Source organism: Nakamurella panacisegetis, from assembly GCF_900104535.1.
Lineage (GTDB): Bacteria > Actinomycetota > Actinomycetes > Mycobacteriales > Nakamurellaceae > Nakamurella > Nakamurella panacisegetis.
The window spans coordinates 4401164-4862536 of the sequence record NZ_LT629710.1 but is presented as its reverse complement, the minus strand read 5'-3'; the positions used below and the strand labels follow the sequence as shown (position 1 = coordinate 4862536).

The 461373-nt window shown below is 69.6% G+C and carries 416 protein-coding genes, 4 tRNA genes, 2 pseudogenes and 1 riboswitch (2 of these 423 only partly in view); of the genes and pseudogenes, 260 read left to right on the top strand and 162 right to left on the bottom strand.

From position 1 onward, the window contains the following. The 12 genes from recG to BLS97_RS21810 all read left to right on the top strand — a co-directional run. Positions 1-930, top strand: the final stretch of a protein-coding gene (gene recG / locus BLS97_RS21865; RefSeq protein WP_172832402.1) for an ATP-dependent DNA helicase RecG. It extends 1395 nt beyond the left edge of the window; 930 of the gene's 2325 nt are visible here — the last part of the coding sequence; its start codon lies off the left edge, out of view; it ends in the stop codon at positions 928-930. A 161-nt stretch (positions 931-1091) separates the two neighbouring features. Next, a complete protein-coding gene (locus tag BLS97_RS21860; RefSeq protein ID WP_090482911.1) occupies positions 1092-4484 on the top strand; it encodes a pyruvate carboxylase in 3393 nt (1130 codons plus the stop codon). Between the two features lie 20 nt (positions 4485-4504). Continuing rightward, positions 4505-5083 carry a 16S rRNA (guanine(966)-N(2))-methyltransferase RsmD gene (gene rsmD / locus BLS97_RS21855; protein WP_090480571.1) on the top strand — a complete coding sequence of 193 codons (579 nt, stop codon included), beginning with the start codon at positions 4505-4507 and terminating at the stop codon, positions 5081-5083. An 80-nt stretch (positions 5084-5163) separates the two neighbouring features. Next, positions 5164-5634, top strand: coding sequence for a pantetheine-phosphate adenylyltransferase (coaD, locus tag BLS97_RS21850; RefSeq protein ID WP_407938086.1), 471 nt, complete (start codon positions 5164-5166; stop codon positions 5632-5634). A gap of 144 nt (positions 5635-5778) precedes the next feature. Next, positions 5779-6510, top strand: a complete 732-nt coding sequence (locus tag BLS97_RS21845; protein ID WP_090480567.1) for a DivIVA domain-containing protein — start codon at positions 5779-5781, stop codon at positions 6508-6510. 196 nt (positions 6511-6706) lie between these two features. After that, a complete protein-coding gene (locus tag BLS97_RS21840; protein ID WP_231988254.1) occupies positions 6707-7363 on the top strand; it encodes a YceD family protein in 657 nt (218 codons plus the stop codon). Between the two features lie 11 nt (positions 7364-7374). Then, positions 7375-7554: a 50S ribosomal protein L32 gene (gene rpmF, locus BLS97_RS21835; protein WP_090480561.1), complete on the top strand. Its 180-nt coding sequence runs from the start codon at positions 7375-7377 to the stop codon at positions 7552-7554. Next, positions 7554-8366 (top strand): ribonuclease III, encoded by an 813-nt coding sequence (rnc, locus tag BLS97_RS21830; protein WP_172832401.1) that lies wholly within the window; start codon positions 7554-7556, stop codon positions 8364-8366. Before rpmF ends, rnc begins: the two co-directional genes overlap by 1 nt. Further along, positions 8359-9225, top strand: a complete 867-nt coding sequence (mutM, locus tag BLS97_RS21825) for a bifunctional DNA-formamidopyrimidine glycosylase/DNA-(apurinic or apyrimidinic site) lyase (protein WP_090480558.1) — start codon at positions 8359-8361, stop codon at positions 9223-9225. Before rnc ends, mutM begins: the two co-directional genes overlap by 8 nt. Further along, positions 9222-9512, top strand: a complete 291-nt coding sequence (locus tag BLS97_RS21820) for an acylphosphatase (protein ID WP_090480554.1) — start codon at positions 9222-9224, stop codon at positions 9510-9512. The genes mutM and BLS97_RS21820 overlap by 4 nt, the downstream gene beginning before the upstream one ends. 70 nt (positions 9513-9582) lie before the next feature. Next, entirely contained in the window at positions 9583-13248 is a 3666-nt protein-coding gene (smc, locus tag BLS97_RS21815; RefSeq protein WP_090480551.1) for a chromosome segregation protein SMC, read from the top strand. A gap of 69 nt (positions 13249-13317) precedes the next feature. Further along, positions 13318-14676 carry a serpin family protein gene (locus tag BLS97_RS21810; protein WP_090480547.1) on the top strand — a complete coding sequence of 453 codons (1359 nt, stop codon included), beginning with the start codon at positions 13318-13320 and terminating at the stop codon, positions 14674-14676. An 11-nt stretch (positions 14677-14687) separates the two neighbouring features. Here the strand turns inward: BLS97_RS21810 and BLS97_RS21805 are convergent, their stop codons facing one another. Further along, positions 14688-14972: a YciI family protein gene (locus BLS97_RS21805; protein ID WP_090480541.1), complete on the bottom strand. Its 285-nt coding sequence runs from the start codon at positions 14970-14972 to the stop codon at positions 14688-14690. Between the two features lie 107 nt (positions 14973-15079). On the opposite strand from BLS97_RS21805, the gene BLS97_RS21800 reads away from it, so the two are divergent. Next, positions 15080-15793 (top strand): maleylpyruvate isomerase family mycothiol-dependent enzyme, encoded by a 714-nt coding sequence (locus BLS97_RS21800; protein WP_157695616.1) that lies wholly within the window; start codon positions 15080-15082, stop codon positions 15791-15793. A 3-nt stretch (positions 15794-15796) separates the two neighbouring features. Here the strand turns inward: BLS97_RS21800 and BLS97_RS21795 are convergent, their stop codons facing one another. The 3 genes from BLS97_RS21795 to BLS97_RS21785 are packed head-to-tail and all read right to left on the bottom strand — an operon-like array spanning position 15797 to position 18260. Beyond that, entirely contained in the window at positions 15797-16729 is a 933-nt protein-coding gene (locus tag BLS97_RS21795) for a PfkB family carbohydrate kinase (protein ID WP_090480534.1), read from the bottom strand. Beyond that, complete coding sequence (locus tag BLS97_RS21790) at positions 16726-17721, bottom strand: ADP-ribosylglycohydrolase family protein (RefSeq protein WP_090482901.1); 996 nt, start codon at positions 17719-17721, stop codon at positions 16726-16728. The genes BLS97_RS21795 and BLS97_RS21790 overlap by 4 nt, the downstream gene beginning before the upstream one ends. Beyond that, entirely contained in the window at positions 17718-18260 is a 543-nt protein-coding gene (locus tag BLS97_RS21785) for a cysteine hydrolase family protein (protein WP_090482898.1), read from the bottom strand. The genes BLS97_RS21790 and BLS97_RS21785 overlap by 4 nt, the downstream gene beginning before the upstream one ends. 79 nt (positions 18261-18339) lie before the next feature. Here BLS97_RS21785 and BLS97_RS21780 point away from each other — a divergent pair, with 79 nt between their 5' ends. Next, a complete protein-coding gene (locus BLS97_RS21780) occupies positions 18340-19317 on the top strand; it encodes a pirin family protein (RefSeq protein WP_090482895.1) in 978 nt (325 codons plus the stop codon). A 239-nt stretch (positions 19318-19556) separates the two neighbouring features. Here BLS97_RS21780 and glnA read toward each other — a convergent pair whose 3' ends face one another. Next, positions 19557-20978 (bottom strand): type I glutamate--ammonia ligase, encoded by a 1422-nt coding sequence (gene glnA / locus BLS97_RS21775; RefSeq protein WP_090480531.1) that lies wholly within the window; start codon positions 20976-20978, stop codon positions 19557-19559. Positions 20979-21195: 217 nt separating this feature from the next. On the opposite strand from glnA, the gene BLS97_RS21770 reads away from it, so the two are divergent. After that, positions 21196-21603 carry an RDD family protein gene (locus BLS97_RS21770; RefSeq protein ID WP_090480529.1) on the top strand — a complete coding sequence of 136 codons (408 nt, stop codon included), beginning with the start codon at positions 21196-21198 and terminating at the stop codon, positions 21601-21603. A gap of 153 nt (positions 21604-21756) precedes the next feature. On the opposite strand, the gene BLS97_RS21765 is transcribed toward BLS97_RS21770, so the two are convergent. The 4 genes from BLS97_RS21765 to lipB all read right to left on the bottom strand — a co-directional run bounded on the left by BLS97_RS21765 (position 21757) and on the right by lipB (position 25331). Then, positions 21757-22515 carry a DUF4191 domain-containing protein gene (locus BLS97_RS21765; RefSeq protein WP_090480526.1) on the bottom strand — a complete coding sequence of 253 codons (759 nt, stop codon included), beginning with the start codon at positions 22513-22515 and terminating at the stop codon, positions 21757-21759. A 77-nt stretch (positions 22516-22592) separates the two neighbouring features. Next, complete coding sequence (lipA, locus tag BLS97_RS21760) at positions 22593-23516, bottom strand: lipoyl synthase (RefSeq protein ID WP_090480523.1); 924 nt, start codon at positions 23514-23516, stop codon at positions 22593-22595. 2 nt (positions 23517-23518) lie between these two features. Beyond that, the gene (locus BLS97_RS21755) at positions 23519-24490 is read right to left on the bottom strand and encodes a hypothetical protein (RefSeq protein WP_157695615.1); all 972 of its coding nucleotides are present in this window, start codon (positions 24488-24490) and stop codon (positions 23519-23521) included. Between the two features lie 130 nt (positions 24491-24620). After that, complete coding sequence (gene lipB, locus BLS97_RS21750; protein WP_407938085.1) at positions 24621-25331, bottom strand: lipoyl(octanoyl) transferase LipB; 711 nt, start codon at positions 25329-25331, stop codon at positions 24621-24623. A 194-nt stretch (positions 25332-25525) separates the two neighbouring features. On the opposite strand from lipB, the gene BLS97_RS21745 reads away from it, so the two are divergent. From BLS97_RS21745 to BLS97_RS21725, 5 genes are all read left to right on the top strand, one after another. After that, positions 25526-27376, top strand: a complete 1851-nt coding sequence (locus BLS97_RS21745) for a serine/threonine-protein kinase (RefSeq protein ID WP_090480515.1) — start codon at positions 25526-25528, stop codon at positions 27374-27376. A 92-nt stretch (positions 27377-27468) separates the two neighbouring features. Further along, positions 27469-28614, top strand: coding sequence for an exonuclease SbcCD subunit D (locus tag BLS97_RS21740; RefSeq protein ID WP_090482892.1), 1146 nt, complete (start codon positions 27469-27471; stop codon positions 28612-28614). After that, positions 28611-31577 carry an AAA family ATPase gene (locus BLS97_RS24315; RefSeq protein ID WP_172832325.1) on the top strand — a complete coding sequence of 989 codons (2967 nt, stop codon included), beginning with the start codon at positions 28611-28613 and terminating at the stop codon, positions 31575-31577. Before BLS97_RS21740 ends, BLS97_RS24315 begins: the two co-directional genes overlap by 4 nt. Before the next feature lie 40 nt (positions 31578-31617). Beyond that, on the top strand, positions 31618-31959 hold the full coding sequence (locus BLS97_RS21730; RefSeq protein ID WP_090480508.1) for an antibiotic biosynthesis monooxygenase: 342 nt from the start codon (positions 31618-31620) through the stop codon (positions 31957-31959). Between the two features lie 151 nt (positions 31960-32110). Further along, a complete protein-coding gene (locus tag BLS97_RS21725; RefSeq protein WP_090480504.1) occupies positions 32111-33502 on the top strand; it encodes a glycine--tRNA ligase in 1392 nt (463 codons plus the stop codon). Between the two features lie 219 nt (positions 33503-33721). On the opposite strand, the gene BLS97_RS21720 is transcribed toward BLS97_RS21725, so the two are convergent. Continuing rightward, complete coding sequence (locus tag BLS97_RS21720; protein ID WP_090480501.1) at positions 33722-35308, bottom strand: M1 family aminopeptidase; 1587 nt, start codon at positions 35306-35308, stop codon at positions 33722-33724. Positions 35309-35586: 278 nt separating this feature from the next. On the opposite strand from BLS97_RS21720, the gene BLS97_RS21715 reads away from it, so the two are divergent. From BLS97_RS21715 to BLS97_RS21695, 5 genes are all read left to right on the top strand, one after another. Then, positions 35587-36207 carry a YdcF family protein gene (locus tag BLS97_RS21715; protein ID WP_231988252.1) on the top strand — a complete coding sequence of 207 codons (621 nt, stop codon included), beginning with the start codon at positions 35587-35589 and terminating at the stop codon, positions 36205-36207. Next, complete coding sequence (locus BLS97_RS21710; RefSeq protein ID WP_090480498.1) at positions 36207-37454, top strand: deoxyguanosinetriphosphate triphosphohydrolase; 1248 nt, start codon at positions 36207-36209, stop codon at positions 37452-37454. Before BLS97_RS21715 ends, BLS97_RS21710 begins: the two co-directional genes overlap by 1 nt. A 67-nt stretch (positions 37455-37521) precedes the next feature. Next, entirely contained in the window at positions 37522-39426 is a 1905-nt protein-coding gene (gene dnaG / locus BLS97_RS21705) for a DNA primase (RefSeq protein WP_090480495.1), read from the top strand. 3 nt (positions 39427-39429) lie between these two features. Continuing rightward, positions 39430-39969 (top strand): hypothetical protein, encoded by a 540-nt coding sequence (locus tag BLS97_RS21700; protein WP_090480491.1) that lies wholly within the window; start codon positions 39430-39432, stop codon positions 39967-39969. A 24-nt stretch (positions 39970-39993) separates the two neighbouring features. Beyond that, positions 39994-40626 carry a DUF1707 SHOCT-like domain-containing protein gene (locus BLS97_RS21695; protein WP_197676312.1) on the top strand — a complete coding sequence of 211 codons (633 nt, stop codon included), beginning with the start codon at positions 39994-39996 and terminating at the stop codon, positions 40624-40626. Between the two features lie 4 nt (positions 40627-40630). Here BLS97_RS21695 and BLS97_RS23300 read toward each other — a convergent pair whose 3' ends face one another. Continuing rightward, a complete protein-coding gene (locus tag BLS97_RS23300; protein WP_172832324.1) occupies positions 40631-40804 on the bottom strand; it encodes a hypothetical protein in 174 nt (57 codons plus the stop codon). A 338-nt stretch (positions 40805-41142) separates the two neighbouring features. Here BLS97_RS23300 and BLS97_RS21690 point away from each other — a divergent pair, with 338 nt between their 5' ends. Next, the gene (locus tag BLS97_RS21690) at positions 41143-41664 is read left to right on the top strand and encodes a MarR family winged helix-turn-helix transcriptional regulator (RefSeq protein ID WP_197676311.1); all 522 of its coding nucleotides are present in this window, start codon (positions 41143-41145) and stop codon (positions 41662-41664) included. Continuing rightward, positions 41661-42248, top strand: coding sequence for a YbhB/YbcL family Raf kinase inhibitor-like protein (locus tag BLS97_RS21685; protein WP_090480482.1), 588 nt, complete (start codon positions 41661-41663; stop codon positions 42246-42248). The genes BLS97_RS21690 and BLS97_RS21685 overlap by 4 nt, the downstream gene beginning before the upstream one ends. Before the next feature lie 231 nt (positions 42249-42479). Here BLS97_RS21685 and BLS97_RS21680 read toward each other — a convergent pair. Then, positions 42480-42552 (bottom strand) — tRNA-Asn (locus tag BLS97_RS21680). A 278-nt stretch (positions 42553-42830) separates the two neighbouring features. Here BLS97_RS21680 and BLS97_RS21675 point away from each other — a divergent pair. From BLS97_RS21675 to BLS97_RS21635, 9 genes are all read left to right on the top strand, one after another. Then, on the top strand, positions 42831-43484 hold the full coding sequence (locus BLS97_RS21675; protein ID WP_197676310.1) for a pyridoxamine 5'-phosphate oxidase family protein: 654 nt from the start codon (positions 42831-42833) through the stop codon (positions 43482-43484). A gap of 89 nt (positions 43485-43573) precedes the next feature. Then, positions 43574-43648, top strand: a tRNA-Ile gene (locus BLS97_RS21670). Between the two features lie 525 nt (positions 43649-44173). Further along, positions 44174-45205, top strand: coding sequence for a LacI family DNA-binding transcriptional regulator (locus tag BLS97_RS21665; RefSeq protein WP_090480480.1), 1032 nt, complete (start codon positions 44174-44176; stop codon positions 45203-45205). Between the two features lie 115 nt (positions 45206-45320). Continuing rightward, positions 45321-46613 (top strand): ABC transporter substrate-binding protein, encoded by a 1293-nt coding sequence (locus BLS97_RS21660; protein ID WP_231988251.1) that lies wholly within the window; start codon positions 45321-45323, stop codon positions 46611-46613. A gap of 69 nt (positions 46614-46682) precedes the next feature. After that, positions 46683-47624, top strand: a complete 942-nt coding sequence (locus BLS97_RS21655; protein WP_090480472.1) for a carbohydrate ABC transporter permease — start codon at positions 46683-46685, stop codon at positions 47622-47624. Then, the gene (locus tag BLS97_RS21650) at positions 47621-48547 is read left to right on the top strand and encodes a carbohydrate ABC transporter permease (protein WP_090480469.1); all 927 of its coding nucleotides are present in this window, start codon (positions 47621-47623) and stop codon (positions 48545-48547) included. The genes BLS97_RS21655 and BLS97_RS21650 overlap by 4 nt, the downstream gene beginning before the upstream one ends. Positions 48548-48554: 7 nt before the next feature. Then, positions 48555-49529, top strand: a complete 975-nt coding sequence (locus BLS97_RS21645; protein ID WP_090480466.1) for a family 43 glycosylhydrolase — start codon at positions 48555-48557, stop codon at positions 49527-49529. A 218-nt stretch (positions 49530-49747) separates the two neighbouring features. Beyond that, a complete protein-coding gene (locus BLS97_RS21640; RefSeq protein WP_090480463.1) occupies positions 49748-52360 on the top strand; it encodes a glycoside hydrolase family 32 protein in 2613 nt (870 codons plus the stop codon). Between the two features lie 206 nt (positions 52361-52566). Beyond that, a complete protein-coding gene (locus BLS97_RS21635; RefSeq protein ID WP_407938084.1) occupies positions 52567-53592 on the top strand; it encodes a substrate-binding domain-containing protein in 1026 nt (341 codons plus the stop codon). 1459 nt (positions 53593-55051) lie between these two features. Here BLS97_RS21635 and BLS97_RS21630 read toward each other — a convergent pair. Both BLS97_RS21630 and BLS97_RS21625 read right to left on the bottom strand, forming a co-directional pair. Further along, entirely contained in the window at positions 55052-56305 is a 1254-nt protein-coding gene (locus BLS97_RS21630) for an IS30 family transposase (protein ID WP_197676309.1), read from the bottom strand. Further along, positions 56298-56855 (bottom strand): hypothetical protein, encoded by a 558-nt coding sequence (locus BLS97_RS21625; protein ID WP_157695614.1) that lies wholly within the window; start codon positions 56853-56855, stop codon positions 56298-56300. The genes BLS97_RS21630 and BLS97_RS21625 overlap by 8 nt, the downstream gene beginning before the upstream one ends. Before the next feature lie 619 nt (positions 56856-57474). Here BLS97_RS21625 and BLS97_RS21620 point away from each other — a divergent pair. From BLS97_RS21620 to BLS97_RS24620, 3 genes and pseudogenes are all read left to right on the top strand, one after another. Continuing rightward, positions 57475-58605, top strand: a complete 1131-nt coding sequence (locus BLS97_RS21620; protein ID WP_090482883.1) for a lactonase family protein — start codon at positions 57475-57477, stop codon at positions 58603-58605. A gap of 396 nt (positions 58606-59001) precedes the next feature. Continuing rightward, positions 59002-59733: a flavodoxin family protein gene (locus tag BLS97_RS21615; RefSeq protein WP_090480449.1), complete on the top strand. Its 732-nt coding sequence runs from the start codon at positions 59002-59004 to the stop codon at positions 59731-59733. Positions 59734-59766: 33 nt separating this feature from the next. After that, a pseudogene (locus BLS97_RS24620) lies at positions 59767-59928 on the top strand (IS21-like element helper ATPase IstB); the annotation flags it as partial. 401 nt (positions 59929-60329) lie between these two features. Here the strand turns inward: BLS97_RS24620 and BLS97_RS21605 are convergent. The 4 genes from BLS97_RS21605 to BLS97_RS21590 all read right to left on the bottom strand — a co-directional run bounded on the left by BLS97_RS21605 (position 60330) and on the right by BLS97_RS21590 (position 63346). Beyond that, on the bottom strand, positions 60330-60764 hold the full coding sequence (locus BLS97_RS21605; RefSeq protein ID WP_090480446.1) for a CAP domain-containing protein: 435 nt from the start codon (positions 60762-60764) through the stop codon (positions 60330-60332). 142 nt (positions 60765-60906) lie between these two features. Then, on the bottom strand, positions 60907-61644 hold the full coding sequence (locus BLS97_RS23130; protein WP_157695613.1) for a hypothetical protein: 738 nt from the start codon (positions 61642-61644) through the stop codon (positions 60907-60909). 38 nt (positions 61645-61682) lie between these two features. Then, positions 61683-62513 (bottom strand): class F sortase, encoded by an 831-nt coding sequence (locus BLS97_RS23125; RefSeq protein WP_157695612.1) that lies wholly within the window; start codon positions 62511-62513, stop codon positions 61683-61685. A gap of 47 nt (positions 62514-62560) precedes the next feature. Next, the gene (locus tag BLS97_RS21590) at positions 62561-63346 is read right to left on the bottom strand and encodes a hypothetical protein (RefSeq protein ID WP_090480436.1); all 786 of its coding nucleotides are present in this window, start codon (positions 63344-63346) and stop codon (positions 62561-62563) included. An 858-nt stretch (positions 63347-64204) separates the two neighbouring features. On the opposite strand from BLS97_RS21590, the gene BLS97_RS21585 reads away from it, so the two are divergent. The 3 genes from BLS97_RS21585 to BLS97_RS21575 all read left to right on the top strand — a co-directional run bounded on the left by BLS97_RS21585 (position 64205) and on the right by BLS97_RS21575 (position 67826). Continuing rightward, on the top strand, positions 64205-65929 hold the full coding sequence (locus BLS97_RS21585; protein ID WP_407938025.1) for a sensor histidine kinase: 1725 nt from the start codon (positions 64205-64207) through the stop codon (positions 65927-65929). 227 nt (positions 65930-66156) lie between these two features. Next, entirely contained in the window at positions 66157-67329 is a 1173-nt protein-coding gene (locus BLS97_RS21580) for a globin domain-containing protein (protein ID WP_231988247.1), read from the top strand. Next, positions 67329-67826 carry a hemerythrin domain-containing protein gene (locus BLS97_RS21575; RefSeq protein ID WP_090480431.1) on the top strand — a complete coding sequence of 166 codons (498 nt, stop codon included), beginning with the start codon at positions 67329-67331 and terminating at the stop codon, positions 67824-67826. Before BLS97_RS21580 ends, BLS97_RS21575 begins: the two co-directional genes overlap by 1 nt. A gap of 55 nt (positions 67827-67881) precedes the next feature. On the opposite strand, the gene narI is transcribed toward BLS97_RS21575, so the two are convergent. The 5 genes from narI to BLS97_RS21550 form a co-directional block, all read right to left on the bottom strand. Next, entirely contained in the window at positions 67882-68613 is a 732-nt protein-coding gene (narI, locus tag BLS97_RS21570; RefSeq protein ID WP_090480428.1) for a respiratory nitrate reductase subunit gamma, read from the bottom strand. Next, positions 68610-69254 (bottom strand): nitrate reductase molybdenum cofactor assembly chaperone, encoded by a 645-nt coding sequence (gene narJ / locus BLS97_RS21565; RefSeq protein WP_231988246.1) that lies wholly within the window; start codon positions 69252-69254, stop codon positions 68610-68612. Before narJ ends, narI begins: the two co-directional genes overlap by 4 nt. A 2-nt stretch (positions 69255-69256) precedes the next feature. Continuing rightward, positions 69257-70948, bottom strand: coding sequence for a nitrate reductase subunit beta (gene narH / locus BLS97_RS21560; protein WP_090480422.1), 1692 nt, complete (start codon positions 70946-70948; stop codon positions 69257-69259). After that, complete coding sequence (locus BLS97_RS21555; protein WP_407938082.1) at positions 70948-74631, bottom strand: nitrate reductase subunit alpha; 3684 nt, start codon at positions 74629-74631, stop codon at positions 70948-70950. The genes narH and BLS97_RS21555 overlap by 1 nt, the downstream gene beginning before the upstream one ends. Positions 74632-74821: 190 nt before the next feature. Further along, positions 74822-76066, bottom strand: a complete 1245-nt coding sequence (locus tag BLS97_RS21550; protein ID WP_090482876.1) for an MFS transporter — start codon at positions 76064-76066, stop codon at positions 74822-74824. A 406-nt stretch (positions 76067-76472) separates the two neighbouring features. Here BLS97_RS21550 and BLS97_RS21545 point away from each other — a divergent pair, with 406 nt between their 5' ends. After that, entirely contained in the window at positions 76473-77666 is a 1194-nt protein-coding gene (locus BLS97_RS21545; protein ID WP_197676308.1) for an MFS transporter, read from the top strand. Here the strand turns inward: BLS97_RS21545 and fdhA are convergent. Then, positions 77653-78882 (bottom strand): formaldehyde dehydrogenase, glutathione-independent, encoded by a 1230-nt coding sequence (gene fdhA, locus BLS97_RS21540; RefSeq protein ID WP_090480413.1) that lies wholly within the window; start codon positions 78880-78882, stop codon positions 77653-77655. The two genes, BLS97_RS21545 and fdhA, sit on opposite strands and share 14 nt — an antisense overlap. A 234-nt stretch (positions 78883-79116) precedes the next feature. Beyond that, positions 79117-80196, bottom strand: a complete 1080-nt coding sequence (locus tag BLS97_RS21535) for a GGDEF domain-containing protein (RefSeq protein ID WP_090480410.1) — start codon at positions 80194-80196, stop codon at positions 79117-79119. Between the two features lie 211 nt (positions 80197-80407). On the opposite strand from BLS97_RS21535, the gene BLS97_RS21530 reads away from it, so the two are divergent. Then, positions 80408-81349, top strand: coding sequence for an aminoglycoside phosphotransferase family protein (locus tag BLS97_RS21530; protein WP_157695610.1), 942 nt, complete (start codon positions 80408-80410; stop codon positions 81347-81349). Between the two features lie 244 nt (positions 81350-81593). After that, a complete protein-coding gene (locus BLS97_RS21525) occupies positions 81594-82397 on the top strand; it encodes a C1 family peptidase (protein WP_090480403.1) in 804 nt (267 codons plus the stop codon). Positions 82398-82443: 46 nt separating this feature from the next. Here the strand turns inward: BLS97_RS21525 and BLS97_RS21520 are convergent, their stop codons facing one another. Further along, entirely contained in the window at positions 82444-83229 is a 786-nt protein-coding gene (locus BLS97_RS21520; protein WP_090480399.1) for a PIG-L family deacetylase, read from the bottom strand. Between the two features lie 65 nt (positions 83230-83294). After that, complete coding sequence (locus BLS97_RS23120; RefSeq protein ID WP_157695609.1) at positions 83295-83471, bottom strand: hypothetical protein; 177 nt, start codon at positions 83469-83471, stop codon at positions 83295-83297. Between the two features lie 197 nt (positions 83472-83668). Here BLS97_RS23120 and sqr point away from each other — a divergent pair, with 197 nt between their 5' ends. From sqr to BLS97_RS21505, 3 genes are read left to right on the top strand one after another with little or no spacing between them, the layout of a single operon-like run. Further along, positions 83669-84904, top strand: a complete 1236-nt coding sequence (gene sqr / locus BLS97_RS21515; RefSeq protein WP_090480395.1) for a type III sulfide quinone reductase, selenoprotein subtype — start codon at positions 83669-83671, stop codon at positions 84902-84904. A gap of 9 nt (positions 84905-84913) precedes the next feature. After that, positions 84914-85228 carry a TusE/DsrC/DsvC family sulfur relay protein gene (locus BLS97_RS21510; protein WP_090480393.1) on the top strand — a complete coding sequence of 105 codons (315 nt, stop codon included), beginning with the start codon at positions 84914-84916 and terminating at the stop codon, positions 85226-85228. A gap of 39 nt (positions 85229-85267) precedes the next feature. After that, on the top strand, positions 85268-85780 hold the full coding sequence (locus tag BLS97_RS21505) for a DsrE/DsrF/DrsH-like family protein (protein ID WP_090480390.1): 513 nt from the start codon (positions 85268-85270) through the stop codon (positions 85778-85780). Between the two features lie 70 nt (positions 85781-85850). Here the strand turns inward: BLS97_RS21505 and BLS97_RS21500 are convergent, their stop codons facing one another. Together BLS97_RS21500 and BLS97_RS21495 are read right to left on the bottom strand one after the other, a co-directional pair. Beyond that, the gene (locus tag BLS97_RS21500; RefSeq protein WP_231988600.1) at positions 85851-86900 is read right to left on the bottom strand and encodes a sensor histidine kinase; all 1050 of its coding nucleotides are present in this window, start codon (positions 86898-86900) and stop codon (positions 85851-85853) included. 13 nt (positions 86901-86913) lie between these two features. After that, positions 86914-87588, bottom strand: a complete 675-nt coding sequence (locus tag BLS97_RS21495) for a response regulator transcription factor (protein ID WP_090480384.1) — start codon at positions 87586-87588, stop codon at positions 86914-86916. A 284-nt stretch (positions 87589-87872) separates the two neighbouring features. Here BLS97_RS21495 and BLS97_RS21490 point away from each other — a divergent pair, with 284 nt between their 5' ends. The 6 genes from BLS97_RS21490 to BLS97_RS21465 are packed head-to-tail and all read left to right on the top strand — an operon-like array spanning position 87873 to position 101554. Beyond that, entirely contained in the window at positions 87873-93335 is a 5463-nt protein-coding gene (locus BLS97_RS21490; RefSeq protein WP_157695607.1) for an IPT/TIG domain-containing protein, read from the top strand. Between the two features lie 54 nt (positions 93336-93389). Then, positions 93390-94682 (top strand): multicopper oxidase domain-containing protein, encoded by a 1293-nt coding sequence (locus BLS97_RS21485; RefSeq protein WP_090480377.1) that lies wholly within the window; start codon positions 93390-93392, stop codon positions 94680-94682. A 28-nt stretch (positions 94683-94710) separates the two neighbouring features. Continuing rightward, positions 94711-96024: a multicopper oxidase domain-containing protein gene (locus tag BLS97_RS21480; protein ID WP_090480375.1), complete on the top strand. Its 1314-nt coding sequence runs from the start codon at positions 94711-94713 to the stop codon at positions 96022-96024. 11 nt (positions 96025-96035) lie between these two features. Then, entirely contained in the window at positions 96036-99191 is a 3156-nt protein-coding gene (locus BLS97_RS21475) for a multicopper oxidase domain-containing protein (RefSeq protein WP_157695606.1), read from the top strand. Between the two features lie 9 nt (positions 99192-99200). Next, the gene (locus tag BLS97_RS21470; protein WP_090480371.1) at positions 99201-99677 is read left to right on the top strand and encodes a hypothetical protein; all 477 of its coding nucleotides are present in this window, start codon (positions 99201-99203) and stop codon (positions 99675-99677) included. Further along, positions 99677-101554, top strand: coding sequence for a copper resistance CopC/CopD family protein (locus tag BLS97_RS21465; RefSeq protein ID WP_090480367.1), 1878 nt, complete (start codon positions 99677-99679; stop codon positions 101552-101554). Before BLS97_RS21470 ends, BLS97_RS21465 begins: the two co-directional genes overlap by 1 nt. Before the next feature lie 32 nt (positions 101555-101586). Here BLS97_RS21465 and BLS97_RS21460 read toward each other — a convergent pair. Further along, positions 101587-101919, bottom strand: a pseudogene (locus BLS97_RS21460) (SDR family oxidoreductase); the annotation flags it as partial. A 182-nt stretch (positions 101920-102101) separates the two neighbouring features. Then, complete coding sequence (locus BLS97_RS21455) at positions 102102-102395, bottom strand: excalibur calcium-binding domain-containing protein (protein ID WP_197676307.1); 294 nt, start codon at positions 102393-102395, stop codon at positions 102102-102104. Positions 102396-102722: 327 nt separating this feature from the next. Between BLS97_RS21455 and BLS97_RS21450 the strand changes: the two genes are divergently transcribed. From BLS97_RS21450 to BLS97_RS21395, 12 genes are all read left to right on the top strand, one after another. Beyond that, a complete protein-coding gene (locus BLS97_RS21450) occupies positions 102723-103157 on the top strand; it encodes a hypothetical protein (RefSeq protein WP_157695605.1) in 435 nt (144 codons plus the stop codon). A 100-nt stretch (positions 103158-103257) separates the two neighbouring features. After that, positions 103258-104616 (top strand): L,D-transpeptidase, encoded by a 1359-nt coding sequence (locus BLS97_RS21445; protein WP_090480361.1) that lies wholly within the window; start codon positions 103258-103260, stop codon positions 104614-104616. Between the two features lie 192 nt (positions 104617-104808). Then, positions 104809-106320: an arabinosylfuranosidase ArfA gene (arfA, locus tag BLS97_RS21440; RefSeq protein WP_090480358.1), complete on the top strand. Its 1512-nt coding sequence runs from the start codon at positions 104809-104811 to the stop codon at positions 106318-106320. A gap of 120 nt (positions 106321-106440) precedes the next feature. Further along, positions 106441-107430 (top strand): LLM class flavin-dependent oxidoreductase, encoded by a 990-nt coding sequence (locus BLS97_RS21435; RefSeq protein ID WP_090480355.1) that lies wholly within the window; start codon positions 106441-106443, stop codon positions 107428-107430. Positions 107431-107461: 31 nt separating this feature from the next. Next, positions 107462-109444, top strand: a complete 1983-nt coding sequence (locus tag BLS97_RS21430) for an acetoacetate--CoA ligase (protein ID WP_197676306.1) — start codon at positions 107462-107464, stop codon at positions 109442-109444. A 10-nt stretch (positions 109445-109454) separates the two neighbouring features. Then, positions 109455-110204 (top strand): LLM class flavin-dependent oxidoreductase, encoded by a 750-nt coding sequence (locus BLS97_RS21425; RefSeq protein ID WP_090480351.1) that lies wholly within the window; start codon positions 109455-109457, stop codon positions 110202-110204. A gap of 80 nt (positions 110205-110284) precedes the next feature. Beyond that, positions 110285-110992, top strand: a complete 708-nt coding sequence (locus tag BLS97_RS21420) for a BON domain-containing protein (protein ID WP_090480349.1) — start codon at positions 110285-110287, stop codon at positions 110990-110992. A gap of 30 nt (positions 110993-111022) precedes the next feature. Next, on the top strand, positions 111023-111955 hold the full coding sequence (locus BLS97_RS21415) for a universal stress protein (protein WP_090480347.1): 933 nt from the start codon (positions 111023-111025) through the stop codon (positions 111953-111955). A gap of 117 nt (positions 111956-112072) precedes the next feature. Next, a complete protein-coding gene (locus BLS97_RS21410; protein WP_090480344.1) occupies positions 112073-112693 on the top strand; it encodes a CBS domain-containing protein in 621 nt (206 codons plus the stop codon). Positions 112694-112785: 92 nt separating this feature from the next. Next, positions 112786-115647 carry a cation-translocating P-type ATPase gene (locus BLS97_RS21405; RefSeq protein ID WP_197676305.1) on the top strand — a complete coding sequence of 954 codons (2862 nt, stop codon included), beginning with the start codon at positions 112786-112788 and terminating at the stop codon, positions 115645-115647. A 38-nt stretch (positions 115648-115685) separates the two neighbouring features. Next, complete coding sequence (gene ppsA, locus BLS97_RS21400; RefSeq protein WP_090480341.1) at positions 115686-118013, top strand: phosphoenolpyruvate synthase; 2328 nt, start codon at positions 115686-115688, stop codon at positions 118011-118013. Continuing rightward, a complete protein-coding gene (locus BLS97_RS21395) occupies positions 118010-118453 on the top strand; it encodes a DUF302 domain-containing protein (protein WP_090480339.1) in 444 nt (147 codons plus the stop codon). The genes ppsA and BLS97_RS21395 overlap by 4 nt, the downstream gene beginning before the upstream one ends. A gap of 120 nt (positions 118454-118573) precedes the next feature. On the opposite strand, the gene BLS97_RS21390 is transcribed toward BLS97_RS21395, so the two are convergent. Then, positions 118574-119410 carry a universal stress protein gene (locus BLS97_RS21390; RefSeq protein ID WP_090480336.1) on the bottom strand — a complete coding sequence of 279 codons (837 nt, stop codon included), beginning with the start codon at positions 119408-119410 and terminating at the stop codon, positions 118574-118576. 235 nt (positions 119411-119645) lie between these two features. Between BLS97_RS21390 and BLS97_RS23115 the strand changes: the two genes are divergently transcribed. From BLS97_RS23115 to BLS97_RS21355, 8 genes are all read left to right on the top strand, one after another. Continuing rightward, positions 119646-119822 (top strand): hypothetical protein, encoded by a 177-nt coding sequence (locus tag BLS97_RS23115; protein ID WP_157695604.1) that lies wholly within the window; start codon positions 119646-119648, stop codon positions 119820-119822. Next, the gene (locus tag BLS97_RS21385; protein WP_090480333.1) at positions 119809-120489 is read left to right on the top strand and encodes a cytochrome b N-terminal domain-containing protein; all 681 of its coding nucleotides are present in this window, start codon (positions 119809-119811) and stop codon (positions 120487-120489) included. The genes BLS97_RS23115 and BLS97_RS21385 overlap by 14 nt, the downstream gene beginning before the upstream one ends. Further along, the gene (locus BLS97_RS21380) at positions 120486-121445 is read left to right on the top strand and encodes a hypothetical protein (RefSeq protein ID WP_090480330.1); all 960 of its coding nucleotides are present in this window, start codon (positions 120486-120488) and stop codon (positions 121443-121445) included. Before BLS97_RS21385 ends, BLS97_RS21380 begins: the two co-directional genes overlap by 4 nt. A 60-nt stretch (positions 121446-121505) precedes the next feature. Continuing rightward, the gene (locus BLS97_RS21375; RefSeq protein WP_090480327.1) at positions 121506-122117 is read left to right on the top strand and encodes a CBS domain-containing protein; all 612 of its coding nucleotides are present in this window, start codon (positions 121506-121508) and stop codon (positions 122115-122117) included. 33 nt (positions 122118-122150) lie between these two features. Then, the gene (locus tag BLS97_RS21370; RefSeq protein ID WP_090480324.1) at positions 122151-122426 is read left to right on the top strand and encodes a BON domain-containing protein; all 276 of its coding nucleotides are present in this window, start codon (positions 122151-122153) and stop codon (positions 122424-122426) included. 97 nt (positions 122427-122523) lie between these two features. Then, entirely contained in the window at positions 122524-123555 is a 1032-nt protein-coding gene (locus BLS97_RS21365) for a CBS domain-containing protein (RefSeq protein ID WP_172832322.1), read from the top strand. Then, a complete protein-coding gene (locus BLS97_RS21360; RefSeq protein ID WP_197676304.1) occupies positions 123552-124142 on the top strand; it encodes a LemA family protein in 591 nt (196 codons plus the stop codon). The genes BLS97_RS21365 and BLS97_RS21360 overlap by 4 nt, the downstream gene beginning before the upstream one ends. Before the next feature lie 10 nt (positions 124143-124152). Beyond that, on the top strand, positions 124153-125091 hold the full coding sequence (locus tag BLS97_RS21355; RefSeq protein WP_090480320.1) for a M48 family metallopeptidase: 939 nt from the start codon (positions 124153-124155) through the stop codon (positions 125089-125091). Between the two features lie 307 nt (positions 125092-125398). Here the strand turns inward: BLS97_RS21355 and BLS97_RS21350 are convergent, their stop codons facing one another. Beyond that, the gene (locus BLS97_RS21350) at positions 125399-125896 is read right to left on the bottom strand and encodes a universal stress protein (protein WP_090480317.1); all 498 of its coding nucleotides are present in this window, start codon (positions 125894-125896) and stop codon (positions 125399-125401) included. Positions 125897-126198: 302 nt separating this feature from the next. Here BLS97_RS21350 and BLS97_RS21345 point away from each other — a divergent pair, with 302 nt between their 5' ends. Next, positions 126199-127191, top strand: coding sequence for an Acg family FMN-binding oxidoreductase (locus BLS97_RS21345; RefSeq protein ID WP_157695602.1), 993 nt, complete (start codon positions 126199-126201; stop codon positions 127189-127191). Between the two features lie 42 nt (positions 127192-127233). Here BLS97_RS21345 and BLS97_RS21340 read toward each other — a convergent pair whose 3' ends face one another. From BLS97_RS21340 to BLS97_RS23295, 3 genes are all read right to left on the bottom strand, one after another. Next, positions 127234-128925, bottom strand: a complete 1692-nt coding sequence (locus tag BLS97_RS21340) for an HAD family hydrolase (RefSeq protein ID WP_172832321.1) — start codon at positions 128923-128925, stop codon at positions 127234-127236. A gap of 158 nt (positions 128926-129083) precedes the next feature. Continuing rightward, complete coding sequence (locus BLS97_RS21335; RefSeq protein ID WP_172832320.1) at positions 129084-130214, bottom strand: site-2 protease family protein; 1131 nt, start codon at positions 130212-130214, stop codon at positions 129084-129086. Positions 130215-130306: 92 nt separating this feature from the next. Beyond that, positions 130307-130729, bottom strand: a complete 423-nt coding sequence (locus tag BLS97_RS23295) for a hypothetical protein (protein ID WP_172832319.1) — start codon at positions 130727-130729, stop codon at positions 130307-130309. 386 nt (positions 130730-131115) lie between these two features. On the opposite strand from BLS97_RS23295, the gene BLS97_RS21330 reads away from it, so the two are divergent. Together BLS97_RS21330 and BLS97_RS21325 are read left to right on the top strand one after the other, a co-directional pair. Continuing rightward, positions 131116-132717, top strand: coding sequence for a GAF domain-containing sensor histidine kinase (locus BLS97_RS21330; RefSeq protein WP_269457467.1), 1602 nt, complete (start codon positions 131116-131118; stop codon positions 132715-132717). Positions 132718-132782: 65 nt separating this feature from the next. After that, positions 132783-133268: a pyridoxamine 5'-phosphate oxidase family protein gene (locus BLS97_RS21325; protein WP_157695599.1), complete on the top strand. Its 486-nt coding sequence runs from the start codon at positions 132783-132785 to the stop codon at positions 133266-133268. A gap of 41 nt (positions 133269-133309) precedes the next feature. Here BLS97_RS21325 and BLS97_RS21320 read toward each other — a convergent pair whose 3' ends face one another. Continuing rightward, complete coding sequence (locus BLS97_RS21320; RefSeq protein WP_090480302.1) at positions 133310-133651, bottom strand: DUF3040 domain-containing protein; 342 nt, start codon at positions 133649-133651, stop codon at positions 133310-133312. Between the two features lie 286 nt (positions 133652-133937). On the opposite strand from BLS97_RS21320, the gene BLS97_RS21315 reads away from it, so the two are divergent. Beyond that, positions 133938-134333, top strand: a complete 396-nt coding sequence (locus BLS97_RS21315; protein ID WP_090480299.1) for a ChaB family protein — start codon at positions 133938-133940, stop codon at positions 134331-134333. 42 nt (positions 134334-134375) lie between these two features. On the opposite strand, the gene BLS97_RS21310 is transcribed toward BLS97_RS21315, so the two are convergent. The 6 genes from BLS97_RS21310 to BLS97_RS21285 form a co-directional block, all read right to left on the bottom strand. Then, a complete protein-coding gene (locus BLS97_RS21310; RefSeq protein WP_157695598.1) occupies positions 134376-135179 on the bottom strand; it encodes a sigma-70 family RNA polymerase sigma factor in 804 nt (267 codons plus the stop codon). Positions 135180-135275: 96 nt separating this feature from the next. Further along, on the bottom strand, positions 135276-136010 hold the full coding sequence (locus BLS97_RS21305; RefSeq protein ID WP_090480294.1) for a RibD family protein: 735 nt from the start codon (positions 136008-136010) through the stop codon (positions 135276-135278). Then, positions 136003-136935 carry a lysylphosphatidylglycerol synthase transmembrane domain-containing protein gene (locus BLS97_RS21300; RefSeq protein ID WP_231988241.1) on the bottom strand — a complete coding sequence of 311 codons (933 nt, stop codon included), beginning with the start codon at positions 136933-136935 and terminating at the stop codon, positions 136003-136005. Before BLS97_RS21300 ends, BLS97_RS21305 begins: the two co-directional genes overlap by 8 nt. 11 nt (positions 136936-136946) lie before the next feature. Next, a complete protein-coding gene (locus BLS97_RS21295) occupies positions 136947-137981 on the bottom strand; it encodes a glycosyltransferase family 4 protein (protein WP_090482859.1) in 1035 nt (344 codons plus the stop codon). An 80-nt stretch (positions 137982-138061) separates the two neighbouring features. Further along, positions 138062-138460 (bottom strand): 6-pyruvoyl trahydropterin synthase family protein, encoded by a 399-nt coding sequence (locus BLS97_RS21290; protein WP_090480288.1) that lies wholly within the window; start codon positions 138458-138460, stop codon positions 138062-138064. Next, positions 138448-139446 (bottom strand): zinc-dependent alcohol dehydrogenase, encoded by a 999-nt coding sequence (locus BLS97_RS21285; RefSeq protein WP_090480284.1) that lies wholly within the window; start codon positions 139444-139446, stop codon positions 138448-138450. Before BLS97_RS21285 ends, BLS97_RS21290 begins: the two co-directional genes overlap by 13 nt. Before the next feature lie 116 nt (positions 139447-139562). On the opposite strand from BLS97_RS21285, the gene BLS97_RS21280 reads away from it, so the two are divergent. Further along, a complete protein-coding gene (locus tag BLS97_RS21280) occupies positions 139563-141926 on the top strand; it encodes a CDP-alcohol phosphatidyltransferase family protein (protein ID WP_197676303.1) in 2364 nt (787 codons plus the stop codon). 17 nt (positions 141927-141943) lie between these two features. Here BLS97_RS21280 and BLS97_RS21275 read toward each other — a convergent pair whose 3' ends face one another. Next, positions 141944-143299, bottom strand: a complete 1356-nt coding sequence (locus tag BLS97_RS21275) for an aspartate aminotransferase family protein (protein ID WP_231988239.1) — start codon at positions 143297-143299, stop codon at positions 141944-141946. Positions 143300-143412: 113 nt separating this feature from the next. Between BLS97_RS21275 and BLS97_RS21270 the strand changes: the two genes are divergently transcribed. Further along, the gene (locus BLS97_RS21270; protein ID WP_090480277.1) at positions 143413-144432 is read left to right on the top strand and encodes an LLM class flavin-dependent oxidoreductase; all 1020 of its coding nucleotides are present in this window, start codon (positions 143413-143415) and stop codon (positions 144430-144432) included. A 70-nt stretch (positions 144433-144502) separates the two neighbouring features. On the opposite strand, the gene BLS97_RS21265 is transcribed toward BLS97_RS21270, so the two are convergent. After that, positions 144503-145657: a ScyD/ScyE family protein gene (locus BLS97_RS21265; RefSeq protein WP_090480274.1), complete on the bottom strand. Its 1155-nt coding sequence runs from the start codon at positions 145655-145657 to the stop codon at positions 144503-144505. 526 nt (positions 145658-146183) lie between these two features. Then, a complete protein-coding gene (locus BLS97_RS21260) occupies positions 146184-147302 on the bottom strand; it encodes a hypothetical protein (RefSeq protein ID WP_157695597.1) in 1119 nt (372 codons plus the stop codon). Between the two features lie 178 nt (positions 147303-147480). Between BLS97_RS21260 and htpG the strand changes: the two genes are divergently transcribed. The 3 genes from htpG to BLS97_RS21250 all read left to right on the top strand — a co-directional run bounded on the left by htpG (position 147481) and on the right by BLS97_RS21250 (position 150524). Continuing rightward, positions 147481-149409 carry a molecular chaperone HtpG gene (gene htpG, locus BLS97_RS21255; protein WP_090482855.1) on the top strand — a complete coding sequence of 643 codons (1929 nt, stop codon included), beginning with the start codon at positions 147481-147483 and terminating at the stop codon, positions 149407-149409. A gap of 129 nt (positions 149410-149538) precedes the next feature. Beyond that, entirely contained in the window at positions 149539-149883 is a 345-nt protein-coding gene (locus BLS97_RS23110) for a hypothetical protein (RefSeq protein ID WP_157695596.1), read from the top strand. Positions 149884-149987: 104 nt separating this feature from the next. Further along, complete coding sequence (locus BLS97_RS21250; RefSeq protein ID WP_090480268.1) at positions 149988-150524, top strand: S1C family serine protease; 537 nt, start codon at positions 149988-149990, stop codon at positions 150522-150524. A 22-nt stretch (positions 150525-150546) separates the two neighbouring features. On the opposite strand, the gene BLS97_RS21245 is transcribed toward BLS97_RS21250, so the two are convergent. Further along, the gene (locus BLS97_RS21245; protein ID WP_090480265.1) at positions 150547-151620 is read right to left on the bottom strand and encodes a CaiB/BaiF CoA transferase family protein; all 1074 of its coding nucleotides are present in this window, start codon (positions 151618-151620) and stop codon (positions 150547-150549) included. A gap of 170 nt (positions 151621-151790) precedes the next feature. On the opposite strand from BLS97_RS21245, the gene BLS97_RS21240 reads away from it, so the two are divergent. The 4 genes from BLS97_RS21240 (at position 151791) to BLS97_RS21225 (ending at position 157926) form a co-directional block, all read left to right on the top strand. Next, positions 151791-153506 (top strand): IlvD/Edd family dehydratase, encoded by a 1716-nt coding sequence (locus BLS97_RS21240; RefSeq protein ID WP_090480262.1) that lies wholly within the window; start codon positions 151791-151793, stop codon positions 153504-153506. Beyond that, positions 153493-156306, top strand: coding sequence for an FAD-binding and (Fe-S)-binding domain-containing protein (locus BLS97_RS21235; RefSeq protein WP_231988238.1), 2814 nt, complete (start codon positions 153493-153495; stop codon positions 156304-156306). The genes BLS97_RS21240 and BLS97_RS21235 overlap by 14 nt, the downstream gene beginning before the upstream one ends. Positions 156307-156337: 31 nt before the next feature. After that, positions 156338-157369 carry a zinc-dependent alcohol dehydrogenase gene (locus BLS97_RS21230; RefSeq protein WP_090480259.1) on the top strand — a complete coding sequence of 344 codons (1032 nt, stop codon included), beginning with the start codon at positions 156338-156340 and terminating at the stop codon, positions 157367-157369. A 164-nt stretch (positions 157370-157533) separates the two neighbouring features. Beyond that, complete coding sequence (locus BLS97_RS21225) at positions 157534-157926, top strand: OsmC family protein (RefSeq protein ID WP_090480258.1); 393 nt, start codon at positions 157534-157536, stop codon at positions 157924-157926. Positions 157927-158006: 80 nt separating this feature from the next. Here BLS97_RS21225 and treS read toward each other — a convergent pair whose 3' ends face one another. Then, on the bottom strand, positions 158007-160241 hold the full coding sequence (gene treS, locus BLS97_RS21220; protein ID WP_231988237.1) for a maltose alpha-D-glucosyltransferase: 2235 nt from the start codon (positions 160239-160241) through the stop codon (positions 158007-158009). 157 nt (positions 160242-160398) lie between these two features. Next, a complete protein-coding gene (locus BLS97_RS21215; protein WP_090480254.1) occupies positions 160399-160941 on the bottom strand; it encodes a CGNR zinc finger domain-containing protein in 543 nt (180 codons plus the stop codon). Positions 160942-161030: 89 nt separating this feature from the next. On the opposite strand from BLS97_RS21215, the gene BLS97_RS21210 reads away from it, so the two are divergent. Together BLS97_RS21210 and BLS97_RS21205 are read left to right on the top strand one after the other, a co-directional pair. Continuing rightward, positions 161031-162011: an EamA family transporter gene (locus BLS97_RS21210; RefSeq protein WP_407938081.1), complete on the top strand. Its 981-nt coding sequence runs from the start codon at positions 161031-161033 to the stop codon at positions 162009-162011. 41 nt (positions 162012-162052) lie between these two features. After that, complete coding sequence (locus tag BLS97_RS21205; RefSeq protein WP_157695595.1) at positions 162053-163306, top strand: hypothetical protein; 1254 nt, start codon at positions 162053-162055, stop codon at positions 163304-163306. Here BLS97_RS21205 and BLS97_RS21200 read toward each other — a convergent pair. Further along, positions 163289-163708 carry a hypothetical protein gene (locus BLS97_RS21200; RefSeq protein ID WP_090480246.1) on the bottom strand — a complete coding sequence of 140 codons (420 nt, stop codon included), beginning with the start codon at positions 163706-163708 and terminating at the stop codon, positions 163289-163291. The genes BLS97_RS21205 and BLS97_RS21200 overlap by 18 nt on opposite strands. A gap of 56 nt (positions 163709-163764) precedes the next feature. On the opposite strand from BLS97_RS21200, the gene BLS97_RS21195 reads away from it, so the two are divergent. Beyond that, the gene (locus BLS97_RS21195) at positions 163765-165249 is read left to right on the top strand and encodes a flavin-containing monooxygenase (protein WP_090480244.1); all 1485 of its coding nucleotides are present in this window, start codon (positions 163765-163767) and stop codon (positions 165247-165249) included. A 10-nt stretch (positions 165250-165259) separates the two neighbouring features. Here the strand turns inward: BLS97_RS21195 and BLS97_RS21190 are convergent, their stop codons facing one another. Next, positions 165260-166336: a phospholipase D-like domain-containing protein gene (locus tag BLS97_RS21190; RefSeq protein ID WP_090480241.1), complete on the bottom strand. Its 1077-nt coding sequence runs from the start codon at positions 166334-166336 to the stop codon at positions 165260-165262. Positions 166337-166411: 75 nt separating this feature from the next. Next, complete coding sequence (locus BLS97_RS21185) at positions 166412-166849, bottom strand: CBS domain-containing protein (protein ID WP_090480239.1); 438 nt, start codon at positions 166847-166849, stop codon at positions 166412-166414. A gap of 150 nt (positions 166850-166999) precedes the next feature. Here BLS97_RS21185 and msrA point away from each other — a divergent pair, with 150 nt between their 5' ends. The 6 genes from msrA to BLS97_RS21155 all read left to right on the top strand — a co-directional run bounded on the left by msrA (position 167000) and on the right by BLS97_RS21155 (position 170638). Further along, positions 167000-167515: a peptide-methionine (S)-S-oxide reductase MsrA gene (gene msrA / locus BLS97_RS21180; RefSeq protein WP_090480236.1), complete on the top strand. Its 516-nt coding sequence runs from the start codon at positions 167000-167002 to the stop codon at positions 167513-167515. Beyond that, entirely contained in the window at positions 167461-168138 is a 678-nt protein-coding gene (locus BLS97_RS21175; RefSeq protein ID WP_197676301.1) for an SGNH/GDSL hydrolase family protein, read from the top strand. Before msrA ends, BLS97_RS21175 begins: the two co-directional genes overlap by 55 nt. A 182-nt stretch (positions 168139-168320) precedes the next feature. Next, the gene (locus BLS97_RS21170) at positions 168321-168533 is read left to right on the top strand and encodes a DUF6582 domain-containing protein (RefSeq protein ID WP_090480233.1); all 213 of its coding nucleotides are present in this window, start codon (positions 168321-168323) and stop codon (positions 168531-168533) included. An 18-nt stretch (positions 168534-168551) separates the two neighbouring features. After that, complete coding sequence (locus tag BLS97_RS24310) at positions 168552-169040, top strand: CBS domain-containing protein (protein WP_090480230.1); 489 nt, start codon at positions 168552-168554, stop codon at positions 169038-169040. A gap of 134 nt (positions 169041-169174) precedes the next feature. Beyond that, on the top strand, positions 169175-169993 hold the full coding sequence (locus BLS97_RS21160; RefSeq protein WP_090480227.1) for a sigma-70 family RNA polymerase sigma factor: 819 nt from the start codon (positions 169175-169177) through the stop codon (positions 169991-169993). A gap of 54 nt (positions 169994-170047) precedes the next feature. Then, complete coding sequence (locus BLS97_RS21155; RefSeq protein ID WP_090482847.1) at positions 170048-170638, top strand: DinB family protein; 591 nt, start codon at positions 170048-170050, stop codon at positions 170636-170638. A 46-nt stretch (positions 170639-170684) separates the two neighbouring features. Here the strand turns inward: BLS97_RS21155 and BLS97_RS21150 are convergent, their stop codons facing one another. Further along, positions 170685-171812 carry a trans-sulfuration enzyme family protein gene (locus BLS97_RS21150; protein WP_090480224.1) on the bottom strand — a complete coding sequence of 376 codons (1128 nt, stop codon included), beginning with the start codon at positions 171810-171812 and terminating at the stop codon, positions 170685-170687. A gap of 209 nt (positions 171813-172021) precedes the next feature. On the opposite strand from BLS97_RS21150, the gene BLS97_RS21145 reads away from it, so the two are divergent. The 5 genes from BLS97_RS21145 (at position 172022) to BLS97_RS21130 (ending at position 176334) form a co-directional block, all read left to right on the top strand. Continuing rightward, the gene (locus tag BLS97_RS21145) at positions 172022-173104 is read left to right on the top strand and encodes an acyl-CoA dehydrogenase family protein (protein WP_090480221.1); all 1083 of its coding nucleotides are present in this window, start codon (positions 172022-172024) and stop codon (positions 173102-173104) included. Continuing rightward, a complete protein-coding gene (locus BLS97_RS21140) occupies positions 173101-174501 on the top strand; it encodes a bifunctional PIG-L family deacetylase/class I SAM-dependent methyltransferase (RefSeq protein ID WP_197676300.1) in 1401 nt (466 codons plus the stop codon). Before BLS97_RS21145 ends, BLS97_RS21140 begins: the two co-directional genes overlap by 4 nt. Next, positions 174498-175292 (top strand): glycosyltransferase, encoded by a 795-nt coding sequence (locus tag BLS97_RS21135; RefSeq protein ID WP_197676299.1) that lies wholly within the window; start codon positions 174498-174500, stop codon positions 175290-175292. The genes BLS97_RS21140 and BLS97_RS21135 overlap by 4 nt, the downstream gene beginning before the upstream one ends. A gap of 340 nt (positions 175293-175632) precedes the next feature. After that, positions 175633-175782 (top strand): hypothetical protein, encoded by a 150-nt coding sequence (locus tag BLS97_RS23105; RefSeq protein WP_157695594.1) that lies wholly within the window; start codon positions 175633-175635, stop codon positions 175780-175782. A 150-nt stretch (positions 175783-175932) separates the two neighbouring features. Then, on the top strand, positions 175933-176334 hold the full coding sequence (locus BLS97_RS21130) for a hypothetical protein (protein ID WP_090480219.1): 402 nt from the start codon (positions 175933-175935) through the stop codon (positions 176332-176334). 12 nt (positions 176335-176346) lie between these two features. Here the strand turns inward: BLS97_RS21130 and BLS97_RS21125 are convergent, their stop codons facing one another. The 11 genes from BLS97_RS21125 to BLS97_RS21080 form a co-directional block, all read right to left on the bottom strand. Further along, a complete protein-coding gene (locus BLS97_RS21125; RefSeq protein WP_090480216.1) occupies positions 176347-176760 on the bottom strand; it encodes a VOC family protein in 414 nt (137 codons plus the stop codon). Between the two features lie 117 nt (positions 176761-176877). After that, positions 176878-177027, bottom strand: a complete 150-nt coding sequence (locus BLS97_RS23100; protein WP_157695593.1) for a hypothetical protein — start codon at positions 177025-177027, stop codon at positions 176878-176880. A 70-nt stretch (positions 177028-177097) separates the two neighbouring features. Continuing rightward, positions 177098-177829 (bottom strand): DUF72 domain-containing protein, encoded by a 732-nt coding sequence (locus BLS97_RS21120; protein ID WP_090480213.1) that lies wholly within the window; start codon positions 177827-177829, stop codon positions 177098-177100. Next, complete coding sequence (locus tag BLS97_RS21115) at positions 177826-178359, bottom strand: DUF6328 family protein (protein ID WP_090480210.1); 534 nt, start codon at positions 178357-178359, stop codon at positions 177826-177828. Before BLS97_RS21115 ends, BLS97_RS21120 begins: the two co-directional genes overlap by 4 nt. Before the next feature lie 38 nt (positions 178360-178397). Next, positions 178398-180191, bottom strand: a complete 1794-nt coding sequence (locus BLS97_RS21110) for an acyl-CoA dehydrogenase (protein ID WP_090480208.1) — start codon at positions 180189-180191, stop codon at positions 178398-178400. A gap of 97 nt (positions 180192-180288) precedes the next feature. Next, positions 180289-181380, bottom strand: coding sequence for an aminotransferase class V-fold PLP-dependent enzyme (locus BLS97_RS21105; RefSeq protein ID WP_090480205.1), 1092 nt, complete (start codon positions 181378-181380; stop codon positions 180289-180291). After that, positions 181377-182954 (bottom strand): dipeptide ABC transporter ATP-binding protein, encoded by a 1578-nt coding sequence (locus BLS97_RS21100; RefSeq protein WP_090480202.1) that lies wholly within the window; start codon positions 182952-182954, stop codon positions 181377-181379. Before BLS97_RS21100 ends, BLS97_RS21105 begins: the two co-directional genes overlap by 4 nt. After that, positions 182951-183808, bottom strand: coding sequence for an ABC transporter permease (locus BLS97_RS21095; protein ID WP_090480199.1), 858 nt, complete (start codon positions 183806-183808; stop codon positions 182951-182953). Before BLS97_RS21095 ends, BLS97_RS21100 begins: the two co-directional genes overlap by 4 nt. Next, positions 183805-184827: an ABC transporter permease gene (locus BLS97_RS21090; RefSeq protein ID WP_090480196.1), complete on the bottom strand. Its 1023-nt coding sequence runs from the start codon at positions 184825-184827 to the stop codon at positions 183805-183807. The genes BLS97_RS21095 and BLS97_RS21090 overlap by 4 nt, the downstream gene beginning before the upstream one ends. After that, entirely contained in the window at positions 184824-186491 is a 1668-nt protein-coding gene (locus BLS97_RS21085; RefSeq protein WP_157695592.1) for an ABC transporter substrate-binding protein, read from the bottom strand. The genes BLS97_RS21090 and BLS97_RS21085 overlap by 4 nt, the downstream gene beginning before the upstream one ends. 52 nt (positions 186492-186543) lie before the next feature. Beyond that, entirely contained in the window at positions 186544-187827 is a 1284-nt protein-coding gene (locus BLS97_RS21080) for a metal-dependent hydrolase family protein (protein ID WP_090480190.1), read from the bottom strand. A gap of 37 nt (positions 187828-187864) precedes the next feature. Further along, positions 187865-187971: riboswitch (SAM riboswitch) on the bottom strand. 143 nt (positions 187972-188114) lie between these two features. Between BLS97_RS21080 and BLS97_RS21075 the strand changes: the two genes are divergently transcribed. Further along, positions 188115-188747: a hypothetical protein gene (locus tag BLS97_RS21075; protein ID WP_090480187.1), complete on the top strand. Its 633-nt coding sequence runs from the start codon at positions 188115-188117 to the stop codon at positions 188745-188747. A gap of 76 nt (positions 188748-188823) precedes the next feature. Here BLS97_RS21075 and BLS97_RS21070 read toward each other — a convergent pair whose 3' ends face one another. Next, positions 188824-190464, bottom strand: coding sequence for an amidase (locus BLS97_RS21070; protein ID WP_090480184.1), 1641 nt, complete (start codon positions 190462-190464; stop codon positions 188824-188826). Next, the gene (locus BLS97_RS21065) at positions 190461-190772 is read right to left on the bottom strand and encodes a hypothetical protein (RefSeq protein WP_197676298.1); all 312 of its coding nucleotides are present in this window, start codon (positions 190770-190772) and stop codon (positions 190461-190463) included. The genes BLS97_RS21070 and BLS97_RS21065 overlap by 4 nt, the downstream gene beginning before the upstream one ends. Positions 190773-190975: 203 nt before the next feature. On the opposite strand from BLS97_RS21065, the gene BLS97_RS21060 reads away from it, so the two are divergent. The 3 genes from BLS97_RS21060 (at position 190976) to BLS97_RS21050 (ending at position 194702) form a co-directional block, all read left to right on the top strand. Beyond that, positions 190976-192559, top strand: a complete 1584-nt coding sequence (locus BLS97_RS21060) for a sensor histidine kinase (RefSeq protein WP_090482834.1) — start codon at positions 190976-190978, stop codon at positions 192557-192559. Further along, the gene (locus BLS97_RS21055) at positions 192556-193275 is read left to right on the top strand and encodes a response regulator (RefSeq protein WP_090480182.1); all 720 of its coding nucleotides are present in this window, start codon (positions 192556-192558) and stop codon (positions 193273-193275) included. The genes BLS97_RS21060 and BLS97_RS21055 overlap by 4 nt, the downstream gene beginning before the upstream one ends. An 86-nt stretch (positions 193276-193361) precedes the next feature. Then, positions 193362-194702 (top strand): cation:dicarboxylate symporter family transporter, encoded by a 1341-nt coding sequence (locus BLS97_RS21050; protein WP_090480180.1) that lies wholly within the window; start codon positions 193362-193364, stop codon positions 194700-194702. A gap of 118 nt (positions 194703-194820) precedes the next feature. Here the strand turns inward: BLS97_RS21050 and BLS97_RS21045 are convergent, their stop codons facing one another. Beyond that, positions 194821-195735: a helix-turn-helix transcriptional regulator gene (locus BLS97_RS21045; RefSeq protein WP_090480177.1), complete on the bottom strand. Its 915-nt coding sequence runs from the start codon at positions 195733-195735 to the stop codon at positions 194821-194823. A 103-nt stretch (positions 195736-195838) separates the two neighbouring features. On the opposite strand from BLS97_RS21045, the gene BLS97_RS21040 reads away from it, so the two are divergent. Further along, positions 195839-196306: a VOC family protein gene (locus BLS97_RS21040; RefSeq protein WP_090480173.1), complete on the top strand. Its 468-nt coding sequence runs from the start codon at positions 195839-195841 to the stop codon at positions 196304-196306. A gap of 70 nt (positions 196307-196376) precedes the next feature. Beyond that, on the top strand, positions 196377-197168 hold the full coding sequence (locus BLS97_RS21035; protein WP_090480170.1) for a hypothetical protein: 792 nt from the start codon (positions 196377-196379) through the stop codon (positions 197166-197168). On the opposite strand, the gene BLS97_RS21030 is transcribed toward BLS97_RS21035, so the two are convergent. The 3 genes from BLS97_RS21030 to BLS97_RS21020 form a co-directional block, all read right to left on the bottom strand. Further along, on the bottom strand, positions 197099-197704 hold the full coding sequence (locus tag BLS97_RS21030) for an FMN reductase (protein ID WP_090480167.1): 606 nt from the start codon (positions 197702-197704) through the stop codon (positions 197099-197101). The two genes, BLS97_RS21035 and BLS97_RS21030, sit on opposite strands and share 70 nt — an antisense overlap. Next, the gene (locus tag BLS97_RS21025; protein WP_090480164.1) at positions 197701-198813 is read right to left on the bottom strand and encodes an LLM class flavin-dependent oxidoreductase; all 1113 of its coding nucleotides are present in this window, start codon (positions 198811-198813) and stop codon (positions 197701-197703) included. The genes BLS97_RS21030 and BLS97_RS21025 overlap by 4 nt, the downstream gene beginning before the upstream one ends. A gap of 118 nt (positions 198814-198931) precedes the next feature. Next, positions 198932-200080: a TDT family transporter gene (locus tag BLS97_RS21020; protein WP_197676297.1), complete on the bottom strand. Its 1149-nt coding sequence runs from the start codon at positions 200078-200080 to the stop codon at positions 198932-198934. A gap of 79 nt (positions 200081-200159) precedes the next feature. On the opposite strand from BLS97_RS21020, the gene BLS97_RS21015 reads away from it, so the two are divergent. From BLS97_RS21015 to BLS97_RS20995, 5 genes are all read left to right on the top strand, one after another. Next, positions 200160-201107 carry a LysR family transcriptional regulator gene (locus BLS97_RS21015; protein WP_090480157.1) on the top strand — a complete coding sequence of 316 codons (948 nt, stop codon included), beginning with the start codon at positions 200160-200162 and terminating at the stop codon, positions 201105-201107. A gap of 37 nt (positions 201108-201144) precedes the next feature. Next, complete coding sequence (locus BLS97_RS21010) at positions 201145-202167, top strand: adenosine deaminase (RefSeq protein ID WP_090480155.1); 1023 nt, start codon at positions 201145-201147, stop codon at positions 202165-202167. 191 nt (positions 202168-202358) lie between these two features. Continuing rightward, on the top strand, positions 202359-203915 hold the full coding sequence (locus tag BLS97_RS21005) for a sensor domain-containing diguanylate cyclase (RefSeq protein ID WP_172832318.1): 1557 nt from the start codon (positions 202359-202361) through the stop codon (positions 203913-203915). 297 nt (positions 203916-204212) lie between these two features. Further along, on the top strand, positions 204213-204734 hold the full coding sequence (locus BLS97_RS21000; RefSeq protein ID WP_231988236.1) for a DUF3145 domain-containing protein: 522 nt from the start codon (positions 204213-204215) through the stop codon (positions 204732-204734). A 94-nt stretch (positions 204735-204828) separates the two neighbouring features. Continuing rightward, entirely contained in the window at positions 204829-205563 is a 735-nt protein-coding gene (locus BLS97_RS20995; protein WP_157695591.1) for an RAD23 family protein, read from the top strand. Positions 205564-205588: 25 nt separating this feature from the next. On the opposite strand, the gene BLS97_RS20990 is transcribed toward BLS97_RS20995, so the two are convergent. From BLS97_RS20990 to aceE, 9 genes are all read right to left on the bottom strand, one after another. Next, a complete protein-coding gene (locus BLS97_RS20990; RefSeq protein WP_090482831.1) occupies positions 205589-207010 on the bottom strand; it encodes an acyl-CoA carboxylase subunit beta in 1422 nt (473 codons plus the stop codon). Positions 207011-207144: 134 nt separating this feature from the next. Beyond that, complete coding sequence (locus BLS97_RS20985; RefSeq protein WP_090480144.1) at positions 207145-208368, bottom strand: beta-ketoacyl-[acyl-carrier-protein] synthase family protein; 1224 nt, start codon at positions 208366-208368, stop codon at positions 207145-207147. Then, entirely contained in the window at positions 208365-208607 is a 243-nt protein-coding gene (locus BLS97_RS20980) for an acyl carrier protein (RefSeq protein ID WP_090480142.1), read from the bottom strand. Before BLS97_RS20980 ends, BLS97_RS20985 begins: the two co-directional genes overlap by 4 nt. A gap of 146 nt (positions 208608-208753) precedes the next feature. Continuing rightward, complete coding sequence (locus BLS97_RS20975; protein WP_090480139.1) at positions 208754-209737, bottom strand: beta-ketoacyl-ACP synthase III; 984 nt, start codon at positions 209735-209737, stop codon at positions 208754-208756. A gap of 7 nt (positions 209738-209744) precedes the next feature. Then, complete coding sequence (locus tag BLS97_RS20970) at positions 209745-210659, bottom strand: ACP S-malonyltransferase (protein ID WP_090480135.1); 915 nt, start codon at positions 210657-210659, stop codon at positions 209745-209747. 115 nt (positions 210660-210774) lie between these two features. Next, complete coding sequence (locus BLS97_RS20965; protein ID WP_090480132.1) at positions 210775-212028, bottom strand: PucR family transcriptional regulator; 1254 nt, start codon at positions 212026-212028, stop codon at positions 210775-210777. 45 nt (positions 212029-212073) lie between these two features. After that, on the bottom strand, positions 212074-213243 hold the full coding sequence (locus BLS97_RS20960; RefSeq protein ID WP_090482828.1) for a DUF5685 family protein: 1170 nt from the start codon (positions 213241-213243) through the stop codon (positions 212074-212076). 245 nt (positions 213244-213488) lie between these two features. Further along, positions 213489-213695, bottom strand: a complete 207-nt coding sequence (locus tag BLS97_RS20955; RefSeq protein ID WP_090480129.1) for a cold-shock protein — start codon at positions 213693-213695, stop codon at positions 213489-213491. A 458-nt stretch (positions 213696-214153) separates the two neighbouring features. Continuing rightward, positions 214154-216976, bottom strand: coding sequence for a pyruvate dehydrogenase (acetyl-transferring), homodimeric type (aceE, locus tag BLS97_RS20950; protein ID WP_090480127.1), 2823 nt, complete (start codon positions 216974-216976; stop codon positions 214154-214156). Between the two features lie 311 nt (positions 216977-217287). Here aceE and BLS97_RS20945 point away from each other — a divergent pair, with 311 nt between their 5' ends. The 3 genes from BLS97_RS20945 (at position 217288) to BLS97_RS20935 (ending at position 218406) form a co-directional block, all read left to right on the top strand. Beyond that, positions 217288-217716, top strand: coding sequence for a DUF3052 domain-containing protein (locus tag BLS97_RS20945; RefSeq protein WP_231988234.1), 429 nt, complete (start codon positions 217288-217290; stop codon positions 217714-217716). A 46-nt stretch (positions 217717-217762) separates the two neighbouring features. Further along, the gene (locus BLS97_RS20940; protein WP_090480118.1) at positions 217763-218230 is read left to right on the top strand and encodes a peroxiredoxin; all 468 of its coding nucleotides are present in this window, start codon (positions 217763-217765) and stop codon (positions 218228-218230) included. Between the two features lie 104 nt (positions 218231-218334). After that, positions 218335-218406: transfer RNA gene (locus BLS97_RS20935), tRNA-Val, on the top strand. A gap of 123 nt (positions 218407-218529) precedes the next feature. On the opposite strand, the gene BLS97_RS20930 is transcribed toward BLS97_RS20935, so the two are convergent. Beyond that, entirely contained in the window at positions 218530-218940 is a 411-nt protein-coding gene (locus BLS97_RS20930; RefSeq protein ID WP_231988233.1) for a winged helix-turn-helix transcriptional regulator, read from the bottom strand. A gap of 138 nt (positions 218941-219078) precedes the next feature. On the opposite strand from BLS97_RS20930, the gene BLS97_RS20925 reads away from it, so the two are divergent. Together BLS97_RS20925 and BLS97_RS20920 are read left to right on the top strand one after the other, a co-directional pair. After that, positions 219079-219951 (top strand): oxidoreductase, encoded by an 873-nt coding sequence (locus tag BLS97_RS20925; RefSeq protein WP_090480110.1) that lies wholly within the window; start codon positions 219079-219081, stop codon positions 219949-219951. 128 nt (positions 219952-220079) lie between these two features. Then, positions 220080-220934: an SMP-30/gluconolactonase/LRE family protein gene (locus BLS97_RS20920; protein ID WP_090480108.1), complete on the top strand. Its 855-nt coding sequence runs from the start codon at positions 220080-220082 to the stop codon at positions 220932-220934. Between the two features lie 24 nt (positions 220935-220958). Here BLS97_RS20920 and BLS97_RS20915 read toward each other — a convergent pair whose 3' ends face one another. After that, positions 220959-222146 carry a Gfo/Idh/MocA family protein gene (locus tag BLS97_RS20915; RefSeq protein ID WP_090480105.1) on the bottom strand — a complete coding sequence of 396 codons (1188 nt, stop codon included), beginning with the start codon at positions 222144-222146 and terminating at the stop codon, positions 220959-220961. A gap of 167 nt (positions 222147-222313) precedes the next feature. Between BLS97_RS20915 and BLS97_RS20910 the strand changes: the two genes are divergently transcribed. Continuing rightward, complete coding sequence (locus tag BLS97_RS20910; protein ID WP_090480103.1) at positions 222314-223111, top strand: methyltransferase domain-containing protein; 798 nt, start codon at positions 222314-222316, stop codon at positions 223109-223111. A 25-nt stretch (positions 223112-223136) separates the two neighbouring features. Here the strand turns inward: BLS97_RS20910 and BLS97_RS20905 are convergent, their stop codons facing one another. After that, positions 223137-224072 carry a hypothetical protein gene (locus tag BLS97_RS20905; RefSeq protein ID WP_090480100.1) on the bottom strand — a complete coding sequence of 312 codons (936 nt, stop codon included), beginning with the start codon at positions 224070-224072 and terminating at the stop codon, positions 223137-223139. A 96-nt stretch (positions 224073-224168) separates the two neighbouring features. On the opposite strand from BLS97_RS20905, the gene ku reads away from it, so the two are divergent. Next, positions 224169-225152 carry a non-homologous end joining protein Ku gene (gene ku / locus BLS97_RS20900; RefSeq protein ID WP_090482825.1) on the top strand — a complete coding sequence of 328 codons (984 nt, stop codon included), beginning with the start codon at positions 224169-224171 and terminating at the stop codon, positions 225150-225152. A gap of 114 nt (positions 225153-225266) precedes the next feature. On the opposite strand, the gene BLS97_RS20895 is transcribed toward ku, so the two are convergent. The 3 genes from BLS97_RS20895 to BLS97_RS20885 all read right to left on the bottom strand — a co-directional run bounded on the left by BLS97_RS20895 (position 225267) and on the right by BLS97_RS20885 (position 227114). Continuing rightward, a tRNA-Arg gene (locus tag BLS97_RS20895) sits at positions 225267-225338 on the bottom strand. A gap of 51 nt (positions 225339-225389) precedes the next feature. Beyond that, positions 225390-226199, bottom strand: coding sequence for a DUF305 domain-containing protein (locus tag BLS97_RS20890; protein WP_157695590.1), 810 nt, complete (start codon positions 226197-226199; stop codon positions 225390-225392). Positions 226200-226211: 12 nt separating this feature from the next. After that, positions 226212-227114 carry a DUF3105 domain-containing protein gene (locus BLS97_RS20885; RefSeq protein WP_090482822.1) on the bottom strand — a complete coding sequence of 301 codons (903 nt, stop codon included), beginning with the start codon at positions 227112-227114 and terminating at the stop codon, positions 226212-226214. Positions 227115-227339: 225 nt separating this feature from the next. Between BLS97_RS20885 and argS the strand changes: the two genes are divergently transcribed. The 6 genes from argS (at position 227340) to thrB (ending at position 234083) form a co-directional block, all read left to right on the top strand. Further along, entirely contained in the window at positions 227340-228992 is a 1653-nt protein-coding gene (gene argS / locus BLS97_RS20880) for an arginine--tRNA ligase (protein WP_090480093.1), read from the top strand. Positions 228993-229098: 106 nt separating this feature from the next. Beyond that, the gene (gene lysA / locus BLS97_RS20875; RefSeq protein WP_090480090.1) at positions 229099-230529 is read left to right on the top strand and encodes a diaminopimelate decarboxylase; all 1431 of its coding nucleotides are present in this window, start codon (positions 229099-229101) and stop codon (positions 230527-230529) included. Further along, complete coding sequence (locus BLS97_RS20870; RefSeq protein WP_090480087.1) at positions 230526-230756, top strand: hypothetical protein; 231 nt, start codon at positions 230526-230528, stop codon at positions 230754-230756. Before lysA ends, BLS97_RS20870 begins: the two co-directional genes overlap by 4 nt. Then, complete coding sequence (locus tag BLS97_RS20865) at positions 230753-232045, top strand: homoserine dehydrogenase (protein WP_090480084.1); 1293 nt, start codon at positions 230753-230755, stop codon at positions 232043-232045. The genes BLS97_RS20870 and BLS97_RS20865 overlap by 4 nt, the downstream gene beginning before the upstream one ends. A gap of 17 nt (positions 232046-232062) precedes the next feature. Next, positions 232063-233133 (top strand): threonine synthase, encoded by a 1071-nt coding sequence (gene thrC / locus BLS97_RS20860; protein WP_090480082.1) that lies wholly within the window; start codon positions 232063-232065, stop codon positions 233131-233133. Next, positions 233130-234083 carry a homoserine kinase gene (thrB, locus tag BLS97_RS20855; RefSeq protein ID WP_090480078.1) on the top strand — a complete coding sequence of 318 codons (954 nt, stop codon included), beginning with the start codon at positions 233130-233132 and terminating at the stop codon, positions 234081-234083. The genes thrC and thrB overlap by 4 nt, the downstream gene beginning before the upstream one ends. Here thrB and BLS97_RS20850 read toward each other — a convergent pair. Beyond that, a complete protein-coding gene (locus tag BLS97_RS20850) occupies positions 234046-234480 on the bottom strand; it encodes a MarR family winged helix-turn-helix transcriptional regulator (RefSeq protein WP_090480076.1) in 435 nt (144 codons plus the stop codon). The two genes, thrB and BLS97_RS20850, sit on opposite strands and share 38 nt — an antisense overlap. After that, positions 234477-235898 (bottom strand): MFS transporter, encoded by a 1422-nt coding sequence (locus BLS97_RS20845; RefSeq protein WP_090482819.1) that lies wholly within the window; start codon positions 235896-235898, stop codon positions 234477-234479. The genes BLS97_RS20850 and BLS97_RS20845 overlap by 4 nt, the downstream gene beginning before the upstream one ends. Before the next feature lie 596 nt (positions 235899-236494). Here BLS97_RS20845 and rho point away from each other — a divergent pair. The 18 genes from rho to BLS97_RS20755 all read left to right on the top strand — a co-directional run bounded on the left by rho (position 236495) and on the right by BLS97_RS20755 (position 252678). Then, a complete protein-coding gene (gene rho / locus BLS97_RS20840; RefSeq protein ID WP_197676295.1) occupies positions 236495-238621 on the top strand; it encodes a transcription termination factor Rho in 2127 nt (708 codons plus the stop codon). Between the two features lie 150 nt (positions 238622-238771). Further along, complete coding sequence (locus tag BLS97_RS20835; protein WP_090480072.1) at positions 238772-239167, top strand: PPOX class F420-dependent oxidoreductase; 396 nt, start codon at positions 238772-238774, stop codon at positions 239165-239167. 140 nt (positions 239168-239307) lie between these two features. Continuing rightward, the gene (gene rpmE, locus BLS97_RS20830) at positions 239308-239520 is read left to right on the top strand and encodes a 50S ribosomal protein L31 (RefSeq protein ID WP_090480068.1); all 213 of its coding nucleotides are present in this window, start codon (positions 239308-239310) and stop codon (positions 239518-239520) included. Between the two features lie 98 nt (positions 239521-239618). Then, positions 239619-240728 (top strand): peptide chain release factor 1, encoded by a 1110-nt coding sequence (gene prfA / locus BLS97_RS20825; RefSeq protein WP_090480064.1) that lies wholly within the window; start codon positions 239619-239621, stop codon positions 240726-240728. Beyond that, on the top strand, positions 240718-241596 hold the full coding sequence (gene prmC / locus BLS97_RS20820) for a peptide chain release factor N(5)-glutamine methyltransferase (RefSeq protein ID WP_090482813.1): 879 nt from the start codon (positions 240718-240720) through the stop codon (positions 241594-241596). The genes prfA and prmC overlap by 11 nt, the downstream gene beginning before the upstream one ends. Before the next feature lie 28 nt (positions 241597-241624). Further along, on the top strand, positions 241625-242284 hold the full coding sequence (locus BLS97_RS20815; protein ID WP_090480061.1) for an L-threonylcarbamoyladenylate synthase: 660 nt from the start codon (positions 241625-241627) through the stop codon (positions 242282-242284). A 275-nt stretch (positions 242285-242559) separates the two neighbouring features. Continuing rightward, the gene (locus BLS97_RS20810; RefSeq protein ID WP_407938080.1) at positions 242560-243789 is read left to right on the top strand and encodes a glycosyltransferase family 4 protein; all 1230 of its coding nucleotides are present in this window, start codon (positions 242560-242562) and stop codon (positions 243787-243789) included. Beyond that, positions 243786-244262 (top strand): hypothetical protein, encoded by a 477-nt coding sequence (locus BLS97_RS20805; RefSeq protein ID WP_090480054.1) that lies wholly within the window; start codon positions 243786-243788, stop codon positions 244260-244262. Before BLS97_RS20810 ends, BLS97_RS20805 begins: the two co-directional genes overlap by 4 nt. A gap of 139 nt (positions 244263-244401) precedes the next feature. Next, positions 244402-244746 carry an AtpZ/AtpI family protein gene (locus BLS97_RS20800; protein ID WP_090480051.1) on the top strand — a complete coding sequence of 115 codons (345 nt, stop codon included), beginning with the start codon at positions 244402-244404 and terminating at the stop codon, positions 244744-244746. Continuing rightward, positions 244737-245537 carry a F0F1 ATP synthase subunit A gene (gene atpB, locus BLS97_RS20795; protein WP_197676294.1) on the top strand — a complete coding sequence of 267 codons (801 nt, stop codon included), beginning with the start codon at positions 244737-244739 and terminating at the stop codon, positions 245535-245537. The genes BLS97_RS20800 and atpB overlap by 10 nt, the downstream gene beginning before the upstream one ends. A gap of 95 nt (positions 245538-245632) precedes the next feature. Beyond that, positions 245633-245884, top strand: coding sequence for an ATP synthase F0 subunit C (gene atpE, locus BLS97_RS20790; RefSeq protein WP_090480048.1), 252 nt, complete (start codon positions 245633-245635; stop codon positions 245882-245884). A gap of 44 nt (positions 245885-245928) precedes the next feature. After that, positions 245929-246456 (top strand): F0F1 ATP synthase subunit B, encoded by a 528-nt coding sequence (locus BLS97_RS20785; protein WP_090480045.1) that lies wholly within the window; start codon positions 245929-245931, stop codon positions 246454-246456. Beyond that, entirely contained in the window at positions 246456-247277 is an 822-nt protein-coding gene (locus tag BLS97_RS20780) for a F0F1 ATP synthase subunit delta (RefSeq protein ID WP_090480041.1), read from the top strand. The genes BLS97_RS20785 and BLS97_RS20780 overlap by 1 nt, the downstream gene beginning before the upstream one ends. Positions 247278-247387: 110 nt before the next feature. After that, the gene (atpA, locus tag BLS97_RS20775) at positions 247388-249031 is read left to right on the top strand and encodes a F0F1 ATP synthase subunit alpha (protein ID WP_090480038.1); all 1644 of its coding nucleotides are present in this window, start codon (positions 247388-247390) and stop codon (positions 249029-249031) included. Between the two features lie 43 nt (positions 249032-249074). After that, on the top strand, positions 249075-250001 hold the full coding sequence (locus BLS97_RS20770; protein ID WP_090480035.1) for a F0F1 ATP synthase subunit gamma: 927 nt from the start codon (positions 249075-249077) through the stop codon (positions 249999-250001). Between the two features lie 2 nt (positions 250002-250003). Next, a complete protein-coding gene (atpD, locus tag BLS97_RS20765; RefSeq protein WP_090480032.1) occupies positions 250004-251428 on the top strand; it encodes a F0F1 ATP synthase subunit beta in 1425 nt (474 codons plus the stop codon). Between the two features lie 365 nt (positions 251429-251793). Beyond that, entirely contained in the window at positions 251794-252186 is a 393-nt protein-coding gene (locus BLS97_RS20760; protein ID WP_090480029.1) for a F0F1 ATP synthase subunit epsilon, read from the top strand. Between the two features lie 36 nt (positions 252187-252222). Further along, complete coding sequence (locus tag BLS97_RS20755) at positions 252223-252678, top strand: DUF2550 domain-containing protein (RefSeq protein WP_157695589.1); 456 nt, start codon at positions 252223-252225, stop codon at positions 252676-252678. Between the two features lie 82 nt (positions 252679-252760). On the opposite strand, the gene BLS97_RS20750 is transcribed toward BLS97_RS20755, so the two are convergent. Further along, positions 252761-253336 carry a cob(I)yrinic acid a,c-diamide adenosyltransferase gene (locus BLS97_RS20750; RefSeq protein WP_090480022.1) on the bottom strand — a complete coding sequence of 192 codons (576 nt, stop codon included), beginning with the start codon at positions 253334-253336 and terminating at the stop codon, positions 252761-252763. Positions 253337-253449: 113 nt separating this feature from the next. On the opposite strand from BLS97_RS20750, the gene murA reads away from it, so the two are divergent. Continuing rightward, positions 253450-254706 carry a UDP-N-acetylglucosamine 1-carboxyvinyltransferase gene (gene murA / locus BLS97_RS20745; protein ID WP_090480020.1) on the top strand — a complete coding sequence of 419 codons (1257 nt, stop codon included), beginning with the start codon at positions 253450-253452 and terminating at the stop codon, positions 254704-254706. A gap of 3 nt (positions 254707-254709) precedes the next feature. Here murA and BLS97_RS20740 read toward each other — a convergent pair whose 3' ends face one another. Then, entirely contained in the window at positions 254710-255558 is an 849-nt protein-coding gene (locus tag BLS97_RS20740) for a sucrase ferredoxin (protein WP_090480017.1), read from the bottom strand. Positions 255559-255669: 111 nt separating this feature from the next. On the opposite strand from BLS97_RS20740, the gene nucS reads away from it, so the two are divergent. Beyond that, positions 255670-256329, top strand: a complete 660-nt coding sequence (gene nucS, locus BLS97_RS20735) for an endonuclease NucS (protein ID WP_090480014.1) — start codon at positions 255670-255672, stop codon at positions 256327-256329. Positions 256330-256493: 164 nt separating this feature from the next. Beyond that, positions 256494-256724 carry a DUF3107 domain-containing protein gene (locus BLS97_RS20730; protein WP_172832317.1) on the top strand — a complete coding sequence of 77 codons (231 nt, stop codon included), beginning with the start codon at positions 256494-256496 and terminating at the stop codon, positions 256722-256724. A 6-nt stretch (positions 256725-256730) separates the two neighbouring features. On the opposite strand, the gene BLS97_RS20725 is transcribed toward BLS97_RS20730, so the two are convergent. Genes BLS97_RS20725 through BLS97_RS23095 form a run of 4 tightly spaced genes read right to left on the bottom strand, consistent with a single transcriptional unit; the run spans position 256731 to position 260049 of the window. Further along, positions 256731-257345 (bottom strand): TetR/AcrR family transcriptional regulator, encoded by a 615-nt coding sequence (locus tag BLS97_RS20725; RefSeq protein WP_197676293.1) that lies wholly within the window; start codon positions 257343-257345, stop codon positions 256731-256733. Between the two features lie 51 nt (positions 257346-257396). After that, positions 257397-258125 carry a hypothetical protein gene (locus BLS97_RS20720; protein ID WP_090480012.1) on the bottom strand — a complete coding sequence of 243 codons (729 nt, stop codon included), beginning with the start codon at positions 258123-258125 and terminating at the stop codon, positions 257397-257399. A gap of 32 nt (positions 258126-258157) precedes the next feature. Then, positions 258158-259750 (bottom strand): alpha/beta hydrolase, encoded by a 1593-nt coding sequence (locus tag BLS97_RS20715; protein WP_157695588.1) that lies wholly within the window; start codon positions 259748-259750, stop codon positions 258158-258160. Continuing rightward, positions 259747-260049 carry a type VII secretion target gene (locus BLS97_RS23095; RefSeq protein WP_157695587.1) on the bottom strand — a complete coding sequence of 101 codons (303 nt, stop codon included), beginning with the start codon at positions 260047-260049 and terminating at the stop codon, positions 259747-259749. The genes BLS97_RS20715 and BLS97_RS23095 overlap by 4 nt, the downstream gene beginning before the upstream one ends. A 155-nt stretch (positions 260050-260204) precedes the next feature. Between BLS97_RS23095 and BLS97_RS20710 the strand changes: the two genes are divergently transcribed. The 4 genes from BLS97_RS20710 to BLS97_RS20695 all read left to right on the top strand — a co-directional run bounded on the left by BLS97_RS20710 (position 260205) and on the right by BLS97_RS20695 (position 264658). Next, positions 260205-261248 (top strand): alpha/beta fold hydrolase, encoded by a 1044-nt coding sequence (locus BLS97_RS20710; RefSeq protein WP_157695586.1) that lies wholly within the window; start codon positions 260205-260207, stop codon positions 261246-261248. A 104-nt stretch (positions 261249-261352) separates the two neighbouring features. Next, on the top strand, positions 261353-262495 hold the full coding sequence (locus BLS97_RS20705) for a DUF3152 domain-containing protein (RefSeq protein WP_090480003.1): 1143 nt from the start codon (positions 261353-261355) through the stop codon (positions 262493-262495). A 67-nt stretch (positions 262496-262562) separates the two neighbouring features. Next, entirely contained in the window at positions 262563-263771 is a 1209-nt protein-coding gene (gene moeZ, locus BLS97_RS20700; protein WP_231988229.1) for an adenylyltransferase/sulfurtransferase MoeZ, read from the top strand. Between the two features lie 80 nt (positions 263772-263851). After that, entirely contained in the window at positions 263852-264658 is an 807-nt protein-coding gene (locus BLS97_RS20695) for a TIGR02569 family protein (protein WP_197676292.1), read from the top strand. On the opposite strand, the gene BLS97_RS20690 is transcribed toward BLS97_RS20695, so the two are convergent. After that, positions 264636-265691, bottom strand: coding sequence for a DUF4192 domain-containing protein (locus tag BLS97_RS20690; RefSeq protein ID WP_090479995.1), 1056 nt, complete (start codon positions 265689-265691; stop codon positions 264636-264638). The genes BLS97_RS20695 and BLS97_RS20690 overlap by 23 nt on opposite strands. A gap of 86 nt (positions 265692-265777) precedes the next feature. Continuing rightward, positions 265778-266083 (bottom strand): MGMT family protein, encoded by a 306-nt coding sequence (locus BLS97_RS20685; protein WP_090479993.1) that lies wholly within the window; start codon positions 266081-266083, stop codon positions 265778-265780. Between the two features lie 80 nt (positions 266084-266163). Between BLS97_RS20685 and BLS97_RS20680 the strand changes: the two genes are divergently transcribed. From BLS97_RS20680 to BLS97_RS20650, 7 genes are all read left to right on the top strand, one after another. Then, a complete protein-coding gene (locus tag BLS97_RS20680; RefSeq protein WP_090479990.1) occupies positions 266164-269337 on the top strand; it encodes an ATP-dependent helicase in 3174 nt (1057 codons plus the stop codon). Continuing rightward, positions 269334-272792, top strand: a complete 3459-nt coding sequence (locus tag BLS97_RS20675; protein ID WP_090479987.1) for an ATP-dependent helicase — start codon at positions 269334-269336, stop codon at positions 272790-272792. The genes BLS97_RS20680 and BLS97_RS20675 overlap by 4 nt, the downstream gene beginning before the upstream one ends. Before the next feature lie 63 nt (positions 272793-272855). Continuing rightward, positions 272856-273668 carry a dihydropteroate synthase gene (gene folP, locus BLS97_RS20670; RefSeq protein ID WP_090479984.1) on the top strand — a complete coding sequence of 271 codons (813 nt, stop codon included), beginning with the start codon at positions 272856-272858 and terminating at the stop codon, positions 273666-273668. A 46-nt stretch (positions 273669-273714) separates the two neighbouring features. Beyond that, the gene (locus tag BLS97_RS23630; protein ID WP_090482795.1) at positions 273715-274143 is read left to right on the top strand and encodes a DivIVA domain-containing protein; all 429 of its coding nucleotides are present in this window, start codon (positions 273715-273717) and stop codon (positions 274141-274143) included. Further along, a complete protein-coding gene (locus tag BLS97_RS20660; protein WP_157695585.1) occupies positions 274140-274610 on the top strand; it encodes an SRPBCC family protein in 471 nt (156 codons plus the stop codon). Before BLS97_RS23630 ends, BLS97_RS20660 begins: the two co-directional genes overlap by 4 nt. Positions 274611-274615: 5 nt before the next feature. After that, complete coding sequence (locus BLS97_RS20655; protein ID WP_090482792.1) at positions 274616-275164, top strand: DNA-3-methyladenine glycosylase I; 549 nt, start codon at positions 274616-274618, stop codon at positions 275162-275164. A gap of 124 nt (positions 275165-275288) precedes the next feature. After that, positions 275289-276281 (top strand): IS481 family transposase, encoded by a 993-nt coding sequence (locus BLS97_RS20650; protein ID WP_090479979.1) that lies wholly within the window; start codon positions 275289-275291, stop codon positions 276279-276281. Here the strand turns inward: BLS97_RS20650 and BLS97_RS20645 are convergent. Both BLS97_RS20645 and BLS97_RS20640 read right to left on the bottom strand, forming a co-directional pair. Then, positions 276278-276673 carry a DUF6191 domain-containing protein gene (locus BLS97_RS20645; protein ID WP_090479975.1) on the bottom strand — a complete coding sequence of 132 codons (396 nt, stop codon included), beginning with the start codon at positions 276671-276673 and terminating at the stop codon, positions 276278-276280. The genes BLS97_RS20650 and BLS97_RS20645 overlap by 4 nt on opposite strands. Before the next feature lie 63 nt (positions 276674-276736). Further along, positions 276737-277561, bottom strand: a complete 825-nt coding sequence (locus BLS97_RS20640; protein ID WP_090479973.1) for an enoyl-CoA hydratase/isomerase family protein — start codon at positions 277559-277561, stop codon at positions 276737-276739. 171 nt (positions 277562-277732) lie between these two features. Between BLS97_RS20640 and BLS97_RS20635 the strand changes: the two genes are divergently transcribed. Beyond that, complete coding sequence (locus BLS97_RS20635; RefSeq protein ID WP_090479970.1) at positions 277733-277900, top strand: DUF3117 domain-containing protein; 168 nt, start codon at positions 277733-277735, stop codon at positions 277898-277900. A gap of 153 nt (positions 277901-278053) precedes the next feature. On the opposite strand, the gene glgA is transcribed toward BLS97_RS20635, so the two are convergent. Next, a complete protein-coding gene (gene glgA, locus BLS97_RS20630) occupies positions 278054-279223 on the bottom strand; it encodes a glycogen synthase (protein WP_090479968.1) in 1170 nt (389 codons plus the stop codon). 70 nt (positions 279224-279293) lie between these two features. Here glgA and glgC point away from each other — a divergent pair, with 70 nt between their 5' ends. Continuing rightward, positions 279294-280517 (top strand): glucose-1-phosphate adenylyltransferase, encoded by a 1224-nt coding sequence (gene glgC, locus BLS97_RS20625; RefSeq protein ID WP_090479965.1) that lies wholly within the window; start codon positions 279294-279296, stop codon positions 280515-280517. A gap of 64 nt (positions 280518-280581) precedes the next feature. Here glgC and BLS97_RS20620 read toward each other — a convergent pair whose 3' ends face one another. Together BLS97_RS20620 and BLS97_RS20615 are read right to left on the bottom strand one after the other, a co-directional pair. Further along, on the bottom strand, positions 280582-281313 hold the full coding sequence (locus BLS97_RS20620) for a D-alanyl-D-alanine carboxypeptidase family protein (protein WP_090479962.1): 732 nt from the start codon (positions 281311-281313) through the stop codon (positions 280582-280584). Then, positions 281310-281936 (bottom strand): O-methyltransferase, encoded by a 627-nt coding sequence (locus tag BLS97_RS20615; RefSeq protein WP_172832316.1) that lies wholly within the window; start codon positions 281934-281936, stop codon positions 281310-281312. Before BLS97_RS20615 ends, BLS97_RS20620 begins: the two co-directional genes overlap by 4 nt. A 206-nt stretch (positions 281937-282142) precedes the next feature. Here BLS97_RS20615 and sigE point away from each other — a divergent pair, with 206 nt between their 5' ends. The 4 genes from sigE (at position 282143) to tatB (ending at position 285535) form a co-directional block, all read left to right on the top strand. Next, entirely contained in the window at positions 282143-282775 is a 633-nt protein-coding gene (gene sigE, locus BLS97_RS20610; protein WP_172832396.1) for an RNA polymerase sigma factor SigE, read from the top strand. After that, complete coding sequence (locus BLS97_RS20605) at positions 282772-283302, top strand: anti-sigma factor (RefSeq protein WP_090479956.1); 531 nt, start codon at positions 282772-282774, stop codon at positions 283300-283302. Before sigE ends, BLS97_RS20605 begins: the two co-directional genes overlap by 4 nt. Positions 283303-283324: 22 nt before the next feature. Then, complete coding sequence (locus BLS97_RS20600; protein WP_090479953.1) at positions 283325-284809, top strand: S1C family serine protease; 1485 nt, start codon at positions 283325-283327, stop codon at positions 284807-284809. 171 nt (positions 284810-284980) lie between these two features. Further along, positions 284981-285535, top strand: a complete 555-nt coding sequence (tatB, locus tag BLS97_RS20595; protein ID WP_172832315.1) for a Sec-independent protein translocase protein TatB — start codon at positions 284981-284983, stop codon at positions 285533-285535. A 75-nt stretch (positions 285536-285610) separates the two neighbouring features. On the opposite strand, the gene BLS97_RS20590 is transcribed toward tatB, so the two are convergent. Next, positions 285611-286750 carry a P-loop NTPase gene (locus BLS97_RS20590; protein ID WP_090482787.1) on the bottom strand — a complete coding sequence of 380 codons (1140 nt, stop codon included), beginning with the start codon at positions 286748-286750 and terminating at the stop codon, positions 285611-285613. 76 nt (positions 286751-286826) lie between these two features. Here BLS97_RS20590 and BLS97_RS20585 point away from each other — a divergent pair, with 76 nt between their 5' ends. Then, the gene (locus BLS97_RS20585; RefSeq protein WP_090482784.1) at positions 286827-287351 is read left to right on the top strand and encodes a general stress protein; all 525 of its coding nucleotides are present in this window, start codon (positions 286827-286829) and stop codon (positions 287349-287351) included. A gap of 4 nt (positions 287352-287355) precedes the next feature. Here BLS97_RS20585 and corA read toward each other — a convergent pair whose 3' ends face one another. Beyond that, entirely contained in the window at positions 287356-288435 is a 1080-nt protein-coding gene (gene corA, locus BLS97_RS20580) for a magnesium/cobalt transporter CorA (RefSeq protein ID WP_090479946.1), read from the bottom strand. Between the two features lie 83 nt (positions 288436-288518). Here corA and BLS97_RS20575 point away from each other — a divergent pair, with 83 nt between their 5' ends. Next, on the top strand, positions 288519-289382 hold the full coding sequence (locus BLS97_RS20575) for a PHP domain-containing protein (protein ID WP_090479943.1): 864 nt from the start codon (positions 288519-288521) through the stop codon (positions 289380-289382). Positions 289383-289386: 4 nt separating this feature from the next. Continuing rightward, positions 289387-289692: a hypothetical protein gene (locus tag BLS97_RS20570; RefSeq protein ID WP_090479939.1), complete on the top strand. Its 306-nt coding sequence runs from the start codon at positions 289387-289389 to the stop codon at positions 289690-289692. Positions 289693-289817: 125 nt separating this feature from the next. Here BLS97_RS20570 and BLS97_RS20565 read toward each other — a convergent pair whose 3' ends face one another. The 3 genes from BLS97_RS20565 to BLS97_RS20555 are packed head-to-tail and all read right to left on the bottom strand — an operon-like array spanning position 289818 to position 293843. Next, entirely contained in the window at positions 289818-290720 is a 903-nt protein-coding gene (locus BLS97_RS20565) for an alpha/beta fold hydrolase (RefSeq protein WP_090482781.1), read from the bottom strand. Between the two features lie 5 nt (positions 290721-290725). Next, positions 290726-292180, bottom strand: a complete 1455-nt coding sequence (locus tag BLS97_RS20560; protein WP_157695583.1) for an Rv3212 family protein — start codon at positions 292178-292180, stop codon at positions 290726-290728. 46 nt (positions 292181-292226) lie between these two features. Next, positions 292227-293843 (bottom strand): DEAD/DEAH box helicase, encoded by a 1617-nt coding sequence (locus BLS97_RS20555; RefSeq protein WP_090479932.1) that lies wholly within the window; start codon positions 293841-293843, stop codon positions 292227-292229. Positions 293844-294054: 211 nt separating this feature from the next. Here BLS97_RS20555 and BLS97_RS20550 point away from each other — a divergent pair, with 211 nt between their 5' ends. Then, positions 294055-294720 (top strand): ferritin-like fold-containing protein, encoded by a 666-nt coding sequence (locus BLS97_RS20550; protein ID WP_090479929.1) that lies wholly within the window; start codon positions 294055-294057, stop codon positions 294718-294720. A 10-nt stretch (positions 294721-294730) separates the two neighbouring features. Here the strand turns inward: BLS97_RS20550 and BLS97_RS20545 are convergent, their stop codons facing one another. After that, positions 294731-296623: a S9 family peptidase gene (locus BLS97_RS20545; protein WP_090479926.1), complete on the bottom strand. Its 1893-nt coding sequence runs from the start codon at positions 296621-296623 to the stop codon at positions 294731-294733. Beyond that, complete coding sequence (locus tag BLS97_RS20540) at positions 296620-297297, bottom strand: MOSC domain-containing protein (protein WP_090479922.1); 678 nt, start codon at positions 297295-297297, stop codon at positions 296620-296622. Before BLS97_RS20540 ends, BLS97_RS20545 begins: the two co-directional genes overlap by 4 nt. A 77-nt stretch (positions 297298-297374) precedes the next feature. On the opposite strand from BLS97_RS20540, the gene rlmN reads away from it, so the two are divergent. Then, positions 297375-298487 carry a 23S rRNA (adenine(2503)-C(2))-methyltransferase RlmN gene (rlmN, locus tag BLS97_RS20535; RefSeq protein WP_090479919.1) on the top strand — a complete coding sequence of 371 codons (1113 nt, stop codon included), beginning with the start codon at positions 297375-297377 and terminating at the stop codon, positions 298485-298487. Here rlmN and BLS97_RS20530 read toward each other — a convergent pair. From BLS97_RS20530 to hrpB, 3 genes are read right to left on the bottom strand one after another with little or no spacing between them, the layout of a single operon-like run. After that, a complete protein-coding gene (locus tag BLS97_RS20530; RefSeq protein ID WP_090479917.1) occupies positions 298484-299755 on the bottom strand; it encodes an ArgE/DapE family deacylase in 1272 nt (423 codons plus the stop codon). The two genes, rlmN and BLS97_RS20530, sit on opposite strands and share 4 nt — an antisense overlap. A gap of 1 nt (position 299756) precedes the next feature. Further along, entirely contained in the window at positions 299757-300068 is a 312-nt protein-coding gene (locus BLS97_RS20525; RefSeq protein ID WP_231988228.1) for a DUF2631 domain-containing protein, read from the bottom strand. Positions 300069-300109: 41 nt separating this feature from the next. Further along, positions 300110-302593 carry an ATP-dependent helicase HrpB gene (gene hrpB / locus BLS97_RS20520; protein WP_090479913.1) on the bottom strand — a complete coding sequence of 828 codons (2484 nt, stop codon included), beginning with the start codon at positions 302591-302593 and terminating at the stop codon, positions 300110-300112. Between the two features lie 41 nt (positions 302594-302634). Between hrpB and dxr the strand changes: the two genes are divergently transcribed. The 6 genes from dxr to map all read left to right on the top strand — a co-directional run bounded on the left by dxr (position 302635) and on the right by map (position 310011). Further along, a complete protein-coding gene (gene dxr, locus BLS97_RS20515; RefSeq protein WP_407938079.1) occupies positions 302635-303786 on the top strand; it encodes a 1-deoxy-D-xylulose-5-phosphate reductoisomerase in 1152 nt (383 codons plus the stop codon). Between the two features lie 11 nt (positions 303787-303797). After that, complete coding sequence (locus BLS97_RS20510; protein ID WP_090479910.1) at positions 303798-305117, top strand: M50 family metallopeptidase; 1320 nt, start codon at positions 303798-303800, stop codon at positions 305115-305117. Between the two features lie 98 nt (positions 305118-305215). Continuing rightward, positions 305216-306364 (top strand): flavodoxin-dependent (E)-4-hydroxy-3-methylbut-2-enyl-diphosphate synthase, encoded by a 1149-nt coding sequence (gene ispG, locus BLS97_RS20505; protein WP_090482771.1) that lies wholly within the window; start codon positions 305216-305218, stop codon positions 306362-306364. Positions 306365-306372: 8 nt separating this feature from the next. After that, positions 306373-307206 carry a GNAT family N-acetyltransferase gene (locus BLS97_RS20500; protein ID WP_090479907.1) on the top strand — a complete coding sequence of 278 codons (834 nt, stop codon included), beginning with the start codon at positions 306373-306375 and terminating at the stop codon, positions 307204-307206. Positions 307207-307278: 72 nt separating this feature from the next. Then, positions 307279-309147 (top strand): penicillin-binding transpeptidase domain-containing protein, encoded by a 1869-nt coding sequence (locus BLS97_RS20495; RefSeq protein ID WP_090479904.1) that lies wholly within the window; start codon positions 307279-307281, stop codon positions 309145-309147. Between the two features lie 9 nt (positions 309148-309156). Continuing rightward, on the top strand, positions 309157-310011 hold the full coding sequence (map, locus tag BLS97_RS20490) for a type I methionyl aminopeptidase (RefSeq protein WP_090479901.1): 855 nt from the start codon (positions 309157-309159) through the stop codon (positions 310009-310011). 56 nt (positions 310012-310067) lie between these two features. Here the strand turns inward: map and BLS97_RS20485 are convergent, their stop codons facing one another. From BLS97_RS20485 to BLS97_RS20475, 3 genes are all read right to left on the bottom strand, one after another. After that, the gene (locus BLS97_RS20485; protein ID WP_090479899.1) at positions 310068-311465 is read right to left on the bottom strand and encodes a mycothione reductase; all 1398 of its coding nucleotides are present in this window, start codon (positions 311463-311465) and stop codon (positions 310068-310070) included. A 9-nt stretch (positions 311466-311474) separates the two neighbouring features. Next, positions 311475-312350: a serine protein kinase RIO gene (locus BLS97_RS20480; RefSeq protein WP_090482768.1), complete on the bottom strand. Its 876-nt coding sequence runs from the start codon at positions 312348-312350 to the stop codon at positions 311475-311477. Positions 312351-312641: 291 nt separating this feature from the next. Further along, on the bottom strand, positions 312642-313391 hold the full coding sequence (locus BLS97_RS20475; RefSeq protein ID WP_090479896.1) for a YaaA family protein: 750 nt from the start codon (positions 313389-313391) through the stop codon (positions 312642-312644). A gap of 129 nt (positions 313392-313520) precedes the next feature. Here BLS97_RS20475 and BLS97_RS20470 point away from each other — a divergent pair, with 129 nt between their 5' ends. Then, complete coding sequence (locus BLS97_RS20470; protein ID WP_090479891.1) at positions 313521-315278, top strand: proline--tRNA ligase; 1758 nt, start codon at positions 313521-313523, stop codon at positions 315276-315278. 75 nt (positions 315279-315353) lie between these two features. On the opposite strand, the gene BLS97_RS23085 is transcribed toward BLS97_RS20470, so the two are convergent. Both BLS97_RS23085 and BLS97_RS23080 read right to left on the bottom strand, forming a co-directional pair. Continuing rightward, positions 315354-315857 carry a ferritin-like domain-containing protein gene (locus tag BLS97_RS23085; RefSeq protein WP_157695582.1) on the bottom strand — a complete coding sequence of 168 codons (504 nt, stop codon included), beginning with the start codon at positions 315855-315857 and terminating at the stop codon, positions 315354-315356. Next, a complete protein-coding gene (locus BLS97_RS23080) occupies positions 315854-316396 on the bottom strand; it encodes a hypothetical protein (RefSeq protein WP_157695581.1) in 543 nt (180 codons plus the stop codon). Before BLS97_RS23080 ends, BLS97_RS23085 begins: the two co-directional genes overlap by 4 nt. Positions 316397-316519: 123 nt before the next feature. On the opposite strand from BLS97_RS23080, the gene rimP reads away from it, so the two are divergent. The 17 genes from rimP (at position 316520) to BLS97_RS20380 (ending at position 333733) form a co-directional block, all read left to right on the top strand. Continuing rightward, positions 316520-317149: a ribosome maturation factor RimP gene (rimP, locus tag BLS97_RS20460; protein WP_090479885.1), complete on the top strand. Its 630-nt coding sequence runs from the start codon at positions 316520-316522 to the stop codon at positions 317147-317149. Further along, positions 317146-318144, top strand: a complete 999-nt coding sequence (nusA, locus tag BLS97_RS20455; protein WP_090479883.1) for a transcription termination factor NusA — start codon at positions 317146-317148, stop codon at positions 318142-318144. Before rimP ends, nusA begins: the two co-directional genes overlap by 4 nt. An 87-nt stretch (positions 318145-318231) precedes the next feature. Beyond that, positions 318232-318546, top strand: a complete 315-nt coding sequence (locus BLS97_RS20450) for a YlxR family protein (RefSeq protein WP_090479880.1) — start codon at positions 318232-318234, stop codon at positions 318544-318546. 87 nt (positions 318547-318633) lie between these two features. Beyond that, a complete protein-coding gene (infB, locus tag BLS97_RS20445; RefSeq protein ID WP_090479877.1) occupies positions 318634-321534 on the top strand; it encodes a translation initiation factor IF-2 in 2901 nt (966 codons plus the stop codon). 62 nt (positions 321535-321596) lie between these two features. After that, positions 321597-321893 (top strand): DUF503 domain-containing protein, encoded by a 297-nt coding sequence (locus BLS97_RS20440; RefSeq protein WP_090479874.1) that lies wholly within the window; start codon positions 321597-321599, stop codon positions 321891-321893. Positions 321894-321928: 35 nt separating this feature from the next. Then, complete coding sequence (gene rbfA, locus BLS97_RS20435) at positions 321929-322405, top strand: 30S ribosome-binding factor RbfA (RefSeq protein WP_090479871.1); 477 nt, start codon at positions 321929-321931, stop codon at positions 322403-322405. 54 nt (positions 322406-322459) lie between these two features. Then, positions 322460-323449 carry a DHH family phosphoesterase gene (locus BLS97_RS20430; protein WP_231988224.1) on the top strand — a complete coding sequence of 330 codons (990 nt, stop codon included), beginning with the start codon at positions 322460-322462 and terminating at the stop codon, positions 323447-323449. A gap of 63 nt (positions 323450-323512) precedes the next feature. Further along, entirely contained in the window at positions 323513-324169 is a 657-nt protein-coding gene (locus BLS97_RS20425) for a GntR family transcriptional regulator (protein WP_090479865.1), read from the top strand. 1 nt (position 324170) lies between these two features. Next, on the top strand, positions 324171-325583 hold the full coding sequence (locus BLS97_RS20420) for an MFS transporter (RefSeq protein WP_157695580.1): 1413 nt from the start codon (positions 324171-324173) through the stop codon (positions 325581-325583). Between the two features lie 10 nt (positions 325584-325593). Continuing rightward, positions 325594-326541, top strand: a complete 948-nt coding sequence (truB, locus tag BLS97_RS20415; protein ID WP_090479857.1) for a tRNA pseudouridine(55) synthase TruB — start codon at positions 325594-325596, stop codon at positions 326539-326541. A gap of 23 nt (positions 326542-326564) precedes the next feature. Further along, positions 326565-327500: a bifunctional riboflavin kinase/FAD synthetase gene (locus BLS97_RS20410; RefSeq protein ID WP_090479854.1), complete on the top strand. Its 936-nt coding sequence runs from the start codon at positions 326565-326567 to the stop codon at positions 327498-327500. 20 nt (positions 327501-327520) lie between these two features. Beyond that, a complete protein-coding gene (locus BLS97_RS20405; protein ID WP_157695579.1) occupies positions 327521-328279 on the top strand; it encodes a serine hydrolase in 759 nt (252 codons plus the stop codon). 111 nt (positions 328280-328390) lie between these two features. Continuing rightward, positions 328391-328660: a 30S ribosomal protein S15 gene (rpsO, locus tag BLS97_RS20400; RefSeq protein ID WP_090479848.1), complete on the top strand. Its 270-nt coding sequence runs from the start codon at positions 328391-328393 to the stop codon at positions 328658-328660. Between the two features lie 297 nt (positions 328661-328957). Then, on the top strand, positions 328958-331162 hold the full coding sequence (locus BLS97_RS20395; RefSeq protein WP_090479845.1) for a polyribonucleotide nucleotidyltransferase: 2205 nt from the start codon (positions 328958-328960) through the stop codon (positions 331160-331162). 8 nt (positions 331163-331170) lie between these two features. Beyond that, positions 331171-332526 (top strand): M16 family metallopeptidase, encoded by a 1356-nt coding sequence (locus BLS97_RS20390; protein WP_090479842.1) that lies wholly within the window; start codon positions 331171-331173, stop codon positions 332524-332526. Further along, positions 332516-333289: a 4-hydroxy-tetrahydrodipicolinate reductase gene (gene dapB, locus BLS97_RS20385; RefSeq protein ID WP_090479839.1), complete on the top strand. Its 774-nt coding sequence runs from the start codon at positions 332516-332518 to the stop codon at positions 333287-333289. The genes BLS97_RS20390 and dapB overlap by 11 nt, the downstream gene beginning before the upstream one ends. A 3-nt stretch (positions 333290-333292) precedes the next feature. After that, positions 333293-333733, top strand: coding sequence for a hypothetical protein (locus BLS97_RS20380; protein ID WP_090479835.1), 441 nt, complete (start codon positions 333293-333295; stop codon positions 333731-333733). Between the two features lie 13 nt (positions 333734-333746). On the opposite strand, the gene BLS97_RS20375 is transcribed toward BLS97_RS20380, so the two are convergent. Together BLS97_RS20375 and BLS97_RS20370 are read right to left on the bottom strand one after the other, a co-directional pair. After that, positions 333747-334259: a GNAT family N-acetyltransferase gene (locus tag BLS97_RS20375; RefSeq protein WP_090479829.1), complete on the bottom strand. Its 513-nt coding sequence runs from the start codon at positions 334257-334259 to the stop codon at positions 333747-333749. Then, positions 334259-335053 (bottom strand): DeoR/GlpR family DNA-binding transcription regulator, encoded by a 795-nt coding sequence (locus BLS97_RS20370; protein WP_090479826.1) that lies wholly within the window; start codon positions 335051-335053, stop codon positions 334259-334261. Before BLS97_RS20370 ends, BLS97_RS20375 begins: the two co-directional genes overlap by 1 nt. A gap of 68 nt (positions 335054-335121) precedes the next feature. Between BLS97_RS20370 and BLS97_RS20365 the strand changes: the two genes are divergently transcribed. Further along, positions 335122-336363 carry a winged helix-turn-helix domain-containing protein gene (locus tag BLS97_RS20365; protein WP_231988221.1) on the top strand — a complete coding sequence of 414 codons (1242 nt, stop codon included), beginning with the start codon at positions 335122-335124 and terminating at the stop codon, positions 336361-336363. Between the two features lie 53 nt (positions 336364-336416). Then, the gene (locus BLS97_RS20360) at positions 336417-337823 is read left to right on the top strand and encodes a gamma-glutamyltransferase (RefSeq protein ID WP_090479820.1); all 1407 of its coding nucleotides are present in this window, start codon (positions 336417-336419) and stop codon (positions 337821-337823) included. 97 nt (positions 337824-337920) lie between these two features. On the opposite strand, the gene BLS97_RS20355 is transcribed toward BLS97_RS20360, so the two are convergent. Together BLS97_RS20355 and BLS97_RS20350 are read right to left on the bottom strand one after the other, a co-directional pair. Then, entirely contained in the window at positions 337921-338853 is a 933-nt protein-coding gene (locus tag BLS97_RS20355) for a DUF4097 family beta strand repeat-containing protein (RefSeq protein ID WP_090479817.1), read from the bottom strand. Between the two features lie 53 nt (positions 338854-338906). After that, positions 338907-339455: a toxin-antitoxin system HicB family antitoxin gene (locus BLS97_RS20350; protein ID WP_090479814.1), complete on the bottom strand. Its 549-nt coding sequence runs from the start codon at positions 339453-339455 to the stop codon at positions 338907-338909. A gap of 123 nt (positions 339456-339578) precedes the next feature. Here BLS97_RS20350 and BLS97_RS20345 point away from each other — a divergent pair, with 123 nt between their 5' ends. From BLS97_RS20345 to BLS97_RS20325, 5 genes are read left to right on the top strand one after another with little or no spacing between them, the layout of a single operon-like run. Continuing rightward, positions 339579-340124 carry a ferritin gene (locus BLS97_RS20345; protein ID WP_090479811.1) on the top strand — a complete coding sequence of 182 codons (546 nt, stop codon included), beginning with the start codon at positions 339579-339581 and terminating at the stop codon, positions 340122-340124. A gap of 48 nt (positions 340125-340172) precedes the next feature. After that, a complete protein-coding gene (locus BLS97_RS20340) occupies positions 340173-340826 on the top strand; it encodes a TIGR03085 family metal-binding protein (protein ID WP_090479808.1) in 654 nt (217 codons plus the stop codon). Between the two features lie 10 nt (positions 340827-340836). Beyond that, positions 340837-341760 (top strand): 4-hydroxy-tetrahydrodipicolinate synthase, encoded by a 924-nt coding sequence (dapA, locus tag BLS97_RS20335; RefSeq protein WP_090479805.1) that lies wholly within the window; start codon positions 340837-340839, stop codon positions 341758-341760. Continuing rightward, on the top strand, positions 341757-343442 hold the full coding sequence (locus BLS97_RS20330) for a ribonuclease J (RefSeq protein ID WP_090479802.1): 1686 nt from the start codon (positions 341757-341759) through the stop codon (positions 343440-343442). Before dapA ends, BLS97_RS20330 begins: the two co-directional genes overlap by 4 nt. A 10-nt stretch (positions 343443-343452) precedes the next feature. Continuing rightward, entirely contained in the window at positions 343453-343800 is a 348-nt protein-coding gene (locus BLS97_RS20325; protein WP_090479800.1) for a DUF952 domain-containing protein, read from the top strand. 12 nt (positions 343801-343812) lie between these two features. On the opposite strand, the gene BLS97_RS20320 is transcribed toward BLS97_RS20325, so the two are convergent. Together BLS97_RS20320 and BLS97_RS20315 are read right to left on the bottom strand one after the other, a co-directional pair. Further along, positions 343813-344964, bottom strand: coding sequence for a uroporphyrinogen-III synthase (locus tag BLS97_RS20320; RefSeq protein ID WP_090482765.1), 1152 nt, complete (start codon positions 344962-344964; stop codon positions 343813-343815). A gap of 73 nt (positions 344965-345037) precedes the next feature. Next, positions 345038-345631, bottom strand: coding sequence for a GNAT family N-acetyltransferase (locus tag BLS97_RS20315; RefSeq protein WP_090479796.1), 594 nt, complete (start codon positions 345629-345631; stop codon positions 345038-345040). Between the two features lie 126 nt (positions 345632-345757). Between BLS97_RS20315 and BLS97_RS20310 the strand changes: the two genes are divergently transcribed. From BLS97_RS20310 to BLS97_RS20265, 10 genes are all read left to right on the top strand, one after another. Beyond that, the gene (locus BLS97_RS20310; protein WP_090479792.1) at positions 345758-348286 is read left to right on the top strand and encodes a molybdopterin oxidoreductase family protein; all 2529 of its coding nucleotides are present in this window, start codon (positions 345758-345760) and stop codon (positions 348284-348286) included. Next, complete coding sequence (nirB, locus tag BLS97_RS20305; RefSeq protein WP_090479787.1) at positions 348286-350808, top strand: nitrite reductase large subunit NirB; 2523 nt, start codon at positions 348286-348288, stop codon at positions 350806-350808. The genes BLS97_RS20310 and nirB overlap by 1 nt, the downstream gene beginning before the upstream one ends. Next, on the top strand, positions 350805-351128 hold the full coding sequence (locus BLS97_RS20300; protein ID WP_090479783.1) for a Rieske (2Fe-2S) protein: 324 nt from the start codon (positions 350805-350807) through the stop codon (positions 351126-351128). Before nirB ends, BLS97_RS20300 begins: the two co-directional genes overlap by 4 nt. Continuing rightward, positions 351125-352510 carry an MFS transporter gene (locus BLS97_RS20295; protein ID WP_090479781.1) on the top strand — a complete coding sequence of 462 codons (1386 nt, stop codon included), beginning with the start codon at positions 351125-351127 and terminating at the stop codon, positions 352508-352510. Before BLS97_RS20300 ends, BLS97_RS20295 begins: the two co-directional genes overlap by 4 nt. A 5-nt stretch (positions 352511-352515) precedes the next feature. Further along, positions 352516-352986, top strand: a complete 471-nt coding sequence (locus BLS97_RS20290) for a precorrin-2 dehydrogenase/sirohydrochlorin ferrochelatase family protein (protein WP_090479778.1) — start codon at positions 352516-352518, stop codon at positions 352984-352986. Positions 352987-353103: 117 nt separating this feature from the next. Further along, positions 353104-355947 (top strand): FtsK/SpoIIIE family DNA translocase, encoded by a 2844-nt coding sequence (locus BLS97_RS20285; RefSeq protein ID WP_090482762.1) that lies wholly within the window; start codon positions 353104-353106, stop codon positions 355945-355947. Between the two features lie 79 nt (positions 355948-356026). After that, the gene (locus tag BLS97_RS20280; protein ID WP_157695578.1) at positions 356027-357619 is read left to right on the top strand and encodes a S53 family peptidase; all 1593 of its coding nucleotides are present in this window, start codon (positions 356027-356029) and stop codon (positions 357617-357619) included. A 196-nt stretch (positions 357620-357815) separates the two neighbouring features. Beyond that, complete coding sequence (locus BLS97_RS20275) at positions 357816-358841, top strand: 3-oxoacyl-ACP synthase III (RefSeq protein WP_090479775.1); 1026 nt, start codon at positions 357816-357818, stop codon at positions 358839-358841. Beyond that, entirely contained in the window at positions 358838-361411 is a 2574-nt protein-coding gene (locus BLS97_RS20270) for an alpha/beta fold hydrolase (RefSeq protein WP_231988220.1), read from the top strand. Before BLS97_RS20275 ends, BLS97_RS20270 begins: the two co-directional genes overlap by 4 nt. Next, positions 361408-362394: an NAD-dependent epimerase/dehydratase family protein gene (locus BLS97_RS20265; protein ID WP_090479772.1), complete on the top strand. Its 987-nt coding sequence runs from the start codon at positions 361408-361410 to the stop codon at positions 362392-362394. Before BLS97_RS20270 ends, BLS97_RS20265 begins: the two co-directional genes overlap by 4 nt. On the opposite strand, the gene BLS97_RS20260 is transcribed toward BLS97_RS20265, so the two are convergent. The 7 genes from BLS97_RS20260 to tkt form a co-directional block, all read right to left on the bottom strand. Next, a complete protein-coding gene (locus BLS97_RS20260; protein WP_090479769.1) occupies positions 362378-362611 on the bottom strand; it encodes a hypothetical protein in 234 nt (77 codons plus the stop codon). The genes BLS97_RS20265 and BLS97_RS20260 overlap by 17 nt on opposite strands. A gap of 55 nt (positions 362612-362666) precedes the next feature. Next, positions 362667-363653, bottom strand: coding sequence for a malate dehydrogenase (locus tag BLS97_RS20255; RefSeq protein WP_090479765.1), 987 nt, complete (start codon positions 363651-363653; stop codon positions 362667-362669). 123 nt (positions 363654-363776) lie between these two features. Beyond that, entirely contained in the window at positions 363777-364535 is a 759-nt protein-coding gene (pgl, locus tag BLS97_RS20250) for a 6-phosphogluconolactonase (protein WP_090479762.1), read from the bottom strand. Continuing rightward, on the bottom strand, positions 364532-365944 hold the full coding sequence (gene opcA / locus BLS97_RS20245) for a glucose-6-phosphate dehydrogenase assembly protein OpcA (RefSeq protein WP_172832314.1): 1413 nt from the start codon (positions 365942-365944) through the stop codon (positions 364532-364534). Before opcA ends, pgl begins: the two co-directional genes overlap by 4 nt. 46 nt (positions 365945-365990) lie before the next feature. Further along, the gene (gene zwf / locus BLS97_RS20240; RefSeq protein ID WP_090479759.1) at positions 365991-367523 is read right to left on the bottom strand and encodes a glucose-6-phosphate dehydrogenase; all 1533 of its coding nucleotides are present in this window, start codon (positions 367521-367523) and stop codon (positions 365991-365993) included. Positions 367524-367623: 100 nt separating this feature from the next. Continuing rightward, positions 367624-368724 carry a transaldolase gene (gene tal / locus BLS97_RS20235; RefSeq protein WP_090479756.1) on the bottom strand — a complete coding sequence of 367 codons (1101 nt, stop codon included), beginning with the start codon at positions 368722-368724 and terminating at the stop codon, positions 367624-367626. A gap of 33 nt (positions 368725-368757) precedes the next feature. Beyond that, a complete protein-coding gene (tkt, locus tag BLS97_RS20230) occupies positions 368758-370923 on the bottom strand; it encodes a transketolase (protein ID WP_090479753.1) in 2166 nt (721 codons plus the stop codon). A gap of 303 nt (positions 370924-371226) precedes the next feature. On the opposite strand from tkt, the gene BLS97_RS20225 reads away from it, so the two are divergent. Next, entirely contained in the window at positions 371227-372216 is a 990-nt protein-coding gene (locus BLS97_RS20225; RefSeq protein WP_231988219.1) for a heme o synthase, read from the top strand. Then, positions 372213-372533, top strand: coding sequence for a hypothetical protein (locus BLS97_RS20220; protein ID WP_157695577.1), 321 nt, complete (start codon positions 372213-372215; stop codon positions 372531-372533). Before BLS97_RS20225 ends, BLS97_RS20220 begins: the two co-directional genes overlap by 4 nt. A 25-nt stretch (positions 372534-372558) precedes the next feature. Here BLS97_RS20220 and BLS97_RS20215 read toward each other — a convergent pair whose 3' ends face one another. Genes BLS97_RS20215 through mptB form a run of 5 tightly spaced genes read right to left on the bottom strand, consistent with a single transcriptional unit; the run spans position 372559 to position 378582 of the window. Beyond that, on the bottom strand, positions 372559-374193 hold the full coding sequence (locus BLS97_RS20215) for a beta-N-acetylhexosaminidase (RefSeq protein WP_090479747.1): 1635 nt from the start codon (positions 374191-374193) through the stop codon (positions 372559-372561). After that, complete coding sequence (locus BLS97_RS20210; RefSeq protein ID WP_090482751.1) at positions 374194-375147, bottom strand: COX15/CtaA family protein; 954 nt, start codon at positions 375145-375147, stop codon at positions 374194-374196. Next, on the bottom strand, positions 375138-375938 hold the full coding sequence (locus tag BLS97_RS20205; protein WP_090479743.1) for an ABC transporter permease: 801 nt from the start codon (positions 375936-375938) through the stop codon (positions 375138-375140). Before BLS97_RS20205 ends, BLS97_RS20210 begins: the two co-directional genes overlap by 10 nt. Next, positions 375935-376873, bottom strand: coding sequence for an ABC transporter ATP-binding protein (locus BLS97_RS20200; protein WP_407938078.1), 939 nt, complete (start codon positions 376871-376873; stop codon positions 375935-375937). The genes BLS97_RS20205 and BLS97_RS20200 overlap by 4 nt, the downstream gene beginning before the upstream one ends. A gap of 32 nt (positions 376874-376905) precedes the next feature. Further along, on the bottom strand, positions 376906-378582 hold the full coding sequence (gene mptB / locus BLS97_RS20195) for a polyprenol phosphomannose-dependent alpha 1,6 mannosyltransferase MptB (RefSeq protein ID WP_090479740.1): 1677 nt from the start codon (positions 378580-378582) through the stop codon (positions 376906-376908). Between the two features lie 139 nt (positions 378583-378721). Between mptB and BLS97_RS20190 the strand changes: the two genes are divergently transcribed. The 7 genes from BLS97_RS20190 to BLS97_RS24305 all read left to right on the top strand — a co-directional run bounded on the left by BLS97_RS20190 (position 378722) and on the right by BLS97_RS24305 (position 385361). Continuing rightward, the gene (locus BLS97_RS20190; protein ID WP_090479737.1) at positions 378722-379519 is read left to right on the top strand and encodes a helix-turn-helix transcriptional regulator; all 798 of its coding nucleotides are present in this window, start codon (positions 378722-378724) and stop codon (positions 379517-379519) included. Then, a complete protein-coding gene (gene sufB, locus BLS97_RS20185; RefSeq protein WP_090479733.1) occupies positions 379516-380979 on the top strand; it encodes a Fe-S cluster assembly protein SufB in 1464 nt (487 codons plus the stop codon). Before BLS97_RS20190 ends, sufB begins: the two co-directional genes overlap by 4 nt. Positions 380980-380981: 2 nt before the next feature. Beyond that, a complete protein-coding gene (sufD, locus tag BLS97_RS20180; RefSeq protein WP_231988217.1) occupies positions 380982-382184 on the top strand; it encodes a Fe-S cluster assembly protein SufD in 1203 nt (400 codons plus the stop codon). 74 nt (positions 382185-382258) lie between these two features. Further along, on the top strand, positions 382259-383071 hold the full coding sequence (gene sufC, locus BLS97_RS20175) for a Fe-S cluster assembly ATPase SufC (protein WP_090479728.1): 813 nt from the start codon (positions 382259-382261) through the stop codon (positions 383069-383071). Continuing rightward, positions 383068-384372, top strand: coding sequence for a cysteine desulfurase (locus BLS97_RS20170; protein ID WP_231988216.1), 1305 nt, complete (start codon positions 383068-383070; stop codon positions 384370-384372). The genes sufC and BLS97_RS20170 overlap by 4 nt, the downstream gene beginning before the upstream one ends. Positions 384373-384382: 10 nt before the next feature. Next, entirely contained in the window at positions 384383-384829 is a 447-nt protein-coding gene (sufU, locus tag BLS97_RS20165; RefSeq protein ID WP_090479725.1) for a Fe-S cluster assembly sulfur transfer protein SufU, read from the top strand. 28 nt (positions 384830-384857) lie between these two features. Further along, positions 384858-385361: a metal-sulfur cluster assembly factor gene (locus BLS97_RS24305; RefSeq protein ID WP_090479722.1), complete on the top strand. Its 504-nt coding sequence runs from the start codon at positions 384858-384860 to the stop codon at positions 385359-385361. Between the two features lie 15 nt (positions 385362-385376). On the opposite strand, the gene BLS97_RS20155 is transcribed toward BLS97_RS24305, so the two are convergent. After that, positions 385377-385550, bottom strand: coding sequence for a hypothetical protein (locus BLS97_RS20155; RefSeq protein ID WP_157695576.1), 174 nt, complete (start codon positions 385548-385550; stop codon positions 385377-385379). A 240-nt stretch (positions 385551-385790) separates the two neighbouring features. Here BLS97_RS20155 and BLS97_RS20150 point away from each other — a divergent pair, with 240 nt between their 5' ends. The 4 genes from BLS97_RS20150 (at position 385791) to BLS97_RS20135 (ending at position 390919) form a co-directional block, all read left to right on the top strand. Then, the gene (locus BLS97_RS20150) at positions 385791-387485 is read left to right on the top strand and encodes a SulP family inorganic anion transporter (protein WP_090479714.1); all 1695 of its coding nucleotides are present in this window, start codon (positions 385791-385793) and stop codon (positions 387483-387485) included. Positions 387486-387685: 200 nt separating this feature from the next. Continuing rightward, positions 387686-388645 (top strand): DMT family transporter, encoded by a 960-nt coding sequence (locus BLS97_RS20145; protein WP_090479711.1) that lies wholly within the window; start codon positions 387686-387688, stop codon positions 388643-388645. A 38-nt stretch (positions 388646-388683) separates the two neighbouring features. Then, the gene (gene dgt, locus BLS97_RS20140; RefSeq protein WP_090479707.1) at positions 388684-390213 is read left to right on the top strand and encodes a dGTP triphosphohydrolase; all 1530 of its coding nucleotides are present in this window, start codon (positions 388684-388686) and stop codon (positions 390211-390213) included. A 7-nt stretch (positions 390214-390220) separates the two neighbouring features. Beyond that, a complete protein-coding gene (locus BLS97_RS20135) occupies positions 390221-390919 on the top strand; it encodes an acVLRF1 family peptidyl-tRNA hydrolase (protein WP_090479704.1) in 699 nt (232 codons plus the stop codon). Between the two features lie 14 nt (positions 390920-390933). On the opposite strand, the gene BLS97_RS20130 is transcribed toward BLS97_RS20135, so the two are convergent. After that, a complete protein-coding gene (locus BLS97_RS20130) occupies positions 390934-391209 on the bottom strand; it encodes an SCO4848 family membrane protein (protein ID WP_090479700.1) in 276 nt (91 codons plus the stop codon). Between the two features lie 174 nt (positions 391210-391383). Between BLS97_RS20130 and BLS97_RS20125 the strand changes: the two genes are divergently transcribed. From BLS97_RS20125 to BLS97_RS20105, 5 genes are all read left to right on the top strand, one after another. Then, positions 391384-393747, top strand: a complete 2364-nt coding sequence (locus BLS97_RS20125) for a Tex family protein (protein ID WP_407938077.1) — start codon at positions 391384-391386, stop codon at positions 393745-393747. A gap of 84 nt (positions 393748-393831) precedes the next feature. Continuing rightward, positions 393832-395445 (top strand): ABC-F family ATP-binding cassette domain-containing protein, encoded by a 1614-nt coding sequence (locus tag BLS97_RS20120; protein ID WP_090479693.1) that lies wholly within the window; start codon positions 393832-393834, stop codon positions 395443-395445. Positions 395446-395590: 145 nt separating this feature from the next. After that, complete coding sequence (locus BLS97_RS20115) at positions 395591-395848, top strand: helix-turn-helix domain-containing protein (protein WP_231988214.1); 258 nt, start codon at positions 395591-395593, stop codon at positions 395846-395848. Between the two features lie 62 nt (positions 395849-395910). Further along, a complete protein-coding gene (locus tag BLS97_RS20110; protein ID WP_407938076.1) occupies positions 395911-396675 on the top strand; it encodes an enoyl-CoA hydratase/isomerase family protein in 765 nt (254 codons plus the stop codon). Positions 396676-396727: 52 nt separating this feature from the next. Continuing rightward, entirely contained in the window at positions 396728-397354 is a 627-nt protein-coding gene (locus BLS97_RS20105; protein ID WP_197676290.1) for a trimeric intracellular cation channel family protein, read from the top strand. Here the strand turns inward: BLS97_RS20105 and BLS97_RS20100 are convergent. From BLS97_RS20100 to BLS97_RS20085, 4 genes are all read right to left on the bottom strand, one after another. Next, the gene (locus BLS97_RS20100) at positions 397351-397908 is read right to left on the bottom strand and encodes a TetR/AcrR family transcriptional regulator (RefSeq protein ID WP_090479690.1); all 558 of its coding nucleotides are present in this window, start codon (positions 397906-397908) and stop codon (positions 397351-397353) included. The genes BLS97_RS20105 and BLS97_RS20100 overlap by 4 nt on opposite strands. A 9-nt stretch (positions 397909-397917) precedes the next feature. Beyond that, complete coding sequence (locus BLS97_RS20095; protein ID WP_090479687.1) at positions 397918-400755, bottom strand: aconitate hydratase; 2838 nt, start codon at positions 400753-400755, stop codon at positions 397918-397920. Positions 400756-401081: 326 nt separating this feature from the next. Beyond that, positions 401082-402686, bottom strand: coding sequence for a hypothetical protein (locus BLS97_RS23625; RefSeq protein WP_197676289.1), 1605 nt, complete (start codon positions 402684-402686; stop codon positions 401082-401084). A 15-nt stretch (positions 402687-402701) separates the two neighbouring features. After that, entirely contained in the window at positions 402702-403220 is a 519-nt protein-coding gene (locus tag BLS97_RS20085) for a hypothetical protein (RefSeq protein ID WP_090479683.1), read from the bottom strand. Between the two features lie 383 nt (positions 403221-403603). Here BLS97_RS20085 and BLS97_RS20080 point away from each other — a divergent pair, with 383 nt between their 5' ends. The 8 genes from BLS97_RS20080 to BLS97_RS20045 all read left to right on the top strand — a co-directional run bounded on the left by BLS97_RS20080 (position 403604) and on the right by BLS97_RS20045 (position 411247). Then, entirely contained in the window at positions 403604-405424 is a 1821-nt protein-coding gene (locus BLS97_RS20080; protein ID WP_157695575.1) for an NlpC/P60 family protein, read from the top strand. Next, the gene (gene mobA, locus BLS97_RS20075) at positions 405402-406028 is read left to right on the top strand and encodes a molybdenum cofactor guanylyltransferase (RefSeq protein WP_157695574.1); all 627 of its coding nucleotides are present in this window, start codon (positions 405402-405404) and stop codon (positions 406026-406028) included. The genes BLS97_RS20080 and mobA overlap by 23 nt, the downstream gene beginning before the upstream one ends. 48 nt (positions 406029-406076) lie before the next feature. Continuing rightward, positions 406077-407264: an AAA family ATPase gene (locus BLS97_RS20070; protein WP_231988212.1), complete on the top strand. Its 1188-nt coding sequence runs from the start codon at positions 406077-406079 to the stop codon at positions 407262-407264. Then, positions 407264-408259, top strand: coding sequence for a DUF58 domain-containing protein (locus tag BLS97_RS20065; RefSeq protein ID WP_090479675.1), 996 nt, complete (start codon positions 407264-407266; stop codon positions 408257-408259). The genes BLS97_RS20070 and BLS97_RS20065 overlap by 1 nt, the downstream gene beginning before the upstream one ends. After that, positions 408256-409209: a VWA domain-containing protein gene (locus tag BLS97_RS20060; RefSeq protein WP_090482729.1), complete on the top strand. Its 954-nt coding sequence runs from the start codon at positions 408256-408258 to the stop codon at positions 409207-409209. Before BLS97_RS20065 ends, BLS97_RS20060 begins: the two co-directional genes overlap by 4 nt. A 132-nt stretch (positions 409210-409341) precedes the next feature. Next, a complete protein-coding gene (gene fabG / locus BLS97_RS20055) occupies positions 409342-410094 on the top strand; it encodes a 3-oxoacyl-ACP reductase FabG (RefSeq protein WP_090479671.1) in 753 nt (250 codons plus the stop codon). A 54-nt stretch (positions 410095-410148) separates the two neighbouring features. Then, on the top strand, positions 410149-410940 hold the full coding sequence (gene fabI, locus BLS97_RS20050) for an enoyl-ACP reductase FabI (RefSeq protein WP_090479667.1): 792 nt from the start codon (positions 410149-410151) through the stop codon (positions 410938-410940). A 139-nt stretch (positions 410941-411079) separates the two neighbouring features. After that, positions 411080-411247, top strand: coding sequence for a CsbD family protein (locus BLS97_RS20045; protein WP_231988211.1), 168 nt, complete (start codon positions 411080-411082; stop codon positions 411245-411247). 129 nt (positions 411248-411376) lie between these two features. On the opposite strand, the gene BLS97_RS20040 is transcribed toward BLS97_RS20045, so the two are convergent. Continuing rightward, entirely contained in the window at positions 411377-412147 is a 771-nt protein-coding gene (locus tag BLS97_RS20040; RefSeq protein WP_157695573.1) for a hypothetical protein, read from the bottom strand. Positions 412148-412373: 226 nt separating this feature from the next. On the opposite strand from BLS97_RS20040, the gene BLS97_RS20035 reads away from it, so the two are divergent. The 3 genes from BLS97_RS20035 (at position 412374) to BLS97_RS20025 (ending at position 415141) form a co-directional block, all read left to right on the top strand. Beyond that, the gene (locus BLS97_RS20035; protein ID WP_407938075.1) at positions 412374-413150 is read left to right on the top strand and encodes a DUF3097 family protein; all 777 of its coding nucleotides are present in this window, start codon (positions 412374-412376) and stop codon (positions 413148-413150) included. 95 nt (positions 413151-413245) lie between these two features. Further along, complete coding sequence (locus BLS97_RS20030; protein ID WP_090479658.1) at positions 413246-413677, top strand: NfeD family protein; 432 nt, start codon at positions 413246-413248, stop codon at positions 413675-413677. Between the two features lie 48 nt (positions 413678-413725). Further along, on the top strand, positions 413726-415141 hold the full coding sequence (locus BLS97_RS20025) for an SPFH domain-containing protein (RefSeq protein ID WP_172832395.1): 1416 nt from the start codon (positions 413726-413728) through the stop codon (positions 415139-415141). A gap of 127 nt (positions 415142-415268) precedes the next feature. On the opposite strand, the gene BLS97_RS24300 is transcribed toward BLS97_RS20025, so the two are convergent. Beyond that, positions 415269-417158 carry an HNH endonuclease gene (locus tag BLS97_RS24300; RefSeq protein ID WP_197676288.1) on the bottom strand — a complete coding sequence of 630 codons (1890 nt, stop codon included), beginning with the start codon at positions 417156-417158 and terminating at the stop codon, positions 415269-415271. 412 nt (positions 417159-417570) lie between these two features. Here BLS97_RS24300 and BLS97_RS20015 point away from each other — a divergent pair, with 412 nt between their 5' ends. The 7 genes from BLS97_RS20015 to BLS97_RS19985 all read left to right on the top strand — a co-directional run bounded on the left by BLS97_RS20015 (position 417571) and on the right by BLS97_RS19985 (position 423783). Next, entirely contained in the window at positions 417571-418767 is a 1197-nt protein-coding gene (locus BLS97_RS20015) for a M20 family metallopeptidase (protein WP_090479652.1), read from the top strand. Beyond that, entirely contained in the window at positions 418767-419810 is a 1044-nt protein-coding gene (locus tag BLS97_RS20010; RefSeq protein WP_090479649.1) for a P1 family peptidase, read from the top strand. The genes BLS97_RS20015 and BLS97_RS20010 overlap by 1 nt, the downstream gene beginning before the upstream one ends. 103 nt (positions 419811-419913) lie before the next feature. Next, on the top strand, positions 419914-420576 hold the full coding sequence (locus BLS97_RS20005; RefSeq protein WP_157695572.1) for a DUF998 domain-containing protein: 663 nt from the start codon (positions 419914-419916) through the stop codon (positions 420574-420576). 211 nt (positions 420577-420787) lie between these two features. After that, positions 420788-422101, top strand: a complete 1314-nt coding sequence (locus BLS97_RS20000) for an NAD(P)/FAD-dependent oxidoreductase (protein ID WP_090479644.1) — start codon at positions 420788-420790, stop codon at positions 422099-422101. A 174-nt stretch (positions 422102-422275) separates the two neighbouring features. Then, on the top strand, positions 422276-422833 hold the full coding sequence (locus BLS97_RS19995; protein ID WP_231988209.1) for a MarR family winged helix-turn-helix transcriptional regulator: 558 nt from the start codon (positions 422276-422278) through the stop codon (positions 422831-422833). A 33-nt stretch (positions 422834-422866) separates the two neighbouring features. Then, positions 422867-423250, top strand: coding sequence for a VOC family protein (locus BLS97_RS19990; protein ID WP_090479641.1), 384 nt, complete (start codon positions 422867-422869; stop codon positions 423248-423250). Positions 423251-423345: 95 nt separating this feature from the next. Next, positions 423346-423783: a DUF5709 domain-containing protein gene (locus tag BLS97_RS19985; RefSeq protein ID WP_090479634.1), complete on the top strand. Its 438-nt coding sequence runs from the start codon at positions 423346-423348 to the stop codon at positions 423781-423783. A 302-nt stretch (positions 423784-424085) separates the two neighbouring features. Here BLS97_RS19985 and BLS97_RS19980 read toward each other — a convergent pair whose 3' ends face one another. Next, positions 424086-424733: a response regulator transcription factor gene (locus tag BLS97_RS19980; RefSeq protein WP_090479632.1), complete on the bottom strand. Its 648-nt coding sequence runs from the start codon at positions 424731-424733 to the stop codon at positions 424086-424088. Next, positions 424706-425842: a sensor histidine kinase gene (locus tag BLS97_RS19975; protein WP_090482717.1), complete on the bottom strand. Its 1137-nt coding sequence runs from the start codon at positions 425840-425842 to the stop codon at positions 424706-424708. The genes BLS97_RS19980 and BLS97_RS19975 overlap by 28 nt, the downstream gene beginning before the upstream one ends. Positions 425843-426003: 161 nt before the next feature. Here BLS97_RS19975 and BLS97_RS19970 point away from each other — a divergent pair, with 161 nt between their 5' ends. Together BLS97_RS19970 and BLS97_RS19965 are read left to right on the top strand one after the other, a co-directional pair. Next, entirely contained in the window at positions 426004-426606 is a 603-nt protein-coding gene (locus tag BLS97_RS19970) for a sulfite oxidase-like oxidoreductase (RefSeq protein WP_090479629.1), read from the top strand. Then, complete coding sequence (locus BLS97_RS19965; RefSeq protein WP_231988208.1) at positions 426599-427348, top strand: FAD-binding oxidoreductase; 750 nt, start codon at positions 426599-426601, stop codon at positions 427346-427348. Before BLS97_RS19970 ends, BLS97_RS19965 begins: the two co-directional genes overlap by 8 nt. 181 nt (positions 427349-427529) lie before the next feature. On the opposite strand, the gene BLS97_RS19960 is transcribed toward BLS97_RS19965, so the two are convergent. Together BLS97_RS19960 and pgi are read right to left on the bottom strand one after the other, a co-directional pair. Beyond that, positions 427530-428957: a DUF2252 domain-containing protein gene (locus BLS97_RS19960; RefSeq protein WP_090479627.1), complete on the bottom strand. Its 1428-nt coding sequence runs from the start codon at positions 428955-428957 to the stop codon at positions 427530-427532. 51 nt (positions 428958-429008) lie between these two features. Beyond that, positions 429009-430679 carry a glucose-6-phosphate isomerase gene (gene pgi, locus BLS97_RS19955; protein WP_090482711.1) on the bottom strand — a complete coding sequence of 557 codons (1671 nt, stop codon included), beginning with the start codon at positions 430677-430679 and terminating at the stop codon, positions 429009-429011. A 212-nt stretch (positions 430680-430891) separates the two neighbouring features. Between pgi and BLS97_RS19950 the strand changes: the two genes are divergently transcribed. After that, entirely contained in the window at positions 430892-431755 is an 864-nt protein-coding gene (locus BLS97_RS19950) for an alpha/beta fold hydrolase (RefSeq protein WP_231988207.1), read from the top strand. Between the two features lie 7 nt (positions 431756-431762). On the opposite strand, the gene BLS97_RS19945 is transcribed toward BLS97_RS19950, so the two are convergent. Further along, a complete protein-coding gene (locus tag BLS97_RS19945; protein WP_157695571.1) occupies positions 431763-432374 on the bottom strand; it encodes a HutD family protein in 612 nt (203 codons plus the stop codon). A 137-nt stretch (positions 432375-432511) separates the two neighbouring features. On the opposite strand from BLS97_RS19945, the gene BLS97_RS19940 reads away from it, so the two are divergent. Together BLS97_RS19940 and BLS97_RS19935 are read left to right on the top strand one after the other, a co-directional pair. Then, positions 432512-433951, top strand: a complete 1440-nt coding sequence (locus tag BLS97_RS19940; protein WP_090479618.1) for a purine-cytosine permease family protein — start codon at positions 432512-432514, stop codon at positions 433949-433951. Between the two features lie 10 nt (positions 433952-433961). Continuing rightward, entirely contained in the window at positions 433962-434924 is a 963-nt protein-coding gene (locus BLS97_RS19935) for an isopenicillin N synthase family dioxygenase (protein ID WP_090479615.1), read from the top strand. Positions 434925-434929: 5 nt separating this feature from the next. Here the strand turns inward: BLS97_RS19935 and BLS97_RS19930 are convergent, their stop codons facing one another. From BLS97_RS19930 to BLS97_RS19920, 3 genes are all read right to left on the bottom strand, one after another. Next, positions 434930-435430, bottom strand: a complete 501-nt coding sequence (locus tag BLS97_RS19930; RefSeq protein ID WP_090479612.1) for a TIGR04338 family metallohydrolase — start codon at positions 435428-435430, stop codon at positions 434930-434932. Beyond that, positions 435427-436257, bottom strand: a complete 831-nt coding sequence (locus tag BLS97_RS19925; protein ID WP_090479609.1) for a DUF2786 domain-containing protein — start codon at positions 436255-436257, stop codon at positions 435427-435429. Before BLS97_RS19925 ends, BLS97_RS19930 begins: the two co-directional genes overlap by 4 nt. Before the next feature lie 85 nt (positions 436258-436342). After that, positions 436343-437617, bottom strand: coding sequence for an NAD(P)/FAD-dependent oxidoreductase (locus BLS97_RS19920; protein WP_231988206.1), 1275 nt, complete (start codon positions 437615-437617; stop codon positions 436343-436345). Between the two features lie 103 nt (positions 437618-437720). On the opposite strand from BLS97_RS19920, the gene BLS97_RS19915 reads away from it, so the two are divergent. Continuing rightward, complete coding sequence (locus BLS97_RS19915; RefSeq protein WP_090479602.1) at positions 437721-438494, top strand: SDR family oxidoreductase; 774 nt, start codon at positions 437721-437723, stop codon at positions 438492-438494. A gap of 71 nt (positions 438495-438565) precedes the next feature. Here BLS97_RS19915 and BLS97_RS19910 read toward each other — a convergent pair whose 3' ends face one another. From BLS97_RS19910 to BLS97_RS19890, 5 genes are all read right to left on the bottom strand, one after another. Then, positions 438566-439714, bottom strand: a complete 1149-nt coding sequence (locus tag BLS97_RS19910) for an SPFH domain-containing protein (RefSeq protein ID WP_090479598.1) — start codon at positions 439712-439714, stop codon at positions 438566-438568. 94 nt (positions 439715-439808) lie between these two features. Further along, complete coding sequence (locus BLS97_RS19905; RefSeq protein ID WP_090479594.1) at positions 439809-440033, bottom strand: hypothetical protein; 225 nt, start codon at positions 440031-440033, stop codon at positions 439809-439811. Between the two features lie 60 nt (positions 440034-440093). After that, a complete protein-coding gene (locus tag BLS97_RS19900) occupies positions 440094-441089 on the bottom strand; it encodes a G1 family glutamic endopeptidase (RefSeq protein WP_090479590.1) in 996 nt (331 codons plus the stop codon). A 128-nt stretch (positions 441090-441217) separates the two neighbouring features. Continuing rightward, entirely contained in the window at positions 441218-442450 is a 1233-nt protein-coding gene (locus BLS97_RS19895) for an MFS transporter (protein ID WP_090479587.1), read from the bottom strand. Between the two features lie 99 nt (positions 442451-442549). Then, positions 442550-443311, bottom strand: a complete 762-nt coding sequence (locus BLS97_RS19890; RefSeq protein ID WP_090482708.1) for a sulfite exporter TauE/SafE family protein — start codon at positions 443309-443311, stop codon at positions 442550-442552. Between the two features lie 108 nt (positions 443312-443419). Between BLS97_RS19890 and BLS97_RS19885 the strand changes: the two genes are divergently transcribed. Then, positions 443420-443698 (top strand): hypothetical protein, encoded by a 279-nt coding sequence (locus BLS97_RS19885; protein WP_090479584.1) that lies wholly within the window; start codon positions 443420-443422, stop codon positions 443696-443698. A gap of 54 nt (positions 443699-443752) precedes the next feature. Here BLS97_RS19885 and ligD read toward each other — a convergent pair whose 3' ends face one another. From ligD to BLS97_RS19870, 3 genes are read right to left on the bottom strand one after another with little or no spacing between them, the layout of a single operon-like run. Continuing rightward, a complete protein-coding gene (gene ligD, locus BLS97_RS19880) occupies positions 443753-444715 on the bottom strand; it encodes a non-homologous end-joining DNA ligase (RefSeq protein ID WP_090479581.1) in 963 nt (320 codons plus the stop codon). Between the two features lie 11 nt (positions 444716-444726). Continuing rightward, positions 444727-445926 carry a DNA polymerase IV gene (dinB, locus tag BLS97_RS19875; RefSeq protein WP_090479577.1) on the bottom strand — a complete coding sequence of 400 codons (1200 nt, stop codon included), beginning with the start codon at positions 445924-445926 and terminating at the stop codon, positions 444727-444729. A gap of 43 nt (positions 445927-445969) precedes the next feature. After that, positions 445970-447505, bottom strand: coding sequence for a DHA2 family efflux MFS transporter permease subunit (locus BLS97_RS19870; RefSeq protein ID WP_090479573.1), 1536 nt, complete (start codon positions 447503-447505; stop codon positions 445970-445972). A 116-nt stretch (positions 447506-447621) separates the two neighbouring features. Here BLS97_RS19870 and BLS97_RS19865 point away from each other — a divergent pair, with 116 nt between their 5' ends. Then, the gene (locus BLS97_RS19865) at positions 447622-448689 is read left to right on the top strand and encodes an Lrp/AsnC family transcriptional regulator (RefSeq protein WP_090479570.1); all 1068 of its coding nucleotides are present in this window, start codon (positions 447622-447624) and stop codon (positions 448687-448689) included. Between the two features lie 292 nt (positions 448690-448981). Here BLS97_RS19865 and BLS97_RS19860 read toward each other — a convergent pair whose 3' ends face one another. Next, on the bottom strand, positions 448982-449920 hold the full coding sequence (locus BLS97_RS19860; RefSeq protein ID WP_090479566.1) for a hypothetical protein: 939 nt from the start codon (positions 449918-449920) through the stop codon (positions 448982-448984). 82 nt (positions 449921-450002) lie between these two features. Between BLS97_RS19860 and BLS97_RS19855 the strand changes: the two genes are divergently transcribed. The 7 genes from BLS97_RS19855 (at position 450003) to BLS97_RS19825 (ending at position 456078) form a co-directional block, all read left to right on the top strand. Then, positions 450003-450284 carry a hypothetical protein gene (locus tag BLS97_RS19855; protein ID WP_157695570.1) on the top strand — a complete coding sequence of 94 codons (282 nt, stop codon included), beginning with the start codon at positions 450003-450005 and terminating at the stop codon, positions 450282-450284. 158 nt (positions 450285-450442) lie between these two features. Then, positions 450443-451042, top strand: coding sequence for a YceI family protein (locus BLS97_RS19850; protein WP_090479560.1), 600 nt, complete (start codon positions 450443-450445; stop codon positions 451040-451042). 97 nt (positions 451043-451139) lie between these two features. Further along, positions 451140-451577, top strand: a complete 438-nt coding sequence (gene arfB, locus BLS97_RS19845) for an alternative ribosome rescue aminoacyl-tRNA hydrolase ArfB (RefSeq protein ID WP_407938074.1) — start codon at positions 451140-451142, stop codon at positions 451575-451577. Positions 451578-451695: 118 nt separating this feature from the next. Next, positions 451696-452760: an inner membrane protein YhjD gene (yhjD, locus tag BLS97_RS19840; RefSeq protein WP_157695569.1), complete on the top strand. Its 1065-nt coding sequence runs from the start codon at positions 451696-451698 to the stop codon at positions 452758-452760. 22 nt (positions 452761-452782) lie between these two features. Next, positions 452783-453358 (top strand): CDP-alcohol phosphatidyltransferase family protein, encoded by a 576-nt coding sequence (locus BLS97_RS19835; RefSeq protein WP_172832313.1) that lies wholly within the window; start codon positions 452783-452785, stop codon positions 453356-453358. Between the two features lie 43 nt (positions 453359-453401). Next, positions 453402-454385: an aldo/keto reductase gene (locus BLS97_RS19830; protein ID WP_090479548.1), complete on the top strand. Its 984-nt coding sequence runs from the start codon at positions 453402-453404 to the stop codon at positions 454383-454385. Positions 454386-454464: 79 nt separating this feature from the next. Continuing rightward, positions 454465-456078, top strand: coding sequence for a Na+/H+ antiporter (locus tag BLS97_RS19825; RefSeq protein ID WP_090479545.1), 1614 nt, complete (start codon positions 454465-454467; stop codon positions 456076-456078). Positions 456079-456088: 10 nt separating this feature from the next. Here the strand turns inward: BLS97_RS19825 and BLS97_RS19820 are convergent, their stop codons facing one another. The 4 genes from BLS97_RS19820 to BLS97_RS19805 all read right to left on the bottom strand — a co-directional run. Then, positions 456089-457369: a glycosyltransferase family 39 protein gene (locus tag BLS97_RS19820; RefSeq protein ID WP_090479542.1), complete on the bottom strand. Its 1281-nt coding sequence runs from the start codon at positions 457367-457369 to the stop codon at positions 456089-456091. A gap of 376 nt (positions 457370-457745) precedes the next feature. Beyond that, positions 457746-459941 (bottom strand): FUSC family protein, encoded by a 2196-nt coding sequence (locus BLS97_RS19815; RefSeq protein ID WP_157695568.1) that lies wholly within the window; start codon positions 459939-459941, stop codon positions 457746-457748. Positions 459942-459944: 3 nt separating this feature from the next. Next, the gene (locus BLS97_RS19810) at positions 459945-460307 is read right to left on the bottom strand and encodes a hypothetical protein (RefSeq protein WP_090479536.1); all 363 of its coding nucleotides are present in this window, start codon (positions 460305-460307) and stop codon (positions 459945-459947) included. 28 nt (positions 460308-460335) lie between these two features. Beyond that, on the bottom strand, positions 460336-461373 hold the 3' portion of the coding sequence (locus BLS97_RS19805; protein WP_157695567.1) for an acyltransferase family protein. 1080 nt of this gene lie beyond the right edge of the window; the window shows 1038 of its 2118 coding nt (coding positions 1081-2118); its start codon lies beyond the right edge, outside the window; the stop codon is at positions 460336-460338.

Below are 461373 nucleotides of genomic sequence, written 5' to 3'. Positions count from 1 at the left end.
CCGCGCACCGTCGCCATGACGGTGTATGGCGACCTGGACACCTCCGTGCTGTCGGAACTGCCCAAGGGCCGCTCGCCGATCTCGACCACCGTGGTGCCGGCCGGGGAGCGCCCGGCCTGGGTCGACCGGGCGTGGATGCGGGTGCACGAAGAGGTCGCCAAGGGGCACCAGGTGTACGTCGTGTGCCCGAAGATCGGGGACCAACTGGACGAACCGGCGCGGGCCAAGGTCAAGAAGTCGGCGTCCCTGGAGGACCTGAACTACGCGCCCGACGACTTCGAGTTCGACGAACCGGAGGAGCAGAGCGACAGCAAGCGGCCGCCGCTGGCGGTCGTCGAGGTGGCCGAGCAGCTCGCCCAAGGGCCGCTGAAAGGCCTGCGGATGGGGATCCTGCACGGGCGGCTCCCACCGGTCGAGAAGGATGCCGTCATGTCTGCCTTCTCGGCCGGGCAGATCGACGTGCTGATCGCCACCACCGTCATCGAGGTCGGGGTGGACGTGCCGAACGCCACCATGATGATCATCATGGACGCGGAGCGGTTCGGCCTGTCCCAGCTGCACCAACTCCGGGGCCGGGTCGGCCGGGGCACCGGGCCCGGGGTCTGTCTGCTGGTCACCGAGTCGCCGCCCGGATCCAACGGGAGGGTGCGACTGGCTGCGGTCGAGGCCACCAACGACGGTTTCGAACTGGCCGAGGCCGACCTGGCCATCCGCCGGGAGGGCGACGTGCTCGGGACGTCTCAGGCCGGCCGGTCGTCCGGTCTGCGCCAGCTGTCGCTCCTGCGCGACCGCGAAGTGATCGAGCAGGCCAGGGCCGACGCCACCCAGTTCGTCGGGGACGACCCGCTGATGTCCGGCTATCCCGGTCTGGCCGCGATGGTGGCCTCCGTCATCGACGAGGAGAGCCAGGAGTTCCTGGAAAAGGGCTGATCGGGACGGACGCTCGGGGCGACCCGGAGGCTGCCGACCGCGAGAGCGACTGGGCAGGATAGGTTTGCCTGCGCGTCGCGGCCCTGATGCCGACCGATGCTGTCGCCGGAGTCCGGCCATCGCGGCCGGATCGCGTTCCCACCGAGGAGTCCTCGAACGCCATGTTCAGCAAGATCCTGGTCGCCAACCGTGGCGAGATCGCCATCCGTGCCTTCCGTGCGGCCTACGAACTGGGTGTCGCCTCGGTGGCGGTGTACCCGTACGAGGACCGCAACAGCCTCCACCGGCAGAAGGCCGACGAGTCCTACCGGATCGGAGAGCTCGGGCATCCGGTGCGGGCCTACCTGGACGTGGAGGAGATCGTCCGGGCGGCCCGGGATTCCGGCGCCGACGCGGTGTACCCCGGCTATGGCTTCCTGTCCGAGAACCCGCACCTGGCCCAGGCCCTGGCCGAGGCCGGGATCACCTTCATCGGGCCGCCGGCCGACGTGCTGGAACTGGCCGGCAACAAGTCACGGGCGGTCGACGCGGCGCGGGCCGCCGGGCTGCCGGTGCTGGAGTCCTCCGAACCGTCCAACGACATCCCCACCCTGCTGGCGGCGGCCGAGACGGTCGGGTTCCCGCTGTTCGTGAAGGCAGTGGCCGGCGGCGGTGGCCGCGGCATGCGCCGGGTCGACCGGGCGGCCGACCTGGAGGAGGCGATGGGGACGGCGATGCGGGAGGCCGCATCCGCGTTCGGTGACGACACGGTGTTCCTGGAACGGGCCGTCATCGAGCCCCGGCACATCGAGGTGCAGGTGCTGGCCGATCGCACCGGCGCCGCCGTGCACCTGTTCGAGCGGGACTGCTCGGTGCAGCGGCGTCACCAGAAGGTGATCGAGGTGGCCCCCGCCGTCGGGCTGGCCCCGGAAATCCGGGCCCGCATGTGCGCGGATGCGGTCGCCTTCGCCCGGCACATCGGCTACGTCAACGCCGGCACGGTGGAGTTCCTGCTGGATCGGGACGGTCGGCACGTCTTCATCGAGATGAACCCGCGAATCCAGGTCGAGCACACCGTCACCGAGGAGATCACCGACATCGACCTGGTGTCCTCCCAGATCCGCATCGCCGCCGGCGAGACCCTGGCCGACCTTGGCCTGGCCCAGGAGAACATCCAGATCCACGGGGCGGCACTGCAGTGCCGGATCACCACCGAGGACCCGACCAACGGTTTCCGCCCGGACACCGGACGCATCATCACCTACCGCTCACCCGGCGGAGGCGGCGTGCGGGTCGACGGCGGCACGGTGCACTCCGGGGCCGAGGTCAGTGCCCATTTCGATTCCCTCCTGGCGAAGCTGACCTGCCGCGGCCGGGACTGGAACCAGGCGGTCTCCCGCGCCCGCCGAGCGCTGGCCGAGTTCCGGATTCGCGGCGTCTCCACCAACATCCCGTTCCTGCAGGCGGTGCTGGACGACCCGGATTTCGCGGCCGGGGGTGTCACCACATCGTTCATCGAAACCCACCCGCAGCTGCTCACTGCCCGGCACTCGGCCGACCGGGGGACCAAGCTGCTGACCTACCTGGCCGACGTCACCGTCAACCGGCCCTACGGTGCGCGGCCGAAGGCGCTGATCGAACCGGCGACCAAGCTGCCCCGGGTGGACGGGCCGGCGCCGGCGGGCAGCCGGCAGCGGTTGGCCGAACTTGGCCCGGAGGGATTCGCCCGCTGGCTGCGCGACCGCACCGAACTGGCCGTCACCGACACCACGTTCCGCGATGCGCACCAGTCGCTGCTGGCCACGCGGGTCCGCACCCGGGACCTCGTCGCGGTCGGCCCGGCGGTGGCCCGGATGACCCCGGAACTGCTGTCCATCGAGGCCTGGGGCGGCGCCACCTACGACGTCGCCCTGCGGTTCCTGGCCGAGGACCCGTGGGAGCGGTTGGCCGCAATGCGGACCGCGGTGCCCAACATCGCGCTGCAGATGCTGCTCCGTGGGCGCAACACGGTCGGGTACACGCCGTATCCGGAGGCGGTCACCGATGCCTTCGTCGTCGAGGCGGCCGCCGCCGGGATCGACATCTTCCGCATCTTCGACGCCCTGAACGACGTCGAGCAGATGCGTCCGGCCATCGATGCGGTGCGGGCCACCGGAACCACGGTCGCCGAGGTCGCCCTCTGCTACACCGCCGACCTGTCGAACCCGGCGGAGAAGCTCTACACCCTCGACTACTACCTGCGTCTGGCCGAGCGGATCGTCGAAGCCGGCGCGCACGTGCTCGCCGTCAAGGACATGGCCGGTCTGTTGCGGGCCCCCGCCGCCCGCACGCTGATCACGGCGCTGCGGGAACGCTTCGACCTGCCGGTGCACCTGCACACCCACGACACCGCAGGCGGGCAACTCGCCACCTACCTCGCGGCCGCGGACGCGGGTGTCGACGCGGTAGACGGGGCCAGCGCCCCGATGGCCGGCACCACGTCGCAGCCGTCGCTGTCGGCGCTGGTCGCCGCGTTCGAGCACACCGAGCGGTCGACCGGGTTGTCCCTGCGGGCCGTCATGGACCTCGAGCCCTACTGGGAGGCCGTGCGCGCCGTCTACGCCCCGTTCGAGAGCGGCCTGCGGGCCCCGACCGGGCGGGTGTACTCCCACGAGATCCCGGGGGGTCAGCTGTCCAACCTGCGCCAGCAGGCGATCGCGCTCGGCCTCGGCGGGAAGTTCGAGGCGATCGAGCAGACCTACGCGGCGGCCGACGCCATGCTCGGCCGGTTGGTGAAGGTCACCCCGTCCTCGAAGGTGGTCGGTGACCTCGCGCTGCACCTGGTGGGTTCGGGTACCGACCCGCGCGACTTCGAGACCGACCCGGCCCGGTTCGACATCCCCGACTCGGTCGTCGGGTTCCTGTCCGGCGAGCTGGGCGACCCGCCGGGCGGCTGGCCGGAACCGTTCCGCACCAAGGCCCTGGCCGGTCGGACGGTCAAACCGGCGGTCGCTGCCCTCTCCGCGACGGACTCGGACGCGCTGGCCGACGCTCCGCGGAAGACCTTGAATCGCCTGCTCTTCCCCGGTCCGGACAAGGACTTCCAGGCCGCCCGCGAGGAGTTCGGCGACGTGTCGGTGTTGCTGACCTCGGACTACCTCTACGGTCTGCAGCGGGGCACCGAGCACGTGATCGAGCTCCAGCCCGGGGTGCAGCTCACGGTGGGACTCGAGGCGATCGGGGACGCCGACGAACGCGGACTGCGGATGGTGGTGACGACGCTCAACGGCCAGCTCCGGCCGCTGCAGATCCGGGATCGCACGGTGACCGTCGACGTCCCGGTGGCGGAGCGGGCCGATCCGGGCAATCCGTCCCACATCGCGTCGCCGTTCGCCGGTGTGGTCACCCTCGGCGTTCACGAGGGCGATGCGGTGGAGGCCGGACAGACCGTGGCCACCATCGAGGCGATGAAGATGGAGGCGTCCATCACCAGTCCGATCGCCGGTAGCGTGGTCCGCACCGCGATCAACTCGGTGCAGCAGGTGGAAGGCGGCGACCTCGTTCTGGTCGTCACTCCCGGGCCAACGGCCGGATAGCAGACCAGGAGCGAGACCCGATGACGCGGATCACCGCAGGCACCTACCGCGGCCGGCGGTTGCAGACGCCGCCCGGGGAGACCACCCGGCCGACCAGCGAACGGGTCAGGGAAGCGCTGGCCAACGCCCTGGTCGCCGCCGGTGGCCTGAACGGGGCGCGGGTTCTCGATCTGTACGCCGGATCGGGTGCGCTCGGCCTGGAGCTGCTCTCGCGCGGCGCCGATTCACTGGTCGCGGTCGAGCGGGAGCGGTCGGCCCTGGTCGCGCTGCGGGCGAACGTCGCCGCTCTCGGCGCCGCCGACGCCCAAGTCGTCGCGGCCGATGTGGGTGCCTTCGCGCGCACCCCGGCCGGGCGCGGCTTCGACTTCGTGGTCGCCGACCCGCCCTACGACCTCCCGACCGTCGAACTCGGTGAGATCTTCGCCGCACTGCAGGCCGGTGGCCACCTGAACCCGGGGGCCGACCTGATCGTGGAGCGCAGCAAGAGGTCGGGCGAGATGGTGTGGCCCGAGCCGCTGGTCGAAGCCAGGACGAAGAAGTACGGCGACACCCGGTTGTGCTTCGGTCGCGCGCCGGCGAACCGGAACGGCGAGTCGTGAGAGGGCCCGGAGAGAAGGACCAAGCGGGCGGGGAGGCGACGAGCGCCCGCGCGACGGACCGGAGGGCCCCGACGCACGCGGTGTGTCCCGGGTCGTTCGACCCGCCGACGCTCGGGCACCTCGACGTCTTCGGCCGGGTGGCCGCCCTGTTCGACCAGGTGACGGTGGCCGTGCTGGTCAATCCGGCGAAGTCCGGGCTGTTCCCGCCGGCCGAGCGGCTCGAACTGCTCCGAGCCGTCACCGCACGGTGGCCGAACATCCAGATCGAATCGTTCTCCGGCCTGCTGGTCGACTTCTGCACCCAACGGGGCATCTCGGTGATCGTGAAGGGCCTCCGTGGGGTGTCCGACTTCGACTACGAACTGCAGATGGCGCAGATGAACGCCCGCCTGAGCGGCGTCGACACGCTGTTCCTGCCGACCGCTCCGCAGTACTCGTTCGTCTCGTCCTCCTTGGTCAAGCAGGTCGCCGGGCTGGGGGGCGACGTGTCGGGATACCTGACCCCGGAGGTGCATGCGGCGCTGGCCGCGAAGCTCGGCGCGGCTTGGTGACGAAGCGCGGCGGGATCGGTTCCCCGGTCGGCCCTGACTCCGCCCGCGTGCCTGACGTCTGATCGGGCCCTGTCTTTGGCAGACTGGCCGGGCGGGGTCTGCGCCTGATGTCGATCCCGTACGAGAAGGAGAGGTACCACCAGCGTGTATCGCGTATTCGAGGCGCTCGACGAATTGGTCACCATCGTCGAGGAGGCCCGCGGGCTGCCGATGACGGCTTCGTGCGTCGTGCCGCGGGGTGACGTCCTCGAACTGCTGGACGATGTCCGCGATGCGCTGCCGGGGGAGATGGACGACGCGCAGGACGTCCTCGACCACCGGGACGAAATGGTCAACGAGGCCAAGGCGACGGCCGAGAAGTCGATCGCCGACGCCGAGGCCGAGGCCTCGCGTCTGGTGCACAGCGCCCGAGCCGAGGCGCAGGCCACGGTGTCCGGCGCCCAGGCCGAGGCCGACCGGCTGGTCGACGAGGCGAGTGCCCGGGCCGAGGCCATCCTGGCCCGTGCCCAGGCCGATGCCGACCGGACTGTCCAGAACGGTCAGGATCAACACGATGCCCTGGTCTCGCGAGGCCACGGCGAGGCCGAGCGGCTGGTGGCGGCCGGGCGGGCGACGTACGAGCGGGCCATCGCGGACGGCCGCTCCGAGCAGGCCCGACTGGTATCGCAGTCCGAGGTCGTCCAGGCTGCCCACGTCGAATCGGCCAAGATCCTCGACGCCGCCCACGGCGACGTCGACCGGATGCGGGCCGATTGCGACTCCTACGTGGACGCGAAGCTGGCCGGCCTCGAGGAGACGTTGACCAAGACCCTGCGGACGGTCGGCCGCGGCCGTACCTCGCTCCGGTCGGGCGCGGTCGCCGACTACCGCGACTGAATCCACGGGGCGGGAGCCCATCGCGCCGGAACAGGGCGCGCGACGTTCGGGCGTGCACCGCACGGGATCGGTGGGCGGCCGGCGCACGAATTGGGGCCGGGGTGAACTTCGACTACTCTGGAGTGGTTGCACTCCGGGCCGCGCCCGCCGGGCAGCGGCCCGAGAATTCCTGACGTATCGACTCGAGAATCGAATGATGACCACCACCCGCCCCAACCACGCCTCGCCGTGGGTGTTCGACACCCGCCCGCTGGGGCGGCGCCCGGGCAGCATGAAGACCTATCGCGTCTCCGCACCCGTCGGTGAGCCGATGGGCATTGAGGTCATCGCCGTTCCCCGTGGGTCCGAGATCGACCTGGACATCCGCCTGGAGTCCGTCGCCGAGGGCGTTCTGGTGTCCGGGACCGCCTCCGGGACGGCCGAGGGCGAATGTGCCCGGTGCCTGACCGACATCTCGATCCCGGTCACGGCCGAGCTGCGTGAGCTCTACGCCTACCCGGACTCGACCACCGCGGCCACCACCGACGACGACGAGATCCCGCGCCTGAACGACGATCTGATCGATCTCGAACCGCTGGTCCGCGACGAGCTCGTGCTGACCCTGCCGCTGGCCCCGCTGTGCCGCCCCGACTGCGCCGGCCTGTGCTCGGAATGCGGCGAGCGGTTCGATGACCTGGAACCGGGTCACGCTCATGAGATACTTGATCCCCGGTGGGCCGATCTGGCCGCCAAGTTCGGCGTGCCCGGGCCCTCTTCGGCGCCCTTGCCCGGTGGACGTGTTGTACCGAATGGCTCGACCAGAAGCACCAGCGGAGTCGGAGATTCTGACGCCGGCTCCATCTCAAACAACTAGGAGAAGTAATCATGGCCGTTCCGAAGCGGAGACTGTCGCGCGCCAACACCCACGCGCGCCGCTCGCAGTGGAAGACCACCGTCCCCACGCTGGCGACCTGCCCGAACCGCGCCTGTGGCGCTCTGACGCCGCCGCACCAGGCGTGCACCAACTGCGGCCAGTACAAGGGCCGCCAGGTCGTCGGGGTCTGATACTCCCGGTGACCGACGGGACAGCAGCGACGGGATCGCCCGCCTCGCGCAATGCGATCACGGCGAGCAACATCCCTGACCCGCAGAAGCTTTTCAATGAGCTCGGCGTCGATCTCGACGCCGAGCTCACCGTTCTCGCGCTGACCCACCGATCGTTCGCGTACGAACACGGCGGCCTGCCGACCAACGAGCGCCTGGAATTCCTCGGCGATTCGGTGCTTGGCATCGTCGTGACGGACGCGCTCTATCGCAATCATCCGGACCTGCCCGAAGGTCGGCTGGCCAAGCTGCGCGCGTCGATCGTCAACATGCACGCGCTGGCCGGGGTCGGCCGCCGCATGGGGCTCGGCGACCTGCTGCGGCTCGGCCGTGGCGAGGAACTGACCGGTGGCCGCGACAAGGCGTCGATCGTCGCCGACGCCGTCGAAGCCGTTCTCGGCGCGGTCTACCTGCAGCACGGCCTGGAGACGGCACGCACGGTCGTGCACCGGCTGTTCGCCGATCTGATGGCCGATGCGCCGCGACTCGGCGCCGGCCTGGACTGGAAGACCTCGCTGCAGGAACTCTCGGCGGCCAGGGGACTCGGTGTCCCCGAATACCGGGTGACCGAAGAGGGGCCGGACCACGCCAAGTCGTTCGAGGCCACCGTGTTGCTCACCGGGACCCCGTACGGTCACGGGGCCGGCCGGACCAAGAAGGAAGCCGAGCAACAGGCCGCGTCGGCCGCGTTCACCGCCCTGGAAGTCGCCGGCGACGACAACGGAACTCCGACCGCGATCGCCGAAGCCGGTCCCGCCACCAACGGTGCCTGAACTGCCGGAAGTCGAGGTCGTCCGCCGCGGACTGGTCGAGCACGCCGTCGGACGACGGATCCGTGCCGTCACCGTCCTGCACGAACGGGCCATCCGTCGCCACCTGGCCGGTCGGGCCGACTTCGAGGCGGCCGTGGCCGGCCACCGCGTGATCGACATCCGCCGCCGCGGCAAGTACCTCTGGTGGGTGCTGGACGACGGGGACGCACTGCTGGCCCACCTGGGCATGAGCGGCCAGTTCCGGGTCGGGCCCACCGGAGAGCACAAGCATCCGCACCTGAGGGTGCGGTTCACGTTCGACGACGGCGGCCCGGTGATCGACTTCCTCGACCAGCGCACCTTCGGCGGAATGTCCTTCCTGCCCGGCCAGGCCGACGAGCCGGGACCGTTGGCCCACATCGCCATCGATCCACTGGACGAGCAGTACGACCTGGGCGCCACCGTGGCCCGGATCAAGGCCAAGAACACCGAGATCAAGCGAGCTCTGCTGGATCAGAGCGTGGTGTCGGGCGTCGGGAACATCTACGCCGACGAATCCCTGTGGCGGGCCCAGGTCCACTACGCGCGCTCCACCCAGGCACTCACCGGTCCGGCGATCCGCCGGGTCCTGCAAGCGGCCCGGGACGTGATGACCGAGGCGTTGTCGGTCGGCGGAACGTCGTTCGACGCGCTGTACGTCAACGTCAACGGCGACTCCGGTTACTTCGACCGGTCGCTCGCGGCGTACGGGCAGGAGGGGCGGCCCTGCCCCCGCTGCGGCACGCTGATCCGCCGGGACGCCTTCATGAACCGCTCGTCGTTCTACTGCCCGCGCTGTCAGCCCCCGCCCCGGGTGTCCGGGCGTGGCCGGGCGTCATGACCGACCAGCCCCAGGGTGCCCCGGTCCGGCTCACCGCCTTCGTACACGGCCAGGTCCAGGGGGTCGGCTTCCGCTGGTGGACCCGGGCCCGCGCCCTCGAACTGGGCCTGCGCGGAAGTGCCACCAACCTGCCCGGCGGCCGGGTGCAGGTCGTCGCCGAGGGGCCGCGCGCGGCGTGCGAGGCGTTGTTGGCCCTGCTCCGCGGGCCCGGAACCCCGGGTTCGGTGACCCTCGTGGTCGAGCAGTTCGGCGCCGCTCGCGGCGAGGCGGGGTTCGTCGAACGGTAGGAGAGGGCGGTCCGGCCGGTAATCTGGATCCCTACTCGTTCGATCGCGCACCCGAAGGGACTTCTCACTCGTGTATCTGAAGTCCCTGACGCTCAAGGGTTTCAAATCCTTCGCGTCGGCCACCACCCTGCACTTCGAGAAGGGCATCACCGCCGTCGTCGGGCCCAACGGCTCCGGCAAGTCGAACGTGGTGGACGCCATCGCCTGGGTACTCGGCGAGCAGGGCGCCAAAGCCCTGCGCGGCGGCAAGATGGAGGACGTCATCTTCGCCGGCACCGCCGACCGGCCGCCGCTGGGCCGGGCCGAGGTCACGCTGACGATCGACAACTCCGACGGCGCCCTGCCGATCGACTACAGCGAGGTCTCGATCACCCGCCGGATGTTCCGGGACGGCGGTGGCGAATACGAGATCAACGGCTCCACCTGTCGTCTGCTGGACATCCAGGAGCTGTTGTCCGACTCCGGCATCGGCCGGGAGATGCATGTCATCGTCGGGCAGGGGCAGCTCGACGCGGTCCTGCAGGCCCGTCCGGAAGACCGTCGGGCGTTCATCGAAGAGGCCGCCGGCGTCCTGAAGCACCGCAAGCGCAAGGAGAAGGCGCTCCGCAAACTCGACGCGATGCAGGCCAATCTGACCCGCCTGACGGACCTCACCGGCGAACTGCGGCGCCAGCTCAAGCCGCTCGGACGGCAGGCCGAGGTGGCCCGCCGGGCGGCCGGGGTACAGGCCGACCTGCGGGATTCCAAGCTCCGGTTGCTGGCCGACGACTACGTGACCCTGACCAACCAGATCGCGGCCGATTCGGCCGACGAGGCGGCCGCCCTGGAACACCGGACCACGGTGCAGCGCGCACTGGCCGAGGCGACCGAACAGGCCGAGGTCGCCGCTGAGGCGCTGAAGGCGGCCACTCCGGCCCTGAACGCGGCCCAGGAGACCTGGTTCGCCCTGTCCGCCCTGGCCGAACGGTTCCGCGGCACGGTGACCCTGGCCGACGAACGCAGCCGCAACCTGTCGGCACCCACCGAGGCGCCCCGCCCCGGCCGTGATCCGGACGAGCTGGACGCCGCGGCCGAGGCGGCCGAGGAAGCCCAGGCCGAGAAGGAAGAGGCGGTGGCCGCCGCCCGGGCGGAGCTGGCCGAGGCGGTGGCGCACCGCACCGAGACCGAGAACTCCCTCAAGGCGGCCGAGAACCAGCTGCTGGCGGCGACCAGGGCGATCGCCGACCGCCGCGAGGGGCTGGCCCGGCTCACCGGCCAGGTCAACGCCGCCCGTTCGCGGCAGGCCGCCGGCGGTGACGAGGTCGAACGACTGGCCACCTCGGTCGCCGAAGCCCGTGAGCGGGCGGCCGCGGCCGCCGAGCAGTTCGCCGAACTGCAGGAATCGGTCGGCGACCTGGACTCGTCCGAGGTCGGTCTGGACGAGGACCACGAGTCGGCCGAAGAGGCCATGGAGGCCGCCCGTCAACGGGTCGACGACCTCACCGACGCTCTCCGCGAGGCCCGCAGTCGCCAGACCGGCCTGCGGGCCCGGGTCGACGCGCTGTCCCTCGGCCTCGATCGCCGTGACGGCGCGGGTGCGCTCCTGTCGGCCGACCTGCCGGGTGTCCTCGGCTCGGTGGCGTCGGTGCTGGACGTCGACGCCGGATTCGAAGCCGCCGTCGCCGCGGCCCTCGGCCCGGCCGCGGACGCGGTGGCCGTGGCCGACGTGGCCCAGGCCGCGGCGTCCCTGGCTCTGCTGCGTGACGACGGCGCCGGGCGGGCCGGCCTGCTCATCGGCGGCGCTCCGGACCTGGCCGATCCGTCGACCTGGCCGTCCTTGCCGACCGGCGCCGACTGGGTCTTCGAGCACGTCAGGGTCCCCGCTGTGCTCCGAGCGGCCCTGGCCGGTGCGCTGGACCGGGTCGCCGTCGTGGACGACCTCGATGCCGCGGTACGCCTGATCGACGACCTGCCGCAGGTCAGGGCGGTCACCCGGGAGGGCGACCTGCTCGGCGCCGGGTGGGCGTTCGGCGGCAGCGCCGGCAAGCAGTCGGTGATCGAGATCCAGGCTGCCGTCGACGACGCGGAAACGGCGCTGGCCGAGGTCACCGGACAGATCGCCGACCTCGAGGCCGCGCTGTCCGGTGCCCGCACCGAGGCCGAGATGCGGGCCCGCGAGGCCCAGGCCACGCTGGCCGCGTTGCACGAGTCCGACGCCCGTCTGTCGGCCGTGTCCGAGCAACTCGGCCGGCTCGGCGAGGCGATGCGGTCGGCCAACGCCGAAGCTGAACGGCTGGAACGGCAACGGCAGGCCGCCGAGGCCTCCACCGAGGAGAACCGGGCCGCGGTCGCCGATCTCGAGGCCCGGCTGTTCGCCGCCGAGTCCGAGGAAGCCCCGGAAGAGGTCGACACCGAGGTCCGCGACGCGCTGATGGATCTGACCGCGGCCGCCCGCCAGGTCGAGGTGGAGGCCCGGCTGGCGCTGCGCACGGCGGAGGAGCGGGCTCGCGCGTCGGCCGGCGTCGCCGAGGGGCTGCGTCGTCAGGCCCGTCAGGAACGCGAGGGCCGGGCAAGGGCCCAGGCGGCCGCCGCTCGCCGGGCGACCTCCGCGGCCGTCGCAGCGAAGGTGGCCGAGGTGGGACGTCGTGCCTTGGCGGCTCTCGAGGTGTCGTTGGCCGTCGCCACCGGCGCCCGGGAACAGGCCACCGCCGAACGCGAACGCGCCGACGTGGCGCTGTCCCAGACCCGGGCCGGCGCGCGCGAACTCCAGGCCCAATGGGACGCCCTGACCGACGCCGTGCACAAGGACGAGGTGCAGCGGGCCCAGCAGACGCTCCGGGTCGAGCAGCTCGAGGCCCGCGCCGGAACCGAGTTCGGGCTCGGGGCGGAGGACCTGGTGGCCGAGTTCGGGCCCGATGTGCCGGTCCCGCCGACCGCGCTGGAGGTGACCGAGTACGAGACGGCCAAGGAACGCGGCGATGAGGTCAGCGCCCCGCAGCCGATGGCCTTCGACCGTGACACCCAGGAACGCCGGGCCAAGCGGGCCGAGCGCGACCTCAATCTGCTGGGCAAGGTGAATCCGCTGGCCCTGGAGGAATTCGCCGCCCTCGAGGAACGCCACACCTTCCTGTCCACCCAGCTGGAGGACCTCAAGTCCACCCGTCGGGATCTGCTGACCGTGGTCGGCGAGGTCGACGACAAGATCCTCGAGGTCTTCACCGCGGCTTACCACGACGTGGCCCGTGAATTCGTGACGGTGTTCGCCGAGCTGTTCCCCGGGGGCGAGGGCGAACTGATCCTGACCGACCCGTCGGACATGCTGACCACGGGCATCGAGGTGCACGCGCGGCCACCGGGCAAGAAGGTCAAACGGTTGTCGCTGCTCTCCGGCGGCGAGCGCTCGCTGACCGCGGTGGCCCTGCTGGTGTCGATCTTCCGGGCCCGGCCCAGCCCGTTCTACATCATGGACGAGGTCGAGGCGGCGCTGGACGAGGTCAACCTGACCCGGCTGGTGAAGTTGTTGACCCTCCTGCGGGATTCGTCGCAGCTGATCATCATCACGCACCAGAAGTTCACCATGGAGTCGGCCGATGCCCTCTACGGCGTCTCGATGCGTGGCGACGGCATCACCCAGGTCATCAGCCAGCGGATCCGCACCTCCGAGCCTCCGTCCCAGGTGAGCGCACCGGTGGCGCTCGCCGACGACGTGGTTGATGCTGGGGAAGACGCCGACCTGATCGAGCCGGCGCTGCCCTGACGGGTCGAAAGCTGCAACCGAACGGGCTCCGCCGTCGTCTGAGGAGGACATCCCGACAGGAGCGCTCACATGAAGCTGCATCGTGGTCTGGCCGTACCCGGTCTGGTCCTCGTTCTCGCGCTGACGGCCGGTTGCGCCGGCACATCGCCCGCCGTGCCCGGAACCGCCACCAGAGGCGGGAGCGCGCAGTCGAGTTCGGCCGGCCCGACGACGGCCCTGCCGGCCGGGCAGACCAAGGCCCTCGGGGCATCGCTGGCCCGAGGCGCGGCCGGATTGCCCGCCACCGCCGGCGCCGCCCTGGACGCATTCGGGGCCGGCTTGCTCCGGCAGCAGGCGGCCGAGAACGCCGTGCTCAGCCCGTACTCGATCTACGCCGTACTGGCGATGGCCCGGGCCGGCGCGAAAGGACAGACCGCGGCCCAGCTCGACGCCGTCCTGGGCGGCGCGGCGGCGGCGCAGGCCGGCAACGTGACCGCCGTCGACCAGGCCGTCGCGGCCGCGCTGGTGCAGGGCAAGGCACCGACCGGCGACCCGACCACTACCGACACCCGCCCCGAGGCGGTGGACGTGGCGAACTCGGTCTGGCTCTCGCCGGCCCTGCCCGTCCACCAGGACTACCTCGATTCGCTGTCCCGGGACTTCGGGGTCGGGCTGTACCAGGTGGACTACGCGGCCGATCCGGAGGCCGCGCGGAAGGCCATCAATCGGTGGGTGTCACAGCGCACGCATGCGCTGATCCCGCAGTTGCTGGCCACCGGGACGGTCGACACGACGACCGTCATCACGCTGGTCAACGCGATGTACCTGACGGCGCCCTGGCAGACGCCGTTCACCGTCGAATCGTCGCCCCTTCCGTTCACCACCGTGGGCGGGACCAAGGTCAGCGCGTCCGGCATGTCCGTCAGCGGCGATCTCGACGCGGCTCAGGGCAGCGGCTGGACCTCAGTGACCGTGCCGTATCGCGGCGGCGGGCTGGCCATGACGATCCTGCTGCCCGACGTCGGGCAGTTCGCCGCTGTCCGGGGCGCCCTGGCCACGGTCCTCCCGGCCGCCACCTCCGGATCGTCCCGGCTGGTGCAGCTGACGATGCCGAAGTTCAAGTCCAGCACCAGCCTGTCGCTGGCTCCGGCCATGGAGAAGCTGGGCGTGAAGGACATCTTCGACCCCACCGCGGCTGACATCTCAGGTATCTCCGGCCCACCGCACCGGATCTACGCGACCAACCTGGTCCACCAGGCAGTGATCACGGTGGACGAGAAGGGCACGGAGGCGGCCGCGGCGACGGCGATGACGATGAGCGCGGGCGCCGCCCAGCCCACCGAACCGCCGCTGGACGTGACGGTCGACCGGCCGTTCTTCTACGTCGTGCACGACACCACGACCGGGGCGCCGCTGTTCCTCGGCCAGGTCACCGACCCGACGAAATAGCGGGCCGCCCGCTACGCCCAGGGACCCTTGACCTGGGTCCACTCGCGGATCCGGCGGGCGCTGATCAGCTGCTGCACCTGGAACGGATCGTCGTCCAACTTCGCGGCGACCTCGCCGGCCGACGGGCCCTCGACGATGATCAGAGCGCCCGCCGGTTCGTCGCCCCACGGCCCGGTGGCCAGTGCGGTGACCGGCCCGGTCAGGGAACCGAGGAACTCCCGATGGGCCGGGCGGTGCTGGTCGCGTCCGGCATCGGACTCCTTGGCGTAGTCGTAGAGAACGGCGAAGACGGGCATGGTGGAATCTCCTTGTTGTCGCGTGGTTGTCGGATGCGATGTTGTCGGGTGCGGTGTGCCCCGACCACGACGACACAACCGTCAGCGAATCTACTTCAGGAGGGTGGATGGACCTGTCACCCGGTCTGCTCGGCACGTTCCGCGCGGAGGCCTCGGCCTTGCTCGCAGCCGTCCGCGCCGTCGACCAGGGGGCGCCGGTCCCGGCCTGTCCGGGCCTGACCGTGAACGACATCGTCCGGCACGTCGGAGGCATCTACCGATTGGTGTCGGTCTGGATCGTGCAAGGGTGCCGCCCGGAGACGATGCCGGATGCTCCGGAGGACCCGTTCGACTGGGCGGCCGAGGGGGCGGACCGCCTGCACCGCCAACTGGCCGGGCTCGATCCGGCGGCCCCCTGCGCGACCTGGTTCGCCGCGGACCGGACGGTTGGATTCTGGATACGACGGATGGCGCACGAGACCGCGGTTCACCGGGTCGACGTCATGCAGGCGGCGGGTACCGCGTGGGGGATCGATCACGAGGTGGCCGCCGACGGGCTGGACGAGGCCGTCCAGCTGTGGCTCGGTACCCAACTTGGTGCCGACGTCAACGGATCGGGTCGGGTGGTGCGGATCGGAAACCGCTGGTCCGTGCGCCTGCTGACCGGTCTGGTGGACTATCCACTGCCGTCGGTCGCCGCCGACGCGGTCGTCACCGGTGACCCCGCGTCGCTGTGGGCCTGGGCCTGGGGCCGGACCGACTCCGCCCATCCGGTCGTAATCACTGGTTCGGACGGTGCGGCGGCCGAGGTCAGGGCCGCGCTGGCCCGCGCCCAGCAATGATGATCAACCGGCGGCCAGGAACGCCGCCAGCTCGGCGGCGGCCGGGCAGGTCGCCGGGCCGGTGCGAGTCACCGAGATCGCCGCGGCCGCGTTGGCGATGCGGGCCGCTTCGGCCGGGTGCAGTCCGGCGCCGATCATGGAGATGAACACCCCGGTGTGGGTGTCGCCGGCGCCGTTGCTGTCCACCGCCGCCACAGCAAACCCCTTGACCGGCAACGGGTCCCGTCCCCGGACGGCCAGAACGCAACCGGCTGGGCCGGTGCGGACGATGACTCCGGCCCGTCCGGTTCGCCGACCGAGCCGGGCTGCGGCGGCCATCGACGTCTCGGCGTCGGTGAGCAGGCCCGCCTCACGGGCGTTGCCCGTGAACCAGTCGACCCGGGACAGGACGCGATCGAGATCGAGCGGCAGGATCTGATCGACGAGCGGGCCCGGATCGAAGAACACGGTGGTCTCCGTGGGCAGGGTCGGCAGCCAGCTGATCAGGGCGTCGGCAACGGCCGGATGCAGCAGGCTGTACCCCGAGAGGTGCACGGCATCCCGGGCAGTGACCCCCAGCCGGGCCAGATCGGCGGCATCCAGGGTGGTCTCGGCCCCGGGGCCGGTGACGAAGGTCCGCTCGCCGCCGGGATCGACCATCACCACCACCACTCCGGTGTCCGCCTCCGGCGTCGGCGATGCGGCCACCGTCACGCCCTCGGCGGCCAGCGCCGCCCGCGCGACGTCCGCGAACGGCCCGGTGCCGTGACGCCCGCCGTAGAGAACCGGCAGACCCTGACGGGCCGCGGCGGCGATCACGTTGAACCCGCCCCCCGCCGTGACCTGCGTGGTGCGCGCCAGCAGGTCACCTCCCCGCCGGGGTAGGTCGGGCACCGTCATGACGACGTCCACCACCACGTTCCCGAGGTGGACCAGACGGTCGAACGGCCGGTTCATCGGAGTGCGAGCAGAGCCGTGGCCATCGGCGTCAGGAGCAGGTGGTTCACCGTCGTCACCAGGTGGACCGCGGCGCCGGGGAATGCGGTTGACCCGTACACGGCGCCGCTCATCGCTCCGACCATGGCGGCGATGGTGTCGGTGTCACCCCCCACCGAAGCGGCGATCCGGCAGGCCAGCCAAGGGTTGTCGGCGTGGACGGCGAACACGGCGAATGCCGCCGGCACCGATTCCTGGCTGGCCAGGCTGGTGCCCACCACCTGGTCGATGCGCTGGATCAACTGCGCCGGATCGCTGTCGCGCACGAACTCGATCGCCCATTCGATCCGGGCGGCGACGTCACCGCCGGCCACCCAGTACCCCCGGTGACGGGCCATCCGCGCGGCCGCGACCGCGAGTTCGACGGCTTCGGCGACGGTCGCGCCATCGATGCCGGCGCTGACCGCGGCCGCCACGGCCGCCGCCCCGGCCAGGGCCACCCCGGTGTTGTGACTGAATGAACTGGCGGCCACCACCCGCTGTACCAGCCGCCCGAGATCGCTGACGTCGACGGTGATCCCGACCGGCGTGATGCGCATGGCCGCGCCGTTGGTGGTGCCGTTCCGGCCGGTCTCGGTCGGATCCTGCCCGGCCAGCAGGTTGGAGATCGCGGACCTGGTCGACGGGCCGAGCAGGTCGAGCGATCCGCGGGCGCGCATGTCGTTCTCCCACGACAGCAGCCGGCGGCCGAGTTCGGCCGGGTCGATCCGGCCGTTGTTCTCGATCAGCAGGCGGGCGAGCAGCAGGGCCTGTTCGGTGTCGTCGGTGATCGACCCGGCCTTGAGCCCGGCGGCCAGCGGGTGGTCCGGCGGCGCGGCGTGGAATCCGCCGACGATGTCACCGTATCGACGGACGATCAGCTCGCGGGGGAGCGACTGCGTCGGCATCCCCAGGGCATCTCCGACGGCCAGGCCGGTCAGCGCTCCCAGGGCCCGGTCCGTGGTGTCGCTCATGCCCACCGGGTGAGAACCTCGGCCGTGCTGACGATCTCGATCAGCGGCGCGTACAGGGCCATGGTGTCGAGGGCCTGGCGGTGAGTGACGTCGTTGACCCCGGCACAGGCGTCGGCCACGACCTGGACGTGCACGCCGGAGTCGGCCGCGGCCAGGGCGGTGGACAGCACGCAGCAGTCGGTCGAGACCCCGCAGAGCACCAGCTCGCCCTCGGCGTCGGCGGCCAGCTCCGGGGTCCACTTGCCGAACGTGTTGGCATCCATGGTCTTTCGGCCGGAGTGATCGATTCGCTCGTCCAGCTGGTAGAGCGGCGCGTCGTCCGGTTGCAGGGCGAACGCCCACTGCCGGTAGTAGGACACCCAGGCGCCGGTCGGCTTCTGTGGCGCGACGAACCGGGTGAACGTCACGCGGCCGTTCGCCGCCGCCACCAGTTGGTTGATCGGGTCGATCACGCCGTCGAATCCCGGGGCGGCCCAGGCGCTGTCGGATGCGCCGAAGATGTGCTGCATGTCGATCACGGCCAACCAGGGTTGCGTCATGCTGCCCATTCAACCGGTTCCGCCGACTGCGTGAAGCCCTCGGGTGCGGGCGCCGACCTCGTTGGTGTCGAATGGACGGGTGAGCAATCTGGAATCCGATCCGCCGGAGATGCGCTGCCGTCCGGACGCAGCGCGTTCGGGCGACGTGGAGGTGCTGGTGCCCCGGGAGGTGCCGCTGGGCGGCCCGCGGGCGATGACGGTGCGGAGGACCCTCCCGCAGAAGCAGCGGTCGTTGATCGGTGCGTGGTGCTTCGTCGATCACTACGGACCGGACGACGTGTCCATGACCGGCGGGATGGACGTGGCGCCCCACCCGCACACCGGGCTCCAGACCGTGAGCTGGTTGTTCGCCGGCCAGGTGGAGCACCGGGACTCCGCGGGAGTGCACGCGCTGATCCGGCCGGGGGAGCTCAACCTCATGACGAGCGGCGCGGGTATTGCCCACTCCGAGGTCTCCACTTCGGAGACCTCGGCGCTGCACGGTGTTCAGCTGTGGGTGGCGTTGCCGGCGTCGGCACTGGGCGGACCACGGGATTTCCAGCATCATGTCCCCTCGGCCATCCCGGCCGGCGATGCTTCGGTCCGGGTGTTTCTGGGTGCCCTCGCCGGTTCCACGTCCCCCGTCACCACCTTCACGCCCCTGCTGGGCGCCGAGATCGTCCTGCCGCCCGGTGGATCGGTGCCGCTGGAGGTGGACGCCCGCTTCGAGCACGGAGTCTTGGTCGACACCGGTTCGATCATCGCGAGCGGCACCGAGCTCGCGCGAGCCGAACTCGGCTATCTGGGCCCGGGTCGGTCCGAGATCAGCCTGACGAATCCGGGATCCGGTGATGCGCGGGTGCTGCTGTTGGGCGGGCCGCCGTTCGGGGAGGACATCGTCATGTGGTGGAACTTCGTCGGCCGTACCCATGAGGACATCGTCGCGGCGCGGGAGGAGTGGGAGGCCGGGTCGGAGCGGTTCGGGGTCGTCAGCGGATACGTGGGGCGCCGGTCGCGTCTTCCGGCCCCCGGTCTGCCCGGCGGGCGGTTGCGGCCCAGGGCCCATCCGGATCGGTGACACCCGTCCCCGGCCCTGCATCCCGACCGTCGCGTGGGTGCGGCGTGGATCAACTTCGTCACTCTGGGACGGGAGTGGCAGGAGTGGTCAAGTTCGTGCATGCCTGAGAAGTTGATCCACGCCGGGTGCGGACGCCGCGGGGATGCGCAGCACCGGAGGCACGAGATTGCCGGAGACGCCCGAGGCCCCGACGCATTCGCGCCGGGGCCTCGGGAGTGCAGTCGATCAGGTGGTACCGATCAGATGTCGTAGTACATCGCAAACTCGTGCGGGTGCGGCCGCAGGCGGATCGCGTCGATCTCCTCGCGCTTGAGCTTGATCCACATGTCGATCAGGTCAGGCGTGAAGACGCCGCCTTCGAGCAGGTAGTCGTGATCCTCCTCGAGACGGTTGATCACCGCGTCCAGGGAGGACGGGACCTGCGGGATGTTCGCGGCCTCGTCCGGCGGCAGCTCGTAGAGGTCCTTGTCGACCGGAGCGGGCGGCTCGATCTTGTTCTTGATGCCGTCGAGGCCGGCCATCATCATGGCGGCGAAGGCCAGGTACGGGTTCGCCGACGGGTCGGGGCAGCGGAATTCCAGACGCTTGGCCTTGGCGTTGGTGCCGGTCAGTGGGATGCGGATACACGCCGAGCGGTTCCGGGCCGAGTAGACCAGGTTGACCGGAGCCTCGTAGCCCGGGACCAACCGGTGGTAGGAGTTCACCGTCGGGTTGGTGAAGGCCAGCAGCGACGGCGCGTGGTGCAGCAGACCGCCGATGTAGTAGCGGGCGATGTCCGAGAGCCCGCCGTAGCCGGCCTCGTCGTAGAACAGGGGCTTGCCGCCGGACCACAGCGACTGGTGCGCGTGCATGCCCGAGCCGTTGTCGCCGAACAGCGGCTTCGGCATGAAGGTCGCGGTCTTGCCGGCCTGCCAGGCGGTGTTCTTGATGATGTACTTGAACAGCATCACCTCGTCGGCCGAGGCCAGCAGGGTGTTGAACTTGTAGTTGATCTCGGCCTGGCCGCCGGTGCCGACCTCGTGGTGCCCGCGCTCGACGTCGAAGCCCATGGACAGCAGGTTCGCCGTCATGTCCTCGCGGAGATCGGCCTGGTGGTCGTACGGCGGAACCGGGAAGTAGCCGCCCTTGACACGGGTCTTGTAGCCCTTGTTCCCGCCCTCCTCCTCGCGGCCGGTGTTCCACCAGCCCTCCTCGGAGTCGACGTGGTAGAAGGAGCCGTTCATCGTGGTGTCGAAGCGCACCTCGTCGAAGATGTAGAACTCGGCCTCGGCCCCGAAGTAGCAGGTGTCGGCGATACCGGTGCTGGCCAGGTACTCCTCGGCCTTGCGGGCGACGTTGCGCGGGTCGCGCGAGTACGGCTGCAGGGTCAGCGGGTCGTGGACGAAGAAGTTGCAGGTCATCGTCTTCCGGCGGCGGAAGGGGTCGATCCGCGCCGTGGTGACGTCAGGGAGCAGAGTCATGTCCGACTCGTGGATCGACTGGAAGCCCTTGATGGACGAACCGTCGAAGGCCATTCCGGTGGCCAGCGAGTCGACCGAGACGGTCGCGGCCGGAACCGTCAGGTGGTTCATGAGGCCGGGCAGATCGCAGAAGCGGATGTCGAAGACCTCGACATCGTTGTCCTTGATGTAGGCGACCAGTTCTTCGGGGGTGGAGAACACTCACGCACTCCTTCGTATCGGGAACATGCTGCGCACTTCGGTGGCGGCAAACGTGCCTTCACCTTGACACAGTCGAAGCTAGGGAGGGGGTGTTGCCTTGCCGTCTCCGGCTTGTTTCGCAGGGGTTAACGCGCCTGTGGCGGTGGCCGGCCGGCCAGGTCGGGTGCCGAATGCGCCGGCGCGGGGAAGGGGTTCGCCAGCACCTACGCTGGTCGTCATGGATACCACACAGGGACAGGGCTACCCCGGCAGCCGGCTGGGTCTGCCCCGGAGCGGTGCCGGTTCGGTTGCCGGCATGGGCGTCCGGATCGGCGCCTTCGGCATCGATCTGATCGTGTCCGCCCTCATCGCGCTGTTGTTCACCCGGCCCGAGCTGCCCAGGAACTGGAGCCTGCTGGTCTGGTTCGCCCTCACCGTGGTGGCCGTCGGACTGTTCGGATCCACGCCGGGTCAGGTGGCCTGCGGACTGCGGGTGGCCCCGGTCGGGGGTCGCGCCCTGGTCGGCCTGTGGGCGATCCCGCGGACGGCCATGATCTTCGTCGTGGTGCCGCCCCTGCTGACCGATGCGGATGGGCGCGGTCTGCACGACCGTCTGTGCCGCACCGTCGTCGTCCGGACTCGCTGACGTCATCCGGACTCGCTGACGTCATCCGGACCGGCTGACGTCGTTCGGACCCGGGCGTCGTTCGGATCCGCGAACGCCCCGGCCCGGAAACGACGACAGCCACCCGATCCGCCGGGGCGGAGGGTGGCTGCCGGGTCGGACTCGAACCGCCGGTCAGCGGCGCCGGGCGGCGCGCTGCACGTTGCGGGTCTTGGCCCCGGCCGAAAGCGGGCCCTTGGGCATGCCCTGCTGACCGACGCGAGCACTGAGCGCACTGAGCCGGCCGTCGAGGTCGGAAACCTGGGCAACGGTGATGTTGCGGGGGAGCCGCATCAGTGACTGGTTCAGCTTCTTGAGCGGGGTCTGGCCCTCTTCGTTGCCGACGATGATGTCGTAGATCGGGGTGTCCCCGACGACCCGGGCGATCTTCTTCTTCTCCTGGGCCAGCAGCGGCTTCACCCGATGGGTGGCACCTTCGCCGATCAGGATGATCCCCGGGCGGCCGACCACGCGATGGACGGCGTCGAGATGGGAGGTACCGGCCACGGCCGGCGTGATCCGCCACTTGCCGCGGAGCTGGTTGTTCTGCAGCGACCAGGCGGCCGCGCCGGGCGTCCCGTCGGCCTGCTTGTAGACGTTGGACTGCACCCGCCGGGCGAAGAAGATCATCGCGATCATGGCGCCGATGATGAGGCCGAAGACCAGGCCGGCCCACCAGCTGGCCAACCACCAGCCCAGGAGGGTGAAGACGAGCGCGGACCCGACCAGGCACGCGATCATGTACGGCAGCAGTCGCTTGTCTTCCTTGCGCTGCATCTGGAACGCCTGCCAGATCTGGCCGCGGCGCTCCTTCTTACCGGCCCGGGAGGCGACCTTGGCGGCCTTCTTCTCCTCTTTCGACAGACTGGGGGAGGTGGAGGAGGTCTTGGCCATAACAGAAGGATACGACGGCCGGGCGGGTATTCAGAACGCCGCACACCCGTCGGTGTGCGGCGTTCTGATCTGCGAACTCAGTGAGCGGCCCGGGCCGATACTGCCTGCTTGTAGAGCGTTCCGGCGCGGTAGGACGAACGGACCAACGGACCGGACATCACCCCGGCGAACCCGATCTCCTCCGCTTCGGCCCGCAGTTCGACGAATTCGTCGGGTTTGACCCACCGGTCGATCGGGTGATGCCGCGGGGTGGGCCGCAGGTACTGGGTGATGGTGATCAGGTCGCAACCGGCCTCGTGTAGGTCACGCAGTGCCTGGGAGATCTCCTCGCGGGTCTCGCCCATCCCGAGGATCAGGTTCGACTTCGTCACCATGCCGGCCGACCGGCCCTGCGAGATCACGTCGAGTGACTTCTCGTAGGTGAACGCCGGCCGGATCCGCTTGAAGATCCGCGGAACCGTCTCCAGGTTGTGGGCGAAGACCTCCGGCCGGGCGTCGAAGACCTGCCCGAGCAGCTCCGGCCGCCCGGAGAAGTCCGGCGTGAGGATCTCGACCCCGGTGTTCGGGGCGAGTTCGTGCACCTTGCGCACCGTCTCGGCATACAGCCACGCTCCCTCGTCCGGGAGGTCGTCGCGAGTGACACCGGTGATGGTGGCGTAGCGCAGGTTCATGGTGGCGATCGACTCGGCGACCCGGCGTGGCTCGTCACGGTCCAGCGGGCCGGGCTTGCCCGTGTCGATCAGGCAGAAGTCGCACCGACGGGTGCACTGGTCGCCACCGATCAGGAAGGTCGCCTCGCGGTCTTCCCAGCATTCGTAGATGTTGGGGCAACCCGCCTCCTGGCACACCGTGTGCAGGCCCTCGCTCTTGACGAGGGACTGCAGCGCGGTGAACTCCGGGCCGGTGCGGAGTTTGGTCTTGATCCACTCGGGCTTGCGCTCGATCGGTACCGACGCGTTCCGCACCTCCAGACGCAACATCTTGCGTCCTTCGGGAGCCATGGTCACTTGGTGTTGCCGTCCTTGACCTCGTCGGCCTTGGTCTGTGCGGCCTGGGTGGCGGTGCGGGCGGCGTCGGCCACCTTCTCCTTGGCCGCTCCGGCGTCGGCCGCGGCGTCGTCGGCGGTCGCCTTCGCGCCGGAGACGGCGTCCTTGGCCACGTCGGTGACCTTGGCCGCGGCCTCCTTGGCCACATCGGTGACCTTGGCCGCGGTCTCCTTGGCCGTGTCCGCTGCCTTGGCGGCGGTGGTCTTGACGGCTTCGCCGGCCTTGGTGGCGGCCTCCTTCACCTCGGCCTTGACGTCGTCGATCTTGGACTCGGTCGTGGACTTCGGCGTGGCCGTCGGCGCCGGGGAGCTGTCCGGCGCGGGGTACGACGGCGCCTTCAGGGCCCGGGCGATGGCCACCCCACCGGCGGTGAGCGCGCCGAGCACGACGATCTTGCGAACCGGATGGCGCTTCTTCTGCCCCTTCTTCGCGCTCTTCGCCGCCTTGGTGGTCTTCTTGTCGACGCCGGCCGCGGCCGTGGCCAGGGCGGCGGCGGCCTTCGCGGCCTTGCCCGTCACCTTGGTCGCCCGCTCGGTGGCGGCCACGGTCACGTTGGATGCGGCGTCGGCGGCCTGGGCCCGGCCAAGGGCGGCGAGGGCGTTGGCCTTGGCCGCCGCCTTCCCCTTGCCGCGCTTGGCGGCCTTCTCGGCCTTCTTGGTGGCCTTGGCGCTGGCCTTCCGGGCGCGGCGGGACAGGTTCTGGGCGGAATCACCCAGCGACTGGGCCACCTTCTCGGCCACCGGTGCGGCCTTCGCGGCGAAATCATGAGCTGCGGTATTGGCCATGGCGGCGACCTTGCCGGCGACGTCGGCCGCCTGGTCGGCGACCTTCCCGGCCAGTTCCTGTGCCTGGTCCACGACCTTCTCCGCCACGTCGCCGGCCTTGACCGCGAGATCGTGGGTGGTGCTGCTTGTGGTGGACTTGCTCATCGTGAGCTCCTTGACTTCGGTCGGACTTGGCGTCTTGAGGTGCTTCGGGTGCGGGTCGGACGACATGGTGCTGACGTCTGACGGATCAGTGGCCATCCGCTGTTCATCCTGCCCGATTGTTCCGGTCGATCTACAGGACGGGGTCGAGGTGCCACGTTATGCCCGGGGGCACGGACCTCCGGTGCGGAAGTGACTCCAGGACCGCTGCACTGTCTGTGATCGGCAATTCCCCGTTCAACCCCTGTTCAAGCCGCCGTCGCACGGGCGGGATCGCCGTCTCGACGCCGACCGTGCGGCCGAACTCGGCGGACAGCGAGGTCACCCCGGCGTCACGGATCCCGCACGGCACGATGCGGTCGTACGCGGCCATGTCGGGATCGCAGTTGAGGGCGAAACCGTGGCTGGTGACCCCCTTGGCGATGCGGACGCCGATCGCCGCGATCTTGCGCTCCGGTCGGTGGTCGGCCGGCAACCAGACACCGCTGCGCCCGGCCACCCGTCCGGCGCCGGGGAGGCCGAGGTCCGCGCAGGCAGCGATGAGAACCTGCTCCAGTAGGCGGACGTACTGCACGACATCGATCGGATCGGCCAGACCGACCAGCGGGTAGCCGACCAGCTGGCCCGGTCCGTGCCAGGTGATCCGGCCGCCCCGGTCGACGTCGACGACCGGTGTCCCGTCGGTCGGTCGATCGCCCGGCTCGGTGCGACGACCGGCGGTGTAGACGGCCGGATGGGTGAGCAGCAGAACCGTGTCCGGCCCGCGCCCGGCGGCTCGGGCCTCGGCCAGGTCCCGCTGCCAGTCCCACGCCGCCTGGTAGTCGACCAGGCCGGCTTCGATCATCTGCACTGCCCCGTGTTCGGCGCGGACGGCTCTTCGGGGCGGGGTCCCAGCGGCCACCGGGACGCTCGGATCGGGCTGTCGCATGCGGCAACCGTACGCCCGGTGGCGGACCGGCAGGCGGGACCGCCGGCGGTCCGAGCCGCGTTGTGGACAACCCCGACCGGTCCGTGCCGCTTCGGCCTAGCCTGCTCGGCATGACCTTCGAGGTGGGGGATTACCGGGCCTTCGAGATGATCGGTGCGGGCGCATCCGCGCAGGTCTGGAGGGGTGCACACAAAGGTACCGGTGGTGCGGTGGCGCTCAAGGTGTTCCCCGCCGCCCACCTTCGGGCGGCTCGCCGTGAGGCGGCGCTGGCCGCGGCGGTCGATCATCCGCACGTGGTGCGGGTGATCGAGGTCATCGGTGACGCCGAACGATGTGCGCTGGTCACGGAGTACGCAGGCGGGGGCGACCTGGCCGGGCTGCTCGCGGCCCGCGGCCGGTTGACCGCGGGGGAGACCCTGACCGTCCTGCTGCCGGTCGCCGCGGTTCTCGCCACCGCCCACGAGCGCGACGTCGTACACGGTGACCTGTCGGCCGGAAACGTGGTGTTCGATGCGGCCGGACGGCCGTTGGTGGCCGATCTCGGTGCCGGCCGGGCCGGGGCGGAGGTCGGTCTCCCGGTCAGCGCCACCCCGGCCGATGCGGCGCCCGAACTGGCGCGGGGGGCGACCCCCAGCCCGGCGACGGACATGTTCTCGCTCGGCTCCCTGGCCCTGGCCTGTCTGACCGGGCATCACGCCTGGCCGGCCGACGATCTGCACGACGTACTGATCCAGGCCGCCGGGGGACAGTGGCCGGATCCAGGTGACGACGTCGCTCCGCCGGCCCTGACCGCCGTGATCCGGGCCCTGCTGGAACACGATCCCGAGCGCCGGCCCGGCGCGGCGGCGGTCGTCATGGACCTGCGGGGCGCCGGACGCCCGGCCCCGGTCGAGCTCGCCCAGCCCGCTTCGGTGGACGGGCCGGGAGCGATACCGGGTTCGGGACCGGCGGGGGCCGTCGTCGTCGACGTGCCCGGCTCGTCACCCCGTCACGGAGCGCCCGAGGTGGACCCGCCGTCGGATGGGCCCGACCGACGGTGTCCTGGGCCCGAGCACGATCGGGACCGATTGGTCCGGGAGCGAGCCATCACCAAGATCCGGGCCGACGCCGTTCCGCGTCCGGCCCCCGAATCCGACGCCGGCCGCCTGCGGCGGATGCTGACCCGGTGGCCGGTTGCGAACCGGATGCGACCCGGCGGTGCGGCCGGCCGGGCTCGACCGATACATCGGTCCCGAGCGATCCGGGTCGGTGTCATCGCCGCCGTGTGCGTGCTGGTCGCCTGCGCCGCTGCGGCCGGCGGCCTGTGGTGGGCGGGACTGGACCGCCGCGATCCCGCAGTCGCCACCCGGGGCGGGGCGCACGTGTCGGAAACGGCGGCGGTTGGCCCGTCCTCGGCTGTGGCCCCCGGTCCGTCGGCCGTCGTCCCGCCCCCGCGACCCGGATCCAGCGAACCGGCGGCCACCGAGGCTCTGGCCCGCTCGGCGCCGGCCGGTCCCACCCGAGCCACCACCTCCCGGACGGCGGCGCCCGCCCCGGCCCCGACCCCGCGGAGGGCCGCATCGCCGAGCACGTCGGCCGCCGGGCACGGGGTCGACTGGACCGCGACCGTGCAGAAGTTGGATGCCGACCGGGCGACGGCAGTGACCGCGCGGAGGGTCGGGCTGCTCGACGCGGTCTACACGGCCGGGTCGTCGGCCCGTGCGGCCGACGCCGGCATGATCGAGCGACTGATCGCCAGCCGGCTGCGGGTCAGCGGGGCCCAGCATCGGGTGGCGGCGACCAAGGTCGTCGGGACCTCGCCGATCCGGGTCCGGGTCAGCGACGCACTGCCGGCCTACTCGATCCTCGACGAGTCCGGGCAGGTGGTCGGACGAACCACGGCCCGCCCGGCCGCCGCCCGGGTGTTGGTGCTGGTGGCGACCCCGTCCGGCTATCGGATCAGTGCCGTCGAGTCCGGCTGAGCTGGTCGTTCGGGTGGTTGTGACCAACTGCCCGACCCCGGCCCGGCCCGGCCTTCGGGGCACTGTCGGTCCCCGCCCCTACGGTGATCTTCATGCGATTGCTGCACACCTCGGACTGGCACATCGGCCGGACCTTCCACGGGCAGGACCTGTTGGAGGATCAGGAGTCCGTGCTGTCCGCCCTGGCCGATCTGGTCGCCCAGCACCAGGTCGACGTGGTGATCGTGGCCGGCGATCTGTACGACCGCGCGGTGCCGTCATCGGAGGCGGTTCAGGTGGCCACCCGCGCCCTTCGCCGGATCCGCGACGCCGGTGCCGTGATCGTCGTCTCGTCGGGCAATCACGACTCGGCGCCCCGGCTGGGTGCGTTTTCCGATTTCCTGGCGGCCGGTGGCCTGCACCTGCGGACGTCGGTCGCCCGGCTGGCCGATCCGGTCCTGATCCCGCACCCCGACGGTGATGTCGCGGTCTACGCGCTGCCGTTCCTGGAACCGGAGCTCGCGCGGATCCCGCTCGGCGTGGACGGCCGCCCCGGCCATCAGGCGGTGGTCTCGGCGGCGATGGACCGAGTGCGCTCCGATCTCGCCGCTCGGCCGGCCGGTACCCGTTCGGTGGTCGCCGCCCACGCGTTCGTCGTCGGTGGCCGGGCCGGCGGGTCGGAACGGTCGATCGCCGTCGGTGGCGTGGAATCGGTGACGTCCGATGTGTTCGCCGGCATCGACTACGTCGCACTGGGGCACCTGCACGGCGCGCAGCAGATCGAGCCCCGCCTGCGTTACTCCGGCTCGCCGCTGCCGTACTCGTTCACCGAGGCCGGACACGAGAAGGGCGTCTGGCTGGTCGATCTGGCCGCCGACGGCTCGATCACCGACCGCTGGTTGCCGCTCCCCGTGGTGCGCCCGCTCGCCGTGGTCAGCGGGCGGCTGGCCGACGTGCTGCTCGAGCACCCGGACCTGGGCGACCACTACCTCTCGGTGGTGTTGACCGACCCGGTCCGCCCGCTGGAGCCGATGCGGCGACTGCGGGAGCGGTTCCCGCACGCCCTGACGGTCATCTGGGAACCGGCCGGCGATCGCCGGCCCGGACCCGTCCGGCCGGCGGCGTCGTCCACGCCCACCGACGCGGAGATCCTGGCCGAGTTCCTGATCGACTGCCGCGGATGCGCGGCGTCACCCACCGAGGCACAGCTGATCGACGCCGCGCTGAGCTCCGAACGAATCGCCGAGGTGGTGGCATGAGGCTCCATCGGTTGGCCCTGTCGGCGTTCGGGCCGTTCGCCGCCGAGATCGACATCGATCTCGACGAGCTGGGCGCCGACGGATTGTTCCTCCTGCACGGCGACACCGGCGCCGGCAAGACGACTTTGCTCGACGCGATCGCGTTCGCCCTGTACGGGCGGGTCCCGGGGGCCCGCAACGACGCCAAGCGGCTTCGTTGCGACCGAGCCGACGCAGCCCGGAAGACCTTCGTCCGGTTGGAGGCGACCCTCGGCGGCCACCGGGTGGAGATCGTCCGCAGCCCCAGTTACCTGCGGCCCAAGGCCAGGGGAGTGGGCACCACGGAGGAGAAGCATAAGGTGGCGCTCCGCTGGCTGGATGTGCCTCCGGAAGGGGCGAAGGCCGACGGCCTGACCAGGGCGGAGGAGGTCGGCCAGACGGTGATCGACCTGCTCGGCATGTCGGCCGATCAGTTCTTCCAGGTCGTGTTGCTGCCGCAGGGCGAGTTCGCGAAGTTCCTCCGGTCCGACACCGCCGAACGTGAGGTGCTGCTCGAGCGGCTGTTCGACACGGGCCGGTTCGGCACCATCGAGGACTGGTTCGCCGCGGCTCGCCGGGACTCGGCGAACTCGGTCCGGGACCAGAAGGTGATCCTCGGTCAGCTGACCGCACGGGTGGCCGAGGCGGCCGGCGTGCCGGTGGTCGACGAGGAGCTGTCGTCCGGGTGGCTGGCCGACATCCGGGACCGTCTGGCCGACCGGGCCGCCCTGGCCGAGGAGGACGCGGCCGACGCCGGCCTCGCCCGATCCGCCGCCGAGGTGTGCCTCGTGCAGGTCCGGACCTTGGCCGACCGGGTGAGCCGGCTGCGCGAACTGCAGCGGCGGCAGCGGGAACTCGACCGGGGCGCGTTGGACCGCGTGAACTGGCGGCGGGCGCTCACCGCCCACGCCGACGCCCAGCCGGTGGTGGCCGCGGCGGACGCGGCCGCGCGACTGCACCGTCGGTCGCAGGAACAGCACACGGCGGTCGACCGTCTGCGCGCAAACGCGGAACGGCTGGTCGCACCGGACGAGGACGTGCCGAAGGTGGCACGGGACCTGCGTGCCATGAGCGCGGCCGGTCGCGAGACGGCCGGCGCCCTGGCCGGACTGCTGGTGCAGGCGCGCGACCAGGACCGGGACGAGACGGCCCTGGCTGCGGCGTCGGCCACGGCTCGTCAGGTCGGCCGTCGACTAGGGGTTCTGGACGAGCGGTTGGCCCAGCTGCCGGCGCTGGTCGAACGGGCCTCGGTCCGGCTGGACGCCGCCCGTGACGCCGCTCGTGAGCTGGCCGTACTGGGCGAGCGGCAGCAGGACGCGGCAGCGGTGCGCTCGGCCGCCCGGCTGGTTCCGGTCCGCGTGGCGGAGAACGAGCAGGCCGTCGCCGTCGCCGCGGCCGCCGTCGATGCGCACCAGCGGGCGGTCGACCGTCGACAGGAGCTGGTGGAACTCCGGATCGCCGGCATGGCGGCGGAGCTCGCGCTTGGTCTGGATCCCGGGTGTGGGTGCCCGGTGTGCGGGTCGACCGAACATCCGCGGGTGGCGGTCTCCGCGGTCGGTGCCGTCACCAAGTCGCAGATCACGGACGCCGAGCGGGCCGAGCGTGTGGCCTTCGCGGCCCGTGAACGAGCCGCGAAGCAGCGCGAGTCGGCATCCCTGGCCGTCGCGGAGGCCCGGGCGGCGGCCCGCGGGCTCACCCTCGCACAGGCCGAACTCGAATGGGACGACGTCTCGGCGCTGGTCGCGGCGGTCACCGACCGCGCGGCCGATCTGGCGCCGGCCGAAGCCGCCCTGGCCGCGGTCCGGACGGAAGTGGACGCGATCGCGGACGAACGGGCCGAACTGGCCGATCGCCAGTCGACCGCCCTCGCCGAGGTCGAGTTGCTGCAGGCGACGGTGGCCGATCGGGCGGCCCGGCTGGCCCAGGGCCGGGCCGGATACCCGGATGTCGGGACCCGGCGCAATCACCTGTTGGAGCTGGCCTCCGCGTTCGATCGCCTGGCCGCTGCCATCGAGAAGCTGGACGCGGCGGAGCTCAGTCACGCCGAGGCGGCGACCGTCATGTCCGACGTGATCACGGCCTCGCCGTTTCCCGACCTGGAGGCGGCTCGGCAGGCGGCCGGCGTTGACCGGAGCGAACTCGGCGAGCGCCTGCGAGCGGCCGAGGACGAACTGACGGTGGTCACCGCTCTGCTGGCTGATCCGGACTTGGCCGGCGTCGACCCGGCCGTCGTTCCCGATGTCACCCAGGCCGAGACGGACGTCGAGGCGGCGCGCTCCCGGGCCGAGCGCGCCGTCGCCGCCGCCGCATCGTGTGCGGCCCGGCGCGACCAGGTCGCCGTGGCCGCTCGGCGTCTGCAGGCCGCGCAGCGCGCCCTGGAGCCGGTGCTCCGGGCCGACGCCGAGTTGTCGGCGCTGACCGACGTGATCCTGGGTAAGGGGCAGAACAGCCGCTCCATGTCGCTCCGGACCTATGTGTTGGCCGCCAAGCTCGCGCAGGTCGCTCTGTCGGCCGGACAGCGGCTCTCGGCGATGTCCAGCGGCCGGTACACGTTCGTCCAGTCCCAGGAGAAGGAATCCCGCGGCCGGTCAGGAGGTCTCGGCCTGGATATCTTCGACGCCTTCTCCGGTCTTGTCCGGCCGGCGAAGACGCTCTCCGGCGGCGAGTCCTTCCTGGCATCACTCGCCCTCGCCCTCGGCCTGGCCGACGTGGTAGCGGCCGAAGCCGGCGGCCGGCAGCTGGACACCATGTTCATCGACGAGGGGTTCGGCAGCCTCGATGCCGACACCCTGGACATGGTGATGGGCACCCTGGACGAGTTGCGGGCCGGAGGTCGCACGGTCGGCCTGGTGTCCCACGTGGACGAACTACGTCAACGGATCCCGTCCCGCTTGCGGATCCGGCGCACTCCGGCCGGCTCCGAACTGGAGATGTCCACCGGCTGATCGGTGCGTCCGGGTCGCGTCAGTCGGGCAAGATACGCGAATGTTCGTACTGGTTGCGCACTTCCGGGTCCAGGGATCCGACTCGGTTCAGATCCCGCCGGAGGCCGTCGAGCCGCTGGCCCTGCTGGCCGCGTCACCTGACTGCCTGCGCCTGCACTTCGCCCACTCGACCGAGTCGGCGGAGAGGTTCGTCCTGGTCGCCGAGTTCGAGTCGGCGGCGTCCTACCGTCGGGCGCTCGCCCCGTGGCCGATACGGATGACGGTGATCCCGTGGCTGTCCACCGCCGAACCACAGAACACCGAGGTCAGTGAGGTGTTGTTCGCGGCCCTGGACGGCACGGTCGTCGTGTCCGAACCCACCGTTCCCGAGCCCGGCCGCTGACCGGAGCCCGGCCACGGGTGGTCAAGCCGATGGCGGGGGATCGTTAGTCTCTCCACAAGAGAAACGCCGCGCCGGAAGCCACCGTCGCGGTCCAACCCCGGCTGCCGACCGTCCGGTGCGGCCGGGAACAGAACCAACAGGAGTGACTGCTGTGGCAGCCAAAAGCGACGCCAAGATCGATGCCATCGTCTCCCTCGCCAAGCGGCGCGGATTCGTTTACGCCTCCGGGGAGATCTACGGCGGCACCAAGTCGGCGTGGGACTACGGCCCGCTGGGGGTCGAGCTCAAGGACAACATCAAGCGGCAGTGGTGGAACCAGATGGTCCGGGCCCGCGAGGATGTGGTCGGCCTCGACTCGTCGGTCATCCTGCCGCGCCAGGTCTGGGTCGCCTCCGGTCACGTCGCGACGTTCTCCGATCCGTTGACCGAGTGCACCAACTGTCACAAGCGGTACCGGCAGGATCATCTGCTGGAGGAGTACGAGGAGAAGAAGGGGCGCGCGCCGGAGAACGGCATGGCCGACATCGTGTGCGCCAACTGCGGGACCCGTGGCCAGTGGACCGAGCCCAAGGAGTTCAGCGGCCTGCTCAAGACGTTCCTCGGGCCGGTCGAGGACGAGTCCGGCCTGCACTACCTGCGCCCGGAGACCGCCCAGGGCATCTTCGTGAACTACAACAACGTCGCCGGGTCGGCCCGGAAGAAGCCGCCGTTCGGCATCGGGCAGATCGGCAAGTCGTTCCGCAACGAGATCACGCCCGGGAACTTCATCTTCCGCACCCGCGAGTTCGAGCAGATGGAGATGGAGTTCTTCGTCAAGCCGGGCACGGACGAGGAATGGCACCAGTACTGGATCGATCGGCGCACCGACTGGTACGTCGACCTCGGCATCGCACGGGAGAACCTGCGGCACTTCGACCACCCTCACGAGAAGTTGTCGCACTACTCCAAGCGCACCGTGGACATCGAGTACCGCTTCCATTTCCAGGGCAGCGAGTGGGGTGAGCTGGAAGGCATCGCCAACCGCACCGATTTCGACCTGAAGACGCATTCGGAACACTCCGGCACCGACCTGTCGTACTTCGACCAGGAGTCGGGGGAGCGGTGGACCCCGTACGTGATCGAACCGGCGGCCGGCGTCGGCCGCCCGATGATGGCGTTCCTGCTGGAGGCCTACACCGAGGACGAGGCGCCCAACACCAAGGGCGGCATCGACAAGCGGGTGGTCCTCAAGCTCGACCCGCGGCTCGCGCCGGTGAAGGCCGCCGTCCTCCCGTTGTCCCGCAACGCCGATCTGTCGCCGGTCGCTCGCGACCTGGCGACCGAGCTGCGGAAGTCGTGGAACGTCGAGTTCGACGACGCCGGTCAGATCGGCCGCCGCTACCGTCGCCAGGACGAGATCGGCACTCCGTTCTGCATCACCGTCGATTTCGACACCGCAGAGGACCAGGCGGTGACGATCCGCGAGCGGGACACCATGACGCAGGAGCGGATCGCGCTGGACCAGGTGCAGTCCTACCTCGGGGCCCGGCTCGTCGGCGCCTGATCGACGAACATCGTCGGCGGTGCAGGCTCTTGGTCGAGCCTGCACCGCCGCCCCTTTTGCTCGTGCGGCTGACCTTCCGCGCATACCGAAGTTCCCGGCGCTGATGCAACTGCCCAAGATGGCGTCGAAATGCCGGGATTTGGGCCGTGGCGTATGCGCCCGGCAGTTATGTATGCGCGGAAGGGCGGCCTCTGCGCGGAAGGGCAGCCGAAGCGGGGGCTACTTGCCGATGCCGCCGGGGTGCAGGTATCGGGCCGGCGGGACGACGGTGCCGCGGAACCAGGCGTTCATGAACCCGGTGAGGTTCTGCCCGGACAGCCGGCCGGCGTAGGCGACCAGATCGTCGAACGAGGCCGCGCGACCGCCGAAGGTGGCCGGCCAGCCCTTGAGCAAGGCGGCGAAAGCCTTCTCGCCCATCTGTTTCCGCAACGCGTGGATGGCCAGGGGCCCGCGGGAGTAGACCGAGGTGAACTCGTTGCCCGCGCCCATGTCGACCAACGGCGAGGCCCAGAACGACGCGTCGCCGGCGTACTTGGCCATCTCGGCCACCCACTCCGCGTCCAGATCCGCATGATCCACGTCCTGGTGCCACAGCCAGGGTCCGTACGAGGCGAAGCACTCGTTGAGGCAGATGTCGGCCCAGCGTTTGATCACCACATCGTCGCCGAACCACTGATGGGTCAGCTCGTGCACCACCGTGTCCAGGTCGACCCAGTTCGCGTAGACCGGACGGGTCGCCGTTTCCAGGGCGAAGCTCAACTCCTGGTTGGTGTAGATCCCACCGGCCGCATCGAACGGGTAGGTCCCGAAATGACTGCTGAGGACCTGCAGGATCTTCGCCGTCTGAGCGGCCAGCCCGCGGTCCTTGGCGCTGTCGCCCGGGGCGAACACCGACACGATCGGCTTGCCGTCCGCGGTGGTGCCGGTCACCGTGCTGAAGGTGTCGATGTAGATGGTCGACTCGTAGCTGGTGATCGGCTCGTTCTGGGCCCACCGGAAGACCTTTGACCCGCCGGACGGCGCCGGGAGCCCAGTCGTCTGGGCGACGCCGTTGGAGATGACGGACCACTTCTGCGGGACGGTTGCCGTCACCCGGTAGGTGGCCGTGTCCGACGGGTGTTCGTTGACCGGGTACCAGGCCGATCCGGAATACGGTTCACCGATTGCGACGGCACCGCCGGACGGGGTGCGGTACCAGCCGCCGTCACCCATCCCCGCTGTGCCGCCGCCGATGGCGGCCGGTGCCCCGGAATACGTCACGACGACGGTGATCCTGCGGCCCGGGGCCAGGCCGACCCGCGGGGTGACGGTGAGCTCGGCGCCCGAGTGCGTGAAACCGGCGGCGACGGTGTCGACCGTCACCGAGGCGACCTGCATCTGCGGCTGCAGGTCGAGGTTGAACCGGCCCAACTTGCCGCCGGCGGTCACCGTCGCGGAAACCGTGGTGACGGCGGTGAGCGCGTTGCGGGCGGGGTCGTAGGTCAGGTCGATGTCGTAGTGATCGACCTCGTACCCTCCATTGCCCGACCGCGGGTAGTAGGGATCGCCGATGCCGACGCTGCCTACCGCACCGTCCGGGCTGACCGTCGATTCCGTGGTCGAACCGGGGGCCCGCGCGCTGGAGGACGGTACGCCAGGCCGACCCGAGGGGGTGGTGATGCCGGCCGGTCCCGGCGTCGGACTCGGGAGCGCCGCGGTCGGAACGACGGGGCCGAGCCCAGCCGTGCCGGCGATGGAGGCGGTGCACCCGGCCAGGACGGCGGCCACCGCCGTGACGGCAGCCGCGTGCCGCCACCGTGATCTCATCCGCTGACGGTAACCGGGTCCCGTGAACCCGGCCAACGCCGGTGGCCGAGATCGCCGGGTGCCTGCACTGGCCGGGCGGGCCGTCCGCAACCATCTGTCGTCCAGGATCAGGAAGACTTAGGGCCGAGGCAGTCCGGATCGTCACCGAGCGCGGCTGGCTGTAGCGCCCCGCCGGGCCGCACGGAGTGGGAGCCGCCGGCTGGCATGATCGGGAGGTCCGGACGTACCCGTTCGGATTCCGGCGCCGATCGGTGCACGACGAGGGTGAGGCAGCGGGCGTGCGCGTGCTCCGTGGGGTTGGCCGCTATCTGGCCGGGACCCTGCTTGTCGCCGCGCTGATCGTGGCCGGGGTGGTGATCCGCATCGTGCAGACCGCTCACGTCGATCAGCGGGGGCACGCCGACGCGATCGTCGTCCTCGGCGCCGCCCAGTACAACGGGCGCCCGTCCGACGTCTTCGCCGCCCGCCTGGACCATGCGGCCGCGCTGTACCGAGCCGGGGTGGCCTCCCACATCCTGACCATCGGCGGCGGCCAGACCGGCGATCGAGTCACCGAGGGGGAGGCCGGCCAGGTCTATCTGGCCGAAGCCGGTATCCCCCCGTCGGCCCTGGTCGCGGTCGGGACCGGCAACGACACCCTGGTGTCGTTGCGGGCCGCCGACGCGCTGCTGACCCGGCGGGGTTGGACGTCGGTGGTGCTGGTGACCGATCCGTGGCACGCCGAACGTTCCCGGCTCATCGCCCGTGATCTGGGACTGGCGGTACAGGTGTCCTCGGTGTCCACCGGCCCGGCCGCCACTGCCGGCGTCGAGGGCCGATACGTGCAGCGGGAAACGCTGGGCACGCTGTTCTACCTGCTCACCGGTGGATCGTCGGGCGCCGGGTCGGCGGTGTTGTGATGGCCGCCGAGTACTCGGACTCCGACATCGAGCGGTACGTCGAGGAGCCGGGCAAGACGGCCGGCCTGCCCGAGGCGGTCGAGTACGCCGCTCGCCGCCCGTTCGCCCGCGACCGGGCCCGGGTGTTGCACTCGGCGTCCTTCCGCCGGCTGGCCGGCAAGACCCAAGTCGTCGCTCCGGACGAGGATGATGTCCCCCGGACCCGGTTGACCCACTCCCTCGAGGTGGCGCAGATCGCCCGCGACATCGGCGAGAAGCTCGGCTGCGACGCCGATCTGGTCGACCTGGCCGGGTTGGCCCACGACATCGGGCATCCGCCGTTCGGGCACAACGGCGAGGCCGCGCTCGATGCCGCCGGCGGGGCGGCCGGTGGCTTCGAGGCCAACGCGCAGAACCTGCGCCTGCTGACCCGGCTCGAACAGAAAGTGCTCAACGCCGACGGCCGGCCGGTCGGGCTGAACCTCACCCGGGCCTCGCTGGACGCCGTCATCAAGTATCCGTGGCCGCGACCCGCGGACGGCGGCAAGTTCGGGCTGTATGCCGACGACGCGGACGTCTTCGCCTGGATCCGACCGGACGTCGCGGCCGGGGCGCGCTGTCTGGAGGCGCAGGTGATGGACTGGGCCGACGACGTCGCCTATTCCGTCCACGACGTCGAGGACGGCGTCGGTTCCGGGCGGATCGATCTGAATCGGCTGGCCGAGTCGGACGAACGGTCCGCGGTCGCCCAGGCCGCGTCGGCGTACTCCGGGGAGACGCCGGACGACCTGGAGCTGGTGCTGACCGAACTGCTCGCCCTACCGGCGGTGGCCGCCGGGTTGGCGGTCGACGGGCCGGCCGCGGGGGCCGCGCTCAAGACCGTCACCAGCGAACTGACCGGGCGTTTCGTCACCGGGGCGGTGGCCGCCACCCGGGCTGCGTCCGGTCCGGATCCGTTGCACCGCTATGACACCGACCTGGTCGTTCCCCGGTTGCTGCGGGCCGAGGTGGCGTTGCTGAAGGCGATGGCCCTGCGGTACGTGATGGCCGATCCGGCCCGCCGGGCGATCCAGGTGCGCGAGCAGGAGATGCTGACCGAGTTGGTGCACGTGATGGCCGAGCGCGGCACCGAGGCGCTGGATCCGCTGTTCCGCCATCTCTACCGTCAGGCTTCCGGAGACGCGGCCCGGCTGCGGGTGGTCATCGATCAGGTCTCGTTGCTGACCGATGCCCAGGCGGTCGGACGGCATCGGCGGTTGGTGAGCTGAGCAGGGCGGTCGGCGAGGTCTGGGGACGCGGGCGGAAGCCGGCGCCGGCCGACATAGACTCGTCACCGTGGCGGGCAGGATCTCCGATGCGGACAAGGAGCGCGTCCGCGACGCCAATCGCATTGACAGTGTGGTCGGGGACTACGTCGCACTGAAGGGCGCCGGCGGCGGGAACCTGAAGGGACTGTGTCCTTTTCACGACGAGAAGACCCCGTCGTTCCAGGTCAGCCCCACCCGCGGGACCTACCACTGCTTCGGCTGCGGGCAGGGCGGTGACGTCTTTGCGTTCATCGCCGGCATCGAGCACCTCGACTTCGTCGAGGCGGTGCAGCGCCTGGCCGACCGGGTCGGCATCACCCTGACGATGATCGAGGGCGGCACCTCGACCCGGGTGGAACGGGGGAGCCGGTCGCGATTGATCGCCGCGAACAAGGCGGCCGCCGCGTTCTACGCCGCGCAGTTGGCCACCGACGACGCGGCACCGGCCCGGGCCTTCCTGGCCGAGCGCGGATTCGACGACGAGGCCGCCCGCCAGTTCAGCTGCGGCTACGCGCCGGCCGGCTGGGACCAGTTGTTCAAGGCCCTCACCGCCCAGGGCTTCACGGTGGAGGAGTTGGACAAGGCCGGGCTGATCAACCGCAACGGGCAGCGCGGCCCGATCGACCGGTTCCACCGCCGGCTGCTGTGGGCGATCCACGACGCCGCCGGGGACGTCGTCGGTTTCGGCGCCCGCCGCCTGTACGACGACGACCGGCTGGAAGCCAAGTACATCAACACCTCCGAGACTCCGCTGTACAAGAAATCGCAGCTGCTCTACGGGCTCGACCTGGCCAAGAAGGAGATCGCCCGGCAACGTCAGGTGGTGGTCGTCGAGGGGTACACCGACGTGATGGCCATGCACCTGGCCGGGGTCACCACCGCGGTCGCGTCCTGCGGGACGGCGTTCGGCGAGGAGCACATCAGCGTGCTGCGCCGCTACCTGCTGGACAACGAGGTGATCCGGGGACAGGTCATCTACACCTTCGACGGGGACTCGGCCGGCCAGAAGGCGGCGTTGAAGGCCTACGACTCCGATCAACGGTTCGCGTCCAACACGTTCATCGCCGTGGCCCCGGACGGGATGGACCCGTGCGAACTCCGGCAGGCGCACGGCGATGGAGCGGTCCGTGAGCTGGTCGCCGCCCGTCAGCCGTTGTTCGCCTTCGCGATCAAGTCGATGCTGGCCGGCTTCGACCTCGATACCGTCGAGGGTCGGGTGGCCGCGGCGGCTGCGACCATCCCGATGGTCGCCCGGATCAAGGAACCGGACACGCGTGACGGCTATGCCCTGCAGCTGGCCGGATGGCTCGGCGCCGACCTGCAGACCATCGGCTCCCGGGTGCGACAGCACGCGGCAGCCGAGGCGAAGGCGGCGAACATCGCCGATCGTCGGGCGCGCCGGGCGACGGATCAGCCGGACACCCCGGGCCAGCCGGTGGTGGCCCGGCCCAGCCCGCGGGACAGCCGTACCTTCTCCGAGCGGGAAGCGCTGAAACTCGTCCTGCAGCAACCGCTTCTGCTGGCCGGTGACTACAGCCAGGTCGACGAGGCGGCGTTCACCGATCCGGCCTACCGGGCCCTCCACCTGGCTGTGCAGGCGGCCGGCGGCCCGGCCGCGGCCACCACCGCGGGGGCGACCGCCTGGGTCACCTCGATCGGCGAGCACCTGGCTCCCGGGATGCTGCGCTCCTTGATCACGGAGCTGGCCATCGAGCCCCTGCGCACCAAGTCCGACGACGAGACGCGTTACGCCGGAGCCATTCTGGCCGACCTTCAGCTTCGCGTGGCGAAGATCAACGAGGCGGCCCTTCGGTCGGAACTGCAGCGGGCCGAGGCCAGCGGCGACAGCCAACGGGCCGGGCAACTCAACGCCGACCTGGCCGAGATGGCCAAGTACCGCCGGGCGCTGTCCGAACGCGCCCGGGGAGCCTGACCGATGGCGCCGAGGTGGCCCTTCGCGCTCCGCCGTCCGCCGCTGCCGCCGTCCCTGGTGGCCGCGATCGACCCGGGGGAGGACGTCCAGCTGGTGGCCCCGCTGGCCGACGGCCGGTCGCTGGCGGTCAGCCGGTTCGGCCTGTGGGTGGTCGGCGAAGAGGTGGCCCGGTGGAACTGGGAGCTGATCTCCAAGGCCCGGTTGACCGATCTGACCCTGACCGTGGTGGTTGCGGCGCAGGTGGAGATGACGCCGGACGGGACGGCGGTGCTCCTCGATCAGCCCGTCCGGTCCTTCGAGCTGGCCGGGACCAACCGGTTGACCGACGTCGTGCACACCAGGGTCCGGCGCTCGGTGGCCGCGAGTCGACATCTGCCCTGGCCGCGGGCCGGTGGTTGGGTGGTGCTGCGCCGCGTGCCCGGTCGCGATGGCCTGACCACCCAGATCCGGCTCGATCCGGGGGCCGACGCCCACGCCCCAGGATTCCTCGAGGCGGTGGCCGACGTGACGGCAGAACTCCGGGCGCCGTTCCTTCTCGAGTAGCCACCGGCCTCTACGATCTCCAGGGTGACCGACGAAGAACCGACGCCCGTCCCCGCCCCACCGCCGATGCGAGCCTCGAACGAAGACCGGGAACGCGCCGCGCAGCTGCTGCAGACGGCGATGTCCGAGGGCCGGATCTCGATGGCCGAACTCGAGACCCGCCTCGATTCCGTCTATGCGGCAAAGACTCTCGCCGACCTGGTGCCGGTGACCAGCGATCTGCCGGGTGCGCACCTGTCGTTCGTCAAGCCGGTGAGCGCACCCGTGACGCCACCTGAGTCGGCACTGTCCATGGCCGGCGGGGTGCCACGGGGAAAGCTGGTCGCGATCATGTCAGGGGTGGAGCGCAGGGGGCCGTGGACCGCCCCGGCGCACATCAACGTGGTGGCCGTCATGGGCGGCGTCGAGCTCGATTTCTCCGAGGCGACGTTGTCGGGCCGAGCGACCGTCATGAACGTGACGGCCGTCATGGGCAGCGTGCAGATCGTGGTGCCCGCGGGCCTGACCGTGATCGTGGAGGGGGTCGGCATCATGGGCGCGTTCGAGGACAAGGTCAGGCAGAGCTACGGGCCGGGGACGCCGAGCCTGCGGATCAAGGGCGTGGCCGTCATGGGCGGGGTGGAGGTCACAGCCAACCGCGGGCCCATCGCCCCCTGAGACGTCAGGACAGGTGCAGTTTCTCGGACACCTTGGCCTGCACGAATCCGGCCGCACCCTGCACTGCGGGGTGGTCGACGGCGCGGGTCGTCCAACGTTTGATCTGTTCGTAGCGCTCGCGGCCGGCCCGTGAGCCCAGAACGTAGCCCAGGCCGACGCCGGCCAGGAATCGGAACATCAGGTGAACTCCCTCGATCGTTCACACCTCAGTCGGAGCGGTCCACCGGCTCGGCGTTGCTCATAGACGATAGCCGCTGCGGCGGCCGAGCCGGTCGCGGTCCATATATCGGCCACGCTGGACCGGTCAGGACGAGGGCGTGGCGAGGCGGCCCCGAGATCGGGCGCTCCGAGCGCGCGGTACCGGTAGGCGCCCCGGACAGTCGGTCGGCCGGATTCGGCCGCTGACACACACAATGGTTGTGCTATAACAACCATATGACTTCTTCGGTTGACGCTCTCGGGCCCACGGGCCGATCGGGCGCAACGATCGAGCAACCAACCGACGGAGACGATCGCGTGAATCCCGAAGACGCCGGCCACCCGGAAGCTGCGCCGGAGCCGGCCGGGGCGACCCAGATCTGGGCGGACCTCCAGGCCTTCGTGGCCGGACAGGACCGGCGCCGGGCACTGCGGCTCGAGCTGGACCTCGGCCTCGGGAAGGCCGAGGCACTGATCAAGCTGGCCCAGGGACCGATGACGCTGCGCGAGATCGCCGAGACCGCACAGGTCGACCCGCCCGCCGCCACCGTCGCCGTGGACCAGCTCCAACGTCGCGGACTCGTCACCCGAGGGCCACACCCCGACGACAACCGCCGCAAACTCGTCCAGCTGACCGATACCGGACTTCAGGTCGCCGCGGCGGCGAGACGGATTCTCACCGAACCGCCCCCGACCCTGGCCGCACTCGCGCCACTCGACCTCGCGATGCTCGCCCGCATCGTCGGCGCCTTGAACTCACCACCAGAGAACCCCACCCACACGGCACCCCCCGCACCCGCCCACGGACGCAACTCACGCCCGGGACAAGGACCCTCATGACACTGCTCGGCACGCTCCTGCGCAACCAACGCCCCCACGAACGAGAGCACACATGGAACCAACCGCATCTCACGGCGGTGGACACCATCGAGATCACCAGCGCCGATTTCTCCCACGGCAGCCCGCTGGATTCGCGGTACGCCGGCAAACGGGTCGGCGGTGGCAACGTTTCCCCTCACCTGCGGTGGAGCCCGCCCCCGGCCGGCACCACCGAACTGCTGCTGGTGGTCGAGGACCTCGACGCCCCAGCGGTTTCGAAGCCACCTGTCCACTGCATGGCGATCATCGACCCAGCCGGCCTTTCGACACCGAACGAACTCCCCAGCGGCGCCCTCGACAAGGACCATCCCGCGCCCGGAGTCACCCTGCTGCGCTCCACTCTCGGTCGCGGCTACCGCGGACCCGAACCGCTCAAAGGCCACGGCCCACACCGCTACGTCTTCGAGATCTACGCACTGGCCGACCGTCTGATCGACGGCCCCGATGCCGATGGCCTGCTCAAGGCCCGACCCCGCAAGCTCCTGGCCGCGATCAAGGCCTCGGTGGTCGCCCGCGGGCGGATCACGGGGACTCACCAGCGATGAGGGTCGATCAGGTCGCGGCACGAAGTACACGTTGACCGCTTGACCCACTCCGGGCGTTCGGCAAGCCAGGTCGCCGCGCTCGACAACCCCGAGCGGCCCCGAGTGGAAGCGGTGTTCCCGACGTGATCGGGTCGATCGGCCGACACGTTCCCGGCCGAAGGGCGGTTAACCGCAAACGTCAGAGGCGGCCCGCGGACTCACGTCCGGGACCGCCTCTGACCTGCAATGACGCTCCCCCGACTGGACTCGAACCAGTAACCGTCCGATTAACAGTCGGATGCTCTGCCAATTGAGCTACGGAGGACCAGCACGCCCTGCGAGCAGCGCGTGCTGGACAAGAATAGCCCACCGAACGGGGTGGTTCGAACCTGTCGGACCGCTATCGGAGGCCGTCCGGGCCGACTCGCTTCGTTTGCCCTTTTGAGGGCACTGGCGCCCGCAGAAAATCCGGTCAACCGGTCTTGGGCGCAGGCACCCGCGTCGGGTGCCCGACGGTCGTGGCCGCGCCGGGCGAACAGTGGCGCAGGGCGGGCTGGACCCGCGGTGTCGTCGCCTCGAGTGGGTTCCGGGGAGAATCACACGGTGAGCAGCGTCGAACTGACCCGGATGAAGCACAAGGCCGTGACCGATCGAGCCGCGCTGGACGTGCTGCTCGACGAGGTCCACCTCGGCCACTTCGCCTTGATCGTCGGTGAGTACCCGGTCGTGTTGCCGATCGCGGTGGCTCGCGATCGGGACGTGGTCCTGGCCCATGGTTCGACGGGTTCCCCGTGGCTGCGGACGCTGGCCTCGGGCGTCGAGACGTCCCTGGCCGTCACGGCTCTCGACGGGCTGCAGGTCGCCCGGACCGCGTTCGAATCGGGCATGAACTACCGAAGTGCGGTGCTCTTCGGCCGCTGCACCGTGATCGCCGAGACTGCGGCCAAGCGCCGAGCACTGGACGTTCTGACCGACGCTCTCATCCCGGGCCGCCTGGCCGAGGTGCGCGCCTCCACCGCAAAAGAGATGGCCTCCACCCTGGTGCTGGCACTGCCGATCGAGAAGTGGTCCTTGAAGGTGACCGACGGGTGGCCCGAGGACAGCGCCGTCGACATGGCGGGTGACGCCTGGGCCGGTGTGGTGCCGTTGTCGCCGCGATACGGCGAACCGGTGGCGTCGCCCGACCTCCGGCCGGGGGTTCCCGTGCCCGCCTCCGTACTGGGATTGTCGACCGGGCCGGGCGACCATCGGGCCTGATAGTCCATCAGGCCGGAGGCTCATCCGGCACGGCTCGCACGCTCGGTCGGATTCCGGATCCGGGCTCGACTCCCGGTAGGGTTCTCGCCGGGGCGGTAGCTCAGTTGGTCAGAGCAGCGGACTCATAATCCGTCAGGTCGTCGGTTCGAGCCCGACTCGCCCCACGTCAGAGCACCGATCAGGCCGTTCAATCTAGACACTCTTCCCTCTGGTGCCCACATTGCGATCGGGGAAGCAGAAGGAAGATCAACTCCGTCTGTTGAACGCCGCCCTGTCCAGTCGACGTTCCCCAAACTGCAGGTGGCTCGGTCGGCGGCAATTGCCCCGCGTGCCGCCCCAGAGAGTCGTGCGGAACGAACGACCTAGTCCCGGACGTACGGACGGCGGTGTTGGCCAGCGAGGTGCAGCTTCGCCACACGTACTGCCGGGAGTCAGCCGACAAGCGAAACTGGCGGCCGCAGCTGACGAAGGCGGATTTGCTGGCCCAGACTGAGCGTGCCAAAACGACTTGCCGGATCGATCAACCCAGGTGGAAACGTCCCCCTGGGAGCCCGCGTGTCGATGCACGAGCCTCCGGAGCCAGGTGGAAGGGGGCTCAATGGGTGAATACCCCGCCACCTGTTGACAGTCGCGGTGTGATGCAGGACTCTTGTCCCAATCCAGTGACAAACCGATTGGGCGGAGCAAAGATGCAGGCCAGGCCGATGGGTATCCGCGATGTGGCGGACGGTGCCGGCTTCTCTGTCACGACCGTGTCGCATGTGCTCAACGAGGTCCCGGGTAAGCGGATCGCGGAGAGCACCAGGCAGCGTATTCGCGAAGTCGCTGATCAGTTGGGGTATCGGCCGAACCTCCTCGCGCAGGGTTTGCGTAGTCAACGGACCCACACGATCGGGTTCGTTTCTGACTATGTGGCCACCACGCCCTTCGCGGGTCAGATGATCCTCGGCGCACAGGACGCCGCGGCGGAGGCCGGGTCGTTACTGTTGTTGCTGTCCTCGGGTGGCAATACCGACCTCGAGGATGTCGAGGTCAGGGCATTGATCGATCGCCAGGTGGACGGCATCATCTACGCCTCGATGTTTCATCGTGTCCTGACGCCGCCGAGCCGCTTGCGCGGCACCAAAGCGGTTTTGCTGGATGCCCGCACCGAGAGCGGTGAGTTCAGCTCCGTCGTCCCGGATGAAGTCGGTGGGGCCAGGGCCGCGGTCGAGGAACTGTTGTCTCACGGTCATCGTCGGATCGGATTCCTGACGGATTCCGCTGACGTACCGGCAACCCGTGCGCGGCTCATCGGGTACCGGCAGGCGCTTGAGGTCTACGGAATCGCTTTCGACCCTGCGCTCGTGCAGGCCGGGTCCGGAGAATCTCGGGGTGGGTTCGAATCCGCACATGCTGTGCTCAGTAGGTCGGATCGCCCCACCGGGCTGTTCTGCTACAACGACCGAGTGGCTTTCGGCGCCTATCAGGCAGCCGCCGAACTCGGACTATCGGTCCCGGCTGACGTCTCGATCGTCGGATTCGACGACCAGGACATCCTGTCGGCCAGCCTCCGACCGGGGCTGACCACCATGGCACTCCCGCACTATGCGATGGGCCAATGGGCAGTGAAGACCCTCCTTGACCAGATCGACACCGAGGGCAAAGCCCCTGCCCTGCACCAATTGTTGCCCTGCCCGCTGGTGCGTCGTGCATCAGTGAGCTCGCCGCCCCGAGCCTGAGTCTCGTCACAGTCCCGAACTCGGGGCGGCGCTCATCACCACACGAGGAACGACCGTTACCGCGGTCGTCTCGCGATCCGGGCGCGTGCCCGGATCTCAACTACAGGAGGAACCAGTGGCACACCGTACCCTCACGCGCCTCGCGGCAGCGAGTCTAGCCGTCACCTTGGCGGTGACCATGGCCAGCTGCGCCAAAAGCAACAGCGGTTCGGGTGGCAGCAGCGGCAACACGTTGACACTGTGGACACACAACGCTGGCAACCCAGGGGAGCTAGGCGCGATCAACGCCATCGTCGCCGACTACAACAAGAGCCAACCCACCTACCAGGTGAAGGTGCAGGCCTTCCCGCAGGACTCCTACAACCAGTCGGTGACCGCCGCGGCCGCGGCGAAGAAACTCCCGTGCATTCTGGATGTCGACGCCCCGAACGTGCCGAACTGGGCTTGGGCGAAATACCTGTCACCGCTGACCGGTATGGATAGCACTCTCGGGAAATTTCTGCCCTCCACCGTCGGCAAATGGAACGGCCAGACATACTCTTTCGGATACTACGACGTCGCCCTCACGATGATCAGCCGGAAGTCCGTGTTGACCGCGAACGGCATCCGGATTCCGACCATCGACAAGCCATGGACCGCAGCGGAATTCAATGCTGCTCTGGCGAAGATCAAGGCGGCCGGCAAGTTCAAGTACGCCCTGGACCTGGGCACCAGCGCCACCGGCGAGTGGTGGCCCTACGCCTACTCACCGCTGCTGCAGAGCTTTGGCGGCGACCTGATCAACCGGACAGACTTCAAGAGCGCCGACGGTGCACTCAACGGCCCGGCAGCGATGAAGTGGGCCACCTGGTTCCGCTCCATGGTGACCCAGGGGTACATGCCACTCAAGGCCGGCGCAGACCCGGCCGCCGACTTCGGCAACGGGGTCAGCGCCATCCTCTGGTCGGGGCAATGGTCCGCAGCGCCGCTGGTGAAGAAGTTCGGCAGTGACGTCGTGTTCCTCCCACCGGTGGACTTCGGGAGCGGCCCGAAGATTGGTGGCGGCTCTTGGCAGTGGGCGGTCAGCTCCGGGTGCTCGAACCAGGCAGGGGCAATGGACTACATGAAGTTCGCCTCCCAGGACAAGTACGTCGCGTCCGTCGCGACGGCAACCTTCAACATCCCGGCCACCGACGCTGCGGCCAGCACCGTCAAAGGTTACGAACCTGGCGGGGCTTACGACATCTTCCGGCAGTACTCGAAGAAATTCGCCATGATCCGCCCGCCCACACCGGGATATCCATTCATCGCCACCGAGTTCACCAAGACAGCGCAGGACATCCTGAACGGCGCAGATCCGAAGGCATCCCTGGATCAGGCCGTATCGGATATCGACGCGAACCAGAAGTCCAACAACAACTTCTCCTAGCACGCCAGTCGGCCCTGCCCGGGTCATCACATCCGGGCAGGGCCCCAGGGTCATCGAAGGAGCAGACCCATGAGTCAGTCAGTGCAGTTCCGACCACCCGTGGCGCCCAGCGCCGCCCTACACCGCCGCCTCGCCGCCGGGCGCGCCAGGTCGCAGACCACCGTCAGCGCGTGGATGATCGCACCAGCTGCCGTACTACTCGTGACCTTCGTCATCGTGCCGATCGCGTTGACGTTCACCCTGGCGTTCACCGACGCGAAGCTCATCTCGCCGGAGCCCATCCGATTCATCGGGTTCGACAACTTCAGTCGACTGTTCGCCGACCAAACCTTCTGGAAGTCGCTGCGCAATACGATTGTCTTCGGGCTGGTCATTGTCCCCGTACAGGCCGGCCTCGCCCTGTGCCTGGCCCTGCTGATCAACACCAAAGTACGGGGGGTCAACTTCTTTCGCACCGTCTACTTTCTGCCGGTGGTGACGTCCATGGTCGTCGTCTCCATCTTGTGGACCTTCATGTACCAGCCGAACGGGTTGATCAACAGCTTGCTGGGCAAGATCGGCATCCATGGACCGGACTGGTTGGGGAACACCCACACCGCCCTGGCCGCGTTGATCTTCATGTCGATCTGGCAGGCGGTGGGCTTCCACATGGTCATCTGGCTGTCCGGGCTGCAGACCATCTCACCGTCTCTGTACGAGGCGTCGTCGCTGGACGGAGCCTCGTCCTGGCAGAATTTCCGGTTCGTGACCTGGCCGGGGCTACGGCAGACCCGCACCTTCATCCTGATCACCATCACGATCTCCGCCCTGTCCCTGTTCACCCAGGTCAACATCATGACGCAGGGTGGCCCCCTTGACTCGACCAGCACCGTTGTCTACCAGGCAGTGCGCACCGGGTTCCAACAGCAGCAGACGGGGTATGCCTCAGCGATCTCTCTGGTGTTCTTCATCCTGGTGCTGGCCGTCGCGATGGTGCAGCGCTTCCTCACCCGAGACAAGGACGCCCGATGAGCAGCCTCTCCCATGTCGCCGAGTCATCCGTGCATGAGCTTCACCCGCACCTGGCGGGTGAGAGAAAGAAGCGGACCTGGTCTGTCGTCGGACTCGTAGGCCGGATCCTTCTGTGCCTGGTGTTCGGGTTGCCTCTGCTTTTCATGATCATCTCCAGTTTCAAGCCGGACAACCAGATCTTCGCCGACCTCACTTCAGCCAAGGCGTTCCTACCGGTCGGTCGACTGAGCCTGGACAACTACACCGGCGTCTTCGGCACCGTTCCGTTCGGCCAGTTCCTGTTCAACTCGATCCTGATTTCGGTCTGTACCGTCGTGCTCGGCCTGATCGTGAATTCGATGGCCGCCTTCGCCCTGGCCAGGCTCAAATTCCGGGGAAAGATGGTGATCCTGACGGTGATCATCGCTACCTTGATCGTGCCTTTCGAGACCCTGGCGCTGCCGCTGTTGTGGTGGGTGAACAAGCTCCCCTGGCTGGACGTGAACGGTTTCTCTTTGGGCTGGCTGGATACCTACCGGGTGCAGATACTCCCATTCGTGGCCAACGCGTTCTCCATTTTTCTGTTCTACCAGTTCTTTGACTCCATACCCAAGGAACTTGACGAGGCAGCGGTCGTGGACGGGGCAGGTTGGTTTCACATCTACCGAAAGATTGTGATGCCTTTGTCCGGCCCGGCGATCGCCACGGTAGCGATCTTGACGTTCCTGCCCGCGTGGAATTCTTATCTATGGCCGTTGATGGTCGTCCAGTCGGAGAACCTCCGGCCAGCGATGGTGGGTATCGACTACTTCAAGCAGCTCAACGTGTCGTGGGGCCAGTTGATGGCTTACGCGACCATGATCACCGTTCCGGTGCTGGCGCTCTTCGTCGCGTTTCAGCGATCGTTCATCAACTCTATCGCCTCCTCCGGCGTGAAAGGCTGACATCACGATGTTTCGACTTCCCGAAGCCTGGGTGTGGGACTTCTGGCTTGCCGACGACGGTGAGAGCTACCACCTGTTCTTCCTGTATGCGTCCAGGGCACTGGGCGACCCGGACGCGCGTCATCACCGGGCATCCGTCGGTCACGCGATATCGACCGACCTGGTTCACTGGGAACGGGTCCGAGATGCGCTCGTTCGCAGCGATGCGCCAGCCTTCGACGATCTTGCGACTTGGACCGGCTCGGTCGTCAAGCACCCAGACGGCACTTGGTTCCTGTTCTACACCGGGGCGACTCTCGATGCCGACGGACGCAACGTGCAGCGGATCGGATATGCGACGTCTCGCGACCTGACGCGCTGGGAGAAGAGCGCCGACAACCCGGTCCTGGAAGCCGACAGCCGCTGGTACGAACAGGTCGGGGATGATCAGTGGCCGGATGAGGCATTCCGGGACCCCTTCGTTTTCCGGGATCCCGACGGTGCGGGGTGGCACATGCTGATCACAGCCCGAGCCAACAATGGACCGGCCGACGACCGCGGCGTCATCGGCCACGCGACCTCACCCGACCTACGCCACTGGACCATCGGCCCCCCGCTGTCCGGGCCCGGGCAGGGGTTCGGACAGCTTGAGGTCAGTCAAGTGGAAGTCATTCACGGTCAACCGTTCATCATTTTCTCCTGCTTGGACGGTGAGATAGCCTCAAGCCGCCGCCTGGCGGGCGTCACAGGGGGAGTGTGGGCCGCGACGGCCGGCTCGCTGTTGGGTCCTTATGGCATCAACGCCGCGGTGCAGCTGACGGATCGCTCCTTGTACAGCGGACGGCTGATCCAAGAACGCAGCACCGGTGATTGGAAGTTCATGGCATTTCATCACGACGGCGATAGCGGTGCCTTCGTTGGCGAAATATCCGATCCGCTGAACGTTCATGTTGTCGGCGGGGTAATAACGCTAACCCATCCGCAGCTGCCTGCGACGGCCTGAAAGATCGATCGGGCCTACCTGTGCGCCACTCAGCGGTGGTGCGTGGGCGGCCCGGCCCGAGCGAGCACCGCGGCCGCGAAGTTCATGCAGGGGAAGGAGGCTTGCATCGCTATCACGCTGATCGTTCTCTCGAGGCTGCGCGCATGGGGCTTTGAGATCCGCCACAAGATCAGCACGACCAGTTTCCATTGAGCTCATTTCACTATGAAGGGTCCTCCATGAATGCTCATTCATTGAAAGGGTCGAAAACCCTCGCATTGCTGTGCACCGCGGTTCTGTCCGTTGGCTTGGCCGCCCCATCCACGATCGCCGCCGCCGGCTCGCCGCAAGAAGTCAAGCCCGCAACAGCGCGGGCAGCGGCGCCGTCAACATTGCCGCTGTACCACGAGCCCTACCGGCCGCAGTTTCACTACACCACAGCAAAGAACTGGATAAATGACCCGAATGGTCCGATCTTCTACAAGGGCCGGTACCACTTGTTCTACCAGTACAACCCGACCGGGAACTCCTGGGGCAACATCTCCTGGGGCCACGCCGTCAGCAAGGACCTGGTCCACTGGACGGAGCTGCCACTTGCGATCCCCAGTGATGACAAGGAGCTGATCTTCAGCGGCTCGGTGGTCAACGATGCAACCAACAGCAGTGGGCTCGGCACTACGGCGAACCCACCGCTCGTCGCGATCTACACCAGCGCGGAAACCAATGGCACACAGGCCCAGGCGCTGGCGTCCAGTATCGATGGCGGGCTGACCTGGACCAAGTACCCCGGCAACCCGGTACTGGACCTGCAGTCCAACAACTTCCGCGACCCGAAAGTGTTCTGGTACGCCCCGACGAAGAGCTGGGAAATGGTGGTGGCTCTGTCCGACCAGCACAAGATCTCCATCTACACGTCGAAGGACCTCAAGTCCTGGACCCACCAGAGCGACTTCGGACCCGCCGGCGCGATCGGCGGTGTCTGGGAGACGCCGAACATGTTCCCCCTCCCGGTCGACGGCAACCCAAAACACGTGAAGTGGGTGCTGGTGGTCGGCATCAACCCCGGCTCCTACGCCGGCGGCTCCGGTGACCAGTACTTCGTCGGGTCCTTCGACGGCAACGCGTTCACCTCCGACGACAAGGGCAGTTACAGCCCGCCCAAGGGCGTGACCTTCGCCGACTTCGACAGCGGCAGCTACACACCGTGGACGACCACCGGCACCGCGTTCGGCACCGCCCCGGCGACGGCACCGCTGCCGGGGCAGTCCGCTGTCGACGGCGTTGTGGGCACGGGCTTCGTCGACAGTTTCACCGGCGGCGACGGCGGCGTCGGCGTACTGAGCTCACCAGCGTTCAAGGTCACCCGCCCCTACCTGAACTTCGAAATCGGCGGCGGCAACCATCCGCACGTCGACGGCTCGGTCATCAACGCGTCCGTACCGCCCGGCACCACCTTCGCCGACTTCGAAGGCGCCACCTACGGCACCGGCTGGACCACAACCGGTGACTTCGTCGGCACCGGCCCTGTCGCCGGGACAGTGGGCGACCAGCAGCAGGTCAGCGGTTACCTCGGCAAGAAATTGGTGAACACCTTCCTCAACCATGACCTGTCGATGGGCACCATCACCTCACCGACGTTCACCATCTCCAGCGACTACATCGACATGTTGGTCGGCGGCGGCACCCACGCCTACACCGGCGCGCCGACCACCCCGGGGGCCGGCCCCACAGCCGTCAATCTGATCGTCGGCGGCAAAGTGGTCGATACCGCGACCGGTTCGAACGCCGAGAACCTGGATTGGAAGTCCTGGGACGTGTCCGCGCTGAAAGGCCAGCAGGCCCAGATCCAGATCATCGACGAGAACAACGGCGGCTGGGGACACATCAACGTCGACAACATCGTCTTCTCAAGCCAGGCCGGCCAGGTCCGAAACGTGGAAACGGCCGTCGACCTCCTAGTCAACGGCCAGGTCGTCCAATCCGCGACCGGCTCCAACAACGAGGCCCTTGACTGGGCTTCGTTCGACCTCACGCCCTATTACGGTCAGACGGCGCAGATTCAGATCGTCGACCAGAACACGGGCGGCTGGGGTCACCTCAACGCCGACCAGTTCACGTTCGCCGACGCGCCCGCCCTGTCGACCGTACAACGTGCCCACTGGGTTGACTACGGCGCGGACTTCTACGCCGCCACCTCCTTCAACGACCTGCCCCACGGCCAGCAGATTTTGATCGGCTGGATGAACAACTGGAACTATGCCGGCAACATCCCCACCTCGCCGTGGCGCAGCGCGATGAGCGTCCCCCGACAACTCGGCCTGAAGACAATCAACGGCAAGGTGCAGCTCACGCAGCAACCGGTCCGCCAGCTCGGCAAACTCCGCACCGGCAGGCCTGTCGTCGGCTTCAACCAGAGCATCAGCGGCACCCGGTCAGCCGAGATCAGCGGGGGCACCCTGGAACTGGATGGCACGTTCGAGGCCGGCAGCGCCAAGCGCTTCGGTGTCAACGTCCACACCGGCAGTGGTGACCTCACGCAGATCGGGTATGACACCATCACGCACGAGGTGTACATCGACCGCGGCAAGTCAGGTGACGTGAGCTTCGATCCGACCTTCGGTGGCCGGCAATCCGCACCCCTGACTCTGGACCGGTGCGGCCGCGTGCGCCTGCACATCCTGGTCGATACCTCCTCGGTCGAAGTCTTCACCGACCAGGGGCAGATCGTTCTCACCGACCAGATCTTCCCCGGACCGGACAGCAACGGCGTTAGTCTCTTCGCGACCGGAGGCACTGCCAAGCTCGTCGCCGGCATCGGCTGGCACCTGACATCAGCCGTACCGCACAGCTGAACCATGCACCTCGGATGCGCCCGCCGCATGCAAGCCCAGCGGCGCCGCACCCCATCCCCGTATGCGCACCTGACCGACCCGCAGGTAGCACTCACCGACGGCGTGACATCAAGGAACCAACGCGCCCAGAGCCCGAAGAGGTATATGTGAAACTCCCAGTCCAGCGGATCGCGGTCGCCGCGGTCGCTCTCACCGTCACGCTGTCGTTGGCCGCGTGCACCAAGAACAACAATTCGTCGAGTTCCAGCACGTCCAGCGCCGCGGCGGCGGCCTCCGCCGGGCCGGGTTCCTCCGGCTCGGCGTCGGCGGCCTCCGGCGGCGGGAGCACGGGGACGATCAAGATCGGGTTGGTCACCAAGACCGACTCGAACCCGTATTTCGTGAAGCTGCGTGAGTCGGCGAAGGCTTTGGCGGCCACCCAGGGGGCTGAGGTGATCGCTCTGGCCGGCAAGTTCGACGGCGACAACGACGGACAGGTCACGGCCATCGAGAACCTGGTCCAGCAGGGCGTCAAGGGCATCATGATCACCCCGAGCAACTCGGCGGGCATCCTGAATGCGCTCAAGGCGGCCCAGGCCAAGGGCATTCTGGTGATCGCGCTGGATTCGGAGACCACCCCGGTGGACGCCGTTCCGGCCACTTTTGCCACCGACAACCTGCAGGCCGGTGTGATCCTCGGTAAGTACGTCAAGGCCAAGATCGGCAGCACGGCGCCGAAGATCATCACCATGGATCTGGACCCGAGCGCGAGTGTCGGTATCCAGCGGCACAACGGGTTCCTGGAGGGCATGGGCCTTCCGGACGGCACGCCGCCGCAGGTGATCGGCAGTGCGTTGACCGCCGGTGACCAGACCAAGGCGCAGAGCGCGATGGAGAACCTGCTGCAGGCGCACCCGGATGTCAATGTCGTCTACTCGATCAACGAGCCGGCGGGGCGTGGTGCCTACCAGGCCTTGACCGAAAAGGGTCTGCAGAGCAAGGTGATCGTGGGTTCGATCGACGGCAGCTGCTCGGGTGTCCAGTACGTGAAGGACGGTAAGTTCGCCGCCACCGTCATGCAGTTTCCGAAGATCATGGTCGAGGACGGGGTGAAGGCGATCGTGACTTTTGCCAAGACCGGTACGAAGCCGAGCGGGGTCGTCAACACCGGCGCCACGCTGATCACGGACAAGCCCATCGCGGGCATCGACTCGAAGGATTCCGCCTGGGGCCTGGCCAACTGCTGGGGATGATCGACCTGATCGCCCCGGATCCACGGTGTGCGCGCCCGGTCCGGATGCCCCGGACCGGGTGCGGCACCACAGAAGTGTGCACCCGCCCGACCGGGGCTCTTTCCAGGCCCTCTCCAGCGAAATCTCTGAAGAGAATTTGCTATTGACGCGCGCGCCGGTGCGCTCGAACGTCTACCGCGCGATGTCGTTGTTCCGGCCCGTCCTCACCGGCTTCGTCGAGTGCCGAGTCTTCCCGGAAGAACCGCGTCGGGAGTCTTTTTGGGCAAGCGAATGTTTCACGCCGGCGAGCGGATACGGCCGGAGAATGCCGCGTTTCACACGCCGGTCTTCGTCCGGACGCACGAGGAAACGTCAATTCCGGAGCGCGCGTGGGACCATCATCCGCTTGGTCGACCCCGAGGCTCGAGTCCGCACTCGACCAGGCCCGTGAGGCGCCGGCGACCGAGATGTCCGCATCGCGAGCGGCGGCGCGATGATTGTTGACTATGTGAACGCCGGCCCGATCGACGAATTCACGATCACCCCCTCACCCGTGCTGTTCTGCCTCGGAATCCGCCTCTTCGACGGCGTAGACGCGGACCGCTCGCCTTGGAGCAAGTCCTCGCCGAACCGATGCAGGTGTCAGCGTCAGAAGCGAGATCAACTTCACGCGTTCGGCCGGCCCTAGACCCCGGGGTGCGTAAGCGGCACGGTAGCGACAGCCCGAGCTGCGCCTTCGTTGGCGGTGGTCGAGCCGCCGCTTGGCCCCTTGGTGCCGACAACCGCTTCGACAAACCGGCGGCGGCGTCTCGAGCTGGGTGATGTGCGCCATCGGCCGCCGTCTGCTGGGCACGGACGGCGCGTAGGCCGGCCGTGCGGGCCACGTGTGGCCCAGTGGTTGGATTCGCGATCAGTGCGCGACACAGTGGCCGGACGACGAACCCGGAGTGGGCTGTTCGTCACGTGGGCCTGACGATCAGGCAGATCGCGGCCGGGATCGGCCGGAACCCTCGACCGCAACCACGACGGGTAGTGGTTACCACGTGCACCAATGAGCCTGCAGGTAAAGCTGCCGGTCCGTTGACGACCTTTCCCTGCACCTGCCGGCTGGATTGCAACTCGACGGCGGTGCAAATCTGTTCGACGAGGAAGGTTCGCCGCGATCGGCACGTGGAGTCGGCCCGCAGCATGAGGCGAGCGAACTCCTCGATGGCCCCAGGGGGCCGCGTGGGCGCCGTTCGCTGGCGTGATTCCCCGGAAGACATTCCGAATACCCGGGTGGGCAGGTTCCACGCCTAGATGGGGACCTGAAGGATTCGCGAGTTTCGGCGGGTACGCAGCGTCGTGGCGGGTGATCTCGGACCGGACCGTTCCGGACGGGGCCGTACATGCCGCTGTCAAGTCCGGTTGAACCTGGACCCTGCGGGCCCGGGGCGGGTTCTAGTCAACGTCGCAACAGTGGGCGGTCCGTTGAGGCTAGCTAGGTGGCGAACAGATCTGCGGGACGGCGGTTGTCGAAGACGAGCCGGGGGCGTCCGTTGATCTCGTCCTCCACTGCCTGCAGGTGCTCCCGGCTCCAAATGGCTAGGTTGGTGCCTTTAGGAGAATGCTGTCGCAGCAGCCCGTTGGCGTTCTCGTTACTGCCGCGCTGCCATGGCGAGTGCGGATCGCAAAAGTAGATCTGCGCGCCCAACTCAGCGGTGATCGAGACGTGCCGGGCCATCTCGATGCCCTGGTGGCCCCAGGTGATGGATCGGAGCAGGGAAGCGGGCAGGTCGGCCATCCGGTCGGAGATGGCGCGGCGCAGGGCGTCGGCATCCCGGGACGGTAGGTGCAACAGGCGGATCAGCCGGGTCTGCCGCTCGATCAGCGTTCCGATCACCGATCCTTGCTGGCTGCCCACTATCAACTCGCCCTCCCAGTGGCCTGCTTCGGACCGGTCATGGGGCGGGAAGGGACGCTGGTGCACCGACAGCATCGGCTGCTGGAACCGGGGCCGCCGCCGGTCGATGCGTTGGTGAGCTTTTCGATGGTCGCGGCCGGTCCGCAGCGGCGACGGCCGCGGCGACGGGACGGCCGCGGGCCGCACCAGGGCCGATCCGGGCTGGTAGAGGGCCTGATAGATGCTTTCGTGGCACCGCCGCATCGACGCTCGATCAGGGAACTTCACCCGCAGATGCCGGGCGATCTGTGGCGGGCTCCACCGCTGGGCCAGCCGTGCACCAACCTCCTCCCGCAGCTCTGGGTGGATGTCGATGCGTCTGCCGTGGGTGCGGGCTCTGCTGCCGATGGCATCTCGATGAGCTTCGAACGGCCGGTAGTGGCCTGCAGCGGCGGGCAGCCGGCGCAGTTCCCTGGACACCGTGGATGGTGCCCGGCCGATCCGTTGGGCGACCCGACGGATGGACAACCCGGTCTGGCGGAGCTCGGCTATCTCGATGCGTTCGTCCTGCGACCGGTAGCGCGGGCTGATGGTCTTGACCGCCAGCCGATCCAGCGGTTTGACGATCCGCACCACCTCGCCGCGCCGGTAAACCTTGAACGACGCCAGGCACGATCGAGGAAATTCGCTCGCCTGGTCGCGGCCGGCACGCTGCCTGTGCCCGTCGCAGCAAGCTTCCCGATGGGGCAGATCCGCGCCGCGCGGAGCTTCAGACTGCCAGGCTTGTGCATCGAAGCTGCCACCGACGTTTCTGCCGGGGAATAGTCCGCGCCCCTCGACGAACTCAGGCAATGGCCTGCCGCAGCAGCTCGGCGAAATCCCGCACCGCCTGCCGAGCGGCGCTCTGAGCCTTCGAGTACGAGCCGACCTCCGATGGGGTGACGCTCAGGTTGACCGTCTTGCCGTTCAAGGTGAGATGGAGGTCGAGCTCGCCGGCGTCGTACACCGGGTAGCCGAGATCGGGCTGATCGAGCAGCCCGAGTTCGTCTGCTCTTCTCGCGAGCTGCTGAAGTTGCTCATTGGGGACCTTCTTGCCCAGCGCGACTTTGTCGCCAGTCACAGTCCCATCGCCGTGGATCTCAAACCCGTTGCTGGCCTGCTGGTTGCTCGGATTGTACGGAGCGAGATTGCCTACGGCGAAAACGACTGCCGAAGGGGAAGTATCGAACGTCGGCGCTGGATCTGACGCGCCGCGTGCGGCTGATCCGTCGACACTGCAGCCGGCCATGGTGAGCAACGCCATCAGGAGCACCAGCAGCGGGACACTGCGACGGAGGCGAACCGGTGTCGTCTCTTCCGAGCGGGAGTAACGTCTTGTAGCTCTCACGACCGGCTCGTTCATGACGATCCTTCCTCGAGCGACTCGGGTGGCCACGCCCGATCCGGATGACCGGAGTCGAAGCACGGGTCTGACGCGCGCCCCATTCGACAGGTTCCCGCACTCGACGAAGATCTTCTCGGGCAGACGTCCATTGACAGAGCCGGGCCTGGAGACCGGATTCACGGGTCAAGCTAGGAGCGGGGGGAAGGCGGGATCGCTCCGGGAAGGAGGAGATCGTGCGGACCTGGCGGTCCTCCCAAGTTGTCGGCCCCGAACAAAGGCCTCCGCCTGTTCTTGCCCTTCTTTTCCCTTGGGCGTTCCTCGGCATGCTTCTGCCGATGGTGAAGACCTCGAATGCACGCTCGTTCGGTGCCCGGACATCGGCTGCGGTGCTGAGAGACGCTGCGGCGATCTCCAGTGGTCGGATCCGGCTTCCTCGCCGCGTTCACAACATCAGATCGGGTTCGTCGCGGCACCTTCCCCGCTGCCACCCCAGCCGGGGCGGCGTGCTTGCGGAATGCTGAGTGCACTTCTTACCGATTTCGAACGGGTTTCGAACCATTCGGTGACAGGGGTTTCCCTGGGAGCTCCGGCCGCGTTCCATGGGTATCGCCACGGTCCCCAAATGGAGGAGAAAATCATGAAAGCACTCGCATTGATCGGAATCAGCCTGGTCACCGGAACTTCTCTGCTGTTGGCCGGGCCGGCGTCGGCGGGCCCACCCGACCCCGGCGACCGGGAGCGGCCGGCGGTGTTCGTCCAGACGGATAGCTTGACCGGCAACGCCATTGTTGCCTACCGCGCGGCTCCGGACGGAACCCTGCGCCCGGCGGGCACCTATCCCACCGGTGGCCTCGGCGGTCAACTGGCCGGGTCGGTGGTGGACCACCTCGCCTCGCAGGGTTCGCTGCAATGGGATGAGCGGCACCGTCAACTCTTCGCGGTGAACGCCGGGAGTGACACGATCACCGTGTTCGACGTCCGGGGCGATGCTCTGGTCCGCAGCCAGGTGGTGTCGTCGGGCGGGCGGTTCCCGGTCAGCCTGGCCGTTCGCGATGACGAGGTGTACGTGCTGAATGCCTTGGGTGGCGGCTCCATCCAGGGATTCGCCCGCCACGACGGCCGCCTCACCGAACTGCCCGGCCGGCACCGGGAGCTGGGCCTGGATCCGGGGGGAGCGCCTGAGTTCACCCACACTCCAGGCCAGATCGCCGTCACTCCTGACGGGAGGGATCTTCTGGTCACGACCAAGGCGGCCACGAGCAGCATCGACGTCTTCCCGATCGACCGGTCCGGTCGTCCGGCTGACCAGCCGATCGTGACCTCGTTGCCGGGGGCCGTGCCGTTCGCCATGGCGTTCGACGGTCACGGCCGACTGCTGGTGGCCGAGGCCGGCACCAACGCGGTGGCCACCTTCAATATCGGATTCGACGGGCACCTCCGAGGCGTTGATCAGGCGTCGACGGGCCAGGCGGCGACCTGCTGGGTGGTCTCGGTCGGGCGTCACATCTATGTCTCGAACGCCGGCAGCGCTGATCTGTCCGGATTCACCGTCGACCGGCACGGCCGGTTGGTCACGCTGGGCACGACCGGCACTGACTCCGGCACGGTCGATGCCGCGGCCTCGGGTGACGGGCGATACTTGTATGTGCAGACCGGGGCGGCCGGTCTGGTGGACGAATTCGCCATCAACTCGGGCGGATCACTGACCCGGATCGGCACGGTGACGGTTCCCGGCGCCACGGGCGGTGAGGGGATCGCTACCCGGTGACACACAACTCCGGATTCGGCGAGGTGTCGCTCGACGCGCACGGCTATCGATCGGTGGTGGCGCGCAGCCAAGGGGTCAATGCCACGATTTGGGACCTTCGTCCACCGGCACCATGAGGGCCGAGGTGTACAACGAACCCGGCGGCTTGACCGGATCGGCGCCCGACTGACCTCGCCTGATCGTGCCCGCACCGCGGTCGGATACCACTACCGGACGGTGTCGGGAGCGCCGAGCAGTACACCACCTTGCCTCTAGGAGATGGCCCGCTCACCGGCATCGGAGAAGAAGGGATCGGATCGGATCGTCACGCGTGAGCATGTGCTGAGCGGTTGCCGGGGACGGCGCGGCCGCGCACCATCGACGGGACAAGGTGCACCGACCAACCCGGGAGACTCCATGCCTGAGCGACTGCATGATTTCACCGATCTGACGGCGCTGTTCATCAACACGACGCTGACCCGTTCGCCGGGCCGCAGCCACACCCAGCTTCTGATCGACACGAGCGCGAACATCATGGTGAAGCAGGGGGTCACAGTGGATCAGTTCCGCGCGGTCGATCACCAGATCGCTACCGGCGTGTATCCCGATATGCGGGAGCGAGGGTGGGAGGTCGATGACTGGCCGACCTTGTTTCCGCGAGTTCTGGCGGCCGACATCTTGGTCTTGGGTGGCCCGATCTGGCTGGGCGATAACAGCAGCGAGACCAAGAAGGTCATCGAGCGGCTCTACGCCCACTCGAGCGAGCTGAACGAAAAGGGCCAATGGTTGTACTACGGCCGGGTCGGTGGTTGCTTGATCACGGGCAATGAGGACGGGATCAAGCACTGTGCGTCGAACGTGCTGTACAGCCTGCAACATATCGGCTACAGCATACCGCCGCAGGCCGACGCCGGGTGGATAGGTGAGGCCGGGCCTGGCCCGAGCTACGGTGACCTGCTCGCTGACGGCACTCGAGTTGGCTTGGACAACGATTTCACAAATCGCAATACGACATTTATGACTTGGAATCTGCTGCATCTGGCCCGCATGCTGAAAGATTCCGGCGGGGTGCCGGCGTTCGGGAACCAGCGACAGGAATGGGATGCAGGTACCCGTTTCGGGTTCGCCAATCCCGAATATCGCAGTTAGGTGCCCAACGTGGAAGGCCCGGGTGTCACTCTCAGTCTGACCTCCATCGCTTCCAGCGAACCGTTCTCCGGCTGGACCACGACGCTCACCGACCCACGGCTCGGCGCCGCCATCGTCGACTGTTTCACCTTCAACGGCCAGATCATCGAAGGGCGCGCTATCAGCTACCGACTGGAACACGCGAGATCCAACCGGCACCAGAAGGATCTGGTGCCTTCAGCTAACTGCTCATCACCGATCTGCGGCAGGAACGACTCCAGAACTGTTGGGCCCTTGACACCCGGCAGATGGTCGCCCCGACCACGGGCTCCCAACCTGGCATCGGCGGCCGCACCAGAGCCGAACTCTGCAAGGTCACTGCCACGGTCGAGGTCACAACGCACAGCCAGGCGCCATCGTGGGCGACGACGATGTACGGCTGGTTGCAGTATCCGTTGTCTTGGATGATGTGTCCTCGTTGATCACCGGTCCACCGTCCGCAGGACGAGGGCGACCCCGGATTCACATGTACCGTGAAGTCGACGGGGCTGAACCGGCGATTGCTGGGGTCTGGTCCAGCAAAATGATGGTGCCGAGCATCTGAATTGTGGTCGCCATCAAGTGGCGAACGGGGACTGCCCTTCCATGTTGCCGGCCGGGTCGTAGTCGCAGACCCAATAGTCGTTGCCGTCGGGGCCGGTGGCCTTGCCGCACCCGATGCGCGCTGTGGTAGCCCAGACGAGCTGGGTGAAGTGTCCGCATACGGCCTCGGCCATACAGGTCTGGCTGGGGATGTCGTAGTTCGCGTTCTCGTTACCCCAGTCGTCGACCACATCGGTCGGGCGGTACGCGCCTGCGGTGCCCATGAACATGTTCTCGCCGTATCGGTTGTCCGGCCGGTGGTCGAACTGCCCACTGGCCGCGATCTGGTTGGCCCAGTCTTGGGCCACGGCCGCGACGGTGTCATCCCAGACCACCGGGGGAGAGTTGTAGCGAGCACGCCACTGGTTGTGAGCGGCGACCAGGGCAGCTTGTTCATCGGGTGAGGTCATTGCTCAAGTCTGGCCCTTGCCCGCTGGTCGCGCCGGATGAGCGCGACAACGGATGTCGGTGCGCTACGGAAGGTAAGCATCCCGTCACTTCAGGCTTGCGTCCTCCGTAGAGTTCTCGGTAAGGGCTCGCGGCGAGGAGGGTTCAGTCGTCGGTCCAGCAGCCGAGGATGTCGGACGCGATTTCGTAGGCGAAGTCGACTCGCTTTTGCTGTTGGCGGCCGAACACCTTCGGCAGTGTGGTCGCATCGACGGTGAGGGTGAAATCGTCTTTGACGAGAAATACTTTCCCGGCGGGGGTTTCGAAGGCGGTGGCGGTGAGGCCGTTGAGTTTCGTGGCGTCGATATTGTCTCCGCGAAGCTGCCGCGCGTAGTCGGCGGCCGCCGTGGCACTCGCGGACTGTTTGACGGAGATGACGAACTTACCCATCGGCAGGCGGTAGGTGCAGGTGTAGAGCTGGTTTTCCCAGCTTGAGCTGGACGTGGGCGTCGCGGTCAGAGCAAGAACCTTCGTAATGGTGGCGTGGATTTCAGCGGAGCAGACCATTTGAGCGGCGGCCGGCGGTCCTGCCGCCGCTTGCGTGGCGGCGTGCGAAGTGGTCGTTGCCCGCGGCGCTGAAGATGGCGGCAAGGACGAGGGCGGAATGGGGGATGCAGGTGGGACTGTCATCGGTCCCATGGTCGACCCGTCGGGCATGATCATCCCCGGTGTCATGACTGCGCCGGACGTCGGTGCGGGCGACTCCTGCCCGGAGACGGAGGGCGACTGGTGGACGGTGGCCGGAGCGGCACGTTCGGTGGAACTGGCTGTGGCGGAGCCACAGCCGACCAGGAACAGGGTGCACGTAGCGACCACGGCGGTGGTGAACAGGTGGCGGTTCATGGGGTTGGTCCGATCTGATCTGTCGGTGCATGCTCAGCTCATGCCGCATGAACCGAAACGAGGGCGGCGTAGACAACGATGTTGCTTTCGTAGCTCTTGATCGAGGGATCGAATGTTCCACCGCAGGTGATCAGGCGTAGTGCCGCGTGGTCGGTATTTCCGTAGACAGCTTGGGTGGGAAACTCCTTCTTGGGATATTCAACGACGCGTTCGACCTCGAAGACGGCGACGGTGTGGTCTGCTCTGGTGATCGATATCTTGTCGCGTTGGCGTAGGTCTCCGAGTTTGAAGAACACCCCGGGGCCGTATGCGGCGGAGTCGACATGGCCGATGATCGTGGCGGGCCCGAGTTGGCCGGGTGTGGGGGACACGGTCAACCAGTAGGCGTGGGAGTCCTGGACCAGTGGGGGAGTCTGGATCGCACCCGAGGAATCCAGACCGATTTGCCGCAGGTCGGACTCGACACCGATGGCCGGTACCGACAGGTGCAGCGGCAGCGAGCGGGGCAGCACCGGCCCGCGGGTGGCAGGGACACGTCCCGGAGTCTGGCTGGGTACGACGCTGGGCTTGCGGGTCGCCGGGCCGGTCGAGGTCGTCGATCCGGCCGGGGGGAGCGACGAGGACGGGGGCGGCGGCTGCGCGGGGGTGGTCGAGGTGGTTCGAGCCTTGGATGCATTCGTCGGCGGCGTGCTGCTGACAATGGGGTCTGCGGATGGGATGACCTGCACGGGGACGGCCGCAGACGCCGGAGGCTGTGGTGCATGCTTCTGACCGACGATCCCCATGACGATCACGGTCACACCCAAAAGGAGCAGCACCGCGCCCACCGCCCCGAGTATTCGGGTGCGGGGGGCGCGGGTTGTGCTCATGTCGGGTGTCGGCCTTTCGGTGTCAGATCGGTCTGGTCTGGGTCAGATCAGTTCTGGCGAGCCACGCGGCGCCGTGCCGCGAACACGCCACCGGCAGCCAAGAGCAGACCGCCGCCCAGGGTCAGCAGTGCCTCGTCCTGGATGCCGGACGTGCTGCCGCCACCAGTGGGGCTCGAGCCCACTGGGGTACTGGACATCTGTGATGCGACCAGGGATCCACACAGAGCCGGCGAGGTTGCCGCGAGCGGCAACGACGCCACCAGGTCGCTCTTCTCGGCCTGCACCTTGGCGCTGAGCGTGGCCGGATCCAAGCCGTGAACCACGATCACTGCCGTGCCGGCCTGGACCGCGGCCACGGTTTTCGAGTCCAGAGTGATCGTCCGCGAGTAGCTGAATGTGTCACCCATCGGCGCAACGCCGAGTGTGAGAGCTGCGGCCGGGCTGGCGTCACCACTGGTCGACAGCGTCGCACCGATCGCACCGTAGGACGGCCCACCTTCAGTGGTGCTGATCAGGCCGTCGCCGCTCGTGTCGGCAGACGCCGTCGGGCAGACCCCCTTGGCGCCGATGTGGATGTGCTGCACGTGGGGGTAGGCCGCCGAGCCGAATTTCGCGGCCAGACCGGAGACCTTTTCGGTGATCGTTGCCTGGTCGCCGTTCAGCTGCAGCGAAAAGGTGCCGGAACCGTGAACCTGGCTCAACGCGACCGGCTGGAGGTCCGCCGTGTAGGAGGCGGAGGCAGGGGCGGCCGAGGCCGCGGCCGGCAGGGCCAGACCCAGACCCAGAACACCCAGAGCGACGATCGGTAGAGCCGAAAGCAGAGTCTTCCTCATAGTGCGGTTCCCTTCGAATCGAGATCACCAGGCATCCCCTGGCGAGCGACTGCAACATCAACACCTCGGACGAGCGGCGGCAGAGAGCACGTTCTGACCCGCTCGCACCACCGACGAGGGGACGGCCAGCCCTGAGGCTGGAGTCCGTCCCTGACGTTCGAGCTGCGCGACGCATCAACGACTCCGGCGCGCAACTACTGGTCATACGGAGCCGCTCCACCGCCGGATTGGTGTCGGCGTTGGATCCCGAACTTCGACCTGGGCCGGAAGTCGAGTGGCACGAACGACGATCAGCTGTTCGGGTGTCCGGCCCGGATGCGTCACAGGATTGATGACCCGGAGGGCGGTCGTGGAGAAGCGTCCGGGTGACGGCACCGCCGTTCGGGCAGTCAATTCCGGGAGCCTATGCATTCCGACTCTTCCTCCGTAAGGTTGGTGGTGGTTGAGCCAGCAGCCAATGTGACGTCGCAAAACGCTCTGGCGATGCCGAGTTGGGCTACGTCGCCGGTCCTCTGGTCAGTGGATCCTCTTGACACGGAACAGTTCGGGGGCACCGCTTGCGTCTGGCATTTCTTGCGCAGGATGCTCCAACGCGCATTTCCCTTCTCGGTCTGCCGACGTCGGCCTCTAACGGTCGGCGTCGCGGGAGCCTTCCCCGCTCCCTGGGGCACGACCACGCGGCCGTGCCCCAGGAGGGCATCAACCCAGTTTCGGCCGTGACCAGGCCGGGACACCGGCCGGTCGGGCTACACCAGAGGGTGGATCATGAACGATGACGGGGGAGTCAACGATCATCAACCGTTCGGGTACCAGGATTCTGGTGAGGCCGGGACGGAGCCTGCACCAGGTCGTCGGCAGGTGACCGAGGCCGGTTCTACGGCCGCGCGACGTGTTGGTCAGAAATTGACCCAGAGCAGGCTGCGCGACATGCAACAGGACATCGAAGATCGTGTTCAAGACATCGTGGAGTCGGCCCGCGAGCGGATGGACGCCCTGCTGGACGCCGTGTTGGCGGTGTCCTCGGGGCTGGACCTGGATGCGACGCTGCGGCAGATCGTGCAGGCCGCGATGGACTTGGTCGACGCACGGTACGGCGCCTTGGGACTGCTGGACGACGCCGGGAATCTGCAGCAGTTCATCCCGATCGGGATCGATGAGGAAAGGGCAAGCCTGATCGGTCCGCTCCCCACCGGCCAGGGTGTCCTCGGCGTGGTCATCGAGGAGGACAAACCACTGAGACTGGCCGACCTGGCCCACCATCCGGTGTCGGTCGGTCTTCCTGCGCACCACCCACCGATGCACACCTTCCTCGGCGTTCCGATCCGAGCCCGCGGTGCCATCTTCGGTCGGCTGTACCTGACCGAGAAACGCGACGGGCAGGAGTTCACCGACGACGACGAGACCGTCGTGCAGGCCCTGGCCGGCGCCGCCGGCATCGCGATCGACAACGCCCAACAGTACGAGCAGGCGCGCCGCCGGCAACGCTGGCTGGAAGCCACCAGCGAAATCACTGCCGCCCTGTTGACCGTCAGTGACACCACCCAGGCCCTGCACCTGATCGCCACGCACGCTCAGCAACTGACCTTGGCGCAGTCCACGCTGATCGCGTTGCCGGCCACCTCGGCCCCGGCGACCACCGAACTTGTCGTGACGATCTGCGCGGGCGCCGACGCCGACCAGCTCATCGGCCGAGCCATACCGATCCACGGGTCGACTGCCGGTGCCGTCTTCTACGATCACACCCCCCGCAGCGTGAAGCGTCTCGCCTTCGACATCGGCGCCGGTCTCGGCATCGACCTCGGGGCCGCCCTGGCCTTGCCCCTTCATGTCGACGATCGGGCGACGGGGGTACTTCTGACCGTCCGGGCCCCCGGCGCCCCGGCATTCAACGACGATGAACTGCAACTCGTGGCCACCTTCGCCGACCAAGCCACCCTCGCCCTGCAACGAGCGCAAACCCAGGACGCCCGTCAAGAACTCGAGATTCTCGCCGACCGCGACCGGATCGCCATGGACCTGCACGACCATGTCATCCAGCAGATCTTCGGCGTCGGACTCGCCCTGCACGCCATCCAACGCCGGATCAAGCCTTCCGACGTCGCCCTGCGACTGAACACCGAGATCAACAAACTCGACCACGTCGTCCGGGACATCCGCACCGTGATCTTCGACCTGCAAGCCGAACCGGCGGAGCAACCGAACCTGCGGGCCGCCCTGGATGCCGTCGTGACCGACCTCACCGGCAACTCCCCGCTGCGCACCACCGTCCGAATGTCGGGCCCGCTGGACATCGTCGGCCCCGCCCTGGGCCAGCAAGCCGAGGCTGCCCTGAGGGAGATGGTCAGCAACGTCGTCCACCATGCACAGGCCACCGAACTGGACGTCACCGTCTCCGCCGCCGACGATCTGGTCATCGCGGTCACCGACAACGGCGTCGGCATCCCGGTCACCGCCGCTCGCAGGGGCCTGAACAACCTCGGCCAACGCGCCGGCGACCACAACGGCACCTGCACCATCACCGCCCCAGCGAACGGCGGAACCCAGATCCTCTGGTCCGTGCCCCTACCCCCGGCACCGGCCTAAAGGTGTGTGTGGCGCCACAAGCGACCAGGGACGTTCGGCCCTGGCGCCCGAGAGGCGACCGTCGGCAGGATGAGGGGTCGGCATGTTTCGCGACCGGGACAGAGCAACAGGCCGCGCCCGTTGTCATCGAGCAACTGGGGAGTTACGTGTCGTCGTCGCTGGTACAGGATCGATCGTCGTTGTTGTCGCCGAGTTCTTCCGAGACAGTCAGGGCGACAGCCGGGGTGGTGGCTGAGAACGGTGATCAGATCACTGCTCTGTTCTACGCAAGCATGCTCGCCGATCACCCGGAGCTACTGAGATTGTTCAACAAGGGCAACCAGGCCACCGGGGAGCAGCCGCGGGCGTTGGCCGCGTCGGTGGTTGCCTATGCCGGATCGCTGATCGATCCCGATGCGCCGTCGTTCCATCACGTGATGCAGAGGATCGCCTACAAGCATGTCTCACTGGGCATCAAGCCGCAGCAGTACACGATCGTTGGCCACTACCTGCTGGGAGCCGTCGGCGAGGTGCTGGGCGATGCGGTCACTCCGCAGATCGCCGAGGCGTGGAACGAGGTCTACTGGCTGTTCGCGACTCAACTGATCGCCGAAGAGACCCGGCTCTACCAGCAGGCCGGGGTCGACGCGTCGCATCCGCTCCGGCCCTACCGCGTGGTGCGGCGGATCGACGAGACGCAGGACGTGATCTCGTTGATCCTGGAACCTGCTGACGGCGGCCAACTCCCGGCGATCAGCCCCGGCCAGTACGTTTCGGTCTTCGTCGATCTGCCGGACGGAGGGCGTCAGCCACGTCAGTACACGGTGTCCTCCACCGCGTTGGGACCACGCCTGCAGATCACCGTGCGGCGGGTCAGAGGGATCAACGGCGCGCCCGACGGGCAGGTCTCCAGCTATTTGCACGACGCCGTGCAACCAGGCGATTTGCTGGATGTCAGTGTCCCGGCCGGGGACTTCGTCGTTCAGTCGTCGGATGGCCCCCTGTTGTTGGCCAGCGCGGGTGCGGGCATCACGACCGTGCTGCCGATCGTGGAGCACATCGCCCGTACGCAACCGAAACGGACCGTGATTGTGGCCCATGCCGACCGCACAGCGCAGGACCACGCCCTCCGGGAGACCGTCCTGCACGTCGCACGCGAGTTGGACGACTTCACGGCCTACACCTGGTACGAGACCCTTGACCCGGGCAACGACCGCTCGCGGCAGGGCTTCATGGACCTCTCCGAGGTGCCGTTGCCGGACGACGTCCAGGTGTTCACGTGCGGGCCGCTGCCGTTCATGCGGCACGTCCGATCGACCTTGTTGGCGCGGGGAATCCCGGCCGACCGGATCCGGTACGAAGTGTTCGGGCCCGATCTGTGGGCGGCCCAGATCCCGGCCGAAGACCGCGGAGATCGCTGATGTGCAGCTACTGCGGTTGCCGCAACATCCCCCTCATCGCGCAACTGACCCGGCAGCACGAGAACATCACCAACCACACCACCGCCCTCAGAGCGGCGGAGCGCTCCGATGACCCGGTCACTGCGGCGGCCGCCGCGTCGGTGCTGAGCGAGTTGCTCCACCCGCACACCGAACTCGAGGAGCAGGGTCTGTTCGCCGAGATGCGCGCAGACGACATGTTCAGTGAGCACATCGAGTCACTGTGTGCCGAGCACGAGGCCATCGACGCCGGGTTGGCTGCGGTCGAGGCCGGTGACCTGTCGCGGGTCGGACCGCTGCTCACATTGCTGGCCAACCACATCGACCGGGAGGAGAACGGGCTGTTCCCGGCGGCACTGGCCTATCTGGATGACGAGCAGTGGAATCACCTGCACGAGGTCGGCGGCGTCGCCCGTGAGGTCGGGGTCGGTCACGACCACCTCGACGCGGGCAGCGCCGAGCATCATCACGCCCGATGAACCCCGGACTTGGTTGACTGTTCGCATCGGCCGGCCAGCTGAAGCGCGACGTCGATCACCAGCCTCGGCGGCGGGGCTCGGACCCGATGGGTGCGCCAGGGCGGCCGGCGGCTCGGGATCGGTAGACGATGTACGGGCGGAACAGGTAGGCGACCGGGGCGCTGAAGGCGTGCACGAGTCGCGTGAACGGCCACAGTGCGAACAGTGTCATGCCGATGATGGCGTGGATCTGGTAGGAAATCGGCGCCAGTGTCATCGCCTCGCCGTCGGGTTGCAGGATGAAGATGGACCTGAACCAGACGGACACCGTGAGCCGATAGTTGTGTTCCTCTCCCACGAGTCCGGATCCCAGCAGCGTCGTGGCCAGGCCGGCCACGATGGCCAGGAGGAGAACTGCGTACATGAGCTTGTCGTTCCGCGTGGTCGCGGTGAACACCGGTCCCTTGGCGCGACGCCGGTAGACCAGGATCGCCGCCCCGCCGAGAGTCGCGATCCCCGCGATGGTGCCGAGGACCACGGCTTGGATGTGGTAGGCCGTCTGACTCAGGCCCAGAGCGGTGGTCCACGACTCGGGGATCAGCAGGCCGATGACGTGACCGAAGATCACCACCAGGATGCCGAAGTGGAACAGGGGACTACCGATGCGCAGCAACCGGCTCTCGTACAGCTGCGAGGAACGGGTGGTCCAGCCGAACTTGTCGTACCGGTAGCGCCACCAGGTTCCCACCACGAGGATGGCGATGGCGACATAGGGCACGACGTCCCAGAAAACGGCGGCGGCGTTCACTTCGACCCGCCGCGTACGCCGATGGTCAATGCGAACGGTTCCAGCCCAACCGATTCCACCGGCGGTCCCTGCATGGCCAGGCGCCGAGCCTCCTTCAGATCTGCCGCCGTCGCCGTGGGGAGCGTCGCGGAAACGGCGCCGATGACCCCGGCGTAGATCGGCGACACACCGATCAACCCGTCGTGCAACAGGTCGATGGGGGTGCGATGTCGGCTGAGCAGTTCATATCCGGACTTCTCGTCGACCGTGGCCGCGAACTCCAGCAATACAGCGAGGTGGTCCGGCAGCTCGCGGGCCGGGGGGACGGCACCGGCCGCGCGGTACACGTCGGAAAAGGCCAGCAGGGCCATGCCCCGATTGCGGGTGTCGCCGGCTGTGTAGTAGGTCAGGAAGAGAGTGCGTCGGCGTTTCCAGTCGAAGACGTCGGCGTACTGGGAGCACGCGTCGATCAGCGGGGTCGACCTTAGGTGCCCTACGGCTGCCGACAGGGGCAGTCGTGTCGCCGCGTCCAGGACGGCGACCGCGCGGTCGACCATGTCCAGCCGTCGGTCCTGGCCGTGGTCAGGATAGGCCAGCAACAAGGATGCGGCCTGCCAGATGATGCGCCGATGCTGCGCCGGGCCGCTTCGCCGTGGTGACATCTTCATCGCTCGTCTCCGCCAGGGGGTAGCCGCGGCGAACCGGGCCGTGGGATGAACATCGCACCGGGGGAGCCCCTGCCGTCCCAGTTCAGCAGATTGACCCGGGACGTCCGGTGTGCGCCCGCACCGGCCTCCTCTGAGGTCTGCCGGTCCTTGAGCGCCTGGAACGATTCCACCGCCATCGGCACGGGCTGGCCGCTGGCCTCGCCGAACGGTCCGGAACCCGTCGTGTACATGCCGGGACCGCCGTCGAAGTCGAGTGCGCATTCGGTGACGCTCTCCTCGAGTCGATGTCCCTCGGTGGCGTATGCCGTCGGGATCACGTACCGCGCTTCGTATTTGGCAATCGCAAGCAGGCGATACATCTCGTACATGAGTTCCTCGCCCATGCCCACCGACGCGGGGATCTCGCTGCGCGGGTCGCGACCGAGGTTGATGTCGCGCATGTAGGCCCGCATGGCGGCGAGCTTCTTGAGCACGTTCGTCACGATCGCCGTGTCGCCCGCGCTGAACAGCCCGGCCAGGTACTCGATCGGGATTCGTAGCGCGTCGATGGCACCGAAGAGGTTCTGGGGATCCTCCCCGTCATGGCCGTCGCGGCTGATGGCATCGACCACCGGTGACAGGGGAGGTACGTACCAGACCATCGGCATGGTCCGGTATTCCGGATGCAGCGGCAGAGCGATCCGGTAGACCTTGGCCAGGGCGTAGACCGGTGACCGTCGCGCGGCGTCCATCCATTCGTCGGAGATCCCGGATTCCCTGGCGCCGGCGATCACCTCGGGATCGTTGGGGTCGAGCATCACGGCCAGCTGCGCTTCGTACAGATCCGCCTCGTTCTCCGTTGACGCTGCATCCAGCACCCGGTCGGCGTCGTAGAGGATCAACCCGATGTACCGGAGCCGGCCGACGCAGGTCTCGGAACACACCGTGGGCAGCCCGACCTCGACCCGGGGATAGCAGAAGGTGCATTTCTCGGCCTTGCCGGTGCGGTGGTTGAAGTAGACCTTCTTGTAGGGGCAACCGCTCACGCACATCCGCCACCCTTTGCACTTGTCCTGGTCGACCAGGACGATGCCGTCCTCCGATCGCTTGTACATCGCGCCGGAGGGGCAGGATGCGACGCAGGACGGGTTGAGGCAGTGCTCGCAGATGCGCGGCAGGTAGAACATGAAGGTCTGCTCCAACTCCAGCTTCACCTCAGCGCTGACCTTGGCCAGGATCGGGTCCCCGGCCAGGATTTCCGTGCTGCCGCCGAGGTTGTCGTCCCAGTTGGCGGACCACTGCACTTTCATCGGTTGCCCGGTGATCAGGCTGCGCGGAGGTGCGACGGGCATCTGCTCGCCCAGCGGCGCATTGGTCAGGTTCTCGTAGTCGTAGGTCCACGGCTCGTAGTAGTCGTCGATGGACGGCATCTTCGGGTTCGAGAAGATCGTGGCGAGCTTGCGGATCCGCCCGCCCGCCCGCAGCCGCAGCCGCCCGCGCTTGTCCCGGATCCACCCGCCCTCCCACTTGTCCTGGTCCTCGTACGTCCGCGGATATCCCTGTCCCGGCCGGGTTTCCACGTTGTTGAACCACGCGTACTCGACTCCGGGACGGTTGGTCCAGGCCTGCTTGCAGGTGACCGAACAGGTATGGCAGCCGATGCACTTGTCCAGGTTCATGACCATCGACAGCTGAGCCATCACGCGCATCAGTACTGCACCTCCTGCGAGCGTCGGCGGACCATGGTGACCTCATCGCGTTGGTTGCCCGTCGGTCCCAGATAGTTGAAGGCAAAAGACATCTGCGCGTACCCGCCGGCCAGGTGACTGGGTTTGACGAGCAACCGGGTCAGCGAGTTGTGGATGCCGCCCCGGTTCCCGTTCGCCTCCGAGAGGGGAACGTCGATGGTTCGTTCCTGGGCGTGGTGCACGAACACAGTGCCTTCCGGCATTCGGTGCGAGATGACCAATCGGAGCACCATGACGCCGTTGCGGTTCACGGCCTCCACCCAATCGTTGTCCTTGGCGCCGATCTTGCCGGCGTCCTGCGGACTCATCCACATCGTCGGACCGCCGCGGGACAGCGACAGCATGAAAAGGTTGTCCTGGTACTCGGAATGGATCGACCACTTCGAGTGCGGAGTCAGGTATCGCACGCACAAGCCCAGGCCCTCGGTCGTGGAGCCGACCCTCGGCTCGTCGAACAGGGCAGCCATGTCCAAGGGCGGCCGGAAGACCGGAAGTTGCTCTCCGAGTTCCTCGATCCAATCGTGGTCCAGGAAGAAGTGCATCCGCCCGGTCAGGGTGTGCCAGGGCTTCAGCTTCTCGACGTTGACCGTGAATGGGGCGTACCGCCGACCGCCGGTCTCGCTGCCGGACCATTCCGGACTCGTGATCACCGGTACCGGCCTGGCTTGACAGTCGGCGTAGGTGATGCGCTTCTCCTCGCTGCCCTCGGACAGGTCCGTCATCCGGCGGCCGGTCCGACGCTCCAACTGTTTGAAACCCTCGACGGCCAACCGGCCGTTGGTGGTTCCGGACAGCGACAGAATGGTGTCGCACATCTTCACGGCCGTGTCGATGGCCGGCCGCCCGGCGCCGGCCCCGTGGCCCATGACCCCATGCTTGGCGGCCAGCTCTTTGACTTCGACGTCGGGAAAGACGGTGACTCCCTTGGTCGTGAGGCCCAACGTGTCGACCAGCGGTCCCAACGTCTCCCACTGTTCGGCCAGGGCCGGATAGTTCCGGGTCACGACGGTCACGTTGGCCATGGTCTTCCCGGGAACCGGGACTTCACCGATCGCCCGCCAGTCCCGCTGCGTGCCGCCGGGATATGCCGTTTCACCTGGTGTGTCGTGTTGCATGGGCATCATGACGACGTCACGGCGAACCCCGAGGTGGGTTTTCGCCAGTCGGCTGAATACCCGGGCGATGGTGTGGAAGGCGTCGAAGTCCGTTCGCGATTCCCATGGTGGGTCGATGGCCGGGCTGAAGGCATGGACGAACGGATGCATATCCGTCGAGGACAGGTCGTTCTTCTCGTACCAGGTCGCGGCCGGCAGCACGATGTCCGACAGCAAGGTGGTCGACGTCATCCGGAAGTCGATGGACAGCATCAGGTCGAGCTTCCCCTCGGGAATCTCATCGCTCCAGGCGATGTCCCGTGGACGCAGCTCCGGGGCAGTGGGAGTCGCGCGGAGATTTGTCCGGGTGGTGCCCAGGAGGTGCTGCAGGAAGTACTCGTTACCCTTGCTGGACGAGCCGAGGAGGTTCGCCCGCCAGGCAGTGAGGACCCGTGGCCAGTTCCGCGGATCATCCGGGGCGGTGACGGCCAGCTTCAACTCTCCCGAGGCGAGTTGTTGCGCTACGTACTGCGGCGCTGGGATGTTCGCCGCCTCGGCCTCGTCGGCCACATCCAGACTGTTGCGGTCGAATTGCGGGAAGAACGGCATCCATCCCATGGCGACCGAGGCGGCCAGCACATCCATCGTGTGCATGCCGGCAAACCGGCCCCGACCGAGTGGGGTGGACAGGGCGTCGGCGCGGTAGCCGTCATAACGCCACTGGTCGGTGTGGGCGTACCAGTAGGCGGTGCCGATCATCTGTCGCGGCGGCCGCACCCAGTCGGTGGCTCCGGCCATCGTCGCCCACCCGGTGACCGGGCGGCATTTCTCCTGCCCCACGTAGTGGGCCCACCCGCCGCCGTTACGCCCCATGGATCCGGTGAGGATGAGCATCGCCAGGATGGCGCGGTAGGTGGCGTCCCCGTGGAACCACTGGCAGATGCCGGCCCCCATGATGATCATGGACCGGCCGCCGGACTCCTCGGCGTTGTGCGCGAATTCCTGCGCGATCCGGACGACTTGCGACGCGCTCACCCCGGTGATGGGTTCCTGCCAGGCCGGTGTGTAAGGCTCCGATGCGTCGTCCCAACCGGTGGGCCACGTACCCGGCAGACCGGGGCGGTGGACGCCGTACTGGGCGAGCATGAGGTCGAAGACGGTGCAGCAGAGAACACCTCCGATTCGTCGCACGGGCACACCGCGGGTCAACACCTCGGCGTGCCCGTCCGGGGTGTCGAATCGGGCCAACCGCAAGATGGCCGTCTCGCCGCCACCGGACTCCGCCGAATCGCCCAGCACCGTCAACCGGGGCACGACATCGCCAAGATCCAGATTCCATTTACCGACACCGCTGTCGGTGTAGCGAAAGCCCAATGATCCGTTCGGCACCACCACGTCACCGGTGCGTCCGTCGATCAGCACCGGCTTGAACGCTGCCCCCTCGGTGTCATCCCCCAGATCCGCGGCGGTGAGGTTCTTTCCGGTGACGTAAGCGCCGTCCCGTTCCTCGAGACGGACGAGGAAGGGTAGATCGGTGTACTTCTGGATGTAGTCCACGAAGAACGGCGTCCGTTTTTTGACCAGGAACTCCGACAGGATGACGTGGCCCATGGCCATCGCCATGGCGCCGTCGGTGCCCGGCGCGCAGGGCATCCATTCGTCGGCGAACTTGGTGTTGTCGGAGTAGTCGGGGCTGACCGCCACGATCTTCGTTCCGCGGTAACGGACTTCGGCCATCCAGTGTGCATCCGGGGTCCGCGTGACGGGCACGTTGGAACCCCACATCATCAGGTAGGAGGCGTCCCACCAGTCGCCGGACTCGGGTACGTCGGTCTGGTCGCCGAAGACCTGGGGTGAGGCCACCGGAAGGTCGGCGTACCAGTCGTAGAAGGAGGTCATGGCGCCGCCCATGAGTTCGACGAATCGAGAGCCGGCCGCGTGCGAGACCATCGACATCGCCGGGATAGGAGAGAATCCGGCGATGCGGTCGGGTCCGTATCGGGCGATGGTGTGGACGTGGGCGGCAGCCGCGATTTCGGCGGCCTCGTCCCAGCTGACCCGGATCAGACCACCTTTCCCGCGAGCCTGGTGGTACTTCCGGCGGCGTTCGGGATCGTCCTGGATCTCGGCCCAGGCCAGGACGGGGTCGCCCAGGCGGATACGGGCCTCCCGGTACATCTCGATCAGAACGCCTCGGGCGTACGGATAGCGAACCCTGGTGGGGGAGTAGGTGTACCAGGAGAAGGCGGCCCCTCGCGGGCAACCGCGTGGTTCGTAGTCCGGCCGGTCCGGCCCCACGGTGGGATAGTCGGTTTCCTGGGTTTCCCAGGTGATGATGCCGTCTTTGACGTAGACCTTCCAGGAACAGGAACCAGTGCAGTTGACCCCGTGGGTGGACCGAACCACCTTGTCGTGGCTCCACCGGTCGCGGTAGAAGACGTCCCCCTGCCGGCCACCCGTCTTGGTCACCGTTCGCAGATCGGCCGACACGTCGGTGCGGGTGAAGAATCGGCCACTGCGCAGGAGGAGATCCTCGAGCGGGCCGTCCAGACCTACTGCGCCGTTGGGTCCCGATCCGGGGCTCGCGGGGGTGACGGCGGTCTTTCGCACAGTGTGGCCTTCCATTTGATTGAAGTGACTTGTCTGTGGTGCGTGTCCCGCAATCGGGCCCAGAAGAGGTCCCGATCGATGTCCGGCAACGCCTCCGCAGGTGAGAGCGAGCAGTGCCGGGCCGGGGGAGTCACGCGTGTGGGATCGGAGTCGAGGTTCTCAGTGCCCGGGTGACGACCGTGGCCGTGAAGACCGCGGACGCCGCAGCGACGAGGGCCAGGAGGGCCAGCCCGAGCCCGTAGGAGCCGTAGGCGCCGTACAGGCCGCCCATGACCAGCGGTGGGATGAAACCGCCGAGACCGCCGGCGGCGCCCACGACACCGGTCACGGAACCGACCGTGTTCGGTGCTGCCCTCAGCGCGACGAAGGCGAAGACGGCGCCGCTACCGGCCCCCAACGCACCGGCCATGGCCAGGAAAGCGATGGTCCCGAGCGGTGACAGGGACGGGGTGAAAGCCTGGACGGCGGCGCCGACCGTGACAACGGCCAGCGCCGCACCGAGAACTCGGGTGGGCCCGATCCGATCGGACAGCCATCCACCCACCGGACGCATCAGAACCGCCAGCAGGACGAACCCGGCCATTCGGTTCGCGGCATCGGCCTGCGCCAGACCGTAACCGGTCTTGAGATACGTCGGGAGATAGACGGAGAAGGCCACGTACCCGCCGAAGGCCACGGCATACAGCAGCGAGGCTTGCCACGTCACCGGTAGCCGGAACGTCGCCGCCAACCGGGTGGACAGCGGTTCGGACGGAATGACCCGACCCGGCGCGTCACGCAGTACCACCCACGCCACCACCGCGTAGACGGCAAGGACGCCGGCCATCACGAGGAACGGAGTCGCCAGTCCGTGGGCCTTCGCCAGCTTCACCGTGGTCAAGGCGCTGACCGCAGTTCCGCCCATGCCCGCACCGAAGATCCCGATCGCGAGGCCGCGCCGGGCCGGCGGGTACCAACTGCTGACGAACGGCACCCCGACGGCGAACGCGGTGCCCCCGATACCCAGGAAGAATCCGCCGACCAGCAGGGCAACCAGGGTGGAATGCCCGAACAATCCCAGGTACAGGACTGGAACAATCGTCGCCGCGGAAACCAGCGGAAACATCACCCGCCCACCGAACCGATCGCTCAAAGCACCGATCGGAATCCGCCCGAGGGAGCCCACGACGACCGGCACGGCCACCAGGAGCGCCTGTTGGAAGGCGCTGAGATGAAGGCTCTCCTTGAAACTTGGCCCGAGCGGACTCAAGAGGGCCCAAGCCCAGAAATTGACGGCGAAACCGAGCGTGGCCAAGGCCAACATCAGAGCCGGTCGCGGCTGCTTGCCGCCCTCGCGCCCGCTGACTCGCTTGCCTGGCTTCGACGCGATGTCCATCGAACCTTCGATCTCGGGTCGGCGTGTGGCCAGCGCGGTACTCCGGCGGCCCAGCTGAGCGTTGATCATCGCGTGCGGGGCGCGCAAGGGTCTTAGGTCCCGAACCAGTCGGCCCCCGAGCGGGTGAGAACACCTGCATCAACTGGGTATTCGTGTGAACCGTGTCCGTGTGTCCGGACCTCCGCGGGCAGCTACACGCTCCGAACGGCGCGGCCCGGCGCGAAGCAGCAATTCCATATCGACCGCCGTGCAACGTCAGGGCGCTACCCGCCTTGGCGATTGCAGGGGATGCCGATGAGCACGGTCGTGTCGCTCATCAACGCCCCTCTAGACTCGCCGGGTGCCCGATAGTCGTCGCCTCCCGCTGTGGGCGGGACGTACGGCGGCGCTGCTGGGCATCGTGCTCGTGGCCTTCACCCTGCGCCAGGCGGTGGCGGCGATATCGCCGATACTCGGCGACATCCGCGTGGACATCCCGATCTCGGACATCGACGTCGGATGGCTCGGCACCCTGCCGCCCATCCTGTTCGCGGCGTCCGGGTTCATGGCGCCGCGCGTCGGCCGGAGCATCGGTCTCGACGGCGGTGTCGTGCTCGCCCTTGTGCTCATCACCACGGGCCACCTCGTCCGCGCATTGGCTCCCGGATTCGCGGCGCTGCTCGTCGGCAGCATCATCGCGTTCGTCGGCACGGGCATCGGCAACGTGCTGCTGCCCTCCGTCGTCCGGCGGTACTTCCCGGACCGAGTCGCCCTGCTGACCGCGGTCTACGCCTGCATCGTTGGCGTGAGCACCGCCGTGCCGGCCGCCCTCGCGGCGCCGGTGGCCGAGCTGAGCAGTTGGCGGTTCTCGCTGGGCATCTGGTCGGTGTCCTCGATCGTGGCGCTCGTTCCGTGGCTTCTCATCATCGCGCGGGAGCGCCGCCGGCGCCTCTCCGACGCCGTCGCCGTCGAGTCACCACCGCCCGCCATCGTCACGCGCCTGTGGCGATCACGCGTGGCCCTGTCGATCACCGTGGTGTTCTCCACCAGCGCGATCTGCACGTACGCGGGTTTCGCCTGGCTCCCCGAGATCCTCGTCGACATCGCCGGGTCCACCCCGACCGAGGCCGGCGTAATGCTCGCGGTGACCGGCATCATCAGCGTGCCGGGCGCGCTCGTCACGCCGCTGCTCGTCGCCCGGCTACGCAATGTCGGCTGGCTGATCGCCGCCGGCAGTGCGAGCTTCGTGCTCGGCTACCTCGGGCTGCTGCTCGCCCCCGGATCGCTCATCCTGCTGTGGGTCCTGCTCATCGGGATGGGGTCGATCCTGTTCCCGGTCAGCCTGGTGCTCATCAATTCGCGCACGCGCACCCACGGCGGCACGGTCGCGCTCAGCGGCTTCGCTCAGGGCGTGGCGTACGCGCTCGGCGGGCTCGGTCCGCTGCTCGTGGGGCTGCTGCACGACGTGACCGGTGCGTGGACCCTGCCGCTGCTGTTTCTGCTCGCTGTCGCCCTCGTGGCGACCATCCCGGCGATCACGCTGGCCAAGCCCGCGTTCGTCGAGGACGAGCTCGCCCAACCGCTCCGCTCGGGTGCGCGGGGTCTCGTCAGGCGGCCTTGACCCGACCCGTTGAATTGTGCGGATCGAGGACGAACTTCTTGGCCACTCCGGAATCGAAGTCCGCGTAGCCGCGGGGTGCGTCGTCCAAGCCGATGACGGTGGCGTTCACGGCGTCGCCGATGTGGACCTTGTCGGCCAGAATGGCGTTCATCAGGCCGCGGTGGTACTTCATGACGGGGCACTGTCCGGTGGTGAAGGAGTGGGATTTGGCCCAGCCCAGCCCGAGCCGGATGGACAGGGAGCCGATCTTGGCGGCCTCGTCCCCGGCTCCCGGATCTCCGGTGACGTACAGGCCGGGAATACCGAGCGCGCCACCGGCCGCCGTCACTTCCATCAGCGAGTTGAGTACCGTGGCCGGAGCTTCGGTCCCGGAATCCTTTCCGTGACCGTGGGCTTCGAATCCCACGGCGTCGACTCCGCAGTCCACCTCGGGCACACCGAGTATCTGTTCGATCTGGTCGCGGGGATCACCCTTCGAGACGTCCACCGTCTCGCAACCGATCCTGCGGGCCTGCTCGAGTCGGTCCTGGTTGAGGTCGGCGACCAGCACCGCCGACGCGCCAAGGAGCTGTGCCGAGACGGCTGCGGCGAGCCCGACCGGACCTGCGCCGGCGACGTACACCGTAGAACCGGTCTTGGTGCCCGCCGTATAGGCGCCGTGGAATCCGGTCGGGAAGATGTCGGACAGCATGGTGAGGTCGGTGATCTTCTCCATGGCTTGGTCCTTGTCCGGGAACACCAACAGGTTCCAGTCGGCGTACGGCACCAGCACGTAGTCCGCTTGCCCGCCGACCCAGCCGCCCATGTCGACGTAGCCGTAGGCGGAGCCGGGACGGTCAGGATTTACGTTCAGGCAGATTCCCGTCTTGCCCTCCTTGCAGTTCTTGCAGCGCCCGCATGCGATGTTGAACGGAACCGAGCAGAGGTCGCCGACCTTCACGAACTCGACCCCGGGACCCACCTCCACCACTTCGCCGGTGATCTCGTGGCCGAGGACCAGGCCCTCCGGGGCCGTGGTCCGGCCGCGCACCATGTGCTGGTCGGATCCGCAGATGTTGGTTGTGACCACCTTCAAGATTGCGCCATGGGGGACCTTGCGACCGACGTTGGCGGGATTCACGCCTGGCCCGTCCCTGAGCTCGAACGTCGGATAGTCGATGTTCTCCACCATGACCTTCATCGGTCCCTGGTAGGTAACGGCGCGGTTGGCAGTCATCCGGTGTCCTCCTCGTCGAGGTGATCCGATCCGATCCGAATCGGATCCGGGATTCGCCGCCCAAGGGCGGCCTTACACCCTTCCTACTCCCGGTCGACGCCGGATTCAAAGGGTGGCGGTCAGAAGGGTTGCTGCGCAGGTCCGGGGAGCCGGAACCCGACCTGGTCCCAGACGGTGGTGAGGTCATCGACCCGCTGGTCGGTGGACGACCTCCGTCGCGGCGTGCCCGTCCGACTACGCCAACGGTCCCGTTCCGCTGGGCGCCCGTCCGGCTTCGGCCGGGCGCCCAGGAGGGGCAGACGTCGGAGCGGCTCGCAGTTCTCGCTGTGACTTGATCGTGCGGCGATTCGAGAGAACATCATGCCCGGGCGGGTTGTGCCGGAGCCGTTTGGCGTGGAGCAGGTCGGCGTCGGCCGCAGCCAGAACGGCGGTGACGTCTTGGCCTGGCTGCGCCTGGGCAAGGCCGACGGACCAGCTCGCCTCGTGGACCCGTCGTAACTCCGCCAACCGTTGGTTGGCCTGCTCGACGGACGTGCCGGGCATCAGCACGACGAACTCGTCACCGCCGAACCGGCCGAGCAACTCGTCGCTGCCCAGGGCAGCCGCCCATGCCCGCGCCACGGTGGAGAGCAACTCGTCGCCGACCAGATGGCCGTGCTCGTCGTTGACCGCCTTGAAGTTGTCCAGGTCCAGCAGCGCGATGGTGATCGGTTGGCGCCTGAGTTCCTGGCGGGCGAGCTGGAGCCAGATACTTCGGTGCAGGGCGCCGGTCAAAGCATCGGTGGCGCCCCGAAGGTGCAACTGGTACGCGAGGTTGCTCAACGTGGCCGCCACCGCACAAGCGACGGCGATCGCCACCCCGACGGAGACCCACGCCGTGGTGATCCCGGACAGGCCGGTGCCGGCCAGATACGCGGCCGAACTGAGACCCATGTGGACGCGCAGCGCCCGCGTGGTGCAGAACGCGCCGCAGTACATGGCGGCCACCATGAGCACCGGGCCGACCGCGACCACCCCGGCCGGGGTACGAGAAATGGCCGCGATGAGAGCGATATCGAGTGAGTACAGGAGCACCAGGCCGTGCATCAACCAGGACGGGGCGCGACGGCCCCAGACGAACAGGGCGGCCGCGATGAGCACCGCGCCGGCACCGATCGCAGCGAGTGGACCGACCCGGCGCACCGGATTGGCAGAGGCAAAGGCTCCGAGCAGACAGAAGACGCCGCCTGCGAGGTACATCCACGTCAGCACCCGGACGCGGGCGCCGCGGTGATCGTCTTGCCACGCCAGTTCGAGCTGACGAGCGCGTTCCATTGGCCATTGAGCCTTCTGCTTGCGACCCCCCGCGGCGTCACCTTGACGGATACATGCGCAGCCTACGTCCCGTGGGGGTCTGTTGGACGCGGCCGGTGGTGCGCTGGCGCGGCGGATCCCGGGATGTCGTCGGTTCGTCGTGCCGAGGTGGTGCGGGCGCGCCTCGCACCTGAGGTTGCGGCACGGCAGATCCGGCGGTCAGACTCCGTCGGTGGTTCGAACTCTGCATTCCGACGAGATTCCGATCGACGCGGAACTGGTACGTGGCCTGATCCGGCGAGCGATGCCGGCCTACGCGGACGAGCCGGTGCGGCGTCTGCCATCGACCGGTTCGACGAACGCATTGTTCCGTCTCGGGAAAGAGCTCCTCGTGCGGCTGCCGCGCCAACCCGGCGGATCGGCCGACATCGCCAAGGAAGCCACCTGGCTCCCGGTTCTGGGGCCGCTGTTGCCCGTCTCGGTCCCCGAGGTGGTGGGTGTGTTCGATGCCGACCGCTTCTATCCGGAGCAGTGGTCGGTGGTCCGTTGGATCGACGGCACACACCCCGAGGTGGTCGACCCGGGGACCGCGACCGACCCGAGGCGCCAGGTGCTGGCGGCGAACCTGGCCGCCGTCCTGCGGGCCTTCCGCCGGGCCGAGGTGTCCACCCAGGCGGTCCGCGACCCACGTCTGCGGTCCTACCGTGGCCGGGCGCTGACCACGATGGACGAGGCGACGAGAGAGAACATCGAGCGTTGCCGATCTCTGGAGGGCTTCGGTTTCGATCTCGACGCCGCTGAGCAGATATGGGGGCAGGCCATGCAGCTGCCCGAAACAGGCGGCACGGACCCGTGTTGGTACCACGGCGACCTGGCCGCCGAGAACCTACTGGTCCGTGACGAGACTCTGATCGCGGTCCTGGACTTCGGGGGCCTGTCGATCGGGGACCCCACCGTCGACCTGGTTGTGGCCTGGGAGATTCTTGATCCTCCGGCCCGAGAGGCCTTTCGACGACAAACCGGTGTGGACGACCTGACGTGGTTGCGGGGCCGGGCCTTGGCGCTCTCGATCACCCTGATGATCTGGTACTACTGGACGACCATGCCGGGCCGACGGGCCCGCTGCATGGCGGTGGGTCAGAACGTCCTGATGGACGCGGGTTATCCGGTGTGACCGTCCGGGATCGCCACCCGATGGTTCGCGAGGCGGGTGCCTCCTCCCGGTGACGGACAGGACTTTCGGCCCTGGCCCGGGTGACCTTGGTCAGCGTTGGCTACGACGTGACGATCCTGGAGAGGCAGCTGCGGCCGACGCGGGATGACGCCGGCCTTTCGACCGCCGCCGCGGTGACGGGTCGGGCCATGTGCCTTTCCTGACAACGGCGGCCGGTCCGGCCGCCCCACGAGAGGAGCCCGCGATGCCCGAGCGAAGCGCACGAAACGAACTGCGGCCACGGCGGATACAGCGTTACGGCTGGGTCCCCGACATTCCGGACGCCCGCGACCTCATGTTCGCCGCGCCCGAGCCGGTGATCCGGACCCTGCCGCGGGCAATGGATCTGCGGCCGCAGATGCCCGCGGTGTACGACCAGGGCCAGCTGGGCAGCTGCACCGCGAATGCCATCGGTGGCGCGTTCGAATTCGTCCAGCTCAAAGAAGGCCTGCCCGACCTGATTCCGTCGCGTCTGTTCATCTACTACAACGAGCGGTTGTTGGAGGGCACGGTCGACCAGGACAGCGGGGCGATGATCCGTGACGGCATGAAGATCATCCACAAGTTGGGGGCGTGCAGCGAGAACACCTGGACGTACGAGATCGAGAAGTTCACGGCGAAACCCCCCGACCAGGCCTATACCGAGGCGTTGGACCATCAGGTGCTCGTCTACCGGCGGGTGCAGCAGGTGCTGCGGCAGATGCAGGGCTGCTTGGCCGCCGGGTACCCGTTCGTCTTCGGATTCACCGTCTACGACAGTTTCGAGAGCGAAGAGGTCGCGAAGACGGGTGTGGTGCCGCTTCCGGCGCCAACCGAATCGGTGCTCGGCGGCCACGCCGTGCTGGCCGTCGGCTACGACGACGAGACGCAACGCTTCATCGTCCGCAACTCCTGGGGTCCGGGCTGGGGCATGGCCGGCTACTTCACCATGCCGTACGGCTATCTCACGGACGCGTCGCTGGCGCAGGACTTCTGGACGATCCGCATCGTCGAGACCCCGGCCTCCTGACCGAGGACGTCGGCGGCGGCCGACCCGTCCGGGGCTCGGGAGCGGATCAGGAGCCGCCCTGCGGTGGGCCGGCCTGCGGTGGGCCGGCGTGCGGTGGGCCGGCCTGCGGTGGGCCGGCGACGGTGCCCGTGCCGTTGAGACCGGGCGGCCGGAGCCAGCGCAGGTGCTCGGTCCCGCCGAGCAGGGCCAGCCGTCGCCACAGCACGCTGGTCGGGATCGCCTGGCTCACGTGAGCCGCACTTGCCGCGAGCTGACGTGCGCGGGTCACCGGCAACGCGATATCGATGTCGTCCGGCCGGTGACCCGCGAACGTGGCGCCCAGCTCCCGATTGAGCTGCGCGGCCACGTCGTCCGGCAGCGTCCACCCCAGGACGGGGAGGTCGAGTTCGGCGGCCGCCCGCAATGCCGCCGCCGTGCTCGCGGCGTGGTCCGGGTGGCCGGTCACGCCACCGGGGTCGAAGACCAGGAGACCGTCGGCTTCGACGGCGGCCACGGCGGCCGCCGCCTCACCGGACAACAAGCCTGGCGACACCTGTGGCAGACCCCCATCCGGGTAGTCGCGCAGGGCAACCCAGCCCACGCCCAGCAACTCGGCGGCGGCACCGAACTCACGCTCGCGCAACTCGGCCAGCACCCCGGTGTCGCTACGCAGGGTGGATACCTCACCGTGAGTGAGACACAGCACCGCGGTCCGGGTCCCGTTCGTCCTGAAGGCGTCCAGAATCGCGCCGAGCCCGAAGGACTCGTCATCGGGATGGGCAACCACGGCCAGCACGCAGCCCCAGTTCGGCAAGGCCGTCGCGACCGGGTGGTCGACACCGCCGGAGCGCATACGCAGATCCTCTCGATCGAGGGCAGCCGGTTCCGCCGGCCGCACAGCCGCCGGTCGGCGTGTTGTCAGCCGGGCCCACCCGACGATGCCGACGCCGCTTCGGTCAAGGTGATCGCCGTCGTCGGTGGTGTGGCCAGAGTGTTGTGCACGGTGCAGTGCGAGGCCACCGCGAGGAACGCGTCCCGGCCTTCCGGGGGCAGGCAGGCCGGCGGCGTCATGTCGATGTTGATGACTGTGACCACCCACCGCTCGTCGATTTGCCCGCCAATCTACGCGGCGCGTTCTCGGCACCGACAGGGCCCAAAGTCCCGTGATGACAATGGACCCGGCCCGCGATCGGCACGTTCGTGCTATCGGGACTTTCGGCCCTGCCTCCTGGTCCGGGGCCGGGCTACCGTCGGCGTCACCAGGATCTGCTCGGACCCGAAGAAGGTGCGCCGTGAAGCGACTAGTAGTTGTGGGTGGTGGCACGGCCGGCACCATGATCGTCAACAAACTGCGCCGTGAACTGAAGACGGACGACTGGGAGATCGCGGTGATCGACCGGGATGACGTTCACCCCTACCAGCCGGGATATCTGTTCCTTCCCTTCGGCGTCTATTCGGCCGCGCAGGTGAGCCGGTCCCGTCACACCTTTCTGCCCGACGGCGTCAATTTTGTCATCGGCGACGTCGACCGTGTCGACGCCGACGGGAACTGCGTCATCCTGGCCGATGGGCGGCAGGTGCCCTATGACTATCTGGTCATCGCCTCCGGCGCCACCCCCCGGCCCGACCAGACCGAGGGAATGCTAGGGCCGCAATGGCGGGAGAGCATCTTCGACTTCTACAGCTTCGACGGGGCGCAGGCCCTGGCCGGTGCGCTCGAGAAATTCGACGGCGGCCGTTTCGTGGTGCACATCACCGACATGCCGATCAAATGCCCGGTCGCCCCGCTGGAGTTCACCTTCCTGTCCGATGCCTACTTCCGGCAGCGCGGGATCCGGGACCGGGTGGAAATGGTCTATGTGACGCCGCTGTCGGGAGCATTCACCAAGCCAATCTCGTCGGCCCATCTCGGATCCATGCTGCACGACCGGAACATCGCGGTCGAGACCGACTTCCTGGTCGAGCGGATCGATTCGACGTCGAAGTCGCTGGTCTCCTACGATGAGCGGACCGTTCCCTTCGACCTGCTGGTCACCATTCCCCTGAACATGGGGGCCGAATTCGTGTCCCGCTCGGGTCTCGGCGACGACCTGAACTACGTCCCGGTCGACAAGCACACCTTGCTGTCCACCGTGCACCCCAACATCTTCGCGGTCGGGGACGCCTCGGACATTCCCGCCTCCAAAGCCGGGTCGGTGGCCCACTTCGCCGTTGACATCTTCGTGGGCAACTTCCTTCAGCACATCGCCGGAAAGAAGATGACCGGATCGTTCGACGGTCACGCGAACTGCTTCATCGAATCCGGCGACGGCAAGGGCCTGCTGATCGACTTCAATTATGATACCGAACCGCTGCCGGGCAAGTACCCGGTCCCGGTCGTGGGACCATTCAGCCTCCTCAAGGAGACGCGCGCAAACCACCTGGGCAAGCTGGCGTTCCGTTGGATGTACTGGAACGTCCTGCTCCCCGGACGACCCCTACCACTGCCGGACAAGATGTCGATGGTCGGCAAGAAGAACGAGACGTGAGGAAAAGACATGCCTGTGACCACACTCGCCGGACACCAGGTCCACGTCAACGAGGAGGGATTCCTCACCGACCCCGCCGAATGGAGCCGCGATCTGGCCGTCACGCTGGCCGGCCAGATAGGTATCGAACTCACCGATGCTCATTGGAAAGTCCTGGAATTTCTCCGGTCGGATTTCGCCGAGCGGGGTGAGACGGCAACTCTTCGGCGGGTCTCCGCTGTCGGCGGCGTCCCGGTCAAAGCGCTGTTCGCTCTGTTCCCGCAGAAACCGGCCAAGAAGATGGCCTACATTGCCGGCCTGCCGAAGCCGATCGGCTGCGTCTAGAAGTCCTCGAATGTTCATCGGAAACCCACGGAGACAATCATGACCGCCACCGAATCACAGCCCGCGATCGTGCCGCAGTTCGATGCGGTCGCTTCCGGGCGCAAGCTTGCCATCATTTGCTCCAAAGGAACGCTCGACATGGCTTACCCAGCCTTGGTGCTGGCGAACGCGGCGTTGGGCGACGGTGTCGAGACGCACCTGTTCTTCACCTTCTGGGGGTTCGAGATGATCAACAAGCAGACCATGAACGATCTGAAATTCACCGTCCTGGGGAACCCGGCCACGCACATGCCGCAGGGCCTGGGTGGACTGCCGTGGATGACTTCCGTGGCAACCTCGAGACTGAAGAAGTCCATCGCCGACGTCGGTGTGCCCGAGATCCCCGAGTTCCTAGACATGATCGTCGCCTCGGGTGGTCATCTCTGGGCTTGCCGCATGTCGGCGGACATGAACCATCTCTCCGAGGCCGATCTGTACGACGATGTCGAGGGGATCATCAGCGCCGCCGATTTCATCGAGAAGACCGAGGGGGCACAGCTTCTCTTCATCTAGGGGCGGTTCGCACCTTCCGGGTCGGCACCCAGGTCCGTGACGATCGCGTCAGGCTTCCGGGTGGTCGATCTCACCCCCGGGCGGCCAGGGTCGCCGGCGGGGCCGACGACTCCCACGCCATGATCGCGGTGTCGCCCTCGATCAGGGGTAGGCGCAGTGTGAATCGGCTGCCCTGCCCTTCGGTGCTCGTCACCGATACCGATCCTCGTCTCGACTCGGCCATGGCTTTCACGATCGACAGGCCCAGCCCGCTGCCCGCGCGCCGACCCGCGGTGCTGCCCGTGCGGAACATTTCGAAGACGTGACCGAGCTCGTCCTGCGGTATGCCCATTCCTTCGTCGGTCACGGTGACCACCAGGATGCCCCGGTCGGCCCGGGCGGTGATGTCGATCGCCTGCCCGGGTTCGGTGAACTTCACCGCATTCTCGATCAGACAGTCGAGCGCAGCTTCCAACCGCTCGGGGTCTCCCTCGATCTCGCCGATGGAACTGTCGGTGGAGAATTCACGATCGGCCGAACTCACCCATCGTCGGGAGATCGAGTCGAGCAGATCACGCAGACTGAAGGAAACTCGGCTGCTGGGCTCACCCACAGTGGCCAGCGTCAACAGGCCGCTGACGATTGCCGACGCCTTGTCCAGTTCTCCCAGGACCAGGGCCGCATCCGAGCGCATGCCGCTATCGCTGGTCGACGAGCCCATGAGCTCGACAAAACCCCGCGCGATGGCCAGTCGGGTCCGCACCTCGTGCGTTCCGAATCGAGCCGTCGTCTCCCGTCGCTGCGCCCAGGTTCGTTCTTGAGCCTGAACGTCGAGCAGGGTCCGGCGAGTGGCTCGCTGGCGTTCGACATGCCACATCAGGAGGGCCAGGATAACCCCCATGAGTACAATTTCCGAACATTCCGACCACGGGATCACTTGGTCGAGGGCGTGGCTCACAAAGGCCGTTCCGGTGGCCACGGTGATCAACGCGAAGGCCGTCCAGGCGGCCCGTAGCGGCCATGGGTAGAGACCGTAGAGCAAGGCGAAACTGGCCCATACCAGGTGGTACGGAATGGTCTCTGCGCCCGGCAGGACGAACGTGAGATAGATGTTGCCTGTCGCAAACACCGCCCAGGCCACGGCCAAGGGGCGATTAACAGGCGACGAGTCTGTATCCGACATTGCGCACCGTTTCTATTCGACTGATCGTCAGCTTTGCTCGCAGTCGGCGCATGTACACCTCGACCACATTCGTTCCGGGATCAAAGCTCAGGCCCCAGACGTCGGACAGCAGTTCCTGCCGCGTACAGACCGCTGGGGTTCGATGCAGCAGGTGGGCCAACAGGGCGAATTCCCGCTGCGAGAGATCGATGCGGCGTCCGTCGATGATCAGTTCGTGCCGCTCGAGGTCCAGTTCGAGACCGGCTCCGGTCAGGTATCGACGGATCGAACCGGTGCGGTCGCCCGAGCCGTGGCGGATACGGGCCCGCACCCGAGCCATCAGTTCGGCGCCGGCGAAGGGCTTGGCCAGGAAGTCGACGGCTCCGTGATCCAACACGCCCACCCGCCGGGACAGGTCGGTGACGGATGACAACACCAGGACTTTCGTCTCGGCGCGGGAACCCAACAACTCGGCCAGGACATCCTCACCGCGGAGGTCGGGCAGCATGAGATCGAGGATGACCAGATCGAATTGCTGACGGAGACTGCACCGCAGGGCGCTCTGTCCGTTACTGGCCTGAGTGACCTGGTAGCCGGCACCGGCGAGCAACCGGCTCAACAGCAGGAGCAGGCTCGGCTCGTCCTCGACGACAAGAACATGATCCATGGTGATCCCGATGCTGGTCTGCGGCGGTGCACTCGACGCGCATTGTCTAGCACAAGCCGACGATACGTGGCAATCGGGACGAGGCACGCCGTTCGGCGGCCCGATGGTCACGGACGGTGGCGTAAGCCCGGCTGCGATTGGCCTCGCCGGCTGGTGACGTTGCGGCAAATGGGCGACCGGGGATGACAACTTCGTCATAAAGCAACTGTCGGTCGTCCCGATACCGGACCTTTGTACCGCCCCCAGGAGCGTGCCGGCATGGATTCGGCGGACAGGAGTGGATCATGACTCGACGTCGGAAGTTCATGCGGCGGGAACTCGGGGCGGCGCTCGGAGTTCTGCTGATCCTCGGGTCCGTGCAGGCTGGGGCCGCCGTCGGCCGCGGGTCAACGCCGGGCGTTGTCCCGGCCGCCGCCGCGGACGCGGCGGGCGCCATCACGTTGAAGGTGCGCAGCGCCAACTCGGTCAACTCAGGACCAGGGTTCGTCCACAAGGGCGATCCGGTCACCGACTACAAATGGCTGATCAACCGGGACGACACCGGGGACCCCGGGACCGCGGCCGATCCGGGTCTGTCCCGATGCCTTCCCTCCACCGCACCCGGCGGGAGTTCGGATCCGCAGTATGCAGACACCTGCCAATGGCCGTCCACCCGGGTCACCTCGGGCATGGCTCCCATTGTGGCCCAGGGGAACCAGAGCGATCTCAACGCCGGCAAGGCGCTGAACGACCTGCCCCCCGGAAAGTATCTGATCTCGGTCACCGCGGACGGATTCAAGATCGACGGCAAGCACTTCACCGTGTCGGCCGGCGGGACGACCTCGGTGCAGGTCGACATGGACCCGACGCCCCTTCCGCTGACGACCCTGCGCATCGAGGTCTTCAACGACAACATGCCGGTCGACGCCACCTACGAAGTCGACGCCGAGGCCGGATTGGCCGGTTTCACCGCGCACCTCACCGATGTGCTGGGGACGGTGAGCACCGACTACTACGGAAACGCGTTGTGCACCAAGTACATGCACCGGGTCGGCGCCACCCTGTACGCCGATGCTCAGCGACCGAACGCCCCGATCGCCTTCGACGCCGACAACAAGCCGATCGTCGATCCCGCCTCGACCGGGCGCTGTACCAGTGACAGCCGCGGCCAGATCACCATTCCCAACCTGGGCCCCAACCGGTTCGCAGCCACGGTCACCCCGCCGGCACCAGTGGCCGGCCAGACCTACCAGTGGGTGCAGACCACCACGCTCGAAGGCGGCCACGATCACGACATCTGGAGCCAGGAGGGCGCAACTGGCTTCGACACCGAGCAGACCAAAGGTGCCGAACTGGTGCCGTCCGTGCAATTCGGGTTCGTGAAGACGCAGAGCATCGCGGTCCCGAGGACGAATGTTCCGACCGGTGAGATCAAGGGGGTGGCCATAGCCGGTCTGCCTTACGTCGGGGGGCAGAACGGCCAGGTCGTTCCGGAGACCGGATTCGCCGGGGCCAAGTCGGGCGGCCCGATCAAGCAACCATGGATCGCGCTGTCCGACCTCGATGCCGGCGACGCCCAGGTCTATGTCGGCCGCGGGAATGTCAACGGTTCGTTCGACATCAAGAACGTCCCTGACGGCACCTACCAGCTGTCGATCTGGGACGACGACCAGGACTACATCCTGTGGTCCTTCAACGTCGAGGTCAGCGGCGGCGGGGTCACCGACGTGGGCAACAAGATGATCGTCGGCTGGTTCACGCACGTCTACGGCAAGGTGTTCATCGACAGCAACGGCAACGGCAAACTCGATCCGGGGGAGAAGGCGGTTCCGCAGTTCGGCCTCACCGTCCGCGAGCGGGACAACTCGCTGATGGACCAGGCCACCAACACGGCGACGACCGACGTCAACGGGTTCTACGACATCCGCGAGACCTACCCGTTGGGGAAGTGGTTGGTGCTGGAAGCCTTCAACACCCGTTACCGGACCACCGGGATCACCTACAAAGGCGAGAACGAGACGAAGGCCACCACTCAACTGGGATCACTGGTCGATCTGAACTTCCTGCCGATCATCGGCCTCGGTGGCGAGATCGACTGGGGCGTGGAACCCTACGACACCGGCATGAATGGCGGCATCGTCGGCACCGTCACCTACGACACCACTCGCAACGAACTCGATCCGGCCGACGCAGCCACCGAGCCGTACCAGCCGGGCATCCCCGGCGTTCCGGTCGACCTCTATGTCCCCAAGGCCTGCACGGCCGCGGCGGCCGATGTGGCCAACGAGTGCCGTCAGGGATACCAGATCGTCCCGTTGCGGATCCAGGATCCGAACGACGCCTCGGCCACCATCGTCAATCCCGACCCGGGGCGCGGCGAGTTCGTGAAGGGCCCGAAGGTCCAGGACACGTACACCTCGGAGGAATGGGCCCCGCCTCGTGGCTGCACCGCCCGGATGTACAACGGGCAACCGCTCACCGATCAACAGGCGCTGCCCCAGTTCGGCGCGGCCGCCAACACGCTCTGCGTCGAGGCGCCGATGATGGGTGTGGCCGTCGGCCCGAGCGACAGCACACCGGGCAACATCGCCCAGACGGTCAACGGCAACTACGGGTTCGCGACCTCGAAGCTGAATCTGTATCCGCCCGGGAACGCCAAGAACCCGGCTCCCGGCCACGACCTGCCGTTGTACGCGGACCTGGCCGCCAACGGCTACGACGAAGAGGATCTGCCGGCCATCGACTACATCGTGTCGGTCGACATCCCCAAGGACCCGGTGGACGGCCGGCCGATGTACAAGGTGACCTCGGAGGCGGACGTGAATGTCTTCGACGGAGACTCCTACCTGCCGCAGCAGAACTATCCTCCCACCACCGTGGCCGCGGCGAACGACCCCGCCGGACCGCCGGATGCGACGCCGCTGCCCCCCACTCAGCCGCCGTCGCAGCAAGCCGGGATCATCTCGCCCTGCGTCGGGGCACTGCACAAGGTCGCCGTCACCGACGCCGCCTTCCTGGCCGCCGGAGGCAGCCCGTTCGAAGGGCAGGACCGGCCCTACTGCACGGACAAGCTCGTCACGGTGCGGACGGGTCAATCCACCGCCCCGAACTTCAACCTGTTCACCGACGTGCCGATTCCGACGCACTTCTGGGGCCTGACCCTCAACGACCTGGGGCTGACGCTCGACAAGCGCAGCGTGAACTACGGGGAGGCGCAGGGCCTGCCGTTCGTTCCGGTCGGTCTCTACGACTGGTCCGGTCGTCTGGTCGACACCACGCATACCGATTTCAACGGCCTGTACGAAGCGCTTGAGCCGTCCACCGACACGTTCAACTGCCCGGTGCCGGCTGGGCCGTGCCCGAACATGTATCGGTTCGTCGGCAACGACCCAGGGCAACCGGGCGCGCTCAACGCCGACTACAACCCTCGGTTCCGCACCATCGCGACGAACTTCCAGGGCTGGCCCGGGCTGTTCACCGTGACCGACGAAGCGCCCACCCAGGTGGCGAGCACCGCCCTGGCTCCCGACACCACCGTCGCCAATCCCACGATGTGCGATCTCGGCGGCGACGTGCCTCAACTGCTGGCCGTCGATCGTCCCTACGTTCGGAAGAACACTCCGGGTGACAGTCGCACGGTGACGGTGACCGGCTTCGGGTTCGGTGCCAACACCGACACCAGCACCAACACGCTGAAACTGAACGGTATTGACGTGACGAAGGCCAACATTCTCTCGTGGTCCGACGGTCAGATCGCGTTCGTCGTGCCGGCCGGAACCGCGTCCGGGGCAGCCGTCGTCAGCATCACGAATTCCAGTGGCCGAACGTCGGTCAATTCACTGACGATCCAGGTTCTCGACAAGAGCACCACCTCCACCCCGGGGACAACGGCGACCAACCCGCGGCTGGTCGAGGTCGGACCGGGCAAAGCGTTCACCTCGGTGCAGCGTGCCCTGGAAGCGGCCCGACCGACGACGGCGACGAAGTTCTACCTGGTGGTCGTCTGGCCCGCCACCCCGACCACCGACAACCCTCAGGGGGAGTACAACGAGAACCTGATCGTGCACCACCAGGTCCATCTGCAGGGCGTCGGTCCGGGCGGATTCCGTCCTGATGGCTCTTTCGTCCCCGGGTCGATTCTGGACGGTTCCGGATTCAACGCCGACAACGCCAGCGGCCTCAACTGGGTCGGCCTGCTCGGTAGCCTCACCTACTCCGGGAACCCGGCCGTTCCTGATGCGGCGGTGGTGACCGTGCTCGACGACCCGGCCGGCCCGGCTCTTCCGAACAGCTACCCGGTCACCATCGACGGGTTCACCATCACCGGAGGGGCGCAGTCCGATCTACCGGTCAACGTCAACGAGATCTCCGGGGGCATCAAGACGCCGTACGGCGCCGCCGGGGCCTTGATCACGCAGGGCGGCGGGGTATACCTGCACAACAACGTCCGCAACCTGCAACTGACCGACAACATCATCCGTGGAAACGGAGGCTCCTACGGTGGCGGGGTCCGGGTTGGAACCCCGTATGTCGGTTCGAACCGCAACTACAACCTGTTGCTGGCGCGCAACCAGATTCGCGACAACGGCGGCACCAATCTGGCCGGAGGCATCGGCCTGTTCAGCGGGAGCGACGGCTACCAGATCACCGGCAACGCGATCTGCGGAAACTTCTCGGCCGAGTACGGAGGCGCCATCTCGGCGTTCGGATACAACAGCAACGCCGGCGGGTCCAGTGGGGGGGCGATCACCAAGAACCGGATCTGGTTCAACTCCTCGTACGACGAGGGCGGCGGGATCATGGTCGCCGGCGAACTGCCGCGCACCTCGACGACGCTCTCGGAAGGATCGGGTCCGGTCACGATCGACGGAAACGTCATTGCGGCCAACCTGGCCAGCGACGACGGTGGCGGCATCCGACTGCTCCAGACCAGCGGATCCCACATCTCCCGAACCAATCCGGAAACGATCAACATCACCAACAACACGGTGGTGAACAATGTCTCGGCTCACGAGGGCGGTGGGATCGCCTTGGACGACGCCGCTTTCGTGAACATCGTCAACAACACGGTGGCCAAGAACCTGACGACGGCCACGGCCGTCACCAGCGACGGGACCCCGGCCCCGGCCGGTCTCTCGACAGCGGCCAACAGTGACCCGCTGCAAGCTCGCCTGCGGACGTTCACCAACGCGGCCACGCTCGGTGCGACGACCTACAGCAAACCGACGTTGCTCAATGATGTCTTCTGGGACAACCGGGCCGGCAGCTTTGCCGGAGGGTGGGTCTACGGGATCGGCGGCAAACTGCCGGACGGATCCGACAACAGTGTGAACAACTGGGACATGGGCGTCACCGACGTGACCGGTACCCTGACCCCGACCCGTTCCGTCCTGCAGGACGGCACCGACGTGACCGCCGATCCGAGCAACAGTTTCGTCGATCCGGGCTTTGCTTCCGGCTACGACGTGACGGTCAACATCCTGGCCTCGAGAACCTACCCGGCCTTCCGGCAGGCCGTGATCGTGGCCGAGCTGCTGCCCCCGTCGCTGATGGGGGACTACCACCTGGCGCCGGTCGTCGCCCCGGCCACTCCCTCCAGCGCGCGGGGACTGGGCGCCGCGTCCACCGTGGTCCGGTGGGGGCCGGGGGTCAACGCCTGGACCTACGTGGTCAGCGCGCCGTCGGCCGATATCGACGGCGACACCCGACCGACCCAGACCGGTGCCGCTGCTCGGTACGACGCCGGCTCCGACCAGATGAGCCCGTGAGCACCGCCCCGGCAGCACGAGACCCTCACCACCTCACACCATGCGGAGAGACCAGTGACCGATACCGAAGGTAAGTCGAGGCTGTCGCGACGCTCGTTCCTGATCGGCGGCACCGGCGTCATCGCCGGGGTGGTCACCGGTTCCGATGTGTTGACCGCAGGGTCCGCGTCGGCATCCGGCTCGGTGCCGGCGGCCGGGTCGGTCAGGGCCGCAGCCGCTGCGGCCCATCCGGTCAAGCGGGTGCACCTGGTCGGCACCGACGGCTGGGTCGGGATGCCCGCGAACGCCCCCGCCGACCCGCCGTTCTTCCCGGATGCGCTGGCGCCCAGCCCGTTCAACACCTACGTCTTCGGCTTCCGGGATGTCACCGGGCTGGACGCCACCCAGGTGGCCGCGCAGCGCGGCAAGGCACAGATCAGTGCCCCGATGCTGAGTTTCGATGAAGAGGACGACATCTACCTGACGCTGTCCAACCTCGGCCTGCTGCAACGCCCCGATCTGTTCGACGGTCACACCCTGCACTGGCACGGGTTCGTGAATGCCATCCCGCTGTTCGACGGGGTGCCGGAGTTGTCCCTGGCCGTGCCGGTCGGTCGTGATCTGACCTACTTCTACCGGCCTCACGACGCCGGGACCTACATGTATCACTGCCATTTCGAAGATGTGGAGCACGTGCAGATGGGGATGACGGGCATGGTCTTCGTCCGGCCGAAACAGAACCGGACTCCGGTGGCCGGTGATCCGGTCGGGACCAAGTACGCCTACAACGACGGTGACGGCTCGACCCGCTACGACCGCGAGTTCGCCTACATGATCACCGAGTTGTGGTCCGCCGCCCACTACCGGGATGCGCACATCCAGGTCAACGACTGGACGGACTTCGACCCCAGCTTCTGGCTGATGAACGGCCGCGCCTACCCGGACACGGTCGCGCCCAATGGGGATCCCATGTCCACCGCGGCCGGACGTCTGCAGTATCAACCGATCTCGTCATTGGTGACCTGCAACGTCGGCGAACAGGTGTTGTTGCGTCTGTCGAACCTGGGATACCAGAACCACGCGATGACGGTCGACAACATCGATCTGCGGATAGTGGCCAAGGACGCGAGTCTGCTGCGAGGCCGGGACGGAACGACCAACTACATCACGACCAACACGGTGGACGTCGGTCCGGGGGAGAGTCGCGACGTCCTGTTCACCGCTCCGGCACCCGGCGAATACCTGTTGTACGACCGCAAGTACTCCTACCTCGAGAACGGCGGAGGCCCCGGATACGGCGGCATGATGACCAAGATCGTCGTCGGCCCGACCGGGACCTACCCGACGCAACTGTCCGCGAACACCTGAGCCGGCACGACGTGACGGAGACGCGACCATGAACATCCCCCAGAAGATCAGGCGAAGTCGCCTGCGGGCGGCGACCGGTATCGGGGTCCTGCTCCTCGGATCGTTGATATTCCTGCCCTCGAACGCATCGGCCGCCGTCCCGGCGGTCGGAGCCGTGTGCGAGACCGACGTGAATCAGACGTTCTCGTTGACCGCTCAGGACGGCTACGTCTCGACTCCCGACGGCAACTCGATCTACATGTGGAGCTACGGGAAGACCAGCCGGGGCTTTCAGCTGCCCGGCCCGACCCTGTGTGTGCAATCGGGACAGCCGGTGACGGTTGTCCTGCACAACGCCCTGCCGGAAGCGACGTCGATCGTCTTCCCGGGGCAGAAGGGGGTGAAGGCCAACGGAAATCCGGCCCAGCCCCAGTTCGATCCGGGAGGGTCGTTGACCTCGCTGGTCCAGGTCGCTCCGGCGCTCGATGCCGGGCAGCAGGGTTCGGTGACCTACACATTCACCGCGGGCACCCCGGGTACCTATCTGTACGAGAGCGGTACCGACGTCGACAAGCAGGTGCAGATGGGGCTTTTCGGCGCCCTCGTGGTCCGTCCGGCCGGTCATCCGAACCAGGTCAACGACCGGGCCGACTCGACATTCGCGGCGGGCCAGGACTACGTGTTCCTGCTGTCCGAGATCGACCCCGACATGCACCTGGCGGTCGAGCGCAGCCAGCCCGTCGACTGGAATTCCTACACCGCCCGCTATTTCATGATCAACGGGCGCAGCATGCCCGACACGATCGCCCCGAACGGCGCGTCCTGGCTGCCGGCCCAGCCGTACTCCGCATTCGTACACATCAAGCCGTACGACCCGAACAGCAATCCACTGCCGGCCACGATCCGATACCTGAACGCCGGGACCGTGAACTATCCCTTCCATCCGCACGGAAGTGACGAACGGGTCATCGACCGGGACGGGCATGCACTGGCCGGCCCGGGCGGCGAGGACCTCTCGTACCAGAAGTACGACCTGGACGTGGGCCCTGGGCAGACCCTCGATGTGCTGATGGATTGGCGGAACGCCGAGCAGTGGGATCCGGTCACCAATCCCATACCGACCCAGATTCCGGCCATCACCGACCAGCTCCTGGTCGGAACCGATACCTGGTTCTCCGAGAGCGGATATCTGGGCACGAAGAATCCGCTCCCGACCACGATCACCTCGAACAATCAATGTGGCGAGTACTACCACATCGCCCACAGCCATGCGTTGGAGCAGGCAACCAACTACGGAGCGACTTTCGGAGGAATGATGACGATTTTCCGCATCGATCCGGCCGCCGGTTGCCCGGGACAGTGAAGGCCGAGATGATGACCGGGAAGCTCCGATCGATCCGTGGGCACGTCGGCCGCGGCGTGGGACTCCGGCGCGGCCCGGTCGGGTCGGCCCTGGCCGTGCTGGCCGTGGTGGCCGGCCTGGTCGTGGTGCCGGCCGCCGGCGGGTCGGCCGCGATCGCCGACGGTGTGCGTACCGCCCAGCCGGTCGCCGTCCGGGCCGCCGTCCCGGTCGGAAAGCTGACACCGCGAGGCTGCACGGTGGCGGCGGGCGCGGCGGTTTGTGATCTCTTCGCAATGGCGGGCACCGCATCGATGCTCGGCACGTCGATTCCGATCTGGGGATTCTCGTCTGTCGCCACCGCCGGGTCGGCGACCGCACCGGGTCCGCTGCTGGTCGTCCAGCAGGGTGATCAGGTGACCGTCAACCTGCACAATCAGCTACCAGGGCAACAGATCTCGCTGGCCTTTCCTGGACAGGCCCCGTCGGCCTTCACCGGGACGACCGGGGATGACACATCGGGCATTGCTTCTGGCAGTGACCGTAGCTACCGGTTCACCGCGAACCGGCCGGGCACGTTTGCATACGAGGCCGGACACACGAGCAACGGCGCCCGTCAGGTGGCCATGGGGCTGGCCGGTGCCCTGGTGGTCCTGCCCGCTGACGGGAGCGCGTACGGAGCGGCCGCCGGCATGCCGGCGACGAGCTACGACGACGAGGCGGTCCTGGTGATGAGCGAGGTCGACCCAGCGCTGAACGCCGATCCTCTTGCGTTCGACATGCGCAACTTCCGTCCGAGATATCGCACCTTCAACGGCAAGCCCTACCCGGCCACCGACGAGATCAGTACTGATCAGGGCCACAACGTCCTGCTGCGGTACGTCAACGTCGGATCACAGAGCCATTCGATGAGCGTGCTCGGCGGTGACCAGGTGGAGATCGCCCAGGACGGCCATCAGATGAAGTACCAGTCGACGGTGACGGCCGAGAGCGTTGAGCCCGGTCAGACCCTGGACACGCTGGTCCGGATGCCGACCGGGCCCGAGGCCAAGCTTGCCCTGTACGAGCCGGCCATGCACCTGGACAACAATGGCCAGCACAACGCGGATCCGTTGCAGTTCGCATTCGGCGGCATGCTGACGTTCCTCGACACCAACGCGCCTCCGCCCAGCACCGACGGGGTTGGACCGGTGGCCAGTCATGCCACGGCGACACCGAATCCGTCGGACGGCACAGTCGATGTCACGGTGACCGCCGACCTCAGCGATGCCACGACCGGTGGGTCACCGGTCGCGCAGGCCGAGTTCGTGGTCGACGACGCGGTGACGACCGGTGTCGGGTACGGCATCCCGATGACGGCCAGCTACGGCACGGTCGGTGTCTCCGGGGCAACGGGCACTCTCCCGGCCGTGGCGGCCGATTGCAGCCCGCCGACTGGGCCGCCCCCGGTGGCCCTGAACTGCCTGTCGGCCGGCCGGCACACCATCTACGTGCGTGCCCTGGACGCTGCCGGCAACTGGGGGTCGACGGTCTCGGTGGTGCTGAACCTTCCGAAGACCGGGCCGCAGACATCCGGTGGAACTCTGGTCGACTCGCCGGTCAACGGGACGACGGCGGTGGACATCTCGGCCACGGGTGACGACTCTGCGGCCGGCGGGACGATCACCGCCGCGGAATACTTCCTGGATACCCAAGGCGCCGATGGGACGGGAGTCGCTATGACCCGCAACCGGGTCGCCACCATCGTGTCGGAGGATGCGACCATCCCGGCCGCCGCGATTGCCGGACTGGCCGAAGGCACACACCACGTCCTGGTCCACAGCAAGGATTCGCTCGGGCTCTGGGGTCCCGTCCTGGACCTCGAACTGGTGGTGGATCTGACCGGCCCGCAGGTGATCGCGGCCGCCGTCGCCCCCAATCCGTCGAACGGAATCCTGACCAGCAAGGGCAATTCCGGATATCTGGTGGTTTCGGCGCAGATCAGTGACACCGACGCCGGCGGCGCTCCGCAGAGCAATCTGGTCGACGCCGAAACCTTCCTGGATCCGGCCTCGCCCAACCCGGCCGGCGGTTCCGGTCTGCAACTGGTCGCGGTCGACGGCGCTCTCGACGCCGCCAACGAATCGGTTTACGGACTGATCCCGATATCGCAGATCAGGGCCCTGTCCAATGGAACACACCGAGTGGCCGTCCGGGGCCAGGATGCGTCCGGTACCTGGGGACCGCTGTACACGGTCGGCCTGGTCGTCGACAAGACCGCACCGGTGATCGCCGGCCCGCTGACCGGGGCGCCGAACCCGACCAACGGTGCCGCGAACCTGACCCTGACCGCAGCGCTCACCGAGTCGGTGGGTCTGGGCAGCGCCGAATTCTGGGTCGGCACAACCGATCCCGGCGTCGGTAAGGGCACCCGTGTGTCGGTCAGCGTCACCGGGGGCAATGCCGTGGCGACCGTTCCGCTCGTCAACGTCGCCAGCGGGACGGTGCAGTTCAATCTCCGAGTTCAGGACACGGCCGGCAATTGGAGCAATGCGCTGAGCACTTCGGTCGTGGTGTCCAGACCGAACCTGATCTTCGCGAACAACTTCGAACCGGCTGACCCGGCCTGGAGCGGGACCACCGGCCTGGTGGCACCCACCGCGGCGGCCGCCCAGACCGCGGTCGAACCAGGTAGCACGCGGGGACTCTCGGTCACTCTGGCCGGCGGCCGCAACAATGTCGCCGGGTACCTGACGGACGCCTCGCCGACGGCTGAGACCACCTATCACGCCCGGTTCGCGTTCAACCGGAACACCCTGACGCCGGGCAACGGGAATGTGCTCACGCTGTTCGACGGGCGGTCGGCCGGCAACGCGGCCGTGTTCGCCGTGCAGTACCGGGTCAACGGCGGGCAGAGTCAGATCCGGACCGTGCTCTCCCGCGCCGGCGGCACGGTGAACGGCAACTGGGTCGTTCTACCGACCGGCTCCTCGGTGCTGCAGGTCGATTGGGCCGCCGGTCCGGCGACCGGCGCCGGGGCGGGTTACCTGCAGTTGAAGATCAACGGCAGCAACATGTCCAACCAGACCGGCAACACCAGCGCCCTGCGGCTGGACACGGTTCTGCTCGGCGTCACCGGCGGCTTCACCGGTACGTCGTCCGGCGCCGGCTACTTCGACAGCTTCCTGTCCACCCGCGTCACCCTGCCCTAGGAGGCCTGCGTGTTCAACCAGCTACGCACCCGGATGCGGGAGCGCCCTCGCCAGGCCGCGGCGGTCGGTGTGATCGGAGTGGCAGTCGCGTTCGGCGCGGTCACCGGGTTCCACTTCACCGCCGCTCCGGCGCAACGGGCGGTCACGGTCTTTCCGCAGAACGTCGTGCAGGAGCAGACCTACGGAGTTCGCTTCTCCCGCGTCGCCGTCGTCGGCGACGGTGGGTTGGTCCTGCTGGACTACGTGGTCCTGGACAGTGAGAAGGCCAGTCGCTTCCAGTCCGACGTGGCGCACCCACCTACCCTGGTGAGCGAGAACCGCGACGGCCGGACCAATCGGGTGTCGGTGATGCGGCAAGGGCATCAGCTCCGGACCGGTCAGACCTACTACTTCGTCTACCAGAACACGCTCGGTGCCCTGCGGTCCGGCGAGGAAGCGTCGATCGTCACGGGTGATCTGCGACTGGACCACGTCCCGGTCCTGTGATGTGGTTCCGGTTCATCTCACGAGCGGCCGTGGTCCGACTGGCCGCTCTGCTGGGCACGGTCGCGGCATTGATGTTGTTGCCGATCAACTCGGCCAGTGCCCATGCGTTCCTGGTCAGCAGCTCGCCCGAGGACGGAGCGGTGCTGACCGCCGCGCCGGAGGAGGTCGTCCTGCGATTCTCCGAGTCCGTCGTCCTGCCCGCCCTGCAGGTCCACCTCGTGTCCGGGTCGGGGCGGGAGTTCGAGCCCATCTCGGCGAAGCTGGAGGGCGCATCGAATGGCGATACCGAGGAGCCGGCCTCGGTGATCCTCCGGATGCCCGTGCTGCCGGTGGATGCCTATCAGCTGCGTTGGGAGACGTTGTCGAGCGACGACCTCCACCGAACGGGCGGCATGCTGATCTTCGGCGTCGGAACCGCCGTGTCGCGGGCCGGGGTCGTCGAACCCGCGCCGCAGTGGGACGAGGCAGCCTTGCGCACGGCCATGTTCCTGGCCCTGGCGGCCGCCCTGGGCGGGTGGTTGACCGAGGCGCTGCTCGGCCGGGGCCGGCCGACCCCGGCGTCCGTCGATCGACAGCGCGCCGCGCGCCGCGTCGCCCGGTGGGGGGCGGTGGCCGGATTCGTCTTCGGCGCGATCCTGCCGGTCGACCAGTTGATCGCAGCGGGGGGCTCGTCGCCGTTGGCATTGCTGCAGGGCAGCTACGGTGTGCGGGAAGCGCTGCGGCAGAGCGGATTCATCGTACTGGCGGTCGCCGCTTCGGCGCCCGCACAACGCGGTCCTCGCGCCATTCTGGTGGCCGTCGGAGCGTGCCTGACCGGGGTCGGTACGGCCCTGATGGGTCATTCGGCGGCCCGCGGCGCGCTGCCCGTGACCCGGATAATGGCCGACGCGGCCCACCTGGTGTCGGCGGCGACATGGTGCGGTGGTCTCCTGCTCGCTGTCCTGCTGATCGGACCGATGTTGCCGGGCGAGGACCGCCCACTGGCCCGCGATTTTCTCCGCCGCTTCGGCGTCCCGGCCGGCGCGTGCTTCGCGATCATGATCGTCACCGGGATCTATCTGACCGGTGGCACGGTCGGCTCGGTGGATGCTGCCCTCCTCACCAACTACGGGCGCCTGCTGACCCTGAAGGTTCTGATCGTCCTCGTCATCGCCGGGCTGGCCCTGGCGAACCATCGTCGGTTTCGGGTGGGGGACAACCGACCAGGGGCCCATGGCTCGATGACCCTGGCGCGATCGGAGGCGGCGGCCGCCGTCGTCGTACTCCTGCTGGCCGGGCTGCTGACCAGCGGTCAGCCCGCTCGGGAGCCGCAATTCGTCGCCCGGCCGGCATACCCGACGGTGCCGTTGACCAATTCTCAGGTCGACGACCTGCAACAGACCCTCACGGTGAGGCCGAATCTGCCGGGCCGGAACGTGGTGACGGTCGGCCTACGGTCAGTGCGGCGGCCCGCCCCGGCGCCGGTCCGCAGCGTCGCCCTGACCGTGGGGGCGACCCGCGACCCACCACTCCAGCTGGAGTCACAAGGGGCCGACACCTGGTCGGTGGCGGTGGACCTGACGGAACCGGGCCCGGTGGAGCTGGTCCTGGTCGTGCACCGACCAGGGCTGCGCGACACGGTGAACCGAGTCGACTGGAGCGTCGGGGCGGACCCCGGCGCTGGGCCATCGCCCGTCGTGTCCCGCGCGCCCATCACCGATCTCCTGACCCGGACCGCCGGCCTGATGCTGGCCGGTCTTCTCCTCGGCGGTGTCCTGGGCCGGCGCCGGCACGCGGGCCGTGACCGCCGGGGCCGCCCGGACGTCGTTGGCTCGCCGGTCGACGCCGAGGTCAACTCGCGGCTCGACCGGCCGGTGAAGGACGCGGTCGGGTCGTAGGTCCGGTCAGTCGTCCCCTCGGTGCCCCGGCACTATTTGATCGGATTGCCGCCGGTCACACCGAGCACCTCGGCGGTGATGTAGCTGGATTCACCGGACGCGAAGAAGACGTAGGCCGGGGCCACCTCAGCCGGCTGACCGGCTCGGCCCAGGGGTGTGCTCCGGCCGAATTCGGTGATCTTGTCCTCGGGCATGGTGGTGGGAATCAGCGGTGTCCAGATGGGGCCGGGAGCAACCGAGTTGACCCGGATGCCCTTCTCGGCGAGGGAGCCGGCGAGCGCCTTGGTGAAGTTGACGATCCCGGCTTTGGTGAGCGCGTAGTCCATGAGTTCGGGCGACGGCTGCACCGCCTGGATGCCGGCGGTCGGACGAACTACCCGCCGTGCTCACCGAGCTGCGCACCTGACCGATTCGTCCCGAACTCGTCCACGTCGGTTCCGCGGAACGTAGTCGATCACCGACGGCATTCGTCAGCGCCCTCGGTGCAGTTGCCGTGCGGACCGACGATCATGACGGCCGGGCCATCGAGCCGATGGCGATCCAGCCGTCAGCGCTTCTCGCAGGCGATGCCGTCGTTGTCGGCGTCCCGAGCACGGTTGGCCTGATACAGCGCGTCGTCCCGGGTGAAGGTGGTGACGGGCCGGAAGTTCTTGCTCCTGCTCTTGTCGTGGGCACCGACCTGGCCCACGCCGTGCCGGTACACCTTGTTCAGCTGCGTGCAGTTGGCGAACACCCGCGGTTTGCCGGCCGCCTCCGCCGCGGGCGCGGCGATACCGACGCTCATGGTTGCGGCCAGAACGAAGGTGAGTACGGCACTGGTGATCCGGCGGTGGGTGAGCAAGGGTGGTCCTCCTGGCGACGGTGGTGCAGCGGGCGCTCCGAGCGTGACAGGTTGTCGGCTGCTGCGGCGGTCGGGAACCGCTCTGCCACTCGTCCGGGGTGATCTTGACGCCGATCGGGGCGGCTCGGGCGTGGCCCCGGCCGAACCGACCGAAAGTCCCGACCAATAGGGATGAATCGTCCGAGTGGCGACCCGAGGGAGGCTGAACGATACACCGGATGATGTACGAATCAGAGCGGACACCGGTAGCATGGCCATCGACCGCGGGGTCGACCGCGGCCGCCACCACCATGAGCGAGCAGCCCGGACGGGCGGGAAGGACGGCGGATGTCCGGACCTTCGTCTTTGTTGCCCCCGGCTCGAGTGGCGCAGTCGCGGCGGTGGCTACTGCTCGGCGCCGTGTTGGCCGGGCTGTTGGCCATGCGCTTCCTCAGCGGCCACGACTCCGCCGGTGACCACCGCGTTCTCGCGCCGACCGCGTCGTCCCAGATCGTGGCGTCGACGAGCGTCGCTCATGAAGTATCGACCGGGAACCTCGCGACCGCGGTGGTGATGCCGACGGACAGGCCGGCCGGTCACGGAGCGGCCATCGTCACCTCCTGCGCGCTGTTGCTCCTGGCCGTGGCGGTCGTCGCGCTGGCCGGTGTGGCCGTGCGCCGTCAGGGCCGCCGACCGGCCGCCGGATGGTCGGTCTCGGCCGGCGGATTGCGCGGCCCGCCGAAAACTCTCTCTCGCCAAGCATTGTGCGTGGAACGGATCTGATCTCTCGGGATCGGCGACCGGCCCTTCGGGCCGGATTCTTCGTCGACTCCGACCGTTTCGATCCCACCCGTCTCCCTCTGCTCTAGGAGCGCACCCGCCCATGCCTCGTCTTCTTCGCGGGCGGCTGCTCGCCGCCGCCCTGGTTCTGCCGCTACTGGCCGCCGCCTGCACGGCCGGAACCTCGGCCCGCGAGCCGGCCACCGCCGTCACCGTCACCGCCGATTCCACCGCCGCGAGCCCCACGACCGGTTCGTCCGTCTCGGTCGGCGTCCCATCATCCGCCGTGGGCCGGCCCTCGAGCGCGGACCCCGCCCCGAGCAGCCCGTCGATCTCGACCCCGCCGACCAGCCGGTCCGCCCCCTCGATCATCCCGGGCCCACGGGTGAGTACCGTCCCGGCCAACGGCGCCACCGGTGTCTCGCCGACCGCACCGGTCAGGGTGACAGCCCAGAACGGCACGTTCGGCACGGTCGCCATGACCAACCCCGACGGCCGCGCGGTCAAGGGTGCATTGTCGGCCGACAAGACGTCCTGGACGTCTACCGAGCCGCTGGGCTACGGCCGCAGCTACACCCTGACCTCCGTGGCGTCGACCGCCACCGGGCAGTCGACCAGGACGACCTCGAGGTTCACCACCCTGAATCCGGCCCAGACGATCTATCCGTCCTTCTTTCCGAATCCGACCATGAAGACCGTCGGAGTAGGCCAGCCCATGGTGGTCATCTTCGACAAACCCCCGGCCGACAAGGTCGCCGCCGAGAAGGCCCTCTCGGTGAAGACGGTGCCTGCGGTGAAGGGCGCCTGGTACTGGTGGGATGACCGCACGTTGCACTATCGGGCCAAGGACTATTGGAAGTCCGGTACCAAGATCACCGTGTCGGCGGCCGTCTACGGCGTCAACCTCGGCGGCGGTGCCTACGGCGAGACGGACCGCACCATGACCGTCACCATCGGACCGTCCAAGATCGCGCGCGTGGACGACCGGACCAAGAAGATGGAGGTCTTCGTCAACGGCAAGTTGACCAAGACGTACCCGGTGTCCTTGGGGATGGACAAGCGCGTCACCGTCGGGGGCACCGATATCTCGTTCGTCACCCCCTCCGGCACCTATGTCGCGCAGGAGAAGTACGTGGTCAAGCAGATGAGCTCAGCTACCTACGGCCTCCCGGTCAATTCGTCCCTGGGCTACGACTCGAAGATCCCGTTGGCCGTGCGGTTCTCCAACGAAGGGATCTTCGTCCACTCGGCGCCCTGGTCGGTCGACGATCAAGGTGTCCGCAACGTCTCGCACGGCTGCATCAACCTGCCGCCGGCCGGGGGGCAATGGTTCTACGACAACTTCGGCTACGGCGACATCCTCACGGTCAAGGGCACCTCCACCCAACTGGCCCCGACCGACGGATTCGGCGACTGGAACCTGAGTTGGGACAAGTGGCTCACCGGCAGCGCACTGACCTGACGCCGGGCCGGCCTCCCATGGTCGACCGACGCGGCGGCCACCCCGGGTGACCGACCCATGATCCAGACCGCGTTCAATGTCGAAGAACCGTCACCGGCCGGGCACCCAACCTGATCGGGGCACTGGGCTGACCTGGAGTCCGGCGCCGCCGGCGCGATCAGCCCGGGACGAGAGGATTCGGAAGGAACAGCAATGGCCACCGCACGCCTGACCATAGATCCGCGTTTCACCGTAGGTCCCGTCAACCGAAGGCTGTTCGGATCCTTCGTGGAGCATCTCGGGCGTTGCGTCTACGACGGCATCTACGAGCCCGGCCATCCCACCGCGGACGCGCAGGGGTTTCGCCAGGACGTGGCCGACCTGGTCGTCGAGCTCGGCGTCAGCGCCATCAGGTATCCCGGCGGCAACTTCGTGTCCGGGTTCAACTGGGAGGACAGTGTGGGCCCGCAGGCGGAGCGCCCGCGTCGGCTCGACCTCGCGTGGCACTCGACCGAGACCAATCAAGTTGGGCTGCACGAATTCTCGTCCTGGTTGGACAAGGTCGGCAGCGAGCTGATGCTGGCCGTCAATCTCGGCACGCGAGGGACGGCCGAGGCCTTGGAGCTGCTGGAGTACAGCAATCTGCCGTCCGGCACCGCTCGAGCCGACCAGCGGGCCGCGAACGGAAAAGCCGAACCGTTCAATGTCCGGATGTGGTGCCTGGGCAACGAGATGGACGGTCCGTGGCAGCTCGGCCACCGGTCGGCGGAGGACTACGGCAAGTTGGCGGCCCAGACAGCGACGGCCATGCGCCAGCTGGATCCGGGTCTCGAACTGGTGGTCTGCGGTTCCTCCAGCGCCCACATGCCGACGTTCGGGGAGTGGGAACGGGTCGTGCTCACGCACACCTACGACAGCGTCGACTACATCTCCTGCCACGCCTACTACCAGGAGAAGGACGGAGATCTGGGCAGCTTCCTGGCCAGCTCGACCGACATGGACCACTTCATCCGGTCTGTGGTGGCCACCGCCGATCACGTGAAGGCCGTCCGCGGCAGCGCGCGCACGATCAACATCTCCTTCGACGAGTGGAATGTCTGGTACATCGACCGGTACGAGCAGGTGGACAAGATCTCCGGCATCGACAACTGGCCGGTGGCGCCGCGCCTGTTGGAGGACGTGTACTCGGTGGCCGACGCCGTCGTCTTCGCCAGTCTGCTGATGACCCTGGTGAACCACGCGGACCGGGTGACGAGTGCGTCGCTGGCGCAACTGGTCAACGTCATTGCGCCGATCATGACCGAACCCGGCGGCCCGGCCTGGCGGCAGACCACCTTCTTCCCGTTCGCCAAGATCTCGCAGCTGGCGCGCGGATCGGCGTTGGCCGTACGGGTGGAGTCCGGCACCTACGAGAGTGCCGCGTACGGGACGGTGCGGCTGGTCGAGGCGGCCGCCACCCACGACGAGGCCACCGGGGAACTGGCGGTGTTCCTGGTGAACCGCAGCCAGACCGAGGAGATGCAGGTGACGGTCGACGTTTCCGGCGCCGGTGACCTGACTGTCGCCGACGCCGTGACGCTGCATGACGCAGACATTCACGCCGGCAACACGCTCGCGGATCCAGAGCGGGTGGGACTGCAGCCCAACACAACGGCGACGGCCAACGGAAACACCGTCCTGGTGATTCTGCCACCGGTCTCCTGGACGGCGCTGAGCCTGCGGTAGGGGGATGCCACAGGAAAAAAACACCCGGTTGGACTAGCCCGGGGGCTACGCCAGAGATACGGTCGTCATCTCCCCGTGCCGGTGAGCGCGGGCAGTCGACGACGACCCGAGGAGCCGGCCTTGAAGCTTTCTCTGTACCTCCCCAACTTCCGCGACCAAGTCACCCTCCAGGAGCTGGAGGACCTGACTGCGCTGGCCGAGGATCTCGACTTCGACTCCGTGTGGACGCTGGACCGGATCGTGGTCCCGGAGGCGTCCGATCGTGGGGAGCTGCAGTTCCCGTTCGGGATGATGACCGAATTCCCTCCGGGCATGCCCGTCATCTCCCGAGGTCAATGGTTCCAGGGCATGACCCTCATCCCGTGGCTGGCCGCCAAGACGCACAAGATCCGCATTGGCATGAGCATCATCGACACCCCGTACCGGGCGCCCGGGGTGCTGGCCGCCGAACTCGCCACCCAGGACCACCTCTGCAACGGTCGCCTCAACGTGGGCGTCGGCTCGGGCTGGATGCCCGAGGAATTCGCCGCCGCGAGCGCCACCCACCTGTTCCCGCGCCGCCACGCCCATGTGCGCGAGACGATCGAGATCCTGCAGGGCATCTGGACCAACGACCTGTTCGAGTATCACGGCGAGTTCGCCGATTTCGAGCTGTGCGGGTTCGGTCACAAGCCGATCCAGAAGCCGCATCCGCCGATCTACCACAGCGGGCTCAAGGACGCCCGGCGCTCGGCCCGGCGCATCGCGAAGTACGGGCTGTCCGGCTGGATCGGCATCCAGGACTCGCCCGAGGACATCACCCGCTGGCGCGCCGAGATCGAGCGCGAGCTGGGCGAGATGGATCGCACGCTGCCGGAGAATTTCGACATGTGCAGCATGATCTGGTTCGTCATCACCGACGAGGACATCGATCAGACGCCGGCCGGCAAGGCCTCCAACCTGCTGGCCGGGTCCGCGCGGCAGATCGAGGACATGCTCAAGCGCTACCAGGAGGCCGGGATGACCATGCCGATCCTGTGGCCCCCCTTCCGTGACGTGCCGACGGCCAAGACGATGGACGACCTCAAGCGGCTGACCGAGGAGATCATGCCCAGGGTGAACGCGTCCTGACATTGACCCGGGAATGACCGAGACTCCGGGAATGACCGAGACTCCGGGACCGACCGAGACGCTGTGGAGGCCTTCGCCCGAACGCATCGGCGCATCGGCGCTGCGTGCGTACCTGGATTGGCTCGAGACGCGGGAAGGCCGGTCGTTCCCGGACCACGACGCCCTGTGGACGTGGTCGATCGCCGACCTGGACCGCTTCTGGCTGTCCATCGTCGAGTACTACCGGGTCGGCTTCTCCACGCCCTGGACCAGGGTGCGGACCGAGGACCCGATGCCGTACACCCGGTGGTTCCCCGGGGCCCGGCTCAACTGGGCGGAACATCTGCTGCGCAACGGATCCAACGACGCCGTGGCGCTGGTCTGCGTCCGGGAGGGCAGCGATGTGGCGCGGGAGATCACCTTCGGGGAGCTGCGGCGGGCGGTGGCGTCGGCCGCCGGCTGGCTGCGCCGGTCCGGGGTGCGCCCGGGTGATCGGGTCGCCGCCTACCTGCCGAACACCGAACATGCGGTGATCGGGTGCCTGGCCGCGGCCGCGGTGGGGGCCGTCTGGGCGTGCTGCTCTCCGGACTTCGGGGCCGAGGGCACCATTGGCCGGCTGGCCCAGCTGGAACCGACCGTTCTGATCGCGGCCGACGGATACCACTGGAACGGCAAGGACATCGATCGCAGCGAGGTGGTGGCGCAACTGCGGGAGAACCTTCCCACGGTGCGGCATTTCGTTCACGTGGGCTACGTGTTCGACCGGCCCGCCCGCGCGGGGGCCGTGCCGTGGGACGAACTGATGAGCGTGGACGAACCCCTGGTGTTCGAGCCGGTCGAGTTCTCCCATCCGCTGTGGGTGCTGTTCACCTCCGGCACCACCGGGTTGCCCAAGGGGCTGGTGCACGGACACGGCGGTATCACCCTGGAGGGGCTGAAATGGTCGGGGTTGTACGCCGGGCTGCGTCCCGGAGAGCGGATCTTCACCTATACCTCCACCGGCTGGGCGCTGTGGAACATCCAGATCAATGCCCTGATGCAGGGGGCCAGCCTGGTCCTCTACGAAGGCAGTCCGGGTCACCCGCCGGGCGCCGTCTGGGAGGTGGCTGCCCGGACCGGGGCGCAGGTCATGTTGCTCGGCGCGGCCGTCGTCATGGCCACGGCGGACGCCGGGATCTCGCCCCGGAAACGGGGATTCGACCTGAGCCGGCTCCGACACGTCATGGTCAGCGGCTCGGCCCTCCCTTCGGCCGGCTACCACTGGCTGATGGAGCACGTGAGTGGGGACGTTCGCATCGACTCGACCAGTGGTGGCACCGACATCTCCGGCTCGTTCGTCGGAGCTAACGAGTACGCCTCGGTCCAGGTCGGCCGGATCGGCGGCATCCTGGCCGGCGTCGACTGCGCGGCCTGGGACGAGGACGGGCGTCCGGTCATCGGCGCAGTGGGCGACCTGGTGATCACCCAGCCCATGCCGTCCATGCCGGTGTACCTCTGGAACGACCCGGATGCACTGCGGTACAACGAGTCCTACTTCGAGCAATGGGCCGGGGTGTGGCGTCACGGTGACTGGGTGACGATGCATCCCGACGGCAGCGTCTCGGTCCACGGCCGGTCCGACTCGACGCTGAACCGGCAGGGGGTGCGGCTGGGCAGCGCCGACTTCTACGACGTGCTGGAGACCATGCCGGAGATCGCCGAGACGTTGGTCGTCGGCGTCGAACTGCCCGACGACGACTACTGGCTGGGGCTGTTCGTGGTGACCGCCCCCGGACACGAACTGAACGACGAGTTGAGACAACGGATCGTGACCACGCTGCGCACCCGACTCACCCCACGTCACGTGCCGGACGAGATCGTGGCGGCGCCGGCCGTTCCGCACACGCTGACCGGCAAGAAGCTCGAGGTCCCGGTCAAGAAGCTGCTGACCGGCCGGCCCTTGGAAAAGGCGGCCAACATCGCCTCGGTGGACGATCCGGACGCGCTGCGGTGGTACGCGCAGTTCGCCGCCGGCCGGTTCCACCGAGCGGGCTGACGGCGCACCGATGCGTCTCGGGGCCACCCTCGGCCATCTGGGTCCGGCGCCACCGAGGCCCATCGCTGCCTGGGCGAAACGCTTGGCGGACGCGGGTTTCGACAGTCTCTGGGTGCCCCAGATCATCGGACGCGGCTTCATGGTGCCCGACCCCTTCGTGACCCTGGCCGTCGCGGCGACGGTGACCGAGGACGTGGAACTCGGCACGGCCACCCTCCAGGTCCCACTGCACCATCCGGCCGAGCTGGCTCACCGGATCCTCTCCCTGCAACTGGTCAGCGGCGACCGGCTGACCCTGGGCGTCAGCCCCGGATCGACCGATACCGATTTCGCCACCCTCGACCGGGACCATGCCGCGCGCTTTCGCACCTTCTCCGCGCACGTGGCGCGCCTGCGGGTCCTGCTGGCCGACGGCCGGGACGAGTACGCCGACCTGGCTCCGGCCCCGGCCGGCGGCCGGCCGCCGCTGCTGCTCGGCTCGTGGGGCGCCAACGTCGAGCGGGCCGCCCGGGAATTCGACGGCTGGCTGGCATCCGGCTACCGGCGCACCGCGGACCAGATCCTCTCCGCCCACGATCGGTACCGGGCCGCCGGTGGCCGGCGGGCCGTCGTGTGTGCCCTCCGGCTGACCAGCCCGGCCGACCTGGACCGGACGGGCGAGGAGTTGGCCCGCTACGCGGCGGCCGGATTCGACGATGCCGTCGTGGTGATCGAACCCGGTGGCCCGACCCCCGAACAGGTCCGCGCCCTGCTGGACTGATCACCCCGCCCACCGACCGTGATCGCAACGTGGGACCTTGTGCTCTACCGACCGCGGGCGAGCACCGCGATGGTGGAGTCATGACGCAGACGCGGGACCGGACCAGCGAACAGCTGACCGCCCAGGCCCGGCGCGCCGTCCAGGCCGAACCCCTGCTGCGTGGCCAGCCGATCTTCCCGGACGCGGCCCAGGGCGCGGTCACCCTGTACGGACGGGTCGAGACGCCGACCCAGGCGGCGGTGGCCGAACGCGCCGTTCTGCGGGTGCCCGGGGTGTATGCCGTGGCGCAGAAGCTGCTGGTGTCGGCCGCCCCACGCCGCTCCGACACCGATATCGCCGAAGAGGCGGCGCGGGCCCTGGCTCGGGCGCCCCATGTGCCGGAATCGGTCCGGGTCACCGTTCACGACCGCCGGGTGACGCTGACCGGCGAGGTGAATTGGCAGTACGAGCGAGAAGCGGCCTGCCGGGCCATCGACGACCTCCCGGGCGCGCAGACCGTGCACAACCGCATCACGGTCCGTTCCGGCACCATGGCGGCCGATCTGGAGAAACGCATTCTCGGCATGTTGGACGAGCGAGACCCGTTGGCCGAAAGCCGATTGACCGTGACGACGAATGGCCGCGGGGCCCTCCGGCTCGCCGGTTCGGTTCCCACGGTCCGGGACCGTCGTGATGCCGAGACGATCTGCTGGGACGTCCCGGGAACGACGTCGGTGACCAACCATCTGACGGTGTCGGCCCCGGACATCGGCGGCAGCAGGGGCCGTGGGCGCGGTCTGGACTGGTGAACGGATGAGGACCACGGACGAAGGAGACGAATGGTGAACACCGGCAGCAGCACGAAGATCGTGGTCGGCATCGATGGATCACCCGCATCCACCGTCGCCGCCCAGTGGGCGGCCGATGAGGCGCAACGGCGGGGCCGCCCCCTCCTCCTGGTGGAGGCCTACCAGAACACGGTGGTGTACGCCGGGCGCGGGACGGTCTTTCCGCCCGAGGTGTACGAAGCACCGCGAAAGGCGGCCCACGCCGACCTCGCCCGCGCGGTGGTCGACGTCCGCGCGAATCACCCCGATCTGGACGTCACCTCCGAGGCTTCCGTCGGCACGCCGTTCGAGGTGCTGCGCCACGCGGCGGACGACGCCGAACTGGTGGTCGTGGGTTCGCACGGCCAGGGCGTGGCGAGCGAGACCCTGCTCGGATCGGTCGCGCAGAAGATGGTCAGCCACAGTCCGGTGCCGGTGGTCGTCATCCGGTCGGACCCGCACGATCGCCCGGCCCCGGCCCCAGCCCCGGATGCGCCCGTTCTCGTGGGGCTTGACGGCTCCAGCGGCTCCGAACCCGCGCTGTCCTTCGCGTTCGAGGAAGCAGCCGTGCGCGGCGTGGAACTGGTCGCCGTCCGGAGTTGGGACGATGCGCCGTTGAACGGGTTCCTCCGCGCGTACCCCCTCGAGGTCGACCGCTCCGATTTCGACCGCCAGGAGGAGGCGGCCCTTCGGGCCCAGCTCAAACCGTGGGCGGACAAGGACCCTTCGGTCACCATCCGGCCGAAGGTGGTGCGGGGCAGGGCAACCCACGTCCTGATGAAGGAGAGTGTCGCCCTGAAGCCGGCCCTGCTGGTGGTCGGCAGCCGTGGGCGCGGTGGTTTCCGAGGTCTGGTCCTTGGTTCCACCGGTCACGAGCTGGCCGCCTACGCGACCTGTCCGGTGGCGATCGTCCACGGCCCGGGGGCGCAGTCGCCCGGCGCCTGAAGCAGTCCCGTCCCGGACCGTCGTCCACCGCCCGACCGCGTAGCGGGAAGCCTCGCCCGAGCCGGGCCGCCTCCGGTTCGGCGGCCCGCTCTTCGGCTCAGTGAAAGGTCAGGTGCCATGCGCGCCCGCGACATCATGTCAACACCGGTCGTCTCCGTACCACCGGACCTCTCGGTCGCCGACGCGGCGAAACTGTTGGCCCAGCGCGGATTCACCGCCCTCCCGGTGGTCGACGACGGTTCCCGGCTGGTCGGCATCGTGACCGAGGCCGACCTGATCCGCGAACGCGTTCCACCGGATCCGCGCATCCGTGGATTCGCGGCGCCGGTCTCGGGAACCCGGTCGACGCCCGTCGTGGGCGAGGTCATGACCAGCTCGGTCAGGTCGTTCCCGCCCGATGCCGACGTCGCCGACATCGCCGACATGATGGTGACCGACCGGATCCGCTGCCTCCCGATCGCCGACGACGGACGTGTGGTCGGCGTCATCACCCGGCGAGACCTCCTCGAGTCGGCCGTTGCCCGTTCCGATCTCGAACTGCAGCGGGAAGTGATCAAGCAACTCGCCACCCTGGACGACGACCAGGAACGGTGGCAGGTGGTGGTTCAGGGCGGGGTCGCCGACATCGAGGACTACCGGGACTCGGCCGCCGACCGCGAACAGGCCCGCGTCCTGGCCGAAGGAGTTCCGGGGATCGTGGATGCCGATGTGCGTCACCAGACCAGCGATCCGTTCTGACGGCCGGGTCCGACCGGGGAGGAACCCGGCGGGTCAGCAGTGCGGCGAGGATCGTGCCGCCCGAAAGACCGGTTTGCGCACTGGACCCCTGCGTGGGTAGGCCATCGTCCGTCGACGAGTCCGAACGGTCGGCCGACAGCGGGCTCGACCGTCGGGACCTGACGGTCGACCCGGCCGGCTCCCTCGATGTTCTCTATCGCAACCTGCGGACCTCGGCCCACGGCCTGAGCGGGCGGGAGGCCGCCCGTCGTCTTGTCGTCCACGGCGCCAACGAGCTCGTGCGACGCGGCGGGCGTCGGTGGCCCCGAGAACTGCTGGGCCAGTTCACCCAGCCGCTGGCCCTGTTGCTCATGGTCGCCGCGGTCCTGGCCATCGTCAACCACAGCGTGGCCCTCGGGGTGGCCATCCTCGCGGTGGTCGTGCTCAATGCCGTCTTCGCCTTCTTCCAGGAGATCCACGCCGAGCACGCGGTCGAGGCCCTGGCCGCCTACCTGCCGGACCAGGCCCGCGCCCTCCGCGACGGGTCGGCCCAGAACGTCGCGGCCGCCGAACTGGTGCCGGGCGACATCCTGATCCTGCAGGAGGGCGACCGGATCAGCGCCGACGGGCGCCTCACCGATGGTTCCATCACGGTCGATCTGTCCACGCTGACCGGCGAGTCGCAGCCGTTGGATCGCTCCGTCGGTCCCAGTGATGCCGACGTCCCGCTGCTGCAGGCCGACAACATGGTCTTCAGTGGGAGTGCCTGCCTGGCCGGCGAAGCCCGCGTGTTGGTCACCGCCACCGGCATGCACACCGAGATCGGCCGGATCGCCGCATTGTCCGAGCGGGTCGGAGGCGATCGCAGCCCGCTGGAGGTCCAGGTCCGCAAGGTGGCCCGGCTGATCGCCCTGGTCTCCATCGCCGTTGCGGTGGCCTTTCTGCCCCTGGGGATCGCGGCCGGGCTGACGACCGTGGCTGCGGTCAGCTTCGCGATCGGTCTGCTCGTGGCCAACGTGCCCGAGGGCCTGCTGCCGACGATCACCCTCGCCCTGGCCGTCGGGGTGCAGGACCTGGCGCGCAGAGGGGCGGTGGTCAAACGGCTCTCGGCCGTGGAGACGCTCGGCTCGACCACCGTCATCTGCACCGACAAGACCGGGACGCTCACGCAGAATCGTATGCAGGTCACCGACCTGTGGACGTCCCACGGTTCGGTCGCGATCAACGGATCGGACGGCTCCGGTGTTTCCGGCGTCGACTGGTCCGGGTTGGTGGCCGTGCTGGTCCGGGCGGCCGTGCGGTGCTGCACCGCCGAGATCGGCCCGGACGGTCCCAGTGGCGACCCGACCGAGGTGGCGCTGGTTCGGCTCGGGGCACAACTGATCGGTGACGAGGAGGAGTCCGGGATCCGACGATCGGCGATCTTCCGGTTCGATCCCCGGATCCGACTGATGAGCACCATCGACACGGACGGCGACCATCTCCGCGCCTACACCAAAGGCGCGCCGGAGGCGGTACTGGGCCTCGCGTCACGCATTGCCAGCGGCCCGGACGCCACCCGCGTCCTGACCGACGAGGATCGACAGCAGATCGCCGCGGTGCTCGACATGTACGCCCGTCGCGGGCTCCGGCTGCTGGCGGTCGCACAGCGGGATCTGCCGGGCGAGCGGGCGATCCCGGTCGATCGGCGGGTCGTGGAGAAGGATCTGTGCCTGCTCGGGATCATCGCGATGCTCGATCCGCCGCGGGAGCGGACCTCGGACGCGATCGCGCGGGCCCATGACGCCGGCATCCGGATCCTGGTCGTGACCGGCGACAACGGTGTCACCGCGGCCGAGATCGCCCAACAGGTGGGGATCGGCGCGGGCACGGGGGGATGCCGAACGATCACCGGGTCCGAGCTCGACGCGATGAGCGATGCGCAACTCGACGCGGTGCTGGAGGCTCCGGGTGAGATCATCTTCGCCCGGAGCTCGCCGGAGGCGAAACTCCGCATCGCCGATGCTCTGCAGAGTCTCGGTCAGGTCGTCGCGATGACCGGCGACGGGGTCAACGATGCCCCCGCGCTGCGGGCGGCCGACATCGGGGTCGCGATGGGGCGGTCAGGTTCCGAGGTGGCCCGCCAGGCGGCGACCATGGTGCTGACCGACGACCGGTTCGGCACCATCATCGATGCGGTGGAAGAGGGGCGCCGGGTCTACGACAACGTCCGGAAGTTCATCCTGTACATCTTCGCCCACGCGATTCCCGAGATCGTCCCGTTCCTGTTGTTCGCCCTGTCGGGCGGGGCCATTCCGCTTCCGCTCACGGTCATGCAGCTGCTGGCCATCGATCTGCTCACCGATACCCTTCCGGCGCTGGCCCTCAGCCGTGAACCGGCCGAACCGGGCGTCATGCGCCGGCCACCGCGGCCGCGGTCCGAAGGCGTCATCCGCCCGCGTCTGCTGGCCCGGGCCTGGGGGTTCCTCGGGGTCATCTCGGCCGGTCTGGTGCTGGCCGGATTCTTCGTGGTGCTCCAGCGAGGTGGCTGGTCTCTGCACGCCCCGACCGGCGTGGGGACCCCGCTGCATCACCTCTATCAACAGGCGACCACCGTCGCCTGGCTGGGGATCGTGTCCTGCCAGGTCGGCGCGGCCATGGCGGCCAGGACCGAACGGGCGTCGCTGCGCAGCACGGGCGTGTTCAGCAATCCGCTCCTGCTGGGCGCCATCGCGATCGAACTCGTGCTGGCCGCGGCCGTCGTCTTCGTGCCGTTCCTGCACCCGGTGTTCGGCACGGCCACCCCCACCGCGAGTCAGCTGGCGTTGGTCATCCCGTTCCCGTTCGTCGTCTGGGGTGCCGACGAGATCCGGCGCTGGATCGGACGACGCCGGACCGGTCGGACGTGGGGACTTTCGACTCTTCCGGGCCAGCGGGGACCGTTGCAGTCTGGGCCCGACCGTGTGACAGATGACCGACGGACGGCGAGGGTGTGACGCGCCGTGGAAACGGAGCGATCGACGTGACCCAGACAATGGCGGCAGTGGTCCGCCCCCTCGACGATGTGACCCTCGCCGACGTGCCATCCGTGGGCGGGAAGGGCGCCAACCTCGGTGAACTGCTGCGCGCCGGTCTTCCCGTGCCACCGGGGTTCGTGGTGACCAGCGACGCCTACCTGGAGGCGATCGAGCTGTCCGGGGCTCGAAACGAGTTGCGGCAGTTGGTGGCCACGATCGATCCCGACGATCCGGCCGCGCTGGCCGAGGCCGCCCGGGCGGCGCACGCGGCGGTGCTGCGCACGAAGATTCCCCCGGCGCTGGCCGAGCGTATCGTCGCCGCGTACAGCGCTCTGGGCGACGACGCCCGCGTGGCCGTACGGTCGTCCGGGACGGCCGAGGACGGCGCCGACAACTCCTTCGCCGGCATGAATGCCACCTTCACCAACGTCAGCGGGAAGGAGCAGCTGCTCGCCCGTATCGTCGACTGCTGGGCGTCGTTGTACAGCGAGCGCGTGATCTCCTACCGGGCCACCGAACGGGTGAGCGAGGAACCCTCGATCGCCGTCATCGTCCAGCTGATGATCCCGTCGGAATCCTCGGGGATCATCTTCACGGCCGACCCGTCCACCGATCTGCTGGACCGCATGGTGATCGAGGCGGTGTTCGGACAGGGCGAGGCCATCGTGAGCGGGATGGTCGAGCCGGACACCTATGTCGTCCTCAAGGACGGCCCCAAGATTCTCAGCGTCCGGGTCGGCCACCAGACCCGGATGATCGTTCAGGGTCCGGACGGTACCGACCAGACGCTGTCGTTGAGCCCGGACGAGGGGGCCCGCCGGGTGCTGAGCGACCAGGAGGTCGCCGAACTCGCCCGGCTGGCGACGGCCGTCGAAGACCACTACGGATCGCCCCAGGACATCGAATGGGCGAAGGCCGGTGGACGGACCTATCTGGTGCAGTCGCGGCCGATCACCACCCTGCGCGATCGCGGGGCCGAGCCGAAGGCGGTGCCCCACCGGGTGCTGGTCCGCGGACTGGCCGCGTCGTCGGGCCGCGCCTCCGGGGTCGTACGGGTCCTGTCCTCGCCGGACCAGGGCGACCAACTCAAGGACGGCGAGGTGCTGGTCGCGTCGATGACCAGCCCGGACTGGGTGCCGGCCATGCGCCGGGCGGCAGCGCTCATCACTGACGGCGGGGGATTGACCTGCCACGCCGCGATCGTCTCCCGCGAGCTTCGGGTGCCGTGTGTCGTGGGGACCCGCAACGCCACCACCACGCTGCGCGACGGTGAACTGGTGACGGTGGACGGCAAGCGCGGCGAGGTCTACGAGGGGGTCGTCGACGAAGGTCGGAGTCCGGCCGATGCCGGGGCGGCTGCCGCGGCGGCACCGTCACGGACCGAGGAGGGCCCGACGGCCACGCGGGTCTACGCCAATCTCTCCGTCGCCGAACACGCCGAACAGGTCGCCGCACTCCCGGTCGACGGGGTCGGCCTGCTGCGAGCGGAGTTCATGGTGGCCGATGCGCTGAAGGGGGTGCATCCCCGGTTGCTCATGGAGCGCGGCGAGACGGGCGCATTCGTCACCGCCATGTCCGAATCGCTGCTGCGGATCACCCGGGCCTTCGCGCCTCGTCCGGTTGTCTACCGCAGCATCGATTTCCGGTCGAACGAATTCCGCGGCCTCGAGGGCGGGGATCGATTCGAACCCGAGGAACAGAATCCGATGATCGGGTATCGCGGTTGTTACCGGTATGTCCGGCAACCCGACCTGTTCCAGTTGGAGCTGGACGTCCTCGGGCAGGTCGCCGCGCAGACACCGAATCTGCGCCTGATGATTCCGTTCGTCCGGACGGCGTGGGAACTCCGGCAGTGCCTCGACCTGATCTCGGCCCATCCGACCGCCCGTGCCCTGCCGATCTGGGTGATGGCGGAGGTACCTTCGGTCGCCTACTGGATCCCGACCTACGCCGAGATGGGCGTGGAAGGGGTCTCGATCGGCAGCAACGATCTCACCCAGCTGATGCTGGGGGTGGATCGCGATTCGGAGATCTGCGCCGAGCTGTTCGACGAGGCCGATCCGGCGGTGCTGGACGCGATCGAACGCATCGTGCGGGCCTGTCAGGACGCCGGCATCACGAGTTCGCTGTGCGGTCAGGCACCGTCGAACCGCCCCGAATTCGCTGAGCACCTGGTCCGCCTCGGCATCACGTCCATCTCGGTCAATCCGGATGCCGTCGACGCGGTCCGGAAGACCATCAGCACCGCCGAATGGCGAATACTGCTGGAATCGGCCGATCCGAGAAGAAGATCGGGTGCCGATCGGCCCCCAAACCGCCTGTCGAAGCAAGGAGCATCACGATGAGCTATGCACTCTCGGTCACGGTCAGCGATTCGTTCGACGACACCGTGACCCGCACGGTGAACGCGTTGGCCGAGCAAGGTTTCGGCGTCCTCACCACGATCGACCTGCAGAAGGTGCTGGCCGAGAAGATCGGGATGACCATCCCGCGCCAGCTTCTGCTCGGCGCCTGCCGCCCGCAACTGGCCGGTGCGGCCCTCGAGGCCGAGCCGTCGATCGGACTTCTGTTGCCCTGCAACGTGACGGTGCAGGAGATCAACGGCGCGCGGACCCAGGTTCAGATCCTCGATCCGAGCGTGATGATTTCGCTGACCAACAATCCGGCTCTGCTGCCGATGGCGGAGGATGCGGGCCATCGGCTGTCCTTGGTGCTGGCCGCGCTCGGTGAGCCGCCGAGCCCGGTGGATTCCCCGGCGTCCGGGGCATCGGTCACCGCGAATTGACGCACCCATCGGCCCATTCGGCCGGGTAGCGGCCCGGCGCCGGTCGGCGCCGGGCCGTCTGTTCAGGTGGGGGAACCGCTCAGCGAGGCTGTCCCGCGCCCGATGTCGGTCCGGCCGGTGTCACCCGGATCCGACCAGCTCGGTGTCGCTTCGTGCGCGCAGGCGGGCGACGGTGATGACCGGGCAGGCGGTGTGGCCCAGGACCAGATCGGTGACCGGCCCGAGGCGGATGGACCAACGATCGGGACTGTGATGCGTGCCCAGGACGACGATCTGGGACGTCTGCGAGATCCGGATCAACGCCGGTGCGACATCGCCTTTCTCCCAATGGATCTCGATCGGCAGGCCAGGGCATTCGTTCTCGACGTGTTCCAGGTTCTGCAGAATGGCTCGCGCCTGCTCCGAGTGCCGGTCCGCACCGATGACGGCCACCAGCGAGGCCGTCATCCGGATCGCTTCGTGCGACGCGAATTTCAGTGCGGCGCGACCCCCCGGGCTGCTGGTCGCTCCGACCGCGACAGTACGGGCGCCGCGGGAATTGCCGCGCCACGTCCGGGGAACCAGCGCGACGGGGGATTCGGCCGCCGCGGCGAGGTGATCGGTGAGGGCTCCCAGCATCCGCAGATGCCGATTCGGCGGGGCGCCGACGGCGAGGATGTCCGCCGATCGGCTCCACCGCAGCAAGCCGGCTCCCGGCTCGCCCCACTCGACGACCGGCTGGAACTCGAGGTCCGGGAACTCGCCGACAACCGTCCGCCGGATGGCCTCCACCCGTCTCCGGGCCTTGGCCTCGACTTCCCACGCGTTTCCGGGGTCTTCGGTTCCGGTCGCCCCACGCGTCATCTCGTGGGCGAGGGTCACCGACCGGCCGGTGAGGAGAGCCTGATGGACGGCCCAGTCCAGGGCGGCGTGCGCCTCGGCCGAATCCGTCCAGCCGACCACTATTCGGCCTGTCATAGCATCAACCTCCAGCCGCTGAGGACGTCCGCGGGCGGTGGCCCGCCACTAAACAGCAGACACCAGAACGGATCTGCGTCAGTAGAGACCAAAGTCCCGGATCACCAGGGGGGACCAAAGACCCTATCGGCCAGTGCCCGAACGGAACAGAGTCATCACAGGCGAACGTGGCCGAGCAGGCGTCGACCGGGTGGAGTCTTCCATCGACGGCGACGGGAGACCGGGAGCGTGACCGATGTACACGACCACGATGTTGGGCAGTGGCGCGACCTATCTGCGAATGGGGGTCGTGCAGATATCCCTCGCGAATCTCCTGGTCATCCTGGCCATGATCGTCGTCTTCGTCCTCGCTCTGGTGCTGCCGTTCCCGAGTTCGGCCGACCGGCGGGAGGTGGGCGATGACCGGAGGTGACGAGGTCACCGGCGGCAACTGGACGTCCGGGCTGCGCCGCCGGGTCGTCCGGATGGTGCCGGAAGGGCAGTGGCTGCCGGACCGGCAACCGGCGTACGTGCACTCGTGGATCTACGTGTTCGGGGTCGGCTCGCTGGCCGCCCTGATCTACGTCGTGCTGTCGGGCGTGGTCCTGGTGATCAAGGGAGCCGCGTGGTGGCATCGCTCCGGCCTTGGCCACTTCGTCAACTCCACCCATCTGTGGAGCGTTGAACTGTTCTTCGCGCTCATGGTGATCCACCTGTGGGGCAAGTTCTTCATGGCGGCGTGGCGCGGGCACCGCGCGCTGACCTGGGCGACCGGAGCGATCGCATTCGTCGGTTCGATCGGCACGGCCTTCACCGGCTATCTCTCCCAGTCGAACTTCGACTCGCAATGGATCTCCGGGCAGGCGAAGGACGGGCTCAACGCTGTGGGCATCGGCAGCGAATTCAATGTGCTCAACTCCGGGCAGATGCTGCTCTGGCACGTCACGCTGCTACCGCTGGCCGTCGGTGTGCTCGTCGGCCTGCACATCCTGCTGGTCCGGCGGCACGGCGTTGTCCCGCCGTTCGATGCCGAACCGGCCGACTACGCGGGGCCGGACGGCCCCGAGCGGACCGACGCGTCGATGCAGGAGCGGTCATGACCACCCGCGCCCCGGCCCGGCCGCGCCGGGACCGGACTCCCGATTCGCACCTGTTCCCGACCCGGCCGTACGACCTGGTCAAGGAATTCGTCGTCGCGCTGGTCGTGGTCGGCCTGCTCACCGTGGCACTGGCCGCGATCTTCTCCTCACCCGACCGGGAATCGATCACCCTGGCCACCTGGGCCCAACAGGCGCCGGACGACGTCGTGGCCACGGCGGCGGCCGAACTGGCCGGAACGAGCACCAGCGCGAGCTACGGGCCCCCCTACAATTCGGCCTCCTCGGGTCAGAAACTCGGCCCACTGAGCCTGCAGAAGTGGGCCGGCGTGACCATCCCGGTCGACAGCGCCCAGGACCTCGTCGTGACCCCCTTGCAGCACGTCAGCGGAGTTCCGGCCCTGACGGCGGCTCTCTCGGCCTGGTCCGGCGCCACCGACTCGCAAAGAACGACGTGGGCCGGCGCGTACTCCGATGCCCTGGCCGCGGCGCCGAACGGTGATCCGGCGTCCGTGGCGGCGGGCGACTACGGGCCGGTGCCGGTGATGGCCGCGCAGTTCCTGGTCCTGGCCCGGTCCGGCGGCCTGGAGAGCATGCTCACCGGCAATGACAGCTTCTACGGCACCGACCAGACCCGCCCGCTGCTGCTGCTGGCCGACGGCGCCTACCTGGAGGACCAGGCCAGGGCCGAGCAACTCGGCGGCGACCAGTGGGGAATGATGAACGAGAGCGGCAACTACCCGGGGCAGCCCTGGATGTGGCTCTACACGTTCTGGTACCAGGTCAAACCATTCTCGACGTCCGACAACGCCGACGCTTTGGTCTGGGGTCTGATGATGTTGCTGACCCTGGTGCTGATCTGCATTCCGGTCATCCCCGGTCTCCGGTCCCTCCCGAGATATCTCGGTGTGCACCGGCTGATCTGGCGGGAGCGCGACAAGGTGGGAAAGCGCCGATGAGGGACGTGGCCGACCCGGGGGAGAGGCTCTCGGCGGGTGGGGCCGGAAGGGTGAACGAACGTGCACGCTCGTGATGTGATGACCCGCAACGTGGTCACCGTTCGACCGCACACGCCGCTGGCCGAGGCGGCCTCGATCCTGGTGCGCCGCGGATTCTCGGCACTCCCGGTCGTCGACGCCCACGGCGGACTGGTCGGCGTGATCACCGAGGCCGATGTCGTCGGTTCCCGGTTCGACGACGGTACGCCGGCACCGGACCCGGCTGAACCGGCGGCGCGGAAGGTGTCCGAGGTGATGACCAGTCCGGTGGTGGGCGTCAGCGACGACGCCGACCTGTCGCTGGTCGCCCGCGCGATGCTGCAGGGCCACCGGCGTTCGATGCCGATCGTCGACGGCACCCGGTTGGTCGGCGTCGTCACGCGACGGGACATCCTGCGGATGCTGACCCGCTCCGACGCACAGATCGCCGACGATGTCCGGGCCCATCTGCGGGTGCTGGGCGGCCGGGGCCGCTGGACCGTACAGGTGGTGAACGGCGACGTCAGCGTCTGGGACCAGTTCAACCAGGAATCCGATCGTGAGGTGGCCAAGGTACTGGCCGAGGGGGTGCCCGGTGCGATCCGGGTCAGCATTCTCGACGGCCACCCACAAGGTGGGGACCAAATGCCCTAGCTGTTCGGGGCCGTCCGGAGCAGATTGGCCGGCATGACACCGATCGACACCTCGACCTCGGGTGCGGCGACCACTCGACGCGCCGTCATGGAAAAGCTCCACGCCGTCCGGCAACTGGATGACGAACGCATCGAGGTGTCCGTGTCCGAGGGCGCCGTGACCCTGGCCGGAACGGCGCGCTCGAATGTCGAGATCATGCTCGCCGCGCGGGCCGCGTTGCGCGTTCCCGATGTGCACGTCGTGCTGAACGAGATCGGGATCCACGCGCCGCCGGGTGATGGTGCCGCTCGCTTCCCTGGTCCGCGGTGATCGGTGCGAGCGGTGGAGTTCGGCAGGTGCACCGCTCCGTCGGTGTGGTGGAGGGGTTCGTGTCGGTCCGGGGTCGCAGGAGAGGAACGTGATGGTGATGACGGATCAGGTGGAGAGGGCCAGGGTCGAGGCGTCGGCGTTGGACGCGTTGGCCTCGGGTGCGTTCAGCGAACCTCAGCAGCGGGCATTGCGGTCGTACCTGGCGGCGGTGGGCCGGGCCTCGGCGTCGGCCGCCGAGTCGGCGTCGGCGGCGGGTTCGGACGGTGCTCATCCGGACGGTCCGCCCGCGGCGGCGTCCGATGGTGTCCATCCGTCGGGGCCGGGCGGACGGAGACAGCCGGAACACTCGTGGGCGGTTGACCGGCTGCGGGCCCAGGACGTGATGACGACGTCCGTGGTGTCGGTGCCGGTCGATGCGCCGTTCGCGGCCGTGGTGGATGCGTTGACCTCGGCCGGGGTGAGTGCGGTCCCGGTGGTCGATGCCGACGGGGCCGTGGTCGGCGTGGTTTCCGAACAGGACCTGCTGGCCAAACTGGCGACCGTCGACCAGTCCCGCCGGTTCGTGATTCCGGGCACGGCGGCGGCGGCGCAGTCGGTGAAGGCACGGGCGATGACCGCCGGGGAGCTGATGTCGGCGCCGGCGATCGTGGTGGGTCCGGAGGATCCGGTTCCGGCGGTCGCGCGATTGTCCGGCGCCCGTCGGGTGAAGCGGCTGCCGGTGGTGGACGATCGCGGTCGTCTGGTCGGGATCGTGAGCCGGGCTGATCTGGTCCGGCTGTTCCTGCGCACCGATCAGGAGATCGCGGACCACCTCCGGGACGACGTCATCCGGGACACCTTCCTGCTGGACCCGTTGCAGGTCCGGGTCGACGTGGACCACGGGGTGGTCACGCTGCGCGGGGAACTCTCCGAACCCGGAGTGCTGGAGACGTTGCTGCAGTCGGTGTCCGTCACCGCCGGAGTGGTCCACGTCGACAGTCATCTGACCAGCCCCACCTCGACCTTTCACCCGACCGCGGACGAACACTGGTTGAGCCCCTGGCCGTTGGCCACGATCGCCGGCATCGGCGTCCATTCGGTCGGCCCGGTCGACATGGCCGATGAGGACCGCCGAGGGAGCACTCCGTGACGGCGACCTGGATCGTGATCGCGGTGGTGGCCGCGTTGGTCGTCATCGGTGCCGTGATCGCGTTCAACGGCTTGGTGCGCCGGCGCAACCGCACCCGCGAAGCGTGGTCGCAGATCGAGGTGGAACTGCGACGGCGACATGACCTGGTGCCCAATCTGGTGCAGACCGTGCAGGGATATGCCGCCCACGAGCGCGGCACGTTCGAAGCCGTGACGCAGGCCCGGAACGCGGCGGTCAGCGCCCGCGCCGCCGGCGACCCCGCCGTCGTGGGGGCAGCCGAGAACGCATTGACATCCACCCTGCGGTCGCTGTTCGCCGTGGCCGAGGGCTACCCGGCCCTCCGGGCGGCCGAGAATTTCATCGCCCTGCAAGAACAGCTCACGGCCACCGAGGACAAGCTGGAATACGCGCGTCGCTACTACAACACGAGCGCGCGGGACTACAACAGTGCCATCCAGAGCTTCCCGAATCTCTTGCTGGCCAAGCCGTTCGGCTTCACCGAGCTGGACTACTTCGAGGCCGAGCCGGCTGATCAGGCGGTGCCGTCCGTGGAATTCGGAACCTCGAACCCCCGCCCGATGCGATAGCGGTCGGTCCATGTACCACGAAATCGCGCGCAACAAACGCCGCAGTATTGCCTATGTCATCCTTTTCGTGCTGATCTGGATCGGGGTCGGAGCGCTGGTCGGCTGGCTCGTCGGCGCCGGTTCCACCCGGCCCGGACACACCTCGGCGATGCCGGATGTCGTCTTCGGGATCGTGGTCGCCGCCGTCTTCGCCGCCGCGGCCGCGGCGTTCAGTCTGGTCTCCGGTGCCCGCCTGGTGCTGGCAACGGCCGGAGCCCGGCCGGCCGATCCGGCCCGCTACGCCGCGCTGTGCGACCTGGTGGAGGCGCTGGCCATCGGCGACGGCCTGCCGACCCCCGCCGTCTACGTGATCGATGACCCGGCCCCCAACGCGTGTGCCACCGGGATCAGCCCCCAGCACGCCGCGGTCTGCGTGACGACCGGCCTCCTGGCGGTGATGGACCGGGAGGAACTGGAGGGGGTCCTGGCCCACGAGATGAGTCATATCAAGAACTTCGACACCAGGTTGCTGTTGATCGTCGCCACCATGATCGGGCTGGCCGGATTGCTGTCGGCGACCCTTTGGCGCACGGCGGTGCTGGTCAGGGGGCAGGGGCGCAACGCGGCCCAGGTGACGGCGATCACCCTGCTCGCCTCGGCGCTGCTGGCCGTCGTCGGGTTCCTGGTCGGCCCCCTGATCCGGCTCGCCGTCTCGCGTCGCCGGGAGGCGATGGCCGACGCCAGCGGGGTCGAGCTCACCCGGAACCCGGCTGGGCTGCTGCGGGCGCTCCGGGACCTGGACCGGACGCAGGCGCCACTGAAGCGCGTCAATCACGCCACGGCTTCGATGTTCATCTGCGACCCGTTGCGACATCACGAGGGCTTCGTGCATCGGCTGTTCGACACCCACCCGCCGCTCGCCGAACGCATCGCCGCTCTCGAGTCGATGCTCAGAACCCGGACGGTGTGAGATGGCGGCATCGAGTTCCGGTGAGTCGGGCGGAAACCGGGGACGATTTCTCCAGGCCCTCGGCACGGCACCCACGCTGTCGGCTCTGGCCGACCGGATGGATGCGGCCGGCGTGGACGCCATGTTGACCTGCGATCCGAGAACCGGTCGCATCCTGTCGTCGCTGACCCCGGTCGAACTCCGTGGGCTGGCCCGTCCGGAGACCCCGGCCCCGGAGACGCACCCCGTCGCGGTGGGACACCTGTCCCGACCGGACGAGCCGGTCGCGACGGACGAGCCGGTCGCGACGGTCGGTGCGCCGGAAGGATCAGGCGCTTCCGTCCGCATCCCCGGGCTGCTGGACGACCAGCACCGGACACCGGGCGTGCGCCGCACAGGCCGAACTCACCGAGCCCATCAACGCCCCGCCCAGTCCGCTCCGCGTGGCCTTCCGGCCGACGACCAGCATCGCCGCACCGTCACTGCATTCGATCAGTGACGAGGCGGCGTCACCCCGCTCGACGAACAACTGCACGTCGGGTGCCGGCTCCGGCTCGAAGGCAACGCGAACCGAGTGCGCCAGCATGGTCATCGCGTCATCGTGGGGATGCCAGCTGGGTGGCACCCGGAGCGGGCTGGAAGGGTGCCAGATGTGAATGGCCGACAGTGGCAGTCCAAGAGCGCCGGCCAGACGATGACCCATCCGGATGGCCTCCAGCGAGGCCGGCGAACCATCGACGCCCACGATGACGCTGCCGCGCAACGAGTCCGGCATGACGGCGGTTCGCTCGGCGTGTTCTGACGGTGCGTCCTGGGCTCTGGTCATGGGGTCGATCTCCGATCGGTTTGTGATGGTGGATCATTCTCCGACGCGTCGCGATCGGTGGTCCAGAGGCCGAGGTCGTCATCGCGGGGACAAAGGACTCTTGTCACCCGCCGGGTCGCTCCGGCCGAGCCCTCCAGCTCGCCGGTTCGTCGAAACCGGTTGTGGGACGGGACCTTCGACCCTGTTCCGGGACGGCGCGCAGGCCCAACATCATCATCAGGACCGACGCCGGCCGTGATGCTGGGTCGGCGGCACCGGGAACGCGGTCTCTTACCAGCATGTCGATCGGGAGGTCGTTTCCCATGTCTCAACCAAGGCCTGACGTCCAGACGGTGACCACCGTCCTGACGCTCGCGCAGCGCGCCCCCTCGATCCACAACAGTCAGCCGTGGCGCTGGGACCTCCAGGACAATTCGCTGCACCTGCATGCGGACCGTCGCCGATGGCTCCGGGCCACCGACCCCGAGGGCCTGGACCTGCTGCTCAGCTGCGGCGCTGTTCTGCACCACGCCCGGGTGGCCTTCGCCGCGGCCGGATGGGCCACGAAGGTGACCCGGTTCCCCGACCCCTCCCAGCCGGACCATCTGGCGGCGCTGGAGTTCCGGGCGGCCGAGCCGACGGCCGAGCAGGCCCGGTGGGCGGCCGCGATCCCGGTCCGGCGATCCGATCGCCGGCCCTACAGTTCGTGGGAGATCCCGGCTTCCCTGCTGAACGTGCTGAGCGAGGTGGCCGCCCGTCACCAGGCCGGGTTGATCCAGGTGTCCGACGGCCGGCGCCGCCAGCGCCTCGAGGCCGCCGTCCGGGCGGCTGCACTCCAGCAGGAGCGTGACCCCGGCTATCGGGACGAGCTGCGCCGATGGGCCGGTCAGCACCTACCCGACACCGTCGGGATCCCGGGTAGCGTGCGGCCGGCGGGAACCGGACACGACGCGGACCGGACGTTTCCGGCCGGTGAGCTGACCTGGCCGGGCAACTCGACGGAGGAAGATGCGGGCGAGCTCCTGCTGCTCGCCGGCCCGACCGATGATCCCCGGGCACGAATGCGCTCGGGTGAGGCCACCAGCGCGGTGCTCCTGGAGGCATCGGCCATCGGCCTCGCCACCTGTCCGATCACTCAACCGCTGGAGTCCTTCACGACCCGCGAGTACCTGGACCGAGAGGTGCCGTCCGGCCAGTTCACCCACATGATCATCCGCGCCGGATGGCCCAAGCCCAGTTTCACCCGGCTGGCACCGACTCCGCGTCTGGCCCTGGCCGAGGTGTTCCGTGACATCAGGAGCCACGCCCGGGCCTGACGCCGGCCGGCCGGACGCGCGACGGGCGGATGGGGCGCCTCATCAGGCGCCGTACCTGGCATCGACGGCGTCGGCCAGTTGTTCGCGGGCCCAGGCGATGTCGGCCGCCTGACGCGCCGCCAACTCGTGTTCCAGACGGATGATGTGTACCGCCAGCTCGCGGTCCTGCACCACGTCGCCGACCCAACGGGACAGGTCCCCGCGCCGCAGGTGCCAGTTCAGAGTGTCCGGGTCGACGTCGTCCAGCTGATCGCGGAACTCGCCGACCGTCCTGGCCTCCGGCAGACCGGCTCCGTTCGGGCCGCGGAATCGGAACCCCTTGCCCGGCGGCAGCGGCAGGTCGGTGTACTTGCGCCGGTGGCGCCGGTGGTGGGTCGATCGCTGGGTCACCTGGAACGGACGACCCGGCTCCACGCGGTCGGTCCGCAGCAGCACGGCCTGCCCGGTGACGGCCTTGGGCAAACCCGAGGCGGGGAGATCGGCGGTACCCAGCATCTGATCGATCGGCGGACTGGTGGAGATGATGACGTCCGCGTCCGTGAGGATCTCGGCGCACAGGAGATCGGGCCGGAAGGTGACCAGGCAGTGACCGCCGGCCGTCGGATCGAACAGGGGGCGCAGCCGGCCGTTCGGTCCGGCCAGGTTGTGGGCCTCGTCGATGATCACCCACTGCGGGTATCCCAACTCGGCGCGCAGCGGCACGACCCGGGCGAGAAGATCGCCCAGGACGGCGTCGAGGCCGTCTTTCGCAGTGCCCGAAAGATCCAGTACCACACTGGATCCGGAGCGCAGCGCGTCGACCGCCAGGGCGACGTCCTGGAGGTCGCCGACCCGCAGGGCCATCATCCCGGCCGCGTCCTCCAGGGCGGACTGCTCGCCCTCCGGATCGATCAGCAGGACGTGGTACCCGCCGGAGATGAGCTGCTCGGCGACGACACCGGCCAGGTAGGACTTTCCGCGCCCGCTGCCGCCGGCGATCACCATCGTCGACGGGCTGGTCGGCAGTCGAACCGGTGTCCCGTCCGGGAACGTACCGATCCGCATCTGACGGCGACGGGAGGTCGGGCGTCGTTCGCCGCGGATCACCGGACCGGCCAGAAGTTCGGCCACGCCGGCTCCGTCGGCCGCTTCGAGGGTCAGATCGGCATGGTGCAGTACGGCCGGGATCGCATTGGTCGGGGCTGCGGCCAGTTCGGCGAGATCGAACATGGAATGGTCGTTCTCGGCGTCGCCGACGGCCAGACAGTTGTGCGGCGACAGCCCGAGCAGGTTGAGCGCTGCGAGCAGGCCGGTTCCCTTCGAGATTCCGCTCGGCACGATCATCAACTCCGCCCGATTGCGGAGCAGTGTGCAGTCCAGGCCGAGACGGCCGACTTCGTGCAGAGCGGCCACGTCGTGCTGGGCCGACACGGCGACCAGCAGCTCACCCCTCTGAACCGGCACCCCTTGCTCGGCGAGAGCGGCGACCAAGGCCGGATCCACCGGTTCGCCCAACAGGCGGTGACAGCCGTCCGCGATCAGCACGCCGCCGTTCTCGACCACGGCGACGTCGAAGTCCTCTAGCAGTCCGGGGAAGTGCCGGCCGACCGAGTCGGCCGTTCGCCCGGTCACCAGCACGACACGGACTCCCCGGTAGCGAGCATCCTTGATCGCGTCCAGGATGGACGACGCGATGATCTCGTCGGCCGCGATGGTCCCGTCCAGGTCCAGCGCGACCGCGCGAATCCACCCCATCTCTGCTCTTCCCTCCATAGCCGGCGGCCGACCTGGCATGTCCGGCCCGCGTTCATCGTCGGACCCGGCCACCGTCAACGACCAGAGGCGAAAGTCCCCGCGGCGCGCCGCTCGCGGGGGTCGGTCGCATCCCCGTTGCCGGCCACGTCCCGCACGACCTACACGGTGTGCGGACCGTCCGGCCGGGACCCGGGATGCTTCGCCGGCCAGCCGAGCTCGGCCAGCGCGGCCGCCCGCGACAGGTCGTCCGGCGTGACCAGGCCGACCGGGCGGCCGTTCTCGCCGACCACGGCCATACCGCCCCGCAGATGCAGCGACAGCAGCAGGTCCGCCATCGAGACGTCCGGTGAGACGAGCAGCACGGGACGCCGGATGATGTCGCGGAGCCGCGTTCCTTCCCGCCGGTCGGGTGGTACGCGCAGCAGGTCCTGAAGCGTGAGGACGCCGTGGACGGCGCCGGAGAAGTCGATCACCGGATAAGCGGCCTGATGGGTGTCCTCCAGACGGAGCTGGTCGAGCAGATGCTGGACCGCCCACCAATCCGCGACGACGAACGGGGCCGGGCTCATCACCTCGCGCACCGTCAGGGTCCGCAGCTTCTCGGCACTGACCGCGTAGCGCTCGCCGGCCGCGCCGCTGACGATGAACCAGCCGATCAGCGCGAGCCAGAGGCCGCCCCATCCACCGGCGAGGAGTTCGAGGAAGCCGAGAACGACCAGCGCGGTGCCGAGCACCCGGCCGGCGGACGTCGCTCGGACCGCGGCCTTGGCCCGGTCGTGGGAACGCCACCAGAGCCAGGCCCGCAGCAGGCGTCCGCCGTCCAGAGGGGCGGCCGGGAGAAGATTGAACACCCCGAGAAAGACGCTGGCGCCGGCCAGCCAGGCGACGGCCGCCACCGCCAGGCTCGACGTACCCGACCACCAGGCCACCGCGCCGCAGGCCCCACCGATGACCAGGCTGACGGCCGGGCCCGACCCGGCGATCAGAGCGTCGGCGCGAGGCGACGGGGGCTCGCCGTGGAGTTCGGTGAGGCCGCCCAAGGCCCACAGGGTGATCCTCTCCACCCTCATGCCGAAGTGGCGGGCCGTGACGGCATGGGCCAGCTCATGCGCGAGCAACGTCAACCAGAAGGCGGCCGCGGTGATGCTGCCGACCCACCAGTAGGCCGCCGTGGATTGCCCGGACCGGACCGCCGGGAGGGCCGAGGTGGCCAGGAAATAGGCGAAGAAGGCCAACATGAGCAGCACGGACGGGTGCGCGCGGATCGGTACGCCCGCCCAGCGGCCCATCGGGAGACCCGGGCCGAACGGGGTATCCCGGCGCCTGATCGGGGTCGGTTGGCCCGTCGCCGGTGATCCCTCGAAGCGGCTGGGGCCGCTGGTCATCGCCGGAGCGACCAGTCGGCTGACTCGGGTGGCCGCCGGCTCGGAAGGCAAGCCAGCTGATCGATCACGTTGGTCACTTCCGGCCAGGCCCGGCACATGCCGGTCACGGTTTCCCGGATCACCTCGGACGGGACGAATCCGTACGCGGTCACCGAACCGTTCGCGCCCGCACTCAGAGCGACCAGGAATTCGGCGGCCGAACACCATGTGAGGGCGGCCTCCCACACCTTGGCCTCCAGCGCGGCGATTCGGTCCCGGGTACGCAACGCCGCGGCGGTGGCGGCGATACGCTCGGCCGCGGCCGCTGGATCGCCTGCGCCGGCCATGGACCCGAGGTCCGGCGGGGGTGCGGTCGGGCCGGCGAGTTGACGGCCGACGAGGCTCTGCCCCGGGTCGGCACGTCCGAGCGTTTCGATCATGGAAGAAGGGTCGGACACCGGACGGACAACGGGTAGGGCCGAAAGTCTCCACCCGGTGCAGCGTCACCCAGCTCCGTTCTTTCGAGTGAGTGGGCCGGATTCCTCCGGTCGCTGTGTCATCGACCCTTATGGGGTAGACCGGCGTGCCGGATTGCCTCTCAGGGTCGCTCTTATGGCGTATACGTCGGTGGTGAGGGTTGTGTCAGTGTTGAGGGGTGGGTGATTCATCCGGCCATTTGGATCGTGGTTTCCCTGATCGGAGTGATGTGCCGTTCGGGGATGCTGTGCCGTTCGGGGGTGTTGGGCAGGGCGGCGATGGGGATGGTTCGGCGGGTGGGGACGGTTCGGCGGATGGGGATGGGTCGGGGGTGTTGGGTGGGTTGCGGGTGGATGGTGAGGCGCGGTTGTCGGCGTTGTTGTCGGCGGTGTTGGCGGTGTCGCGGGGGTTGGATTTGGAGGTGACGTTGCGGCGGATTGTGGGGGCGGCGCGGGAGTTGGTGGGGGCGGAGTATGGGGCGTTGGGGGTGTTGGGGGTTGATGGTGGGTTGTCTCATTTTGTGTATGAGGGGATTGATGATGTGACGCGGGAGCGGATTGGGCCGTTGCCGACGGGGGGTGGGGTGTTGGGGGTGGTGATTTCGCAGGGGGAGCCGTTGCGGTTGGCGGATTTGTCGGTGCATCCGGCGTCGGTGGGGTTTCCGGTGCATCATCCGCCGATGCGGTCGTTTTTGGGGGTGCCGGTGTCGGCGCAGGGGGCGACGTTTGGGCGGTTGTATTTGACGGAGAAGCGGGGTGGGGTGGGGTTTACGGCGGAGGATGAGTCGGTGGTGCAGGTGTTGGCGGCGGCGGCGGGGATTGCGGTGGGGAATGCGCGGTTGTTTGAGCAGGGGGTGCGGCGGGCGCGGTGGTTGGAGGCGATCACGGAGGTGACGTCGGAGTTGTTGGGGGGTTCGGATCCGGGGCGGGTGTTGTTTTTGATTGCGTCGCGGGCGCGGGAGTTGGCGGGGGCGCAGTTCACGTTCATTGCGTTGGCTGATCCGGATGATGGGTCGGTGTTGGAGGTGACGTTGTGTGTGGGGTTGGCGCCGGACACGGTGACGGGGCGGCGGATTCCGGTGGTGGGGTCGACGGCGGGGGAGGTGTTTGTGGATCGGACGCCGCGGAATGTGGGGCGGTTGCGGTTTGATTTGGGGGGGCAGTTTGGTCCGGCGTTGGTGTTGCCGTTGGGGGATGGGGAGGCGCGGGCGGGGGTGTTGTGCACGATTCGGTCGCCGGGGGCGGCGCGGTTTGATGAGGAGGAGTTGCAGTTGGTGTCGGCGTTTGCTGATCAGGCGGCGTTGGCGTTGGGGCGGGCGCAGGCGTTGGCGGCGCGGCGGGAGTTGGATGTGTTGGTTGATCGGGAGCGGATCGCGCGGGATTTGCATGATCAGGTCATTCAGCGGTTGTTCGGGATCGGGTTGGCCATGCAGGGCACCCAACACCGGGTCAAGGTCCCGATCGTCGCCACCCGGCTCCAGCAGCACATTGACGACCTGCAACAGGTCATCCACGACATCCGCACCGCCATCTTCGACCTGCACGCCGACCCCGCCCAACCACTACGACTGCACACCGCCGTCCACAACATCGTCACCGAACTGACCGCCGACACCGACCTGCGGACCACCGTCCGCACCGCCGGCCCCCTGGACACCGTCGACCCGGCCCTGACCGAACAAGCCCAAGCCGTCATCCGCGAAGCTGTCAGCAACGTCGTCCACCACGCCCACGCCAGCGAACTGAGTGTCACCGTCACCGTCGACACCGACCTGCACATCACCATCACCGACAACGGCACCGGCATCCCGGCCACCGCCACCCGCAGCGGCCTGAACAACCTCACCACCCGCGCCACCGACCACCACGGCAGATGCACCATCACCACCGGCCCCACCGGCACCACCATCACCTGGACCGCGCCCATGGCGACGACCGCGCCCTGGGCGTGACCGACCCGAAACCGACCGTGGGGCAACCGACATCGCACCTCGACCGGACGACCGAAAGGATCAACGTGACGCACCCCCACTCGACCAGGGCCACGCCGCAAGACGACGGCCAGGTGAAGGCGGTCGGCTCACCGCTCGACCACGCCGGACTGCTCATCCTGAACAAGGAGGAGTGCCTGCGGCGGATCGCATCCGCCCGGATGGGGCGGGTCGCGTTCGTGCTGGACGGCGAACAGGTGATCCTCCCGATCAACCACGAACTGGACGGGGACGAGGTCGTGTTCCTGACCGATCCCGGATCCTTGCTGGCCGCCGTGGAACTCGGCCAGCCGGTCGCCTTCGAGGTCGACGGGTTGGACGAGCAGCGCGGCGCGGCCTGGAGCGTCCTGTTCGCCGGTCAGGCGCGGCGGGAGGAATCGGCGGAAGTGACCGCCCGGTTGAACAAACTGGGACTGCGCCCGTGGGTCCGGTTCGTGGCCCGTCCGCATTGGGTCCGCATCACAGCCACCACGATCAGCGGACGAGAGACGCTCATCGATCGATCGGCGTGAGCCGGCGATCCGGAGCGGTGGACGGCCGGGGCGACCGGCGGCTACCGGAGCCGCGAATGGGTGTCAGTGGGTGTGCGGCCGCCACGACGCAACGACCGCAGCACGGCCGGCAGCGACGAAGACCCGAAGCCGAGCATCCAGGTCGCGCCCACCATCAGGACGAAACCGGCTACGGCCAGCGCGGTTCCGGGGATCGCCATCCTTCCGGCCAAGATGTCGCCGCCGACCAGGCCGGCCAGACCGACGACCAGGAGGACCGCAGCCAGGCCCAGTCGGACGGCCGAACGTCGCCGACGCGCCATCGATGCGGCCCAGCGCGGATCGGATTCCCGTAGATCATGTTCCAGCTGCGTCAGAGCGGACCGCTCGCGATCGGACAACATGGTCAAACTCCTTGCCTCGTCACATTCCGGGATCCGAATCCGTCCCGACCGGCATGTCCCTCTCCGGCGACTGAGATCAGGTTAGGCACAGGCGGTGTCCGGTCGGCAGGGTCGAAAGACCTCATTCGGAGTCGGTGGCCCCACGGTCGCTCAGCCACCGGTCTGCGAGGTTAGGTCCGAGCCCTGGTCGGGAACCGTGAGGGTCGACGTGATCGGACACGGCCGACGACCGAGGCACGTATGCCCCGTGCTTCGCAGCCGTCCCGGCCGAGAGAGGAGACCAGCGATGCCCACCGAAGAACCCGAGATCCCCGGCACTGTCGAGCGGTCGGCCCCGAAGGTACGTCGAACCTACGTCGAAACGTTGAGCAACGCCGAGCAGCAGTACGCCGGCGATGAGGAGCGGGCCCATCGGACGGCCTGGAGTTCGGTGAAGCACGTCGCCGAGAAGGTCGGGGACCATTGGCAGCTCAAGGATCGGAAGGGCCCGTCCGACGAGCGGTCCAAGAAGCCGACGGCAGCCAAACGCCGCGGTGAGGGCGCGACCTTCGGCGGCATCGACGTCGAGGGCAACACCCGGGCTCAGCTGCTCGAACGCGCGAAACGAGCTGGAATCAAGGGGATTTCGCGAATGACGAAGGCCGAACTCGGTCGGCAGCTCCAGCGGCACGAACACGACTGACCCGGCGCGGTTTCGGGCCCGGATCAGCCGGCCGAGCCGGGCTCAGCTGGCCAACTGGAGAGCCGGCCGGTCGGCCAACTCGTCCCGGAGCTTGGTCAGGATGCCGCGGAGGATCCGGGAGACCTGCATCTGACTGACGCCGATGACCGCGGCGATCTGGGCCTGGCTCTTCTCCTGGAAGTACCGCAGGGCCAGGACCTGCCGGTCCCGGTCGGTCAGGCCGACGATGGCCTGACGGACCATCATCAGGTTCTCCACCCGCCCCAACTCGGACTCGGCCGACTCGCTGGGCACCTGGTCGGCGGAGCCCTGCACGGCACGCAGGTCGAGGCTCAGTGACCGGCAGGCCTGGACCGCCGCCCGTTGCTGGCGGATCCGCTGCGGGGTGACGCCGACGGCTTCGGCCAGTTCGTGGTCGTTGGCCGGCCGGCCCAGTCGTTGTTCCAGACCCTCGGCGACGGCGTCGGTCTCGGTGTGCAGCTCGCGGAGCCCCCGGGGGGCCCGGATGATGGTGCTGTGGTCGCGGAAGTACCGCTTGATCTCACCCAGGATGGTCGGGTACGCGTACGGGGCGAAGTCGTTGCCGACATCCGGCAGCCATCGCTTGACCGCCTTGACCAGTCCCAGCCGGGCCAGTTGCTGCAGATCGTCCTGGTCGACCCCGCGACCGCGGTAGCGCCGCCCCAGGGCGGTGGCGAAGGCGAGATGGGTGGAGATCACCGCGTGTTCGGCCGACCGGATGGCCGACTCCGAACCGGACGTTCTGGCCGTGATCAACCGGTCGAGTGCGTCTTGCTGTGCGGCGGTGGTGAGCTCGTACGACGAAGCGGTGGAGTTGATGTCCACGGCGTGGTCCCTTCGGAAATGCGGAGACTGCTGTCGGCAGGCTGCTCTACCGGTTCCAAGTAGACAAGACGGGCGGACCACGCTCAAGACGTCTAACTATGCAAATCGAGCGCCCAAGCTATTCACTGGGATCCGCTCGGTCGACGTCTCGAACCGGTCGGACAGCGCGTACCGCATCAGCGCGACGTCGCCGACCTGCCGGACCTCGGCCAGCGTCGCCCGGTGTCCGGGGTGCCAGGGGAACCGGCCGTCACCGACGAAGTGGCGCGCCCGCGAGTCCCCGACGAAGAAGGGCGCGACCGCCACATCGAGTTCGTCGGCCAGATCGGCGGTCAGGAATTGGGTGTGGATGCTTGCACCCCCTTCGACCAGCAGTCGCCCGATCCCGCGATCGTGCAGGTCGTGGCTCAGCCGGCACATGTTCACGGCCGAGCCCCCGTCGATCACGGTGGCCAACGACCCGAACCGGCCGCGCGCCTTCCCCAGGGACGGACTGGCGCAATAGACGAGCTTCTCTCCGTCACCGGAGGTGAAGAACCCGGCCGCCGGATCCAGGTGCGCGCCGGCGGTCACGGTGACCTTGGCCGGGGACGGAGCCAGGCCCCGGGCCACTCTCCGAGCCCGCCGGGCGGGATCCCGCAGCAGCAATCGCGGGTTGTCTACCCGGACGGTGCGCGCGCCGACCAGAATCGCGTCGCACGTCGAGCGGACCTCGTCGACCCGATCCAGGTCGTCCGGGTTGGACAAGAGCAACCGGACATCGGACGGCCCGCTCAGGTACCCGTCGATGGACATGCAGCAGCTCAGGACGGTGTACGGACGATCAGCCACCATCGGTATCCCCTTTCGCGGAGACAGCTTGCGTACGAACCGGTTCCGCCGCCGGGCGGCCCCTCCGGTCGGCGAACAACAGCACCGCGCCGGGCAGGGTCGCGGCCAGGGACAAGACGCCGTAGGCCACGGCGACGCCCACGCCGGTGCTCGCCCCGAACCCGGCCAGCGCGAACATCCAGGCCGCCATGCCCTCGCGCGGGCCCCACCCGCCGACGTTCGTCGGCAACCCCATGGCCAGCAACACGAGCAGCCCGATCGGGAGCAGCCGACCAACGGGTGCCGTCACCCCGGTCGTCCGGCAGGCCACGAGGAACACGGCGGCGTGCCCGGCCACCACCGCCAGGGAGGCCAGCAGGATGCCCGGCCATGCCGGCCGGGCCAGGATGCCGTCGCGGATCTCGTCCGCGGCCCGGCGCAGGCTCGGGTGGCGGGTGTCCTCCTTGTCGGGCCGCCGCACCAGGCGGGCGATCGAGATCAGGACGGCCGAGACGGCGGCCACCCCGGTCAACGGCAGCCAGTGGGGCACCGGTGACGGCAGCACGAGGAGAACGACCAGCACCACGGCAATCTGCACGACCTGGCCGGCGCCACGCTCCCAGCCGACGGCCCGGAGTCCACGGCCGACGTCACCGGTTCGACGTCCGTGCCGCAGACCGCGGTGCAGGTCGCCGAGCACGCCGCCGGGCAGAACACTGTTGAGGAACTGTGAGCGGTAGTAGGCCACGATCGCGTCCCGCGGCCGGATCGTCAGGCCCAGGCCACGCGCGACCAGGGTCCAGCGCCAGGCCGCCGCGGCGGTGGTGATGGCCGTGATCCCGGCCGCGAGCGCGAGCGGCCCGACGTCGATCCCGGCAAGTCCGTCCAGAAACGGTCCGGTGCCAAGGCGCCACACCAACAGTGCGAGGATGGCGGCGCCGGCCACCCGGCCGCCCCTCACGCGCCCGCCCTGATCAGCACGGCCGAGATCTTCGCGACCGTGTCGGACCAGGCGGCCAACGTTTCCCGGCGCTGCCCGGCCGCGTGGCGCAGTCGCTCCCGCAGCCCGGGATCGCCCAGCCAATGGTCGATCGCTGCGCTCAGCGGGCGCGGGTCGGCCGGCGGGACGAGGATTCCGGGGACCGTGCCGTCCTTCGCCCGGCCCAACGATTCCGGCAGTCCACCGACGGCGGTCGCCACCACCGGAAGGCCTCGGGCCAGCGCTTCGGCGACCACCATGCCGTAGGTCTCAGCGGCCGAGGCCAGCACCAGCAGGTCAGCGTCCGCGTAGGCCGCCGACAACTCAGGTTCACCCAGCGGGCCGGTGAATCGAACGCGTCCGCCCAGTCCGGCGCCGCGCAACTGCCGGCGGAGCCGATGAACGAAGCCCGGTTCGATGTCCAGCGCGCCGACGCAGGTGCACGTCCACGCTCGCGGCCCGAGGCCGGCCAATGCCTCGAACAGCACGTCGTGTCCCTTGCCCGGGATCACCGCGCCCACGCACAGGAGCCGGCCGCCGCGGACTGATCCGGAAGCCGGAACGGCTTGATCGGTACCGGGGTGGGCGACGTGGACCAGCGCCGGGCCCAGGCCGTACCGGCGGAGCAGGTCGTGGCGGGTCCAATGGCTCGTCGTGATCACGGCGGCGGCGGTCTGCAGCACGGCGTGCTCCCGCTCGGCGGCCGCGGCGCTGCGGTCGGCCGCCGGCATGTGGACCAGGACCACCGGCCGGAGCCGGATGGCGTGCGGCAACAACACATCCGGGGCGGCCGAGGCGATCAGCCCGTCGATCAGGAGCACCGCCCCGTCCCGGAACCGGGCCATCACCTCGGCCAGGGCACGGAAGGCGTCGTCCTCGGGTTGCGGCCAGCGGCCGGGCACGGCGTGCTCGCGCACCTGCCAGCCCCGCCCCCGCAGGCCGTCGCAGACCCTCCGGTCGTACCGGTTGCCGCCGCTGGGCCGCCGCGGATCGTCGATGCCGGCCGGAACGATGACGTCGACGACGTGCCGGGCGACCTCGCCCCCGCGGACGCTGTCCGACCGCCCGTTGAGCACCGCCGGATCGGCCACCGTCACAACGGTCGCTCGTAGCTCGCCCAGGCGATGTGCGACTCGCGCAGGGTCACCGTCACGCCGTCCAGATTCTCCGTGCCGCCGCCGAACCGGCCCGCGCGCACACGATCGGCGAGCCGGTCGGCGATCACCCTGGCCAGCACCTCGGTGGTGGTGTTGCCGCCGGCCAGATCGGGCTCCTCGTCGAGATTGCGATATCCGAGTTCGCCCACCACGGCCTGCAGCTCCTGCGCGGCCCGACCGATGTCGACCACGATGTCGTCGGAGTTCAGCACCGGGCTGCGGAACGTGGCGTCGACCACGTACGTCGCGCCGTGCAGTCGTTGGGCCGGGCCGAAGACGGCACCGCGGAAGCTGTGGGCGATCATCATGTGGTCGCGGACGGTCACACTGAACACGTGGCCTGCTCTCGGTCGTAGGTGATGGTGTGGCAGATGGCCGGCAGGTCGCCGTCGACCAGCCGGGCCATCACGGCGGGTAGATCAGCGAACGGTGACCAGCCGGTCAGCAGCGCATCGAACGCGCTGTCGCGCAACAACTCCAATGCCAGGCGCAGCCGATCGGCCGGAGTACGGCCAGCCCGGCGGGACGGTGCCACCACGCCGACCTGACTTGCCCGCACGGCCAGCCGGCCCGTGTGGAAGGCGCCGCCCAGGGCGAGCCGCACCTCGGCATCGCCGTACCAGCTGAGCTCGATCACCGTTCCCTCCCTGGCCAACCGGTCGATCCCCAGCTGCAGACCGGCTGAGGTGGCGCTGGTGTGCACAACCAGGTCGTAGGAGCCGGTGACGTCCTCGGGCCGGGCGAATTCCGCACCCAACGCGGCCGCCACCACAGCCCGACCGGGGTCGATGTCGACCAGCGTGACCGCGACCCCCGGGTACCGGGACAGCAACCGGGCCACGCAGCACCCGACCATGCCCGCCCCGATCACCGCTATGCGGTCGCCGATCAACGGGGCCGCATCCCACAAGGCGTTGATCGCCGTCTCCACCGTCCCGGCCAGCACCGCGCGACGCGGCGGCACATCCGTGGGCACGACGAACACCGACGCGGCCGGCACCACGTAGCGGGTCTGATGCGGATACAGGCAGAACACGTTCCGCCCCAACAAGTCCGGCGGACCTGACTCGACGACGCCGACGTTCAGGTAGCCGTACTTCACCGGCCCCGGGAAATCCCCGTCCTGGAACGGCGCCCGCATCGCCTGGAACTGGGCGACCGGAACGCGGCCACGGAAGACCAGCGATTCGGTTCCCCGGCTCACCCCGGAGAACAGGGTGCGGACGACGACATCGCCCGGGCCGGCCGCCGCCAGTTCGACCGCCCGGATCTCGCCGGTTCCCGGTTCGCTCAGCCAGAAGGCACGGGCCTGGGCGGGCAACTGCCACCTCCTCGGTGCGTTTGAACGACTTCGGCCGATCCGGCGTTCTCCGGGTACGGCCAGTCGCCGGCGGTCACATCCCCACAGGCGGTCACATCCCTACAGACGGAGGCGCAGTGCGGAAGGTTCAGATCGGCCCGATCCCCGCCGCCGTGGCCGGATTGGCCGGGCAGCTCACGGTCCTCGGGGTCCTGGCCGGTTCCACCGGACTCCACGGACCGGGCTGGACGGTCGGGATCGCGTGCGGCCTCACCACGGTGATCGCGTTGGCCCGGGGGCTGATCCGTTCCGGCGCTGCGGGTCCGGGGCCGGCCGACGGGGTCACCCTGGTCCGGGCCGCCCTGGTCGGCGGCGTGGCGGCGATGGTGGCCGACTCGTTCACCCGGGCCGTGCCGACCCCGGCGTTGGTCCTGCTGGCCGTGGCCGCGCTGGTGCTGGACGCGGTCGACGGACGGGTCGCGCGCCGGACCGGAACCGTGTCGGCGGTCGGGGCCCGGTTCGACATGGAGGTCGACGCGTTCGCGATCCTGGCGCTCTCGGTGTACGACGTCCGGTTCGTCGGGGCTCCGGTCCTGCTGATCGGCGCGGCCCGCTACCTGTTCGTGGCCGCCGGGTGGTGGTGGCCGTGGCTCCGGCAGCCCGCGCCGCCGCGCTACTGGTGCAAGGTGGTGGCCGCGATCCAGGGCATCGCGCTGACCCTGGTCGCGTCCGGCGCCCTGCCGAGGCCGGCGGCGGTCGTCGTGGTCCTGCTCGCCCTGACGTTGTTGACCGAGTCGTTCGGGCGGGACGTCCTCTGGCTGGGGAGACACCGCCGGCCCGGGTCCGGCCGGGCGCAGCCCGGCGGTGCGTCCGGTCCGGTGGCGAGCCGCTCGCGTCGGCAACGATGGGCCGCCGGGGTCACCACGACGGGGGCGATTCTGCTGGTCTGGTTCGCCCTGCTCGGGCCCGAGCAGGTGGATCGGTTGACCCCGGCCCAGTTCACCCGCATACCGATCGAAGGGGTGGCCCTGTTCGGGTTGGTTCTGCTGCTGCCGCCTCGAATCGGCCGGGCCGTGGCCACGATCGTCGGTGTGCTGCTCGGCCTGCTGACCGTCGTGAGGATTCTCGACATGGGTTTCCTGGCCGCGCTGGACCGGCCGTTCGACCCGGTCTCGGACTGGAGCTACCTGCCGCCAGCGGTCGGCGTGCTGACCGATTCGATCGGTCGGTTCGCCGGGGTGGCCGTCGTGGTGCTGGCGGCCGCCCTGGTCGTCGCCGTGTGCGTCTTCGTGCCGCTGGCCATGCGTCGACTGACCGGCCTGGTGGCCCGCCGGCGCCGCGTGTCGGCGCGTGTCGTCACGGCCGGAGCCGCGCTCTGGGTCGTCGCGGCCGCGATCGGGGTCCAGATCTCCGGGGCGCCCATCGCCTCCGCCGGTGCGGCCGCCCTGGCCGTGGAGCAGGTCGGGCAGATCCGCCACAGTCTGCAGGACGAGCAGACGTTCTCGGCCGCGATCTCCAGCGACCCGGTGGCCATCACTCCGGGTGGGCGTCTGCTGACCGGCCTGGCCGGGAAGGACGTCATCTTCGCCTTCGTCGAGAGCTACGGTCAGGTCGCGGTACAGGACTCGCCGTTCTCGCCCGGGGTGCGGGCCGTCCTGACCGCCGGGAGCAGGAGTCTGCAGGCGGCCGGGTTCTCGTCCGAGAGCGCATTTCTCACCTCGCCCACCTTCGGCGGTATCAGCTGGCTCGCCCATTCCACCCTGCAGTCGGGGCTCTGGGTGGACAGTCAGCAGCGGTACGACCAGCTGATGGCCAGCGATCGGTTCACCCTGAGCGATGCCTTTCGCCGGGCCGGCTGGCGCACGGTGGGCGACGTCCCGTCGAACGATCGGGACTGGCCCGAAGGCAGAACCTTCTATCACTACGACCAGGTCTACGACGTCCGGAACCTGGGGTACCGGGGACCGGCGTTCAGCTACGCCGACATGCCGGATCAGTACATCCTGGCCCGCTTCCGCGAACTCGAGCTGGCCGATCCGCGGCACGCCCCCGTGATGGCCGAGATCGACCTCGTCTCCAGTCACACACCGTGGGCGCCGCTACCGACGACGGTCGACTGGAACGCCATCGGGGACGGTTCGATCTTCGACGGCATGCCGGCCAAAGGACAATCGCCGCAAGCGGTCTGGAGCCGGGCCGACCAGGTCGGGGCGGCCTACGGGCAGTCCATCCGGTACTCGCTGACGTCGCTGATCTCGTTCGTGCAGACCTACGGTGACAAGAATCTGGTCCTGGTCCTGCTCGGAGACCATCAGCCGGCGACGATCGTCAGCGGGGCTTCGGCCGGCCACGAAGTCCCGATCACCATCATCGCCCGCGACCCGGCGGTGACGAACCGGGTCGCGGCCTGGAACTGGACCCCGGGTCTGCTGCCGGCCCGCAACGGGCCGGTCTGGCCCATGGACGCCTTCCGGAACCGGTTCCTGGACGCCTTCGACTGACTGCGCCGGTCGCCGGCCTACTCGGCGCCCGTGTAGTAGCCATCGGCCACGGTCAGGGCGTCGTCGAGGATCGACAGCCCACGCCGCAGGTCGATCTCGGTGATGGTGCACGGCGGGACCACGTGCGTGCCGTTGAAATGGACGAACGGCCACAGACCGCGTTCCTTGCAGGCGGCGGTGAAGTCGGCCATCGGCTTGGCGTCGGCGCCGGTGGCGTTGAACGGCACCAACGGTTCGCGGGTGGCCCGGTCCTTCACCAGCTCGACCGCCCAGAACACCCCGAGGCCGCGGACCTCGCCGACCGACGGATGGCGATCGGCGATCTTGGCCAGTTCCGGTCCGATCACGTCGGTGCCGAGCCAGCGGGCGTGCTCGACGATCTTCTCCTCCTGGAAGATCTTGATGCTGGCCACGGCCGAGGCGCAGGCCAGCGGATGCCCCTGGTAGGTCAATCCGCCCGGGTAAGGCTTGGTGGAGAACGATGCGGCGATCCTCTCGGAGATGATCACGCCCCCCAGTGGCACGTACCCGCTGTTCACGCCCTTGGCGAAGGTGATCAGATCGGGGGTGACGCCCCAGCGGTCGACAGCGAACCATTCGCCGCACCGGCCGAAGCCGGCCATCACCTCGTCGGAGATCAGGACGATCCCGTATCGGTCGCAGAGCGCTCGCACGCCGGCCAGGTAGCCGTCCGGCGGCACCAGGATCCCGTTGGTCCCGACCACCGTCTCCAGCAGGATGGCCGCGACCTGGTTCGGTCCCTCCACCATCAGGACGTTCGCCAAGTGGTCAAGGGCCCGCTCGCACTCCTGGGCCGCGTCGACGCTGTAGAACGGCGACCGGTACGCGTACGGGCCCCAGAAGTGCACGTGGCCACTGACTCCGGTCTCGGCCGCCCAGCGCCTGGGCTCGCCGGTGGCGACCATCGAATTGCCCACCGACCCGTGGTAGCTGCGGTAGGTCGACAACACCTTGTGACGCCCGGTGTGCACCCGGGCCATCCGCAGAGCGTGCTCGTTCGCCTCCGCGCCGCCGGTGGTGAAGAACACCCGGTCGAGGTCTCCCGGCGCCTGGGCGGCGATCAGGGCGGCCGCCTCACTGCGGGCGTCGTTGGCGAAGTTGGGGCCGACCGAGCACAGTCGGGCCGCCTGTTCCTGGATGGCGGCCACCAGTTTCGGGTGCTGATAGCCGATGTTGACGTTGACCAGCTGAGAGGAGAAGTCGAGGTACGTGTGGCCGTCGTAGTCCCAGAACTCACTGCCGAGGGCGCCGGCGATGGGCATCGGCTCCACCACGTCCTGGGCGGCCCAGGAGGTGAAGACGTGCTTCCGGTCCAGTCGTCGGATGTGGGCACCGCGTTCGGAATCGTTCATGTCCAACATCCCTGCCTGATCATCGAGGTGGGCCTTCTGCCCGGAGCGCGAGTCCAACGTACGAGGCGTACCCGAGCCGGCACAAGATCGGTCCCGGGTACGTTGGAGCGACTATGAAGAAGATCGGCTTCCTGTCCTTCGGCCATTGGTCGGCCTCGCCGCACTCGAAGGCCCGTTCCGCGTCCGACGTCCTGCTGCAGTCCATCGACCTCGCGGTCGCTGCCGAGGAACTCGGGGCGGACGGCGCCTACTTCCGGGTGCACCACTTCGCGAACCAGCTGGCGTCGCCGTTCCCGCTGCTGGCCGCCGTGGGGGCCAGAACGAGCACCATCGAGATCGGCACCGGGGTGATCGACATGCGGTACGAGAACCCGCTGTACATGGCCGAGGACGCGGGCGCGGCCGATCTGATCTCCGGCGGCCGGTTGCAGCTGGGGATCAGCCGCGGATCGCCGGAACAGGTCATCGACGGTTTTCGCTACTTCGGGTATGCGCCGTCGGAGGGCACCGACCACGCCGACATGGCCCGCGAGCACGCCCAGGTCTTCCTGGAGGTGTTGAAGGGCAACGGGTTCGCTGAGCCCAACCCCCGCCCGATGTTCGCCAACCCACCCGGGTTGCTGCGGATCGAGCCGCACTCATCCGGCCTGCGCGAGCGGATCTGGTGGGGTGCCGGCACCCGCAAGACCGCCGAGTGGACGGCCGAGCAGGGGATGAACCTGATGAGTTCGACGCTGCTCGGCGAGGACACCGGCGTGCCGTTCCATCAGCTGCAGGCCGAGCAGATCGAACGGTTCCGGCAGGCCTGGGACACCGATGTCCACGGGCGTGAACCCCGGGTCTCGGTCAGCCGCAGCATCTTCCCGATCGTCAACGATCTGGACCGGGCCTACTTCGGGGCGGAAGGGGACAGCCACGACCAGGTCGGCTACCTGGACGGGGGGAAGGCCCGGTTCGGCAAGACTTACGCCGGGGAGCCGGACCACCTGATCGAGGAGCTGGCCGGCGACGAGGCCATCGCCGCGGCCGACACGCTGCTGCTGACCATTCCCAATCAGCTCGGAGTCGACTACTGCGCGCACATTCTGCAGTCCCTGCTGACCGAGGTCGCGCCGGCCCTCGGCTGGCGCTGAGCAGCCGGGTCCGCCGGATCGGGTCGGCCCGGCCCGGACGTCCGTTCGGGCGCCGGGGCCGGGCCCGCCGTCATCCGGCCAGATGCACGCGCAGGATCCGTCCCTGACCGGCCAGGATCGAATTGTCGGAGATGTAGACGGTGTTCCCCACGGCGGCCAGCCCGCCCGGGGCGAACAGGGCACCGGTCGGCACGGTGGAGCGAGCGCCGTGGTGGGGGACCTTGATCAAGGCCCCGACCGGTCCGTTCGGACTGGTCAGCCCATCCTTGGCGATCTCGAGCACCAGCAGATCGCCGCGCGGGCCGAAAGCCAGGTCGATGATGTTGGTGAACCCGCTCGCGTACACGGTCGGCTGGTGACCGGGAACCCACCGCCACACCGACGCCGTGCCCGGGACGAACGGGAATCCGGTCAGCTGACCGATGTAGTAGGCGCCGTCCGGACCGCGCACGATGCTGTCCGGTACCGCCTGCGGCGCGATGTCGGGCGCTGACGGGTCCAGTGGGTTGGGCACGCTCGGCAGATCGGGGAACACGGCCTTGCTGCTCACGTGGCCACGGCCGGTGACCGACAGCAGGTCGTTGCCGCCGGCATCGGTGACGAGGACCCCGTCACGGGTGGCCACGAGGGCTTGGGGATTCGTGTCCGGAGGGGTGACGCCGTCGGGGTTGTGGGCGGCCTCGAAGGCACCGAGGTCGGCCCGGGGGATGTACCGGCCGCATTGCACGGTCCCGACCGTGGCCAGCTTCCTGGCCTGTGCGGAGTTGCCCAGCGTCGTGCTCCGCACGGCCGGATTTTCGGCGAGACCGACGGTGGCCCACACAATTCCGTGCGGACCAACGGTGACATCGCTCGGGCCGATGGCGCTGTTCCCGGTCCCCTGTGCGCCGAGCGATGGCAGTCCGGACACCAGGTCCCAGACCTTGGACCGAGACGGGTGACGTCCGTCGCCGATGCGCACGGCCGAGATCTTGCCGGTGTCACCCAGACAGGACTGGCCGCCCTCGGGGCTGGTGACGCAGGCTCCGGTACCGCCTTTACCGGCCTGAGCGAAGTACAGAATGCCGTGCGACACGTACAGCCCGCGGGGATTGTCCAGGCCGCCGGCGATCACCGTGGCCGCAGTGGCCGGTGACGGCGGCGCCGCGGAGGCGGGGGGTCCCGCCGACAGGACCGCGGCGGCCGTGAGAGCGGCCACACTGATGGCGCCGAAGGTTTTCCGCATTACGCACCTTTCGTCAGGGCAGGTCGGGGTGGGCTCGCCCGGTGCGGAGAAGGCTCCGGGCGGGAGTGGAATTCGAATCGAATTCGGCTCTCCGAAATAGCCACCTGCGTAGATCAGATGCTCGCAAATGCCCAAGAACAGTCAATCAGCCATGTGGGGCAATCTCCCGATGTGCCCACCCGGTCACGTCGAGCAACAGCAAATGCCGTCGCCACTCCGGTCCGCGTGCAACCAAGCACGCTCAGTCATGAAAGAGTAAAGTTCACTCCGGCTCGCATCGCCTTGCACGGAATTCTCCGGTGACGCGATTCGCTCCCGGTTGAGTTCCGGTTGCCTCTCGACTTCCGTCGTGGCCAGATCGATGGGTGATGTCCAGTTCAAGCGTGGTGATGAATTCCGTGAGGTCGTACTCGGGCAATGCCGCCTCGCGAGCGGTGTAAAGGGTTGGTATGGCGAGAAATGGATCATGGATTCGTATTGTCGCGGCCCGGGCCAACGGATCAGTGGCGAGGACTCCGGCCAGGATTCACGCTCCGCACTGGCCGGCGGACGTCTGGTTGCAGAAGGGCAGCAGGGACTTTCCGGCGATGGTGACCTGCAGCAACTGACCCGGCGAACCGGCCACGATCCGGACGGAGACCGGCGCGCCGACCGCCCAGACCTGCACGTCCGACGAGGCGGTGACCCGCCCGGACGCGGCGCCGCCCGCGGACGTGGTCAGCACGAACGTGAGTGTGCCGGCCGGCGCATCGGCGAGCGCGCAGTTCGGGCATTTGGAGAGGTCGGCGTAGGTCAGGGTGCCGTGGCCGCTGCTGTCGACGACCAGGGCCGACTCGTGCGCCCCCCATCGACCGGCGAATTGGGCGAAGGGGGTACCTGGCTCTGGCCCCGGTGCCGTCGTCGAACCGGAGGGGGACGCTGCGGCCGATCCGGCGCAGGCGGCCAACCCGAGGTCCCTCAGCACCCGGGTCGGCACGGAGGAATATCCGCCGATCGGCCCGCTCGCGGCCGGCCCGGCCCCGCAGAATCCGACGTTCGTCGGTCCGATCACGGCATGCGTGCGAAGGTTCACGATGACCTGGTCGTAGTCGCTGGCCAATTGCCCGCGGTCGTCGTAGATCCCCTCGTGGGCGTATGCCCAGTCCGGGTTCGAGGCCGAAACACGCACCCCGCTGGCGCGGCAGTGGCCGGTGACGCCGGCCTTCGGAAACGTGAGGGCGCAGATGGCGTCGCCGACGGCGGCGGCGCTCCGGGTCGGACGGGTCGACACCGACGAGGACGCGGAGGCCGACGAGAACGACGACGGGGACGATGCCGATGGGGCCGCTGACGAGGACGAGGACGACGTGGTTGGGGCCGCCGACGTTGATCGGGCCGGCGCCGAGGAGGGCGACCCCGACGAGGCCGTGGTCCCGGCCGATCCCGCCGCTGTTCCGGCGGCGATCCGCATCGCGGTACTGGACGCGGGACCGGCCGCGGCCGGTGTCATCCGGCTCGTCCCGGAGACCGTGGCCACCGACGGTGTGCTGGTGGATGACGTGGCCGTCGGTGATCCGGTCTGGCAGGCCGCCGCGACCATGACGGCGAGGACGGTGACGATCAGGGCGACCGGCCGCGGGGAACGTTCGTCATGCATGGCGCTCACGACCTATCCACGGTCCTGCGAAGGCGACCGATTGACGATACGCCGAAGGCACCCTCGAAGCTCGGCGGATTCCACCCCGTCGGCCCTGTTCCGGAGCGATGCGCGTTCGCCGGCTGCCGGTCACGACTATCCTGCGCGGTGCAAGCTTTCCTGCGAGTGTGTGAGGACGCGACACCAGATGAGCACCGAGGCGATCTCGAACGAGACGATCGAATTCCAGGCCGAGGCCCGTCAGCTCCTTCAGCTGATGGTTCACTCCATCTATTCGACGAAGGACCTGTTCCTGCGTGAGTTGATCTCCAACTCGTCCGACGCTCTGGACAAGCTGCGGCTGGCCGCCTACCGCGACAAGGACCTCGAGGTGGACACCTCGGATCTGCACATCGATCTGGAGATCGACCCGGCCCAGCGCACGCTGACCATCCGTGACAACGGCATCGGCATGACCCGCGACGAGGTGGTCGACCTGATCGGCACCATCGCCAAGTCCGGTACCGGGCAGATGCTGGCCCAGCTGCGGGAGGCCCGGGAAGCGGGTGGCTCCGAGGAGGGGACGGCCGAGCTGATCGGTCAGTTCGGCGTCGGCTTCTACTCCAGCTTCATGGTCGCCGACCGGGTCGTCATGGTGACCCGGAAGGCCGGCACCCACCACGGCGTCCGGTGGGAATCCACCGGGGAGGGCACCTACACCGTGTCCGAACTGCCCGCGGCGCCGCAGGGCACGGCGGTGACCCTGCACCTCAAGGCGGAGGACACCGAGGACTCGCTGCAGGACTTCACCGATCCGGCCACCGTTCGCAGCGTCGTCAAGCGGTACTCCGACTTCATCACCTGGCCGATCCGGATGGCCGCCGAGCGGCCGGCGCCGGCCGAGGGCGAGGACGACGTGGCCGCGCCCGAGCCGCAGGTGGTCAACTCGGGCAAGGCGTTGTGGTCCCGGCCGCAGAGCGAGGTGTCGGCCGAGGAGTATGCCGAGTTCTACCGGCACGTCAGCCACGACTGGCGGGAGCCGCTGGAGACGATCCGGCTGTCCGCCGAGGGAACGTTCGAGTACCAGGCGCTGCTGTTCCTGCCCAGCCATGCGCCGATGGACCTGTACATGCGGGACAGCAAGCGGGGCGTGCAGCTGTACGTCAAACGGGTCTTCATCATGGACGAGTGCGAGGCACTGATCCCGGAGTACCTGCGTTTCGTCAAGGGTGTGGTCGACGCCAGCGATCTGTCGCTGAACGTGTCGCGGGAGATCCTGCAGCAGGATCGGCAGATCCAGCTAATCCGCAGGCGCCTGGTGCGCAAGGTTCTCTCGACCATCAAGTCGTTGCAGGAGGACGAGAAGGAGAAGTACTCGACTCTGTGGGCCGAGGTGGGGCGGGCGCTCAAGGAGGGGTTGCTGTCCGACCAGGACAACCAGCAGTCGATCCTGGAGGTCTGCTCGTTCGCCTCGACGCACGACGCCGAGGAGCTCACCACTCTGGGCCAGTACGTCGAGCGGATGCCGGAGGGGCAGGACGCCATCTACTACATGACCGGTGAGTCCCGCGCGGCGCTCGAGCACTCGCCGCACATGGAGGCGTTCCGGGCCAAGGGCTACGAGGTGCTGCTGCTGACGGACCCGATCGACGAGGTCTGGGTCGACGCGGTGCCCGCGTTCCAGGAGAAGAACCTGACCTCCATCGCCCGTGGCGAGGTCGATCTGGGCGGCGAAGACATCGACGACGACACCAGGCAGGGCTTCGAATCGCTGCTGAGCTGGGTCGCCACCGAGTTGTCGGACGACGTCAAGGAGGTCCGGCTGTCGCACCGGCTCACCGACTCCGCGGCCGTCCTGGTCAACGACCCGGGAGACCTGACGCCGGCCCTGGAACGCATGTACCGCGCCATGGGTCAGGAGCCGCCGAAGGTGAAGCGGACCCTCGAGCTGAATCCCAAGCACGGGCTGGTCACCGGCCTGCGGGCCGCTCACGAGGCCCACGCCGACGATCCGGCGCTGGCCGACACCGCCCGGCTGCTGTACGGCATGGCGCTGCTGGCCGAGGGTGGGGAGCTGGCCGAACCGGCGGCGTTCGTCGCGCTGCTGTCCAAGCGGCTGGAGAGCACCCTGTCCTGATTCCGGACGCGGCGCCGCCCGCCCGCCCGGTCCGACGTCGTTCCGGGCGGGTTCGGCGTATCCGGCCGGGGGTCGCCCGACCCGGCCGGTCAGGTCTTTCGGCCCTGGCTGGGTCAGCACCCACCGGAGATGGTGAAGGTCAGAGCATCTTCCTGGCGCTGGCCGCTCAGCCGGAGAGGACCGACCGATGACCCACAGCATCGACATGCCGGACGTGGTGGCGTCCCCGGTGCCGACTCCGACTCCGGCCCCGCCCCGACTCCGGCCTGGCCCCCGGCGCGGGAACGCCGGCGGTGGCTGGCCTCGGCCCGCCTGGTGATCGTGCTCGTCGTCGTGGCCGCCGTGGTCGGCGCCGGCTCGGCCATGGCGGTCGCCCGGGTCACCGGCTGGGGCAAACAGACCACGGTCGATCGCTTCGTGAGCAACACCAGTTCGATCACCGGAAACCGGCCGACATCCAGAGTCTGCTCGTAGGCGTCCTGCCCGCCGTCGTCTCGGTCGAGGCGACCTCGACGTCGACCGAGACGAATCCGTTCGGCTCGTCGAGCGGTTCGACCGTCACGGACGAGGGCACCGGAATGATCGTGACCGCCACCGGCGACATCCTGACCAACGCCCACGTGGTCAGCGGGGCCACGTCGGTCAAGGTGACCCTGAGCAATTCCACCACCGCGATGGCGGCGACCATCGTCAGCGCCGACAACGTCCACGATCTGGCGCTGCTGCGCGTCAAGGGGCAGAGCAACCTGCACACGGTCATCTTCGGAGACTCCAGCAAGACCGTTCCCGGGGATGGCGTCATCGCGGTGGGGTACGCCCTCGCGCTCACCGGTGGACCGACGGTGACGGCCGGCATCATCTCCGCCATCAACCGTGAAGCCAGCACCGAGACCGCCACCGGCGCAACAGAAACCCTGACCGGACTGCTGCAGACCGATGCCCCGATCAGTTCCGGGAATTCCGGTGGCCCGTTGGTCGACTCCGCCGGTCACGGGGTCGGCATGAACACCATGGTGGCCACCTCCAGCCGTGACACCTCGGCCAACGGAATCGGGTTCGCCATCGCCGCCAACACCATCACCTCGCTGCTCCCGAAGCTGCGCACGGGCCAGTAGCCACCCGCGCCCCCGGGCCCGATCACACCCAGCGCGCGGCGGCCGCATCGAGGTCCAGCACGGTCGCCGGGACGACCGGCCCCGGGTGGCTGTCGGAGAACCGGGGCGCCGGCGCGACGACGGTGAAGTCGGTGCCGTGCCGGACCGAGCCACGGGCCGCCATGTGCGGATGCCCGGCGACCTCGTCGATGGCCAGTACCGGAGACACGCAGGCATCGGTCCCGCTGAACACCGATTCCCAGTGGGAGCGGGGGTGGGCCAGGAAGACCTCGCCGATCCGGCGGGACAGCTCCGGCCAGTTGGCCGGATCGTCGCGATCGGGCAACTCGGCGTCCGGCAGACCGAGGCCGCGGCAGAGTGCGGCGTAGAACGGCAACTCCAGGGCGCCGACGGCGACGTGTCGCCCATCGGAGCAACGGTAGGTCCGATAGAACGGGGCGGCGCCGTCAAGCAGGTTGGCCGACCGTTCGTCCCGCCACCAACCGCGGTCGCGGGCCGAGAAGATCAGGGCCATCAGGACGCTGACGCCGTCCACGATCGCCGCGTCGACCACCTGCCCCCGCCCGGTGCGCTCCCGCTCCACCAGCGCGGCCAGGACCCCGGTGACGAGAAACAGTGAGCCACCGCCGAAGTCGCCGAGCAGGTTCAGCGGCGGCACCGGGTCGGCCCCGCCGATCGCGTGCAGGGCGCCGGTCAGCGCGATGTAGTTGATGTCGTGCCCGGCCGCCGCGGCCAGCGGGCCGTCCTGCCCGTAGCCGGTCATCCGGCCGAAGACGAGACGAGGATTGGCCGCTGCGCAATCGGCTGGTCCGATTCCGAGCTTCTCGACCACCCCGGGTCGGAAGCCTTCCAGAGCGACATCGGCCAGCGCCAGCAGACCGGCCACTCCGGCGCGGCCGGCCGCCGATTTCAGGTCGGCCAGGACCACGCGCTTGCCCCGCAGGAGTTGATCCGAGCTCATTTCGGTGACGTCCGATCCGGGTCGTTCGACGCGGACCACATCGGCTCCGAGATCGGCCAGAACCATGCCGGCGTGCGGTACCGGTCCGATACCGCCCAGTTCGACGATCCGGATCCCGGTGAGCGTCCCACCCATGATCGACCTCCTGAGGACCCAGGGCGGCGGCCCGCACCGTGATCGTCACCTTCGCACGCCCGTGGCCCGCCCGCGACAGCCCGGGCCGGGAACGGGGGCCGGCTGCGTCGCAACGTAGTCTGTTCCGACGCCGAACATATTGCGTCCCACCCGGATGCGGAAGGGCTGTCATGGCTGAGCATCGAAGCTCCCAGTGGTACGCCGGTAATGATCGCAACGCCTACATCCATCGGGCCTGGATGCGCCGCGGCCTGCCCGGGCACGCCTTCGACGGCCGGCCGCACATCGCGATCGCCAACACCGCTTCTGATCTGACCCCGTGCAACTCGCACTTCAACGAAGTGGCCGAGAGCGTCAAGCAGGGTGTCTACGAGGCCGGCGGGATTCCACTGAACCTTCCGGTGGTCTCGCTGGGTGAGACGCTGGTGCGCCCGACCGCGATGCTGTGGCGCAACATGGCGGCGATGGCCACCGAGGAGATGTTGCGGGCCAATCCGGTCGACGGCGTCGTGCTGCTCGGCGGCTGCGACAAGACCATCCCGTCGCTGCTGATGGCGGCGGCATCGGTGGACATCCCAGCCGTCGTGATCCCGGGTGGTCCGATGCTGACCGGCACGTTCCGGGGGGTGGCCCTCGGCTGCGGGACCGACGTCTGGCGGCTGTCGGAGGAGGTACGCGCCGGGAACATGTCGGAGGCGGAGTTCCTGAAGTCGGAGTCGTCGATGATCCGCAGCCGAGGGCACTGCAACACCATGGGCACGGCGTCGACGATGGCGGTGGTGGCCGAAGCGCTGGGCACCATCATCCCCGGTCTGGCCGGTACTCCCGCGGCGGACAGCCGGTTGCTGGAGGCCTCGCACGAGACGGGGCGCCTGATCGTCGAGATGGTGGAGCAGGACCGGCGTCCGTCGACCATCCTGTCCCGGGGATCGTTCCTCAACGCGATCGTGGCGCTGGCCGCGGTGGGCGGTTCGACCAACGCGGTGGTGCACCTGCTGGCCATCGCCGGGCGGCTCGGGATCGATCTGACCCAGGACGACTTCGACCGGACCGGTTCCGACGTACCGCTGCTGGTGGATCTGCAGCCGGCCGGCCGGTGGCTGATGGAGGACTTCTTCCGGGCCGGCGGCCTGCTGGCCGTGCTGGCCCAGGTGCGGGATCTGCTGGACCCGGCGGCCTTGACGGTCACCGGGAAACCGCTGGTCGACTACCTGGACGACGCGCCGATCTGGGATCCGGAGGTGATCTCGCGGCGCGAGGCGCCGGTGCAGCCGCATGCCGGAATCGCTGTGCTGTACGGCAATCTGGCTCCAGAAGGGGCGGTGATCAAGCCCGCCGCGGCGTCCGAGCGGTTGCTCCAGCACCGGGGCCGGGCGATGGTCTTCGACTCCATCGAGGACATGCATGCCCGGATCGACGACCCTGACCTGGACGTCGACGCCGACTCGGTGCTGATCCTGCGGGGCTGTGGGCCGAAGGGATACCCGGGCATGCCGGAAGTGGCGAACATGCCGCTGCCGACGAAGCTGCTGCAGCAGGGCGTCCGGGACATGGTGCGGATCTGCGACGGCCGGATGAGCGGTACCGCCTACGGCACCGTGGTGCTGCACGTCTCGCCGGAGGCGGCCGCCGATGGGCCGCTGGCCCTGGTCCGGACCGGGGACATGATCGTCCTGGACGTGGCCGGACGTCGGCTGGACATCGACGTTCCGGCCGAGGAACTGGCCACGCGGCGACCGTCGGAGATCGCGGCCGCGGCGTACGCCAATCCGAAGCGGGGCTGGGAGAAGCTGTACGTGCAGACCGTGCAGGGCGCCAACAACGGGGCCGACCTGGACTTCCTGGTCGGCTCGAGCGGAGATCAGGTATCGCGTGAGTCGCACTGACCTGGCCGATGCCGCTCTCCTGGCCGGTCTGGAGGATGCCGCGCCGCACTGCGTCTCGACCCGGGCCATCGACCGTCTGGCCATGGCGCACGACGCCTCGCACTACCTGCTGACGCCGCGGGCGGTGGTCACGCCGACCAGTGCCGAGCAGGTGGCCCGGCTCCTGCGCGGGGCTGCGTCCAGCGGTGTGCCCCTGACCTTCCGGTCGGGCGGCACCAGCCTGTCCGGCCAGGCCGGCACCGATCAGGTGCTGGTCGACACCCGTCGGCACTTCCGGGACATCGAGGTCCTGGACGGGGGACGCAGGGTGCGTACCGGGCCCGGTGCGACGATCCGCCAGGTCAACCAGCGGCTGGCCCGCTTCGGGTTCAAGCTGGGGCCGGACCCGGCCAGCGAGATCGCCTGCACCGTCGGGGGAGTGATCGCGAACAACTCCAGCGGCATGGCCTGCGGCACCGAGTTCAACACCTATCGCACGCTGGAATCGGCGGTCCTGGTGCTGCCCAGCGGCACCACCATCGACACCGGCCGGGCCGACAGCGACCGGCAACTGGCCGCACTGGAGCCCGAGCTGTACGCGGGCCTGGTTCGGCTGCGTGATCGGGTGCGGGCCGACCCGGCGTCGGTTCGTACTCTGCGACAACAGTTCTCGATGAAGAACACCCTCGGCTACGGGCTCAACGCGTTCCTGGATCATCACGACCCGGTCGATCTCCTGCTGCACCTGGTGGTCGGCAGCGAGGGCACCCTGGCGTTCGTGGCCGACGCGGTCTGGCGCACGGTGGCGGTGAAGCCGGTGCCGGCCACCGGACTGCTGGTCTTCCCCGACCTCTTCGCCGCCACGGCTGCGCTCCCTGACCTGGTGGCGGCCGGGTTCGCCACCATCGAGCTGATGGACGCCACGTCGTTGCGGGTCGGGCAACGTGATCCGGCGGCCGCCCCGGTGCTGAAAAGCCTTGCCGTGCGCGACCATGCGGCACTGCTGGTGGAATTCCAGGAGATGTCCCTCGAGGCGATCTCGGCCCGGACGACGTCCGTGGCTGCGCTGCTGGCCGAGCTCCCGCTGACCGTCCCGGCCGAGCTGAGCGCCGATCCGGCCGTCCGGGCCGGTTTGTGGCACATCCGCAAGGGCCTGTATGCGACCGTCGCCGGCAACCGGCCGCCGGGAACGACGGCCCTGCTGGAGGACATCGCCGTTCCGATCGCCGCCCTCGGGGCGACCTGCCAGGAACTGACCGGCCTGTTCGATCGGCACGGCTACTCCGACAGCGTGATCTTCGGTCACGCCAAGGACGGCAACATCCACTTCCTGATCAACGAACGGCTGGACCGGTCCGAGATGCTGGACCGCTACGTCGATTTCACCCAGGATCTGGTCGAGCTGGTCCTGGGCCGGCACGGCACCCTGAAAGCCGAACACGGCACCGGCCGGATCATGGCCCCGTTCGTCCGCCGTCAGTACGGCGACGAACTGTACGAGGTGATGCTCGAGGTGAAGCGGTTGTGCGATCCGGCCGGCCTGCTCAACCCCGGCGCGGTGCTCACCGACGACCCGCTGTCCTACGTCAGCCACCTCAAGGTCGCACCGCCGGTGGAGGAGGAGGTCGACCGCTGCGTCGAGTGCGGCTACTGCGAACCGGTCTGCCCCAGCAAGGATCTGACCCTGACCCCGCGCAAGCGGATCGTGCTGCGCCGCGAGCTGGCCCGGGCCGAGCAGGCCGGAGAGGCCGACCTGGTCGCCGAGCTGGAGCGGGACTACCAGTACGACGGGGTCGACACCTGCGCGGTCGACGGCATGTGCCAGACCAGCTGCCCGGTCTTGATCGACACCGGACAACTGGTCAAGCGACTGCGGTCCGAACAGCGCAACCGCGCCGAGCAGGCCGGGTGGAACCTGGCCGCCCGACACTGGGGACGCGTGACCAGGGGCGCGTCCGGCGCCTTGAGCGCGGCGCAGCGGGTGCCGGCGGTGGTGGCGGGGGCCAGCCGGGTCGGTCGGAAGATCCTCGGCCCGGATACGGTCCCGTTGTGGCAGAAGGACATCCCCAGCGGTGGCCCACGCCGGCGGCCCGTCGTCGCGCCGCACCCGGACGCCGTCTACTTCGCGGCCTGCATCGGATCGATGTTCGGCGTCGGTCAGGAGAGCCCCGGGGTCAGCCTGGCGTTCGTCACCCTGGCCCGCCGGGCCGGGGTGACGGTGGCCACCCCGGAGGGCATTGGATCGCTCTGCTGCGGCACGCCCTGGAAGTCGAAGGGACTCTCGGACGGCTACGCGACGATGGCCGGCCAGGTGCTGCCCGCACTCCACGCAGCCTCGGCCGGCGGACGGATCCCCATCGTGTCGGACGCGTCCTCCTGCACCGAAGGCCTGCGGCAGATGATCGGGTCCAGCGCGGACTCCCGGTACGCCGATCTCGAGGTGGTCGACTCGATCACCTTCGCCCGCAACGAGTTCCTGCCTCGCCTCCGGGTCGGGGCGAAGCTGGGGTCGGTCGCGATCCATCCGACGTGTTCCTCGACCCGGCTGCACCTGGACGGGGCACTGCGAACGATCGCCGAGGCCATCGCCGACGACGTCCTGGTTCCCGACGCCTGGGGCTGCTGCGCCTTCGCCGGCGATCGAGGGATGCTGCATCCCCAGCTCACCGCGTCGGCCACCAGGGCCGAAGCGGCCGAGATCTCGCAGCGCACCTTCACCGCCTATGCCTCCACCAACCGGACCTGCGAGATGGGCATGAGCCGGGCCACCGGCCGTTCCTACCGGCACATCCTGGAGTTGCTCGAGGAAGCCACCCGATGACGACGAGCCGCTCGGACTCCGGACGGGCCGGATGAGGGCCTTTGTCGTCACCGGGCCACGGGAATCGGGGGTCCAGGAGGTGCCGGCGCCGGTGGCCGGCCCGGGCCAGGCCGTGGTCGATGTGGAACGGGTCGGCGTCTGCGGCACCGACGGCGAGTTCTTCACCGGCGAGATGGCTTACCTGCACCAAGGTTTCGCCCAATATCCGATGCGTTTGGGTCACGAGTGGTGCGGCACCGTCTCCGCCGTCGGTGACGGTGTCGATCCCGGCTGGATCGGCCGACGGGTCACCGGCGACACCATGCTGGGCTGTGGCCGTTGCCGCCGGTGCCGGGCCGGACGACAACACGTCTGCGCGGAGCGGTTCGAGATCGGCATCCGGGGCGGCTTCGCGGGGGCGCTGGCTGAGCAGTTGGCGGTTCCGGTGCCGGCACTGCACCAGCTCCCGGAATCCGTCGATGCCCTGGCCGGGGCGATGGTCGAGCCGGGCGGGAATGCACTACGCGCGGTTCGGGGCGCCGATGTGAGGGCCGGTGACCGGGTGCTGATTCTCGGCCCGGGCACCATCGGTCTGCTGGTCGCCCTCTTCGCCCAGTCGCTGGGGGCCGAGGTCCATCTGATGGGGCGGACGCAGCGATCGCTGGAATTCGCGCGGACCCTCGGCTTTGCCGGCGTGTGGGACGGGGAGGCGCTGCCGGATCTGCCCTGGGACGCGGTGGTCGACGCGTCGAATGCGCCCGGGCTTCCGGCCCGGGCCCTGGAATTGGTCGAACCGGGTCGGCGCGTGGTCTACATCGGGCTGGCCGGCCGGCCCAGCACGATCGACACCAGGGACCTGGCCCTCAAGGACGTCACGGCGGTCGGGATCCTGTCCGCGTCACCGGGTCTGGCCGGGACGATCGAGCAGTATGCGGCGGGGACGGTCGACCCGCGTCCGTTGGTGGCGGCGACCGTCGGCCTTGACCAGGCCGGTGCGGTGCTGGCCGGATGGCGGCCGGCCACGGCCGGGGACGGTCCCAAGATCCATATCGATCCGAGGCTCAGGTCGCCGCAGCGAGCGTGACGGTGCACTCGGTCCTGCCGGTGTGGCCGTGATGTCCCCGGCCGGGCATCGTCCGTCGTCGTCGGTATGGTCGACCCGGACGAGATCTGATATTCAAGGAGTGACACCGTCTTGATCTGACCCTCGCCGTGAACGTGGGCTCACCGTCGTACGGGAGGACACCGATGGCCGATGCGGAGGTGACGGTCGCCGCCGGGAACCTGAGGTCGCCGTCGGCCACGGCAGTCGGCTTCCCCCACCGGTGGACGGACGAGGGGGTCACCGTCGAGGCGGACTTCACCGGTGCCCACCTCCTCCACCTGGCCGTGGCCGGGTGTGTGCTCAACGATCTCTACCGGGAGGCCGCGGGTCTCGGGATCGGTCTCGACGGAGTCAGGGTGCTGGCTCGCGGTGGCTTCGACCCGGTGTCGTGGCAGTCGACCGGGATCACCTACCAGGTGGAGGTCCGCTCCGCGGCATCGCCGGGGGAGGTGGCCGAGCTGCTGGCCCGGGTCGACGCCGTCGCGGAGATCCCGAAGGCGGTCCGGTCGAGCGCGTCGGTGACGCGGGTGCCGTAGCACGGGACCGGCCGGCGACTTCCCGGGACGGGCGGCTTCCCCGGGGCCGTCGAGAGCGTTCCCCGGGGGCCGTCGGGAGCTCAGTCCTCCTTGACGATGAGCGCCAGCCCGCCGAACCCGGGCAGTGTGAGGGTGAACGAGCCGTTGGTCGCGATGGTCCCGAGGTCCTCGCCCGTGGCCAGGTCGACCAGGCGGCCCCCCGGCGGGAAGTGCGACGACACCACCGGGCCGGACACCGGCTCCTCGCTGAAGTTCAGCAGGGTGATCTGGACCGCGCCGACGGCCAGGCGGTTGACCATCACCAGCACGCTGGGCGCGGGCACGTCCGGGATGTCCAGCAGCTGTCCGGTGGCGATACCGTGCTGCTCGCGGACGGCGAGGATACGGCTGAGCCGGGAGGCGAACGACCGGGGGTCGGCCAGCTGGTCCGGCAACGTGCCGTACAGGGAGAGCGCCTTGGGCATGCCGGACGACGAGGCCGTCGCCTCGGGGTTCCAGCCCATCAGGTCGTGGGCGCCGCGTTCGATCCAGCGGGTGTCGCCCCCGGCGATCAGCGACCGGACCTCGGTCGCCTCCAGCGGGAGGGTGCCGCACAGGTCCCAGCCGGACAGGGCGAACACCCCGGGCTGGAACGCGTTGTACATCGCCAGCAGGAGATGGGCCGAGGTGATCCGTTCGATGTCGTCCGGCGTCAGGACGGTGAGATCGGTGAAGCCGAGCGTGGCGGTGATGACGCTGGCCGTCGTGCAGGCGATCCCGTTCTGGGTGAACACCCGGTTGTACGGGCCGGCCTCCCCGGTCAGCTTCTGCCGCAACGACTCCCGGATGTTTTCGGCCAGCACGGAACCGGGCAGCTCCTCGCCACCGAGTTCGTAGACGTCGTGCGCGTGGGCGGTGGCGAAGTGGACCAGTTCGTAGGTCAGTTCGTCGTGGTTCTGCATCGCGTGCACCAGGGAGGCCTGGTCGATGCCGATGGCCAGGCCCTCCTTGAGGGTCAGCCGGAGGAACTCGGTGTCCCCGGTGGCCAGCGCATGCTGGTACCCGGGCCGGGTGATGAAGTCGTAGGACAGGTCGGCGCCCACCTCCGACGTGGACTTGATGGCGTCGATGGTCAGGTTCAGTTCCTGGAAGGTGAAGCCGCCGACCTTGCGGACCATGCTCCCGATCAGATGGTTGGCTGCCTCCGAGAGCGGGTGGCCCTCCGACCAGGCGGGTGACTCCTCGGCGCTCTTCTCCACCCCGAGGAATCCGTTGGCGTCCAGCCGCAACGCCCCCGATCCGAGGTCGAGCAGCGAGTGCAGGGCGTCGCCCATGACGAGCCGCATTCCGGCGAAGGTGGGGTCCAACCAGTTGATCGACGGCTGCCCGGCCTTGAAGTAGTGCAGGTAGACCCAGCGACGCAATTGCCCCTGGGTGTCGTAGATCTCCCGGGTGGCGCTCCAGTTGGTCTCCTTGATGCCCGGCTCGTAGAAGATGACCCGCTGGAGCTGGCCGATGATGATGCCGGCCTCCTGCAGGGCCTTCTCGTGCTCCAGGCTCAGGTTCACCGAGTCCTCGCCGGCCGGGACCTCGGGCAGCAGATGCCAGTCGGCCTCCGGAATGTTGATCATGTGGTAGATGCCGGGGTAGTCCCGGTAGTTCATCTCGGCCAGGCGGAAGTCGGCGCCCTTGCCGGTGTGCGCGGGGACGATGTCGTCGATGATCGTGCCGCCGTGCGAGCCGGCCGCCTCACACATGGCGCGGAAGTCCTCCTCCGTTCCGAAGAGCGGGTCGATGGCCATGCTCATCCGGTCGAAGTGGCCGTCGATGCTCGGGGTCGGCTCCCAGCCGCTGATGCCGCCGGCCAGCTTGACCGGCCCGGTGTGCACCGCCTTGATGCCGATCTGCTCGAACGCCGCCCACAGGTCCTCCGCACCCAGGGCCGAGAGGAAGCTCTGGCCCTTGCCGGTGATCAGGGACAGCGGGTACGCGGTGAACCACACGGAGGCCTTGTCGACGGCATCCCGCGGATTCGGATGGGCGAACGGGTGGGCCCACATGCTGGCCTGGCCGGCCAGCTGTCGGGCCAGGGTGGTGGCGTCGCCCAGCATCGACTGGTTGACCAGCCACTCGACGTAGGCCTTGTTGCGCGCGTCCGGTTCGAACGGCGGGTTCAGGTTGACGGTGACCGCGGCCCGTCGCCGGGCGCGCGGACGGAGCGCCTTGGGTCGGGCCGGGTAGAACTGCTCATCGAAGGTGACCTCGGACGGCAGAGCGCCGTCACCGGTCTCCGTCGGGTCGTCGTCGCTCGGGGTCGGGCCGGTCTTCGGGTTCACGCTCTGGGGTCCTCTCGCACAATGTGGGCTCTGCGCAACGCTGGCCGGTGCGAACTGCCGAACACGGTCCGCGTACATGTTCGCACCCGGAACGGGACCCGGCGGTCACGCCACGATCGGGCCGCCGCCCGGCCGGGCTCCGGGCCCAGCCGGGCCCCTACACTTCGGCGGCGGCGCCGCGGGAGCGGTAGGCCCGGGCGGCGGCGCGGTTGGTGCAGACCAGATCGCAGTACCGCTTCGAGCGGTTTCGCGACAGATCGACCAGCACACTCTCGCAGTCGAAGTTCTCGCAGACCCGGAGGCGGCTGAGCTCGTCAGCCCGGACGACGTCGACCATGGCCATGGCCGCCTCGACGGCCATCCGATCGGCCAGCGGCGCGCTGCTCGGGGTGGCGTGCAGGTGGTAGTCCCATTCGTCGTGCCGGACCAGCTGCGGCAACGCCCGGAACTCGGTCAGCAGTTCGTTGACCAGGGCCACCACCCCGTCCTTGTCCAGGAGCCAGAGTTGCCGGAGCCGGGGCCGGAGTCCTTGGACGGCAAGCAGTTCGGTCTCGTCGTGGGTGCGGCTGCCGGTCCATCCCCAGGTCGTCACGAACGCGTCGAGGGCGGCGACGTCGGGGATCTCCTCGGTGTCGGCGTCGGTGTTCACCCAGGCGGCGGCGCCGATCAGGGCCACTGCGGTGTCATGAGTGAAAACCATGTTGACTCCTCACGGAACGGGAACTACGGTCATCAGTCTAACCGCTGATGACTAGTGACGGAGCAGGGATGACGAACCCAGCGAGCTCGATCAGGACCACTGGCGGTTCGAGCCTCGGGCTCGTGCTGGCTCTGCTGTCGGCGGCCTCATTCGGCACCTCGGGCGCGTTCGCCAGTTCGCTGATCGAGGACGGCTGGAGCCCGGCCCTGGTGGTCCTGATCCGGATCAGTCTGGGCGCACTGATCCTGGCCGTTCCGTCGATCCTGTCGTTGCGGGGCCAGTGGTCCCGGCTCTGGTCCGGGCGCCGATCCGTCGTGCTCTACGCGGTACTGGCCGTCGGCGGTGCGCAGGTCTTCTACTTCCACGCGGTCCAACGGCTCTCGGTCGGCGTCGCCCTGATGATCGAGTATCTGGGCGTGGTGCTGGTGGTGCTGTGGATGTGGCTGCGCCACGGCCGCCGGCCCCAACGGCTGACCGTGCTCGGCTCGCTGCTGGCGGTGGCCGGGCTGGCCCTGGTCCTCGACCTGTTCGGCGGCATCCGGATCGATCCGATCGGGGTGCTGTGGGGACTCGGCGCCGCGGTCGGGCTGGCCGCCTACTTCCTGATCTCGGCCAAGGTCGACGACGCACTGCCACCGGTGGCCATGGCCGGGACCGGCATGGCCATCGGAGCCGTGATGCTGGCTGTCTTCGGCGGAATCGGCGTCCTGCCGCTCCGGGCCGGCGCCGTCACCGTGCACCTGCACGGCGGCGCGGTCGCGTGGTGGATCCCGATGCTCGGATTGGCCGTGATCGCCGCCGCCTTCGCCTATGCCGTCGGGGTGATGGCGGCCCGGGCTCTCGGGGCCACCATGGCGTCGTTCGTCGGTCTGACCGAGGTGCTCTTCGCCGTGCTGTTCGCCTGGCTGCTGGTCGACCAGTTGCCGACCGTCATCCAGCTCCTGGGTGGCCTGCTGATCGTCGGGGGAGTAGCGGTGATCCGGGTCGACGAGTTGCGCCGAAGCGAGAGCTTCCCGCAGCTCACGGACGAGCCGAGCCCGCTGGGCCCCTCGCTGCCCGAGCGGGTGTGACCGGCCCGGGAAACGATCGGTGAGAACCTAGGATGCGGGGCGTGACGCTGACGAGCTGGGCCGCGCGACGGAAGTTCCCGCTACTGGCCACCCTCGCCCTGATCGTGGTCGCCATGAGCACCAGCACCGTCGGCGCCGACCTGATCGGGCAGAGCAGCTGGTCCGTCCCGCACGATCTGTGGCGGACCCTGGTCGCCGGGGATCGGTTGCGCCACTGGAACGTCGGCGGGTTGTACACGCAGCCGACGGCGCTGGTCACGTTTCCGGGAGCCGCCTTGGTACTGGTGCCGATCGTCCTGGTCATCGACGGCGCCGGTCTCGGGCTGGCGTTCCAGACCGTGCACAACCCGTATCCGGCGGCCTGGCTGGTGGCCGGCCCCTACGAGATCGCCCTGTCGGCGTCGGTGCTGTTCGCGGCCGACCGGGTGGCCGAGCGCTTCGGGGCGACCCGGCCGACGCGGCTGCTGCTCGCCCTGGCCGGGGCGGTGACCCTGTGGAGCGTGTCGGTGCGGTGGGGGCACCCCGAGGACGCGGTCGCGGTGGCCCTGTTCCTCTACGGCGCGCTGGCCCTGGCCGATGGACGTCGCGCCCGGTCCGCGTGGTTGATCGGCGCGGCGGTCGCGGTGCAACCGCTGGTGCTGCTGGCCTATCCCATGGTCCTGGTGATGCTGCCGCGACCGAAGGTCATCGGCTACCTGGTCCGGTCCGCGCTGCCCGCGGTGGTCCTTCTCGGGACCGCGGCAGCGGCGAACTGGACGGCCACCCTCCGCGCCGTCACCAGTCAGCCCAACTTTCCCAGCCGCAACCATCCGACGCCGTGGACCTCCCTGGCCCCGGAGATGAGCAACGGCGCGGTGGCCGCCGGGCCGGGCCGGCTCCTGGCGGTGGTGTGCGCGGTGGCCTGTGCGCTGGTGCTGGCCCGGCGGCTTCGTGGTCGGGCCGGTTCCGGGGTCTGGGACGACGCCGTCCTGGTGGAGTTCCTGTGGTGGACGGCCGCCGCTCTCGCCCTCCGCTGTGTGTTCGAGACGGTGATGGTGGCCTACTACCTGTGGCCGGTGCTGATCGTCGCCCTGGTGGCCGCGTCGAGGTCGCGCTCCCGCCTGGTGCCGGTCGCGGTGGCGTCCGCCGCGCTCACCTTCCTGGCCGAGGCGCCCTGGCACGGTCCCTGGATCTGGTGGGGCGCGATGACGGCCGGCCTGGCCGTGGTGCTGGCCGCCGCCCGTCCGGCCGGGCGATCGACCCCGGAGCCGGCCGTTGCCCCAACCTCTGATCGGACCTCAGCGGTCGCCGAGTGAGTCGTCCGGCGCCGGGGGATCGGCGAGCGCCTCGTCCAGCACTCCGACGAACCGGGTTCCGATTCCCGGGTACTCGGCCCGGACGAAACCGTCGGCGACGGCGGGCAACGCATCCGGCCGGTGGTCGTCGCACCGGACAAAGGTGAAGTCGGGCCACCACTTCTTCGGCCGCACCGTCTCCGTGCGGCCGCACAGGTCACAGGTCAGCTGGGTCCAGACCGGCTTGCGGCCGGTCCGATTGGCCCGGGACTGGGCCAGCCACGGTGGGGGATCGGCGTCCAGACGGGCGAGCGCCGCTTCGGAGATTCGTGCGGGTAACCCGTTGCGTACGGCCATCTCCGGCGGGATGTCGAGTCGGATCGCCGCTTCGCGGCGGGTGAGCTTGTCGGTCGCGGAGGCCATGATGCGCTCAACCCTAGCGCGCGCGACGGTGCTGGGCGGCGGTCTAGCCTGACCTGATGGTCGCAGCAGAGGGCGAACCGCGATCCCACGTCGACGTGCTGATCGTCGGGGCCGGTCTGTCGGGGATCGGCGCCGCGTGCACATTGCAGACGCACGCCCCCGACCGCACCTGGGCCGTGGTCGAAGCGCGCGGGGCCAGCGGCGGGACGTGGGACCGGTTCCGCTTCCCGGGCATCCGGTCCGATTCGGACATGTATACCCTGGGCTACCGATTCCGGCCCTGGGTCCAGGGGAAGTCGATCGCCGCCGGATCCGACATCCTGAGCTACCTGCGGGAGACCGCCGCCGCCTACGGCGTCGCCGACCGGATTGAATACCACTGGCGCGTCCTCCGGGCCGATTTCAACCGTGCGTCGGCGCGGTGGACCGTCACCGTCGAACACACCGAGACGGGCCGGCGCCAGGTCCGCACGTGCGGGTTCCTGTACCTGTGCACGGGATACTTCCGCTACGACCACGGCTACACGCCGAGTTGGCCGGGCCGGGAGGACTTCACCGGGTGCGTGGTGCACCCGCAGGACTGGCCGGCCGATCTCGACGTCGACGGCCGGGAAGTGGTGGTGATCGGGAGCGGATCCACCGCCGTCACCCTCATCCCGGCCCTGGTCGCGGCGGGAGCGCACGTGGTGATGCTCCAACGGTCGCCGTCCTGGGTGATGGTCCTCCCGACCCGGGACCCGCTGGGATCGCTGCTGCTGCGGATCCTTTCGCCGGAGCGCGCCTCCGGGGTGATCCGCTGGAAGAACATGCGGGTGGCCACGGCCCTTTACCAGCTGTGTCAGCGATTCCCGCGGACGTCGGGCCGGCTGCTGCGCCACGGGGTCCGGCGGCGCCTGCCGAAAGGGTTCGACGTCGACCGGCACTTCCGGCCCACCTACGATCCCTGGGACCAGCGTCTGTGTCTGGTACCGGACGGCGACTTCTTCGCGGCGATCTCCTCCGGCCGGGCGGAGATCGCCACCGATCACGTCGAATCGTTCGCCTCCGATGGCCTGCGCCTCCGCTCGGGGCGCCGGCTGAAGGCCGACATCGTGGTCACGGCAACGGGTCTGGAGCTACTGACGCTCGGCGACATCGCCCTGAGCGTCGACCGGGATCCGGTCGACGTGTCCGAGCGGGTGGTCTACAAGGGCACCATGCTCGACGGCGTGCCCAACCTGGGTTTCGCGATCGGCTACACCAACGGCACCTGGGCCCTCAAGGTCGAGCTCGCCACCGACTACGTCACCCGGCTGCTCAACTTCATGCGCGACCGGGGGTACGACGAGGTGATGCCGCTGCGGCCGATCCAGGCGCTCCGCACGACGCCGTACATCGAGATGTCCTCGGGCTACTTCGAGCGGGGCCGATCCCGGCTCCCGCGGCAGGGCGACCGGCCGCCGTGGCGGATCCACCAGCAGTACCCGAAGGACGCGCGGTTGCTCCGTGGCCCGATCGCCGGTCCCGAGCTGGCCTTTCGGGTCCGCAGCGGGCCGAGCTGACGGGTCGCGATCAGGACGGCTGGTGGTAGGCGGCCGCGATCAGGGCGATGTGGTCGACGTACTCGCCGGCCAGCGCCGGATCGGTGATGCGCACCTGGTTCTCGGCATTGCGCTCGGCGTTGGCGGAGAAGTTGTAGCTGCCGGTGACGACGGTGTCGTCGCCGACCAGAACCTTGTGGTGCATGAAGTTGTGCGGCGACGTCGGGGTGTACGGGTAGGACCGTTTGTCGGCCACATGCGCGGAGACGGCGGTCCAGTCGGCCAGCACGGCCGATCCGGGATCCCAGTTCGCGGCGATCGGCCCCATCTGGCCACTGTCGTAGATCCCCGACACCGGAATTCCACGCTCGATGGCGGCGGCCAGGGCCGCGAGCAGCGGGTGCGAGGTGATGACCATGCCGGCCAGGACGAGCCGGGTCGCCGCTCCGTCCACGATCGACACCAGCTCGGCGTCGATCTCCCGGCCGTCCCCGGGGGCGAAATCCCACGAGACGCCGTAGTTCTCGAGCGTGACCGACCCGTTGTCGCCACGGCCGGTACCCCTGATCCCGCCGCTGTCCCACAGGGCGACGAAGTCGCGCTCGTAGGCCGCGGCCACCGGCTCGGCCTCGATGACCATGACGTCGTTCTCCTGGAGGGTCCAGGCGTCGTCGGTGAAATTCGTCGACCCGGTCCAGACCGCGGCACCGTCACGGACCACGTACTTGGAGTGCATGAGTTGCGAACCGGCATCGATCCCGGCGATCCGCACGGCTGACCCGCCGAAGTGCTCGGCCACCCATCGCGCGGTGCCGGACGGCGCGGGGTCGGCTTCCAGAGCGGCGAAATCGGCGGCCGTCGCATCGGCCGGCTTGCCGTGGTCGTAGGCGATCCGCACCGACACGCCCCCATCGGCCACCTCGATCAGCCTGCCGACCACGATCTCGGCCAGCGCATCGGACAGCCGGAAGTCGTAGATCGCCATGTCGATCGAGTTCCGCGCGGCGTCGACGAACTCGGCCAGGGCGGCGGCGATCGCCTGCGGCTGGCCCGGTTCGCCGCCGTGGCCGGTGTCGCGCAGGAAAGTCACGGCAATGGGCGACGTCATGCCTCAAATGTGCGCGTGCGGAGGACGGGCAGCAAGTGGCAACCGAGCGAATGTCCGACCGTCCGCGCCGACGGATCACGGTCCGCGAGCAGTGATCCGGCGCCAGGCATCGGCCAGCACGGCCGCCCCGATGACGGGAGTCAGATCGTGCAGGCTGATCAGGGTTACGAGGTGGTCGCCGGCGTCGATCACCGGCAGGACCCACGTCCGGGCGTCGATCATCTCGGTCAGCACCCATTCCGGTCCCGCGTAGTCGGCGATCACCGGGGGATCGGGGTCCAGGACCTCCGACACCGCCTGCTCGTGGGCCGCACCGGCGCCGAAGGTGGCCAGGAGGGTCGCCGCCGTGATCGTTCCGACCAGCCGCCGGTGTTCGTCGCAGATCGGCAGCAGCGGGAAGCCGGCCCTGGCCAGCGTCCGGGCGGCCACGGCCAACGAGTCGGCCGGGTGCACCCAGAAAGGGTGGTCCGAGGACAACTGGGCTGCCGTCCGGCCGGGGCGGCTGGGCTGCATGGTGACCTCCTGACGGTCCGCTCGCGATAGCCGGAACCACGCGAGGTGATCCGTTCGGCCGAGCAGGGGTATTACACACCCCGTCGGCCGACGAGGTACGCGGGCATAATCGAAAGGTCCGTAGACGTAGGCCAGAAGGAGCACGAGAACATGACGCAGAAGACGGAAAAGGCGATCCTGGCCGGAGGATGTTTCTGGGGCATGCAGGACCTCATCCGTCGCCGTCCCGGAGTGATCTCGACCCGGGTGGGCTATTCCGGTGGCGACGTGCCCAACGCGACCTACCGCAACCACGGCACGCACGCCGAAGCGATCGAGATCACCTTCGACCCCGAGCAGACCACCTATCGTGACCTGCTCGAGTTCTTCTTCCAGGTGCACGACCCCACCACGCGCAACCGCCAGGGCAACGACATCGGCCTGAGCTACCGGTCGGCGATCTTCTACCTGGACGAGGAGCAGAAGCGCGTCGCGCAGGACACCATTGCCGACGTCGACGCGTCTGGGCTGTGGCCCGGCAAGGTGGTCACCGAATTGGCCCCGGCCGGCGACTTCTGGATGGCCGAGCCCGAACACCAGGACTATCTCGAGCACTATCCGAACGGGTACACGTGCCACTTCGTGCGGCCGAACTGGAAGCTCCCGCGCCGCTCGGTCTCGGCCTGAGCGCCACCCTGCGGGTAGGCGTCCTGGGCGATTCGATCGCCTACGGGCAGGGCGCCGCGGACCCGTCCGAGGCGGTCGGCGCCCGGCTGATGGCGAGGTTCCGGGCGGCGGACGTCGATGCCGTCGTGCAGACGTTCGCTGTCCCGCAGGCGTGCAGCGGGGACCTGGCCGAGCAGGTGCTCAGGGCGACCGCCTGGCGGATCGGGCTGGCCCTGGTCATCATCGGCGCCAACGACCTGACGCAGTTCGTCCCGACGGAACAGGCCGCCCGGTCGCTGGGTACGGCCGTGCGGTCGCTCCGGGGAGCGGGCGCGCGGGTGGTCGTCACGCCGGCGCCGGATCTGAGTGTGGTGCCGGGTGTGCCTCCGGAGTTCCGCCTGCTGGTCAGAACCGGGAGTGCCGTGCTGCGGCAGGCCCAGACCGAGGTGGCGCGCCGTGAGGGGGCGGTGGTGGCCGACCTGGCCGAGACCGTGGCCGCGTTCGCCCTTGACCCCGCGCTGTTCAGCGCCGACCGCTTCCATCCGTCCAGCGCGGGCTACGCGTTGATCGCGACGGCGCTGGCGCCCACCGTTCTGGCCGAGGCGCGAGCGGTGCAGGAGCCCTCCCCGCACGAAAGGACCTGACCGGAGCGGCCGCCGGGTACCGAGCGCGTTCGGGTCGATATCGAAATTGTTCGCCGACGGATCATATCGAGATCCACGTCCTCTCGGTCGGCTGGCAAGTAGCTTGACCGTCGAATGATTGAGAGTTGTAGGACATAAGGAAGTTCGTTTGTACGCCGTGCGCCCAGGGAAACGGTTCCCCTATGGCGAAGGAACTGACAACCAAGGACCGGAAGAAGCTCGGCCGGAAGTCGTTCGCCCTGCCGGGCAAGCGCAAGTACCCCATCCCGGACAAGGCGCACGCTCGCAACGCGCTCGCCCGGGTCGCGCAGAACGGCACGCCGGCGGAGCAGAAGAAGGTCAAGGCGGCCGTGAAGAAGCGCTTCCCGAGCATCGGCAAGAAGAAGAAGTCCTGACCGGCCGGGAGGCGGCTGATGAACAGCTCGCCCCAGGCGCATCGGTTGGCACCACCAGCCCTGGTCGGGCTGACGAGTAGGCCTCCGCCGACCGCCGGACACCTGATGAACTGCGAGTTCGTCGCGGTCGAGGCGGAGTCGACGCTGGAGCAGGCGGCCGGCCTGTTGGCCGGCTCCGGCCTCCCGGCCCTGCCGGTCCGCGGGCCGGACAACCGGTTGCTCGGGACGGTGACGGTGACCGGGGTGCTGGCCGCGGTGGCGGCCGGGACGGATCGGTCGGCCCCGGTGGGGGCGGTGATGGACCGGCATCCGGCGGCGGTGGCCCACTACGCGCCCGTCGAATCGATCCTGGGCGAGATGGACGACGCCGGGCTGTGGGTGCTGCCGGTGGTCGACGGTTCCGGCCGACTGGTCGGCCTGGTCAGCCTGTCGAATTTGGACGGGGCTATTTCTCGCGCTTTACTCGCCCATACGTGGGCCCGATTTGCCGAGTTTCACCGCGAGTGACCTGCGAAGGAACCGCAACCCACATTCTCGCCGGACCCGGAGCTTGTCGTAGGGCCGTTATCGCGTTAGTCTCCTTGTAGATTCATCGGTACAACAGAGTGCCGCGCACGGGTCGTATTTGAAGGGACCATGGCGTGAGTACTGTTGTCAGAACGACCAACCAACGACACACCGATGCCGAGCAGAGAGCCGGCCTCGAGCGCTTGGTCAAGGCCAGGGCCGATGGGTCCGCCGCCGCCGTCAGGGCGGCCGAGCACGATGTGATCTGCAGCCACCTCACCGTGGCCACAACTCTCGCCCGCCGGTACCGGAACCGCGGCGTCGACTTCGAAGACCTTCACCAGTTGGCCCGTCTCGGGCTCGTGAAGGCGGTCAAGCGGTGGCGGCCCGAGGTCGGCACCGACTTCCTGCCGTTCGCGTTCCCGACCATCATCGGCGAGATGAAGCGGTTCTTCCGCGACCACGGCACGATGATCCGCATCCCGCGGGCCATGCAGGAGCTCCGGGCCGAGGCCTCGGCCCTGTCGGCCGATCTGGAGCAGTATCTCGGACGCCCGGCCACCGACGCCGAGGTGGCCGCTGCCGCCGGGGTCGACGTCGACGAGATGCGCAAGCAGCGAGCGGCCGCCGCGAGTTGCCGGATGCTGAGCACCGACCTGCAGTCGGTCAACGACCGTGTGGTGGAGCACGCCAGTCCCGAGGCCGATCACGACCTGGAGCAGGCCGAGAATCTGATGATCCTGCAGCGGGCGCTGGCCGCGCTGCCCGAACGCGAACGGGAAGTGCTGTGGTTGCGGTACTTCGAGGACAAGAGCCAGCAGCAGATCAGTGAAGCGATCGGCGTCAGCCAGATGCAGATCTCCCGGATCCTGCGGGCCACCCTGACCCGGCTGAAGGCCCAGATGTCGGCCGACGGCGAAGGTTCCGAGCTGATGCTGCAGCTCTCGGCCTGAGTGCGGTCCGGGCTGTGGCTTGCCGGGTCGGCCGCCGCCGGGCACGCTGAGGGCATGGCCACTGACGATCAGAAGACAGTTCTGCACGACTACCTCCGCCGGGCCCGGCAGGCGTTGGTGTGGAAGCTGGATGGGCTGTCGGAGTACGACGTGCGACGCCCCCTGACCGGCACCGGCACCAACCTGCTGGGCCTCGTCCAGCACGTGGCGAGTGTCGGCGTCAGCTACTTCGGCGAGACCTTCGGGCGTCCGTTCCCCGAACCGATGCCCTGGCTGGACGAGGACGCCGAGACCAACGCGGACATGTGGGTGCCGGCCGAGCGGACCCGGCCGATGGTCCTGGCGTTCCAGGAGCGGGCGTGGGCCCACGCCGATGCCACCATCGACGCCTTGGACCTGGACAGTCCCGGTCACGTGGCCTGGTGGCCGCCCGACCGCAGCGAGGTCACGCTGCACCGCGTGCTGGTGCACATGATCGCCGAAGCCGATCGTCACGCCGGTCAGGCCGACATCGTCCGCGAGTTGATCGACGGACGCGCCGGGCTGCGGGCCGATGGCAGCAATCTGCCCGAACGCGATGAAGCCTGGTGGTCGCAGTTCCGGGCGACGCTGGAGGAGTCGGCCGCCTCGTTCCGATCGCCCTGAGCGGCCGCGCCCGGGGGGGTGGCGGTGGCCCGGCCGGCACGTCCGGTCAGTCGATCAGGGCCTGCTGCAGGTCGTGCCAGAGATCGTCCACGTCCTCGATCCCGACCGAGAAGCGGATCAGGTTCTCCGGCGTGCCGTTGGCGGCATCCACGGCGTACCGGGCCCGTCGTTCGATCAAGGACTCGACCCCGCCGAGGCTGGTGGCGTGCGTGATCAGGTGCACCCGCTCGCACACTCGGTCGGCCGCCGCCGACCCACCGGTGACCAGGAAACACACCATGGCGCCGTATCCGTCGTGCAGACGGGTCACTCGATCGTGGGCCGGATCGTCCGGGAGGCCCGGATAGAGCACCCGCTCGACCGACGGGTGGGACGTCAACCGCCGGGCGAGCTCGCCCGCGTTCGCCTGGGCCCGGTCCATTCGCACCGACAGCGTCCGCATCCCGCGGAGCGTGAGGAATGTTTCCAGCGCCCCCGGGGTCGCGCCGCCCAGATCCCGTCGCGCCTTCAGCCGCGCGAAGACCTCGTCGTCGGCGACGACGAGCGCGCCCATCAGGACATCGGAGTGGCCGGCCAGATACTTCGTGGCCGAGTGCATGACGACGTCGGCGCCGTATTCCAACGGGCGCAGCACCATCGGCGAGTTCCAGGTCGAGTCGACCGCGACCAGCGCGCCGACGGCGTGCGCGGCCTCGATGAGCACCGGCAGGTCGGCCACGCCGAATGTCGGATTGGTCGGCGTCTCGATCCACAACAGGTCGGGCGCCGGATCCAGCCGCAGCGCCTCCAGAACGGCTTCCGTGTCACTGATGTCGACCCGGCGGACCCTGGCGCGACCCAGCCGTTCCTGCTCGTCGAACAGCATGCTGGTGCCCGAGTAGACCGCGAGCGGACCGACGATCGTGCTGCCGGTCGGCAGATGCTCGACGACGGCGGCGATCGCCGCCATACCGGACGAGAAGCCCAGCGCCCGACCGCCTTCCAACTCACCGAGGGCGGCCTCGAAGGCGCGGGTGATCTCGCTGCCACCCTGGCGGAGGTAGTTCGCCTCGGTGCCGGCATGGAACGTGGCCGAGAGGCTGACGCCGGTATTGAGCGGGCCCCCGGGGGCGGGGGCCGGCCGTCCGGCACAGACGGCAAGGGTCGATCGGTTGAGGGAAGAGTCGTGGCTCATCGACCGAACCTACCGGGTTGACCTGCGCTCCCGGCGCCCGCGACACCGCATCACCGCCCGTGCTCCCACCCTCGGGTTTGGGCGAGACGGGCGCGGGTACCGGCCAGCCGAGTACGAGGTCCAGCCAGTGGCCTCGAACGGGCCGCGTCCGGGGCCGGCGCCGGTCGATCGCGTCGACCGGTCAGCGGCGGCGTCGTCAGGAGAACCTCATGCAGACCCTCAATGCCCCGACCGACCAAGGGGCCGTCCACCTCGGCGGCGTCCGGGATGCATCCGACCTCGGCCCGTCGGTGGCCGAATGGGCGGCCGGCGTCGACGGTGACGCCGATGCCGCGATCGAGCTGGCCCGGCGGGTGGGCGGCCTCCTCGCCGCCCCGGGTGCCGGCCGCACCACCGAACGATGGTCGGTCCTGGCCACGTTGGCCGCGATCGACCTCACGGCGGCCCGCGTCGCGGAGGCGCACCTCGATGCCCTGGCCATCCTGGACGAGGCCGGCGTCGATCCGGAGCGTGACCTGGCCGCCGTCGACGCCGGGCCCGGATCGACCTGGGGTGTCTTCGCGGCTGAGGGTCCTGGGCTGCGGGTACAGGCCACCCGATCGGGCCAGGACGGATGGCGCCTTGACGGGACCAAGCCCTGGTGTTCGCTGGCCGGCCGCCTGACCCACGCGCTGGTCACCGCGCACACACCGGGAGAGCATCGCCGGCTGTTCGCCGTCGACCTGAGGGACCGACGCGTGCGCACCACCGACGAAGGCTGGTTCAGCCGGGGCCTGACCGCGGTGCCCTCCGGACCGATCGTCCTGACCGACGCGCCGGCGATCCCGATCGGAGCGGACGGCTGGTATCTCGAACGTCCGGGGTTCGCCTGGGGCGGGGCCGGTGTCGCCGCCTGCTGGTACGGCGGTGCGGTCGGGGTGGCCCGGCTGCTGTGGGAGCGCTGCGTCCAACGGCCGGCCGACCAGATCACCCAGATGCATCTGGGGGCCGTCGATCTCGCCCTGACCGGGGCTCGCCTGGCCCTGCTCGACGCGGCCCGGGCGATCGACCGGGGCGAGGCCGACGGCGTGGCCGGGGTGGTGGTTGCCGCCCGCACCCGGGGACTGGTGGCGGGCGCGGCCGAACAGACGATCAGGCGGGTCGGGCACGCCCTCGGGCCGGCGCCGCTGACCCAGAACGAGCATCACGCCCGTCGGGTGGCCGATCTGGAGATCTACGTCCGCCAGCACCACGCCGAACGTGACGAGGCGGCCCTGGGCGGACACCTGGCGGCCGGGGTTCGCCCGTGGTGACGGCCGAACGCCGTCCCGAATTCGACCACCGTGACCCGGGCACCCCGGAGACGGAGTGGGCCCGCCATCTGAGCGGTGTTGACCTGCCGATGCTCGAGCTGTCGAGGTACCGGCACGTCGTGGTGCTGTCGGCCCATCCGGACGACGAAACCCTCGGCGCCGGTGGCCTTCTCGCCGCCGCGCACCGGCAGGGCATCCCCACCGGAGTCATCGTGGCCACGTCGGGCGAGAACTCCCACCCGGCGTCGACGACCCACACTCCGGACGAGTTGGCCACCCGCCGACGGGCCGAGGTGTTCGCCGCCCTGGAACTGGTGGCCCCGAGCGCTTCGGTCCAGCTCCTTGGGTGGCCGGACGGCGGTCTGGCCGAGCGCGTCGAGGACCTGACCGCGGCGATCTCGGACGCCGTCCCGGGTCCGGATACGCTCCTGGTCTCACCGTGGTCGAGAGACGGACACCCGGACCACGAAGCCGTCGGCGCGGCCGCCGAACGGGCAGCGCTCCGTCGGGGCGCGGTGCTGCTGCAGTATCCGATCTGGGCGTGGCACTGGGCGGTGCCGGACGGATTCGACCCGGCGATGGTGCGGCTCGGGTTGGGGGCCGACGACCAGCGGGCCAAGGCCGCGGCGCTCGCCCGGCACGTCACCCAGACCGATCCGCTCTCGGACGCGCCGGGCGACGAGGCCGTCGTCGGTCCGGACTTCGCCCGTCATTTCGACCGGCCCTACGAGATCTTCGTGATGCCGTCGGGGCCCTCGCCCGACTCGACGAGCACCACCGGGTCGGACGGCCGCAGCCTGGACGGTGACTTCTTCGACGAGTTCTACCAAGGGCAGAGCGACCCGTGGGGTTTCGAGACCCGTTGGTACGAAGAGCGGAAACGGGCCCTGACCCTGGCCGCACTGCCGCGTCGTCGGTTCCGGAGCGCGTTCGAGCCCGGGTGTTCGATCGGCGTGCTGACCGCGGAACTCGCCGCTCGTTGCGACTCCTTGCTGGCCACCGATATTTCCGAGGTGCCGCTGGCGGCGGCGCGGACCCGGCTGGCGGACGCACCCTGGGTGCGATTCGAACGGCGGACGGTGCCCCAGGAGTGGCCCGACGCGCAGTTCGACCTGATCGTGCTGTCGGAGATGGCGTACTACTGCTCGTCGGCCGACCTGGCGCGGCTGATCGATCGCGCCGCGCGCAGCCTGACCGAGGACGGCGTGCTGGTCGCCTGTCATTGGCGTCATCCGGTGCCGGAGTATCCGCTCGGCGGTGACGAGGTGCACCGGGCTCTCGAGGGCGAGGCCGGCCTGGTGGTCCTGGCCCGCCACGAGGAGGAGGACTTCCGGCTGGACGTCCTCGTCCGGCCCCCCGGACGGTCCGTGGCTCGGGAGAGCGGATTGCTCGGGTGAGTCCCTTCGACCGTGCGGACTCGGTCGGTGGCGGAACGATCACCGAGATGCTCGTGGTGATTCCGGCCCGGAACGAGGAACTGCATCTGCCCCGCGCGCTCGCTGCGCTCGAGGTCGCCCGCAACCGTCTGTCCGCTCAGTCGGCCCGGCCGCCTATGGTCCGGGTCCTGGTCGTGCTGGACCGCTGTACGGACCGCTCGGCCGAGGTGGTGGCGCAGTGGGACGCCGTCCAGGCGTTGACGGCCGACGACGGCAGTGTCGGGGCCGCTCGCGGGCGCGGTATCGCTCACGGACTGGCCACCTCCGGCCGGGATCCCCGGGAGATCTGGATCGCCTGCACCGATGCCGATTCCGCCGTGCCCGCCGACTGGCTGCTGACCCATCTGAGACAGGCGCAGGCCGGCGCCGACCTGCTACTCGGCACCGTCCGACCGGATCCGCAGGACGTCAACGAGAAGATGGTGGCCCGCTGGATAAGCCAGCACCGGCTGGCGGACGGGCATCCGCACATCCACGGCGCGAACCTGGGGATCCGAGCGGACTGCTACCTCCGCGCGGGTGGATTCCTCCCGATCTCGGCTCACGAGGACCGGCTGCTGGTCGAGGCCGTGCGTCGTCTGGGCGCCCGAGTGGTCGCCACCGGGGCCGGCCCGGTGCTGACCAGCGGACGGCTGGTCGGGCGGGCCCCAGAGGGCTTCGCCCAGCATCTGCGTGAGCTGACCCGCCGGCGTGCCCCGCTCGTCCCACGCGTCGAGCTGAGCGAGTCCGGGCGAGGGGCGAGATCCGGGTGAGCGGAATCACCGCGGATCGTGGTCGTTTTCGGTACCGAACCGGGGGCCTCACGCGTCCTACTTGTATGACGGAGTTACTCCCGTCGCTCGATCGGCCGAGGTCCAACCGGGACTCCGGCCTGAGCGCAGGTGTTCCGAAGAGGGCAAGCGCATCACCAGCACAACAGCAAGGGATTTTTCTGATGTCCAGCAGTACCAGTGGTACCAGCGGTTTCCGTGGCCGTCGGCGAGTGGCCCGCAGCAACCGCGAGATCCGTCGAGCGATCGAGTCCGCCTCGTCGCCGAGTATGCGTGACGAGCTCATCGTCCTGCATCAGCGCACCATGAACGGGCTTTCGCGATGATGAAGATCCTCTCCGTCATCCGCGAGCGCCGTTTGCGGCGTGAGCAGTACCGGAATTCCATCGAGTTCGCCATCGCCAATGCTGCCACCGTGAGCGAGCGCAACGAACTGATCGTCCTGGCCGGACAGCAGGGCGTCTTCGTCTGACGCAGACCACCGCAGGACCGAACCCCGCACCTTCCCGGTGCGGGGTTCCGTCATTTCCGGGTCGCCCCGCCCGCTGCCGTGGATCGACGTGGACCCGTTGCGGGCCTTCCGTTCTGATTCAACGAAAGGGCGGCCGGGAACTGGGTAACCATGACAACCCACCAGACCTACCTCCTGTCGAATCTGTCGGTGAATCAGTTCATCGAGTTCCAGGTGGCCGCCACCGACGACGTCCTCACCGCTGCGCGGGAGCGGCTCGGTGCCTCAGGGCTTCCCGAGGATGTGCAGGGCGGATTCTTCGTATCGGTCTATCCGACCGGGGCCCAGACGACCGAGCCGGACGGACCAGGGCCAGCCGTCGCGCCGGACACCGAAGCCGTCGCGCCGGACACCGGAGCCGTCGGGTCGGACACCGAAGCGGGGGCATTGGCCTCGGCCGCGAGCCAGGGACCGATGGACTGGCCGGAGGGCGACCGTGCGGACGCCTCGCGCCGGTCGGACGACGGTGACGGCGAGGTTCCCTACGTCGTGGTGCCACTCGGCGGTCACTGACGGTAGGTCACGTCAGGACGCAGCGCTGATGTTCACCAGCCAGTTGATGCCGAACCGGTCGGTGCACATGCCGAAGGTGTCGCCCCATGGCGCCTGGTTCAGCGGAGCGGTGATGGTCGCTCCCTCGGACAGCTTGGCCCAGTAGTCGCGGAGGTCGGCATCGGAGTCGCCGCTGAGGGAGACGGAGAAGCTCCCGCCGGGCGCGTAGTCCATGCTGTTCGGCGTGTCGGCGGCCATCAGCGTCAGGCCGTTGGGGGCCACCAACATGGCGTGCATGATCTTGTCGGCCTCGGCCGGGTCCTCGCTGGCGTGCATCTCGGCGAAGGTGCTCATGGTGAGCTCGCCGCCGAACACCGAGTGGTAGAACTCCATGGCCGATCGCGCTGTGTCGCGGAAGCTCAGGTAAGGATTGAGCCGAATCGTCATCTCGGACCTGCTTTCGTCGGTTCGTCGGGACGGGCCACCAGTATCACCGCATTGTGATCTGGGGCACAACCGTCCCGGCGTCCGGCGTTCGTGAGGCGGCCCGGCCGGGCCGGTTGGTCAGATCTCCTCGTCCGGGCCCAGGGGCTTGGCCGCCTCCACCTTCTCGAGCTCGGCCTTCTCCTCCGGGGTGATGGCCGGATCGTGGATGGCCTCGCTGTATTCCTCGAGTTCGGCGACGTGCTCTTCGTAGGTCTGCTCGTGTTCCATGAAGTCAGTATGCCCGTGAGCGGATCGACGAAACGTCGAACCGGCCGCCGTCTTCGGCCACCGCGGCCGCTCACATCTCGCGGGTGAGATCCCGCAGGTACCGGGCGTTGCGGACGGCGTTCCCGCCGCCGTCGTTGTTGAAGTAGGCGAACACCTCTCGTCCGTCCTGCCGCCACTGCCGGATCCGAGCGGCCCACCACTGCAGGTCGTCGTCGGAGTACGAACCCCCGTACAGGTGCTCGTGATCGGGACCATGCAGCCGGACGTAGACGAACGATGCCGTCGCCCGCAGGACGCAGGGCAGCCCGGCGCCACTCATCACGCAGTAGGCGGCCCCGTGCCGCTCCAGGAGGGCGAACACGGAGTCGTCGAGCCAACTCTGGTGACGGAACTCCACTGCGACCCTGATCCAGGGCGGGACCTTGGACAGGAAGTACTCGAGCCGGGCGTCGTCCCGCTGCTGCTGCGGGGCCAGCTGCACGAGCAACGGACCGCGGCGGTCGCCGAGCTCGTGCAGACCGGTGCGCAACCGTTCGATCCAGACCTCGGGGTCGCGGAGCTTCTTGGCGTGCGTCAGTCCGCGCGGGGCCTTGACGGCGAACGCAAATCCGGGTGGCAGCCGCGACTTCCAGCCGGCAAAGGTCGAATCCCGCGGCCAGTGGTAGAAGCTGCTGTTCAACTCGACGGTGGAGAACTCGCGCAGGTAGTGATCCAGCCGGCCCCGGCTCGAGGCCGTGCGCGGGTAGAGCACGTCGATCCAGTGGTCGTAGCTCCAGCCCGACGTTCCGATGTAGGCCGTCACGGGCGATCCCGCTCGGCCGGCCGCGGTGGCCGTTGTCGGTTGTTCAGGGGCAGGGCCAGCCAGAGCGCGAGGACCAGGACCGCGGTCAGGGCCGCGGCGACCACGCCGGTCGTCGGGCCCCGGACGATGTCGAAGATGAACAACACGACACCGACCACGGCACATCCGAGCAGCAGGCTGCCGAATTGCGCCAGTCGATGGGTGCTCTGGACCAGAGCCCGCCGGGCGTGCCGACGGAACAGGAACCGGTGCAGGCTGACCGGGGCGATCAGGACGACGGTCGCGGCCACCGAGAGGGCCACCGTGCCCAGGTAGATGTTCTCCTGGGCCGCGGTCAATCCGGCGAAGCGCTGTTGCAGCGGGAGGGTGAGCAGGAAGCCGGTCAGCAACTGGACGCCGGTCTGCAGTACCCGCAACTCCTGCAGCAGATCCGCCCAGTTGCGGTCCAGCTGTTCGATCGGGCTCTCCCCGCGTGCGGCTTCGTCCCGTCTCGCGGTCGACGACTCTTCGGGCTGGCCGTGGGCGGACATCTCGGATCAGTACCCCGGTGCGGGATCGCCGAATCGGCTCAGAGCACCGCCGGGTCCAGGTCCAAGGTGGTGCGGTCCCGTCCGGCCAGCAGATCGAACCGCCAGTTCACCGTCGGGAGCTCGAATCGGTAGAAGTACTGCCCGGCGGCCCGCTTGCCGTCGTAGAACGCGCCACTCCGTCCGTCGGCCACCAGGAGCTGCTCGAGCCAGATCCAGGCCAGCACGACGTGCCCGGCGGCCTCGAGATAGACCGTCGCGTTGGCCAGCGCAGCCGCGCTGTCCCGGTCCCGCCACAGGTCCGCGGTCACGGCGACCAGCCGGTCGACCGCCGCGGCCAGGGTGTCGGCCTGGCCCCGCAGTGCCGGGCTGGCCCGGGTGATGGTGGCCCGCATGGTGTCGACCAGCACGGCGAGCCCGGCCCCGTGGTCCATGGTCACCTTCCGTCCCAGCAGGTCCAGTGCCTGGATGCCGTGGGTGCCTTCGTGTATGGAGTTGAGCCGGTTGTCCCGGTAGAACTGCTCGACCGGGTAGTCGCGGGTGTAGCCGGCACCGCCGTGGACCTGGATGGCCAGGTCGTTGGCGGCCACGCACCACTGCGACGGCCAGGACTTCGCAATCGGCGTCAGGACCTCGAGAAGGGTGTGCAGGCGCTGCTTCTCGCGCGCGTCGGTAGTGACCTGCTCGGTGTCGACCACGTGGGCGCAGTACAGCACGAGGGCGAGGCCGCCCTCGGCGTAGGACTTCTGGGCCAGCAGCATACGACGCACGTCCGGGTGGTCGATGATCGGGACCGGAGCCGAGGACGGGTCCTTGTCGTTCACCGGACGGCCCTGGGTGCGGGTCCGGGCGTACTCCAGGGAGTGCAGGTAGCCGGTGTAGCCCAGGGCGACGGCGCCCGCCCCGACCGAGATCCGGGCCTCGTTCATCATGTGGAACATGTATCGGAGGCCGTTGTTCTCCTGGCCGACGAGGTGGCCGATCGCGCCCGGCCGGTCGCCGGGCCGCGCGAGACCCTCACCGAAGTTCAGCAACGCGTTGGTGGTGCCGCGGAATCCCATCTTGTGGTTGAGACCGACCAGCGCCACGTCGTTGCGCTCACCGGGATCGCCGTCGGCCTCGAGCAGGTACTTGGGCACGATGAACAGGGAGATGCCCTTCACCCCGGCCGGTGCGCCTTCGACCCGGGCCAGGACCAGGTGGACGATGTTCTCGCCGAGCTCGTGGTCGCCGGCTGAGATCCACATCTTGGTGCCGAACAGGCGGTAGGTGCCGTCCTCCTGCCGGACGGCCCGGGTGGTGATGTCGCTCAGCGACGACCCCGCATGCGGTTCGGAAAGGCACATGGTCCCGTAGAACCGGCCGTCGATGACGGGCTGCGCGTACCGGGCGATCTGTTCCGGGCTGCCGTGGGCGACGATCAGGTTGGCGTTTCCGATGGAGAGGAAGGCATAGGCGAAGAGGCCGCAGCTCGCCGCCTGGAAGTAGCAGGAGGCGGCCTGGTGCACCGTGATCGGCAACTGCTGGCCGCCGAATCGGTGGTCGAAGGTGGCGGCCCGCAGCCCGGCCGCTTCGTAGGCGCCGAGCGCCTTCTCGATCTCCGGGAGCAGTACCACCGCCCCGTCCGGGCCGATCTCGGGCTCGTGCTGGTCGGCCGCCCGGTTCAGCGGCGCGAATTCCTCGGTGGCGATCGATTCGCTCAGATCCAGTACCGCGTCGAAGGTCTCGCGGCTGTGGGGGGCGAACCGTTCGTGCCGGGTGAGGGCGGCGACATCCAGCCATTCGTACAGCAGGAACTCCAGATCGCGGCGGGACAGGATCAGCGAGCGCGGCATCGGATCTCCCTCGGGTGCACCTCGGTGTGACCCGGTCAGGGTAGGCCGGGTCGGCCTACGCGCCGCATCGAGCCCGGCCCTGATCAGCCGGCCCTGATCAGATGGTCGCCGCCCAGGTCCGCCGGGCGGCCTCGGTCACCGGATCGGTCGGGCGGCCGAGGGTGTCGCCCAGGGCCCGCAGTTCGTCGAGGACGGTGTCCAGGTCGGCGGCCCGACCGGTGTGGTTGATCCGCCCGGTGGTCGAGGCCAGGACACCAGGGGCGGCCGTCACGAATCGTGCGCCGGCGGCGCGGGCCGCGGTCACCAGGTCGGCGATTGATCCGGTCCCGGCGAAGGTCGTCACCACGGTCGCGGCCGCGTGGTCGTCGGCGATCCACGGGGTCAGGCCGAGCTGTCGCAGCCCGGCCCGGCTGGCTGCGGCCGCCGCCCGATGACGGCTGATCACCGAACCCAGCCCCTCCTGCTCGACCCGGGCCAGAGCCTGGTTCAGCGCCGTGGTCTCCAGCGAGGACGGGGTGCCCAGCAGGGCGGCGCGGTCGGATCGGAGCCACCCGTCACGCAGATCGAGCAGGGACAGGATGGATTCGCGGGGCGCGCCGGGATTGCCGGCCATCGCCGCCCAGGCCCGAGGGCTGATCGACAGGGCCGACACCCCCGCCGGCCCGGCCAGTGCCTTCTGGGCGCCGATCACCACCACATCGGCGCCCCATTCGTCGGGCGTCACCGGATGACCCCCGATCGATGCGACGGCGTCGACCACCAGGAGAGCGCCGTTGGCGACCACCAATGGGGCGATCTCGTCGAGCGGGTTGGCGCTGCCGGTCGCGGCCTCGGCGTGCACCAGGGCGACCAGATCGAACCGGTCCGAGGCCAGGACGGCCGCGACGTCCGCGGCCGTCACCGCCCGGTGAAACGGCACCTCCAGGGTCGTCACGGCCGCACCGGTGGCGGCCAGCCACCGTCCGAACAGCGCACCGTACGGACCGGTGACCACGTTCAGGGCTCGGACGCCGGGCCGGCCCAGCCCTTTGGCCGTGGCCTCCAGCGCGACGATGGCCTCGGCCTGGACCAGCAGCACGTCGTGGGTGGTGCCCAGCAGGTTGGCCAGTGCGGCCTCGGCCGCGACGACGCCGGAGGGACCGACCACCTCCAGGTCGAGCAGGGATGCCGGGGTGGGGTGGGTCGTCATGCGATGTCCTTCTTCAGGCGGGGGACCGCCCGGATCAGTTGCCGGGTGTACTCGGTCCGCGGGTGGTCCAGCACGTCGGTCGCGGTGCCGGAATCGACGACCACGCCGTCCCGCAGCACCGAGACGTCGTCGCAGATGTGCCGAATGACGGCCAGGTTGTGGCTGATGACGACGATCGTCAGGTCGAACTCGTCTCGCAGCCGCACCAGCAGGTCGAGGACGGCCGCCTGGATGGAGACGTCGAGGGCCGATGTCGGCTCGTCGGCGACCAGCACGGTCGGCTCGACGGCCAGCGCCCGGGCGATCGCGATCCGCTGGCGTTGGCCGCCGGAGAATTGCCCCGGATATCCGTCCAACGCCGACGCCGGCAACGACACCTGGTCCAGCAGTTCGACGCACCTGGCCTCGATCCGGGGTCGAGGCATCCGCACGACCAGGCGCAGCAGCTCCGACAACGTCTGCCGCACCGTCATTCTCGGGTCCAGGGAGGCGAACGGATCCTGGTAGATCATCTGGATCTGCCGTAGCTGGGCGCGGCCACGGACAGCCGGGAGCACCTGCCCGTCCAGGACGACCGATCCGGCGGCGGGGGACAGCTGGCCGGTCAGCACCTTGGCCAACGTGGTCTTCCCGGAGCCGGACTCGCCGACGAGCCCGTGGATACTCGCCGCCCCGACCTGAAGGCCGACGGCATCCAGTGCCTGCACCCCGGAGTAGCTGACGCTGACCCCGTCGGCGCGGAGCCGCACCGGTCGGGGCTTTCCCAGGACGACCGGGGCGGGGGCGCCGGCGTCCGGTAGTTCGAGCACCGCGTCGAGCAGCTGCCGGGTGTAGGGCTGCCCGGGCCGTTCGATCACCTGCTCCGCGGAGCCGATCTCGACCGCCCGCCCGGACCGCATCACCAGGATCCGGTCGGCCATCGAGTTCACCACGGCCAGGTCGTGGCTGACGAAGATCATCGACAGGTCTGACTGCCCGCGCAACTGCCGCAGCAGATCCAGTATCTCGGCCTGGATGGTGACGTCGAGGGCGGTGGTCGGCTCGTCACACAGCAGGATCTCCGGCCGAGCGGCCAGGGCCATGGCGATCACGGCCCGTTGCCGCTGGCCGCCGGACAGCTCGTGGGGATAGGAGCCGGCCCGCCGCTCCGGGTCCGGGATCCGCACCTGACCGAGCAGGTCGACCGCGACCGCCCGGGACGCCCGCTTGGACTCGCCGAAGACGCGCCGCGGGACCTCGGCGATCTGATCGCCGATGGTCATCAGCGGGTCGAGCGCGGCCAGCGGATCCTGGAACACCATGGCCAGGCGCCGACGCCGGGTGGCCCGCAGGCCGCGGCCGGCCAGCGGGACAGGGATCCCGCCGATCGACAGGGTGCCGGATTCCACCCGGGCCGCGGACGGCAGCAGGCCCATCAGCGCGCGCAGGGTGACACTCTTGCCGCTGCCCGACTCGCCGACGATGCCCAGGGTGGCACCGGCCGGCAACTCCAGGTCCAAGCCGGAGACCACCTCCCGGCGGTCGGGGCCGGCCGGGAACGACACGCCGAGCCCGGCCAAGTCGAGGATGTTCATTTCCGCACCCGCCACACGTCGGCGATGCCGTCGCCGAGCAGCGAGAACCCGAGCCCGGTGATGACCACCGCGAAGCCCGGCATGGCCGGCAGCCACCACTTGGTGGTGATGAACGAGCGGTTCTCGAAGATCATGCTGCCCCAGTCGGGAGTCGGCGCCGAGATGCCCAGGCCGAGATAGCCGAGCGTGATGACGGCGACGATGACCACCACCACGTCGGAAGCGAACAACACGACGGCCTGGGTCGCGGTGTGCGGGACGATGTGCCGGAAGATCACCCGGGAGGGGCGCAGACCGCCCTGCCGGGCGGCGACGACCCAGTCCGCCCCGGCCACGATCGACGTCGCGTTGCGAGTGATCCGGGCGTAGCTGACCCAGCCGACCAGGGCCAGCGCGGTGTAGATGCCGCTCTCGCCCGGGCCGACGACGAACACCAGGGCGATGATCAGTACGTAGAACGGGAAGGCGACCACCACGTCCACCAGGCGCAGCACCACCGTGTCGAACCAGCCCCCGAAGTAGCCGGCCAGCGTGCCGACGGCGACGCCGAACAGGGCCGGGAACAGCAGCGCCACCACCGCGATGCGCAGGTCGGTGCGTCCGGCCGAGACCAGGCGGGACAGCAGGTCACGGCCCAGCTGGTCGGTGCCCAGCCAGTGGGCCGCGCTCGGGCCGGACAAGAGGGCGTTCGGGTCCTGATAGCTGGTGTCCTGCAGCCAGATCGGCCCGAACGCAGCGATCAGTACGACGAGGCCGGTGAGGATCGTCCCGGTCACGAAGGGCCGGCTGTGGCGCATCCGGGACCCGAGCGATTCCCGGCGGGAGAAGGTGTCGGCCGGGGCGGGGCTCGTCATCGGCCGCCTCCCGGCAGGCGCAACCGTGGGTCGACCGCGGACGAGGCCAGGTCGGTCAGCAGGTTGACCGTGACGACGACCACCGCGAAGAACAGCGCGACCCCCTGCACCACTGGGAAGTCGCGATTGCTGATCGAGTCGAACAACAGGTTGCCCAGCCCGTCGATGGCGAACACCCGCTCCACCACGACCGTTCCGCCGACCAGGTAGGCCAGGTTCAACCCGAGGAGGGTGAGGGTCGGCACGGCGGCGTTGCGGGCGACATGCGCCAGCAGGACCCGGGTCTCGCTGAGCGACTTGGCCCGGGCCGCCGCGATGTAGTCCGACTCGAGAACGTCCAGCATCCCGGCCCGCAGGCTGCGGATCAGGACGGGGACGATCGCGACGGCCGCGGTGAACGCGGGCAGGACGAGCCCGCGGAAGGTCAGCCACGGGCCGGGACCGGCGCCGCCGACCGGAAACCAGTGCAGATGGACGCCGAACAGGACGATCAGGAGCAGGCCGACCCACAGTGCCGGGAGGCCGGCGCCGATCGACGGGATGATCCGGATCACCTGATCGGCCAACCGGTCCTTCCGCACCGCGGCCCAGATGGCCAGCGGAACGGTGATCAGGATGCTGAACACGCCGGCCAGCACCACCAGCTCCAAGGTGACGCCGATCCGCGGGAAGATCAAGGAGCGCGACGGCACCTGGTAGAACAGCGAATCGCCGGTGTCCGCGTGGGTGAACAGGCGAGCCACGAACGTGCCGAACTGGTCCCACAAGGGCCGGTCAAGACCCCACTGATGACGCAGGGCCGCCACCGCCTCCGGAGTGGCCCGGTTGCCGAGCATCGACTGGGCCGGATCGCCGGGGATCAGGTGCAGCAGCAGGAAGGTGATGACGACGACGCCGACGATCACGCCGACCGCGTGCAGCAGCCGCCACCCGACGAAGGCCCACGGGCCGCCCGTACGCGCGGGGCGGGGGTCGGCCCGTCCATCCGTCCGCGGCTCCGGTCGGGAGAGCTCCGTCATGACCGCTTGACGTTCTCCAGACGCACGGCACCCGACGGGTTGACCTCGAACCCGGTCACGGTGGCCCGCAGCGCCTTCAACACCGGTGGATAGGTCATCGGGACGTAGGGCACGTCGTCGGCGACGATCTGCTGGATCTGCTTGTAGAGCGCCTTGCGCTTGCTGTCGTCGAGCTCCGCCTCGGCCTGCGTGACCAGCTTGATGGCGGCCGGGTTGTGGTAGCCGGTCCAGAACGAGGTGGATCCGCCGTTGACGTCGTCGATCTGGAACGAGGCCATCTCGTCCGGGTCGCTGATGTCGTTGATCGCGTTGTTGATGGCGATCTCGTAGTCGAAACCGAAGAACGCCTTCTTGTACGCGGCCGTCTCGATCGACCGGATCTTGACCGTGATGTTGATGGCCTTGAGCGCCTCCTGGAGGATCTGCGCCGTCTGGTTCCAGGCCTGGTCCGAGGACGGGACCAGGATCTCGGTGCTGAATCCCTGGGCGAACTTGGACTGTGCGATCTCGGCCTTGGCCGCGTCCACGTCGTAACCGGCCACGGTGACCGTGCCGTCGTAGTACTGCATGCTGGGCGGGAAGAACGAGTCGGCCGGCTGGGCGGTCCCGAAGGTGGCGGCCTGCGAGATCTGCTTGCGGTTGACCAGGTGGGAGATGGCCCGCCGCACGTGCCGGTCCGCGAAGTGGGCGACCTTCTCGTTGAACAGCAACAGGTCGACCGACCACTGCGGCGCGTTGATCAGCGTCAGGGCCGAGTTGGACTTGATGTCGGCGACGTTCGCCGGCGGCACCGAATCGATGACGTCGACCTGCGAGCCCTGCAACTGCTGCACCAGCTGGTTGTCGTCGCTGACGATGCTGAACTCCACCCCGTCCAGATACGGCAGCCCGGACTGCCAGTACCTGGTGTTGCGCGCCAGCACCACGGTGCCGCCCTTGGTCCAGGAGGTCAGCGTGAACGGGCCGGTTCCGATCGGGGCCTGGAAGAAGGCGGCTGCCGTCTTGCCCTGCAACTTGTCCGGGACGATGGAGTTGGAGAACGCCGAGATGTCGGAGATCAGCGGTGCCCACGGCTGTTTCAGGACGACCACGACCGTGAGATCGTCCTTGGCCGTGACGGTCTTGATCGCGCTGTCCAGGAACCCGAGCGGCGACTTCGGGAAGTCACGCGAGCGCAGCAGCGAGTAGACGACATCCTTCGCGGTCAGGGGGGAGCCGTCGGAGAAGGTGACCCCCTTGCGCAGGGTGAACGTGTAGGTCTTCCCGTCGGCCGAGACGGTGTGCCCGGTGGCCAGATGCGGCTTCAGCTCACCCTTCACGTCGGTGACGTACAGCGGCTCGAAGATCTGGTTGAGCGTGTAGACGTCGCCGGAGGCGATCGTGTTGTGCGGGTCCAGGCTGGTCGGGCCGGTGGTGCGGGCGTACTTCAGGGTGCCCGAGCCGCCGCCGGTCGCGGCCGTCGCCGTCGCCGTCGCCGAGCCGGGTGCGGACGAGGCACCTGACGACCCGGCCGACCCGCCGGCGGTGGATGTGCTCGGCGTCGACGACGCAGCGATGGGTGTGCTCGGGGTCGAGCAGGCGGCGATGATCGGGGTGATGATCATCAGGCCGGCACTGCCGGCGCCGAATCTCAGTAGCTGACGACGGGAGATGTTCTGGGACATGGGGTTCAACTTTCCTGGAGTGCTCGTGAGGGGGCGCATGCGGCGGGTGCGATCAACATCGGGACATGGGCCACCGCGGGTGGGGGCGCACCGGACGACCGGCCGCGAAGACGCCGCCGACCGACTCCGGCGAGCGGAAGGTCTCCGGGTCGCTGGGATCGGCGTCCAGGACGACGGCGTCGAAGCGGTACCCGACCCGCAGCCGCCCGGTGAGGTGGCCCACCCCGCACAGATCGGCTCCGGCCGAGGTGGCGGCCACCAGCGCCTCGGCCACGGTGAGGCCGGCCGCGACGAGATGCGCTATCTCGGTGAGGTTGTGCCCGTGGTGGTCACGATGGGCGAAATCGGTGCCGAGGGCGATCGGAACGCCGGCCGCCCGCGCGATCCGGACCGCATCGCCCAACGCGACTCCGGCGGCGCGGGCTCGGTCGGCGGTGGCCGCGGGGAGCGCGCCCGGGGTGGCCGCGAGTTCGGCCAGGTGGGCGTAGATCCCGAGTGTCGGGACCAGGGTGGCCCCGGTGGAGGCCATCAGGTCGGCGTCGGCCTCGGTGAGCCAGAGTCCGTGCTCGATCGAACGGGCTCCGGCGCGAAGGGCCTGCCCGATGGCCGGACCGCCAAGGGCGTGCACCATCGCCGGCTTGCCCCGGCGGTCCGCCTCGACGATCGCCGTGGTCAGCTCCTCGCCGGTGAATTCGGCCGGGAACTCCCCGGCCCCGGCCGACATCACGCCGCCGGTGGCCATGATCTTGATCCAGTCGGCCCCGCTGCGCAGGATGGTGCGCACCACGCGTCGCACCTCGTCCACCCCGTCGGCGACGTGCGGGGGCCGTCCCGGGTAGTCCGGCAGCATCCCGTCAACCGGGTACGGTCGCCCGACGCCGGCCAGGAAACCGTCGCCGTGGCCGCCGGTCCGGCTCAGCGGCACGACGCTGACCTGCAGTTCCGGTGCCTCGGAGAGGCCGGCGGCGACAGCGTCGCGAACCCCGGCGTCCAGACCGCCCGCGTCGCGGACGAACGTCACGCCGGCCGCCAGGGTGCGCCGTAGCGCGTCGAGGGTCTCGGTGATCCGGTAGCTGTACGGGGTGTTGAGCTGTTCCCAGCCGTCGAAGCTGTGTGTGACCGCGTGCAGGTGGGCGTCGACCACACCCGGCATCAGCCAGCATCCGCTCAGGTCCACGTCGAGCGAATTGCGGGGCAGATCCGGACCGATCGCGGCGATCCGGCCGCCCGTCACCTGCAGGTCGGTCGGCGGCCCGAAGTCGCCGGATTCGTCCATGACGAAGGCCTGGCGCACGGTGAAGTCGACGGTCGGCCGGGCCGGCGGCGGGATCGACACGGAGCTGTCCTCTCGGGCGAAGAAGGCCCTGGGAGCAGAGCCGCGAATTGCCGGACAAGCCGGCCGGCTCTATCTCCGGGGCACCCCATCGCGGAGAAGGGTTGCCGGTCAGCGAGCCGGATCTTGACGCTGACACTCTTGAGCTCGTTCGAGCATAGTCACGCCCGACCGGCTCCGACCAACACCGGAGGCGGTGAACCACATCACGCGGCCGTCGAACGGACGGCCCGGCGGCAGGAACGGCTGAACCGATGGTGAATCGACCGGCGATTGGGTAACTGCCGGGCATGCGAATTCCAGGACCGAACGATCTGCTCAAGCTGGCCGGCCGGGGCTACGGCGCCATCGAGACCGCGATCGGCCTGGTGCCGCGGTTGGTGACCATCGTCGGTGAGGTGGAGATGATCATGGTTCGGGTGGCCGCCCTCATGGACGAGGTCGAGACGACCAATCGGCGCGCGGCCGGCGTGGTCATCCGGACCGAGACCGTGGTGTCCCGGGTAGAGACCGTGGTCGGACGGGCCGATGTGCTGACCGACCGGATCACACCGCTCCTGGACGGCTACCAGCCCGTGCTGGCCCGCCTGGAGCCGATGTTGGCCCGGCTGGCCGACACGACCAGCCCGGTCGAGGTGGACGCGATCGTGCAGTTGGTCGACACGCTGCCCGACCTGGCCGAGAAGATGCGGCAGGACATCGTCCCGATCCTGGACACCCTCGGCACGGTGGCCCCGGATCTCCGCGACCTGCTCGACGTGTCGAAGGAACTGAACGAGATGCTCGGCGCGCTACCGGGCCTTGGCCGCATCAAGAAGAAGATCGAGGAACGGCAGGAGTTCGAGGACAACTACCGGGCCGATGAGGAACCGCCGTCGTCGCCCGACCGCCCGGCTCCGATCGGCCTGACTCGGCCGTACTGAGCCGTACCGAGCCGGATGCACCGAGGCGGCAACCGAACCGGGCGGCGGTGCCCTTCCGGGCACCGCCGCCTCGCGATCAGGCGCCGTTGGCGGCCACGTACTCCGGGGTCAGGCGCGTTCCGGCGGTGACGGCCGCCCTGACCTTCGGCGTGATGGCCGGGAGCACCGGATCGGCCGGACGCCGCAGGTGCCAGTCGGTGCTGGCCTGGTACGCGGCCACCACCTCGATCAGCCGGTCCTCCTCGTAGGGTCCGGCGCCCAGGATGCCGCCGACCGGCACCGTGGGGTTCGCGCCGAGCGCCTGGAAGCCGATCGGGAAGCCGATCTCCGGCAGGCCGAGGATGTCGAACGGGACGACGCTGGTCTGCAGCAGCACGTCGCACTTGCTCATGACCCCGTCGAGCACCTCGCGGATCAGGTGGTTCTTCGCCCGCTGGCCGGTGATCCACTCGTCGCCGGACAGGAAGATGCCCTGCAGCCAGGACAACAACGACACTCCGAACAGCGTCAGGTCCTTCTGCAGGTAGGGCAGGAACGGCTCCGTGCGTTCGCTGAGCCGGATCGCATTGAAGGTGCCGGTGAGCAGGGCCCAGTCGTTCGGGTAGGTGACGTCCACCAGCTTCGCCCCGGGGATCTTGGCCATGGTGTTCAGGAAATCGGTGCGCAGCTTCTTCACCGGGTCGGTGACGCCGGTGAGGAAATCGGCCGGCACACCGATGCGGGTGCTGCGACGCATCACCACCTTGCCGCCGCGACGGACCGGCAGCGCCGACGCCACCAGATCGGGCACGGCGGGCAGGCCGAGGGTGCGCGGATCGTTGCGGTCCGGGCCGGCCATCACGCTCAGCATGACGGCCGCGTCGAGCACGTCGCGGGCCAGTGGACCGGAATGGTCGCGCGTGTACGACAGGGGGATGACGCCGTAGATCGACGTGCGGCCCATCGTCGGCTTGAGACCGGTGAGGTTCTGCTGGTTCGAGGGCAGCACGATGCTGCCGCCGGTCTGCGTCCCGATCGAGGAGCAGGCCATCCGCCCGGCCACCGAGCAGGCCGGTCCCGTCGACGAACCGCCGGGATCGACCGACGGATCGCCGGGGGTCCAGGCATTCACCGTGGTGATGACGCCGTTGGGCTGGGTCGCCCTGGTGGTGGCCAGGGGGCCCATCTGTCCCTTCCCGATCACGATCGCGCCCGCCCCCGTGAGCCGGGCCACCGACGTGGCGTCGTAGGGCGGCACGAAGTCCTGGAAGATGAAAGAGTTTGCGGTGGTGGGGATCCCGGCCGTGTAGTAGTTGTCCTTGATGGTCAGCGGCACGCCGGCCAGCAGGCCTCGCACGTGTCCCCGGTCGACCGCCGCCGCCCTGGCCCTGGCCGCATCCGCGGTCACGGCGTTGAAGGCCTGGTAGACCGATTCGAACTTGGTGATCCGGTCCAGGTGCGCGTCGACCAGCGCAGTGGCGGTCAGCTTCCGGGTGCGGAGCAGCACCACCGCCTCGGCCAGCGTGGCCTCGGTGGGGTCCTTGCGGGCCGCGGCCCGGACGGTGATGTCGGGCACGGTCGGCCGGCTGGACGGTCGGGCGGCCGCCGCGGCCGGGGTGGTGGCGCCGGCGACGGCACCGCCGGTGAGGGTCGGCAGTGCGGTCAGAGCCGCGGCCCCGGCCGCCACCGTGGCCGAACGGGACAGGAAGATCCGGCGGTTGACGGTGCGGTCGCTCATCGGCCGACCAGTCCGGTCCAGGCCTGGGTGATCGATGGGTACTCCAGCGGGGGAGAGGCTTCCTGGCTCAGGGCCAACGGGTCGACCCCGGCGACCGCCGTTGCGCTCGGGCGCCAGGTGTTGATGGCCTCCGGGGTGGCCAGGACGAACGACCGCAACGAGGCCAGCGCCTGGGCCTGGGTCGGAGCTCCGGTCACCGGGTCGGCGACCGTCGGCAGCTGTGAGAGGTCGATCCCGGACATGATCAACCGCGTGGTGATGAAGGTGTTCAACTGGTCGACCGTCAGCGACGAAACGTCAACTGCCATGTGCTCTCCCGGCTCGTACGGTTCTCGTCGGCGGCCGCCGACTGATCGAGAGCCAACGCCGCTCGTGTGTCGCCGGAATGGCACGGCGATGACGACGTGTTACCCAGGGGACCGCGGATGACCCCGACCTGGACCGCACGTCCGGGGATTACGATGTTGTGATCCTGTTCACACGATCCACCACGAACCGACCCATCCGAGGGATGGCCCGGCAGCTGTTGCTGCTGCAGGTCTCCCTGGTCCTGATCGCCTGCGCGCTCGCGGTCACGGTGGCCGTTCTGCAGGCCCGGTCGGACGTCACGGACCAGGCCGGGCGCCGCGACCTCGCGATCGCCGAAGCGGTCGCTGGAACCGGGTGGGTGGCCGACCAGATCGCGACAGCCGATCCGACGACCACGCTGCAGCCCTACGCCGAGAGGATCCGCCGCGACACCGGAGTCGACTTCATCACGATCATGAGTCCGGCCGGCATCAGGTTCACCCACCCCGATCCGAGCGAGATCGGCAAGCACTACATCGGCACGATCGGGCCGGCCCTGGCCGGCGGGACCGTGGTGGAGACCTACACCGGCACCCTCGGACCGTCGGTGCGCGCGGTGGTGCCCATTCGCTCTGGATCCGGCCCGGTGGTCGCGCTGGTCGCCATCGGGGTCAGGATCGACGCCCTCGGGCCCGAGATCGCTTCGCGGGTGGGCATCATCGCCGCCGTCGGGGGCGCGCTGCTCGTGCTGGCGTTGATCGGGACCGCCCTGATCGGGCGGCGGCTGCAGCGCCAGACCCGTGGTCTGGGGGCCGAGGAACTGGCCCTGATGCACAGCTACTACGACGCCGTCCTGCACTCGGTTCGCGAAGGCCTCATCCTGCTCGACACCGACAGCGGCCGTGTCCGATTGATCAACGCGGAGGCCTCGCGGTTGCTCGGCCTCGAGGGCGACCCGGTCGGAAAGCGCCTGACCGAACTCGGTCTGCCGGCCGAGGTGGTCACCGCGATGGCGGGCTCCGAGCCGCTGGTGGACGCCGTCCACCTCGCCGGCGGCCGCGTCCTGGTGCTCAGCGCGCTGCCGGCCCGCGCCCACGGGCGGGTGGTCACGCTGCGGGACCACACCGAGCTGACCGAGCTGACCAGCCAGTTGGGCACCGCGCGCGATCTGACCGAGGCCCTGAAGTCGCAGTCGCACGAGTCGGCCAACCGCCTCCACGCGGTGATCACACTGGTCGAGCTGGGTCGATCGGAGGAAGCGGTGGCCTTCGCCACCCAGGAACTCCGGCTCGCCCAGCAGATGACGGACCAGGTGGTGGCGACGATCGCCGAGCCGGTGGTCGCGGCCGTCCTGCTCGGCAAGGCGCAGGTGGCCGGTGAGCTCGGGATCGGCTTCGAGGTGACCGCGGATTCGGCGCTCGATCCCGACGCCCTGGCCGACGCCGGCCTCGACGTGCGGGAGGTGGTCACCCTGCTGGGCAACCTGATCGACAACGCCCTGGAGGCGCTCGGACGATCCCGGCCGGCTCATCCGCTGGTCCAGGTCACCGTCCGGCGTACCGATCCCGAATCGGACGGGCTGTTCCTCCGGGTGACGGACAACGGACCGGGGCTGGACGAGCAGGACGCGGAGCGGGCCTTCCGTCGCGGCTGGTCGACCAAGGACGACGACGGCGCCCTGCACGGCCACGGGCTGGGGCTCGGGCTCGTCGGCCAGGTGGTCCACCGGCACGCCGGATCGGTCACCGTCGGGCCCGGCTCCCCGGACGGCACCGGGGCCGCCTTCGACGTGACGGTCGGTCGATGAGACCAGACATCGCGGTGCTGGTCGTCGACGACGACCCGATCGCCCGCACCTCGCACGTCGCCTACGTCGATCGGGTGCCGGGCTTCCGTGCCGTGGCCGGGGCGGGCACGGCGGCCGCGGCCATCCGTCGGCTGTCGTCCACCCAGAGCCCGCGGATCGACCTCGTCCTGCTCGACATGAACCTGCCGGATCGCCACGGCCTGGAGATCATCCGGACGTTGCGGGCCGGCCGGCATCCGGCGGACGTCATCGTGGTCACCTCGGCCCGGGAACTGGACACCGTCCGATCGGCGATCTCCTCCGGAGTGGTGCAGTACCTGCTCAAGCCGTTTGCCTTCGCCACCCTGCGGGAGCGCCTGGAACGCTATGCGGCGTACCGGCAGTCGGTCGTCGGCGGGTCGGGCGGACCGGCCGGATCGGCCGCCGGCCAGAGCGAGGTCGACGCGCTCCTGGGCACCCTGCGGGCACCGGGACCGGTCGCCCCGGCCGGCCTGCTCGGCCAGAGTGTGCAGGCCGCGATCACCTTCCTGGCCGACCACGGGGAACTCTCCGCCCCGCACCTGGCCCAGTTGATGGGTACGTCGCGGGTCACGGCCCGCCGCTATCTCGAGCATCTGGTCGAGATCGGCCACGCGACCCGAGAGCACCGGTATGGGGGGGCCGGCCGCCCGGTGGTGGTGTACCTCCGGGGCGGACCGGCCGAAGGTCGACCGTGAACTAAACGAACACATGAGTGACCTGGGTTACTCAGAGGTGGACGGTGATCAGGCGATCAAAGCCGATCAACCACCCGGGAGCCCCGATGACCACGATCCAGAGACCACCCACCGCGAAGACTCCGGGCGCGCTTCCCCCGGCGCCCCGCCGCAAGATCGGGGCCCACTGGCTCTACCTGGCGGTGATCGTCGCCGTGGTGGCCGGCACCGCCGTCGGGCTGATCTTCGGAAAGCACGCCAGCGGGCTGGCCGTCATCGGCACGGCGTTCGTCAACCTGATCAAGATGATGATCGGGCCGATCATCTTCTGCACCATCGTGCTGGGCATCGGATCGGTCCGAAAGGCCTCGCAGGTGGGCAAGGTGGGTGGTATCGCCCTCGCCTACTTCCTGGTCATGTCCACCTTCGCGTTGGCCCTCGGGTTGGTCGTCGGCAACCTGATCCATCCCGGTGACGGGCTGAAAGCGGCGGCGGCCACGGCGAAGTACACCGTCCCGCCGGTCTCCGGATCGGGCAACTTCCTGATCGACATCATTCCGACGACGCTCTTCTCCGCGCTCACCTTCGGGTCGGTGCTCCAGGCCCTGTTCGTGGCTCTGCTGGTCGGCTTCGCGGTCCAGTCGATGGGTAGCAAGGGCGAGCCGATCCTGAACGGGATCGCCGTCCTGCAGCGCCTGGTGTTCAAGATCCTGGCCGGATTGATGTGGCTGGCCCCGATCGGGGCCTTCGGCGCGATCGCCGGGGTGGTCGGGAGTGCGGGATGGTCGGCCATCGGTGCGCTGGGCCTGCTGGTCGCCGTCTTCTACGCCACGTGCGCGATCTTCGTCCTGGTCATCCTGGGCGCCCTGCTCCGCCTGACCACCGGCTTCTCCATCCTCAAACTCCTGTACTACCTACGTCAGGAATTCCTGCTGATCGTGGCCACCTCGTCGTCCGAGACCGCCCTTCCGCGCCTGATCGCCAAGATGGAGCACCTCGGCGTCTCCCGTCCGGTCGTCGGGATCGTGGTGCCGACCGGGTACTCGTTCAACCTCGACGGCACGGCCCTGCACCTGACGATGGCCTCGCTGTTCATCGGGAACGCATTGGGTACACCGTTGTCGATGGGCCAGCAGTTGTCCCTGCTGATCTTCATGGTGGTCGCGTCCAAGGGCGCCGCCGGGGTCACCGGCGCCGGTCTGGCCACCCTCGGCGGCGGTCTGGCCACGCACCGCCCCGACCTCGTCCCCGGTGTTGGACTGATCGTGGCGATCGACCGGTTCATGTCCGAGGCCAGGGCCCTGACCAACTTCTCGGGCAACGCCGTGGCCACCTTGGTGATCGGGGCCTGGGTCAAGCAGATCGACCACGACCAGGTCAACCGGGTTCTCGACCGGCAGGACCCGTTCGACGACTCCGACATGCTGGACGAGCAGAAGGCGCACTGATCGGTTGACCGTGAGGTCCGCACTCTCCTCCGGCGGCAGCGGCTGGGGCCGCCGCGACGGGTCAGCGGGTCGAGGCGGCGGCGTTGCGCACGGCCAGGCGAGCGAAGGCCGACGTCAGCTAGGGTGGACCGACCACGTCGATATCGGCGTCGAAGCGGTTGATCAGGGCGGCGAGCGCGATCCACGACCACGCGCCGGCGTGAAGGCGGCACTGTCGAGGGCCGAGGTCCTCGACAGTGCCGTCTCCGGTGAAGGGAAGTACCTCGGCGGCCGGCCGGTGCAGCACGACCGTTCCCCTGCACGGCCATCGGTCGCCGTGATCGGAGCCCTTGAACCGAGCCGCGATGAACGCGGCCACGTCCCCTCCGGGGATCTCGCGAGGTGCGAAGCGCGGGCCGTTCGGGGTGCGGAGCCAGAGGCGATCGGCACGGAAGGTGCGCCAAGCGTCGCGGTCGAGGTCCCAGGCGACGAGATACCAGCGGCCACCGGCGACGACGAGGTGGTGCGGCTCCACCCGGCGTGCCACCTTCCCCTGGGCGGCGTCGTCGGGGCGGCCGGAGTCGTAGTCGAAACGGAGCACCTCGTGGGCCCGGGTGGCGGTCGACAGCGCTATCAAGACCTCCGGTTCGACCCGCGCGTCACCGGGGCGGTGGGCGATGGCCGTGAATTCCAGGGCATCAAGGCGCAGGCGCAGGCGCGACGGCATCACCTGCCGAACGGTGGTCAGGGCCTGCAGGGCGGCTTCCTGGATACCGGCCCCGGTCACCGACGCCGCTCCGAGGGCGACGGCCAGTGCGAGGACCTGATCGTCGTCGAACAGCAGAGGCGGCAACTCGCTCCCGGCGTCGAGACGATAGCCGCCATCGGGTCCCATCGTCGCCTGGATGCGATATCCCATCTCCCGCAACCGATCCACGTCGCGCCGGACCGTGCGATGGCTGATGCCCAGACGTTCGGCGAGCACCGCACCGGGCCAGTCACGGCGGGTCTGCAGCAACGAGAGCAGACGGAGCAGCCTCGAGGTCGTCGTCATGTCTGACGATCCTATGGCCGGTCGAGGACCAAAACTGTCCTAGATGGATGGAAGGGTCGACCTGGTCGGGAACAGCCCGGCAGCAACCGAGACAGGAGCAGACATGGGCATCATCACCACGGCGCACCTCAACTTCCGCGGCGACGCGCGTGCGGCGCTGGAGGTCTACCAGTCCGTGTTCGGCGGCCGGCTCGTGATCGCCACCTATGGCGACTTCGGCCGACCGAAGGATGAGCCGGGCGCCGACCACGTCGTGTTCGGACAGGTGGAATCACCGGCCGGCTTCCGCGTGATGGCCTACGACACCGCGGTGACGACGGGCGGGTCCGGGCCGGTCCCGGGTTCGACGCGCCGCGAGGGCGGGATGACCGTCACCGACCAGCCCTTCTTCGTCTCCGTCCGCGGCGAGACGCTGGACGAGGTGCAGGGCTACTGGAACTCGCTCGGCGTCGGCGCGACGATCGTCGAGCCGCTCGCCGCGTCGGCGTGGAGTCCGGGCTTCGGGATGTTGACCGACACCTTCGGCGTCACCTGGGTCATGGACGTCGGGGCCGCGCACCGGGCGTCGTAGTGCCGGCGGCCGTTGTGGTCGGACCGGAATCCGATAGGCGACCCTCGAGCAGGGTCGATAGGGTCCATCCGTGGAACTGCTGTCATTGGCCGAGCGGCCGGACCTGATCGGCCCGATGTGGAGCATGCCCAGCCCCTGGCCCATCTTCATGACGATGGACCCGATAGGCGACGAGCTCTTCTCCCGGTTGCCGGACGTCTTCGCCGAGTTCCAGTTCGTGGCGCTCGGCGATCAGGGTGATGTGATCGCGAAGGTCAACAGCATCCCGTTCGTCTGGGACGGCACCGATGACGACCTCCCGATCAGCGGGTGGGACGGAGTGCAGGTGCGGGGCTTTGCCGACCAGCGGGCGGGGCGTGGCCCGAACGCAGTCTCGTTGCTGGAGGCCCGGATCGTCCCGGGTCATCTCGGCTCCGGCATGAGCGCGGCGCTGCTGCAGGCGGCGTGTGCCCGCGTGGCTGCGACCGGCATCCGCGACCTCTTCGGCCCCGTGCGGCCGGCGGCCAAGGCGGCCGAGCCACGCATGCCGATGGTCGAGTACGTGAACCGGATCCGGGAAGACGGGCTGCCGACCGACGGGTGGATCCGCACGCACGTCCGGCTCGGGGCACGGATCGTCAAGGTCTGTCCGACCTCGATGGCCGTACCCGGCTCCCTCGCGCAGTGGCGCGAGTGGACCGGGTTGCCGTTCGACAACTCGGGTCCGGTCGACGTACCCGGCGCGATCGCCCCTGTGCTGGTGAACGTGGACCAGGATTGCGCGGTCTACGTCGAGCCCAACGTCTGGCTACATCATCGACTCAGCAGTTCCTCGAACGACAACGGCAGGTCGAACGGATCGGCCTTGGCCGCAGCCGGCTGATCGTTGAGCATGGACACGAGTTCGCCGGCGGCCCGGTCGATCCGGGAGTTCAAGGAAGCGCCACCTTCGTCCGACCCGAAATCGTCGGTGGCGGCGAAGACCCCGGTGGGCGCGGTTGATGCCCGTAGGTAGGCCATCAACGGCCGGAGGGCGTATTCGAGGACCAGGGAATGGCGGGCGCTGCCGCCGGTGGCCGCGATCAAGGTCGGCTTGTCCGACAACGCATCCGGATCGATCACGTCGAAGAACGATTTGAACAGCCCGCTGTAGGACGCGCTGAACACCGGGGTCACGGCGATCAGCGCATCCGCGTTGGTCACGGTCTCGATGGCATCCCGCAGAGCCTCGTCCGGAAAGCCGGTCAACAGGTTGTTGGTGATCTCGTGGGCCAGCTGCCTGAGCTCGATGTGTACCACCTGGATCTCACCGATCGTGGAGATGCCGCGATCGGTGACGGCCTGGGCCAGCCGGCCGGCCAGCAGTCGAGTGGACGACGGCTGACTCAACCCGGCCGAGACGACAGCGATCCGCGTCATGCCCGCGCTCCGTCCAGGGCGGCCGCGTCCGCGATGGCCCTGGACTGGGCCAACAGGCTCTGGTGGGTCGGCGCCTCCGGTACGTGGGCCGGGCGCAGTGCGTCGAACTCGGACCGCAGGGTCGGGATGACCTGCTCGCCCAGGATGTCGAGCTGCTCGAGCACCGTCTTGAGCGGGAGGCCCGCGTGGTCCATCAGAAACAGCTGGCGCTGGTAGTCGCCGAAGGTCTCGCGGAAGCTCAACGTCCGGTCGATGACCTGCTCCGGGCTGCCGACGGTCAGCGGGGTCTGCCGCATGAAGTCCTCCAGCGACGGGCCGTACCCGTAGACCGGGGCGTGGTCGAAGTAGGGACGGAACTGCTTGACCGCCTCCTGGGAGTTCTTGTGCAGGAACACCTGGCCGCCGAGGCCGACGATGGCCTGGTCGGCGGAGCCGTGCCCGTAGTGCTCGAACCGCGAGCGGTACAGGCCGATCAGCCGCTTGTAGTGCTCCTTGGGCCAGAAGATGTGGTTGGCGAAGAACCCGTCGCCGTAGTAGGCGGCCTGTTCGGCGATCTCCGGGGTGCGGATCGAGCCGTGCCAGACGAACGGCGGCACGTCGTCCAGTGGGCGCGGGGTCGAGGTGAACCCGCGCAGCGGGGTGCGGAACTTGCCCTTGAAGTCCACGACGTCCTCGCGCCAGAGCCGGCGCAGCAGCGCATAGTTCTCGATGGCCAGCTCGACGCCCTTGGTGATGTCCTGACCGAACCACGGGTACACCGGTCCGGTGTTGCCGCGGCCCATCATCAGGTCGACCCGGCCGTCGGCCAGGTGCTGGAGCATCGCGAAGTCCTCGGCGATCTTCACCGGGTCGTTCGTCGTGATCAGGGTGGTCGATGTGGACAGGATCAGCTTTTCGGTTCGGGCCGCGATGTAGCCGAGCATGGTGGTCGGCGACGACGGCACGAACGGCGGGTTGTGGTGCTCGCCGGTGGCGAACACGTCCAGCCCGACCTCTTCGGCCTTGATCGCGATGGCGACCATCGCCTTGATGCGCTCGGCCTCGGTCGGTGTCGTCCCGTTGGTGGGGTCCGTCGTGACGTCTCCGACGGTGAAGATTCCGAACTGCATGGTGCGCTCCTCGTGTGGTGCCGAACTGGTTGACTGGTCAACTACCAGCTGCCCTGCACAACAGTACCGGGAGGAGGTTAATTCCATGCGCCCGCATGGACCGCGCCGACGCGGGCGGTCAGGCCGGAAGGAAGACCCGGCCGGTCACCGATCCGCGCAGCGTGTGGGTGGCCACGGTGGCCCAGGCGCCCAGCAGGACGCCGTACAGGACCACCGCGGTGGCGTGGATCAGAGTCGATCCCGAGGTGGTGCCGAGTCCGGCGGCGCCGGTGACGCAGGTGCCGATCGGGAAGGTGAAACTCCACCAGGTCAGCGAGAACGAGAGGTGGCGCCGGGCCGCGTGCACGGTCAGCGCGACGGCCAGGCCGAACATCAGGACTCCGAAGCCGCCCATGGCAACGCCGTAGATCAGGCCGAAGACCCGGAGACCATCGGCGAACGGTTGACCGAGGGCCGACCCGGCGGCGTTCCCGAGCAGATTGACCGCCGTGATCGACTGCCCGATCATGCCGAGGGTGATCCACACCGTGGGGGCGGCCTGGACCGGCGGCAGGCCGTCGTGGACGAGCCGGGAGTAGATGAGCGTCATCGTGATCAGGCCGATGAACAGGCTGAGCCCGAACATGCCGTAGCAGGCCAGTAGCAGGTCGAGGCGGGCCTGACCGGCTGGGACGTGCGGGAGCAGGAGGGCGCCGGTGGACGCCGAGACCATGGGCGGCACGATGGGCATCAGCCACGCCGGGAGTGCGGTGACCCCCGTGCGGTCCGACCGCGTGATCATCCGGAACGGAACGGCCAGGCTGGTGGCCAGACCGGTCAGCGTCCCGATCGTCCACAGCAGGAAGTCGACGGCGACCGCCGCGTGGATGCCGATGACGTCCCGGCCCACCAGCAGCGTGCCCGCGCCGACGGTGAGCAGGGCCATCGGGGGTGCGCCGTAGAACTGGCTCATCACCGGATGGTCGGCGTAGGTCCGGGCCCGGTCGCGATGGCGGGCCCAGTGCACGGCGAACGCGACGGTCAGACCGGCCAGGGCAACGGTGGCCAGCAGCCACACGCCGACGGCGAACCCGCGCAGCGCGACGACGTGGACCGGCAGGCCGGCGGCGGCGTTGGCCACGATTCCGGTGCCCATCACTGAGGCGAACCAGTTCGGCGTGATGTTCTCGAACACCTGCCCCGGGCGCCGCAGTTCGCGCAGGAAGGTTCGGAGGGACGGCGGGGGAGTCGGGGTGGTTCGGGATCGGGTCGGGGTCGCAGTACTCACCCTGATCACGATTCCGCTCGGCGGGGAACCTCGGTAGTGGGCAATGCCTTGTCGCGGTACAAGCGTTCCTTGTGGTCAGATGGCGAACGTGCTCAGTCGAAAGGTCCCGGATCTCATCGGTCTGCAACTCCTGCTGGCGGTCCAGGACACCGGGAGCCTGGCTGCGGCCGGGTCCGTCCTCGGCATCTCGCAGCAGGCCGCCTCGCTGCGCATGCGCGCCATGGAGGCCCAGATCGGGTTGCCCCTGGTGGCGCGCAGCAGTCACGGCTCGTCCCTGACGACGGCCGGTGCCCTGGTCGCCGGGTGGGCCGCCCCGGTGATCCAGGCTGCGGACCGGTTGGATGCCGGCATCGGTTCGCTGCGGACCACCCGGAACGCACACCTGAGGGTGGCCGCCAGCCTGACCATCGCCGAACATCTGGCTCCGCGTTGGTTCCTGGCCCTGCGGGCCGGTCAACAGCGCCGCGGCGACGATCTGACCGACCTCGAACTGACCACCGCCAACAGCGACGCCGTGGTCAGGGCCGTGCTGGACGGATCGGCCGACCTGGGATTCGTCGAAGCGCCCGGAGCACCCGCGGCCGTGCGCTCCAAGGTGGTTGGGCAGGACCACCTGGTCGTGGTCGCCGCACCCGGGCATCCGTGGACGCGACCGGGCCGGTCCGTGTCCCCGGAGGAGCTGGCCCGCACCCCGCTGGTCAGCCGGGAGCGCGGGTCGGGGACGCGCGAGGCCTTCGTCAAGGGCTTGCTGGCCCTGGTGTCCCGGGACGTCGAACTGTCCCATCCGGTCATCGAACTGGCGACCACGGCCGCCGTCCGAGCGGCGATCGCCGCCGGAACGGCACCTGGAGCCCTCAGCGCGCTCGCCGTGGCCGACGACCTGGCGCTCGGGCGGTTGGTCCAGGTGCACGTGGACGGGCTGGATCTCCGTCGCCAACTGCGGGCGGTGTGGCGCGACAGCCCGCAGCCCCCGGCCGGACCGGCGCGGGATCTGGTGGCGGTCGCGGTGTGGTCGAGCCGAGCCTGACCGGCCGGGGCCGCGCCTTCTGGAATGCTGTGCATCCGTGACCGATCTTTCAGCTTTCATTGCCGGCCTGCCCAAGGCGGAACTGCACGTGCACCACGTCGGATCGGCCTCCCCGACGGCGGTGGCGGCACTCGCCGCCCGTCACGCGGGATCGACCCGGGTGCCGGCCGATCCCGCGTCGCTGGCCGAGTACTTCACGTTCACCGACTTCGCCCACTTCGTCGAGGTCTACCTGTCGGTGGTCGACCTGATCCGCGACGCGGACGACGTGCACACCCTGACCTACGAGGTGGCGCGCGGCCTGGCCGGCCAGAACGTTCGGTACGCCGAGGTGACCGTCACCCCGTTCACCTCGGTCCGGGCCGGCGTCGCCGCCCCGGAGTTCTGCGCGGCCATCGAGGACGCGCGGCTCCAGGCCGAGCGTGACTTCGGCATCGCCTTGCGCTGGTGCTTCGACATCCCCGGTGAGGCGGGGCCGGAAGCGGCGGACGCCACCCTGGAGATCGCACTCACGCAGCAGCCGGCCGGCCTGATCAGTTTCGGCCTCGGTGGACCGGAGATCGGGGTGCCCCGGCCGCAGTTCGCCCGCCATTTCGCGGCGGCCAGGGCGGCCGGGCTGCACAGTGCGCCGCACGCCGGGGAGTCCACCGGTCCGCAGACGGTCTGGGACGCGATCGAGCACCTCGGCGCGGAGCGGATCGGCCACGGCATCGCCGCCGCCCAGGACCCGCGGTTGATGGCCTACCTGGCCGACCACGGCATCGCTCTCGAGGTCTGCCCGACGTCGAATGTGTGCACCCGGTCCGTCCGTTCGCTGGCCGAGCATCCGCTGCCCGCTCTGGCCGCGGCCGGGGTGCCGGTGACCATCAACTCCGACGATCCGCCGATGTTCTCCACCACGCTCAACCGGGAGTACGAGGTCGCGGCGGACCTGCTGGGGTTGGATGCGTCCGGGATCGCCGGGCTGGCCATGGCGGCGGCCCAGTACTCGTTCGCCCCGGCGGCGGAGAAGGCGCAACTGGTGGAGCAGATCGACCGGTATCGGCAGGCGGCCGGCTGAAAACGGCGGTGGCCGGCAGAGAAAGGCCGTGTCGCAGGCCGCAAATCGTGACTGTGGGCGTATAGTTCGTAACACAAAGTCACAAATCGCGCTTGCGTCTTCGAAGGCGGCCCGCCATGAGCGACCGGACGGTGGTACCGGAGCATGCTCGGCCGTCGCCCGGTGGCCCCCCCGGCCGATCTGCCCGGCAGGTGGGCCTGGCAACGGCCGCCGCCGCCTTCGGATCCGCGACCCTGGCCGTGCTGGTCCTGTTGATCGTCTCCGACGCGCGCCCGGAGGTGCGAACGTCCTTCCTGGTCCTGGCCGTCGCCGGCGCCGGAGCATCGACGTGGGGCTGGTGTGCGCTACGGCGTCTGGGTGGGCCGGACGCGACCGCGGCCAGGATGGCGGTGGGTCACGACGGCCGCTTCCGCGAGATGTTCTACGCCAGTCCGGTCGGCATGGCCCTGGCCGACGAGCAGGGACTCTTCGTCGAGGTGAACCCGGCCTGGTGCCGGTTGCTGGGACGGGCGCCGGACGAGCTGGTCGGCCGCCCATGGAGCGAGTTCACCCACCGCGACGATCTCGACCAGCAGGGGGCGATGGAAGGTCTGGTGGACGACGGCGCCGACGACGGCGGGGTCCTCCGGGTGGAGAAGCGCTGGGTCCGGCCCGACGGTGGAGTGCGCTGGGGCTGGTTGTCGGTCGCGCCGGTGCACGGACCGCTCGGCCAGCGGTGGACCCTGGCCCACGCGCAGGATGTGACCGAGCGTAAGCGCCGGGAGTCCACCTTGCAGCAATCGCAGGCCACCCTGACCGCGACAGCCCGGGTCGCCCGTTGTGTCCAATCGGGGGAGGATCCGCGTCCGGTGCTGACTGCCGAGGTGCGATGGCTGGCCCAGGCCGCGTCGGTGAGCATCCTCGAGTCGGGCGCGTCCGGCACGTTGACCGTGACCCAGTGCCTCGGGCACGATCTGGCCGGTGCCGAGATCCGGACCACGGCCGGGGCGGCCGGCCGGATCTGGGCCGGCGGCGCGGCCGAGATGATCGGTGCGGACGGCGGCGACGACTGGGGTTTCGGTCCGCTTCCGGCGCCGGCGTCGACTGCCACCGCCTGGTGGGAACCCCTGATGGACGGGCGGACGATCATCGGCGTCCTGGCGGTCACCTGGGCCCGCGAACTGGACGGCCCGGCTGATCCGGCCGTCGCGGCGGTGAAGGCGCTGGCCGCCGAGGTCGGCTCGGTGCTCACCGCGGCCCGGGTGCGGATGGAACTCGAGGCGCTGGCCGACACCGATGCCCTGACCGGTTTGGAGAACCGCCGCGGGTGGCAGACCCGCCTGCGTGAGCTGTCCGCCTCGACCCGCCGCAGTGGCCGGCCGCTGACCCTGGCCATCGTGGATCTGGATCACTTCAAGCTGTACAACGATGCCTACGGCCATCATCACGGCGATGCCCTGCTCCGGACCTTCGCGGCCCGGGCCCAAGCCCAGTTGCGCCAGGCCGACGTCATCGCCCGCTGGGGCGGCGAGGAGTTCGCGATCGCGTTGCCCGGCTGTGGTTCGACCGATGCCGGCCCGCTGCTGGACCGCCTGCGCACGGTCGTGCCCGACGGTCAGACCTGCTCGATCGGCTACGCCACGCTTCTTCCGGACGAGTCGGGATCCGAGTGCCTGGTCCGGGCCGACGCGATGCTCTACCGAGCCAAGCGGGAGGGCCGCAACCGGATCGTCGGCGGCGTGGACGTGGTGGCCCGACCGGCCGACTGACCGATTCCGAACCCGGGTGGAACCATCGCTCGCTGTGGCGGGTCAGGGCGCTCCGCCCGGGCCGGACAACGCTGTCGGTGACGCAGCGTGACCGCCGGGCCGGGCCGTTGCCGCCCGATGTGTGGTCCCGGTCTGATTCGGGTGAAGGGCTGGCGCAACGGTCGGATCAGAGTGCACAATGGCCACAGCACGGTGATCCAGCCACTTTGGTCACAGCCCAATTGAAGCGAGCACGGCCGATCTTCGGTAGAGACATCCACGTTGGGGAAGACGATGGAGCTCGAACGGAGGTGGACAGTGACGACTCGTGAATCGAACACGCCCCGGGGTACGTCCCAGGGCGTTATTTTCGTGCACTCGGCGCCCGCGGCGATCTGCCCGCACGTCGAATGGGCGATCTCCGGCGTGATCGGAGACCGTGTCTCGCTGTCCTGGACGGCTCAGCCGGCCTCGCCGGGGCAGCTGCGGGCCGAGGTCAGCTGGAAGGGTGAGCCCGGTACGGCTGGGCGGATCGCCTCCGCCCTGCGCGCCTGGCCGATGCTGCGCTTCGAGATCACCGAGCACGGCAACGCTGTCTCCGACGGCGAACGGGTCTGCCATCTGCCCGGCCGTGGGATCTGGCGGACCGCGGTGTCGGCCAACGGCGACGTGGTGCTGGGGGAGGACCAGATCCGATCACTGATGGAGCGGGCCACCAGCCTCGACGGCCTGCGTCACGCGCTGTCCTGCGCCATCGGTGCCGACGTCGACGCCGAACTCGAGCCGTACCGAAGGGCCGGCGAAGGCACGCCGGTCACCTGGTTGCACCAGGTCGGCTGAGCCCTCGAAAGCCCACCGCGGACAACCTCGTCGATCCTGAGGCGTCCTTCGGTCGTCACCGGCGATGGCCGGGTCGGTCGAGAGGGCAGGGCATTTGGCAACCAGAAGTCATCGGCTGACGATCGCGCTGCTGGCCGGCCTGGTCGTGGTGCTGGTGGCGGGTGGAGCGTCGGCCGTGGCGGTCTCCCGGCACGAGCAGCGTTCGTCCGCGGACGGGACGATCGGCCGGACCACCCAGAGCACCGCCGGTCCTTCCGCGACGGCGCCCAGGCCGACGTCGTCGGGCCGAACCCGGCACAGCGACAGCCCGGCGCCCGCCTCCGCCGCCCCCACGGTCGCCGCGTCGGCGCCGGCGTCCTCGGTGGTCGCATCGTCGCCCCAGCCGCAGAGCGACCCGTCCACCGCCCCGGCCGGCCCCTCGAACAACCTGACCGTGATGATGTCTCCCGCCGTCCGGGCCCATCCCCGGTCGCAGGAGGTCCAGCAGTTGCTGCAGTCCTACTTCGACGCGATCAACCAGCACGACTACGCCAGTTGGACCCAGTCGGTGACCGGCGCGTTGGCCGCCCGGCAGAACAATCAGCAGTGGCTCCTGGCCTACGCGACCACGGTCGACTCGAGCATCTGGATGCAGTCGATGAGCGACGACCCGCTCGAGGTCCAGATGCGGTTCACCTCGCAGCAGGACGCCGATCTGGCCCCGAGCGACCTGCAGGTCGCCTGCATCCATTGGTCTCTGATCTACCAGTTCAGCACCGAGGACGGCCACCTGGTCGTCGGTTCAACGATCCAGGGCAGCGTCAAGTACGTGAAGTGCGCGGGCCAGTAGCCGGACGCGACCGAACCACCGCGCGCTACAGCGGGATGTTGCCGTGCGCTCCACGACCGGCCGGAGCGGAGGCCAGGGCCTCGGCCACCCGACGGCGGGTCTCGGCCGGGGTGATGACCTCGTCCACCACCCCGAGTTCCAGAGCGCGGTTGACGCCGCCGGCAACCTTCTCGTGCTCGATGGCCAGGGCGGCGTGCAGGGCTTCGCGTTCGTCGTCGGGAGCGGCGGCCAGCTTGCGCTTGTGCAGGATGCCGACGGCCGCCTTGGCGCCCATGACGGCGATCTCGGCGTCCGGCCAGGCGAACACGGCGGTGGCCCCCAGGGCCTTGGAGTTCATCGCGATGTAGGCCCCGCCGTAGGACTTGCGGGTGACCAGGGTGACCCGTGGGACCACGGCCTCGGCGAAGGCGTGCAACAGCTTCGCCCCGCGGCGGACCACGCCGTCCCACTCCTGCCCGACGCCCGGCAGGTAGCCCGGCACGTCCACGATGACCAGCAGCGGGATGCCGAAGGCGTCGCACATCCGGACGAATCGGGACGCCTTCTCGGCCGACGTCGAGTCCAGGCAGCCGCCGAGCCGGAGCGGGTTGTTGGCCACGATGCCGACGCTGCGACCGACCAGGCGCCCGAGGCCGATGACGATGTTCGGCGCCCAGCGGGCCTGTAGTTCCTCCATCGGCTCGTCGAGAATCTTGTCGATCAGCGGTTTGACGTTGTAGGCGCGATTGCGCTGCTCCGGGAGCACCTTGTCCAGCTCCGGGTCGTCGGACATGCCGGCCACGCCGGCGATGCCGGGTCGGGAGAACAGCGAGGAGACCCGGCGAGCGCGGACATAGGCGTCGTCCTCGGAATCGGAGACGATGTGCACCACACCGGACTTCCGGCCGTGGGCGGACGGGCCGCCCAGGGCCTCCATGTCCACCTGCTCCCCGGTGACCGAGCGCACCACGTCCGGACCGGTCACGAAGATCCGGCCCTCCGGCGACATGATCACCACATCGGTGAGGGCCGGACCGTAGGCGGCACCGCCGGCCGCCGGGCCGAGAACGACCGAGATCTGCGGAACCCGGCCGGACGCGCGCACCATGGCCGCGAAGACCTGGCCGACGCCGTCGAGCGCCTCGACGCCCTCGGCCAGCCGGGCGCCGCCGGAGTGCCAGATGCCGATGACCGGGATACGTTCCCGGATCGCGGCATCGATGGCGTCGACGATGTGCCGGCAGCCGGCCGAACCCATGGCGCCGCCCATCCGGGTGCCATCGGTGCAGTAGGCGATCACCTTCGCACCGTCGATGCGCCCGCGGACGACCGAGACGCCGGAGGTGTCGGTGCCGTGCAGTGGCACCACGGTTCCCAGGTCGAGCAACTTCGCGAGCCGGACCTCCGGCTCGCGGAAATCGAGTTGGCGCGGGCCGGGGGTGGTCGGGACCGACGGTTCGACGGTGATGCTCACACTTGCTCCTGACGTCCGCCTGGCGCCGACAGGGGCGGACCGGGCGAGGATGTGGTTCGGGCCGGCCCTGCGCGTGAGCTCCCGTTCGGACGGCAGCCCACGCGCGGGGCGGGACGGGCGAGAAGCGCCTACTTCGTGAAGATCAGCGCGACGTTGTGGCCGCCGAACCCGAACGAGTTGTTCAGGGCCGCGGTCACCGTGGTCTCACGGTTGGTGGTGGCGATATCGGCGTGCACCGCCGGATCCAGATGGAAGATGTTGCGCGTGCCCGGGATGATCCCGTACTTCAGGGTCAGCACCGTCGCAATGCTCTCCACGGCTCCGGTCGCGCCGAGCATGTGGCCGGTCATCGACTTGTTGGCCGTGAGCACCACCTGGTCACCGAAGATCTGGACGGCCGTGTTGGCCTCCGGGACGTCGCCCACCGGGGTCGAAGTGGCGTGGGCGTTGACGTGCCCGATCTCCGATGCCGACATGCCGGCCGACTTGAGCGCCTTCCCGATGGCCCGCGCGGCCCCGTCGCCGTTCGGGTCCGGCGCGCTGACGTGGTAGGCGTCGTTCGACATGCCGACCCCGGCCAGCCGCCCGTAGATCTTGGCGCCCCGTGCCTTGGCGTGTTCGGCGTTCTCCAGCACGACCATGCCGGCGCCCTCACCCAGGACGAAACCGTCACGGTCGATGTCCCAGGGACGGGACGCGGTCTGCGGATCGTCGTTGCGGGTGCTCATGGCGCGCATCTGGGAGAACCCGGCAATGGGCAGCGGATGGATGCAGGCCTCGGCCCCGCCGGCGATGACCACGTCCACCTCGCCCGACTTGATCAGACGGAAAGCCCAGGCCAGAGCCTCGGCGCCGGAGGCGCAGGCGGAGACCGGGGCGTGGACGGCGCCGCGGGCCTTGACCCACAGGGCCACCGTGGCCGCGGGTCCGTTGGGCATGAGCATGGGGACGGTCAGGACCGCCACCTTGCGCAGTCCCTCGGTCTCCAACAGGTCGTCCTGGTTCATCAGGCTGACCGCGCCGCCGATGCCAGTACCGACCACGACGCCGAGCCGCTCCGGATCCATCTCCGGGGCACCCGCATCGGCCCAGGCCTCGCGGGCGGCGATCAGGGCGACCTGTTCGCTGCGATCCAACCGGCGTGCTTCCACGCGGGGGAGCACCTCGGTCGGTTCCACCTTGAGTGCTGCTCCGATACGGACCGGCAGGTCGTACTGCGCCACCCTGGGGTCGGTCAGCGGACCAACGCCGCTGACGCCGTCGAGCAGGGCCTGCCAGGTGTCCTGGGCCGTCCCGCCGATGGGGGTGGTCGCGCCGATGCCGGTGACTACGACGTCGTGGTCGACTGTCATGCCTTGTTGGCCTCGATGTACGTGACGGCGTCACCCACGGTCTTGAGCTTGGCCAGCTCGTCATCCGGGATCTTCACGCCGAACTTGTCTTCGGCCTGCACCGCGATCTCGACCATCGACAACGAGTCGATGTCCAGGTCGTCGGTGAAGGACTTGTCGGCGGTGACGTCGGCAGCCGGGACGCCGGCGACCTCTTCGACGATCTCGCCGAGGCCGGCGAGGGTGTCCTCGTTGCTCACGGTTGGTTCCTTTCGTGGTGATGTTCTCCTCCGGGGATCCGGTGGAGGTCGCGCGGTCTGACGAGCCGATGCGCAGGGGACAGTGTTTCAGCCGGAGCCGTCACTTCCGTCATCGCCCAGCGGGTGTCGCGCCCGGGAGTGGCCCGTCACGGACACCGGAAGACCTGCCCGGCGTAGGTGAGTCCGGCGCCGAAGCCGACCGCCAGGACCATCTCGCCGGGGGACACGTCGCCCGCCTCGCGCATCCGGTCGAGCGCGATCGGGATGGAGGCCGATGACGTGTTGCCGGAAGTGACGATGTCCTTGGCGACCCGCAGATCGGGCCGGGCGCCGGAACTGATCAGCTTCTTGGCGATGGCCTCGACGATCCGCAGGTTGGCCTGATGGGTGACCAGCACGTCGATGTCGGCCAGCTGCAGGCCGGCCAGTTCCACCGCGCGGATGGCGACCGGTGCGATGGCGGCGGTCGCCCACCGGAACACGGCCTGGCCTTCCTGGATGAAGCTGGCGTCCCTGGTCTCGATGCGGATGGCCTGGGTCTGGGTCTCGTCGCTGCCCCAGGCCACCGGTCCGATGCCCGGTTCGTCGGCGGCGGTGACCACCGCGGCGCCGGCGCCGTCACCGAAGATGATCGCCGTGGCCCGGTCGACCGGGTCGGTCCAGGCCGTGAGCTTCTCCGAACCGACGACCAGCACCGTGCGGGCGCTGCCGCCCCGGATGGCGTTGTCCGCCGCGGCCAGCGCGTAGCAGAAGCCGGCGCAGGCGGCGTTGAGGTCGAACGAGCCGGGCGCGTGGATGCCGAGAGTGGCGGCGATCTGGGTGGAGGAGTGCGGGACCTGGGTCTCGGCGGTGCAGGACGCCACGATGACGGTGTCGATGTCACTAGGGTCGAGCCCGGCGTCGGCCAGCGCCTTGGCACCGGCGATGGCGCCCATCGAGGCAACGGTGTCGGTGTCGGCGCCGACATGACGTTCGGCAATCCCTACCCGGCTCTGGATCCACTGGTCGTTGGTGTCCATGATCTTCGACAGGTCGTCGTTGGTGACGACCTTGTCGGGCCGGTAGTGACCCAGTCCGACGATCTTGGAACCGGCGACCGGGGCCGGCTGGGAAATCTTCGCAACTGTCATGTGGTTCTCAGACCTCGCTGTGTTCGTCGATGAAGGCCGCGGCCTTGTCCAGATCGTCCGGGGTTTTCAGAGCGAGGGTGGCCACACCCTTCAGATCGCGCTTGATCAGCCCGATCAGCGTGCCGGCGGGGGGCAGCTCCAGCACACCGGTGACGCCGAGGGCGGCCAGGGTGGCCATGCACGAGTCCCACCGCACCGGGCGAGTGACCTGTGCGGTGAGCAGATCGAGGTAGGCCCGGCCCGACGTCACGACGTGACCGTCGGAGTTGGTCAGCAGCGGCCGGGACGGGTCGGTGGCCTCCACCCCGGTCAGGTATTCGGCCACCGCGTTCTGAGCCGGGGACATGTAGGCGGTGTGGAAGGCGCCGGCCACCGGCAGCGGGATGACGCGCGCGCCGGCCGGCGGGTGGGCGGCCAACGCGGCCAGGGCGTCGGTGGCACCGGCGGCGACGATCTGGCCGCCGCCGTTCACGTTGGCCCCCACCAGTTCCAGTGCGTTCAGAGCGTCGAGCACGGCATCGGTGTCACCGCCCAGGACGGCCGACATCGAGGTCGGGGTGAGGGCGCAGGCCCTGGCCATCGCGGCGCCCCGGATACCGGCCGCGCGCACTGCGGTCTCGGCGTCGATCACGCCCGCCACCGCGGCGGCAGCCAATTCGCCGACGGAGTGACCGGCCGACGCCGCGTCGGCCGGGATGGTCAGGGTGGTGGCGGCCAGCAGGGCCGACGCCACGACCAGGGGCTGGGTGACGGCGGTGTCCTTGATCTCGTCGGCGTCAGCGGTGGTGCCGAGTCGGATGAGGTCGATTCCGCCGGCGGCGGCGAAGGATTCGGCCAGGGCGGAGAGTCCGGTCACCTCCAGCCAGGGAACGAGCATTCCGGGCTTCTGAGCTCCCTGTCCAGGGGCGACTATGGCCAGCACGCCTACTACCCAACCACGCCGCGCCGGATCCGGTGTGAGCGAGGGGCACCAAGTCCGACCCCAAGACTTGTAGGAATCCTCTCAAGCGCATAGGGGGTTCAGCCAAACCAGTGCGTCAACTCGCGTCCCGGCGGCCTGCCTCCGGCTCGGCATCCAGGCGACCGGTCATCATGGCCAGCTGCAGCGTCAGGCTGTCGCGCGCCGACATCGGATCGAGGCCGGTCAGCTCGGCCACCCGACGCAACCGGTAGCGGACGGTGTTCACGTGGACGAACAGGTCGCGTGCGGCCGGCTCCAGCGCCCGTCCGGCGGCCAGATACGCGTCCAGGGTGGCCGGCAGCGCGTCTCCGGTGGCCACCAACGGCGCGAACACCGTGCGGTGCAGATGTTCGCGTGCGTCCGGGTCGCCGGCGAGCAGGCGCTCGGGCAGCAGATGGTCCGCGTCGATCCCGCGCGGCGCGTTCGGCCAGCCGAGTACCGCCCGGAGGCCGGACAGCGCCAGTCGGGCGGATGTCATGGCGCCGGCCAGACCGGTGCCGATCGGGCCGCGCACCACCGGACCGTCACCGAAGGTCTCCAGCAGGGCGCCGACGGCTGAGTGCAGGGCGTCCGCGGTCGGGGCCGACAGGATCAGGATGAGGCGGTCACCGTGCAGTCCGGCCAGGGCCGACACGTCCAGCGGGGCCGCCTGGTCCGCGATCCCGGCGATCAGGGCCGACTGGCGGTTGCGTTCGCCGACGCCGATCCGGCCCGCGGCGGGTGCTCCGCTGCTCGGTGGCGATCCGACGACGACGACCACCGGCCCGGAGAAGTCCCAGTTCAGGGCGGCCGCACGGGAGGCCAGCGAATCGCCGCCGTCGCCGCGCACGATGCTGTCGACGACCAGGGCCTCCAGCCGCTGATCCCAGGCGCCCCGTGATTCGGCGGCGGCGGCGTACACCCCGGCGGCGGAGAAGGCGACCTCCCGTGAGTAGCGCAGCAGCGAGTCGGCCAGCGCGGCCGACTCCTCCGGTGTGGCGGCCAGAGCCGGCAGGTGCTCCTCGGCGACGGAGATGGCGATCCGGACCAGTTCGACCGTTCGGCGCAGGGTGACACTGCGCGCCAGCTCCCGCGGGGCCGATCCGAACACGGCCTCGGTCAGTTTGAAGCCGTCCAGTCCGCCGCCGATCCATCCGACATATCCGGCGATGCCGGCCTGCGCGACCAGGGTGACCCAGCTGCGTTGCTGGGCCGGGAGCGAACGGAACCAGGGCAGCCGCTCGTCCATCAATGCCACGGATCGGGTGGCCAGAGCGCTGGAGGCGCGCTCCACCTTGCGCAGCGTGGCCGCGCTGATGCCCGGTTCGGCCCGGGGGTCGGCGGTCGTCATGGCGTCAGCGTGCCACGCCGCAGTACTCCACTGAATCGTTCGCGATCAGCAGTTGCAGTCGCAGCAGTCGCAACTGCAGCAGTCGCCGTCGGCGCAGTTGCAGCAGTCCCCGCAGTCTCCGCAGTCGCAGTTCGAACACCCGGCGTCATGCCGGCGTCCGGTGCAGGGGTTGACGTGCCCGGCGCAGAGGGCGTAGCCGGTGCAGTAGATCGCGACCCAGGGGGCGACGCTGCGCCAGACCGACCGGCCACCGCCACCACCGCCGTTCGGATCGGGCGGATCGGGGGTCGGTGTCGGTGTGGGTGTCGACGCCGCCGTATGCCGGGCGCGACCGGCCGGGGCAGTGGTCGCCGGGTCGAAGACGCGATGCAGCGCGCTGTGTACGACATCGACCAGCAGGACGCGCAGTAGCCGGCCGTCGGCCAGCTCCAGCCGGTCAAGTCCACGTCGGATGTCGCGAGACAGCCGGTGGCACAACGCCTTTGCCTCGGGCACGCTCCGTCCGGTGGCCGTCAACGGGTTGAAGGCACCGGCGCGGACGTCGGCCCGTTGATCCTCGACCGCGTCGATCAGGTGCGCCATCCGGCCGTACGCGTGTCCCATCTCCCGCAGCACGCCGGCGTTCTGCGGCACCCCGGCCAGCCGGGCGGTGGCCGCGAAGATCGCGGCCGCCGCGTCGGCCGACGGCTGGGTGACGGCGATCAGCGAGTCGCCGGGGCGCACGGCCGTCTCGATCTCCGTCTGGCGGGACAACGCCAGGAGCATGCCGCGGGAGTCGATCGAATCGGCCATGGTGAGGTCGGCCATGGCGCGGCGGCGCAGTCGACCGGCCGCCTTCCGGGCCACCGGGCCCACCAATGGTCGGGACGGGGCCAGCCCGGCCGTCTGCTCACCCGCCAGGTCGGCCAGCTTGGCCGCCGCCAGGGTGAGGGAGGCGGTGCCGGCGAACCGGGCCGAGAGCTCGTCCGCGGCGATGACCGTGGCGCTGCGCATGCCCCGCAGCGGGCAGGGACCGGCGGAGGTGGTCCGGGCCGGTGTGACGCGCTGCGCCTGCAACAGCACCGACGTCAGGACGGCGTCCGTGTTCGTCGTGGTCCGAGCCAGCTGACCGTGGTGATCACGCAGGGAGAGGCACAGTCCGCACAGATGGGCCCGCCACTGCTCGAGGAGCTCGTCCTGCAGTTGATGCCGAGACGGCGCAATCAACCCGAACACCGTTGGCGGTCCCTTCCAGTTCAGACAATCGCGGCACCACGGATCCGGCCGCCCGCCGGCGTCTGCCTCGTCACCGGCCCCGGTCCGGATCGGCATGACGCATGCCCCGCCATCGGAGGGCAGCAGTCAGCCACCGTCGGCCCCCGCCGGGCGGTTGACACACGCCCAACGCCGTCGGGGCCGGTACCGCAGTGCGATACCGGCCCCGATCGATCAGTACTCCCCGAACGACGCCGGGGATGTGTTCACTCGCCTGGAGTGACGTTGGTGGCCTGCGGTCCCTTCGGGGACTGCTCGACCTCGAAGGTCACCCGCTGTCCCTCTTCGAGTGACTTGTAGCCGGATCCGCCGATGGCGGAGTAGTGGACGAAGACGTCGCCACTGCCGTCATCGGGGGAGATGAAGCCGTAGCCCTTCTCCGCGTTGAACCACTTCACAGTTCCCTGCGCCATGCCTGCTCTCCTCGAGCTTGGTCCGCGACCTCCGCCGCGGGGTCGAACACCCCGAACGGGTCCATATCCGCCCGGGGGGATGCGCTTTACCCCCGTGACGTGCGCGGTAGCGCCGAGAGAAGAGCAACAACGGCGTAAAGATACCGTGCTGGAAAACACCTTGGCTAGATCTTGTCGGCCCCAAAATCGGGGGCCGACAAGATCCGCCGTGTGGGATTGCGCCCGCGGCTGCGCCGGTGCGACTCAGATCTTGTCGGCCCCAAAATCGGGGGCCGACAAGATCCGCCGTGTGGGATTGCGCCCGCGGCTGCGCCGGTGCGACTCAGATCTTGTCGGCCCCAAAAAAGCGGTCCGACAAGATCCGCCGTGTGGGATTGCGCCCGCGGCTGCGCCGGTGCGACTCAGATCTTGTCGGCCCCAAAAAGTGGGCCGACAAGATCCGCCGCAGGGTCCTCAGCTCAGGAATCGCCGCCGGCGTTGCCCGAGGTTCCGGCACTGGCATCGTGCAGCTGGTAGCGCTCGACCGCCTCGGCCGCGGCCCCTTCCCGGTACCCGCCCGATCGTTCGAGGGCGGACAGCGCGGCGACGACCATCGACGGGCCGTCGATCAGGAAGTGACGGCGAGCCGCGGCCCGGGTGTCGGAGAACCCGAACCCGTCGGCGCCGAGAGCCACGAACTCACCCGGCACCCAGGGGGCGATCTGGTTCTGCACGGCCCGCTGGTAGTCGCTGGTGGCGATCACCGGGCCTGGGCGGTCGGCCAGGGCGCGCGTGACGTACGGCTCCGGGTGCGAACCGGCCGGGTCGAGAAGCTTGGCCCGTTCGATGGTGTCGCCGTCCCGGCGCAGCTCGGTCCAGCTGGTCACCGACCAGACGTCGGCCGCCACATCCCACTCCTCGGCCAGCAACTGCTGGGCCTCCAGGGCCCAACGGACACCGACACCGGAGGCCAGCAACTGCACCCGGGCCTTGCCCTGCGTGTCGGCGGCCGGGGACAGCAGGTACATGCCCTTGAGCAGGCCGTCCACGTCCAGACCCTCCGGCTCGGCCGGCTGGACGTAGGGCTCGTTGTACAGGGTGATGTAGTACATGATGTCCTCGCCGCCGAACTCGCCGGCCGACCGCGTGACGCCCGATCCGGACGCCTCCGGACCGCCGTACATGCGGCGCAGACCGTCCTTGACGATGTGGCCGACCTCGTAGCCGTACGCCGGGTCGTAGGCCACGACGTGCGGCATGGTCGCGGCGAGCAGGTGCGAATGACCGTCGGCGTGCTGCAGGCCCTCGCCGGTCAGTGTCGTGCGGCCCGCGGTGGCGCCGAGGACGAAGCCGCGACACATCTGGTCGCCCGCGGCCCAGAGACCGTCACCGGTGCGCTGGAACCCGAACATCGAATAGAAGATGTACATCGGGATCATCGGCTCGCCGTGGGTCGAGTACGTGCTGCCGACCGCGGTGAACGTGGCCACGGACCCGGCCTCGTTGATGCCCTCGTGCAGGATGACGCCCTGCTCGGACTCCTTGTAGGCCAACATCAGGTTGGCGTCGACGGCCGTGTACAGCTGGCCGGCCGGGTTGTAGATCTTCTGCGACGGGAAGAAGGAGTCCATACCGAAGGTGCGGGCCTCGTCCGGGATGATCGGCACGATCCGCTTGCCGATCTCCGGGTCCTTGAACAGATCGCGGACCAGCCGGACGAACGCCATGGTGGTGGCGATCTCCTGCTTGCCGGAGCCACGCGAGAGCACCTTGTACGTGTCGTCCCCGGGAAGCGCGAGCGGCTTGGCCGTGACGCGACGCTCGGGCACGTAGCCGCCGAGGCGGGCCCGGCGCTCCTGCAGGTACTGGATCTCGGGGGCGTCCTCGCCGGGGTGGTAGTAGGGGGGCTGGTACGGGTCGGACTCGAGTTGAGCGTCGCTGATCGGGATGTGCAGCTCATCGCGGAACGACTTGAGGTTGTCCAGGGTCAACTTCTTCATCTGGTGCGTGGCGTTGCGACCCTCGAACGACGACCCGAGATGGAAGCCCTTGATCGTCTTGGCCAGGATGACCGTCGGCTGCCCGACGTGGTGGGTGGCCGCGTGATACGCCGCGTGGACCTTCTTGTAGTCGTGGCCGCCGCGCCGCAGGTTCCAGATCTCCGCGTCCGTCATGCCGGCGGCCATCTGCTTGGTCCTCGGATCCCGTCCGAAGAAGTGCTCCCGGACGTACGCGCCGTCATTCGCCTTGTACGTCTGGTAGTCGCCGTCGGCCGTGGTGTTCATCAGGTTGACCAGGGCGCCGTCCTTGTCGGCGTGCAGCAGCGCATCCCACTCGCGGCCCCACACCACCTTGATGACGTTCCAGCCGGCCCCACGGAAGAACGACTCAAGCTCCTGGATGATCTTGCCGTTGCCGCGGACCGGGCCGTCCAGGCGCTGCAGGTTGCAGTTGATGACGTAGGTCAGGTTGTCCAGCCCGTCGATCGCGGGCAGGTGGACGTAGCCGCGCGACTCCACCTCGTCCAGCTCGCCGTCACCCAGGAAGGCCCAGACGTGCTGCTGGGAGGTGTCTTTGATGCCGCGGTGGTGCAGATAGCGGTTCACCCGGGCTTGGGCGATGGCGTTCATCGGGCCGAGGCCCATGGACACCGTCGGGTGCTCCCAGAAATCCGGCATCAGACGTGGGTGCGGGTAGGACGGCATGCCGCCACCCGGGTGGGAGACCTCCTGCCGGAACCCATCGAGCTGGTCGGTCGACAGGCGTCCCTCGAGGAAGGCCCGCGCATACATGCCGGGGGAGGCGTGGCCCTGGAAGAAGACGTGGTCGCCGCCGCCGGGGTGGTTCTTGCCGCGGAAGAAGTGGTTGTAGCCGACCTCGTACAGGCTGGCCGAGGATGCGTAGGTGGAGATGTGGCCGCCGACGCCGATGCCGGGGCGTTGCGCGCGGTGCACCATCACCGCCGCGTTCCAACGGATCCAGTTGCGGTAACGCCGTTCGATCTCCTCGTCACCCGGGAAGAACGGCTCGGACTCGGTCGGGATGGTGTTGATGTAGTCCGTCGTGGTCAGGGCGGGCAGCCCGACGTGGCGCTCGCCGGCGCGGCCGAGCAGCCGCAGCATGAGGTAGCGCGCCCGCTGCTGACCGCCCGCATCGACCATGGCGTCGAACGAGTCGAGCCACTCCTGGGTCTCTTCGGGATCGGCGTCGGGGAACTGGGCGGCGAAGCCGTCACGGATCAGGTGGTGCCGCGAAGCCGGTGAGTCGGCCACGTTCGGCCGCGGCGTCAGGGAGGAAGCCAAGGGATCTCCTCGTCAGGCGGACGACGCACGGTCGGCGGTGAGCCGCCCGTCGTCGAACGGGGTGGTTTCGTCCGCCCCGGGTGGGAGCAGTCGCTGCCACCCATCCTCTCCCATTCGCATCGCCGCCGCCGCCGCGGGCTACCGAGGTGCGGAAACCGCGGGGCGAAAGTTCCCGTCGGAAGCCGTCCTTGCATAATGTTGGGCACGCCCGGGCACCGTGACGTCGGAATGCCCGGTTCGTGACCCGGGCGGCTATGGTCCTGGGATCAGCACCATCGGTGAACAAGGTAGTAGGAAGGCAAGAGAACACAGTGACTGAGGTTTCGGGGCAGGCGGAAGCCGTCGCTGTCCGGCTCGGCCTGAAGGCGGGCGACGTAGTTGGCGAGATCGGATATGACGACGACGTCGACCACGAACTGCGCGAAGCGGTCGAATCGATCATCGGCTCCGAGCTGCTCGACGAGGACGCGGACGATGTCCTCGACGCAGTCATCCTCTGGTGGCGCGAGGACGACGGGGACCTAACCGACGCGCTAGTCGACGCGATCACCCTGCTGGCCGATACCGGGGTGATCTGGCTGCTGACGCCCAAGACCGGGCGCCCGGGCTACGTGGAGCCCAGCGACATCGCCGAGGCGACCCGCACCGCCGGGCTGGCCCAGACCACCACCGTTCCCGGGGGTCTGCCGTGGATGACGGCCAAACTGGCCCGGGCCAAGCAGGGCCGCATCCGCCGCTGAGCCGCATCGTGTTGCGCCCCCGCCCCCACTGCAAAAGGCCAGGACCATGACTGTCGAAGTCGGATCGATCGCCCCAGATTTCACCCTGCCCGACTCCAACCGTGCGCCGGTGTCGCTCTCCAGCTTCCGCGGCCAGAAGGCCGTCCTCGTCGTGTTCTACCCGTTCGCCTTCTCCGGCGTCTGCACGGCCGAGTTGTGCGCCGTTCGAGACGATCTGGCTTCGTTTCAGAACGAACAGGTGCAGGTGCTCGCGGTCTCCACCGACCCGGCGCCGGCCCTGAAGGCCTGGGCACAGGCCCAGGGGTACACCTTCCCGTTGCTGTCCGATTTCTGGCCGCACGGAGCGGTGGCCAAGGAATATGGTGTCTTCCACGAGCAGGGCGGGATGGCGCTGCGCGGCACGTTCCTGGTGGGCCTGGACGGCGTGGTGACCTTCGCCGAGGTGAACGAGCCCGGAGTGGCGCGGGATCAGTCGTCCTGGAAGCGCGCAGTAGCCGCACTGCCGGTGAGCTGACCCCGCTCCGACGGCTTTCCGCCGGACCGACTCACATGGCATCATCGTGCGAGCCGGTCCACGGTCGTGACCGGCGCGGCGCGCTGGCTCGGTCAGCACGGCAAGGGCGCGTAGCTCAGCGGAAGAGCTCCCGGTTTACACCCGGGCGGTCGGCGGTTCGAACCCGTCCGCGCCCACCCGACAGGCAAGGTCTTCCGAGTGCGCGATAGTCGCATCGAGGCCCCGGCGTGACAAATCATCTCGATACGTCCTCGCGATCGGCGACCACCGGCTCCGGCCCGACTGACCGCCTCCGGTCGTCAGGCCCGATCGGTTTCGTGGATCTGGCGGTGGGTCAGCACCTCGGCCATGTGGCTCTGCGCCCACGTTCGGACACCTCGCGTCATCTGGTGCAAGGAACGGCCCAGCTCGGTCAGCTCGTAGGACACGCTGATGGGGACGGTCGGGGTCACCGCGCGGGTCAGCAGGCCGTCGTGTTCCAGTGACCGCAGGGTCTGAGTCAGCATCTTCTGGCTGACCCCGCCGATGAGCCGGGACAGCTCGGAGTAGCGGAGGGCCCGAGGTGCGGTGCCCGCTCCGGCGTCGTCGCTCAGGGCACAGAGGATCAGGGTGACCCACTTGTTCGAGATCCGGTCGAGCAACTGACGGCTGGGGCATTGCGCCAGGAAGGCGTCGAACTCCGCCTTCGTCCCGTCGGTCGTGGTCGTCACTGCCAGCACCGTTCTTCTTCCAGTTCTCAAGTTGGGGCACGCACTCTCAGGTGCCTACTTCCCAACGGGAAGTGACGCTTCCATGATGAGGGCTCGGGGCGGGAATCGCCACCCTTCGACGGAAGAGACAGCAAAGACATGATCGCAACTCCGACCTCACTGCCCGGCGGGACCTGGACCCTCGGTGACCTGACGGTCACCCGATTCGGCTACGGGGCAATGCAACTCGCCGGGCCCGGCGTGATGGGTCCGCCGGCCGACCACGATGGCGCCCTGGCCGTCTTGCGCGACGCCGTCGAACTCGGGATCACCCATATCGACACGAGTGGTGCCTATGGCCCCCGCATCACGAACGAGTTGATCCGCGAGGCCCTTCATCCCTATCCCGACTCGCTCCACATCGTCACCAAGGTGGGCGCCGATCGCGACCAACGCGGCGGCTGGCCAACCGCTCGGCAACCGGACGACGTGCGCCGGCATGTGCGTGAGAACCTGGACGCGCTGGGGATCGAATCCCTCGACCTCGTCAATTTGCGCATGGGTGACGCCCGAGGGCCGCACTCCGGCTCGCTGGCGGCACCGTTCGAAACCCTGGTCGAGCTTCAGAGGCAGGGTCTGATCCGGCATCTCGGGGTCAGCAACGTGACCGGCGAGCAGATCGCCGAAGCACAGGACATCGGTCCGATCGTGTGTGTTCAGAACATGTACAACCTGGCGTACCGGAGCGACGACGATCTGATCGACCGGCTCGCCGCCGCCGGTGTCGCCTACGTGCCGTTCTTCCCGCTGGGTGGGTTCGCTCCTCTGCAGTCGGCCGTGCTGGCGTCGGTGGCTGCCCGCTTGGGAGTGGCACCCATGTCTGTTGCTCTGGCCTGGCTGCTGCAGCGTTCACCGAACATCCTGCTGATTCCGGGCACGTCGCAGCGCGATCATCTACGGCAGAACATCGCCGGGGCGAATCTGTCGTTGTCGGCCGACGACCTAGCGCAACTGGACGAGATCAGTCGTTGACGAAGGCCGGCCGGCCGGACGCGTCCGGACCGGCCGGTGGGTGATCTGGAGTGCGATGGCCGACCGCGGCGAGTCCGGGCACTACTGTCGGCCGACAGCCACCAACGCCCATGCGAAGAGGACACGCCATGCCGCGCGCCACCCAGCTCACTGCCCCTGACGCCAACCACGGTGAGGGACCGGTGTTCGCCGCTGCCCTCGGCGGCCTGCGGTGGGTCGACATGCTGGCCGGGGACATCCTGCACCTGGACTCCGCCACGGGCTCGGTGACGCGCTGGTCGGTGGGCTCGGTCGCCGCCGCGTTCCGGCCCCGGGTCGGCGGCGGCGTGGTGATCGCGACCGAGCGGGAGTTCGTGCTCGCCGACGTCCCCGACGGTCCGGTTCGCTCCCTGGGTGAGGTGTTCCCCGGCGACGCCATCCGGTTCAACGAGGGCGCCTGTGACCCGGCCGGTAACTTCCTCTGCGGGACCATGGCCTACGAGCAGACGCCGGGGGCGGGGACGATGTACCGGTTGTCGCCGGCCGGCGACGCGCAGACCGTGTTCGGTGACGTCACCATCTCCAACGGGTTGGCGTGGACCGCCGATGCGACGCGCGCCTTCTACGTCGACACGCCGACCGGCCGGGTCGACGTCTTCGACTCCGACACCTCCGGGGCACTCGCCGGGCGCCGCCCGTTCGTCACCATCGACCCGTCCGTCGGGTCGCCGGACGGGCTCACCGTCGATGCCGAGGGCGGGATCTGGGTCGCGCTCTGGGGTGGCGCGGCCGTGCACCACTACTCGGCGGCCGGCACCCTCGAGGACGTGATCGAACTTCCCGTCCCCAAGGTCACAGCCTGCACGCTCGGGGGCGATCGGCTCGACCAGTTGTTCATCACCACCTCGCGCGATGGTGAGAACGGCGAGAACCCCAGCGCCGGGGCGGTTTTCACCTTCGACGCCGGGGTCCGCGGCCTGCCTCCGGCGCCCTTCGGCGGCTGATCGGGACGGCCGGTCGGCGGCTGGTCAGCCGGTGACCGTCTGCCAGGCGGAGTTGTTCCCGGCGCTCGCCTCGACCGCACCCAGCACCCGCTGCACACCGAGTGCGTCGGCGAACGACGGCGTCGGCTGCGTGCCCGAGGCGATGGCGCCCACCAGATCGACGACCTGGTGGGTGAAGCCGTGCTCGTAGCCCAGGCCGTGCCCGGCTGGCCACCAGGCGCCCACGTAGGGGTGCTCCGGCTCGGTGACCAGGATGCGCCGGAAGCCCTGCCGCCCGGCCGGGTCCGTCCCGTCGTAGAACCAGAGGGTATTCATGTCCTCGAAGTCGAACGCGATGGACCCGGCCGACCCGTTGACCTCCAGGCGCAGTGCGTTCCGGCGCCCCAGCGCGAACCGGGTCGCCTCGAACACTCCGATCGGGCCGCCGTCGAACCGCGCGGTGAAGATCGCCGCGTCGTCGACCGTCACCGGACCCTTGGGGACGTCATCGCCGGTCTGGCCGCGGCCGCCCAGCCCGACCAGGTCGCCGCCGATCGGGCGCTGCTTGACGAAGGTCTCCATCACGGCCGAGACGCCGGTGATCTGCTGGCCGGTGACGAACTGGGACGCATCGATGATGTGGGCCCCGATATCGCCCAGAGCGCCGGAGCCGGCCTTCTCCTTGTCCATCCGCCAGGTCAGCGGTGAGTTCTCGTCGGACAGCCAGTCCTGCAGGTACTGGGCTCGGACCTGCCGGATGGTACCGACCTCTCCGGCGGCCACCATCTGCTTGAACAGGGCCAGAGCCGGCGTGCGCCGGTAGGTGAAACCGCACATCGCCAGCGCCCCGCGCGCCGCGGCCGCATCGGCGGCCGCCGTCATCAGTTCGGCCTCGGCCACGGAGTTGGCCAACGGCTTCTCGCAGAGCACGTGCTTGCCCGCGTTCAGGGCCGCGATGGCGATCTCGGCGTGGGTGTCGCCGGGTGTGCAGATGTCGATCAGGTCGATGTCGTCCCGCTCGATCAGGCGACGCCAGTCGGTCTCCACCGAGGCCCAACCCATCCGGTCGGCGGCAGCCTGCACCGCCTCCGGGTTCCGTCCGGCCAGGGCGGTGAGTTCGGGGGTCAGAGGCAGGTCGAAGAACCGATGAGCATTTCGCCAGGCGTGGGAGTGGGCTGCTCCCATGAAGGCGTAGCCGACCATTCCGACCCGCAGTGAACCTGAAGACGTCATCGATGCTCCTTGCGAGAAGTTACGCAACCTTTTGCGGAAGTGTTGCGCGGGCCACAGTGCCGGGCCAGGTTAGCCTATTCCAGAATATGGGATTTAGTTCTCATTCCGTGAAACAGCGGCTATGGTCGGAATGTCCCTGATTCCTCCGGAAGACCTGTGAGGCGAACATGTCCGGTGCCCGATACACCCACGGCCACCATGATTCCGTGCTGCGTTCCCACCGTTGGCGCACCGCAGAGAACTCGGCTGCGTACCTGTTGCCGCAGCTGCGATCCGGGATGGCTCTGCTCGACATCGGTTGCGGCCCGGGCACCATCACCGCCGACCTTGCCGAGCGCGTTGCGCCCGGCCTCGTTCGGGGCCTGGACCAGGGTGACGCGGTGATCGCCGAGGCGACCGCCGCCTTCGCCGGCGTGGCCAACCTGGAATTCGCGGTGGGCGACGTCTATCAGCTGGACGTCGAGGAGGCGGCTTTCGACGTGGTGCACGCCCACCAGGTTCTGCAGCATCTGGCCGACCCGGTGGGGGCCCTCCGGGAGATGCGCCGGGTGACCCGGCCCGGCGGCCTGGTCGCGGCCCGGGACGCCGACTTCGCGGCCATGGCCTGGTTCCCGCGGCTGCCCGCCCTCGACGACTGGATGACGCTGTACCAGCAGGTGGCCCGCAGCAACCACGCCGAGCCCGATGGTGGCCGCTTCCTGCGGCACTGGGCGCATCGGGCCGGCTTGAGCGATGTCACCTCGTCGGCGTCGGTCTGGTGCTACTCGACCGAAGCCGAGCGTTCCTGGTGGGGCGGTCTGTGGGCCGAGCGCGTGGTGTCGTCGGAATTCGGACGGCAGGCCGTCGCCCGAGGTTTCACCGACGAGGCCGGCCTGTCTGCGATCGCCGCCGGTTGGCGTACCTGGGCCGCCGACCCGGACGGCTGGTTCGCGGTGCTCAACGGCGAGATCGTCTGCCGGGTCTGACTTGTCGGATCCGATCGGGCGGGGATCAGCCGGGCCGGCCGCCGCCGGTGCGGGTCAGGGCGAGCTGGGCGGCCCGCCTGCGGACGTCGGCCGATCTGGACCTCCGTTGGGCTTGCGCCAGTCGCCGGCGTTGTTCGGTGATCTCGGCGGTCAACTCGTCGATCCGGCGGTCGATGGCCGCGACATCGGCGGCGGCGTGGGCGGCCTCGGCGTCGGCCTCGTCGGCCTCCCGCTGGGCCTGGGCCATCCGCTGCTCCCGCTCCCGGCGGGCCCTGTCCTCCGCTGCCTTGTCCTGGGCGGCCTTGCGTTCGGAGGCGGCGTCGGTCCGGCGCGTTCCCCGGTCGTCGGCCGGACGGCGCTTCGGTGTCGGTTCCGTAGGTCGAGCGACGTGTTCGGTCGTCGATCTCGGCGCCGCCAGTGGGGTCGCCGGGGGAGTCCGGGGCCGGCGCAGGGGGAGCACGGCGGCCAGCTCGGGCAGCGAGGTCGAACCGAAGCCGTCCCACCGGGCCTGTGTGACAAGGGCCCCAGAGATCAACCGGTCGGCCACCTGCTCATCGGCGAGTGCGGCGTTGAGGGTGGCGACCACCTCGTCCCGGATCGACGGTGAGGGGTTCGGTTGTCCGGTGATGTCGAACGCCAGCCGGGTCAGGTCGGCGACCAGCGCCTTGCGCCGTCCGGACAGTTCCCGCAGAGCCGGTCCGTCCAGCTCCTGCTCGGCCCGACGCAGACCGGCGCCCAGTTCCAGCAGCTCGTCGACCTCATCGGGGGCCGCCCGGACCAGCCGGTTCAGTGTGTCGGCGGACAGCGTCGGCTTGCGGAGGGCGGCGATCGCCGTCGCCACGTCCCGGTGGCCGGCCTGGCGGGCGGCGGCGGCCAATGCCTTGCGGCGGGCGGTGAACTCGGGCATCGGGCTCGCGTACAACTCGTCGACCGCCGCGTGCAGCAGATCCGGTTCGGTCATCGGATCATCTTCACCCATCGGATCGGCCGGCGTTGGCGAGAGCGTTTGGTGCCGGTTGGGGTGACGACGCGGGCGGAACTGGTCCATCATGGTCCGATGCGCTCCATTTGGAAGGGTTCCCTGGTCTTCGGGCTCGTCAACGTCCCGGTCGCGGTGTATTCCGCCACCGAGGACCACGACATCAAGTTCCATCAGGTGCACGAGAAGGACGGCGGGCGCATCCGCTACCAGCGCACCTGTGAGATCGACGGCGAGGTGGTGCCGTTCAGCGACATCGCGAAGTCCTACGAGGCGGAGGACGGCCGGACCGCGATCATCACCGACGAGGACCTCAAGAGTCTGCCGACCAGTTCCGAACGCGAGATCGACCTGCTCTCGTTCGTCCCGGCCGAGCAGATCGACCCGGTGCTGTACGACGCCAGCTACCTGCTGGAGCCGGCCTCGAAGTCGGCCAAGGCCTACGTGCTGCTGCGCGAGACGCTGGCCGAGAACGACCGGGTGGCCATCGTGCACTTCGCGCTGCGCCAGAAGGTCCGGCTGGCTGCGCTTCGGGTACGCGGTGACGTGCTGATGCTCCAGACCCTGCGGTGGCCGGACGAGATCCGCGAGGCGTCCTTCAAGTCGCTGGAGACCGAGGTGAAGCTGTCCCCGGCCGAGAAGCAGATGGCCGCGTTGCTGGTCGACTCCTACGCCGACGACTTCCACCCGGAGGAGCACGAGGACGCCTACCGCGCCGAGTTGCAGCAGATGATCGACGCGAAACTCGAAGGGGAGCAGGCCTTCCCGGCCACGCCCGTCGCGGAGGGCGAGGACGCCGAGGTGCTGGATCTGCTGGCCGCCCTGCAACGGAGCGTCGCGCGCAGCAAGGGTGAACCGGCAGCCCAGGCTCCGGCCGAGGCCTCGGACGGCAGCGACGACGCCCCTGCCCGCAAGCCCCGGTCGCGCAAGCCCGCCGCCGAGAAGGCCGAAGTGGCCGAGACGGCCGCGAAACCGAAGACCACCCGCGCGCGGACCGGCTCGGCCAAGACGTCGACCCGAGCCGCGAAGCCGAAAGCCGAGCCCAGCACGAAGACCGCGTAGGCCGGCGGGTATCTGCCGGGCCGACGCGGGCGACACCGGGCGCGGACAGCAGACCGGGCGCGGACAGCAGAACGGCCGGTCCAGTCTCTCGACTGAACCGGCCGCATGCGCCTGTGCCCCCGGCAGGATTCGAACCTGCGCACCCGCCTCCGGAGGGCGGTGCTCTATCCCCTGAGCTACGGGGGCGCGAAGCAGAACTCTACCGCATGAGAACGGTGCAACCGCACCGCACTCCGGTCACCCGGTCGGTGCGGTGAAGGCCAGCGGCTTCGCCCCGCGGGCGGAGAGCATGCCGGTCATGACCCCGACCTCGGACGTCTGGGCCTCCAGCATCTTGCTGGCGAAGTTCTGCACCACGGGGGACAGCGCGTGGTTCGCGGCGTAGGTCATCATCGCGGCGCCGCCCTCGTGATGCCGGACCATCAACTGCAGGAAGTAGATGTCCGAGGCCTTGCCCTTGAGGCTCTGCAACTTCGCGATCTCGGCGTCGGTAGCCATGCCGGGCATGACGGCACCGTCGGACAGGCCGGACGACGTGGCGGCGGTGGTGGCCGTGGTCATGTCGTGCATGTCGGCCATGCCGGTCGACCCCATCCAGGACATGTGGGTGCTGCCCAGGGTGAGCCGGGGGACACCCCACAGGTCGAGCCAGCCGTTCATGGTGCCGATCTCGGACGTCTGGGTGTACTCGATGTCGTAGGCCACCGATCGGACCTCGGTGTCGGTCGAGTTCAGCTCGGCGATGTGGGCCATGGTCACGCCCTGCGTGTGGTGCACCACCATGTCCCGCGCGAATCCGGTGTCGACCGGATCCTGCCCCTGCGCGCTGATCGACACCGTCTGCGTGCCGTTGTGGGCGAATGCGAGCCCGATCGTCGCGCCGATCAGCACCAGGACCAACGCGCCGATCCCGAGGATCGTCGCGGTGCCGCGAGAGCCCCAGCGAGTGAGGATCGACAGGCCGGTTGGCCCGGCAGTGCGCGGCGACACCGTGGCCGACGGCGGGTTCACGTCATCCGGAGCCGGGGGAGGACTTTCCTGCGTCAAGGTCGACGTTCCCTACTTGCTGGTGGTGGCCGCAGTCGACGTCGAGGTGGTCGTGACTGCACCGGACGAAGCAGGAGCACCGGAGGAGGCAACCGCACCGGATGCGGTGGCTCCGGCGCCGGCCTCGCCGCTGGCCGCCGCGGCCCCGGTGCCGTTCATCTGCACCGTGTCGGTGCCGGCCGTCGGGGGCGTGGTGATCAGGGCGGTCGGGGTGAAGCCCGGCTGCGAGCAGTTGCCGCCCGGTTCCGGCGCGATGTAGGAGTTCTGGCGCAGGGCGGTGATGAACTCCTGGATCCGCTGATCGCCCGCCGAGTCGACCTTGAGCTGGTGGGCCCAGGCCTGCAGCGAGATCGGGGAACTCAGGTCGGTGTAGGGGCTCAGGAACAGGTAGGTCTGGCCGCTCACCATGGCCTTGAGCTTGTCCAGGTCACCGGCGGCGATCGTCTTGGGGTTGTAGGTGATCCAGACGGCGCCGTGCTCGAGCGGGTGAACCATGTTCTCGTTGCGCATGGGCGTCGTGTAGATGTCGCCGTTGCAGTCGGCCCATTCGGCGTCGTGGGGGCCGCCAACCGGCGGGTACCGGTCGTAGGCGACTCGCTGGGTCGACGTGACGTGCAGCGCGGACTTGTACTCGGTGAAGCTGAGGCTCCCGTTGGCGGCCACGGTGCTCTTCCCGGCGTAGATGCCGGTGATCTTGGTCGACGGGTCCTTGTTGGTGGCCGACGGGACGAACGGCGCTACCGCCGCGGCGGCCTCGTTGTTCGACCGGTTCTTCGAGTAGACAACTGTGAAGATGCCGCCGACGAGCAGCAGGACGACGACCACCGCGCCGATGGTCAGCCAGGGAAGTCCCTGCCGCCGGCTGACGACGGGCGCCGCCGCACGGGACTTCTTGGCATTCTTACCGCTAGCCATCATCGGTGGTTCGACCTCGTTCTGATCACGCGCTGGACCGATCGGGAAAGGACCGGGGGTAGACCGCTGGAGTCTACGGGTGCAATCGGTGACCTCGATGTGAGCCGCCGCTGGGCGTGGCGGAGCGGCGGATCGGCGCCTCCGACGCCCCTGCGGTGCCTTCGTCGGGTGGCGTTCCGGCGGCCGTGGCACAAAGCAGGTGCTGTGTCTTCCTAGAATGAGTGGGTGAATCCCGTTCGCTTGGCCGATGTTGTTCGTGCTGCCCTGTCCGAGGCGGTCGCTGCGGGCGACCTGAGCCTGACGGTGCCCGACGAGATCACCATCGACCGACCCCGTTCCCGGGAGCACGGGGACTACGCCACACCGGTCGCTCTGAAGCTGGCCAAGACGGCCGGCCTGCCGCCCCGGAAGATCGCCGAGGTGCTGGCTCGGTACCTGGCCAGGGCCGACGGGATCGCGGGCGTCGACATCGCCGGTCCCGGCTTCCTCAACATCCGCCTTGACACGGCCGCCGCGGCCGCCGTGGTGGGCCAGGTGATCGCCGCCGGCCCCGCCTACGGCGCGTCCGACGCATTGGCCGGCAAGCAGATCAACCTGGAGTTCGTCTCGGCCAACCCGACCGGCCCGGTGCACATCGGCGGAGCCCGGTGGGCCGCCGTCGGCGACGCGCTGGGCCGGGTGCTGAGCACCCAGGGGGCCACCGTCGTCCGGGAGTACTACTTCAACGACGCGGGTGCGCAGATCGACCGGTTCGCCCGCTCGTTGCTGGCCGCCGCGCGCGGACTGCCGGCGCCCGAGGACGGGTACGGCGGCGACTACATCCTGGAGATCGCGAACACGATCCAGGAGGCCAACCCCGGTGCCGCCGCCCTGCCCGACGCCGAGGCCACCGAGCTGTTCCGCACGGCCGGTGTCGAGAAGATGTTCAACGAGATCAAGGCCACCCTGCACGCGTTCCGCACCGACTTCGACGTCTACTTCCACGAGGACTCGCTGCACGAGAGCGGCGCGGTGACGACGGCGGTGGATCGGCTGAAGGCGTCCGGGCACCTGTACGAGAAGGACGGTGCCTGGTGGCTGCGGACCACCGACTACGGCGACGACAAGGACCGCGTCGTGGTCAAGTCCGACGGCGAACCGGCCTACATCGCCGGCGACCTGGCCTACTTCCTGGACAAGCGGTCGCGCGGGTTCGACCTGTGCATCTACATGCTCGGAGCCGATCACCACGGGTACATCAGCCGGTTGAAGGCCGCCGCGGAGGCGTTCGGCGACGATCCCGACGTGGTCGAGGTGATGATCGGGCAGATGGTCTTCCTGGTCAAGAACGGCGAACCGGTCCGGATGAGCAAGCGCGCGGGGACGGTGATCTCGCTCGATGACCTCATCGAGGCGCTGGGGGTCGACGCCGCCCGTTACTCCCTGATCCGCTACTCGGTCGACACCACGCTCGACCTCGATCTGGATCTGTGGACCAAACAGACGTCGGACAACCCGGTCTTCTACGTCCAGTACGCGCACGCCCGCCTGTCCAAGCTGGTCCGGGACGCCGCCGAGCTGGGGATCGACCTCGGCGACCGCTACGACCCGGCCCTGCTCGACACGCCGCAGGAATCCGAGCTCATCGCGCTGCTCGCCGCCTATCCGCAGATCCTCGCGTCCTCGGCCGAGCTGCGGGAGCCGCACCGGGTGGTCCGCTACCTGGAGGATCTGGCGTCGGGCTACCACAAGTTCTACGAGGCGGTGCGGGTGCTCCCGCTGGGCGACGAGCAGCCGACCGCCGCGAACGTGGCCCGGCTCTGGCTCTGCGCCGCGACCGCCCAGGTGCTGGCCAACGGCCTGGCCGTCCTCGGCGTGACCGCGCCCGAGCGCATGTGACGACCGACCGACCGCCGCGGGTGGGCATCATCGACCGGAGCGGACCGAGTACAGCGGTGACCGCTTGCGCCAACAGCCAGATCTCCGCACAGAATCAGGATTCGACATGAGAGCCCATCCGGCCGGTCCGCGGCACGGCGAGATCCCGGTCGACCACACCTCGGTCGTCCCGGTCGACCTGAACGACCTCGACCCGGTCGTGTGGCCGCGCGGCGCGCGCCGCACCACCGGGGCGATGACGTTGGCCGGCAACGACGTTCGCGACCTGGCGGCGCAGTACGGCACGCCCCTGCTGGCCATGGACGAGCAGGACTTCCGCAGCCGCTGCCAGGACTTCGCCGACGCCTTCGGCGCGGCCGGTGACGTGCACTATGCGGCCAAGGCGTTCCTGTCGACGCACATCGTGAACTGGTTGGCCCAGGAGGGCCTCGCCCTGGACGTCTGCTCGGCCGGTGAACTGGCGCTGGCGCTGCGGGCCGACTTCCCACCGGCCAAGATCGCCCTGCACGGGTCCAACAAGTCGCAGGCCGAGCTGGAGATGGCCGTCGACGCCGGGATCGGAGCGATCGTCGTCGACTCCTACGACGAGATCGCGCGGTTGGCCGGCATCGCGGAGCGGCTCCATCTCGAGTCGGGAGGCGGCAACGGCTCGGCCCGCCGGATCCCGGTGATGATCCGGATCACGGTCGGCGTCGAGGCCCACACCCACGAGTTCATCGCCACGGCTCACGAGGACCAGAAGTTCGGATTCTCCCTGGCCGGCGGGGACGCCGCCGAAGGAGTCCGCCGGATCGTGGCCTGCTCCGGCCTGGAGCTGATCGGTCTGCACTCGCACATCGGCTCCCAGATCTTCGACCCGTCCGGCTTCGAGGTGTCGGCCCACCGGCTGGTCGGGCTGCTGAAGACCATCATCAAGACGCACCCCGACCTGGCCGCTTCGATCACCACGCTCGACCTCGGGGGAGGGCTGGGCATCGCCTACACCTCGACCGACACGCCACCGCCGGTGGACGCCATGGCCAAGTCGCTCACCGAGATCGTCGAACGGGAGTGCCAGGCCGCCGGTCTGGCCGTGCCGCGAATCGCGGTCGAGCCCGGCCGAGCGATCGTCGGTCCGGGCACCGTCACCCTCTACGAGGTCGGCACCATCAAGGACGTGCATCTGGACGGCGGCGTGGTGCGCAAGTACGTCAGCATCGACGGCGGGATGAGCGACAACATCCGCACCGCCCTGTACGACGCCGACTACACCGCCGTGCTGGCCTCGCGGTCGTCCGATGCGCCGGCCGCCCGCTGCCGCGTCGTCGGCAAGCACTGCGAGAGCGGGGACATCGTCGTCCGGGACTGCTACCTTCCTGCGGACATCGCGGTCGGCGACCTGATCGCGGTCGCGGCCACCGGGGCCTACTGCTACTCGATGGCCAGCAACTACAACCGGCTGCCGCGGCCGCCGCTGGTCGCGGTGATCGACGGTACGTCCCGTCAGCTGTTGCGCCGAGAGACCGACGACGACCTGATGCGCTTGGAGACCTGGTGACCAACCCTGACCCGAACGGGACGACCCCCCCGAGGGAGCCCTCCGTCGTACCCGCGGTCATCCTGCTCGGATTCGCCGCGGTGCTGATCGTGGTGGTCCTGGTGAAGCCCTCGATGTCCTACGGGCTGAAGCTCACCATCACCCTGGTCGCCGTGGCCATGGTCGTCGCATTGCTGGTGTACGCGGTGTTCCTGTTCCGGACCCTGGCCAAGCGGGGCCGGCGATGACACCGATCCGGGTCGCCGTACTCGGCGCTGGTGTGGTCGGCACCCAGGTGATCCGGCTGCTCCGCGAGCAGGGCGAGGAGCTGTCGGCCCGGGTCGGTGCCCCGCTGGAACTGGTCGGCGTCGCCGTGCGGCGGCCGCACCAGCACCCGGACATCCCGGCCGAACTGCTCACCACCGACGCGGCCGCCCTGGTCGCCCGGGAGGATGTCGACGTCGTCATCGAGGTGATCGGGGGTATCGACCCGACCAAAGACCTGCTGCTGACCGCCCTGCGCCGCGGCGCCGCGGTGGTCACCGCGAACAAGGCGCTCCTGGCCGAGGAAGGTCCGGCCCTGTACGAGGCGGCCGACGCGGCCGGGGCGGACCTGTACTTCGAGGCGGCCGTGGCCGGTGCGATCCCGCTGATCCGTCCGATCCGGGAGTCACTGGCCGGAGACCGGATCTCGCGGATCATGGGGATCGTCAACGGCACCACCAACTTCATCCTCTCGGCCATGACGGCTGACGGATCGTCGTACGAACTGGCCCTCAAGGAGGCGACCCGGCTCGGGTACGCCGAGGCCGATCCGACCGCCGATGTCGACGGGTTCGACGCCGCGGCCAAGGCCGCGATCCTGGCCTCGATCGGCTTCCACACCCGGGTCGGCGCGGCCGACGTGTATCGCGAGGGCATGGCCGACGTCACCGCGGCCGACATCAGCGCCGCCGCCGAGCTCGGTTGTGTGGTCAAACTGCTGGCCATCTGCGAGCGGGTGAACACCGGTACCGGGGACGCCGTCTCGGCCCGGGTCCATCCGGTGATGCTGCCCCGGGCCCACCCGCTGGCCGGGGTGGACGGTGCGTACAACGCGGTCTACGTCGAGGCCGAATCGGCCGGGCGACTGATGTTCTACGGTCCCGGGGCCGGCGGCGCGCCGACCGCCTCGGCCGTGCTCGGCGACCTGGTGGCGGTGGCCCGCAACAAGATCAGCGGTGGCCGCGGGCCCCGCGAATCGGCCTACGCCGCATTGCCCGTGCAGCCCATGGGCGAGGTGCCGTCGAGGTACCACATCAGCCTCGACGTGGACGACAAGGCGGGTGTGCTGGCCGCGGTGGCGACGGCCTTCGCCGAGGCTGGCGTCTCCATCTCGACCGTCCGTCAGGAGGGGCGCGAGGCCGAGGCGACGCTGGTCGTGGTGACGCACTCCGCGCCCGACGCCGCGTTGTCGGCCACGGTCAGTCGTTTATCCGAGCTCGATTCGGTCCACCGCGTGACGTCTGTCATGCGAGTCATGGGAGATGTGGCGTGAACGGCAGGGCAGCAGCGATGAGCAAACAGGGCGCCGGTTGGCCCGGCCTGATCGCGGCGTACGCGGATCGGGTGGCCGTGCCGCCCGGTGCCAAGCCGATCACCCTGTTCGAGGGCGGGACCCCGTTGTTGCCCGCTCCGGCGCTGTCGCAGCTGGTCGGGGCGGATGTCTGGCTCAAGATCGAGGGGGCCAATCCGACCGGCTCGTTCAAGGACCGGGGCATGACGGTCGCCGTCACGCACGCCTTGGCCTCCGGGGCCAAGGCCGTCATCTGCGCCTCGACCGGTAACACCTCGGCCTCGGCCGCGGCCTACGCCGCGCGGGCCGGGATGACCTGCGCCGTCCTGATTCCCGAGGGCAAGATCGCTACCGGCAAGCTGGCCCAGGCCGTTGTCTACGGCGCGAAGATCCTGCAGGTCCAGGGCAATTTCGACGACTGCCTGGAACTGGCGCGCAAGACCGCGGCGTCCCACGAGGAGATCGCTCTGGTCAACTCGGTCAACCCGGTCCGCATCGAGGGTCAGAAGACGGCCGCGTTCGAGATCTGCGATGTCCTGGGGGATGCGCCGGACATCCACATCCTGCCGGTCGGCAACGCCGGCAACATCACGGCCTACTGGAAGGGGTACTCGGAGTACCGGACCGACGGAATCAGCGATCGGCTACCCCGGATGTTCGGCTTCCAGGCCGCGGGTGCCGCGCCGCTGGTGCTGGGCCACCCGATCTCGGATCCCGAGACCATCGCCACCGCGATCCGGATCGGTGCGCCGGCGTCGTGGAACGGGGCGATCAACGCCCGGGATGCCTCCGACGGACTGATCGACATGGTCACCGACGAGCAGATCCTGGACGCCTACCGGCTGCTGGCCACCACCGAGGGAGTGTTCGTGGAACCGGCGTCGGCGGCCTCGATCGCCGGCCTGCTGGCCACCGCGGCCGACGGTCGACTGCCGAAGGGTGCGCGGGTGGTCTGCACGGTGACCGGCAACGGTCTGAAGGACCCGCAGACCGCGCTGATGACGCTCACCGCGCCGACCGTCATTCCGGTGGTCGCCGAGGCCGTGGCCGACGCGCTGGACCTGACGTGACCGAATTCGTCGGCACCGCAGCCGATCTCGGCGCGGAGGCGGCGGCGACCGTGACGGTTCGCGTTCCGGCCACCTCGGCCAACCTCGGCCCGGGGTACGACTGCTTCGGGTTGGCCATCGAGCGGTACGACGAGGCCGTCGCCAGCCTCTCGCCGTCGGGTCTGCGGGTGGATGTCGAGGGCATCGGGGCCGGCGAGGTGCCGACGGACGGGCGTCATCTGGTGGTGCGGGCGATGGCGCTGGCCTGGGCGACAGCCGGTCTGGAGCTGCCGGGTGTGCATCTGCGCTGCCGGAACCGGATCCCGCACGGTGGTGGGCAGGGTTCGTCGGCCGCCGCGATCGTCGCCGGGCTCCTGCTGGGCCGGGGTCTGCTCCCGACCGGGACCGCCCTGACCGACGACGACATCCTGCAGCTGGCCCATCGGATGGAGGGCCACCCGGACAATGTCGCCCCGGCGTTGCTCGGCGGGTTCACGCTGGCCTGGACCCGGGCCGACGGGACCGCGGCCGCGGTGCGTCGGGAGGTGCATCCGGATGTCAGGGCGGTGGTGTTCACCGCTTCCCAGTCGTCGTCCACCCATCATTCGAGAGCCCTGCTGCCGCAACAGGTTCCCCATGTGGACGCGGCGGCGAACGTGGCCGCAGCGGCGCTGATGGTGCACGCGTTGACCACCGATCCCGGCTACCTGCTGGAGGCGACCGGCGATCGACTGCACCAGCCCTATCGGGCCGGTGCGATGCCGGAATCGGCGGCCCTGATGCAGGATCTGCGGTCCGAGGGGATCGCCGCCGTCATTTCCGGGGCCGGCCCGTCGGTCCTGGCCCTGGTCAGGTCGGAACTGGATCTGAACCGTTGGCGGCGTCCAGGTTTCGTCGCGGCCCAGGTGCCTGTCTGCACCGCCGGAGCCACCGTCACGACCGACCGAAGTGCCCGACCGACATCTGGTTGAACATCGCGACGAGCCGGTGGAGGTCCTCCGGTTCCAGGCGGTCGAATCCGGCCGGCGGCTCGGCCAGGATCCGCTGCGCCGCCCGCGCGAGCTCGGCGCCGCGCGGGGTGAGGGCGACCAGCTTGCGCCGCCGGTCGGACGGGTCGGTGGCGCGGGCGACCAGGTCCCGATCGACCAGGTCATCGACCAGGAGCGTGGTGTAGGGCGGGTCGGTGTTCAGCTCGGCCGTCAGCTCGCCCATCCCCAAGGGGTGAGGCAACAAGCGACGCAGCGCCTTCGCCTTGATGAAACTGATGCCGAGCTGCTCGGCGACCGCGGCCCTTCGTCCGGCCAGGTGATCGGTGACCACTTCGTACATCCTCACCCACAGATCGGACCGCTCCTGTTCCAGGCTCATCCGCGTGCCGCCTCCGGGATCCGCTCGTCGTCGGCCTCCATGAGTTCGGCGGCTCGTCCGACCGTGCTCCGGGCCCACCTGCCGGTGGTGACCACCCCGAGCACGACGACGGCGACCCCGCAGCCGCTGATGATCCACCAGGCGATGCCGGCGTTGGCCAGGATCCCAGCCGATTCGGAAGGGGTGTGGCCCGCGGTGACCAGACCGGCCGCACCGGCCGCCAGTACGGAGCCGATCACGGCGACGCCCATGGTGCTCCCGATCTGCCGACTGGTGGACGCGACCGCGGCGGCCACACCGGCCTGGCTCATCGGCATGCCGGACACCGCCGTGTTGGTGATCGGCGCGTTGACCAGTCCGAACCCGACGGCGAAGACGACGTAGCAGCCGAGCAGGTAGGGGATCGGCGTGGTCGCCGTCATCACGGTGAGGCCGCCGGCGCCGAGAGCGAGGCCGGTGCCGGCCCCGATCATGGCCCCGCGCGCCTTCCCGGCGGCGACCAACCGGCCGGACACCGGCGCGAAGATCAACGTCATGAGGGCCATCGGGAGAACGGTGACGCCGGCCTGCAGGGCCGAGTACCCGCGGACCTCCTGGAGGTAGAGGCTGTTGAGGAACAGGAAGCCGGCGAAGGCGCCGAACGCGCACACCGCGACGACCGTCGCCCCGGAGAACGGAGCGCTGGTGAAGAATCGCAGATCGATCAGCGGGTCCTGGCGGCGCGGTTCGTAGAGCAGCAGCCCGATCAGGGCCAGGATGGCGATCCCGATGAATGTCCAGACTGTCGGCGAACCCCAGTGCAGGCGGCTCGATTCGACGATCGCGTAGGTCAGGCCGGTCAGTGTCACGATGACCAGCACCTGCCCGACCGGGTCCAGCCGCCGGGCCCGGGCCGCCTTGGACTCGGGGACGAACAGCCAGGCCAGCACGATCGCCGCGACGCCGATCGGCACGTTGATCCAGAAGATCCAGCGCCAGCCGACGGTCTGGATCAGCAGTCCTCCGATCACGGGCCCGAGGCCGGTGCTGACGCCGACCATCGCGCCCCAGACCCCGATCGCCCTGGCCCGCTCGCGCCGCTCGGTGAACACGTTGGTGATGATGGACATCGCCACCGGGTTGAGCATCGAGCCGCCGATGGCCTGGACGACGCGGGCCACGATCAGGAAGGTCAGGTTCGGTGCCAGGCTGCACAAGGCCGACCCGGCAGTGAACGAGGCCAGCCCGATCTGGAAGGTCCGGCGTCGGCCGAATCGGTCGGCGGTCGAGCCGGACAGGATCAGCAGACCGGCCAGGGTCAGGGTGTAGGCGTCGATCACCCACTGGAGCCCGGACGTGCTGGCGTGCAGGTCCGTCCGCAGAGCCGGAAGGGCGACGTTCACGATGCTGCCGTCCATCGCAACGATCAGCAGGCTCATGCAGCAGATGGCCAGGATCAGTGTCTTTCGCCGGCTGGTCAGTTCGACGGGGGCAGTCGTCACGGTGCAGTCCAATGCTTCCAGAGCTATAACTATTAGTCGCGGCAAGTATACGCAGACCTCCGGATTGCCGGCCCGGACCGGACCAGCCCTCGCCGTGACGCCACCGAACCGATCCGACGACACGCGCCGGGCTTGTTGCCGCCGGACGTGACATGCGTCTACCCTGGAGACTGATCACCGGTCGTGAGCTGTGCCGCCGGAATCTCGGGGATTCGACTGACGAACTCCACACTCTTGCGTCCCATCGGCGTCGCCTCCTCGGCGAGAGGGTCAACCTCCTTCCAGGAAGACGCCGGGCCGGAAGACATCCGAGGATTCCGCATCTGGGCGACGTCGTTGAAAAAGTCTGCGTGGCGGTTCGGATGCAGTTGTCTGCTGTGACATCCGGCGCCGATCAACGTCCAGCGCGTGCTCGTGTCCCGCTGTGATCATTTTCTCTGCACCATCCAGGTGCGGATCTGTAGTCGGCTCCATTGCGTGCGCCGACTCCTCGAACCCGGCCGCAATCTGGCGGCCGGACAGGAAGGATCTTCGTGAGCGAAACCACGGAGCAGCCCGTCTCCTCCACCGCCACGGCGCGTAAGCGCGGTGGCGAAGGACTCTCGGGCATGGTGCTCGCCGATCTGAAGGCCATGGCTTCCCAGCTCGGTATCAAGGGCACCTCGGGACTGCGCAAGGGCGACCTGGTGTCGGCCATCGAGTCCCACCAGGGGGCCGGCGCGCCGGCGGCCCGCCGCGCCGGCAACGGTGCCGCGGTGAAGGCCGTCAAGACCGGTGACGCCGAGAACGTCGCGCCGGTCGGCAGTACGCCGCCGCCGGCGAACGGCCGCACCGCCGAACCGACGCTGTCCTTGGACATCGATCTGCCGCAGCGACCGGCCCGCCGCCGGTCGTCCGGTCGCCCCGAAGGGGCACCGGAGGTTGCCGCCGGGCCGCCGGCGGTCGACGTGGCTCCCGCGGTGACCGCCGCCCCGCGCGCCGACGGGCAGGGCCCAGACACCGCGGTGATCGTCCGTGAGCAGCCGGCCAACGGTCAGTCGACCGCGGGCTCGGGCGTCTCCGCCGTTCACAGCGGCCCGAATCAGGGCGGCGAGCGCACCGAGCGTGTGTCCTACGACAACGAGGACGGCCCGCGCAGCAGCCGCCGGAACCGGCGGAACCGGCGCGACCGTGACAACCGCGGTGGTGAGGTGACGAGCAGCCAGGACACCGGCACGGACGCCGAGACGGCCGCTCCCGCTCCGAACCGCGACGGCCAGAACCGCGACGGCCAGAACCGTGACGGCCAGAACCGTGACGGGCAGGATCGGAGCGGGCCGAACCGCGAGCAGAACCGCAACAGCGGCCGGGACAACAATCGGCCGGACGGCAATCGCCAGGGCCAGGACCGCAACAGCGGCCCGAACCGCGATGGTCAGGACGACGAGCAGGGCGATCGTCGTGGACGCCGGTTCCGGGACCGGAACCGGCGCACTCGTGACCGTTTCACCGACGCCCCGACCGACACCGAGGTCCGCGACGACGACGTGCTGGTCCCGGTGGCCGGCATCGTCGACGTGCTTGACTCGTATGCCTTCATCCGGACCTCGGGCTACCTGTCCGGACCGAACGACGTCTACGTCTCGCTCTCGCAGATCCGCAAGAACGGCCTGCGGCGCGGTGATGCCGTCACCGGTGCCGTACGGGCCCCGCGGGACGGCGAATCGGCGTCGACCCGGCAGAAATTCAATGCCCTGGTCCGGCTCGACTCGGTCAACGGGCAGGACCCGGAACTGGCCAAGGACCGTCCGGAGTTCACCAAGCTGACGCCGCTGTACCCGAACGAGCGGCTGCGCCTGGAGACCGAGCCGCACATCCTGACCACCCGCATCATCGATCTGGTGATGCCGGTCGGCAAGGGCCAGCGGGCGCTGATCGTGTCCCCGCCGAAGGCCGGCAAGACGTCCATCCTGCAGGCTGTGGCCAACGCCATCACGACCAACAACCCCGAAGTCCACCTCATGGTCGTGCTGGTCGACGAGCGGCCGGAAGAAGTCACCGACATGCAGCGATCGGTGAAGGGTGAGGTCATCGCCTCGACCTTCGACCGGCCGCCGGCCGACCACACCATGGTCGCCGAGCTGTCGATCGAGCGGGCCAAGCGTCTGGTCGAGATGGGCCGTGACGTGGTTGTCCTGCTCGACTCGATCACCCGCCTCGGCCGGGCCTACAACCTGGCCGCGCCGGCCTCCGGACGCATCCTGTCCGGTGGTGTCGACTCGACCGCCCTGTTCCCGCCCAAGCGGTTCCTGGGTGCCGCCCGGAACATCGAGAACGGTGGCTCACTGACCATCTTCGCCTCCGCCCTGGTGGAGACGGGGTCGGCCGGTGACACGGTGATCTTCGAAGAGTTCAAGGGCACCGGCAACGCCGAACTCAAGCTGGACCGCCGCATCGCCGACAAGCGGATCTTCCCCGCGATCGACGTCGACCAGAGCTCCACCCGCAAGGAGGATCTGCTGCTGTCCCCGGACGAGCTCGCGATCACCGTCAAGCTCCGTCGGGTGCTGTCCGCGCTGGATTCCCAGCAGGCTCTGGAACTGCTGCTCGACCGGCTCCGCAAGACCAAGAGCAACGTCGAGTTCCTCATGCAGGTGGCCAAGACGACCAGCGGAGTCTGACTCCGGCGAGAAGCCGACCGGCCCCGGCCCCGACGGACCTTCGGGTCCGACCGAGCCGGGGCCGTCCGGTATCCGCGGGCCGGAGCCGGGGACGGCCGGCCGAATCGTCGCCGCCCCGCCGCGGTCCCGGCGGCCGGTACCGTCACCGACATGACGACCCCGCTGGACCTTCTCGCCCGGGCCCCGTACGTGCGGTTGACCACGTTCCGGCGTGACGGGACGCCGGTGCAAACGCCGGTCTGGGCGGCCCGGGTGGGCGACGAGCTCGTGGTCTGGACCAACCCGCTGGCCGGCAAGGTGAAGCGGATCCGGCGCAACCGGCAGGTGCTGATCGGGCCGTGCACGATGCGCGGCGAACCGCGCGGACGGGCGGTCGAGGCCACCGCGCGGATCCTGTCGGCCGACGAACTCGGGGCGGTGCGACCCGCGCTCGTCGGGAAGTACGGCTGGGCGGCCCGGCTGGCCTTCGCCCCGTATACGTTCGACGCCCTGCTCCGCCGGCCGCCGCGGCCCTTCGCCGCATTGGCCGTGACACTGGCGGAATGAGCCGGCGGCCCGCCGCGTTTAGGAGGAAGGCCCTGCCGTCTGGCAGACTGGTAGGTCGAGTCCGGCTCCGGTTCACGCGTCGCACACAAGTGCGGGCGACCCGGCGGCCATCAGGGACTGAAGATGGAAGGAACCACCCCATGAAGACCGGTATCCACCCCGAATACGTCGCCACCGAGGTGACGTGCAGCTGCGGCAACACCTTCGACACCCACAGCACCAAGACCAGCGGAAAGATCACCGTCGAGGTCTGCTCGAACTGCCACCCGTTCTACACCGGCAAGCAGAAGATCCTGGACACCGGTGGCCGGGTCGCGCGCTTCGAGGCTCGTTACGGCAAGCGCAGCCGCTAGCTCTTCCCCGGCGCCCGTCAGTCCCCGAGAGGGTCTGGCGGGCGCCGTTCTGCATCCTGCAGGACATTCATTCCTCTCCGAACCAGAAGGGAGCGCCGATGGCCTCCACTGCTTCGGGCGCGACCGCAGGGCCCGCCGCCGGGCTGATCGCGGAGTACACCGAACTGCAGCACCAGCTCAGCGACCCGGCGGTGCACGCCGACCAGGCCAGGGCCCGGCGGCTGGGCCGGCGCTACGCGGAGCTGACCCCGATCGTCACCACGGCCAACGCGCTGGAGACCGCCCGCGGTGATCTGGCCGCGGCCCTGGAACTGGCCGACGAGGACGCCTCGTTCGCCCTGGAGGCCACCTCGCTGGCCGAGCAGGTCGCCGAACTCGAGTCGAAGCTGGCCGAACTGCTCACGCCCCGCGACCCCGACGACGCCAAGGACGCGATCGTCGAGATCAAGGCGGGGGAGGGCGGCGAGGAGTCGGCCCTGTTCGCCGGTGACCTGTTGCGGATGTACCTGCGGTACGCCGAGCGGCACGGCTGGAAGACCGAGGTCATCTCGGCCTCCGAGTCCGACCTCGGCGGCTACAAGGACGTCACCATCGCCGTGAAAGCGCCCGGCTCGCCGGCGCCGGCCGACGGTGTCTGGGCCCGACTGAAGTTCGAGGGCGGCGTGCACCGCGTGCAGCGGGTTCCGGTAACAGAGTCGCAGGGACGGATCCACACCTCCGCGGCCGGCGTTTTCGTCGCACCGGAGGCCGACGATCCGGTGGAGGTCCCCATTGACCCGAACGACCTGCGGATCGACGTCTTCCGGTCCTCCGGCCCCGGTGGGCAGAGCGTGAACACCACCGACTCGGCGGTGCGCATCACCCACCTGCCGACCGGGATCGTGGTGTCCTGCCAGAACGAGAAGTCCCAGCTGCAGAACAAGGAATCGGCGATGCGCATCCTGCGGGCGCGGATGCTGGCCGCAGCCCGGGAGGTCGCGGCCAACGCGTCGGCCGACGCCCGCCGGAGCCAGGTTCGCACGGTCGACCGATCGGAGCGGGTGCGCACCTACAACTACCCGGAGAACCGGATCGCCGACCACCGGGTCGGCTTCAAGGCCTACAACCTCGACGCCGTGCTCGACGGGGACCTGGACGCCGTGCTGGACAGCCTGGATGCGGCCGACCGCGCCGAACGGCTCGCCGGAAGTGGTCCCCGTGGCGCGTGAATCCCTGCGGGTCCAGATCATGGCCGCCGTGGCGAAGCTCACCGAGGCCGGGGTGGGCAGCCCCCAGTTCGACGCCGAGGAGTTGGCCGCCCACCTCCTGGGCACGACGCGGACGAGACTCGGACTGCTGCCGCTGGTCGAACCGGAGTGGACCGAGCGGTACCGCGCCCTGGTGGACCGGCGAGCGGCCCGGGTGCCGCTGCAGCACCTGACCGGCGAGGCCTACCTGGGCCGGACGACCGTGCAGGTCGGACCGGGTGTGTTCATCCCGCGTCCGGAGACCGAGGTTCTCCTCGAGTGGGCCCTCCAGTCGATCGAGGATGTGCCGAATCCGGTCGTGGTCGACCTCTGCGCCGGAAGCGGTGCCATCGCGCTTGGCATCGCGCAGGCCCGCCCGGACGCCCGGGTGCACGCGGTGGAACGGGCGGCCGGCGCGCTGGCCTGGGCCCGCCGGAACGCCGAGCTGCACATCGACGGCGGCGGCACCCCGATCGACCTGCGCGGCGGCGACTTCAACGACCAGCGGCTGCTCACCGACCTGGACGGCACGGCCGACCTGGTGACGGCCAACCCGCCGTACGTGCCCGACGGCACCCCCGTCGAGCCCGAGGTCGGCGAACACGACCCGGCGGAAGCCGTGTTCGGGGGAGCCGATGGCCTCGACGTCATTCGGCCGTTGATCTCGGTGTGCGCCGCGCTGCTGAAGCCAGGCGGCTTCCTGGCCATCGAACACGACGACACGCAGGGCGAGTCGGTTCCCGCCCTGCTGTCGGCCCGCCGGGTGCTGGCCGACGTGACCGACCACCCGGACCTGACGGGGCGGCCGCGATTCGTCACCGCCCGACGGGTCACCCTTCCGCCGCGTTGATCATGCCCGCCCGACCGTGAGAGAGACGATGACGACCTACATCTGCGATGACCCGGTTGACCGCCGGGCCGGACTCGACGCCGCCACTGCTGCCGCTGCTCGTGGCGAACTGGTGGTGATGCCCACCGACACCGTGTACGGGATCGGAGCGGATGCCTTCAACAGCGCCGCGGTCCGCGCGTTGCTGGCCGCCAAGGGCCGCGGCCCGGACATGCCGGTACCGGTCCTCGTCGGCTCCTGGAACACGATCGACGGCCTCGTGGTCTCCGTGCCCCCGGTGGCGCGCAAGCTGATCGAGGCGTTCTGGCCGGGCGGATTGTCGCTGGTTGTCGAGCACGCTCCGTCGCTGTCCTGGGATCTGGGCGACGCGAAAGGCACGGTCATGCTGCGGATGCCCCTGCATCCGGTCGCGCTGGATCTACTGCGCGCGGTCGGCCCGATGGCCGTGTCCAGCGCCAACCGGAGCGGACAGCCGCCGGCGCTGACGTCCAGCGACGCGACCGCACAGCTCGGTGACCAGGTCAGCGTGTATCTGGACGGCGGAACGGCGCCGATCGGCATCGCATCGACCGTGCTGGACGTGACCGGGCCGGTCCCGCGGGTGCTGCGGCAGGGGGCAGTCGCGCTCGACGCACTGCGTGAGGTGGCCGGCGAGGTGATCGGAGCCGGCCAACCGGACGGGGCGTAGTCGGGCCGAACACGGGCGGTCCGACCGCCCGGTCCGTGCCCGCCCGGCCCCTCCGTCGGGACCGGACCCGGTGCTCCCGGCGTGGGAGCGTGGCCGCGAAGGCGGTTGATCGGACACCGAAAGTGCTACCCGGCATGGGTTTTCGGTTCTCCGCCGCTTCGTCGACCGGCACAGTTGAGACGTCGGGTCCCCCCGGGCGGTTCCATAGGGGAGCCCACGACTTTTGCCACTACCCTGAGCCGGTGGCCGACATCGCGATTCCCGCTCGGGAGTACATGCTCGTCTTCGCCACCGCCGGGCTCATCACCTTCCTGGCCACCGGAGGCGTGCGACTGATCGCCCGCAAGATCGGCGCGTTCACCCCGATCCGGGACCGCGATGTGCACCAGTCACCCACCCCCCGCATGGGCGGCCTCGCGGTGTACCTCGGCTTCGCCACCGCCATCCTGATGGCGCGGAAGATCCCGACGCTGGCCCGGGCGTTCGACTCCTCGTCGACCATCCAGGGCGTTTTGGTCGCAGGCGCGGTGATCGTGCTGGTCGGAGTGCTCGACGACCGGTTCGATCTCGATGCCGTCACCAAGTTGTTCGGGCAGATCCTGGCGGCCGGCGTACTGGTGCTCTACGGGGTCACCTGGCTGGTGGTGTGGCTGCCCTCGTCCAGCGGCGGCTCGTCGGTCTCGCTCGACCAGACCCAGGGCGCCCTGATCACGGTGCTGATCACGGTTGTGCTGGCCAACGCGATGAACTTCATCGACGGGCTGGACGGGCTGCTGGCCGGCGTGGCCACCATCTCGGCCATCGCCGTCTTCATCTTCTCGGTCCACCAGTTCATGCTGACCGGGGACGACTCGGTCAGTTCCCAACCGCCGTTGATCGCCGCGGCGCTGGTGGGCGCGTGCGTCGGGTTCCTGCCGCACAACTTCTACCCGGCTCGGATCTTCATGGGCGATTCCGGGTCGATGTTCATCGGCCTGGCCACGGCGGCGTCGATCATCACGGCCAACGGCCAGGTCCCGTCCGATGCCGTGAACTTCGGACCCCGGAGCACGGTGGCCCTACTCGCGCCGCTGATCGTGGTGCTGGCCGTGGTCTTCATCCCGGTGCTGGACTTCCTCCTGGCCGTCATCCGGCGGACAAAAGAGGGCCGCCACCCGTTCAGCGCCGACAAGCGTCACCTGCACCACCGCATGCTGGGGATCGGCCACACCCATCGCCAGGCGGTGCTGATCTTCTACCTGTGGGCGTTCGTGCTGTCCGCCGGATCGGTGTCCCTGGTCTTCCTGCGCTGGCAGGCGGTCGTCGCGCCGATCGTCCTGGCGCTGATGGTGGCCCTGGTCCTCACCCTCTGGCCCTGGGTCCGGGCTCGGCGTCTGGGACGCCGGCGGCGGGCCGACGCCGCCATGCGGGACCGGCCACCGCCGGCCGGCACCGCCGTCCCGGCCGCCGGGGCCGACCCGGCGACCGGACCGCACCCGCTGGGTGGGGGAGAATCGGCCGCGTGAGCAAGAGCAAACAAGCCGGGCCCGACCTCGCCGCGAACATCCGGGCGGCCCAGCGTGCGGCCACCCGCAGCCGCACCGGCGGCGTCTGGTCGCTCGGGCACCTACGGATCTGCTGGATCGCCCTGCTCGTGGCCGGGACGCTGATCATCGTCGCCGGCGCGGCGGTGGGCGGCGGCCGGGCCGCGGCCGGCGCCGCACTGGGCACCCTGATCGTCGGGGCCTTCTTCAGCTTCTCGGCCGTCGTCATCGCGCGGGTCGGGCAGCGCAACCCGAAACTCGTGATGTGGGCGGCTCTTTCGGCCTACGTGGCGAAGATCGTGGCCCTGGGGATCGTGCTGACGTTCATTCCGCGGGACGGTGTCTTCGACACCCGTTGGATGGCCGCCGGTGTGGGCCTGGGATTGTTCGTCTGGCTCGGCGCCCACATGCGGTACGTGTGGACCACCAAGATCTACTACGTGGACCCGCAGTGACATCACCTCGCGCGACCGCGCGGTGAAAGGTGTGCGGTGGGCCGACGTTCCGCCGATCCGAACGAACTTCGACACGTTGTAGAAAAATGCCCTCCCGAGTGCGGCGTTACCTCGGGGTTACTGATAGTGTCCGGGAGCCATGAAGAAGCGGGCCAACGCCGACTCCACCTCGACCGGGGCCGATGAGGGTTGGGCCGTTCTGACCACCTTGATCGGCGGATTCGTCCTGTGGGGTGGCATCGGTTGGGCCCTTGACCGGTGGTGGGGAACTTCGTTCCTCACGCCTGTGGGCCTGATCGTCGGCATGGCACTCGGCATCTACGCGGTCGTCGCACGGCACGGTGGTTTCACGCCCAGCCAGCCGGTGACCGGCAAGCCGAAGCAGTACAACCCCGGTCTCTACCGGTCCGAACGCAGAACCACCCCCGACCCCCAGCCCGGGCCGCCTCCGGCCAACACCCGAAGGGAGACCGAGTGTCCCTGAGCTTGTTATTGGCCGCCTCCGACAGTGGGGCCGGTTTCACCGCGCCCAGCGTCCAGGAATCGTTCTTCTTCGACCAGATCGGCAACGGGAAGTTCATCGCCTCGATCAAGGTGATGCTCCTGCTGGTGCTCGGAGTGGTCCTGATCATCGGCTTCTTCGCTGCGTCAGCGAAGCGAGCGGCCGTCGTTCCGGGCAAGCTCCAGTTCGTCGGCGAGAGTCTGTACGGCTTCGTCCGCAACGGCGTCGCCATCGAGATCCTGGGCAAGCAGGGCAAGAAGTGGGCCGGTTTCCTGGCCACCCTGTTCGTCTTCGTCCTGGTGATGAACCTCTGGGAGCTGATCCCGGTGGCGCAGGTCCCGGTCACCTCCCACTTCGCCATCCCGGTGTTCCTGGCCGTCATGGTCTGGTTCATCTACAACGTCGTCGGGATCCGCAAGCACGGCTTCTTCGGCTACCTGAAGCTGATGTGCTACATCCCGGGCATCCCGGTCGCCATGCATCTCCTGCTGATCCCGATCGAGTTCCTGTCCAACATCATCCTCCGGCCGTTCACCATGGCCGTCCGGCTCTTCGCCAACATGTTCGCCGGCCACATGCTGGTCGGCGTGGCCGCGGCCGGTGCCATCTTCCTGTTCGAGCAGGGCGGCATTTCCTACGGGACTTCGATCCTCCCGTTCGCAGCGAGCATCTTCCTGGTGTTCTTCGAACTGCTGATCTGTGGGCTCCAGGCCTACGTCTTCACTCTGCTGGCCGCCATCTACCTGGAAAGTTCGTTGGCCGACTCGCACTGATCCCGCATCGCCCCCGCAGACCGCACCACCTGATTCCCGCGCCGGCGGGATCCAGTCCCCGTCACCAAGCTCCACCGAAAGGGAGAACAACTCCAATGTCCATTGCAGCCAACCTCGCCGATGTGAACGTCTCGATCATCGGTAACCTCGGGACCATCGGCTATGGCCTCGCGGCCATCGGCCCCGGTATCGGTGTCGGCATCGTCTGGGCCGCCTACATCAACTCGACCGCCCGCCAGCCGGAGTCGGCCGGCCTGACCCGTACGTATGCCTTCCTCGGCTTCGCGGTGTCCGAGGCGCTGGCCCTGCTCGGCTTCGTCGTGCCGTTCATCCTCGCTACCAAGTAGTCCTACCGTCCATCGCCGGATCACCAGCCGAGGGATAAAACCTGATGCACTCCGCAGTTAGCACTCTCGCGGCCGACACCACGAACCCGATCGGTCTGCCCTGGGGCGAGGTTCTCATCGCCGCCATCGGTTTCGTCGTCCTGCTCGTCGTACTGGGCAAGTTCGCCTGGCCGATGTTCGAGAAGGCCTACGCCGCCCGCACCGCCGCCATCGAAGGCGGCATCGAGAAGGCCGCCGAGGCGCAGAACGAAGCCGCGGCCGCCCTGGCCGAGTACCAGCGTCAGCTTTCCGGTGCCCGCGAGGAGGCCGCCAAGATCCGCGAGGACGCCCGTGCGCAGGCCCAGGCCATCCGGGACGACATGCTCGCCGCGGCTCACGCCGAGACCGAGCGGATCGCGGCCGCCGGTCGCGCCCAGCTGGATGCCCAGCGGTCGCAGATCGTCGCCGAACTGCGTGGCGACCTCGGTCGGGTGTCGGTCGAACTGGCCAGCAAGGTCGTCGGGGAGTCGCTCGAGGACGAGGCCCGCCAGCGTCGCACCGTCGAGCGGTTCCTGGCCGAGCTGGAGAGCTGATGGAGCACATCGCCAGCACGCAGGCCCTGGCCGCTTCCAACGGTCAGCTGCTCCTGCAGGCGGCCACGCTGGACGACACCGGACTCGGTGCCCTCGGGTCCGATCTCTCCGGGGTCGGCAGCCTGCTCGGCGGGAACGCGGCGTTGCGCCGGACGTTGTCCGAGGCGACCACGGACGTCGAACACCGCGCCGGTCTGATGCGTTCTTTGCTGGCCGGCAAGGTCGGTGATCCCGCCGCGGCGCTGGTCGACTTTGCGGTGCGGAAATCCTGGGCCACCGGGCGTGACCTGGCCGAGGGATTCGTGCGGCTGGGTCGCACCGCGATGTTCCTGCGGGCCGAGCGGGCCGGCGAACTGGACGAGGTCGAGGACCAGCTGTTCCGGTTCGGCCGGATCGTGGACGCCTCCCCGGAACTGTCCGTGATCCTGGACGACCCGACCACCCCGGGTGCCTCGCGCGCCGCTCTGGTCGGCCGGCTGCTCTCCGGCCGGGTCCACCGGCTCACGGCCGATCTGCTCGAACAACTGGCTCGCGACCCCGGCGGGCGCGCGTTCACCCACGGTGTGCGGCAGATCGTCGAGCAGGCCGCCGAGCGCAAGGACCGGGTGGTTGCCTCCGTGCAGGCGGCGACGCCGCTCACCATCGAGCAGACGTCCCGGCTGACTGCCGCCCTGGGCCGGATCTACGGCCGCTCGGTGTCGGTCCACGTCGAGGTCGAGCCGCAGCTGGCCGGTGGGCTCAAGGTCCGGATCGGTGACGAGGTGATCGACGGCAGTGTGTCCGGTCGACTGGATGCGCTGCGACGCAGATTGACCGGCTGATCGGTTTCCCGCCGGACGACGGCGGACGGGCCCTGGGAAATAGGCTCGAGCAGTACAGACGAAGAAGATCTTTCAAGCATCGAGCAGTGACGACACAGAACGGGAACGCGATGACCGAGTTGACGATCTCCGCAGACGAGATCCGCTCTGCGATCGAAGGCTATGTCTCCGAGTACGCACCTGAGGTGACCCGAGAAGAGGTCGGAATCATCTCGAGCACCGGAGACGGAATCGCCACGGTCGAGGGCCTGCCCTCAGCGATGGCGAACGAGCTGCTGCAGTTCCCGGGCGGCGTGCTCGGTGTGGCCCTCAACCTCGACGTGCGCACGATCGGCGCCGTCATTCTGGGTGACGCCAACACCCTCCAGGAGGGCCAGCAGGTCACCCGGACCGGAGAGGTGCTGTCGGTTCCGGTCGGCGACGCGTTCCTGGGCCGCGTCATCAACCCGCTCGGGCAGCCGATCGACGGTCTCGGCGAGATCAAGTCGGACGAGAACCGCGCGCTCGAACTGCAGGCCGCCTCGGTGGTCGAACGGCAGGGCGTCAGCGAGCCCATGCAGACCGGCATCAAGGCCATCGACGCCATGACGCCGATCGGACGGGGCCAGCGTCAGCTGATCATCGGCGACCGCAAGACGGGCAAGACCGCCGTCTGCGTGGACACCATCATCAACCAGAAGGCCAACTGGGAGACCGGGGACGCGAAGCAGCAGGTCCGCTGCATCTACGTCGCGATCGGCCAGAAGGGCACCACGATCGCCGGGGTCCGTCAGTCCCTGGAGGACGCGGGCGCGCTCGAGTACACGACCATCGTCGCCGCCCCGGCCTCCGACTCGGCCGGCTTCAAGTGGCTCGCCCCGTACACCGGCTCGGCCATCGGCCAGCACTGGATGTACCAGGGCAAGCACGTCCTGATCATCTTCGACGACCTGTCCAAGCAGGCCGAGGCCTACCGCGCGATCTCCCTGCTGCTCCGTCGCCCGCCGGGGCGCGAGGCCTACCCGGGCGACGTCTTCTACCTGCACTCCCGGCTGCTCGAGCGTTGCGCGAAGCTCTCCGACGAGTTGGGCGCCGGCTCGATGACCGGACTTCCGATCATCGAGACCAAGGCCGGTGACGTCTCGGCGTACATCCCGACCAACGTCATCTCGATCACCGACGGCCAGTGCTTCCTCGAGGGTGACCTGTTCAACTCGGGTGTCCGCCCGGCCGTCAACGTCGGCATCTCGGTCTCCCGGGTGGGCGGCGCCGCGCAGGTCAAGGCCATGCGGAAGGTGTCCGGCACGCTGCGTCTGGATCTGTCGGCCTACCGCGAGCTGGAGGCGTTCGCCGCCTTCGGGTCCGACCTGGACGCCGTGTCGAAGCGCGCCCTGGCCCGTGGGTCCCGCCTGGTCGAACTGCTCAAGCAGGCCCAGTTCGCGCCGTTCTCGGTGCAGGAGCAGGTCGTCTCGCTCTGGGCCGGTACCCGAGGCCACCTGGACCGCGTCCCGGTGCAGGACGTCCGCCGCTTCGAGGCCGAGTTCCTGCAGTACCTGCGGCACGCCCCGGGTGGTCCGCTGGAGACGATCAAGAACGAGAAGGATCTGTCTCCGGAGACGGAGAAGGTTCTGCTGGCCGCGTTCGGCGACTTCGCCGACGAGTTCACCACCTCGGAAGGTCACATCCTCGGACGTGAGCCGAAGTTCGAGGCGATGGACCCGGCCAGGGTCGGGCAGGAAAAGGTCCAGGTCCGCAAGCCCCCGCCGCCGAAGTGATGTCCGTCCACATGTCCGAGATTCTCACGGTGGGAGGTGAAGCATGGCAGCCCAGGTAAGGGTTCTGCGGCAGCGCGTCAAGGCGGTGCAGTCGACCCAGAAGACGACCAAGGCCATGGAGATGATCGCGACCTCGCGTATCGCCAAGGCCCAGGCCAAGGTGCTGGCCGCCGCTCCGTACTCGGCCCAGATCACCGAGGTGTTGACCGCGCTGGCCACGGCCTCGACGCTGGATCACCCGCTGCTCACCGAGCGGCCGAACCCCAAGCGCGCCGGCATCCTGGTGATCACGTCCGACCGCGGGCTGTGCGGCGGGTTCAACGCCAACGTCCTGAAGGCCACGGAGGAGCTGACCGCTCTGGTGCGCTCCCAGGGCAAGGAACCGGTGTACTTCGTCATCGGGCGCAAGGGCGTGGGTTACTTCAGCTTCCGACAGCGGGCCATCGAGCACTCGTGGACCGGCTTCTCAGAGAAGCCGACCTACGACGATGCGGTCGCGGCCTGCGAGTCGCTGCTGCCGGCGTTCGTCGCCGGTAGCGATGGTCAACTCGACGACGGCACGCAGGGGATCGACGAGATCCACCTGGTGTCGACGCACTTCGAATCGATGATCACGCAGACCCCGACGGTGCGCCGGGTGGCGCCCATGCAGGTCGAGTACGTCGAGCAGACGCCCGACGCCCCGCTGCTGCCGGCGTACGAGTTCGAACCGGAGCCGGGCGCGTTGCTCGACGCGTTGTTGCCCAAGTACGTGACGACGCGCATCTTCGCGGCGCTGCTGGATTCGGCCGCGAGCGAGTCGGCGGCCCGCCGGGCCGCGTGCAAGGCGGCCACCGACAACGCGAACGACATCATCAAGATCCTGTCCCGACAGGCCAATCAGGCCCGTCAGGCGCAGATCACCCAGGAACTCAGCGAAATCGTCGGCGGCGCCGCCGCTCTGGCTGCAGCAGGAAGCGAAGAGGACTAACTGTGACCACTGCTACTAAGACGGCCGTCGCCGGCCGCGTCGTCCGGGTCATCGGGCCGGTCGTCGACATCGAATTCCCCCGGGGCGAGGTTCCCGAGCTGTTCAACGCCCTCCAGGTCCAGGTCTCGGGCCTGGGGCAGGCTCGGACGCTGACGTTGGAGGTCGCTCTGCATCTGGGCGACGACATCGTGCGCGCCATCTCGATGCAGCCGACGGACGGCCTGGTTCGCGGGGCTGCGGTGACCGACACCGGCAAGCCGATCTCGGTGCCGGTGGGTGACGTGGTCAAGGGCCACGTGTTCAACGCACTGGGCAAGTGCCTGGACGCCCCCGGCACGGCCGAGGACGGCGAGCACTGGCCGATCTACCGCAAGCCCCCGCCCTTCGACCAGCTCGAGGGCAAGACCGAGCAGCTGGTCACCGGCATCAAGGTCATCGACCTGCTCACCCCGTACGTACAGGGCGGCAAGATCGGCCTGTTCGGCGGAGCCGGTGTCGGCAAGACGGTGCTCATCCAGGAGATGATCACCCGCGTCGCCAAGAACTTCGGTGGCACCTCGGTGTTCGCCGGGGTCGGGGAGCGTACCCGCGAGGGCAACGACCTGTTGACTGAGATGACGGAGTCCGGCGTCATCAACGACACCGCTCTGGTGTTCGGTCAGATGGACGAGCCGCCCGGGACCCGCATGCGCGTCGCGCTGTCCGCGCTGACCATGGCCGAGTACTTCCGTGACGTGCAGAACCAGGATGTGCTGCTCTTCATCGACAACATCTTCCGGTTCACCCAGGCCGGTTCCGAGGTCTCCACCCTCCTCGGCCGGATGCCGTCCGCCGTCGGTTACCAGCCGACGCTGGCCGACGAGATGGGCGAGCTGCAGGAGCGCATCACCTCCACCCGAGGCCGGTCGATCACGTCGCTGCAGGCGATCTACGTGCCCGCTGACGACTACACCGACCCGGCCCCGGCCGCGGCGTTTGCCCACCTCGACGCGACCACCGAGCTCGCTCGGTCCATCACCGAGAAGGGCATCTACCCGGCCGTCGACCCGCTGTCCTCGACCTCGCGGATCCTCGACCCGCAGTTCGTCGGCGACGAGCACTACCGGGTGGCGCAGGAAGTCATCCGCATCCTGCAGAAGTACAAGGAACTGCAGAACATCATCGCCATCCTCGGTATGGACGAACTGGCCGAGGAGGACAAACTCCTCGTCGGGCGCGCCCGCCGGATGGAGCGTTTCCTGGGCCAGAACTTCTTCGTGGCCAAGCAGTTCACCGGTCAGGACGGTTCGTACGTGGAGATGGCCGACACCATCGCCGCGTTCGATGCCATTGCCAAGGGCGAGTACGACAACATCCCGGAACAGGCGTTCCTGAACGTGGGCGGCCTGGATGACGTGATGGCCAAGGCCAAGGCGCTGGAGTCCTGAAGTAAGGCGCCCCGGCGCCGCACGGAAGGCGGTGCGCCCGTCGGCCGGCGCTGGAGTCCTGAAGTAAGGCGCCCCGGCGCCGCACGGAAGGCGGTGCGCCCATCGGCCGGCGCTGGAGTCCTGAAGTAAGGCGCCCCGGCGCCGCACGGAAGGCGGTGCGCCCATCGGCCGGCGCTGGAGTCCTGAAGTAAGGCGCCCCGGCGCCGCACGGAAGGCGGTGCACTCGGTCGGGTGTAGTGCCGGAGACCCCATTTCCCTCGGGAGGTGGGGTCTCCCGCTTCACCCGTTCGGCCGTCGGCTGTCGGTTCCGTAGTCTGGGGTTAAACTCATCCGATCCACCAACGAAGTGAAGAGGTGCGAGCCGAATGTCCGAGATGCAGGTAGATCTGGTTGCCGTCGAGCAGAAGATCTGGTCCGGCCCCGCGCAAATGGTGGTGGCCAGGACGGTTGACGGCGATATCGGCGTCATGCCCGGTCACGCTCCGTTGCTGGCGCAACTCAAAGAAGGCTTCGCGGCCCGCATCATCGAGCCCAACGGCAACGTGCGGGCGGTGGCGGTGCACGGCGGCTTCCTGTCGGTCACCAAGGAGGGCGTCTCGATCCTGGCCGAGGATGCCGAGCTCAGCGAGGACATCGATGTGACCAGGGCACGCGCCGCCTACGAGCGGGCCAGGGCAGCCGGAACCGATACGGCGGAGAAGGAAGCCGACCTCCGCCGTGCGCGGGCTCAGCTTCTGGCCGTCGGAGAAACCGTCTAGTTCCCGTTCTTCTCGGATCCGGCACTGGAGGGCATCGTGGGCGCAGAGATCACCGGTCTGGTGCTGCTCCTTGTCCTCGTGCTGTGCATCGTGGCCATTGCGGTGCGGCGGTCGTTGCTCACCAAGTCCGGCGGGGTCGACGTCTGCTGGAGGCGATTGATGGCGGCCGACGGCAGCGGCTGGATCTTCGGTCAGGGGCGCTACCGCGGAGGTGCGTTGACCCTCTACCGATCGTTCTCGCCGCTGCCGCTGGCGTCCCGGATCCTGCGGCGGGATCGACTGGTCCTGGGGGACCGACGGCCACTCACGGGGACCGAACCCGACCTGCTCCCGGTGGGTTCCGTGGTCGTCCGATGTATCGACGGTTCGACCCCGATGGAACTGGCTCTGTCCGAGGAGGCGATCACCGGTCTGCGGTCGTGGCTGGAATCGGTACCGCCGGCCACCGGCAGTCTGCACCACCGGCACTCGGGCGGCCTGCGGGAGTTCTGAGCGCCGCCCTGTCTTTCGGCCCCCGGCTCGGGGGCCTTTCTCGTGTCTGCCGGCTGATCCGGGCCCGGGCCCGGATCGCCGATCAGTCCCGCTGGCCCCCGGGTATCCAGGGGACGTCGCCGGCCGGATTGGCCACCCGACCCAGGATGAACAGCAGGTCGGAAAGCCGGTTCAGGTACTTCGCGGCCAGTGGGTTGGTCCGATCCGGGTCGGCTCCGATCAGCGTCCATGCGCTCCGTTCGGCCCGCCGGGCGACGGTGCGCGCCACGTGGAGCAGGGCCCCGGCGGCGGTGCCGCCCGGCAGGATGAACGACGTCAGTGGGGCCAGGCCCTCGTTGAAGGCGTCGCAGTCGGCCTCCAGCCGGTCGATGTAAGCCTGTTCGACCCGCAACGGCGGGTACTTCGGGTCCGGCTCGATCGGCGTGGCCAGGTCGGCGCCCAGGTCGAACAGTTCGTTCTGCACGCGGGCGATCACCCGCTCGATGTCCGGGCCAGGGGAGCCGATGGCCATCACCACACCCAGGGCGGCATTGGTCTCGTCGCAGTCGGCGTAGGCGATCAGCCGAGGGTCGGTCTTGTGGACGCGGCTGAAGTCGGACAGTCCGGTCGTGCCGTCGTCGCCGGTGCGGGTGTAGATGCGGGTGAGGTGGACAGCCATGGACCGAGCCTACGCACGTTGCCCAGCCGTTCGCGGCCGTCGGTGCCGTCGGCGACGGGCCCACCACCTGCAGTGGAACGGACCTGTGTCCGCGGGGCACTAGAGTTCCAGCCGTGGATGAGCGCTTCCTGGTGACCGGTGGCGCCCGCCTTTCCGGCGAGGTGTCGGTGGCGGGCGCGAAGAACAGTGTGCTCAAACTGATGGCGGCCGCGTTGCTGGCCGAGGGCACCACGGTGATCTCGAACTGCCCGGCCATCCTGGATGTCCCGTTGATGGCCGACGTGCTGACCGGCCTCGGCTGTCAGGTCGAGCTCGACGGGGACAAGGTCACCATCACCACGCCGGCCGAGTTGTCCCACGAGGCCGACTTCCCGGCCGTCGGGCGACTCCGGGCGTCGGTCTGCGTGCTGGGTCCGCTGATGGGCCGTTGTCACCGGGCTCGGGTGGCCCTGCCCGGCGGGGACGCGATCGGATCGCGGCCGCTGGACATGCACCAGAACGGGCTGCGCGCCCTCGGGGCGCGGATGAGCATCGAGCACGGCATGGTCGTCGGCGAGGCCGAACGGCTCCGCGGAGCGCAGATCGGACTGGACTTCCCGAGCGTCGGGGCGACCGAGAACATCCTGATGGCGGCGGTGCTGGCGCAGGGCATCACCGTGATCGACAACGCCGCTCGCGAACCCGAGATCATCGACCTGGCCAACATGCTGAACCGGATGGGTGCCGACGTTCGCGGCGCGGGCAGTGCCACCATCACCATCGAGGGGGTCGGTGAGCTGCATCCGACCGAGCATCGCACGGTCGGGGACCGGGTGGTCGGCGGGACCTGGGCTTACGCCGCCGCCGTGACCCGCGGTTCGGTGGTCGTCCGCGGTGTCGATGCCCGTCATCTGGCTGCCCCACTGGAGCGCCTGATCGCGGCCGGCGCGCTGATCGAGCCGCTGTCCGACGGATTCTCGGTCGACATGCCGGGCCGACCCCGGGCAGTCGACTTCATCACCATGCCCTACCCCGGGTTCCCGACCGATCTGCAACCGATGGCGCTGGCCCTGGCCGCCGTGGCCGACGGCCATTCGCTGATCACCGAGAACGTGTTTGAGGCGCGGTTCCGTTTCGTCGACGAGCTGATCCGGATGGGCGCGGACGCTCGGACGGACGGGCACCACGCCTCACTTCGCGGCCGGGAGAGGTTGTCCAGCGCGCCGGTGTGGTCGACCGACATCCGGGCCGGGGCGGGCCTGGTGCTGGCCGGTCTGGCCGCCGAAGGCGTGACCGAGGTACACGAGGTCGGGCACATCGACCGCGGGTATCCGCGGTTCGTCGAGGACCTCAAGTCCCTCGGCGCCGAGATCGAGCGCGTCGCCGTCTGACCGTCAGACCCGATCCCACCGGCCGGTCGCGAACGGCTTTCCGCCGCAGAGGGTTTCGCCGATCTTCGGTCCAGGGTGGCGCACCATCCGGAGCGTGACCGCGTCACCCCGGACTTCGGCTCGGACCTCGACCGTCTCCCGTTCCAGGTGGCTGACGGATCGGATCCGGACCGCGTCCGGGCCGGCCGGCACCATCTCCCGGCGGAGCAGCACCTCGGCCGCCTGGGCGACCGGAGAGAGGTCGGCCCGTCCCCTGAGTCCGCCGGGGTGCACCAGACCCTCTCGGGCGGCGTCGGCGACGGCGGCCGCCGCGGCCGGATCGAGGAAGCCGTAGGCGTAGGCCCAGGGGAGTACCAGCATGGTTCCGGCGTACCGGTGACCGCCGAGATGGCTGATCTCGACCACCGCGTCCCCGTGCCGCTCGTGCAGGTCGACGGCTACTCCCCGGCCGACGATCGCGCAACACCGATCGCGCTTTCCGTTGGTGCATACGGCGAACATGGGCGTTCCGGTGTCCGTCGCGCGGTGTGCCTCGAGTCCGGTGATGTCGGCCGGCACCGGCCAGTGGGTCAGCGGCGCGAGGAATCCGTCGGGGCCGGCCGCGCCCAGGTAGTCCTGACGCGAGCCGGCGCGGCGGGGATGGACACTCCTGATGGCGAAGGCCCGCAGGCCGGGCCGTTGCGCGACGGCGATCGCGGTGGCCGGCTCGAGGGCGGCCACGGCGTCCTCAGCGGCGGTGGCCGACCATGGCTCGCGCCGGTCCAGCAGCAGGAACGAGGAGAACTCGGCGGCACTGCCGGCCGGATCGTCGCCGGAGTCGCGAGCGGCCTGGGAGCAGAGGGAAGTCGTCACCGGGACATTGTCGTCGGCTGCGGTGGTGGACCTGACGAGCGGGCCCTCGGCGACCGGGCGGGTGGGCGACGACGGTCGGTGCCGGGTCCGTTCGCCGGTTAGGGTGTCCGGGTGCGTCTTGTGGTGGCTCGTTGCTCAGTTGACTATGTGGGCCGGTTGACGGCCCACCTCCCGATGGCCACCCGGCTGCTGCTGGTGAAGGCCGACGGCTCGGTGTCCGTGCATGCCGACGACCGGGCGTACAAGCCGCTGAACTGGATGAGCCCGCCCTGCTGGCTGACCCAGGAGGAGGGCATCTGGCGGGTCGAGAACAAGGCCGGTGAGCAGTTGATCATCACCTTGGAGGAGGTGCTGCACGACTCGCAGCACGAACTCGGCGTCGATCCGGGTCTGGTCAAGGACGGCGTCGAGGCTCACTTGCAGGCCCTGCTGGCCGAACAGATGGAGACCCTGGGCGCCGGGTACACGTTGATCCGCCGGGAGTATCCGACGCCGGTCGGTCCGGTCGACCTGTTGTGCCGGGACCAGGCCGGGGCCGTCGTGGCGGTGGAGATCAAGCGACGCGGCGAGATCGACGGGGTGGAGCAGCTGACCCGGTACATCGACCTGCTGAGCCGGGACCCGTTGCTGGGCAAGGTGACCGGCGTGTTCGCGGCGCAGCAGATCAAGCCTCAGGCGCGGACCTTGGCCGAGGACCGGGGTATCCGCTGCCTGGTCCTGGACTACGACCGCCTGCGGGGCATGGACGACACCGTCGGCCGGCTGTTCTGAGTGGTCGAAGGCCCGCCGGTGTTCGCCCTCGGCGCAGGGCTTGTGGACCCGGCCGGTCGCGGGCCTGCACTAGCCTGCAGTAGGGCGGGATGGAGCGCATGTCCACCTCCGCTCGAGGAAGATCAGCATCCTGGCAACAGCACTGCAAAGAAACGAGGCTCGGCGTGGAAATCAAGATCGGTGTGACCGACAGCGGACGCGAACTGGTGGTCACCTCGTCGTCGCAGCCGGACGAGATCGAGGCCCTGGTGAACGAGTCGCTGAAGAACCCCAACGGCACTCTGGTGCTGGTCGACGACAAGGGTCGCCGCGTCATCGTTCCGTCGGCCCGCATCTCCTACGTCGACATCGCCCCGGCCGACAACCGACGGGTCGGGTTCGGCAGCATCGGCTGACCTGCGTCAGGCTTGGCGGGGGAAGCGCGATATCCCTCGCCAGGCCAGGGTCGAGATGATCTCGATCGCCTCGGCCCGCGGCACCCCGGGACTCTGGGTCAGCCAGTAGCGAGCACTGACCTGCGAGAGCCCGACCAGGGCGGCGGCCAGCAGCCGCGAACGCTCCGGATCGACGCCGGTGTCCGTGGTGATGGTGGCGGTGATCGCAGCGATGCAGGAGTCGGTGGCCCGATCCACGATCTCCTCGACCTGGGGCTGCCCCCGGAGGTCGGATTCGAAGATCAGCCGATAGGCCTGCCCGCTGTCGGCCACCGTGGAGAAGTACGCCTCGACCGCCCGGTGCACCCGTTCGTCGTTGTCGTCGGTCTCGTGCAGCGCACCCTCGACCATCCGGACCATCTCGTCGGCTGAGTCGCCCAGCAGCGCCAGATATAGCTCGAGCTTCGACGGAAAGTGCTGATACAGAACAGGTTTACTGACCCCTGCGCGTTCGGCGATGTCATCCATGGCCGCCGCGTGGTACCCCTGGGTGACGAACGCGCCCTTCGCCGCGGCCAGCAGCTGGGCGCGACGGTCGGAGCGACGCAGTCGTGGGGTCGCCTTGGTCGTCGGCTCGGCCACGCGTGGACTCCGTTCTGGCTGCTCGACCCGCGCACGCGGGTGGGGCTCACCTTACGCGGGAGCGCCGGTCACCTCGGCCAGTCCGGCGGCCAGGTCGCCGTACTCGGCGATCCGCGTGGCGAGGTCCGTCGGCCGCAGGTCGAGCGGCATTCCGGCGGTCACCGCGGCCACCTCGTCCGAGGTCAGCGGCGCGATCACACCGAGGTCGCCACCGGCCGACCCGAGGGTGTACGGCGCCGGGAGGCCCAGCGGATCGTCCGGAGCCACCGGGATCAGCAGTGCCCGCCCGGCGGTGTCGGCGTGGTCGGTGGTGCCGACCTCGGGGGCGCCGGCCGCGAGAGCACGCGCGTAGCCCGCGGCGCCCCCGCCGAAATCCGTGGGTCCGACACCGAATCCGATCAGGTACAGGCCGTCCCGGCCGTCGGTCATGGTCGTCGCGGCCCGACCGTGCCGGGCCAGAGCTTCGGCCAGCGCCAGCGCCGCGGTGGCCACCACATCGATACCGCTGTCGGCGCCGGGGCGGATCCGGAAGGCAACGAGTCCGGGGGCGGCCAGTCCGGGCAACCGGAGGCTGATGATTCCGCTGCGGATCGCCTCCGTGAGGTCGGCCGCCTCGGCGATGTGCAGCTCGGCGAAGGGATCGGCCGGGGTCGGCTCTGCGTCCAGGCGACCGAATCCGAGGACACGGCGGCCGATCAGGTGGGTCAACAGGGTGGGCCCGACGGCCCGGTAGTGAGTCGCCACCGCGGCCTGGTCGGGTGTCCGGTTCGGCGTGGGCATCGACTCATTGTGTCGGATCGACGGGCCCGGGGTCAGCGACGCGGTCGGCCGGACTTCCTGGGTACCCGATCGGCTCGACCGACGATGATCGCGCCTTCCGCGGCGAGCGCCGACCCTTGGGTGTAGTTGACGATCGAATGGTGCCGCGGATCGCCGGCCAGTCGGGCCAGCGCCGGGAGCAGGCCGCTGCCGGTGAGAACAGGGACGTTGGTGTTCGCGTCGATGTGGTGGCCGCCGAACGCGTCGGCCGCGGGATCCGGCCCGAAGGGGTCGGGCAGGTGCAGGTTCTTGGTCACCAGATCGTCGGTGACCGGCAGGGTCACCGGGTCCTGGTCATAGCTCAACGTCCATACGCTCGACGCCGGCACGTTCCGGTAGCTCGCGGCCGAGTTGGTGCCCCAGCCGGCCCCAGGCGACCCGAGCAGGACGATCGAGTCCACCGGGAGCTGGTACCGGGCGGCGGCCGAGACGGTGGTGGACCCCATCGAGAAGCCGATCAGGGTGGTGCGGGCCGATCCCGCGGCCATCCGGCTGATCGCCGTCAGGTCCGCCGCCAGCACCGGTGCGCCCTTCTCGGCGTTCACCGCGGAGGTTGCAGCCAGGGTGTCGGTGACACGGGTGCCGACGGCCGCCGATGGATCCTTCCTCCAGGACAGCGGGATGTCGTAGCCGTACCAGGCCACGACGGCCGTCGACCGGCCCGGCTCCTGACGTTCCGCCTCGTCCTTGAGGCTGGCCGCAACCGTGATGCCGCCGGTCATGTCCGCCGGGGAGTTGCCGATCCCGGGTACGACCACAGCCACGTTGGTCGCGGTGGCCAGGTCGCCGACCGCGATGGCGGCCCGCCCCTGCCCGTCGTAGGCGGATGAGTCGTAGACGACCAGCTCGGCGTGACCGCCCCGGTCGGCGGCCAGCTGTAGGGACCGGGTGATCGAGATGGCGAATTCGATGCGGACCGGATCGCCGGACCGCAGATCGGCGGCCAGTTGCTCCCGGTTGGATCGGTCGGTGCGCGCGGCCGGTCCGCCGATCGGGTCCGGGCCGACCAGCGCGGCCGGGCCGACATGCAGACGGTCGGCCGGCTCGTTCGGATCGGCGGCCAGCGCCGATCGCAGGTCGGTCAATGCGGCGTCGGCCTCGGCCAGGCGGGCCTGCAGGGCCCGGTTCAGATCGGTCAGGATGGACCGGATGCGCATCGCGGTACCGGTCGCCGGAACGCCGAGGACGCCGCCCAGGATGTCCGGCCACTGGCCGTGCTCGAGCGATTCGATCTGTGCCGCGGCCAGGGTCCAATCGAGGCGGGCGTTGGATTTCGCCCGCTCCACCAGCGCGGCCGCCGTCGACATGGCGGCGCACTGTCGTTGCAGCACCGACGCCGTGTCGTCGACCGCGCGGACCAGAGATCGCAGTCCGTTCGACGGGGCCGGCGAGGACCATGCCATCTCGACCTCGCCGCGGGCGCCGGTCAGGGTGCGAGCGCACCCGGCCAGCGCCCGGGCGAGCCGGGTCTGGTCGGCCGAGCGATCGAGAAGGGCCGTCGGATCGAATGCGTCGAGCGCCCTGGCCGCCGGGGAAGGGTCGGTGACCCCCAACGTCTGCGCCCACCCGAGGAGGACGACGTTCATCGGGCGCTCCCGCGCATGGCCGTGTCGGCGCGCTCGAAGTGCGCCGCGCTCGCCTGGAGATGCTGAGCGACCGCCGACGTGACGGCGCCGAGCTGGGCGGCCGCTCCGGCCGCTTGCTCCGCCTTCACCCGCAGGAGAGCCCCCACCTCGTCGGCGGTCGCGCTGCCGCCGACGGCCGCGCCCGTCGCCTCGCCGGATCCGCGGCCGGCCGTCAGGAGGTCCTGAGCGGCGCCGGACACGATCGCCGCACATCGACGCAGCCGGTCCGTGTCGACCTGCAGATCGAAACCCGCCGCCATCGCTGCCCCCCGTTCCTGACGCGGCTCGACCGCTGCGTCCGTCGGTTCCGATGGTGGGTTCAGCGGACCCGGACGGCCAGCGCCGACCGGCGAATGTGGACGGGCCGAAGGTGTGGGGACAGTTCGCGCGTCGCGGCCGGTGTCACCATGGAGGGGTGACAACCGCTCCTCCCTTCGGTGCCCCCGCCCACGACTCCCTGGCTTCGTGGAGCACGGCCACCTTGGCCGACCTCGGACCGGTGCAGATCCCCGGCCCGGCTGACGACCCCCCACACGGGTGGTTCGAGCAGGTCAGTGGCCGGGGAGTGTTCGTACGTCGAACCGAGCCGGTGGACGACGAGACGGCCCCGGACGCCTGGTACGTGCACGGCCTGGCCGGTTCCTCCACCAATTGGACGTCGCTGTCCGGGGCCATGGCCGCCACCGCGACCGGACACCTGGTCGACCTGCCCGGACACGGGCGCTCCGACCCGCCGCCGAGGGGTCGCTATTCCCTGCGGGACGACGCCGACGTGCTGGCCGAGTTGGTCGCGCGACGCAGTCGGGGACCGGTGCACCTGGTGGGGAACTCACTCGGTGGTGTGGTCAGCACGATGATGGCCGGCCGGTATCCCGAGTTGGTCAAGACGCTGACCCTGATCTCACCGGCGGTCCCCGACCTGCGCCTGACGCACGACCGCGGCGCCGACCCGATCCTGGGCCTGCTGTTGCTGCCGGGCACAACCGGATTGGCCTTGAGACGGCTCGTCGGAATCAGTCCGCTCGCCCGAGCGCGAGGGATGGGCGAGCTGTGCTTCGGCGATCCGACGGTGCTGACCGATCATGACTACGAGGTGGCCGCGGCCGACCTGGCCTGGCGTTCCAGCCTGCCCTGGGCGCACCGGTCGACCATCGAATCGCTGCGGGCGCTGATGCGCAGCTATCTGCCGGGCGGGCGGTCGTTCCGGGCGGATGCCGCGTGTGTCACCGTCCCGACCCTGGTGATCTGGGGCACACGGGACCGCCTGGTGGACGTCCGCCTGGCCCGCCGGACCGCCGAGTGTTTTGCCGACTCACGCCTGCTCGTCATCGCCGGCGTCGGCCATACAGCGCAGATGGAGGCGCCGTTGGTGACGGCGCGCGCGGTGTCCGGTCTGTGGGCCACCTCGGGCGCGCCGCACCCTGGTCTCACGCCTGCTGTGGGAACCTCGGAGACGTGACGCGTCCTGGAAACGACTCCCACCGATCGCACGGCGGGAGGTCCTCGTCCCGAACGGGGCAGCAGCCGCAGCCCGTCGGGGCCCGATCCCGAACGGTGCCCCCGGTGGGGCGATCGACGCTCTGGGACGACCCGGAGGGCGGTCGTCCGGGTCCGCAACCGCTGAAGGCGAGTTGGGACCCGGTCGATCGTGGCCCCCGCACGCCGTCGAAGCCACGCCCGTCCCGCACCGGCCGGCGGCGCAGCGCGGTCGGCTGGTTCTTCCACCGCTACGGCTGGCGGGCGTATGCGATCCCGGTCCTCGTCGCCCTCACCGTGCTGGTGATCGTCCAGGTCGGGCGACCCCCGACCTCGACCGCGGCCCCCTCCGTCCCTGGTGCCTCACCGTCGTTGGTCACGTCGGTGGTCGGCAGTGTCACCACCACGATGACGGTCACGGCCGCCCCGACCAGTACCCCGTCCGGTCCCGCCGCGGCGGCGGGCGGCGCGTCACCGTCGGCCTCGTCGCCGAACGTGTCCGGTCAGGTCGGGCCGGTGCCGACCGGGACCTACGCCGGTCTCGCCTCGGCCGACCTGCCACCGGGCGAAGCGTTCGTGGCCAAGGGCAAGGGCACCTGGCACGTCGTGGCCGGCACGACGAAGCCGTTCGGTTCCGGCCCGAATCACTTCACGTACAAGATCGCGGTGGAGGACGGCATCGAGAATTCGGACGCCGACAAGGACTTCGCGTCGTTCGTGGACGCCACGCTGCAGGACCCTCGTTCCTGGATCGGCTCCGGTAAGTACACGCTGCAGCGGATCGACACCGGGACGCCGTCGTTCACCGTCTCCCTGACCAGTCAGATGACGGTCCGCCAGGATTCCCTGTGCGGCTGGCAGATCCAGTACGAGGCATCCTGCTACGCCCGTGACGTGAAGCGGGTGGCCATCAACAACGCCCGCTGGGCGCGCGGGGCGGTGTCCTACGCCGGTGACCGGGCCGACTACCGGGTCTACGCGATCAACCACGAGGTCGGGCATGCGCTCGGGTTCATGCACCAACCCTGCGCGACCAACGGTGGCCTGGCTCCGGTGATGATGCAGCAGTCGTGGTCCACCGCCGACGACGACCTGTCGCCGTTGAATCCGCAGCTGGTCCCGATGGACAACAAGGTCTGCAAACCCAACCCGTTCCCGTTCCCGCTGGGCCCGGTGTCGGGCTCGTCCACCGCCACCGCCCAGGCCACGGCGACCAGGTCCGGCGGCTGATTGGCCCCCGTCGGCCGCGGTCGGGAAGAATTCCCGCCGGAGCGCGGTTGGCTCTGACAGTGGCTCGATGGCCAGCGTGAATGTTCAGCTGATGTGGTTCGAGGAGAGAATTGTGACGTCCCTACCCCCCTTGGTGGAGCCGGCGGAATCGCTGAGTAAGGCCGAGGTCGAGCGTTATTCACGGCACCTGATCATTCCGGACGTCGGGATGATCGGCCAGAAGCGGCTGAAGAACGCCAAGGTGCTGGTCGTCGGCGCCGGCGGCCTCGGTTCGCCGGCCCTGTTGTACCTGGCCGCGGCCGGTGTTGGCACCCTGGGAATTCTGGATTTCGACATCGTCGACGAGTCGAATCTGCAACGCCAGGTGATCCACGGACAGTCCGATGTCGGCAAGTCCAAGGCGGTGTCCGCGGCCGAGTCCGTGGCCGAGATCAACCCGTTCGTCAAGGTCATCCTGCACACCGATCGACTCGATTCGGACAACGTCCTGGAGATCTTCGCTGGGTACGACCTGATCCTGGACGGCACGGACAACTTCGCCACCCGGTACCTGGTCAACGACGCCTGCGTGCTGCTGAACAAGCCGTACGTGTGGGGCTCGATCTACCGGTTCGAAGGCCAGGTCAGCCTGTTCTGGGCCGAGTACGGCCCGCAGTACCGTGACCTCTACCCGGAGCCGCCGCCGCCGGGAATGGTGCCGTCCTGCGCCGAAGGTGGTGTGCTCGGCGTGTTGTGCGCGTCGATCGGCTCGATCATGGTGACCGAGGCGATCAAGCTGATCACCGGTATCGGTGAGACGCTGCTCGGCCGGCTGATGGTCTACGACGCGCTCGAGATGACCTACCGCACCGTCAAGATCCGCCGCGATCCGGCCGGGGAGCCGATCACCGGATTGATCGACTACGAGGTGTTCTGCGGATCGGTGTCCGACGAGGCGGCCGAAGCGGCGGCGTCGCACACCATCTCGGCCCGCGATCTCAAACGCCGGATGGATGCCGGTGAGGATTTCGCGCTGATCGACGTCCGCGAGGTCAACGAGTACGAGATCGTGTCGATCCCGGGGGCGGTGCTCATCCCGAAGGGCGACATCCTGTCGGGTGAGGCGCTGTCGCGGATCCCGCAGGACCGACCCGTCATCCTGCACTGCAAGTCGGGCGCCCGGTCGGCCGAGGCGCTGGCCGTGTTGCACAAGGCGGGCTTCGCGGATGCGGTGCATGTCGGCGGTGGCGTCCTGGCCTGGATCAAACAGGTCGATCCGAGCCTGCCCAGCTACTGATCGACCGCGGTCTCGGCGGTGGCGTGGTGTCCGCGAGGGATGTGACGAAAGACCCGGCAGGGCCTGTAGCGTCACTGTTCGTGTCCACGCCGCCGCCCGCCCACGTGCTCGCGGCGTTCGGCGCGGGAGGTGTGCCGCCCGAACGGCTGCCCGGTGGTCGAGGGCTGGCGTACCGCTGCGGTGACATCGTCTTCAAACCGGTCGACAACACCGCTGAGGCGTCGTGGATCGCGTCGACGTTCGAGCAGCTGCGCATCAGCGGGATCAGGGTGGCCCGCCCGGTGCGGTCCTCCGACGGTCGGTGGGTGGTAGCCGGTTGGTCCGCCGAGCGTTTCGTGTCCGGTCGGGTCGAGCCGCGGTACAACGAGATCATCGAGACCTCCTTGATCCTGCACGAGGCCCTGGCCGGCGTTGCCAATCCGCGCTACCTGCGAGACCGGAGCGATCTGTACAGCTGGGCCGATCGGCTGGCCTGGGGTGAACTGGTGGCCGACCGGCGGACCCTGGGCGACGGCCATGGCGCCCGGTTGTTCGACGAGTTGGCGCTCGGGCGCAAGCCGGTCGATCTGCCGGGCCAGCTGGTGCACGGTGACATGTTCGGAAACGTGTTGTTCGCCGGCTCGGCTCCGCCGGCCGTGATCGACATGACGCCGTACTGGCGTCCGGCTGTCTTCTCGGCGGCCGTGATCGCGGTGGACGCACTCAGCTGGGGGGGCGCCCAGACCGAACTCCTGCTCGAGTGGCGTCATCTGCCGGAATGGCCGCAGATGCTGCTCCGCGCCTTGTTGTTCCGGTTGGCGGTCAGTCTGTCCCATCCGCGCAGTACGCCGGAGTCGCTGGTGGAGATGCTCACGGCGACCGAGATCATCCGCCCTTTCCTGGACTGAGGTCCAGGTCGGGGACCAACGCGTCGAACAGCGCGGCCGGGCGTAGACCGGTGTTCATGGCCTCCAGCATCAGCCGGGCCAGGCCGTGCCCGGGTTCGACCCGGCGACATCGATCGACCGCCACCTGGGCCAATGCTCCGTCTCCGACGCCGTAGGCGGCCACCGCCAGGACGGCACAGATCTCTGCGGCGTACTCGTCCGGCACGGCTCGGGCGGCCGCGATCAACATGGGCAGCCACGGCTGCTGGGTGTCGACCAGGGAATGGACGATCACCTCATCCCGCGCTCGGTGGTCGCGCAGCAGGAGAACGAGTTGCGACGTGGTGGCCGGGCTCAGGCTTCCGGACGTGCTCTCGTCCAGCGCCGCGTCGACGATGTGCTCGGCCATCCGGTGGAGCCGACGCCGACCGAAGGCGACGCCTTCGGTACCCAGGAATCCATGGACGGCCGCACGCAGTGCGGCGCTGGCCCTGACTGCGGCCTGACCGGTTGGGCCGTCGATCGATCTGCGCAGAGCCGGGCGGTCGGGCAGAATGCCGCGACCGTTCAACGCGATCGCCGCGGCCATCATCTGAACCTGCGGATCCTGGCCGTCAGGAACCTCGCAGCCGTCGTCCTCGTCGGCGAAGTCCGACTCGTCGGTTCCCGGTGGCGGAGCGGGAATGGTCCAGGCCCGGCCGGCCGTGACCCGGGCCGCGTCGGTGATGTGAAGCCCGATTCCCTGCAACTCGTCGATCACCGTGCGGGCGAACGGTGGCGTGTGGGCCGAGTCCGTGTAGCAGAGCAGCGCGACCTCGTCGGCGTGCTCCCAGGCGATCTCGCCGAAGGTGGCGGCCAAGTCGCGATCCGCGTCGTCGCGACCGTCGTCCGGTCGAAGATCGACCCGCATCACCGGGCCGACCCTCCGCTGCGGTCCGACCAGGCAGAGCATCACCATGCTTTCCTGCGGGTGGAACCCGAGCATGGCCGGCGCCGCGACCAGGAGACCCTGACGGCCTCGGAGCTTGACGGTGGAACGCTGTGAGATGGTCATCGCCCCACGATCGCGTGGGCCGCATCGGCAGGACCAGGTCCGCTCGCCGAATGTGAACAACTCGACCGGGTGTGGACGAACCAGCGTCAGCGCTCGGCCCGACCGGGTTGGTAGCGGTACCGGCGCAGATCGACCCGGCCGTTGTTCGCCAGGACGCCCTCGGACCGCAGGCGGGCCAGTTGCTCGTCACGCAGATGGGCGGTCGGGGTCCCGTCCGCCCGCACGATGCGGTGCCAGGGTGTCGTCTCGTCGGACAGCTCGGACAACACCCGGCCGGCCAGTCGCGGCGATGGCGATCCGGCCCTCGCCGCGATGTCACCGTAGGTCGCCACCTGCCCGGCCGGCACCGCCGCCACCTGGTCCAGCATCCGGTACGCCAGCTCCATGTCCATGCCTCGCATTGTCGCAATCTCCTTCCCCGCGCGGGCCGTGGTGGGCCGGTCCTGTCGGTGCTCTGTGATGTGATCGGTGCATGTCCAGCCCGACGTCGGTGACGTACCGCCTGCGGCCGGTGCCGAGCTCGGCGCTCCCGATGCGTCCGACCCCGGAGCAGCACGAGGTCGTGACCAACACGGCCCCTCGGCTGCGGGTACTGGCCGGCCCGGGCACCGGCAAGACGGCCACGCTGGTGGAGTCGGTCGCCGACCGGATCCTGGCCCGCGGCGTGCCGCCGGAGCAGGTGCTGGTGCTTACCTTCTCGCGGCGCGCGGCGGGAGAACTGTCGGGGCGGATCAGCCGTCGGCTGGGTCTGACCACTCGCGAGACGATGGTCAGAACCCTGCATGCCTACGCGTACTCGGTGGTGCGCGCACAGGCGGCGAGGGCCGGTGAGCCACGGCCGCGTCTGCTCGCGGCCGGTGAGTCCGACCACATGGTCCGCGAATTGCTCGCCGGCCACGTCGACGCCCACGGTGGGCCGTGGCCGGAGTACCTCACCGGCGCGCTGTCTTCGCCGACCTTCGCGACCGAGCTGCGCGAGATCCTGCTGCGGGCCGCCGGCCAGGGCATCAGCCCCCAACGAATGATCGAGCTCGGTCGACGACACAAGCGTCCCGAGTGGGTAGCGGCCGGGCGGTTCGCCCGGGAGTACCAGCAGGTGAGCGACCTACGCCAGGGGATAAGCGGGTTCGGTGTCGCCCTGGACCAGGCCGAGCTGACCGCGGCCGCATTGGGTGCCCTGTCCCACGACGACGTGCTGGCCGACGAGCAGCGCCGGATCCGGCGGATCTTCGTCGACGAGTATCAGGACGTCGATCCGGCACAGGCTCGGCTCATCGACCTGCTGTCCGGCGGCGCCGACGAGCTGGTGGTGCTCGGCGATCCGGACCAGTCCATCTACGCCTTCCGCGGTGCGGAGCCGAACGCGCTCCGCGACATCGCCGTGGACCGCACCGTCTGCCTGACGACGTCCCGGCGCCTCCCGGTGGCCGTACTGGAGGCCACCCGCCGCACGGCCGCGCTGCTCCCCGGCGCGGCCCGGCACCGGGACCTCGTCCTGCCGTCCGACGAAGCGGCGGGCCAGGGGACGAGCGGCGGACGCGTCGAGGTCAAGGTCTTCTCGAGTCCGGCCCGGGAGGCGGCCTACGTCGCTGACGAGCTGCGACGGGCCCATCTGCTGGAAGGCATGCCGTGGGGGTCGATGGCCATCCTGCTGCGGTCGCCGTCGACCGGGCTGGCCGCACTGACGCGGGCCTGCGCCGTGGCCGGGGTCCCGGTGCTGGTCGGTGGCCGCACCGACGGACTCGCCGCCGAACCGGTGGTCGCGGCCCTGCTGACCGTCCTGGATTGCGGCCTGTATCGGGATCGATTGACCGGCGAGATCGCGGTCGAACTGTTGACCGGCGCGCTGGGCGGGATGGACGCGCTGGGTCTGCGGCGCCTCCGGCGGGCGCTTCGCCTGGCCCGCCCGGGGGAGGGCGCCAGTGCGGATCTGGTGGCCGCGGCCCTGGCCGGGGCGCCGATCCCGGACGGTGTTCCCCGCGACCTTGCCGGCCCGGTCCGGCGGGTCCGCGAGTTGCTCGAGATCGCCCGCGTCGGGTCGGCGTCCCCGGGGGCCGAGCAACTGCTCTGGCAGCTGTGGACGGCGGCCGGGCTGGAGGCGGGGCTCGTCGCCGCCGTCGAGCGGGGAGGCAGCGCCGGTCAGCGGGCGGACCGCGCCCTTGACGCGGTGCTCGGGCTGTTCGCGATGGCCGCGGATCTGGCCGACCGGTTGCCACTGGCCGGCGTCCCGGCGTTCATCGCTGAGGTGCGTGGTCACCAGTTGCCCGGCCAACCCGATCTGACGCGGGCCGGCGACGCGGTTGCCCTGTTGTCGGCGCACGCTGCGAAGGGCCTGGAATGGGACGTGGTCGCCGTGTGCGGGGTGCAGGAGGCGAGCTGGCCCGATCTGCGCGGGCGGGGCAGTCTGCTCGGCGGCCAGCAGCTGCTCGACCTCGCCGCCGCGTTCCCGATCGGAAGTCCGACAGCCGGTCTGCTGGCCGAGGAGCGTCGGCTGTTCTATGTCGCGGCCACTCGGGCCCGGCGCACCCTCGTGTGCACCGGGGTGCAGACCCAGGATGCCGTCCCGTCCCGGTTTCTGGCCGAGCTCGCCGGTTCGGACACCGACTTGCCGGTCGAGCTGGAGCGGTCGACCGACGGCGCGCGGAGGCGCCGTGGACTGCACCTGTCGGACCTGGTGGCCGATCTGCGTCGCGCGGTGACCGACCCGGCCGGCCCGGAGTCGGTGGTCGCCGCGGCGGCGACCCACTTGGCCGAGCTGGCCGCAGCGGGTGTCCCGGGTACCCATCCCGACGATTGGTACGGTCTGCCGCCTTTGTCCGCGTCGACCCCGCCGGTGGCGCCCGGCGCGGAGATCCGGGTGTCGCCGTCGCTGATCGAGACGCTCAACACATGTGCGCTGCGGGCCGTGCTCGAACGGCGTGGCGGCCGGACGGCGCCCGGTCAGGCCCAGATCGAGGGCATCGTCGTCCACGCGATGGCCAACGGTCTCGCCCTCGGGATACCGGAGCCGGATCTGCGGGCCGAGATCGAAACGTTCCTGGCGGCGCAGGACCAGTTGCCGCCCTGGCAGCTGGACCGCACCCGCCGAGGCCTGCTGGCCATGCTGTCCGCGGCTCGGATCTGGGTCAGGGACAACCATCCGCCGCGGACCCTGATCGGCTCCGAGCTGGAGCTCGACCTGCCTCTGCCGGCCGATCCGGACGCCGCGCCGACGGACCATCCGGTCCGCTTGGTCGGTCGGGTCGACTGGCTGTCGGCCGGGCCCGACGGCGGAGTCGTCGTCACCGACTTCAAGACCGCGGCCAAGGTACCGACGAAGGCCGAGGCCCAGAACAACGCGCAGTTAGCCGCGTACCAGGCGGCGATCGAACTGGGCGCCTTCGCACCGGACATCGCCTCCTCGGGTGCGCAGGCGGGTCGCGCCGGCGGCGCCGAGCTGGTGTTTCTCCGGAGCGGCTCGCCCAAGGTGCTGCCCCAGGACCGGCTGTCCGCCGAGTCGACCACGCAGTGGCTCGGGTCGATCCGGGCCGCCGCCCAGCACCTGGCCTCGGCCGGGTCCCTAGCGCAGGAGAACGCCCGGTGCGAGCGCTGCCCGGTCCGCACCAGTTGCCCGTTGCAGAACGAGGGCCGTCAGGTGCGCGGATGATCGGCGCCGAGGAACTGTCGACCATCCTGCGCCTGCCGCCGCCAACGGCCGAGCAGGTCGCAGTGATCCAGGCCCCGCTGTGCCCGGCGCTGGTGGTGGCCGGTGCGGGGTCGGGCAAGACCGAGACCATGGCCGCCCGGGTGCTGTTCCTGGTGGCGAACGGACTGGTGCGGCCGGAACAGATCCTCGGCCTCACCTTCACCCGGAAGGCCGCTTCCGGGCTCGCCGCCCGCATCCGGCGCCGGCTCCGGACCCTGGCCGCATCCGGCGTCCTTGATCGCGCGGACGCGCGGAGCGGGTTGTCCGGAGGCGAACCGGAAGTGTCCACCTACCATTCCTTCGGTGGCCGACTGATCGCCGAGTTCGGGCCATTGGCCCAGGTCGAGCCAGCCTCACGGGTACTGAGCGCCACCGGGTCCTGGCAGATGGCCCGGCGGGTCGTCGGCCGCTGGGACGGTGACCTGGAGACCGACCTGGGCCCCGACCAGGTCACCGACCGACTGCTCGCCATGTCCGGCGGGCTCGCCGACCATCTGATCGACTCACTGGCCCTGTCGGACGAGATCGAGCGGGTCCTGGCGGTGCTGCGCGCGGCGCCGCCGTCCGCGACCCAGCGCGGTTCGGTGCACAGTGGCCTGGCCGGCTACCTGAAACGACTCCAGGACCGGGCGTGGATCCTGCCCCTGGTCGATGCGTTCACGCAGGCCAAGCGGAGAGCCGGCGTGGTCGACTTCGCGGATCAGATGCAGGTGGCGGCGGCTCTGGTGACCGGGCAGCCGCGGATCGGGGAGGTGCTGCGCGATCGCTTCTCCGTCGTCCTGCTCGACGAGTACCAGGACACCGGACACGCGCAGCGCGTCATCCTGCGGGCCGTCTTCTCCGACACCGGCATTCCGGGACGGCCCTCCGGCCACCCGGTCACCGCGGTCGGCGATCCGGTGCAGTCCATCTACTCCTGGCGGGGCGCGTCCGCCTCGAACCTGCCACGCTTTCCCACGGACTTCCCACTGCGGAGTGGGCAGCCGGCGCCCACCCTCACCCTGTCCACCAGCTTCCGCAACCCGTCCTCGGTCCTGACGGTGGCCAACGAGATCTCGGCCATCGTCCGCCGGGGCGCGGTCCCGGTGCAGGAACTGCGTCCGCGATCCGGTGCCGATCGTGGTGACGTGCGGTACGGGCTGTTCGGCACGGCGGTGGAGGAGGAGACCTGGGTGGCGGCGTCGATCGCCGAGCTGTGGGAGACAGCTCGGGCGGCCCGCGCCCCTGGCGATCCGACGTCCGCCCGGACCGCGGAACCCGCGGATCTGCCGCCCAGCACCGCGGTGCTGTTGCGTCGGCGCCGCGACATGGAGCCGATGGCCGCGGCCCTGCGGGCCGTCGGACTCCCGGTCGAAGTGGTCGGCCTCGGCGGCCTGCTCAGCGAGCCGGAGATCGCCGATCTGCTGGCGCTGCTGCAGGTCCTGGTCGACCCGACGGCCGGTCCGGCCGCCCTGCGCCTACTCACCGGAGCCCGCTGGCAACTGGGCATGGCCGACCTGGCCGCGCTGTCCAAGCGGGCCGGCGAGCTGACCCCCCGGCGGATCGTGGCCGCCGGTGCCGACGGCCACGCCTCCGTCCGGGCGGCCCTGGCCGAGGCCGGATCGGGCGAGGACATCGATTCCGCGTCCCTGATCGACGCGATCTCCGATCCGGGGGAGGCCGAACGGTACTCCGCCGAGGGATTCCGGCGTTTGCGGCGCCTGGCCGGTGAACTGCACCGATTGCGGGGCCGCCTGACGCTGCCGCTGCCGGATCTGGTGGCCGAACTGGAACGGGTCACCGGGCTCGACGTCGAGGTGCGGATCTCTTCCCCGGCGGGCCGGGCCCATCTGGACGCGTTCGCCGATGTGGTGGCCGAGTTCGCGTCGAGCGGGGGCGGGGTGGTGGAACTCGTCGAGTACCTGCTGACCGCGGCCGAACGGGAGGACGGCCTGGCCCCCGGTGAGGTCGAGCCGGCTCCCGGTCGGATTCAGATCCTCACCGTGCACGCGGCCAAAGGCCTGGAATGGGAGATCGTCGCGGTGCCGCACGTGTCCGACTCGGTGTTCCCCGGGAGTCGGGGGAGCACCTGGCTGGGTGATGCCGCGCAACTGCCCCCGTCGCTGCGGGGGGACGCGGCCGACCTGCCGCAACTGGCGCTGCCGGCCGGCGGCGATCAGAAGGACATGGTCGAGGCCCTGGCCGGCCACACCGCCGCGCTGAAGGCGGATCTCGCCGTCGAGGAACGCCGTCTGCTCTACGTCGCCATCACCAGGGCCGAACGCGTCCTGCTGGTCTCCGGTCACCAGTGGGGCCGAACCGGGAGCAAACCGCACGGCCCCAGCGAGTTCCTGCTGGAGGTCAGAGCAGCGGCGGAGACGTTCGGTCCGGCTGCGCGGTGGGCGCCGGCGCCGGCCGACGGTGAGGTCAACCCGCTCACGTCGGCCCCCCGGGTCCAGGCATGGCCGGTCGACCCGCTCGGGGATCGCCGCGCACCCGTGCGACAGGGGGCCGACCGGGTGCTGGCCGCGCTGGATCGGCTGAACCGCTCCGTCGATGGGGATCGGACTGCGGCCGCCGCCGCCGAACCGCGAGTCGATCGATCCGCCGGCGATCCCCACGACTGGGCGCGGGACGTCGCGGCGCTGCTCGCCGAGCGGCGGGCTGCCCGGTCCAGACTCATCGAAGTCGCTCTCCCGCAGAGCATTTCGGCGACCGCCCTGGTCGACCTGGCCGACGATCCGGCGGCCCTGGCCCGCCGGATCCGGCGACCGGTACCCCATGCGCCCACACCCCGAGCCCGCCGCGGCACCGAATTTCACGCGTGGCTGGAGCGTTTCTACACGTCATCGGCGTTGATGGAGATCTCGGACCTACCCGGGGCCCTGGACGGCGAGCGAGTCCCCGATCCGGAGGATGAACGGCTGAAGACCAGGTTCCAGGCATCGTCCTGGGCCCGGCGCATCCCGTTCGAGATCGAGCTGCCGTTCTCGATGACGATCGGCGGCCAGCCGGTGAAGGGCCGCATCGACGCGGTGTTCCGGGACGACGACGGTGGTTGCACGGTGGTCGACTGGAAGACCGGCCGGCCGCCGCCGGCCGATCGGCGAGCGGCGGCCACCGTCCAGCTGGCCGTCTACCGGCTCGCCGCCGCGCACATGCTCGCGATGCCGTTGTCGATGGTCAGGGCCGCCTTCGTCTACGTCGCCCTTGACGAGCAGTTCGCCCCAGCCGACCTGCTCGACGCCGACGGGCTGGCCGCGCTCCTCGCCTTCTCGACGTCGTCGACCGGCCAGTCCCACGACGTCGTTGTGGCCGATGAAGCCGACGACGTCCCCGTCCCGCCCGATGAACCCGACGACGGACCGGAGCCGCCGCAGGAGTGGGACGAACCTCCGCCGGAGTTCGCGGACACGGGCGAGGGGGCCTACGGATAGGCTCGAACGGTGCAACCAGTGGTGTTTCGAGGCCGAGCCCTCCGCACCGACCGCGCGGCAATCATGGCCATCGTCAACCGCACCCCCGACTCGTTCTTCGATGGTGGCGCGACCTTCGACGACGGACCGGCCATGGCCGCGGTCGACCAGGCCGTGGCCGACGGCGCTGACCTGGTCGACATCGGTGGGGTCAAGGCTGGGGTCGGACCTGCGGTCGACATCGGGGAGGAGATGCGGCGGGTGGTTCCGTTCGTCGCCTCGGTGCGGGCGGCCCACCCCGACCTGATCATCAGCGTCGACACCTGGCGCAGCGAGGTGGCCACCGCTGCCTGCGAGGCCGGGGCGGACCTGATCAACGACACCTGGGCCGGGGTCGACCACGGACTGGCCGCCGTGGCCGCCGAGTTCGGGGCGGGCATCGTCTGCTCCCACACCGGGGGGGCCGCGCCGCGGACCAATCCGTACCGCGTCGCCTACCGGGACGTGGTCGCCGCCGTCGTCGACGAGACCACCGCGGCCGCCGAGGCCATGGTCGCGGCCGGCGTGCCGAAACCGGGGATCCTCATCGACCCGACCCACGATTTCGGGAAGAACACCCGTCACGGTCTGGAGTTGATCCGGCGGACGCCCGAGTTGGTGGCCACCGGTTGGCCGGTGCTGATGGCCCTGTCTAACAAGGATTTCGTCGGCGAGACCCTCGGAGTTGCCCTGCACGAGCGCCTCGAGGGCACGCTGGCGGCTACCGCGGTGGCCGCCATGGGCGGGGCGGCCGTCTTCCGGGCTCACCAGGTGCTGGCCACCCGCAGGGTGCTGGAAATGGTCGCGTCCATCCAGGGCACGCGGGAACCGTCCGCGCCGCGGCGCGGCATGGTCTGATCGGGCCGACGCCGCACCTCCGTCGCGGCATGGCACGATCGTGGGTGTGACCACTGTGCTCTTCTACCTCGTCGTTGCCGCCGTCATCGGGCTCGTGGTGTTCTTCCTGGCTGTCTTCGTCTTCGGCCGCGGCGAACAGATGGCCCCGCTCGACCCCCGGACATCCCCGGCCGAACTGCCCGACCACGACATCACCGCCGACGACGTGCGCCGGATCCGATTCGCATTGGCGCTGCGTGGCTACCGGATGAGCGACGTCGACTGGACGTTGGAGAAGCTGGGAGAGCAGATCGACAGCCTCCGGCGGGAGAACGCCGAACTGCGTGGCCTGACGCCGTCCGACGTCGGGGCGGAGCCGCACCCAAGGGTGGAAGCGGATTCGCTGGCTCCGGTCGGCGCTCCGACCCGGCCGGAGGGCTCGACGGACCAGGACGTCCAGCCGTACAGGGACAGCCGCCCGCCGGAGTCGTCGTGACCGTCCGGGTGGCGGCCGCCCTGGATGTGGCGGCTCCGGTCGAGGACGTCTTCGCCGCCATGATCGATCTGCCGTCCCAGGATCGGTGGATCCTGGCCACCTCCCTGTTCGCCCTCGAGGGCGACGCCGAGGTCCCGGCGGTGGGCTCCCGGATCGCCGCCCTCACCGGGGTGGGCGGCATCGGCGTACTGGACACCATGACCGTGACCGTCTTCGAGCCGCCGCACCGTTGGGAAACCTCGCACACGGGGCACACCATCAAGGGCATCGGCATCTTCACGGTCGATCCGATGCCGAACGGGTCCCGGGTGACGTGGGCCGAGGAACTCGACCTTCCGCTCGGCGCCATCGGGCGCATCGGGTTCAAGGTGGTCGCGCCGATAGTCCGGTGGGGGTTGAAGACATCCCTGCGCCGCCTGGCCACCGGTGTCCTGGACGGGTCGCTCCCGGTCGGTCGGCAGAGGTGACGGGCTTGTCCGACCAGCGATCTCGGTGCGGCTGGGCGACGTCGGCGCCCGAGTACATCGCCTACCACGACGACGAATGGGGCGTCGCGGTGCACGGAGACGACGCGCTGTTCGAGCGGATGAGTCTGGAGGCGTTCCAGTCCGGTCTCTCCTGGATCACCATCCTGCGCAAGCGCCCGGCGTTCCGCGAGGCGTTCGCCGGGTTCCGGATCGCGGACGTGGCCCGGTTCGACGACGCCGACGCGCGGCGGTTGATGGACGACAGCCGGATCGTCCGCAATCGGCTGAAGATCGAGGCCGTGCTGGCCAACGCCCGGGTGGTCCAGGACATGGGTGGCGGCCTGGATGAGTTGCTGTGGTCCTTCGCGCCCGATCGGCACCGCGCACCGGCCGACCTGACGGAGGTGCCGGCCATCACGCCGGAGTCAACGGCGATGTCGAAAGCGCTGAAGAAGCGCGGGTTCCGCTTCGTCGGCCCGACCACCGCCTACGCGTTGATGCAGGCGACCGGGATGGTCAACGACCACGTCGCCACCTGCTGGCGAGCCGTCTAGCTGTACTGCCCGGGGACGTTGGTTGAACTCGTGTGACGACACGATCTGACGGTTGTTGATCGGGAAGACCTCCGGGCGTGGAGTGGAGCTGTCTAGAAACCGCCCCACGACACCGGAGGTCTTCGTGTCCCACGTTAATGCTGCACTGACCCCTCGCGCACGTCTGAAGATCGGCCGGCTCATCGTCGAGCAGGGGTGGTCGGTGGCCCGGGCCGCCGAACGGTTTGACGTGTCCTGGCCCACGGCCAACCGCTGGGCCCAGCGGTACCGGGAATGCGGCCCGGCCGGCATGACCGATCGTTCGTCCCGTCCGCACCACCAACCGACGAAAACACCTCAACCCACCGTCCGCAAGATCGTGCACCTGCGGTGGAAGCAACGCCTGGGCCCAGTGGCCATCGCCGACAAGGTCGGTGTCGCCGCCTCCACCGTCCACGCCGTGCTCACCCGCTGCCGACTCAACCGGCTCTCACATGTGGACCGGGCCACCGGCGAACCGATCCGACGCTACGAACACGACCACCCCGGATCGATGCTGCACGTCGACGTCAAGAAGCTGGGCAACGTCCCCGACGGCGGCGGCTGGCGATACGTCGGCCGTCAACAAGGGAACAAGAATCGCTCCGACACCTCGGGCAAGGCCGGCAACTCCCACCACAACCCAAAGATGGGGACGGCGTTCGTGCACACCGTGATCGACGACTGTTCCCGTGTCGCCTACGCCGAGATCCACGACGACGAAACCGCTCTCACCGCGGTGGCCGTGCTGCGCAACGCGGTTGCCTGGTTCGCTGCCCGCGGTGTCACCACCGAGCGGGTCCTGTCCGACAACGGCAGCTGCTACAAAAGTCACCTCTGGCGCGACACCTGCGCCGAACTGGGGATCGTCCACAAAAGGACCCGCCCCTACCGGCCGCAGACCAACGGCAAAATCGAGCGGTTCCACCGCACCCTGGCCCAAGGCTGGGCATTTCGCCGGTTCTACAATTCCGAAACAGTCCGGCGCAAAGCCCTACCGGCCTGGCTCCACGAGTACAACCACCACCGGCCCCACACCGCAATCGGCAAGATCCCTCCCATCAGCCGCTTGACCAACGTCCCCGGGCAGTACAACTAGCGAGCGGCCCGGGAGGCTTTCGAGGACGGACGCGGTGCGGGCGAGGCAGCCGGCTCGGACTTCGACCCGGACGACCGCGTCGACGACGGCTTCGGCGCATTCTCGTGCGCGGCGGCGTCCTTCGCGGCGGCGGCGCGCGCCCGAGCCTGGGCCCGGGCCGGCCGGGCGGCCGAGGCCGCCGGCTTCTCGCCGACGGTGCGACTCGTCGACGGCTTGGTGTCGTCGCCGGACTGCTTGCCCGGGACGTTGATCACGGCGACGCCGGACAGCAGGTCGATGCGCAGATCACCGTCGCGGGCGTTGCCCTCCTCCTCACGACGGTTGGCCTTCGACTCGCGTTCCTCGATCTCGTGCCGCATGCCGGGATTGAACAGCGCACCGAGTTCTCCCATTGGTCCCACGCCTACCAGCGTACGTGAGGTGGGCCACGCCGGGGGGCCGCTCCAGCGGTGGCGTCAGCGGCCCTGGAAGCGCGGTGGACGCTTGGCCACGAACGCGGCGATCGCCTCATGATGGTCGGCGCTGGCGAACAGGTCGCTCTGGGCGCCGTTCTCGAACTCCAAGGCGGAGGCCAGGTCGGACGTCCAGGCGTGGTGGAGCGATGCCTTGATCCATGCGTACGCCCGGGTCGGTCCCTGCGCCAGGTCCTGTGCCACCGCGTTCACCCTGTTCATGAGGTCCTCCGACGGGACCACTTCGTCGACCAGGCCGATGCGCAGCGCCTCCGCGGCGTCGACCCGTTCCCCCAGGAGCATCATCCGCGACGCCCGCCCGGCCCCGACCAGGCGCGGCAGGATGAAGCTGGCCCCGGAATCGGCCGAGAGGCCGACCCCGGCGAAGGCCATCGAGAAACTGGCCGGCTCGGCCGCGATCCGGAGGTCGCAGGCATAGGCAAAGGCCGCACCGGCCCCGGCGGCCGTGCCGTTGACCGCAGCGATCACCGGCTTCGGCATGCTCGTGATGAGGCTGATTGCGACGTTGTAGAAGTCGCGGACGGTCGTCGCGATGCGGGAGTCGTTCGCCCGCACCAGTTCGAGGTGCTCCTTGAGGTCCTGGCCGGCCGAGAAGGCCCGGCCCGCACCGGTGATGACGACGGCGCGGACGGAATCATCCGCCGCCGCCGCGGTCAGGCCGGCCAGCGTCGCGTCCTTGAGGGCAAGGTCGAAGGAATTGAAGGCACCCGGCCGGTTGAAGGTCAACGTCCGGACCCCGCCGCGGTCGTCGACCAGCAACGGCGGGCTCGATTCCGGATCGGCGTTCGCGCTGGTCGGCTGGGTCATCGTCGACTCCTTCGGGTGGTCCTCGGTGCACCTGCGGTCGGCGTGGCACCTGGCATGGGGGAGAATAGGCCAACCACGTTTGTGGGCGATCGCCGGACGGGCACCACCGTTCGGTACGGATGAAGGGCACGCGGCTGCGCTGAGCGTGCCCGAGTGTGGAGGGAGTCGTACATGGCGGCCATGAAGCCCCGCACCGGGGATGGTCCCCTCGAAGTGACCAAGGAGGGCCGCGGAATCGTGATGCGCGTACCCCTGGAAGGTGGCGGACGGCTGGTGGTGGAGATCTCCGCCGATGAGGCATCCGCACTCGGAGATGCCCTCAAAGCAGTCGTCAGCTGATACCTGTCCGCCCGGGTCGGACCGCACACAGCGGTTGACCCGGGCGGCTTGCTGTCCGCCGGGTGTCCCGGCGCCCGGATCGCGCGGCGCCCCCGCGGCACCCGGGTCACCGCGGCACCCGGGTCACCGCGGCGGCCGGAGGGCGCAAGAACCTCAGCGGTCGGCCGGGTCGGCCAACAGCGACTCGTAGAGCGCCACGGTCTGCTCGGCCACCGCAGTCCAGGAGAACTGCGAGTCGGCCCGAACACGCCCGGCCTCGCCCTGTGCCCTAGCCTTCGACCGATCGGCCACGGTCGCGTTGACCGCCGCTGCGAACGCCGCCTCGAAGCCGGGACCGTCGGTCGCGTCGTAGTGCACCAGGGTGCCGGTGACACCGTCGTCGACCACCTCCGGGATCCCGCCGACATCGCTGGCCACCACCGGTGCGCCGCAGGCCATCGCCTCCAGATTCACGATCCCGAGCGGTTCGTACACCGACGGGCAGCAGAACACCGTCGACGCGGTCAGCACCTGCTTCACCTCGTCGAGGGTGAGCATGCCGTCGAACCAGAACACGCCGGGGCGGGCGGCCTGGAGGGCCCGGATCGCGTGGGCCGTCTCCTCCGCGATCTCCGGGGTGTCCGGCGCCCCGGCGCACAGCACCAGCTGGATACCGGGATCGAACCGATGGGCCGCGGCGATCAGGTGTCCGACGCCCTTCTGCCGGGTGATCCGCCCGACGAACGAGGCGATGGGCGCGTCCAGGTCGACGCCCTTGGCGGTCAGGGCCGAGCGGTCGTCGGTGGCGTGGTAGATCGCGGTGTCGATCCCGTTGCGGATCACGTGCACCCGGGCCGGGTCGAGATCCGGGTAGCAGTCGAGGATGTCGGCGCGCATGCCGTCCGATACCGCGATGACGGCGTCGGCCGCCTCGTAGGCCGTCTTCTCGGCCCAGCTGGAAAGGCGGTAGCCCCCACCGAGTTGTTCGGCCTTCCATGGCCGGCGCGGTTCCAGCGAATGCGCGGTGACGACGTGAGGAACCCCGTACAGCAACTTCGACACGTGGCCGGCCATGTTCGCGTACCAGGTGTGCGAGTGCACCAGGTCGACGTCACCACAGGCGGCGGCCATCGACAGGTCCACCGACAGCGTGGCCAGGGCCGGGTTCGCCTCGGCCACCTCGGCCGCCGGGCGGTGTCCGGACGCTCCCGGGCGGTCCTCGCCAAAGGCCTCGACGTCGATGTCGATCAGCTTGCGCAGCTCGCGCACCAGGAAGTCGACGTGGACTCCGGCGCCGCCGTAGACGTCGGGGGGGAACTCTCGGGTGAGGATCGCGGTACGCATGCAGGCAACTTAACGTGCCGGTGGGGGAGCCCGCTGGGCGAGTCCGTTCCGCGCCCGTTAAGGTTCGATCATGGCCCCCAAACCAAGAGTGCTCGGCATCGTTCTGGCTGGTGGTGAAGGAAAGCGGCTGTGGCCGTTGACCGCTGACCGCGCGAAGCCCGCTGTGCCGTTCGGCGGAAATTTCCGCCTGGTCGATTTCGTCCTGTCCAATCTGGTGAACGCGGGGTATCTGCGGATCTGCGTACTCACGCAATACAAGTCGCACTCGCTCGATCGGCACATCACCACCACCTGGCGGATGAGTCAGATGCTGGGCAACTACGTCACCCCGGTCCCGGCCCAGCAGCGTCTGGGCCCGCGCTGGTACACCGGGAGCGCAGACGCGATCCTGCAGTCGCTGAACCTGGTCTACGACGACGATCCCGAGTATCTCGTGGTCTTCGGTGCCGACCACGTGTACCGGATGGATCCGTCGCAGATGGTGGCCGATCACATCGCCTCCGGTGCCGAGGCAACGGTGGCCGGGATCCGCGTGCCGCGCCACGAGGCCACGGCGTTCGGGGTCATCGACACCGACGAATCCGGTCATCGGATCACCCGATTCCTGGAGAAGCCGGCCGACCCGCCCGCGGTGCAGGACGACCCGAACGTCTCCTATGCCTCGATGGGGAACTACGTGTTCACCACCAAGGCGTTGATCGAGGCGCTCAAGCAGGACGCGGGCGACGAGAACTCCATCCACGACATGGGTGCCAACATCATTCCGATGTTCGTCGAGCGCGGCACGGCCAACGTCTACGACTTCGACCGCAACCAGGTCCCGGGCTCGGAGGAGCGCGACAAGGGGTACTGGCGTGACGTCGGCACGCTGGACGCGTACCACGACGCCCACATGGATCTGGTCTCGGTGCACCCGATCTTCAACCTGTACAACCAGCAGTGGCCGATCCTGTCCGTTCCGCCGACCCTGCCGCCGGCGAAGTTCGTCGAGAACGGCATGGCCCTGGACTCCATGGTCGGGCCGGGCACGATCATCTCCGGGGCCACCGTCCGCCGGTCGGTGCTGTCGGAGAACGTGCGGGTGTCGATCGGGGCCAGCGTCGAGGGGTCGGTCATCATGCCGGGCGTGCGCATCGGCCGCAATGCCGTCGTGCGCAACGCGATCCTCGACAAGAACGTGGTCGTTCCGGACGGGGCGACGGTCGGGATCAATCTCGAGTCCGACCGCGCGGCCTACACAGTGACGGCGTCGGGCATCACGGTCATCGGCAAGGGCGTCACGGTCGCGCGCTAGCCGAGCGGACTGGACGCGGCCCCGGGGGTGATCCTCCGGGGCCGCGCCGTCTCGGCTGTGGCCGCTAGGGCTTGGGCAGCCGCGCCGGGCAGCCGTAGGTCTTGTAATGGGTCGAGTACTCGAAGTGCCAGGTCTCGTTGTCGTAGATCCGGCAGAAGCCGAGCCGGCCCTTCGTGGCCTGCAGCCACTGGATCGCCTTGGCCGGCTGGACATCGACGGCGTACCCCTTGACGTGGGCCGACTTCTGCCACGGCAGGACCAGGTTGTTCGCCGTGGTTCGACCGTATTCCTTGACGTAGAGGTTGTAGATGGCGATCTGCTGGGCCTTGCTGCGTTTGCCGTCGTTCAGACAGAGCCGGACGCCCTTGGCCGCGGCCTGCTTCTTCACCGAGATCCAGGCCGCCTTCACATCCGCCCGCAGGCCGGTCGGCGCCTCGTCGGAGTACTGCGCGGCGACCGGGCACTGCGGCCCGTTGTCCGGGCCGGCCGCGTCGAGGTCACCGTCGGCCTGGACCAGCGGCGGGATCGCGGTCCTCGACGTGCTCGCGCGGGACGAGGCCGAGGTGGACGAGGCCGACGGACGAGCCGGTGTCGCGGTCGACCTGGTGCTCGGTGCGGACCGGGCCGTCGGGCCGGACCTGGTCGGCGGGCCGCCCGGGGACTCCGCGACGTGCTCGGTCGTCGGGCTGATCGGGGAGTTCACGGTGACGGTCACCGGCGACGTGTCACCGGCGCCGGAGCAGCCGGCGACCAGGGTCGTCGCGACGATCAGGGCGACTCCGAGGGTCTTCCTCAACGCTTGACCGCGGCGAGCAGCCCGTCGCCCAGCGAGGTCATCATCGGGACCAGATCCTCGTCGTCACGGACCAGCCGGCCGGCTTCACGCACGGCCACCGTCTCGGCATCCCGCTGGGTCGGGTCGGCCACCTTGTCGCCGTGCAGTGCGCCGGCCAGCACCAGGACCCCACCCTTGCGCAGCAGCCGGACCGCTTCGGCCACGTACTGCGGATAGCCCGTGCGGTCGGCGTCGACCAGGACCAGGTCGTAGGCGCCGTCGGTCAGCCGAGGCATCACCTCGAGGCCGCGACCGTTGATCAGGCGGGCCCGGCCGGGCGCGACACCGAACAGACCGAAGACCTCCTTGGCCACCCGCTGGTGCTCGGCCTCGACATCGATCGAGGTCAGCACGCCGTCCGGGGCCATGCCGGCCAGCAGATGCAGCCCACTCACCCCGGTACCGGTGCCGATCTCGACGACGGCCCGGGCGGAGACAACGGTGGCCAGGAAGGTGAGGGCGGCCCCCGCGCCGGACCCGATGGGTTCACACCCGAGGTCGGCGGCCCGCCCGCGAGCGGTCAGCACCGCATCGTGTTCCGGGACGAAGAACTCGGCGAAGGACCTGCTGCTGGTCACGGCCATACCTTTCGAAAATCATCGGTGATCGACCCCCGGGGGCAACGTACCGGGAAAAGGGCGGACTTCGCCGAAGGCCCGCCGCGTTCTCGGCTCAACCACCGTGACGGTTCACAGGATGCTCACACAGGGGCGCGGAACAATCATCACCAATCGGCCGTTCACCGATCAAGATCGTTTTTCCGCACCAATCTCGCTATGAGGTGAGCCCACTGTCCATCCTGCCCGCACCGACCGGCAACCCCGGTTCCAGTGCCGCGCCCGACGTCGCCGGCTGGACGCCGCCCGCCTGGGAAGACATCGTGAAGGACCACGGAGACCGGGTGTACCGGCTGGCCTATCGGCTGTCCGGCAACTCCCACGACGCCGAGGACATCACGCAGGAGACCTTCATCCGGGTTTTCCGTTCCCTGGACGGCTTCAAGCCCGGCTCCTTCGAGGGCTGGCTCCACCGCATCACCACGAACGTCTTCCTGGACATGGTGCGCCGCCGGCAGCGGATCCGGATGGAGGCGCTGCCCGAGGAGACGGATCGGATCGCCGGTCGTGAGCCGTCCCCGGAGCAGGCGTTCCAGGACGCGAACCTCGATCCGGATCTGCAGGCCGCCCTGGACGAACTGCTCCCGGAGTTCCGCGCCGCGGTGGTGCTCTGCGACGTCGAAGGGTTGTCGTACGAGGAGATCGGCGCCACTCTCGGCGTCAAACTCGGGACGGTCCGGTCGCGGATCCACCGCGGGCGCCAGGCACTGCGGGCGTCGATCGAGCGCCGACGTGAGGCGCGGGTCGAGGGTGGGTCGATCAGAAACCTGCGCAGCTCGCTGCTGCCCAAGGTCGTGATGCCATGACCAGCGTCTTCAACGAGCATCTGACCCTGGACGTGGTGGTCGCCTACGCCGACGGGGAGATGAGCCTGACGGCGTTCCAGCGCGCGGCCGCCCACGTCATGCGATGCGCCTCCTGCGCGGCCGACGTGGCCGAGCAGACCGCGGCCTCGCAGTACCTGCGGCAGGCCACCCTGCCGCGGATGCCGGGCAGTCTGTTCGACACGCTCAAATCGATCCCGGTCGCGTCGCCGCGGCCCGGCCCGGTGCCAGGCGTGCTGGTCGATTCGGCGTCCGGCCGGACGATGCGCGCCGCCGATTCCGCCCTGCCCGGCCGCGGCCGCCGCTTCCGCCTCGGCGCCGGTGCCCTGGTCGCCGGGTTGGCCGTCGGGGCCTTGGTGGTGGCGGCTTCGGGCGACGCTCCGGTTGCTCCGCCGACCCCGTCCCGGTCCGACCCGACAGTCGTTTCCCGGTCGAGCGGGCCCGGACATCCGTCGGCCGCGAGCGTGGTCGTCCAGCCGGCTGTGGCCCGAACCGCCGCCACGCGATGATCAGTGTCGTAGCCTGCAGGGGATGACACCACCACCTGCCGACCCGACCGCGAACGGGCGGCCGACGCTGGCGCCCCGGCCGCTGTGGCGCCCGATCGTCGACCCGGCCCAGTCCGCGGCGTTCGGCCGCCCGGCCGGCGTCCCGTCCTCCTTCCATCCCCTGGGTTCGCGTCCTCCCGGCCCGGCCCTGCCCACCGGGCCGGCCGTTCCCGAGATGCTGGCCGACGCGTTCGGGCGTCCGGCCGGCGGCGGTCCGACGCTGGGACGCGCGCCGGAGGACCCGCCGACGGTCGAGTCGGCCCGTCCGCCGTCCGACCCGTGGCGCGACCCCGAGGCATCCGTCCGGCTGGGCGAACCGGCCCTGACGCGGCCCCGGCCGGAGATCGTCGAGCAGCCGCCGGTCGAGCGTTTCACCTTGCGCCAAGCGCTGTTCGATCGCCGGATCCGTCCCGGCGGATTGGTCCTCCTGCTGGTGGCGGCCCTGGTCATCGGTGGTGTCGGTGCGGCCATTGGGGTGTGGGCGGGCGGTCGCCTTCCGGCGCTGTCCACCGACCCGACCTTCCAGATCGCTGGGTCGTCGGCGGCTGTCGACCGTGCTCCCGGTTCCGTCGCGCAGGTCGCCGCTAAGGTCACCCCGGCCGTGGTGTCGATCGAGGTGCGCGAGGGCGACACCGGGGACACCGGGTCCGGGGTGGTGATCGACGGCAAGGGTTACATCCTGACCAACAACCACGTGATCTCGCTCGCCGCCACCGACAAGGCGGCCCAGCTCACCGTGGTCTACTCCACCGGTCAGCGGGTGCCGGGCACCATCGTCGGCCGCGACCCGGAGAGCGACCTCGCCGTGATCAAGGCCAATGTCAGCGGCGCGACGGTCGCCACGCTTGGCGATTCGTCGAAGGTGCTGGTGGGTGATTCGGTGATCGCGATCGGGTCGCCGCTGGGACTCTCCGGCACCGTCACCACGGGGATCGTCTCCGCGCTCGACCGGCCGGTGCGGCTGTCCGGTGGGGGCACGGACACCAACGCGGTGATCGATGCCGTGCAGACCGACGCCTCGATCAACCCGGGCAACTCCGGCGGTGCGTTGGTCGACTCCACCGGTGCCGTCATCGGGATCAATTCGGCGATCCGCACCCTGGGCGGCGACAGCAGCGGATCGATCGGACTCGGCTTCGCCATCCCGATCAACTATGCGAAATCCGTTGCCCAGGAGCTGATCCGGACCGGCAAGGTGGTGCACTCGACGATCGGGGTCAACGCGAAGTCGGCGACCGACGGCGCCACCGACGGCGCGCAGGTGCAGAACGTGGTCGACGGAGGTCCGGCGGCGAAGGCCGGGATCGAAGAGGGTGACGTGATCACGAAGGTTGGGGCGCGCGCGGTCGGGAGCGCGGACGACCTGGTGGTGGCCGTTCAGGCCCACGAACCGGGCCAGAGCGTGCCCGTGGTGCTCACCCGAGGTGGCAAGACCCTCACGGTCCAGGTGGTTCTCGCCGCCGAATGACCCGTTGCCTCGCCGTCGCCGCCGGACCACGGACCGCCCTCGGTAGGATGGGTGAGCGAAGATCGGTGTGACAGCAGGTCGGGCCGGAAGAACGAAGTACGCATCAACGCCCGCGGTGAGCCATCGCCGGCAGATGCCCGATCAGGGACGGAGTCCGGTCAGATGTTCGGCATGTCCTGGGCAGAGATCGCCATCATCCTCGTCGTCGGGATGTTCGTACTGGGCCCGGAGCGGATCCCGGTCGCCGTCAAGTGGGTCAGCAGCACCCTCCGGTCGGTCCGCAGCATGGCGGCCGGCGCACAGGAGCAGTTGCGGGGCGAATTCGGTCCGGAGATCGACGAACTACGCCGACAGATCGCCGATCTGCAGTCGCTCAAGGAGATCCAGGAACTGCGGAGCCTGCGCGACCTGAACCCCCGCAGCATGATCACCAAGAACCTGCTCGGCGAGGAGTTCTCCGGCGGAGTGTCGGGCTTCCTCGGGCTCAACGGCATCAAGGATGCCCTGAACGCCACCGGTTCCGGCGCCGCCCCGGAGTCGCCGGGAGAGCCGCCGCCCGGCCAGGCGGCCGCCGTCCCGGCGGTCACGGTGAACCAACCGGGCGCCCGCCCGGAGCCGGTCCACCTGGTCAAGGACGTTCCGCCCGCGACCGCCGAGCCGGTCCACGTCAACGACCCGAACGCGAACGCCGCCGCGCCGGTGTCGTTCGACGTGGATGCCACCTGAGCTTGTCGGGTCGGGCCGGGTTTGCCGTGGCTCGGTTCACCTTGGCTCGGGCGACGTCGGTCCGGTCAGCGACGGTCAGCGTCGAGCCGGGGCGATCCCGAGCGAGACCCCGACCAGTGGGCGCTGACGGGCGGCCAGGTCGTCGGCGACGCGCTGCAACGCCACGGCGGCCGGCGAGGTCGGGTCCGAGATCACCAGCGGAACGCCGGCGTCGCCGGCCGCCCGCAGCGAGACCTGCAGCGGAATCTGCCCCATCAAGGGGACGGTGGTGCCGGTGACCCGGCCAAGCGAGTCGGCGACGACCTGACCGCCCCCGGAGCCGAAGAGGTCGAGCACGGTGCCGTCGGGCAACGTCATCGCGGTCATGTTCTCCACCACGCCGGCGATGCGCTGGCGGGTCTGCAGCGCGATCGAGCCGGCCCGTTCGGCCACCTCGGCTGCTGCCACCTGTGGGGTGGTGACGACCAGGATCTCGGTCGTCGGGATCAGCTGAGCGGTGGAGATGGCGATGTCGCCGGTGCCCGGCGGCAGATCGAGCAGCAGCACATCCAGGTCACCCCAGAACACGTCGGCCAGGAACTGCTGCAGCGCACGGTGCAACATGGGCCCACGCCAGACCACCGGGGTGTTGCCGTCGACGAACATGCCGACACTGATCACCTTCACCCCATGGGCCTCCGGGGGCAGGATCATCTCGCCGATCCGCGTCGGCCGCCCGGTGACGCCGAGCATCCGCGGGATGGAGAAGCCGTAGACGTCCGCGTCCAGGACTCCGACGGCCAGTCCCTTGGCCGCCAATGCCGCGGCCAGGTTGACCGTGACGGTGGACTTGCCGACACCGCCCTTGCCCGACGCGATGGCGTAGACGCGGGTTCGTGATTCCGCGCGGGCGAACGGGATGTCCTTGGTGGCGCCGCCTTTGAGCCCGTCGCGCAGGGCGGTCCGTTGCGCATCGGTCATCACGCCGAGCGTCAGACGGACCTCGGAGACCCCGGGGACGGCCCGTACGGCGGAGGTGACGTCCTCGGTGAGTTTGTCGCGCAGCGGGCAGGCGGCGATGGTCAGCAGGACGGTGAGTTCCACGATGCCGTTGTCACTGACGTCGACCCGGTCGACCATCCCCAGATCGGTGATCGGGCGGCGGATCTCCGGATCCTTCACGGCGGCCAGAGCGGTGCGGACGGCGGCGGTGAGTTCAGCGGCGGTGGCGGGCATGACCTTCACATTACGGGCGATTTTTTGACCCGGGCTACACATCGGATGCACACCTTTCTGTGTCAGCATGATTCTCATGACATCGCCATTGGGCACGTCGCAGATGCGATTTCGATCGGGTGCCGTCGGCCCCGCGCTCCCCACTCCGCCGACCGGCTTCGCGGTCGCTGCCTATCCGACCTACGCACAGGCCCAGGAGGCCATCGAACACCTGGCGAAGAACGATTTCTCCATCGAGGACGTCACCATCGTCGGGACCGACCTGCAAATGGTCGAACGTGTGACCGGCCGTCTGACGGCCGGGAAGCTGGCCGGCGCCGGCGCGGCCTCCGGGGCCTGGTTCGGGTTGTTCGTCGGCCTGTTGATGAGCTTCTACGGCGGCACCAACGCCGGGTTCGCGCTGATCGCGGTGTCGGTGGCGATCGGCGCGGTCTTCGGTGCCGTGATGGGCTACCTGGGATATTCGGTCGCCAAGGGCCGACGCGACTTCACCTCGTCCTCGCAGGTGGTGGCGCGGCGGTACGACGTGCTGTGCCAGCCGCGGACGGCCGAACAGGCGCGGAACCTGCTGGCCCGGATGGAGCTCGGCGGCCGGGTCTGAGTTCTCACAGCCAGCGCTTGCGCCGCAGGAACAGGTACAGCAGCGAGCAGATGAAGGCGATGCCGAGGATGGCCATCGGGTACCCGAAGCGCCAGTGCAGTTCCGGCATGTGATCGAAGTTCATCCCGTAGATCCCGGCGATGGCGGTGGGGACGAGGGCGATCGCGGCCCAGGCCGAGATCTTGCGCATGTCCTGGTTCTGCCGGTTCGCCACCTCGGCCAGCGCGGCCGAGATCAGTGTGGTGAGTATCTCGTCGAACGTCGAGATCCGTTCCGCCACATGGGAGACGTGGTCCTCCACATCGCGGAAGTACTCCCGGACGGCGTCCGGGATCAACGGATTGGGCGTGGTCGACAGTGACCGCAGCGGCCCGGCCAGGGGAGCCACGGCCCGGCGCAGACGGAGCACCTCCCGCTTGAGTCGATAGATCTGCTCGGTGTCCACGTCCTGGTCGGGATCGAAGACACTGCTTTCCATCTCGTCGATGTCCTCCTCGATCTCCCGCACAACGGCGACGTACTCGTCGACCACCCGGTCGGTGATCGCGTGCAGTACGGCGGCCGGACCGAGGGCCAGTTGCTCCGGATCGGCCTGCAGGCGGCGCCGCAGGTCGGCCAGCTCGGAATGCTCGCCGTGCCGGACGGTGACGATGAAGTCGTGACCGAGGAACACCATGATCTCGCCGCTGGACACGACGGTCCCGCCCTGACTGGTCGCGCTCACGTGGTCCTGGAACTTGACGGTCTTGAGGACCAGGAACAGGTAGGAGCCGTAGCGGTCCATCTTGGGCCGTTGGTAGTCGTGCACCGCGTCCTCGACGGCCAGCTCGTGCAGGTCGAACGTCTCCATCACGCCGGCCAGTTCTTCGTATGTCGGCTCGTGGAAGCCGACCCAGACGAAGCCGCTGCCGGTCTGGCGTACCCGCTGCAGTGCGGTGACCGGGTCGTTGCACGACGAATCCTTGACGCCGTCGACGTAGGCGGCGCAGTTGACCAACGCTCGCCGCTGTGGCTTGACCAGGACCGGCGGTTGGGGCTTGCGCCCGATCGTCATGAAGCCCGGAAGTGGTGGCAGGACAGGCATGGTGCCCTCCTTCGACGTCGGTAGCCGGGCCCACGGTACCGCGGTGGTCGGACCGCGCTCCAGCGACGGGCAGGATGAGGGTAATGCTCATCGACCTGCACACCCATTCCGATGCCTCCGACGGCACCGACACCCCGGCCGGACTGGTCGCCGAGGCCGTCGCGGCCGGTCTCGACGTGCTCGCCATCACCGACCACGACACCACCGGTGGGTGGTCCGAGGCGGTTGCGGCGCGGCCGGCCACACTCGGGCTGATCCGCGGGTCGGAGTTCTCGACCCAGGTCAGGGCGGACGGTCACGCGGCCAGCATCCACCTGCTCGGGTACCTGTTCGACCCGGACGATCCCGCGGTCGTGGCCGAACAGGCCCGCCTGAAGGCGGAGCGCCGTCGGCGCGGGTTGGCGATCGTCCAACGCATGATCGATGGGGGGCTGCCGATCACCGCGGACCAGGTGTTGCGCATCGCCGGCAATGCCCCGGTCGGTCGACCCCACATCGGCCGGGCGCTGGTCGAGTCGGGGGTCGTCGGTTCGGTGGATCAGGCGTTCGCCTCGCATCTGTCCGGGCGCGGGCCGTACTACGTGCAGAAGGTGGACACCGATCTGCTCTCCGCGGTGCGGATGATCCGGGTCGCCGGTGGCGCCAGCGTGATCGCGCATCCCCGGGGCCGGGGTGAGGGGCGGGTGCTGTCGGCCGATTTGATCGGCACCCTGGCCCAGGCGGGTCTGACCGGGCTCGAGGTGGAGCATCCCGATCACAGCGAGGCCGATCGCGCCGAACTCCGGGAGATCGCGGCGCGGTTCGGCCTGCTGGCCACCGGTTCGTCCGACTATCACGGTCACAACAAGAAGCTCCGGCTCGGCCAGGAGTCGACTGCGCCGGATGTGCTGGCCGCCCTGATCGCGACGACGAGTGGCGTGACGGCGCCCTTGGGGCCGGTGAGCTGAGGCGGTGGCTCTCCCGCGAATCCTGCGGACGGTCGAGGCGACCGCCGGGCTGCTGTCGGCCGGGGTACTGCTCAGCGGCGTCGTCCTGGCCGTGTTGGCCGCGGTTGCGCCGGCGCTCATCGGCGGTTCCGGCCTGTCGGCCACCGACGGACCGCGGCTCGACCGGATCCTGGTACCGCTGATCGTCGGCGGGGCGGGGGAGTCGATGCGCTTGTTCCGCCCGCGTTGGAACACCCCGGTCCGGGCGGTCGCAGCGGTGGCCGTGGTTGTTGCGAGCCTGCTCGCCCTGTGGTGGGGCTGGTGGCGGTAGACCGGGCGGGTTCAGGGGCACGTGACCGCCGGCATGGATCAACTTCGGCGTTATGGGACGGGTGGGACAGAAGTGAACAAGTTCAGCCCTGCCTGCGAAATTGATCCACGCCGAACGGGGACCTGCTACTGCTGGCTGGTCCAGCTCCGCAACAACGGCAGGAGCAGGTCCAGCAGGGCATGGGGCGCTTCGACGGCCGGCGAGTGAGCACCGCCGGGCACCAGCTGGAGCTCGGTCCCGAGCGTCCGGGCCATGCCGCGCTGGACGTCCAGGGGCCAGGCGTCGTCGGCCTCGCCGGCGATGACCCGCACCGGAATCCGGCGTTGGTCCAACTCCGCGGCCAACTCGTCGGTCCGGTCGGGCTCGGTCAGCAGGGCCTGGCCCATCCCGAGCAGGGCCGCTTCGCTGGAGGCCAGGAACCGCCGCCGGAGGAACTGGGCGAGCGGCGCCGGGTCCTGCGGATCGAGCCCGGCGGCCCGCTGGCCACCGTCGTACAGGGCCGCCGCGCCGTGGGTGCGGAGCACCGGCGCCCCCGCAGTCAGGGCGTCGTACCGGTTGCCGTGGCTGAACGCGGCCGGCCCGGAGCACAGCAGGATCAATCCACCGATCGGGGCCCCGTCCAGGACGGCGGCCCGGGACACCAGGCCGCCGAAAGAATGGCCGAGCAGGATCACCGTGCGGTCCAGCGCCAACCCCTCGATCACCGAGGTGATCACCGGCCCGAGAGCGGTCGGGGTGTAGGCCGTCTCGTCGTCCGGGCCGGCGGATTCGTTCTGACCGGGCTGGTCGATGGCGATCGCCACGAACCCGGCCCCGACCAGCGGATCCAGCAGGGGGGCGAAGTCCTCCTTCGATCCGGTGTACCCGGGCACCAGCAGCACCACCGCAGCCGTTGCGCTGTCCTCCGGGGACGCGACGAGCGCTGCCAGCGGGCCGGCCGAGGACTCCACCACCGTGCGCAGCGCGACCGACGGAGTCAGTTGCGCGTGCGAGGAGGCGACGCGCAGTGGGGCGGAAGACTCGGTCATGTTCGTCATTCCAGTCCGACCACGGTCGAGCCGCGGTCCTCGATGATCATCTTGCCGATGGCGGTGGCGTCCACCCGGCCGGTGTAGGAGCCACGATCGACCTTGATCACCGTGCCGGGGGTGGTCCCGGGGCCAGTGGACGCGTCGAACACCGACAGGCCGGCCTTGGTCGGGAGCAGCACGCGATTGCCCAGCGTGGCCGGCAGGCCGAGCGCATCCGCGGCGACCCAGTCGAGCTTCAGGTCGATGACCGTGACCGTGGTGGGTGCCGACGACGACGGCTTCAGCACGTCGCTGATGTTGGACGAACTGGTCACCGTGCCGCCGCCGAACGAGGTCTTCGGCGCGATGGCGTCGACGCTGGGCGTCGAGATGGCCAGTACGTGTCCGCCGATGAACGAGTAGCGCTCGTCCTGGGTCTGCACGGCCGGAGTGATCTTGACCGGCGCCTTCACCGAATCCGCGGCCTCGATGGCCGCGGCCGGGATGTCCACCGGCGTGGTGGAGGTCTTCTGGCCGGAGGCGTCGTAGACGACGACGGCCGGGGTCGGTGCGGAGACCAGGACGGCAACTCGATCGGCGGTGATGCCGACGATCCGGGCCGCGCCGGCGCCGGTGTCGATGTCGACCCGGATGCTGTGCTCGAAGGTGTCCCATCCGCTCGGATGGTCGGCCACCGACCCCGGGTCATCGAAGTTCAGGACCACGCGGGCGTTGGCCCCCTCCGCCGGGCAGTGCTCGACGGTGGCGAACTGGTTGCTGGCCAGGGCCAGGTCGGTGAAGGTGCACCCGAGCCGGGACTGACCCGCCTTCGGCGGGTTGATCTGATTGCCGTACTGGATCGTCCGGACCAGGTCGAATCGCCACACCTCGATCCGGTCGGGACCGAGCCATCCCGCGTAGGGGCCACCGAAGGCCAGCGCTCCCTGCCGCTCGTTCGGTGAGGTCCGGACGTCGCCGCGGGCTCCGGTGACCGGGTCGAAGGTCGTCACCTGGGAGCAGAAGCCGTTCTCCTCGTACACGGTCGCGATCCCGGCGACGGAGCCGCTGGAGCCCATGTCGGTCGGACCGACGTCGCCCGATCCGACCGCGCAGAGCGTCCGGTTGGACCGGCTGTAGGACCACCGCTGCACCCCGGTGTAGGCGTCGCGGGCCACCATCGTGGTCTTGTTCGTGGTCACCACCACGCCGGACGCCGAGGCGACCGCCCCCAGCGTCGGGTCGGTCGGGGCGATCCACTGCTGGGTCAGCGCCGTCGGCACGTTCGAGGTCGGGGACGGGATGGTCGCCGCCGACCAGGCGCCGGACGGGCCGTTCGATGGGCTGGTGGTGTGCAGGCTGGTGTTGGCGATGTCGCTCGAGGAGTACACGACGAAGCCGATCGCCACCACGGCCAGGGCGAGGCCTACGGCGATCGCGCGATCGCGCAACCGGCGCGGGCGAAAGGGTGGTGAAGTCACCGCGCGAGCCTACGCAACGAGCCCGCAAGCTCCGGGTGAGGCCGGCTCACTCGGCGGCGGGAGCCGGAGCAGCGGTGGTTGCGCCGGCGTCGCCACCGCGGGTACGACGGCGTGACCGCTTCCGGCGGGGGGTGGCCGGTGCGTCTCCGGTCTGGTCGGCGACGGTGTCGCTGGCCGCCGGCGTCTCCGGCGTCCGGCGGACCTCGCCGCGGCCGCCGGTGCGGGATCCGGTACCGCCGGCGCGAGCCGGTCCGGTGGCCGCCTTGCGGCGCCGGCCCCCGGTCTCGCCCAGGTCCTCGACCACTTCGGCGCCAAGGCCCTCCCGGGTCCGCTGGGACTTCGGCAGCCGTCCGGTGATGCCCTCGGGGATGTCCAACTCGGCGAAGAAGTGCGGCGAGTTCGAGTAGGTCTCGACCGGGTCGGGGAAACCCAGCCCGAGCGAGTCGTTGATCAGCTTCCAGCGGGGGATGTCGTCCCAGTCGATGAAGGAAACGGCCACCCCGGTCTTGCCGGCCCGGCCGGTGCGGCCGATGCGGTGCACGTAGGTCTTGTCCTCCTCGGGGCACTGGTAGTTGACCACGTGGGTGACGTCCTCGACGTCGATACCGCGGGCGGCGACGTCGGTGGCCACCAGGACGTCGACCTTGCCGGCCCGGAAGGCGCGCAGAGCCTGTTCCCGGGCCCCCTGGCCCAGGTCGCCGTGGACGGCGGCGGCGGCGAAACCGCGCTCGACCAGCTCGTCGGACACCTTCTGCGCGGTGCGCTTGGTCCGGGTGAACACCATGGTCAGGCCGCGTCCTCGGGCCTGCAGCAACCGGGCCAGCATTTCGATCTTGTCCAGGGCGTGGGCCCGGTAGACGAACTGCGTGGTGGTGAGGTGGGTCTGTCCCTCGCTGGCCACCTCGGCCCGGATGTGGGTCGGCTGGGACATGAAGCTGCGGGCCAGGGTCAGGATCGGTCCCGGCATGGTGGCCGAGAACAGCATCGTCTGCTTCTTGTCCGGGACCATCGACAGGACCTTCTCGATGTCCGGCAGGAAGCCCAGGTCGAGCATCTCGTCGGCCTCGTCCAGCACCAGCACCTTGATGCCGCCGAGCTGGAGGTGGCCACCGTTGGCCAGGTCGAGCAGTCGGCCCGGGGTTCCGATGACGACGTCCGCGCCGGCGTGCAGGGCGGCGATCTGCGGCTCGTAGGCCCGGCCGCCGTAGACCGCGGTGACCGAGAGACCCAGGTACTTGGCCGCACCCTGGAGGTCACGGGTGACCTGTACGCAGAGTTCGCGGGTGGGCACCATGACGAGCGCTCGCGGCGCGCGGCCGGCGGCCAGCTTGCCGTTCTCGTCCAGGGCGGCGGCGTCCCAGGACAACCGGTGCAGCAGGGGCACGCCGAAGCCGAGGGTCTTGCCCATGCCGGTGCGGGCCTGGCCGATGAGGTCAGAGCCGGTCAGGGCGATCGGGAGAGTCAGCGCCTGGATGGCGAAGGTGCGCTCGATCCCGGCTTCGGTCAGGGCCTGGACGATCCGGGGATCGACCTGCAGGTCGGCGAACGTGGGGGCCTCGGGCGCGACGGGCGCGTCACCGGACAGCGGGTGCGATACTGCTTCCTCGTCCAGCGGGGCACTGTCGGAGTGCTCCAGGGCGACGGGGTCGACGATCTCGGTCATGGGTGGTCAAAGCCTTCCGTGCGGTCCGCGCGCGTTGGCAGTGACGAGAAGATCTTCAAGATTGGGCGACGCGCGCACAATGCGGCGGCGCCGTCCTGGCGCCGCCTGTCGGTACCCATGGTACGTGGCCGCGTCCGGTGGCCCGACGAGGCCGTGCGTCCCGGTCGGGCCTGCCTGCGCGTTCCCCGCCCGGCCCCTTAGGCTCCAAGGCATGACGGAATCAACGGGGACCACCATCGCGGTTCCGCCGGGCACCACCGATCTGCTCGGAGTTCTGGCCTACGGCGAGCTCTCGGCCTTCGACCGGATGGCGGCCGATGCCCGTTACGCCCCCACCCTGTCCGGGCGGATCGCGCTCTCGCAGATGGCCTCGGCCGAGATGGGCCACTTCCGTCGGCTGGCCGCCTACCTCGAACAGCTGGGTGTGGCCGTCGAGGACGCGATGACGCCGTTCGTCGCGCCGTTGGAGGCGTTCCACGACTCGACGGCCCCGCACTCCTGGTTGGAGTCGCTGGTCAAGGCACACGTGGGGGACGGCCTGGCGGCCGACTTCTACCGGGAGATCGCCGAGTGGCTCGACCCGGTGACCCGCGACCTGGTGTTCGAGGTGCTCAGCGACACCGGACACTCCGCGTTCGCCGTCCGCGAGGTGCGCAAGGCCTGCCAGGCCGATCCCCGGCTCACCGGGGCGCTGGCCCTGTGGGGGCGACGTCTCCTTGGTGAGGCGATCACCCAGGCCCAGTACGTCGTCGCCGACCACGACGACCTGGCCACCTTGATCGTCACCGGCTCCGGTGACCTGGCCGGGATCGCCGCCCTGTTCCGTCGCCTGCAGATGGGCCACACCGAGCGGATGAAGTCGCTCGGCCTGGCCTGACCGGCCGCGATCAGGCGCCCAGAATTCCCTGGTAGAACCGCAGTTCGGCCTCGAGCGCCGTCTTCCGGGCCGCGGCCGAACGAAAGCCGTGACCTTCCTCCGGGAAGATGATCAGGTCGTGCTCGATGCCCTTGGCCGCGCAGGCCGCGGCGAAACTCTCCGCCTGATCCGGCGTCACGATCGGGTCCCGTCCGCCCTGGAGCAACAGCACCGGAGTGGCCAGCCGATCCGTGTGCCGCAGCGGCGACCGGGCGTCGAGCACGTCCGGGTCGGAACCGAGAAGGCCTTCCAGATAACGGGATTCGAAGTCGTGGGTGCTCACCAACAGCGCCCTCAGGTCGCCGATGCCGTACGACGAGGTGCCGCCGCCGAACGGATTGCCCTCGGTGGTCAGGGCTCCGAGCACGGTCAGTCCGCCCGCGCTCCCGCCGCTGATGAACGCGATGCCGGCCGATCCGTCGGCCAACAGCCCGGCGGCGACCGTGATGGCGTCGGCGATGTCCAGCTCGGCCCAATGACCCCGCAACGCGTCCCGGTAGGGACGGCCGTAGCCGGTCGACCCGTGATGGTCGACCGCGGCGACCGCGAAGCCGCGGCTGGTGAAGTACGCCGTGGTGGCGCTCAGGGTCCGGTTGTGCTGGGCGGTCGGGCCTCCGTGCACGGTGATGATCACCGGCGCGGGGCCCGGGTCCGCGGAGAAGCCGGGATTCGTGGGCGGGTACACGATGGCGTGCACGCCGTCGAACGTCCGCTCGACGGGGACCGGGGCCAGCCCGGCGGCCAGGGGGATGTCGGATGCCGAGCGGACCACGGACCGGAGACCACCCGGCGTGATCGACACGATTTCGGACGCCGCCACATCGCTGCCGACGATCACGGCCATCCGGCCGGTCCGGTCGGCGGCCAGGTCGCCGGTCCAGGTCCAGGCCGGATCCAGCGCGGTCAACTCGTCGGTGAAGGTGTCCAGGAGGGACGGGCGGCCGTCCGGCCGGACCAGCAACCGGCCCCCGGGGACGGCGGCCCAACTGCGTCGGCCGAGGACCCACAGGGGTGGAGCGAATTCCTGTTCGACCGTGCTCAGGGTGCGGCTCGATCCGGTCCGGGGGTCGATCAGCGTGGGCTGCCACCACCCGGTGGCGTCGCTCATCACCACGACGGAACCGTCCGGCAGGAAACCCGGGTCGACGACCGACACCCCGGGGCCGCCGGCGATCACCCTGATCGCGCCGAGGCCGCCGCCCCGGGCGACCGGGGCCAGGTGGGCGGTCGTGCGGTCCCACGGCATGTCGGGGTGGTTCCAGCTGATCCAGGTGAGTGCGTCGCCGTGACCGGACAGACGCGGGCCGGCCAGGAAGTCCGCCCGCGGTGCGCCGGCCAGGAGGTCGACCACGGCCGAGTCGTCGGTGGCTCCGGCGCCGTTCACGGGGATGCCGACGATCGTCCGGTCCACGGTGCCGAAGGTGCCGTCCCCGCGGTGGGTCTCGCGCACGGCCAGGATCCGCGAGCGGCGTTCGTCCCATTGCAGGTCGGCGTAACGCAAACCCGCCGCCCGGGCCGGCTCCGGCGTCAACGGGACCGGCTGACCACCGGCCGCGAGCCGGTACAGGCGCTGGTCGTCGAGGTTGGCGAAGACGAGATCGAATCCGGACGGCCCCGGGACCGGGAGCCAGGAGGTCCCGCCGTACTCGTGCACCCGGGTGCGGGCGTTCCACGGGCCCGGCAACAGGTCGACGACCTCACCCGCGCCGCCCCGGGTGCAGACCACCACGCGCCCGCCGTCGTCGGGGCGGCCCTCGGACCACCACAGCTGGTCGCCGGCGAAGGCGACCGCTTCGAGCGACCGTCCGGACGCGACGGCCTGGTCGGCGGTGATCGGGGAGGGCCAGAATCCGGGGCGGCTCACGCGTCCAGCTCGATCGGCGCTCGGCGGGCCACCGACCGCTTGGCCTCGTCGGACAGCCCGTCGACGCCGACCAGCCGGGCCAGCAGGGCGGGTTCGACGGTCAGCGCGCGGAAGGCGACCCGGACGGTCACGCCGTGATCGGGTCGGTCGACGACGCGGATCGCATCACCGGCGCCCACCGGGCCCGGGGTGATCACCCGCAGATAGGTGCCGGGAGCCGAGCGCTCGGTGAACCGTTTGACCCACCCCGCTTCGCCCAGGAAGCCGGCAAACGTCCGGCAGGGGATCCGTGGATCGGAGACCTGGAGGACCAGGGTGTCGCCCACGGCCCAACGTTCGCCGACCACGGCGTTCGTGATGTCGAGGCCGATGGTGGTCAGGTTCTCCCCGAAGCACCCGCTGGGCAGATCACGACCCAGCTCCGCCGACCAGGTGTCCAGGTCCTCCCGGGCGTAGGCGTAGACGGCCTGGTCGTCCCCGCCGTGATGCCGGCGGTCGCAGACGTCGTCACCGGCCAGGCCGCTGCCCGCGACGTGTTTGGGCCCGGGTGCGGTGACCATCACCGGATGATCGACCGGTCGCTTGTCGATGCCGGTGTGCGATGCGGAGGTGTGCTCGAACTCCATCGCGCGGCCGATGTTCACCGACAGCACGCGTCTGCCACTCGTCGTCATGGCGTTGAGGTTAGTGGGGGACCGGCGGCCGGCGACCAGCCCGGTCCGGCGTCCACCCGTGGGAGAATGGGCCGGTCATGACGAAACCTCTCCCGCTCATCTTCAACGCCCCCCGCCGCGGCAAGCCGCCGGTGCACCTGGCCGACCTCGACGTCGATGCCCGCAAGGCGGCCGTCACCCAGGCCGGTCAGCCGGCGTTCCGGTCCGACCAGTTGGCCCGCCACTACTTCGGCGGCCTGACCCGCGATGCCGCCGAGATGTCCGATCTGCCGGCGAGCGGGCGTCAGGACTTCGTCGACGCCCTGCTCCCGGAACTGCTCACCGAGGTCCGGTCGATCGCCTGTGACGACGGGGACACCCGCAAGACGCTCTGGCGGGCCCACGACGGCACGCTCATCGAATCGGTCCTGATGCGGTATCCGGACCGGATCACCCTGTGCGTGTCCTCCCAGGCCGGATGCGGCATGGCCTGCCCGTTCTGCGCGACCGGACAGGGCGGGCTGCAGCGCAACCTGTCCACCGCGGAGATCGTGGAGCAGGTGCGGTTGGCCGCGCGTGCGGCACGGGACGGCGCCATGGGCGAGCCGGGACGGCTGTCCAACGTCGTGTTCATGGGCATGGGGGAGCCGCTGGCCAACTACAACCGGGTGCTGGCCGCCGTGAAGATGATCACCGCCCCGGCCCCGCACGGGCTGGGGATCTCGGCCCGTTCGGTCACCGTGTCCACGGTGGGCCTGGTCCCGGCCATCGAGAAGCTGACCGCCGAGAAGTTGCAGGTTCGGCTGGCCGTCTCGCTGCACACCCCGGACGATGAACTGCGGGACACACTGGTCCCGGTCAACGACCGCTGGAAGATCGACGAGGTGCTGCGGGCCGCGCGGGCCTACGCCGACACCACCGGCCGTCGGGTCTCCATCGAGTACGCGCTGATCAAGGAGGTCAACGACCAACCGTGGCGGGCCGACATGCTCGGCGAGCTGCTCCGCCGCCACCTGGGCCAGCTGGTGCACGTGAACCTGATCCCGCTGAACCCGACTCCGGGCAGTGAGTGGGACGCCTCGCCGAAGCCGGTGCAGGACGAGTTCGTCCGGCGCGTCCGGGCCCAGGGCGTGGCCTGCACGGTGCGGGACACCCGCGGCCAGGAGATCGCCGCCGCCTGCGGGCAGTTGGCCGCCGAAGAGCTGGTCTAGCCGACGCCGCAGTGGTCGAGGGCCAGTACGGCCAGGGCCCGCGCGGCGGTGAGCACCTCGTCGATCGGCACCGACTCGCCGGGCCCGTGGGCCAGGGTGACGTCGCCCGGACCGTAGTGCACGGTGGGCACGCCGCCGATGTTGTTCATCAGCCGGAGGTCGCTGCCGTAGGGAGCGCCCCAGCGCTGCTGCGGCCGCGACGAGACCGAGGCGTGCGCCCGGGCCACCGACTGCAGGATGGGCGCACTGTCGGCCGTGCGGGACGACGCGAACTGCCCACCCCACCAGGTCACCCGGATCGGGTGGTCCCGCAGCCACGGATCGGCCGCGCCGGCCGCGCGGACGGCCTCCTCGAAGACGGCCCGGGCCTGCTCGGGTGTTTCGTCCAGGCGGACGCCGTAACGACCCTCGGCGACCAACAGGTCGGGCACCGACGACGACCAGTCGCCGGCATGCACCTGGCCGACCTCGATCGGATAGGGCACGTCCCACCGGTCCATCATCGGATCGGCGCCCACATTGCGGTCCCGTTCGAGCGCCCGCAAGGCCAGGAACACGGGCAGGAACTTCTCGATCGCGCTGACCCCGGCGGTGCGCCGCGACGCGTGCGAGGCCAGCCCCGGAATGTGGAGCCGGAAGGTCAGCGCACCGCCGTTGGCCGGGACCAGATCCAGGGAGGTCGGTTCGGGGATGACGCAGGCGTCGGCCCGCCAGCCGCGGGCCAGGGTGGCGTAGGTGCCGAGCCCGCCGTCCTCCTCGCCGATGACGAAGGCGAGCAGCAGGTCGCCGCGCAGCGGCACCTTCGACGCGGTCAGGGCCTGTACCGCCCACAACGCCGCGACCAGGCCGCCTTTCATGTCGCACGCGCCGCGGCCGTACACCCGCCGGGCGTCGGCCCGGCCGTCGAACGGGGCCTTGGCCCATCCGTTCAGGTCGCCCGGGGGTACCACGTCCACGTGCACGTTCAGCATCAGGGACGAGCCGTCGCCGGTGCCCCGGGCCCGGCCGACCAGACCCCAGGCGTCACTCCGGTCCACCTCGGCGCCGGGAAAGTCAGCGGCGGTGAGGGTTTCGTCGAGCGGGATCTGCCAATGGTCGACCTCGACCCCCAGGTCGGCAATCCGACCGGCCAGGTCCCCGACGATGGAGTTCTCCTCGTCGCTGCCGGAGATGCTCGGCACCCGGACGAGCGAACTCAGCTCACCGACGGCGTCGGCGGCGTGGTCGTCCAGGTATTGCAGGGTCCGGGCACGCCAGTCGGTGCGCACGTCAGGGTCGGATGCGGCGTTCGCGCCGGCGCTGCAGATGGGTCCGAGCCATCCAGGCAGCCATGATCAGGGCGATGAGGACCAGGAAGTAGTCCTCGACGTGGGACTGGTGGTTGCCGATCAGCATCAACAGCAGGCCGACCACGCCCAGGCCCAGCAGCAGGAAGCGTCCGCGCGGGGCGAAGTCGCTCCAGTGTCCGTGCCAGCCCCACTCCTCGCTCGGCGCGTCCGGGTTGTAGGACACGACCGCACCGTGGTGAGCGGTCTCGAGGTCGCCGTGCGAATCGTGCTTCTCGAGATCGGTTCCGGACACTGGTACCTCCTGGACGTGCGGGCGCGGGGCAACTGCTGGAGTCAGTTTCGCACACGCCGGGTGGGCGGGGCGGTGAGCGGATCCTCCGGCCAGGCGTGGCGCGGGTACCGGCTCCGGAGCTGGGCTCTGGCCTGCGGGTAACCCTGCCGCCAGAACGACGCGAGGTCACCGGTGACCGCGGCCGGACGCCCGGCCGGGGACAGCAGGTGCAGCAACACCGGCACCCGGCTGTCGGCGATGCGTGGTGCGTCCAGCCAGCCGAACACCTCCTGGATGCGGACGGCCATCACCGGGCTCCCGGTGCCGTCGAACTCGACCGCGGAGTAGTCGACCCGCACGGCCGAGCCGGACGGGACCTCGAGCCGTTCGGGAGCCAAGGCGTCCAGCCGAGCGGCGGCCGGCCAGGGCAGGAGCCGGCGCAGAGCAGCCGCGGTGTCGATCCGGGCCAGGTCGGACGCTCGCCGCACCCGGGCCAGGTCGGCACCCACCCAGTCCTGGAGGCGGCCCAGCAGGGCCTCGTCGGTGACCGCGGGCCACGGCGGGCCGAGGTGGTGGTGCAGCAGCGCCATCCGGCGGCGCAGCCGGACGCCCGCATCCGTCCACCGGAAGACGGCCGGCCCCGACCGGGCGATGCCATCCAGGACGGCGGCCTCGATCCGGGCCGGATCGGGATCGGTCAACGGCCGTTCGGCCAGCGTGACGGCGCCCAGGGTGTCGCGCTCGCGCAGCAGCAGACCACCTTGCTCCCAACGGATCTCGCGGACCGTCCGCAGCAGGGCGGCGCCGATCTCCCTGGCCGTGGCCTCGTCGATCGGGGCGGCCAGCCGGATGCGGGCGTCGGCCCGGCCGACCGGCCGGTCAGCGGCGGCGATGGCCAGCCAGGGCAGTCCGTACAGCCCGGACCCGGGGCGCAGGGCGGCTCCGGAGCCGCCGCTCATCAGGTAGCTGCCGGTGCCCGGCCGCACCCGGGCCAGCCGGTCCGGATAGGCCAGCGCGGCGATCACCCCGGCCGCGGCGTCGTCCCCGATCCCGGGCCCCCCCGCTCCGGCGGCGGTGCGCAGACGTCCGACCTCCTGACGCCAGCGGGCGGTGGCCGCGGCGTCCCGGCCGTCACGGAGCCGGCGGCGGCGCTGGGCCAGGTCGTCGTCGGTGTCCGAGCCGGTGTCGTCGGACAGGATGGCCACCAGTTCCGCGGCCCGCTCGGCGCCGACCAGGTCGGCGCCGTCCAGCAGCGCCCGGGCCAGCCGGGGCGGGGCCGGCACCTGGGCCAGGCGCCGGCCGCGAGGCGTGATCCGGCCGGTGTCGTCGACCGCGCCCAGGCCGAGCAGCACCTCTTGGGCCGCGGCCAGCCCGGGCCCGGGTGGGCGGTCGAGCAGGGCTAACCCGTCACCGCCCGGATGTCCCCAGTCGGCGGCGGCCAGGGCGAAACCGGTGAGGTCGGCGGTGGCGATCTCCGGGGCCGGGTGCTCGTCCAGGTAGGCCTGCTCGAGTTCGCTCCAGCAGCGGTAGGCCCGGCCCGGTCCCTCCCGGCCGGCGCGTCCGGCCCGCTGGGTGGCCGAGGACTTGGAGACCTTCACCGTGGTCAATGACCCGAGGCCCCGCGCGACGTCGATCCGCGGTTCGCGTGAGAGCCCGGCGTCGACCACGACCGCGACTCCGGGAACGGTCAGCGAACTCTCGGCGACCGCGGTGGTCAGCACCACCCGACGGTGGTTCGACCGCCGCAGGACGGCGTCCTGCTCGGCCGCGCTCTGCCGGCCGAACAACTCACGGACGTGCTCCAGATCGCCCAGACGTCGTGTCACAGCGCGGATCTCGGCCTCGCCGGGCAGGAAGACCAGGACATCTCCGGTGGACTCGGCCCACGCTCGGCGGACGACTGCGGCGACATGGTCGAGCAACCGTGGGTCGACCCGGGCGTCGGCCAGCAGGGGCAGCGGCCGGGGCGGCGGGGCGTAGACGAGATCGACGGCGAACACCCGGCCCGGGGCGTCGATCACCGGGGCCGGGAAGTCCATCGATCCGAGCAGGGCGGCCAGGCGTGTCGTGTCGGGAGTGGCCGAGGTGGCCAGCAGCCGCAGATCGGGGCGCAGGTTGGCCCGGACGTCGAGGGCGAAGGCCAGCGCCAGATCGGTGTCGAGCTGCCGCTCGTGGACCTCGTCGATGATCACCACGTCGACCCCGGCCAGCTCCGGGTCCCGCTGCAGGCGCCGGACCAGGAGCCCGGTGGTCACCACCTCGACCTGGGTGGCCCCGGAGACCCGCCGATCGCCGCGCACCGAATAGCCCACCCGCTCGCCGACGGCCTGCCCGAGGGAGGACGCCATCCGCCGGGCCGCTGCGCGGGTGGCGATGCGCCGCGGCTCCGCGACGATCACCCGACCCCGGTGGGCGTCGGCCAGGGCCAGGGGCAGCACGGTCGTCTTGCCGGACCCCGGAGGCGCGGTCACCACCGCCGTCCCGGACCCGGCCAGCGCGGCCAGCACGGCCGGGACAGCGGCGCGAACCGGGAGTTCCTCTGGCACGCCCGCGACGCTATCTCAGGGACAATGACCTGGTGACTCCAGTGACCGGCCCGCGCCGTGTGGTGATCCTCGGCTCGACCGGCTCGATCGGGACCCAGGCGCTCGAGGTGATAGCCGCCCACCCGGACGACTTCCACGTCGTGGGTCTGGCCGCCGGTGGCGGGCACCCGGAGCTGCTGGCCGAGCAGGCCGCGGCCCATCCGGACGCCATCATCGCGGTCGCGGGTCCGTCGTTCACGTTGCCCGGACGCACGGTGCTGACCGGAGGAGATGCCGCCACCGAGCTCGTGGCGACGGTGGACGCCGACGTCGTGCTCAACGGGATCACCGGTTCGGTCGGGCTCGGACCGACCCTGGCCGCGCTGGCCGCCGGGATGACATTGGCCCTGGCCAACAAGGAATCCCTGGTCGCCGGAGGTTCCCTGGTCACCTCGGCCGCAGCGCCCGGGCAGATCGTCCCGGTCGACTCCGAGCACTCGGCCCTGGCCCAGTGCCTGCGGGGTGGCTCGGCCCAGGAGGTGGCGAAGCTGGTGCTCACCGCGTCCGGCGGGCCGTTCCGCGGCTGGTCGGTGGCGGACCTGGAGCTGGTGACGGTCGATCTGGCCCTGAAACACCCGACGTGGGCCATGGGCCCGGTCGTCACGGTGAACTCGGCCACACTGGTCAACAAGGGCCTGGAGCTGATCGAGACGCACCTGCTGTTCGGCGTCCCCTACGACCGGATCGATGTCGTGGTCCACCCCCAGTCGATGATCCATTCGATGGTCACCTTCCGCGACGGGTCCACCCTGGCCCAGGCCTCGCCCCCGGACATGCGCCTGCCCATCGCTCTCGGGCTGACCTGGCCGGACCGGATGGACCGGGTGGCCGCGGCGTGCGACTTCAGCTCCGCGTCGACCTGGACCTTCGAACCAGTCGACACCGTCGCCTTCCCGGCGCTGGACCTGGCCCGGGCCGCGGGTGGCGCGGGCGGGCTGGTCCCGGCCGTGTTCAACGCGGCCAACGAGCAGGCGGTGGCCGCTTTCCTGGCCGAAAAGCTCTCGTTCACCGGCATTTCCCATGTTCTGGCGGGCATTCTGGACGAGTCTGATCACGTCAGAGCCGAACCCAGCAGCATCTCGGACGTCGTATCGGCGGAGGACTGGGCCCGGGCCAGGGCCGAGGAACTCATCCATCAGTTGGCGAAACAGTAGGAGCGCAACCCTTGTTGACCGCGATCGGCGTCATCCTGTTCGTCCTGGGGCTGCTGTTCTCCATCGCCTGGCACGAACTGGGCCACCTGGCGTTCGCCAAGTTGTTCGGGGTCCGGGTGACCCAGTACATGGTGGGCTTCGGCCGGACCCTGTTCAGCCGGCAACGGGGGGAGACCGAGTACGGCATCAAGGCCATCCCGCTCGGCGGCTACATCCGCATGGTCGGGATGGTGCCGCCGGCGGCGGGGAAGAACGGCGGCCGCTTCCGCGGGCCGGGGACCACGGCCATGGGCCCGGCCGGCATGGTGCGGCAACTCATCGAGGACTCCCGGTCCGGCGACCGCTCGCAGGTCACCGAGCAGGACGACGGCCGGCAGTTCTACCAGCTGCATCCGTTCAAGCGGATCGTGGTGATGTTCGCCGGTCCGTTCCAGAACCTGATCCTGGCCGTCGTCCTGTTCATCGTCATCGTGATCGGCCTGGGCGTGCCGGTCACCGTCCCCACGGTGGCGACGGTGAGCACCTGCGTGCTCCCGGCCACGGCCACCAAGAGCACCTGCGCCGCGAGCGATCCGGCCACTCCGGCCGCCCAGGCCGGTCTGAAGCCGGGCGACAAGATCGTGTCCTTCGCCGGGTCCACGATCACCAGCTGGGACCAGATGCGCGAGCTGATCCGCGCGTCGGCCGGCAAGACGGTCGCCCTGACCTACGAGCGCGACGGCGTCGACACCACCAAGCAGGTCCCCATCGTGGCCAACACCCTGGCCGTGCTGGACGACCAGGGCAAGCAGACCGGCACCACGGTCGGTGGTTTCCTCGGTATCACCGCGGCGACGGAGTACCAGTCGCAGTCGGTCGGCGAGGCGTTCACCATGACCGGCTCGTTCATCGGCAGCGCGGCCCACGCCGTGGTCAGCATCCCGTCCCGTATCCCCGCCCTGTGGGACTCGATCTTCAACGGCAAGGCGCGTGACCAGAACTCCCCGGTCGGCATCGTCGGGGCCGGGGTGATCAGCGGCGAGATCCTGTCCTCGGACACCGCCGCGAAGGACAAGATCGAGCTGTTCCTGCAACTGCTGGCGGGCTTCAACATGAGTCTGTTCCTGCTCAACCTGCTGCCGCTGCTGCCGCTGGACGGCGGACACATCCTCGGCGCGATCATCGAATGGGTGCGGCGGGGCTGGTCCAAGGTGCGTCGCAAGGCCGATCCAGGCCCGTTCGACGTGGCCAAGCTGATGCCCGTCGCGTACGTGGTGGCATTGTTGTTCATCGGGCTGTCTGTGCTGACCCTCGTGGCCGACGTCGTCAACCCGGTGAAACTGTTCGGCTAGCTCCACTCCACAACAACGGAAGAAGCAAGATGTCTCAGGCGACAAGCGGTCCAGTGGGCGCGACGCGGGCCGGAGGCGGCCCGGCCATCGGTCTGGGCATGCCCTCCCTGCCGGTCGAGCGGGCGGTTCCGGTGCTGGCTCCGCGCCGGCCGACCCGGCAACTGAACGTCGGCGGCGTCTGGGTGGGCAGCGACCACCCGGTGTCCGTCCAGTCCATGTGCACCACCAAGACCGCGGACGTGAACGCGACCCTGCAGCAGATCGCCGAGCTGACCGCGGCCGGCTGTCAGATCGTCCGGGTCGCGGTACCGGACACCGACGACGCGGAGGCGCTGGCCGCCATCGCCCGGAAGTCGCAACTGCCGGTGATCGCCGATATCCACTTCCAGCCGAAATACGTCTTCGCGGCCATCGACGCCGGCTGCGCCGCGGTCCGGGTCAATCCGGGCAACATCCGCAAGTTCGACGACCAGGTGGGGGCCATCGCCCGGGCGGCCAAGGACGCCGGGATCGGCATCCGGATCGGGGTCAACGCCGGCTCGTTGGACAAGCGGCTGCTGGAGAAGTACGGCAAGGCCACCCCGGAGGCGCTGGTCGAGTCCGCGCTCTGGGAGTGCTCCCTGTTCGAGGAGCACGACTACCGCGACATCAAGATCTCGGTCAAGCACAACGACCCGGTGATCATGGTGCGGGCCTACGAGCTGCTGGCCCAGCAGTGCGACTACCCGCTGCACCTCGGGGTGACCGAGGCCGGACCGGCCTTCCAGGGCACCATCAAGTCGGCGGTGGCGTTCGGAGCGCTGCTGTCGCAGGGGATCGGCGACACCATCCGGGTCTCGTTGTCGGCCCCGCCGGTCGAGGAGGTCAAGGTCGGCCTGCAGATCCTGGAGTCGCTGAATCTGCGCGAGCGCGGATTGGAGATCGTCTCCTGCCCGTCCTGCGGCCGGGCCCAGGTCGACGTGTACAAGCTGGCCAACGAGGTGACGGCCGGTCTGGAGGGGATGGACGTGCCGCTGCGCGTCGCGGTGATGGGTTGCGTCGTGAACGGACCCGGTGAGGCCAGGGAGGCCGACCTCGGGGTGGCGTCGGGTAACGGCAAGGGGCAGATCTTCGTCAAGGGCGAGGTGATCCGTACCGTGCCCGAGGCGGCGATCGTGGAGACGCTCATCGAAGAAGCCATGAAGCTGGCCGACATCATGCGTGCCGCGGGTACGCCGAGTGGCGAACCCTCGGTCAGCCTGGTCTGAGTCCAGTCATGTTGACGGCCGGATTTGCCCGCGTGCTCGGGCCGGCCCAGGGCGCGGAAGTCGCCCGGGTGCTGGCGTCCGATCCGATCGCCGCCTGCCTGGTCGCGGCCCGGTTCGAGCAGGCCGGTATGGACTCGCGGGCGCTGGGTGGTCAGTTCTGGGGGGTCGGCGGTGGCCGGGACGGGGTGTGCTTCGACGGCCCGAACCTGGTGCCGCTGTCCGGGGACAAGCACTCGCTGAAGGCGTTCGCCCAGGCCGCGTCACGGGGCGGTCGCCGCTGCGCGTCGATCCTCGGCCCGGCCGAGTTGGTGCTGCCACTGTGGGATCGGCTCTCCGGCCGGTGGGGCCCCGCCCGGGAGGTACGGGCCGACCAGCCGCTGATGGCCTGCACCGAGCGGGTGCAGTGCGAGATCGACCCGATGATGCGGCCGGTGCAGATCAGCGAGATCGACGCGTACTACCCGGCCGCGGTGGCCATGTTCACCGAGGAGGTCGGCGTGGATCCGCGCTGGCCCGACGGCGGGGTCGGGTACCACGCCCGGGTGGAGGAGCTGATCCGTGCCGGTCGCTCGTTCGCCCGGTTCGAGGACGGCCGGGTCGTCGTCAAGGCGGAGATCGGTGCGCTGTCGTCGCGCGCCGGGTTGATCCAGGGGGTGTGGGTGGCGCCGGACCATCGCGGCCGCGGACTGGCGGCACCGGCGGTGGCCACCGTCGCGCAGTACCTGCAGACCCTGCGCCGGATTCCCAGTCTCTACGTGAACCACCACAATCTGGCCGCCCGGGCCGCCTACCGGCGCATCGGCTTCCGTCAGGTCGGCACCTTCGCCTCGGTCCTGTTCTGAAACTTGCTCGCGTTCGGCGATGCGGGCGTGTGTGACGGCCTGCCCGGCCCGGCCCGGGGAATACTGACGGCTATGAGTCCTGGTCCGCGTATGCGGCGCCGACGACGGCCCGGCGGACGTGGCGCCCTGGTCGCGCTGCTGCTGTGGTGTCTGGTTCTGGCCGGGTGCACCGGCGGCGGGTCGACCGCGGCGTCCGGCCCGTCACCGGAGGCGGCCGTGGCCAAGCTGGCGGCGGCCTGGGCTTCGCTCAACCCGGATTCGATCGCCGCGTTGACCTCCGACCCGGGGTCGGCGGCCGCCTCCATCGGGTCGGTGCTGACCAATCTGGCTCCCACCTCGGTGGTGGTGAAGGCGGGGCAGGCCACCGAATCGACACCGACCGCGGCCACCGTGTCCGCCGCGTTCGCCTGGACTTTGCCGCACGGCGTTTCCTGGAACTACACCGCCACCTGGTCGTTCGCCCGCCCCTCGGCCAGCGACGACTGGACCGCCACGTGGTCGTCGACCCTGATCAACCCGCAGTTGGGTGACGGGCAGTCGCTCGACGTGCGCAGCATCGCCGCCACCGACGGAATCATGGTGGACCGCAACGACCAGCAGATCGTCGCTCCGGTCACCGTCTACTCGGTGATCGCGCTGCCCGGCAAGATCACCGATCTGACCGGCACTGCCGCGGCACTGGCCAAGATCCTCGGCCCGCTCGATCCGACCGTCACGACGGCCTCGGTGGCCGCCGGCGTGAAGGCGGCCACGGCGACGGCCGGCTACACCGTCACGAACCTGCGCCAGGCCGACTACGACACGGTCAAGGCGCAGCTTGGCGCGATCAACGGGTTGACCTTCCCGTCCACCGTCCGCGACCTTCCTCCGACCAAGGACTTCGCGAAGATGCTGCTGGCCGAGGTCACCCCGGCCGCGGCCAAGATCACCACCGGGATCGACGGATGGGAGATCGACACCGTCGACGCGACCGGAGCCGAATTGGCGACGCTGGCCACACAGGCCCCGCGGAACGGGCAGAAGGTCACCCTGACCATCGACACAGCCGCCCAGAAAGCGGCCGAGAAGGCGGTCGCCACCACCAAGACGGCGGCCGTGCTGGTGGCCATCCAGCCGTCGACCGGTGAGATCCTGGCGGTCGCGCAGAATGCCGCGGCCAATCAGTTGGGTCCGATCGCGCTCCAGGGCCAGTTCCCGCCAGGGTCGACCTTCAAGATCATCACCGCGACCGCCGCCTTCGAGCGGAACCTGGTCACCCCGACGACCCAGGTGGCGTGCCCGGGCGTGGTGGTCTTCGATTCCCGCCCGTTCCACAACGCGCACGACTTCGACCTCGGATCGGTCGACGTCACCAAGGCCTTCGCGCGATCCTGCAACACCACGTTCGCCCGGCTCGCCACCGAGATGCCGTCCGATGCCCTGCCGACCGCGGCGGTCAAATATGGGGTCGGATCGGACTTCGTCGTCCCGGGGATCACCACCCTGACCGGGAAGGTCCTGCCCGCGGACACGCTCGTGCAGAGGGCGGCCAACGGTTTCGGTCAAGGCACCGACCTGGTGAGCCCGTTCAGCGAGGCCATGATGGCGGCGACCGTCGCCCACGGATCATTGGTGCTGCCCACGGTGATCCGCGGCACGACGACCACGGTCGACCAGGTCCAGCCCGCGCCGTCCACCGCGGCGATCAGCGGCTTGCGCACCTTGATGCGGGCCGTCGTGACCGAGGGCACCGGTGCCCATCTGCAGGATGTGGGCGACGTGTTCATCAAGACCGGTACCGCGGACTTCGTCGGCACCGACGGCAAAGCTGGGGCACACGCCTGGACCACCGGATACCGGGGTGACGTCGCATTCAGCATCCTCATCGTCAATGGTCAGAGTTCGGGCTTCAGCAACCTGATGGCGGCCACGTTCCTCAAGGGGCTCCCGGGCGGCCCGTAGGCTGGCGGCATGTTGCGCACCGCCATCTCGCCTGGGGTCCGGACGCCTGTGCGGCCCGTTCCGCCTGACATTCCCCGTCCCGAGTACGTCGGCCGCCCGGCCCCGGCCAAGAGCACCGATCCGTGGGTGCAGACCGACGAGATCATCGAGAAGATGCGCATCTCATCTCGTCTGGCCGCGCGCGCGATGGGCGAAGCCGGCGCGGCCGTCGCGCCCGGGGTCACCACCGACGACCTCGACCGGATCGTGCACGAGTACCTGTGCGACCACGGGGCGTATCCGTCGACCTTGGGCTACCGGAACTTTCCGAAGTCCTGCTGCACCTCGCTGAACGAGGTCATCTGCCACGGCATCCCGGACTCGACCGTCATCCAGGACGGGGACATCGTCAACATCGACGTGACGGCGTACATCAACGGGGTGCACGGCGACACCAACGCGACCTACCTGGCCGGCGACGTCTCGGAGGAGAACCGGCTCCTGGTCGAGCGCACCGAGGAGGCGCTGCGGCGGGCGATCAAGGCGGTGGCCCCGGGACGGCAGCTCAACGTCATCGGGCGGGTGATCGAGTCCTACGCCAAGCGTTTCGGCTACGGCGTCGTCCGTGACTACACCGGGCACGGCATCGGGCGGACCTTCCATTCGGGCCTGGTCATCCTGCACTACGACGATCCGAGTGTCACCACCGTGCTCGAGAAGGGCATGACCTTCACCATCGAACCGATGATCACCCTGGGCGGGATCGCCTGGGACCTCTGGGACGACGACTGGACGGTGACCACCCGGGACAAGTCCTGGACGGCCCAGTTCGAACACACCCTGGTGGTGACCGACACCGGCGCGGAGATCCTCACCCTGCCCTGAGCCGACGCCCTGAGGTCGGGCCGTGCCGGTCCCGCGCCGGGCCGCCGGCGCCCGGGTCAGCGCGGGACGTCGAGGCCGAGCAGGGCGTTCTCCACCAGCTCGGAGAGGGCCGGGTGGATCCAGTACTGGCCGCGGGCGACCTCGTGAGCCGTCTGCCCGAACGACATCGCGTGGATCAGGGGCTGGATCACCGTGGCCGCCTCTGGACCGATGACGTGGGCCCCGAGCAACAGACCGGTGTCCGGATCGGCCAGCACCTTCAGGAAATGGGTGGTGTCCTCGCGCGCCCAGCCGGCGGCGATGCCGCCGTAGTCCTGACGCTTGACCACGTACCGGATGCCCCGCGCGATCGCGTGCTGTTCGGTGACCCCCACCGAGGCGATCTGCGGATCGGTGAAGACCGCGGCCGGCACGAAACGGTGATCGGAACTGATCGGTTGCTGGGGGTGGGCCAGGTTGTGGCGGACCACCCGGGCTTCGTGGTTGGCGACGTGTTTCAGCTGGAACTCCGTGCTGATGTCCCCGAGCGCGTAGATCCCCGGGATGCACGTCTGCTGGTGCGCGTCGACCATCACCCGTCCGTCCGGACCCAACTGGACGCCGGTGGCCTCCACGCCCAGGTTCGCACCGTTGGGCCGGCGGCCGGTGGCGACCAGCAGCATCTGGGCCTCGACGGTGTGATGGCCGTCCGGGGTCCGGAACTGGACCTCGACCCCGGCGCCGGTCTGACTCACCTTGTCGCCCTTGACGTTCAGGTGGACCTGGTACCGGGCCGACGCCTCGGCGGTGAAGGTCTCGGAGACGTCGGTGTCGTGGGACCGCAACAGTTGCGGGCCCCGGGCGAGCTGCGTGACCTCGACCCCGAAGGAGGAGAAGACATGGGCGAACTCGGCGGCGATGTATCCGCCGCCCATGATGACGATGCTCTCCGGCAGATCGTCGATCCGCATGATCGTGTCCGAGGTGTGGAACGGCACGCTCGAATCGCTCAGGCCGGGGAGGTCGGGGACCACGGCGTGCGAACCGGCGGCCAGCACGAAGCGGTCCGCGGTGATCTCGGCGGTTGTCCCGTCGTGGAGTTCGACGCGCAGCGCCTTGTGGCCGGTGAACTTCCCGCGCCCGGCGAACACGGTGATGTTCGGGCATTCCGGGCCCTCGCGGTAGGCGCGACCGCCGGCCTCGATGGAGTCGATCCGGCCGAAGATGCGATCCCGCATGCCGGGCCAGTCGACCGCGTCCAGATGGGACCGCACGTTCAACCGCCCGGCATGACGAGCGGCGTCCGCCAGCTCGGCCGGGTGGACGAACATCTTGGTCGGGATGCAACCGACGTTCAGGCAGGTGCCGCCGAACAGTCCGTCCTCGACGATGGCGATGTCCCAGTGATCGAACTCCGGCCCCGGGATCGAGTTCCCGGAGCCGGAGCCGATGATGACCAGATCAAAATGTGGCATGAGTGAAGGCTAACCGCGGGCGATCCCACCCAGATGCAGTGCCAGCAACTCACCGTCGGCCTCGAGGACGCCGCGGCGGGCGAAGAACCCCGCGATGACCTGCGTATCGCGGCGCAGGAAGGTCTCTCCCTGCGGATTGGCGATCACGTCGACGGCCTGCGGCAGGTCGATGATCACGCAGCGATCCTGGTGGACGAGCACGTTGTACGGCGACAGGTCGCCGTGCGTCAAGCCCTCCTGGGCCAGGATCTCCAGGCCGGCGACCAGGTCGTGCCAGAGCTCGGTGAACTCGGCGGCATCGCCCGTCCAGGAGGAAAGACGCGGCGCGGCAACACCATCGGGCGATCCGATGAATTCCATCATCAGTTCCGACCCCAGCATCTGGACCGGGTAGGGCACGTTCGCCCCGGCCCGCCACAGCGTGGACAGCACGGCGAATTCGGCCGTGGCCCACTTCGAGGCGAGCAGCTCCCGCCCGAACGCGGTCCGGGTGGCCATCGCCCGCGACTCCCGGGACCGACGGGTACGGCGGCCCTCCTGATAGCCACTGTCGCGATGGAACATCCGGTGATGGCTGTCCCGGTAGGTCTTGACGGCCAGGAGGGAGCCCGGTCCGCTGGGGACGGCCCGCTCCAGCAGGGCGACGTCGGCCTCCTTGCCGGACTTCAGGGGGCCGAGCGTGGTGTCGCGGGCCGACGCCGACGTGATCACCCAGTCGGGCACCGGGTCGGGGCCGTGCGAGGCCACGTCGTAGGACGAGAAGGGCGGGCCGGCATCGATCCCCAGGTCGAGATCGGGCGTCGCCCGCCCGGAGCGGCCCTCGACGACGAGCCGGGGGCCGGAGGTGAGCGGTCGCGGACGGCGCCGGCGGACCGGATCGTCGATCTCGCCGAAGGGGTCGTCGGCGTCGTCGGAGCAGGGGTGGGTGGAACGCGGGGAACGAGACAAGTCGGGGCTCCTGGGACAGGTGCCCGCAGCCGGCGCCACCGACGTGTTGCTGGGGTCAGGCGGACGGGACGGGGGCGGGCGGGACGGGGGACGGGGCTACCGCTCGAACATCCATGGATGCCTCCTCGTCGTCCGCCGAACGCCTGATGCGTCCGAAGCCGTCACGAGCATGTCCGTCCGCCCGGTCGTCACGCAACCGAATTTCGTCCCGACCCGATCCGAGGTCGATCAGTGCGCGACCGGCGCCGTCAGGTCGATCGACATCGGGCCGGTCCGCTTGACGGCCAGGCCCGCCCGATAGCTGACCCGGAGCAGCGCCGGGATGTCGTCCACCTCGGCCCTGGTCGTCCCGACCAGCCGGGCCAGCAGGCCCTTGATCGCCTTGTTGTCGTGGCTGACCGGCTTCACCTCGCCGCCGCGGGTCACGGTGACCACCCGGACCTGCACGGCCCCGGGAGCCGGGGCGAAGGCGGCGTACGCGCCGGACCGCAGATCCAGCACCGGCGCGTCCAGACCGGCCAGCGCCTCCGACAGGGCAGGTCGCCACAAGGCGGCCATGGTGGGCAGGCCGGGCAGCCGGGATCCCGCCGACAGTCGGTAGGTCGGGATCAGATCGCCCGCCCCGACCAGCCCGAACATGGCCGAGGTGATCAGGATGCGGCCGGCCGCCCGGCTGCGCTCGGCCACCGTCAGCTTCGGCGTGTCCAGTGCCGTGTAGAGGACGCCGGTGTAGCGGGCCAGGGCGGGCAGGGTCGGGCCGGTCGTCACCACCGCGTTCGAGCCGATTTCGTGGTCCATGCGGGCCGACACCTTCAGCGCGGCCCGGGCGGCGGGCAGATCCTGGCTCAGGGCCGCGGCGGCGGCGATGACGCGGTGCCGTACCGGGTTCAATCCGGGAAAGCCCAGGCGGTCCGGGTCCAGCGGCCGGCCGTCGCCGCCGGGGTGTTTGGTCTCGGACGGGGGCAGGAGTACGTACACCGGACTGACGCTAGCCTGCCGCGCGCACTCGGCCGGGCCGAAATCGTGCGGGTGCGCGATCGACCAACCGATAGGCTGACCGGCGCGAGGCCCGCACCCCGCGGCCGGCTGATCGAGGAGTTCTGAGCGTTGATAACCCGGATGTCGACCCTGTTCCTGCGCACGCTGCGAGAGGATCCAGTCGACGCCGAGGTGCCGAGCCACCAGCTCCTGGTGCGTGCCGGATACGTCCGGAGAGCCGCGCCGGGTATCTACTCCTGGCTGCCGCTGGGCTACCGGGTGCTGCGGAACGTCGAACGCATCGTCCGGGAGGAGATGGACGCCATCGGCGCCCAGGAGGTGCACTTCCCGGCACTGCTGCCGCGGGAGCCCTATGAGGCCACCGGCCGCTGGACCGAGTACGGGGACAACCTGTTCCGGCTCAAGGACCGCAAGGGTGGGGACTACCTGCTGGGCCCGACCCACGAGGAGATGTTCACCCTGCTGGTGAAGGACATCTGCTCCTCGTACAAGAGCCTGCCGCTGGCGCTCTACCAGATCCAGACCAAGTACCGGGACGAGGCGCGTCCCCGGGCCGGCATCCTGCGCGGCCGCGAGTTCGTGATGAAGGACTCCTACTCCTTCGACATCGACGACGCCGGTCTGGACGCGTCCTACCTCCGGCACCGCAAGGCCTACATCCGGATCTTCGACCGGCTCGGGCTGAACTACGTCATCGTGGCCGCCACCTCCGGGGCCATGGGCGGCAGCGCGTCCGAGGAATTCCTGGCCGACTCCGAGGTCGGCGAGGACACCTACGTGCGCTCGCCCGGCGGCTACGCGGCCAACGTGGAGGCCGTGACGACACCGGTGCCCGCCGCCCTGCCGTTCGACGACGCCCCCGCCGCCCATGTGGAGGACACCCCGGACACGCCGACCATCGACACGCTGGTGGCCGTGTCCAACGAGCGGTTCCCCCGGGCCGACCGGCCGTGGACCGGTGCCGACACCTTGAAGAACCTGATCGTCATGCTCCGGCTGCCCGACGGCACCCGGGAGCCGCTGGCCATCGGGCTGCCCGGCGACCGGGAGGTGGACATGAAGCGGCTCGAGGCCCAGGTGTCGCCGGCCGAGGTGGAACCGTTCACCGAGCAGGACTTTGCCGCGAACCCGGCGCTGGTCAAGGGCTACATCGGCCCCGGGGTGCTGGGCAGCGAGAACGCCAGCAAGATCCGCTACCTGCTGGATCCGCGGATCGTGCCCGGCACCCGCTGGATCACCGGCGCCGACGCCAACGGCCGGCACGTGTACGACCTGACGGCGGGGCGCGATTTCACCGGGGACGGGGTCATCGAGGCGGCCGAGATCCGGGACGGCGACCCGGCCCCCGACGGGTCAGGGCCGCTGTCGCTGGCCCGCGGTATCGAGATGGGCCACATCTTCCAGCTCGGCCGCAAATACGCCGACGCCCTCGACCTGCAGGTGCTCGATCAGAACGGCAAGCGGGTGACGGTGACCATGGGCTCGTACGGGGTGGGCGTCTCCCGGGCGGTGGCCGCGGTGGCCGAGAACTCCCACGACGACAAGGGTCTGATCTGGCCCCGCGAGCTGGCCCCGGCTGATGTGCACGTCGTGATCGCCGGGAAGGGCGCCGAGATCGTCGGTGCCGCCGAGGATCTCGCCGCCCAGCTGGACGCGGCCGGGGTTCGGGTGATGCTCGACGACCGGAACGCCTCACCGGGGGTGAAGTTCACCGACGCCGAGTTGATCGGCGTGCCGACGATCCTGGTGGTGGGCCGGGGTGTGGCCACGGGCGTCCTGGAGCTCAAGGACCGCCGGACCGGCACCTCGCAGGAGATCGCCGTCGACCAGGCCGTCGACACCATCACGGCCCTGGTCGGAGCCTGACCGCAGCGGCCGGCGGGAGCCGGCCGGCCGCGGCCGGGCCACCGGATGCCGAGCCGTCAGCCGGCGGCGACCCGGTCAGCTGACGCCGGGCAGGGCGACGGTGACCGGTACGGTCCGGGCCGCCATCTTCATCTGGGTCAGCCACACCGCCGAGTCGGACAGACCGGCCAGTGCGGACGTGCGCAGACTCGTGCTGTCGGTGCTGCCGATCACGACCCGCCAGGCCGCCGCGCAGTCGGTCTCGACCGTCGTGCTCAGGGCCCGGGCGCTGGCCACGTCGGTGACCGGCTTCGGGATCGAATAGGCCGGGGCCGCGATCGGCGCGGTCGACCCGCCACTGACCAGGAGGCTGGCCGTAGCGTCGCGCCGGGCCAGATGACCGGTCCGGATGGTGGCGATCAGCGAGGCGTCCGCCGGGTCGTAGGCCGCCACCAGGTCGTAGGCCCAGACCGCGACCTGTTCGGCGGCCAGCGCCGTCTGCAGTGCTTTCGCCGTCTCGCTGGCCAGCTTGGTGGCCGGTGCGGCGGCGGTCGGACGGGCGGACGACGGACCGCTCGTCGGGGCGGCGGGCGTCGTCACGAGAGGGCCTCCTGGTGGCTGGCCAGACAGGCCGCGATCGAACCGAACAGAGCCGCGCGATAGCGCGAGGCCAGGGAGAATGCATCGATGAAAGCGGTCTGCGCCGTCGCGGCATCGGACTTCATGGCGGCCAGCAGCACCGGTGAGGCACCGGTCGGGACGGCCAGGGTCGGGTCCGACGTCGGCTTGGCCTTCTCGCTCGCCCCGGCCTGCGGGCTGGTCCGGGACACCTCGGCGATGAGCTGCGCCAGGTGCACCTGGCGGTCCTTCAGCAGCGGCGTGAGCCGGGCCGCCACCGGCTTGTTCGCCGCAATGACGTTCGCCAGCCGCACCACGTGCAGGCGGGTGATCGCGGTCAGGGTCAGCATCGGATCGACGGCCGGGGCCGCGGACGCGGTGACGGTTCGGGTGACCCGCGTCGGGGTCGAGAAGGGGTTGCACCCGGCCGTGGCCAGCAGGGCCGCCGTCCCGGCGCCGAGCATCAACGTGCGTCGCGCCAGAACCGGCGGGGGCGGCAGGCGTCGTGGGGAGGAAGGCACGGCACCATCATGTCAGGACCGGTGTGAGGTCCGAGCCAAGCTAGGATCGGCGTGTAGCAGCCGACAGGCGCGCCCGAATCGCACCACCGGAACCACGACAACTACAGACGCCCGGGAGGCATCATGGCATCAGCGGACCAGGCGAAGTTGCGTGAGGTGGTCGACGCCGTCGCCGCGAAGGCCGGATACGACGTCGAGGAGATGACGGTGGTGGCGGCCGGACGGCGGCGCCTGCTGCGGGTGGTCATCGACTCCGATTCCGGGGTCGACCTGGACGATGCCGCCGGCGTGAGCCGCGACATCTCGGCCCGGCTCGACGAACTGGACGCCGCCGATCCGATGGGCGCCATGGCTTACACCCTCGAGGTCACCAGCCCCGGCATCGGCCGCCCGTTGACCCTGCCCCGCCACTTCCGGCGCGCCCGCGGCCGCCTCCTGGCCCTCACCCGCACCGACGGCACCTCGATGACGGCGCGTGTGCTCCGCGCCGGGGACACCGAGCTCGAATTGCTGACCGGGCGGTCCGGACTGGAGCCGCTGACCCTCTCGTACGGCACGATCGCCAAGGCCAGGGTGGAGGTCGAGTTCAGTGCGCCGTCGGTTGCCGTGCTGGCCCGGCTCGGCCCCGAGACGGCCGAGAAGTTCTCCCAGGCCGACGTCGAGGCCGACGAGGGCCTCGATGACGAGCTCGATGACGAGGCAGAACTCGATGCAGACCAGCAGGACGAAGAAGAGGACGAAGAAGAACGATGAACGTTGACATCACGGCCCTGCGCGCGGTCGAGAAGGAGAAGGGGATCGAGTTCGAGTCCCTGATCGAAACCCTGGAGACCGCGCTGCTCACCGCGTACCGCCACACCGACGGGCACTTCCAGCACGCTCGGGTCGAGGTGAACCGCAAGACCGGTTCGATCAGTGTGCTGGTGCGTGAACCGGACGAGGCCGGCGGGCTGTCGGCCGAGTTCGACGACACCCCCGACGACTTCGGCCGGATCGCCGCCACCACCGCCCGTCAGGTCATCCAGCAGCGGTTGCGGGACGCCGAGAACGAGCGGACCTTCGGGGACTTCGCCGGCCGGGAGCACGAACTGATCACCGGCACGGTCAGCGCCGATGCCAAGGTGAACGCCCGCGGTGTCGTCGTGGTCAGCCTCGGCGAGGTGGAGGGCATCATCCCGGCCGCCGAGCAGGCACCGGGGGAGACCTACGTCCACGGGCAGCGGCTGCGCTGCTACGTCGTCGCCGTCACCCGCGGTGTCCGGGGCGCGCAGATCACCCTGTCGCGCACCCACCCCAACCTGGTGCGCAAACTCTTCGCGCTGGAGGTACCGGAGATCGCTGACGGCAGCGTGGAGATCACCGCGGTGGCGCGTGAGGCCGGTCACCGTTCCAAGATCGCCGTCCGGCCCATGGTCCCCGGCATCAACGCGAAGGGCGCCTGCATCGGCCCGATGGGTCAGCGGGTGCGAGCCGTGATGAGCGAACTCGGCGGCGAGAAGATCGACATCATCGACTACGACGACGATCCGGCCACCTTCGTGGGCAACGCGCTGTCCCCGGCGCGGGCCCTGTCGATCACCGTGGTCGATCCGGTGGCCAAGGCGGCGCGGGTCGTCGTACCCGACTTCCAGCTGTCGCTGGCCATCGGCAAGGAGGGGCAGAACGCCCGGCTGGCCGCGCGGCTCACCGGGTGGCGGATCGACATCCGCAGCGACGCGGCGCCGGCCGTGCCGCCGACGGCGCCGTGAAGCGGTAGACTCAAACGGTTGGGTCGAACGCCCGTCCTGTCGGACGGGTCGTGACGGCCGTCATCTCTCCGGACGGAACTTTCTTTCATGCTGGGTCCGATCCGGACATGTGTCGGTTGCCGCGACAAGGCGGACGCCTCAACTCTGCTCCGCGTCGTCGTCGTGGACGGGGTCATCACCCCCGATCCGCGGCACCGCCTCCCTGGAAGGGGAGCGTGGCTGCATCCCCGTGCGGAATGCCTGGACCTCGCGGAGCGCCGTCGTGCGTTCGGGCGGGCCCTGCGGTTCTCGTCCGCCGGGTCCGACAGCGCTGGCGAAGCCACTCGTGGCGGAGCCGGCGGCAGTGCAGATGTCAGCGAGGTTCGAACGTTCCTCACACCGAAAGCAGGTCGACCGTCGTGAGTACGCCGTGAAGTCCCAGCAATGAGCCGGTACAACTAACACGAGGTCGAGCGGTCTTTGCCGCCCGGCCTCACCGTAAGGAGAGCAGTGGCAGGCAAGGCCCGAGTGCATGAGCTCGCAAAAGAGCTCGGCAAGTCAAGCAAGGAAATCATCGCCAAACTCAACGAGTTCGGCGAGTTCGTCAAGAGCGCGTCCTCGACCATCGAGGCGCCCGTCGTCCGCAAGCTCAAGGACGCCTTCCCCACCGGACCGGCAGCAGCCGCTCCGGCCAACGGCGGTGCGTCGGGAGCCCCCGGGCGTTCGGCGAGTCCGTCCCGTCCGGGCGCTCCGGCCGCTTCGCGACCGGGTGCACCTTCGGCCCCGCGGGCCACACCGGGCGCACCGCGTCCCGCCGCGCCCGCTGCTCCGTCGGTGAGTGCTCCCGCTCCGGCGGCGACCCCGGCTCCGGAACGTCCGGCCGCCACCGTCACGCCGGCCACGCCGGCGGCTCCGGCGCCCGCCGCTCCGTCGGCCGGTCCGGCCTTCTCTGCACCGGTTGCACCGGCCGCCTCGGCCGTTCCCGCGACACCGGCCGCACCGGCGACCCCCGAGGCTCCGGCGGCGTCAGCCGCTCCGGTCGCCCCGCGTCCGCCGCGCGTCCAGGGCGGCGTTCCCGGCGCTCCGCGTCCGCCCCGGATGGGCAACAACCCGTTCGGTGTCAGTACCCCTCGCAACGCTCCGGCGTCGCGTCCGGGTGGCGTCCCGGGTGCTCCTCGCCCGCCGGCCGCCGCTCCCGGCGCCCGTCCCGGTGGTGCTCCTGGAGCCGGCGGTCCACGTCCGGCCCCGGGCGCTCGTCCCGGTGTCCCCGGTGGCGGGCCTCGTCCGGGTACGCCCGGCGGACGCCCGCAGAGCGCTCCCGGCACCCGTCCGGGTGCCGGTGGCGGTGCCTACCGCGGCGGTGGCCCCGGTGGGGCTCCGGCCGGTGGCGGCGGTTACCGCGGTCCGGGTGGTGCTCCGGGTGGAGCGCCGGCCGGCGGTGGCGGCGGAGGCCGTCCCGGTGCCGGTGGTCGCGGTCGCGGCGGTGCCGCCCCGGGTGCCTTCGGGCGTCAGGGTGGCCAGGTCCGCAAGGGCCGCAAGTCCAAGAAGCAGCGTCGCCAGGAATTCGACAACATGCAGGCGCCGTCGATCGGTGGCATCACGCTGCCCCGCGGCAACGGTGCGGTCATCCGGATGGCGCGCGGCTCGTCGCTGAGCGACTTCGCCGACAAGATCGATGCCAACCCGGCCTCGATGGTGCAGGCGCTGTTCCATCTGGGTGAGATGGTCACGGCGACCCAGTCGGTCTCCGACGACATCCTGGAGTTGCTCGGCTCCGAGATGGGCTACGAGGTCCAGATCGTGTCCCCCGAGGACGAGGACCGCGAGCTGCTGGACACCTTCGATCTCTCCTACGGGGAGAACGAGGGCGGCGAGGAGGACCTCCAGGTCCGGCCGCCGGTGGTCACCGTCATGGGTCACGTCGACCACGGCAAGACCAAGCTTCTCGATGCCATCCGCAGCACCAACGTGGTGGCCAAGGAAGCCGGTGGCATCACCCAGCACATCGGCGCCTACCAGGTGGCCACCCACCTGAACGACGTCGAGCGCCTGATCACCTTCATCGACACCCCGGGCCACGAGGCGTTCACCGCCATGCGGGCCCGTGGATCCAAGTCGACGGACATCGTGGTGCTGGTGGTCGCGGCGGACGACGGCGTGATGCCGCAGACCGTCGAGGCCATCAACCACGCGAAGGCCGCTGACGTGCCGATCGTGGTGGCCATCAACAAGATCGACAAGGAAGGCGCGAACCCGGACAAGATCCGGCAGCAGCTGACCGAGTACGGCCTGGTCGCCGAGGAGTACGGCGGGGACACCATGTTCGTCGAGATCTCGGCCCGCCAGCGGACCAACATCGACGGGCTGCTCGAAGCCGTGCTGTTGACCGCGGATGCCGCGTTGGACCTCCGGGCCAACCCGAACATGCAGGCCGAAGGTGTGGCCATCGAGGCCCACCTCGACCGCGGCCGCGGTGCGGTCGCCACCGTCCTGGTGCAGCGCGGAACGCTGCGCGTGGGCGACTCGATCGTGGCCGGCAACGCCTACGGTCGAGTGCGGGCCATGCTCGGGGACCACGGCGAGAACGTCGCCGAGGCCACTCCGTCGCGTCCGGTCCAGGTGCTCGGGTTCACCTCGGTGCCCGGCGCCGGCGACTCCTTCATGGTCGTCGAGGAGGACCGCGTCGCCCGGCAGATCGCCGAGCGTCGGCAGGCCAGGACCCGCAAGGCCCAGGTCGCCAACCGTCGCCGGATCACGCTGGAGGACTTCAACACCGCCCTCCAGCAGAACAAGGTCGAGCAGCTCACGCTGATCATCAAGGGCGACAACTCGGGCACCGTCGAGGCGCTCGAGGACTCCCTGATGAAGCTGGACGTCGGCGAAGAGGTCAACCTCCGCGTCGTGCACCGTGGCGTCGGCGGGATCACCCAGGACGACATCAACCTGGCCGTGATCACCGATGCGATCGTGATCGGCTTCAACGTGAAGCCGGTCCGTGGAGTGCAGGAGCTGGCGGACCGCGAGGGCGTCGACATCCGGTACTACACGGTGATCTACCAGGCGATCGACGAGATCGAGGCGGCCCTCAAGGGTCTCCTCAAGCCGGAATTCGAAGAGGTCGCGGTCGGTACGGCGGAGATCCGTGAGGTGTTCCGTTCGTCCAAGTTCGGCAACATCGCCGGTTGCATCGTCCGGTCGGGCGAGATCCGTCGGAACGCCAAGGCCCGTTTGCTGCGAGCCGGGGTCGTCATCAACGACAACCTCACGATCGACTCGCTCAAGCGGTTCAAGGACGACGCCGTTGAGGTCCGGGAGGGCTTCGAGTGCGGTATCGGTCTCGGCTCCTGGAACAACATCGAGGTCGAGGACACCATCGAGACCTACGAGATCCGGGAGAAGCCCCGCGCCTGATCAGTTGTGCCGTGGTGGGCGGTTCATCCGCCCACCACGGCCCGGCCCAGGGAGGGCGACAGATGTACGTCGGAGTCCTCGAGCTCGATGTGCTGCTGGGCGAGGTCGACTCGCTGAAGTACAAGCGGGCCGTGATCCGGCCGATCATCGCGCGACTGCGTCGTCTGGACGTCGCGGTCACCGAGGCCGGGGATGCCGACCGGTATCGACGGGCCCTGATCGGCATTGCGACCGTGTCCGGGGATCCGGCCCAGGTGCAGCGCGTGCTGGACACCTGCGAGCGTCAGGTCGCCGGTGAGTTCGAGGTCGAGTTGCTCAGCGCACGCCGTCGGGTGATCGGCGCCCAGGACGACGAGTAGTACCCAACAACACAGATCGAAGAAGGAGTTCCGCCATGGCCGATTCCGCACGGGCCCGACGGTTGGCCAAGCGCATCGTCGCGATCGTCGCCACCGAACTGGAGCTCAAGGTCAAGGACCCGCGGCTGGCGATGACCACCATCACCGCCGCCACCGTGACGCCGGACCTGCGCGAGGCCGTGGTCTACTACACCGTCTACGGCGACGACGACGAGGTCACCTCGACCGCGGCCGCGTTGGCCAGCGCGACCGGTGTGCTGCGCAGCGCGGTCGGTCGCGAGACCGGGATCAAGTTCACCCCGACGCTCGCCTTCAAACTGGACACCATCCCGGAGAACGCGCATCGGATCGACGACCTGATCGCGGCGGCCAAGGCGTCCGACGCGGCCGTCGCCTCCCAGGCCGCCGGGGCCACCTACGCCGGCGACGCCGACCCCTACAAGGTGCCGCGGGCGGCCGAGGACGAAGATGAGTTCGAAGACGAGGAAGCCGAGCTCGGCGCAGCCCAGTAGTGCGGTCCGGTCGTCCTGGCCGGATCCGCAGCACTCTCTTTCCGGAGGTAGTTGGTGAGCAGCGCGCTCGAGGTCTCGACCGATCTGGTCCGTTCCTGCGCGCTGATCGACGCCGCGCAGTCCCTGGTCCTGCTGGCTCACGTCGGGCCGGACGCCGACGCGCTGGGCAGTGCCCTGGCCCTCGGTCTGGCCCTGGAAGCGGCCGGTCGCGACGTGTGCGTCGCCTTCGCCGAACCGGCCCGCGTGCCGGAGTCGTTGCGGGGTCTGCCGGGCCAGCACCTGGTGACACCGGTCGAACGGGTGCCGGTTCATCCGGACCTGGTGGTCACCCTCGACGTGAACTCGCGTGAACGCCTGGGCGTGCTCGAGTCGCTGCTGGACACCGCATCCTCGAGTCTGGTCATCGACCACCACGCCTCGAACACCCGGTTCGGCCACCACCACCTGGTCGAGACGGCGGCTGAATCCACCACCGTGCTGGTTGCGGCGGTGCTGGACCGGCTCGGGCTGTGCATCGACCGGGAGATCGCGGCCAACATCTACGCCGGACTGGCCACCGACACGGTCGGCTTCCGATTCGCCTCGGCCGCGGCCCACCGGCTGGCGGCCCGACTGCTGGACGCCGGCGTCGATCCGGACACCCTGATGCGGCCGATCACCGACTTGCACCCGTTCGCCTGGCTCGGCATGCTGGCCAAGGTGCTGGGCGCGGCCGTCCTCGATCCGGCGGCGGCCCGGGGCCGCGGTCTGGTCACCGCGGTGATCAGCGCCGAGCAGGCGGTCGGGTTGCGCCAGGAGGAACTGGACTCCGTCATCGACATCCTGCGGACCGCGCACCAGGCGGACGTGGCGGCCGTGCTGAAGCAGACGGGTCCGACCCAGTGGCAGGTGTCGCTGCGATCGCGCGCCGGAGTGGACGTGGCCCACGCGGCGGGTCAGCTCGGTGGGGGCGGCCACGTCCGGGCCGCCGGGTTCGGATTCGCCGGCACCGCCGCGGCCGCGATAGCGGCCCTGACGATGGTGCTGGCCACCGGCTCCAGCTGACCGGTCTCCCGGGCTCGGCGGGGTCCGGGAAACGCCGAAGCCGTGCCGTACGATAGATACATCATGGATGCAACACCCCCGCCCTCTGCCGCCGAGCGGGTCTACCGGCACGTCCGCGACGGCATCCTGACCCGCCGGTTCGCCGACAACGATCTGCTCGCCGAGGGGCACATCGCCGACGAGACCGGAGTCTCCCGGACCCCGGTTCGCGAGGCCCTGCTGCGGCTCGAGGCCGAAGGAATGGTCCGGCTGCTGCCCAAACGAGGGGCGCTGGTCCTGCCGGTGAGTGCTCAGGAGTGGCGGGACGTGCTGGCCACCCGTGAACTGGTGGAGACCCACTGCGTGCGGCGGGTGATCGAATCCGGTCAGGCGCCGCGGCTCACCGCCTCGCTGACCCGCGCCCTGGAGGAGCTCCGGGCGGCCGACCGGGCCGGTGACGTCGCCGCCTACGTCGGGGCCGACCGGGACTTCCACGCGGCCATCGTGGCCGCGGCCGGCAACAGCATCCTGGTCCGGCTCTACGGTTCACTGCGCGACCGTCAGATGCGGATGGGCGCGGCCAACCTGTTCACCGAGGGCGGCCTGGTCGACGCCGGCCGGGTGGCCCGCACCGTCGCCGACCATCAGGCGATCGCCGATGCCATCGCCGCCCAGGACGCGGACCGCGCGGTGGCCCTCGTCCTCGACCACCTGGCCACGGCCGCCCGAACCCTTGCCTGAGATGGAGACCGTCATCAACTCGTCAGTACCGGTGCGCGCCCCCGGCAAGGCCTGGCTGGTCTGGGCCATCGGGGCCGGCGTCTACGTACTGGCCGTCTTCCACCGCAGCACCCTGGGCGTGGCCGGCCCCCAGGCGGCCGAGCGGCTGCACCTGTCGGCGCCGCAGCTCTCGTCCTTCGTCATGCTGCAACTGGCCGTCTACGCCCTGATGCAGGTGCCGACGGGCATCCTGGTCGACCGGTTCGGTCCCCGCCGGATGCTGTTGGCCGCGACCCTCACCATGGGCTGCGGTGAGCTGGCCTTCGCCTTCGTCGGGGGCTACGTCCCCGCGCTGCTGGCCCGCGGCGTCGTCGGCTGCGGCGACGCGATGACCTACATCTCGGTGTTGCGCCTCGTGGCCGGCTGGTTCCCGGCTCGCCGGTACGCCGTGCTGACCAGCTTCACCGGCCTGGCCGGATCGGCCGGCAACATCATCGCGACCCTGCCGCTGACCGGACTGCTGCACGGGCTGGGCTGGGCGCCGACCTTCGGGATCGCCGGCGGCCTGTCCGTCGCGTACGCCTTCCTGCTGCTCCGACCGGCCACGGCGGCGCCGTTCCGGGCGGCCGAGGAACGCGCGGCCGGCGGGCCGGTGGCCGGACGGCGGGTCTTCTCCGAGGTGCGCAGCGCCTGGCACCTGCCGTCCGGGCGACTTGGTTTCTGGGTCCACTTCACCTGCATGGCCGGGCCGACGACGTTCGCCACCCTCTGGGGCTTTCCCTACCTGACCCAGGGCCTGGGCTACAGCACGGGCACCGCGTCGTCCTTGATGCTGCTCCTGGTCCTCGGCGGAGTGCTGGCCAACCTGGCCGTCGGCCAGATCGTCGGGCGGCGACCCGAGGTACGGACGCCGATGGCCGTGATCGTCTGCGGGGTGTCCATCCTGGCCTGGCTGCTGTTGATCGCCTGGCCCGGAGGGGTGCCGCCGACGCCGGTGGTCGTGCTGGTGGTGATCGTGTTCTCGGTCAGCGGCCCGACCTCGGCCGTGGCGTTCATGCTGGCTCGCGACTACAACCCTCGTCACCGCATCTCGACGGCCACCGGCATGGTCAACATCGGGGGCTTCTGCGGGGCCGTCATCGGCATCTTCCTGGTCGGTCAGATCCTGAACCTGGTCGAGCCGCACCGCGCCACGCACACGGTGGAGGGCTTCCGGTTCGCGTTCTGTGCTCTGGTCGTGGTGACCGCAGTCGGGTTGAGCCGCATGCTGACCTGGTGGCTGCGGACCAGGGCCATGGTCCTGCTGGCCGCGGCGCGGGGCGAGGATGTACCGGTCAACCTGCACGTGCGCCGGTGGGAACTGGTCGACGAGGCAGAATTGGCCCGAGAAGCGGATCGGGTGCGAGCCCGGGGCCCCGCACCGGACGAACTGTGAGGGGACCGACATGAGCGACCTGGTGGGCGGCGGCCTGCTCCTGGTGGACAAGCCGGCCGGATGTACCTCGCACGACGTCGTCGGCCGGCTGCGGCGGGTCCTCGGTACGAAGAAGGTCGGGCACGCCGGCACGCTGGACCCGATGGCCACCGGGCTCCTGGTGATTGCGGTGGAACGCTCGACCAAACTCCTGGGCCATCTGTCGCTGACCGACAAGACCTATCTGGCCACCATCCGGCTCGGTTCCTCAACGACCACGGATGACGCCGAGGGGAAGATGCTGGCCACGGCTGAGCCGGCCGCCCTCGACGCGGTGACCGACGACGCCGTCACCGCGGTGATCGGGACCCTCACCGGGCCGATCCTGCAGGTGCCCAGTTCGGTGTCCGCGATCAAGGTCGACGGGCAGCGTGCCTACGACCGGGTTCGGGCCGGTGAGCAGGTCGAACTGGCCGCCCGCCCGGTGACCATCCATCGGTTCGACGTGCTCGGCCCGATCCGGCGGGGCGACGACGCCATCGACCTCGACGTCCTCGTGGAGTGCACCACCGGCACCTACATCCGGTCGCTGGCCCGTGACCTCGGAGCCGCGCTGGGCGTCGGGGGCCACCTGACGGCGCTGCGGCGGACCACGGTCGGGCCGTTCGCCATCGCCGGGGCGGTCGACGTGTACGGGCCGGACGGGGTCCCGGAACGAGGTGGGCCGCGCCCGGAGATCACCGCCGAGTTCTCGGCCCGGGTGGCGGCTGCGATCATCCCGGCGGCCGACGCGGTCCGGCTGGCCTTCGCCACCCGCGATGTCGACGGGGCGCTGGCCCGGGACGTCCGCTACGGCCGCCCGGTCCCGGCGTCCGGTATCCCCGGCGTCTACGGCCTGCTGCACGACGGCGACCTGCTGGCCCTGGTCGAGGAATCGGGCGGACAGGCCCGCCCGCGGCTGGTGTTCGACCCGGCCTGAGTCCGGCTGGGATACTGACCGGCATGGAACGCTGGCGAGGACTTGACGCGATACCGTCCGGATGGGGTCGCTGTGTACTGACCATCGGGGTGTTCGACGGGCTGCACCGGGGGCACCAGGAGCTGGTGCACGCGGCCGTGGCCAAGGCCGCGGAGCTGGGTGTGCCGGCGGTGATGATGACCTTCGACCCGCACCCGGCCGAGGTGGTGCGGGCCGGCAGCCACCCGGCCGAGCTGATCACGTTGCGACGCAAGGCCGAACTGGCCGCCGAACTGGGCATCGACGCGTTCCTGGTGCTGCCGTTCACCCCGGCCCTGGCCGCCACCGAGCCGGAGACGTTCGTCCACGACATCCTGGTCGAGACGCTCCACGTGGCCTGCGTGGTCGTCGGCGAGAACTTCCGTTTCGGGCACCGCGGTGCCGGCGACGTCGAACTGCTGCGGGCGCTCGGCGCCAAGTTCGGATTCACCGCGCTGGGGGTGGGGTTGGTGTCCAAGGACGCCCTCCCGGTCACCTCGACCCTGGTCCGGGCCAGTGTCGACGCCGGGGACGTGCACGCCGCGGCCCAGGCCCTGGGCCGACCTCACCGGGTGGAGGGCATCGTCGTGCACGGTGACGGCCGCGGCGGCAGCGAACTCGGTTACCCCACGGCCAATCTCGACGTCGTCCCGCACGGTGCCGTGCCCGGCGACGGGGTCTACGCCGGCTGGTTCGTGCTGGGCGGCCGGCGCTCGCCGGCGGCCATCTCCATCGGGTCCAACCCGACCTTCTCCGGCCGGGTCCGGACCGTGGAGGCGTTCGTGCTCGACGACGGCGGCAACTTCTACGGCCGCCGGGTGGCCCTCGACTTCGTCGAGCGGCTGCGCGGCATGGTCAGGTTCGACTCGGTGCCGGCGCTGATCGAACAGATCGGCCGCGATGTTGAACGGACCCGCGAGATCCTGGCCATGGACCGCTGACGGGCCCGGTGGCCGAGCCGATGACCGGGATCACCTGGTCGGTCCGGGTGGCCGACGCCGACACCGGCGAGGTGCTGATGGACGAGCACCCGACGAGAACCCTGCGGACGGCGAGTGTTGGCAAGGTGCTGCTGCTGGTCCGGGTGGCGGAGCTGATCGAGTCCGGCGCCATCGACCCGGCCCGACCGCTGCGCCGGACCCCCGATCAACTCGTGGCCGATTCCGGTGTCTGGCAACATCTCCGCGTGGACGAGCTGCCGGTGGAGGACCTCTGCGTGCTGGTCGGCATGGTCAGTGACAACCTGGCCACGAATGTGCTGCTGGCCCGCGTCGGCCTGCCGGCCGTGGCGGCCACTGCCGCCGGGCTCGGACTGGTGCGGACCGGTCTGCACGACCGGGTGCGGGACGTGCGGACTCCGGCCGACCCGCCGACCCTGTCGACCGGATCGGCGGACGAACTGGTGCGCCTGATGGTGGGGCTGCGGCCGCCGGTCACCCACTGGCTGAGCAACGGGGTGGACCTGTCCCAGGTGGCCGCCGGGTGGGGTCTGGATCCGCTGGCCCATCAGGCGGGCGACCTCGGCCTGCACCTGGTCAACAAGACCGGTACCGACCACGGTGTCCGCGCCGATGTCGGGGTGCTGACCGGTCCGGCCCGGCGGATCGGCTACGCGGTGCTGGCCAATTTCCCGGGTGGGGACCAGAACCGGGCGACCGTGCTGGAACGGCAACGCGCGCTGGGTCTGCGGATCGCCGGAGCGGCTCGTGGCAACTGGTAAACTCGGCGATTGGGTCCGGCCTCAGTCCGTGGCGGCCGGTACCGTCATCCCCCCGGCGCATCGTCCGGTGCGGGCAGCGCACGTGACAGTAGTTCGCAAGGAGCAGCAACTGTGGCCCTGACCACTGAGCAGAAGAAGACCATCCTGGCCGAGTACGGCCTGCACGAGACCGACACCGGTTCGGCCGAGGCCCAGGTGGCAATGCTGACCAAGAGGATCTCGGATCTCACCGAGCACCTCAAGGAGCACAAGCACGATCACCACACCCGCCGCGGCCTGCTGGCCCTGGTCGGGAAGCGCCGTCGGTTGCTCCGCTACCTGCAGAACATCGACATCGCTCGCTACCGTTCGTTGATCGAACGGCTCGGCTTGCGCCGCTAGTACCGAACGTCAGGGGAGTACCCACCCGGGTGCTCCCCTGACGTGCACCACCAGCAGTACACGCCACCCGCCCGGTGAGAAAGCCTCCACGCTCGCCGGTCCTCGGTAGTGGCCGTCGGAACTCCAGTCGCACCAGCGCGGCAGTGAGGTCCGCCGGCTTCGATCGACGGCCGGTCAAGACCAGAGCCGACAGGAACTCTCCGGTGGTGGGGTGGCACTCGCGCTCGGGCACCGATGTCCGCCCGCGAAGCAGCACCACCGCGGCCTACGAGGCCGCGGTCACCAAAGAGGAGACGCATGTCTATGTCCACAACCCCCACCACGGCCACCGCTGTCATCGACAACGGCAGCTTCGGCACCCGCACCATCCGCTTCGAGACCGGCCGGCTGGCCCAGCAGGCCGCCGGTTCCGTCGCGGCGTACCTCGACGAGGACACCATGCTGCTGAGCGCGACCAGCGTCGGCAAGCACCCGAAGGAAGCGTTCGACTTCTTCCCGCTGACCATCGACGTCGAAGAGCGCATGTACGCGGCCGGTCGCATCCCGGGTTCGTTCTTCCGTCGTGAGGGCCGTCCGTCCGAGGACGCCATCCTGACCTGCCGCCTCATCGACCGGCCGCTGCGCCCGTCGTTCACCGCCGGGCTGCGCAACGAGGTCCAGGTCGTCATCACCGTCATGGCCCTGAACCCGGACGTCCTGTACGACGTGCTGGCCATCAACGCCGCATCGGCGTCGACCCAGATCTCCGGGCTGCCGTTCTCCGGCCCGGTGGCCGGTGTGCGGGTCGCCCTGATCGAGGGCCAGTGGGTCGCCTTCCCGACCCACTCCCAGCTGGAGAAGGCCGTGTTCGACATGGTCGTCGCCGGCCGCGTCACCGAGACCGGCGATGTCGCCATCATGATGGTCGAGGCCGAGGCCACCGAGAAGACCATCGAGCTGATCGCCGGCGGCGCCACCGCGCCGACCGAGGAGGTCGTCGCGGCCGGTCTGGAAGCATCCAAGCCGTTCCTGAAGATCCTGGTGCAGGCCCAGTCCGAACTGGCCGCATCGGCGTCCAAGCCGGTCGCCGAGTTCAAGTTGTTCCCGCCGTACCAGAGCGACGTCTACGACGCCGTGGAGAAGGCCGCCGCCGGCCCCCTGGCCGCCGCGCTGGTGCTCACCGGCAAGCAGGAGCGCGACGAGGCCACCGACGCGGTCAAGGCCGACGTCATCGCCGCCCTGGGTGATCAGTTCGAAGGGCGCGGCGCCGAGATCGGCCAGGCCTTCCGCAGCGTCACCAAGAAGCTGGTCCGCCAGCGCGTGCTCAAGGACAAGATCCGCATGGACGGCCGCGGGCTGTCCGACATCCGGACCCTGTCCGCCGAGGTCGGCTACCTGCCCCGCGTGCACGGCTCGGCGCTGTTCGAGCGCGGTGAGACCCAGATCCTGGGCGTCACCACGCTGAACATGCTGCGCATGGAGCAGCAGCTCGACACGCTCTCCCCGGAGACGCGCAAGCGCTACATGCACAACTACAACTTCCCGCCCTACTCCACCGGTGAGACGGGCCGCGTCGGTTCGCCGAAGCGTCGCGAGATCGGTCACGGAGCGTTGGCCGAGCGGGCCCTGGTGCCGGTGCTGCCGACCAAGGCCGAGTTCCCGTACGCCATCCGCCAGGTGTCGGAGGCGTTGGGTTCCAACGGTTCCACCTCGATGGGCTCGGTCTGTGCCTCGACCATGTCCCTGCTGAACGCGGGTGTGCCGCTGAAGGCGCCGGTGGCCGGCATCGCCATGGGTCTGATCTCCGACACCGTCGACGGTGTCACCCAGTACGTCGCGCTGACCGACATCCTGGGCTCCGAGGACGCCTTCGGTGACATGGACTTCAAGGTCGCCGGCACCAAGTCGTTCGTCACCGCTCTGCAGCTGGACACCAAGCTCGACGGCATCCCGTCGGACGTCCTGGCCGCTGCGCTGACCCAGGCCCGCGAGGCTCGCCTGACCATCCTCGAGGTCATGAACGAGGCCATCGACGCACCCGACCCGATGAGCGACAACGCGCCGCGCATCACCACGGTCAAGGTCCCGGTCGACAAGATCGGCGAGGTCATCGGGCCGAAGGGCAAGATGATCAACTCGATCACCGAGCAGACCGGTGCGGAGATCGCCATCGAGGACGATGGCACCATCTACGTGTCCGCTGCGTCGGGAGAGGCCGCCGAGGCGGCCATCGCGATCATCAACTCGATCGCGAACCCGCAGTTGCCCAAGGTCGGCGAGCGGTTCCTGGGCACGGTCGTCAAGACCACCGCCTTCGGGGCGTTCGTCTCGCTGCTGCCCGGCCGCGACGGCCTCGTGCACATCTCCAAGCTCGGCAACGGCAAGCGGATCAACAAGGTCGAGGACGTGGCCAACGTCGGCGACAAGCTGCAGGTCGAGATCGCCGAGATCGACGCCCGCGGCAAGATCTCGCTGATCCCGGTCGTCGCCGAGGACGCATCCGCCGCTGCGGCGTCGGTCTGAGCTAGTTGATGGCCGCCCGTACCCGTACCTCAGTCCTGGAACGGGGCGTTGACGGCTCGGTCGTGACGCTCTCGGTGATCCCCGGCGGTCTGCGGGTGATCACCGAGAGCGTGCCGACGGCACGAAGCGCCTCGGTCGGCATCTGGGTCGGCGTCGGCTCTGTCGACGAGACCACGAAGCTGGCCGGGGCGTCGCACTACCTGGAGCACCTGCTGTTCAAGGGCACCAGCCACCGCACCGGTCACGAGATCGCCGCGGCAATCGATGCCGTCGGTGGCGAGCTCAACGCCTTCACCTCCCACGAGTACACCTGCTACTACGCGCACGTACTGGCGTCCTCCGCCGAACTGGCCGTGGACATCGTCTGCGACGTCGTGCTGGACGCGGTGATCTCGTCCCCGGACGTCGACGTCGAGCGACAGGTGATCCTGGAAGAGATCTCGATGCGGGACGACGATCCCGAGGACACCCTCGGCGACGCGTTCGCGGCCGCCATGTTCGCCGGTCATCCGGTGGCCGCCCCGGTCATCGGGTCCGAGCAGAGCATCATCGACATGACCCGCACGCAGATCGCCGGCTACTACCGCCGGCGGTACTCACCGGAGAAGATGGTCGTCTCGGTGGCCGGCGGCGTCGACCACGCCGACGTCGTGAAGTGGGTCCGGCGGGCGTTCGGTTCACGCCTGGACCCGGCCCGCACCGCGGATCTGCCGCGCGTCGGCCGCGGCACGGCCAGAGCCCTGTCGGGGGCGCTGGTGGTCGAGCGCGACATCGAACAGGCGCACCTGTCGATCGGCGTGCCGTCCGGTGGCCGCAACGACCCGGACCGCTACGCGACGTCCGTGCTGGCCGCGGCCCTGGGCGGCGGGATGAGCTCCCGCCTGTTCCGCACCATCCGCGAGGAACACGGGCTCGCCTACTCCTGCTACGCCGCCACGTCGGGCTACGCCGATGTCGGGTCCTTCTCGGTGTACGCCGGCTGCCAGCCGGAGAACCTGGGCACCGTCTCGAAGCTGATCGGGCTGGAACTGGCCGCCGTGGCCGAACGTGGCCTGGAGACGGCGGAACTGGCCCGGGTCCACGGCCAGTTGGCCGGCGGCATGATCCTCGGCCTCGAGGACACCGAGTCCAAGATGAGCCGGATCGGCAAGAACTTGTTGGTCCGCAACGAGTATCGGTCGGTTTCGGACGAACTCGAGGCGATCGCCCGGGTTGACGCGGACCAGGTTTCGGCGTTGGCCGCGCGCCTGCTGACCCAGCCGATGACGGCCGCCGTGGTCGGCCCGTACGCTGCCGAGACGGATCTGCCGGAGCAACTGACGTCTCTGGTGCAAACAGGAGGGCAACGTCGCCATGTCGGATGAGACCAAGTCGAACGAAGTACTGCGGGTCGGGGTGATCGGCGCCCGCGGGCGGATGGGTTCGCAGGTCTGCCAGGCGGTGGACGCCGCGGACGACATGGACCTGGTGGCCGCGGTCGGCGGCCGGGAATGGTTGTTCTCCCTGTCCGACGCGGGCAGTCAGGTGGTGGTCGACTTCACCCATCCGGATGTCGTCATGGACCACATCCGGTTCTGCATCGACCAGGGCATCCATACCGTGGTCGGCACGTCGGGCATCGGTGACGAGCAGGCCGAGCAGATCCGGCACTGGCTGGCCCTCAAGCCCGAGGTCGGCGTCATGGTCGTCCCCAACTTCGCCATCGGCGCCGTGCTCACCGCGCGGTTCGCCCGTCAGGCGGCCCGGTTCTTCGAGTCGGCCGAGATCATCGAGCGGCACCACGCGGGCAAGATCGACGCCCCGTCCGGGACGGCGATCGCCACTGCCCGGGGCATCGGTGCGGCGCGTGCCGCCGCCGGCCTCGGGGCGGTCCCGGATGCGACCACGATCGAGGCGCCCGGCGCCCGCGGGAATCTGGTCGAGGGCATCCACGTGCACTCCGTGCGTCTGCCCGGCTTGGTGGCCCACCAGGAGGTCGTACTGGGCAGCACGGGGGAGACCCTGACCATCCGGCACGACTCGCTGCATCGCAGCTCGTTCATGCCCGGTGTCCTGACGGCGGTGCGGGCCATCGTCGACCGCCCCGGCCTGACCCTCGGCCTGGAACAACTGCTCGGGCTGGACTGACCGGTGAAGGCCCGGGTGACGGTCGCGCTCCTGACCGGAGCTCTGGTGGCCTACTTCTACCTGTTGGGCCAGCGCGGCGTCTACCTGGTCGAAACCGGCACCGCAGTCGGTGTCGCGCTGGGCATCGGGGTGTTGCTTCTGCCCGTCATCGGGGTGGTGCTGGTCGTCTTCGAGCTCCGATTCGGCGCGGCGACGGCTCGGCTGGCGCGGAAGCTGTCCGAGACCGGCGACCTGCCGACGGACGAGGGCCTGACCCGGCGACCGTCCGGCCGGATCGAGCGGACGAGCGCCGACGCCTACTTCGAGACGGTCAGGACCAGGGTCGAGGCCGACGAGGAGAACTGGCGGGCCTGGTACGAGCTCGGCTACGCCTACAACCTGGCCGGGGACCGCAAACGAGCACGGGCGGCGATGCGCCGCGCCATCGAACTCGAGCACCGATAGCCGGCGCGGTCTCTCACAGCAGGATCAGGTCCAGGTTGCCGCTGTAACGGATCTCGGTGAACGTGCGCTCGCTGGTGTCCAGGACGCGCCGGCCGCCGTCGGCCGCCCACCCTACGCCGAGCAGGAACTGCTGGACGCTCTCGTCGGTCTCGGGAGCCCACCAGGTGCCGCGGGTGGCTCCGGACTTGCGGAGCTCGGCCGCGGCCGCGCCGAGCAACCGGCCACCGTGCCCGCGGCGGGACCACCGCGGCAGGACGTGCAGCAGCTCGACCTGTCCCTGGCCACGGTCGTCCGGATCCGGATCGGTGCTGGCCAGGCCGACCGGCTCCGTGCCTTCGAAGGCCAGCAGCACCGCTCCGCCGGCCGACACCCGAGCCGCCCAGACCTCCGCCTGGACCTGCGGATCGGCCAGCAGGGCGGCGGCCGGCAACAGGTCCGGATACGCCTGCTGCCAGATGCCGATCTGCAGCCGGGCCAGGATCGGGGCGTCGTCCGGACCGGCCGGGCGGACCAGGGCGTCGGCCATCAGGCCTGGATCACGCGGACATCGGCGTCGACGAACGCGGCCACCTGGGCCGGATCGGCGGCGGTGTCGGTGATCAGCACGTCGACGGCCGAGGTGGCGCAGATCCGGGCGAACGAGCGATGTCCCAGTTTGGAGGCGTCGGCCACCACGATGACGGTGGTGGCCTGGCTGACCATCAGGGCGTTCACCGCCGCCTCCCCCTCGTGGTGGGCGGTGGCGCCGGTCTGGACGTCGAAGCCGTCCACTCCGAGGACCACGTAGTCCAGGTGCAGGCGTTCCAGGGCGGGTTCGGCCAGCGGCCCGATGAGCTCGTAGGAGCTCGGGCGGGCCACGCCACCGGTGACCACCAGTTTGATGTTGCGGCGCACGGCCAGGTCGTTGGCGATGTTGAGCGCGTTGGTGACCACCGTGAACGACGGGTTGTCGCCGTGTCCGTCGACATCGGTGCCGGCCGGCACGGTGACCAGCGCCCGGGCCACCTCGGAGGTGGTGGTGCCGCCGTTGACGGCCACCACCGAACCGGGCCGGATCAGGGCGGCGGCCGCGGTACCGATCCGGAACTTCTCCTCGGTGTGACGTCCGGTCTTGTACCGCAGCGGCAGGTCGTAGGCGACGCTGGCCGGGGCCGCTCCGCCCCGGGTGCGGCTCAGCAGCTGCTGGCCGGCCAGATGATCCAGGTCGCGGCGGATCGTCGCCGCGGACACGCTCAACTCGTCGGCGGCCAGCGCGACATCCAACCGGCCGTCCCGGCCGAGGATGTCCAGCAGCGCTGTCCAGCGCTCGTGCGGGCCCATTGGCTGATCTTGCCTCGCCGGGGGTGGGAAAAGCCACTTGTCGGGGCTCGCTGGCACCATGTCGTCCTGTGACATCCTCCCGGCCCGTGCCGCAGTTGCAGATCACCGCCGCCCAGGCCCGCCGTACCGCGATCGCCGCACAGGGGCTGTCGGCGCCCCTGCCGGCGGCGGCGGGCGCCTACAACCGAGGGCACCTGCGACGGCTGGTCGACCGGATCGGGCTGCTGCAGATCGATTCGGTGAACGTCCTGGCCCGCGCTCACTACCTGCCGTTGTTCTCGCGGTTGGGCCAGTACCGGGTCGACCTGCTGGCCGGGGCGGCCTGGCCGGCGCGTCCGGCCGACCGCACCCTGCTCGAGACCTGGGCCCACGAGGCCTCCCTGGTGCCCATCGAGTTGCAGCCGCTGCTGCGCTGGCGGCAGCGCAAGTTCGTCGACGGCCCGTGGTCATCCGCGGCGAAGCTCCGGGCCGAGCATCCGGGGTTCCTGGAGGACGTGCTGGCCGTGGTCCGCGACCACGGGCCACTGTCGGCCGGGGAGATCGAGAAGGTGCTCGAAGCCCCGGGGCGCGGCAAGCCCGGATGGTGGGAGTGGTCGGCCACCAAGACGGCCAGCGAGTACCTGTTCGCCGTCGGCGCCATCGGGACCTCGTTCCGGCGCGGGTTCGAGCGGGTCTACGACCTGACCGAGCGGATCCTGCCGGCCGCGGTGCTGGCGACCCCGACGCCGGCCGAGTTCGAGGCCAAGAAGGCCCTGATCGCGCGGTCGGCCCGGGCCCACGGGATCGGCACGGTCGGCGACCTGGCCGACTACTACCGGATCCGCAATGACGACGCCAAGCGCGCCCTGCTGGAACTGGTCGAGGACGGGGACGTGCTGCCGGTGCAGGTCCGCGGCTGGCGCGACATCGCCTTCCTGCACCGCGACGCGAAGATGCCCCGCAAGGTGACCGGGCGCGCCCTGCTGTGCCCGTTCGACCCGCTGATCTGGGAACGGGCCAGGACGGAACGGCTCTTCGACTTCCGCTACCGGATCGAGATCTACACGCCGGCGCCCAAGCGGGTCTACGGCTACTACGTGTTCCCGCTGTTGGTCGGCGACGAGCTCGTCGGGCGGTTCGATCTCAAGTCCGACCGGGCGACCGGACGGCTGCTGGTGCAGGCGGCCTGGCACGAACCGGGCACCGTGCCCGGCGAGGTGGCGCAGGCGGCATCGGCAGAGCTGAGCCGGATGGCGCGGTGGCTGGACCTGGACGAGGTGGCGATCATGCCCCGGGGCAACCTGCACGGCGCCCTGGCCGCGGCCATGTGAGGTGGTCGCGGACGCGCCGAACCGGCGGCGTGGCCGGCGGTAACCTACCTGCCGTGAACAGACTTCCGGCCGGGGTGGCCGCCGGACATCCGGCCACCGCCGCCGCCGGGTTGGACGTCCTGGCCGCCGGCGGGTCGGCCGCCGACAGTGCCGCCGCGATGATCCTGGCCGGTTGTGTGGCCGAGACGATCTTCTGCGGCCTGGGCGGCGGTGGATTCGCGACCGTCTACGAGGCCGCCACCGGCACCGTCACCTGTCTGGACTTCTTCGTGACGGTCCCTGGCCTGGACGGCACCGTTGCCGGTCCGGCCCAGGAGATCTCGGTGTCCTTCGGCGGGGTGGCGGTGCCCTACGCGATGGGTGGGCCGACGGTGGCCGTGCCGGGGACTCCGGCCGGGGTCGCCGCCCTGCACTCGCGGTTCGGCCGGCTGTCGTGGGCCGAGATCGTCGGCCCGGCGCAGAAGCTGGCCGCCTCCGGGGTCGAGTTCTCGACCGCCCATGCGGATCTGCTGCCCGACGTCGCGCCGGCCATGATGGCCGACCAGGGTATCGAGAGCTACTCGCGGGTCGACATCGCCGGCGCCCGCCGGCTGCTGCAGGCGGGCCAGCGGCTCTACCACCCCGGGTTGGCCGAGACCCTGGCCGCCCTGGCCGAGCAGGGCCCGGACGTCGTGACGACCGGCGAGCTGGGCCGGGCCATGGTCGACGCGGTCCGGGCCGACGGAGGTGCGCTGTCGGTCCTGGACATGGCGGCCTACCGGGTGCTGGACCTGGTGCCGACCCGGGTGCCGTTCGGGCCGGGAATCCTGCAGGTGCGGTCGAACGACCTGGACTCCTTCGCGCGGTCGTCGGCTTCGCTGGACCGCGATGCGGTGGCCCGCGGCGGTGTTGACCGGGCCCGGGCGCTGGTGGCGGCGCTGCGCGCACCCGCGCGCCGGACCGAGACGACCAGCGTGGTCGCCGTCGACTCCGTCGGCAACGCCTGTGCGGCCACCCATTCGCTGGGTCTCGGATCGGGGATCTGGGTCGGCGGGGTGCACGGCAACTCGATGCTCGGCGAGGGTGAACTGCTGCGCGGCGAACTCCTCCCCGGCGCCCGGATGCCGTCGATGATGGTCCCATCGGTCGTCACCGGGCCGGACGGAGATCTGCTCTTCGCCGGGGGAGCGGCGGGCGGCAGCCGGATCCGGCCCGCCCTGCTGCAGGTGATGGCCGGCGTGCTGGTCCAGGGGCGGGGCGTGGCCGAGGCGGTGGCCGCTCCCCGGCTGTCCGTCACGCCGGAGGTGGTGCACCTGGAACCGGGCTTTCCGCCCGAGGTGATCGCCGGGCTGCGCGCGGCCGGTGAGGAACTCGTGCTGTGGGACGCGCCCCGGCCGTACTTCGGCGGGGTCGCGGCGGCCGCGGCCGACGGGCCGGCGGCCGACCCCCGGCGCGGGGGTGCGGCGCTGGCCCTCGGGTGACGCCCCGGCCGCCGGTGCAGCGCCTCGGACGCCGCCGGTGACGCGAGCGGCGCCCGGTACCCGGATCCGGGTGACCGAGCGCCGCCGGTAGGGACTCTCAGGCGGCCCGGCGCAGCCGGATGTCACCCGATGTCGTCGTCACCGTGATGGTCAGGATGGGTGCGTCTCCGTCGGAGACCTCGTTCTGGACCTCGAAGTCGGTGTCGGTGGTGCCCGACACGGTCGACAGGTTGATCGACGCCAGCGATCCGGGGTGAACGCCGATCTCGACGTCGCCGGACACCGCGTTGACCTCGGCCTGCCCGGCCGTGGCGTCGGACACCCGGACGTCGCCGGACACACTGCGCGCGCTGATGTTGCCGGTCACCGCGCCCAGACGGACGTCGCCCGAGGTGGTGTGCACCAAGGCGTCTCCCTCGATCGGGCCGGTCTGGACGTCCCCCGACGCGGTCCGGATGTCGACGTTGCCGGCCGCCGCCGCGATGTCGATGTCGCCGGAGGCGGACTGCACCAGCGTCCGGGTCCCGGTCTCGTCGAGCCGGACGTCGCCGGAGGAGGTCCGGACGTCGACCAGGGCGGCCGTGCCGGTCACGGTGAGATCGGACGACTGGGCCTGGACCCGGATGTTCGAGCCGGTGGGGGCGGTGACGGTGACGGAGAACGAGGACCGCCAGCCGTCGCGGGCCGGATCGGTGTCGACGATCACCGTCGGGTCGTCGCCCTCGCGGTGTTCGATCCGGACCAGATCGGTCAGGTTCTCGCGGGTGTCGGCCGTCAGCGGGTCGCCGCTGTCGTTCCCGGCGTCGCCGAACGGGCCGCCGTGGTAACCGCGGCCCCGGGCGAAGCCCTCGAATCGGCGACCCGGGCCGCCGAAGGCCTTGAACACGTCGTCCAGGAAACCCAGCGGGTGGCTGGTTCCGGCCGTGACGTCAACGGTGGTCGTGCTGGTGTCGGTCAGGATGATCTGGATGTCGCCGGTGGCGTTGCGGATCTCGAGGGTGACGGGATCGGGGGTCAGGAACGTTTTCATGGTGTCCTCGGAGGCGAGAAGGGAGCAGGGGAAGTCGGAACGGGGCTTGAGGGTCAGCCCTTGATGAAGCCGGTCACGGTGCGCCCGCCGGGGCCCCTGGGCTTCCGGCCCTTCACACCGGGCGGCATGGCTGTACGGACCGAGTCGGACACGGCTCGGGAGATGTAGGTGTTGAGCGACACTCCCTGCTCGGATGCGGCCTGCTCGGCCTGCGACTTCAGATCGTTGAACAGCCGCACGGTGGTGCGGGACAGTTCGCCGCCGGCTTCCTGCATCGCCCGGCGGAGTTCCTCGGCGTGCAGGTGCGCGGCGAAGCGGCCGTCGTGTTCGGTGTCGTCGGTGTCGTCGGCGAAGGCCCCGGCCTTCGCCGAGACGGTGACCCGGACGTCGCGGCCGTCCAACTTGACCTCGACGACGTTCTTGTCCAGCGCCTCGGTGACCTCGGCCGCCAGGTCGGACAGGGCGTTCATGATGGCCAGTCGCCCGGCCGGCTCGATGGCGGCGCCCAGGAGGGCAGCCGCGCGACGGGTCTCCTCGTCACCCAGGGCAGCGGCCGCGAGCAGGTCCTCGCGGAGATTTCGGATGTACTGGTTCAGGTCCATGACACCATAGTGACACCACCAATGACGCCACGCAACCCGGATTGACGTCAGGGTTGACCCGGATTGACGTCATGGTGGTGTCGCGAGTGGCTCGGCCCGTGCGACCTTCCCTACGATGTCGGCATGACGACCACCGCTGACGCGCCCACGACCTACGCCGACCTCCTGCGCGCCCAGATCCGCAACGAGTTCAACGCCAGCCAGCAGTACGTCGCCATGGCTGTGTGGTTCGACGCCCATGACCTGCCGCAGCTGGCCGCGCACTTCTATCGGCAGGGCGTCGAAGAGCGCAACCACGCGATGATGATGGTGCAGTGGATGCTCGACCGCGACCTGCAGGTGGCCATCCCCGGTATCGACGAGGTGCGCTCGGAATTCGCCGACATCTCCGACGCCGTGCGTGTCGCCCTGGCCCAGGAGAAGGCCGTCACCGAGCAGATCAAGGCCCTGTTCGCCAAGGCGCGCGAGGAGAACGACTTCCTGGGCGAGCAGTTCATGCTGTGGTTCCTGTCCGAGCAGGTCGAGGAGGTCGCCGCCATGACAACGCTGCTGACCATCGCCGAACGGGCCGGCGACGACTGGTTCGAGGTCGAGACGTACCTGGCCCGGGAGACGGTCGGCGACGCCGGAGGCAACACCGGGCCGGCCGCCGCGGGCGGGGCCCTGTAGTTCCGGAGAGTGGTGCCTCAGGGCGCTTCCCCTCGGTACTGTGCGGACATGACCCTGGCCCGCACGGAACGCTCCGCCCTCGCCGACCTGCTGACGGCGGTCGGGCCGGATCGACCGACGCTCTGCCAGGGCTGGACCACGGCCGACCTGCTGGCCCACCTGCTGGTCCGTGAGCGGCGGGTCGGTGCCGCCCTCGGCATCTTCGTTCCGCCGTTGGCCGGTTGGACGGCCCGGGTGTCCGACGAGTACCGGCGACTTCCCTGGAACGAACAGGTCGAGCTGCTCCGGTCCGGCCCGCCCGCGTTCAGCCCACTGAGCTGGGGTTCGTGGGACGAGAAGGCCAACGGTCTGGAGATGTTCATCCACCACGAGGACGTCCGCCGGGGGGAGCCGGGCTGGGAGCCGCGCGAGCTCGGCGACAGCGACCGGACCGAGTTGATCCGCGCGCTGACGTCATCGTTCGTGCTGCGCGGGCTGAAGAAGAAGGCGGTGCCGATCACCGCCCGGCTGACCGATGAACCGGGCAGCCAGGATCGGCCGATCGTTCTGGTGCCGTCGAAGGACACCGACGTGGCCGAGGCCCCTCCGGGTGTGGTGGTGCGCGGCGGGGTGGCGGAAATCCTGTTGTGGCTCAGTGGTCGCACACAGGTGCGGCTCGAGTTCGAGGGCGACCCGGAATTGGTCGCCGAGATCAAGCGGTAAGTTTTGACCCATGACGTCGCTCATCGCCGGTCCGGCCGGTAGGCCAGGTCGCCCGTTCGGAACGGTACTGGCGGCCATGGTCACCCCGTTCACCTCAGCCGGCGAGCTCGATCTCGACGCCACCGCGGCGCTGGCCGCCAAGCTGGCGGACGAGGGGCACGACGGGCTCGTCGTCAACGGGACGACGGGGGAGTCGCCGACCACCACGGATGCGGAGAAGGCGGCCATCGTGCGGGCCGTGGTCGATGCGGTGGGCGATCGCGTGACCGTGGTGGCGGGCGTCGGCACCTACAGCACCGCCCACTCGGTGCAGACGGCCAGGGAGGCCGAGAAGGCCGGAGCGCACGGCACTCTCGTCGTCACGCCGTTCTACTCCCGGCCCCAGCAGGAGGGCCTGCTGGCCCACTTCGCCGCGGTGGCCGACGCCACCGACCTGCCGGTGATGCTGTACGACATCCCGGCGCGGTCCGTGGTGGCCATCGCCCCGGACACCCTGCTGCGACTGGCCGAACACCCACGGATCACGGCCGTCAAGGACGCCAAGGGCGATCTGTACGCCGGCTCCCAGGTGATCGCTCATTCCGACCTGGCCTACTACTCCGGCGACGATCCGCTGACCCTGCCGTGGATGAGCATCGGCGCGGTGGGCGTGGTCAGCATCATCTCGCACGTCGTCGGGCCGCACGTGCGGGCCATGGTCGACAGTGCCGCCGCAGGCGACTTCACGCGGGCCCGCACCATCCACGAGGCGCTGTTGCCCGCCCATCTGGCAATGTCCCGAACCGGAGGCGGAGCCGGCCTGGTGTTCGCCAAGACCGCACTGCGGCTCGCCGGTTTCGAGGTCGGCGATCCCCGCCTGCCTCAAATCCCGGCCACCCACGAACAGAGCGCGCAGATTGCGCGCGACCTCGAAGAAATCGGTAATCTGCGATGACGGCAACGTCCAAATCCATCCCCCCGCCCCGGCTGCCCAAGGGCGGCCTGCGGGTCGTGGCCCTCGGCGGCATCGGTGAGATCGGCCGCAACATGACGGTCTACGAATACGACGGCCGCCTCCTGGTGGTGGACTGCGGCGTGCTGTTCCCCGAGGACGCCCAGCCCGGGGTCGACCTGATCCTGCCCGACCTGCGCCTGGTCGAGGACCGGGTCGACGACATCGACGCCGTGGTGATCACCCACGGCCACGAGGACCACATCGGCGCGCTGCCGTGGTTGCTCCGGCTGCGCAAGGACCTGCCGGTCATCGGCGCCAAGTTCTCCCTCGCCCTGATCGCGGCCAAGTGCCGCGAGCACCGGATCACCCCCAAGCTGGAGGTGGTGGTCGAGGGTGAGCGCCGTCGGGCCGGAGCCTGGGACCTGGAGTTCTTCGCCGTCAACCACTCGATCCCGGACGCGCTCGCGGTGGGCATCCGGACCCCGGCCGGCACCGTGCTGCACACCGGCGACATCAAGCTCGACCAGCTGCCGCTCGACGGTCGGCTGACCGACCTGGCCGGCTTCTCCCGCCTCGGGGAAGAAGGGGTGGACCTGTTCCTGGTCGACTCGACCAACGCCGAGGTCCCCGGCTTCGTGGCTCCCGAACGGGAGATCGGGCCGGTGCTGGACAACTTCATCCGCTCGGCCAAGCAACGGGTGATCGTGGCCAGCTTCGCCTCGCACGTGCACCGTGTGCAGCAGATGCTCGACGCGGCCCAGAACCACAGCCGCAAGGTCGCCTTCGTCGGTCGGTCCATGGTCCGCAACATGCAGATCGCCCAGGAACTGGGCCTGCTCACCGTCCCCGACGGCCTGGTCCGGTCGCTGGACAAGGTGCTCGAACTGCCGCCGGAGCAGGTGCTGCTGATCTCCACCGGATCGCAGGGCGAACCGCTGTCGGCCCTGTCCCGGATGTCGCGGGGGGAGCACCGCCAGGTCAACCTGATCCAGGGTGACACCGTGATCCTGGCCAGCTCGATGATTCCCGGCAACGAGACCAGCGTCTTCACCGTCATCAACGAACTGGCCAGGGCCAACGTGACCGTCGTGCACCAGGGTGTGGCCAAGGTCCACGTCTCCGGACACGCGTCGGCCGGCGAGCTGCTGTTCATGTACAACGCGGTGAAGCCGAAGAACGTGATTCCGGTGCACGGCGAGTGGCGTCACCTGCGCGCCCAGTCCCGGCTCGCCGTGATGACCGGCGTACCGCCCGAGCGGGTGGTACTGGCCCCCAACGGCACCGTGGTCGACCTGGTCGACGGGAAGGCCAGGATCAGCGGCCACATCGACGTCGGCATGGTCTACGTCGACGGCGCCGCCGTGGGAGACGTCGGGGAGAACACCCTGTCCGATCGGCTGATCCTGGGCGAGGGCGGCTTCATCGCCATCACCGTCGCCATCGACGCGCACACCGGCCGGGCCGTGGCCTCGCCGACCATCGCCGGCCGGGGGTTCTCCGACGACCCGGGCGCGTTGGCCAAGGTGGTCCCGTTGGTCGAGGCCGAACTGGCCCAGATGGAGGCCGACGGCGTCACCGATCCGCACCGTATCGCTCAGTCGGTCCGCCGGGTGGTCGGTCGCTGGGTGGGCGATGTCTACCGTCGCCGCCCGATGATCGTCCCCACCGTGCTGGCGCTCTGACGGGACCGGCGTGATCTACCACCTGGCCTATGCCTCGGACTGGGATGCGGCGCTGACCGTCGGGTCGTACCGCATTTCCGGCCGGGGCATGACGTTGGAGTCCGAGGGGTTCCTGCACTTCGCCTACGCCGACCAGCTGGCCGGCGTGGCGGAGCGGTACTGGCGCGATCCGGAGGAGCCGGTGGTGCTGCTGACGGTGGATCCGGATCTGGTCGGGCTGCCGGTGGTCGCCGAGAACACCTCCGGCGGTACCACCGCGTTCCCGCACGTCTACGGGCCCCTTCCGGTCGCGGCCGTGGTCCGGGTGGACCCGGTCGCGGTGACCGACGGCGGCGAACTGGTGCTCCCCGAGCTCTGAGGCCGGGCCGCGTCAGTAGCGGTTGTCGTCGGTGAAGGTGGGGTCGTAGGCGATCCGGTAGCCCCGCTTGACCAGGGTCTGGATGATCTTCGGGTTGCCCAGCGCCGTGCGGAGGCGGGCGATGGCGACCTCGACCGCATGCTCGTCGGCGCTGGTCCCCGGCAGCAGGCTGACCAGATCGGCCCGCTTGACGACCTGCCCCGGATGTTCGGTGAGCTTGTGGAGCAGGGCCATTCCGGTGGGTGGCAGGGCCACGTACCGGCCGTCGACCACCACGCCCTGCCCCCGCACCTGGAGCTGGCGCCCGGCCGCCGCCAGCTGCTTGGACAGGCGCCGCGGCAACTGATCGGCCGTCTCCCGCACCAGAGCGCCGAGCCGGGCCCGTTCCGGCTGGATCACCGGAACGCCGGACCGGTCCAGCGGGGCGGCGGTGACCGGACCGACCGCGATGGCCATGACGTCCCGCTGCATGGCCTCGATGAGCTCGGCCTCCAGGCCCAACCCCCGCGCACAGAGCAGGTACGACGCCGCGGCCGGCGCGCTGGTGAAGGTGACCGCGTCGACGGTGCGATCGACGACGGCCCGGCACAGGCGCTCCAGGGGCGCCGGGTCGGTCGGTGGCCGCCAGCGGTAGACCTGCACCTCGATCACCGTCGCCCCGGCCGCGGCCAGCGCCTCGGCGACGTCGGGCAGCGGTTCGCCGTGCTGCTGGATCGCCACCCGCCGGCCCTGCAGGTCCATCTCGAGCAGTCGTTCCAGCACCTCGGTCGACGACTCCGAGGCCGGTGACCACTCTCCGGACAGCCCGGCGGCCCGCATCGCCCCGCGGGCCTTCGGGCCCCGGGCCAGAAGGACGGCGCGGCCGAGGCAGTCCAGCAGGGCGTCGCCGAGCCCCCAGCCGTCGGCGGCCTCGATCCAGCCCCGGAATCCGATCCCGGTGGTGGCCACCACCACGTCCGGCGGGTGGGCCAGACAGTCCAGGGTCGTGTCGCGGAGCGCCTCGTCGTCCTCCACCTGGACGATCTGGATGGCCGGGCCGTACATCACCGTGGCCCCGCGGCGCTCAAGGGCGGCACCGAACTCCTCGCGGCGGCGGGCGGCCGTGATACCGATGGTGAAGCCGGCCAACGGGCCCACGTCAGGGGTGCGTTCGTCGTTGTCCACCGCTGCATCCTGACCGGCATCGATCACGTCGATGCGTCCGCTGTGTGAACGGCAGCGTCACGAGGCCGCCGGATCAGCGGTGCGCGGCCAGCCGGCGCCGCAACTCGCTGCGGATGGCCGGCCACTCGACGGCGATGATCGAGAAGACCAGGGTGTCCCGCAGCGTCCCGTCGCGGGCGATGCTGTGGCTGCGCAGCACTCCGTCCTGTTTCGCCCCGAGCCGGGCGATGGCCGCCCGGGACTGCTGGTTGAGCCAATGGGTGCGGAACTCGACGGCGATGCAGTCCAGCGTGTCGAACGCGTGGTGCAGCAGCAGCAGCTTGCTCTCGGTGTTGGTGCCGGTCCGCTGGGCCGAAGCCGCATTCCAGGTCGACCCGATCTCCACCCGCCGGTTGGCGGCATCGACGTTCATGAAGGTGGTCATGCCGATGATCGCACCGGTGTCGTTGCGGCGGGCGGTGAACGGCAGCATCACCCCTTCGGCCTGCAGATCCAGCCGCCGCGCGATCTCGGCGCCCATGTCCTCCGAGTGGGGAACCGAGGTGTACCAGAGGTTCCACAGCTCGCCGTCAGCGGCGGCGGCGGCCAGGCCGTCGACGTGGGCCGGGGCCAGGGGTTCGAGGGTGACGAGGTCGCCGGCGAGAGTGACCGGCTGCAGGAAGGTCATGGGCAAACCCTAGATTCACCCCGGGCGCGACCTCACAACCGGTCGGGCCGCGCTGTGCGGAGAACGGAACCGACCGGAAACTGCGGAGTCACCGGACGCTCGACTCGCCCTCCCACCATGGGGTCCATGTCCGCCACCCGCACCCATTGCCCGTACTGCTCTATGCAGTGCGGCGTGTCGGTGAACCTCCCGAGGACGGGCCCGCGGGCGGCGACCATCGAGCCGCAGGAGGACTTCCCGACCAATCGGGGCGGCCTGTGTTCCAAGGGCTGGACGGCGACCAGCCTGCTCGACCACCCGGATCGGTTGCTGACCCCGTTGGTCCGGTCCGTCCCGGGTGACCGCACCAGCGCCCTGGTGCCGGCCACCTGGCCGGAGGCCATCGGCGTCATCGTCACCGCCATCGAAGCGGCCCAGGGACACGGCCGGGACGCGGTCGGATGCTTCGGCGGCGGGGGCCTGACCAACGAGAAGGCCTACCAGCTGGGCAAGTTCGCCCGGGTCGCCCTGCGGAGTGCGGCCATCGACTACAACGGCCGGTTCTGCATGTCGTCGTCGGCCACGGCCGGGAACCGGGCCTTCGGCATCGACCGGGGGCTGCCGTTCCCGTTGTCCGACATCGCCGAGGCGAAGGCCGTCCTGCTGGTCGGGGGCAATCCGGCCGACACCATGCCGCCGGCCATGCAGTACTTCGACGCGGGCCGCGCGGCCGGGGCCGTGCACATCGTGGTCGATCCGCGACTGACGTCCACCGCCGCCGGCGCGGCGCTGCATCTCGCGCCCCGTCCGGGCACGGACCTGGCGCTGGCCAACGGCCTGCTGCACATCGCCATCCGGGACGGGGTGATCGATCACGACTACATCGCCGAGCGCACCAGCGGCTTCGACCAGGCCGCGGCCGCCGTCTCGTCCTTCTGGCCGGACCGGGTCGAGCGGATCACCGGCGTGCCGGTGGCGCAGCTCCGCCAGGTCGTCGCCCACCTGGCCGCGGCCGAGTCGGCGATGATCCTGACCGCTCGCGGCACCGAGCAGCACCGCAACGGCACCGACACCGCTCAGGCCTGGATCAACCTGGCCCTGGCCCTCGGGCTGCCCGGTCGGCCGGCCTCGGGCTACGGCACGATCACCGGCCAGGGCAACGGGCAGGGTGGCCGCGAGCACGGGCAGAAGGCCGATCAGCTGCCCGGCTACCGGAAGCTGGACGACCCGGCGGCCCGGGCCCACGTCGCCGCCGTCTGGGGCGTCGATCCCGAGGAACTGCCGCAGCCCGGGCTGTCGGCCTTCGAGATGATCGACCGCCTCGGCACCGCCGGCGGGGTGCGGGCGCTGCTGGTGTTCGCCTCCAACATCGTTGTCTCGGCCCCCGACGCCAACCGGGTCGCCGCTCGCCTCGCGGCGCTGGATTTCCTGATGGTGTCCGACATCTTCCTGTCCGAGACCGCGGCCATGGCCGACGTCGTGCTGCCGACCGCCCAGTGGGCCGAGGAGGAGGGCACCATGACGAACCTGGAGGGTCGGGTGCTGCACCGGCGGCGGGCGCTGCCGCCGCCCCCCGGGGTCCTGGACGATCTGCAGGCCCTCACCGCGATCGCGTCCGGACTCGGCCGGGGACAGTACTTCTCGGACGATCCGCGGACCGTCTTCGACGAGTTGCGGCGGGCCAGCGCCGGTGGGATCGCCGACTACGCCGGGATCACCTACGAGCGGATCGACGACGAGCAGGGGGTCTTCTGGCCCTGTCCGAGCACTGATCATCCGGGCACGCCGCGGCTCTTCGCGGACGCGTTCGGCACGCCGGACGGTCGCGCCCGGTTCCTGCCCACCGAGTACGCCGAGCCGTCCGAGGTGCCCAGCCGCGCGTTCCCCTTCGTGCTGACCACCGGCCGCACCATGGCCCAGTACCAGAGCGGTAACCAGACCCGCCGGATCCGGGCCCTGACCCACACCGGGCCGACCGTGCAGATGCACCCGGACCTGGCGCGGCGGATCGGGGTCGGTGCCGACGACATCGTGGCCGTGCTGACCCGCCGGGGGAGGGCCCACTTCCGGGCCCAGGTGGACGAGAAGATCCGCCGGGACACGCTTTTCGTGCCGTTCCACTGGGGCGGTGCGTCGAGCGCGAACGCCCTGACCGAGGCCGCCCTCGATCCGCACTCCCGGATGCCCGCGTTCAAGGTCTGCGCCGCCAATGCCGAACGCATCGGCGGCGCGGACGACGACCACCTGCTCACCACCCGCCCGGCCGCCCTCCCGAACCGACCGATCGTCCTGCCCACACCGGCCGACCCACAACCCGAGGACAACACCATGGCCAGCAAGAACCGTTTCCTGCAAGGCGTCTTCCGATTCCAGGGAGCCGGCCTCGACCAGCCGATGCCGCTCGATCCGAGCCTGACCTACGTGGTCCCGGACGGCGCCCGGGCCCAGGCCCTCTACTTCCGCGGCGGCAACAGTGCCGACGAGCTGATCACCCTGGTGCTGATGAAGGACGGCGCCCCCGTGCGCTACTTCCCGATCGGCGCCAAGGGGGATGTGCACGTACCGCTCCGGGTGGTCGAGGACATCGAGTCCTCCTCGGCCGTCGAGCTTCGGCTGGCCGCAGCCGACGGGGTGAGCGGGACGGTCGTCATCGACCTCGGGTTGGTGGAGATCTGATGACCGCGACCCTGCCGCCGCGGACGGGGGTGCAGACCCGACGACTGGTCGTCATCGGGAACGGGATGGCCGGCGCCCGGGCGGTCGAGGAGATCCTGGAGCGGGCAACGCCCGGACAGTTCTCGATCACGATGTTCGGCGACGAGCCGTACGGCAACTACAACCGGATCATGCTCTCGCACGTGCTCTCGGGCGAGGAGAGCGACACCGACATCTTCCTCAACACCCTGAAGTGGTACCAGGACAACGACATCACCCTGCACGCCGGTTGCCGGGCCACCCGGATCGACCGGTTCGCCAAGCTGGTCCACGCCGTCGACGCGGGCGGGGTGCCGTCGGTGACGCCCTACGACGTGCTGATCATCGCCACCGGCAGTTCCTCGTTCATGCCGGCCATGGAGGGCCTGACCATCGGGGAGGAGGCCGACAGCCCCCGCAAACCCGGGGTGTTCGCCTTCCGGACCATCGACGACACCCGCGGCATGATCGAGTACGCCCAGCACGAACACCACCGCAGGGCCGTGGTCATCGGCGGCGGTCTGCTCGGCCTCGAGGCGGCCCGCGGGTTGCAGGCCTACGGGCTCCAGGTGGACGTCGTGCACGCCGGTCCGCACCTGATGAACGCCCAGGTCGGCCCGCAGGCCGGGGAGATCCTCCGGCAGAGCGTGGAGAAGCTGGGCATCGAGGTGCACCTCAAGGCCAGGACGACCGCCATCCTGGGCGAGGAGAAGGTGGAAGGGATCTGGCTGCTCGAGCACCCGAGGATCGAGTGCGACATGGTGGTGGTCGCGGCCGGGATCCGGCCCAACGTGCAACTCGCGGTGACCAGCGGGTTCACCGTCGAGCGGGCGATCGTCGTCGACGACCAGATGCGCACGGTGGACGACGATGACGTCTACGCCGTCGGGGAATGCGTGCAGCACCGCGGCGAGGTCTACGGGCTGGTTGCGCCGCTCTGGGAGCAGGCGGTCGTGCTGGCCGATCACCTCACCGGCAAGGACCGGCTGGCCGCGTACCACGGTTCCCGCACCGCCACCAAGCTCAAGGTGGCCGGCGTCGACGTCGCGTCCATGGGCCTGCAGGGCCCGGAGCGGGAGGGCGACGAGCACCTGGTGTTCTCCGAACCGAAGAAGGGGATCTACAAGTCCCTGGTCATCCGGGACGAGAAGCTCGTCGGGGCAACGGTTCTGGGGGACACCTCCAAGGTCGCCTTCCTGATGCAGGCGTTCGACCGGGGTCTGCCGCTGCCGGCCGAGCGGCTGGAGATGATGTTCGACCTCGGTACCCCGACGGCGCAGGTCGGACCGGCCGACCTGGACGACGACGCCCAGGTCTGCAACTGCAACGGCGTGACCAAGGCCGCGTTGGTGCACGCCGTGGAGGGCGGCTGCAAGTCGGTCGGCGCGGTGATGGACAAGACCAGGGCCGGCAAGGGGTGCGGATCCTGCAAGTCGCTGGTCTGCCAGATCGTGGAGTGGGCGGCCGGCGACGCCGTGCAGGTCGACCCGGCGGCCGCCTGGTACGTACCGGGTATCCCGATGGACAAGCCGGCCCTGATGGCCGCGATCCGGGAGCAGGAGCTGCGGTCGGTCTCCTCGGTCTTCGCGGCGCTGGCCCCGGACGGGGCCGAGGACGCCAAGTCGAAGATGGGTCTGGCCTCGCTGCTGAAGATGATGTGGGCCGAGCAGTACGTCGACGAACGGGACGCGCGGTTCATCAACGACCGGGTGCACGCCAACATCCAGCGCGACGGCACGTTCTCGGTGGTGCCGCAGATGCGCGGCGGGGTGACCTCGCCGGACCAGTTGCGCCGGATCGCCGACGTCGCCGAGAAGTACGACGTCAAACTGGTGAAACTGACCGGGGGACAACGGATCGACCTGCTCGGCGTGCGCAAGGAGGATCTGCCGGCGGTGTGGGCGGACCTGGACATGCCGTCCGGGTACGCGTACGCCAAGAGCTTCCGGACGGTGAAGACGTGTGTCGGCAGCGACTTCTGCCGATTCGGGGTCGGTGATTCGACCGCGCTCGGTATCGCCATCGAGACGAAGTTCCAGGGACTGGAATCGCCGGGAAAGCTCAAACTCGCCGTATCCGGTTGCCCCCGGAACTGCGCAGAGTCGTTGTGCAAGGACGTCGGCGTGGTGGCCATCGACGGCGGGCGGTGGGAGATCTACATCGGCGGCGCCGCCGGGGCCCACATCCGCAAGGGTGACCTGCTGGCCACGGTGGACGACCCGGCGGTCGTCATGACGTTGGTCGGGCGGTTCATGCAGTACTACCGGCAGAACGCGAAGTGGCTGGAGCGCACGTACGCCTTCGTCCCGCGGATCGGGCTGGATCGGATCCGGGCCATCGTGGTCGACGACAGCGACGGCATCGCCGCCGATCTCGATGCCGGCATCGAGGAAGCCGTTGCCGCCTACCGCGATCCGTGGAAGGAGGGAGGCGAGCCGGCCAGTGCCGGGCAGTTCCGGACCTCCCTTCCGCTCGAGGTCCTGCCCCGGGTGCCGGTCCGATGAGCACCCTTGGTCTCGGGTCGGTCGAGCAGATTCCCGTCGGGGAGGGGCGCGCGTTCGACGTGCAGGGTCGGCAGGTCGCCGTCTTCCGGCTGCGGGACGGGCGCGTGCGGGCACTGTCGGCCGTCTGCCCGCACCGCGGCGGCCCCATCGCCGACGGCCAGATCGACGGGGCCGTCGTGCTGTGCCCGTTGCATCTCAACGCGTTCGAACTCGACACCGGATGTTCGACCACCGGCCAGGCCGATCTGGACAGCTGGGCCGTGACCGTCGACGACGGCCAACTCATGATCCACCCGACACCGAAGGAGAGGGACCGATGAGTTCCACCACCGACACCACCGAAACGACCACGACCCGGCCGGACGGCCGGAGGACAGGGCGTCGCTGGATCACCGACTGGCGGCCGGAGGACCCGGCCTTCTGGGACAACGGGGGAGCCGGCGTCGCCCGGCGGAACCTGATCTTCTCCGTGCTGTCGGAGCACGTCGGCTTCTCGGTGTGGAGCCTGTGGTCGGTGCTGGTGCTGTTCCTCGGCCCGGCGTACCACATCGACCCGGCCGGAAAGTTCCTGCTGACCGCAGTGCCGACGCTGGTCGGAGCAGTGCTGCGGCTGCCCTACACGTTCGCCGTGGCCCGGTTCGGCGGACGCAACTTCACCATCTTCAGCGCCCTGCTCCTGCTGTTGCCGACGCTGTTCATCGCGGTCGTCCTGGAACCCGGGGTGTCGTACTCGACGCTGATCGTGGCGGCCGCGGTGGCCGGGGTCGGCGGCGGCAACTTCGCATCGTCGATGACCAACATCAATTCGTTCTACCCGCAGCGGCTCAAGGGATGGGCGCTCGGGCTGAACGCCGGCGGCGGAAACCTGGGAGTGGCCGTCGTCCAGCTCGTCGGGCTGCTGGTGCTGGCCACGGCCGGGGCCGCCCACCCGAAGGTGTTGGTGGCGATCTACATCCCGCTGATCGTGCTGGTCGCCCTCGGTTCCGCCCTGACCATGGACAACCTGGCGGTGGCGTCGAACGCGCAGGGCGCCATGCGGCGGGTCTGTCGCGACCGGCACACCTGGATCATCGCCCTGCTCTACATCGGCACCTTCGGATCGTTCATCGGGTTCGGCTTCGCCTTCGGGCAGGTGCTGCAGGTGCAGTTCAAGGGGACGTTCTCGACGCCGGTCAAGGCGGCCTACCTGACGTTCCTCGGACCGCTGCTCGGCTCGCTCGTCCGGCCCTACGGCGGCCGGCTGGCCGATCGGTTCGGCGGCGCCCGGGTCTCCTTCTACAACTTCATCGCCATGGCCCTCGGAGCCGGCCTCGTGCTGTTCGCGGCGATCGGGAAGTCGCTGCCGCTGTACCTGGTCGGGTTCGTACTCCTGTTCATCTTCTCCGGCCTCGGCAACGGCTCGGTCTACAAGATGATCCCGGCGATCTTCAAGGCCAAGGCGGCGACCCGGATCGCGGGCGGGGCCGACTTCGAGATCGAGGCCGCGGAGTCGCAACGTCTGTCCGGTGCCCTCATCGGGGTCGCCGGTGCCATCGGTGCGTTGGGTGGCGTGCTGGTCAACCTCGCCTTCCGGCAGTCGTTCCTGTCCACCGGGTCGGCCAACGCCGCCTACGTCGCGTTCATCGTCTTCTACGCGATCTGTTGCGCCGTGACCTACGCGGTCTACGTCCGCCGCGGTCCGCGGACCCTCGAAGGAGTCTGACCGGGATGGACGAGCCCGAGCTGCTGCCCCTGCATCTGGCGTTGTCCGGGCGCCGGGTGCTCGTGGTCGGCGGGGGAGCGGTGGCGGCGCGGAAGGTGATGACCTGCCTGCGCTCGGGAGCCGACGTCGTGGTGGTGGCGCCGTCGGTCGGGCAGCAGCTGGCCGGGCTGGCCGCCGCCGGCCGGATCCGGTGGCGGCGTCGCCCGTTCCGCCGCGGTGATCTGCGATCGGCCTGGTTGGTGTACACCGCCACCGGAGTGCCGGACGTGGACGCGCGGGTGGGGCGGGGGGCCGAGCGTCGACGACTGCTGTGCATCCGGGCCGACGACGGCCGGGCCGGAACCGCCCGGTCGGCGGCGGTACTGCGCCACCAGGGCCTGCTGATCGGGATCTCGAGCGCCGACCGGCCCGATCCCGCCCGGCTGGTCCGGGTGCGGGACGCCCTGGCCCGGGAACTGGACGGCGTCAGAACCTGACCCGGGCGCCTCGGCGACCGGCCGAACGCGCGGCGACGCCGGCGGCCCGGAGCCGGGGCCCCGGCGCTCGGTGTGGCAACTGGGACAGGAGTGACTCGAGCGACTACCGTGAAGGCCATGGCCGGAAAGACCTCTGCTTCACCGCGTCCTCGTTCGGGTGGCGAGGGCTCGCCGGCCACGCCACGGGCCAGAACGGCGGTCGGGAAGTCATCGACCGGGTCGGCGAAGTCCGCCGCCGGCAAACCGGCCGCCGCCAAGGCGGCAACGACCAAGGCCGGCAGCAAGCCCAGGACGACGACCGCCCGCACGCCCGCTCGCGCCACCGCGGCCAAGGGGGCCTCCGGCCGCACCGCCCAGTCGGCGGGTGCGCGCTCGTCGAACCGGGCCGCGGCCACCCGCCCGGGTCGCGCCGTTGCCCCGGCCCCGTCCCGGCCGTCGGTCCCGTCCCGAATCGGACGCGGACTCGGGCGCGGTATCGGCGCCGTCTGGCGTCTGCTCGCGAAGGGAGTCGGCAGCATGGTCAGAACGGTCGGACGCAGCGCCGTGGCGGCCCGCGACCTCGACGCCGCCCATCGGCGGGACGGACTCGCGCTCGGCCTGGTCGCGCTCGCGGTGATCTGCGCGATCGGTTCCTGGTTCCATGCCGCCGGCCCGGTCGGCCACGTCATCGACCTGTCGGTGGCCACCCTGTTCGGCGCGCCGGGCGTCATCCTGCCGGCCCTGCTGCTGGCCGGTGCGGTGGTGCTGATGCGCACGCAGGGGGATCGCGAACATCGCACCCGACGGATCCTCGGAGGGCTCTTCCTGACCCTGTCGGTCACCGGCACCTTCGAGGTCGTCCACTCGGCGTCGTTGCACGGCGCCGCTGATTCCGCGCAGGCCCGCCGATCGGCCGGGGGCGCCGCCGGTTGGCTCCTTGGCCGCCCCCTGGACGCGGGCGTCACCGCGGCACCGGCCGTGGTTCTGCTGGTCCTGCTCGGGATCTTCGGGTTGCTCCTTCTGACCGGCACGGCCATGCGTGACGTGCCGGCCGCGATCCGGGACGCCCTCGGGCGGATCCAGGGCGAACGCCGCGAGCCCGACGACGACCAGGCCTACGACTCCTACGACGATCCGTACGGCACCGGCGACGAGTTCGTCGACGGTGACCTGGCCGACGACTACCGGGTCGGCGGATCGGTGGCGCTGGACGAGAACGTCGATCTGGCCGCGACCACCCGCCTCCGCCGCCCTTCGAAGCGACGTCAGGCGGCGGACGCCGAGCACACCGCGGCGATCCTTCCGGCCTTCGAACCGGTCACCGCGCCCCTACCCGCCGCCGGGCCGGTCCTGCCGACCGATGATGCCCAGCCCACCGAAGTCCTCCCGGCCCGCCTGCGGCCCCGGGTGATCAAACCGGCGGTGGAGGAGACGCCGGCTCCGGCGTCGGTGGCCGAGCCCACCCAGTTGACCCTCGACACCGCGATCGACGGGACCTACCAGCTGCCGCCGACCAGCATCCTGAAACTGGGTGCCCCGCCGAAGCTGCAGACGGCGGCGAACAACGAGGTCATCGAGCGAATCTCCCGGGTGCTGGCCGAGTTCAAGATCGACGCCGCCGTGACCGGCTTCACCCGCGGCCCGACGGTGACCCGGTACGAGGTCGAGGTCGGACCGGGCGTCAAGGTCGAGGCCATCACCCGCCTCACCCGGAACATCGCCTACGCGGTGGCGTCCGAGCACGTCCGGTTGCTGGCGCCCATCCCGGGCAAGTCGGCCGTCGGCATCGAGGTGCCCAACATCGACCGGGAGATGGTCCGGCTGGGTGACGTGCTCGCCGCGCCGGAGTCCCGCAAGGACCAGCACCCCCTGGTCATCGGGCTCGGCAAGGACGTCGAGGGCGGCTTCGTCACGGCCAACCTGGCCAAGACGCCTCACCTGCTGGTGGCCGGGGCCACCGGATCGGGCAAGTCCTCGTTCGTGAACTCGATGCTGGTGTCCCTGCTGCAGCGGGCCAGTCCGGCCGAGGTCCGGATGGTCCTGATCGACCCCAAGATGGTCGAACTCACGCCGTACGAGGGCATTCCCCACCTGATCACCCCGATCATCACCAACCCGAAGAAGGCCGCCGCGGCCCTGGCCTGGCTCGTCGAGGAGATGGAGCAGCGGTACACCGACATGCTGGCCCACGGGGTGCGGCACGTCGACGACTTCAACAAGAAGGTCAGATCCGGCCAGATCACCGCCCCGCCCGGTTCTGAGCGGGTGTACCGGCCGTATCCCTACATCCTGGGCATCATCGACGAGCTGGCCGACCTGATGATGACGGCGCCCCGCGACGTCGAGGATGCGATCGTCCGGATCACCCAGAAGGCCAGAGCGGCCGGTATCCACCTGGTGCTGGCCACACAGCGCCCGTCGGTGGATGTGGTCACCGGGCTGATCAAGACGAACGTGCCGTCCCGGTTGGCCTTCGCCACCTCCTCGCTCACCGATTCCCGGGTCATCCTGGACCAGCCGGGGGCCGAGAAGCTCTCCGGCATGGGTGACGGCCTCTACCTGCCGATGGGGGTGCGCAACGCCATCCGGATCCAGGGCGCCTACGTCAGCGACGAGGAGATCGCCGAGGTGGTGGCGTTCGCCAAGACGCAAGCCGAGCCGGAGTACGCGGAGAACGTCACCGTGCCCAAGCCGGACCCGTCGAAGAACGTCGACCCGGACATCGGCGGCGACCTGGACGAACTGATCGAGGCCATCAATCTGGTGGTCACCTCGCAGCTGGGCTCGACCTCGATGCTGCAGCGGAAGCTGCGGGTCGGCTTCGCCAAGGCCGGTCGCCTGATGGACCTGATGGAGACCCGCGGGATCGTCGGCCCGTCGGAGGGGTCGAAGGCCCGCGAGGTGCTGGTCAAGACGGACGAGTTGGACTCCATCCTGATGACGTTGACCGGTGGCACCGAAGGCGTTCCGGACGAGATCTGAGCCGGGTGCGGCCCGCGGGGCGGGAGCCTGCCATCGGCTCGTCCGTGACACCGTCGGTGGTCGGGAGCATTCTTGGTCCATGAGCGAAGACGAGGCCGCGGCCACTCCCGAAGCTGTTCACCGGCACACCCTCCCCGGCAGCGAGCGCGCCCCGCTCCCGGGCGCCGAGAAGGTCGCCGACCTGTCCGGTGAGGAGCAGATCCAGGTCACCCTGGTGCTGCGTCGCCGGGCTGAACTGCCGGAGGATCTGCCCGGTCCGCTGAGCCGGGACGAGTTGGCCGAACGCTATGGCGCCGATCCGGCCGACATCGAGGCGGTCACCCGGACCGTCCGCGCGGCCGGGGGGCGGGTGGTGTCGGCCGACCCGGCGTCCCGGCGAGTGCTGGTCGGCGGGTCGGCGTCAATTCTCCAGACTCTGTTCGGCACCAGGCTGGAGGTGGCCACGGCTCCCGACCGGTTGTCCGGCCGCGAGGTCCGCTACCGCGCGCGGGAGGGGACCCTGAGCGTTCCGGGTGACCTGCAGGGCGTGGTGACGGCCGTCCTCGGCCTGGACGATCGACCGCAGGCTCGGGCGCGATTGCAGTCGGCGCGGGCCGAGGCGGTGTCGGTCAGCTACACCCCTCCGGAGCTGGGCAAGGTCTACCGGTTCCCGGTTGGCACGGACGGCAGCGGGCAGCGTGTCGCCATCATCGAACTCGGAGGCGGCTTCGCCCAGAGCGACCTGGACGCCTACTTCTCCGGGCTCGGCCTGTCCGGTCCGAAGGTCACGGCCGTCGGGGTCGACGGTGCGGACAACCAGCCCGGCGGCGATCCGAACGGCGCCGACGGCGAGGTGCTCCTGGACATCGAGGTGGTCGGGGCGCTGGCCCCGGGCGCCACCGTGCTGGTGTACTTCGCGCCCAACACCGACGCCGGCTTCCTCGACGCGGTGTCCGACGCCGCGCACGCCCAGCCGGCCCCGGCCGCGATCAGCATCAGCTGGGGCCAGAGCGAGGACGGGTGGACCGGGCAGGCCCGCCAGGCGATGGACGCGGCGTTCGCCGACGCCGCCGCCCTCGGGGTGACCGTCACCGCGGCCGCCGGCGACGACGGCAGCACCGATCGCGCCACCGACCAGAAGGCGCACTGCGACTTCCCGGCGTCCAGCCCGCATGCCCTGGCCTGCGGGGGGACCAGCCTGCAGGCCGACCCGGCCGACGGCTCGGTGACCAGCGAGGTGGTCTGGAACAACGGGACCGGCCGGGGAGCGACCGGGGGCGGGGTCAGTGACACGTTCCCGTTGCCCAGCTGGCAGCGCGGCGCCGGGGTACCGGCCCGGGCCGGCGGGCAGATCGGCCGCGGCGTTCCCGACGTGTCCGGCGATGCCGACCCGCGGACCGGGTACGACGTGCTGATCGACGGCACCCGCACGGTGATCGGCGGGACGAGTGCCGTGGCCCCGCTGTGGGCCGCCCTCACGGCCCGGCTGGTGCAGGCCCTTGGCCGGCCGCTCGGGCAGATGCAGCCGGTGCTCTACGCCGGGGTCGCGGCCGGTGTGGTACAGCCCGGCTTCCGGGACATCGTCACCGGCAGCAACGGCCAGTACCAGGCCGGGGCGGGGTGGGACGCTTGCACCGGCCTGGGAGTTCCGGACGGCGACGCCCTTCTGGCGGTGCTGCGCGGCCACGCCTAACCAGCGGGGGCGTCATCGAAACCGGTGACACGTATCGAATCCGGGCGGATCGGCGATAGCTACATCACATCGGCCGGCCCGCCCGGGGCGACCGGCGCTGGTAACTTGAGTGGTTGGCAAGGGTGACATCTTCAGGACCCGCTCTGATCGCTCGCGGTCACGGATCGAATTCTGTGGAACCGCGAGGAAGGCTTACATGGGCGAGAACGCCATTCACCGTTTCAGCAACACCGTAGTGCTCTCGGTCTGCGCGATCGAGGCGCCCCAAGTGATCACCTCCGACGAGATCGACCGTCGGCTCGAGGCCGTCTACGAGCGGGTGGGCCTGCGGGCCGGGATGATCCAACGGCTGGCCGGTATCGAGGAACGTCGCTGGTGGGACCGGGGCACCACGTTCGCCGACGGCGCCGCGATGGCCGGGGCCAAGGCCATGGCCGAGGCGGGCGTCCAGCCGCGGGACGTCGGTCTGATGATCAACACCTCGGTCAGCCGGGCCCACCTGGAACCGTCGACCGCGGCCGGTGTGCACGACGCACTGAACCTGCCGCCGTCGTGCCTGAACCTGGACATCACCAACGCCTGCCTGGGATTCGTCAACGGGATGCAGATGGCGGCCGCCATGATCGAGTCCGGGCAGATCGAGTACGCGCTGGTGGTCAACGGTGAGGACGCCCGCGGCATCCACGAATCCACCATCAGCCGGCTGCACACCGACGGCAGCGACGCCAAGCAGGTCTTCAGCCAGTTTGCGTCGCTGACCCTCGGGTCCGGAGCCGCGGCGATGGTGCTCGGGCGGGCCGACCAGCATCCGGCCGGCCACCGCTACGTCGGCGGCGCCACCCGGGCCAGCACGTCCCACCACGACCTGTGCGTCGGCGACATGGACGACATGCGGACCGACAGCACGGGCCTGATGAACGCCGGTCTGGAACTCACCAAGGGACTCTGGGCCGAGTCGGCCGCCGACTTCGGCTGGGACACCGGCATGGACTGCTACGTCATGCACCAGGTCAGCAACGTGCACACCCGGGCCATCATCAACCTCCTCGACCTGGACCCGGCGAAGATCCCGCTGACCTTCCCGGTCCGGGGGAATCTCGGGCCGGCGGCCATCCCGTTCACGCTGGCCGGGGTCAGTGCCGAACTGAGCGAGGGGGACCGGGTGTTGCTGATGGGCATCGGCTCGGGTCTCAACGCCTCCCTGTCCGAGATCATCTGGTGACACCCAGATCCACGGCCGCCTCCACGCCACCGACCGGACTGCCCGGTCTGAACCCGTCGTGGTCCCGGTTGGTGCCGGTCGTGGACGCCAAGGGCATCCGGCGCACCTGGCACGTGCTGGACACGTGGGCCGGACGGGAGGACAGGACCAGTCCGGAGCTGACCCTGCTGTGCCTGCACGGCAACCCGACCTGGAGCTATCTCTGGCGTGGGTTGCTGGCCCGCGCCCCCGCGCAGTGGCGGGTGGTGGCGCCGGACCACCTGGGCATGGGGTACTCCGAGCGCCCGTCCCGGCCGCGAGTTCTGTCCGACCGAGTCGACGACCTGAACCGGCTCACCGACGCGTTGTCGATCGACGGGCCGGTGGTCACGGTGGCCCACGACTGGGGCGGGATCCTGTCCATGGGATGGGCCGCCGAGCACCGCGAGCAACTCCGGGGCGTCGTCCTGACCAACACGGCCGTCCACCTCCCGGCCGACGAGCGCGGTCCGCTGCTGGTCCGCCTGGCCCACGTCCCCGTGCTGAACCGGCTGGCCGTCCGATGGACCCCGCTGTTCGTCCGGACGACCACCTCACTGACCTGGCCGCGGCCGCCCCGTCCGGTCCGGAACGCTTTTGCGGCACCGTATTCCACGCCGGCGCGCCGGGCCGCGGTGGCCGACTTCGTCCGCGACGTGCCGTTCGCGCCGGGTCATCCGAGCCACGCCGCGGTGGACCGGATCGCGGCCGAGATGACCACGTTCGACGTGCCGGCCCTGTTGTTGTGGGGACCCCGTGACCCGGTCTTCGGTGATCTGTTCCTCCGGGACGTCCAGACGCGTCTGCCCCGCGCGGTCCTGCAGAGGTACGAGACGGCCAGCCACCTCCTGCCCGAGGACGCCCCCGGTTACGCCGACGCCGTCGTCGACTGGGTCACCGCGATCGAATCCCGGCCGGCCCCACCCACCCGGCGGCCGAGCGCGGACGATCAGGTGGCGCAAGGCATCTCGCCACTGGACGAGTTGGACCGTCGGGCGGACGACACCGAGATGGCGGTCACCGAAGTGGGCGGGGCGAGCCTCACCTGGGCCCAGCTGCACACCCGGGTCGGCGAACTCGGCGCCGGACTGGCCGCGGCCGGCGTCGGTCCCGGGACCCGCGTGGCGTTGATGGTGCCGCCGTCGATCGAACTGACCGTCGCGCTCTACTCGGTGTGGCGGGCCGGTGGCGTGATCGTGGTGGCCGACAAGGGCCTTGGCCTGCGCGGCATGGGCCGTGCACTGCGCGCGGCCCGGTTGGACGTTGTCATCGCCGAGCGTCCGGGGCTGCTGGCGGCCCGGCCGATGCGCCTGCCCGGCCGCCGCATCTCGGTCGGTCCGCTGTCCCCGGTGCTGCGGTCGGCCCTGCAGGTCGAGTACTCGTTCGGCGACCTGGAACGGATCGGCCGGACGGCTCCGGTCCCACCCGGGTCCGGGCCGGATGACGAGGCGGCGGTCTTGTTCACTTCCGGTGCCACCGGGCCGGCCAAGGGCGTGCTGTACCGGCAGCGTCAGGTGCGGGCCCAGCTGTCGCTGGTGCGTTCGGTCTACCGGTTGACCGCCGACGACCGCCTGGTCGCCGCGTTCGCCCCGTTCGCCCTGTTCGGACCGGCCCTCGGGATCCGGTCGGCGGTGCCCGACGTGGACGTGACCCGCCCGGGCACCCTGACCGCGGTCGCATTGGCCCAGGCCGCAATCGCGGTGGACGCGACCGTGGTCTTCGCCTCGCCCGCCGCGTTGAAGAACGTGCTGGCCACCGCATCCGCGCTCACCCCGCGACATCGGGTTGCGCTGGCCACGGTGCGGTTGGTGGCCAGCTTCGGGGCGCCGATCCCGGTACATCTGCTCCGTGACCTGGCCGCACTGCTGCCCGGTGCTTCGCTGCACACGCCGTACGGCATGACCGAGGCGTTTCCGCTGACCGACATCTCCCTGCCCGAGATCGAGGCCGCCGGCCCCGGAGACGGCGTCTGCGTGGGCCGGCCGCTTCCGGGCGTCGAGTTCGCGGTGGCCGAATTGGACGTTCTCGGGTCACCGGGCACGGATTTCACCGACCGGACCGGCCGCACCGGGGAGATCTGGGCCCGTTCCGGGCACATCCGTGATCGCTACGACGCGCAGTGGGTGCTCAACCGTGCCGCGCAGGCTCATCCCGGGTGGCACCGCACCGGCGATGTCGGATACCTGGACGAGAGCGGCCGACTGTGGATCCAGGGTCGTCTCCAGCACGTGATCAGTGCCCCCGGCGGCCCGGTGACCCCGGTCGGCATCGAGCAGCGCATCGAGGCGGCGCTGAAGGCCACCGGAGCCGACCGCGCGGCCGCGGTCGTCGGAGTGGGACCGGTCGGCTCTCAGCAGGTGGTCGCCGTGCTCACCGGGCCGGGCCGGGCCCTGGCCTCGACGGAATTGACCGACGCGGTCCGGGATGCGGCCGGCGCCCCGATCGCCGCCGTTCTGGTGAAACACCAACTCCCACTGGACATCCGGCACAACTCGAAGATCGACCGGGTCGCCGTCGCCGCTTGGGCCGACCGGGTGCTGGCCGGCGGATGAGGATCCTCGTCACCGGGGCCGGCGGCCTGATGGGGGCCGCGACCGCGCGTGCCCTGGCTGCCCGCGGGGACGATGTCACCGTCCTGCAGCGCCGGCCGGCCGGGTTGGACGTCCGTGAGATCCGCGGGGACATCGGCGATGTCGACGTCGTCCGCCAGGCGGTGCGCGGCCAGGACGTGGTGGTGCACGCCGCGGCCAAGGTGGACGTGTTCGGGCCCTGGGAGCAGTTCCGGCGGACCAACGTCGAGGGCACCCGCAACGTGCTGGACGCCTGCCGGGCCCTGGGCGTCGGGCGGTTGGTCAACGTCTCCTCACCGTCGGTCGCCCACGCCGGACGCGCGCTGGTCGGTGCCACGGCCGGTCCGGCCGACCCCGCATCGGCGCGCGGTTCCTACGCCCGGTCGAAGGCGATGGCCGAGCAATTGGCGCTGGCCGCCGACCACCCGGATCTGGCCGTGTTGTGTCTACGTCCGCATCTGGTGTGGGGCCCGGGGGACACCCAACTGATCGCACCCATCGTGGATCGGGCTCGGGCCCACCGCCTGCCGCTGATCGGCGACGGTACGGCGCTGATCGACACCACCTACCTGGACAACGCGGTCGATGCGCTGGTGGCAGCGGTCGACGTGTGCGGCCCGGTGCACGGGGAATCCCTGGTCGTGACCAACGGCGAGCCCCGGCCGGTGGGGGAGATCCTGCGCCGGGTGTGCGCCGCGTCCGGGGTACCGGGTCCCCGTGGACGGGTGCCGCTGACCGTGGCCGCCGGTGCGGGCGCCGCGATCGAAGGACTGTGGCGCCTCACCGGGCGTACCACGCGGCCGCCGATGACCCGCTTCCTGGCCGAGCAGCTCGGCACCGCGCACTGGTTCGACCAGCGACGCACCCGCGATGCATTGGGCTGGTCGCCGAAGGTGAGTCTGCAACGCGGTTTCGAACTGCTGGCCGCAGCCGATCGGGCCGGCAGCGTCACGGCCCGAGGATGATGTTCAGGCCTCCCAGAACCGGGATGACGACCCACATCACGAACACGACGAAGATGCTGATCCGGCCGATCACGTCGTCGACCTTGCCCATCCGCCCGGCCCGGACCCTGGCCTGGACACTCGGAATATGTCCGACCAGGGCCGGGGCCGCCCCGACGTCTCCGGGCCGGTAGCCATGCTCCGGACCGATGTCGTACCCCATGGTGATCGCGTTCATCTCACGACCTCACTCCACCCGAGAGGTCAACGATAACCCCGGGGCCGGCGGACCGTCAGATCAGGCCGAGGCCGGTGATCGCGTCGCGCTCGTCGACCAGTTCCGCGACCGACTTGTCGATCCGTCCGCGGGAGAACTCGTTGATGTCCAGGCCCTGGACGATCTTCCACTGTCCGTTCTCGGCGGTCACCGGGAAGCCGGACATCAGACCCTCCGGTACACCGTAGGAGCCGTCGGAGACGACTCCGGCCGTGGTCCAGTCGCCCTCCGGGGTGCCGTGCACCCAGGTGTGGATGTGGTCGATGGCGGCATTGGCGGCCGAGGCCGCCGACGACGCACCGCGGGCATCGATGATGGCCGCTCCGCGCTTGGCTACGGTCGGGATCAGGGTGCTCTCCAGCCATTCCTGTTCTACCTGCTCGGCCACCGACCTGCCGCCGACCCTGGCGTTGAACAGGTCCGGGTACTGGGTGGCCGAGTGATTGCCCCACACCGTCATGTTGGTGACGTCGGCGACGGACACTCCCAGCTTCTTGGCCACCTGCGACAGGGCGCGGTTGTGGTCCAGGCGCATCATCGCGGAGAACCGGTCGGCCGGGACGTCAGGAGCGTGTGAGCGCGCGATCAGCGAGTTGGTGTTGGCCGGGTTGCCGACCACCAGGACCTTGATGTCGTCGGCGGCACCGGCGTTGATCGCCTGGCCCTGCGGCTTGAAGATGCCACCGTTCGCGGCCAGCAGATCACCGCGTTCCATGCCCGGTCCGCGCGGACGGGCACCGACCAGCAGGGCGATCGAGGTGCCGTCGAAGGCGGCGGTGGCGTTGTCGGTGATCTCGATGCCGGACAGCAGCGGGAAGGCGCAGTCGTCCAGTTCCATGGCCGTGCCCTCGGCCGCCTTGAGGGCGGGGGTGATCTCGAGCAGGCTCAGCGTGACCGGAGTGTCCGGGCCGAGCATCTGACCCGAGGCGATACGGAACAGCAGCGCGTAGCCGATCTGGCCGGCGGCACCGGTGACGGTGACTTTGACTGGTGGCTTGCTCATTGGTGGTTCTCCTCCTTGAGGACCCGATGGCGGCGGTCGATCCGGTCGCCCTGGCCTGAATGCATCCCGGTCAGCATCTCAGTTCGAGCATCGTGCACTTTGCGCAGCAGGGTGTCTGCTCCGTCACGCCGTGAAGGTCACGCCGGACTGCCCGGCCGGCAGCCGGGCCGCCGATCCCCGATCGAGCAGGAACAACGTCCGGGTTCGCCCGGTCGCACCGGCCACCGGAAGTTCGACCTCACCGGCGCCGGACAGGGCCCGGTGCACCGCGTCGGCCTTGCCGTCGCCGCCGGTGATGATCCACACCTCGTCGGCCCGGCGGATGGCCGGCAGGGTCAGCGACATGCGAGTGGGCGGCGGCTTCGGGCAGTCGCGAACGGCCACCACGGTGGCCGCCTGTTCGAACACGGCCGGCGACTCCGGGAAGATCGACGCGACGTGTCCCTCGGGCCCCATCCCCAGCATCACCACGTCGAAGGCCGGATCGTCGCCGACGACGGCGGCGTACGCCGCCGCGGCCCGGTCGACATCGTCGCCGAACTCGCCGTCCGACGCGGCCATCGGGTGCACCTTCGCCGGGTCGACCCGGACGTGGTCCAGCAGCGCGTCACGGGCCTGCTTCTCGTTGCGCTCCGGGTCCTGTCCCGGCACGAAACGTTCGTCGCCCCAGTAGAACTCGATGCGCGAGAAGTCGATGTCGTCCTTGGCCGGCGAGGCGTTGAGCTCGGCCAGCAGCCCGATACCGGACCCACCGCCGGTCAGGGCGATCCGCGGCACCCGGCCCTGCGCCTGGATCTGAACCAGCTTGGCCGCCAGCCGCGCGGCGGTGCTCACGTTGAGGTCGGTGGTGTCGCGATGCACCACGACCTCGACGCCGGTCACGTGGCCGCCTTGGTCGCGCGCGGCTTCGATGGCCCTGACTTGCCGTCCGAGGCCTTGGACCGGACGGCCGGCGTCCTGGTGGCCCCCGGTGCGCTGGCGGCCGGTGCCGTGGCAGCCGGTGCCTTCGTCGCCCGGGTCTTGGCGGCCGGTGCGGCGGCCGCCCCAGCCTTCACGGCCCGGGCCTTGGCGGCCGGAGCCTTTGCCGCCGGTGCCTTGGCGGCCGGTGCCTTGGCCGCCGGAGGTGCGGTCTTCACCGGCCGCGCGGCCGGCGTCTTCGTCTTCGGCGCGGGATCGGGGGCCGTCATCGCCTCGGCCACGGCCTTCGTGCCGGTGGCGCGGGCCGCCCGCACTCGGGCGGCCGGAGTGGCGACGTCGGCCGGGACCTTGACGACCCCCTTGGGGGCGGCAGCCTTCGCCGCGGCCCGCCGAGTGGCGCTGGCCCGGGTTCGGGCCGTGGCCTTCGCGGCCGTTCCGCTGTCCGCCGCGGCGTACTTGGCCACCAGATCGAGCCCGGTGGTCAGCACCTCGGAGTAGACGTCGTCGGCATCCAGCCGGCGTAGCTCCTCGGCGATGCAGTCGCGCAGGTTGCGGCGGGGCAGCGTCATCTGGCGGGGCGGCTGGCTGGTCACCGATAGGGTGGCCGTGCTGCCCTCCGGGCGGACCAGGCTGACCTCGCCGGACCGGCGCACCAACGTGACCGACCGCAGTCCGCTTCCGGCCCGGTCGACCTTGACCCGCTTCACCGGGCAGCGCAGCTGGAGGGCCAACCAGCCGGCCAGCAGCTCGGCCGAGGCCGAGTCGGACGCGCCGGAAACGACGACATCGACGATCTTCTCGTGCGGCGGCTGGTCGAGGGCGGCGGCCAGCAGACCCCGCCAGTTGGTCAGCCGGGTCCAGGCCAGGTCGGTGTCGCCCGGGCGATAGGCGACCCGGCGGCTGGCCAGAGCGGCCAGCGGACGGCGGACCGCGGCGGAGTCGGTGATCCGGCGGGTGGCCAGAGCCCCGATCGGATCCTGGGCCGGGATCTCCGGGGACTCACCCGGCCACCAGGCGACGATCGGCGCGTCGGCCAGCAGCAGCGGGATGACCACGGCCGCGCCGTGGTCGGCCAGCGGACCGTAGAGCCGGAGGACGATCACCTCGCTGGCCCCGGCGTCGCCGCCGACCCGGATCTGCGCGTCCATCCGGGCGGTGCCCCGACGGGACCCGCGGGCGATGACGATGACCCGGCACGGGTGCTCGAAGGAGGCGCCGTTGGCGGCCGCGATCGGATCCTCGGAGGAGTCCTCGTCGGTGACGATGACCAGGGTGAGCACCCGGCCCTGGGCGTTGGCCCCGCCTTGCTCGCGCATCTCGATCATGCGCTTGTTGATGGCCGAGGAGGTGGTCGATGGCAGATCGATGATCAACGCCGGTCGCCTTTCCGGAGGTCTGGAGGAGTGTCGACGCGGGCCGTCATGGCCGGCGCCAGGTGCGGCCGTCGCGGGTCATCATGTCGTCGGCCGAAGCCGGACCCCAGGTGCCCGAGACGTACGCGTCCGGTTGCACGTTGCTGCGCTCCCAGTGCTTCTCGAGGGGATCGAGGATCTTCCAGGAGAGCTCGACCTCCTCGTCCTGGGGGAACAGCGACGGCTCGCCCAGCAGGACGTCCAGGATCAGCCGTTCGTAGGCCTCCGGCGAGGCCTCGGTGAACGACTGGCCGTAGGAGAAGTCCATGTTGACGTCACGGACCTCCATCACCGGGCCGGGGACCTTGGAGCCGAACCGGATGGTGACCCCTTCGTCGGGCTGCACCCGGATGACCAGGGCGTTCGAACCCAGGGTCTCGGTGTCGTTCTGCGAGAACGGCAGGTGCGGGGCGCGCTTGAAGATGATGGCGATCTCGGTGACCCGCTTGCCGAGCCGCTTGCCCGTCCGCAGGTAGAACGGGACGCCGGCCCAGCGTCGGGTGTCGACCAGCAGCTTGATCGCCGCGTACGTCTCGGTGGTCGAGGTGGGGGAGATGCCGTCCTCCTCGAGGTACCCGGGCACCTTGGTGCCGCCCTGCCACCCGGTGGCGTACTGGCCCCGGGCGCTGGCCTGCGACAGGTCGGGCGGCAGCCGGACGGCGGAGAGGACCTTGATCTTCTCCGTGCGGAGTTCCTTCGGGGAGAAGGAGACCGGCTCCTCCATCGCGGTCAGCGCGAGCAACTGGATGAGGTGGTTCTGGATGACGTCGCGAGCGGCGCCGATGCCGTCGTAGTACCCGGCGCGGCCACCGACGCCGATGTCCTCGGCCATGGTGATCTGCACGTGGTCGACGTAGTTGGAGTTCCAGATGGGCTCGTACAGCTGGTTCGCGAAGCGCAGCGCAAGGAGGTTCTGGACCGTCTCCTTACCCAGGTAGTGATCGATCCGGAAGACCGACTCGGCCGGGAAGACCTCGTTGACGAGCTGGTTGAGATCCTGTGCGGACTCCAGGTCGTGCCCGAAGGGCTTCTCGATGACAACCCGCCGCCACTCGTCTCCGTGCGGGTCGGCCATGCCCGACCGGCGCAGCTGCTGCAGCACGGTCGGGAACGCCCCCGGCGGGATGGAGAAGTAGAACGCGTGGTTGCCGCCGGTGCCGCGGACACGGTCGAGGTCGGCCAGGGTCGCGGCCAGCGCGTCGAACGCGTCGTCGTCGTTGAAGGTGCCGGAGACGAACCGGAAGCCCTCGGCCAGGTGCCGCCAGACCTCCTCGGAGAACGGCGTGCGCGCGTACTGGCGCACCGAGTCGTGCACCACCTGCGCGAAGTCCTCGTTGGCCCAGTCGCGGCGGGCGAAACCGACCAGCGCGAAGCCCGGCGGCAGCAGGCCGCGGTTGGCCAGGTCGTAGATGGCCGGCATCAGCTTCTTGCGGGAGAGGTCGCCGGTGACCCCGAAGATGACGATTCCGGATGGCCCGGCGATGCGGGGGAGACGCTTGTCCCTCGGGTCGCGGAGCGGGTTGACGTGGCTGCTCGTCATGGGTTGTTCTTCGGGTCCTTCCCGGCGATGGTGGTGCTGGGCGAGTCTGCTGACAGCTCCGGCCGACGGCGCGCGCGCCGTCGGCCGGAGCTGGGATCGATCAGCTGGCCAGCGACTTGGCCACGGTGGCCTGGAGCTCTTCCCAGGACTTGACGAACTTGTCGACGCCCTCGGACTCGAGTACGGCGAACACGTCGGGCAGGTCGACCCCGACCGCTTCGAGCGCACTGAAGGTGGCCGAGGCCGCGCCGTAGGTGCCCTGGATGGTGTTGCCCCGGATGACGCCGTGGTCGGCCACCGCGTCGATGGTCTTCTCGGGCGCGGTGTTGACCGTGTTGGGGGCGACCAGTTCGACGACGTACTGGGTGTCGTCGTAGTTCGGGTCCTTCACGCCGGTCGAGGCCCACAACGGGCGCTGCGGGTTGGCGCCGGCCGCGGCCAGCTCCGACCACTTCGCCCCGGCGAACTTCTGCTCGAAGAGCTGGTAGGCCAGCCGAGCGTTGGCGATGGCGGCCCGGCCCTTGAGGGCGTTGGCCTCGTCGGTGCCGATCTTGCTCAGGCGGGCGTCGATCTCGGTGTCGACCCGGGAGACGAAGAACGACGCCACCGAGTGGATCTTGGAGATGTCGTGCCCGTTCTCCCTGGCTTTGGTGATGCCGGCCACGAAGGCGTCGATGACGCCCTCGTAGCGCTCCAGGGAGAAGATCAGGGTCACGTTCACGCTGATGCCCTCGGCCAGGGTGGCCGTGATCGCGGGCAGTCCGGCCAGCGTGGCCGGGATCTTGATCAGGACGTTCGGCCGGTCCACGATCTTGGACAGTTCCTTGGCCTGCGCGACGGTGCCGTCGGTGTCGTGGGCCAGGCCGGGCTCGACCTCGATCGACACCCGTCCGTCCCGGCCTCCGGTCGACTCGTACAGAGCGGAGAACAGGTCGCAGGCATCGCGGACGTCGTCCGTCGTCATGGCGCGGACCGCGTCATCGACCGAGGCGCCGCGGGCGGCCAGCTCGTCCGCCTGGATCTGGTAGGACTCACCGTCAGCCAGGGCGGCCGCGAAGATCGACGGGTTGGTGGTGACCCCGACGATGTGCTTGCTGCTGATCAGGTCCTTCAAGTTGCCCGAGTGCAGGCGCTGACGGGACAGGTCGTCCAGCCAGAGCGAAACACCGGCGGCGGAGAGTTCCGCGAGGGTATCGGTCATTTTTTCTGCGCTTCTTCCTGAGGTCGGGGAGGGTTACTTCGAGTCGAGGTCGACGCCGGCGTCCTCGAGCGACGTCGTTCCGTGCGAGACCGTGTCGGGGGTGTTGGCCGCCGTCAACGACTCCTTGGCGGCGGCCACGGTGGCCTCGGCGGTGATGCCGAACTTCTCGTACAGCGTCGCCGCGTCGGCGGAAGCGCCGTAGTGCTCGAGCGAGACCGGGCGTCCCTGCGATCCGATCCAGCGCCACCACGGCTGTGAGATGGCCGCCTCAACCGAGACCCGAGCGGTGACCGCCTTCGGCAGCACGCTCTCGATGTAGTCGGCGTCCTGGGCCTCGAACCAGTCCAGGCACGGGACCGACACCACGCGGGTGCCAATGCCCTCGGCCTGCAACGACTCACGGGCGGCCAGGGCGATCTGCACCTCCGAACCGGAGGACAGGATGATGACCTGCAGTTCACCCTCGGCATCGGCCAGGACGTAGGCGCCCTTGGCCACACCCTCGGCGCTGGTGCCGGCCAGGGTCGGAACGGCCTGACGGGACAGGGCGATGCCGACCGGCCCGGTGTTCCAGACGCTCTGCTTCTCCAGCACGGCCTGCCAGCCGAAGGCGGTCTCGTTGGCGTCGGCCGGACGCAGGATGGCCAGACCCGGAATGGCCCGCAGCGCGGCCAGGTGCTCCACCGGCTGGTGGGTCGGGCCGTCCTCGCCGAGGCCGATGGAATCGTGGGTCCAGACGTAGACGGCCGGCGCGCCCATCACGGCGGCCAGCCGGACGGCGCCGCGCATGTAGTCGGAGAACTGCAGGAACGTCCCGCCGTAGGGCCGGGTCGGTCCGTGCAGGGCGATGCCGGACAGGATGGCGCCCATGGCGTGCTCGCGGATGCCGAAGTGCAGCGTCCGGCCGTAGGGGTTGGCGTTCCATTCGGACGTGGCCGCGGCGACCGGCCCGAACGAGTCGGACCCCTTGATCGTGGTCAGGTTGGACTCGGCCAGGTCGGCGCTGCCGCCCCAGAGTTCCGGCAGGACCGGTCCGATGGCGGTCAGCACGGCGCCGGACGCGGCCCGGGTGGCGATGCCCTTCGGGTCCACCGGCCAGGACGGCAGCGAGTCGAGCCATCCCTCGGGCAGGTCGCGGGCGACCATCCGGTCGAACAGGGCCTTGTTCGCCGGGTTGGCGGCGGCCCAGGCGTCGAACTTGCCCTGCCAGGCGGCTTTCGCGGCCTGGCCGCGGTCCAGGGCCAGCCGGGTGTGCTTGATCACGGTGTCGTCGACCTGGAAGGTCCGCTCGGGGTCGAACCCGAGGATGTTCTTGATGCCGACGATCTCCTCGGCGCCCAGGGCCGCGCCGTGGGCCTTGCCGGTGTTCATCTTGGTCGGCGCGGGGAAGCCGATCACGGTGTGCAGCTGGATGAACGAGGGCTTGTCGGTGACCGCCTTGGCCGCCTCGATGGCGTCCAGGATGCCGGAGACGTTCTCGCCGCCCTCGACCTTCTGCACGTGCCAGCCGTAGGCCTCGTAGCGGGCCGCGACGTCCTCGGACAGGGCGATGTTGGTGTCGTCCTCGATGGAGATCTGGTTGTGGTCGTAGAACACGATCAGGTTGCCCAGCTGCTGACGACCGGCGATGGAGGACGCCTCCGAGGTGACGCCTTCCTCGATGTCACCGTCAGAGGCGATCACGTAGATGAAGTGGTCGAACGGGCTGTTGCCGGCGGCCGCCTCCGGGTCCCACAGGCCGCGCTCGCGGCGGGCGGCCATGGCCATCCCGACGGAGGACGCCAGGCCCTGACCGAGCGGTCCGGTGGTGATCTCGACCCCCTTGGTGTGGTGCACCTCGGGGTGGCCCGGGGTCAGCGAACCCCAGGTGCGGAGCGCCTTCAGGTCGTCCAGTTCCAGGCCGAAACCGGCCAGGTAGAGCTGGATGTACAGGGTGAGGCTGGAGTGCCCGGCGGACAGTACGAACCGATCGCGGCCGGTCCAGTCGGGGTCGGCCGGATCGTGCACCATCACCTTCTGGAACAGGGTATAGGCCAGTGGGGCCAGGCTCATGGCCGTGCCCGGGTGACCGTTGCCGACCTTCTGCACCGCGTCGGCGGCCAGGACGCGGGCGGTGTCGACGGCCCGCTTGTCCAGATCGGACCAGTCGTCGGGGACGTGAGCGGTGGTGAGCTCGGAAATCTGGGCGGTACTGGTCACAGGTTGCGACCTTCCTCGGCCGGGCGGCCTAATGGGCCGCGGTTGCGTGCGCGTCGGACCATGCGGTCCCGATACTGGAGGTGACGCGGTTTTCCAGTTCCAAACCCTAGTACCCGCACGCGGGACCTCTGACGCCGCTCCCGCCCGCGGGATCGACCCGGCGGCCACCGCCCGGCTGATCGGTGCCGCGCGGCACGGCCGGGCCGTTCTACTACACAGCGTCGAAGCACATAGGATGGCCGGGCGGGAACCTGGAACCCGCCGCCTCGATGGCGATGCGTACGGCTGATGTGGAGGTAAGGCGTGTCGTTCCCGACCTCCGCCGGTGAGTCGTCCGCTGCGCACCCGGCGGTGGTCCTGCCCGAGCCGACGGCGCCGGAAGCCGCCGCGACCGGCCGGTCGTTCAAGGTCACGGTCGGCGCGTACGTCGCCCTGACCAAGCCCCGCATCATCGAACTGCTGCTGATCACCACCATTCCGGCCATGTTCGCCGCGCAGCGCTCGGTCCCGACGCTGTGGCTGGTGCTGGCCACGCTGGTCGGCGGCACTCTCGCCGCCGGCAGCGCCAACGCGCTGAACTGCGTGGTCGATGCCGACATCGACGCCGTGATGCGCCGGACCAGGGCCCGGCCGCTGGCCCGTCATCTGGTGCCGACCGGCCACGCGCTGGTCTTCGGGGTGCTCCTCGGGGTCGCCTCCTGCGGGTTCTTGGCCTGGGCCACCAACTGGAAGGCGGCGGCGCTGGCCGTCGCGGCGATCCTGTTCTACGTCTTCGTCTACTCCATGTGGCTCAAGCGCCGGACCAGCGCGAACATCGTCTGGGGCGGCCTGGCCGGCTGCATGCCGGTGGTGATCGGCTGGTCGGCCATCACCGGTGGGATCGGCTGGCCGGCGTGGGTCTTCTTCGGCGTGATCTTCTTCTGGACGCCGCCGCACACCTGGGCGCTGGCCATGCGCTACCGCGAGGACTACGCCGCCGCCGGCGTGCCCATGCTGCCGGTGGTGGCGCCCGAACGGGTCGTCGTCCGGCAGATCGTCATCTACTCGTGGGCCATGGTTGCCTGCTCGTTGCTGCTGATCCCGGCCTCGTCGTGGATCTACGCGGCGGTCGCGGTGCCGGCCGGCCTGGCCTTCCTGGCCATCGCCCACGTCCTGCACTTCCGGGTCCTGCGCGGGGTTCCGGCCACTCCGATGACGCTGTTCCACCTGTCCAATCTGTATCTGACCGCGATCTCCGTCGCCTGGGCGGTGGATGCCGCCGTGGGTCTGACCGTCGTCGGGTGGCCACGGTGAGCGCATCACCGGAGAAGAATTCGCCCGAGGTTGCGGCGCCGGATCACTCCTCGTTGATCGCCGGCCTGCGCTCGTTCATCGCCCGACACGGCGGCGGCGGCACCGCGGTGCTCAACCACATGGGTCGGCGCGGGGTCCGGATCGTCGTCATCTCGGCCGACGGCCCGTTCACCGACGGGATCGTCCCCGACCTCGAACAGGCCGGTGCCGTGTGCGCCGCCGCGGGCCTGTCCGTCGGTCAGTGGGACCGCGAGAGCACGGGCAAGATCACCGTCAGCGCCGCCGATCGCATCAGGATGGCCGGCACCGGCCGCTGACCGTCCCAGCGGGACGGCGTGGAGCTCAGGTCCGGATGCCCGCTACCTCGTCCCGGATGAGGGCGTCGCGCTCGGCCAGGGTGGAGGGCCGTCCGGGCACCCCGGGCCGCATTTGCCACGGTTGTGGCCCCGACGGCCGGCGGTACTCGACCCCGACCGCGTCCAGCCGATCGAGGTGGGCCGCCAGTCGCGCGCTGAAATCCCCGAAGTCACGCGCATCCGGGCTCCACAGCACCTCGGCCAGTGCGCACAGCCGAGGGAAGGCGAAGTAGTCGACCATGCGCGGGGAATCCACGTGCTCGGACCAGATGTTGCCCTGGCCGCCGAGGACATGGGCCGCCTCGGCGGGACTGAGCCCGTCGGGCACCGGGTCGAAGCCGTAGACCCGTTCCAGGGTCAGCGGTATGCCGACGGCGATCGGTTCGTCGGCCGACTCGGACTGGCGGTAGTCCAGATACGTCCGGTCGTCGGGGCAGCTCACCACGTCGAGACCGCGCCGCGCGGCGGTGACTGCGCCGGTCAGGCCCCGCCACGAGCCGATCACCGAGCCGGCCGGGAGCGGCCCCTCCAGCAATTCGTCCCAGCCGTAGAGGCGGCGCCCGCGCGCGTTCAGGTGGGCCCCGACCCGGCCCACGAACCAGGCCTGGAGTTCTTCTTCGGTGGTCAGGCCGCGGGTACGCATCAGTTCCTGCGTGCGGGGATCGGCCTTCCACTGGTCCTTGGGGCATTCGTCCCCGCCGACGCCGATGTAGGGGCTGGGAAACAGCTCCATGACCTCGTCGAACACGTCGAGATAGAACGCGACGGTGGATTCCTCGGTGTTGAGCACGTTGACGTCGACGCCCCACCGGGTGGCGACCTCGAGCTCGGCGCCGGTGACGCCCAGTGCCGGGTAGGCGGCGATCGCCGCGTGCGAATGACCGGGGAGATCCACCTCGGGCACCACGGTGACGAACCGGGCGGCGGCGTAGGCGACGATCTCGCGGAGATCGTCCTGGGTGTAGAAGCCGCCGTGCGGCCGGCCGTCGGTCGGGGCGTCCGGCGTCCCGCCGACCTGGCTGGCCCGGCGCCAGCCACCGGTTTCGGTGAGGAGGGGATAGCGGCGGATCTCCACGCGCCAGCCCTGGTCGTCGGTCAGGTGGAGGTGCAGCACGTTGAGCTTGTGCATCGCCATGAGGTCGATGAACCGGAGGACGTCGTGCTTGGGCATGAAGTGCCGGGCGACGTCGAGCATGGCCCCACGCCAGCCGAAACGGGGTACGTCGGAGATGTCGACGCCCGGCAGCGCCCACCGCACACCGGACACCTTCGCCCGCCGGAACACGGCCGGGGCAACGAGTTGGAGCAGCGACTGGCATCCGTGGAAGACCCCGGCGGCGTCCCCGCCGGTGATGCGGACCGCGTCCGGCCCGGCCACCAACCGGTATCCCTCCGCCGGCAGGTCGGGATCCAGGCCCAGCTCGATCACCCCGCCGGTGCCGGTGGCCGGGCCGATCGGGAATCGGAACCCGGTGGCCGGGCGCAGGGCGTCCCGTAACCATTCGGCGGTCGGGAGCACCTCGTCGGTGGCCCGGATCGCGGTGTCACCGGTGAGTTCGAATCCGCCGGCGACCGTGCGGATCGTCGCCGGGCGGGGCAGGAGCGTGGGCGCGTCGACCACTCAGTGATCCGGCACCGGACGGACGCGGGTGGCCATGGCCACCGCGGCGGCGGACGCGGTCAGGACCACTGCCCCGAGGACGTGGGAGACGACCAGCGCCTCCGGAACCCCGGTGGCGTACTGGACGAGTCCGATCAACCCCTGGGCGGCCGTCACAAGGACCAGGATCACGGTCCGTTTGATCAGGCGGGGCGGGGCCTTGACGGCCAGGAATCCGACGCACAGCGCGACCAGCAAGCCGAAGTAGGTGAACATCAGGTCGGCGTGCAGCTGGGCGAGCGACTCCACCGGCAGATCAAGGCGCGGCGTCGCCGCGTCGCCGCCGTGTGGTCCGGCCGCGGTGACCAGCGTTCCGGCCATGCACAGCAGCACCAGGACGCCGACTGTGGCGAAGGTCAGCACCTGGAGCGGCCGCGGCACCACCGCGACGGCCGGCCGATCCGACTCGCCGATCCGGGACAGCACGACGATGGCCACGAACAGCAGGCCGAGGGAGATCAGCATGTGGGGGGCCACGGTCCACCAGGCCAGTCCGGTGCGCACCGTGATCCCGCCCCAGACCGCCTGTAGCAGAACGCCTCCGGGCAGCACAGCAGCCAGGCGGGTCAGGCCGGGACGGCGACGCGGAGCCAGCAGCAGAGCGAGGAAGATGCCGAGCGAGGGAATCAGCACCACACCGGTCAGAGTTCGGTTGGTAAATTCGATCGCCTGATGGAAGGCGGCCAGACCGGACCGGGAGACGGGCACCAGCGAGCCCGGGCTGCACTGCGGCCAGGTGGGACAGCCGAGCCCGGAACCGGTCACCCGGACGGTGGCTCCGGTGACGGCGATCCCGCCGTTGGCGATCACCGCCAGCCAGCCCAGCACGAGCTGCACACGCGCGGTCGGCCAGCGCCGCCACCATCCGGTGGCGGGGGCGACGGATCCGGTCTTCGAGTTCACGGTCACTGCCATCGGAACCACCGTACGGTGCCGCCCCAGCCGACCGCGATCCACACCAGCAACGCCGCCAGGCTCGCGGCCGTCGGCGCCGTCCCGTACTGCAGAACCGCCCGGAGTGCGGTGGACAACGCACCGGCCGGAGTGAGCTCGCCGACGATCCGTAGCCAGTCCGGCGCCTTGGTCAGCGGGATGACGACCCCGCCCACCACGACCAGGGCCAACCACACGACGTTGGCCAGGGCCAGCACCGCCTCGGCCCGCAACGTCCCGCCGAGCAGCAGCGCCAACCCGATGAAGGCGGCCGCGCCCAGCACCACCAGCACCGGGACCCAGGCGGCGTTGCCCCGCGGGTGCCAGCCCAGGCCGAAGGCGACGGCCCCGAGGAGCGCCCACTGGGCCACGATCACGACCAGCGCCGCGCCGCACTTCCCGGCGACCAGCAGGGTCTTGCCCATGCCGGCCGCGGCCAGCCGCTTGAGTACGCCGTACCGCCGATCGAAGGCGGTGGTGATGGCCTGGGAGGTGAACGCGGTCGACATGATGGCCAGGGCCAGCACGCCCGGTGTGACCGTGTTGACGCGCGGAGCGGTCAGATTGATCACGGTGGTGGTGGTGAGTCCGACCAGCGCGCCCAGCGGGATGACGACGGCCAGCAGCAGCTGTTCGCCGTTGCGGATCAGCATCTTCAGTTCCAGGCCGGCCGCGGCCCGCAACATGTGCCACCGGCCGGACGGCCGGGGGTCCGGCCGGAACGTTCCCGGTGCGAAGACCGGTCCGGGTCCGGTGGCGGTGGAATCGGTCATGAGCGCAGTTCCTTACCGGTGAGCTCCAGGTAGACCTCGTCCAGCGAACGGGATCCGACCTGCATCGCGGACGGCATCACCCCGACCCGGGCGCAGAAGGACGTGACCGTGGCCATCGTCGAGGGCGCGATGTCGCCTTCCAGGAGATACCGTCCGGGCGCGGTCTCGGCCACGGTGAACCCGAGCGGCAGGGCCGACCGCAGTACGTCCAACTCCAGCCCCGGGCTGGCCGTGAACCGCAGTTGGGCCCCGCCGCCGGTCAGTTCGGCCGGGGTTCCGGCCGCGACGCAGCGGCCGTTGTCGACGATCACGATCCGGTCGGAGAGCAACTCGGCCTCGTCGAGCAGATGGGTGGTGAGCAGGATGGAGACCCCGTCCGCCCTGGCCGCCCGCAGCAGGTCCCAGACCAGGTGCCGCGCCTGCGGATCCAGGCCGGCCGTCGGCTCGTCCAGGAACAGCAGTTCGGGCCGGCCGACCAGGGCCATGGCCAGGCTGAGCCGTTGCACCTGGCCGCCGGACAGACGCCGGACCGGCGTGCGGGCGGACGGGGTCAGTCCCAGCAGGTCGAGCAGGGCGGCCGGATCGAGCGGGTTGGCCGAGCAGTTGGCGACCAGGTCGAGCATCTCACCGGCGCGGGCCGACGCGTGCGCCCCGCCGGCCTGCAACATGACGCCGATCCGCGGACGCAGCGCCGCGCTCTGGCGCCACGGGTCCAGACCGAGCACCCGGACCTGACCGGCGTCGGCCCGGGTGAAGCCCTCACAGATCTCCACGGTGGTGGTCTTGCCGGCCCCGTTGGGTCCCAACAGCGACAGGATGGATCCGGTGGCCATCCGGAACGAGAGGCCGTCGACCGCGGTCACGTCGCCGAAACGGCGATGCAGACCGTCGACGACGATCGCGTCGTCCGGCCCCGGACGGTCGGGTCTCGTCAGCCCGGAGGTGCTCGGGACGATGGGCGGCGATGTCACGTTTCCCGATGGTAGGGATCGTCGGCGGATGCGGTGGTATCGGCGCTGTCCGATGGGATGCCAATCACTGCGGCGGTGATCGTCCGGGCCGGCGTCGAGGTGACCGGATGGAGCAGGCCGCCCGGTCGCGGCTCGGCCGTGGGCAGCCCGGTGCGACGCAGCAGCAGCAGGACCGCTCCGGCCACCACGGCGGCCACGATCACCGCCTGCACGATGGTGAACACCGGGATCGTGGCCCCGTTGGGCATGATGATCACCGAGAAGATGGTGGTCAGCCAGACGGCGATCCGGCGGTAGCGGGAGAGTCCGGTCGACGCCGCCAGCGGCAGCACCGCCCACAGCAGGTACCAGGGCTGGATCACCGGGCTGAGCAGGACGAAGGCGCCGAGTCCCAGGGCGAGGCCCTGCATCGGCTCGATCCGTCGCTGCCAGCACCGCCACATCAGGTAGACGGCCAGCAGGCCACCGACCACCGTTCCGAGCGGCTGCATGACATCGATCGCGCCCTGGGTGTGATCGCCCAGCCCCAGCAGGAGTCCGAGCTGACCGGCGCCGACGGCCAGGCTGGTCGACAGGGAAAGGAACGACTGCACGCTGCCCGGTGCGGACAGCGCATGCACCCAGCCGAGCCCGGCTCCGGCGGCGACGGTGAGCCCGGCGAAGGTGGCGGCGGCCACCGCGCCGGCCCGCACGGTGAAGCGGAACAGATCCGACCAACGGTTCCCGGCCCGGCGGGCGAGGGCGATGACCAGGAAGGCCAAGGCCATGGCGGCCGTCACCTTGATGCCGGCGGCGAGGGTGATCAGAGCGGTCCCGGCAGCGATCCGGGCCGAGTCGGCGCTCCACCAGCGGGGCGTGCCGTCCTTGACCGCCAGGCCGATCTGCAGACCGGCCAGCATGAGGCCGATCATCAGCGCCTCGTTGTGCCCACCGGCGACCAGATGGAACAGCAGGAGAGGATTGAGGGCGCCCAGCCAGAGGGCGCTGACCGGGTCGATGCCACAACGTCGGGCCAGCCGGGGAAGGGCCCACACGATCAGCGCGACGCCGATCAGTTCGACGAAGCGCTGGATGAGCACGCCCAGGACGACGTGGTTGCCGGTGACCAGCACCACCGCCTTGGCGATCAGGAGGAAGGCCGGTCCGTAGGGGGACGAGGTGTACTGCCACCGCAGGTCGACCTGGTGGGCGAGCGGGTTGCTGTCACCGAGCGCGGGGTACGGGCCGGACTGGTACGGGTTGTCGCCGTGCACCATCATCGCGCCGACGGCCAGGTAGGAGTACACGTCGCGGGAGAAGATCGGCGGAGTGACCAGGAACGGCACGGTCCACATGGCCAGCGTGTGCGTGAGCTGGGTGCGCGACAGCCGGCGCGCCCGGCCCGGGGCGGCGAGCCGCCCGATCATGAACCAGCAGACCACCACGAGGCCGATCCCGGAGTAGGACAGGGCCAGCGTCGGCGCCGCGATCCGGGACAGCAGTCCGACGATGCGCAGGCCGTCGACCGGATTCGGGATGGGGGTCGCGGCACCGTAGGACGACGTCGACCCGACCATCATCAGGAGGGCGCCGGCCGTACCCCATCGGCGCAGCCGGGACAGTTGTCGCCGTTCGACGGAGTCCAGCACACCGGGCAGCCGGTCGGCCGCTCCGCTCGCTCCGCCGTTGGTCATCCGGGCAGTCTAGGAGAGGCAGAACCGGGACCCGGCCACTGTGACTTAGTAGGTAAGGCTTGCCTTGGCTGCGCCGGTCTGCTTATCCTGTGGTGCTCACCTCTTTGATCTTCGGTCGGAAAAAGGTCACACTGGTGTTGTGAAAACATTGGCCGATGGCGCGACCGAGCGCTCGGCGCCGTCCGCGCACCGGCTGGAGATCACCGCGGTCGAGCCGAACGCCGAGGTCAGGACCCGGGAGACCGTCGTGCGCCTGCTCCTGGCGCGCGGACCGCTGACTGCCGTCGCGCTGGCCGAGCAGATCGGGCTGTCGCCCGCCGCCATCCGTCGGCACCTCGATCAGCTCCTGGCCGAAGGCGCCATCACCAGCCGGGAGGCCAGCACGACGGCCCGGCGCGGCCGCGGTCGCCCGGCCCGGACCTACCTGTTGACCGACGTCGGGCGCACCCGTCTGCCGCACGCCTACGACTCGCTGGCCGTCGAGGCCCTGGAATTCCTGGCCGAGTCGGCCGGACCCGATGCCGTGGCCGCGTTCGCCCGCCGCCGGGCGGAGAACCTGGTCGACGCCGTCCGGGACGAGCTGGAGGCGGCCCCCGACGTGCCGGCCAAAGCGCAGATCCTGGCCCGCGCCCTCACCGAGTCCGGCTTCGCGGCCTCCGTCGAGCAGGTCGGCATCGGCGAACAGTTGTGTCAGCACCACTGCCCGGTCGCCCACGTGGCGACGAGATTTCCCCAGTTGTGCGAAGAGGAGATGGCCGTCATCACCGAAGCCCTGGGTACCTACGCGCAGCGCCTGGCCACGATCGCCAACGGCGACTCGTTCTGCACGACCTTCATTCCCGCCGCCCATTCCACCGGGGCATCGGCCCCTCACGCAGTACCCCGCCGCAATGACCAGCACATCTCATCAGCGCCACAGGGAAGGACCACGTCATGACGACTGCTCCGGAACGCACCATCACATCTCCCATCGCCCCGGAGACCGCGCCGCTCTCCCAGGAGCAGGCGATCGACTCCCTGGGGCACTACGCCTTCGGGTGGTCCGACAGCGACGTGGCCGGCGCCTCCGCGCGACGCGGCATCAACGAGGACGTCGTCCGTGACATCTCGGCCAAGAAGAGCGAGCCGGAGTGGATGACCGACTTCCGGGTCAAGGCGCTGCGGCTGTTCGAGCGCCAGCCGATGCCGACCTGGGGCGCCGATCTGACCGGCATCCACTTCGACACCATCAAGTACTTCGTCCGCTCCGGTGAGAAGCAGGCCGCGAGCTGGGAAGACCTTCCCGAGGACATCAAGAACACCTACGACAAGCTGGGCATCCCGGAAGCCGAGAAGCAGCGGCTGGTGTCCGGGGTGGCCGCCCAGTACGAGTCCGAGGTCGTCTACCACTCCATCCAGAAGGAGCTGGAAGACCAGGGCGTCATCTTCCTGGACACCGACACCGCGCTGAAGGAGCATCCGGAGCTGTTCCGGGAGTACTTCGGCAGCGTGATCCCGTCCGGTGACAACAAGTTCTCCGCGCTGAACAGCTCCGTGTGGTCGGGCGGCTCGTTCGTCTACGTCCCCAAGGGCGTGCACGTGGAGATCCCGCTGCAGGCCTACTTCCGGATCAACACCGAGAACATGGGCCAGTTCGAGCGGACGCTGATCATCGTCGACGAGGACGCCTACGTGCACTACGTCGAGGGGTGCACGGCGCCGATCTACAAGTCCGACTCGCTGCACTCGGCGGTCGTCGAGATCATCGTGAAGAAGGGTGGCCGTTGCCGTTACACGACCATCCAGAACTGGTCCAACAACGTCTACAACCTGGTCACCAAGCGGGCCAAGGCCGAAGCCGGAGCCACCATGGAGTGGGTCGACGGCAACATCGGCTCCAAGGTCACGATGAAGTACCCGGCCGTCTGGATGACGGGGGAGTACGCCAAGGGTGAGGTGCTCTCGATCGCCTTCGCCGGCGAGGGCCAGCACCAGGACACCGGGGCCAAGATGCTGCACCTGGCCCCGCACACGTCGTCCAACATCATCTCGAAGTCGGTCTCCCGTGGTGGTGGACGCACGTCCTACCGCGGGCTGGTCCGGGTCAATCCGGGTTCGCACCACAGCAAGTCGACCGTCAAGTGCGACGCCCTGCTGGTCGACACCATCTCCCGCTCCGACACCTACCCGTACGTCGACGTCCGCGAGGACGACGTGTCGATGGGTCACGAGGCGACCGTCTCGCGGGTCAGCGAGGAGCAGCTGTTCTACCTGATGAGCCGCGGCCTGACCGAGGACGAGGCGATGGCCATGATCGTTCGTGGCTTCATCGAGCCGATCGCCCGCGAACTCCCGATGGAGTATGCGCTGGAACTCAACCGCCTGATCGAACTGCAGATGGAAGGGGCGGTGGGCTGAGCGTGGCCACGCCAATCATTGAACGGGTCGCCGTCGGCGACCACGGGAGCGAGACCGTCGTCGGCGGCCGCAACGTCGGTGTCGGGTCGCACTCGCACCGCGTCGGCTCCCGCAACCCGGCCGACCACGGCCCGGTGAGCGGCCGCGAGGAGGCCTGGCGGTTCACGCCGCTGCGGCGGCTCCGCGGGCTGCACAGCGACGCCCCCCTCACCGGGACCGACTTCACCATCTCGGTGCAGGGCCAGGACGGGGTCACCGCGTCCATCCTGACCGGAGCGGAAGCGGCGGCCGTCAAGGGCATCTCGAAGTACCAGCCGATCGACTTCGCGGCCGCCCGCTCGTACCAGGCGGCGCAGTCGGTGTACCTGGTCGACGTCGCCCCGGACACCGTCACCGGTGCGCCGGTGGTCGTCACCCTGCACGGGAATTCGATCGACGAGGCCATCGCCGCGCACCTGGTGATCCGGGTCGGGCGTCACGCCCAGGCCCAGGTCGTGGTGGCCTACGAAGGCAGCGCGACGATCTCCGAGAACGTCGAGATCGTGGTCGGTGACGGGGCCACGCTGACCTACGTGTCCGAGCAGAACTGGGCGGCCGACGCCGTGCACCTGACCAACCATCACGTGCTGGTCGGCCGCGACGCCAAGGTCAAGCACGCGGCCCTGACGTTCGGCGGGGATCTGGTCCGCATGGTCGGATCGGTCGCCTACGACGCGCCCGGCGGCGACGCCGAGATGCTCGGGGTCTACTTCGCCGACGCTGGCCAGCATCTGGAGCACCGGCTGTTCATGGACCACGAGGCACCGCACTGCAAGTCGCGGGTGCTGTACAAGGGTGCGCTGCAGGGTCGCTCCGCGCACACCGTGTGGGTCGGTGACGTGTTGATCCGGGCCGGGGCCGAGGGCACCGACACCTACGAGATGAACCGGAACCTGCTGCTGACCGACGGCGCGCGCGCCGACTCGGTGCCCAACCTGGAGATCGAGACCGGCGAGATCGTCGGAGCCGGTCACGCCAGCGCCACCGGACGGTTCGACGACGAGCAGCTGTTCTACCTGCTCTCGCGCGGTATCCCGGAGGCGATCGCCCGTCGTCTGGTGGTGCGGGGCTTCTTCGGTGAGGTGCTGCACCAGCTAGGGGTCGAGTCCGTCGTCGAGCGGGCCACCGAGACCATCGAAGCCGAACTCGCCGTCATCGGCATCTGACCTGCCACCCACCGCTCGGCGAGGGTGACCGACAACTACTCGTCGCTAGATTCAGCAAAGGCAAAGACAAGAACATGGCAACACTCGAGATCCGCGACCTGCACGTGTCCGTCACCACCGATGACGGCCCGCAGGAGATCCTGCGCGGCGTCAACCTGACCGTCAGCTCGGGCGAGACCCACGCGATCATGGGCCCCAACGGGTCCGGCAAGTCGACGCTGGCCTACTCGCTCGCCGGGCACCCGAAGTACCACGTCACCTCGGGCACCGTGACCCTGGACGGCGAGGACGTGCTGGCCATGTCGGTCGACGCCCGCGCCCGGGCCGGTCTGTTCCTGGCCATGCAGTACCCGGTCGAGATCCCGGGCGTCTCCACGTCGAACTTCCTGCGTACCGCGGCCACCGCGGTGCGCGGTGAGGCGCCGCCGATCCGCAAGTGGGTCAAGGAGGTCAAGACCGCGATGACCGACCTCGAGATCGATCCGGCCTTCGCCGAGCGCAACGTCAACGAGGGCTTCTCCGGTGGTGAGAAGAAGCGGCAGGAGATCCTGCAGATGTCGCTGCTGAGGCCGAAGATCGCCGTGCTCGACGAGACCGACTCCGGACTCGACGTGGACGCGCTGCGGATCGTCTCCGAGGGCGTCAACCGGTACAAGGCCGCCTCGCTCGAGTCGGGTGAGGGCGTCGGCGTGCTCCTGATCACCCACTACACACGGATCCTGCGCTACATCAAGCCCGACCACGTGCATGTGTTCGTAGGCGGCCGGATCGTCGAGTCCGGCGGCCCTGCGCTGGCCGACGAGCTCGAGACCAGTGGCTACGTACGGTTCGCGGGGGCCGGGGCCGGCGCGCCCGGGTCGGCGGAGCGCGGGGAGATCCTGCTGTGACCACGGTCCGGACATCGGCGATCGCCGCCACCGAGACGTTCGACGTCTCGGTGATCCGGGCCGACTTCCCGATCCTGGGACGCACCGTGCGGGACGGCAAGCCGTTGGTCTACCTGGATTCCGGGGCCACCTCGCAGCGGCCGATCACGGTCATCGACGCGGAGCAGGAGTACATCACCACCCATCACTCGGCGGTGCATCGCGGCGCGCACGCGCTGGCCGAGGAGGCCACCGACTTCTACGAGGGCGCCCGGGTGCGGGTGGCGAACTTCATCGGGGCCTCGCGTCCCGAGGAGTTGATCTTCACCAAGAACGCCACCGAGGCCATCAACCTGGTCGCCTACTCACTCGGCAACGCCTCGGTCGGCACCCACGGCGCGGGCGCTTCGCGGTTCCGGATCGGCCCGGGGGACGAGATTCTGGTCACCGAGATGGAGCACCACGCCAATCTCGTTCCGTGGCAGGAACTGTGCCGCCGGACCGGGGCCACCCTGCGGTGGTTCGGTCTGACCGACGACTTCCGGTTGGACCTGTCGGAGATCGACCGGCTGATCAACCCCAGGACCAAGGTGGTGGCGTTCACCCACCAGTCGAACGTGCTCGGGACGATCAACCCGGTGGCCCTGTTGGTCGCCGCGGCGCAGAAGGTCGGCGCGCTCACCGTGCTCGACGCGTGCCAGTCGGTGCCGCACTCGAGCGTGGACGTGACCGCGCTCGGTGTGGATTTCCTGGCCTTCTCCGGCCACAAGATGCTCGGACCTTCCGGCGTCGGCGGCCTCTACGGCCGGTACGAGCTGCTGGAGCAGATGCCGCCGTTCCTGACCGGCGGTTCGATGATCGAGCAGGTCTTCATGGACCACTCCACGTACACCGCACCACCGGCGCGGTTCGAGGCCGGCGTCCCGATGACCTCCCAGGCCGTTGGCCTCGGGGCGGCCGTTGACTATCTCGAGACCCTGGGCATGAAGAACGTCGCCGATCACGAGGCGCAGCTGACCGGGCTCGCCCTACAGCGGCTGTCGGCGATGCCGGGTATCCGGATCATCGGCCCGTCCGATCTGGTCGATCGCGGCGGTGCCGTGTCGTTCCTGGTGGACGGCGTGCACGCGCACGACGTCGGGCAGATCCTGGACGACGCGGGCGTTGCCGTGCGCGTCGGTCACCACTGCGCCTGGCCGCTGCACCGCCGATACGGCGTGGCCGCAACCGTCCGCGCCTCGTTCGCCATCTACAACACCCCGGGCGAGGTCGACGCGCTGGTCGACGCGGTGCGCGAAGCCCAGCGCTTCTTCGGGGAGTAGGGACCAAGCCATGCAGATGGAGCAGCTGTACCAGGAGATCATCCTGGACCACTACCGGGCACCGCATCACCACGGCCTGCGCGAGCCGTTCGACACCCAGGTGCACCACGTCAACCCGACCTGCGGCGACGAGGTGACCTTGCGCGTCAGGCTCTCCGGTCCGGGCTCGGACGCCGTCGTCGAGGACATCTCCTATGACGCGATGGGCTGTTCCATCTCGCAGGCGTCGACGTCGGTGATGACCGACCTGACCATCGGCCGCCCGCTGAGCGAGGCGCTGGCCGTGCTCGACGAGTTCAACCAGATGGTCACCAGCCGCGGCAAGATCGCCGGCGACGAGGACACCCTGGGCGACGGCATCGCCTTCGCCGGCGTCTCGAAGTACCCGGCCCGCGTCAAGTGCGCGTTGCTGGGCTGGATGGCGTTCAAAGACGCCGCGGTCCAAGCGGTCAACTAGTTCTGTTCATTGATAGGAGTGCGGCGACATGACTGAAGCCTCGACCCACACGCACGACCACACCGGTCACGATCACGCCGGGCACGACCATGCCGACCACGATCATGCCGGGCACGACCATTCCGGTCACGACCACGGCTCGGACGATCGGGCCGCTCGTGGCGCGGCCGCCCTCGACCAGGTCCAGGTCACCCCGGCCGTTCCGGTCGACGGGGCCCTGATCGAGGACATCGAGGAGGCGCTGCGCGACGTCGTCGACCCCGAGCTCGGGGTGAACATCGTCGACCTGGGTCTGATCTACGACCTGACGGTGAACGCCGATCGGACGCTGACCATCGACATGACGCTGACCAGTGCCGCCTGCCCGTTGACGGACATGATCGAGGACCAGGTGGGCGCCGCGCTCATGACTCCGGGCGAGGAGCTGGTCGCCGACTACAAGATCAACTGGGTGTGGCTCCCGCCGTGGGGCCCCGAGAAGATCACCGACGACGGCCGCGAACAGCTCCGCGCCCTCGGATTCAACATCTGATCCTCGGCCCCGACGTCACCGATCCGCGGTCACCTGGCTGACCGTTTCCGGCAGCCGGTCGAGTAAGCCGCGCACTTCGGTGACCACCTCGGCTTCGTTGTGCCCGAAAGCGTTGACGTAGGTGCGCAACGCGTTTCGGACCAGCCGTAGGTCTCGTTCACTCAGGTGGACGGTCACAGAGTCGGACATCCTGTTCACCTCCCTCACACGATCGGGTCCATTTTACGTCGGTTCAGGGTCGCGGACGGGGACCTGCGGCCGGTGCCGCGGCGAGTCGTCGCGCAGGCTGCGCGCCGATGAGGAGTGGCCCGCCCGCCGCCGAGGGGTGATCCTGTTGGCATCACGACCTCCCCGGTCGCCGTCCCGAGCACGGGCTCCCGGCCATCGAGCGGTGGGCGCCGGCCACGGATCGCGCGAAGGAGCGGCACGATGTCATCGGGCGGTCTGCTGCGCTTCGTGCCCGGCCTGACCATGCTGTCGCACTACCGGCGGCGATGGCTGCGCTCGGATCTGATCGCCGGCACGGTCCTGGCCACCCTCCTGGTCCCGCAGGGCATGGCGTACGCGGGACTGGCCGGGCTGCCCGCCGTCACCGGCCTGTACACGACGGTGGCCTGCCTGGTCGGGTACGCGGTGCTCGGGCCGTCGCGGATCCTGGTGCTCGGACCCGATTCGGCCGTGTCCCCGATGATCCTGGCCGCGATCACTCCCTTGCTGGTCTCCCGTGATCCGGCCGCGGCCATCGCCCTGGCCGGATTGCTGGCCGTGCTGATCGGCCTGTTCGAGATCGCTCTCGGTCTTGGCCACCTCGGATTCGTGGCCGACCTGCTCTCCAAGGAGGTGAAGGTCGGCTATCTGAACGGCCTGGCCGTGGTGATCGTGATCAGTCAATTGCCGAAGTTGTTCGGCTTCTCCACCGACGCGAGCGGAACGCTCCACGAGGTGAGCGCCTTCGCCGGCGCGCTGAACCACACCAACCTGGTCACGCTCGGGTTCGGTCTCGGCTCGTTGGTGCTACTGGTCGCCCTGCCCAAGCTGACCCGGCGCGTCCCCGCCGTGCTGGTGGTCATCGTCGCGGCCACCGCGCTCTCGGCTCTGCTCGGACTCTCCGCCCGACACGGGGTGCACACCGTCGGGCCGCTCCCACACGGGCTGCCGGTACCCCGGCTGCCGTTCACCCGCTGGTCGGACGTCGGCCCGCTCTTCCTGGCGGCCGTGGGGATCACGCTGGTCTCCCTGACCGACACCATCGCCACCTCGGCCGGCTTCGCGGCCCGTCGCGGTGATCAGGTCAGCCCCGACCAGGAGATGATCGCCGTCGGCGGAGCCAACATCGCCGCCGGTCTGTTCCAGGGGTTCGCGGTGTCCAGCAGTGCCTCGCGGACCGCGGTGGCCGAGCAAGCCGGCGCCCGCAGCCAGCTCACCGGCTTGATCGGCGCGGCCATCGTGGTGCTGCTGCTGGTCTTCTTCAACGGCCTGCTGAGCAGCCTGCCGCAGACCGCGCTGGCCGCGGTCATCATCGGCGCCGCGTGGACGCTGCTCGATGTGGCCGCGCTCCGCCGTTACTGGCGGGTGCGTCCGTCCGCCGTCGTCGTGTCCCTGACCGCGACCGTCGGCGTGGTCCTGCTGGGCGTGCTGGAAGGCATCCTGTTCGCGATGGGCCTGTCGATCCTGCTGTTCTTCCGCAGCAACTGGTGGCCGCACGGCGTGGTGTTGCGCCGCAGTGCCGATCGAGGCTGGCACGCACAGGAGCCGGACGTCGGGGTGGACGAGATACCCGGGGTGGTGGTGTTCCGCTGGGAGGCACCGCTGTTCTTCGCCAACGCCGGTATCTTCGCCCGCACCCTGACGTCGCTGGTCCACGAGAAGCAGGCGAGATGGGTCGTCCTGCAGTGCGAGGCCATCACCGATATCGACGTCAGTGCCGCCGACGCCTTGGAGGACCTCGATCGGCGGCTCAACGACGAGGGGGTGCACATCCTGTTCGTCGAACTGCGGGCCCGGCTCCACCACCAGCTGGACCGCTACGGCAAGTTCACCACCCTGGACCGTGAGCACTTCTATCCGTCGGTCGACGCCGCCCTGGACGACGTCCGTCGGGCCGGTCCGGGTACCTCGGTGTAGTAGCCGGCCGTCCGGAATCGGTTGACGCGATCGGATATGCTCCCGCCCATGTACCGCCGCTCCGGCTTCCTTCCGCCTCCGAGTCGCTGACCGGAGTTCGGACTGCGATCAGGTCGCCCGTGGGACGGGTGGCCCGAAGTGGATGACGTCTGCGCTCCGACCGTGACCAGCGCCCCCACTCAGACCCGGAGCCTCCCGTCATGTTCAACCCGCTCGTCGTCCTTTCCGCTGCGCGCACCAGAACCACCACGGCTATCGGCCATCGACTCGGCCTCGTCCAGATCAGCCTGGCCGCCGCCCTCTGGGGCACCACCGGTGTGGTCGTCCGGAAGTTGCACGAATCCTCGGACCTCGGACCGGTCGCGATCGGTTTCTACCGGCTCCTCGCGGCCGCCGCCCTGCTGCTGATCGCCTCCGGCCCGACGCTGCGGCGATCGCTCCGCGGACTCGCCTCGCATCCGTGGTCACTGGTCGGCGCGGGGGTGGGCCTGGGGATCTATCAGGTCCTGTACTTCATCTCCGTCGCCGACGTCGGGGTCGGTGTCGCGACCGTGGTCAGTCTCGGCATCGCCCCGATCATCACCACGGTCATCGAGGCCGTGCGGACCCGCCGCCGACCGGGCGTCCGGACGGTGCTGGTGGTCACCGCGGCCGTCCTCGGGCTGGGCCTGGTCGCACTTGCCTCGTCCGGCGGCGCCACCGCGGCGGCGCCCCGGCCCGGCCTCGGCCTGTTGGCGGCGGTCGGGTCGGGCGTCAGCTATGCCCTCACCACGATCGTGAGCCGTCATGCCGCGCAGGGGATCTCGGCGGTCGTCATGGCCACCACGTCCACCGTCATCGGGACGATCACCCTGTTGCCGATGGCCCTGATCTCCGGCGCCGGGTTCGTGGTGACCGGCGCCGCGGTGTCACTGATCCTGTATCTCGGTGCGGCCACCACGGTGCTGGCCTATGCCTTGTTCTACGCCGGGCTCCGATCCACCCCGAGCAGCGTGGCCTCCGTGCTGACCCTGATCGAACCGCTGACCGCCACCGTGCTGGCCGTCGTACTGCTGGCCGAGCCACTGCCGATGCTCACCGTCGTCGGCGGGGTATTGCTGCTGAGCGCGGTCTGCGTCCTGTACCTGGCCCCGGCCGCCGCCCGACCCGATCCTCGGTGACGACGGCTGCGCGCCGTCGACCCCGGTAGGTTGCCAGCATGGATTCGCGTCTCGCCCGCCGCAACGGTTCCCCCGACACCGATCCGGTCGCCGCGTACCGCGAGGATCTGGACCGCATCCGATTCTCGCCGTACTTCTCCCGGCTGTCGGCCGTCACCCAGGTGATCTCCCAGGGGGCCGCCGGACAGTCGGTGCAGAACCGGTTGACCCATTCGATCAAGGTGGCCGCGGTGGCCCGGGCGATCGCCGTGAAGTTGAACCGCGGCCCCCACCAGGAACTGCTGGCCGGTCTCGGTGGCTGCGATCCGGTGGTCATCCAGGCTGCAGCCACCGCGCACGACCTGGGGCATCCGCCGTTCGGGCATCTCGGCGAACGCGTCCTGGATCGCATCGCCCGGTCCCGGTTCGGTCTGGCCGACGGCTTCGAAGGCAACGCCCAGACCTTCCGCATCGTGACCGAACTCGACGTGCACGGTACCGACGGCGAAGGGCTGAACCTGACCGCGGCGGTCCGGGCGGCGGTGCTCAAGTACCCGTGGGCCCGGTTCGGCGTCCCGAGCCCGCACCCGAGCACCGCGGCGCACCCGCCCCGGGGCGGCGGCGAGGGCGAGGAGGGCCTTGGGTCGGGGAAGTTCTCGGCCTACGTGCTCGACGCCGGCGAGATGACGGAGGTCCTGGCCGCGTATCCACTGATCAAACCCTGGCGGCAGACGGTCGAGTGCAGCGTCATGGACATCGCGGACGACATCGCCTATTCGCTGCACGACCTGGATGACTTCCACCGGGCCGGGGTACTGCAGCACGCCTCGGTCTCGGCGGAGTTCCGCACCTGGATCCGGCGCCGGGCCGAACTGGAGACGGCCGACCTGCGCGAGTTGCGGGCGAACGAGCGGTTGCCGGGGAATTCCCTGGAGCTCCTCCGGCGGCGGCTGCACGCCAAGGACGGCTGGATGGTCGACGACGAAGCATTCGCCGTGGCGGTGGGGCGAGTGGGCAGCGACCTGGTCGACGGGCTGCTGGCCGTGCCGTTCGACTCGTCGTTGGCCGCGGAGCGCCTGGTGGGTGAGTTCACCCGCAGCTGGATCGCTCATCTCCAGGACTCGATCCTGGTCTCGGCCGATCCGCCGCCGCGGGCCGGTCACGTCTCGTTGGACCGGCAGGCCTGGCACGAGGTGGCCGTGCTGAAGTTCGTCCATCAGCGCTTCGTCCTCGACCGGCCGGACCTGGCCATGTTCCAGCGGGGCCAGGGCCAGGTGATGGCCGCGCTGGTCGGGGACCTGGACTCCTGGCTGGCCGATCCGGCCGACGCCGCCCGGGCCCCGCGGCGGCTGATCGATCTGGTCGAGTTGGCCACCGAGGGCTACCAGCAGCTTGCCGTGACCAACCCGGGTCTGCTGATCAGCAGTACCGGCGAGGCCGGGGGCAGCCCGGACGACCTGATCCGGTGGGGCCGGGGCCGGGGGATCATCGACTACGTCGCCTCCCTGACCGACGATCGGGCGGTCAACTCCGCCACCACCCTGGCCGGCCACGCCGCCCGGCTCTGGGACGCGGGGTCGGCCCTGTGACCGGGCCGTGAGCACCGTCGGACGTCCCCGCCCGGCCGCCGGCGGCGGCATCGAGGTGGAGATCTCGGCCGGCCGCGTGGTGGGTTGGGTCAACCGGTTCGCCGGCCGCAACGAGGGTGTCCAGGATCTGCTCGCGCATCCGGACCGGCTGGAGATCACCGCCGGCGACGGCACGGTGGCGCGGATCGAGGTGCCGTTCGGTCCGATGTCGATCGGAAACCGCGAGCCGGTCGAGGCCCTGGTCGATCATCTGGCCGGTATCGGCCTGCTCGGTCTGGTGCTGGTGCGCGGCGGCGCGCACTCGATCGGCACCGCCCGGGACTCGGTGGTGCTCTCGTCGTCCACCGACCGGGCCTACCTGCAGGGCCGCACCGCGGCCGGCGGTTGGTCGCAGCAGCGGTACGCCCGGCGACGCGGCAACCAGTTGACGGCCTCGCTGGCCGATGCCGCGCAGACCGCCGAGCGGGTGCTGCTGCCGCTGGCCGATCGGTTCGGCGGCCTGGTGCTGGCCGGTGACGCGGCCGCGCTGAAGCGAGTGATGGCCGAACCGGCCCTGAAACCGTTGACCCGGTTGCCGTCCCGGACGTTCGGCGACATCCCGGAACCGCGCCGGGCCGTCCTCGACGAGGTCGCACAGCGCAGCCTGGTGGTGCGCATCGTGGTGCGGACGCGGGAGCAGATGGCCCGGTTGGCCGGACCGAGCTGACCGGGACCGGCCGGTCAGACCGGCTCGGCCACGTTTCGCGGAGCAGCCACCCGGCGCCGCGAGGCCAGGTAGCCGCGGATCCCGAGCACGCCGACGATCGTGCCGAGTATCACCGCCGTGATCACCAGTACCGCGTGGACCAGCAGGAACGACGTCGGTGACGAGTGCCCGACGGCCCCCGACCAGGCTCGACGGTCCTGCCAGACGGCCACTGAGAACCGCGGCCAGATGACCCAGTTGAAGACGCCGACGACGACCAGGAACAGGGACCACCCACGAGTCAGGATCACCGGTCAAGTATCACCCGGGATGCGCCGCGGGTACCGGGACCCAGGTCCCGGCAAGGCACAATGACCCGGGTCCGGGACGAGAAGCCGGTCCGGACACCGCCTTCGCAACCGCACCACGAATTGAAAGCAGGATCAGTGCCCACCGAAGCTGTCAGCGCTCCCGGCGCGCCCGCCATCACGGCCCCGACCGAGGTTCCGAACACGCCCATCCCCTCCGTCAGCAGCCGGATCGCGGCCGAACTCAACGTCGGACAGTGGCAGGTCACCGCGGCGATCGACATGCTCGACGGGGGCGCCACCGTCCCGTTCATCGCCCGCTACCGCAAGGAGGCGACGGGCACCCTGGACGACGCCCAGCTGCGTGACCTCGAGGAACGGCTGACCTACCTGCGGGAGCTGGACGATCGACGGGCCGCGATCATCGACTCCATCCGCGGTCAGGGCAAGCTCACGGTTGCGCTGGAGCAGAGCCTGGCCGCCGCCGACTCCAAGGCGCGGCTCGAGGACATCTACCTGCCCTACAAGACCAAGCGCCGGACCAAGGCCCAGATCGCCCGCGAGGCCGGTCTCGAGCCGCTGGCCTTCACCCTGCTCAAGGACCCGAACCAGACTCCCGAGGCCGTCGCGGCCGCCTTCGTCGATGCCGACAAGGGGGTGAACGACCCCGCCGAGGCCCTGCAGGGGGCCCGAGCCATCCTGGTCGAACGGTTCGGCGAGGACGCCGACCTGGTCGGCGGGCTCCGCGAGTTGCTGTGGACCAGGGGCCGCCTGGTGGCCGCCGTGCGAAAGGGCAAGGAGCAGGACGGCGCCAAGTTCGCCGACTACTTCGAGTTCGCCGAGAAGCTGACCACGCTGCCGTCCCACCGGGTGCTGGCCATGTTCCGGGGCGAGAAGGACGACGTCCTGGACGTCACGGTGAGTCCAGAGCCGGCCGATCCCGACCCCCTGGACGCGACACCGAGTGACTACGAACGCCGGATCGCCGCCCGGTTCGGCATCGCCGACCAGGGCCGGGCGGCCGACAAGTGGCTGCGCGAGACGGTGCGGTGGGCCTGGCGGACAAGGCTCTCGGTCTCTCTCGGGATCGACGTGCGGATGCGCTTGCGGCAGTCGGCCGAGCAGGCGGCGGCCGGTGTCTTCGCGTCCAACCTGCGTGATCTGCTGCTGGCCGCCCCGGCCGGCAGCCGTCCGACCCTTGGGCTGGACCCGGGGTTCCGGACCGGCGTCAAGGTCGCCGTGGTCGACGGGACCGGGAAGGTGGTGGCTATCGACACCATCTACCCGCACCAGCCGCACAACCGCTGGGATGCCGCCCTGGCCGCCCTGCACCAGCTGGTGGTCACCCATCACGTGGAACTGATCTCGATCGGCAACGGCACGGCCTCCCGCGAGACCGACCGGCTGGCCACCGAGCTGATCGCGCGGGTGCCCGGGCTGACCAAGATCGTGGTGTCGGAGGCCGGGGCCTCGGTCTACTCGGCCAGCCCCTACGCGTCGGCCGAGCTGCCCGACCTTGACGTGTCGATCCGCGGCGCCGTGTCGATCGCCCGGCGGCTGCAGGATCCGCTGGCCGAGCTGGTCAAGATCGATCCGAAGTCGATCGGCGTCGGGCAGTACCAGCATGACCTGGCCGAGTCGGTGCTCGCGAAATCGCTGGACGCGGTGGTGGAGGACTGCGTGAATGCGGTCGGCGTCGACGTGAACACCGCCTCGGTTCCGCTGTTGGCCCGCGTCTCCGGCATCACCACGACCCTGGCCGAGAACATCGTCAGCCACCGGGATTCCAACGGCCCCTTCGCCTCTCGCGGCGCGTTGAAGAACGTGCCCCGGCTGGGGCCGAAGGCGTACGAACAGTGCGCCGGATTCCTGCGGATCGCCGGCGGCGCGGATCCGCTCGACCGTTCCAGCGTCCACCCGGAGGCCTACCCGGTGGTCCGGCGGATCCTGAAGGACACCGGCACCGGGCTGGACGACCTGATCGGCAACTCCGCCCTGCTCCGAACCCTGGCTCCGGAGAAGTTCGTCGATGACAAGTTCGGGGTGCCGACGGTGTCCGACATCCTGACCGAGCTGGAGAAGCCCGGTCGCGACCCGCGGCCCGCCTTCACCACCGCCACCTTCGCCGACGGCGTCGAGAAGGTCACCGATCTCCGGGTCGGGATGGTGCTGGAGGGGGTCGTCACCAACGTTGCCGCATTCGGCGCGTTCGTCGACGTCGGCGTGCATCAGGACGGCCTGGTGCACGTCTCGGCCATGAGCAACAAGTTCGTCTCCGACCCCCGCGAGGTGGTCAGGTCGGGCCAGGTGGTGAAGGTCAAGGTGATGGAGGTCGACCCCGCTCGCGCGCGGATCTCGCTGACCCTGCGCCTGGACGACGAACCCGGGGCCAAGGCCCCCCGTGCCGGCGGCGGACGGCCAGAGCAGAACCGGGGGACCCGCCCGCCCGGCAAGGGCGGCAACCAGCCGGCCCGGCGGCCCGAGCCGGCGGCGTCCGGATCCCTCGCCGATGCCCTGCGGAAGGCCGGATTCGGCCGGTAGCCGGTCCGGACGTGGGCGGACTCACCAGGCCGGATGCCCGGTCGTGGCGGGGCCGGACCCGCGGCCCCGGTAGAATCGGAACACGTGATCACCGCAACCGGCCTTGAACTGCGGGCTGGGACCCGGATCCTGCTCGCCGACACCACCGTGCGCCTTCAGCACGGCGACCGCGTCGGCCTCGTCGGACGCAACGGCGCCGGCAAGACGACCAGCCTGCGCGTCCTGGCCGGGGAGAGTCAGCCCTACGCCGGCACCATCACCATCAGCGGCCCGCTGGGCTACCTGCCGCAGGATCCCCGCGAGGGCGACCTGGACATGACGGCGAAGGACCGGGTGCTCTCGGCTCGCGGCCTGGACGTCATGGTGGCCCAGCTGGAGAAGGTGCACATCCAGATGGCCGAGCTGACCGGCGCCGAGCGGGATGCCGCGGTCGAGCGGTACGGCCGGATCGAGGAGCGGTTCTCCAGCCTCGGCGGGTACGCCGCCGAGTCGGAGGCGGCCCGGATCACCTCGAACCTGGGCCTGCCCGACCGGATCCTGGAGCAGCCGATGCGCACCCTGTCCGGCGGCCAGCGCCGCCGGGTGGAGCTGGCCCGGATCCTGTTCGCCGCGGCCGACGCCGGCGACGGCACGATGCTGCTGCTGGACGAGCCGACCAACCACCTCGACGCCGATTCCATCACCTGGCTGCGCGACTTCCTCAAGAGCTTCAGCGGTGGGCTGGTGATCATCTCCCACGATGTGGAACTACTGGCCGCCGTGGTCAACAAGGTGTGGTTCCTGGACGCCGTCCGCGGCGAACTCGACGTCTACAACATGACCTGGAGTCGGTACCTGGACGCCAGGGCCACCGACGAGCAGCGGCGACGCCGGGAACGGGCGAACGCCGAGAAGAAGGCGTCCGTCCTGATGACCCAGGCGGCCAAGCTCGGGGCCAAGGCGACCAAGGCCGCCGCGGCACACCAGATGGTCCGGCGGGCCGAGGCGCTGATCTCGAACCTGGACGAGGTGCGGGTCTCCGACCGGGTGGCCAAGATCCGATTCCCGGAGCCGGCCCCCTGCGGCAAGACGCCGCTCACCGCCAAGAACCTGTCCAAGCACTACGGGTCGCTGGAGATCTTCACCGGGGTCGACCTGGCCATCGACCGGGGGAGCCGGGTGGTGGTGCTGGGCTTCAACGGCGCCGGCAAGACGACCTTGCTCAAATTGTTGGGCGGCCGCGAGAAGCCGGACACCGGCGCGGTCGAGCCGGGTCACGGCCTCAAGCTCGGCTACTACGCCCAGGAGCACGAAACCCTGGATCCCGACCGCACGGTGTGGGAGAACATCCGCAGCGCGGCCCCGGATGCCGGGGCCCAGGAACTGCGGAACCTGCTGGGCACCTTCCTGTTCACCGGGGAGCAGCTCGAGCAGCCGGCCGGAACCCTGTCCGGCGGCGAGAAGACCAGGCTCGCCCTGGCCGGGCTGGTGTCCTCCGCGGCCAACGTGCTCCTGCTGGACGAACCGACCAACAACCTCGACCCGGCCAGCCGGGAGCAGGTGCTGGACGCACTCCGCCGGTACGCCGGCGCGGTCGTCCTGGTCACCCACGACCCGGGTGCGGTCGCTGCGCTGCACCCCGAGCGCGTCATCCTGCTGCCCGACGGCAGCGAGGACCACTGGTCGGCCGACTACCTGGATCTCGTCGAGCTCGCCTGACGATTTTCCGGCGCCGCTGCGCCAGCGGTGGCGAAGCCGGACGTTCTGCTCGATCATGGGGTTGATCACTCCCGATGTGGTGTGCGCGATCGTCGACGCCGCCGTCGCACCGGGTCCGACTCGATGAGCAGAAGAAGGTGCGGACGTGGTTGCAGAGTCGCCATCAACTCCGACCAAGGCAGAGTCCGGTAAGGCCGGTGCCATCCGGAAGGGCGCCCGGATCACCGGCTCCGCTCGCGACAAGCTGACCGCCGACCTGCGGAAGAAGTACGAGAAGGGCCAGAGCATCCGAGCTCTGGCCGACGGGACCGGTCGCTCCTACGGCTTCGTCCATCGCCTGCTGGTCGATGCGGACGTCCCGTTGCGAGGTCGCGGCGGTGCCACCCGGACGAAGAAGAAGTAGCGTCTGGTACCAATGACCAGGTGAGCGCCCCCACCGACGAGTCCCCGTTCGACACCGATCTGCTGACCCGGGGACGGCTGGTCGCGTCGACGGCCGGGCCGGTCCTGACGATCACCCTGAACCGGCCCGACATCCGCAACGCGCAGCTCCCGGCCACGTGGGAAGCACTGGCGCACATCGGTTCCCGCGTTCCGGCGGAGACACGGGTTGTGGTCCTCACCGGAGCCGGGGAGGCGTTCTCGGCCGGACTCGACCGGAGCATCCTGGCCCCGAGTCCGGATTCGGTGCTGTTCCAGGTCGCCTCGGCTCCCGATGCGGTGGCGCACAACATGATCGCCGACTTCCAACGCGGCTTCACCTGGCTCTCCGACCCCTCGTTCGTCTCCGTCGCCGCCGTGCAGGGGTACGCCATCGGTGCCGGGTTCCAGTTGGCTTTGGCCTGCGACCTTCTCGTCGCCGCCGACGATGCCCAGTTCTCGATGGCCGAGGTGACCCTGGGCCTGGTGCCCGACCTCACCGGCACCGGTCGGCTGACCAGGGCGGTCGGCTTCCAGCGGGCCCTGGAGATCTGCGCGACCGGGCGCCGGGTCAGCGCCGGAGAGGCCGTCCAGATCGGTCTGGCCCTCACCGCGGTGCCGGCCGACGACCTGGAACGGGCCGTCGCCGATCTGACCGACGCGTTGCTGTCCAGCCCGGTCGAGGCGGTTCGGGCCGTCACCCGCCTGATCGGTTCGGCGGTCACCGCGACGCCGGCCGACCAGCTGCAGGCCGAGCAGCACGAGCAGCTGAACCGTCTGCGTGAACTGGCGGCCGGCGCCGGCCAGTGAGACGGCCGCCGCGGCTCGGACATCCGGGTTGGGGCATGGCACGATCCAGCGTGTGCAGGCGCTGATCACCGAGGTCCTCAACTACATCGGCCTGTCGGCTTTCGCGCTGTCCGGTGCTCTGATGGGGGTGCGGCGTCAGTTCGACGCGATCGGCATGACCGTCCTGGCCACGATCACCGCTCTCGGCGGGGGCGTCATCCGGGATCTGCTGATGGGATCGGTGCCACCGGACGCGCTGACCCACACCTGGTGGCTGGTGGTGCCGCTGGTCGCCACCGCGCTGACCTTCTTCTTCCACCCGCAGGTGACCAGGCTGCGCCGGGCCGTGCAGTTCTTCGACGCGGTCGGGCTCGGCCTGTTCTGCACCAGCGCCACCGCCAAGGCCCTGGCGTTCGGGCTCAGTCCGCTGGCGTCGGTGATCCTCGGCGTCGTGACCGGTATCGGGGGCGGCATCCTGCGAGATCTGTTGTGCGGCGAGATCCCGGCCGTGCTACGCCGCGATTCGCAGCTGTACGCGATCCCGGCCATCCTCGGCTGCACGGTGGCGGTCACCGCCCTCTACTTCGGCGCCCCGACGACCCTGACCCAGTTCCTCTGCGCCGCCTTCATCACCGGATTCCGGCTGCTGGCCATCTGGCGGAAGTGGCGGGGGCCGGTCCCGGCGACGCCGCACGCCTAACGCCTAACGGACATCTCCACGACATCGAGCACGGGCGACATCCGGTCACCGGGCAGGCCCTGGGCCAGGTGAGTGACGAGCCCCTCCAGCACCAGCTCCAGGTAGGAGGCCAGCACCTCGATGTCCACGTCGGTACGCAACACCCCGGCGTCGCGCTGCCGGGCCAGCCGGGCCCGCGTGGCCACCCGGACCTGGGCCGACTGTGCGGCCCAGGCGTCCCGGAATTTGGCGTCGGTGCGGCACCGCCGGGAGATCTCCAGCTGGGTGCCCAGCCAGCCGGTGTCCGGCGCGTCGATCATGTCCCGCATGACGCGCACCAGGCCCTCACGGGCCACCGTGGCCGCCATGGCGGCCGCGTCCTGTCCGGCCAGGGCCATGAACACGGCATCCTTGTCGGCGAAGTGGTGGAAGATGGCGCCCCGGCTCAGCCCGATCTCCTCCTCGAGTACCCGCACCGTCGCGCCCTCGTACCCGTGCCGCGCAAACGCGGCACGGGCACCGTCGAGGATCTGCTGGCGCCGGGCCGCAAGGTGATCCGGACTGACCCGGGGCATTCGCCGTCCCTACTTCGACGCGGCGAGCAGGTTCCGCAGCACGTACTGCATGATGCCGCCATTGCGGTAGTAGTCGGCCTCACCGGGGGTGTCGATGCGCACCTTGGCCTCGAAGACGATCGGTGCCGCCCCGGCATCCGCCGGCGTGGCGGTGACCGTGACGGACTTCGGGGTCGAGCCCTCGTTGAGGGCCGTGATGCCGGAGATGGCGAAGGTCTCGGTGCCGGAAAGGCCGAGCGTGTCGGCCGTCTCGCCGGCCGGGAACTGCAACGGGATGACACCCATGCCGATCAGGTTCGAGCGGTGGATGCGCTCGTAGGAGACGGCGATGACGGCCTTCACGCCGAGCAGCGCGGTGCCCTTGGCCGCCCAGTCCCGGGACGATCCGGAGCCGTACTCGGCACCGGCCAGGATCACCAGGGGAACGCCGGCGGCCTGGTAGGCGGCGGACGCGTCGTAGATGAACGACTGCTCCCCGTCGGCCAGGAAGTTGCGGGTGTACCCGCCCTCGACACCGTCCAGCAGCTGGTTGCGCAGCCGGATGTTGGCGAAGGTGCCGCGGATCATCACCTCGTGGTTGCCGCGGCGGGAGCCGTAGGAGTTGAAGTCCTTGCGCGTCACGCCGTGCTCGGTCAGGTACTGCGCAGCCGGGGTGCCGGCCTTGATGTTGCCGGCCGGGGAGATGTGGTCGGTGGTCACCGAATCACCCAGCTTGGCCAGCACCCGGGCCCCCGAGATGTCGACGACCGGCGACGGCTCGGGCGACATGCCCTCGAAGTAGGTGGGCTTGCGGACGTACGTCGAGTCCGGGTCCCACTCGAAGGTCTTCCCGGTCGGCGTGGGCAGGCTCTTCCAGCGCTCGTCGCCGGCGAACACGTCGGCGTAGTCGCGGGTGAACATCTCCTGGTTGATCGCCTGGGCGATGACTTCCTCGACCTCCGCCGGCGAGGGCCAGATGTCGTGCAGGTAGACCGGGTTCCCGTGCTGGTCGTCGCCGAGAGAGTCGCGGGTGATGTCGATGTCCATGGAACCGGCCAGCGCGTAGGCCACGACCAGCGGCGGGGACGCCAGGTAGTTCATCTTGATGTCGGGGTTGATCCGGCCCTCGAAGTTCCGGTTGCCCGAGAGCACCGAGACGACGGCCAGATCGGCCTCGTTGATCGCGGCCGAGATCTCGTCCTGCAGCGGGCCCGAGTTGCCGATGCACGTCATGCAGCCGAAGCCGGCCAGGTTGAAGCCGAGCTTTTCCATGTAGGGGAGCAGGCCGGCCCGCTCGTAGTAGTCCATGACCACCTTGGAGCCGGGGGAGAGCGTGGTCTTGACCCAGGGCTTGCGCTCCAGACCCCGCTCCACTGCCTTCTTGGCCAGCAGCGCGGCGCCGATCATGACCTGCGGGTTCGACGTGTTGGTGCACGAGGTGATGGCGGCGACGGCGACGTGGCCGTGGTCCAGTTCGAATTCCTGACCGTCCATGACGACCTTGGTCGGCTTCGAGGCCCGGCGCGAACCCGAGGTCGCGGCCGGAGCCGCCGGCACCGGCGGGTAGGAGTCCGAGGTCTGGTGCGGGTCGTGCGACGGCGCGTCCGACGCCGGGAACGTCTCCAGGCCCTGCTCGTCGACCGAGTCGTGCGCGTCGCCGTTGCTGGCGTACGCCTTCAGGGCCTCACGGAACACCGGAACCGACTCGGACAGGATCACGCGGTCCTGCGGGCGCTTCGGGCCGGCGATCGACGGAACGATGGTGGCCAGGTCGAGCGAGAGGTACTCGGAGAAGACCGGTTCGACGGCCGCGTCGTGCCAGAGTCCCTGGGCCTTGGCGTAGGCCTCGACCAGGGCCAGCTGTTCCTCGGGGCGGCCGGTGAGCCGCATGTAGGTGATGGTTTCCTCGTCGATCGGGAACATGGCCGCGGTCGAGCCGAACTCCGGGCTCATGTTGCCGATGGTCGCGCGGTTGGCCAGCGGGACCGCGGCCACACCCTCGCCGTAGAACTCGACGAACTTGCCGACCACGCCGTGCTTGCGCAGCATCTCGGTGATGGTCAGCACCAGGTCGGTGGCCGTGGTGCCGTCGGGCAGCGCGCCGGTGAGCTTGAAGCCGACCACGCGCGGGATCAGCATGGACACGGGCTGGCCGAGCATGGCCGCCTCGGCCTCGATGCCGCCAACGCCCCAGCCGAGCACGCCGAGGCCGTTGACCATCGTGGTGTGGGAGTCGGTGCCGACCAGCGTGTCCGGGTAGGCCTTGCCGCCGCGGACCATGACCACGCGGGCCAGGTGCTCGATGTTGACCTGGTGGACGATTCCGGTCCCGGGCGGGACGACCTTGAACTCGTCGAACGCGGTCTGGCCCCAGCGCAGGAACTGGTAGCGCTCCCGGTTGCGCTCGTACTCCAGCTCGACGTTCCGTTCGAAGGCGTCCGCCCGCCCGAAGACGTCGGCGATGACCGAGTGATCGATGACCATCTCGGCCGGGGCCAGCGGGTTGATCTTGTCCGGGTCGCCGCCGAGATCGGCCATCGCCTCGCGCATGGTGGCCAGGTCGACGATGCACGGGACACCCGTGAAGTCCTGCATGATGACGCGGGCCGGGGTGAACTGGATCTCGGTGTCCGGCTCGGCGTTGGGATCCCAGTTCGCCAGGGCCAGGATGTGCTCCCGGGTGATGTTGGCGCCGTCCTCGGTGCGGACGAGGTTCTCCAGCAGCACCTTCAGCGAGAAGGGCAGCTTGGCCGCGTTCTCCAGCCCGGGGACGTCCTTGATCTTGTAGATCTCGTAGCTCTGGTCACCAGAACCGGAAGTGACGGTCAGGGTCTGCTTGGCGGCGAAACTGTCCTGAGTGGAAGACACGCGGTAGCTCCTTCTTCGATGGCGGCGAATCGTCCCGCGGCAGGGAAGTGCCCGTCGCGGATCCACCCGTGCGGCGAGCAGGCTGGATGAGGTCGGCGAAACATGTGACGCGGCGTGAAAGCCACCATACAAAGCGCATTTCGAGCGCTCTCGCGTGGGCACCTTCGACCGCGTTGATCCAAACAGTACGCTTGTCCTGTTAGAGCGGCAACCGGGCTCGACGGGCCGGGGTGAAAAGCACGAGAGGCCGTGCGGAGCAGATGCTCCGCACGGCCTCCGGCGTCCGGGCGAGTTCACCCGGGCCGAGGTCTACTTCGGGCCGATGTCTACTTCTTGGCCAGCGTCAGCAGGTAGTCCACGTCGGCCGGCTCCAATCCCTTGAGCAGCGACACGAAGATCTCCGCATACGAACGGACCGGGCTGACGTACCAGGAGTTGCCGTCCTGCGTCATCACGACACCGAGGCCGAGCAGCTGCTGGAACTCCTGGGCGGCGATCTTGAGCACCTGCGGCGGGACCGAGTTGGACGAACTGCCGCCCATGATCTTCGAGGTGATGAAGTCCCCGATGGTGTCCTTGCTCAGGACCACGTCCGGCTGCCCGGCGACACTGACCGTCAGCGTGCTGCCGTCGACCTTCACGGTGACGGTCTGGCTGCCCGCGGTCACGGTCAGGGTCTTCAGCGAGACCTTCTTGCCGCCGGCGACGTCGGTGACGTTCCAGGTCGCGTTGGAGAACTTGACCGAACCCATCGCCGACCCGTTCGACGCCGGGATCTTGCCGACGATCAGCTTGCCGTAGTCGTGCATCACGCCCATCTCCTGCGGGGGCAGCAGGGCGATCAGCTTGGTGTAGTCACCGCTGGTGGCCGCGCTCAGCAGCTGGTTCATCGCGTCCTCCGGGCTGCTGCCGCCGGCCGGGGCGATGTAGTCGGCGGAGGTGGGGTTACCGACCTTCGCCGACTGGGCCCAGTAGTCGGCCGCCGTGTAGAACAGGCTCGGATACCACTTGCCGTTGCGATTGACGGTGGCGATCCGGATGGGGTGACCCAGCTTCTTGACCTCGTCGGCGATGTTGTAGGTCTTCGTCTGAGCGGACTTGGCCAGGGCCGTCCCGGCGGCGTTCTTGATCTTGTCGGTGACCGGCAGCTGGGACGGATCACTGGTGACGGTGACGGTCCCGCCGGTCAGGGTGACCACCTGCTCGTGGTCGCTGATCTGGTCGGTGGCGCCGTAGGTCAGGCCGGAGACGGTGATCTTCGAACCCGTGAGCGAGGTGGCACTCGCGCTGGGCTGCAGGATCTGCAGGCGCTTGAGCTCGGTGAGGAACTCACCGTTCAGATCGGAGAAGAGGGACGCCTCGGCCGGGTCGAGCTGATCGGCCACACCGATCGGATCCTTCTGGCTGAGCGAAACGAGCATCGCGTTGGCCGCCTCCTGTGGGCTGGCCTGACCACCGGCGCTCTTGGTGTCCCTGATGCCGAACCAGTAGATGCCGCCGCCGGCGAGCAACGCGACCACGACCGCGACCACGGTGACGATGAGGGCCGTGTGGCTCTTCTTCACCGGGGCGGAGGGCGTCGGAAGACCAGGACCGCCCGGACCGAACTGCTGTCCGTACGACGGCTGGTTGACATCGGACGCCGGCTGCCCGTACTGCGGCTGACCCGGCCCGTAGCCCGGCTGCCCGTACTGGGGCTGCCCGTACTGGGGCTGGGCCGGCGGTTGGCCGTACTGGGGCTGGGCCGGCGGTTGGCCGTACTGGGGCTGCGCTCCGGTGCTGGGCGTTCCATAGGTGGGCTGCCCTCCGCTCGGCGGGCCCTGCGGCTGCCATCCGGGCTGCCTCCCACCGGGCGGGCCTTGCGGCTGCCAGCCCGGCTGACCCCCTGGTGTCTGCCCGTATGGATTCTGCGGTCCGTAGTTCTCACTCATCCTGGCTCCTCCCTGTCACTGATATCGATGCGCTTCGTACGAGTCTGGTTGATGCGTCCGACGTGAGGAATCCGCGAAGGGTTCCGCTGATACGTGGAAAGGATGGATCGGCGGCAGGCGTCGTCGGCGGCGCTCGAGGACGAGGTGCGGGATCGATCCGCACAGCACGAGCACGGCACCGATCACGGTGACCACCGGACCGGACGGATCGAGGGCAATCCCCGCCGTGCGGTGCCCGGAGGCCACGGCCAGCACGCCCGCCCCGATCACCCCGATCAGCACGCCGAACAACAGCGACAGAACGGACGCGGTGCGCCACCACCGCAGGATGCCGGCGATGACCGGCACGATGGCCAGTGGTCCGAGCAGCGGCCACCAGGACAGGGCATGGGCGCCGAAGCCGTCGCCCAACACTCCCAGCCGATCGATGATCCCGACGATCGCGTAACTGTTCCGCTCGACACCCCCGGACACCACCCAGGAACCGAAGGTGCCCCCGACCGCGAGGGAGAGCCCGAGACCGGTGCCGGCCACGCAGGCGACTCGGCCCGCGAGCGTCGGGCGCGCGGCTCCTGTGTGCGGACTGTCCGCTACGTAAGGGTTGGCTGTCGGCACGGCTCCAGTGTGACCGATCCCGCTCCCGGTCCGGTCCGGTTCGGCCGGAATAAGTTGATTCCGGCGGCCAGAGCCCCGTGACTGACAGTCACCGCGTTCGGCTGCGGCGCCCAGAAGGATGAACTCTGCCCGAAATGTCCGAAATGGGACCAGTGTGTTGGCAGTGACCACTGGCGTTTCGGGGGGACAAAGTGGCATGGTGCTACCTGGCGTGTCGCATTGACAGAAGATACGCATGAGGTTCGTCGGATCTCTCACAGGATCCGTTATCCAGCCGTGGTCACCACGGGGGAGGAGATGTCGTGGCGTCTGCCGGCCGTGCGCGATCCATGATCTCGACCAGCATCTGCGCGATCCTTTCCATCAGCCTGTTCCTCGGCGTTGGCGTACAGGCCGGGGCGGTGCCACCGCCGCCGCCCAACCCTTCCGATCAACAGATCCAGGATTCTCAGTCGACCGCCCAGAGTTCGGCCGCCGAGGTGGGTCGCCTTTCCGGTCTGGTGTCGAGCACGCAGAACCAGATCACCCAGTTGAACGACGACATGGAGCTCAAGGGTGAGCTGGTCAAGAAGGCCCTGATCGACGTCCAGATCGCCCAGTCCGACGCGGCCGAGGCGCAGACCGCGGCTGACAATGCGGAGAAGGCCGCGGTCACCGCCGGTGGGGCCATCACCGACGCCCAGGACAAGGCGGCCGCGTTCGCCGCGGCGTCGTTCCGGCAGGGCTCGGTGCTGGGCTCGATGACCGCGCTGATGGATTCCTCCAGTGCCAGCGACCTGCTCTCCCGGCAGCAGCTGCTGACCGAGATCTCCAAGTCCCAGCTGAACGTCATCGCCAAGCTGCAGACGTCGCTGAGCGACAAGGCCAACGCCGATTCGGACGCAAAGGTGGCCCGGGACAAGGCCAATGCCGCCAAGGAGGCGGCGACGGCGGCCCAGGCCACGGCCGTCCAGGCCAAGAAGACGGCTGATGACGCGTTCGTCGCGGGCAAGGCGCGTCTGGCCCAGTTGAACGCTCAGCTCGACCAGCAGGAGAACGACTACCAGCTGGCGCTGAGCAAGGTCGCGGACCTGCAGAACCAGCGCGCGCAGTACAACCAGTGGCTGGCCGCCAAGAAGGCGGAGGAAGAGCGCATCCGTCTCGCCGCGATCGCTGCCGCGAAGAAGGCCGCCGCCGAGAAGCTGGCCGCCGAGAAGGCAGCCGCCGCCAAGGCGGCGGCCGAGGCGCGCGCAGCCGCCGCCGAGCGGGCCCGCATGAAGGCGGCCGCGGAAGCGGCCGCCCGGGCCGCGGCCGCACAGGCCGCGCGGGAGCAGGCGGCGGCGCTGGCCGCGGCCAAGATCGCCAAGGCCCGGGCCGACGAGGCGGCCGAACTGCGTGCGGCTCAGGCCCAACGGAGAGCCGACGCCGCTGCCGCGGCGGCCGCCGCCGACAAGGCGAACGCCGCCAAGCCGTCGGTGGTCTACTACGCCACGTGCGCCGATGCCGTCGCGGCCGGCGCGGCGCCGATCAAGCGGGGCAAGCCGGGCTATCGGTCCGCACTCGACAGCAATGGCAATGGCATCGCGTGCGAGGTCCTGCACAGCGGCTCCGGCTCTTCGTCGTCCGGCTCGTCCTCGTCGGGTTCCTCGTCCGGCTCGTCGTCCGGTTCTTCGTCGTCCTCGGGCTCCTCCGCTTCCGCAGGTGGTTGGTCAGCGACCAAGGGCCAGGCTGCGGTCGCCGCCGCCGAGCGGTGGGTCGGCACCCCGTACTCGTGGGGTGGTGGCAACAGCAGCGGCCCGACCCTGGGTATCTGTGGCCCGAACGGCGCCGAGAACGACTGCAACATCGTCGGCTTCGACTGCTCGGGTCTCACGTCCTACGGCTGGGCCCAGGAGGGCGTCTCCATCCCGAACTACTCGGTCTACCAGTACACGCTGGGCCAGCACGTCTCGCAGTCCAACCTGATGCCCGGCGACCTGCTGTTCTACGCGAACGACACGTCGGACCCGAGCACCATCCATCACGTCACCATGTACGCCGGCAACGGGATGATGGTGGAGGCTCCGTACTCCGGTGCGTACGTCCATATCACCTCGGCCGTCTTCGACAACGGCTACATCGGTGCCACCCGTCCCGGCACCTGATCGTCCCCGTTTCGCGGTCATCTTGGCCGGCGGCTCCGGCCGCCGGCTCGGTGATGTCGACAAGCCCGGGCTCCTGGTCGCCGGATCCACCCTCCTGGACACCGCGATCCGGGCGGTGGCGCCGGCGCTGACCGTTGTCGTCGGCCCACCGCGTGAACTCCCGCCCGGTGTCCGTCAGACCCGCGAGTCGCCGGCCGGCGGTGGACCGGCCGCCGGACTGGTCGCCGGACTGGCTGCCCTGGCCGACGCCCTTCCCGCACCGGACGACCTGGTCGCCGTCCTGGCCGCTGATCTTCCGGGCATTTCCGCTGAAGCGATCGACGAACTCACCGGGGCGATGCGGACCGCCGACCGGACGGGGGTCGTCCTGGCCGATCCGGACGGCCGTCAGCAGTACCTGGCCGGCATCTGGCGGTGGTCGGCCCTGCGGGCGGCGGCCGGCTCCCGTGAGAGTTGGCACAACGGCCGGCTGTCCGACCTGCTCGGCCCGTTGATCGCCGGCGTGGTGAACGCCAACCGCACCACCACGGCCGACATCGACACCCCGGACGATCTGCGACGGTGGGGCGGATCGGGTCGAACCCACACATGTGGTCATGATTGAGTGGTGGGATTGGCGGGGTAGGCAGTGCACAACATGAAGGAGCAGCCGGTGACGGCCGAGGCAACCAGCGAATCCGAGTTCGACCCGGCACGGTCGGACAGGAGCCGGCCGGGTGTACCCCAGTCACCCGCCTCCTTCACCCCGCCGCCGCGTCCGTACGCGCAGGGCCAGCCCCCGCCGGGAGCTCCGCCGGCCGCCGCCCCGTTCGTCCAGGGCCCGCCGCCGGTCGGATACCAGGAGCGTCCGGCTCCGTCCCGCGACGCACAGTTGTTGGAGCGCACTGTCTTCGAGGTCAAGAAGGTGATCGTCGGGCAGGACCGTCTGGTCGAGCGGATGCTGGTCGGACTGCTGGCCAAGGGACATCTGCTGATCGAAGGTGTGCCCGGCGTGGCCAAGACCCTCGCTGTGGAGACCTTCGCGCGGGTGGTCGGCGGAACCTTCTCCCGGATCCAGTTCACCCCCGACCTGGTGCCGTCCGACCTGCTCGGCACCCGCATCTATCGCGCCGGTCGCGAGGAGTTCGACACCGAACTCGGGCCGGTCGTGGCCAACTTCGTCCTCACCGACGAGATCAACCGGGCTCCGGCCAAGGTTCAGTCGGCGCTGCTCGAGGTGATGGCCGAGCGGCACGTCTCCATCGGTGGGAAGACCTACCCGATGCCCGATCCGTTCCTGGTGATGGCCACCCAGAACCCGATCGAGAACGAGGGCGTCTACCCGCTGCCCGAGGCCCAGCGCGACCGTTTCCTGTTCAAGCTGATGGTCGGGTATCCGGAGCCGGACGAGGAACGCGAGATCGTGTACCGGATGGGGGTCACCCCGCCGGTGGCCCAGCAGGTGCTGCCGATCACCGAATTGTCCCGGCTGCAGCAGGTGGCGGCCAACGTGTTCGTCCACCATGCGCTGGTCGACTACGTGGTGCGCCTGGTCTACGCGACCCGGACGCCGGCCGAGCACGGTCTGGCCGACGTGGCCGGCTGGCTCTCCTACGGTGCGTCACCGCGTGCCTCGCTGGGCATCATCTCGGCGTCGCGGGCGCTCGCCCTGGTGCGAGGGCGCGATTTCGTGGTGCCCCAGGACGTCATCGACGTGGCGCCGGATGTGCTGCGGCACCGGCTGGTGCTCTCCTACGACGCCCTGGCCGACGGGATCCCGGTGGACACCATCCTGACCAAGTTGCTCCAGGCCATTCCGTTGCCCCAGGTGAGCCCGTACACCAACACCGGGGTCGCCTGATGCCGGAGGCGGGCCGGGGAACCCGCCGCGCCGCGCCGCCGTCGACGGCCGACCCGGCGCGCCTGGATGCCGCCCTGACCTCGCTGGAGCTCACCGTCCGCCGGCGGTTGGACGGTCTGCTGCAGGGCAACCATCTCGGGCTGGTCCCGGGCCCGGGCACCGAGCCCGGTGACGCCCGGCCGTACTACGCGGGTGACGACGTCCGCCGGATGGACTGGTCGGTGACGGCGCGCACCACCGAGGCGCACATCCGGCAGACGGTGGCCGACCGGGAGCTCGAGACCTGGCTGGTCGCCGATCTGTCCGCGTCTCTGGACTTCGGGACGGCCGACTGCGAGAAGCGGGACCTCGTGGTCGCCGCGGCGGCCGCGGTCGGACATCTGACCGGGGGTGGCGGCAACCGGCTCGGCGCCGTTGTCGCCTCCGGCAGCGGCACGATCCGGTACCCGGCGCGAGGCGGTAAGGCCAGCCTGCAGCACCTGTTGCGCGCGCTGGCCACGACACCCCGGTCCGAGGTCGGCCGACGCGGTGACCTGGCCGCGGCGATCGAGCAACTCCGCCGCCCGCCGCGGCGGCGGGGTCTGGCCGTGGTGGTGTCCGACTTCCTCGGTGACATCGACTGGGAGCGTTCGCTGCGGGCGCTGTCCGGCCGGCACGACCTGCTGGCCATCGAGATCCTCGATCCCCGCGACCTGGAACTGCCGGCGGTCGGATTGGTCACCCTGCTCGACCCGGAGACCGGCCGCACCAAGGAAGTGCACACCACGGCGCGGTTGCGGGCGGACTTCGCCGAGGCCTCGGCCGAACATCGGCGCAACGTGGCCACCGCGCTGCGGCGCTCCGGAGCCGCGCAGCTGACGTTGCGGACCGATGGGGACTGGATCGCCGACGTCCTGCGCTTCGTGCTGTCCCGCAAACGCGGTTGGGCCGGCGGCCCGTCCACGGCGGCCGGATCGGCGATCACCCCGGCCACGGCGAGCGGGGCACCCCGGTGAGTTTCGTCCATCCGGTCTGGTTCACCGCCGGCATCGCCGTCGCCGCGTTGATCATCGGTTACGTGCTCGCCCAACGGCGGGCCCGTCGTCACACGATGCGTTTCGCCAACCTGGAACTGCTCGAGCGGGTGGCCCCGAAGCGGCCGGGTCGGCTGCGTCACCTGCCGACCGGCGTCATCCTGGTCGGCCTGATCCTGCTCACGGTGGCGCTGGCCGGCCCGACCGCGAGCACCAAGGTCCCCCGCAACCGCGCCACCGTGATGCTCGCCATCGACGTCTCGCTGTCCATGGAGTCGACGGACGTCTCACCCAACCGGCTCGACGCGGCGAAGGCGGCGGCGACCGAGTTCGTGAAGGAGCTGACCCCCGGGGTCAACCTCGGGATCGTCTCGTTCGCCGGAATCTCGACCGTGCTCGTCTCGCCGACCACCGATCGGGCGCCGGCCATCGCCGCGATCGCCGGCCTCAAGCTGGACGAGCGCACCGCCACCGGTGACGCGATCATCTCCTGCCTGCAGACGATCAACGTGTTCGCCAAGACCATCAGCGGCGCCGACGGGCCGGCCCCGGCCCGGATCGTGATGATGACCGACGGCAAGCAGACGGTCGGACGCAGTGTCGACGACGCCGCGAAGCAGGCGGCCGCGGCCAAGGTTCCGATCTCCATGATCGCCTTCGGCACCGACCACGGGACCATCACCTTCCAGGGTTCGGTGATCGCGGTGCCGCTGGACACCTCGTCGATGCAGCAGATCGCGAAGGTCTCCGGCGGCGACTTCCACACGGCCGCCACTGCCCAGGAATTGAAGTCGGTGTACTCGCAACTGGGCGAGCAGATCGGTTACGAGGTGAAGCAGGCGGACGTGTCCCGCCCCTGGTTGATCGCCGGCACCCTGCTGGTGATGCTCGGCGCGGCCGGTGCCCTGGTGATCGGCGGCCGCATTCCCTGACGCGGGGACGGTGGTCACCGTCCGGCCCGTCGATCCAGCAGTCGCCGCAGTCGGCCGATAGGGTCATCAGGCGCGGCGGGGCCAATCGCCCTGCGGCGTCATCATGCCCGCACCTGTAGGAGGTCCGCCCCCGTGTCATCGGTTGAATCATCGGTCGCATCCGCCGACGAGAGCTCGTTCGTCCCTCGCTCGGTGCTGGTCACCGGAGGCAACCGGGGGATCGGACTGTCGATCGCCCGCAGCCTGGCCGCGGCCGGACACCGGGTTACCGTGACCCACCGCAGCGGTGAAGCGCCGGCCGGCCTGGCCGGAGTCATCTGCGACGTCACCGACGCCGCCGCGGTCGACGCCGCCTTCAAGGAGGTCGAGGCCCGGCAGGGCCCGGTGGAGATCCTGGTCAGCAACGCCGGTATCACCGACGACGGGTTGCTGCTGCGGATGAGCGAGGACTCGTTCACCTCCGTGGTCGACGCGAACCTGACCGGGGCCTACCGGATGGCCAAGCGCGCCGCATCCGGCATGCTCAAGAAGCGGTGGGGCCGGATGATCTTCATCTCGTCGGTCGTCGGGCTGTCCGGTGGGGCCGGCCAGGTGAACTACTCGGCGTCGAAGGCCGGGCTGGTCGGGCTGGCCCGCTCGGTAGCCCGTGAGCTCGGGTCCCGGAACATCACGGCCAACGTCGTCGCCCCCGGCTTCGTCGACACCGACATGACCAGGAGCCTCCCGGAGGCTCGCCGGGCCGAGATCCTGACGCAGGTGCCGCTCCGCCGCTATGCCTCGCCCGACGAGATCGCGGGCGTGGTCACCTTCCTGGCCTCGGACCAGGCCGCCTACGTGACCGGCGCCGTCATTCCGGTCGACGGCGGCCTCGGCATGGGGCACTGACCCGCTCCACCCGCTCCTATCACGCGAAACGAAAGACAAGCGAGGACAACGAACATGACCGGAATCCTGACCGGGAAGAACCTGCTCATCAGCGGGGTCATCACCGAGGCGTCCATGGCCTTCCACACGGCCCGGCTGGCCCAGGAGCAGGGGGCGAAGGTGGTTCTGACCGGTTACGGCCGGCTGTCGCTGGTGGAACGCATTGCCAAGCGGCTGCCGGAGGAGGCGCCGGTGGTGGAACTGGACGTGACCGACCAGGCGCACCTGGACTCGTTGGCCACCCGGGTCTCGGAGTTCGTGCCGACCATCGACGGCGTGCTGCACTCCATTGGGTTCGCGCCGGCCGGTGCGCTGGGCGGTGACTTCCTGGCCACGGCCTGGAACGACGTGGCGACGACCGTGCACACCTCGGCGTACTCGCTCAAGGCGCTGGCCGTCGCCGCGCTGCCGCTGATGTCCTCCGGCGGCTCGATCGTCGGGCTCGACTTCGACGCCCGGCAGGCGTGGCCGGCCTACAACTGGATGGGCGTGGCCAAGGCGGCCCTGGAGTCCGTCTCCCGGTACCTGGCCCGTGACCTCGGTCCGCGCGGGATCCGGGTGAACCTGGTCTCGGCCGGCCCGATCCGGACCATGGCGGCCAAGTCGATCCCCGGGTTCTCCGGCCTCGAGGACGCCTGGACCGGCCGTGCCCCGCTGGGTTGGGACACCTCCGATCCGACGCCGGTGGCCCAGGCCGCATGCGCCCTGCTGTCGGACTGGTTCCCGGCCACCACCGGCTCGATGATCATGGTCGACGGCGGGTTCCACGCCCTCGGATTCGCCGAGGGCGAGTCGGCCGCCCGCTGAGCGATCGGCTGTGCGGTGGGCGAGTGGCTGTGCGTTGGCCGGCTGCGCGTTGGCACGATTGGCTCGGGACCGGAGTGGGCACTGATCCGGTGACCGAAGTCAGCAACGGAAAGGCAGAGCCATGTCTGTAGGAGACAAGATGAAGCACGCCGGCGAAGAAGCGGTCGGCAAGGTCAAGGAAACCACCGGCAAGGTGACGGGCAACGAAGACCTCGAGGCGCGTGGGCAGGCCGAGCAGGCCAAGGCCGACACGAAGCAGGCCGGCGACAAGATCGCCGATGCCGCCCGGGATGTCGTCGGAAAGTAGCACGCACCGGCTGGATCAGGGGCGCCGCGGGACCTTCGGGTGTCGCGGCGCCCTTTCTGCTGTGCGGCGCTGTTCGTGGGTGTTCCGGTGCGGTGTTCTCGTGCGGTGTTCGGCGCGGGGCTGGGGGGGTCAGCGGCGCGAACGGACCGACTGCTGCGCGAGCACCCTGGCTGCTTCGGCCACCGCGGCGCGGCGTCCGGCGCGCACCGCGGTGGTCAGGGGGCGGAGGGCGTCGTCCACGACGGCCAGTTCGCGGCTCGTGACGGCCGCTGTTTCGTGCCCGGCGGCCACGGCGAGAAGGGCCTCCAGCGAGATCACCTTGGCCAGCAGAGCGGAGGCGGCGGTCGGTGTCCCGGGCGGGGTGTCCACGGCCTCGTCCAGCATCCGGCGCCGGACGTTCTCGCGGACCTGTTCGGAACCTCGGGCGATGTCCAGGGTCACCAGCGAGCGGGTGGCCTCGGCCATGGCCCCGTCGATCTCGGCGTTGGCCTCGCCCAGGCTCAGAGCCGGGTGGTGGCCGGGACAGCTGTGCACACGCCACTGGCCGTCTGTCGGCACGACGCCGACCTCGAGCTCCGGGAACACGACCACTGCGCCGGAGTCGAGGGCGGGAACGGTGATGTCGCCCTTGGGTGGTAACCCCCGCAGGTCGCCCGCCGTGGGTAGCAGCAGCACCGGCACCCCGCCGGACGTCATGAGCGGGAGCAGGGCCATCGAACCCGCCGTCGGGGAGCCAGGCCCGGGAAGTCCGGTGCGGTCGGCGACCGTCGCGGTGGCGGCGCGGACGCCGACCCGGTGACCGGCCGCGTCGACCGCGGCGAGCACGTCGTCGGTGCTCCGGCCGCCGGCGCGGGCGGCGGCCCACAGCGCAAGGGTGGTCGCGGCGTGCACGGAAGACATGGCAGCCACCGTACGGGACGGACGATTCGGCCCTGGTGGGGCCGCCGGACCCGGGCGACCCGCCGAGCGTGAGGTGATACCCGGCCCACCGCGTGGGGCTGCCGTAGCGTCGGCCGGCGTGAGCAAGGGATACGACGACCGCGTCCGCATCAGGTACCAGGCTCCAGCCGGAGCACCGGCCCGACCGGCCCGACCGGCTCGCCCGGCCGACCCGTACGGCCAGGACATCCTGTCGACGCCGCGCCCGCGCAAGCAGATCCCCGAGGTTCCGGCCGTGGTCGACGTGGTCGCCGAGGACTCGGCGAGCGGATTCTGTGGGGCGGTCGTGGTCTGCACCTCGACCGCCGTCACGCTCGAGGACCGCAAGGGCAATCGCCGCGTGTTCCCGCTCGAGCCGGCCCGGTTCCTGATCGACGGGGAACCGGTCACGCTGGTGCGCCCCGCTGCCGCAGCCGCCGCCCCGGTGAAGTCGGCGTCCGGGTCCCGGGCCGTGGCCGGCCTGCGGGCACGGACGGCCCGGGCCGCGCGGATCTGGGTCGAGGGGATTCACGACGCCGCACTCATCGAACGGGTGTGGGGTCATGATCTCCGGGTCGAGGGCATCGTGGTCGAACCGATCGACGGGTTGGACAACCTCCCGGCGGCGGTGGCCGAGTTCAGGCCGGCCGCGGATCGGCGCCTCGGCGTGCTGGCCGACCATCTGGTCGCCGGTTCGAAGGAGTCGCGGATCGCGGTGCAGGTCACTTCGCCGCATGTACTGATCACGGGGCACCCGTACATCGATGTCTGGGAGGCGGTCCGTCCGGAGTCGGTCGGGATCAGGGCGTGGCCGTCGGTGCCGCGCGGCGTGGACTGGAAGACCGGCGTCTGTGCCGCCCTTGGCATCTCGGACACTGCGGTGATGTGGGGCCGCGTCAACGGTGCGGTCGGCAGCTACCGGGACCTGGCCACGCCGTTGATCACGGCCGTCGAGCGCTTGATCGACTTCGTGACCGAGCAGTAGGCCCGCCCGGCCACAAGTCACAACTGGAACACAAGTGCACACCGGTCACGCTCGCGGGCCATGGTGCGGCCAAACCGTCATGGCAGACTGGACCCATGCCGGCCTGGGTGTGGTTCAGCGGAGCAGTTCTGCTGTCGCTGGCTGAACTGCTGGGTGGCGAGTTCGTGCTGCTCATGCTGGGTGGGGGCGCGCTGCTGGCGGCCGGGGTGGCGTTGATCGCGCCGGACCTGTTGTGGCTGCAGCTGATCGTATTCGCGCTGACCAGCGTCGGGTTGGTGATCGGAGCCCGGCCACCGCTCTTGCGCCGGTTCCACGGTCCGTCCCAGATCCGCACCGGCATCGACGCGGTGATCGGATCGAAGGCGACGGTCGTGTCGACGGTCGACGCGTCGGGCGGGCAGGTGAAGATCGGCGGTGAGGTGTGGTCGGCCCAAGGGGTTGACGGGCACCGGCCGCTGCCACCGGGTACTCCGGTCACGGTGGTCGAGGTGCGTGGCGCGACAGCGGTTGTCATTTGGGGACCCTGAACAACTCAGCGAGGAGCCGTCGTGGATCCAGTTCTCATCGGTGCACTGATCGTCGCCGTTCTGGCGATCATCATCGTCATCAGATCGGTCAAGGTCATCCCACAGGCCCAGGCGGCGGTGGTCGAGCGGCTGGGCCGGTTCCACAAGACGAACAGTGCCGGGTTGGTCTGGCTGGCCCCGTTCCTGGATCGGATCCGCGCCCGGATCGATCTGCGTGAACAGGTGGTCTCCTTCCCGCCGCAGCCGGTGATCACCGAGGACAACTTGACGGTGTCCATCGACACGGTCGTGTATTTCCAGGTCACCGATCCGCGAGCAGCCGTCTACGAGATCGCCAACTACATCGTCGCGGTCGAGCAGTTGACCACCACCACCCTTCGGAACGTCGTCGGCGGTATGAACCTGGAACAGACGCTGACCAGCCGCGACGCCATCAACGGGCAGCTCCGTGGAGTGCTCGACGAGGCCACCGGCAAGTGGGGCATCCGGGTCGCGCGGGTCGAACTGAAGGCGATCGACCCGCCGCCGTCGATCCAGGATTCGATGGAGAAGCAGATGCGCGCCGACCGGGACAAGCGCGCGATGATCCTGACCGCCGAAGGTCAGCGTGAGTCGTCGATCAAGACGGCGGAGGGCCAGAAGCAGGCCGCTGTGCTGACCGCCGAGGGCGCGAAGCAGGCGTCGATCCTGGCCGCCGAGGGTGAGCGTCAGTCGCGGATCCTGCGGGCGCAGGGCGAACGGGCGGCGCGTTACCTGCAGGCTCAGGGTCAGGCCAAGGCGATCGAGAAGGTCTTCGCAGCGGTGAAGGCCGGCAAGCCGACTCCGGAGTTGCTGGCCTACCAGTACCTGCAGACCCTGCCGCAGATGGCTCAGGGTGACGCCAACAAGGTCTGGATGATTCCCAGCGACTTCGGAAACGCGCTCGAAGGATTCGCAAAGATGTTGGGCGCCAAGGGCGATGACGGTGTGTTCCGGTACGAACCACCGGCCGACGACCCGAATGCCCCCACCTCTCGTCCAGGGGACATCGATGACGATGTGGCCGATTGGTTCGCCGGAACGTCGGCGGCCGAGGTGGCCGAGGCGGTCAGGCAGGCCGAGCGCGAGGCTCAGCTGACTATCGCCGATCAAGACGCCATCCGGTCAGCGGGGGAGCGGGCCGATGCCGACGCCGCTCGGGCCGCCGCCGCTCGGGCCCTGGCCGCACCGCCTTACCGGGCTCCGGCCACGCCGGCGGTCGAGGCTTCGCGTCCACCGGCTCCGCCCTCGACCGGAGCGCACTACCTCCCGCCCGGAAACCCCGGCTATCCACCGCCCGGTCAGCCTCAACCGGGGCCCGGTCAGCCGGGTCAGCCGCCGTCGGCCGGGCCGCCGGCCTGGTACCAGGCACCGCCTGAGGGCGCACCGCGGCGGGCGCCGGAACCTCCGCCGGAGCAGTGGACGCCAGGGGAGTCACGCCACTGAGCGGGTCCTTTCCTCGAGCAGTTATGCCGAGCCGGTAGCGAAGCTAGGGGCAATGCCACGTGTCCGGCGTCGTACCGGTGGGTCTCCGGGATGGTCTCGGGTAGGTGGGGTCTCGGGTAGGTGGGCGTCAGGCAACCCGTCTGTACTTGTGGTGCGCGGGTGTGACGATGTGGATCCAGCCGGGCGGTAGCGGTTGCTGCTCGGTCCAGGGTGTCGAGCGTGGCGGTGAGGGTGGCCGGCTGACGTAGGCGTGGTTGGCGGGGGTGTGGGTGGTGATGTTGCCGTCGGGCTGGCGGGTGGTGTGCCAGAGAGGGTTCTCTTTGGCGAGGTTGCAGGCTTCACAGAGGCCTTGGGCGTTGGTGATGGTGGTCGGACCGCCGCGGGTGTGGGGCGTGATGTGGTCGATGTGTCGGATGGGGGCGTCGCACCACGGAGTGCGGCAGGTCTGGTCGCGGTTCTGGATGAAATCGGCGACGGCCGCTGGGAAGAGCCGGGTTCGGGCGTCGGTGGTGAGTAGCTGGGTGCCGGTGGGGTCGGTGTAGAGCCGTTTGATCCACGTCTTGGTGCCGGAGCCGGCGTGGCCGGCCAGCAGAGCTCGGGCGATGGGCGCGGGGATGGGTCCGTATCCGTGCAGGTGGGCCGGTTCATTGTCGTCGCCGAACAGGGCACGGTCGGTCATGATGATCCGTAGTTGGATCCCGGGTGGTTCTTTCGCCTTGCCAGCCTGGCCCGCCGAGCACTCGCAAATTCTGTCGGTGGCGGTCCGGTCGATGCGGGCCCTGTTGGAGCCGGTGTACTGCTGCCCTTCGGCGGATGCAGCCCCGCCCACGGTCGCGGGGCGGATCTCGCCCTGGGTCGCGGGGGCTATCTCGCCCTGGGCGGCGACCTCGACACCACCCGCGATCTCGGACTCAATGGCGCATTCGTCGTCGCTCGCGGCGGCGTTGACAGTGGTGACATCGACGCCGGCGACCTCGGGAGTTGCTCCGCGTTCGTCCGCGTCTGCGCGCAGGCCGTCGTCGACGGCATCGCCGTTGCTGCACGTGTTCGCGGCGACGGTGTGGGGCCGATCTGGCTGGTCGGCTGGTTGGCCACCGACGCTGCTGCTTGGGGTCTGGGTCTGGGTGGAGGTGCGGGTGTCGGTCGGGGTGTGGGTGGGGACGCCGTAGGGATCGCAGCCAGTGATGGCGCCGCCGGTGATGCGGCTGATCAGTTCATCGGCCATGATCTGTCCGCGGCTGCGGGGGTCCCCTCCCGGGGCGGTGGTGGTGGCGGCGACTGCTTGGTGCAGGGCGGCATGGACCGCGACGCCGTGGGCGACCGGCAGCAGTGCGGACAGTCGGGTCATGGTGTGCGGTGCGGGGCGCAGGGTGACGTGCCGGTCGGCGACAGCGCCGCGGATCTTGCCCAGCACGGCAGCCGGGTCCAGACGGGCGGCCAGGCCGCGGGCCGTAGCCGCGGTGCTCTGGTTGCCCAGGTGGGGTAGTTGGGGGGCGATCGCCGCGTCGGCGATGCGCCGGTCGGCGCCCGTGAGGCAGGCCAGTTCGGTGACTACGGCCAGAGCCCGCTGTTCGGTGGTACGTCCCGCCTCCAGTGCGGCGCGGGTGTGACGGAGGTCGGTCTGCAGCGCGGTGGCCAAGGTGAGCAGTTGTCGGCCGTGCCAGGGTGATTGCCGGCGGGCCAGTGCGATCTGTCGGGCGATGCTGTCGGTGGCGCGGTCGGCTCGGTAGCGGCGGGAGTCCTCGTCGGCGATGTGCGCCGACACGCGGGTGGTGTGTTGCAGGGCGAAGGTGTGGGTCAGCCGGGCTTGGGCGGCGGCGCAGCTGGCTTTCAACTGTTCCAAGACGGCGATCCGGGCGATCAGGTCGGCGTCGGACGCGTCGGCGTCCAGGGCCTTGACCGCGGCGATCAACTCGGCCAGCCGCGCCGCACCAGGATCTGCGGTACTCCCGATGTTCGGCGCCGTCGACGGGGCAGCAGCGGGCTGCTGCTCGACGAGATGCGGCGCTGATGCCATGACTCAATAGTACAGGTGTTCGAACGCAGGTTCAAGACTTTCCGCAGATCAGCCCCCGTGCCCTTCGTGGCTCGCTCCTGGTCGCGCGGCGTGGATCAACTTCACGCTTCTGGGACCCGCGGGACGCAAGTGAACAAGTTCATCCATGCCTGCGAAGTTGATCCACGCCGGACACGCCCATCCACGGCCGTAGCCGTCGCACCAGGCGAATCCGACCGCATGGATCAACTTCACCGGTTTGGGACCGATGAGTCAGAAGTGAACAAGTTCATCCATGCCTGCGAACTTGATCCACGCGACAGCCAGCCCACGCGGCAGCCAGCCCACGCGTCCAGTCGGCCCGCGCGGCAGCCTGACGCGGCGGCCGACGAACCGGGGCGACGCGGACGGCCAGTAGGGCAAGATCGGCCACATGACTCGCGCATTTGATGTTGACGCCGTCGTCGCCCTGGCCCAGGCGCTGGTGCGACTGCCGACCGCCGTCGCCCCCGGGGTCGAGGAGGTCGAGACGGCCGCGGCCGCACTGTTGGCCGACACCATGCGTGGCTTCGGGTGGGCGGTGACGGTGGACGACGTCGAGTGTGGCCGGCCCAATGTGGTCGCCGTCATCGACGGAACGGGCCCCGGGCGCACGCTGATGTTCGAAGGTCACGTCGACGTCGTGACTCCGGGTGAGGTCGACTCGTGGTCGTTCCCGCCGTACTCGGGGGACGTCGTCGACGGCCGGTTGCTCGGACGCGGCTCGGCCGACATGAAGGCCGGTGTGGCCGCGATGATCCACGCTGCGCGGGCGGTCCAGCAGCAGGGCTTCCCCGGGCGGATCATCGTCGGCATACTCGCCGACGAGGAGGGAATGATGTTGGGCGCCAAAGACTTCGCCCGGTCCGACCTGGCCGGGTCCGGCATCGACGGTGTCATCGTCTGCGAACCCGAGGGCGGCGAGGTCTGCGCGGTGGCCAAGGGGGCGATCCGGATGCGCGTCGACCTGCAGGGTGTGATGGCGCACGGCGCGATGCCCCACCAGGGCCGCAACTCGTTGCCGGCATTGGGATCACTGCTGATGGGCCTGTCGGAGTTGGAGCGTCAGATCAGCGAATCCGTCGGGAGCCACCCGCATCTGGGCAACTTCTACCTGACGCCCACGGTGCTGGCGGCCGGCGATCCCAGCCAGGTCAACGTCATTCCGGCGTCGGCGTCGGTCTGGCTCGACATCCGCACCATCCCGGGCGTCGGCCATCAGGGCCTTCTGCACCTGATCACCCGGCTCGCGGAGCAGATCGCCGACGACGCCGGCCTGACCGTCGCGATCACGGTCATCGACGACCGCCCGCCGGTGAACACCCCGGAAACCGCCGACGTGGTCCGCGCCCTCGTGCTCGCCCACGAGACCGTGACCGGACGTCCGGCCGTCCTGGGCGGAGTGCCCGGTACCACCGACGGCACGATCCTGACCAGGGACGCGGGGCTGGAAACGGTGGTCTACGGGCCGGGCGGCAAATGGATCGCCCACACCAAGGACGAGTTCGTGGCAGTCGAGGACATCCTGACCTGCACCGAGGTCTACATCGAGGCGGCCCTGCGCTTCCTGGACGCTCCGCGGCCGAACTGATGGAGTACCCGGCCGGACCGACCAACTCGTTGCTCGACGTCGCGGGACTGCGCGTCGGGCAGTTCGACCGCCGCGACGACGGCCACCTGACCGGCACCACCGTCGTCCTGGCGCCGGACGGCGGGATGACGGCCGGGGTCGACGTGCGAGGCGGGGCGCCCGGCACGCGGGAAACGGATCTGCTACATCCCACGGCGACCGCCCAGCGGATCCACGCAGTCGTCCTGACCGGCGGGAGCGCCTACGGCCTGGCCGCCGCCGACGGGGTCGCGACCACTCTGGGTGCGGCCGGGGTCGGGGTGGAACTCCCGGGCATCGAGGGTGTGGTGCCCATCGTGCCGGCGGCGGTCATCTTCGACCTGGGCCGGGGTGGCCGGTTCGACGCCCGACCCGGCCCGGAGTTCGGCCGTCGGGCGACGTCGGCCGCGGGCGGGAAGGTCCAGATGGGTTGTGTCGGAGCCGGTCTCGGTGCGGTGACGGCCGGCATCAAGGGCGGGCTGGGTACCGCGTCGGCGACCCTCCCCGACGGGACGGTGGTCGCCGCCCTGGTGGTCACCAACGCGGTCGGCTCGCCGATCGATCCGCGGACCGGGGAACTGCTCGGCGCCCGCCTGCTGCTGGCCGCGGACGGGCCGACCCTCCGGCGCCCCTCCGAGGGTGACCGGGACGCGATCGCGGCCGTCATCGCGGCCGCCGGGCCGGAGCTTCGCACTCCGTCGATCACCGACACCACGATCGGGGTGGTCGCCACCAGCGCGTCGCTGACCAAGGCCCAGTGCGCGAAGATGGCCGCGACAGCCCACGACGGCCTGGCCCGCGCGCTCAACCCGGTGCACACCCAGTTCGACGGCGACACGCTATTCGCCGCGTCCCTACCCGACGGCCCGGTCCCGGATCCGATCGGGTTCCACCACATTCTGTGCGCCGCAGCCGATGTCGTGACCCGAGCGCTGGTCCGTGGTCTCCTCACCGCTGACACCGTGCAGACGCCGGCCGGAATGTGGCGCAGCTATCGAGATCTGGTCCCGTCTGCGGTGATGTAGCCGTGGCCGGTCCGACATCACAGGGCTAGGTGCGGCGGTGGATGGCCCGAGGCGGGATGATGAAGGGGTGACCTCGTCGCCGGTGGACCTGGCAGGCCAGCCCGTGAGTGCGGGCGCTGCTCGCACGTCGGAGAACCTGCTGATCGTCGGTCGGGTGGCGGCCGTCGCCAGCCTGGTGCTCTGCTTGCTCATCCAATACCTCAACCATGACTTCTTCCCGCCGGATGTCTCGGTGTCGCAGTACGGCGTCGGTCCTCGTGGTTGGGTCTTCACCACCTGGACGGCCGTCGTGGCGCTGGCCGCGCTGACCTTGCGCGCCGGCGGGAGCATGAACGAGCACCATGTTGGGTACTGGCTCGGAGCAGGCAGCTTCGGGCTGGTGTTGATGGGCATAGTGCGCACCGATGCCGGCGGCTTGCAGCAGTCGTTCCACGCGAAAGTGCACATGGGAGCGTCGATCCTGGCGTTGGTCGCACTCCCGATCGGCATGGCCCTGGCCATGGACCATGCCTGTGCCTGGTTACGGCGCTCCGCGTGGATCTTCGTCGTACTCGGGGCGGTGGCCCTGGTCATGGTCCTGGTCTCGGCGGCCGGAGTGGCGACGCCCGGCCTCGACGCGCCGCATTCCTGGGCCATGTGGCAGGCCGTGGCCGTCACGCTGGACATGCTGTTGCTCGCCGCGTTCGCCTGGGCCAGCCTGCCCGGCAACCACGACGAGGTTCGCCGGGATGCCTCGGTCGCCCGGGCCGGGCAGCGGACCGACTGAGGCGATCGGGGTCGGCCGACACGAGTGCGTGAAATCGGTGCCCCGAAGATGTGCCAGAATTTGACGGCTGACCCTTGTCCGGGCGGCACGTGATGTAGGCCTTCAATGACGCCGGCCAGCACAAAGAGCCCTAACGTGCTCCGTTTGTCGGCGAAGCCTTTCGCATGCGGCGTTCGGTCGGCGCGAATCAACCATCAGGAGGATCGGCAAGATGACAGACAGCAGCGCACCCGTTCGGATCGTCACGGCCCGGAGGCGCCCCCACGTCGTCATCGTCGGCGGTGGCATGGCCGGGTTGATGACGTTGCGCGGTCTGCGCAAAGCCGATGTCGACATCACGCTGGTGGACCGTCACACCTACAACGCCTTCCAGCCGTTGCTGTACCAGGTGGCCACGGCCGGCCTGAACCCCGGCGACGTCACCTTCTTCCTGCGTGCCGCGCGCATGTCGCAGCGGAACGTCAGCTTCCGTCAGGGCGAGGTCGTCGGTCTGGACCACGAGAAGCAGCGGATCACCTTCGGTGACGGCGGCGAGATGGCCTACGACTACCTGGTGCTGTGCACCGGCGCCACGACGAACTACTTCGGCACCAAGGGCGCCGAAGAGAACACGATGGCGATCTACACCCGCGCCCAGGCCCTCAAGCTGCGCGACAGCATCTTCACCAACCTCGAACACGCCGCCGCCTCGGCCACCGGAGAGGACCTGTCCATCGTCGTCGTCGGTGCCGGCCCGACCGGGGTCGAGATGGCCGGCGCGCTGGCCGAGCTCCGCAACGACGCGATGGCGTCGATCTACCCCGAACTGGACCCGCGGCGCACCCACATCGTGCTGGTCGAGATGACCAACAAGGTTCTCGGCCCGTTCGACGTGAAGTTGCAGGAGTTCGCCGCCCGCGCCCTGCGCGAGCGCGGCGTCGAGCTCAAGCTGGGCACCTCGGTGGCCGAGGTCCGCCCGGACGGAGTGGAGTTCGGGACCGGCGAGTTCCTCAAGGCCGGCGTGATCGTCTGGGCCACCGGCGTGACGATCCCGAAGGCCGTCGCCGGCTGGGGCCTTCCCCAGGGCCGCGGCGGCCGGATCACCGTCGACAACGAACTGCGCGTCATCGGCGTCAAGAACATCTTCGCGGCCGGAGACCTGGCGGTCACGCCGGATCCGCTGCCGCAGCTGGGCACCCCGGCGCAACAGCAGGGCCTGCACATCGGCAAGGGCATCGCCTCCCTGATCGCCGGACGCCCGTTGCACGGCTTCAAGTACCACGACAAGGGCACCATGGCCACGATCGGCCGCCGCGCCGCCGTCGTGGACATCAAGCTTGCCGGCAAGTCCATCAAGTACACCGGCACCCTGGCCTGGCTGACCTGGATGCTGCTGCACATCTGGCTGCTGCTGGGCAACCGGAACCGGTTGGCCACCTTCGTCAACCTGTTCACCAAGTACCTGGCCCCGTCGCGCCGGACCAACCCGATCGTCGGTGACGTGCCGGTGTTCGAGCAGCGCGGCGAGGGTGAGATCACCAAGTAGGCATCCGCACCGTCGTTCCGTCTCCGGCCCCGGGTCCTTCGACTCCGGGGCCGGAGCTTTTTTCGGCGCACGGGCTCGGCGACCGCTGATTTTGCCGGTGCCAGGCGAGGAGCGTCACAGACCGTTCGTATCCGAGCCATGGTGATGCATCAACCAATCACGTACGATCATGGTGTGACGGAAACGAAGTGGCTCAACAACGAGGAATCCAGGGCCTGGCGGGCCCTGCAGCACCTCAACATGCCGCTCTCCGCCGCCCTGAATCGACAGCTCTCCCGCGACTCGAACCTGTCCAACGCCGACTACGCAGTCCTGGTGCAGCTGTCCGAGGCGCCGGAGCAGCAACTGCGGGCGCGCGACCTGGTGCAGGCCATCGGGTGGGAGAAAAGCCGGCTGTCCCACCACATCCGGCGGATGGAATCCCGGTCACTGGTCTCGCGGGAGGAGTGCCCGACCGATGGGCGGGGCGCGTTCATCAAGCTGACCGACACCGGACGGGCCGCCATCGTGCAGGCGGCGCCCGGTCACGTCAACGCGGTTCGGTCGTACTTCATCGACCTGCTGACGCCGAACCAGCTGGTCGCGTTCGCCGAGATCGCGGAGGCCGTCGGGGCCCGCCTCAAGGCCGACGGATGCGCCGAGATCGAGGCCGCCGGCGCCACGGACGACCCGTGCCGGAGCGATCGGATCCGAGCGGCATCGATTCCCGCCGGTGATTTCCAGACCGGATAGTCCAGACTGGGGCAACGACCAACGGAGGACGGCATGCTCGGACAGACTGCGGCATTCAGTGGCTTCTCGGTGGATGACATCGCCGCGGCCCGCGAATTCTACGAGGACAAGCTGGGCATCGCGGTCACCGAGGCGAACGGCATGCTGCACCTGCACACCGCCGGCGACCGGGACACCCTGATCTACGCCAAGGCCGACCATCGGCCAGCCACCTACACGATCCTGAACTTTCCGGTCGACGACATCGACGCCGTGGTGGATGCGTTGGCGGCCAAGGGAGTCCAGATGACCAGGTACCCCGGGATGCCGCAGGATGAGAAGGGGATCATGCGCGGTCGCTCCTATCAACGCGGACCCGATATCGCCTGGTTCACCGACCCGGCCGGCAACGTGCTCTCGGTGCTGCAGGACGGCTGACCGGGGGAGGCGTCCGCCGCGTCACGGGAGATACGGTGGGTGGTGCACGCCGGCCGAGAACCGGTGCGTTCACTGCGCTCACGAAAGGAACAACCATGGCCGACGACGACCCAACTGGTCGCGAGAACGAGGCTGCCGACGATGTTTCGGTGCAGCTGGACAGTGCGGACACCCTGCTCGACCGCGGCCTGGTCGACCCGCTGGACGAGGGCTACTCGCCGCCGGACCGCGAGCCGGTCGTGCATGTGCCAACGGAAGCCGAAGAGCACGAGGGGCTGAGCCTGGACGAGTTGCTCGCCGCCGAGGAGCCCGACGTCGGGGCCGGCGATGAGGACAACCTCTTCTCCGAGTACGGCGACGAGGTTGGCGGGGCACGGGCGGGGCGGTTGGTGGACGCCGACTCGGGTGCCTACGAAGACACCGACAAGGATCTCTGGGCCGGCGACATCGGGATCGACGGGGCCGGTGCCACCGCCGAGGAGGCGGCCGTCCACGTCATCGGCGGGGACGGCGAAGGCGACCTGGACGACTGAGAGACGACGCTGAAAAATCTCGTTGCGAGGTGCTCGAACGGCGGTTACCGTCGGAATCGAACCCGGAAGGAGGTGGTCCCACGTTGATGACGTACAGGACTCGTGAGGTGGCTGGCCGCTAGGCCGCCGTCCCAAGACGTCGGACCGTTGTCCGTTCCCCATCGGGGACGGCGGTCAGGCAAGTAGTGGACAGTCACCCGATTCCCGGGCCGCCGACCATCGTCCAGTCGGCCCTTGCATCGCGACGTAGCGTCAGGTGCGAGGAGCAGCCCGGGTTTCGTACTCCGTTCGCCCGACGGGTCTCATCCGGGCATCAAGTACTTGATCACGGCCAGCACCCGCCGGTTGTCGTCCTCGCTGACCGGCAGGTCCAGCTTCCCGAAGATCGCCGCCGTGTACTTCCCGACGGCCTTCTCCGTGATGAACATCCGGGCGGCGATCGCCGCGTTCGATCGGCCCTCGGCCATCAATCCGAGGACCTCCGTCTCCCGTGGGGTCAGGCCGGCCAGCGGGTTCGCGGTCCGCGGGCGGGCCAGCAGCTGGGCGATCACCTCAGGGTCCAGTGCCGTGCCACCGTCGGCCACGCGCCGGACCGCCTCGACGAACTGGTCCAGGTCCGAGATGCGGTCCTTCAGCAGATAGCCGATCCCACCCCCGCCGCCGGCCAGCAGCTCCCGCGCGTACAGCTGCTCGACGTACTGGCTCAGCACCAGGATCGGCAGGCCGGGGACTTCTCGCCGCGCCTCGATCGCTGCTCGCAGACCCTCGTCGGTGAAGGTCGGCGGCATCCGGACATCGACGATCGCGACGTCGGGGCGGTGCTCGACCAGAGCGCGCAGCAGGTCCGGACCGTTGTCGACCGCCTCGACCACGTCGAACTGGTGGGCCCGGAGCAACCGGATGAGCCCGTCCCGCAGGAGGGCTAGATCCTCTCCGATGACAACACGCACGGCAGCTCCATGGAGATGATGGTCGGACCGCCGGCCGGGCTGGCCACGGTCATCGTCCCGTCGAATGCTGCCAGCCGGCGCTCGATTCCGTGCAATCCGCCACCCGGCGTCGACGTGGCGCCTCCGATTCCGTTGTCACCGACCGACACGGTGAGACGGTTGTGACTGTGCCGCAACCAGATCCACGCATTCCCGGCGGTGGAGTGCTTGGCCGCGTTGGTCAGGGCCTCGGCCACCGCGAAATAGACCGCCGACTCGACCGGTGCCGGTGCCCGGCCGACCAGCACGACGTCGACGTCCACCTCCAGTGGAGCCGCCAGCGCCAGTGCCTGCAGCCCGCCCACCAGGCCCCGGTCGGCCAGCACGGGCGGGTGAATGCCACGCACCAACCCGCGCAGATCGGTCAGCGCGATCGACGCCGAGTGGCGGCTCTCGGCGATCAACTCGCGGGAGAGGTCTGGATCGCGGTCCATCATCTGCTCGGCCAGCCCGAGATTCATGCTCAGGGCCACCAACCGGGCCTGGGCACCGTCGTGCAGGTCGCGTTCGATCCGACGGATCTCGGCCGCCTGGGTGTCGACGGTTTCGGCGCGCGAGGTCGACAGTTCGCCGATCCGTCGCTCCAGCGCCTGCGTGCCCGACCGGCGCAACATCAGGGAACTCAGCGTGAGATAGGTCCGGACGATCACCGGCGAGGCCAGCACGCCCAGGGGCAGGATGAGGTACAAGATCATCGAGGTGAGGCCGAGCGCGAAGCCGGCGGCGACCGACACCACCAGCCAGGTCAGGTCGCGGTAGGTCGCGGCATCGGTCAACCGGGCCCGCAACCCCTCGCGCAGCCCGACGTCGCCGACCGGGCGGTAGGGCGACGGCAACTCGATCCCGAGCATCCGCGCGGCCAGCCGTCGTTCCCACCCGGCCAGCGACCGCGCCAGGGCCAGCGAGCCGGCCAGCATCGGCAGTCCGACCCAGATGACGATCAGAGCGGTGGAGACGATCAGCAATGGCAGCAGCAGGATCGAGAGCAGCCCCTGCAGGGTGATCTCCCCGGCGGCGCCGAGCGAGGCCATCGCCCCGCGGCGGCTCAAGGGTTTCTCCGGTGAGGTCATGGGGCGATTCTTCCGCATCCCCGGGGCCCTGTCCGGGGGCCTGGACCGTGCATCGGTCCGGGGCGTTGACGCCCCGGGTCCGGGGGTCATACCGCTTCCCGCGGCGGCGTGTGGTCCAGCCGACAGCCTGTTCGGTACCCGGGTTACGGCACAATGAGCCGATGACACGAGGCTTCAGCGGGCGCCCCCGTCGTCCCGCCAATGATCGACTTCCCCCCGGACAGTACGACGTGGGCAAGGACTTCCCCGTCCTGACGGCCGAGGTGACCCCCCGACTCGACCCGGAGAAGTTGACCCTGACCATCGACGGGCTGGTGGAACGAGAATCCACCTGGACCTGGAAGGAACTCCACCAGCTCCCGGGCTCGGTGTATCGCGGTGACATCCACTGCGTCACCACGTGGTCGAAGTTCGACACCAGCTTCGGTGGGATCAGCGCCGACATCCTGCTGGCCGCGGCGTCACCCCTGCCCTCCGCGACCCACGTGATGATCAGGTCGACCACCGGCTACACGACCAACCTGCCGCTGTCCGACATCAGCGACGGGAAGGCGTGGGTGGTCTGGGACCACGAGGGACATCCGCTCCCGGTGGAGCACGGTGGCCCGATGCGATTCCTGGTGCCGCACCTGTACTTCTGGAAGAGCGCCAAGTGGGTCAGCAAGCTGACCCTGATGGATCACGACCAGCAGGGGTTCTGGGAGCGAAACGGATACCACGACCACGGGGACCCGTGGAAGGAAGAGCGCTACCAAGGTGACTGAGCCGGACGTCATGGACACCGAGATCGGGCCGGGCACCGGTCCGGCCGCGCCGGTCGGCGGCTGGCGAACGGCCGTGGTCCGGGAGGTCGAGCACCCCCAGCCGAACGCGGTGCGGCTGGTGCTCGACGTGCCCGACCGGATCGCCCATCTGCCCGGGCAGCACTACATCGTCCGACTGCGGGCCGAGGACGGCTACACCGCCCAACGGTCGTACTCGATCGCGTCCTCCCCGGCCCAGCCCGGGATCGAGCTGTTCGTCGAGCGGCTGGAGGACGGCGAGGTCTCCGGATTCCTGGCCGACGTGGTCCAGGTCGGCGACGAACTCGAGGTCCGTGGCCCGATCGGCGGCTGGTTCGTCTGGCGGGGCGACGCTCCTGGGCTGTTGGTCGGGGGCGGAACCGGTGTGGTGCCGCTGGTGTCGATGGTGCGTCACGCCCGTGACGTCGGCCGTCCCGACCTGTTGAAGGTCGCCGTCTCGGCCCGCTCACTGGCCGAGTTGCCCTACGCCGACGAGTTGATCGCGGCCGGGGCGACGGTCGCGTTGAGCCGGACGAGCGACCCGAGCGTGATGCGCGCGGCCGGGCGTCTGGGTCCGGCCGACCTGCAGCCCCTGGTCACCGGTGGTCCGACGGCGTTCGTTTGCGGGTCAACCGGTTTCGCCGAGGCGACGAGCCGCCTGCTGATCGGGGCCGGGGTCCCGTCGTCCGCCATCCGCGTCGAGCGGTTCGGGCCCACGGGCTGACGCACCGCCCTTGGCCCGTCGACGACTCGCCCTTGGCTCGCGACGACTCGCCCTTGGCTCGCGACGACTCGCCCTTGGCTCGTCGACCGGAATGATATTCACGCAAAAGTGGCGCCGGAGCGCAAATATCATTCCGGTCGATGCAGTAGGGGGCGGCGGGCGCAGTAGGGGGCGGCAGGGCTCAGACGCCGTACTCGACCGGCAGTACGCCGCGGGCGACCGCGGCCACCAGGGCGGCGTGGTCGGCCTCGGTCTGATCGGCGTAGAGCCGGGCGAAGCGGGCCAGGGCGATGTCGAGCTTGTCCGACGAGCCGGCGTAGCCGGAGATCATCGACGCGCCGCTCGTTCTGGCGTGCCCCTTGGCCAGCAGCTGGCCGACGATACCGGCGTAGTCGGTCAGGGCCTGCGAGTCGATCGCGTCCAGAGCGATCGTGCCCTTCATGTTCCGGAACTGCCGCACGTAGTACTGCCGACCGTCGACCGTCGCCCAGCCCAGCAGCGGGTCGCTGACCGTCTGCAGCGCCTGCTGGTACTCCACCACCCGCTGGCCCTGGTGCGCGTGCCAGGCCGACCCGCCGTGCACGTACTGGGCCAGCACCGAGCGCCGGGCCTGCTTGAGCTGGAGGAAGACGACGTCGTCGGGGCTGCTGCCCTCGAGCAGCGCGACGTAGGCCCGCAATCCGACGCTGCCGACGCCGACCACCTTGTGGGCGATGTCGACCAGGGTGTAGCCGCCCAGAGCCCGCCGCCAGTGCGGCGCCAGGGTGGTCAGGTACTCGTCGAGAGCGGCCCCGACCAGATCTGCCTCGGCCGCCCCGACCCGGGTGATCAGTGGCGGTTCCTCGACGATTCGCCGGCGTCCCTGGTGCTCCTCGGTGAAGCGGGGGAGCGCGCGGTCGCTGGTCCGGGACCGCGCCCGGCGGGCGGCCCGGTCGATCTCCGTCTTGAGTGACGGGTGGGCGGTGTTCTTGATCAGGTCGTCGACGTCCAGCCGCTGGTAGGACCGGGACAGCAGCGGCTGGTCGGCCAGATGTCGCACCTCGCCGCGGTAGGCGGCCACACAGGCCCGCGCGGCCGCCTCGCAGGTCTGTTCGCTGTGGCTGTTCTGCCGTCCGGCCACCCAGATGCTGGCCACCAGGCGGCGCAGGTCCCACTCCCAGCCACCCGGGTGGGCCTCGTCGAAATCGTTGAGGTCGATGACGAGATCCCGCTCCGGGGACGCATAGAACCCGAAGTTGCCCAGGTGAGCATCGCCGCAGATCACCGGCGTGATCCCGGTGGCCGGCAGGTGGGCGGCGTCTTCGGCCATCACGATGGCCGTCCCGCGCAGGAACCCGTACGGCGACGCCACCATCCGGCCGATCCGGATCGGGATCAACGAGGCCAACCGCCCCTCGTGTGAGGCCATGATCTGGGCCACCGGATCCGGCCGGCCGATGGGCGGCGTCCACTCACCCAGCGCCGCCCGGGACACCTTCGCCCGCAGGGTGCGGCCCAGGTGGTACCGCTGAGCCCGGGAGGTCGGCCGACGGAGCAACGAACCGTAGGACTCGCCCTCGACCTCGGCGAGCACGGTGTGTCCGGCGGGCGGCCGGTGCGGGTCCGTCATCGGAGCAACATCCTCCCGGCATTCGTCGTGCGGCGGCTGGATCAGGACGGGTCAGCTGGCGCGGCCCCGCTCGGTGCGGTACCGGCGCACCAGGGCGTCGGTGGACGAATCGTGTTGCGCGGCCGGGGCAGCGGCCTGGGTCAGCACCGGCAGCAGCTCGACCGCTTGCGTCTTGCCGAGTTCGACGCCCCACTGGTCGAACGAGTCGATGCCCCAGATCACGCCCTCGACGAAGGTGGCGTGCTCGTACAGGGCGACCAGCTGACCGACCACCGACGGGGTCAGCTTCGGCGCGAGAATGCTGGTGGACGGGCGATTTCCGGGCATCACCTTGTGCGGCACCACATCCGCCGGAGTGCCCTCGGCGGCGATCTCCTCCGCGGTCTTGCCGAACGCCAGCACCGACGTCTGGGCGAAGTAGTTGCTCATCAGCAGGTCGTGCATGCTGCCGGTGCCGTCCTGCGTCGGCAGGTCGTCCAGCGGTTCGGACAGCCCGATGAAGTCGGCCGGGACGAGGCGGGTGCCCTGGTGCAGCAACTGGTAGAACGCGTGCTGCCCGTTGGTTCCCGGCTCGCCCCAGAAGATCTCGCCGGTCGACGTGGATACGGGCGACCCGTCGGACCGGACCGACTTGCCGTTGCTCTCCATCGTCAGCTGCTGCAGGTACGCGGCGAACCGGTTGAGGTCGTTGCAGTAGGGGAGCACGGCCCGCGATTCGGCGCCGAAGAAGTTGGAATACCAGACGCCGAGCAGACCCATGATCACCGGCGCGTTCTGCGCCAGCGGAGCGGTGGCGAAGTGCTCGTCGACGGCGTGGAATCCGGCCAGCAGCTCGGCGAAGTTCTCCTTGCCGACCGCGCACATGACGGACAGCCCGATCGCCGAGTCGACGGAGTAACGGCCGCCCACCCAGTCCCAGAAGCCGAACATGTTGGCCGTGTCGATACCGAACTTCGCGACGCGTTCGGCGTTGGTCGACACCGCGACGAAGTGCTTGGCCACGGCGGCCGTGCCCTGCTCGCCGTCCAGGCCGAGGCCGTCGAGCAGCCAGCGCCGGGCGGCGGTGGCATTGGTCAGGGTCTCCAGGGTGGAGAAGGTCTTGGACGCGATGATGAAGAGCGTGGTCTCCGGGTCGAGGTCCGCCGTCTTGCCGACCAGGTCCGAGGGATCGACGTTGGACACGAAACGAGCGCTGATCCCGGCATCGGCGTAGGCCCGCAGCGCCTGATAGATCATCACCGGACCCAGATCGGACCCGCCGATGCCGATGTTCACCACCGTGCTGATCTTCTTGCCGGTGGCGCCGACCCACTCACCCGACCGCAGCCGGTCGGTGAAGTCACCCATCGCCCGGAGCACGTCGTGAACGTCGGTGACCACGTCCTGGCCGTCGACCGTGAGGGCCGCGTCGGCCGGAAGCCGCAGTGCGGTGTGCAGGACGGCGCGGTTCTCGCTGGTGTTGATGTGATCGCCGCGCAACATGGCGTCACGGCGGGCTTCGACGCCGGCGGCGACGGCGAGATCGGTCAGCAGGCCCAGCGTTTCTCGGGTCACCCGGTGCTTCGAGTAGTCCATGTAGAGGTCGGCGGCCCGCACCGTGAGCTCCGCGCCGCGGGCCGGATCATCGGCGAAGATCTCCCGCAGGTGCAGTGGGGTGATCTTCGGTTCATGGGCCTTCAGCGCGGCCCAGGCGTCGGTGGTGGTGATGTCGAGTGCAGTCATGATCTTCGCTTCCCGCGGTAACGGACGTGTGTCCTGCCCATCCTGGCCCAAGGGCCGGACCCGACGCTCACCGGGACCGGCCGGTCGGTCCGGGAAGGCGCCGTAGGCTGGCCGAGGTCCATCGGCGATCACTCCCGTACAGTCGGTGCTACTCGTCGGTAACCAAGGTCTCGTGCCAGTCGATTTCCCGCGCCGAGTACCTGGAGGTCGTGGTGGACGAGAGCGGTTCGACGCAACTGGGCATCGCCGGTCTGACCTTCACCGAGGCCGGACGCGGTGAGCCGGTCCTGTTCATCCATGGGTTGATCAGCGATCATCGGACCTGGTCGGCCCAGATGGAGGCGCTCTCGGCCTCCCACCGGGTGATCGCCCCGGATCTGTTCGGGCACGGTGAGGTCGACGATTCCGACGGTGGCCTGCGTCAGGTCGACTTCTCCCTTGGTGGCCACGCCGCGGCCATCCGCGACCTGCTCGACGGCTTGGGCCTGGACCGCGTCATCGTCGTCGGTCATTCTCTCGGCGGCGGCGTCGCCCTGGAGCTGGCCTATCTGTTCCCGGAGCGGGTGCGTGCCCTGGCCCTGGTCAGTTCGGGCGGCCTCGGCCCGGACCTGAGCCCGGCGCTGCGGCTGGCCACCTTGCCCGGGAGCGAGTTCGTCCTGCCGATCATCGCGTCTTCCTGGATCCGCGCTTGCGGCAACACTGCCTTCGGGTTGATGGCCCGGCTCGGCCTCCCCCTCGTGACGGCCAGCACCGAGGCGGCATGGCTCGGCATGGGAACCTTCGCCAATGCGGCCAACCGCCGGGCGTTCCTGGCCACGTCGAGGTCGGTCATCGACGTCACCGGGCAGACGGTGAGCGCGCTGCCGCGACTGGCCGGTCTGGCCGGGCGGCCGATACTGGTGGTCTGGGGCGGACGGGATCGGTTGATCCCGGCCAGCCACGCGGAAGCAGTACGCACGGCGCTCCCGGACAGCCGGGTGGAGATCTTCCCGCGGGCCGGACACTTCCCACATCTGGACGAACCGGAGCGGTTCCATCTCGTGCTGGCCGATTTCATCGGGGGTCTGACCAACTGACCTGCCGTCATTCGTCGTCCCGGTGGCGAGGGTAGATCGGGAGTACCGAGATCGCCGCCACCCGTCCGTGGCCGGACAGCGGCAGGGCGATAGGGCCGCCGAGGACCGGGCGGTCCAGCCGGACGGCGTCCCCGGGCCTCAGGTCGCGGCCGCCGCGCCAGGTCGGGTCGCCGTCGAGCTTGACCACCACCACCGACCCGCCCGGCGGCACCGGGATGTGCACCGACCTGGTCACGGTGACCAGCTCCAGACGGCCGAACACCCGGTCGCGCTGCATCAGCAGATTGATCGCGCGCGCCGGCGCGGCTGCACGGCAGACCGGCGCCATCTCGCCGGCGAACTCGATCGGCTCCAGCGGCTGCACCAGACGGGGTAGGTCCAACTCCAGGGTCAACTCCACGTCGTCGAGGAGCATGAACTGACGGTCGACGCCGACGAGCTGGGAGAAGTCGCAATCACCCGGGATGTCGGCGATGTTGACGCGCCACAGGATCTCGTCTCGTGGCTCGTCGGGGACATGCCGGCTGACCGATTCGCTGACCCCCTGACCGTTGGCCCACGGTTGGCTCGACCGCCGCGCCCGAGGCAACTGCCAAGGAGTCGAATCCGGTGCGGTCACCGGCCCACTCTCGTCGTAGTCGACGGCCTGTTGCAACCTCCCACGGGGACCGCTCAGCGGGCCGGTGACGTCTCGGAAACATGACGTTGACACGAAGGTCCTTGTCGAATCGGGCACCCGACCGGATGATTCGTCCCATGTCTGCCTCTCTTGCTGAAGTCGCCGAAGATCGCCACTACGGCGCGAAGGTCACCGCCGTGGAACCGGGAGGCGCCGAAGTCATCCCGCTGTCCGAGCGGCACGGCAAGCCGCTGCAGATGCTGTGGACCTGGACCTCGCCCAACATGGAGTTCGCCACCATCTATGTCGGCGTGATCTGTGTGCTCTTCTTCGGCCTGAGCTTCTGGCAGTCGGTGGCCGCGATCGTCCTGGGCAACCTGCTGGGCTCGACCGCTCACATGGTGTTGTCCACCTGGGGACCGGAAAGCGGCTTCTGCCAGATGGTCCTCTCGCGGCGGGCCTTCGGGTTCCTGGGCAACCTGCTCCCGGCAGGCCTGAACTGGCTGATCGCGGGGGTCGGCTGGTTCGCGGTGAACAGCGTCAGCGGTGCCCTGGCGCTGTCGGCTCTGACGAACATGAACAAGTACCTCGCGCTGGTCATCGTCGTCGTCCTGATGCTGGCCCTGGCCTACTTCGGGCACAACCTGATCCAGATCTTCGAGAAATATGCGGCACCGGTCCTGACCGTCATCTTCGTGGTCGGCGGGATCGTCCTGCTGACCAAGTCGCACCCGTCCGCCGCCGGCGCGCCGATCCCCGGTGGTTTCTGGATCGCGCTCGGCGCGACCTTCGGGTATGCCGCCGGTTGGAACCCCTACGCCTCGGACTACACGCGGTACCTGCCGCCGGGATCCGGTCGCAAGGCCGGGATCTTCGCCGGGCTCGGCGTCTTCATCTCCTGCACCCTGCTCGAGGTGTTCGGAGCGGCCGTGGTGACCGCCTTCGGTGCCGCCGCGTTCAACTTCGACAGCCCGAACTGGGCGTTCGCCAACCCGACGGACGCATACACCAGCCTCATGCCGACCTGGCTGGGCAAGCTCACGCTGCTCGGCATCTGTCTGGGCGCCATCGCCGCCAACGCGCTGAACGTCTACTCCAGCGCGCTGTCGTTCACCGCGACCGGCATCAGGTTGCCCACCCCGACCGCACGTGGCGCGGTTGCCGTGATCTCCGGTCTGGCCGGCTTCGTGGTGGCTCTGGTCGGCCTGGACCACATCGACCAGTACGAGAACTTCCTGCTGGTCATCGCCTACTGGATCGGTCCGTGGCTGGGTGTTGTCTTCGTCGACCGCATCCTTCGTCGATCGCGGGCGGACGAGTTGGCCTATGGCGATCCTTCGTACAAGAACTGGGCCGGGCCCATCGCCATGTTCGTGAGCGCGGTCATCTCCATCTGGTTGTTCTCCAACCAGACGTTCTACGTCGGGGTCATTCCCCAGCATGCGCCGGCCGTCGGCGACTTGACGTTCGAAGTCGGGTTCGTGCTCGCCGCCGTCCTGTACGCGGCGCTCTACCGCGCCCTGGCCCAGCCGATCCAAGTGGCGACACCGGAGCAGCTCGCGGCGGCGACGAAGTAGGGCCACCGTCATGGGTAGCGTTCCGACCATTGATCTGACGCCGTGGTTCGACGGCACGCAGGCCGGCCGGGCGGCGGTGGCCGGGGAGATGGACGCCGCCCTCCAGTCGGTTGGGTTCTTCCTGGTCACCGGCCACGGGGTGAGCCGGGCCGACCGGGCCGCGGTGCGAACCGCCGCCCGGGAGTTCTTCGCCCTGCCGCCCGCGACCAAGCAGGCCTACGCGGTGACCGTCGGCGGCCGTGGGTGGCTGCCGCCGGGGGTCGAGGCGAACGGCTACGCCGAGGGAACCGCGACTCCTCCGGATCTCAAGGAGTCGTACTCGGTCGGCGCCACGGAGAAGACCGGGAACCCCGACGTGGACGACTTCTGGTTCTCCGACAACGTCTTCCCGGCCGAGGTGCCGGCCCTGGCGGAGTCGATCACGGGCTACCTGGCGCAGATGCGCGAGTTGGCCGAGACGCTGCTGACCATCGCCGAATCGGCGCTGTCGCAGCGGCCCGGCTTCTTCACCGACAAGACCGCGCACTCCACGCACACGATGAACATCAACTGGTATCCACCGGCGACGATCGCCGGCGAGGCCGAACCCGGCCAGTTCCGGATCGGGCCGCACACCGATTTCGGGACGTTCACCATCCTCGACCGGGAACCGGGCCGGGGCGGCCTGCAGGTCTTCTCGCCCGACGGGGAATGGGAGGACGCGCCGTACAACCCGGATGCGTTCACCATCAACACCGGCGACCTGCTGGCCCGGTGGAGCGGCGACCGGTGGAAGTCCAACCGCCACCGGGTGCTGCCGCCGCAGGCCGAGGCGCCCGACGAGGACCTGGTCTCGTTGGTCTACTTCTACGAGGCCGATTGGGACGCGATGGTGGAGTCGTTGCAGCCACCGATCGGGAAGGCCAACGACTACCCGCCTGTCCGGGCCTCGGACTTCCTCAAGCGGCTGCTGGATGCGATCACGGTCGGCTGAGCGACTCAGCCGATCCGCGCTCCGACGTCCAGCAGGGTGACCCGGAGCAGCAACGCCACCTCCGGCCCGACGACGCCGTCGACGAGATCGATCATCCGCCCGGTGAAGGCCGGGCCGTGGTCGGACTCGTCGTCGGCGGCGAGATGGTGCGCGATCTCGTGCAGCACCACCATCTCCCGCATGGCCCACGCGGTCGCACCGCGGTGCAGTGGCACGGCGATGACGCAGGACGCCCGTTCGTAGTGCGCGCGTTCCTGTCCGGCCCGGGCCCGCACCGTGATCGGCAGGGCCGCCCTCGGCCAGCGGCCGGCCACCCAGTTCAGGGCCAGGACCCGGTCCACGTAGTGCTGTACCGACTCCAGCGACGCGAACTTCCGCTCCGGGGGCAGGGTGAGCCGGGATCCGGCCACGTCGACGATCGGATGGTCGACGGAGCGGTCCAGGATCCGCCGGACGAGGGCCTCGGCCTCGTAGACCTTGGACCGCTGCCGGTCGGGTGCGCTCACCCGTTGACCGCCGGACGGTGGCCTCCGATGGCCCGTTCCGCGCCCAGTCGCGCCGTCCGGCCGGCCCTGTCGCCGGCCTTGCTGGCCAACTCGGAGTAGCCGGAGTTGGCTGACGTGCCGCGCCAGTGCCCGCGCGCGGTGGAGGTGGCCTTGTAGTGGTCCCTCAACTCGACTTCCCTGGCCCGCAGGACGACCGCGACTCCGGTCGCTCCGCCGGTGTCGTCGGCCACGGCCTGTTCCCGGGCCGTCCGGGTCGCCTCCTGGAGCCGGGCACCGATCCGGGAGGCGAAGGCCTGCTGGAAGTTGACCCGGGCCGTGGTGGCGTGCACCGGCTTCTCCTGCCACTCGTACTGCGGCCGACGGCGGAGCGGGCCGGTGGTGGGGACTTCGATCCAGCGTCCGACCTTCTCCGCGGTGTACCGCTTCGACTTGATGTACTCGTCTGAGGCCCGCACCATCTGGATCACCAACGAGGTGTAGAGCGCTTCGACCGTGTCGATGTCGGTGTCGAAGCCGTAGGCGTACACCCGGGTCGAATCGCGGGCGATGTCGCAGGTCAGGTTGTTCGCCCGGCCGATCTCCAGGAACAGCTGGACGAACGTACGCAGACCGCGCTTGCCGGCCTCACCGATGGTGATGGTCCGTTGCGTCGGGACCGCGCGCGCTTCCTTGGCCGTCGAGTGGGCCCGGGCCACGGCCAGGTCGACGGAGGACAGAGTGGCGAGCCGCTGCGCCGCCTGCAGGAAGGCGTCGGCTTCGTGTTCGTTGTCGGTCGTCTCGGCCTTGCGCAACAGGGCCGCGATCTTGGTCAGGTACTTGTCGCTCATGGTCGGTCCAGTGTGGCCTACGACCCCGACAGTCCGGGTGGTGCGGGCGGCCTCGGGTCGGACCCGGGCCCGCCCGGACCGAGCGTCACCCCATCGTGTCCAGTGGGACGTCGACGTCGGCCAGACGGGCCGAATCGACCGGCCGACCGGACCGGATCAGCGCGCTGATGGCATCGGTGACATCCCAGACGTTGACGTTCATGCCGGCTAGCACCCGGCCGTCCCGGAGCCAGAACGCGATGAACTCGCGTCGCCCGACGTCGCCGCGGAAGACCACCTCGTCGTAACCGTCGGGTTCCACGTAGCCGGTGTATTCCATGCCCAGGTCGTACTGGTCGGTGAAGAAGTACGGCAGGCGGTCGTAACGGACCTCGTCACCGAGCATGGCCGCGGCGGCCACCGCCGGCTGCCGGTCCGCATTTGCCCAGTGCTCGACCCGGATCGATCGGCCGAGCAGCGGATGCGCCGCGCGGGCGACGTCGCCGGCCGCGAAGATGTCCGGATCACTGGTCCGCAGCGAGGCGTCCACCACCACGCCGTCGTCGACGTCCAGCCCGGCCGCGGCGGCCAGTTCGACATTGGGAACGACGCCGATGCCGACCACGAACTCGTGGCCCTCGACCACTGTGCCATCGGCCAACCGCACCGCCTTCGCCCGTCCGTCCTCGACCACGAACTGGTCGATCGCCACGCCCAGCCGCAGATCGACACCGTGCTCGGAATGGAGATCGGCGAACACCCGGGCCGCCTCCCGGCCCAATACGCGCAGCAGGGGCAACTCGGCGGACTCGATCACCGTTACCGGCCGGTGTGCGGTCCGGGCGGCTGCGGCCACCTCCAGCCCGATCCAGCCGGCCCCGACGACCACCACGGAGCCGGCCGTGGCCAGCACGCCCTTGAGGGTGTCGGAATCGGTGAGTCGGCGCAGGTAGTGCACGTTCGGCAGGGCGTCCGGCAGCCCGGGGAACGGGCGCGGCCGGGATCCGGTCGTCAGCAGCAGCTTGTCGTAGTGGATCGAGCGGCCGTCCTGCAGGTCGACCTGATGACCGACCGGGTCGATCGCCGTCACCCGGGTCCACATCCGCAGGTCGACGCCGTGGTCGGCGTACCACTCGGCGGGATGGACGAAAACGCTGTCCCGGTCGTCGGTCCCGTTCAGGTAGCCCTTGGACAGCGGGGGGCGCTCGTACGGCGGCTCGGCCTCGTCGCCGATCAGGACCACCTTTCCGGTGAATCCCCGTTCGTGCCAGGCCTCCACCGCTCTGGCCCCGGCCAGACCGGCCCCCACCACGACGAACGTCCGGCCGTCGTGCACGGTCGGGTCGCCGGCCACCCGGCTCGATGGGTTCGATGTCGTCACACCCACGATGCTGTCACCAGCCGACGATCGGCGCCACGCGGGAGCGGGCCGGTCGACGTGTGTCAGGCTTGGGCTCCGATCCCGCCCTTCGAAGGAGACCCGCATGGCCCCGCAGTCTGATTCCCGTGACGCCGGTGGCGATCGCCCGGTGGCCGTGGTCACCGGGGCCAGCAGCGGCATCGGCGAGGCGACGGCGCGTCGGCTGGCGGCGGCCGGGTACGACGTGGTGCTCGTCGCCCGGCGCCTCGATCGCCTCCGCGCGCTGGCCCAGGAGATCGGCGGCACGGCCTACGGACTGGACGTGACCGACCGCCCGGCGGTCGACGCCTTCGCGGCGAACCTGTCCCGGGTGGACGTCCTGTTCAACAACGCCGGGGCCGCGTTCGGCGCCGATCCGGTGGCCACCGCCGACCCGGCCGATTGGCAGGCCATGTTCGACGTCAACGTGATGGGCACCCTGCACGTCACGCAGGCGCTGCTGCCGAAGCTGATCGCGAGCGGCGCCGGAACGATCGTGATCATGTCCTCGACCGCCGGGTTCACCGCCTACGAAGGCGGCGGCGGTTACGTCGCGGCCAAGCACGGTACCCACGCCATCGCCGCCACGCTGCGGCTGGAGCTGTTCGATCAGCCGGTCCGGGTCATCGAGATCGCCCCGGGCATGGTGCGGACCGACGAGTTCACCATGAAGCGGCTCGGCGGAGATGCCGAGCGTGCCTCCGCGGTCTACCAGGGCGTGGCCGAGCCGTTGACCGCCGACGATGTGGCCGACACGGTCACCTGGGCGGTGACCCGGCCGGCGCACGTCAACGTGGATCTGCTGGTGCTGCGGCCCCGCGCCCAGGCGGCCCAGCACAAGGTCGACCGCCGCAGCTGAGCGTCCGCGACGAGAGCCGTCCGGTCGCCCCCGAGCGCGGTCGATCGAGTGCGGTCAGGAATTGAGCGCGGTCAGGAATTGAGTTCGGGCGCGATCTTCACCGACGTGGGCGACGAGTTCCCCCCGGCCGCGGTGCCGGGCACTCCGCCCTGGAAGCCCTTACGGACGGCCTCGAAGATCGCCGAGCCCTGTCCGACCAGCGACGCGGCGATATCGCCGAGTCCGTCGGCCCCGTTGAGCACCGTGACGTTGGCCCCGCTGAGGCCCTGCGCGGCCGACTTCACGATCTCCGGGAGCTGCTCGATGAGCATACGGTCGAGCGCGACCCGATTGTTCGAAGCCGCCGCGGCCGCCAGGATCTGGATCTTCTCGGCCTCGGCTGCGGCCAGGATCTTGGTCTTCTCGGCCTCGGCCTGCGCCGGCTTCACCACCTCCGCCACCAGCTGCTGCTCGCGGAGTTCGGCATTGCGCTCGGCCACGTCCTTCTGGGCCTGCAGCACCTCGAGCTGCGCCTGGGCCTGCGAGAGGGGGCCGGCCTGGGCCGCGGCCGCCTGGGCCCGGTCCACCTCGGCCTTGTACTGGGCCTGGACGATCGTCGTCTGCCGCTGGTACTCGGCCTGCTTGCGCAACGAATCCTGCTCGGCCTGCGCGGCCATCTGGTTGGCGTTGGACTGGGCGATCGCGGCGGCCTGCTGGATCGCCGCATTGTGCGGGGCCGACATCGCCGCGATGTAACCCAGCCGTCCGTCGTCGATGGACTGGATCTGCAGGGCGTCGACGGTCAGTCCGATCTTGGCCATTTCCTGTTTCGAACCGTCGAGCACTTCGGTGGCCAGTTTCTGCCGTTCGGTGACGATTTCCTCGACCGTCATGGAGCCGATGATCGATCGGAGATGCCCGGCGAAAATGCGTCCGGTCAGAACCGACATCTGGTCCTGGTCGGACAGGAAGCGTTGGCCGGCGGCGACGATGGATTCCACATCGCTGCCGACTTTGAAGGCGATGACGGCCTTGACGTTCAGGGCGATTCCCTGTTTGGTGACGCAGGTTTCCTGTACTTCGGCCTCGGTCATGGCCAGGGACAGGAGATTCGCACGCCGGAACATCGGGACCACGAATGCGCCGTGTCCGATGACGACCCGGAAAGGCGCACCGCTGCTGGAACGCCCCCCGGAGATCAGCAGTGCTTCATCCGGATCAGGAACCCGATAACCGAACATCCCAGGCCTACTTTCTCTCGCTCCGCGGTGAGTCCGAGGTGAGCATAGGACCGGGTCCGGTCGGGGTGATCGGTTTCCGCGTCGGCGTGACTGTCTACTGCGGCACAGGAAAATCGGCCCAGGGCACGACGGTCACGTGCCGGTGCGGTGCCACCTCGACGACCATCACGCTCTGCCCCCGGTCCAGCGGAGTGTCGCTGTCGGCGAAGTAGCACTCGCGGACACCACCGATGTTCAGCATCACCTCACCGGGGCCGTCCGGGCCCCGGGTCGGGACGACGATCGTGCCCACCGCGCCGATCGCCCCTCGGTCTGTCATGCGGTTGCCTTTCCCGCTGCGCGCCCCACATTCGCACAGTACAACGCGGGAGGGGGCTGATCACGACGGCCAATAGCCGCCCGCCCCGGCGCCTCCGGCATATCCCTCGCCGATGGTGATGCTCAGGCCGTCGCCGAGCCCGGTAGCCGGAACGCTGTCGCTCCCGGGTTGGGTGTCTCCGCTCGGGAATCCGCTGCCGCCGGGGAAACCGCTACCACCCGGGAAGCCGCTGCCGCCGGGGAAGCCGCTGCCGCCGGGGAAGCCGCTGCCCGTCTGTCCGGAGCCGGCCGATTCGCCGCTGGAGACCCAGGTGACGGAGAACCGGTCGTTCCCGCTCAGTGCCGAGACGGTGGTCATCGGGTTCTCGCTGCTGTCCACCATGGTGATCTTCTCGGCCCCGCCGAGGGTGCCGATGGCCTTGCCGTTCACCCGCACGTCGGAGAAGGTGACCGTCTTGAAGTGGGCCAGCGGCAGCACGCTGGTGCCGCCGGCGGATTCCGACGGGGCTTCGGCGATCACCTCGGCCGAGGCGCCGGTGCCCGAGGGCGATCTGCCGGTCTCGGTCTTCGTCCACTTCTGCGTGACATCGGTCAGCACCAGCTCGAACCGGTCGGTGCCCTTGGCCCACCGGACGGACGCTGTGATCCGGTCGCCGGCCTTGACCTTGTCGGGCAGGGTCACGGAGGCGGACGGGTAGAACTCGTACCAGGCCGAGTAGGTCGCCGTACCCGAGTCGCAGTCCGACGACGTACCGGTCTGCTCGACCGAGTCACTGCCGTCCCCGTCCAGTCCGACCCAGTCGGCGGAGTAGCTGGTCTCACCGGTGGTGCAGATGACGGTGGGCACCGTCCACGTCGCCGACACCGAGGTGTAGGTGCCTCCGGTCACGTCCCAGCCGGCCCAGTCGGCGCTGCCGACGCCGGCATTGCCGGCGGCGAGCGAGGTCGAGGTCTCGGAGGAATTACTCGGCCCGGTCGCGGCCTGGGCGGACGGCGCCCCGACGGCGAACACGAGGGCAGCCATGGATCCGACGGCCAGTGATTTCGATCCGAACACGGCGGCCTCCTGCTGGGGGGGATCCGCCTGCGTCCGGGCGGTCTGGGTTCAGGATTAGTCGCGCCAGATGTGCGCCGGTCGGGGGTGAGCGCAATGGTTGCTGTGAACCGGCCGTACGGTCCCGCGGATCAACCGGCCCCACGCCGGGCGGCCATCGCCCGCGGGGTGGCGAAACGGGAGTACCGCGGCACCCAGGCGGCCAGAGCCGCCGCGGCGAGCAGACCGGCCGAACCGATGCTGACGATGCCGATGGCCAACGTGGCCGCCGATGCCACCACCGACATGACCACCGGACCGGCAGCGTTGCCCGAGTCGCTGAGCACCCGCCAGATGCCGAGGAACTTGATCCGGCCGACGGCGGGGGCGGCATCAGCTCCGAGGGTCATCATGATCCCGGAGCCGATCCCGTTGCCGAAGCTCATCACCATCGCCACCACGGTCAGCGAGATCGCCCCGGACGTCAACGGCAACGCCATCATCGCGGCGCCCAGGATGGTCATCGAGGGCAGGGCGACGGCCAGCCGACCGTAGCGGTCCATCAGCTTTCCGGCCGGATAGAACAGCGCCATGTCGACGGCCCCGGCGATACCGAAGATCAGGCTCGTCCGTTCGGCACCGAGGCCGAGGTGTTCGGCCCACAACGGCAGCACCGTCTGGCGGGCGGCACGCACCGCGCCGACGGCCAGGATGGCCAACCCGAGCGTGGCGAACAGGCGGCGGTGGTCGGCCAGCATCTTCCGGGAGGTGACGCCGCCCCGTACGGTCGCCGGATGGCCGGCCGGCAGCGCGACGTCGGGTACGACGAGCAGCACGACGCCGGCCGACACGGCCGTCACCATCGCGACCACGTAGGCCGCTCGGAGATCGGTCAGGCTGATCGCCGCGGCGCCGACGAACGGGCCGATGAACAGCCCGATCCGATGTGATCCACCGAGGGTCGACAGGGCGCGGGCTCGCAACTCGACCGGTGCCACCTCGGTGAGGTAGGACTGCCGGGCCAGGTAGAACGTGGAGTTGGCCGAACCGATCAGCAGCAGCGCGAGGCCCAGTACCAGCAGGTTCGGGGCCAGGAAGCAGCCGAGCAGACCCACGGTGGCCAGGCCCGCGGCCAGGACCATGGCGTGCCGGTCGCCGATCCGGTCGGCCACCGCCGAGGCCGGGATGTCCCCGAGCACCTGGCCGACGCCGAGCAGAGCCACCATGAAACCGGCCGCGCTCGGAGAGGCGCCCAGGTGCAGGGCGGTGAGGGCGATGACCGGGGCCGTCGCCCCGTTGCCGATCTCGTAGACCATGGCCGGCAGATAGACCGACGGCGCGATCGATCGCAGGGTCAGCGTCGTGGGCTGGTCGAGTTCGGTCATCCCGGTGAGCGGTCCCGTCCGGAGTCGTCAAGTCGTTAGGAAGGGCAACGACCTGGTTCATTCTGCCTGACGCGCGTCGCCGGACGCCGTCGGGTCACCTCAGAATGCGACCGCCTTGACGAACAGGTACACGGCTATGACCACGCCGAGGCTCACCACGCTCCAGCGGAGCGCCGACTCGTTGACGTACCGGGCCATCCTGGCCCCGAGATAGCCCCCGATGAGCGTGGTCGGGGCCGCGATCAGCACCGCCAGCCAGTTCACTGGGCCGAAGATCCCGAAGATCACCACGCTGATCGAGCAGTCGACGAACGAGACGACGCCCTTGAGCGCGTTGAGTCGGCGCAGGGTGTCCGGAACCGTGAGAGCCAGGACGCCGAGAATGATCACGCCGAGTGCCGCGCCGAAGTAGCCGCCGTAGACCGTGGCCGCGATCATCGCCGGGAACTGCACCGACCACACCCGGCCGCCCTCGCGGGGCTCGCCGACCATCCGCTTGATCGCGGGCTGGAAGGCCAGCAGAGCGGCCGCGACCAGGATCAGCAGCGGCACCACGATGTCGAACGCCCCGGACGGTGTGTTCAGCAGCAGCAGACAGCCGATGGTCGATCCGATCAGTGCGGCCGCCAGCAGAGGCTTCATCCGGGCCCGCTGCGACGGGAGATCCGGCCGGAAGCCGAGCAGGCCGCCGGCGTAACCGGGCCAGGTGGCGACGGAGTTCGTCACGTTGGCCACCAGCGGTGACATTCCGGTCGCCAGCAGGGCCGGGAACAGGATCAGCGAACCGCCGCCGGCGATGGAGTTGATGGCGCCGCAGAGGATGCCGGCCACCACGATCAGCAACACGTACCCAGGACTCACCGGGGCCACCCTACGGAGCAGCCGCCACCGGGGACGAATTTCCAGCGTGTCGGACGGAATCGCCGCCTCCACCTGTCCAAGCGAACAGATGTTCGATATTCTGGATCCATGGAGATCAGCGCGATGGACCGGTACCTGAACGAGGTCGTCCCGGCGACGATCCCCACGAAGCCGCAGGGCCGGGTCCCGGCGATCGCGCGTCTGGTCCTGGATGACGCCGGCACCTACGAGATGTGGCCCTGCACGGCGATCCGCTGGTCGGACGACGCGGTCATGGTCACCGTGCAGTTCAGCCCGGGGGAGCCGGCGAGTGCCCGGCCGCTGTGGCTGGCCGTGGACGACGTGGCCCGGGTCCTGCGTCAGGCGGCGCCGCCGGCGACCGCCTGACGGGAGCCGGCGTGCTGACGGGAGCCAGCGTGCATGGCCGGGCCCGGCGGGCCGTCAATCGGCCGGCATGTCCGGCGCTCCGGCCCGCTCGTCCCGTTCGGCCCATTCGATCAGCGGGTCCAGCGTGAACGGGGCCTCATCGATGCCCGCGTGCAGGTCGCCCAGCTCGGCGAACCGGTCGGGCACGGTGGCGATGGTGCACTCCTGCGGGTCCACGTCGTCGATCTCGGACCAGGTGATCGGGGTCGAGACGGTGCCCCGGGGGACGCCCCGGACCGAATAGGCGCTGGCGATGGTGTGGTCACGCGCGTTCTGGTTGTAGTCGACGAACAGCTGCCGCGGATCGCGGTCCTTGCGCCACCAGGTGGTCGTCACATCCTCCGGCATCCGCCGTTCCACCTCGCGCGCGAAGGCCAGCGCGGCCCGACGCACATCGGTGAAACCCCAGGACGGCACAGTTCGCACGTAGATGTGCATGCCGTGGCCGCCCGATGTCTTGGGCCAGCCGACGGCGCCGATCTCCTCCAGCAGTTCGTGCACCCCGTGCGCGACCCGCCGGACGGTGTCGAACGGGCAGTCAGGCCCGGGGTCGAGATCGATCCGCCATTCGTCCGGTCGTTCGGTGTCGGCCCGGCGGCTGTTCCACGGATGGAACTCCACGCAGGACATCTGGACCGCCCAGATCACGTCGGCCAGGCGGGTCACGCACAGTTCGTCGGCGTGGCGCCCGGACGGGAAGTCGACCCGGACCGTCTCCAGCCACGGCGGCGCTCCGTGTGGCACCCGCTTCTGGTGGACCTTGCCGCCGGCCAGCCCCTCGGGGAACCGGTGCATCATGCACGGTCGTTCGTACAGCGCGCGGACGATGCCGTCGCCCACCGACAGGTAGTAGTTCGCGAGATCCAGCTTGGTGGCCCCGGTCTCGGGAAAGTAGACCCGGTCCGGGTTGGAGATGCGTACGTCGTGTTCCCCGACCCGCAGTTCGATGGCCGGGGAGCTGCTGCCGCGCGTAGCCATGGCAGCAGACCCTAATCGGGGAGCATCGGCATCGACAGGCCGGGATCCCGGCCGAGCAGGACCCCCCTGGTCATCGCGCCGGAGCCGAACCGGTGCCGCACCTCGTCAAGGACCGAGTCGACCGCGGTTGCCGAGAAGCCGTCGAAGGGCAGCTCCAGCTGCTGGGCGGCACCGGCGTCGGCGAAGTTGGCCACGGAGATCCCGACCAGGGTCAGGCCTTTCGCGCCGACCATCGGGGATGCGGCGGTCATCAACTCCCGCACGGCGGTCAGTACGGCGGACGTCTGGTCGGTCGGGCGGGGGAGCGTCGTCGAGCGGGCGGCCCGGGTGAAGTCGCCGAACCGCAGGCGCAGCACCACGGTCCGGCCCCGTCGATCGGCGTCCCGCATACGGCGCGTGACCCGGTCCACCAACCCGATCAGAACCGCGTCGAGTTCGGCCGGCGTTCGCCCCCGGCGCCCGAGCGCCCGTTGCGCGCCGATCGAGCTCCGCCGCTTCCCGGTCTGGACGCGGCGCGGGTCCCGGTTGTGCGCCAGCGCGTGCAGGTGCCGCCCGGAACCCTTGCCCAGTACGGAGATCAGGGTCGATTCGTCGAGGGCGGCCACCTGCCCGACCGTGTGCACGCCGAGGGCGTGGAGCCGCGCCGAGGTGACCTTACCGACCCCCCAGAGGCGTTCCACGGCCAACGGATGCAGGAATCGGAGCTCGTCGCCGACCGGAACCTCCAGCAAGCCGTCCGGCTTGGCCACCGCACTGGCCACCTTGGCCAGGAACTTGGTGCCGGCGATACCGACGGTGATCCGCAGACCGACCTCGGCCAACACTCGCGACCGCAGCCGGACGGCGATCTCGCGCGGTGTTCCCGACACCCGGCGCAGCCCGCCGACGTCGAGGAACGCCTCGTCGATGGACAGGCCCTCGACCAGCGGCGTTGTGTCGCGGAACACCTTGAAGACCGCCTTGCTGGCCACGGTGTAGGCGGTGAAGCGGGGTTCGACCACGATCGCGCCCGGGCAGGCGCGCCGGGCCTGGTACCCGCTCATCGCCGACCGCACCCCGAACGCCTTCGCCTCGTAGCTCGCGGCCAGCACCACGCCGCCCCCCACGATCACCGGGCGGCCGCGCAGGCGCGGATCGTCCCGCTGTTCGACCGAGGCGAAGAACGCATCGAGGTCGGCGTGCAGGATGGACGCGTATTCGGACACGAACATATGTTCGCATGAATGGAGTTCGATGGCACGTCGTCCCACCGGTTCAGGCGGGTGTGTCGACGGCATCCACCGAAGCCGCCTCCGGCGCACGTTCGGACCGGACGGCCGGGCGGCTCCGGACCAGGCCGAGTACCAGCAGCCCGGCCGTCACGCCGGCGATCCCGGCCGTCCAGAACGCACCGTGCAGGCCGGAGATCGACGCGTGATGCACTGCATTGGTCGTCGCGGCGGCGCGGTCGGACCGGGCTTCGGCGATGATCCGTTGGGCCTGGCCGCCGGCCAGTGCCTTCGAGGCGCTGCCGGCGTCGGTCAGTCCGGCCCGGCTGAAGGCGGCGGCGGCGCGGGAAGCGAAGACGCTGCCGAGTACGGCGATTCCGATGGCAAAACCCAACTGCCGCATGGTGTTGATCATTCCCGCGGCCATCCCGCCGCGTTGCGGCGGAACCGCGGCCATCGCTGATGAGGACAGGGTCGGCGTGGCCAGGCCGACGCCGACGCCGATCACCACGTAACCGAGCATGAGCGCGGGCCATCCGGAGGTGTCACCGAGCGCGACGGCGCACAAGCAGGACCCGAGACCGATCAACAGCAGGCCGCCGCCGATGATCGGGCCCGGAGCTCGATGGTGCAGCAGGCGACCGATCGCGGCCGACACGAAGAATGCGGCGCCGGCCAACGGCAGTCCGACCAGGCCGGCCTCGATGGGGGAGAGGCCAAGGACCGACTGCAGCCAGATCGACGTGTAGGTCAGAGAGGCGAACGCGGCCAGATTCAGGATCAGGGCGGCCAGCAACGTGCCGACGAAGGATCTCCGCCGGAACAGGGAGAGGTCGACCATGGCCTCGGGGTTCCGGGTCTCGGCCACCACGAAGGTGGCCAGCGCGAGTGCGGCGACCAGGAACGACCCCCAGCACGACAGCGAACCCCAGCCGGAGTCGTTCGCGCGGATCAGCCCGAAGGTCAACGCGCCCGCGGCCACGCTGAAGGTGGCGGTGCCGGCGTAGTCGACGCGCCCACCCCTTGTCGGGTGGTCGGCCGGGAGGGCCCGCAGACTCAAGGCGACGGCGACCACGCTGACCGGAAGATTGACGTAGAAGATCCAGTTCCAGGAGATGCCCTCGGTCAGGACACCCCCGAGGACGGGCCCGACAGCGGCCGAGGCGCCGCTGACCGCACCCCAGACGCCGTACGCCACGCCGCGCTCCTTGCGCTGGTAGGAGGCGTTGAGCAAAGCGAAGGTGGTGGCGAACATGGCTGCCGCGCCAACACCCTGGACGGCGCGCGCGGCGATCAGCACACCGACGTTCGGCGCCAGCCCGCAGGCCAGCGAGGACAGCGCGAACAGGGTCAGGCCGCCGACGTAGGACCGCCGGTGGCCGACCAGGTCGGCCAGGCTGCCGACGCCCAGCAGCAGTGCGGCCAGGGCGAGCGCGTATGCGTCCATCACCCACTGAAGACAGGAGAAGGACGTCGACAGACTGGTTGCCATGTCCGGCAGGGCCACGTTCACGATGGTCACGTCCACCAGCAACATGAAGGTGCCCAGGGACACCACGACCAGTGGTAGCCATTTCTTCAAGGGGTGCGCTCCTTCGTCGGCCGTCGAGGAAGAGGGTCTTCCTCCGGGGTGCCGACAGTCTGGTCGGACCGGCCCCATGGCAGTGAGCTCTGCGGCCGAAGACGTAGTATTCCTCCATGTCCGAGGCTGGTCCTTCCAATTTCCATGATCTGGATGCGCTGGATCGGGAGATTCTCCAATCACTCCAGATCAACGGCCGGGCCGCCTTCAGCGTGATCGCCGCCGCCCTCGGTACCTCCGAACAGACCGTCGCGCGGCGATATCGACGGATGCGCGCGGCCGGCGTCGTGCGTGTGGTCGGTGTCGTCGATCCGATCACCGCGAATCAGCTCGACTGGATGATCCGGATCACCTGCCGGCCGCACGCGTCAACGGCCGTGGCGACGGCGCTGGCCCACCGCGACGACGTCTCCTGGGTGTCGCTCATCGGGGCCGGCAACGAGATCGTCGCTTCTCTCCGGGCCCGCACCCAGGACGCTCGGGACGAACTCCTGCTGCGCCAGTTGCCCAAGACCGAGCAGGTACTGGACCTGTCGGCCTGGATCGTCATGCACCGCTTCACCGGACGCTACGAAAAGGACTGGAGCAGCTACGGGCACCGGCTCGACCCGTCGTCGATCGCCGTCCTGCGCGGCGGGGGCGATGACTCCCCGGATGCCGGCCCGACACCGGCGCCGGAACCCATCCGACCCGAGGACGGCCCGCTGATCACTGCGCTGGCTCTCGACGGCCGTACCTCGCTCGCCGCTCTGGCCCAGCTCACCAACTGGACGCAGGGTCGCACGAAACGTCGGCTCGACGCCCTGATCGGAAGTGGGACCATCTATCTCGATGTGGACCTGTCCACCGCGGCTCTGGGATTCCCGTTGATGGTCATGCTCTGGATGAGCATCGAACCCCGGCATCTGGACTCGTTCGGCAACGCGCTCGTGGCTCAGCCGGAGATGACCTTCGCCGGCGCGACCACCGGTCGGTGGAACCTGTTCGCCGCCGTGGCCATGACGGGAGTCGACGAGTTGTACCGCTTCGTCAACCGGATCGGTGACCTGGCCCCTGGACTCCAGCAGATGGAGGTCGTCCCGGTGATCGACCGGATCAAGCAGGCGGGATCGATGGTGAACGGCGGCCGGCTGGTCGATCGAGTCCTGCCCCCAGCCCGAACGACGGCCCGCCGGAGACGATGACCGGGACGACGCATCCCGGGCGGTCCTCGCGCGTCCTATCGTCATGAGTTCGACGACCAGCCGACCGCACAGAACCGACCGACATCTTGCCGCTCACCACAGTTCGGTACGCACCGCTTCGACCGTGAACCGTCCGGTGCGCCCGGCCTCGTACCGCCCGGCGCCGACGCCCACGCCGGGGCCGGCCAACCTGGAGTGCGAAGACCGGTGCCACTACTGCATGGGTCCCGAGACCGACTGAACAGTCCCGAGATCAACTGAGCAGCAGACTGTCTCGCCGCGCCGGCGGGGCTCAGCCGGGGATGATCGGCACCGCGTGGTCGCCCAGCCCGATGAGCGTTCCGATCAACTGCCGCGGCGGTGTGACCGTCGCCAGGCAACCGAGGTAGCCGGCCGTCAGTTCGACCTCCGCCAACGGCATCACGGACGTTCCGTCCATCGAGTAGGCGGCGATGGTGATCGCGCCACCGCCGGTGGGATCGGCCGTCCGCATCGCGCGAGCCGCGAACTTCCGGCAGGTGCGCTGGACGTCTTCGTCCGTCGCCAGCGGGTCGGTGATCTGCGTGGTGGCCAGGATCTCGGCCGTGTGGGGCGCCGCGCACGGCCGGACCGAGCTGTCCGACCGTAGTCGGGTGGCCGCGGGCACCGCCCCCCAGCACGTGGCAAAAGTCGGCGGCAGCACGCCCCGGGTCAGCGCATCGGCGATCCGGCCGGTGTACCGGGTGTTGTCCGACGTGGCGCCGACACAAGCGGTCCACGTCTGGCCAATGCCTTGCTGCAGCCGGTTCGGGCCGACCGGGATCGAGGCGATCGTCACCGCCGCCTGCCAGGCGATGCTCGGGACATTCGGGTCGGTCAGATCGAACGGGCCGATCGATCCGACGTAGTTGACCTCGGCCAGCTCGCACTCCGAGCTGGCCTCCTCGTACCGGCTCAGGGGCACCCGCGGCGCCGGAAGACTCGCGGCCTGGACCGACATCACCTCGCCGACTACATACCCCCGGCACGGGCCGTAGGTGGCGTCTGGGTACTCGACCATCGGATCGATCTCACGGCTGTCGCCCTGTGGAACGGGCGAGAGCGCGGTGACGCACTGCCCGACCCGCGGCGCCGGCGGCAGGTACACCGCGGTGGCGGAGCCGGCCAGTGGCCGCCCGCGCAGGTTCGGGACCACCAGCAGGCTCAGACACGCGAGGATGAGGAGTACCAGGCCACCCAGCCGTCGATCCACAATCTCCAGTGATACACCGCGGCAGCCGCTCGGTCGTTCCGCTCGACGTGTGAGCACGCCACGTTGGGGGCATCATCTGGACATGAGTACAGAAGCGGAAGGGCCCGGTCGCACGGGCGAGGAGAGCGAAAGCGCGGGTTGGAGCGGCGACGAGGTGGTCCGCGACCACGCCGGACAGGCATCGGAGGAGTCCGGTTGGTCGGGCGCCGAGGTGGTGCGGGACGAAGCCGGCCTCCCGGACGGAGGTCCCGACTGGACCGGTGAAGAGGTGGTCCGGGACCGCGGCAACGTGGTCGAGCCGCCCGGCGGCTGGTCGGGTGACGAGGTCGAGTGGAACCAGGGCGAGCGGCCCTCGACGGACTGACGCCGCCCGCGTATCAGCGCGGCGGACCGCGGCTCCTGTTGACCAGTCCGGCCGCCGCCTGATCCGCCGGTCAGGGAACCGGCCGGGGGTCGGCGTCGTCGGACGTGTTGTCGCCGCCCGCCGCTCGCGCTCCGCGCCCGTCCGCCGAGGAACCCGCCATGGCCCGTCCGTCTGCCACCGCTTCGACCGCTCGCCGCCGCCCGACCGGTCGGGGCGCAGCCCAGGAGCCGGTCGGACGGTGGGTGGTCGATGCGGCCCGTTCGACGCTGCAGGTCAGCGTCAAGGTGGGCCCGTTCCTGACCGTGCGGGGCGTGTTCGGCGATGTCACCGGCCACGTGGACCTCGCCGTCGACCCCGCGCGGAGCCGCGTCGAGGTGAGCGTCGGGACGTCATCCCTCACCAGTGGTAGCTCCTGCATCGACGCCCTGCTGCACGGAGCCGGGGTCATCGACTGCGACCGGAATCCGTCGATCGGGTTCGTCTCCCGCGCACTGCGGCCCGGCGTGTCGCCCGGAAGTTGGCTACTGGACGGGCTTCTCGCCACCGACGGGGCCGTGCTCGACGTCATCCTGGAGATGACCGAACCGCTCCGGCGTGACGGCGCACTGGTGTTCCGGGCCACCGGCACCCTGCACTCCAAGGATGCCGTGCGGCTGCTGTCACAACCGGGCGTCGACCGCGTGCTCGGCCGCACCATGGGACTCGATCTGACCGTGACCGCCGTCGCCGCCGGACCGCAGCCGGGCCGCCGGTGCTGACCGCAGGTCAACCGCCCGGTCTGACACCATGAACCTCTGACACCATGAACCAATGCCTGCCGATCCGTCCGCCGCGGCCCGTCCTGCGGCGCATCGCATCGACGTTCCGTTGCGGGTCAACGCGGCCCTGACCATCGGGGTCGACGAGCTCGGCTGGCGCTTCTCCCGTTCCTCCGGGCCCGGCGGCCAGGGAGTGAACACGGCCGACAGCCGGGTCGAACTCACCTGGACGCCGGCGACGTCCCCCGGCCTGGCCGCGATCGGCGAGAACGCTCGCGCCCGCGTGCTCGACCGGCTGGCCGGGCGTTTGATCAACGGACAACTGGTGATCACGGTCTCGGAACACCGGGCGCAGCTGCGCAACCGGGAAACGGCCAGACGGCGACTGCTCTTCCTACTGCAGGAAGCGCTGCAGCCGGCCGCGGCCACCCGTCGGCCCAGCCGTCCCACCCGGGGGTCGGTGGAACGCCGGCTGGCCGGCAAGAAGGCCCGCTCGCAGGTCAAGGCCGCCCGCGGCCGCCCGGCCGCCGACTGACGGTCGCCCGCGCGGCCCTGTCGAGGGATCCACCCGGTGCCGGCGAAGGCGCCCGTGCTGAACTGAGCCCCGTCGGGTACCTCCGGTGGGTCGGCGCGGGAGAGGCGGAGGCGGGACCTTGTTGGCAGGTGTGAAGCAGGCCGCGGGCCGGTTGTGGCGCCGGCCGAGCGTGCGGCACCTGGTCCGGGCCGTGAATCGCTTCGGCGACCGCCTCGGCTTCCAGTTCGCCGCGGCCATCACCTATTTCTCGTTCCTGGCCGTCGTGCCCGTGGTCATGGTCAGCTTCTCCATCGCCGGGTTCGTCCTCGCCTCGCGCCCGCAGCTGCTGACCTCCCTGCGGAATTCGATCATCTCGCTGTTGCCGAGTTCCCTGGCCTCGTCGATCAGCGACCTGCTGACCCAGGCCATCGATGCCCGTCTGACCGTCGGGATCATCGGCCTGGTCGTCGCGCTGTATTCCGGCGTGAGCTGGATGGGCAACCTGCGCAGTGCGATCCAGGCGCTGTGGCGTCCGGACTTCGGAACCGAGCAGGAGATCGCGGCCGAGTCGCTCTGGCGCTACTACCTCAAGAGCCTGCAGTACCTCGCCGCGCTGGCCGTCGGCATCCTGCTCTCGCTCAGCCTCACGGCCATCGGCACCTCGGCCCAGACCCTGGTGCTGCGGTGGCTGCACCTGGACCAGGTCACCTGGCTGACCCCGCTGTTCACCGTCGTCCCGATCCTGTTGGCCGTGGCGGCCGACATGGCGCTGTTCCTCGGCGTCTACCGCGTGCTGCCGCCCAAGCGCTACCCGGCCAAACGCAAGGCATTGCTGCGTGGTGCGGCGGCCGCGGCGATCGCCTTCGAGGTGCTCAAGTTCGCCCTGACCTACGTGCTCCCGACCCTGCTGCGGTCGGCCACGGCGCGGATCTTCGGCCCGGTGATCGGGCTGTTGATCTTCTTCAACCTGGCGGCCACCGTGGTGCTGTTCATCGCCGCGTGGATCGCCACGTCGAGCGGGAACCCGGCCTCCGGAATGCCGGTCCTCCCGCACCCGGGGGGCGAGGCAGCCACCACCGCCGACACGCTGACCCTGACCACGGCGGCCGCGGCGGAACTCGACCGGCTGGCCCAGGCGAAGGGCCTGACCCGCGAGGACGTGGTGCAGACGGCCATCGAGCGGTTCCTGGCCGACCCCGAGTGACCGGCCTGCGATGATCAACGGCGTGGCCACCCCGAAGCTGTCCGACGTCCTGACCGTCCCGAACGCCATCAGCGCCGTCGGGCTGGCGTTGACCGTGCACGGATCCCGACGCGCCGACACCGGCTGGGGGATCACCGAGACGGTGGCCGGCCGTCTGCTGGATCTGTTGGACGGCAAGGTGGCTCGGATGCTCGACCAAAGCAGTGAGTTCGGCGCCGGGATCGACGCCGCGTTCGACAAGGCCGGTGTGCTGGCCATCGGGATCAACGAATGGCGCGGCGGAATCGCGCCGAAGCCGGCGCTGCTCGTCATCGCCGCGCAGAACGCGGTCAACCTCGTCGCGACGGCCGTGGCGAAGCGGCTCGGGGGGCAGGAGGACCTGGCTCCGGTGGTGGCCGGCAAGGCCGCGATGGCCTACCAGAACGGTGCGCTGGGCGCCTACGCCGTCTCGGCGCTGTTCCGTCGGCGCAACCGCGCGGTGTCGGTCATCTTCCGGGTCATCGGCGATGCCGACACCGTCATCGGAACCGGCTGGTTCGGCGTCAAGGCCAGCCGGCAGTACGTTTCCCGCGCGCTCCGACTGGCCCGAGCCCGCTGACGCAGCCGTCGGGTGAGTTCAGTGACTGAACTAGGCTGACGGCATGGAACTTCGCAGGCTTGGACGCACCGGACGCGACATCTCCGTCATCGGGCTCGGCACCTGGCAGCTCGGCGCGGACTGGGGGAACGTCGACGAGGCCGATGCTCTCGCCGTGCTGGACGCGGCAGTCGAGCATGGCGTGACCTTCTTCGACACCGCGGACGTCTACGGCGACGGGCGCAGCGAGCAGGTGATCGGCCGGTACCTCGCCGCCCACCCGGGTCACGACATCTTCGTGGCGACCAAGATGGGCCGCCGGGCCGAACAGGTGCCGGAGAACTACGTGCTGCGGAATTTCCGGGACTGGACCGACCGGTCCCGGCGCAATCTCGGTGTCGAGCGACTTGACCTGGTCCAACTGCACTGCCCGCCGACCCCCGTGTATTCCAGTGGCGAGGTCTTCGACGCGCTGGACACTCTGGTCGAGGAGGGCCGCATCGCCCACTACGGCGTCAGCGTGGAAACCTGCGACGAAGCGCTCACCGCCATCGCCCGACCCGGAACGGCCAGTGTCCAGATCATCCTGAATGCGTTTCGCCTCAAGCCGTTGGAGCGCGTGCTCCCGGCCGCGATACAGGCCGGGGTTGGGATCATCGCGCGGGTGCCGTTGGCGTCCGGCCTGTTGTCCGGCCGGTACACCGCGGCGTCCACCTTCCCGGCCGACGATCACCGGAACTACAACCGCCAGGGCGCCGCGTTCGACGTCGGCGAGACCTTCTCCGGGGTCGACTTCGAGACGGGAGTCGCTGCGGCGCAGGATTTCTCGGCTCTGCTTCCGGCGGGAACGACGCCGGCTCAGGGAGCCTTGCGCTGGATCATCGATCAGGCCGGTGTGACGACCGCGATCCCAGGCGCCCGGAACATCGACCAGGCCCGCAAGAACGCAAGTGCGGCGGGCGTTCCGCCGTTGCCGGCGGAGGCGGTCGCCGGCATCGCGGCCCTGTACGAGGAACGGATCAAGCCGCAGGTGCACCACCGCTGGTGACCTCACAGGGGAGAATCGAAGGCGCGCGGGCGTCGAACGCCCCGTGTACCCCGCCCCAGATTCGTCTTCGGAGAGGTGTATGACCCACATTCTGATCTTCATGGTGGCCGGCGTCGCGCTGGTGCTGGCCGTCGAACTGGTCGCCCACCGCACCAAACTGCCGGCCGCCGCGCTGCTGACCGTGTGCGGTCTGATCTACGCCACGCTGCCCGGGACCAACATCGTTCTCGATCCGCATGTGATCCTGACCTTCATCCTGCCGCCGCTGCTCTACAGCGCCGCCCTCAACTCGTCGTTGATCGCGATCGGGAAGAATCTCCGGCCGGTGATCAGCCTGTCGGTCGGCCTGGTGCTGGCGACCGCGCTGCTGGTCGGGTTCGGCGTCCACCTGTTCCTGCCGGCGATCAGCCTGGCCGCCGGAATCGCGCTGGGCGCGGCGGTGTCGCCGCCGGATCCGGTCGCAGCCTTGGCCATCGGCCGGCGGGCCGGGCTGCCGCCGAAGCTGATCACCCTGATCGAGGGGGAGGGGCTACTGAACGACGCCACCGCCCTGACCACCTTCACCGTGGCGGTGGCCGCGGCCACCAGCGGCGGCTTCTCGGTCGGGTTGTTCGGATTCAAGTTCCTCGTCGCCGCGGTCGGCGGACTGGCCGTCGGCATCGTCATCGCCCTGCTGATCCGCCTGCTGCGGAGCCGGATCTCCGATCCGCTGATGGTGAACAGCCTGTCGCTGATCACGCCGTTCGCGGCCTACCTGCTCGGTGAGGAGATACACGTCTCGGGAGTGCTCGCGGTCGTCGTCGCCGGCCTGATCATCGGACACGACACCCCTCGCTTCTCCTCGGGCGCGAGCCGGCTGCAGACCTCGGCCGTGTGGCGATTGGTCGACTTCCTGCTCGAAGGGTTCGTCTTCATCCTGATCGGTCAGCAACTCCCGGCCGTCGTGAAGGGCCTCGGTGCGTACTCGACCTCGGACATCGTCGTGGCCGTCGCGGTGACTCTCGCCGTGGTCCTGCTGCTGCGGCCGGTCTGGTTGCTGGTCACGCAGTTCCTGCCCCGGCGCCTGCACACCCGCCTGGGCGGAACCAGCGCCGCCGAGAGCCCACTGAACGGGCGGGAGGTGCTCGTCATGAGCTGGTCTGGCACCCGCGGGGTGATCACGCTGGCCGCCATCTTCTCGCTGCCGCTGCTGACGTCCGACGGCACCCCGTTCCCGGGCCGCGATCTGTTGCTGCTGTGCTCCTATGTCGTGGTGCTGGTGACGTTGATCGGGCAGGGGGTCACCTTCGCGCCGATCGTCCGGGCCACCGGGTTGAAGGCGGACGCGGCGGCCGAGGCGCTGGAACGGAACGAGGCGAGGACGGCGGCGGCCAACGCCGGCCTGAGCCGGCTCGCGCAGATGACCGAGGACGAGCATCTCCCGTCGGATTCGGTCGACTCCCTGCGCACGAATCTGGAGCATCGGCTGGAGCGGTATCAGCGGCGGGCCGACGTCCTCGAGAGTGCCCGCAACGGCGAGATTCCGGTGTCCCCGGAGTACGAGGCGGCCCTGGCCGCCCGGCGGTCCGTCATCGACGCCCAGCGGGAGGAACTACTGCGCCGTCGGGACCTTGGTCATCTGTCCGACGCCAGCCTCCGGGTGCTGGAACGCGAACTGGATCTGGAGGAGTTCACCCTGCCCCGGCGCCACTGACCGGGCGTCCTCAGGTGCGCCGGCGCGCTGCCTTCGATGGTCGGGGCAGGAAGGTGACCGCGGGCGGGCCGTCGGCGGGAGTCCGGAGTCGGCCGGTCAGGGTGCGCAGCCCTTCCACGCAGAGCAGCACCAGCGCCACCCAGGCCAGCAGGCCGATCGCCACCTGGTTGTCGCTGTACTTCAGGGAGTGGCCCCGGTACCACGGCAGGCCGCCGTTCCAGGCGTTGTAGATGGCGAACGTCATCCAGCCGGCGCTGAGGTTGTAGAACGTGGCCGATCCGAAGCCGATGAGGTACGCGCCGGCGACGGGCCAGACGGTGTACTGCACGCCGAAGGCCGGGGACAGCATCAGGAAGGCGACCAGGGACAGCCCGACGGCCGGCGCCACCACCGACGGGCGCCGCCAGACGAAGTACGCCGGAAGCCCGCAGCACAGGACCAGTACCAGGAAGCGGCCCGGGCCGATCAGGAACTCCGACCACCACGGGTCGCCGAACCAATGGCCGATCTGGACCAGGCCCCACTGGCGCAGGCTGCTTCCGTTGTAGCCGACGACGTCCTTGATGACGTTCTTGCCCTGCAACGCCAAAGCGGGGCCCCAGGTGATCACGAACGTCGCCCCGAGACCGGCCACGTAGCGGACGAAGGTGCGGCGGCCCGTCATGGCCGCGTACACCAGCAGGGCCGGGACGGCCACGACCGGCACGATCTTCACGCCGACGGCCAGACCCATGGCGATGCCGGCCAGCGCCGGCCGGTCCCGGTCGGTCAGCAGCAACAGGCTCAGCATGGTCAGCATGGTGAAGACGGGGTCGGTGTTGCCGTGGAACCCGGACACCGTGAACAGCACGGGGCTGACGCCGACCAGCAGACCGGACCACATGGCCAGCCGGACCGTGCCCCGCCGCCGCAGCAACTCGAAGATGATCAGCGACGTCGCGACATCGGCCAGGCTGGAGACGATGCGGATGGTCGCGCGGAGCGGCAGCCCCAGATGCTCCAGCCCGTTGACCAGCTCCAGGAGGTAACCGATCACGGGTGGGTGGTTGTAGAACGAACCTGGCCAGGTCAGGCCGTAGACACCGATCGGGCCGGCCTCACGTACTCCGTTCGAGAAGTCCGTCCAGTGGGAGATGTCGCCCGAGCCCCAGGTGCGGAAAGCCATGAGCACCTTGAACAACAGCGCCAACCCGGCGATGCCGAGGACGGTGTATCTGGCTCGTCGCGTCTCCTTGTCGCCGGCGCGACGAACTGACACGTCGGTGCGGCGCGAACCATCGGCGCGAACCATCGATCTCCCCCTCTGGAGTGCGGACGTCCCCGACCGTACAAGTCCGGGGCGTGAGGCCGCCGTTGGCTCGACGATCAGTGGGTGAGGTCACGTCCGAGGAAGGCGGTCGGACCGGAGGAGGAATCCGCATGCAGCAGAAGCGGCATGTGGCAGAGCGTGGCGATCAGTGACGGTGCGGTTTAGAAGTCAGAGGGTCGGGCACCGGATTGACGGGCTGGTGATGTCCACGTGGGTCACGAGTCCAAGACCCTGGCGGTTGAACACACAGCCGCTGGGGTCGCCCCTCCCGCTGGTCGCAGGGAAGGTTGGGTGGGGAACATCAGTCGGGCGGGGAACAATTGCCGGGCGGGGAACAGATACGGGCGGGGTCATGCTGTCAGGTCGGTGGGACGGCAGGTCGTGGTTCGAGCAGCGCCAGTGCCTCGTTCAGCCGGCGGAGGGCGTGTAGCGCCGTCCGGTTGTCCGCCGGAACCTGCGCCAACAGCTGACGGACCTCGTCGACCGTTGTCCCGCCGTCGGCGGTGGTCACCGCACGCCCGAGACTCGGTCGCTCGGCGAGTTGCCGGGCCTTGGCGGCCAGAAGTTCGCAGCCGCGCGCCATGTTCTCGTTCGGCCGCTGCGGCGAGACCGATGCCGCCACGGTGCGCGCTCCGGCGCCGGCTGCCCCCAGGACGGACACCCGATGACGGACGCCTTCCCGGTCGCCGCCGAACAGCCGGCCCTTGGTGAGGGCCCGCCGGGTACGCACCAGTTGCCGGCCGCCCGCGTCCAGGGCCACCGTGAGCGCGAGCAGGTTGCGTCCGGAGTCCTTGCCGTGCAGGGTCTCCGCGCTGGCGTCGAGCAGATCGGCCAACCCGAGCAGGAACGTCTTCCTGGCCACCCGCAGAGTTGCGCGGCTGTGCGTCGGCAGCACCAGCAGCGACACCAGGATCCCGATCGCGGCTCCGGCCGCCGTCTCGGCCAGCCGCAGCTCCAGCAGTGAATCGCTGAAGGTGCCGAGCAGGGCGTAGAGCTGTCCGAGCATGATGGTGATGAAGAAGACCATCAGGCCGTAGGACACCGGTTGGAGGAAGAAGGCCAACAGGATGCAGGCGAGGATGGTCGCGACCGCGACGGTCCGGTGGCCGTCGGTGAGATCGGCCAGCCCCACCGCGGCGAACAGTCCCAGCAGGGTGCCGGCGATCCGGCCGATCCCTTTGCGGACGGTTTCCCCGGAGGTCGCGGTACCGGCGAAGGCCACGAAGGCGGCGATCACGGCCCAGTAGAAGCGTTGGGTCGAGATCGCTTCACCGGCCACGATGGCCAGGCCGGCGGCCACCCCGGCCTGGACGGCCTGCCGCGTCGTCAGTCGCATCCGCGACGGTGAGAACCGGGACGCGTCCGTGCGTCCGATGCTCTGCTGGGCCAGCACGGCCGACCCCGGGAGGTTGCCTCCGATCAGCGCCACCACCGGCTCGAAACCGTCCTCCTCGTCCAGCGGGTCAACGTGGACGGCCCGGTCCGGAGCCCGCAGCTCCCCGCTGTCCCAGCGACCGACAGTGTCGAGGAGGAACAGGCAGGCGCTGCCCAGCCGCCGCACCGCCGGGACGGTTCCCTCATCGCTCGAGTCGATCTGGCGCGCCGCCTGCACGGCCGATTCCTGATCGGCCCAACCGAGTGCCTCCAGCACCTGACGGACGGTGACCCGGAGCGGCTCCGGCACGTCGGCCAGACGCGCCGAGATCTCGATCACGGCTCCGGCCACCTCGTCCATGCCGATTTCGAAATCGACCGTCCAGCGCCGAATGCGGCCAGGTGGTACCCCTTCCGGCAGCGAGCGGGGATCGGTCAGCTGGCCGTCGAGCAACAGGGCGATCTCCGACAGCTGGATCAGGTTCGCCCGCAACTGCCGCACCGCCCGGACGTCACCGGGTCGGTCGAGCACGGCCAGGGCGGCCGAGATGCCGGCCCTGGCCCGCGCCCGCAGCGCGACCACGATCGAGAGCAACCGGGCCTGCGGGTCGTCGAACAGCACGGTCAGCAACAGGAACGACACCCACAGACCGCTGGCCGCGATCGCCACCAACAGGAACGGCAGTTCACCCACCGGCGGATGCAGGAACAGCGCGAAGAAGAAGCCCTGCCAGAACAGGAAACCCAGGGTGAACCAGCGCGGACCGAAGCGCCGCACCCAGACCGCCGCGAACGAAACGAGGACGAACGCACCAAGTCCGAGCAACCGGTGGCCGGCGGTGAGGACACCGAGCGACGCCCCACCGGCCGCGGCGAACGGCGCGGCGGCGGCGGTGCGGGCGATCACGGCGCGCCGCCCGTCCCGGATGCCGGTCGACATCAACATCGCGACCACGGCGCCCAGCAGCAGGCCAAGGACCGCCGGGCGGCCCAGGATCCGGGCCAGGGCCAGCTCCACCAGCAGGGTGCTCCCGACGGCGACAGCGGCCCGGAGGCCCTGCCGCAGCCGGGCCCAGCCCGGGTCGGAGGCGACGAACCGGTCGTGGGCGTCACGGAACTGCTGGGCGATGCGGCTGATGCCGCGGTCGGGCACCGGGCGTTCCGCGTGCGGCACACTCATCGGTCAGGCCAGCCGGGCACCGGTGACGGCGAGCAGGTTGGCGGCCTGAGCGTCGGTGAGGGCCTTCACGATGCTGCCCTTGCTCGGGTTGCGGGCGAACACGACCGGGCCGTACAGCGGCGCCGGGAGTTCGATGCCCTGTTCGTCGAAGGCCTTGGTGGCGAACGGATTGGCCGGCTGACCGGACGCCGCTCCGGATTCATCGCAGAAACCGAGAATGCCCTTGCCGCACCGCAGCATCCTGGTCCGGCCGCCGCCTATGGCCCGGCTGAGCACCTCCGGTCGGTCGGCGTCGGGAGCCGGCCACGCGATCTTGACCGCCGACCCGTCGGTGTCGATCACCAGAACTGTCTCTTCTCGGTCCATGCCCCGGAACCCTACGGCGTCGCCGGGCTCACCGGCCCCGCGCGATCCAGGGCACGACGGCGGCCAGACCGCGCCCCAGCACCGGAGCGAGGGCAGTGCTGTAGGCCTGGGTGATGTGGGTGGCGTCGCGGTACAGGAGGGTGTCGGCGACCACGGCGGGACAGCCGGTGGCCGAACAGAACCAGTCCGTCGGATCGACGACGGCGACGCCGTCGGCCGCCGCGGCGGACACCACGGCGGCGTGGCGGGCCGGTTGCTGGTTCTGCTCGGTTGCTCCCGATGTCTGCGACCGGCGGGTGAACTGGCAGTTCTGCGGTGTGCGGATGTTGGCGGCCAGGCATACCGGGACGTTGGTGCCGGGCAGGGGAGTGTCGGCCAGGAACACGACCTGGCGGGCCGCCCGCTTCAGGGCCGAGAGGCTGGTGGTGGTCTGGGCGGCCCACGTCCGGTTCGAGTACGCCGGACCGGGCAGGGCGTCGGCCCCGCTGGCGACCACCAGATCCGGGTCGAGGGCGGCGATCTTCGCGATGGTGGCCGATCGCCAGGCGGTGCACTCGCTGTAGGGCCGCTCCAGCTGGGCGTTGTAGAACAACGCGTCGGCCAGCGGGCAGGCGGCCTTGGTCCAGGACACCAGCCGCCAACCCCTGCTCCGGGCCAGCGCGTCCAGCCCGCCGAACCACTGCTGGGCGTGGGAGTCGCCGAAGAGCACGATGGTTCGGGTGCCGGCCGGATCACCGAACACACACAGCGGCACGGTGACGGCCAGGAATTCCGCGTGGCAGCCGTCCGAGCTGGTGACCGGCACGTCATGGACCGCATCGGTCAGGGTCGGGGCAAGGTTGGACGGCACCTCGGGACGGTCGTAGGCCCGCTGCAACTCCGCGGTCAAGGCGGCCGCGTCGGCCCCGCCCAGCTGCAGGGCCGCCGCCGGCCCGCTGTTGTACAGACCGGCCGTCGGCAGCACCGTGATGAGCACGGCGGCGGCGGTGACGACGATCGACAGCCCGGCACCGATGGCGAACCACCGGCCTCGCCGGACCGGTCGGCGCGCGACGGGGGCTTCGAT

Excerpts from the sequence above, each read along its gene's own strand:
- BLS97_RS23625 (WP_197676289.1), bottom strand. The coding sequence starts at position 402,686 with ATGAGTGAGAACTACGGACCGCAGAATCCATACGGGCAGACACCAGGG.
- BLS97_RS20925 (WP_090480110.1), top strand. The coding sequence starts at position 219,079 with ATGATCGCAACTCCGACCTCACTGCCCGGCGGGACCTGGACCCTCGGT.
- BLS97_RS20675 (WP_090479987.1), top strand. The coding sequence starts at position 269,334 with ATGATCGGCGCCGAGGAACTGTCGACCATCCTGCGCCTGCCGCCGCCA.
- BLS97_RS21150 (WP_090480224.1), bottom strand. The coding sequence starts at position 171,812 with ATGAGCCACGACTCTTCCCTCAACCGATCGACCCTTGCCGTCTGTGCC.
- BLS97_RS21765 (WP_090480526.1), bottom strand. The coding sequence starts at position 22,515 with ATGGCCAAGACCTCCTCCACCTCCCCCAGTCTGTCGAAAGAGGAGAAG.
- folP (WP_090479984.1), top strand. The coding sequence starts at position 272,856 with ATGGCCATCGTCAACCGCACCCCCGACTCGTTCTTCGATGGTGGCGCG.
- BLS97_RS20395 (WP_090479845.1), top strand. The coding sequence starts at position 328,958 with ATGTCTATGTCCACAACCCCCACCACGGCCACCGCTGTCATCGACAAC.
- BLS97_RS23295 (WP_172832319.1), bottom strand. The coding sequence starts at position 130,729 with ATGATCGAAACGCTCGGACGTGCCGACCCGGGGCAGAGCCTCGTCGGC.
- dapB (WP_090479839.1), top strand. The coding sequence starts at position 332,516 with ATGTCGGATGAGACCAAGTCGAACGAAGTACTGCGGGTCGGGGTGATC.
- BLS97_RS21110 (WP_090480208.1), bottom strand. The coding sequence starts at position 180,191 with ATGCCGCGCTCGCTGATCCTGTCCCGCCGCGATCTGGAGTTCCTGCTG.
- BLS97_RS21770 (WP_090480529.1), top strand. The coding sequence starts at position 21,196 with ATGGATACCACACAGGGACAGGGCTACCCCGGCAGCCGGCTGGGTCTG.
- BLS97_RS21315 (WP_090480299.1), top strand. The coding sequence starts at position 133,938 with ATGCCCACCGAAGAACCCGAGATCCCCGGCACTGTCGAGCGGTCGGCC.
- BLS97_RS19825 (WP_090479545.1), top strand. The coding sequence starts at position 454,465 with ATGACCCACATTCTGATCTTCATGGTGGCCGGCGTCGCGCTGGTGCTG.
- BLS97_RS21265 (WP_090480274.1), bottom strand. The coding sequence starts at position 145,657 with ATGCGGAAAACCTTCGGCGCCATCAGTGTGGCCGCTCTCACGGCCGCC.
- BLS97_RS19910 (WP_090479598.1), bottom strand. The coding sequence starts at position 439,714 with ATGTTCGGTTATCGGGTTCCTGATCCGGATGAAGCACTGCTGATCTCC.
- zwf (WP_090479759.1), bottom strand. The coding sequence starts at position 367,523 with ATGACGAGCAGCCACGTCAACCCGCTCCGCGACCCGAGGGACAAGCGT.
- BLS97_RS20605 (WP_090479956.1), top strand. The coding sequence starts at position 282,772 with ATGACCAGCGTCTTCAACGAGCATCTGACCCTGGACGTGGTGGTCGCC.
- ispG (WP_090482771.1), top strand. The coding sequence starts at position 305,216 with ATGCCCTCCCTGCCGGTCGAGCGGGCGGTTCCGGTGCTGGCTCCGCGC.
- tatB (WP_172832315.1), top strand. The coding sequence starts at position 284,981 with ATGTCCTGGGCAGAGATCGCCATCATCCTCGTCGTCGGGATGTTCGTA.
- BLS97_RS21040 (WP_090480173.1), top strand. The coding sequence starts at position 195,839 with ATGGGCATCATCACCACGGCGCACCTCAACTTCCGCGGCGACGCGCGT.
- BLS97_RS20345 (WP_090479811.1), top strand. The coding sequence starts at position 339,579 with ATGACGACCACCGCTGACGCGCCCACGACCTACGCCGACCTCCTGCGC.
- pgi (WP_090482711.1), bottom strand. The coding sequence starts at position 430,679 with ATGACTGCACTCGACATCACCACCACCGACGCCTGGGCCGCGCTGAAG.
- BLS97_RS21710 (WP_090480498.1), top strand. The coding sequence starts at position 36,207 with ATGGCCGCCGAGTACTCGGACTCCGACATCGAGCGGTACGTCGAGGAG.
- BLS97_RS20565 (WP_090482781.1), bottom strand. The coding sequence starts at position 290,720 with ATGACCGAGTCTTCCGCCCCACTGCGCGTCGCCTCCTCGCACGCGCAA.
- BLS97_RS19865 (WP_090479570.1), top strand. The coding sequence starts at position 447,622 with ATGTCCGAGGCTGGTCCTTCCAATTTCCATGATCTGGATGCGCTGGAT.
- BLS97_RS20310 (WP_090479792.1), top strand. The coding sequence starts at position 345,758 with ATGTCCGCCACCCGCACCCATTGCCCGTACTGCTCTATGCAGTGCGGC.
- BLS97_RS20785 (WP_090480045.1), top strand. The coding sequence starts at position 245,929 with ATGCACTCCGCAGTTAGCACTCTCGCGGCCGACACCACGAACCCGATC.
- BLS97_RS21185 (WP_090480239.1), bottom strand. The coding sequence starts at position 166,849 with ATGCAGCCCAGCCGCCCCGGCCGGACGGCAGCCCAGTTGTCCTCGGAC.
- BLS97_RS20350 (WP_090479814.1), bottom strand. The coding sequence starts at position 339,455 with ATGGACCTGAACCAGTACATCCGAAATCTCCGCGAGGACCTGCTCGCG.
- BLS97_RS21415 (WP_090480347.1), top strand. The coding sequence starts at position 111,023 with ATGGTGAACACCGGCAGCAGCACGAAGATCGTGGTCGGCATCGATGGA.
- BLS97_RS21640 (WP_090480463.1), top strand. The coding sequence starts at position 49,748 with ATGAATGCTCATTCATTGAAAGGGTCGAAAACCCTCGCATTGCTGTGC.
- BLS97_RS21105 (WP_090480205.1), bottom strand. The coding sequence starts at position 181,380 with ATGACGACCCACCCCACCCCGGCATCCCTGCTCGACCTGGAGGTGGTC.
- BLS97_RS19895 (WP_090479587.1), bottom strand. The coding sequence starts at position 442,450 with ATGACCGAACTCGACCAGCCCACGACGCTGACCCTGCGATCGATCGCG.
- dinB (WP_090479577.1), bottom strand. The coding sequence starts at position 445,926 with ATGTTCGTGTCCGAATACGCGTCCATCCTGCACGCCGACCTCGATGCG.
- BLS97_RS19820 (WP_090479542.1), bottom strand. The coding sequence starts at position 457,369 with ATGGTTCGCGCCGATGGTTCGCGCCGCACCGACGTGTCAGTTCGTCGC.
- rsmD (WP_090480571.1), top strand. The coding sequence starts at position 4,505 with ATGACGCGGATCACCGCAGGCACCTACCGCGGCCGGCGGTTGCAGACG.
- rimP (WP_090479885.1), top strand. The coding sequence starts at position 316,520 with ATGGCATCAGCGGACCAGGCGAAGTTGCGTGAGGTGGTCGACGCCGTC.
- BLS97_RS20975 (WP_090480139.1), bottom strand. The coding sequence starts at position 209,737 with ATGACAGTTGCGAAGATTTCCCAGCCGGCCCCGGTCGCCGGTTCCAAG.
- ku (WP_090482825.1), top strand. The coding sequence starts at position 224,169 with ATGCGCTCCATTTGGAAGGGTTCCCTGGTCTTCGGGCTCGTCAACGTC.
- tal (WP_090479756.1), bottom strand. The coding sequence starts at position 368,724 with ATGACCGATACCCTCGCGGAACTCTCCGCCGCCGGTGTTTCGCTCTGG.
- BLS97_RS20645 (WP_090479975.1), bottom strand. The coding sequence starts at position 276,673 with ATGGGAGAACTCGGTGCGCTGTTCAATCCCGGCATGCGGCACGAGATC.
- BLS97_RS20640 (WP_090479973.1), bottom strand. The coding sequence starts at position 277,561 with ATGACCCAGCCGACCAGCGCGAACGCCGATCCGGAATCGAGCCCGCCG.
- BLS97_RS20420 (WP_157695580.1), top strand. The coding sequence starts at position 324,171 with ATGGAGACCGTCATCAACTCGTCAGTACCGGTGCGCGCCCCCGGCAAG.
- BLS97_RS23115 (WP_157695604.1), top strand. The coding sequence starts at position 119,646 with ATGTACACGACCACGATGTTGGGCAGTGGCGCGACCTATCTGCGAATG.
- BLS97_RS20040 (WP_157695573.1), bottom strand. The coding sequence starts at position 412,147 with ATGTCTTCCGTGCACGCCGCGACCACCCTTGCGCTGTGGGCCGCCGCC.
- rlmN (WP_090479919.1), top strand. The coding sequence starts at position 297,375 with ATGACGAAACCTCTCCCGCTCATCTTCAACGCCCCCCGCCGCGGCAAG.
- BLS97_RS20205 (WP_090479743.1), bottom strand. The coding sequence starts at position 375,938 with ATGACCGATTCCACCGCCACCGGACCCGGACCGGTCTTCGCACCGGGA.
- BLS97_RS19970 (WP_090479629.1), top strand. The coding sequence starts at position 426,004 with ATGACACGAGGCTTCAGCGGGCGCCCCCGTCGTCCCGCCAATGATCGA.
- BLS97_RS23130 (WP_157695613.1), bottom strand. The coding sequence starts at position 61,644 with ATGAACCGCCACCTGTTCACCACCGCCGTGGTCGCTACGTGCACCCTG.
- BLS97_RS21025 (WP_090480164.1), bottom strand. The coding sequence starts at position 198,813 with ATGCAGTTCGGAATCTTCACCGTCGGAGACGTCACGACGGACCCCACC.
- BLS97_RS21480 (WP_090480375.1), top strand. The coding sequence starts at position 94,711 with ATGAACATCCCCCAGAAGATCAGGCGAAGTCGCCTGCGGGCGGCGACC.
- lipB (WP_407938085.1), bottom strand. The coding sequence starts at position 25,331 with ATGATCGAAGCCGGCCTGGTCGACTACCAGGCGGCGTGGGACTGGCAG.
- BLS97_RS21425 (WP_090480351.1), top strand. The coding sequence starts at position 109,455 with ATGCGTCTCGGGGCCACCCTCGGCCATCTGGGTCCGGCGCCACCGAGG.
- BLS97_RS20685 (WP_090479993.1), bottom strand. The coding sequence starts at position 266,083 with ATGGACATGGAGCTGGCGTACCGGATGCTGGACCAGGTGGCGGCGGTG.
- BLS97_RS21550 (WP_090482876.1), bottom strand. The coding sequence starts at position 76,066 with ATGGACATCGCGTCGAAGCCAGGCAAGCGAGTCAGCGGGCGCGAGGGC.
- BLS97_RS23300 (WP_172832324.1), bottom strand. The coding sequence starts at position 40,804 with ATGTTCCGATTCCTGGCCGGCGTCGGCCTGGGCTACGTTCTGGGCTCA.
- BLS97_RS21195 (WP_090480244.1), top strand. The coding sequence starts at position 163,765 with ATGGTCGCAGCAGAGGGCGAACCGCGATCCCACGTCGACGTGCTGATC.
- BLS97_RS21155 (WP_090482847.1), top strand. The coding sequence starts at position 170,048 with ATGGCCACTGACGATCAGAAGACAGTTCTGCACGACTACCTCCGCCGG.
- atpE (WP_090480048.1), top strand. The coding sequence starts at position 245,633 with ATGTCCATTGCAGCCAACCTCGCCGATGTGAACGTCTCGATCATCGGT.
- BLS97_RS20780 (WP_090480041.1), top strand. The coding sequence starts at position 246,456 with ATGGAGCACATCGCCAGCACGCAGGCCCTGGCCGCTTCCAACGGTCAG.
- BLS97_RS24305 (WP_090479722.1), top strand. The coding sequence starts at position 384,858 with ATGACTGAAGCCTCGACCCACACGCACGACCACACCGGTCACGATCAC.
- BLS97_RS21345 (WP_157695602.1), top strand. The coding sequence starts at position 126,199 with ATGTCTCAACCAAGGCCTGACGTCCAGACGGTGACCACCGTCCTGACG.
- truB (WP_090479857.1), top strand. The coding sequence starts at position 325,594 with ATGAGCGACCTGGTGGGCGGCGGCCTGCTCCTGGTGGACAAGCCGGCC.
- BLS97_RS20615 (WP_172832316.1), bottom strand. The coding sequence starts at position 281,936 with ATGGCCGTGACCAGCAGCAGGTCCTTCGCCGAGTTCTTCGTCCCGGAA.
- BLS97_RS19830 (WP_090479548.1), top strand. The coding sequence starts at position 453,402 with ATGGAACTTCGCAGGCTTGGACGCACCGGACGCGACATCTCCGTCATC.
- arfA (WP_090480358.1), top strand. The coding sequence starts at position 104,809 with ATGGCCACCGCACGCCTGACCATAGATCCGCGTTTCACCGTAGGTCCC.
- BLS97_RS20295 (WP_090479781.1), top strand. The coding sequence starts at position 351,125 with ATGAGTTCCACCACCGACACCACCGAAACGACCACGACCCGGCCGGAC.
- BLS97_RS21645 (WP_090480466.1), top strand. The coding sequence starts at position 48,555 with ATGTTTCGACTTCCCGAAGCCTGGGTGTGGGACTTCTGGCTTGCCGAC.
- lysA (WP_090480090.1), top strand. The coding sequence starts at position 229,099 with ATGAGAGCCCATCCGGCCGGTCCGCGGCACGGCGAGATCCCGGTCGAC.
- BLS97_RS21320 (WP_090480302.1), bottom strand. The coding sequence starts at position 133,651 with ATGTTGTCCGATCGCGAGCGGTCCGCTCTGACGCAGCTGGAACATGAT.
- BLS97_RS21075 (WP_090480187.1), top strand. The coding sequence starts at position 188,115 with ATGCGAATTCCAGGACCGAACGATCTGCTCAAGCTGGCCGGCCGGGGC.
- BLS97_RS20815 (WP_090480061.1), top strand. The coding sequence starts at position 241,625 with ATGACGACCTACATCTGCGATGACCCGGTTGACCGCCGGGCCGGACTC.
- BLS97_RS21390 (WP_090480336.1), bottom strand. The coding sequence starts at position 119,410 with ATGACAGGCCGAATAGTGGTCGGCTGGACGGATTCGGCCGAGGCGCAC.
- BLS97_RS21335 (WP_172832320.1), bottom strand. The coding sequence starts at position 130,214 with ATGGGCCGCTGGGCGGGCGTACCGATCCGCGCGCACCCGTCCGTGCTG.
- BLS97_RS21495 (WP_090480384.1), bottom strand. The coding sequence starts at position 87,588 with ATGGATCATGTTCTTGTCGTCGAGGACGAGCCGAGCCTGCTCCTGCTG.
- BLS97_RS21350 (WP_090480317.1), bottom strand. The coding sequence starts at position 125,896 with ATGACCAGAGCCCAGGACGCACCGTCAGAACACGCCGAGCGAACCGCC.
- BLS97_RS21100 (WP_090480202.1), bottom strand. The coding sequence starts at position 182,954 with ATGAACATCCTCGACTTGGCCGGGCTCGGCGTGTCGTTCCCGGCCGGC.
- BLS97_RS20690 (WP_090479995.1), bottom strand. The coding sequence starts at position 265,691 with ATGACCATCTCACAGCGTTCCACCGTCAAGCTCCGAGGCCGTCAGGGT.
- BLS97_RS19925 (WP_090479609.1), bottom strand. The coding sequence starts at position 436,257 with ATGAGCGACAAGTACCTGACCAAGATCGCGGCCCTGTTGCGCAAGGCC.
- BLS97_RS21655 (WP_090480472.1), top strand. The coding sequence starts at position 46,683 with ATGAGTCAGTCAGTGCAGTTCCGACCACCCGTGGCGCCCAGCGCCGCC.
- BLS97_RS20410 (WP_090479854.1), top strand. The coding sequence starts at position 326,565 with ATGGAACGCTGGCGAGGACTTGACGCGATACCGTCCGGATGGGGTCGC.
- BLS97_RS23105 (WP_157695594.1), top strand. The coding sequence starts at position 175,633 with ATGATGAAGATCCTCTCCGTCATCCGCGAGCGCCGTTTGCGGCGTGAG.
- BLS97_RS20280 (WP_157695578.1), top strand. The coding sequence starts at position 356,027 with ATGAGCGAAGACGAGGCCGCGGCCACTCCCGAAGCTGTTCACCGGCAC.
- BLS97_RS21745 (WP_090480515.1), top strand. The coding sequence starts at position 25,526 with ATGACCTTCGAGGTGGGGGATTACCGGGCCTTCGAGATGATCGGTGCG.
- narH (WP_090480422.1), bottom strand. The coding sequence starts at position 70,948 with ATGCGCGTGATGGCTCAGCTGTCGATGGTCATGAACCTGGACAAGTGC.
- BLS97_RS21030 (WP_090480167.1), bottom strand. The coding sequence starts at position 197,704 with ATGACGCGGATCGCTGTCGTCTCGGCCGGGTTGAGTCAGCCGTCGTCC.
- BLS97_RS21590 (WP_090480436.1), bottom strand. The coding sequence starts at position 63,346 with ATGAGGAAGACTCTGCTTTCGGCTCTACCGATCGTCGCTCTGGGTGTT.
- BLS97_RS20955 (WP_090480129.1), bottom strand. The coding sequence starts at position 213,695 with ATGGCGCAGGGAACTGTGAAGTGGTTCAACGCGGAGAAGGGCTACGGC.
- BLS97_RS19810 (WP_090479536.1), bottom strand. The coding sequence starts at position 460,307 with ATGGACCGAGAAGAGACAGTTCTGGTGATCGACACCGACGGGTCGGCG.
- BLS97_RS20485 (WP_090479899.1), bottom strand. The coding sequence starts at position 311,465 with ATGCCACATTTTGATCTGGTCATCATCGGCTCCGGCTCCGGGAACTCG.
- BLS97_RS21445 (WP_090480361.1), top strand. The coding sequence starts at position 103,258 with ATGCCTCGTCTTCTTCGCGGGCGGCTGCTCGCCGCCGCCCTGGTTCTG.
- BLS97_RS24300 (WP_197676288.1), bottom strand. The coding sequence starts at position 417,158 with ATGGCATCAGCGCCGCATCTCGTCGAGCAGCAGCCCGCTGCTGCCCCG.
- BLS97_RS20375 (WP_090479829.1), bottom strand. The coding sequence starts at position 334,259 with ATGGCCGACGCCCTGGTCCGCCCGGCCGGTCCGGACGACGCCCCGATC.
- mptB (WP_090479740.1), bottom strand. The coding sequence starts at position 378,582 with ATGACCAACGGCGGAGCGAGCGGAGCGGCCGACCGGCTGCCCGGTGTG.
- BLS97_RS20355 (WP_090479817.1), bottom strand. The coding sequence starts at position 338,853 with ATGAAAACGTTCCTGACCCCCGATCCCGTCACCCTCGAGATCCGCAAC.
- BLS97_RS21200 (WP_090480246.1), bottom strand. The coding sequence starts at position 163,708 with ATGGCCTCCGCGACCGACAAGCTCACCCGCCGCGAAGCGGCGATCCGA.
- BLS97_RS21130 (WP_090480219.1), top strand. The coding sequence starts at position 175,933 with ATGACAACCCACCAGACCTACCTCCTGTCGAATCTGTCGGTGAATCAG.
- BLS97_RS21215 (WP_090480254.1), bottom strand. The coding sequence starts at position 160,941 with ATGGTTTTCACTCATGACACCGCAGTGGCCCTGATCGGCGCCGCCGCC.
- BLS97_RS20585 (WP_090482784.1), top strand. The coding sequence starts at position 286,827 with ATGACATCGCCATTGGGCACGTCGCAGATGCGATTTCGATCGGGTGCC.
- BLS97_RS20575 (WP_090479943.1), top strand. The coding sequence starts at position 288,519 with ATGCTCATCGACCTGCACACCCATTCCGATGCCTCCGACGGCACCGAC.
- BLS97_RS20720 (WP_090480012.1), bottom strand. The coding sequence starts at position 258,125 with ATGCCCACGCCGAACCGGACACCCGACCAGGCCGCGGTGGCGACTCAC.
- BLS97_RS20555 (WP_090479932.1), bottom strand. The coding sequence starts at position 293,843 with ATGACCGAGATCGTCGACCCCGTCGCCCTGGAGCACTCCGACAGTGCC.
- BLS97_RS20065 (WP_090479675.1), top strand. The coding sequence starts at position 407,264 with ATGCCGGAGGCGGGCCGGGGAACCCGCCGCGCCGCGCCGCCGTCGACG.
- BLS97_RS21395 (WP_090480339.1), top strand. The coding sequence starts at position 118,010 with ATGAGCTATGCACTCTCGGTCACGGTCAGCGATTCGTTCGACGACACC.
- BLS97_RS21740 (WP_090482892.1), top strand. The coding sequence starts at position 27,469 with ATGCGATTGCTGCACACCTCGGACTGGCACATCGGCCGGACCTTCCAC.
- BLS97_RS20550 (WP_090479929.1), top strand. The coding sequence starts at position 294,055 with ATGACGGAATCAACGGGGACCACCATCGCGGTTCCGCCGGGCACCACC.
- BLS97_RS20405 (WP_157695579.1), top strand. The coding sequence starts at position 327,521 with ATGACCGGGATCACCTGGTCGGTCCGGGTGGCCGACGCCGACACCGGC.
- BLS97_RS20440 (WP_090479874.1), top strand. The coding sequence starts at position 321,597 with ATGTACGTCGGAGTCCTCGAGCTCGATGTGCTGCTGGGCGAGGTCGAC.
- BLS97_RS21240 (WP_090480262.1), top strand. The coding sequence starts at position 151,791 with ATGGCTGAGCATCGAAGCTCCCAGTGGTACGCCGGTAATGATCGCAAC.
- BLS97_RS19960 (WP_090479627.1), bottom strand. The coding sequence starts at position 428,957 with ATGACGGACCCGCACCGGCCGCCCGCCGGACACACCGTGCTCGCCGAG.
- BLS97_RS20425 (WP_090479865.1), top strand. The coding sequence starts at position 323,513 with ATGGATGCAACACCCCCGCCCTCTGCCGCCGAGCGGGTCTACCGGCAC.
- BLS97_RS20715 (WP_157695588.1), bottom strand. The coding sequence starts at position 259,750 with ATGAACGTCGTCCTCCTCGGGTGGGCGCAGACGTTGGGGGTCACCGAC.
- BLS97_RS21450 (WP_157695605.1), top strand. The coding sequence starts at position 102,723 with ATGTCCGGACCTTCGTCTTTGTTGCCCCCGGCTCGAGTGGCGCAGTCG.
- BLS97_RS21245 (WP_090480265.1), bottom strand. The coding sequence starts at position 151,620 with ATGGGTGGGACGCTCACCGGGATCCGGATCGTCGAACTGGGCGGTATC.
- BLS97_RS20905 (WP_090480100.1), bottom strand. The coding sequence starts at position 224,072 with ATGACCGAACCGGATCTGCTGCACGCGGCGGTCGACGAGTTGTACGCG.
- BLS97_RS20330 (WP_090479802.1), top strand. The coding sequence starts at position 341,757 with ATGACGGCAACGTCCAAATCCATCCCCCCGCCCCGGCTGCCCAAGGGC.
- BLS97_RS21045 (WP_090480177.1), bottom strand. The coding sequence starts at position 195,735 with ATGACGACGACCTCGAGGCTGCTCCGTCTGCTCTCGTTGCTGCAGACC.
- BLS97_RS21840 (WP_231988254.1), top strand. The coding sequence starts at position 6,707 with ATGACCACCACCCGCCCCAACCACGCCTCGCCGTGGGTGTTCGACACC.
- BLS97_RS21820 (WP_090480554.1), top strand. The coding sequence starts at position 9,222 with ATGACCGACCAGCCCCAGGGTGCCCCGGTCCGGCTCACCGCCTTCGTA.
- BLS97_RS20865 (WP_090480084.1), top strand. The coding sequence starts at position 230,753 with ATGACACCGATCCGGGTCGCCGTACTCGGCGCTGGTGTGGTCGGCACC.
- BLS97_RS21230 (WP_090480259.1), top strand. The coding sequence starts at position 156,338 with ATGAGGGCCTTTGTCGTCACCGGGCCACGGGAATCGGGGGTCCAGGAG.
- BLS97_RS21065 (WP_197676298.1), bottom strand. The coding sequence starts at position 190,772 with ATGGCAGTTGACGTTTCGTCGCTGACGGTCGACCAGTTGAACACCTTC.
- BLS97_RS24315 (WP_172832325.1), top strand. The coding sequence starts at position 28,611 with ATGAGGCTCCATCGGTTGGCCCTGTCGGCGTTCGGGCCGTTCGCCGCC.
- BLS97_RS20770 (WP_090480035.1), top strand. The coding sequence starts at position 249,075 with ATGGCAGCCCAGGTAAGGGTTCTGCGGCAGCGCGTCAAGGCGGTGCAG.
- BLS97_RS21620 (WP_090482883.1), top strand. The coding sequence starts at position 57,475 with ATGAAAGCACTCGCATTGATCGGAATCAGCCTGGTCACCGGAACTTCT.
- rpmE (WP_090480068.1), top strand. The coding sequence starts at position 239,308 with ATGAAGACCGGTATCCACCCCGAATACGTCGCCACCGAGGTGACGTGC.
- BLS97_RS20265 (WP_090479772.1), top strand. The coding sequence starts at position 361,408 with ATGAGGATCCTCGTCACCGGGGCCGGCGGCCTGATGGGGGCCGCGACC.
- fabI (WP_090479667.1), top strand. The coding sequence starts at position 410,149 with ATGACCGGAATCCTGACCGGGAAGAACCTGCTCATCAGCGGGGTCATC.
- BLS97_RS19985 (WP_090479634.1), top strand. The coding sequence starts at position 423,346 with ATGGCCGACGACGACCCAACTGGTCGCGAGAACGAGGCTGCCGACGAT.
- narJ (WP_231988246.1), bottom strand. The coding sequence starts at position 69,254 with ATGTCACCACGGCGAAGCGGCCCGGCGCAGCATCGGCGCATCATCTGG.
- BLS97_RS20390 (WP_090479842.1), top strand. The coding sequence starts at position 331,171 with ATGGCCGCCCGTACCCGTACCTCAGTCCTGGAACGGGGCGTTGACGGC.
- BLS97_RS20590 (WP_090482787.1), bottom strand. The coding sequence starts at position 286,750 with ATGCCCGCCACCGCCGCTGAACTCACCGCCGCCGTCCGCACCGCTCTG.
- lipA (WP_090480523.1), bottom strand. The coding sequence starts at position 23,516 with ATGGCTCCCGAAGGACGCAAGATGTTGCGTCTGGAGGTGCGGAACGCG.
- dgt (WP_090479707.1), top strand. The coding sequence starts at position 388,684 with ATGGATTCGCGTCTCGCCCGCCGCAACGGTTCCCCCGACACCGATCCG.
- BLS97_RS21615 (WP_090480449.1), top strand. The coding sequence starts at position 59,002 with ATGCCTGAGCGACTGCATGATTTCACCGATCTGACGGCGCTGTTCATC.
- BLS97_RS21070 (WP_090480184.1), bottom strand. The coding sequence starts at position 190,464 with ATGAGCGACCGCACCGTCAACCGCCGGATCTTCCTGTCCCGTTCGGCC.
- BLS97_RS21115 (WP_090480210.1), bottom strand. The coding sequence starts at position 178,359 with ATGTCCGCCCACGGCCAGCCCGAAGAGTCGTCGACCGCGAGACGGGAC.
- ppsA (WP_090480341.1), top strand. The coding sequence starts at position 115,686 with ATGGCGGCAGTGGTCCGCCCCCTCGACGATGTGACCCTCGCCGACGTG.
- BLS97_RS23125 (WP_157695612.1), bottom strand. The coding sequence starts at position 62,513 with ATGAGCACAACCCGCGCCCCCCGCACCCGAATACTCGGGGCGGTGGGC.
- BLS97_RS21525 (WP_090480403.1), top strand. The coding sequence starts at position 81,594 with ATGCCCGAGCGAAGCGCACGAAACGAACTGCGGCCACGGCGGATACAG.
- BLS97_RS20340 (WP_090479808.1), top strand. The coding sequence starts at position 340,173 with ATGACCCTGGCCCGCACGGAACGCTCCGCCCTCGCCGACCTGCTGACG.
- BLS97_RS20965 (WP_090480132.1), bottom strand. The coding sequence starts at position 212,028 with ATGACGACCGCCGACCCCCGGGCCGAACCGGGCATCAGCGCGGCCACG.
- BLS97_RS21145 (WP_090480221.1), top strand. The coding sequence starts at position 172,022 with ATGCAGACCCTCAATGCCCCGACCGACCAAGGGGCCGTCCACCTCGGC.
- BLS97_RS20810 (WP_407938080.1), top strand. The coding sequence starts at position 242,560 with ATGCTCGTCTTCGCCACCGCCGGGCTCATCACCTTCCTGGCCACCGGA.
- BLS97_RS21605 (WP_090480446.1), bottom strand. The coding sequence starts at position 60,764 with ATGACCTCACCCGATGAACAAGCTGCCCTGGTCGCCGCTCACAACCAG.
- BLS97_RS21380 (WP_090480330.1), top strand. The coding sequence starts at position 120,486 with ATGACCACCCGCGCCCCGGCCCGGCCGCGCCGGGACCGGACTCCCGAT.
- BLS97_RS21410 (WP_090480344.1), top strand. The coding sequence starts at position 112,073 with ATGCGCGCCCGCGACATCATGTCAACACCGGTCGTCTCCGTACCACCG.
- BLS97_RS20800 (WP_090480051.1), top strand. The coding sequence starts at position 244,402 with ATGAAGAAGCGGGCCAACGCCGACTCCACCTCGACCGGGGCCGATGAG.
- BLS97_RS20315 (WP_090479796.1), bottom strand. The coding sequence starts at position 345,631 with ATGACCTTCCTGCAGCCGGTCACTCTCGCCGGCGACCTCGTCACCCTC.
- sufC (WP_090479728.1), top strand. The coding sequence starts at position 382,259 with ATGGCAACACTCGAGATCCGCGACCTGCACGTGTCCGTCACCACCGAT.
- BLS97_RS21095 (WP_090480199.1), bottom strand. The coding sequence starts at position 183,808 with ATGACGAGCCCCGCCCCGGCCGACACCTTCTCCCGCCGGGAATCGCTC.
- BLS97_RS21090 (WP_090480196.1), bottom strand. The coding sequence starts at position 184,827 with ATGACGGAGCTCTCCCGACCGGAGCCGCGGACGGATGGACGGGCCGAC.
- thrC (WP_090480082.1), top strand. The coding sequence starts at position 232,063 with ATGAGCAAACAGGGCGCCGGTTGGCCCGGCCTGATCGCGGCGTACGCG.
- BLS97_RS21685 (WP_090480482.1), top strand. The coding sequence starts at position 41,661 with ATGACACTGCTCGGCACGCTCCTGCGCAACCAACGCCCCCACGAACGA.
- BLS97_RS20920 (WP_090480108.1), top strand. The coding sequence starts at position 220,080 with ATGCCGCGCGCCACCCAGCTCACTGCCCCTGACGCCAACCACGGTGAG.
- BLS97_RS21795 (WP_090480534.1), bottom strand. The coding sequence starts at position 16,729 with ATGAACCGGCCGTTCGACCGTCTGGTCCACCTCGGGAACGTGGTGGTG.
- BLS97_RS20885 (WP_090482822.1), bottom strand. The coding sequence starts at position 227,114 with ATGGCTAGCGGTAAGAATGCCAAGAAGTCCCGTGCGGCGGCGCCCGTC.
- BLS97_RS21505 (WP_090480390.1), top strand. The coding sequence starts at position 85,268 with ATGACCGCCACCGAATCACAGCCCGCGATCGTGCCGCAGTTCGATGCG.
- BLS97_RS20680 (WP_090479990.1), top strand. The coding sequence starts at position 266,164 with ATGTCCAGCCCGACGTCGGTGACGTACCGCCTGCGGCCGGTGCCGAGC.
- BLS97_RS20275 (WP_090479775.1), top strand. The coding sequence starts at position 357,816 with ATGGGCGAGAACGCCATTCACCGTTTCAGCAACACCGTAGTGCTCTCG.
- BLS97_RS20760 (WP_090480029.1), top strand. The coding sequence starts at position 251,794 with ATGTCCGAGATGCAGGTAGATCTGGTTGCCGTCGAGCAGAAGATCTGG.
- BLS97_RS20150 (WP_090479714.1), top strand. The coding sequence starts at position 385,791 with ATGTCATCGGGCGGTCTGCTGCGCTTCGTGCCCGGCCTGACCATGCTG.
- BLS97_RS20255 (WP_090479765.1), bottom strand. The coding sequence starts at position 363,653 with ATGAGCAAGCCACCAGTCAAAGTCACCGTCACCGGTGCCGCCGGCCAG.
- BLS97_RS23110 (WP_157695596.1), top strand. The coding sequence starts at position 149,539 with ATGGTGAAGGTCAGAGCATCTTCCTGGCGCTGGCCGCTCAGCCGGAGA.
- BLS97_RS20500 (WP_090479907.1), top strand. The coding sequence starts at position 306,373 with ATGTTGACGGCCGGATTTGCCCGCGTGCTCGGGCCGGCCCAGGGCGCG.
- BLS97_RS21755 (WP_157695615.1), bottom strand. The coding sequence starts at position 24,490 with ATGAGCAAGTCCACCACAAGCAGCACCACCCACGATCTCGCGGTCAAG.
- BLS97_RS21730 (WP_090480508.1), top strand. The coding sequence starts at position 31,618 with ATGTTCGTACTGGTTGCGCACTTCCGGGTCCAGGGATCCGACTCGGTT.
- BLS97_RS20910 (WP_090480103.1), top strand. The coding sequence starts at position 222,314 with ATGTCCGGTGCCCGATACACCCACGGCCACCATGATTCCGTGCTGCGT.
- BLS97_RS20835 (WP_090480072.1), top strand. The coding sequence starts at position 238,772 with ATGACGACCCCGCTGGACCTTCTCGCCCGGGCCCCGTACGTGCGGTTG.
- BLS97_RS20845 (WP_090482819.1), bottom strand. The coding sequence starts at position 235,898 with ATGAGCCTGCTGATCGTTGCGATGGACGGCAGCATCGTGAACGTCGCC.
- BLS97_RS20010 (WP_090479649.1), top strand. The coding sequence starts at position 418,767 with ATGGAGTACCCGGCCGGACCGACCAACTCGTTGCTCGACGTCGCGGGA.
- BLS97_RS21225 (WP_090480258.1), top strand. The coding sequence starts at position 157,534 with ATGGCCGATGCGGAGGTGACGGTCGCCGCCGGGAACCTGAGGTCGCCG.
- BLS97_RS19905 (WP_090479594.1), bottom strand. The coding sequence starts at position 440,033 with ATGACAGACCGAGGGGCGATCGGCGCGGTGGGCACGATCGTCGTCCCG.
- BLS97_RS21125 (WP_090480216.1), bottom strand. The coding sequence starts at position 176,760 with ATGACGATTCGGCTCAATCCTTACCTGAGCTTCCGCGACACAGCGCGA.
- glgA (WP_090479968.1), bottom strand. The coding sequence starts at position 279,223 with ATGCGTACCGCGATCCTCACCCGAGAGTTCCCCCCCGACGTCTACGGC.
- BLS97_RS20940 (WP_090480118.1), top strand. The coding sequence starts at position 217,763 with ATGACTGTCGAAGTCGGATCGATCGCCCCAGATTTCACCCTGCCCGAC.
- BLS97_RS19935 (WP_090479615.1), top strand. The coding sequence starts at position 433,962 with ATGGGTAGCGTTCCGACCATTGATCTGACGCCGTGGTTCGACGGCACG.
- moeZ (WP_231988229.1), top strand. The coding sequence starts at position 262,563 with ATGGCCAGCGTGAATGTTCAGCTGATGTGGTTCGAGGAGAGAATTGTG.
- nusA (WP_090479883.1), top strand. The coding sequence starts at position 317,146 with ATGAACGTTGACATCACGGCCCTGCGCGCGGTCGAGAAGGAGAAGGGG.
- BLS97_RS20450 (WP_090479880.1), top strand. The coding sequence starts at position 318,232 with ATGCTGGGTCCGATCCGGACATGTGTCGGTTGCCGCGACAAGGCGGAC.
- glgC (WP_090479965.1), top strand. The coding sequence starts at position 279,294 with ATGGCCCCCAAACCAAGAGTGCTCGGCATCGTTCTGGCTGGTGGTGAA.
- BLS97_RS20155 (WP_157695576.1), bottom strand. The coding sequence starts at position 385,550 with ATGTCCGACTCTGTGACCGTCCACCTGAGTGAACGAGACCTACGGCTG.
- BLS97_RS21385 (WP_090480333.1), top strand. The coding sequence starts at position 119,809 with ATGACCGGAGGTGACGAGGTCACCGGCGGCAACTGGACGTCCGGGCTG.
- BLS97_RS19815 (WP_157695568.1), bottom strand. The coding sequence starts at position 459,941 with ATGAGTGTGCCGCACGCGGAACGCCCGGTGCCCGACCGCGGCATCAGC.
- BLS97_RS20370 (WP_090479826.1), bottom strand. The coding sequence starts at position 335,053 with ATGGGCCCGCACGAGCGCTGGACAGCGCTGCTGGACATCCTCGGCCGG.
- BLS97_RS21575 (WP_090480431.1), top strand. The coding sequence starts at position 67,329 with ATGTGCAGCTACTGCGGTTGCCGCAACATCCCCCTCATCGCGCAACTG.
- BLS97_RS20540 (WP_090479922.1), bottom strand. The coding sequence starts at position 297,297 with ATGACGACGAGTGGCAGACGCGTGCTGTCGGTGAACATCGGCCGCGCG.
- BLS97_RS21700 (WP_090480491.1), top strand. The coding sequence starts at position 39,430 with ATGGCGCCGAGGTGGCCCTTCGCGCTCCGCCGTCCGCCGCTGCCGCCG.
- BLS97_RS21665 (WP_090480480.1), top strand. The coding sequence starts at position 44,174 with ATGCAGGCCAGGCCGATGGGTATCCGCGATGTGGCGGACGGTGCCGGC.
- BLS97_RS21365 (WP_172832322.1), top strand. The coding sequence starts at position 122,524 with ATGACGGATCAGGTGGAGAGGGCCAGGGTCGAGGCGTCGGCGTTGGAC.
- BLS97_RS20300 (WP_090479783.1), top strand. The coding sequence starts at position 350,805 with ATGAGCACCCTTGGTCTCGGGTCGGTCGAGCAGATTCCCGTCGGGGAG.
- BLS97_RS21805 (WP_090480541.1), bottom strand. The coding sequence starts at position 14,972 with ATGCCCGTCTTCGCCGTTCTCTACGACTACGCCAAGGAGTCCGATGCC.
- BLS97_RS20100 (WP_090479690.1), bottom strand. The coding sequence starts at position 397,908 with ATGCCCCGGGTCAGTCCGGATCACCTTGCGGCCCGGCGCCAGCAGATC.
- BLS97_RS20850 (WP_090480076.1), bottom strand. The coding sequence starts at position 234,480 with ATGAGCCTGGAACAGGAGCGGTCCGATCTGTGGGTGAGGATGTACGAA.
- BLS97_RS20290 (WP_090479778.1), top strand. The coding sequence starts at position 352,516 with ATGGACGAGCCCGAGCTGCTGCCCCTGCATCTGGCGTTGTCCGGGCGC.
- prfA (WP_090480064.1), top strand. The coding sequence starts at position 239,619 with ATGGCCTCCACTGCTTCGGGCGCGACCGCAGGGCCCGCCGCCGGGCTG.
- BLS97_RS21785 (WP_090482898.1), bottom strand. The coding sequence starts at position 18,260 with ATGACGCAACCCTGGTTGGCCGTGATCGACATGCAGCACATCTTCGGC.
- map (WP_090479901.1), top strand. The coding sequence starts at position 309,157 with ATGTTGCGCACCGCCATCTCGCCTGGGGTCCGGACGCCTGTGCGGCCC.
- BLS97_RS21270 (WP_090480277.1), top strand. The coding sequence starts at position 143,413 with ATGAAGAAGATCGGCTTCCTGTCCTTCGGCCATTGGTCGGCCTCGCCG.
- rbfA (WP_090479871.1), top strand. The coding sequence starts at position 321,929 with ATGGCCGATTCCGCACGGGCCCGACGGTTGGCCAAGCGCATCGTCGCG.
- BLS97_RS20030 (WP_090479658.1), top strand. The coding sequence starts at position 413,246 with ATGCCGGCCTGGGTGTGGTTCAGCGGAGCAGTTCTGCTGTCGCTGGCT.
- BLS97_RS21085 (WP_157695592.1), bottom strand. The coding sequence starts at position 186,491 with ATGTCCCAGAACATCTCCCGTCGTCAGCTACTGAGATTCGGCGCCGGC.
- BLS97_RS21800 (WP_157695616.1), top strand. The coding sequence starts at position 15,080 with ATGGACCTGTCACCCGGTCTGCTCGGCACGTTCCGCGCGGAGGCCTCG.
- BLS97_RS20015 (WP_090479652.1), top strand. The coding sequence starts at position 417,571 with ATGACTCGCGCATTTGATGTTGACGCCGTCGTCGCCCTGGCCCAGGCG.
- rpmF (WP_090480561.1), top strand. The coding sequence starts at position 7,375 with ATGGCCGTTCCGAAGCGGAGACTGTCGCGCGCCAACACCCACGCGCGC.
- BLS97_RS24310 (WP_090480230.1), top strand. The coding sequence starts at position 168,552 with ATGAACAGCTCGCCCCAGGCGCATCGGTTGGCACCACCAGCCCTGGTC.
- BLS97_RS19885 (WP_090479584.1), top strand. The coding sequence starts at position 443,420 with ATGGAGATCAGCGCGATGGACCGGTACCTGAACGAGGTCGTCCCGGCG.
- BLS97_RS21015 (WP_090480157.1), top strand. The coding sequence starts at position 200,160 with ATGGCGAACGTGCTCAGTCGAAAGGTCCCGGATCTCATCGGTCTGCAA.
- corA (WP_090479946.1), bottom strand. The coding sequence starts at position 288,435 with ATGCCTGTCCTGCCACCACTTCCGGGCTTCATGACGATCGGGCGCAAG.
- BLS97_RS20285 (WP_090482762.1), top strand. The coding sequence starts at position 353,104 with ATGGCCGGAAAGACCTCTGCTTCACCGCGTCCTCGTTCGGGTGGCGAG.
- BLS97_RS19855 (WP_157695570.1), top strand. The coding sequence starts at position 450,003 with ATGAGTACAGAAGCGGAAGGGCCCGGTCGCACGGGCGAGGAGAGCGAA.
- BLS97_RS20750 (WP_090480022.1), bottom strand. The coding sequence starts at position 253,336 with ATGGCTGTCCACCTCACCCGCATCTACACCCGCACCGGCGACGACGGC.
- BLS97_RS20145 (WP_090479711.1), top strand. The coding sequence starts at position 387,686 with ATGTTCAACCCGCTCGTCGTCCTTTCCGCTGCGCGCACCAGAACCACC.
- htpG (WP_090482855.1), top strand. The coding sequence starts at position 147,481 with ATGAGCACCGAGGCGATCTCGAACGAGACGATCGAATTCCAGGCCGAG.
- BLS97_RS19975 (WP_090482717.1), bottom strand. The coding sequence starts at position 425,842 with ATGACCTCACCGGAGAAACCCTTGAGCCGCCGCGGGGCGATGGCCTCG.
- BLS97_RS21510 (WP_090480393.1), top strand. The coding sequence starts at position 84,914 with ATGCCTGTGACCACACTCGCCGGACACCAGGTCCACGTCAACGAGGAG.
- atpA (WP_090480038.1), top strand. The coding sequence starts at position 247,388 with ATGACCGAGTTGACGATCTCCGCAGACGAGATCCGCTCTGCGATCGAA.
- sufB (WP_090479733.1), top strand. The coding sequence starts at position 379,516 with ATGACGACTGCTCCGGAACGCACCATCACATCTCCCATCGCCCCGGAG.
- BLS97_RS21490 (WP_157695607.1), top strand. The coding sequence starts at position 87,873 with ATGACTCGACGTCGGAAGTTCATGCGGCGGGAACTCGGGGCGGCGCTC.
- BLS97_RS20915 (WP_090480105.1), bottom strand. The coding sequence starts at position 222,146 with ATGACGTCTTCAGGTTCACTGCGGGTCGGAATGGTCGGCTACGCCTTC.
- BLS97_RS23095 (WP_157695587.1), bottom strand. The coding sequence starts at position 260,049 with ATGGCGGCGGGTTTCGATCTGCAGGTCGACACGGACCGGCTGCGTCGA.
- BLS97_RS20210 (WP_090482751.1), bottom strand. The coding sequence starts at position 375,147 with ATGGCAGTGACCGTGAACTCGAAGACCGGATCCGTCGCCCCCGCCACC.
- BLS97_RS19850 (WP_090479560.1), top strand. The coding sequence starts at position 450,443 with ATGGCCCGTCCGTCTGCCACCGCTTCGACCGCTCGCCGCCGCCCGACC.
- sufU (WP_090479725.1), top strand. The coding sequence starts at position 384,383 with ATGCAGATGGAGCAGCTGTACCAGGAGATCATCCTGGACCACTACCGG.
- BLS97_RS19990 (WP_090479641.1), top strand. The coding sequence starts at position 422,867 with ATGCTCGGACAGACTGCGGCATTCAGTGGCTTCTCGGTGGATGACATC.
- BLS97_RS21190 (WP_090480241.1), bottom strand. The coding sequence starts at position 166,336 with ATGACGTCGCCCATTGCCGTGACTTTCCTGCGCGACACCGGCCACGGC.
- BLS97_RS21275 (WP_231988239.1), bottom strand. The coding sequence starts at position 143,299 with ATGAACGATTCCGAACGCGGTGCCCACATCCGACGACTGGACCGGAAG.
- BLS97_RS21050 (WP_090480180.1), top strand. The coding sequence starts at position 193,362 with ATGACCACGATCCAGAGACCACCCACCGCGAAGACTCCGGGCGCGCTT.
- BLS97_RS21535 (WP_090480410.1), bottom strand. The coding sequence starts at position 80,196 with ATGGAACGCGCTCGTCAGCTCGAACTGGCGTGGCAAGACGATCACCGC.
- BLS97_RS21370 (WP_090480324.1), top strand. The coding sequence starts at position 122,151 with ATGACACCGATCGACACCTCGACCTCGGGTGCGGCGACCACTCGACGC.
- BLS97_RS21250 (WP_090480268.1), top strand. The coding sequence starts at position 149,988 with ATGATCGTGACCGCCACCGGCGACATCCTGACCAACGCCCACGTGGTC.
- BLS97_RS20600 (WP_090479953.1), top strand. The coding sequence starts at position 283,325 with ATGACACCACCACCTGCCGACCCGACCGCGAACGGGCGGCCGACGCTG.
- BLS97_RS20000 (WP_090479644.1), top strand. The coding sequence starts at position 420,788 with ATGACAGACAGCAGCGCACCCGTTCGGATCGTCACGGCCCGGAGGCGC.
- BLS97_RS21430 (WP_197676306.1), top strand. The coding sequence starts at position 107,462 with ATGACCGAGACTCCGGGACCGACCGAGACGCTGTGGAGGCCTTCGCCC.
- BLS97_RS21625 (WP_157695614.1), bottom strand. The coding sequence starts at position 56,855 with ATGAACGAGCCGGTCGTGAGAGCTACAAGACGTTACTCCCGCTCGGAA.
- BLS97_RS19940 (WP_090479618.1), top strand. The coding sequence starts at position 432,512 with ATGTCTGCCTCTCTTGCTGAAGTCGCCGAAGATCGCCACTACGGCGCG.
- ligD (WP_090479581.1), bottom strand. The coding sequence starts at position 444,715 with ATGGCTACGCGCGGCAGCAGCTCCCCGGCCATCGAACTGCGGGTCGGG.
- BLS97_RS21475 (WP_157695606.1), top strand. The coding sequence starts at position 96,036 with ATGACCGGGAAGCTCCGATCGATCCGTGGGCACGTCGGCCGCGGCGTG.
- BLS97_RS23100 (WP_157695593.1), bottom strand. The coding sequence starts at position 177,027 with ATGGAACACGAGCAGACCTACGAAGAGCACGTCGCCGAACTCGAGGAA.
- BLS97_RS21720 (WP_090480501.1), bottom strand. The coding sequence starts at position 35,308 with ATGAGATCACGGTGGCGGCACGCGGCTGCCGTCACGGCGGTGGCCGCC.
- nirB (WP_090479787.1), top strand. The coding sequence starts at position 348,286 with ATGACCGCGACCCTGCCGCCGCGGACGGGGGTGCAGACCCGACGACTG.
- fdhA (WP_090480413.1), bottom strand. The coding sequence starts at position 78,882 with ATGACTGCCAACCGCGCCGTTACCTACCAGGGACCGATGAAGGTCATG.
- msrA (WP_090480236.1), top strand. The coding sequence starts at position 167,000 with ATGACGCAGAAGACGGAAAAGGCGATCCTGGCCGGAGGATGTTTCTGG.
- dapA (WP_090479805.1), top strand. The coding sequence starts at position 340,837 with ATGACGTCGCTCATCGCCGGTCCGGCCGGTAGGCCAGGTCGCCCGTTC.
- BLS97_RS21420 (WP_090480349.1), top strand. The coding sequence starts at position 110,285 with ATGACGCAGACGCGGGACCGGACCAGCGAACAGCTGACCGCCCAGGCC.
- BLS97_RS21650 (WP_090480469.1), top strand. The coding sequence starts at position 47,621 with ATGAGCAGCCTCTCCCATGTCGCCGAGTCATCCGTGCATGAGCTTCAC.
- BLS97_RS20495 (WP_090479904.1), top strand. The coding sequence starts at position 307,279 with ATGAGTCCTGGTCCGCGTATGCGGCGCCGACGACGGCCCGGCGGACGT.
- BLS97_RS21060 (WP_090482834.1), top strand. The coding sequence starts at position 190,976 with ATGGCCCGGCAGCTGTTGCTGCTGCAGGTCTCCCTGGTCCTGATCGCC.
- BLS97_RS20635 (WP_090479970.1), top strand. The coding sequence starts at position 277,733 with ATGGCGGCCATGAAGCCCCGCACCGGGGATGGTCCCCTCGAAGTGACC.
- BLS97_RS21340 (WP_172832321.1), bottom strand. The coding sequence starts at position 128,925 with ATGGGGTGGATTCGCGCGGTCGCGCTGGACCTGGACGGGACCATCGCG.
- BLS97_RS21355 (WP_090480320.1), top strand. The coding sequence starts at position 124,153 with ATGTACCACGAAATCGCGCGCAACAAACGCCGCAGTATTGCCTATGTC.
- BLS97_RS21790 (WP_090482901.1), bottom strand. The coding sequence starts at position 17,721 with ATGAGCGACACCACGGACCGGGCCCTGGGAGCGCTGACCGGCCTGGCC.
- BLS97_RS21810 (WP_090480547.1), top strand. The coding sequence starts at position 13,318 with ATGAAGCTGCATCGTGGTCTGGCCGTACCCGGTCTGGTCCTCGTTCTC.
- BLS97_RS21860 (WP_090482911.1), top strand. The coding sequence starts at position 1,092 with ATGTTCAGCAAGATCCTGGTCGCCAACCGTGGCGAGATCGCCATCCGT.
- BLS97_RS21520 (WP_090480399.1), bottom strand. The coding sequence starts at position 83,229 with ATGCGCTCCGGCGGTGTCGACCACCCGGTCGCGACGGCCTTGCCGAAC.
- BLS97_RS19915 (WP_090479602.1), top strand. The coding sequence starts at position 437,721 with ATGGCCCCGCAGTCTGATTCCCGTGACGCCGGTGGCGATCGCCCGGTG.
- BLS97_RS20045 (WP_231988211.1), top strand. The coding sequence starts at position 411,080 with ATGAAGCACGCCGGCGAAGAAGCGGTCGGCAAGGTCAAGGAAACCACC.
- BLS97_RS21055 (WP_090480182.1), top strand. The coding sequence starts at position 192,556 with ATGAGACCAGACATCGCGGTGCTGGTCGTCGACGACGACCCGATCGCC.
- BLS97_RS21465 (WP_090480367.1), top strand. The coding sequence starts at position 99,677 with ATGTGGTTCCGGTTCATCTCACGAGCGGCCGTGGTCCGACTGGCCGCT.
- BLS97_RS20985 (WP_090480144.1), bottom strand. The coding sequence starts at position 208,368 with ATGACAGTCGACCACGACGTCGTAGTCACCGGCATCGGCGCGACCACC.
- BLS97_RS20260 (WP_090479769.1), bottom strand. The coding sequence starts at position 362,611 with ATGAACGCGATCACCATGGGGTACGACATCGGTCCGGAGCATGGCTAC.
- BLS97_RS21170 (WP_090480233.1), top strand. The coding sequence starts at position 168,321 with ATGGCGAAGGAACTGACAACCAAGGACCGGAAGAAGCTCGGCCGGAAG.